This is a genomic window from Roseateles depolymerans, from assembly GCF_003387155.1.
Taxonomy (GTDB): Bacteria; Pseudomonadota; Gammaproteobacteria; order Burkholderiales; family Burkholderiaceae_C; genus Roseateles; species Roseateles depolymerans.
This window is the reverse complement of the sequence record NZ_QUMT01000001.1, coordinates 1,181,858-1,640,321: the sequence shown is the minus strand read 5'-3', so window position 1 is coordinate 1,640,321 and position 458,464 is coordinate 1,181,858. Positions and strand designations below refer to the sequence as shown.

General features: G+C 65.8%; 412 protein-coding genes, 5 tRNA genes, 6 pseudogenes and 1 riboswitch (1 of these 424 only partly in view). Of the genes and pseudogenes, 153 read left to right on the top strand and 270 right to left on the bottom strand.

Annotated features, from left to right (window positions below):
- The 21 genes from nuoN to hmpA all read right to left on the bottom strand — a co-directional run.
- A protein-coding gene (gene nuoN, locus DES44_RS07295) for an NADH-quinone oxidoreductase subunit NuoN (protein ID WP_058935566.1) crosses the window boundary here: on the bottom strand, positions 1-1,144 show its 5' portion. Its footprint begins 335 nt before the window's first position; only the first 1,144 of its 1,479 coding nucleotides appear in the window; it begins with the start codon at positions 1,142-1,144; the stop codon falls past the left edge of the window.
- Positions 1,145-1,156: 12 nt separating this feature from the next.
- Positions 1,157-2,626, bottom strand: coding sequence for an NADH-quinone oxidoreductase subunit M (locus DES44_RS07290; RefSeq protein ID WP_058935567.1), 1,470 nt, complete (start codon positions 2,624-2,626; stop codon positions 1,157-1,159).
- Positions 2,627-2,642: 16 nt separating this feature from the next.
- A complete protein-coding gene (gene nuoL / locus DES44_RS07285; protein ID WP_058935568.1) occupies positions 2,643-4,682 on the bottom strand; it encodes an NADH-quinone oxidoreductase subunit L in 2,040 nt (679 codons plus the stop codon).
- A gap of 25 nt (positions 4,683-4,707) precedes the next feature.
- Positions 4,708-5,019, bottom strand: a complete 312-nt coding sequence (gene nuoK, locus DES44_RS07280; protein WP_058935569.1) for an NADH-quinone oxidoreductase subunit NuoK — start codon at positions 5,017-5,019, stop codon at positions 4,708-4,710.
- Positions 5,019-5,657, bottom strand: a complete 639-nt coding sequence (locus DES44_RS07275; protein ID WP_058935570.1) for an NADH-quinone oxidoreductase subunit J — start codon at positions 5,655-5,657, stop codon at positions 5,019-5,021. The genes nuoK and DES44_RS07275 overlap by 1 nt, the downstream gene beginning before the upstream one ends.
- A gap of 72 nt (positions 5,658-5,729) precedes the next feature.
- A complete protein-coding gene (gene nuoI / locus DES44_RS07270; protein WP_058935571.1) occupies positions 5,730-6,227 on the bottom strand; it encodes an NADH-quinone oxidoreductase subunit NuoI in 498 nt (165 codons plus the stop codon).
- A gap of 6 nt (positions 6,228-6,233) precedes the next feature.
- Entirely contained in the window at positions 6,234-7,343 is a 1,110-nt protein-coding gene (gene nuoH, locus DES44_RS07265) for an NADH-quinone oxidoreductase subunit NuoH (RefSeq protein WP_058935572.1), read from the bottom strand.
- Positions 7,344-7,353: 10 nt separating this feature from the next.
- Entirely contained in the window at positions 7,354-9,684 is a 2,331-nt protein-coding gene (gene nuoG / locus DES44_RS07260) for an NADH-quinone oxidoreductase subunit NuoG (RefSeq protein ID WP_058935573.1), read from the bottom strand.
- Between the two features lie 24 nt (positions 9,685-9,708).
- Complete coding sequence (gene nuoF, locus DES44_RS07255; RefSeq protein WP_058935574.1) at positions 9,709-11,082, bottom strand: NADH-quinone oxidoreductase subunit NuoF; 1,374 nt, start codon at positions 11,080-11,082, stop codon at positions 9,709-9,711.
- 10 nt (positions 11,083-11,092) lie between these two features.
- Positions 11,093-11,629, bottom strand: a complete 537-nt coding sequence (locus tag DES44_RS07250; RefSeq protein ID WP_198164790.1) for an NADH-quinone oxidoreductase subunit NuoE family protein — start codon at positions 11,627-11,629, stop codon at positions 11,093-11,095.
- An 11-nt stretch (positions 11,630-11,640) separates the two neighbouring features.
- Positions 11,641-12,894: an NADH-quinone oxidoreductase subunit D gene (locus tag DES44_RS07245; RefSeq protein ID WP_058935575.1), complete on the bottom strand. Its 1,254-nt coding sequence runs from the start codon at positions 12,892-12,894 to the stop codon at positions 11,641-11,643.
- A gap of 2 nt (positions 12,895-12,896) precedes the next feature.
- The gene (locus DES44_RS07240) at positions 12,897-13,490 is read right to left on the bottom strand and encodes an NADH-quinone oxidoreductase subunit C (RefSeq protein WP_058935576.1); all 594 of its coding nucleotides are present in this window, start codon (positions 13,488-13,490) and stop codon (positions 12,897-12,899) included.
- Positions 13,491-13,511: 21 nt separating this feature from the next.
- Positions 13,512-13,988 (bottom strand): NuoB/complex I 20 kDa subunit family protein, encoded by a 477-nt coding sequence (locus DES44_RS07235; RefSeq protein WP_058935577.1) that lies wholly within the window; start codon positions 13,986-13,988, stop codon positions 13,512-13,514.
- A 107-nt stretch (positions 13,989-14,095) separates the two neighbouring features.
- The gene (locus DES44_RS07230) at positions 14,096-14,455 is read right to left on the bottom strand and encodes an NADH-quinone oxidoreductase subunit A (protein WP_058935578.1); all 360 of its coding nucleotides are present in this window, start codon (positions 14,453-14,455) and stop codon (positions 14,096-14,098) included.
- Between the two features lie 421 nt (positions 14,456-14,876).
- Positions 14,877-14,961: transfer RNA gene (locus tag DES44_RS07225), tRNA-Leu, on the bottom strand.
- Positions 14,962-15,094: 133 nt separating this feature from the next.
- Positions 15,095-15,520 carry a preprotein translocase subunit SecG gene (secG, locus tag DES44_RS07220; RefSeq protein ID WP_058935579.1) on the bottom strand — a complete coding sequence of 142 codons (426 nt, stop codon included), beginning with the start codon at positions 15,518-15,520 and terminating at the stop codon, positions 15,095-15,097.
- 44 nt (positions 15,521-15,564) lie between these two features.
- Complete coding sequence (gene tpiA / locus DES44_RS07215) at positions 15,565-16,305, bottom strand: triose-phosphate isomerase (RefSeq protein WP_058935580.1); 741 nt, start codon at positions 16,303-16,305, stop codon at positions 15,565-15,567.
- Positions 16,305-17,312, bottom strand: coding sequence for an NAD(P)H-quinone oxidoreductase (locus DES44_RS07210; RefSeq protein ID WP_058935581.1), 1,008 nt, complete (start codon positions 17,310-17,312; stop codon positions 16,305-16,307). Before DES44_RS07210 ends, tpiA begins: the two co-directional genes overlap by 1 nt.
- Before the next feature lie 6 nt (positions 17,313-17,318).
- Positions 17,319-19,451, bottom strand: coding sequence for a polyribonucleotide nucleotidyltransferase (gene pnp, locus DES44_RS07205; RefSeq protein WP_058935582.1), 2,133 nt, complete (start codon positions 19,449-19,451; stop codon positions 17,319-17,321).
- A gap of 331 nt (positions 19,452-19,782) precedes the next feature.
- Entirely contained in the window at positions 19,783-20,052 is a 270-nt protein-coding gene (gene rpsO / locus DES44_RS07200; protein ID WP_058935583.1) for a 30S ribosomal protein S15, read from the bottom strand.
- Positions 20,053-20,344: 292 nt separating this feature from the next.
- Complete coding sequence (gene hmpA, locus DES44_RS07195) at positions 20,345-21,526, bottom strand: NO-inducible flavohemoprotein (protein WP_058935584.1); 1,182 nt, start codon at positions 21,524-21,526, stop codon at positions 20,345-20,347.
- 301 nt (positions 21,527-21,827) lie between these two features.
- Between hmpA and DES44_RS07185 the strand changes: the two genes are divergently transcribed.
- The gene (locus tag DES44_RS07185) at positions 21,828-23,816 is read left to right on the top strand and encodes a sigma 54-interacting transcriptional regulator (RefSeq protein ID WP_232309792.1); all 1,989 of its coding nucleotides are present in this window, start codon (positions 21,828-21,830) and stop codon (positions 23,814-23,816) included.
- On the opposite strand, the gene DES44_RS07180 is transcribed toward DES44_RS07185, so the two are convergent.
- The 4 genes from DES44_RS07180 to DES44_RS07165 all read right to left on the bottom strand — a co-directional run bounded on the left by DES44_RS07180 (position 23,782) and on the right by DES44_RS07165 (position 29,331).
- Positions 23,782-25,893 carry a YuxH family protein gene (locus DES44_RS07180; protein WP_147307003.1) on the bottom strand — a complete coding sequence of 704 codons (2,112 nt, stop codon included), beginning with the start codon at positions 25,891-25,893 and terminating at the stop codon, positions 23,782-23,784. The two genes, DES44_RS07185 and DES44_RS07180, sit on opposite strands and share 35 nt — an antisense overlap.
- A 188-nt stretch (positions 25,894-26,081) precedes the next feature.
- Complete coding sequence (locus DES44_RS07175; protein WP_058935588.1) at positions 26,082-28,292, bottom strand: ATP-binding protein; 2,211 nt, start codon at positions 28,290-28,292, stop codon at positions 26,082-26,084.
- Positions 28,285-28,953, bottom strand: coding sequence for a response regulator (locus DES44_RS07170; protein ID WP_058935589.1), 669 nt, complete (start codon positions 28,951-28,953; stop codon positions 28,285-28,287). Before DES44_RS07170 ends, DES44_RS07175 begins: the two co-directional genes overlap by 8 nt.
- 165 nt (positions 28,954-29,118) lie before the next feature.
- Positions 29,119-29,331 (bottom strand): hypothetical protein, encoded by a 213-nt coding sequence (locus tag DES44_RS07165; protein WP_147307002.1) that lies wholly within the window; start codon positions 29,329-29,331, stop codon positions 29,119-29,121.
- 419 nt (positions 29,332-29,750) lie between these two features.
- Between DES44_RS07165 and DES44_RS07160 the strand changes: the two genes are divergently transcribed.
- The 5 genes from DES44_RS07160 (at position 29,751) to DES44_RS07140 (ending at position 35,884) form a co-directional block, all read left to right on the top strand.
- Positions 29,751-30,905, top strand: coding sequence for a serine hydrolase (locus DES44_RS07160; protein ID WP_147307001.1), 1,155 nt, complete (start codon positions 29,751-29,753; stop codon positions 30,903-30,905).
- A gap of 126 nt (positions 30,906-31,031) precedes the next feature.
- Complete coding sequence (locus DES44_RS07155) at positions 31,032-31,442, top strand: PA2779 family protein (protein ID WP_058935591.1); 411 nt, start codon at positions 31,032-31,034, stop codon at positions 31,440-31,442.
- Positions 31,443-31,549: 107 nt separating this feature from the next.
- Positions 31,550-32,503, top strand: coding sequence for a PA2778 family cysteine peptidase (locus DES44_RS07150; RefSeq protein WP_083525669.1), 954 nt, complete (start codon positions 31,550-31,552; stop codon positions 32,501-32,503).
- A gap of 160 nt (positions 32,504-32,663) precedes the next feature.
- Positions 32,664-34,271, top strand: a complete 1,608-nt coding sequence (locus DES44_RS07145; RefSeq protein WP_083525670.1) for a polyamine aminopropyltransferase — start codon at positions 32,664-32,666, stop codon at positions 34,269-34,271.
- The gene (locus DES44_RS07140) at positions 34,253-35,884 is read left to right on the top strand and encodes a flavin monoamine oxidase family protein (protein WP_058935592.1); all 1,632 of its coding nucleotides are present in this window, start codon (positions 34,253-34,255) and stop codon (positions 35,882-35,884) included. The genes DES44_RS07145 and DES44_RS07140 overlap by 19 nt, the downstream gene beginning before the upstream one ends.
- A gap of 43 nt (positions 35,885-35,927) precedes the next feature.
- Here DES44_RS07140 and DES44_RS07135 read toward each other — a convergent pair whose 3' ends face one another.
- From DES44_RS07135 to DES44_RS07100, 8 genes are all read right to left on the bottom strand, one after another.
- Positions 35,928-37,361 (bottom strand): cytochrome c, encoded by a 1,434-nt coding sequence (locus DES44_RS07135; RefSeq protein WP_232309793.1) that lies wholly within the window; start codon positions 37,359-37,361, stop codon positions 35,928-35,930.
- 20 nt (positions 37,362-37,381) lie between these two features.
- Positions 37,382-39,154 carry a GMC family oxidoreductase gene (locus DES44_RS07130; RefSeq protein WP_058935593.1) on the bottom strand — a complete coding sequence of 591 codons (1,773 nt, stop codon included), beginning with the start codon at positions 39,152-39,154 and terminating at the stop codon, positions 37,382-37,384.
- Between the two features lie 141 nt (positions 39,155-39,295).
- Positions 39,296-40,006, bottom strand: coding sequence for a gluconate 2-dehydrogenase subunit 3 family protein (locus DES44_RS07125; RefSeq protein ID WP_058935594.1), 711 nt, complete (start codon positions 40,004-40,006; stop codon positions 39,296-39,298).
- A gap of 195 nt (positions 40,007-40,201) precedes the next feature.
- On the bottom strand, positions 40,202-40,453 hold the full coding sequence (locus tag DES44_RS07120) for a MoaD/ThiS family protein (protein WP_058935595.1): 252 nt from the start codon (positions 40,451-40,453) through the stop codon (positions 40,202-40,204).
- 5 nt (positions 40,454-40,458) lie between these two features.
- Positions 40,459-41,709, bottom strand: a complete 1,251-nt coding sequence (locus DES44_RS07115) for a molybdopterin molybdotransferase MoeA (RefSeq protein ID WP_058935596.1) — start codon at positions 41,707-41,709, stop codon at positions 40,459-40,461.
- Between the two features lie 184 nt (positions 41,710-41,893).
- Positions 41,894-43,303 (bottom strand): threonine synthase, encoded by a 1,410-nt coding sequence (thrC, locus tag DES44_RS07110; protein WP_058935597.1) that lies wholly within the window; start codon positions 43,301-43,303, stop codon positions 41,894-41,896.
- 2 nt (positions 43,304-43,305) lie between these two features.
- Positions 43,306-44,622, bottom strand: coding sequence for a homoserine dehydrogenase (locus tag DES44_RS07105; protein ID WP_058935598.1), 1,317 nt, complete (start codon positions 44,620-44,622; stop codon positions 43,306-43,308).
- A 30-nt stretch (positions 44,623-44,652) separates the two neighbouring features.
- Positions 44,653-45,879 carry a pyridoxal phosphate-dependent aminotransferase gene (locus DES44_RS07100; protein ID WP_058935599.1) on the bottom strand — a complete coding sequence of 409 codons (1,227 nt, stop codon included), beginning with the start codon at positions 45,877-45,879 and terminating at the stop codon, positions 44,653-44,655.
- A gap of 102 nt (positions 45,880-45,981) precedes the next feature.
- Here DES44_RS07100 and DES44_RS07095 point away from each other — a divergent pair, with 102 nt between their 5' ends.
- The 3 genes from DES44_RS07095 (at position 45,982) to DES44_RS07085 (ending at position 49,198) form a co-directional block, all read left to right on the top strand.
- Positions 45,982-46,356 (top strand): Mth938-like domain-containing protein, encoded by a 375-nt coding sequence (locus tag DES44_RS07095; protein WP_058935600.1) that lies wholly within the window; start codon positions 45,982-45,984, stop codon positions 46,354-46,356.
- A gap of 174 nt (positions 46,357-46,530) precedes the next feature.
- Complete coding sequence (locus DES44_RS07090) at positions 46,531-47,010, top strand: peroxiredoxin (RefSeq protein ID WP_058935601.1); 480 nt, start codon at positions 46,531-46,533, stop codon at positions 47,008-47,010.
- Positions 47,011-47,461: 451 nt separating this feature from the next.
- Complete coding sequence (locus DES44_RS07085; protein ID WP_058935602.1) at positions 47,462-49,198, top strand: PhoH family protein; 1,737 nt, start codon at positions 47,462-47,464, stop codon at positions 49,196-49,198.
- A gap of 523 nt (positions 49,199-49,721) precedes the next feature.
- On the opposite strand, the gene mdtD is transcribed toward DES44_RS07085, so the two are convergent.
- Positions 49,722-51,224 carry a multidrug transporter subunit MdtD gene (gene mdtD, locus DES44_RS07080; protein ID WP_233441635.1) on the bottom strand — a complete coding sequence of 501 codons (1,503 nt, stop codon included), beginning with the start codon at positions 51,222-51,224 and terminating at the stop codon, positions 49,722-49,724.
- A gap of 112 nt (positions 51,225-51,336) precedes the next feature.
- On the opposite strand from mdtD, the gene DES44_RS07075 reads away from it, so the two are divergent.
- Positions 51,337-52,212, top strand: coding sequence for an HAD family hydrolase (locus DES44_RS07075; RefSeq protein WP_058935603.1), 876 nt, complete (start codon positions 51,337-51,339; stop codon positions 52,210-52,212).
- Here the strand turns inward: DES44_RS07075 and DES44_RS07070 are convergent.
- Positions 52,184-54,091 carry a propionate--CoA ligase gene (locus tag DES44_RS07070; protein ID WP_058935604.1) on the bottom strand — a complete coding sequence of 636 codons (1,908 nt, stop codon included), beginning with the start codon at positions 54,089-54,091 and terminating at the stop codon, positions 52,184-52,186. The genes DES44_RS07075 and DES44_RS07070 overlap by 29 nt on opposite strands.
- A gap of 442 nt (positions 54,092-54,533) precedes the next feature.
- Between DES44_RS07070 and DES44_RS25930 the strand changes: the two genes are divergently transcribed.
- From DES44_RS25930 to DES44_RS07050, 4 genes are all read left to right on the top strand, one after another.
- Positions 54,534-55,700: a C40 family peptidase gene (locus tag DES44_RS25930; RefSeq protein WP_310732338.1), complete on the top strand. Its 1,167-nt coding sequence runs from the start codon at positions 54,534-54,536 to the stop codon at positions 55,698-55,700.
- Between the two features lie 234 nt (positions 55,701-55,934).
- Complete coding sequence (locus DES44_RS24545; protein WP_147307000.1) at positions 55,935-58,121, top strand: hypothetical protein; 2,187 nt, start codon at positions 55,935-55,937, stop codon at positions 58,119-58,121.
- 94 nt (positions 58,122-58,215) lie between these two features.
- A tRNA-Ala gene (locus DES44_RS07055) sits at positions 58,216-58,291 on the top strand.
- 165 nt (positions 58,292-58,456) lie between these two features.
- On the top strand, positions 58,457-58,906 hold the full coding sequence (locus tag DES44_RS07050; RefSeq protein WP_058935606.1) for a hypothetical protein: 450 nt from the start codon (positions 58,457-58,459) through the stop codon (positions 58,904-58,906).
- Between the two features lie 156 nt (positions 58,907-59,062).
- On the opposite strand, the gene DES44_RS07045 is transcribed toward DES44_RS07050, so the two are convergent.
- Both DES44_RS07045 and DES44_RS07040 read right to left on the bottom strand, forming a co-directional pair.
- Positions 59,063-59,434 (bottom strand): hypothetical protein, encoded by a 372-nt coding sequence (locus DES44_RS07045; RefSeq protein ID WP_147306999.1) that lies wholly within the window; start codon positions 59,432-59,434, stop codon positions 59,063-59,065.
- A 60-nt stretch (positions 59,435-59,494) separates the two neighbouring features.
- Positions 59,495-59,890 carry a MerR family transcriptional regulator gene (locus DES44_RS07040; protein WP_058937472.1) on the bottom strand — a complete coding sequence of 132 codons (396 nt, stop codon included), beginning with the start codon at positions 59,888-59,890 and terminating at the stop codon, positions 59,495-59,497.
- Positions 59,891-59,972: 82 nt separating this feature from the next.
- On the opposite strand from DES44_RS07040, the gene DES44_RS07035 reads away from it, so the two are divergent.
- The gene (locus DES44_RS07035; protein WP_058935608.1) at positions 59,973-60,902 is read left to right on the top strand and encodes an alpha/beta fold hydrolase; all 930 of its coding nucleotides are present in this window, start codon (positions 59,973-59,975) and stop codon (positions 60,900-60,902) included.
- 50 nt (positions 60,903-60,952) lie between these two features.
- Here DES44_RS07035 and DES44_RS07030 read toward each other — a convergent pair whose 3' ends face one another.
- The 5 genes from DES44_RS07030 to DES44_RS07010 form a co-directional block, all read right to left on the bottom strand.
- The gene (locus tag DES44_RS07030) at positions 60,953-62,113 is read right to left on the bottom strand and encodes a hypothetical protein (protein WP_147306998.1); all 1,161 of its coding nucleotides are present in this window, start codon (positions 62,111-62,113) and stop codon (positions 60,953-60,955) included.
- Between the two features lie 108 nt (positions 62,114-62,221).
- Positions 62,222-62,617 (bottom strand): hypothetical protein, encoded by a 396-nt coding sequence (locus tag DES44_RS07025; protein WP_058935610.1) that lies wholly within the window; start codon positions 62,615-62,617, stop codon positions 62,222-62,224.
- Positions 62,614-62,817, bottom strand: a complete 204-nt coding sequence (locus DES44_RS07020) for a hypothetical protein (protein WP_116001358.1) — start codon at positions 62,815-62,817, stop codon at positions 62,614-62,616. Before DES44_RS07020 ends, DES44_RS07025 begins: the two co-directional genes overlap by 4 nt.
- Before the next feature lie 120 nt (positions 62,818-62,937).
- Entirely contained in the window at positions 62,938-64,287 is a 1,350-nt protein-coding gene (locus tag DES44_RS07015) for a hypothetical protein (RefSeq protein ID WP_058935612.1), read from the bottom strand.
- A gap of 60 nt (positions 64,288-64,347) precedes the next feature.
- Positions 64,348-64,782 carry a zinc-ribbon domain containing protein gene (locus DES44_RS07010; RefSeq protein WP_058935613.1) on the bottom strand — a complete coding sequence of 145 codons (435 nt, stop codon included), beginning with the start codon at positions 64,780-64,782 and terminating at the stop codon, positions 64,348-64,350.
- A gap of 262 nt (positions 64,783-65,044) precedes the next feature.
- Between DES44_RS07010 and DES44_RS07005 the strand changes: the two genes are divergently transcribed.
- A complete protein-coding gene (locus DES44_RS07005) occupies positions 65,045-65,590 on the top strand; it encodes a hypothetical protein (protein WP_058935614.1) in 546 nt (181 codons plus the stop codon).
- 32 nt (positions 65,591-65,622) lie between these two features.
- Here the strand turns inward: DES44_RS07005 and DES44_RS07000 are convergent, their stop codons facing one another.
- The 6 genes from DES44_RS07000 to DES44_RS06975 all read right to left on the bottom strand — a co-directional run bounded on the left by DES44_RS07000 (position 65,623) and on the right by DES44_RS06975 (position 71,471).
- Positions 65,623-66,432, bottom strand: coding sequence for a PA4824 family protein (locus DES44_RS07000; RefSeq protein ID WP_058935615.1), 810 nt, complete (start codon positions 66,430-66,432; stop codon positions 65,623-65,625).
- A gap of 175 nt (positions 66,433-66,607) precedes the next feature.
- On the bottom strand, positions 66,608-66,793 hold the full coding sequence (locus tag DES44_RS06995; protein WP_058935616.1) for a hypothetical protein: 186 nt from the start codon (positions 66,791-66,793) through the stop codon (positions 66,608-66,610).
- A 416-nt stretch (positions 66,794-67,209) separates the two neighbouring features.
- Entirely contained in the window at positions 67,210-68,463 is a 1,254-nt protein-coding gene (locus DES44_RS06990; RefSeq protein WP_083525672.1) for an ROK family transcriptional regulator, read from the bottom strand.
- A gap of 191 nt (positions 68,464-68,654) precedes the next feature.
- Positions 68,655-69,455, bottom strand: coding sequence for an ATP-binding cassette domain-containing protein (locus DES44_RS06985; protein ID WP_058935617.1), 801 nt, complete (start codon positions 69,453-69,455; stop codon positions 68,655-68,657).
- A gap of 1 nt (position 69,456) precedes the next feature.
- Positions 69,457-70,497 carry an ABC transporter permease gene (locus DES44_RS06980; protein WP_083526073.1) on the bottom strand — a complete coding sequence of 347 codons (1,041 nt, stop codon included), beginning with the start codon at positions 70,495-70,497 and terminating at the stop codon, positions 69,457-69,459.
- 32 nt (positions 70,498-70,529) lie between these two features.
- On the bottom strand, positions 70,530-71,471 hold the full coding sequence (locus DES44_RS06975) for a sugar ABC transporter substrate-binding protein (protein WP_232310040.1): 942 nt from the start codon (positions 71,469-71,471) through the stop codon (positions 70,530-70,532).
- Positions 71,472-71,713: 242 nt separating this feature from the next.
- Here DES44_RS06975 and DES44_RS06970 point away from each other — a divergent pair, with 242 nt between their 5' ends.
- The 5 genes from DES44_RS06970 (at position 71,714) to DES44_RS06950 (ending at position 77,224) form a co-directional block, all read left to right on the top strand.
- Positions 71,714-72,649 (top strand): carbohydrate kinase family protein, encoded by a 936-nt coding sequence (locus DES44_RS06970; RefSeq protein WP_058935619.1) that lies wholly within the window; start codon positions 71,714-71,716, stop codon positions 72,647-72,649.
- Positions 72,649-73,287 carry a nucleoside/nucleotide kinase family protein gene (locus DES44_RS06965; protein ID WP_058935620.1) on the top strand — a complete coding sequence of 213 codons (639 nt, stop codon included), beginning with the start codon at positions 72,649-72,651 and terminating at the stop codon, positions 73,285-73,287. The genes DES44_RS06970 and DES44_RS06965 overlap by 1 nt, the downstream gene beginning before the upstream one ends.
- A 57-nt stretch (positions 73,288-73,344) precedes the next feature.
- Positions 73,345-74,199, top strand: a complete 855-nt coding sequence (locus DES44_RS06960; protein WP_116001356.1) for a hypothetical protein — start codon at positions 73,345-73,347, stop codon at positions 74,197-74,199.
- Between the two features lie 115 nt (positions 74,200-74,314).
- On the top strand, positions 74,315-75,472 hold the full coding sequence (locus tag DES44_RS06955; RefSeq protein WP_232309796.1) for a glycosyltransferase family 2 protein: 1,158 nt from the start codon (positions 74,315-74,317) through the stop codon (positions 75,470-75,472).
- A 138-nt stretch (positions 75,473-75,610) separates the two neighbouring features.
- Positions 75,611-77,224, top strand: a complete 1,614-nt coding sequence (locus DES44_RS06950; protein ID WP_083525674.1) for a histidine kinase famiy protein — start codon at positions 75,611-75,613, stop codon at positions 77,222-77,224.
- 54 nt (positions 77,225-77,278) lie between these two features.
- Here the strand turns inward: DES44_RS06950 and DES44_RS06945 are convergent, their stop codons facing one another.
- Positions 77,279-77,584, bottom strand: a complete 306-nt coding sequence (locus DES44_RS06945) for a YMGG-like glycine zipper-containing protein (protein ID WP_058935623.1) — start codon at positions 77,582-77,584, stop codon at positions 77,279-77,281.
- Positions 77,585-77,874: 290 nt separating this feature from the next.
- Here DES44_RS06945 and yqhD point away from each other — a divergent pair, with 290 nt between their 5' ends.
- Both yqhD and DES44_RS06935 read left to right on the top strand, forming a co-directional pair.
- Entirely contained in the window at positions 77,875-79,038 is a 1,164-nt protein-coding gene (gene yqhD / locus DES44_RS06940) for an alcohol dehydrogenase (RefSeq protein WP_058937476.1), read from the top strand.
- Between the two features lie 22 nt (positions 79,039-79,060).
- The gene (locus tag DES44_RS06935; protein WP_198164792.1) at positions 79,061-79,999 is read left to right on the top strand and encodes an AraC family transcriptional regulator; all 939 of its coding nucleotides are present in this window, start codon (positions 79,061-79,063) and stop codon (positions 79,997-79,999) included.
- Here DES44_RS06935 and DES44_RS06930 read toward each other — a convergent pair.
- Entirely contained in the window at positions 79,983-81,731 is a 1,749-nt protein-coding gene (locus DES44_RS06930; RefSeq protein ID WP_058935624.1) for a beta-1,3-glucanase family protein, read from the bottom strand. The genes DES44_RS06935 and DES44_RS06930 overlap by 17 nt on opposite strands.
- A gap of 226 nt (positions 81,732-81,957) precedes the next feature.
- On the opposite strand from DES44_RS06930, the gene lepB reads away from it, so the two are divergent.
- Positions 81,958-82,881, top strand: coding sequence for a signal peptidase I (gene lepB, locus DES44_RS06925; protein WP_310732337.1), 924 nt, complete (start codon positions 81,958-81,960; stop codon positions 82,879-82,881).
- Between the two features lie 229 nt (positions 82,882-83,110).
- Positions 83,111-84,232 (top strand): ABC transporter substrate-binding protein, encoded by a 1,122-nt coding sequence (locus DES44_RS06920; RefSeq protein ID WP_058935626.1) that lies wholly within the window; start codon positions 83,111-83,113, stop codon positions 84,230-84,232.
- Between the two features lie 30 nt (positions 84,233-84,262).
- Here the strand turns inward: DES44_RS06920 and DES44_RS06915 are convergent, their stop codons facing one another.
- Entirely contained in the window at positions 84,263-85,450 is a 1,188-nt protein-coding gene (locus tag DES44_RS06915; RefSeq protein ID WP_058935627.1) for an esterase-like activity of phytase family protein, read from the bottom strand.
- A 217-nt stretch (positions 85,451-85,667) separates the two neighbouring features.
- On the opposite strand from DES44_RS06915, the gene DES44_RS06910 reads away from it, so the two are divergent.
- Complete coding sequence (locus DES44_RS06910; RefSeq protein ID WP_058935628.1) at positions 85,668-86,279, top strand: mechanosensitive ion channel family protein; 612 nt, start codon at positions 85,668-85,670, stop codon at positions 86,277-86,279.
- 95 nt (positions 86,280-86,374) lie between these two features.
- Here DES44_RS06910 and DES44_RS06905 read toward each other — a convergent pair whose 3' ends face one another.
- The 3 genes from DES44_RS06905 to DES44_RS06895 form a co-directional block, all read right to left on the bottom strand.
- Entirely contained in the window at positions 86,375-86,617 is a 243-nt protein-coding gene (locus DES44_RS06905) for a hypothetical protein (RefSeq protein ID WP_058935629.1), read from the bottom strand.
- A gap of 397 nt (positions 86,618-87,014) precedes the next feature.
- Entirely contained in the window at positions 87,015-87,494 is a 480-nt protein-coding gene (locus DES44_RS06900) for a hypothetical protein (RefSeq protein ID WP_116001354.1), read from the bottom strand.
- Between the two features lie 166 nt (positions 87,495-87,660).
- On the bottom strand, positions 87,661-87,903 hold the full coding sequence (locus DES44_RS06895) for a hypothetical protein (protein WP_058935631.1): 243 nt from the start codon (positions 87,901-87,903) through the stop codon (positions 87,661-87,663).
- A gap of 292 nt (positions 87,904-88,195) precedes the next feature.
- On the opposite strand from DES44_RS06895, the gene DES44_RS06890 reads away from it, so the two are divergent.
- Both DES44_RS06890 and DES44_RS06885 read left to right on the top strand, forming a co-directional pair.
- A complete protein-coding gene (locus DES44_RS06890; RefSeq protein WP_058935632.1) occupies positions 88,196-88,993 on the top strand; it encodes a transporter in 798 nt (265 codons plus the stop codon).
- A gap of 118 nt (positions 88,994-89,111) precedes the next feature.
- A complete protein-coding gene (locus DES44_RS06885) occupies positions 89,112-89,336 on the top strand; it encodes a hypothetical protein (protein WP_147306997.1) in 225 nt (74 codons plus the stop codon).
- Between the two features lie 12 nt (positions 89,337-89,348).
- Here the strand turns inward: DES44_RS06885 and DES44_RS06880 are convergent, their stop codons facing one another.
- Both DES44_RS06880 and DES44_RS06875 read right to left on the bottom strand, forming a co-directional pair.
- The gene (locus DES44_RS06880; protein WP_058935634.1) at positions 89,349-89,678 is read right to left on the bottom strand and encodes a protealysin inhibitor emfourin; all 330 of its coding nucleotides are present in this window, start codon (positions 89,676-89,678) and stop codon (positions 89,349-89,351) included.
- Between the two features lie 16 nt (positions 89,679-89,694).
- Positions 89,695-90,780 (bottom strand): M4 family metallopeptidase, encoded by a 1,086-nt coding sequence (locus DES44_RS06875; RefSeq protein WP_058935635.1) that lies wholly within the window; start codon positions 90,778-90,780, stop codon positions 89,695-89,697.
- 674 nt (positions 90,781-91,454) lie between these two features.
- Here DES44_RS06875 and DES44_RS06870 point away from each other — a divergent pair.
- The 3 genes from DES44_RS06870 to DES44_RS06860 are packed head-to-tail and all read left to right on the top strand — an operon-like array spanning position 91,455 to position 94,404.
- The gene (locus DES44_RS06870; protein WP_058935636.1) at positions 91,455-92,192 is read left to right on the top strand and encodes an endonuclease/exonuclease/phosphatase family protein; all 738 of its coding nucleotides are present in this window, start codon (positions 91,455-91,457) and stop codon (positions 92,190-92,192) included.
- Positions 92,189-93,487: a cardiolipin synthase ClsB gene (gene clsB, locus DES44_RS06865; protein WP_058935637.1), complete on the top strand. Its 1,299-nt coding sequence runs from the start codon at positions 92,189-92,191 to the stop codon at positions 93,485-93,487. The genes DES44_RS06870 and clsB overlap by 4 nt, the downstream gene beginning before the upstream one ends.
- Complete coding sequence (locus DES44_RS06860; protein ID WP_058935638.1) at positions 93,484-94,404, top strand: lysylphosphatidylglycerol synthase domain-containing protein; 921 nt, start codon at positions 93,484-93,486, stop codon at positions 94,402-94,404. The genes clsB and DES44_RS06860 overlap by 4 nt, the downstream gene beginning before the upstream one ends.
- Before the next feature lie 169 nt (positions 94,405-94,573).
- Here the strand turns inward: DES44_RS06860 and DES44_RS06855 are convergent, their stop codons facing one another.
- Positions 94,574-95,104: a helix-turn-helix transcriptional regulator gene (locus DES44_RS06855; protein ID WP_058935639.1), complete on the bottom strand. Its 531-nt coding sequence runs from the start codon at positions 95,102-95,104 to the stop codon at positions 94,574-94,576.
- A gap of 301 nt (positions 95,105-95,405) precedes the next feature.
- Between DES44_RS06855 and DES44_RS06850 the strand changes: the two genes are divergently transcribed.
- The 8 genes from DES44_RS06850 to DES44_RS06815 all read left to right on the top strand — a co-directional run bounded on the left by DES44_RS06850 (position 95,406) and on the right by DES44_RS06815 (position 105,578).
- Entirely contained in the window at positions 95,406-96,686 is a 1,281-nt protein-coding gene (locus DES44_RS06850) for a hypothetical protein (protein ID WP_058935640.1), read from the top strand.
- A gap of 57 nt (positions 96,687-96,743) precedes the next feature.
- Positions 96,744-97,904 carry a hypothetical protein gene (locus DES44_RS06845; protein WP_058935641.1) on the top strand — a complete coding sequence of 387 codons (1,161 nt, stop codon included), beginning with the start codon at positions 96,744-96,746 and terminating at the stop codon, positions 97,902-97,904.
- A 46-nt stretch (positions 97,905-97,950) separates the two neighbouring features.
- Entirely contained in the window at positions 97,951-99,324 is a 1,374-nt protein-coding gene (locus DES44_RS06840; RefSeq protein WP_232309797.1) for a hypothetical protein, read from the top strand.
- Positions 99,325-99,358: 34 nt separating this feature from the next.
- Complete coding sequence (locus DES44_RS06835) at positions 99,359-101,317, top strand: hypothetical protein (protein WP_058935642.1); 1,959 nt, start codon at positions 99,359-99,361, stop codon at positions 101,315-101,317.
- Between the two features lie 52 nt (positions 101,318-101,369).
- Positions 101,370-102,140: a hypothetical protein gene (locus DES44_RS06830; protein WP_058935643.1), complete on the top strand. Its 771-nt coding sequence runs from the start codon at positions 101,370-101,372 to the stop codon at positions 102,138-102,140.
- 76 nt (positions 102,141-102,216) lie between these two features.
- Complete coding sequence (locus DES44_RS06825) at positions 102,217-103,299, top strand: hypothetical protein (protein ID WP_058935644.1); 1,083 nt, start codon at positions 102,217-102,219, stop codon at positions 103,297-103,299.
- Between the two features lie 66 nt (positions 103,300-103,365).
- Positions 103,366-104,475 carry a hypothetical protein gene (locus DES44_RS06820; protein WP_058935645.1) on the top strand — a complete coding sequence of 370 codons (1,110 nt, stop codon included), beginning with the start codon at positions 103,366-103,368 and terminating at the stop codon, positions 104,473-104,475.
- A 44-nt stretch (positions 104,476-104,519) separates the two neighbouring features.
- Positions 104,520-105,578 (top strand): DUF4438 domain-containing protein, encoded by a 1,059-nt coding sequence (locus tag DES44_RS06815; RefSeq protein WP_058935646.1) that lies wholly within the window; start codon positions 104,520-104,522, stop codon positions 105,576-105,578.
- Positions 105,579-105,719: 141 nt separating this feature from the next.
- Here DES44_RS06815 and DES44_RS06810 read toward each other — a convergent pair whose 3' ends face one another.
- The 3 genes from DES44_RS06810 to DES44_RS06805 form a co-directional block, all read right to left on the bottom strand.
- Entirely contained in the window at positions 105,720-111,326 is a 5,607-nt protein-coding gene (locus DES44_RS06810) for a hypothetical protein (RefSeq protein WP_147306996.1), read from the bottom strand.
- A gap of 197 nt (positions 111,327-111,523) precedes the next feature.
- On the bottom strand, positions 111,524-111,826 hold the full coding sequence (locus DES44_RS24540) for a hypothetical protein (RefSeq protein WP_147306995.1): 303 nt from the start codon (positions 111,824-111,826) through the stop codon (positions 111,524-111,526).
- A 598-nt stretch (positions 111,827-112,424) separates the two neighbouring features.
- On the bottom strand, positions 112,425-114,113 hold the full coding sequence (locus tag DES44_RS06805) for a helix-turn-helix transcriptional regulator (protein ID WP_058935648.1): 1,689 nt from the start codon (positions 114,111-114,113) through the stop codon (positions 112,425-112,427).
- 289 nt (positions 114,114-114,402) lie between these two features.
- On the opposite strand from DES44_RS06805, the gene DES44_RS06800 reads away from it, so the two are divergent.
- From DES44_RS06800 to DES44_RS06760, 9 genes are all read left to right on the top strand, one after another.
- On the top strand, positions 114,403-115,158 hold the full coding sequence (locus tag DES44_RS06800) for a GNAT family N-acetyltransferase (RefSeq protein WP_058935649.1): 756 nt from the start codon (positions 114,403-114,405) through the stop codon (positions 115,156-115,158).
- 3 nt (positions 115,159-115,161) lie between these two features.
- A complete protein-coding gene (gene sctU / locus DES44_RS06795; protein ID WP_058935650.1) occupies positions 115,162-116,247 on the top strand; it encodes a type III secretion system export apparatus subunit SctU in 1,086 nt (361 codons plus the stop codon).
- Positions 116,244-118,310 (top strand): type III secretion system export apparatus subunit SctV, encoded by a 2,067-nt coding sequence (sctV, locus tag DES44_RS06790; protein WP_058935651.1) that lies wholly within the window; start codon positions 116,244-116,246, stop codon positions 118,308-118,310. Before sctU ends, sctV begins: the two co-directional genes overlap by 4 nt.
- A 322-nt stretch (positions 118,311-118,632) precedes the next feature.
- Complete coding sequence (locus DES44_RS06785) at positions 118,633-119,250, top strand: type III secretion HpaP family protein (protein WP_170156622.1); 618 nt, start codon at positions 118,633-118,635, stop codon at positions 119,248-119,250.
- Positions 119,247-120,302 (top strand): type III secretion system cytoplasmic ring protein SctQ, encoded by a 1,056-nt coding sequence (gene sctQ / locus DES44_RS06780; RefSeq protein WP_116001348.1) that lies wholly within the window; start codon positions 119,247-119,249, stop codon positions 120,300-120,302. Before DES44_RS06785 ends, sctQ begins: the two co-directional genes overlap by 4 nt.
- Positions 120,280-120,933, top strand: coding sequence for a type III secretion system export apparatus subunit SctR (gene sctR / locus DES44_RS06775; RefSeq protein WP_058935654.1), 654 nt, complete (start codon positions 120,280-120,282; stop codon positions 120,931-120,933). The genes sctQ and sctR overlap by 23 nt, the downstream gene beginning before the upstream one ends.
- Before the next feature lie 38 nt (positions 120,934-120,971).
- The gene (gene sctS, locus DES44_RS06770) at positions 120,972-121,235 is read left to right on the top strand and encodes a type III secretion system export apparatus subunit SctS (protein ID WP_058935655.1); all 264 of its coding nucleotides are present in this window, start codon (positions 120,972-120,974) and stop codon (positions 121,233-121,235) included.
- Positions 121,232-122,332: a hypothetical protein gene (locus tag DES44_RS06765; protein ID WP_058935656.1), complete on the top strand. Its 1,101-nt coding sequence runs from the start codon at positions 121,232-121,234 to the stop codon at positions 122,330-122,332. The genes sctS and DES44_RS06765 overlap by 4 nt, the downstream gene beginning before the upstream one ends.
- Complete coding sequence (locus DES44_RS06760) at positions 122,329-122,784, top strand: CesT family type III secretion system chaperone (RefSeq protein WP_058935657.1); 456 nt, start codon at positions 122,329-122,331, stop codon at positions 122,782-122,784. Before DES44_RS06765 ends, DES44_RS06760 begins: the two co-directional genes overlap by 4 nt.
- A gap of 196 nt (positions 122,785-122,980) precedes the next feature.
- Here the strand turns inward: DES44_RS06760 and sctT are convergent, their stop codons facing one another.
- From sctT to DES44_RS25270, 16 genes are all read right to left on the bottom strand, one after another.
- Positions 122,981-124,015: a type III secretion system export apparatus subunit SctT gene (gene sctT, locus DES44_RS06755; protein WP_083525677.1), complete on the bottom strand. Its 1,035-nt coding sequence runs from the start codon at positions 124,013-124,015 to the stop codon at positions 122,981-122,983.
- On the bottom strand, positions 124,012-124,602 hold the full coding sequence (locus DES44_RS06750) for a hypothetical protein (protein WP_058935658.1): 591 nt from the start codon (positions 124,600-124,602) through the stop codon (positions 124,012-124,014). The genes sctT and DES44_RS06750 overlap by 4 nt, the downstream gene beginning before the upstream one ends.
- A gap of 10 nt (positions 124,603-124,612) precedes the next feature.
- Positions 124,613-125,962, bottom strand: a complete 1,350-nt coding sequence (sctN, locus tag DES44_RS06745; protein WP_058935659.1) for a type III secretion system ATPase SctN — start codon at positions 125,960-125,962, stop codon at positions 124,613-124,615.
- A gap of 3 nt (positions 125,963-125,965) precedes the next feature.
- Complete coding sequence (gene sctL, locus DES44_RS06740; protein WP_058935660.1) at positions 125,966-126,667, bottom strand: type III secretion system stator protein SctL; 702 nt, start codon at positions 126,665-126,667, stop codon at positions 125,966-125,968.
- Complete coding sequence (locus DES44_RS06735) at positions 126,661-127,347, bottom strand: type III secretion protein HrpB4 (RefSeq protein WP_058935661.1); 687 nt, start codon at positions 127,345-127,347, stop codon at positions 126,661-126,663. Before DES44_RS06735 ends, sctL begins: the two co-directional genes overlap by 7 nt.
- A gap of 2 nt (positions 127,348-127,349) precedes the next feature.
- On the bottom strand, positions 127,350-128,126 hold the full coding sequence (sctJ, locus tag DES44_RS06730) for a type III secretion system inner membrane ring lipoprotein SctJ (RefSeq protein WP_083525678.1): 777 nt from the start codon (positions 128,124-128,126) through the stop codon (positions 127,350-127,352).
- Positions 128,127-128,134: 8 nt separating this feature from the next.
- Positions 128,135-128,527 carry a hypothetical protein gene (locus DES44_RS06725; RefSeq protein ID WP_058935662.1) on the bottom strand — a complete coding sequence of 131 codons (393 nt, stop codon included), beginning with the start codon at positions 128,525-128,527 and terminating at the stop codon, positions 128,135-128,137.
- Between the two features lie 9 nt (positions 128,528-128,536).
- Positions 128,537-129,022, bottom strand: coding sequence for an HrpB1 family type III secretion system apparatus protein (locus DES44_RS06720; RefSeq protein WP_058935663.1), 486 nt, complete (start codon positions 129,020-129,022; stop codon positions 128,537-128,539).
- 85 nt (positions 129,023-129,107) lie between these two features.
- Positions 129,108-130,349: a hypothetical protein gene (locus DES44_RS06715; RefSeq protein WP_116001344.1), complete on the bottom strand. Its 1,242-nt coding sequence runs from the start codon at positions 130,347-130,349 to the stop codon at positions 129,108-129,110.
- 55 nt (positions 130,350-130,404) lie between these two features.
- Entirely contained in the window at positions 130,405-130,620 is a 216-nt protein-coding gene (locus tag DES44_RS06710) for a hypothetical protein (RefSeq protein ID WP_147306993.1), read from the bottom strand.
- A gap of 80 nt (positions 130,621-130,700) precedes the next feature.
- On the bottom strand, positions 130,701-130,910 hold the full coding sequence (locus tag DES44_RS24535; protein ID WP_147306992.1) for a hypothetical protein: 210 nt from the start codon (positions 130,908-130,910) through the stop codon (positions 130,701-130,703).
- Positions 130,911-131,018: 108 nt separating this feature from the next.
- Positions 131,019-131,450: a hypothetical protein gene (locus tag DES44_RS06705; RefSeq protein ID WP_058935666.1), complete on the bottom strand. Its 432-nt coding sequence runs from the start codon at positions 131,448-131,450 to the stop codon at positions 131,019-131,021.
- 31 nt (positions 131,451-131,481) lie between these two features.
- A complete protein-coding gene (locus tag DES44_RS06700) occupies positions 131,482-131,745 on the bottom strand; it encodes a hypothetical protein (RefSeq protein ID WP_058935667.1) in 264 nt (87 codons plus the stop codon).
- Positions 131,745-132,791 carry an HrpD5 family protein gene (gene hrpD5 / locus DES44_RS24980; RefSeq protein ID WP_058935668.1) on the bottom strand — a complete coding sequence of 349 codons (1,047 nt, stop codon included), beginning with the start codon at positions 132,789-132,791 and terminating at the stop codon, positions 131,745-131,747. Before hrpD5 ends, DES44_RS06700 begins: the two co-directional genes overlap by 1 nt.
- A gap of 35 nt (positions 132,792-132,826) precedes the next feature.
- On the bottom strand, positions 132,827-134,926 hold the full coding sequence (gene sctC / locus DES44_RS06690) for a type III secretion system outer membrane ring subunit SctC (protein ID WP_083525680.1): 2,100 nt from the start codon (positions 134,924-134,926) through the stop codon (positions 132,827-132,829).
- Between the two features lie 16 nt (positions 134,927-134,942).
- Positions 134,943-135,143 (bottom strand): hypothetical protein, encoded by a 201-nt coding sequence (locus tag DES44_RS25270; RefSeq protein WP_058935670.1) that lies wholly within the window; start codon positions 135,141-135,143, stop codon positions 134,943-134,945.
- Between the two features lie 231 nt (positions 135,144-135,374).
- On the opposite strand from DES44_RS25270, the gene DES44_RS06680 reads away from it, so the two are divergent.
- Both DES44_RS06680 and DES44_RS06675 read left to right on the top strand, forming a co-directional pair.
- Positions 135,375-136,178 carry a lytic transglycosylase domain-containing protein gene (locus DES44_RS06680; protein WP_232309798.1) on the top strand — a complete coding sequence of 268 codons (804 nt, stop codon included), beginning with the start codon at positions 135,375-135,377 and terminating at the stop codon, positions 136,176-136,178.
- A 93-nt stretch (positions 136,179-136,271) separates the two neighbouring features.
- Positions 136,272-136,970, top strand: coding sequence for a winged helix-turn-helix domain-containing protein (locus DES44_RS06675; protein ID WP_170156621.1), 699 nt, complete (start codon positions 136,272-136,274; stop codon positions 136,968-136,970).
- A gap of 46 nt (positions 136,971-137,016) precedes the next feature.
- Here DES44_RS06675 and DES44_RS06670 read toward each other — a convergent pair whose 3' ends face one another.
- Positions 137,017-138,177 (bottom strand): hypothetical protein, encoded by a 1,161-nt coding sequence (locus tag DES44_RS06670; protein WP_058935673.1) that lies wholly within the window; start codon positions 138,175-138,177, stop codon positions 137,017-137,019.
- A gap of 34 nt (positions 138,178-138,211) precedes the next feature.
- On the opposite strand from DES44_RS06670, the gene DES44_RS25265 reads away from it, so the two are divergent.
- Positions 138,212-138,448: a hypothetical protein gene (locus tag DES44_RS25265; protein ID WP_157592968.1), complete on the top strand. Its 237-nt coding sequence runs from the start codon at positions 138,212-138,214 to the stop codon at positions 138,446-138,448.
- Positions 138,449-138,928: 480 nt separating this feature from the next.
- Here the strand turns inward: DES44_RS25265 and DES44_RS06665 are convergent, their stop codons facing one another.
- Together DES44_RS06665 and DES44_RS06660 are read right to left on the bottom strand one after the other, a co-directional pair.
- Positions 138,929-141,541 carry an ATP-binding protein gene (locus DES44_RS06665; RefSeq protein ID WP_170156619.1) on the bottom strand — a complete coding sequence of 871 codons (2,613 nt, stop codon included), beginning with the start codon at positions 141,539-141,541 and terminating at the stop codon, positions 138,929-138,931.
- Positions 141,542-141,834: 293 nt separating this feature from the next.
- Complete coding sequence (locus DES44_RS06660; RefSeq protein ID WP_147306991.1) at positions 141,835-142,041, bottom strand: hypothetical protein; 207 nt, start codon at positions 142,039-142,041, stop codon at positions 141,835-141,837.
- A gap of 333 nt (positions 142,042-142,374) precedes the next feature.
- Here DES44_RS06660 and DES44_RS06655 point away from each other — a divergent pair, with 333 nt between their 5' ends.
- The 9 genes from DES44_RS06655 to DES44_RS06615 all read left to right on the top strand — a co-directional run bounded on the left by DES44_RS06655 (position 142,375) and on the right by DES44_RS06615 (position 152,470).
- Positions 142,375-143,052, top strand: a complete 678-nt coding sequence (locus tag DES44_RS06655; RefSeq protein WP_058935676.1) for a response regulator transcription factor — start codon at positions 142,375-142,377, stop codon at positions 143,050-143,052.
- Between the two features lie 42 nt (positions 143,053-143,094).
- The gene (locus DES44_RS06650; RefSeq protein ID WP_058935677.1) at positions 143,095-144,522 is read left to right on the top strand and encodes a sensor histidine kinase; all 1,428 of its coding nucleotides are present in this window, start codon (positions 143,095-143,097) and stop codon (positions 144,520-144,522) included.
- A gap of 561 nt (positions 144,523-145,083) precedes the next feature.
- The gene (locus DES44_RS06645) at positions 145,084-146,268 is read left to right on the top strand and encodes a maltoporin (protein ID WP_058935678.1); all 1,185 of its coding nucleotides are present in this window, start codon (positions 145,084-145,086) and stop codon (positions 146,266-146,268) included.
- Between the two features lie 80 nt (positions 146,269-146,348).
- Entirely contained in the window at positions 146,349-147,605 is a 1,257-nt protein-coding gene (locus DES44_RS06640) for an ABC transporter substrate-binding protein (RefSeq protein ID WP_058935679.1), read from the top strand.
- 154 nt (positions 147,606-147,759) lie between these two features.
- Positions 147,760-148,638, top strand: a complete 879-nt coding sequence (locus tag DES44_RS06635; protein WP_058937479.1) for a carbohydrate ABC transporter permease — start codon at positions 147,760-147,762, stop codon at positions 148,636-148,638.
- Between the two features lie 20 nt (positions 148,639-148,658).
- Positions 148,659-149,552, top strand: a complete 894-nt coding sequence (locus DES44_RS06630) for a carbohydrate ABC transporter permease (RefSeq protein WP_058937480.1) — start codon at positions 148,659-148,661, stop codon at positions 149,550-149,552.
- Between the two features lie 3 nt (positions 149,553-149,555).
- Complete coding sequence (locus DES44_RS06625) at positions 149,556-150,626, top strand: ABC transporter ATP-binding protein (protein ID WP_058935680.1); 1,071 nt, start codon at positions 149,556-149,558, stop codon at positions 150,624-150,626.
- A 34-nt stretch (positions 150,627-150,660) separates the two neighbouring features.
- Complete coding sequence (locus tag DES44_RS06620; RefSeq protein ID WP_232309799.1) at positions 150,661-151,665, top strand: glucokinase; 1,005 nt, start codon at positions 150,661-150,663, stop codon at positions 151,663-151,665.
- Between the two features lie 136 nt (positions 151,666-151,801).
- A complete protein-coding gene (locus DES44_RS06615) occupies positions 151,802-152,470 on the top strand; it encodes an excisionase family DNA-binding protein (RefSeq protein WP_058935682.1) in 669 nt (222 codons plus the stop codon).
- A gap of 39 nt (positions 152,471-152,509) precedes the next feature.
- On the opposite strand, the gene DES44_RS06610 is transcribed toward DES44_RS06615, so the two are convergent.
- A complete protein-coding gene (locus tag DES44_RS06610) occupies positions 152,510-153,334 on the bottom strand; it encodes a TspO-related membrane protein (RefSeq protein WP_058935683.1) in 825 nt (274 codons plus the stop codon).
- 145 nt (positions 153,335-153,479) lie between these two features.
- On the opposite strand from DES44_RS06610, the gene DES44_RS06605 reads away from it, so the two are divergent.
- Complete coding sequence (locus DES44_RS06605; protein ID WP_083525682.1) at positions 153,480-155,576, top strand: ATP-dependent helicase; 2,097 nt, start codon at positions 153,480-153,482, stop codon at positions 155,574-155,576.
- Between the two features lie 48 nt (positions 155,577-155,624).
- Here DES44_RS06605 and DES44_RS06600 read toward each other — a convergent pair whose 3' ends face one another.
- The gene (locus DES44_RS06600) at positions 155,625-156,251 is read right to left on the bottom strand and encodes a LuxR C-terminal-related transcriptional regulator (protein WP_170156618.1); all 627 of its coding nucleotides are present in this window, start codon (positions 156,249-156,251) and stop codon (positions 155,625-155,627) included.
- 263 nt (positions 156,252-156,514) lie between these two features.
- Between DES44_RS06600 and DES44_RS06595 the strand changes: the two genes are divergently transcribed.
- From DES44_RS06595 to DES44_RS06560, 8 genes are all read left to right on the top strand, one after another.
- Positions 156,515-157,168 carry a hydrolase gene (locus DES44_RS06595; RefSeq protein WP_058935685.1) on the top strand — a complete coding sequence of 218 codons (654 nt, stop codon included), beginning with the start codon at positions 156,515-156,517 and terminating at the stop codon, positions 157,166-157,168.
- A 228-nt stretch (positions 157,169-157,396) separates the two neighbouring features.
- Positions 157,397-157,723, top strand: a complete 327-nt coding sequence (locus tag DES44_RS06590) for a XapX domain-containing protein (RefSeq protein WP_058935686.1) — start codon at positions 157,397-157,399, stop codon at positions 157,721-157,723.
- Complete coding sequence (locus DES44_RS06585) at positions 157,716-159,608, top strand: amidohydrolase (RefSeq protein ID WP_058935687.1); 1,893 nt, start codon at positions 157,716-157,718, stop codon at positions 159,606-159,608. Before DES44_RS06590 ends, DES44_RS06585 begins: the two co-directional genes overlap by 8 nt.
- Positions 159,605-160,042: a DoxX family protein gene (locus DES44_RS06580; protein WP_058935688.1), complete on the top strand. Its 438-nt coding sequence runs from the start codon at positions 159,605-159,607 to the stop codon at positions 160,040-160,042. The genes DES44_RS06585 and DES44_RS06580 overlap by 4 nt, the downstream gene beginning before the upstream one ends.
- A gap of 38 nt (positions 160,043-160,080) precedes the next feature.
- Positions 160,081-160,848, top strand: a complete 768-nt coding sequence (locus DES44_RS06575; RefSeq protein ID WP_170156617.1) for a dienelactone hydrolase family protein — start codon at positions 160,081-160,083, stop codon at positions 160,846-160,848.
- A 110-nt stretch (positions 160,849-160,958) separates the two neighbouring features.
- Positions 160,959-163,061 carry an elongation factor G gene (gene fusA / locus DES44_RS06570; protein WP_058935690.1) on the top strand — a complete coding sequence of 701 codons (2,103 nt, stop codon included), beginning with the start codon at positions 160,959-160,961 and terminating at the stop codon, positions 163,059-163,061.
- 513 nt (positions 163,062-163,574) lie between these two features.
- Positions 163,575-163,814, top strand: a complete 240-nt coding sequence (locus DES44_RS06565) for a hypothetical protein (RefSeq protein ID WP_058937482.1) — start codon at positions 163,575-163,577, stop codon at positions 163,812-163,814.
- A gap of 226 nt (positions 163,815-164,040) precedes the next feature.
- Positions 164,041-167,424: an amidohydrolase family protein gene (locus DES44_RS06560; RefSeq protein WP_083525684.1), complete on the top strand. Its 3,384-nt coding sequence runs from the start codon at positions 164,041-164,043 to the stop codon at positions 167,422-167,424.
- Between the two features lie 176 nt (positions 167,425-167,600).
- On the opposite strand, the gene DES44_RS24530 is transcribed toward DES44_RS06560, so the two are convergent.
- The 7 genes and pseudogenes from DES44_RS24530 to DES44_RS06550 all read right to left on the bottom strand — a co-directional run.
- Complete coding sequence (locus tag DES44_RS24530; RefSeq protein WP_147306990.1) at positions 167,601-167,960, bottom strand: hypothetical protein; 360 nt, start codon at positions 167,958-167,960, stop codon at positions 167,601-167,603.
- Between the two features lie 107 nt (positions 167,961-168,067).
- Complete coding sequence (locus tag DES44_RS24525) at positions 168,068-168,436, bottom strand: hypothetical protein (RefSeq protein WP_157592969.1); 369 nt, start codon at positions 168,434-168,436, stop codon at positions 168,068-168,070.
- A 46-nt stretch (positions 168,437-168,482) separates the two neighbouring features.
- Positions 168,483-169,094, bottom strand: a complete 612-nt coding sequence (locus tag DES44_RS24520) for a hypothetical protein (protein WP_147306988.1) — start codon at positions 169,092-169,094, stop codon at positions 168,483-168,485.
- Between the two features lie 85 nt (positions 169,095-169,179).
- The gene (locus DES44_RS06555) at positions 169,180-169,464 is read right to left on the bottom strand and encodes a barstar family protein (protein WP_198164794.1); all 285 of its coding nucleotides are present in this window, start codon (positions 169,462-169,464) and stop codon (positions 169,180-169,182) included.
- 4 nt (positions 169,465-169,468) lie between these two features.
- On the bottom strand, positions 169,469-169,936 hold the full coding sequence (locus tag DES44_RS24975) for a hypothetical protein (RefSeq protein WP_157592970.1): 468 nt from the start codon (positions 169,934-169,936) through the stop codon (positions 169,469-169,471).
- Between the two features lie 375 nt (positions 169,937-170,311).
- On the bottom strand, positions 170,312-170,725 hold the full coding sequence (locus tag DES44_RS24515; RefSeq protein WP_147306987.1) for a response regulator transcription factor KdpE: 414 nt from the start codon (positions 170,723-170,725) through the stop codon (positions 170,312-170,314).
- A gap of 241 nt (positions 170,726-170,966) precedes the next feature.
- Positions 170,967-171,656, bottom strand: a pseudogene (locus DES44_RS06550) (two-partner secretion domain-containing protein); the annotation flags it as partial.
- Between the two features lie 478 nt (positions 171,657-172,134).
- Here DES44_RS06550 and DES44_RS06545 point away from each other — a divergent pair.
- The gene (locus tag DES44_RS06545) at positions 172,135-172,296 is read left to right on the top strand and encodes a DUF1328 domain-containing protein (protein ID WP_083525687.1); all 162 of its coding nucleotides are present in this window, start codon (positions 172,135-172,137) and stop codon (positions 172,294-172,296) included.
- 80 nt (positions 172,297-172,376) lie between these two features.
- Entirely contained in the window at positions 172,377-172,922 is a 546-nt protein-coding gene (locus tag DES44_RS06540; protein WP_058935691.1) for a hypothetical protein, read from the top strand.
- 224 nt (positions 172,923-173,146) lie between these two features.
- Here the strand turns inward: DES44_RS06540 and DES44_RS06535 are convergent, their stop codons facing one another.
- From DES44_RS06535 to mltG, 9 genes are all read right to left on the bottom strand, one after another.
- Positions 173,147-173,713 (bottom strand): YdeI/OmpD-associated family protein, encoded by a 567-nt coding sequence (locus DES44_RS06535; RefSeq protein WP_058935692.1) that lies wholly within the window; start codon positions 173,711-173,713, stop codon positions 173,147-173,149.
- 273 nt (positions 173,714-173,986) lie between these two features.
- Positions 173,987-174,670, bottom strand: a complete 684-nt coding sequence (locus DES44_RS06530) for a hypothetical protein (protein ID WP_147306986.1) — start codon at positions 174,668-174,670, stop codon at positions 173,987-173,989.
- Between the two features lie 149 nt (positions 174,671-174,819).
- Positions 174,820-175,083 (bottom strand): hypothetical protein, encoded by a 264-nt coding sequence (locus tag DES44_RS06525; RefSeq protein WP_058935694.1) that lies wholly within the window; start codon positions 175,081-175,083, stop codon positions 174,820-174,822.
- Between the two features lie 177 nt (positions 175,084-175,260).
- The gene (locus tag DES44_RS06520; RefSeq protein WP_170156615.1) at positions 175,261-176,181 is read right to left on the bottom strand and encodes an ankyrin repeat domain-containing protein; all 921 of its coding nucleotides are present in this window, start codon (positions 176,179-176,181) and stop codon (positions 175,261-175,263) included.
- A 101-nt stretch (positions 176,182-176,282) separates the two neighbouring features.
- Positions 176,283-177,068 (bottom strand): TatD family hydrolase, encoded by a 786-nt coding sequence (locus tag DES44_RS06515; protein ID WP_058935696.1) that lies wholly within the window; start codon positions 177,066-177,068, stop codon positions 176,283-176,285.
- Positions 177,069-177,109: 41 nt separating this feature from the next.
- Positions 177,110-177,508: a PilZ domain-containing protein gene (locus tag DES44_RS06510; RefSeq protein ID WP_058935697.1), complete on the bottom strand. Its 399-nt coding sequence runs from the start codon at positions 177,506-177,508 to the stop codon at positions 177,110-177,112.
- A 166-nt stretch (positions 177,509-177,674) separates the two neighbouring features.
- The gene (gene holB / locus DES44_RS06505) at positions 177,675-178,736 is read right to left on the bottom strand and encodes a DNA polymerase III subunit delta' (protein ID WP_083525689.1); all 1,062 of its coding nucleotides are present in this window, start codon (positions 178,734-178,736) and stop codon (positions 177,675-177,677) included.
- Complete coding sequence (gene tmk / locus DES44_RS06500; protein ID WP_058935698.1) at positions 178,730-179,341, bottom strand: dTMP kinase; 612 nt, start codon at positions 179,339-179,341, stop codon at positions 178,730-178,732. The genes holB and tmk overlap by 7 nt, the downstream gene beginning before the upstream one ends.
- 35 nt (positions 179,342-179,376) lie before the next feature.
- On the bottom strand, positions 179,377-180,345 hold the full coding sequence (gene mltG, locus DES44_RS06495) for an endolytic transglycosylase MltG (protein ID WP_058937485.1): 969 nt from the start codon (positions 180,343-180,345) through the stop codon (positions 179,377-179,379).
- Between the two features lie 142 nt (positions 180,346-180,487).
- On the opposite strand from mltG, the gene ygfZ reads away from it, so the two are divergent.
- From ygfZ to DES44_RS06480, 3 genes are read left to right on the top strand one after another with little or no spacing between them, the layout of a single operon-like run.
- Positions 180,488-181,543 carry a CAF17-like 4Fe-4S cluster assembly/insertion protein YgfZ gene (gene ygfZ, locus DES44_RS06490; protein ID WP_232309800.1) on the top strand — a complete coding sequence of 352 codons (1,056 nt, stop codon included), beginning with the start codon at positions 180,488-180,490 and terminating at the stop codon, positions 181,541-181,543.
- Complete coding sequence (locus tag DES44_RS06485; RefSeq protein ID WP_058935700.1) at positions 181,540-181,884, top strand: DUF4936 family protein; 345 nt, start codon at positions 181,540-181,542, stop codon at positions 181,882-181,884. Before ygfZ ends, DES44_RS06485 begins: the two co-directional genes overlap by 4 nt.
- Positions 181,884-183,635: a cation:proton antiporter domain-containing protein gene (locus DES44_RS06480; protein WP_058935701.1), complete on the top strand. Its 1,752-nt coding sequence runs from the start codon at positions 181,884-181,886 to the stop codon at positions 183,633-183,635. Before DES44_RS06485 ends, DES44_RS06480 begins: the two co-directional genes overlap by 1 nt.
- A 73-nt stretch (positions 183,636-183,708) precedes the next feature.
- Here the strand turns inward: DES44_RS06480 and DES44_RS06475 are convergent, their stop codons facing one another.
- Together DES44_RS06475 and DES44_RS06470 are read right to left on the bottom strand one after the other, a co-directional pair.
- Positions 183,709-184,608 (bottom strand): YbgC/FadM family acyl-CoA thioesterase, encoded by a 900-nt coding sequence (locus DES44_RS06475; protein ID WP_058935702.1) that lies wholly within the window; start codon positions 184,606-184,608, stop codon positions 183,709-183,711.
- Positions 184,605-185,582 (bottom strand): alpha/beta hydrolase, encoded by a 978-nt coding sequence (locus tag DES44_RS06470; protein ID WP_058935703.1) that lies wholly within the window; start codon positions 185,580-185,582, stop codon positions 184,605-184,607. The genes DES44_RS06475 and DES44_RS06470 overlap by 4 nt, the downstream gene beginning before the upstream one ends.
- A 164-nt stretch (positions 185,583-185,746) precedes the next feature.
- Here DES44_RS06470 and gbd point away from each other — a divergent pair, with 164 nt between their 5' ends.
- Entirely contained in the window at positions 185,747-186,892 is a 1,146-nt protein-coding gene (gene gbd, locus DES44_RS06465) for a 4-hydroxybutyrate dehydrogenase (RefSeq protein WP_058935704.1), read from the top strand.
- A gap of 122 nt (positions 186,893-187,014) precedes the next feature.
- On the opposite strand, the gene DES44_RS06460 is transcribed toward gbd, so the two are convergent.
- Together DES44_RS06460 and aceA are read right to left on the bottom strand one after the other, a co-directional pair.
- The gene (locus DES44_RS06460) at positions 187,015-187,488 is read right to left on the bottom strand and encodes a response regulator (RefSeq protein WP_058935705.1); all 474 of its coding nucleotides are present in this window, start codon (positions 187,486-187,488) and stop codon (positions 187,015-187,017) included.
- A gap of 167 nt (positions 187,489-187,655) precedes the next feature.
- Positions 187,656-188,954: an isocitrate lyase gene (gene aceA / locus DES44_RS06455; protein ID WP_375137502.1), complete on the bottom strand. Its 1,299-nt coding sequence runs from the start codon at positions 188,952-188,954 to the stop codon at positions 187,656-187,658.
- A gap of 540 nt (positions 188,955-189,494) precedes the next feature.
- Here aceA and DES44_RS06450 point away from each other — a divergent pair.
- Positions 189,495-189,674 (top strand): hypothetical protein, encoded by a 180-nt coding sequence (locus DES44_RS06450; protein WP_058935706.1) that lies wholly within the window; start codon positions 189,495-189,497, stop codon positions 189,672-189,674.
- A gap of 189 nt (positions 189,675-189,863) precedes the next feature.
- Here DES44_RS06450 and DES44_RS06445 read toward each other — a convergent pair whose 3' ends face one another.
- Together DES44_RS06445 and queG are read right to left on the bottom strand one after the other, a co-directional pair.
- Positions 189,864-190,841 carry a tripartite tricarboxylate transporter substrate binding protein BugE gene (locus DES44_RS06445; RefSeq protein WP_058935707.1) on the bottom strand — a complete coding sequence of 326 codons (978 nt, stop codon included), beginning with the start codon at positions 190,839-190,841 and terminating at the stop codon, positions 189,864-189,866.
- A 73-nt stretch (positions 190,842-190,914) separates the two neighbouring features.
- Complete coding sequence (gene queG, locus DES44_RS06440; protein ID WP_058935708.1) at positions 190,915-192,039, bottom strand: tRNA epoxyqueuosine(34) reductase QueG; 1,125 nt, start codon at positions 192,037-192,039, stop codon at positions 190,915-190,917.
- Positions 192,040-192,044: 5 nt separating this feature from the next.
- Here queG and tsaE point away from each other — a divergent pair, with 5 nt between their 5' ends.
- Complete coding sequence (tsaE, locus tag DES44_RS06435) at positions 192,045-192,545, top strand: tRNA (adenosine(37)-N6)-threonylcarbamoyltransferase complex ATPase subunit type 1 TsaE (RefSeq protein WP_058935709.1); 501 nt, start codon at positions 192,045-192,047, stop codon at positions 192,543-192,545.
- On the top strand, positions 192,542-193,984 hold the full coding sequence (locus tag DES44_RS06430; protein WP_058935710.1) for an N-acetylmuramoyl-L-alanine amidase: 1,443 nt from the start codon (positions 192,542-192,544) through the stop codon (positions 193,982-193,984). The genes tsaE and DES44_RS06430 overlap by 4 nt, the downstream gene beginning before the upstream one ends.
- A 244-nt stretch (positions 193,985-194,228) precedes the next feature.
- Here DES44_RS06430 and DES44_RS06425 read toward each other — a convergent pair whose 3' ends face one another.
- The 3 genes from DES44_RS06425 to DES44_RS06415 form a co-directional block, all read right to left on the bottom strand.
- Complete coding sequence (locus DES44_RS06425) at positions 194,229-194,840, bottom strand: PEP-CTERM sorting domain-containing protein (RefSeq protein WP_058935711.1); 612 nt, start codon at positions 194,838-194,840, stop codon at positions 194,229-194,231.
- Between the two features lie 333 nt (positions 194,841-195,173).
- Entirely contained in the window at positions 195,174-198,623 is a 3,450-nt protein-coding gene (locus DES44_RS25925; RefSeq protein ID WP_083525690.1) for a S41 family peptidase, read from the bottom strand.
- Positions 198,624-198,832: 209 nt separating this feature from the next.
- Positions 198,833-199,480: a DedA family protein gene (locus DES44_RS06415; protein WP_058935712.1), complete on the bottom strand. Its 648-nt coding sequence runs from the start codon at positions 199,478-199,480 to the stop codon at positions 198,833-198,835.
- A gap of 88 nt (positions 199,481-199,568) precedes the next feature.
- On the opposite strand from DES44_RS06415, the gene mutL reads away from it, so the two are divergent.
- From mutL to DES44_RS06385, 6 genes are read left to right on the top strand one after another with little or no spacing between them, the layout of a single operon-like run.
- Positions 199,569-201,626 (top strand): DNA mismatch repair endonuclease MutL, encoded by a 2,058-nt coding sequence (gene mutL, locus DES44_RS06410; RefSeq protein ID WP_058935713.1) that lies wholly within the window; start codon positions 199,569-199,571, stop codon positions 201,624-201,626.
- A 56-nt stretch (positions 201,627-201,682) separates the two neighbouring features.
- On the top strand, positions 201,683-203,782 hold the full coding sequence (locus tag DES44_RS25260; protein WP_232309801.1) for a pseudouridine synthase: 2,100 nt from the start codon (positions 201,683-201,685) through the stop codon (positions 203,780-203,782).
- Positions 203,779-204,726 carry a tRNA (adenosine(37)-N6)-dimethylallyltransferase MiaA gene (gene miaA, locus DES44_RS06400; protein ID WP_083525691.1) on the top strand — a complete coding sequence of 316 codons (948 nt, stop codon included), beginning with the start codon at positions 203,779-203,781 and terminating at the stop codon, positions 204,724-204,726. The genes DES44_RS25260 and miaA overlap by 4 nt, the downstream gene beginning before the upstream one ends.
- Complete coding sequence (locus DES44_RS06395) at positions 204,726-205,391, top strand: ABC transporter ATP-binding protein (protein WP_198164797.1); 666 nt, start codon at positions 204,726-204,728, stop codon at positions 205,389-205,391. The genes miaA and DES44_RS06395 overlap by 1 nt, the downstream gene beginning before the upstream one ends.
- Before the next feature lie 2 nt (positions 205,392-205,393).
- On the top strand, positions 205,394-207,937 hold the full coding sequence (locus DES44_RS06390; protein WP_058935716.1) for an ABC transporter permease: 2,544 nt from the start codon (positions 205,394-205,396) through the stop codon (positions 207,935-207,937).
- Positions 207,937-209,166 carry a lipocalin-like domain-containing protein gene (locus DES44_RS06385; RefSeq protein ID WP_232309802.1) on the top strand — a complete coding sequence of 410 codons (1,230 nt, stop codon included), beginning with the start codon at positions 207,937-207,939 and terminating at the stop codon, positions 209,164-209,166. Before DES44_RS06390 ends, DES44_RS06385 begins: the two co-directional genes overlap by 1 nt.
- Here DES44_RS06385 and DES44_RS06380 read toward each other — a convergent pair.
- Positions 209,142-209,771 carry a GGDEF domain-containing protein gene (locus DES44_RS06380; RefSeq protein ID WP_147306985.1) on the bottom strand — a complete coding sequence of 210 codons (630 nt, stop codon included), beginning with the start codon at positions 209,769-209,771 and terminating at the stop codon, positions 209,142-209,144. The two genes, DES44_RS06385 and DES44_RS06380, sit on opposite strands and share 25 nt — an antisense overlap.
- 260 nt (positions 209,772-210,031) lie before the next feature.
- Here DES44_RS06380 and DES44_RS06375 point away from each other — a divergent pair, with 260 nt between their 5' ends.
- On the top strand, positions 210,032-210,622 hold the full coding sequence (locus DES44_RS06375; protein ID WP_083525692.1) for a GNAT family N-acetyltransferase: 591 nt from the start codon (positions 210,032-210,034) through the stop codon (positions 210,620-210,622).
- On the opposite strand, the gene DES44_RS06370 is transcribed toward DES44_RS06375, so the two are convergent.
- Positions 210,601-211,203 (bottom strand): MarC family protein, encoded by a 603-nt coding sequence (locus DES44_RS06370; protein WP_058935719.1) that lies wholly within the window; start codon positions 211,201-211,203, stop codon positions 210,601-210,603. The genes DES44_RS06375 and DES44_RS06370 overlap by 22 nt on opposite strands.
- Before the next feature lie 114 nt (positions 211,204-211,317).
- Between DES44_RS06370 and DES44_RS06365 the strand changes: the two genes are divergently transcribed.
- Entirely contained in the window at positions 211,318-211,791 is a 474-nt protein-coding gene (locus DES44_RS06365) for an Lrp/AsnC family transcriptional regulator (protein WP_058935720.1), read from the top strand.
- Positions 211,792-211,798: 7 nt separating this feature from the next.
- On the opposite strand, the gene DES44_RS06360 is transcribed toward DES44_RS06365, so the two are convergent.
- The 6 genes from DES44_RS06360 to DES44_RS06335 all read right to left on the bottom strand — a co-directional run bounded on the left by DES44_RS06360 (position 211,799) and on the right by DES44_RS06335 (position 219,527).
- Positions 211,799-214,783 carry a hypothetical protein gene (locus DES44_RS06360; RefSeq protein WP_058935721.1) on the bottom strand — a complete coding sequence of 995 codons (2,985 nt, stop codon included), beginning with the start codon at positions 214,781-214,783 and terminating at the stop codon, positions 211,799-211,801.
- A 69-nt stretch (positions 214,784-214,852) separates the two neighbouring features.
- Positions 214,853-215,767, bottom strand: coding sequence for a site-specific tyrosine recombinase XerD (gene xerD / locus DES44_RS06355; protein WP_058937490.1), 915 nt, complete (start codon positions 215,765-215,767; stop codon positions 214,853-214,855).
- 1 nt (position 215,768) lies between these two features.
- Entirely contained in the window at positions 215,769-215,990 is a 222-nt protein-coding gene (locus DES44_RS06350) for a hypothetical protein (RefSeq protein WP_058935722.1), read from the bottom strand.
- Positions 215,991-216,030: 40 nt separating this feature from the next.
- Positions 216,031-216,558, bottom strand: a complete 528-nt coding sequence (locus tag DES44_RS06345) for a helix-turn-helix transcriptional regulator (protein WP_058935723.1) — start codon at positions 216,556-216,558, stop codon at positions 216,031-216,033.
- A gap of 261 nt (positions 216,559-216,819) precedes the next feature.
- A complete protein-coding gene (locus tag DES44_RS06340; RefSeq protein WP_116001342.1) occupies positions 216,820-218,043 on the bottom strand; it encodes a DesA family fatty acid desaturase in 1,224 nt (407 codons plus the stop codon).
- 218 nt (positions 218,044-218,261) lie between these two features.
- Entirely contained in the window at positions 218,262-219,527 is a 1,266-nt protein-coding gene (locus DES44_RS06335; protein ID WP_058935725.1) for an RsmB/NOP family class I SAM-dependent RNA methyltransferase, read from the bottom strand.
- A 56-nt stretch (positions 219,528-219,583) separates the two neighbouring features.
- Here DES44_RS06335 and DES44_RS06330 point away from each other — a divergent pair, with 56 nt between their 5' ends.
- Positions 219,584-219,826 (top strand): DUF1653 domain-containing protein, encoded by a 243-nt coding sequence (locus DES44_RS06330; RefSeq protein ID WP_058935726.1) that lies wholly within the window; start codon positions 219,584-219,586, stop codon positions 219,824-219,826.
- A gap of 22 nt (positions 219,827-219,848) precedes the next feature.
- Positions 219,849-220,508, top strand: coding sequence for a DUF1345 domain-containing protein (locus DES44_RS06325; protein WP_058935727.1), 660 nt, complete (start codon positions 219,849-219,851; stop codon positions 220,506-220,508).
- Here DES44_RS06325 and purN read toward each other — a convergent pair.
- Entirely contained in the window at positions 220,501-221,139 is a 639-nt protein-coding gene (gene purN, locus DES44_RS06320; RefSeq protein ID WP_058935728.1) for a phosphoribosylglycinamide formyltransferase, read from the bottom strand. The two genes, DES44_RS06325 and purN, sit on opposite strands and share 8 nt — an antisense overlap.
- An 85-nt stretch (positions 221,140-221,224) precedes the next feature.
- Here purN and trpS point away from each other — a divergent pair, with 85 nt between their 5' ends.
- From trpS to DES44_RS06300, 4 genes are all read left to right on the top strand, one after another.
- Positions 221,225-222,349, top strand: a complete 1,125-nt coding sequence (gene trpS / locus DES44_RS06315) for a tryptophan--tRNA ligase (protein WP_083525695.1) — start codon at positions 221,225-221,227, stop codon at positions 222,347-222,349.
- Positions 222,350-222,388: 39 nt separating this feature from the next.
- On the top strand, positions 222,389-222,868 hold the full coding sequence (locus tag DES44_RS06310) for a DUF3717 domain-containing protein (RefSeq protein ID WP_058935729.1): 480 nt from the start codon (positions 222,389-222,391) through the stop codon (positions 222,866-222,868).
- Positions 222,865-224,241, top strand: coding sequence for an MATE family efflux transporter (locus DES44_RS06305; RefSeq protein WP_058935730.1), 1,377 nt, complete (start codon positions 222,865-222,867; stop codon positions 224,239-224,241). The genes DES44_RS06310 and DES44_RS06305 overlap by 4 nt, the downstream gene beginning before the upstream one ends.
- A gap of 118 nt (positions 224,242-224,359) precedes the next feature.
- On the top strand, positions 224,360-225,400 hold the full coding sequence (locus tag DES44_RS06300; protein WP_083525696.1) for a PEP-CTERM sorting domain-containing protein: 1,041 nt from the start codon (positions 224,360-224,362) through the stop codon (positions 225,398-225,400).
- Positions 225,401-225,502: 102 nt separating this feature from the next.
- On the opposite strand, the gene DES44_RS25515 is transcribed toward DES44_RS06300, so the two are convergent.
- The 7 genes from DES44_RS25515 to ettA all read right to left on the bottom strand — a co-directional run bounded on the left by DES44_RS25515 (position 225,503) and on the right by ettA (position 233,953).
- On the bottom strand, positions 225,503-227,182 hold the full coding sequence (locus tag DES44_RS25515) for a sensor histidine kinase (protein ID WP_058935732.1): 1,680 nt from the start codon (positions 227,180-227,182) through the stop codon (positions 225,503-225,505).
- Positions 227,179-227,892 (bottom strand): response regulator, encoded by a 714-nt coding sequence (locus DES44_RS06290; protein ID WP_058937492.1) that lies wholly within the window; start codon positions 227,890-227,892, stop codon positions 227,179-227,181. The genes DES44_RS25515 and DES44_RS06290 overlap by 4 nt, the downstream gene beginning before the upstream one ends.
- Before the next feature lie 96 nt (positions 227,893-227,988).
- A complete protein-coding gene (locus DES44_RS06280; RefSeq protein ID WP_170156614.1) occupies positions 227,989-228,606 on the bottom strand; it encodes a Spy/CpxP family protein refolding chaperone in 618 nt (205 codons plus the stop codon).
- A 222-nt stretch (positions 228,607-228,828) separates the two neighbouring features.
- Entirely contained in the window at positions 228,829-230,619 is a 1,791-nt protein-coding gene (locus DES44_RS06275) for an ArnT family glycosyltransferase (RefSeq protein WP_147306984.1), read from the bottom strand.
- Positions 230,604-231,551, bottom strand: coding sequence for a glycosyltransferase family 2 protein (locus tag DES44_RS06270; protein ID WP_058937493.1), 948 nt, complete (start codon positions 231,549-231,551; stop codon positions 230,604-230,606). The genes DES44_RS06275 and DES44_RS06270 overlap by 16 nt, the downstream gene beginning before the upstream one ends.
- A gap of 174 nt (positions 231,552-231,725) precedes the next feature.
- Entirely contained in the window at positions 231,726-232,259 is a 534-nt protein-coding gene (locus DES44_RS06265; RefSeq protein WP_058935735.1) for a GtrA family protein, read from the bottom strand.
- Between the two features lie 29 nt (positions 232,260-232,288).
- Positions 232,289-233,953: an energy-dependent translational throttle protein EttA gene (gene ettA, locus DES44_RS06260; RefSeq protein ID WP_058935736.1), complete on the bottom strand. Its 1,665-nt coding sequence runs from the start codon at positions 233,951-233,953 to the stop codon at positions 232,289-232,291.
- A 391-nt stretch (positions 233,954-234,344) separates the two neighbouring features.
- Between ettA and DES44_RS06255 the strand changes: the two genes are divergently transcribed.
- Entirely contained in the window at positions 234,345-235,943 is a 1,599-nt protein-coding gene (locus DES44_RS06255) for an ABC transporter substrate-binding protein (protein WP_375137510.1), read from the top strand.
- Between the two features lie 140 nt (positions 235,944-236,083).
- Here DES44_RS06255 and DES44_RS06250 read toward each other — a convergent pair whose 3' ends face one another.
- The gene (locus tag DES44_RS06250; protein WP_211326924.1) at positions 236,084-237,367 is read right to left on the bottom strand and encodes a cyanophycinase; all 1,284 of its coding nucleotides are present in this window, start codon (positions 237,365-237,367) and stop codon (positions 236,084-236,086) included.
- Positions 237,368-237,707: 340 nt separating this feature from the next.
- On the opposite strand from DES44_RS06250, the gene DES44_RS06245 reads away from it, so the two are divergent.
- Positions 237,708-237,950, top strand: a complete 243-nt coding sequence (locus DES44_RS06245; RefSeq protein ID WP_058935738.1) for a DUF3606 domain-containing protein — start codon at positions 237,708-237,710, stop codon at positions 237,948-237,950.
- A gap of 11 nt (positions 237,951-237,961) precedes the next feature.
- On the opposite strand, the gene DES44_RS06240 is transcribed toward DES44_RS06245, so the two are convergent.
- Positions 237,962-238,564 carry a DUF2939 domain-containing protein gene (locus DES44_RS06240; RefSeq protein ID WP_083525699.1) on the bottom strand — a complete coding sequence of 201 codons (603 nt, stop codon included), beginning with the start codon at positions 238,562-238,564 and terminating at the stop codon, positions 237,962-237,964.
- A gap of 40 nt (positions 238,565-238,604) precedes the next feature.
- Positions 238,605-239,003 carry a VOC family protein gene (locus DES44_RS06235; RefSeq protein WP_058935740.1) on the bottom strand — a complete coding sequence of 133 codons (399 nt, stop codon included), beginning with the start codon at positions 239,001-239,003 and terminating at the stop codon, positions 238,605-238,607.
- 137 nt (positions 239,004-239,140) lie between these two features.
- Between DES44_RS06235 and DES44_RS06230 the strand changes: the two genes are divergently transcribed.
- Entirely contained in the window at positions 239,141-241,063 is a 1,923-nt protein-coding gene (locus DES44_RS06230) for a potassium transporter Kup (RefSeq protein ID WP_058935741.1), read from the top strand.
- 9 nt (positions 241,064-241,072) lie between these two features.
- Here DES44_RS06230 and DES44_RS06225 read toward each other — a convergent pair whose 3' ends face one another.
- The 22 genes from DES44_RS06225 to DES44_RS06150 all read right to left on the bottom strand — a co-directional run bounded on the left by DES44_RS06225 (position 241,073) and on the right by DES44_RS06150 (position 259,224).
- On the bottom strand, positions 241,073-241,582 hold the full coding sequence (locus DES44_RS06225) for a hypothetical protein (protein ID WP_058935742.1): 510 nt from the start codon (positions 241,580-241,582) through the stop codon (positions 241,073-241,075).
- A gap of 9 nt (positions 241,583-241,591) precedes the next feature.
- Positions 241,592-242,068 carry a hypothetical protein gene (locus DES44_RS06220; protein ID WP_058935743.1) on the bottom strand — a complete coding sequence of 159 codons (477 nt, stop codon included), beginning with the start codon at positions 242,066-242,068 and terminating at the stop codon, positions 241,592-241,594.
- Positions 242,069-242,300: 232 nt separating this feature from the next.
- Positions 242,301-243,305, bottom strand: a complete 1,005-nt coding sequence (locus tag DES44_RS06215) for a beta propeller repeat protein (protein WP_147306983.1) — start codon at positions 243,303-243,305, stop codon at positions 242,301-242,303.
- Between the two features lie 16 nt (positions 243,306-243,321).
- Positions 243,322-244,350, bottom strand: a complete 1,029-nt coding sequence (locus DES44_RS24510; protein WP_147306982.1) for a WD40/YVTN/BNR-like repeat-containing protein — start codon at positions 244,348-244,350, stop codon at positions 243,322-243,324.
- A 137-nt stretch (positions 244,351-244,487) separates the two neighbouring features.
- Positions 244,488-245,525: a hypothetical protein gene (locus tag DES44_RS24505; protein ID WP_147306981.1), complete on the bottom strand. Its 1,038-nt coding sequence runs from the start codon at positions 245,523-245,525 to the stop codon at positions 244,488-244,490.
- Positions 245,522-246,556 carry a beta propeller repeat protein gene (locus DES44_RS06210; protein ID WP_058935745.1) on the bottom strand — a complete coding sequence of 345 codons (1,035 nt, stop codon included), beginning with the start codon at positions 246,554-246,556 and terminating at the stop codon, positions 245,522-245,524. The genes DES44_RS24505 and DES44_RS06210 overlap by 4 nt, the downstream gene beginning before the upstream one ends.
- Before the next feature lie 26 nt (positions 246,557-246,582).
- The gene (locus tag DES44_RS24500) at positions 246,583-247,068 is read right to left on the bottom strand and encodes a hypothetical protein (protein ID WP_147306980.1); all 486 of its coding nucleotides are present in this window, start codon (positions 247,066-247,068) and stop codon (positions 246,583-246,585) included.
- Between the two features lie 77 nt (positions 247,069-247,145).
- Entirely contained in the window at positions 247,146-247,625 is a 480-nt protein-coding gene (locus tag DES44_RS24495) for a hypothetical protein (RefSeq protein ID WP_147306979.1), read from the bottom strand.
- Positions 247,626-247,865: 240 nt separating this feature from the next.
- Positions 247,866-248,813 (bottom strand): hypothetical protein, encoded by a 948-nt coding sequence (locus DES44_RS25510; RefSeq protein ID WP_147306978.1) that lies wholly within the window; start codon positions 248,811-248,813, stop codon positions 247,866-247,868.
- A 128-nt stretch (positions 248,814-248,941) separates the two neighbouring features.
- A complete protein-coding gene (locus tag DES44_RS25505) occupies positions 248,942-249,889 on the bottom strand; it encodes a hypothetical protein (protein WP_147306977.1) in 948 nt (315 codons plus the stop codon).
- Between the two features lie 166 nt (positions 249,890-250,055).
- Positions 250,056-250,391, bottom strand: a complete 336-nt coding sequence (locus DES44_RS24480; RefSeq protein ID WP_147306976.1) for a hypothetical protein — start codon at positions 250,389-250,391, stop codon at positions 250,056-250,058.
- A gap of 76 nt (positions 250,392-250,467) precedes the next feature.
- Positions 250,468-250,914: a thioredoxin family protein gene (locus DES44_RS06200; protein WP_058935747.1), complete on the bottom strand. Its 447-nt coding sequence runs from the start codon at positions 250,912-250,914 to the stop codon at positions 250,468-250,470.
- 209 nt (positions 250,915-251,123) lie between these two features.
- Positions 251,124-251,582, bottom strand: coding sequence for a hypothetical protein (locus tag DES44_RS06195; protein WP_147306975.1), 459 nt, complete (start codon positions 251,580-251,582; stop codon positions 251,124-251,126).
- 100 nt (positions 251,583-251,682) lie between these two features.
- Positions 251,683-253,824, bottom strand: a complete 2,142-nt coding sequence (locus DES44_RS06190) for a type VI secretion system Vgr family protein (protein WP_058935749.1) — start codon at positions 253,822-253,824, stop codon at positions 251,683-251,685.
- A 191-nt stretch (positions 253,825-254,015) separates the two neighbouring features.
- On the bottom strand, positions 254,016-255,044 hold the full coding sequence (locus tag DES44_RS06185; RefSeq protein ID WP_058935750.1) for a hypothetical protein: 1,029 nt from the start codon (positions 255,042-255,044) through the stop codon (positions 254,016-254,018).
- A gap of 70 nt (positions 255,045-255,114) precedes the next feature.
- Positions 255,115-256,071: a hypothetical protein gene (locus tag DES44_RS06180; protein ID WP_116001338.1), complete on the bottom strand. Its 957-nt coding sequence runs from the start codon at positions 256,069-256,071 to the stop codon at positions 255,115-255,117.
- 17 nt (positions 256,072-256,088) lie between these two features.
- Complete coding sequence (locus DES44_RS06175; protein WP_116001336.1) at positions 256,089-256,556, bottom strand: hypothetical protein; 468 nt, start codon at positions 256,554-256,556, stop codon at positions 256,089-256,091.
- Positions 256,557-256,572: 16 nt separating this feature from the next.
- Positions 256,573-256,818, bottom strand: a complete 246-nt coding sequence (locus DES44_RS06170; RefSeq protein ID WP_116001334.1) for a hypothetical protein — start codon at positions 256,816-256,818, stop codon at positions 256,573-256,575.
- Positions 256,815-257,234 carry an acyl-CoA thioesterase gene (locus tag DES44_RS06165; protein ID WP_058935754.1) on the bottom strand — a complete coding sequence of 140 codons (420 nt, stop codon included), beginning with the start codon at positions 257,232-257,234 and terminating at the stop codon, positions 256,815-256,817. The genes DES44_RS06170 and DES44_RS06165 overlap by 4 nt, the downstream gene beginning before the upstream one ends.
- On the bottom strand, positions 257,231-257,905 hold the full coding sequence (locus DES44_RS06160) for a YceH family protein (protein ID WP_058935755.1): 675 nt from the start codon (positions 257,903-257,905) through the stop codon (positions 257,231-257,233). The genes DES44_RS06165 and DES44_RS06160 overlap by 4 nt, the downstream gene beginning before the upstream one ends.
- 2 nt (positions 257,906-257,907) lie before the next feature.
- Positions 257,908-258,690, bottom strand: a complete 783-nt coding sequence (locus DES44_RS06155; RefSeq protein WP_058935756.1) for an SDR family oxidoreductase — start codon at positions 258,688-258,690, stop codon at positions 257,908-257,910.
- 132 nt (positions 258,691-258,822) lie between these two features.
- A complete protein-coding gene (locus tag DES44_RS06150; protein WP_058935757.1) occupies positions 258,823-259,224 on the bottom strand; it encodes an OsmC family protein in 402 nt (133 codons plus the stop codon).
- A gap of 243 nt (positions 259,225-259,467) precedes the next feature.
- Here DES44_RS06150 and DES44_RS06145 point away from each other — a divergent pair, with 243 nt between their 5' ends.
- The 4 genes from DES44_RS06145 (at position 259,468) to DES44_RS06130 (ending at position 263,099) form a co-directional block, all read left to right on the top strand.
- Positions 259,468-261,153: an electron transfer flavoprotein-ubiquinone oxidoreductase gene (locus DES44_RS06145; RefSeq protein WP_058935758.1), complete on the top strand. Its 1,686-nt coding sequence runs from the start codon at positions 259,468-259,470 to the stop codon at positions 261,151-261,153.
- A gap of 392 nt (positions 261,154-261,545) precedes the next feature.
- A complete protein-coding gene (locus tag DES44_RS06140) occupies positions 261,546-262,031 on the top strand; it encodes a hypothetical protein (RefSeq protein ID WP_147306974.1) in 486 nt (161 codons plus the stop codon).
- A gap of 44 nt (positions 262,032-262,075) precedes the next feature.
- Entirely contained in the window at positions 262,076-262,570 is a 495-nt protein-coding gene (locus DES44_RS06135) for a hypothetical protein (protein ID WP_058935760.1), read from the top strand.
- Positions 262,571-262,700: 130 nt separating this feature from the next.
- Positions 262,701-263,099 (top strand): hypothetical protein, encoded by a 399-nt coding sequence (locus DES44_RS06130; RefSeq protein ID WP_058935761.1) that lies wholly within the window; start codon positions 262,701-262,703, stop codon positions 263,097-263,099.
- Between the two features lie 25 nt (positions 263,100-263,124).
- On the opposite strand, the gene DES44_RS06125 is transcribed toward DES44_RS06130, so the two are convergent.
- The 7 genes from DES44_RS06125 to DES44_RS06095 all read right to left on the bottom strand — a co-directional run bounded on the left by DES44_RS06125 (position 263,125) and on the right by DES44_RS06095 (position 271,830).
- Positions 263,125-264,504, bottom strand: coding sequence for a sensor histidine kinase (locus tag DES44_RS06125; protein WP_058935762.1), 1,380 nt, complete (start codon positions 264,502-264,504; stop codon positions 263,125-263,127).
- Positions 264,504-265,856, bottom strand: a complete 1,353-nt coding sequence (locus DES44_RS06120) for a sigma-54-dependent transcriptional regulator (RefSeq protein ID WP_310732336.1) — start codon at positions 265,854-265,856, stop codon at positions 264,504-264,506. The genes DES44_RS06125 and DES44_RS06120 overlap by 1 nt, the downstream gene beginning before the upstream one ends.
- 19 nt (positions 265,857-265,875) lie before the next feature.
- Positions 265,876-267,096: an ABC transporter permease gene (locus DES44_RS06115; protein WP_058935763.1), complete on the bottom strand. Its 1,221-nt coding sequence runs from the start codon at positions 267,094-267,096 to the stop codon at positions 265,876-265,878.
- 9 nt (positions 267,097-267,105) lie between these two features.
- Positions 267,106-268,416, bottom strand: coding sequence for an ABC transporter permease (locus DES44_RS06110; protein ID WP_058937496.1), 1,311 nt, complete (start codon positions 268,414-268,416; stop codon positions 267,106-267,108).
- Positions 268,417-268,418: 2 nt separating this feature from the next.
- The gene (locus tag DES44_RS06105; protein WP_058935764.1) at positions 268,419-269,741 is read right to left on the bottom strand and encodes a TolC family outer membrane protein; all 1,323 of its coding nucleotides are present in this window, start codon (positions 269,739-269,741) and stop codon (positions 268,419-268,421) included.
- A gap of 8 nt (positions 269,742-269,749) precedes the next feature.
- Positions 269,750-270,466: an ABC transporter ATP-binding protein gene (locus tag DES44_RS06100; RefSeq protein ID WP_058935765.1), complete on the bottom strand. Its 717-nt coding sequence runs from the start codon at positions 270,464-270,466 to the stop codon at positions 269,750-269,752.
- Between the two features lie 80 nt (positions 270,467-270,546).
- Positions 270,547-271,830, bottom strand: a complete 1,284-nt coding sequence (locus tag DES44_RS06095) for an efflux RND transporter periplasmic adaptor subunit (protein ID WP_058935766.1) — start codon at positions 271,828-271,830, stop codon at positions 270,547-270,549.
- A gap of 249 nt (positions 271,831-272,079) precedes the next feature.
- Between DES44_RS06095 and DES44_RS06090 the strand changes: the two genes are divergently transcribed.
- A complete protein-coding gene (locus DES44_RS06090; RefSeq protein WP_147306973.1) occupies positions 272,080-272,904 on the top strand; it encodes a hypothetical protein in 825 nt (274 codons plus the stop codon).
- 65 nt (positions 272,905-272,969) lie between these two features.
- On the opposite strand, the gene DES44_RS06085 is transcribed toward DES44_RS06090, so the two are convergent.
- The 7 genes from DES44_RS06085 to cysS form a co-directional block, all read right to left on the bottom strand.
- Positions 272,970-273,602, bottom strand: a complete 633-nt coding sequence (locus tag DES44_RS06085) for an FMN-binding negative transcriptional regulator (RefSeq protein WP_083525701.1) — start codon at positions 273,600-273,602, stop codon at positions 272,970-272,972.
- A gap of 195 nt (positions 273,603-273,797) precedes the next feature.
- A tRNA-Ser gene (locus DES44_RS06080) sits at positions 273,798-273,890 on the bottom strand.
- A 99-nt stretch (positions 273,891-273,989) separates the two neighbouring features.
- Positions 273,990-275,261 carry an aspartate kinase gene (locus DES44_RS06075; protein WP_058935769.1) on the bottom strand — a complete coding sequence of 424 codons (1,272 nt, stop codon included), beginning with the start codon at positions 275,259-275,261 and terminating at the stop codon, positions 273,990-273,992.
- An 87-nt stretch (positions 275,262-275,348) separates the two neighbouring features.
- Entirely contained in the window at positions 275,349-276,896 is a 1,548-nt protein-coding gene (gene tilS, locus DES44_RS25920; RefSeq protein WP_058935770.1) for a tRNA lysidine(34) synthetase TilS, read from the bottom strand.
- Between the two features lie 31 nt (positions 276,897-276,927).
- On the bottom strand, positions 276,928-277,899 hold the full coding sequence (locus tag DES44_RS06065; protein WP_058935771.1) for an acetyl-CoA carboxylase carboxyltransferase subunit alpha: 972 nt from the start codon (positions 277,897-277,899) through the stop codon (positions 276,928-276,930).
- A 1-nt stretch (position 277,900) separates the two neighbouring features.
- Positions 277,901-278,554, bottom strand: coding sequence for a DNA-3-methyladenine glycosylase family protein (locus DES44_RS06060; RefSeq protein WP_058937497.1), 654 nt, complete (start codon positions 278,552-278,554; stop codon positions 277,901-277,903).
- A complete protein-coding gene (cysS, locus tag DES44_RS06055) occupies positions 278,554-279,954 on the bottom strand; it encodes a cysteine--tRNA ligase (RefSeq protein WP_058935772.1) in 1,401 nt (466 codons plus the stop codon). The genes DES44_RS06060 and cysS overlap by 1 nt, the downstream gene beginning before the upstream one ends.
- Before the next feature lie 327 nt (positions 279,955-280,281).
- Between cysS and DES44_RS06045 the strand changes: the two genes are divergently transcribed.
- From DES44_RS06045 to DES44_RS06025, 5 genes are all read left to right on the top strand, one after another.
- Complete coding sequence (locus DES44_RS06045; protein ID WP_058935773.1) at positions 280,282-280,812, top strand: tetratricopeptide repeat protein; 531 nt, start codon at positions 280,282-280,284, stop codon at positions 280,810-280,812.
- 164 nt (positions 280,813-280,976) lie between these two features.
- A complete protein-coding gene (locus DES44_RS06040; protein WP_058935774.1) occupies positions 280,977-281,552 on the top strand; it encodes a peptidylprolyl isomerase in 576 nt (191 codons plus the stop codon).
- Positions 281,549-282,052, top strand: a complete 504-nt coding sequence (locus tag DES44_RS06035; RefSeq protein WP_058935775.1) for a peptidylprolyl isomerase — start codon at positions 281,549-281,551, stop codon at positions 282,050-282,052. Before DES44_RS06040 ends, DES44_RS06035 begins: the two co-directional genes overlap by 4 nt.
- Positions 282,049-282,864 carry a UDP-2,3-diacylglucosamine diphosphatase gene (locus DES44_RS06030; protein ID WP_232309803.1) on the top strand — a complete coding sequence of 272 codons (816 nt, stop codon included), beginning with the start codon at positions 282,049-282,051 and terminating at the stop codon, positions 282,862-282,864. The genes DES44_RS06035 and DES44_RS06030 overlap by 4 nt, the downstream gene beginning before the upstream one ends.
- 94 nt (positions 282,865-282,958) lie before the next feature.
- A complete protein-coding gene (locus DES44_RS06025) occupies positions 282,959-283,750 on the top strand; it encodes a M90 family metallopeptidase (RefSeq protein ID WP_058935776.1) in 792 nt (263 codons plus the stop codon).
- 36 nt (positions 283,751-283,786) lie between these two features.
- Here the strand turns inward: DES44_RS06025 and DES44_RS06020 are convergent, their stop codons facing one another.
- Positions 283,787-284,815 carry an AraC family transcriptional regulator gene (locus DES44_RS06020; RefSeq protein WP_058935777.1) on the bottom strand — a complete coding sequence of 343 codons (1,029 nt, stop codon included), beginning with the start codon at positions 284,813-284,815 and terminating at the stop codon, positions 283,787-283,789.
- Between the two features lie 205 nt (positions 284,816-285,020).
- Here DES44_RS06020 and DES44_RS06015 point away from each other — a divergent pair, with 205 nt between their 5' ends.
- From DES44_RS06015 to DES44_RS06000, 4 genes are all read left to right on the top strand, one after another.
- A complete protein-coding gene (locus tag DES44_RS06015) occupies positions 285,021-285,557 on the top strand; it encodes a carboxymuconolactone decarboxylase family protein (protein ID WP_058935778.1) in 537 nt (178 codons plus the stop codon).
- A gap of 164 nt (positions 285,558-285,721) precedes the next feature.
- On the top strand, positions 285,722-286,327 hold the full coding sequence (locus DES44_RS06010; RefSeq protein ID WP_058935779.1) for a hypothetical protein: 606 nt from the start codon (positions 285,722-285,724) through the stop codon (positions 286,325-286,327).
- Positions 286,324-286,821 carry a hypothetical protein gene (locus DES44_RS06005; RefSeq protein WP_058935780.1) on the top strand — a complete coding sequence of 166 codons (498 nt, stop codon included), beginning with the start codon at positions 286,324-286,326 and terminating at the stop codon, positions 286,819-286,821. Before DES44_RS06010 ends, DES44_RS06005 begins: the two co-directional genes overlap by 4 nt.
- A gap of 1,041 nt (positions 286,822-287,862) precedes the next feature.
- A complete protein-coding gene (locus DES44_RS06000; RefSeq protein WP_058935781.1) occupies positions 287,863-288,048 on the top strand; it encodes a hypothetical protein in 186 nt (61 codons plus the stop codon).
- Positions 288,049-288,217: 169 nt separating this feature from the next.
- Here DES44_RS06000 and DES44_RS05995 read toward each other — a convergent pair whose 3' ends face one another.
- The 5 genes from DES44_RS05995 to lexA all read right to left on the bottom strand — a co-directional run bounded on the left by DES44_RS05995 (position 288,218) and on the right by lexA (position 291,672).
- Entirely contained in the window at positions 288,218-289,567 is a 1,350-nt protein-coding gene (locus DES44_RS05995; protein WP_147306972.1) for a transposase, read from the bottom strand.
- A complete protein-coding gene (locus DES44_RS05990) occupies positions 289,564-290,154 on the bottom strand; it encodes a hypothetical protein (protein WP_058935783.1) in 591 nt (196 codons plus the stop codon). Before DES44_RS05990 ends, DES44_RS05995 begins: the two co-directional genes overlap by 4 nt.
- 3 nt (positions 290,155-290,157) lie before the next feature.
- Positions 290,158-290,547: a hypothetical protein gene (locus tag DES44_RS05985; RefSeq protein ID WP_147306971.1), complete on the bottom strand. Its 390-nt coding sequence runs from the start codon at positions 290,545-290,547 to the stop codon at positions 290,158-290,160.
- Positions 290,548-290,575: 28 nt separating this feature from the next.
- On the bottom strand, positions 290,576-290,944 hold the full coding sequence (locus DES44_RS05980) for a hypothetical protein (protein ID WP_058935785.1): 369 nt from the start codon (positions 290,942-290,944) through the stop codon (positions 290,576-290,578).
- 128 nt (positions 290,945-291,072) lie between these two features.
- Positions 291,073-291,672: a transcriptional repressor LexA gene (gene lexA / locus DES44_RS05975; RefSeq protein ID WP_058935786.1), complete on the bottom strand. Its 600-nt coding sequence runs from the start codon at positions 291,670-291,672 to the stop codon at positions 291,073-291,075.
- Between the two features lie 189 nt (positions 291,673-291,861).
- Here lexA and DES44_RS05970 point away from each other — a divergent pair, with 189 nt between their 5' ends.
- The 3 genes from DES44_RS05970 (at position 291,862) to DES44_RS05960 (ending at position 296,911) form a co-directional block, all read left to right on the top strand.
- Complete coding sequence (locus DES44_RS05970; protein WP_058935787.1) at positions 291,862-292,275, top strand: hypothetical protein; 414 nt, start codon at positions 291,862-291,864, stop codon at positions 292,273-292,275.
- 120 nt (positions 292,276-292,395) lie between these two features.
- On the top strand, positions 292,396-295,806 hold the full coding sequence (locus DES44_RS05965) for a hypothetical protein (protein WP_147306970.1): 3,411 nt from the start codon (positions 292,396-292,398) through the stop codon (positions 295,804-295,806).
- On the top strand, positions 295,796-296,911 hold the full coding sequence (locus DES44_RS05960; RefSeq protein ID WP_058935789.1) for a hypothetical protein: 1,116 nt from the start codon (positions 295,796-295,798) through the stop codon (positions 296,909-296,911). Before DES44_RS05965 ends, DES44_RS05960 begins: the two co-directional genes overlap by 11 nt.
- 147 nt (positions 296,912-297,058) lie before the next feature.
- On the opposite strand, the gene DES44_RS05955 is transcribed toward DES44_RS05960, so the two are convergent.
- The 3 genes from DES44_RS05955 to clpS form a co-directional block, all read right to left on the bottom strand.
- Entirely contained in the window at positions 297,059-297,283 is a 225-nt protein-coding gene (locus DES44_RS05955) for a hypothetical protein (RefSeq protein ID WP_147306969.1), read from the bottom strand.
- A 288-nt stretch (positions 297,284-297,571) separates the two neighbouring features.
- A complete protein-coding gene (clpA, locus tag DES44_RS05950; protein WP_058935791.1) occupies positions 297,572-299,890 on the bottom strand; it encodes an ATP-dependent Clp protease ATP-binding subunit ClpA in 2,319 nt (772 codons plus the stop codon).
- Positions 299,887-300,252, bottom strand: coding sequence for an ATP-dependent Clp protease adapter ClpS (gene clpS, locus DES44_RS05945; RefSeq protein WP_058935792.1), 366 nt, complete (start codon positions 300,250-300,252; stop codon positions 299,887-299,889). The genes clpA and clpS overlap by 4 nt, the downstream gene beginning before the upstream one ends.
- 248 nt (positions 300,253-300,500) lie before the next feature.
- Here clpS and DES44_RS05940 point away from each other — a divergent pair, with 248 nt between their 5' ends.
- Positions 300,501-300,779, top strand: a complete 279-nt coding sequence (locus tag DES44_RS05940) for a cold-shock protein (protein WP_058935793.1) — start codon at positions 300,501-300,503, stop codon at positions 300,777-300,779.
- A gap of 159 nt (positions 300,780-300,938) precedes the next feature.
- On the opposite strand, the gene DES44_RS05935 is transcribed toward DES44_RS05940, so the two are convergent.
- Positions 300,939-302,516, bottom strand: a complete 1,578-nt coding sequence (locus tag DES44_RS05935) for an ATP-binding protein (RefSeq protein ID WP_170156609.1) — start codon at positions 302,514-302,516, stop codon at positions 300,939-300,941.
- 20 nt (positions 302,517-302,536) lie between these two features.
- The gene (locus DES44_RS05930; RefSeq protein ID WP_083525704.1) at positions 302,537-304,051 is read right to left on the bottom strand and encodes an ATPase domain-containing protein; all 1,515 of its coding nucleotides are present in this window, start codon (positions 304,049-304,051) and stop codon (positions 302,537-302,539) included.
- Positions 304,052-304,239: 188 nt separating this feature from the next.
- Here DES44_RS05930 and DES44_RS05925 point away from each other — a divergent pair, with 188 nt between their 5' ends.
- On the top strand, positions 304,240-304,530 hold the full coding sequence (locus DES44_RS05925; RefSeq protein ID WP_058935796.1) for a DUF7710 domain-containing protein: 291 nt from the start codon (positions 304,240-304,242) through the stop codon (positions 304,528-304,530).
- An 88-nt stretch (positions 304,531-304,618) separates the two neighbouring features.
- Here DES44_RS05925 and DES44_RS05920 read toward each other — a convergent pair whose 3' ends face one another.
- Positions 304,619-306,388, bottom strand: a complete 1,770-nt coding sequence (locus DES44_RS05920) for a glycoside hydrolase family 16 protein (RefSeq protein WP_058935797.1) — start codon at positions 306,386-306,388, stop codon at positions 304,619-304,621.
- 308 nt (positions 306,389-306,696) lie between these two features.
- On the opposite strand from DES44_RS05920, the gene DES44_RS05915 reads away from it, so the two are divergent.
- From DES44_RS05915 to DES44_RS05900, 4 genes are all read left to right on the top strand, one after another.
- Positions 306,697-307,503: an EcsC family protein gene (locus DES44_RS05915; RefSeq protein WP_058935798.1), complete on the top strand. Its 807-nt coding sequence runs from the start codon at positions 306,697-306,699 to the stop codon at positions 307,501-307,503.
- A gap of 171 nt (positions 307,504-307,674) precedes the next feature.
- On the top strand, positions 307,675-308,481 hold the full coding sequence (locus DES44_RS05910; protein ID WP_058935799.1) for a hypothetical protein: 807 nt from the start codon (positions 307,675-307,677) through the stop codon (positions 308,479-308,481).
- A gap of 155 nt (positions 308,482-308,636) precedes the next feature.
- Positions 308,637-310,025: a cytochrome ubiquinol oxidase subunit I gene (locus tag DES44_RS05905; RefSeq protein ID WP_058935800.1), complete on the top strand. Its 1,389-nt coding sequence runs from the start codon at positions 308,637-308,639 to the stop codon at positions 310,023-310,025.
- Positions 310,022-311,038 (top strand): cytochrome d ubiquinol oxidase subunit II, encoded by a 1,017-nt coding sequence (locus tag DES44_RS05900; protein ID WP_058935801.1) that lies wholly within the window; start codon positions 310,022-310,024, stop codon positions 311,036-311,038. The genes DES44_RS05905 and DES44_RS05900 overlap by 4 nt, the downstream gene beginning before the upstream one ends.
- Positions 311,039-311,124: 86 nt before the next feature.
- Here the strand turns inward: DES44_RS05900 and DES44_RS05895 are convergent, their stop codons facing one another.
- The 5 genes from DES44_RS05895 to DES44_RS05875 all read right to left on the bottom strand — a co-directional run bounded on the left by DES44_RS05895 (position 311,125) and on the right by DES44_RS05875 (position 317,410).
- On the bottom strand, positions 311,125-312,792 hold the full coding sequence (locus DES44_RS05895; protein WP_058935802.1) for a serine hydrolase domain-containing protein: 1,668 nt from the start codon (positions 312,790-312,792) through the stop codon (positions 311,125-311,127).
- Between the two features lie 168 nt (positions 312,793-312,960).
- Entirely contained in the window at positions 312,961-314,526 is a 1,566-nt protein-coding gene (locus tag DES44_RS05890) for a methyl-accepting chemotaxis protein (protein WP_058935803.1), read from the bottom strand.
- Between the two features lie 131 nt (positions 314,527-314,657).
- Positions 314,658-315,374 carry a 3'-5' exonuclease gene (locus tag DES44_RS05885; RefSeq protein WP_170156608.1) on the bottom strand — a complete coding sequence of 239 codons (717 nt, stop codon included), beginning with the start codon at positions 315,372-315,374 and terminating at the stop codon, positions 314,658-314,660.
- A 275-nt stretch (positions 315,375-315,649) separates the two neighbouring features.
- Complete coding sequence (locus DES44_RS05880; protein WP_147306968.1) at positions 315,650-316,129, bottom strand: hypothetical protein; 480 nt, start codon at positions 316,127-316,129, stop codon at positions 315,650-315,652.
- 219 nt (positions 316,130-316,348) lie between these two features.
- Positions 316,349-317,410, bottom strand: a complete 1,062-nt coding sequence (locus DES44_RS05875) for an IS630 family transposase (protein WP_058935806.1) — start codon at positions 317,408-317,410, stop codon at positions 316,349-316,351.
- A gap of 466 nt (positions 317,411-317,876) precedes the next feature.
- Here DES44_RS05875 and DES44_RS05870 point away from each other — a divergent pair, with 466 nt between their 5' ends.
- From DES44_RS05870 to DES44_RS05855, 4 genes and pseudogenes are all read left to right on the top strand, one after another.
- Positions 317,877-318,809 carry a hypothetical protein gene (locus DES44_RS05870; RefSeq protein ID WP_116001328.1) on the top strand — a complete coding sequence of 311 codons (933 nt, stop codon included), beginning with the start codon at positions 317,877-317,879 and terminating at the stop codon, positions 318,807-318,809.
- A 177-nt stretch (positions 318,810-318,986) separates the two neighbouring features.
- A pseudogene (locus DES44_RS05865) lies at positions 318,987-319,181 on the top strand (TRAP transporter large permease); the annotation flags it as partial.
- A 20-nt stretch (positions 319,182-319,201) separates the two neighbouring features.
- A pseudogene (locus DES44_RS05860) lies at positions 319,202-319,606 on the top strand (IS5 family transposase); the annotation flags it as partial.
- Positions 319,600-320,097: pseudogene (locus tag DES44_RS05855) on the top strand (Tn3 family transposase); the annotation flags it as partial. The pseudogenes DES44_RS05860 and DES44_RS05855, both read left to right, overlap by 7 nt.
- Positions 320,098-320,200: 103 nt before the next feature.
- On the opposite strand, the gene DES44_RS05850 reads toward DES44_RS05855, so the two are convergent.
- The 20 genes from DES44_RS05850 to xseA form a co-directional block, all read right to left on the bottom strand.
- On the bottom strand, positions 320,201-321,115 hold the full coding sequence (locus tag DES44_RS05850) for a hypothetical protein (protein WP_058935809.1): 915 nt from the start codon (positions 321,113-321,115) through the stop codon (positions 320,201-320,203).
- Between the two features lie 6 nt (positions 321,116-321,121).
- Entirely contained in the window at positions 321,122-322,411 is a 1,290-nt protein-coding gene (locus tag DES44_RS05845; protein ID WP_083525706.1) for an HlyD family secretion protein, read from the bottom strand.
- Positions 322,395-322,883, bottom strand: coding sequence for a DUF6932 family protein (locus DES44_RS05840; protein WP_058935811.1), 489 nt, complete (start codon positions 322,881-322,883; stop codon positions 322,395-322,397). Before DES44_RS05840 ends, DES44_RS05845 begins: the two co-directional genes overlap by 17 nt.
- On the bottom strand, positions 322,880-325,012 hold the full coding sequence (locus DES44_RS05835; protein ID WP_083525707.1) for a peptidase domain-containing ABC transporter: 2,133 nt from the start codon (positions 325,010-325,012) through the stop codon (positions 322,880-322,882). Before DES44_RS05835 ends, DES44_RS05840 begins: the two co-directional genes overlap by 4 nt.
- On the bottom strand, positions 325,009-325,809 hold the full coding sequence (locus DES44_RS05830) for a Fic family protein (protein WP_147306967.1): 801 nt from the start codon (positions 325,807-325,809) through the stop codon (positions 325,009-325,011). Before DES44_RS05830 ends, DES44_RS05835 begins: the two co-directional genes overlap by 4 nt.
- Positions 325,806-326,243, bottom strand: a complete 438-nt coding sequence (locus DES44_RS05825; RefSeq protein ID WP_058935814.1) for a hypothetical protein — start codon at positions 326,241-326,243, stop codon at positions 325,806-325,808. The genes DES44_RS05830 and DES44_RS05825 overlap by 4 nt, the downstream gene beginning before the upstream one ends.
- Positions 326,244-326,330: 87 nt before the next feature.
- A complete protein-coding gene (locus tag DES44_RS05820) occupies positions 326,331-326,999 on the bottom strand; it encodes a hypothetical protein (protein WP_147306966.1) in 669 nt (222 codons plus the stop codon).
- A 740-nt stretch (positions 327,000-327,739) separates the two neighbouring features.
- On the bottom strand, positions 327,740-328,993 hold the full coding sequence (gene icd / locus DES44_RS05815; RefSeq protein WP_058935817.1) for an NADP-dependent isocitrate dehydrogenase: 1,254 nt from the start codon (positions 328,991-328,993) through the stop codon (positions 327,740-327,742).
- A 96-nt stretch (positions 328,994-329,089) separates the two neighbouring features.
- Positions 329,090-329,950 (bottom strand): sulfite exporter TauE/SafE family protein, encoded by an 861-nt coding sequence (locus tag DES44_RS05810; RefSeq protein WP_058935818.1) that lies wholly within the window; start codon positions 329,948-329,950, stop codon positions 329,090-329,092.
- Between the two features lie 14 nt (positions 329,951-329,964).
- Complete coding sequence (hemN, locus tag DES44_RS05805) at positions 329,965-331,473, bottom strand: oxygen-independent coproporphyrinogen III oxidase (RefSeq protein WP_083525708.1); 1,509 nt, start codon at positions 331,471-331,473, stop codon at positions 329,965-329,967.
- 1 nt (position 331,474) lies between these two features.
- Positions 331,475-331,882, bottom strand: a complete 408-nt coding sequence (locus DES44_RS05800; RefSeq protein WP_058935819.1) for a hypothetical protein — start codon at positions 331,880-331,882, stop codon at positions 331,475-331,477.
- 11 nt (positions 331,883-331,893) lie between these two features.
- Entirely contained in the window at positions 331,894-333,330 is a 1,437-nt protein-coding gene (ccoG, locus tag DES44_RS05795) for a cytochrome c oxidase accessory protein CcoG (protein ID WP_058935820.1), read from the bottom strand.
- Positions 333,331-333,465: 135 nt separating this feature from the next.
- Positions 333,466-334,455: a cytochrome-c oxidase, cbb3-type subunit III gene (gene ccoP / locus DES44_RS05790; RefSeq protein ID WP_083525709.1), complete on the bottom strand. Its 990-nt coding sequence runs from the start codon at positions 334,453-334,455 to the stop codon at positions 333,466-333,468.
- Positions 334,448-334,624: a cbb3-type cytochrome oxidase subunit 3 gene (locus DES44_RS05785; protein WP_232309805.1), complete on the bottom strand. Its 177-nt coding sequence runs from the start codon at positions 334,622-334,624 to the stop codon at positions 334,448-334,450. The genes ccoP and DES44_RS05785 overlap by 8 nt, the downstream gene beginning before the upstream one ends.
- 10 nt (positions 334,625-334,634) lie before the next feature.
- Entirely contained in the window at positions 334,635-335,261 is a 627-nt protein-coding gene (gene ccoO / locus DES44_RS05780) for a cytochrome-c oxidase, cbb3-type subunit II (RefSeq protein WP_058935821.1), read from the bottom strand.
- 28 nt (positions 335,262-335,289) lie between these two features.
- Positions 335,290-336,732 carry a cytochrome-c oxidase, cbb3-type subunit I gene (gene ccoN, locus DES44_RS05775; RefSeq protein WP_058935822.1) on the bottom strand — a complete coding sequence of 481 codons (1,443 nt, stop codon included), beginning with the start codon at positions 336,730-336,732 and terminating at the stop codon, positions 335,290-335,292.
- Between the two features lie 108 nt (positions 336,733-336,840).
- A complete protein-coding gene (gene ccoS, locus DES44_RS05770) occupies positions 336,841-336,987 on the bottom strand; it encodes a cbb3-type cytochrome oxidase assembly protein CcoS (RefSeq protein ID WP_058935823.1) in 147 nt (48 codons plus the stop codon).
- 5 nt (positions 336,988-336,992) lie between these two features.
- On the bottom strand, positions 336,993-339,371 hold the full coding sequence (locus DES44_RS05765) for a heavy metal translocating P-type ATPase (protein ID WP_083525711.1): 2,379 nt from the start codon (positions 339,369-339,371) through the stop codon (positions 336,993-336,995).
- 190 nt (positions 339,372-339,561) lie between these two features.
- Positions 339,562-340,143, bottom strand: a complete 582-nt coding sequence (locus tag DES44_RS05760) for a superoxide dismutase (RefSeq protein WP_058935824.1) — start codon at positions 340,141-340,143, stop codon at positions 339,562-339,564.
- A gap of 89 nt (positions 340,144-340,232) precedes the next feature.
- On the bottom strand, positions 340,233-341,852 hold the full coding sequence (gene xseA / locus DES44_RS05755; protein WP_310732334.1) for an exodeoxyribonuclease VII large subunit: 1,620 nt from the start codon (positions 341,850-341,852) through the stop codon (positions 340,233-340,235).
- 328 nt (positions 341,853-342,180) lie between these two features.
- Here xseA and DES44_RS05750 point away from each other — a divergent pair, with 328 nt between their 5' ends.
- The 7 genes from DES44_RS05750 (at position 342,181) to DES44_RS05720 (ending at position 347,120) form a co-directional block, all read left to right on the top strand.
- Positions 342,181-342,879, top strand: a complete 699-nt coding sequence (locus DES44_RS05750; protein ID WP_083525713.1) for a MotA/TolQ/ExbB proton channel family protein — start codon at positions 342,181-342,183, stop codon at positions 342,877-342,879.
- The gene (locus DES44_RS05745) at positions 342,876-343,292 is read left to right on the top strand and encodes an ExbD/TolR family protein (protein WP_058935825.1); all 417 of its coding nucleotides are present in this window, start codon (positions 342,876-342,878) and stop codon (positions 343,290-343,292) included. Before DES44_RS05750 ends, DES44_RS05745 begins: the two co-directional genes overlap by 4 nt.
- The gene (gene lpxK, locus DES44_RS05740; protein ID WP_058935826.1) at positions 343,289-344,344 is read left to right on the top strand and encodes a tetraacyldisaccharide 4'-kinase; all 1,056 of its coding nucleotides are present in this window, start codon (positions 343,289-343,291) and stop codon (positions 344,342-344,344) included. Before DES44_RS05745 ends, lpxK begins: the two co-directional genes overlap by 4 nt.
- A complete protein-coding gene (locus DES44_RS05735; RefSeq protein WP_058935827.1) occupies positions 344,325-344,537 on the top strand; it encodes a Trm112 family protein in 213 nt (70 codons plus the stop codon). Before lpxK ends, DES44_RS05735 begins: the two co-directional genes overlap by 20 nt.
- Positions 344,534-345,322, top strand: a complete 789-nt coding sequence (gene kdsB, locus DES44_RS05730) for a 3-deoxy-manno-octulosonate cytidylyltransferase (RefSeq protein WP_058935828.1) — start codon at positions 344,534-344,536, stop codon at positions 345,320-345,322. Before DES44_RS05735 ends, kdsB begins: the two co-directional genes overlap by 4 nt.
- A 262-nt stretch (positions 345,323-345,584) precedes the next feature.
- Positions 345,585-346,244 carry an adenylate kinase gene (gene adk, locus DES44_RS05725; protein ID WP_058935829.1) on the top strand — a complete coding sequence of 220 codons (660 nt, stop codon included), beginning with the start codon at positions 345,585-345,587 and terminating at the stop codon, positions 346,242-346,244.
- Between the two features lie 117 nt (positions 346,245-346,361).
- A complete protein-coding gene (locus DES44_RS05720; protein WP_058935830.1) occupies positions 346,362-347,120 on the top strand; it encodes a 3-hydroxyacyl-CoA dehydrogenase in 759 nt (252 codons plus the stop codon).
- 135 nt (positions 347,121-347,255) lie between these two features.
- Here the strand turns inward: DES44_RS05720 and DES44_RS05715 are convergent, their stop codons facing one another.
- From DES44_RS05715 to tadA, 13 genes and pseudogenes are all read right to left on the bottom strand, one after another.
- Entirely contained in the window at positions 347,256-348,506 is a 1,251-nt protein-coding gene (locus tag DES44_RS05715; protein ID WP_058935831.1) for a hypothetical protein, read from the bottom strand.
- A 78-nt stretch (positions 348,507-348,584) separates the two neighbouring features.
- Positions 348,585-349,016 carry an ExbD/TolR family protein gene (locus DES44_RS05710; RefSeq protein ID WP_198164800.1) on the bottom strand — a complete coding sequence of 144 codons (432 nt, stop codon included), beginning with the start codon at positions 349,014-349,016 and terminating at the stop codon, positions 348,585-348,587.
- 12 nt (positions 349,017-349,028) lie between these two features.
- A complete protein-coding gene (locus DES44_RS05705; protein WP_058935833.1) occupies positions 349,029-349,457 on the bottom strand; it encodes an ExbD/TolR family protein in 429 nt (142 codons plus the stop codon).
- Positions 349,458-349,481: 24 nt separating this feature from the next.
- Entirely contained in the window at positions 349,482-350,348 is an 867-nt protein-coding gene (locus DES44_RS05700) for a MotA/TolQ/ExbB proton channel family protein (protein ID WP_058935834.1), read from the bottom strand.
- A 104-nt stretch (positions 350,349-350,452) separates the two neighbouring features.
- Entirely contained in the window at positions 350,453-351,097 is a 645-nt protein-coding gene (locus DES44_RS05695) for a hypothetical protein (RefSeq protein ID WP_058935835.1), read from the bottom strand.
- A 688-nt stretch (positions 351,098-351,785) separates the two neighbouring features.
- Complete coding sequence (locus DES44_RS05690) at positions 351,786-352,505, bottom strand: 2OG-Fe(II) oxygenase (RefSeq protein WP_170156606.1); 720 nt, start codon at positions 352,503-352,505, stop codon at positions 351,786-351,788.
- Between the two features lie 114 nt (positions 352,506-352,619).
- Complete coding sequence (locus DES44_RS05685) at positions 352,620-355,301, bottom strand: TonB-dependent receptor (RefSeq protein ID WP_058935837.1); 2,682 nt, start codon at positions 355,299-355,301, stop codon at positions 352,620-352,622.
- Positions 355,302-355,953: 652 nt separating this feature from the next.
- Complete coding sequence (locus DES44_RS05680; protein WP_058935838.1) at positions 355,954-357,912, bottom strand: ABC transporter ATP-binding protein; 1,959 nt, start codon at positions 357,910-357,912, stop codon at positions 355,954-355,956.
- An 8-nt stretch (positions 357,913-357,920) separates the two neighbouring features.
- Positions 357,921-359,417, bottom strand: a complete 1,497-nt coding sequence (locus DES44_RS05675) for an ABC transporter permease (RefSeq protein ID WP_058935839.1) — start codon at positions 359,415-359,417, stop codon at positions 357,921-357,923.
- A 14-nt stretch (positions 359,418-359,431) separates the two neighbouring features.
- Positions 359,432-360,415: an ABC transporter permease gene (locus DES44_RS05670; protein ID WP_058935840.1), complete on the bottom strand. Its 984-nt coding sequence runs from the start codon at positions 360,413-360,415 to the stop codon at positions 359,432-359,434.
- Positions 360,415-362,619 (bottom strand): ABC transporter substrate-binding protein, encoded by a 2,205-nt coding sequence (locus DES44_RS05665; protein ID WP_232309806.1) that lies wholly within the window; start codon positions 362,617-362,619, stop codon positions 360,415-360,417. Before DES44_RS05665 ends, DES44_RS05670 begins: the two co-directional genes overlap by 1 nt.
- A gap of 394 nt (positions 362,620-363,013) precedes the next feature.
- Positions 363,014-364,015 (bottom strand): LD-carboxypeptidase, encoded by a 1,002-nt coding sequence (locus tag DES44_RS05660; RefSeq protein WP_058935842.1) that lies wholly within the window; start codon positions 364,013-364,015, stop codon positions 363,014-363,016.
- A gap of 254 nt (positions 364,016-364,269) precedes the next feature.
- Positions 364,270-364,803, bottom strand: a pseudogene (gene tadA / locus DES44_RS05655) (tRNA adenosine(34) deaminase TadA); the annotation flags it as partial.
- A gap of 67 nt (positions 364,804-364,870) precedes the next feature.
- Between tadA and DES44_RS05650 the strand changes: the two are divergent.
- Positions 364,871-366,193, top strand: a complete 1,323-nt coding sequence (locus DES44_RS05650) for a DUF72 domain-containing protein (protein WP_310732333.1) — start codon at positions 364,871-364,873, stop codon at positions 366,191-366,193.
- A 78-nt stretch (positions 366,194-366,271) separates the two neighbouring features.
- Here DES44_RS05650 and DES44_RS05645 read toward each other — a convergent pair whose 3' ends face one another.
- Positions 366,272-367,183 (bottom strand): LysR family transcriptional regulator, encoded by a 912-nt coding sequence (locus DES44_RS05645; protein WP_058935843.1) that lies wholly within the window; start codon positions 367,181-367,183, stop codon positions 366,272-366,274.
- A 103-nt stretch (positions 367,184-367,286) separates the two neighbouring features.
- Between DES44_RS05645 and DES44_RS05640 the strand changes: the two genes are divergently transcribed.
- Positions 367,287-367,850, top strand: a complete 564-nt coding sequence (locus DES44_RS05640) for an ester cyclase (protein WP_058937501.1) — start codon at positions 367,287-367,289, stop codon at positions 367,848-367,850.
- A 61-nt stretch (positions 367,851-367,911) separates the two neighbouring features.
- Here the strand turns inward: DES44_RS05640 and DES44_RS05635 are convergent, their stop codons facing one another.
- Both DES44_RS05635 and DES44_RS05630 read right to left on the bottom strand, forming a co-directional pair.
- Positions 367,912-368,433 carry a 6,7-dimethyl-8-ribityllumazine synthase gene (locus DES44_RS05635; RefSeq protein WP_083525717.1) on the bottom strand — a complete coding sequence of 174 codons (522 nt, stop codon included), beginning with the start codon at positions 368,431-368,433 and terminating at the stop codon, positions 367,912-367,914.
- A gap of 82 nt (positions 368,434-368,515) precedes the next feature.
- A riboswitch (FMN riboswitch) is annotated at positions 368,516-368,661 on the bottom strand.
- A 73-nt stretch (positions 368,662-368,734) separates the two neighbouring features.
- Positions 368,735-369,733, bottom strand: a complete 999-nt coding sequence (locus DES44_RS05630) for a 2-hydroxyacid dehydrogenase (protein WP_058935844.1) — start codon at positions 369,731-369,733, stop codon at positions 368,735-368,737.
- Positions 369,734-370,118: 385 nt separating this feature from the next.
- On the opposite strand from DES44_RS05630, the gene DES44_RS05625 reads away from it, so the two are divergent.
- Entirely contained in the window at positions 370,119-371,933 is a 1,815-nt protein-coding gene (locus DES44_RS05625) for a M61 family metallopeptidase (RefSeq protein WP_058935845.1), read from the top strand.
- Between the two features lie 61 nt (positions 371,934-371,994).
- Here the strand turns inward: DES44_RS05625 and DES44_RS05620 are convergent, their stop codons facing one another.
- Complete coding sequence (locus tag DES44_RS05620) at positions 371,995-372,543, bottom strand: hypothetical protein (protein ID WP_147306964.1); 549 nt, start codon at positions 372,541-372,543, stop codon at positions 371,995-371,997.
- Positions 372,544-372,568: 25 nt separating this feature from the next.
- Complete coding sequence (locus tag DES44_RS05615) at positions 372,569-373,075, bottom strand: hypothetical protein (RefSeq protein WP_058935847.1); 507 nt, start codon at positions 373,073-373,075, stop codon at positions 372,569-372,571.
- A 447-nt stretch (positions 373,076-373,522) separates the two neighbouring features.
- Between DES44_RS05615 and DES44_RS05610 the strand changes: the two genes are divergently transcribed.
- Entirely contained in the window at positions 373,523-376,714 is a 3,192-nt protein-coding gene (locus DES44_RS05610) for a di-heme oxidoredictase family protein (RefSeq protein ID WP_116001411.1), read from the top strand.
- Positions 376,715-376,897: 183 nt separating this feature from the next.
- Positions 376,898-378,145 carry an alkaline phosphatase family protein gene (locus tag DES44_RS05605; RefSeq protein ID WP_058935849.1) on the top strand — a complete coding sequence of 416 codons (1,248 nt, stop codon included), beginning with the start codon at positions 376,898-376,900 and terminating at the stop codon, positions 378,143-378,145.
- A gap of 71 nt (positions 378,146-378,216) precedes the next feature.
- On the opposite strand, the gene DES44_RS05600 is transcribed toward DES44_RS05605, so the two are convergent.
- The 12 genes from DES44_RS05600 to DES44_RS05545 all read right to left on the bottom strand — a co-directional run bounded on the left by DES44_RS05600 (position 378,217) and on the right by DES44_RS05545 (position 388,681).
- Entirely contained in the window at positions 378,217-379,134 is a 918-nt protein-coding gene (locus DES44_RS05600) for an acyltransferase domain-containing protein (RefSeq protein WP_058935850.1), read from the bottom strand.
- Positions 379,135-379,971 carry a triphosphoribosyl-dephospho-CoA synthase gene (locus tag DES44_RS05595; RefSeq protein WP_058935851.1) on the bottom strand — a complete coding sequence of 279 codons (837 nt, stop codon included), beginning with the start codon at positions 379,969-379,971 and terminating at the stop codon, positions 379,135-379,137.
- Positions 379,968-380,636: a malonate decarboxylase holo-[acyl-carrier-protein] synthase gene (gene mdcG / locus DES44_RS05590; protein WP_058935852.1), complete on the bottom strand. Its 669-nt coding sequence runs from the start codon at positions 380,634-380,636 to the stop codon at positions 379,968-379,970. Before mdcG ends, DES44_RS05595 begins: the two co-directional genes overlap by 4 nt.
- A 4-nt stretch (positions 380,637-380,640) precedes the next feature.
- The gene (locus DES44_RS05585) at positions 380,641-381,342 is read right to left on the bottom strand and encodes a biotin-independent malonate decarboxylase subunit gamma (RefSeq protein ID WP_058935853.1); all 702 of its coding nucleotides are present in this window, start codon (positions 381,340-381,342) and stop codon (positions 380,641-380,643) included.
- Positions 381,342-382,202 carry a biotin-independent malonate decarboxylase subunit beta gene (locus tag DES44_RS05580; protein ID WP_058935854.1) on the bottom strand — a complete coding sequence of 287 codons (861 nt, stop codon included), beginning with the start codon at positions 382,200-382,202 and terminating at the stop codon, positions 381,342-381,344. The genes DES44_RS05585 and DES44_RS05580 overlap by 1 nt, the downstream gene beginning before the upstream one ends.
- Positions 382,199-382,513 (bottom strand): malonate decarboxylase acyl carrier protein, encoded by a 315-nt coding sequence (mdcC, locus tag DES44_RS05575; RefSeq protein WP_058935855.1) that lies wholly within the window; start codon positions 382,511-382,513, stop codon positions 382,199-382,201. The genes DES44_RS05580 and mdcC overlap by 4 nt, the downstream gene beginning before the upstream one ends.
- A gap of 11 nt (positions 382,514-382,524) precedes the next feature.
- Complete coding sequence (gene mdcA, locus DES44_RS05570; RefSeq protein ID WP_058935856.1) at positions 382,525-384,195, bottom strand: malonate decarboxylase subunit alpha; 1,671 nt, start codon at positions 384,193-384,195, stop codon at positions 382,525-382,527.
- 10 nt (positions 384,196-384,205) lie between these two features.
- A complete protein-coding gene (locus tag DES44_RS05565) occupies positions 384,206-385,567 on the bottom strand; it encodes a TRAP transporter large permease (protein ID WP_058935857.1) in 1,362 nt (453 codons plus the stop codon).
- Positions 385,564-386,133: a TRAP transporter small permease gene (locus DES44_RS05560; protein WP_058935858.1), complete on the bottom strand. Its 570-nt coding sequence runs from the start codon at positions 386,131-386,133 to the stop codon at positions 385,564-385,566. The genes DES44_RS05565 and DES44_RS05560 overlap by 4 nt, the downstream gene beginning before the upstream one ends.
- Before the next feature lie 7 nt (positions 386,134-386,140).
- Entirely contained in the window at positions 386,141-387,157 is a 1,017-nt protein-coding gene (gene dctP / locus DES44_RS05555) for a TRAP transporter substrate-binding protein DctP (protein ID WP_058935859.1), read from the bottom strand.
- Between the two features lie 115 nt (positions 387,158-387,272).
- Complete coding sequence (locus DES44_RS05550) at positions 387,273-388,199, bottom strand: LysR substrate-binding domain-containing protein (protein ID WP_058935860.1); 927 nt, start codon at positions 388,197-388,199, stop codon at positions 387,273-387,275.
- Between the two features lie 41 nt (positions 388,200-388,240).
- Complete coding sequence (locus tag DES44_RS05545; protein ID WP_058935861.1) at positions 388,241-388,681, bottom strand: hypothetical protein; 441 nt, start codon at positions 388,679-388,681, stop codon at positions 388,241-388,243.
- A 286-nt stretch (positions 388,682-388,967) separates the two neighbouring features.
- Here DES44_RS05545 and DES44_RS05535 point away from each other — a divergent pair, with 286 nt between their 5' ends.
- A complete protein-coding gene (locus tag DES44_RS05535) occupies positions 388,968-390,422 on the top strand; it encodes a hypothetical protein (protein WP_058935863.1) in 1,455 nt (484 codons plus the stop codon).
- A gap of 120 nt (positions 390,423-390,542) precedes the next feature.
- Here the strand turns inward: DES44_RS05535 and DES44_RS05530 are convergent, their stop codons facing one another.
- The 4 genes from DES44_RS05530 to DES44_RS05515 form a co-directional block, all read right to left on the bottom strand.
- Positions 390,543-392,885, bottom strand: a complete 2,343-nt coding sequence (locus DES44_RS05530) for a hypothetical protein (RefSeq protein ID WP_147306963.1) — start codon at positions 392,883-392,885, stop codon at positions 390,543-390,545.
- Between the two features lie 3 nt (positions 392,886-392,888).
- Positions 392,889-392,964 (bottom strand) — tRNA-Arg (locus tag DES44_RS05525).
- Positions 392,965-393,127: 163 nt separating this feature from the next.
- Entirely contained in the window at positions 393,128-393,553 is a 426-nt protein-coding gene (locus DES44_RS05520; RefSeq protein WP_147306962.1) for a hypothetical protein, read from the bottom strand.
- 305 nt (positions 393,554-393,858) lie between these two features.
- Entirely contained in the window at positions 393,859-394,608 is a 750-nt protein-coding gene (locus tag DES44_RS05515; protein ID WP_232309807.1) for a DUF4336 domain-containing protein, read from the bottom strand.
- A gap of 38 nt (positions 394,609-394,646) precedes the next feature.
- Between DES44_RS05515 and DES44_RS05510 the strand changes: the two genes are divergently transcribed.
- Entirely contained in the window at positions 394,647-395,543 is an 897-nt protein-coding gene (locus tag DES44_RS05510; protein WP_083525719.1) for an AraC family transcriptional regulator, read from the top strand.
- Positions 395,544-396,328: 785 nt separating this feature from the next.
- Complete coding sequence (locus DES44_RS05500) at positions 396,329-396,757, top strand: DUF4279 domain-containing protein (protein ID WP_170156605.1); 429 nt, start codon at positions 396,329-396,331, stop codon at positions 396,755-396,757.
- A gap of 208 nt (positions 396,758-396,965) precedes the next feature.
- Here the strand turns inward: DES44_RS05500 and DES44_RS05495 are convergent, their stop codons facing one another.
- The 6 genes from DES44_RS05495 to guaB form a co-directional block, all read right to left on the bottom strand.
- Positions 396,966-397,289, bottom strand: a complete 324-nt coding sequence (locus DES44_RS05495; protein WP_058937503.1) for a hypothetical protein — start codon at positions 397,287-397,289, stop codon at positions 396,966-396,968.
- Positions 397,290-397,592: 303 nt separating this feature from the next.
- A complete protein-coding gene (locus DES44_RS05490; RefSeq protein WP_233441642.1) occupies positions 397,593-397,727 on the bottom strand; it encodes an RHS repeat-associated core domain-containing protein in 135 nt (44 codons plus the stop codon).
- A gap of 72 nt (positions 397,728-397,799) precedes the next feature.
- The gene (locus tag DES44_RS24470) at positions 397,800-398,291 is read right to left on the bottom strand and encodes a hypothetical protein (protein ID WP_147306961.1); all 492 of its coding nucleotides are present in this window, start codon (positions 398,289-398,291) and stop codon (positions 397,800-397,802) included.
- Positions 398,292-398,713: 422 nt separating this feature from the next.
- Positions 398,714-400,318 carry a glutamine-hydrolyzing GMP synthase gene (guaA, locus tag DES44_RS05485; protein WP_058935870.1) on the bottom strand — a complete coding sequence of 535 codons (1,605 nt, stop codon included), beginning with the start codon at positions 400,316-400,318 and terminating at the stop codon, positions 398,714-398,716.
- 48 nt (positions 400,319-400,366) lie between these two features.
- A complete protein-coding gene (locus DES44_RS05480; RefSeq protein ID WP_233441634.1) occupies positions 400,367-401,626 on the bottom strand; it encodes an MFS transporter in 1,260 nt (419 codons plus the stop codon).
- 3 nt (positions 401,627-401,629) lie between these two features.
- Positions 401,630-403,102, bottom strand: coding sequence for an IMP dehydrogenase (gene guaB, locus DES44_RS05475; protein ID WP_058935871.1), 1,473 nt, complete (start codon positions 403,100-403,102; stop codon positions 401,630-401,632).
- Between the two features lie 91 nt (positions 403,103-403,193).
- Between guaB and DES44_RS05470 the strand changes: the two genes are divergently transcribed.
- Entirely contained in the window at positions 403,194-403,673 is a 480-nt protein-coding gene (locus DES44_RS05470) for a DUF4124 domain-containing protein (RefSeq protein ID WP_058935872.1), read from the top strand.
- 71 nt (positions 403,674-403,744) lie between these two features.
- Here DES44_RS05470 and DES44_RS05465 read toward each other — a convergent pair whose 3' ends face one another.
- A complete protein-coding gene (locus DES44_RS05465) occupies positions 403,745-404,080 on the bottom strand; it encodes an RnfH family protein (RefSeq protein WP_058935873.1) in 336 nt (111 codons plus the stop codon).
- The gene (locus tag DES44_RS05460; RefSeq protein ID WP_058935874.1) at positions 404,067-404,534 is read right to left on the bottom strand and encodes a type II toxin-antitoxin system RatA family toxin; all 468 of its coding nucleotides are present in this window, start codon (positions 404,532-404,534) and stop codon (positions 404,067-404,069) included. Before DES44_RS05460 ends, DES44_RS05465 begins: the two co-directional genes overlap by 14 nt.
- 114 nt (positions 404,535-404,648) lie before the next feature.
- Between DES44_RS05460 and smpB the strand changes: the two genes are divergently transcribed.
- Positions 404,649-405,119 (top strand): SsrA-binding protein SmpB, encoded by a 471-nt coding sequence (gene smpB / locus DES44_RS05455; protein ID WP_058935875.1) that lies wholly within the window; start codon positions 404,649-404,651, stop codon positions 405,117-405,119.
- Positions 405,120-405,132: 13 nt separating this feature from the next.
- Here smpB and DES44_RS05450 read toward each other — a convergent pair whose 3' ends face one another.
- Positions 405,133-406,329 carry a PLP-dependent transferase gene (locus tag DES44_RS05450; protein WP_058935876.1) on the bottom strand — a complete coding sequence of 399 codons (1,197 nt, stop codon included), beginning with the start codon at positions 406,327-406,329 and terminating at the stop codon, positions 405,133-405,135.
- 169 nt (positions 406,330-406,498) lie between these two features.
- On the opposite strand from DES44_RS05450, the gene DES44_RS05445 reads away from it, so the two are divergent.
- Together DES44_RS05445 and DES44_RS05440 are read left to right on the top strand one after the other, a co-directional pair.
- The gene (locus DES44_RS05445; protein ID WP_058935877.1) at positions 406,499-407,581 is read left to right on the top strand and encodes a hypothetical protein; all 1,083 of its coding nucleotides are present in this window, start codon (positions 406,499-406,501) and stop codon (positions 407,579-407,581) included.
- Positions 407,582-407,642: 61 nt separating this feature from the next.
- Positions 407,643-408,863: a hypothetical protein gene (locus DES44_RS05440; RefSeq protein ID WP_147306960.1), complete on the top strand. Its 1,221-nt coding sequence runs from the start codon at positions 407,643-407,645 to the stop codon at positions 408,861-408,863.
- 9 nt (positions 408,864-408,872) lie between these two features.
- Here DES44_RS05440 and rimO read toward each other — a convergent pair whose 3' ends face one another.
- Positions 408,873-410,282, bottom strand: a complete 1,410-nt coding sequence (gene rimO, locus DES44_RS05435) for a 30S ribosomal protein S12 methylthiotransferase RimO (protein WP_058935879.1) — start codon at positions 410,280-410,282, stop codon at positions 408,873-408,875.
- Positions 410,283-410,585: 303 nt separating this feature from the next.
- Positions 410,586-411,410 (bottom strand): LysR family transcriptional regulator, encoded by an 825-nt coding sequence (locus DES44_RS05430; RefSeq protein ID WP_083525721.1) that lies wholly within the window; start codon positions 411,408-411,410, stop codon positions 410,586-410,588.
- Positions 411,411-411,505: 95 nt separating this feature from the next.
- Between DES44_RS05430 and DES44_RS05425 the strand changes: the two genes are divergently transcribed.
- Positions 411,506-411,898, top strand: a complete 393-nt coding sequence (locus DES44_RS05425) for a tautomerase family protein (protein WP_058937505.1) — start codon at positions 411,506-411,508, stop codon at positions 411,896-411,898.
- 157 nt (positions 411,899-412,055) lie between these two features.
- On the opposite strand, the gene DES44_RS05420 is transcribed toward DES44_RS05425, so the two are convergent.
- The 6 genes from DES44_RS05420 to DES44_RS05395 form a co-directional block, all read right to left on the bottom strand.
- Positions 412,056-412,340 (bottom strand): hypothetical protein, encoded by a 285-nt coding sequence (locus tag DES44_RS05420; protein ID WP_157592973.1) that lies wholly within the window; start codon positions 412,338-412,340, stop codon positions 412,056-412,058.
- Positions 412,341-412,387: 47 nt separating this feature from the next.
- Positions 412,388-412,840 carry a hypothetical protein gene (locus tag DES44_RS05415; RefSeq protein WP_058935882.1) on the bottom strand — a complete coding sequence of 151 codons (453 nt, stop codon included), beginning with the start codon at positions 412,838-412,840 and terminating at the stop codon, positions 412,388-412,390.
- 4 nt (positions 412,841-412,844) lie between these two features.
- Positions 412,845-413,252: an ankyrin repeat domain-containing protein gene (locus tag DES44_RS05410; RefSeq protein WP_058935883.1), complete on the bottom strand. Its 408-nt coding sequence runs from the start codon at positions 413,250-413,252 to the stop codon at positions 412,845-412,847.
- A 34-nt stretch (positions 413,253-413,286) separates the two neighbouring features.
- Positions 413,287-413,856: a LemA family protein gene (locus DES44_RS05405; RefSeq protein ID WP_058935884.1), complete on the bottom strand. Its 570-nt coding sequence runs from the start codon at positions 413,854-413,856 to the stop codon at positions 413,287-413,289.
- Between the two features lie 61 nt (positions 413,857-413,917).
- Positions 413,918-416,887, bottom strand: a complete 2,970-nt coding sequence (locus tag DES44_RS05400) for a glycoside hydrolase family 48 protein (RefSeq protein WP_058935885.1) — start codon at positions 416,885-416,887, stop codon at positions 413,918-413,920.
- A gap of 87 nt (positions 416,888-416,974) precedes the next feature.
- Positions 416,975-419,917, bottom strand: a complete 2,943-nt coding sequence (locus DES44_RS05395; RefSeq protein WP_116001315.1) for a glycoside hydrolase family 9 protein — start codon at positions 419,915-419,917, stop codon at positions 416,975-416,977.
- A 494-nt stretch (positions 419,918-420,411) separates the two neighbouring features.
- Between DES44_RS05395 and DES44_RS05390 the strand changes: the two genes are divergently transcribed.
- Positions 420,412-421,206, top strand: a complete 795-nt coding sequence (locus tag DES44_RS05390) for an NPP1 family protein (protein WP_058935887.1) — start codon at positions 420,412-420,414, stop codon at positions 421,204-421,206.
- 114 nt (positions 421,207-421,320) lie between these two features.
- Here the strand turns inward: DES44_RS05390 and phaR are convergent, their stop codons facing one another.
- The 3 genes from phaR to DES44_RS05375 form a co-directional block, all read right to left on the bottom strand.
- Positions 421,321-421,911: a polyhydroxyalkanoate synthesis repressor PhaR gene (gene phaR / locus DES44_RS05385; protein WP_058935888.1), complete on the bottom strand. Its 591-nt coding sequence runs from the start codon at positions 421,909-421,911 to the stop codon at positions 421,321-421,323.
- 293 nt (positions 421,912-422,204) lie between these two features.
- The gene (locus tag DES44_RS05380; RefSeq protein ID WP_058935889.1) at positions 422,205-423,245 is read right to left on the bottom strand and encodes a LacI family DNA-binding transcriptional regulator; all 1,041 of its coding nucleotides are present in this window, start codon (positions 423,243-423,245) and stop codon (positions 422,205-422,207) included.
- 129 nt (positions 423,246-423,374) lie between these two features.
- Positions 423,375-424,295: a beta-1,6-N-acetylglucosaminyltransferase gene (locus DES44_RS05375; protein WP_058935890.1), complete on the bottom strand. Its 921-nt coding sequence runs from the start codon at positions 424,293-424,295 to the stop codon at positions 423,375-423,377.
- A gap of 175 nt (positions 424,296-424,470) precedes the next feature.
- Here DES44_RS05375 and cynS point away from each other — a divergent pair, with 175 nt between their 5' ends.
- From cynS to DES44_RS05355, 4 genes are all read left to right on the top strand, one after another.
- Entirely contained in the window at positions 424,471-424,914 is a 444-nt protein-coding gene (gene cynS / locus DES44_RS05370; RefSeq protein WP_058935891.1) for a cyanase, read from the top strand.
- 22 nt (positions 424,915-424,936) lie between these two features.
- A complete protein-coding gene (locus tag DES44_RS05365; protein WP_058935892.1) occupies positions 424,937-425,536 on the top strand; it encodes a flavin reductase family protein in 600 nt (199 codons plus the stop codon).
- Positions 425,537-425,674: 138 nt separating this feature from the next.
- The gene (locus DES44_RS05360) at positions 425,675-426,148 is read left to right on the top strand and encodes a universal stress protein (protein WP_058935893.1); all 474 of its coding nucleotides are present in this window, start codon (positions 425,675-425,677) and stop codon (positions 426,146-426,148) included.
- 106 nt (positions 426,149-426,254) lie between these two features.
- A complete protein-coding gene (locus DES44_RS05355) occupies positions 426,255-426,710 on the top strand; it encodes a universal stress protein (protein WP_170156604.1) in 456 nt (151 codons plus the stop codon).
- A gap of 73 nt (positions 426,711-426,783) precedes the next feature.
- Here DES44_RS05355 and DES44_RS05350 read toward each other — a convergent pair whose 3' ends face one another.
- The 8 genes from DES44_RS05350 to DES44_RS05315 form a co-directional block, all read right to left on the bottom strand.
- On the bottom strand, positions 426,784-427,656 hold the full coding sequence (locus tag DES44_RS05350) for a universal stress protein (RefSeq protein ID WP_058935895.1): 873 nt from the start codon (positions 427,654-427,656) through the stop codon (positions 426,784-426,786).
- A gap of 10 nt (positions 427,657-427,666) precedes the next feature.
- Positions 427,667-428,689, bottom strand: a complete 1,023-nt coding sequence (locus tag DES44_RS05345) for a zinc-dependent alcohol dehydrogenase (protein ID WP_198165024.1) — start codon at positions 428,687-428,689, stop codon at positions 427,667-427,669.
- Between the two features lie 10 nt (positions 428,690-428,699).
- Positions 428,700-428,876 (bottom strand): YgaP family membrane protein, encoded by a 177-nt coding sequence (locus tag DES44_RS05340; RefSeq protein ID WP_083525723.1) that lies wholly within the window; start codon positions 428,874-428,876, stop codon positions 428,700-428,702.
- A gap of 180 nt (positions 428,877-429,056) precedes the next feature.
- Positions 429,057-430,457 carry a PAS domain-containing sensor histidine kinase gene (locus DES44_RS05335; protein WP_058935897.1) on the bottom strand — a complete coding sequence of 467 codons (1,401 nt, stop codon included), beginning with the start codon at positions 430,455-430,457 and terminating at the stop codon, positions 429,057-429,059.
- Positions 430,458-430,618: 161 nt separating this feature from the next.
- A complete protein-coding gene (locus DES44_RS05330) occupies positions 430,619-431,800 on the bottom strand; it encodes a diguanylate cyclase domain-containing protein (RefSeq protein WP_147306959.1) in 1,182 nt (393 codons plus the stop codon).
- Between the two features lie 85 nt (positions 431,801-431,885).
- Positions 431,886-431,962: transfer RNA gene (locus DES44_RS05325), tRNA-Val, on the bottom strand.
- A gap of 102 nt (positions 431,963-432,064) precedes the next feature.
- Positions 432,065-434,338: a RelA/SpoT family protein gene (locus DES44_RS05320; RefSeq protein ID WP_058935898.1), complete on the bottom strand. Its 2,274-nt coding sequence runs from the start codon at positions 434,336-434,338 to the stop codon at positions 432,065-432,067.
- A 71-nt stretch (positions 434,339-434,409) separates the two neighbouring features.
- On the bottom strand, positions 434,410-435,282 hold the full coding sequence (locus DES44_RS05315) for an alpha/beta fold hydrolase (protein WP_058935899.1): 873 nt from the start codon (positions 435,280-435,282) through the stop codon (positions 434,410-434,412).
- Between the two features lie 48 nt (positions 435,283-435,330).
- Between DES44_RS05315 and DES44_RS05310 the strand changes: the two genes are divergently transcribed.
- Positions 435,331-436,113 (top strand): 3-hydroxybutyrate dehydrogenase, encoded by a 783-nt coding sequence (locus tag DES44_RS05310; protein WP_058935900.1) that lies wholly within the window; start codon positions 435,331-435,333, stop codon positions 436,111-436,113.
- Positions 436,114-436,270: 157 nt separating this feature from the next.
- Here DES44_RS05310 and DES44_RS05305 read toward each other — a convergent pair whose 3' ends face one another.
- The gene (locus DES44_RS05305) at positions 436,271-437,011 is read right to left on the bottom strand and encodes an SIMPL domain-containing protein (protein WP_232309808.1); all 741 of its coding nucleotides are present in this window, start codon (positions 437,009-437,011) and stop codon (positions 436,271-436,273) included.
- A gap of 170 nt (positions 437,012-437,181) precedes the next feature.
- Between DES44_RS05305 and ompR the strand changes: the two genes are divergently transcribed.
- Together ompR and DES44_RS05290 are read left to right on the top strand one after the other, a co-directional pair.
- Entirely contained in the window at positions 437,182-437,910 is a 729-nt protein-coding gene (gene ompR / locus DES44_RS05300) for an osmolarity response regulator transcription factor OmpR (protein WP_058935902.1), read from the top strand.
- A 270-nt stretch (positions 437,911-438,180) separates the two neighbouring features.
- Positions 438,181-439,506: an ATP-binding protein gene (locus DES44_RS05290; protein ID WP_058935903.1), complete on the top strand. Its 1,326-nt coding sequence runs from the start codon at positions 438,181-438,183 to the stop codon at positions 439,504-439,506.
- A gap of 91 nt (positions 439,507-439,597) precedes the next feature.
- Here the strand turns inward: DES44_RS05290 and ispF are convergent, their stop codons facing one another.
- The 3 genes from ispF to DES44_RS05275 form a co-directional block, all read right to left on the bottom strand.
- Positions 439,598-440,089, bottom strand: coding sequence for a 2-C-methyl-D-erythritol 2,4-cyclodiphosphate synthase (gene ispF / locus DES44_RS05285; protein ID WP_058935904.1), 492 nt, complete (start codon positions 440,087-440,089; stop codon positions 439,598-439,600).
- A 34-nt stretch (positions 440,090-440,123) separates the two neighbouring features.
- Positions 440,124-440,930 (bottom strand): hypothetical protein, encoded by an 807-nt coding sequence (locus DES44_RS25485; protein ID WP_232309809.1) that lies wholly within the window; start codon positions 440,928-440,930, stop codon positions 440,124-440,126.
- A gap of 267 nt (positions 440,931-441,197) precedes the next feature.
- Positions 441,198-442,037: an IspD/TarI family cytidylyltransferase gene (locus DES44_RS05275; RefSeq protein ID WP_083525727.1), complete on the bottom strand. Its 840-nt coding sequence runs from the start codon at positions 442,035-442,037 to the stop codon at positions 441,198-441,200.
- A 642-nt stretch (positions 442,038-442,679) separates the two neighbouring features.
- On the opposite strand from DES44_RS05275, the gene DES44_RS05265 reads away from it, so the two are divergent.
- Entirely contained in the window at positions 442,680-443,717 is a 1,038-nt protein-coding gene (locus tag DES44_RS05265) for an RNA methyltransferase (RefSeq protein ID WP_058935905.1), read from the top strand.
- 189 nt (positions 443,718-443,906) lie between these two features.
- On the opposite strand, the gene DES44_RS05260 is transcribed toward DES44_RS05265, so the two are convergent.
- Both DES44_RS05260 and DES44_RS05255 read right to left on the bottom strand, forming a co-directional pair.
- Entirely contained in the window at positions 443,907-449,108 is a 5,202-nt protein-coding gene (locus tag DES44_RS05260; protein ID WP_083525728.1) for a YDG domain-containing protein, read from the bottom strand.
- 75 nt (positions 449,109-449,183) lie between these two features.
- The gene (locus tag DES44_RS05255; protein WP_058935907.1) at positions 449,184-450,629 is read right to left on the bottom strand and encodes a ShlB/FhaC/HecB family hemolysin secretion/activation protein; all 1,446 of its coding nucleotides are present in this window, start codon (positions 450,627-450,629) and stop codon (positions 449,184-449,186) included.
- 522 nt (positions 450,630-451,151) lie between these two features.
- On the opposite strand from DES44_RS05255, the gene mfd reads away from it, so the two are divergent.
- Positions 451,152-454,667, top strand: a complete 3,516-nt coding sequence (gene mfd, locus DES44_RS05250; protein ID WP_058935908.1) for a transcription-repair coupling factor — start codon at positions 451,152-451,154, stop codon at positions 454,665-454,667.
- Positions 454,668-454,730: 63 nt separating this feature from the next.
- Complete coding sequence (gene serB / locus DES44_RS05245; RefSeq protein WP_058935909.1) at positions 454,731-455,438, top strand: phosphoserine phosphatase SerB; 708 nt, start codon at positions 454,731-454,733, stop codon at positions 455,436-455,438.
- Positions 455,439-455,563: 125 nt separating this feature from the next.
- On the opposite strand, the gene rraA is transcribed toward serB, so the two are convergent.
- The 4 genes and pseudogenes from rraA to DES44_RS05225 all read right to left on the bottom strand — a co-directional run.
- Entirely contained in the window at positions 455,564-456,088 is a 525-nt protein-coding gene (rraA, locus tag DES44_RS05240) for a ribonuclease E activity regulator RraA (protein WP_058935910.1), read from the bottom strand.
- Between the two features lie 52 nt (positions 456,089-456,140).
- On the bottom strand, positions 456,141-456,377 hold the full coding sequence (locus tag DES44_RS05235; RefSeq protein WP_058935911.1) for an RNA-binding S4 domain-containing protein: 237 nt from the start codon (positions 456,375-456,377) through the stop codon (positions 456,141-456,143).
- 4 nt (positions 456,378-456,381) lie between these two features.
- Positions 456,382-458,121, bottom strand: coding sequence for a thiamine pyrophosphate-binding protein (locus tag DES44_RS05230; protein ID WP_058935912.1), 1,740 nt, complete (start codon positions 458,119-458,121; stop codon positions 456,382-456,384).
- A 120-nt stretch (positions 458,122-458,241) separates the two neighbouring features.
- Positions 458,242-458,464, bottom strand: a pseudogene (locus tag DES44_RS05225) (NADPH-dependent FMN reductase); the annotation flags it as partial.

Here is a 458,464-nt window from a genome sequence, read left to right as displayed (position 1 = left end):
CCATGACCAGCGCGAACCAGGGGCTGCGCTTGTACAGACCGGCCAGGTCGCTGATCTGCTCGGACTCGAAGCCCTGGCGCGACAGCAGCATCACCAGGCCGAAGCTGCCCAGCGTGGTCAGCACGTAGGTGATGGCATAGAACATGGCCGAGCTGTAGGCATTCAGCGCGAAGTCGCTGGAGCCATTGATCACGCCCGAGGCCAGGCCCAGCACCACGAAGCCCATCTGGGCAATCGTCGAGTAGGCCAGCATCCGCTTGAGATTGGTCTGCGCAATGGCGGCGAGGTTGCCCACCACCAGCGAGGCCACGGCCATCACCAGCAGCATCTGCTGCCAGTCCACCGCCAGCGGCAGCATGCCGTCCACCAGCAGGCGCAGCGTGATGCCGAAGGCGGCCAGCTTGGGGGCGCCGCCGATCAGCAGCGTGGCCGCGGTCGGAGCGCCTTGATAGACGTCCGGCACCCACATGTGGAAGGGAGCAGCGCCCAGCTTGAAGCCCAGGCCGGCCACGACGAAGACCACGCCCAGCACCAGCACCGCCTTGTTGGGAGCGCCAGCGGCGATCACCTCGAAGACACGCGGGATGGACAGCGAGCCCGTGGCGCCGTACATCATCGACAGGCCGTAGAGCAGGAAGCCCGAGGCCAGCGCGCCCAGCACGAAGTACTTCATGGCGGCTTCGGTCGAGACGGTGTGGTCGCGGCGCAGCGCGGTCAGCGCATACAGCGACAGGCTCATCAACTCCAGACCCAGGTAGATCATCAGGAAGTTGTTGGCGGCCACCATCACGCCCACGCCCAGCAGCGACAGCAGGCTCAGGGTGAACAGCTCGCCCTTGAGCATGTCGCGGGACTCGGCATACGGACGGGCATAGACCATCGTGACGATCAGCGCGATGGCCGAGACGCCGGAGAGCAGATGGCTCATCGGGTCCACGATCATCATGCCCTGCATCGCCACCGCGGGGGCATCCCCCATGGCCGCGAAGTGCATCGCCGCCACCACCGCCAGGCTGAATTGCGTCAGCCAGTAGGTGGGCGTGCGCCGCGGATCGGTGACGAACAGGTCCACCAGCGCGACCACACAGGCCATCACCAGCAGCGCAATTTCAGGGTAGGCAGCGACCCAGTTCATTTCAGTCATTGTGGTGGGCCCTTATTGAATCTTGGACACCGCGACGTGCTTGAGCAGCTCGGTGACCGATTGGTGCATCACGTCGGTGAAAGGCTTGGGATACACGCCCATCCACAGCACGGCGACCGCCAGGATGGCCAGCATCAGGAACTCACGGGCGTTGATGTCGGTCAGGGCCTTGACGTGGTCATTGGCCACCGGACCGAAATAGACCCGCTTGATCATCCACAGCGTGTAGGCGGCACCGAAGATCAGGGCCGTGGCGGCCAGCAGACCGATCCAGAAGTTGAACTGCACGGCACCCAGGATCACCATCCATTCGCCGACGAAGCCGGCGGTGGCGGGCAGACCGCAGTTGGCCATGCCGAACAACACAGCGAAAGCGGCGAACTTGGGCATGGTGTTGACCACGCCGCCGTAGTCGGCGATTTCACGCGAGTGGACGCGGTCGTACAGCACGCCGATGCACAGGAACATGGCGCCCGACACGAAGCCGTGGGCAATCATCTGCACGATGGCGCCGGAGACGCCCAGCTCGTTGAACAGGAAGAAGCCCAGGGTCACGAAGCCCATGTGGGCGACCGACGAATAGGCCACCAGCTTCTTCATGTCGCGCTGGACCATCGCCACCAGGCCGATGTAGATGACCGCGATCAGCGACAGCGCCACGATGACCCAGGCGTATTCACGCGCGGCATCGGGGGCGATCGGCATCGAGAAGCGCAGGAAGCCATAGGCGCCCAGCTTCAGCATGATGGCGGCCAGCACCACCGAACCGGCGGTCGGCGCTTCCACGTGCGCGTCCGGCAGCCAGGTGTGCACCGGCCACATCGGCACCTTCACCGCAAAGGCCGCGAAGAAGGCGAAGAACAGCAGCGTCTGGGCCGACAGCGGCAGCGGCAGCTGGTGCCAGGTCAGGATGTCGAAGCTGCCCGACTTGTTGTAGAGGTACAGCAGCGCGATCAGCATCAGCAGCGAGCCGGCCAGCGTGTACAAGAAGAACTTGAACGCGGCATAGACCCGGCGCGGACCGCCCCACACCCCGATGATGATGTACATCGGGATCAGCGTGGCCTCGAAGAACACGTAGAACAGCATGCCGTCCAGGGCGGTGAACACACCGACCATCAGACCCGACAGGATCAGGAAGGCGCCGTAGTACTGGTGCACCCGCGTCTCGATCACTTCCCAGGCCGACAGCACCACGATGATGGTGATGAAGGCGGTCAGCGGCACGAACCACATCGAGATGCCATCCACGCCCAGGTGGTAGTGGATGTTGAAGCGTTCAATCCAGCTCGCCTTCTCGACGAACTGCATGGCGGCGGTGGCGTCCTGGAAGCCCGTGATGACGGGCACCGTGACAGCGAAGCTGACGATGGACGCGGCCAGCGCGAGCCAGCGCACGGCGCCGGCATTCTGGTCGCGACCCAACACCAGCAACAGGGCGCCGAAAACGACCGGCAGCCAAATGGCAAGACTTAGCAACATTCTTATTCTCCGCCGATCAACGCCCGAACAGGTTCATCAGCTGGTTGACCATGTGGGGCCACAGCTGCCAGGTCATCAGACCCACCACCCCCAGGATCATGACCAGCGCATACCAGTAGAGGTGGCCGGTTTGCACCAGGCGCACGAGGCCGGCGATGCCGCCAACGGTGCGCGCACCGCCGTTGATCACCACGCCGTCGATGATGCCCTGGTCCCCCACCTTCCACAGGCCGGTGCCGATCATGCGTGCGGCGCGGGCCAGCACGTTCTCGTTGAACCAGTCCATGTAGTACTTGTTCTCCAGGATCGTCACGATCGGGCGGAAGACACGGGCGATCGTGGCCGGGATCTGCGGCGCGACCATGTAGAACACGTAGGCAGTCACCACACCGGCAAAGGCCAGCCACAGCGGCAGGGTCTTGAAGGCATGACCGGCCATGGCCGCCGCACCGTGGAAGTTTTCGGCCAGTTCGCTCATGGCGTGGTGCACGTCATGGTTGACGAAGATGGCGTCCTTGAAGAAGTCCCCGAACAGCATCGGCTGGATGGTCAGGTAACCGATCACCACCGACGGGATGGCCAGCAGGATCAGCGGCACGGTCACCACCCAGGCCGACTCATGCGGCGTGTGGTCGTGGCCATGACCGTGGTCGTCATGATGGTCATGCTCACCCGGGAACGGCTTGTGATGGAAGTGTTCCTTGCCGTGGAAGACCAGGAAGTACATCCGGAAGCTGTAGAAGGCGGTCACGAACACACCGGCCAGCACGGCGAACGAGGCGAACCCGGCCGCAGGCAGATGGCTGGCGTGCACCGCTTCGATGATGCTGTCCTTCGAGTAGAAGCCCGAGAACAGCGGCGTGCCGATCAGCGCCAGCGAGCCCAGCAGCGAGGTGATCCAGGTGATGGGCATGTACTTGCGCAGGCCGCCCATGTTGCGGATGTCCTGGTCGTGGTGCATGCCGATGATGACCGAACCGGCACCCAGGAACAGCAGCGCCTTGAAGAACGCGTGCGTCATCAGGTGGAACACCGCGACCGAGTAGGCCGAAGCGCCCAGCGCCACCGTCATGTAGCCCAGCTGCGACAGCGTGGAGTAGGCCACCACGCGCTTGATGTCGTTCTGGATGATGCCCAGGAAGCCCATGAACAGCGCCGTGATGGCACCGATCACCATGATGAAGTTCAGCGCGGTGTCGCTCAGCTCGAACAGCGGACTGAAGCGGGACACCATGAAGATGCCGGCGGTCACCATGGTGGCCGCGTGGATCAGCGCGGAGATGGGGGTCGGGCCTTCCATCGAGTCCGGCAGCCAGACGTGCAGCGGGAACTGCGCGCTCTTGCCCATCGCACCGATGAACAGGCAGATGCAGGCCACGGTCAGCATCATCCAGTCCTGGCCGGGGAACTTGATCGCGGCCAGTTCACCGGCCTTGGCAAAAGTCTCGGTGTAGTTCAGCGAGCCGCCGTAGGCCACCAGCAGGCCGATGCCCAGGATGAAGCCGAAGTCACCCACCCGGTTGACCAGGAAGGCCTTCATGTTGGCGAAGATGGCGGTGGGCTTGGTGTACCAGAAGCCGATCAGCAGGTAGGACACCAGGCCGACCGCTTCCCAGCCGAAGAACAGCTGCAGCATGTTGTTGCTCATCACCAGCATCAGCATGCTGAAGGTGAACAGCGAGATGTAGCTGAAGAAGCGCTGGTAGCCCGGGTCTTCCTCCATGTAGCCGATGGTGTAGATGTGCACCATCAGCGAGACGAAGGTCACCACGCACATCATCATCGCGGACAGGCCGTCGATCATGAAGCCGACTTCCATCTTCAGGCCGCCCAGCGTCATCCATTCGTAGATGGTCTGGTTGAAGCGCGCGCCGTCCTGGACGACGGACTGCAGCGTCATCACCGAGATGATCAGGGAGATCAGGACGCCCAGGATGGTGACGGTGTGGGCGCCGCGGCGGCCCACCTGCTTGCCGAACAGGCCGGCCACGACAGCGCCGACCAGCGGCGCCAGTGGCACCGCCAGCAGCATGTTCTGTGAAAGTGTTGCAGACATTGTTTTTCTCGCTTCCTGCCGCCCGTCAGCCCTTCAGGGCGTCCAGCTCTTCCACGTTGATGCTGCTGCGATTGCGGAACAGCACCACCAGGATGGCCAGGCCGATGGCGGATTCCGCCGCCGCGACCGTGAGGATGAAGAACACGAAGACCTGGCCGGCCATGTCGCCCAGGTAGTGGGAGAAGGCCACGAAGTTCAGGTTGACCGCCAGCAGCATCAGCTCGATGGCCATCAGCAGCACGATCAGGTTCTTGCGGTTCAGGAAGATGCCGATCACGGACAGGGCGAACAAGATGGCGCCCAGCGTGAGGAAATGGCCCAGCGTCAGAACGCCCATCATGCGGCTCCTTCGTTCTTCTCGACCGGCACGGCCGGTTGTTCCACGGTCGGGGCCACCTTGACGATGCGCAGGCGGTCGCCCTTCTTCACGCGGACCTGTTCGGACGGGTCCTGGTGACGCGAGTCCTTGCGGCCACGCAGGGTCAGCGCGATGGCGGCAATGATGGCCACCAGCAGCAGCACGGCGGCGATCTGCAGCGGTGCCAGGTAGTGCGTGTAGATGTTGATGCCCAGCAGCTTGGCATTGCCCAGCTTGGCCAGCGCTTCAGGCACGGGCTGGGCTTCGCTGACGCGGAAACCCGGCATCAGGATCAGGGCCATTTCCAGCGCGATGAAGGCACCGATCAGACCGGCGGCGGGCACGTGCTTCCAGAAGCCCTTGCGCACCGTGTCGGAATCGAAATCCAGCATCATCACGACAAAGAGGAACAGCACCATGACCGCGCCGATGTACACGAGCACCAGCGTGATGGCCAGGAATTCGGCCTTGAGCATCATCCAGATGCAGGAGGCGTTGAAGAACGCCAGGATCAGGAACAGGGCCGAATAGACCGTGCTGCGAGCCGTGATCACCAGGACCGACGACCCGAGCAGGACGACCGAGAAAAAGTAGAACAGCAGGGTTGTGATGTTCATGGGTTTTCCTGCAAGCAGGCTGAAGCGCGCGACCAGCCACCCTCCCCCGGAGGGTTCGCCGGACCGCCGGGCTCAGCGGTACTTGGCGTCGGCCTCCTTGCTGGCTGCGATTTGCGGCTCGTAGCGGTCCCCGACAGCCAGGAGCATTTCCTTGGTGAAGTAGAGGTCGCCACGCTTTTCGCCGTGGTATTCGAAGATGTCGGTCTCGACGATCGAGTCCACCGGGCAGCTTTCCTCGCAGAAGCCGCAGAAGATGCACTTGGTCAGGTCGATGTCGTAGCGGGTGGTCCGGCGCGAGCCGTCCGCACGTACATCGGACTCGATGGTGATGGCCATGGCCGGGCATACCGCCTCGCACAGCTTGCAGGCGATGCAGCGCTCTTCACCGTTCTCGTAACGACGCAGCGCATGCAGGCCACGGAAACGCGGCGACAGCGGCGTCTTCTCTTCCGGGAACTGCACCGTGATGTTGCGCGAGAGGAAATGCCGGCCGGTCAGGGCCATGCCCTTGAACAGCTCGGTGAGCATGAAGCTCTTGAGTAGGTCCTTGATGGAGCTCACAGCGGACACCTCGGATTACTTCCAGATATTGAAGGGGGACTGGATCCACAGACCCACCAGCACCAGCCACACCAGGGTGACGGGGATGAAGATCTTCCAGCCCAGGCGCATGATCTGGTCATAGCGGAAGCGCGGGAAGGTCGCACGCACCCACAGGAAGCCGGTCACGACCACGAAGGTCTTGAAGAACAGCCAGAACCAGTTCCAGAACGGCATGGTCTTCTCGATGAACGAGGGGGTGTCCATGCCCAGCAGGCTGAAGGAGATCGGGGCTGCCCAGCCGCCCAGGAACATGACCACGGCCAGTGCGGACACGAGGATCATGTTGGCGTATTCGGCCAGGAAGAACATCGCGAACGACATGCCCGAGTACTCGATCATGTGGCCGGCCACGATTTCCGATTCACCTTCCACCACGTCGAACGGGTGGCGGTTGGTTTCGGCGAGGCCCGAGATGAAATACACGACGAACACCGGCAGCAGCGGCAGCCAGTTCCAGGACAGGAAGCTCAGGCCCATCGAGGCGAACTTGCCGGTGTCCTGGCTGACGACGATGTCGGTCATGTTCATCGAGCCGGTGACCATCAGCACGATGACCAGCGCGAAGCCCATGGCGATTTCATACGACACCATCTGGGCCGATGCCCGCAGCGCGCCGAGGAAGGCGTACTTCGAGTTGGAGGCCCAGCCGGCGATGATCACGCCATAGACTTCCAGCGAGGTGATGGCCATCACGAACAGCAGGCCGGCATTGACGTCGGCCACGGCCACGCCCGGGCCGAACGGCACCACCGCCCAGGCGGCCAGCGCCGGCATGATGGTCATGATCGGGCCCAGGAAGAACAGGCTCTTGTTGGCCGCCGACGGGATGATGATCTCCTTGAAGATCAGCTTCACCGCATCGGCGATCGGGGTCAGCAGACCCATCGGGCCCACGCGGTTGGGACCCGGGCGGATCTGGGACCAGCCGATGGCCTTGCGCTCCCACAGCGTGAGGTAGGCCACGCAGATCATCAGCGGCGCCACCACCACGATGATCTTGAGCAGGCTCCAGATCACCATCCAGGTGCCCGCCCAGAAGGCGCCGTCCATCAGCGAGGCGCCGGCGTTGTACAGGTTATCCATCGTCTCGTCCTCAGGCCTTGGTCACGCTGATGGCACCGAACATGGCGCCCAGCGCGGCGGTTTCCGGCAGGCCGGCCGGCACGCGCACCACAGTGGCGGGCAGGCTGGCATCCAGCTGCGCCGTCAGCACGGCTTCACCGGCACCGGCCTGAGCCACGCGGACTTGAGCGCCCTGCCCTTGCAGGCCCAGCTCGTTCCACAGGGCTTGCGGCAGGCCGACCAGGGCGGCGTCGCGGCCGTCGCGGGTCAGTTGCAGCGAGCTGGCACGGCGCACCAGGGCGTCGGTGGCGTAGATCGGCACGGCGGTCAGGCGCTCCAGGCCCTGGGCCACCGGGGTGGCCGAGGCCTGTGCCTGGATGCTGTTGCTCAGGCGGTCGCCCAGTTCGGTGCTCACGCCCAGCGCTGCATTGCGGACTTGCTCGGAGCTGTCGTACTCGAAGCCGGACAGGCCCAGCAGGTTGCCCAGCACGCGCAGGATCTTCCAGGCCGGACGGGTCTCGCCACGGGCCTTGACCACGCCCACGAAGCTTTGCAGGCGACCTTCGGCGTTGACGAAGCTGCCCGAGGTTTCGGTGAACGGCGCGGCGGGCAGCAGCACGTCGGCATAGTCCAGGCCGGTCTTGAACGGGCTCAGCACCACCACCATCTCGGCAGCGGCCACGGCCTTGGCGGCGGCGGCGGGGTTGGCCGCATCCAGCACCGGGTCGGTGTTCAGCAGCACCAGGGCCTTGGCCGGCTGGTCGCCCAGCAACTGGGCTGCCGTGCGGCCGCCCTGACCCGGGCGAGCCTTGACCAGTTGCGCACCGACGGTGTTGGCTGCAGCGCCCATCACACCGACGCTGGCGCCGGTCTGCGCGCCGATCCAGTTGGCCAGGGCCAGCAGGGTCGAGGCTTGCGGATGCTGCACGGCGGCATTGCCCAGCAGGATGGCCTTGCGTTCGCCCGAGAGCAGCGCATCGGCCAGGCGGCGCGAAGCGTCGGTCGCCTCACCGGCCACCGGGGCGCTGGCGCCCTTGACGCTGGCGATGGCCGCAGCCACGCCGGCCAGTTCCTGCACCCAGGCGCTCGGCGCGGCGGTGATGCGGGCAGCGACGGGCATCAGCCAGTTGTCTTCAGCGGCCCCCAGGGCCAGCACCTGCGCACCCTGGCGGGCGGCCTGGCGCAGACGCTGGGCAAACAGCGGATGGTCCTTGCGCAGGAAGGAACCGACCACGAAGGCGCGGTCCAGCTGCGACAGCGACGCGATCGAGGTGCCCAGCCAGAAGGCCTTGCCGGCCTCGGCGCGGAAGCCGGCGTCGGCTGCGCGCAGGGCGGTGTCGATGTTCTCGCTGCCCAGGCCACGCACCAGTTGCGCCAGCAGGTGCAGCTCTTCCACCGTGCTGTGCTCGGAGCCCAGCGCGGCGATGGCGGCGGCGCCCTTCTCGGCCTTGATCTGCTTCAGGCCGTTGGCGACGTATTCCAGGGCCGTGGTCCAGTCGACCGGCTTCCACTGACCGCCCTGCTTCAGCATGGGGGTGGTCAGGCGCTCATCGCTGTTCAGCGCTTCATACGAGAAACGGTCGCGGTCGGCGATCCAGCATTCGTTGACGGCTTCGTTCTCCAGCGGGACGACGCGCATCACTTCATTGCCCTTGACCTGCACCACCAGGTTGGCGCCGGTGGAGTCATGCGGGCTGACGCTCTTGCGACGCGACAGTTCCCAGGTGCGGGCGCTGTAGCGGAAGGGCTTGCTGGTCAGCGCGCCGACCGGGCAGATGTCGATCATGTTGCCCGACAGCTCGGAGTCCACCGTGCGGCCGACGAAGGTCTGGATCTCGCTGTGCTCGCCGCGGTGGGCCATGCCCAGTTCCATCTGGCCAGCGATTTCCTGGCCGAAGCGCACGCAGCGGGTGCAGTGGATGCAGCGGCTCATCTCCTCCATGGAGATCAGCGGACCCACGTTCTTGTGGAACACCACCCGCTTTTCTTCGCTGTAGCGCGACTTGCCGGCGCCGTAGCCCACGGCCAGGTCCTGCAGCTGGCATTCACCGCCCTGGTCGCAGATCGGGCAATCCAGCGGGTGGTTGATCAGCAGAAACTCCATCACGCCCTGCTGGGCCTTGATGGCTTTGTCGCTCTTGGTGCGCACGATCATGCCCTGCGTCACCGGGGTGGCGCAGGCGGGCAGCGGCTTGGGGGCCTTTTCCACGTCCACCAGGCACATGCGGCAGTTGGCCGCAATGGACAGCTTCTTGTGGTAGCAGAAGTGCGGGATGTAGGTGCCGGCCTTTTCGGCAGCATGCATCACCATGCTGCCTTCCGGCACTTCGACCTTCCGGCCGTCGAGTTCGATTTCAACCATAGCTTGTTCTCAGCGGCTCCGGAATCAGGCCAGCGATCCGGCCGGGGCAGCCTGACGCGGTTGGGAAGGGGAAGACTGGGCCTGCTCGATCATGGCGACGAACTCATGCTTGAAGTGCTTGATCATCGCGCGCACCGGCATGGCTGCAGCGTCGCCCAGGGCGCAGATGGTGCGGCCCTGGATGTTGTCGGCCACCGAGTTCAGCAGGTCGATGTCTTCCATGCGGCCCTTGCCGTGGGCAATGCGCTCGATGACGCGGTGCATCCAGCCGGTGCCTTCGCGGCAGGGCGTGCACTGGCCGCAGGACTCGTGGGCATAGAAGTAGGACAGGCGCAGCAGGCTGTTGACCATGCAGCGCGAGTCATCCATCACGATGACGGCGCCCGAGCCCAGCATGGAGCCGGCCTTGGCGATGGAGTCATAGTCCATCGTGCACTGCATCATGATGTCAGCCGGCAGCACCGGGGCGGACGAGCCACCGGGAATCACCGCCTTGAGCTTGCGGCCGGTGCGCACACCGCCGGCCAGCTCCAGCAGCTTCTCGAACGAGGTGCCCAGCGGGACTTCGTAGTTGCCGGGACGGTTGACGTCACCCGACACCGAGAAGATCTTGGTGCCGCCGTTGTTGGGCTTGCCGATCTCCAGGTACTGCTGGCCACCGTTACGGATGATCCAGGGCACCGCCGCGAAGGTCTCGGTGTTGTTGATGGTCGTGGGCTTGCCGTACAGGCCGAAGCTGGCCGGGAACGGCGGCTTGAAGCGGGGCTGGCCCTTCTTGCCTTCCAGCGATTCCAGCAGTGCGGTTTCTTCGCCGCAGATGTAGGCGCCAAAGCCGTGGAACGCATGCAGCTGGAAGCTGAAATTGCTGCCCAGGATGTTGTCGCCCAGCAGGCCGGCCGCGCGGGCTTCTTCCAGGGCGGCTTCGAAGCGTTCGTACACCTCGAAGATTTCACCGTGGATGTAGTTGTAGCCGGTGCGGATGCCCATGGCGTACGCCGCGATCGCCATGCCTTCGATGACGATGTGCGGGTTGAACATGAGGATGTCGCGGTCCTTGCAGGTGCCGGGCTCGCCTTCGTCCGAATTGCAGACGAGGTACTTCGGGCCAGGGAACTGGCGGGGCATGAAGCTCCACTTCAGGCCCGTCGGGAAGCCGGCGCCGCCGCGGCCGCGCAGGCCGGAGGCCTTCACCTCGGCGATGACCTGGTCCGGGGTCAGACCTTCGCCACCATCCTGGCCCAGGATCTTGCGCAGGGCCTGATAGCCGCCACGGGCTTGATAGTCCTGGATCGACCAGTTCTTGCCATTGAGGTCCGCATAGATCTGCGGGCCCAGATGACGGTCATGGAAGCAGGTCTCGGCACCCGTCGATTGCCACTTGGAGAGATCGATGTTCATGCGCGTTCCCTCAGTTCTTGGCGGCATGCGCCTTGAGCGCGTCCACCAGTTCGTCCAGGCGCTGATGGCTCATGAAGCTGCACATCTGGCGGTCGTTGACCAGCATCACCGGCGCGTCGGCGCAGGCGCCCAGGCATTCGCTCTTTTGCACGGTGAAGAGGCCGTCGGCGGTGGTGCCGCCCTCTTCCACGCCCAGCTTGCCGCACAGGTGGTCCAGCGCCTTCTGGCCGTCACGCAACTGGCACGGCAGGTTGGTGCAGACGTTCAGCTTGAACTTGCCCAGCCGGCGCTGGTTGTACATGTTGTAGAAGGTGGTGACCTCATACACGGCGATCGCGGGCATGCCCAGGTAGGCGGCAATCGCGTCTTCCGCTTCGCGGGAGACATAGCCCTGCTCCTGCTGCACGATCGACAGGCAGGCCATCACGGCCGACTGCGCCTGCTCGGCCGGGTACTTGGCCACTTCACGGGCAAAGCGCGCCCGGGTGGCGTCGCTCAGCACAAACGGGGTGCTGCTGGCGTTCTTCACAATTTCAGTGCTGCTCATCGCGTCACCACTCAACGGTCAATTTCACCGAACACGATGTCCATCGTGCCGATCACGGCCACCGCGTCAGCGATCATGTGGCCACGCGCCATCTCATCCAGCGCAGCCAGATGCGAATAGCCCGGGGCACGGATCTTCAGGCGGTAGGGCTTGTTGGCACCATCACTGATCATGTAGATGCCGAATTCGCCCTTCGGATGTTCCACGCTGGCGTACGCCTCGCCCTCGGGGACGCGGAAGCCTTCGGTGAACAGCTTGAAGTGGTGGATCAGCTCTTCCATGGAGCTCTTCATCGCCACACGGGAGGGCGGCGCCACCTTGTGGTTGTCGGTGATCACCGGGCCGGGGTTGGCCTTGAGCCACTTCACGCACTGCTGCACGATGCGGTTGGACTGGCGCATTTCCTCGACGCGCACCAGGTAGCGGTCGTAGGTGTCGCCATTGGTGCCCACCGGGATGTCGAAGTCCATGCGGTCATAGACGTCGTAGGGCTGGGTCTTGCGGGTGTCCCACGCAATGCCGGAGCCGCGCAGCATCGGGCCGGTCAGGCCCAGGTTCAGCGCGCGCTCAGGCGACATGACGCCGATGCCCACCGTCCGCTGCTTCCAGATGCGGTTGTCGGTCAGCAGGGTTTCGTAGTCGTCGACGTTGGCCGGGAAGCGGTTGCAGAAGTCCTCGATGAAGTCCAGCAGCGAGCCCTGACGGTTCTCGTTGAGGCGGTCGATGGCCTTCTGGTTCTTGATCTTGCTGACCTTGTACTGCGGCATGCTGTCCGGCAGGTCGCGGTAGACGCCGCCCGGACGGAAGTAGGCCGCGTGCATGCGCGCGCCGGAGACGGCTTCGTACATGTCGAAGATGTCTTCACGTTCGCGGAAGCAGTAGATCAGGATGTTCATCGCGCCGCAGTCGATGCCGTGCGCCCCGAGCCACAGCAGGTGGTTCAGGATGCGGGTCAGCTCGGCGAACATCACGCGGATGTACTGGGCGCGTTCGGGCACTTCCAGGCCCAGCATCTTTTCGATGGCCAGGCAGTAGGCATGCTCGTTGGCCATCATGGACACATAGTCCAGACGGTCCATGTAGGGCAGCGACTGGATGAAGGTCTTGCTCTCGGCCAGTTTTTCGGTGGCGCGGTGCAGCAGGCCGATGTGCGGGTCGGCGCGCTGGATGACTTCGCCGTCCAGCTCCAGCACCAGACGCAGCACGCCGTGGGCGGCCGGGTGCTGAGGCCCGAAGTTCAGGGTGTAGTTCTTGATTTCGGCCATGATCAGAGTCCGCCGTAGTTGTCTTCGCGGATCACGCGCGGGGTGATCTCACGCGGCTCGATGGTCACCGGCTGGTAGACCACCCGCTTCTGCTCGGGGTCGTAGCGCATTTCGACGTGGCCGGTGACCGGGAAGTCCTTGCGCATCGGGTGACCGATGAAGCCGTAGTCCGTCAGGATGCGGCGCAGGTCTTCGTGACCTTCGAAGATGATGCCGTACAGGTCGAAGGCTTCGCGCTCGAACCAGTTGGCGGCATTCCAGATCGAATTGACCGAGGCCACGACCGGGAAATCGTCGTCCGGGGCGAAGACCTTGACGCGCAGGCGCCAATTCTTGTTGATCGACAGCAGGTGGACCACGGCGGCGAAGCGCGGGCCTTCCCAGGCACCGTCCTTGTAGGCGCTGTAGTCCACGCCGCAAAGGTCGATCAGCTGCTCAAAGCGCAGCTCGGAATGGTCACGCAGCAGCTTGGCGACGTTGGCGTAGTCCTTGGCGGCCACGGTGATGGTGATCTCGCCGAGTTCGCGCTTCAGGGCCACGATCTGGCCACCCAGGACGGACTCAAGCGCCGCCTGCAAGGTATCGAGTTTGCTCATGTGCTTGGCTGGCTGGGGTGCTTAGCGCGCGATGGTGTTTTCGCGGCGGATCTTGGCCTGCAGCTGCAGGATGCCGTAGAGCAGCGCCTCGGCGGTCGGCGGACAGCCCGGCACGTACACATCCACCGGCACGATGCGGTCGCAGCCGCGCACCACCGAATAGCTGTAGTGGTAGTAGCCACCGCCGTTGGCGCAGGAGCCCATGGACAGCACCCAGCGGGGCTCGGCCATCTGGTCATACACCTTGCGCAGGGCCGGGGCCATCTTGTTGCACAGCGTGCCGGCCACGATCATCAGGTCGGACTGACGGGGGCTGGGGCGGAACAACATGCCGAAGCGGTCGATGTCATAACGCGCCGCACCGGCGTGCATCATTTCCACCGCGCAGCAGGCCAGACCGAAGGTCATCGGCCACAGGGAACCGGTCTTGGACCAGTTCACCAGTACGTCGATGGACGTGGTCAGGAAGCCTTCCTTCATCAAGCCTTCGTTACCCATATCGAGATCCCAATCTTTCGAAAGCATGGGGTCGGGCGCCCTGCCCTTCCCCACCGCACAACAGGCCCGTTGCAGGGCCCGCGCACTGTTGGTGGCTCAGCAGCCGGTCATTCCCAATCGAGGGCGCCCTTTTTCCACTCGTAGGCGAAGCCCACGACCAGAATGCCCAGGAACACCATCATCGCCCAGAAGCCGGCAGGGCCCACTTCGCGCAGGGACACGGCCCAGGGGAAGAGGAAGGCGATTTCCAGGTCGAACAGGATGAAGAGGATGGCGACGAGGTAATAACGCACGTCGAATTTCATTCGCGCGTTCTCAAAGGCCTCGAAGCCGCATTCGTAGGGGGAGTTTTTGGCCTCGTCAGGACGACGCGGGCCGAGCAGAAAGCCGAGGAGCTGGGGGGCTATACCCACCACGGCGCCGACCAGAATGAAAAGGATGACGGGCAGGTATTGTTCCAGGCTCACGACGTTGCTCTTCGTTTGATGCCGGATGGACCGTCGACGGCGGGCAAAGCAATTACCCGACAGACAGCCCTATTCCGAACAGGTTTCCAACGGGCCACCGAGTTTGCTCCGGGTCGAAGAAACCTCCGCCACCGGAACTCGGCAAACATTCGGCAAAAACAACGGGCGCGCCGTGAGCGATAACAAAGTATCGCTACGGACCGCGCCCGTCTGTCTTTTGGAGTCTTGCGAAACCTGCTCCCGCGGGAGCAATGCTTCAGAAGTCTCAAAAGACATCAACCTGCTTTCAGTCTCAAACAACCCGACTCTTGATTCGACGTGCATCGGGCCCTTTAACGGGGCCCTTTAACGGGCCGCCTAAGCCAACTGATGCATTCGATTTTGGAGCCAGACCCCGAAACCTTGGCAGGCCGATTCATTCTGGTGCCGACGGCGAGACTCGAACTCGCACAGCTTTCGCCACTACCCCCTCAAGATAGCGTGTCTACCAATTTCACCACGTCGGCATATGTCACCCTGAAGTGACTTTGTCTTGACGGCTCGCGTTTCAGACAGCCTCGCATTCTATACCGCTTTCTTGACCTCACTAGTGATCCGAAGCGATTTTGTCGAGGAGCTTACGCCAGCCGCCCACTTCGATCAGTTCGATGCGGCCGAGGCAGGCGCCACCGGAGACAGCGCAGCACCGGGCACCACGTCGTTCGCCGTAGCGGCGGAAGATGCCGCAGTATTCGGTGCAACGGCGGGCGCGGAGGCCGACAGTGCGGGGGCAGCCCCTTGCTCCAGCAGACGCTCTGCAGCGGTGGAACCGCCCAGACCCGACTCACGATGGCTGCTCATGTAGGCCAGGGCCAGTGTGCAGACAAAGAAGATGGTAGCGGCGATTGCGGTGCTGCGCGAGAGGAAGTTGGCACTTCCCGTGGCACCGAAGAGACTGCCCGAGGCACCGCTGCCGAAGGAGGCGCCCATGTCGGCGCCCTTGCCATGCTGCACCAGCACCAGACCGATCATCGCCAGGGCAGCGATCAGCTGCAGCACCAGCACCAGATTCATCAACACTTGCATTTGCTTCTTTCTCCAGAACCCTTTTGGACCTTCAGCCGGTGGATTCAGCCGGCAGCGCGGCAGATCGCCGCAAAATCAGCAGCCTTCAATGCGGCGCCTCCGATGAGGCCGCCGTCGATATCGGGCTGGGCAAACAGTTGGGCCGCATTGTCCGGCTTGACGCTGCCTCCGTAGAGGATCTGCATCTGGTCCGCCTTCTGCGTGGCCGCCTTGAGCTGCTGACGCAGCAGCGCATGCACATGCTGAGCCTGCTCCGGCGTGGCGGTCAGGCCAGTGCCGATCGCCCAGACCGGCTCGTAAGCCACCACGATTTCCCCGATGCAATGCGTCAGGGTGTGGATGACCGCGGCGAGCTGGCGCTTGACCACTTCTTCGGTGCGACCCGCTTCACGTTCGGCCAGCGTCTCGCCCACACAGACGATGGGCGTGATGCCGTGGGCCAGCGCGGCCTTGGCCTTGTCGGCCACCAGCTGGTCACTTTCGTGGTGGTAGGCGCGGCGCTCGGAATGGCCCGTGATGACATACCGGCAGCCGATGTCCGCCAGCATGGCCGAGGACACTTCGCCGGTATAGGCACCTTGCTCATGCGCCGAGCAGTCCTGCGCACCAAAGGCCACGAGCTGACCGGTCAGGGCCAGCGCGGTTTCGGTGATGTAGGGGAACGGCACACACACGGCCACCTGGGCGTTCCAGGGACCAGCCTCCTTGAGGCCCGCCAGCAGCACGGCATTGGACGCACGGCTGCCATGCATCTTCCAGTTGCCCACTACCAGTTTCTTGCGCATCAATGCTTCTCCGTCTTGTCGTGCCAGCTCAGCACGATCTTGCCGACGTGCTCGCCGGACTCCATCAGGGCATGGGCCTTGGCGGTGTCGGCCGCCGGGAGCTGGCGATACAGCACCGGGCGGATGACCCGCTGCTCCAGCAACGGCCAGACCCGCTCCCGCAGCGCCCGGGCGATGCCGGCCTTGAAGTCCAGCGAACGCGGACGCAGCGTGGACCCGGTGATCGTCAGCCGACGGCGCAGCACCTGACCAGCATCAAAGCCGGCCTGCACCCCGCCCTGCACGGCGATGATCACCGCACGGCCGTCGTCGGCCAGGCATTCGACGTTGCGCGCCACGTAGGCGCCCGCCACCATGTCCAGGATCACATCCACGCCACGACCTTCGGTGAAGGTCTTGGCTTCGGCCACGAAGTCCTGCTCGCGGTAGTTGATCGCGTGATGGGCGCCCAGCGCCAGACAGGCCTTGGCCTTGTCGTCGCTGCCCACCGTCACCAGCACCTTGGCGCCCAGAGCCTTGGCCAGTTGAATGGCCGTGACCCCGATGCCGCTGCTGCCGCCATGCACCAGCAGGGTCTCGCCCGGCTGCAGACGCGCCCGCTCGAACACATTGCTCCACACGGTGAAGAAGGTCTCCGGCAGGCTGGCCGCCTCTTCCATGCTCCAGCCCGCAGGCACCGGCAGGCATTGCGCCACCGGGGCCACGCAGAGCTCGGCATAGCCGCCACCGGCCACCAGCGCACAGACCGCGTCGCCGACCTTCAGGCCAGCAGCCTTCAGGGCGTCGGCATCGCCGGACTCGATGACGCCCGCCACCTCCAGCCCAGGGAGATCACTCGCCCCGGGTGGCGGCGGATAGGCGCCCTTGCGTTGCAGGACATCCGGCCGGTTGATGCCGTAGGCCGCCACACGGATCAGGCATTCCGAGACCCCGGGGACGGGGTCAGGACGCTCGACCAGTTGCAGCACCTCCGGTCCACCGGGCTGGCTGATGGCGATGGCTTTCATGACGAGTTACTCGCCAGCACCTTCCGACGGAGCGTGTGCGGGTGCATCACGGTCCAGCAGGGCCTTCATCGACAGCTTGATGCGGCCCTTTTCATCGGTCTCCAGCACCTTGACCTTGACGATCTGGCCTTCGCTCAGGAAGTCGGTCACCTTTTCCACGCGCTGGTGGGCGATCTGGCTGATGTGCAGCAGACCGTCCTTGCCCGGCAGGATGTTGACCAGGGCACCGAAGTCCAGGATCTTGGTGACCGGGCCTTCGTAGACCTTGCCCACTTCGGCTTCGGCAGTGATCTCTTCGATGCGCTTCTTGGCGATTTCCGCCTTGGCGCCGTCGGTGGAGGCGATGGTGATGGTGCCGTCTTCCGCGATGTCGATCTGCGTGCCGGTTTCTTCGGTCAGCGCGCGGATGGTGGCGCCGCCCTTGCCGATCACGTCACGGATCTTCTCCGGATTGATCTTCATGGTGTACAGACGCGGCGCGAACTGCGAGATCTCGGTGTTGGCGGTGCCCATGGCGCCGACCATCTTGTCCAGGATGTGCAGACGGGCTTCCTTGGCTTGCGCCAGGGCGACCTGCATGATTTCCTTGGTGATGCCCTGGATCTTGATGTCCATCTGCAGGGCGGTGATGCCGGCGGTGGTGCCTGCCACCTTGAAGTCCATGTCGCCCAGGTGATCTTCGTCACCCAGGATGTCGGTCAGCACGGCAAAGCGGTTGGCGTCCTTGATCAGACCCATGGCGATACCGGCCACGTGAGCCTTCAGGGGCACGCCAGCGTCCAGCAGCGACAGGCAGCCGCCGCAGACCGAAGCCATGGACGAGGAGCCGTTGGACTCGGTGATTTCCGACACCACGCGGATGGAGTACGGGAAGTCTTCCTTGGTCGGCAGCACGGCCACCAGGGCGCGCTTGGCCAGACGGCCGTGGCCGATTTCGCGGCGCTTGGGGCTGCCCACGCGACCGGTTTCGCCGGTGGCGAACGGAGGCATGTTGTAGTGCAGCATGAAGCGCTCGGAGTACTCGCCGGCCAGCGCGTCGATGACCTGCGCGTCGCGGTCCGTGCCCAGGGTGGCAGCGACCAGCGCCTGCGTTTCACCGCGGGTGAACAGGGCCGAGCCGTGGGCGCGCGGCAGCACGCTGTTGCGGATCTCGATGGGGCGCACGGTGCGGGTGTCGCGACCGTCGATGCGCGGCTCACCAGCCAGGATCTGGCTGCGGACGATGCGGGCCTCGATCTCGAACAGCAGGCCTTCCACTTCGACGCCGTCGAATTCGACGTTCTCGGCGGTCAGGGCTTCCTTGACCTTGGCATAGGCTTCGCGGCAAGCCTGGGTGCGGGCCTGCTTGGAGCGGATCTGGTAGGCAGCGCGCAGCGGCTCTTCAGCCAGGGCGGTGACCTTGGCGATGAAGGGCTCGTTCTTGGCCGGAGCGGTCCAGTTCCAGGACGGCTTGCCGGCTTCGCGCACCAGTTCGTTGATGGCGTTGATGGCCACCTTGCCCTGGTCGTGGCCATAGACCACGGCGCCCAGCATGACGTCTTCGGTCAGCTGGTCCGCTTCGGACTCGACCATCAGCACGGCGGCTTCGGTGCCGGCCACGACCAGGTCCAGCTTGGACTCGGTCAGCTGGGTCTTGCCCGGGTTCAGCACGTATTCGCCGTTGATGTAACCCACGCGGGCAGCACCGATCGGGCCGTTGAACGGAATGCCGGACACAGCCAGCGCAGCGCTGGTGGCGATCATCGCGGCGATGTCGGCCTGCACTTCCGGATTCAGCGACAGGGTGTGGATGACCACCTGGACTTCATTGAAGAAGCCTTCCGGGAACAGCGGGCGGATCGGACGGTCGATCAGGCGGGAGGTCAGGGTCTCCAGCTCGCTGGGACGGCCTTCGCGCTTGAAGAAGCTGCCGGGGATCTTGCCAGCGGCGTAGGTCTTCTCGATGTAGTCGACCGTCAGCGGGAAGAAGTCCTGACCGGCCTTGGCTTCGGTACGGGCGACCACGGTGGCCAGCACCACGGTGTCTTCAATGTTCACCAGCACGGCGCCGGTGGCTTGACGGGCGATTTCGCCGGTCTCCATCGTCACCTGATGGGGACCCCATTGGAAGCTCTTGACGACTTTGTTGAACATGCTCATTGCATCTCCTCAGTGATAAACAGCCGCAATCGGCGCGGCTTCAACCGGGAGTGAGACTGGGTTTGGCGGGATGCCATTCCAGCGTGACTGCGGCCCAAGCCGCCAACCACCCTGGAATGACACAGCAGCGCCACGTCAGCCCCGACTCCATTCAGAACAACCTGCAGGCGTGATTCAGACCGTCTTTGAACAAGCGTTGAACCGGCTTGGACAAGCGTCAGAAGCGCCTGAGGTTGCCACCTCGTGAAAGACCAACTTTGCACGAGACGTCAGAAACAACAAAGAGCCTGTTGGCATACATCCAGACAGGCTCTTCGTTCACAGGCGATGATTACTTGCGCAGACCCAGCTTCTGGATCAGGGCGGTGTAGCGGTCAGCGTCCTTGTTCTTCAGGTAAGCCAGCAGGCTCTTGCGCTGGTTGACCATCTTCAGCAGACCGCGACGGCCGTGGTGGTCCTTGGCGTGCAGCTTGAAGTGGGGGGTCAGCTCGTTGATGCGAGCGGTCAGCAGAGCCACTTGGACTTCGGGAGAACCCGTGTCGTTGGCGCTACGGGCGTTGGCCTTGACGATGTCAGCCTTGTTCAGATCGGCGATTGCCATGATGCGTTCCTTGTTCCGGAATGAATTCGGAAGGTCCGCCGGCGGGATGCCACACCGTGAACAAACCTCACACCTGCCGCCAAAGCGACCAGGCCGGGCCCATCCACACTGGCGCTGTTGAGAGTTTGGGGCCAGAAAAGGCCACCCAGCGCGCGGTTTCCGAGAGGGACTTGCGGACACAGGTGAAACCGACCCGTGCCGTGCTCGTTGCTTTGCCACCCCGGTGGAGTGACAAAACAGGCGGAGTATAGCCCAGGAAGCGCGGCTCGCGAACCTGGGGCCGCTTCCTTGATCAGGCGGCGAGTGACTCCAGGGGGCCGAAGAACTCGAAACGCACCTGCGACTGCGGAATCTGCAGGGCCTTGGCGCTGGCAAACACCTGCTGCATGAAGGGCTTGGGGCCCAGGAAATACAGGTCCACGTTGCGGTCCTGGGGGAGCAGTTCGGCCAGGAGGTCGGTGTTGACGCGCCCCATCCGGTGCGGCTTGCAGCCCGGGCGCGGCTGATCATAGAGGTAGAGCGGCTGCACATTCGGATGGGCTTGCGCCAGGGCGTCCACCCGGTCGCGGAAGGCGTGGACGGCACTGTGTTGGGCCGCATGGATGAAGTGGACCGGGCGACCGGTGGACGCCACCGTCTCCAGCATGCTCATGGCGGGGGTGATGCCGACCCCAGCAGTCACAAGCACCAGGGGCCGCGTGGACGATGCATCCAGCACGAAGTCACCGCACGGCGGGAGCGCCCGGACCTGGTCGCCGACCGACAGGTGGTCATGCAGCCAGTTGGACACCCGGCCCTCGGGTTCGCGCTTGACGCTGATGCGATACCAGCCCCGCCCTGGCGCGTCGGAGAGGGAATAGTTGCGGCGCACATCCTTGCCGTCGAGCGTCAGCACCAGGGTCAGGTACTGGCCGGGCTGGTAGTCCATCAGGGATCCGCCGTCGGCGGCCTCGAAATAGAGCGAGGTGATGATCTCGCTCTCCCGCTCCTTGCGGACCAGCCGGAGCTGGCGATCTCCGCGCCAGCCACCCGGGGAGGACGCATTCGCGGCATAGACCTGCTCTTCAGCGTCAATGAGCAGTTGCGCGAGCGCGCCATAAGCCTGCGCCCAGGCGGCCAGCACTTCGTCGGTGGCGAGTTCGCCCAGCACCTCGCCAATGGCGCGCAGCAGGCACTGGCCAACCACGGGGTAGTGCTCAGGGAGCACACCCAGTGCCGCATGCTTCTGGATGATGCGCGGCAATGCAGGCGCGAGAGCTTCCAACTGGTCGATGTGAGCGGCGTACGCCAGCACGGCACCCGCGAGGGCGCGCGCCTGCGTGCCCTCGGCCTGGTGGGACTCGTTGAAGAAGGCCTTCATGTCGGGGTGGTCCCGGAACATGGAGGCATAGAAGTGACGGGTGATGTCTTCCCCGCGTTGGCGCAGCAGGGGAACGGTAGCCTTGATGAGGGAGACGGTAGCGGGAGAAAACATGTGGACTCCAGTCAGTGGATGACGTGCAGTTCTCAACATCCGTGCCAGGCAGTGACCTTGTGCTAAGCCTTTGAATCGACAGGAGTTTGTGTTTTGTGGTTTGATTGACAACGATTGAATGTGGTTGTTATCACAACGGTTAAATCCTTTTGGCAGCTTGGCCTGTTGTCGAAACAACCACTTCAAGGGGAAACTTGGCATGCCAACCGGGTCGGTGAGCCATGGCGAGGTCGAACTGGCACCAGCTCACAACCCCTTCTTCGGTCACAGCCCAAACGTCCGCAGATCCGACAAGTCGCCCATGAACGCCACCAGCCTTTCCTCCCGCTTTGCCGCCGCGCTTGAAGCCACCCTCGAGCAGTTACCGTGTGACGCGGCAGCGATCCTGAAACTGGAGGGCGACGCGCTGCACCCACTGGCCGTCCATGGGCTGGCCGAAGAAGCCATGCAGCGACGTTTCCCGCTGGCTGGCCATCCGCGGCTGGCCGCCCTGGTGAGAGCCCGAGGCGTTCACCGCTTCCCCCCGGACTGCGGACTGCCCGACCCCTATGACGGTCTGGTCGAGCATCCAGACACGCCCGCGGATCAGTTGCTCCCGGTCCACGACTGCATGGGCGCTCCGCTGACCATTGGCGGACGACTGTGGGGCGTGGCGACGTTCGATGCGCTGCGTCCGGGTGCCTTTGATGCGATCCAGGAAGAGACCGCGACCGCAGTGATCGCGGCGCTGCAGATGCACCTGGAAGCGATCGTGGCGGATGAAGCCAGGCAGAGGCGGGCCGATAACCGATCGGCGACCCCGCGCAAACGGCCATCCATTGGCAGCCCAACTGCCGCAGCAGCCGCAGCAGCCGCAGCAGCCGCAGCAGCCGCAGCTGTTGATGCTGATGCTGATGCATGGGCCGACTCGTCCGAATTTGCTCCGATGGGGGAGGCGTCGGATGCTTCCGCCGCGCCGTCCGTGGTCGGCGTTGCCCGCGCGCTGGAAGCGACGGACGGCCTGCCCTCTCGGACGACTTCGTCGGTATCGACCATCGTGCGGGAAATCCGTCAGCTCGAAGGCCGCAGCGCTGCGTGGCAACAACTCATCCGTGAAGTGGACACCGTGGCGCCCTCGGACCTGACGGTGCTCATCCTGGGCGAGACCGGGGTAGGCAAGGAACTGGTGGCGCAGCGACTGCATGAAGGGTCCCGGCGATCGACGCGCCCGCTGGTCCAGGTGAACTGCGCGGCCCTGCCGGAGACGCTGGCCGACAGCGAACTCTTCGGCCACCGCCGCGGGGCGTTCACTGGCGCCACCCAGGACCGCATGGGCAAGTTCGAGCTGGCGGCCGGAGGGACGCTCATGCTGGACGAAGTGGGTGAACTGCCATTGACGGTGCAGGCCAAACTGCTGCGGGTGCTGCAGAGCGGAGACATCCAGCGACCGGGCAGCGACCGCCCGCTTCGAGTGGACGTCCGTGTCGTGGCCGCGACCAACCGGGACCTGCGGGCGGAGGTCGCAGCGGGTCGATTTCGCGCCGACCTGTATCACCGGCTGGCGGTCTATCCGGTGCATGTGCCGCCCCTGCGGGCACGGGGACGGGATGTCCTGGCACTGGCCGGAGTGTTCCTGGAAGAGAACCAGCACCGACTGGGCGCCCGCAACCTGAGGCTGTCGCCCGCCGCCCGGGACGCGCTGCTTCGCCACGACTGGCCGGGCAATGTGCGAGAACTGGAACACCTGATCAGTCGCGCCGCGCTGCGGGCGTGGGCGGGACCGCGAAAGGCGCAGCGCTGGACAACGATCGAGCCGGAGCATCTGGGACTGGAACCGATCGGGGATGCGCTGTCGGCAGCGATGCAGGGCCGGGCTTACCGGGAGCAGGTGGGTGAATTCGGTGAAGGGCCAGGTGAATGGTTTGGTCAGCGAGTCGGCCAACAGGTCGACCAACGGGTCGGTGAACGGGTCGGTGAACGGGTCGGTGAACGGGTCGGTGAACGGTTTGTTGCACCGGTCCGTGAAGGGATTGTTGAGCCGGTCGGTCAACGGGTTGTTGAGCGGGATGGTGAACCGATGGGTGAGAGGATCGACGAGCGAATCGGTGAGCGGGTCGATGGGTCGGGCCCTTCCCTTCAAGCCCCTCAAACGCTGCGCGCCGCGACCGAAGCGTTCCAGCGCCAATGGCTCGCGGCCCTTCTGCGACGCCATCCAGGTTCGCTGGCCGCGGCCGCCCGCGAGGCCGGGATGGATCGAAGCAACTTCCATCGCCTCATCAAAAAGTGGGGCCTGACGGAGGCTCGCCGCTGAGGTCAGGCGAGGCGGACTCGTCGCTGGCGGCAAGCGCTACCCAGGCCTCCCGGGAGCACAGCCGTCGGTACAACCCGAAGACACGCGCCTCCAGCTCCTGCGGCGAGCGGCAGGCGCGGGCGCCGATCAGTCGGGCGCGGAAGTTGTACATCTGCTCCCTGACCGAGGCCGACCAGGCGCGCCCGGATTCGTGCGGATCGAAGGAACTGTGACGGAGGATGCGCATCCAGCCCGACAAAACCCGGTACGGCAGCGCTTCCAGAACGTCCGCCAGCGTGGCGGCGGGCGCAGGCCGCTCACTGCCCGTGAGGCTGGCACATCCTCCAGTGAACGGGTGACCTACCAACCCCGATTCACCCCATGAGCCCGCTGCGCCGCCTTTGCCAATCAGGCTGGACGCGCCGCTCCAGTTGGTCGAGTCCTTGGCGCCGATTGGGTCTGCAGCAGGCCCGTCTCCTCTGGCATGCAATGCACTCGGGGTGACGTCGGATTGAGAGGTTCCACCTTCATGCGGACCGCGCGGGCCAGACAAGCCATGGGAGCGGTAGGGGCCCAACGCGCCGGATGCGCTATTTGACGCATGTGACGCATGTGCATCCTGGCCTTGTGCGCTTGGATGACGGCCATGCATTCGCTGGACCCCAAGCTCTGCGGTCCCCGCATGCCCCCAATGAGGCGCAACAGATGCGACGGACGCAACGCCCCCAAGCCCATCGAATGCGTTCACGCCGCATCGATGCGCCCCACTCAACCCCTCCGCATAAATCCTCTGCAGCATCAGCAGACGAATCACCAGTGCAGGGTCCGTGGCACTGACCATGGCGAGCGTTTCGCGAGACGCGCCCTGCTCCACCAGCCGGTTCAGTTTGTGCAGGATCTGGACATCGCAACACGGCAGCGCCCGCACGGACTCCTCCTGCGCGGGCTGGATCAACGGCCCCTGAAACCGATGCACGCCCAGCCGACGCAGGCGTAGATAGTCTGCAGGCTCCGTCAGCCCCTCGACGATCACTTGCAGCTCGGCATACTCGGCACGCCTGAGCCAACCCGCCCATCCCGCAGGGGACTCGCGGGCCACCTGCAGCTTGGCATAACGGACCAGCGGCGCCCACATCCAGCGGGGATCGTCAGGACCGCCCAGCTCCGAGAGCGCGAACGCATACCCCGCCGCATGCAACTGCGCAATCCGACGCGTCACCTCAGGATCCACCGGCAGCGTGCGCGGGAGCTGAATGATGAAGTGAGGGGCGCACAGCGCGTCGGCCACACTGCTCATCAAGGCCTCACGGTCCAAGCTGACGAACAGGCCTCCCGGCGCGCGGTGCTTCAGGCCGCCATCCAGCAGGGCATGGCTCAAGGTCATGCAGACGGCGTAGGGGCTTGGCGGCTCGTCGGTGCGGTCGCGGCCGGCGTCCCAGCGGAACGTGAGCTCGTGTCCCATCGGTTCCACGGTGCCATTTGAGATCGCCTGCCGGGCGAAACGAACCCAGCGCAGCGTGCCCGCATGGAAGAGCTTGCCGACAGGCTGGACACGCGCAGAAGTGCCAACGTCTGCGTCGCCGGTCGCCACCATGCTGTGAGCGCGAAGCGCTTCGCTGGACACCTTGCTGGGCGCATCGTTGGACTCCCTGTCGGCCGCTCCCAGGCGGGCGCGGTGGGATACCGGTTGAAAGAGCCCATTGGAGGCGACGCGTGGTAAGCCGTCTTGCACGACGAACGGCGGAACGACGTTCGCAAGCACGCCATTCGGCCGCGAGACATGGGCATGCAGCGGCGACTGCGAGCCGTGCTGCTGCGAGACGTGCGACTGCGGGACGTGAAGTTGTGAGGCGTGTGATTGCGCAGCACGTGATCGCGCAGCGTCTGACGGCGCAGTGTGCGACTGCGCACCGTGCAACTGCTCCGCGTGTGACTGCGTCGCACCGCGCGACTGCGCAGCGTGCAACGGCGCGATGTATGACGGCTCGACGGATGAAGGCAAGAGGGGACCCGGCACGTCGGGACGATCCGCCGATGGGTCGCTGGCAACAGGGGTGGAGGGGCAAGAGGTCTCGGTAAAACGGGCAGACGGCAGCATGGTGGGCGACACCTGCCGGAGTTGGACCCCACGGCAGGCCTGTCTATAAGGGACTGCCAGTATTCGCGACTGCCTCTCGAGAGGCGATGGCTCAACTCGAGGCCGGTTTGGCGGTCGCCAACCGGGACCGGTAAGTCCTGTCGCGGGTTTCAGTGGGCGTCTGCTGCATCGAGCGCGTCTGCTGCAACTCACGAGGCTTCCGCAACAGGCACGACTGCTGCAGCTGACGAAGCTGCTGCCACTGACGCGACTTCTGCAAACGACGAATCTGCTGCAGCGGCCAAGCCTGCCAGATCCGCTGCTTCACGCCTTGTCGGATCGCACGGCCCCAGCGGCAGTCGAACCCGAGTATGGGCGCCATGCCGAGTCCGCACGAATCGATAACGGCCGCCCATCTGCCGCGCCCGCTCCCGCATGCCAGCCAGCCCTCGCCCACCGGACAGGATGCCGACTGGCGGCTGCATCGAGGCGACGAGTCCTTCCCGTGCATCCCACGTCGAAACGTGCCTCCCCGAGGTTTGCGCCCCCCTGCGCCCCTGCCACGGCGCAGATTGCTGCGACAGCCCCTGCCCATCCCCCATCACCCCCTGCCCATCATCATCCACACTCAAGCGCAACACATTCCGCTCATCCACCTGCATCGACACCCGCAACCGCGTGGCACCCGCGTACTTGACGGTATTGGCCACCGTCTCTTCCACGATCCGCAGCAGCGCCCGGGCCTCGTCCCCCAGCAGCACCAGCTCCTGCCCCTCCGCAATGTCGATCTCCACCGAGAACTGGTCGCTGCTCAACACCTCATCCAGGCTGCTGGCGTACGCAAAAAGAATGTCCTGAATGGGCCTGACCTCCCTAGGCTGGGTGACCGAAATCGTCTCCCGAAGGTCCTTCAGCGCATCCAGCAGCCGCTGCTCCAGTTGGTCCGGACTGAGCTCCCGCTCACGGACACTGAACAGCGTAGTGACCAGCTTGGAGCCGATGCCGTCATGCAGATCGCGATAGATGCGATCGCGCTCCGACTGGGCCGCCGCCTCGTTCTCCATCTCGCGCTGTCGCTGGTAGCTGACCTGAAGCTCTCTCTCCCGCTGCGCGAGCGTTGCTTGCAAGGTGTCATTGGATTGACGGATGCGCAGCACATAAGAGCGCATGCGCTCCAGCAGCCCCTGCGCCATCACCAGCAGCAGCAAGGGCATGGTGAGATGACTCAGCAGCACCGGCGCCGTCAGCAGATGCGCCAGCGTCCAGCCCGAACAGGGCACCGTCAGCGGAAACAGCTGAGCCACCACATTGTGGTCATGCAGCGCAAACACTTGGGTGAGGATGCTCAAGGCCAGCAGCAGGAAGGCGGGACGTCGCCGGGTGCGCACCGCGTGCCGCGCCAGCCGAACGGTGGCATACACATAGAACAGCATGAGCATCGGCAGCCAGTACTGCGCAATCCACCCCCGCACGGTGAGCCCGGCCAGCGGATAGAGGAGCGGCACCGACAGCGCCGCCGCATACAGCGCCTGCCGGGCCCGCCGCGGCATGGTCTCGCCGATGAAGGCGAACACAAACAGCGTGAGCAGCACCGCCACGGCGCCCAGGCACACATACTGCACCCACTCACGCATAGGCTGCCAGGCGGTGGGCACATAAGGCGTGAGCACCAGGGAAAACATCACTGCCCACACGGTGGTCAGGGCCCCGGCCAGGGCGAAGGCCCGCCCATCCTCGCGACTCACCCACCCTGCCCCCAGCAGGAACAAGCCCGCCAGCAAACACAACAAGTTGGACGCATTGGCCATGGAACTGCCAATGAACGCCGTCAATTCAAAGGCCAGATTGGCCGCCGGCACACTCCCGACATACAGCGGCGGCAGCAAGGTCCGTCCATCCTGGCTGGACAGCTCCACCACCACCGTGTTGGGCCCGTCCTGACGCAGCAGACGATGTGCCAGCGGCACCACCAGCGGCCGATTCCAGCGATAGCGGGCCTGCACATTGGTCCGCGGCAGCCCCGCCACCCACACGCCATTCAGATACACATCCATGCCATCAATCGCCTGACTGAACAGCAACGCGCGGCCAGGCGGCAGGCGCTGACCCGGCGCGGGCGCTGGCGACGGGGTCATGTACTGATCCAGGGAAATCTCAAAACTGATGTGGCGAAGGCCGGCCGCGGGGTCGCTGTCCACGCGGGAAGGCAACCGCGCTTGGACCTCGTCCAGGAGCACCTGCCCCGTTGACGCACTCACCACCTGCAGATGGCGCGCCTCGGTCACCTCCATCAGGTCGTCGGCCAGGTGACTGGAACAGGCCACTGGCACTGCCACCAGCAGCAGCGCGGTCCACGCACGAGGTCGCCATCGGACCAGCATGTGCACGACCGCCAGCCACAGACGCTGCAGCTCACTCATCCAGCACTCCCAGCGCCCGGGTCACACTGGCGGCGCGCGCCCGCGAATTGACGCCCAGTTTGCGATAGATGGACCGCAGATGCTGATTGACGGTGTGCGGCGATATCTCCAGCCGGCGCGCGATCTCCACCACCCGCAGGCCATCCACCAGCAGCCGCAGCACCTGCCATTCGCGCTCGCCCAAGCCCAGCTCCTCCAGCACTTTCTTGCGGTCCACCTGCGGGCGGGCATGACTCTCCAGCAGGCGCAGCCGGTCCAGCAAGGTCTGCGAGACCGAAGGACTCAGCGGCGCCTGGCCGTTATGGGCACACACCAGCTTGTCCACCAGGGCGGGGTGGATCTCGTCCTTGAGCAGATAGCCGCAGGCCCCTGCCCGCAAGCTGCGCATCACATGCTTGGCATCGGCAAAGGTGCTGACCACGAGCGCCCGAGCCTCCTGGCATTTCTCGGCGATCAGGCGGATCAGTTCCACGCCGTCCACATCCGGCAAGCCCAGGTCCACCAGATAGAGGTCGGCCCGGTCCGCCATGATGGCCGCCACCGCCTCCGAACGGTTCTTTCCAACGGCCACCACCTCACACAAGGTGCTGGCTGCAATGATGTCGATCAGTCGCTTCAGGATCATGGGGTCGTCTTCAATGATGGCCACCGCGATGCTCATGCTGCTTCTCCTTTGACTTGTCCTTGTTGCCTGTTCGGCAGGGGGAGCCAGTGTGTCGGGCAGCGCAAAACCAACAACTGCCCATGCATGCAGACGCACTTAGGCAGTCAATGGCTTCGCTCGCATGGAGAAGCCCACTTCATATCGGCAGGGGAAAGCCTTGGATCAGTCAGGAGCCTCCTGAGAACAGGGGACTTCCCACCGCGAATCCAACGAGGCCAGGGCCACCACGATCAACAGCAAGCCGCCGCCTGCCAAAAGGAGGTAGCCGATAGGTGCTAGTGCAAGGATGGAAGGCGCCTCCACACACCGCCCAAGGCCCGTGAACAGGGCGCCGACGGTGGTCATCTGGAGAGCCGCTTTCAGCAGAGTTTTCATGTGAAGCGTCCGCCACCGCCTTGCGACGATGCACGGACTGAACAGGTTTGATGGGATCGCTAACAACGATCAGCCGGTGACGCGAGGTTTGTCAGTCACGCAGGCCAGTCGGTTCAAAAGAAACCTGACCCGCCGGTGCCTGCACGCCACTGGCGTTAAATACCCACGCGGCCCACCCGCATCGGCTGACGTAAGTGCGTCATGAGCACGTTTGGTAAGACGTAAACGGACAAAGAATCACGCGACACCGTCGCCTTCGAGCACAATCGCACAAGCCTCTTGTTGACCGTCGCGCCATGCCTCTGCCGTCCTTGCGTTCCCGTTCAGGCCTGACCCTCGCTGCCCTGTCTGCCCTGCCCATCGGTCTTGTGGTGTGGGCCGTCGCACATGGCCTGGGACACGGGCCGCGAGCCCCCCGGATGGTGACCGAGGTGATCCCGACGCCGGGTTCCGCCACGGCGCTGGCCAACGCCGGGCAGCAAGCCGTGACCCCGCTCCCGGCTTCACGCCGCTCCGCGGTCGGTCAGGATGCCACTGACAAGCCGTGGATCGCATCAGGCACCGTCGGTGAAACGCTGGCTGCGGCCGAGTCCGCCGCTGACGCCGTCGCGGTGTCGCGCGCCGATGGGGACACGCCCGCCGGGACCGGCACCGATGGCGCTGCCGCCCGGACCGTGGCCCTGAGCACCGGCCCCAACCCAGGTGCCGCCGTCGCCGAAGCCGCGGCCGATATGCGCAGCGCCACCCGTTTCACCACCACCCCCTCCGATGGCGGACCGATGGACGCCTTGCCGGTCCATGCCCGGCACATGATCGTGATGGATGACAACGGCCAGGTGCTGGCGTCCAAGGAACCGGATGCCGTGGTGCCCATCGCCTCCCTGACCAAGCTGATGACCGCCATGGTGGTGCTGGACGCCCGGCAGAATCCGCAGGAAGCCTTGACCATCGACGACGAGGACGTGGACCGCCTCAAGCACAGCGCCTCCCGCGTGCGGGTGGGTGCGCGCCTGACCCGGGCGGATGCGCTGGAAATGGCGCTGATCGCGTCAGAGAATCGCGCCGCGTCGGCCCTGGCTCGGAACTTTCCTGGCGGCTTGCCGGCCTTCGAATCCGCCATGCAGGCCAAGATCCGGGCCTTGGGCCTGACCCACACGGCGCTGAGCGATCCGACTGGGCTTTCACCTGCCAACCTCTCGACCGCCAAGGAAGTGGCTCGCATCGCGATGGCCGCTTCCCGTTATCCAGAGATCGTGCGCATCACCAGCGTCAAGTCCTCGACGGTCGAGGTGAATGGCCGGGATCAGGAACTGCGCAACACCAACCACCTGGTGGGCGCCAAGGGCTGGGACATCCGCCTCTCCAAGACCGGTTTCACGAATGAAGCCGGACGATGCCTGGTGATGCGGCTGAAACAGGGCGCTCGCACCCTCACCGTGGTGCTGCTGGACACGGACGGCTCGGCCCAGCGGCTGCAGGATGCCGCCCTCATCCGCCGCACCCTGGCGGGTGAACCCGCCCCGGCGGAGCGGGCCGTGCCGGCGCGCAAGCATCACAAGGTGAAGCTCAGCTGAGGCCGCTCGCGGCCCTCACGCGTGTTGGCTACTAGCTGCGTGGAGTGTGACTCAAGGTAAGCACTCTTGTAACAAAGCGGAGGGAGCTTCTAGCATCGCGTCCTCTCCCCTTTTTCACACTCGACCATGAGCCGCACCTCCTCCCGCTTCACCCGCGTCATCGCTTCCTCGCTGATCGTTTCGTGCTCGCTGATGGCCGTGCCGATGCATGCCTCGGCCCAGATCGTGCCGACGGATGCGCTGGTCCAGCCCGTGAGCACGGGCAATGTGGCTGACAGCCGTGCCCGCGTGAATGCCTTCTTCGCCCGCAGTGACGTTCGTCAGGCGATGATGAACGAAGGCGTGGACGCCGCCAGCGCCCAGGCCCGTGTGGACGCGATGTCCGACGACGAAATCCGTGCCCTGGACGGCCGCATCGCCAAGGCGCCGGCCGGCGGCGACGTGCTGGGCATCATCTTCACCGTCTTCGTCATCCTGCTGGTGACCGACATCCTGGGCTTCACCAAGGTGTTCCCGTTCACCCGCTCGATCCGCTGAACGCGCTGATGGATTGATCGGCGGATCACAAGATCTGCCCTCTCGGGGCCGCGCGGGATCTTCGCCCGACCGGCCCCGGATGTATTTTTCAGAGCGAGAGATCCTGCATGCGTCGTCTGCTGCTCAAGGCCGCCCTGGGTGGCCTGGTGGTGTCCCCCCTTCTGCTGGCCGGTTGTGCGAGTACACCCCCGCAGGTGAGCGCGCTGGAGTCGAACTGGCCGGCGCACCTGCCGGCGCGGGTCGATCTGTCCAGCCGCACGCCGTTCATCCCGCAGGACGACTACGAATGCGGCCCCGCCGCGCTGGCCATGCTGCTGCAGAGCAACGGCAAACGCGCCACCATCGAAAGCCTGAAGCCGCAGGTCTTCCTGCCCGGCCGCCAGGGGTCGCTGCAGACCGAGATGCTGGTGGCCACCCGCCGCCAGGGCTTGCCCGCCTACCCGCTGCCGCCCCGGCTGGACGCCCTGCTGTCCGAACTGGCCGCCGGCCATCCGGTGATCGTCTTCCAGAACCTGTCGCTGGACGTGTATCCGGTCTGGCACTACGCCGTGGCTGTGGGCTACGACCGTGAACGCCGCATGCTGCTGCTGCACAGCGGCAAGACGCGCCGCCAGGAGATCGAGCTGCCGGTGTTCGAGCGCACCTGGGCCCGCGGCGACTACTGGGCCATGACCACGCTGCCGCTGGATCAGGTGCCCGCCTCCCTGGACGGTGCCCAGACGGGCGCCGCGCTGAGCGCGCTGGAGCGACTGCATCCGTCCGCGGCCCGCCAGGGTTACCTGACCGCCCTCACCCGCTGGCCCGGCGAGCCGGTACTGCTGATGGGGGCCGGCAACACCGCCTACAACGCTGGCGACAAGGCCGCCGCCCAGAAGTACTACAGCCGCCTGACGGACGTGCGCCCCGACATCGCCGACGGCTGGAACAACCTCGCGCAGGTGATGCTGGACCAGGGCTACCGCTACAAGGCGTCGCTGGCGATCCAGCGGGCAGTGGACCTCGGCGGCCCCCGCCTGGACCAATACAAGTCGCTGCAAAAGAAGATCACTGCCGGCATGTGAGGGGTCGCGGTAAGGGGTGGCAGCTTGGTCCATCCCGCCGAAGCAGGATCTGACCACCCTCTGAGGGCCGCGAGCGTCAACCGGCCGCAACACCCCTAGGTGGGCAGCGCCCCCCGGTGCGCTGCGAGTCGCGCACCGCGTGATAGCCTCGCGCCCCATCATGTCCCAAGACTCTCCCACCCACGCCCTGCCGCCCCCGGACGCTCCGGAGGACCTGGAGGCTGTGGCCTCCCGCGCCTCGCTGCCCGAGGTGCTGCTGCTGGCCAGCGTGTTTGTCATCGCCGCCTGCGGGCTGGTGTACGAACTGGCCGCAGGCGCCCTGGCCAGCTATCTGCTGGGCGACTCGGTCCTGCAGTTCTCGACCATCATCGGCAGCTACCTGTTCGCCATGGGCCTGGGCTCATGGCTCTCCCGCTTCATCGACCGCCAGCTGGTGGCCCACTTCCTGCGGCTGGAGCTGCTGGTGGGCGTGATCGGCGGCCTGATGCCGGCCGCCCTGTTCACCGTGCACAGCCTGCTGCCGCCGGGCCAGGTGATGGCCTTCCGCGTCCTGCTGTACGCGCTGGTGCTGGTGGTGGGGACGCTGGTCGGGCTGGAGATTCCGCTGGTGATGCGCATCCTCAAGCGTCATTTCCGGCAGCGTTATGCGCTCAAGGAACTGGTGTCGCAGGTGCTGACCTTCGACTACCTGGGCGCCCTGCTGGTGGCCCTGGCGTTTCCGCTGGTGCTGGTGCCGCAGCTAGGGCTGGTGCGCACCGGTCTGTTCTTCGGGCTGCTGAATGTGGCGGTGGCGGTGTGGGCGCTGTGGATCTTCCGTGCGCGGCTGCGAGCCTGGCGGTCGCATGCGGTGGCCTGCGGGCTGTCGGTGCTGGTGCTGCTCATTGGCATGGCGGGGGCAGATCACCTGAGCACCTGGGCGGAAGACCGCTTTTATGGCGAGCACATCCTGTTCAAGGAAAGCAGCGACTACCAGCGCATCGTGGTGACGCAAGGCCAGGGCGGCACGCGCCTGTTCCTGAACGGCAATCTGCAGTTCCACTCGCGGGATGAATACCGCTACCACGAGGCGCTGGTGCACCCGGCCATGGCGGCGCAAGGCGCGCCGCGCCATGTGCTGGTGCTGGGCGGCGGGGATGGCATGGCGGTGCGCGAGATCCTGCGCTACCCCACCGTGGAGCAGATCACCCTCGTGGAGCTGGACCCGCACATGACCACGCTGTTCTCCACCATGCCGCTGCTGCGTCAGCTCAACCAGGACGCGCTGCTCAGCCGCAAGCTGCGCATCGTCAACGCCGATGCCTTCGGCTGGCTGGAGCAGCATCCGACGATGTATGACGTGATCATCATCGACTTCCCGGACCCCAGCAATTTCGCATTGGGCAAGCTCTACACCGCCAGCTTCTACAAGCTGATCGACCTGCACCTGAACGCCAGCGGCTTTGCGGTGATTCAGTCCACCTCGCCGCTGGTGGCGCCGCGCAGCTTCTGGACCGTGGTCAACACGGTCGAGTCGGTCGGGCTCACCGCAACGCCTTATCACGCCCATGTGCCCAGCTTCGGTGAATGGGGCTATGTGCTGGCCAGCCGCCGCCCCTGGGTGACGCCGCGCAGTCTGCCGGACGGGTTGCGTTTCATCAGCCTGGACGGCTTGCCCGCGCTGATGAACTTCCCCCCCGACATGGCGCGCCCGGAGCACCTGGAGGTGAACCGCCTCTCCAACCAGGCGCTGGTGCATGAATTCGAGCGGGAATGGGGCAAGCTGCATTGAGCGCCGCGGGGCTTCGTCGCCGTGAGGTCCTGGCGCTGACCCTGCTGCCAGCGCTGGCGGCGTGCGGTCGGGAGGCCAGGCCCCTGGCCGATCGCATTGCGTCACGGGCCGCCGAGCTGCCCGGCGGCTGGGTGGGCGCCGATGTGCGCAGCGGGCACCGCCTGCGCGAGGCCCGGCCCAGTTGGGACAGTGCCCCCGCCACCCCACGCCGTGCCCAGGTGCTGGTGCTGGGTGCAGGCATCGCGGGGCTGGCCTGCGCACGCCGACTGAAGGCGCAGGGTGTCGACGTGGCGGTGCTGGACCTGGAGACCCGGCCAGGTGGCAACAGCCGGTCGCACGAGATGGCAGGACTGCCCTGCCCGCTCGGTGCGCACTACCTGCCAGTGCCGGGGGACGAAGCTCCCGAGATCCAGGCCCTGCTGGAGGAACTCGGCCTGGCCCGGCATGTGGCGGGCCGCTGGACCTACGACGAGCGGCATCTCTGCCACAGCCCCCAGGAGCGCCTCTGGCTGGAGGCCCAGGACCAGTGGGTGGAAGGCCTGCTGCCGCCGCCGGAGTCGCCCGCGGTGCAGGCGGAGTATCAGCGCTTTGCCGGCCTGGTGGAACGCGCGCGGCGCGAGGTGGGCTTTGCCATGCCCAGCACCCACCACCGCTGGTCGTCCGCGCACGATGCGCTGGACCGCCAGAGCTTTGCCAGCTGGCTGGACGACCAAGGTCTGCGTTCAGCCCCGCTGCGCTGGTACCTGGACTACTGCTGCAGGGACGACTACGGCGCTCCGGCGGCGGAGGTGTCCGCCTGGGCCGGGCTGCACTACTTCGGCAGCCGCCATGGGTTCATGAGCCTGGAGGAGCGCGAATCGGTGCTCACCTGGCCGCAAGGCAATGGCTGGTTGTCCGCGCAACTGGCCCATCCGCTGGCGGATGCGCTGCATGTGGGGCATACGGTGCTGCGCGTGCGCGAGGAACGTCACGCGGTCCAGGTGCTCAGTTGGGATGCGTCGGCGGACCGCCCTCAGCGCTGGGAAGCTGACCAGGTGGTGCTGGCCCTGCCGCTGTTCATTGCGGGTCGCGTGGTGGAACAGCCGAGCGCGGCACTGACCGAGATGGCGCCGCGGATGCGTTATGCGCCGTGGCTGGTGGCGAACCTGCGGCTCGATGAACCGCCGCTGGAGCGGCTGGGTGCACCGCTGGCGTGGGACAACGTGGTGTATGGCCGCGACACGCTGGGCTATGTGAACGCCGGCCACCAGTCGCTCGATCCGCGTCGAGGGCCGTGTGTGTTCACCGCTTACCGCGCCTTGCCGCAAGCGCAGCGGGCCAGCCTGCTCACGCCCGATTGGCGGGCTTGGGCTGCGCAGATCCTGGCGGACATGGCCCCCTTGCACCCGGACCTGCCGGAGCGGGTGCAGGCGATGGACCTGATGCGCTACGGGCATGCGATGAGCATCCCGGTGCCGGGCCTACGCGGCGCAGCGGCGCTGAAGGCGCTGCGTGAGCAGGGCCAGGGGCGGCTGCATCACGCACACGCGGACCTGGCGGGCTATTCGGTATTCGAGGAAGCCTTCACCCAAGGTGAGGCCGTCGCGCGCCGGTTGTTGGCAAACGCGCGCTAACGACAGCGAGCGCACCCGCTGCTGGCAAGCGCGCTGCAACAAGTCAGTGCGCCTGCAACCTCGCCCTCACCTTCGCCACATCTTTCTCCGACACCGGCGCCGCCCGGTTGGTCCACCCCTGGCGAAGGAAGGTAGCCAGCGTCGCCACTTCACTGTCACTCAGGCGGTGATCGAAGCCTGGCATCACCAGCACTGATGGCGCCTTCTCCGTGGACGGCGTGCGTGCGCCCTTGAGCATCACATGAATCAGCGCTGACGGATTGTCCGCGTTGATGACCGTGGCGCCGTCCAGCGAGGGGAACACCCGCTGCGCGCCCTTGCCGTCCACAAAGTGGCAGGCGGCGCAGTTGTCCAGGTAGAGCCGCTCTCCCAAGCTCAGGTTGACCGCCTGCGTGAGCTTGGCGGCTGTCTCCTGCGCCCCTTGCGGCTTCACCTGGGAGGCACGATCCGCAACCGGGGTCAGTCCCTTCAGGTAGACCGCCATCGCATGCAGGTCGTCCTCTTGCAGATAAGCGGTGCTGTGGCGCACCACCTCGGTCATTTCACCGGCCACGGCCGCGGACGGATTGCGACCGGTCTGCAGGTAGTCGACGATGTCCTGCTCGGACCAGCGCGGCAGCCCTCTGAGCGAAGGCACGGCCCAGTCATTGAGCTCGCCGCCGGACAGGAATTTCGGCTCCCCGCTGTGGCTGGCCTTTTCGTTCATCGCCACGCCCCGAGGCGTGTGGCAACTGCCGCAGTGTCCCAGGCCTTCCACCAGATAGGCACCGCGGCTGACCTGAGGCGTCCAGCTGGCCACGGGTTTGAACGGATCAGCCGGGGCAAAGAACCAGTTCCACAGCCCCATTCCGAATCGAAGGTTGAAGGGGAAGCTCAGGCTGGTCGTGGGCGAGGCCTTGGCCACCGGCTTCACGCCTTCCATGAAGTAGGTGTAGAGCGCCTGCATGTCCTCGTCCGTCACCTTCACGTAGCTGGTGTAGGGCATGGCGGGATACAGGTGCGTGCCATCCGCTCGCTGGCCCTTGCGCACCGCATCAGCGAACTGCTGCGGCGTGTAGCGGCCAATTCCGTGTTCGGGGTCCGGGGTGATGTTGGTCGAATAGATGATGCCGTGGCCGCTGTCGATCGGCAGACCGCCGGCGAAGGCCGGCTGGCCTGGGGCGCTGTGGCAGGCGATGCAGTCCCCGGCCCGAGCCAGGTACTGGCCCCGGGCGATCAGCGCGGCTTTCGCTGAGCCCGATGCAGACTCAGCGGCGGCCCCAGCCGGAGCAGGCGCGGTCGCCGACGCGGGTCCGCTTGCAGCGCTGGCTGCGTTGGCTGCGTCGGCAGAGGTTGCAGCACTGGCAGCGCCGCTGCCCGCCTTGGTGGGCTCACCCGCCGTATCGGCCATGCCGTGGGTGGCGTAGACGGCGACGGCCGCCAGCGAGACGCCGGCCAGCATCTGCTGCAGGCGCCGGGAAGGCTTCAGGAGTGTCATGGGTCGTGTCCTGCCGTCGCTCAGGCCTGCACCAGCGGGCCGGGATTCTTGAGGTACTGCTGCTTGATGGCCTGCGCCGCGAACAGGGTGATGGCCCCGATGGTGGCGGTCGGATTGGCCTGGAAGTTCTGCGGGAAGGCGTTGCCGCCTGGCACGAACACGTTGTGCACGTCCCAGGACTGCAGATAGCGGTTGAGCGCGGAGTCATGCGGAGACGTCCCCATGATGGCGCCGCCCACGTTGTGGGTAGACACGTACTTGGTGATGTCCCAGTTCGAGTCCATCTTGAGGAAGTTCTCGCTGATGGCATCGGGCTTGAGCTCGCCGGCGATCTTGAGCACGATGTCGCGCAGGTAGCGCTGCAGCTTCAGCTCGTTCTCGCGCCAGTTGAAGGTCATGCGCAGCAGCGGCTGGCCCCACGGGTCCTTGTAGTTCGGGTCCAGGTCCAGGTAGTGCCCCCGGTAGGACATGCAGGTGGTGGTGATGCTCACCCCCATCGAGTGGCCATACCAGTCCACCATGCCCTCCTTCCAGCCCTTGCCCCACTGCGGCGTGCCCGGCGGCAGCGCAGCGCCGATGGGCGTGCCGGTGGCCTGCGAGCTGTGGATCTTGGCGCCCCCGATGAAACCCAGTCGGGGACCGTCCTCGAAGTTACCCGGGGAGATGTCGTTGAACATCTCGCCCGTGGCGCCTGCGGTGGCGAAGGGGTTGAAGTGCTTGTCCTTGAAGAACAGCGTGGCGCCGCCGTTGGAGAGGAAGGCGTAGTTGCGGCCGATGGTCCCGGTCTCGGAGATCGGGTCATAGGGCTTGCCGATGCCCGACAGCAGCATCAGTCGCACGTTCGCGAACTGGAAGCTGCTGAGGATGACGATCTTGGCCGGCTGGAAGACTTCGCGGTGTTGCTCGTCGATGTAGGTGACGCCCTTGGCGGTCTTCCGGTCGGCGTGCAGGTCCACGCGGATGACGTTCGCATTGACCTTGTAGTCGAAGTTGGGCATGCGCTTGACCACATCCAGGATGGTGGTCTGGGGCGACGCCTTGGAGTAGTTGAGGCAGGGATACTTGCTGCAGTAGCCGCAATAGTTGCAAGGGGCCAGCTGCGCGCCATAGGGATTGGTCCAGGCCTGCGACACATTGGCCGACGGGTTCGGGAACGGGTGGTAACCGAGCCGGGTGGCCACTTCCTTGAACATCGAGTTGTTCAGCGTGTCCTTCAGGGCCGGCAGCGGATAGGGGCTGGATCGCGGCCCCTCGAACGGGTCCCCGCCGGGTTGCAGCTCGCCGCGCAGGTTGCCGGTGTTGCCGGACAGGCCGCAGACCTTGTCGAAGAAGTCGAAGTGCGGTTCGATCTCGTCCCAGGTGAAGGGGAAGTCCTTGATGCGCATGTCCGCATCGAGCTGGCCCTTCTTGTAGGCCTTGTCGGCGTAGGTCTTGAGCTTGAGGTCGGTGGGCGTCGGACGGATCAGCACCCCCGTCCAGTGCAGGCCGGAGCCGCCCACGCCGGTGCCCGGTGCAAAGGCGCCCCACTTGCGGGTGGGCAGCGCCGTCTCTTCGCGGGTGTAGCGCACGGTCAGCGCGGCTTCGCGAGGCGTGGCGAAGACCTTGTTGCGGGTGTTGTAGGCGTACTGGTCCGCCGGCTTGGGATAGGCGAAGTCCTCGGGGGGACGGTCCGGGCCGCGCTCCAGCGCGCGCACCTTCAGGCCTTCGCGGGCCAGTTCAATGGCCATGAGGGAGCCCGCCCAGCCGAGGCCGACGATGACGACATCCACCTCGTCGTTGGTGATCGTTGACATGACGTGTGTCCTTCTGATCGATCAGGGTTGCCACGGAGGTACCGCAACCATGGGGTGATCAAAAAATGGGGCCCAAGGCCCGAATCCAGGAAGCGCCCCCGCGAGCGCCGAAGACCAGCGTGGGCGTCCTGCCCGGTCGGATCAGGCCCGCTTGCCGCTGAGGCTGACCGGCCCCAGGGGGTACTTGCGGTTGTGCTGGTCCACCCACTCGGTATAGGCCGCACGGGCGCCGGGGAAACCAATGGCGACCCAGGCCTTCATGTCCTTGTTTCCGCCGTACTTCGGGTCGGCCAGGTAGCCGTTCTTGGTGTCGCCCAGGAACTGGCCGAAGAACTGCGAGGCTTTGAGCGTCGGCTCGCCCAGGGCGGCGAAGTCCACCGTGTTCTTCTGCAGCGCGGTCAGGAACGCGTCCTTGTCCTTGTCGGCCAACTGCTCGAAGGGCTTGCCAAACTGCTTCTGGCAGGCCTGCTGGGCCAGCTTGATGCCGATGCGATAGGTGTCCTGCGGCGCGTAGGGCAGCTGAAAGCCCAAGGTGGCCGGCGCATCCGGCTTGTGGGGGCCTTGCAGATAGATGTCGCTGCCCAAGCCTTCCCCCAGTTGCTGGTCAATGAAGACCGGCACGTTGGTCTCCAGGGCACCGGGGCCTCGCCCCTCGGCCGGGATGAAGCGGTCGCAGGCCGCCATCACGAAGAGCCACTCGGCGGGCGAGAAGAACACGGGCTGGTAGCGCGAAAGCTCCACGCCCTCGAGCCCTTCGGCCTTGGGTTGGCCCAGCGGCAGGGCCACGATCGGCACCGCAGCGGCGGACGCCAGCAGCAAGGTGCGGCGGGAAGAGGTGAACTTGGTTGACATGGCGGCTTGCTCCTGGGGAGGGCTGGCATCGGACGGCCTGCGCAAGCACTGGTAGCGGTACCAATGCTGTAGTGGCCGCATTATCAGGAGCTCGCCATTAAGTTGGTACCGCTACCATTCACACATCGCACGCCTGTATCGGGATTTTTCAACGGATTGTGCGGCGAGCGCCCCGCCGCTGGATCAACTACCGGTTCAACCGCCCGTCACGGGCGGGAAAAACGCGACTTCCGCGCCCTCAGGGACCATGGCGTCCTCACGGGCCATGACCTGATTCAGCGCACAGCGCACCGCACGTCCCCGGGCCAGCGCCTGGGCGTGCGCCTCGTCTTTGGCGATCAAGGCATCGCGCAGTCCGCCCACCGTCAGACCGGGTTCGAAAGCGACCTGCTCCTGCGGCCCCAGGGCTTCACGCAGGGAAGCGAAATAGCGCACGGTGATGGTCATGGCGGTCAGAACAGATCGTTGAACGGCAGGAAACGCAGCAGTTGTCCGGGCTGGACCGTCGCGCCCGGCGGCAACTCGATCAGCCCATCCGCCCAGGCCGCCGAACTCATCACGCCCGAGCTCTGGTTGCCAAACAGCGCCAGGCCGCCCTGGTCGGTCACCCGGCCGCGCAGGAACTCGCGACGCTTGTCGGCCTTGGTCCAGGTGAATTCGGCAGGCAGTTGATACCCGCGCGGCGCCAGTTGCGTCGCTCCTTGCAGGCGCAGCAGCACCGGCCGCACGAAGAGCAGGAAGGTGACGAAGCTCGACACCGGATTACCGGGCAGCCCCATGTAGAAGCAGCGGCCCTGCGGAGCGTCCGCATGGTGGACCTCCCCGAAAGCCAGTGGCTTGCCGGGCTTGATGGCAATCTGCCAGAGGTCCAGCCGCCCTTCCCGCTCCAGCGCGGGCTTGAGGTGGTCCTCTTCTCCGACCGAGACGCCGCCCGAGCTCAGGATCAGATCGCTGTTGCGGGCCGCTTCCCGCAGCGCCGCACGGGTGGCGTCCAGCGTGTCGGGCACGATGCCCAGGTCGCGCACCTCGCAACCGAGCGCCAGCAGCAGCGCATGCAGGGTCGTGCGATTGGAGTTGTAGATCTGCCCGGGGCCCAGCGGCTGTCCGGGCAACACCAGCTCGTCGCCGGTGGAAAACAGCGCGACGCGCGGACGACGCGCCACCGTCAGCTCGGCAGCCCCCGCCGTGGCCGCCAGCCCCAGCGCGGCGGCATTGAGCCGAGCGCCGGCACTCAGGATGGTCTGGCCCCGTTGAAGGTCCTCGCCACGACGACGGATGTGCTGGCCCTGCGGCACCGCCAGCGGCACCCGCACATGGCCCAGGCCGCCCGCCGCATCTGCCACGGCTTCGCACTGCTCCTGCATGAGGATGGTGTCGGCGCCTTCCGGCACCGTGGCGCCGGTGAAGATGCGGGCAGCGGTGCCCGGCAGTAGCGCCGTGGGCACCGAGCCAGCCGGCACGCGCTGAGACACCGGCAGCAATGCGGTGGCGTCGGCGTTGGAAGCGCCCGCCCCTTGAAGCCCAGCCATGCGAACGGCATACCCGTCCATGGCGCTGTTGTCATAAGGCGGCACATCCAGCGGCGAGACCAGGTCCTGCGCCAGGATGCGCCCCAGCGCCAGCGGGGTGCTGACCGACTCGGTCAACCCCAGCGGTTGCACCTGGGACAGCAGCCGCTCCAGGGCCTGCTCCATCGGCAGCATCGGCGCACGTGCCGGATGTGCCGTGGCTGTACCGGCGGTCGAAGCGGACGATGAGGCGACGCTCGAAGACGCGGATGTCGCGGATGGCACGGACGACCCGGAGGACGCGGACGGCGCTGAAGGCTCGGAAGAAGCACCGCTCGCGGCGCCCCCGGACTTCGACGACTCAGCAGACTTGGAAGACTCAGACATGGGTGGTGATGAACTGCTTGATCTGCTCCACCGAGACGGGCAGCACCTGGACCCGCTTGGGCCGGCTTTCCAGATCGGCCAACGCGGCCGGACGCGGCGGGACCAGGCCCAGCGCTTCCTCGATGGTGGCAGCGAACTTGGCGGGCAAGGCGGTTTCCAGCACCAGCATGGGCACGCCCGGCTGACGCTGTTCCAGAGCCACCTTGAGCCCGTCGGCGGTATGGGTGTCGATGACATGGCCGTAGCGCTGGTGGCACAGGCGGATGGTGGCCAGCCGATCCGCGTGGGTGCTGCGGCCGGAGCTGAAGCCAAAACGCTCGCTGATGCGTGCGCGCTCCGCCTCGGTCAGCGCGAAGAAGCCCTGCGTGGCCAGTTGCTCGCCAAAGAGCTGTCGCACCCGGTTGCCGTCGCGGTCCAGCAGGTCGAACACAAAGCGCTCGAAGTTGCTCGCCTTGGAAATATCCATGGACGGGCTGGAGGTTTCCAGCGTCTGGGCCGCGCCGCGCGGACGATAGACGCCGGTGCGGAAGAACTCGTCGAGTACGTCGTTCTCGTTGGTCGCCACCACCAGGCGCTCGATCGGCAGGCCCATCATGCGGGCCACATGGCCGGCGCAGACGTTGCCGAAGTTCCCCGACGGAACGGTGAAGCTGACCCGCTGGTCATCCCGGCGCGTGGCCTGGAAGAACGCTGCGAAGTAGTACACCACCTGGGCCAGCAGACGGGCCCAGTTGATCGAGTTGACGGTGCCGATGCGGTAGCGGCGCTTGAAGTCCAGGTCGTTCGAGACCGCCTTGACGATGTCCTGGCAGTCGTCGAAGACCCCGTCCAGCGCCAGGTTGTGGATGTTGGCGTCCTGCAGGCTGAACATCTGCGCCTGCTGGAAGGGGCTCATGCGGCCGTTCGGGCTGAGCATGAACACCTGGATGCCGGCCTTGCCGCGCATGGCGTATTCGGCGGCGCTGCCGGTGTCGCCGGAGGTGGCGCCCAGGATGTTGAGCGTCTCGCCGCGACGGCCCAGTTCATATTCGAAGAGCTGGCCGAGCAACTGCATGGCCATGTCCTTGAAGGCCAGCGTCGGGCCATTGGACAGGGCCACCAGCGCGAGGTCTTCCTCCAGCGGCTTGAGCGGCGTGATCTGCGGCGACCCAAAGACCGCCTCGGTGTAGGTGCGACGCACCAGCGCCTTCAGGTCATCGGCCGGAATGTCGTCGATGTAGAGCGACAGGATCTCCACCGCCAGGTCGGCATAGGAGAGACCGCGCCAGCGGGCCAGCAGCGCGCTGTCCACCTGCGGATAGGACGTCGGCAGGTACAGTCCGCCGTCCGGCGCCAGGCCTTCGAGCAGGATGTCGCAGAAGTGGCGCTCGGTGCGGTCGCCACGGGTGCTGAGGTACTTCATGGTCAGGCCAGCTCTTCCTTGCGCAGCGCAACGATCGGCGCCAGCACCGTCTCCAGCGCCTGCATCTGCTGCAGCGCGCGGGTCATGCGGCCTTCCTGGGTGTCGTGGGTCAGGATGATCAGGTCGGTCTGGCTCTCGCCTTCGGCCGATTCGCGCTGCAGCACCGCGTCGATGCTGATCTGGTGCTCCGCCAGGATGGTGGTGATGCGCGACAGCACGCCGGCCTGGTCCGCCACCCGCAGGCGCAGGTAGAAGGCCGTCTGCACCTGGTCCATCGGCAGGATGGGCGTGTTGTTCATCGCTTCGGGCTGGAAGGCCAGATGCGGCACGCGGTGGTCCGGGTCGGCGGTGGCCAGCCGGGTGATGTCCACCAGGTCGGCAATCACGGCCGAGGCGGTGGGCTCAGCGCCGGCGCCCTTGCCGTAGTAGAGCGTCGTGCCGACCGCATCGGCCTGCACCAGCACCGCATTCATGGCGCCTTCCACATTGGCGATGAGTCGGTTGGCAGGGATCAGCGTCGGGTGCACCCGCAGCTCGATGCCGCCCACGTCCTGACGGCGGCGGGCGATGCCCAGCAGCTTGATGCGGTAGCCGAGCTGCTCCGCATACTTGATGTCGGCGGCCTGCAGCTGGGTGATGCCTTCCACATGGGCGCGGTCGAACTGCACCGGAATGCCGAAGGCGATTGCACTCATGATGGTGGCCTTGTGGGCCGCGTCCACGCCTTCGATGTCGAAGGTGGGGTCGGCTTCCGCGTAGCCCAGGCGCTGGGCTTCCTTCAGCACGGTGGCGAAGTCCAGGCCCTTGCCGCGCATCTCCGACAGGATGAAGTTGGTGGTGCCGTTGATGATGCCGGCGATCCATTCGATGCGGTTGGCGGTCAGGCCCTCGCGCAGCGCCTTGATGATGGGAATGCCGCCCGCCACGGCGGCTTCAAAAGCCACCATCACGCCCTTTTCGCGGGCGGCGGCGAAGATCTCGCTGCCATGCACGGCCAGCAGCGCCTTGTTGGCGGTGACCACATGCTTGCCGGCGGCAATGGCTTCCAGCACCAGGCTGCGGGCCACGCCGTAGCCGCCGATCAGCTCGACCACGATGTCGATGTCCGGATTGGCGATGACCTGCCGCGCATCCGACACCACGGTGCAGGCATCGCCCACGATGCTGCGCGCCCGCTCGACGTCCAGGTCGGCCACCATGGTGATCTCGATGCCGCGGCCGGCGCGTCCGCGGATGTCTTCCTGGTTGCGACGCAGCACCTGGAACGTGCCGCCACCGACGGTACCAATGCCCAGCAGGCCAACTTTGATCGAATTCATGGTGAAGATGCTTTCAATGGGTCACTCGAATCAGCGGCCGTGGCGCTTGCGATAGTGCGCCAGGAACCGCTCGATGCGGCCAACTGCCTCACGGAGGTCGTCCGTGTTGGGCAGGAAGACCAGCCGGAAGTGATCGGGGGTCTTCCAGTTGAAGCCCGTCCCTTGAACGATCAGTACCTTTTCCTCGGCCAGCAGGTCGTACGCGAACTGCTGGTCGTCCTCGATCGGATAGATCTTGGGGTCCAGGCGGGGGAACATGTAGAGGGCGGCCTTGGGCTTGACCACGCTCACACCGGGAATCTGCGAGAGCAGTTCATAGGCGAGGTCACGCTGGCGGGCCAGACGGCCGCCCGGGGCCACCAGGTCGTTGATCGACTGGTAGCCGCCCAGGGCGGTCTGGATGGCCAGTTGGCCGGGGGTGTTGGCGCACAACCGCATCGAGGCCAGCATATTCAGGCCGGTGATGTAGTCGGCGGCGTGGCGCTTGTCGCCGGACACCACCATCCAGCCGGCGCGGTAGCCGCAGGAGCGGTAGTTCTTGGACAGGCCGTTGAAGGTGAGCGTGAGCACGTCGTCCGACAGGGACGCGATGCTGGTGTGCACCTCGCCGTCGTAGAGCGTCTTGTCGTAGATCTCGTCGGCCATGACGATCAGCTGATGCTGACGGGCGATCTCCACCAGCGCCTGCAGCAGCTCCTTGGGATAGAGCGCGCCGGTCGGGTTGTTGGGGTTGATCACCACGATGGCCTTGGTGCGGGGCGTGATCTTGGCGCGGATGTCGTCCAGGTCGGGCAGCCAGCCGTTGGACTCGTCGCAGATGTAGTGCACCGGCTCGCCGCCGGACAGGGCCACGGCGGCGGTGTAGAGGGGATAGTCCGGGGCGGGCAGAAGCACTTCGTCGCCGTTGTCCAGCAGGGCGTTGAGCGCCATAACGATCAGCTCGGACGCGCCATTGCCCAGGTAGACATCGTCCACCGTCACGCCGGCGATGCCCTTTTCCTGGCAGTAATGCACCACCGCCTTGCGCGGGGCGAACAAACCCTTGGAGTCGGTATAGCCGGCGGCGTCGGGCAGGTTGCGAATCATGTCCTGGACGATCTCGTCCGGCGGCTGCAGGCCGAAGGCGGCGATATTGCCGATATTCAGCTTGATGATTTTCTGGCCTTCTTCTTCCATCTGCCGCGCCTTGTCCAGCACGGGTCCCCGGATGTCGTAACAGACATTGGCCAACTTGCTGGACTTGGTGACGGTCTTCAAGATTTCTCCAGAGGGAAAGACGGGAAAATAGCCCTTGATTTGAACACAGGGTCTCCGGCGTCTGGGTGCATCAGGCCTGCGTCGCTGCCAAAATCAGCCTCAATGAAATTTCAACTCGACCAGCCGCAAGGCGGCAACACCATCTCCCGGCATGACGGCCGGAGCGTCTGGGTCAATGGCACGGAACACCGCAGCAGTTTGCTGGTGCCGTGGCAGGGCACGGTGCAGGCGTGGGACCTGCCCCGGTTCGAGGACCTGACCGAGGCCCATTTCGAACGCATCCGCGACCTGAAGCCGGAGCTGGTGATCTTTGGCAGCGGCAGCCGCATCCGGTTTGCGCGTCCGCAGCTGTACCGGGCGCTGATCGATGCTCGCATCGGCATGGAAACCATGGACCTGGGCGCCGCCTGCCGCACTTACAACGTGCTGGCCAGCGAAGGGCGGGCGGTGCTGGCGGCGCTGATGATCGAGGGCTGAGCGGGCTTGCCCTTGACGCAGGGCATGACCCTGCCCATGACTTTAGGGACGGGTGAACGGTCTACCCAGCTTTGCGGTTGACGGCGGGCCTCCCGACATGGGCGATGGGCGATTCATTCAACGTATAATCGCTGGCTATGCCCGCCCGGGCACCTATCTCTGTAAAAACGCCACATGACGCCAGCGCTCAACAAACCTCTTCCGGATATTGAAGCTCTTGCCACCGGAGGCGTGAAGTTCACCCCATCGGCATTCCACGGTCAGGCTGTGGTGCTGTACTTCTATCCGAAGGACAACACCCCTGGCTGCACGACGGAAGCCATGCAATTCCGCGACCATCACAAGGAGTTTGTGAAGGCCGGCGCGGTGGTGCTGGGTGTCTCGCGCGACAACATGGCCTCGCATGAGAAGTTCAAGCAGAACCTGGAACTGCCTTTTGAGCTGATTGCGGACACTGAAGAAAAGCTGTGCCACATGTTTGGCGTGGTGAAGAACAAGATCATGTACGGCAAGAAGGTCAAGGGCATTGAACGCTCGACCTTCCTGATTGACGCTCAGGGCATTCTTCGTGAAGAGTGGCGCGGCATCAAGGTGGCCGGCCATGTGGACGAAGTCCTCAAGGCGGTGAAGGCGCTGAAGAAGGAAGCGGCCTGAAGATTCTGGCCTGCCGGTCCTGGTGATCGGCGCCTCTGAATAGGTCCTGCGACCGGCCCCGGGTGCTGCCCGCGGCCGGTTTTCTTTTGCCGGTTTTCTTTTGTCGGTTGTTCTTTGCCCGCTTTCCGCTTCCCTCTCTCTTTTGCCGGTGTTCCTCTGCCGGCGTGCTTCTGCTGGTTGGGGCGTCACTGTTGTTTGGTGGCAGTGTCATGGAGGCGCGGGCGAGGACCGGGCACGAGTTGTGCATAATCAACCGCATGCCCCAGTGCCCGATCGCAACATTTTCAAGGACGAGCCGCACCGCCCCCGGTGCGGCTTTTTGTCTTTTGAATGGCGCTGGCCCTGAAAAAGTCGCCGATACCTCCGGCTTTTTCCGCCCCGACGGCTGCTCGGGCATGACCCCTGGTCCGCTCGGACCCAGGCTCTTCACGCTTGACCCGCTCATTCGCACATGCCACTGCCCAAGCCTCCGACCAAGCGCGCCAGCCGCCTAGATTCCGACGCCTACGCCACTACGCTCACTCCGAGCAAACGTCCTGCTGGCGCGACCCGCGGCGCTTCAGCGTCTTCGCCTGCCCTTCCTACTCCGGCTCTGCTGGACCCACCGACGCCGGTTTCCCAGGCCGTTGCGGCCTCTCATGCGCCGGTGACGCAGGCGCCCCGCACCAAAACCGAGCCCGAGGCCCGCAGCGGCGGTTCGCCGTCTCTGGCGCTGGTGGCGCCGGCGACGTCTGGCGCTCCGTCCCGCAAATCCGCCCCTGCCAAGACCCGCGCCCGCAAACCGGCGGGCGACCCCAAGCTGTTTGTGCTGGACACCAATGTCCTGATGCACGACCCGATGTCGCTGTTCCGTTTCGAGGAACACGACATCTACCTGCCCATGATCACGCTGGAGGAGTTGGACGGTCACAAGAAGGGCATGACCGAAGTCGCGCGCAACGTGCGCCAGGTCAGCCGCGAACTCGACGCCCTGGCGGCCTCGCTCAAGTCCAGCTCCATCGAGGAAATGGGCAAGGGCTTGCCGCTGGCGGAGACGGGCCACCGCGAAGCGGGCGGCAAGCTCTTCTTCCAGACCAGCCTCATCGACACCCCGCTGCCGCAAGGATTGCCGCAAGGCAAGGCGGACAACCAGATTCTGGGCGTGGTCCAGGCCCTGAAGCAGCAGCAACCGGGCCGCGAAGTCGTGCTGGTGTCCAAGGACATCAACATGCGCATCAAGGCCCGTGCGCTGGGCCTGCCGGCAGAGGACTACCGCAACGACAAGACGCTGGAGGACTCCGACCTCCTCTACACGGGCGTGCAGCAACTCCCGCCGGACTTCTGGGAGCGCCATGGCAAGACCATGGAAAGCTGGAACCAGGGCGGCACGACCTTCTACCGCATCAGTGGCCCGCTGGTTCCCACCCTGCTGGTCAACCAGCTCGTCTACCTGGAAGCACCGGGCGCTGCCCCGCTCTACGCCAAGGTGCAGGAGATCACCGGCAAGACGGCGGTGCTGCGCACCCTGAAGGACTATGGCCACCAGAAGCACTCGGTCTGGGGGGTCACGGCCCGCAACCGCGAGCAGAACTTCGCCCTGAACCTGCTGATGGACCCGGACTGCGACTTCGTCACCCTCACCGGCTCTGCCGGCACGGGCAAGACGCTGATGACGCTGGCGGCGGGCTTGTCGCAGGTGCTGGACGAGCGCCGCTACAGCGAAATCATCGTCACCCGCGTCACGGTGCCGGTGGGCGAGGACATCGGCTTCCTGCCTGGCACGGAAGAAGAAAAGATGGGCCCGTGGATGGGCGCGCTGGACGACAACCTGGAAGTCCTGGCGCGTGGCGACAGCACGGCGGGCGAATGGGGCCGCGCGGCCACCAATGATCTGGTCCGCAGCAAGATCAAGATCAAGAGCCTGAACTTCATGCGGGGCCGCACCTTCCTGAACAAGTACGTCATCATCGACGAGGCGCAGAACCTGACGCCCAAGCAGATGAAGACCTTGATCACGCGGGCGGGGCCGGGCACCAAGATCGTCTGCCTGGGCAACCTGGCGCAGATCGACACGCCCTACCTCACCGAAGGCAGTTCGGGCCTGACCTTCGCCGTGGACAAGTTCAAGGGCTGGGCCCACAGCGGGCACGTCACGCTGGCGCGTGGCGAGCGTTCGCGCCTCGCCGACTTCGCCTCCGAAGTGCTTTAAGGCCTTCTACCCCGCCCCTCGCGCGAGCGGGAGTGGAACTCCGAACACCGCCTACGGGCGGTGTTTTTCGTCGACCGTCGTTGCTAACGGTGAGCGCGCCGACGGTGAGCGCGCTGACGGGGTGCGCGCTGGCGCTGCGATGGTGGCGTGCGTCGGCCCCTTAGTCTTGATGATGGAATGTGGTGGGCAAGAGGCTTTGCGAAGACAGCGACTGGTTTCCTCGCACGATTGCAAGCACGAACCAAAGACGCTCGTTAGACGCGCCACCGACGCACGCCGCATTTCACGCAGCGCTCGGTGCATCGAGAGTGAGGGAGAACGGCCCCTGTTTTCGTAAGTATTAGGAGGAGACCGCGAAGCGGGCGGGGGACTGAGCCCGGACACAAACAGTCCTGTGGACTGTTTGTGCCTGGCGAAGGCCAGGGCCTCTGGCCCTGGCATGGAGAAAACAGGGGCCGTTCTCCCTCACGCCCCGCTCTGCCGATTGCAGGACGGGGCGTTATGGGACAGCCCCGTCACCGCCTCACGACTCACTCATCCGCGACTCCGCCGTTTCCTTCTTCGCTCCTTCATCCAGCCTCAGTTGATGAAAGATGAACGCCGCCAGTGCTGCCATCACCCCCAGTGCCAGATAGGTCGCATGGAACGCCGGCACCATCGCGGCCCCGTCGGTGCGGGAGACGCCTTCCGAGAACAGCAGCAGGAATGCGCTGGACGTCGCTACCCCCAGGCTCATCGACAGCTGCATCACCACGGCCAGCAGGCTGTTCCCCCCGCTGGCGGTCCGCTCATCCAGATCGCCCAGCGTCAGCGTATTCATCGCGGTGAACTGCATGCTGTTCACCATCCCGAACACGCCCAGATGAATCGCCAACCACACGTGCCCCACATCCCGCGGGATCAGTGAGAAGCTCGCAATCAGCACCCCCAGCAGCAGCGTATTGACGATCAACACCCGCCGATACCCACCCCACCGGATCAGCCGAATCGCCAAGGTCTTGGTGAACATGGCCCCCAGCACCGATGGAATCATGGACAGCCCCGCCTCACTCGGCGAAAACCCCAGCCCCACCTGCAGAAACAGCGGCGTCAAAAACGGCGTCGCCCCGCTTCCCAGCCGCGCAAACACATTCCCCAACAACCCGATCCGAAACGTCGGCACCGCAAACAATGCGGGAGAAAACAGTGGCGCCTCACTGCGCGACGCATGCAGCCAGTAGGTCATCATGCACGCGACCCCTGCCACCAGCATCACCAGGCAAATGGCCATGCTCACCACATGCTCCCCAAAGCCCTGCAGCGCCAGCGACAGCAACATCAGCCCGAGACTGAACAGCACATAACCGCTCCAATCAAAGCGCTGCCGCCCCGCCGCCTTGAGCTGCGGCATATACCGCCGACAGGCCACCGCCCCCACCAATCCCACGGGAAGGTTGATCAGAAAGATCCAGTGCCAGCTCGCAAACTGCGTCAGCACCCCGCCCAGCGTCGGCCCCAGCAGCGGCCCCACCAGCCCGGGCAGCGTGATGAAGGTCATCACCTTCAAAAACTCGTCCTTCGGAAACGACCGCAGCACCACCAAGCGCCCCACCGGCACCAGCAACGCCCCGCCCATCCCCTGCAGCACCCGCGCCAACACCAGGATCTGCAGACTCGGCGAGATCGCGCACATCAGCGACCCGAAGCTGAACAGCCCGATCGCCCACAGGAACACACTGCGCGTCCCGAACCGGTCGGCCAGCCACCCGGAGGCCGGGATCAGCATCGCCACCGTCAGCAGATAGGCCACCACCGCCGACTGCATCCGCAGCGGGTTCTCCCCCAGGTCCCGCGCCATCCCCGGCAGCGCCGTATTCAGAATGGTCGTGTCCAGCGTCTGCATGAAGAAGGCCAGCGCCACCACCCACGGCAGATAGCGATGCATGGCCGCGTCCATCACCGGCCGCCCGGTCGTCGGATGCAGCGGCGTGACGCCCGCGGCGACCTTGGCGCCCGTCGAGGGGGTGGTGGATGGAACGTCTGGCATGGGGTCAAGTATGCGATGCACCGGCAGCGGCGTAGGATCCGGGGCGTCGCCCTTGTGCGCTGCACCGACCAGATCCGTCCCCTGCATCCGGTTTTGGCCGGAATTCGCCCTCATGCGCTTTTACGTCTCCGACCTGGACGGCACCCTGCTCGACCCGCAGGCCCGCCTCTCCTCCGCCACCCGCGACGGCCTGGCCGAACTGCTGCACGAAGGCCTGGCCTTCACCGTGGCCAGTGCCCGGCATGTGGTGTCCATCGCCCGCATCCTGTACGGCCTTCCCATCCAGTTGCCGGTGGTGTCGTCCAACGGTGCCTACATCAGCGACCTGCGCACCGGCCGGCATGAACTGGTCAATGCCATGGACCCGGCCATGGGCCAGGCCCTCTTCGCCCTGGTGCGCCGGCATGGCCTGATGCCTTTCATCGCCACCCATGGCCCGCAAGGCGACCAGCTGTTCTGGCAGCAGGTGCAAAACGAAGGCCAGCAGCGCTTCGTCACCGAGCGTCAGCGCAACGCCGACCCGCGGCTGCGCCAGGTCGACCGCCTGCAGGACCAGTTGCACGACGCCCTCGTCACCCTGCTGGTGGTGGACAAAGCCGAGCCCCTGGCCGCCCTCCAGGCCGACATCCACAGCCTCTTCGGCGACGCCATGGTCACCCACCTGGCCGAAGACCTCTACATGCCGGGATGGCCCTGGCTCAATGTCCACGACCGCAGCGCCAGCAAGGACCAGGCCATCGCCACCCTGGCCCAGCGCTACCAGCTGCACGACCGCGAGCTGGTGGTCTTCGGCGACCAGGTCAACGACCTCAGCATGCTGCGCGCCGCCCACCATGCGGTGGCCGTCTCCAATGCCAGCGACGACGTCAAGCAAGCCGCACACCGCATCATCGGGGCCCACCACGAGGATGCGGTGCTGCACTTCATCCGCGACGACTGGCGCAGCCTGCGCGAGCGGCTCAACCTCCCGCCGCCAGTTGCGCCTTGAGCTGCTCCAGCGCCACCGGGTCTTCCATCGTGCTCAAGTCGCCCGTCTCCCGGCCTTCTGCCACCGCCTGCAAGGCCCGCCGCAGCAGCTTGCCCGATCGCGTCTTGGGCAGCGCCGCGACCAGCCGCACCCGGGCCGGACGCGCCACCGCGCCCAGCTCCTGATCGACCTTCTTCAGGATGTCGCCCTCCAGCGCCAGAGCCAGCTCTTGCGTCGCCGCCTTGGCCGGATCGCGCAGCACGGCAAAGGCCAGGGCCACCTGCCCCTTGAGCGCATCCGCGACGCCCACCACCGCCACCTCGGCCACGGCCGGATGGCCGGCGATGCATTCCTCGATCTCCCGCGTACCGAGCCGGTGGCCCGCCACATTGATCACATCGTCGCTGCGGCCCAGGATGAAGTAGTAGCCCTCTTCGTCCCGCACCGCCCAGTCGAAGGTGGAATAGACCTGCCGGTCCGGCACGCTGGACCAATAGGTGCGCACGAAACGTTCATCGTCCCGCCAGACCGTCTGCATGCATCCGGGCGGCAGCGGACCGTCGATCACCAGCAGGCCCTTCTGGTTCGCGCCGTCCAGCACCGCACCGGTCTGCTCGTCCACCAACTGCACCTTGTAGCCATACATCGGCACGCCCGGTGACCCGAACTTGGGTGTGCCCGACGACAACCCGCGCGCCAGCGTCAGAATCGGCCAGCCGGTTTCGGTCTGCCAGTAGTTGTCGATGATGGGCTTGCCCAGCGCCTCGGCGATCCAGCGGGCGGTGGGCTCGTCCAGCGGCTCACCAGCCAGGAAGAGATTGCGCAGGCTGCGCAGGTCATGTCGCTGGAGCAGCGCCGGGTCCTGCTTCTTGAGCACGCGGATCGCGGTCGGCGCGCTGAACATCACCGTCACCTGGTGCCGCTCCACCAGATGCCACCAGACCGCCGCATCCGGACGGGTGGGCAGGCCCTCGTACATGATGGTGGACATGCCGGCGATCAGCGGCCCATACACGATGTAGCTGTGGCCCACCACCCAGCCAATGTCGCTGGTGGAGAAGAAGGTCTCGCCTGGCCGACCGTCGAAGATGTGGCGCACGCTGGCCGCCAGCGCCACGGCATAACCGCCGGTGTCACGCTGCACACCCTTGGGCCGTCCGGTGGTGCCGCTGGTGTAGAGGGTGTAGCTGATGGCCTCGGAGGGCAGCCAGACGCAGGGCACCTGCGCGTCCCGATGGGCCTCGCGCAACTGCGCATAGTCCAGGTCACGCCCGGGCTGAAGTTCGAACGGGCTCAGGCCGCGATCGACCATCAACACCTGACGCGGCGGATGGCTGCACAGGCGCAGCGCTTCATCCAGCAGCGGCTTGTAGGGCACCACCTTGCCGCCGCGGCTGCCGGCATCGGCACTGATCACCAGCACCGGCTCCGCATCGTCGATGCGGTTGGCCAGCGCATGGCTGGCGAATCCCCCAAACACCACCGAATGGATGGCCCCCAGCCGCGCGCAGGCCAGCATGGCAAAGGCGGCCTGCGGAATCATCGGCATGTAGATCAGCACCCGGTCGCCCTGCTTCACGCCTGCGGACTGCAGCACCGCGGCCATGATCTGCACCTCGCGATGCAACTGGGCAAAAGTGTAGATCTCTTCCCGGTCCACCTCGCTGGAGGACCAGATCAGGGCCCGGTCGTCACCCCGGGTGGCCACATGCCGGTCCACCGCGTTGTGGCACAGATTGGTGGTTCCGCCCGCAAACCAGCGCACAAACGGCGGCCGGCTGGCGTCACATACCTGCTCGAAGGGATGATGCCAGTCAATGAGCTGGGCCTGCTCGGCCCAGAAGGCGTCGGGGTCGCTCACCGAGCGGTCGTAGAAGGCCTGGTAGTCGATCGCGGTCATCGGGCTGTCTCCATGGGGCACTCTGAACGGTGCCATGGGCAGATTTCACGCACGGCGTCTGACGACACCCTGACCCGCACCGCGAACCGGTCGCTCGCATTTGCGACATATCAATGGCGTGTTCGCACAAGCCGGCCACGCGCTTTACACCCGCGAAAAACGCACGCCAACACACCATCGGACACTTCTTCAAACAGCTTTTGTCATGACCTGTATGGTCCAATGCGGGCTTCCCTGAGGAGAGACTCGTCCCTACAGCGAGGGCTTTCCCCAAGCCAGGTGTCAAACCTGGGGCAATCCCCAGGGTTCGATGCTTGACCAGCGCGGCATCGCTTCTTAAGCTCCGCGCCCAATACCGATGCGAACTGTCCGTCCCACTTCTTCTGCTCCTCACCGCACAACTGTCCAGCGCGCCACGGCCGCACTGGGACTGATTTGCGCCTTGACAGCCGGTAGTTGCTGGGCGCAACAAACGGCGAAGGCCGCAGAAAACGCGCCTGCGGCCTCTTCCAAATCGTCCAAGGCCTCCAAGGCTGGCAACGACAACAAGGGCAAGCAGAGCGCCAACGCCAGCGCCAAGACCACCAAGGTGGCGAAGAGCGCACAAACGAAGCAGGACAGCAAGAACAAGTCGGCCAGCAAGGCAGGCACCGCCAAGGCGGAAGCCGCCGAGAAGGCTGACAAGGCCGAGAAGCTCGACAAGGTCAGCAGCGCTCAGAAGCCGGAGCTGGACGCCAAGCATCAGGACAAGACCGATGCCAAGCCCCGCGACAAGGCTGAAGCCCGCACTGCGGAACTGACCCCGCCTCCCGGCACGATGATGGGCGCTTATGGCCAGAGCCTGATGCGCACGGCCAGCGTGGCCAGCGTCGCTGGGGGTTCGACGCCCGCGCTGCTGCCCCAGCCCGCGGCCGCCATGAATGCGCAAGGGGGCACGCTGTCCGCAGGCACCCCGGCCCTGGCCTCGGTGGCTGCTGCTCAGAACTCCACGGCCGGCACGCCCAGCATCACCGCCGCCAACACCATGATGGCGCCCATCGCGCCCGCACTGCCCGCCACCGCCATGATGGGCGCGGCGGCAGGCACCTCCAACGACGTGGTCACGCGATTCCTGCAGCAGCGGGGCATCGTGGCCCAGGCACAGGCGCAGACCCAGGCCGAGAATGCCGCACTGGCCGGCAACCCCAGTCTGCTGAATGAAGTGCGGGACCGGGCATCGAACCTGGTGCTGTCCGCCATGAACTTCCTGGGCGTGCCCTATCGGCGCGGCGGGAATTCTGTAAGCAATGGTTTCGATTGCAGTGGCTTCACGCGTCACATCTTCGAGATGAGCGTGGGCCTGGTGCTGCCCCGCCGCGCGGACGAGCAGGCCAAGATGTCGGCGCTGATCTCCATCAAGAAGGAAGATCTGAAGCCGGGCGACCTGGTGTTCTTCAACACCATGCGCGCGACGTTCTCGCATGTGGGCATCTACGTGGGTGAAGGCAAGTTCATCCACTCTCCGCGCGCCGGCGGTGCGGTGCGTGTGGAAGACATGCGTGAGGCCTATTGGGCCAAGCGCTTCACCGGCGCCCGCCGCGCCGATCTGAACCAGGCGCCCAACACCTGAGTGTCAGGCCGGGTGTTCAGCCCGGGTGGCCAATGGGGCGGCAAGGACTGGCCCCGGACGGCTCCAGCCCATCGCTTTCGCATCGTTCAGCAGCGGGCAGCAGCGCGCCTCAGCAGCAGGCACTGCGGGTAATCGATCAGCTTCCAGGAACCGTGCGACCGCGTGGAGAGCGCGGCTGCGTCCTGGTTCCGGGCTATGCTGCGGCTGGAGCGACTCCTGACCGCTGCAGCCACCTTGTCCGCCGTTCTCTCCAGCTTCCCATCCCCTACCCGTCCGCCGGATCATCTGGGCTCCGCCCTGATGCTGGCGGTGCTGCTGCATGTGCTGGTGGTGCTGGTGGTGGGCAATGCGCCGGGGGGAACCGCCAAGCCGGGTGAAGGCGCGTGGGGGCCCATCACCGTGCGGCTGCAGGGGGATCGGTTTGAGCAGGGGTCGGGCGACCCGGCGGTGATCGTGCCCGAGCGCGGACCCGTTGGCACGGCGCGTGAGCAGCGTTATGGCGGCACTGTCCGGCCGGAGGCCCCGAAGCCCGATGAAGCGCCTGGAGCGGCCCGGCAGGGGCAGTGGCGACAGACGCCGGGTGAGCGGCTGACCGGGGACGAGGAGCAAGCGGCGAAGGCGGAGCTCCGTTCAGGCGTGGCAACGCCGGTGAGGCCGACAACGCGGGAAGACAAGCCAGTGCCGCCGGTGGCGCCTGCGCCAGTCACGCCAGCGCCGGTCACGCCTGCGCCTGCGCCAGTCACGTCGGAGCGGAACGCGGCCGCATCACCGTCCAGGCAGGCGGCATTGCCGCAGCAGACACCCGCCCCTCAACCAACACAGCAGCCGACTCGGCCGCCGCAGGCAGGGGTGACCGCCGCGACGCCGGTTCCAGCTCCTTCGCCGACTCCGGCCGCGGCAGGGGACACCGCGGCCGCGGTGCCAGTGACGGCACCCGTGGCTACGCCCTCCCCGGCACCAGCGACCGTGGCCACCCCGGCGCCTGCAACGACGCCGACGACTGCGCCTTCCACGGAACCTCCAGCGCCAACGGCGACGCTTTCCCTGCCGGCGGACGCGGCCCCGCAGGTCAATCGCCTTTCACCGTCGCGGGACACGCTGCAAAAGCTGCCGGTCTCGCGCAATGACGCTCCACTGCCGTCGCCCTCCGCGCTTGAATTGCCGCGCCCCACGCTGAGCGAAACGCCCGTGACCTTGCGACGCATCGAGCGCCAAGCAGCACCCGGCACGCAGGCAGACCGGCGGGCCACGCCAGAGGCGGAAGGGCCGCTGCAAGGGCCTGCAGCGCTGGAGTTGCCCGAGCCACCACGTCCGACGCTGAGGGACACGGCGGAGCCGGTGCGGCGCATTGAGCGCACGCCTACCGAGGCGACCGCCAGAAAGGCTCCGCCGACAGCGACCGCAGCGCCATTGCCAGCGCCCGCTGCCCTGCAACTGCCCGAGCCCCCTCGCCCGACGCTGAGCGACAGCCCCACGACGGTCCGGCGGCTGCCGCGCGTGCCGGCCGAGCGGGTGACGACGGCGACACCGCCTTCATTGCCGGCGTTGGCGGCACCCGCGCCTTTGCCACCGCTCACGCCCGCGCCAACGCCAGCGCAGACAGCAGCGCAAACTCCACCGCAGACGCCGGTGACGTCTCAAACCGCGCCGACGCCTCCTGTCGCGCCTCCAACACCAGCCCCGACACCCACGCCGGTGAGCACGCCGCCCGCAACGAGCCCTGCTGTGTCGGTGCCGACACCGCCGGCGCTGAACACGCCGTCCCCAAGCACGACGCCAACGACTAACCAGGCCCAGCCGCGAAGCGCTGCGCCGACGCCGGCACCCAGCCCGGCAACGCCAACGCAGGCGCCGTCGCCTGCCACTCCTGCGACTCCTGCCACTCCTGCTACGACAGCGACCACGACGCCGACACAGCCGTCTGTGCAGAGCGCGTCGCCGCCAACGCCCGCGGCACCCACGGCCCCGACGGTAGCCCCACCCAGCGCAGCGGCGGTTCCACCCTCTTCCACACCGAGGCCTTCATCGGCCTTGACACCAAGCGCCAACACGCCAACGCCCGCCAATCGAATCTCACTGGACGGATCGAGTACCCCCACCAGCACTCAGCCGAGCGTCGGTGCGCCGGACGCAGGCTCCAGGACCGGCCAGGACATCGCCACCCCCGCCTCGACACCCCCCAATGCGCCCAATCGCCTGGACCTGACACCACGGCCGCAGCGAGGCCCTGCACTGCCTCGGGGGAATGCCTATGGGGTGATTCAGGCGATGCCAACGCCGCCTGAACCCAAGGACAAGCTGGCGGATGAAATCAAGCGGGCGGGACAGGAGGAATGCCGGAAAGCCTATGCAGACAAGGGGCTGCTGGCCGTGGTGCCGCTGGTGCGGGACACCGCGAAGGACAAGGGGTGCCGGTGGTGAGCGGCGCGTGCGCAGATCGCCGCTGCATGCCTCTTGTATCGGGGTTTCGTCAAAGCGCCGCGGAGGGCATTTTTGCTATAGTCATTTGCATGTTGGGGGGGTAGCTCAGCTGGGAGAGCGTCGCGTTCGCAATGCGAAGGTCGGGAGTTCGATCCTCCTCCTCTCCACCAACCGATTCGGCCTCAGAGGGGAACCTCTGGGGCCTTTATCTTTCAAGGGTTCAGCTCCACTCATCGTCCCGTGTTCCCTCCCAGATTGGCCAGTCTCCAGGCCGGATTGAAGAACCCAGTGCTGACGAAGCGCCCCAAACAGACGCCCTCCCTGACGATTCGCCAATGACCGATTCTCTCCACTCTCCGACCAGCCGCCTTCAAACCGGTTTTACCTGGCATGCCGCGTTTGTTGGGGCAGCAGTCGGTATCGCTGGCCCGGCCTACACGGGGACGTTGACGAGCAACGTAACGACGTGGCTCATGGTGGCGAATGGGCGGTCCTTGCAAGAGGTATACGCCTACCTGGGGCAGTACGCCTTCACGCTGCCGATGGTTCTCGGCTTTTTCAGCTCTGTCTTGTTTGCGCTCGCCTGCGGATGGGTCTCTGCTGCCTACGGACGGGGCTCCGCGATCTCCCAAGGGTTTGTCGCCGGGATACTGGCGGCCTCTTTCGAAGTTGTCATGCTGCTCAACCCCACAAGTAGCCCGAATCCGGCGTACGTAGTCGGTGGCTTGCTCATCCAGGTGTTTGGAAGTGTGGCCGGCGCGTGGGTGTTCAGACGCACGCGCTGATCCTCCCACTCAGCCACCCCGCCAAGTAGCGTTTCACAGTCGCTGTGGACAAGTTGAAACCGTTGGCAGTTGCCTCGATGCTGGCCCACTCGCGTGAGTTCGCTCGGGCGTCCTCACACGGCGACAGCGCTCGCTCAGAAGATGCAGTCCGTCGAGTCAAGAGGCGACCCTGCCCCGCGCCGCAAACCAAGCCTGCACTGCCTCATGTCTCATGGTCAACAAGACTGCCAAGCAGGCTACAACCTCCACGGCGGCCAGTATCCGCGCCGGCGTCACCAGCGCCCCGAAGTGCGCCGCGTCAGGCGAGAAGACCACCTGAAGAAGGGGCCAGCTCCAAGACCAGTGCCACACTAGCCGCCAGTTCCACCGCAGACGCAGCGGCACGATGGCAAAGGCCCCTGCTACCAGCGCAAACAGGATGGGCGCGACATACAGAAACGCATCGCGCTCGTAGAAGACAGCGAACACTGCATGGGTCAGAAAGGCGGCTACGGCCAGACCCAGCATCATCAGGAACAAGCGAATCACCAAAAAATCCTTTTGGACGGCGCGCGTCGTAGTAGGCGTCGGCAAGTTCACCGCGAAGCCTCACGGCAATCCCTGCGTCCCTCTCTGCAGCATCTCCATCAAGGCCACCCGCTGCCGCTCCAGTGCCGCCATCTGATCTTCAATCGCCGCCAATCGTTCCCGCTGCGCTTGCTTCGTCTCGGTACAAAGCGCGGCGCCTTCAATCATCAGCATGCATCCCGGAAAGCTGCGCACTTCCTCCAGCGTGAAGCCTGCCGTCAAGAATCGCTGGATCTGCTGAACCTGCACAACGGCCACCCGGCGAAACCGACGATAGCCGTTGTCTGCCCGAAACGATTGCAGCAGTCCGAGCCCGTCGTAATGCCGCAAGGCGCGGACACTCACGCCAGACGCTTTGGACAATGCGCCAATTGATAGAAAGCCGGCCTCTTCGGCGACGGAAGACCTGTCTGTCATCGAGGAAATGCTAGCACGCACCTTGACCCTGACATCAGCGTGAGGCTTGAGAGTCGCGGCTCCTCCACTTCCAGAGCCCTGCATGTCGCTCTCACTGACTTCGACGCTGAAGCGTCTCCTCTCCACTGGCCTGATGACTGCGGCCCTGTCCCTCGGGCTGCTGGCCAACGTCAGCGCACAGACGGCCCTGCGCCAGTACACCGTGAAGGCGCCGGATGGCGTGGTGCTGTCGGTTCAGGAGACCGGTAATCCCCAAGGCCCGCCGGTGATCCTGGTGCACGGCCTGCTGGGCAGCCATCTCAGTTGGCAAGAGCAACTGGAGGCGCCCGATCTCCAGTCGATGCGCCTCATCGCCTTCGACCTGCGAGGGCACGGCCAATCCGGCAGCCCTGAAGAAGCCTTGCCCTACACCGATGGGCGCCGTTGGGCAGAGGACCTGCGCGCGGTCATTGAAGCCTCGGGAGCCAAGCGACCCGTCATTGTGGGGTGGTCCCTCGGCGCTGCGGTGATTTCCAACTATCTGGCCGCGCATGGTGATGCGCACCTCGCCGGCATTGTGTATGTCGGCGGGGTCGTCGAGCTGAAGGAGGCATTGATCGTGCCCCATCCCGAGGTCTATCGCGACATGACCTCCGCCGACCTCATGACCCGCCTGGACGCCGAACGGGTCTTCCTTCGACTCTGCTTCGAACGCCCCCCAGAAGCGACCATGTTTCAGCGCCTGCTGGCGAATGCCGCCCTGGCATCCTTCGACATGCAGAAGTCGGTGCACCGGATGTCGGTGGACGCGGCATCAGGGCTGCGGCGTGTGCGCAAGCCCATGCTCCAGATCTACGGGGAACGGGATGCACTGGTCCGTGCCGAAGCGTCCGCTCAGCGGGCACGGGAACTGAATCCGTCCATTGAGACGCTGTTCTATGCCGAGACTGGACACGCGCCGTTTGTGGAGCAGACCCAGCGTTTCAACAAGGACCTGGCGGCCTTTGTAACAAAGGTGCAGGCGGACCGCTGAAGGGACACGGCACCACCGCGCCGCGCCCAGCGCCGCGGCGTGCCATCCACTCACACCCCACTTCCAACGTTGTAGTAGTTGAAGGCGAGCGTGCCTTTGTCCTCGCCGACGACTTTCAATTCCTTGAAGACAGCCACCATCTCGTCAGGGATGTTCTTGTCCTGCATGCCACCGAAGACGTTCGTCAGGAGATTCAGACGCTTTGACCTGTCGGTGGCAGCCGCCAGACCTTCGCGAAAGCGCTTGATCTGCACTGTGGTGGTCTCGACCAGGGAGCCGGTTTCCTCCGAAGCCAACGCCTTGATGGGGTCATAAACGCCGGTTCCAAACGCCGTCTTCCCTTGTGTCTGCTGAAACGAGATGGAGCGTTTGACCTCGTCTTGCGCCAGCAGGTAGTCCGCACTCTGGGCACCGAATACGACCTGCAGATACGGCGTTTGTTTGTCCTTGATCGGTCCAACGATGATGTCGTGTTCCAGATCGGATTTCCGGTCTTCCTCTTCCTGGTAATCGACATCTTCATCGGCATTGCGTGGCAGGAACCAGGGCTTGTCTTCTGTCGCTTCACGCTCGGATCCATCGAACTCCGGCCCGTCCTCGGCGTCGTTGTTTTCCTTCGGATCCGCCTGGTACTTCAACATCGACCAGTCGCGCCCATTCTCGGAATGGGTGACCTTGTAGTCCTCATCTCCAGTGCTCATGAGTGCAGCCCACCAATTGTCGGGAATGCTCATCTTGACCACCGCAATCCCCGTGGCACCCTTGTTGTACTTCTTCTCCTTGTCCCAGTAGTACATGGCGATGTGCTTGGCCTGCTCCGGCGCGAACACCGTGTAAAAACCCTGACCGAATTCGCCGCCGCCCTTTGAGGGATCAACGCCGTCCAACACCTTTCCGGCAGCTTCTATGGTGGTGCCGTGATAGAGGGCGATCCGCTGTACGACACCTGGCCCGTTTGCCGCGACGTGACCGGTATGCGACGGATCGGGCTCTTCTTGCACGGGGTGGAGCTGACGTTGAATCGCACTCCCGAACGCTGTCTCAATGGCTTGACGCTGCGCCAGCATGCGTGGCGACTGATCGACATCGGCCTGCAGCGCAGCATGGAGAGCTGCCGTGGGGGACGAGGCTTCCCCGTTCGCGGGACGTGCGCTTTTCTCTGTGGCGGGCTGGAGTTGCGTCGCCCCGAGGCGACTTTGGTGGTAGCGCATGGACGAACTCCTCGATCCGTGGGCTCGATGGCCCGACCGAGTCAATGCTGCGCGCCACTCATCATCTGGGTGAATAGGAAATTGGCTGATATCGGGGCGAGGAATTGCCTACGCGGCCCTCATGCGACCCTGGGACCGCTTTCGAAGCCAGAACCACCAAGTCCCCAAACACGCCAAGGCAAAGCGGACCACTGCGCCGACTAGACTCAGCGCATCCTCTTCCGTGCGCACTTGGCCATCTTCTTCAATGACGGTCATCGCCCTCAAAGTCGGCACCAGCACATACGACTGTTCGCGCCGCTTGTGAATGACGTTCCCGGAGGATTTTGAGCTGTAGGACCAGGCGATCAACACCGCCTCACGCGCGTCGCTGGGGCCGAGCGCTTGCTGGGCCACGGGCCAAGGTGCGAAAACACCCACCGCCATGACGCATGGGACCGCCGCGACCACCAGCGGACATGCGTACTTCAACAGCAAGGTGAGCCAGTGGATGAAGCGGTTCATTCGAGGTCAATCTCCCAGTCTGATTTCGCGGCGACAGCAATGCCGAGGAGCATGTCCTCGATCTTCTGAAGCTTGTCGTCCGCCAGCAATTGGGCGTCCTCGTCCGTGGCAGAGTCGGACAGCACCGCGAGCTCCGTCTGGTATCGCTTGAGAGCCTCCCAGAGGACGCGGTATTCCCCAATAAGAAAATTCATCGCCATTCAGTCTCCACGGTCAACAGCCCCGTTACTTCGACCCCATCCCACTGATGCCCTGGGGTCACCATATCCGCAGGACCAGGGGCTACTGCCCATCCATTGTTTTACTGGATGAGACCTCGATCAGGTCCCCGCAGACAAAGCGCGTTCGAACGCCAGCCAAGGCTCCACGCCGGAAAGCTCGAAATCTTCAGGCAACTCGTCCTCTGACGCCCTGACTCCGTCCTGCTGGAGGTCGGTCTCGAGCAACTGAAGCATCGACTTCCCCAATCCGGACAAACGATCCTTCAACACGGAGCGACGCTCTGGCCATGCATCGGTCACGGAGACGCTGGTCAGCTTGTATCGGAGTTTCACGTAATCCCCCACGCTCGCCATCGCCTGTTCTGCCCGCTCCCAGAAGTCCCCCAACTGGGTCCACAGCGCGCTCGGCAGAGCCACGCGAATCGCCTCGGCGCCTTCGCCAGCCTGCGATGCAATGTCAAAGACCGTCCAACGCCCCACTGTCTGTTCGACATCGGCCCCGCGGAGCATCAGATAGGTGCCCATCAGCTTGGTCCCCAGCAGCAGCTCCAATGCGGAGGTGACCTCCGACTTGTTGGGCGGTGCAGGAGTCGCTGTCGGCGACCCAGGCGCGCTTGAAGCACTCCGGGCTCCGGTGAGTTGATACACGGCGCTGCACACCCTGCCGCCGTGCAGATAGGACACGCACACATTGAGCGATGCTGGCTGCTCCAACGCGCCCCCCATCACCCTAATGCCTTCGACGGCCTCACACTGCGAAAGGCCGTCACTCACCCGGGATCCGTCGAACCCGTCGCCTGAACCTTTGGCTTCAAAGATGTGCAGCGTGCCGAGTGCGGAATCAATGCCAACGAAATCCGTCTTTTGCCGGGTGGTCATGTCCACCTTCAGGACGGTGGCGCAGGTGCTGGCAGCCTGAATCAGGTTCACATGGAACAGATGCCAGAGCTTGGCGGCGGTGAATCCCGGACGGGTATTCAATGCATTCGGCGCGCACACTTCCGCCATCGCGCACCCCAGCACGAAGCTGACCGAGCCACGCTCTGTGCTTTCGATCAACGGATAGATGGATCGTTGCACCAGATCCACCGTGGGCATGCCCGCCGCCGTCATTCCGGGCGCCATGCGGTAGGCGCGATGCACGACACTCAATCGGGCGGCAGTCAGCCGGCGCAGGTCGACCACTTCGCTGGCGGTCAACGGCTTCCCGCTTAAAAGCCAGGTCACGCCGTAATGCGCATAGGCGCCATAGCCCACCGAGGCCATCCTGAACGCCAGCTCCGCAGGCGTCAGAACGACGGGGGCTGCCGCGATGCTCTCGGGCGACTCGCAAATCGTGCCATGCTTGGGCGGCTTGGGGTGCCGTTGGAGGACCTTCGGCGCAATGAGCGGCCACGCCATTGGCGTGGGTAGCGGCCTTCGGACCTCGAGATCGACGAATTCAGGCAATGCAAAACCCTCCCCTCTTGACGCGCGCGTTTGATTGTTTTGCGCGCTTTGGGGGAGATGTTAAGGCGTGGAAGCGGTGACTTCGCCAATCAGCACCGCAAGCCTCTTCGTCATGTTGCCCCCGATTCGACTTCCAAACTCGGGAAACAACACAAGGACATTGCGCCACGCCTCCATGAACGCCAGGTCTCGACTGAGCGCGACTTTCTGTGCGGCCCACTTCAGCTCCATGGCACGGTGCAGATCGCGCAGCGCGACAAAAGCGGCATGACAGTCACCGCACAGGGTTCGCCGCTGACTGATGTATTGCTTCTTGATTTCAAAAGCGATCTTCTGGTCGGCACCGGTGAAAACGCAGGCCTTCCTGCAGCGCCGGCAGACATACGGAATGTCCTCGTAATGCTGCCGTTGATAGTGGTAGACATAGGACCGCTTGCTGGATTCGGACCACTGCTCTCGGTCGATCTGATTGTTCACAGGGAGATTCTTCTTCATGGCCTCGAACGATCTCAATGACAAACCAACGCTCGGCGTGCGTGGCACGACGGGCACTCACCGTCGCGGCCTCGATTCCCGGCAGCGAGCGAAGCATTGTGCGACTTGCCCCTCCCGCCCCGTCCCCAGACGAGACACCCGCCGTCTCCAAATCATCCACCGAACCGCGCGACGGCCGCCGTAAGTGATTGATTCTGAAAGGATCCACAACTGGCACAGAAGTTGAGTACGACCAGACACCATTCATCGTCTCGGAGACCTCATGTCCGCGAAGCCTCAAGAAATCCAGGTGTGGTCGGTTGAAGGCCAGTTCCAGCATCTTCTCTACAGCCCCAAGGGCACGGTGGAGGGCCTCATGATCGACAGCGCGGGCGTGCCCGTGCAGTTCGTCCTCGAAGGCCCTTTCCCCCCGGCGGTTACCGGGCTGATGGCACTCCAGCCGGGTCAGTCGGTGGTCATCGAAGGCACTGTCGCTGCGCCCTCCCCCAAGGGCGAAGCGGACCACGAGGTGTTCCATCTGGAACGGCTGGTGACCGTCGACGGGAAACCCGCACCGGACGCCCACCCCGTCCATCACATCGCCGGCACCGTTGCGCGCTTCCATTTCGCGCGCCACGGATCCCCCAATGGCGTACTGCTCGACACCGGCGACTTCATTCACACCAAGCCGGATGGAATGGCACGACTGGCATTGAAGATCGGGGACAAGGTACGCGCAGAAGGGCCCACCCGTCCCCTGGCCACTGGCACGGGGCAGGTCATGGAAGCGCACACGATCAATGGCCGAAGGATCGACGACGACCAATAACTCAGTCAAAGAAGGCCCCCGACGGCGGCGCCTCAACGCGCGAACACCCAATTTAGGCCCACCGTCCACCACCCGCTGCGGGAATGGCGCAGTGATTCAGCGCGGCTCGCATCCACCGACAACCCGTCACGAATCGCATACCGCCAGCCGACCCGTGCCTGCGGACCGCCACTGTCGCGCCACCATTCCACCAGGGCCTGCCCGTGCAGGGTTGCCTTCCATTCCAGGGCGGCCCCCAGGCGCTCCACATCCGCCCGATGCTCGCCATCCGCTGCATGCGGCCGCCACTCCCGCCCCACATTCACATGCAGGTCCAGGCCCTCCCGCGGGGACCAGCTCACCGGCAGCAGCAGCGTTTGCCCGGTGAAACGGGCAGTGGCGCCCTGCCACCCAGCGGCCCAGACCATCCCCACCGCCAGCCCAGGCTGCACATCCGCCGCCCATTTGATCTGCGCCCCGGCGCTGCCTGTGGACGCCCCGGTCCCCATCGCCGACCGCTCCAGATTCAGCCCAAGTTCCACGTCGGCCACCCGACAGGCCGGTCCCACATGCTGCAGGACATGCCGCGACCCCTGCTCGGCCCACAGTTCCACCTGGCATTGACCGGCATCGAGGATGGACGCGTCGTCCACGGCATGGTGGCCACCGGCGGCGCGGCTGCTGACGGGCCAGCAGACACCCGCAAGGGTGGCCAGCCAGGCGATCAGCATGGGGACGTTGACCTTGCGCAGCACCTGCATCAGGCGGGCATGGGTCGAGACAGCAACGGAGGGATGGGGCCGAACGGCCGCGACGTCGAAGGACAGGTCCGCGCGGGACCAGGTGAGCAGAGCGAAATGCATCGGAGAACTCCTGCGCAAGGCGCAGCGTCCCCGGACGCTTCAGTGGCGCAGGGTCAGGCTGCGCAGCGGCATGCGCGTGGCGGTGACAAGCAAAGAGGAACGGAGTGCTGCAGAACGAGACGCGCAGCTGCGCCCATGAGGGTCTGGATCCATGGCGGGCTCCTGGTGGGGCAAGTCAGAGAGGCGTGCGGCGACGCTGCGACAGCGGCACCAGCGCCACGCGCAGCCGACGCGTCGTCCACAGGGTCTGCTGCTCGATGCGCAGCAGGTCATGCAGTCGTTCGGCCAGGGTCGGCGCGGTCACCTGTTCCTGGACGTGAGCCTGGGCCTGCGCCTGGGCATTCGAAGTGGCATATCGCATGAACACATCCTCCGTCAGGACGGCTCGTACGGGGCGGACCACGCTGATCGCGACGCAAGCATGCGCGCCGCTGTCAGCGGTCAGGCAAAGCGATGCAGCAGGGACAGGTCTGGGGATAACGCCCACGTCTTGACAGACGGGGCAAGCGGCGCTGACGCGCCGCCGAAGTCGGCGATTAGCGCGTCAGAGCAGCGGCGGCCATCCCGGCACGCATCGCTTGACTACTGGCACTTTCCACGCACGAACTCCGTTGTTGAGATGGGGCCATTGTTGCACAGGCCCTCTGCCCCCATCAACCGACGGGACTCCCCGCATCTGGGCGTGCCTGCCGCCAAGCGGTGATAGTGCTCGCCGCGGCAGCCTCGTTCCCGCACGCCGGGCCCACGGACTCGCCCGCGCCCACGCGCGCTCAAGCTTCAGGCCACCGCTTCCTTCAGGAACAGCTCCCGGTCCGGCGCGAAGTTCGCATGCAGCGGCAGCAGCGCGCCCCCCAGGGCGGCTGCGTCTGCGCCGACCGATCCCTGCAGCAGCCGTGGCGGCGTCACGCCTTCCCAAGCGGGCCCCTGCATCACCGCTTCGGTCTGCCGGATCAGCGCGCCCAGCAGCTCACGGGACAACACGCCGTCGATGATCACGCCATCCAGATCCAGCAGGCAGGCCGCGCTGTGAATGGCGTGGGCCAGGGCCGGTGCAGACTGCGCCAGCCAATGCTCGGTCACCGGGCGCCAGGGCGCCTGCAGCGTTTGCTCCGACTCCGCCAGCGACAGGCCCGCGGCCAGCCACGCCTGCTCCAGCGTGTGGAGCGACGCCACGCTCAGCAGCTGTCGCGCAGCGCCGCCTGCGCCCGTCGGCCCCAGCGGCATGGATCCCACCGCGCCGGCATTGCCCTTCGCGCCGGTATGCAGATGCCCGTCGATCACCAGCCCGCCGCCGATGAAGGTATCCACGAACACATACAGAAAGCTGTGCAGGCCGCGGCCGCGCCCCGCGACCAGCTCGGCGACGCAGGCCGCGGAGGTGTCTTTCATCGACAGCACCGGCCATTCGCACCGCTGCGCCACTTCATCACGCAGGTTCACCCCGGCCCAGCGGGACGCCTGCTCCGGCGCCACGCCCAGCAGGCTTTGCCAGCCGCCCAGCGCCAGCGGCGCCCCGATGCCCACGCCGCACACCCGGTCGCGCGCCTCCGGTCCGAGCTTGCGCCGGATGGCCGCCAACCGCCGCGTGATCTCCGGCAGCAACTCGTCCGGGTCGGGGAAGGCATAGGGCCAGGACCAGCGGCCCTGCACCTCGCCGGTGAAGTCCACCAGCAGCGTGTCCAGCTGACGCCGCCCCACCTTCAGGCCGATGGCATAGGCGCCCTGCGGATTCAGCGAGAGTGGCACTGACGGCTGGCCGACCTTGCCGCGCACGGGTGCGCCTTTGCGGAGATAACCCTCGTCCAGCAGGCGCTTGGTGATCAGCGACACCGTCTGCGCCGTCAGGCCGGTCAACCGCGCCAGGTCGGCACCGGGCAACGGCCCATGCAGACGCAGCGCCTGCAGCACCACCCGCTCGTTGTATTGCCGCAGCCCGCCCTGATTGGAGCCACGGGTGGACAGCCCCGATCCGGCCGCGCGTCGCGGCGCGGTGTCGGCGGAGGTATCGTCGTCGGCGGTGAAGGCAGGCAAGGTCGGGGTCCTGGCAGAGTCGTGGAAGGTCGAGCGGAATGGCGTCGTAGGCGGAATCCAAAGAGCCGTTGATGGGGCTTGCGGCTTGTGGCTGTCCGGCTGTCCGGCTGTGCGGCTGTGCGGCTGTGCCGCTCAGTCGGCGTCAGCGGGGACGAACTGTAGCGGCGGCCAGCTCGCCCCGAACACTACGCTCAATGCGCCAGCACCTCCGCCGGCAGTTGATCCGCTCGCAGCGCGCCGGTCATGACGGCCACCGTATCGCTCATGCTGATCTTTTTCGGATTCAGCACCGCCGCCCGCTTGCCCAGCCGGGCCACGTGGATGCGGTCCGCCACTTCGAACACATGCGGCATGTTGTGGGAGATCAGCACCACCGGCAGGCCCTTGTCCCGCACGCGGCGGATCAGCTCCAGCACCATGTTGCCCTCCTTCACGCCCAGCGCGGCGGTCGGCTCGTCCATGATGACGACATGCTGCGCGAAGGCGGCCGCACGGGCCACCGCCACACACTGGCGTTGCCCGCCCGACAGCGTCTCCAGCGGCTGCGACATCGACCGGATGCCCACCTTCAGGTCGGCCAGCCGGGCCATGCTCTCTTCCAGCATGCGTCGCTTGTCCAGCATGCGCAGCATCTGACCGCGCCAGCCGGGCCGGCGCAGTTCGCGGCCCAGGAACAGGTTCTCGGCAATGGTCATCGCGGGCGCGACGGCCAGGTCCTGGTAGACGGTCTCGATGCCCGCACGCCGCGCGTCGATCGGGCTTCTAAAGACGGTACGCTGGCCGTCGAGCAGGATCTCGCCTGAATCCGGCAGCGTCGCGCCGGACAGGGCCTTGATCAGGGACGACTTGCCCGCCCCGTTGTCGCCAATGACCGCGAGGATCTCTCCGGCCCGCAGGTCGAAGTCCGCGCCGTCCAGGGCCGTGACCTGCCCATATCGCTTGACCAGGCCCCGCGCCTGCATCACCACACGAGGCGTTGTGACGGTGTTCATGTCAACGTGCTCCCCGACGAGAGAGTTGGTCCGCCGTCACCGCCAGGATGACCAGCACCCCGGTGACCAGCACCTGATAGATGGAGGACACGCCCATCAGCGTCAGCCCGTTGCGGAACACGCCCACCACCAGCGCCCCGATCAGCGAGCCGATGATGACGCCGCGTCCGCCAAAGAGACTGGTGCCGCCCAGCACCACCGCCGTGATGGCATCCAGGTTCTCGGTCTGCCCCGCATTGGGGTCGCCCACGCCGGTGCGGGAGACGCTCAGCAACGACGCCAGCCCATAACAGAAGCCCGCTGTGACATACACCGCCAGCAGCACCCGCTGCGTCGGAATGCCCACCAGCCGGGTGGCTTCCGGGTTGTTGCCCACGGCATAGACGTGGCGCCCGGCGGCCGTCTCCCGCAGCACGAACCAGGCCAGGCCATACAAGGCCAGCATCAGCACCGTGCCCCACGCAAACTCGGTCCCGCCGATGGAGAAGGTGTTGCCCAGCGCGGTCAGCATCGGCGGCAGGTCGGTGATGGTCTGCGATTCGGAATAGAGCTGCGTGATGGCGAAGGCGATGTTCATCGTCCCCAGCGTCACGATGAAGGACGGCAGCTTGATCCGGGTCACCAGCAGACCGTTGGCCAGGCCAAACAGCGTTGTGACGGCCAGCCCCGCCAGCACCGCCAGCGGCGGCGGCAGACCGCTGCTCACGGCCAGCTTGGTCATCAAAATGCCGCCCAGCGACATCACCATGCCGCAGGACAGGTCGATGCCTGCGGTCAGGATCACCAGCGTCTGCCCGATGGCGATCACCCCCACCACCGCCACCTGCTGAAGGATCAGCGAGAAATTGCCGCCGGTCAGGAAGATCGGGCTTTGCGTCGCGAAGAAGGCGCAGGCGATCAGCAGCGCAATGAAGGGCCCCAGCGAGGCCAGCGTCAGCCCGGCGGGCAGACGATGGGTCGGGGCGCCAGCGGTGGACCCAGCGGTGGACCCAGCGGTGGGTCCTGCGGGCGCCGAAGGCCCGGGCTGATGGTCGGACGTCATGATCCTGCCTCCCGTGTCCAGCGGCGCGGCGCTCACTTGTTGCCCCAGCACAGTTCCTGGCCCTTGGCGACCGGCAGGCTGGCGACGCCGTCCACGGCCTTGTCGGCGATCAGCGCGACGCCGGTGTCGGTATAGCCGCTGGGCTTCTTGCCGGTGCGGGCGAATTCAACCCCCGCCTCCACGCCCATGCGGGCCATGGCCAGCGGATATTGCTGGCTGGTCGCGGTGATCTTGCCGGCGCCCACATCCTTGACGCCCTGGCAGCCGCCGTCCACCGCCACGATGATGACGCCCTTCTCCTTGCCCGCCTTCTTCAGCGCGTTGTAGGCGCCTGCCGCGGCCGGCTCATTGATGGCGTAGACCAGATTCACATTGGGCGCGCGCTGCAGGCAGTTCTCCATGCCGGTCTGGCCCTTGGCCTGGTCGCCGTAGCTGTCGGCCATGCAGGCGATCTCGGTGGACTTGCCCAGTTCATTGCTCTTGGCATCCGGCGCGGTCAGGCCCAGGCCGTTCATGAAGCCGTTGTGGCGCTGCGCACCCACCGGGTGGCCGGGGAACAGGTCCAGGGTGACGATCACCGGCGGCTTGCCGCCCAGCGCGGCCTTGGCATATTGGCCGATCAGCACACCGGCGCGGTAGTTGTTCGTTGCGAACAGCGCATCCACGGCTTCGGTCGGGTCGGTGGGGCTGTCCAGCGCAATCACCAGCACGCCCTTGTCGCGCGCCTTCTTCACCGCCGGCACGATGGCCTTGCTGTCGCTGGGCACCAGCAGGATGGTCTTGGCGCCGGCGGCCACCATGTTCTCCAGCGCCGTCACCTGGCTGGCGTTGTCCCCGTCGGCCTTGCCGCCGGCCGTCAGCAGCTTGGCCCCCTTGGCCTTGGCCGCGGCGGCCGCGCCCTCTTTCATCTTCACGAAGTAGGGATTGGTCTCGGTCTTGGTGATCAGGCCGATCATCGGCACGTCCTGCGCCATGGCGGCGGAGGCGCACAGCGCCAGGGTGGTGGCCAGGGCGACGGGTGCGCGAGAAGTCAGGGAAGCCAGTGCTGCAAAGCGGATGCGGTTCATGGGGGCTGTCTCCGGTGGTTTTGTGGTGTGTCTCCATTCTGGAAATCGCTGATAAATAAATCAAGTGGATTGATTAATGGAAAACCACTAGCTGGATTTGAGGCAGCCGCGGGCATGCTTTCGACCCGGAGACTGAAAGGAAGACCGTCATGATCGTGGTCAGCGGAGAAGCGCTGATGGATGTGTTCGACCAGGGCCGCACCGGCACCGGTCACACCCTGGATGCGCGCATAGGCGGGTCGCCGCTGAACGTGGCCATCGGACTGGCGCGCCTGGGGCAGGCGGTGCGGTTCTTTGGCGGCGTGTCGCGCGGGTTTCTTGGGGAGCGGCTGATGGCCGCGATGGCGCAGGAAGGCGTGGACACCAGCCTGGTCCAGCGCACCGACGCGCCCACGACCCTGAGCCTGGTCGGCATCGGCCCCGGCGGCGGGCCCGACTACGCCTTCTATTCCCACGGCGCGGCGGAGCAGCAGGTGCCCCTGTCCGCGCTGGAGGCCGTGGCGGCCGCCACACCGCCGGCCGCGGCCTATCACTTTGGCTCCTACGCCATGGTCATCGAGCCCACCGGCAGCACCCAGCGGGCGCTGGTGGAACGGGAGCGGGAACGCAGCGTCATCGCCTACGACCCCAACGTCCGGACCAATGTGGAGCCGGACCTCGCCCGCTGGCGTGAGGTGATCGACTGGATGGTGCCCCGCACGCATCTGCTGAAGGTGAGCGAGGAAGACCTCTCGCTGCTCTACCCCGGTCAAGCCCTGGAAGCCCTTGCCGACGGCTGGCTGCGCGCAGGCGTGGCGCTGGTGGTGATCACCCGCGGCGGCGAAGGCGCCCTGGCCTGGTCGGCGGCGGGCATGGTCAAGGCAGACCCGGTGGTGGTGGAGGTGGTGGACACCGTTGGCGCTGGCGACACCTTCCAGGCGATGCTGCTGACCGCCTTGAATGAAATGGGCCTGCTCTCGCCAGCGGGGCTGCGCGGGCTCGGCACGGACCCGATTCGCCGCATCCTGTCGCTGGCCACCCGCGCGGCGGCCATCACCTGCTCCCGGCGCGGTGCCGACCTGCCCTATCGCAGGGAGGTGTCGTGATGCAGTTGCCGGAAGAAGCCCTGCGGCGGGCGCAGGCCCTGCTGGCACGCGGCGGGCGACGCATGCTGGGACTGGCCGGCCCTCCGGGCGCCGGCAAGTCCACCGTCGCTGCGCTGCTCAAGGACGCACTGGGCTCGCAAGCCCAGGTGGTGCCGATGGATGGTTTCCATCTGGCGCAGGCCGAGCTCGAACGCCTGGGCCGCGCCGGCCGCAAGGGCGCGCCGGACACCTTTGATGCGCCCGGCTTTGTGCACCTGCTGCGCCGGATGAGGGCTTGCGATCCCGACGACACGGTCTACGCCCCCGAGTTCCGCCGCGACCTGGAGGAGCCGATTGCCGGTGCGCTGGCGGTGCCACCGTCCCTGCCGCTGGTCATCGTGGAGGGCAACTACCTGCTGCTGGAGAGTGGCGCCTGGGCCGGGGTCAAACCGCTGCTGGACGAATGCTGGCATGTGGCCGTGCCGCAGGACCAGCGTCTGGCGCAACTGATCGCGCGCCATGAACGGCATGGCCGCAGTCCGGAAGACGCGCGCGCCTGGGCGCTGGGCAGCGATGAACCAAACGCCCGCCAGGTCGAGGCGGTGGCGCAGCGGGCGGACTGGCAGCTCCCTTGGGGCGGGGCCGCTGAAGCAGCCTGAACCGGATCACGCGGCCGACCGCACACAGAGGGGTCTTTCACCCCGCGCGTCGGACTCATGCACTTCCAACCGTCCTCCTCCATGGGCGCCTCGTCGCCCGATCCCCTCTATGGGCAAGACATTGCCAGCCACTTGAGCGAAGCAGAGTGCACCGCGTTCATGCTGGCCCATCAGGAGAACCATCGCGCCGCCAAGGATCTGGTGAACTTTCTGCAGTCGAACGATCCGGCGGCGCAGATGCCTGAGTCCAAGCGCCAGAAGCTGCTTCAGATCTGCCAGGAAATCGTAGAGAACCGCGAATACCTGTTGCACTCGCTGGCCAAGGAGACGCCCGTCGGCAGAAAGACCGACCTCCACATGACGATGCCGTTATCCGGCCACCATCAAACCGTGGCCAAGCTCCATCGGCTTTCCCTGCAAAGCGTGGTCAACGCGCTTGTCGAGAATGCCAAAGAACTCCTCGCCCCGCATCTGACCTCAATGCGCCGGGCGCTCGACGAATTGCAGGAGGCCTGCCGGGAGCTTCCTTCACCGGCTGTGATGGCGAGTTCCAGCCATGCCGAGCAGTTCATAAGCCAGTTCGCGAATCTAAAGTCGGAGGACATGAAAGCCCCCCAACTCGGCTCGACCCTCCAATACGCCAGCAAGTTGGAGGGAAGGGTGCGAGAAACAGCCAAACTGGTCCACCAACTCGTCAGCCTCGATCACGGCCTCAAGCTACGCCGCGCCGGAGACAGTCCCGGGACAAAAGCCAACCGCGATCTATGGCACAAGGCCCTCCAGGCGTTGAAAGACGCGCATTTGCCTGCCGCGGCCGCCCATTTGAGCGCCCTGTCCCGGCTGGCCTCGTCCGCGCCCGCTCCCGCCACCGTCCATCTGCTCGGACATACCCGAGACGAGCACGACGCCTGATCGGTCACCAATCGGCGAATCTGTATCAACTCCCTCACAGATTTGTTGATTTGCACCGTACGATTTCGGTGTGCGACCAGCGACACTGACGACTTTGCCTGCAGGATGCCCGACCGTGATCAGCCAAGCCTCCCCTGCCCTTGCGCCAATGGGACGCATCTCGGCGGCCGACGCGGCGACATCGCCCGCCTCCACCGGCACTTCGGCCAGCGCGTCCGCTGGGGGGCGTGACCGGACATCCGCCCCGGCTGCCGCCTTGACGCGGCCGTGGTTGTCCATCCTGATCCCCGTCTACAACGTCCAGGCCTTTCTGCGGGAATGCCTGATGTCGGTGGTGTCGCAGGTCGATGAAAGCGTCGAAATCGTGATGCTGGACGACCGGTCCACCGACGGCTCGACCGATCTGATGCGACAACTGGCGGCCGAGTTCTCCTCCCCCACCGTCCGCATCCACACGCAGTTTCATGCCGAGAACCAGGGCATCTCGGTGGTGCGCAACGGCCTGCTGGATGCGGCCCGGGGCGACTACCTCTGGTTCCTGGACTCCGACGACTGTCTGCTGCCAGGCGCGGTGGAGGGACTGCGCAAGCTGGTGCGGCGCGAGCAGCCGGAACTCGTGTTGTGCGACTACTCGGTGCTGCGCCAGGCGCCTCGCCTGAAGCACCGGCTGCGCGGTGAGGGACACCGTCGCACCTTCAGTGGCCCGGCGCGGCAGCCGATCGCCGACCCCTGCGTGCTGCTGCGCGGGCTGTTCGAGGCGGGTCAACTGCATTGCTGGTCCAAGATCGCCAAACGCAGCGTGTGGGAAGGCTTGCGCTTCCCCGCCGGCCGCTATTTCGAGGACGTGACGCTGGCAGCCCCTTTGCTGCTGCGGGCCGCATCGGTCTGGTACGAGCCGCAGGTGTGGGTGGCCTATCGCAAGTGGGAAGGGTCCATCCTGGCAACGCCGTCCCTCGTCAAGGCGCAGCATCTCTCCGAAGCCTTGCTGGACCTGCCTGCCCAGGTCGATGTCCAGGCCCTGGACGAACGCGCGCGTTTTGCCTGGAGCCATTTCCTGGCCTGCCATTTCATCGGCACCGCACGCACCGCCTGCAGCGCGCAGCCGGACAACCCGGGCGAGACCATCGCCCAATACAAGGCGGCCTTCCTGAAGTCCTGCCCGATGCCGCTGGCGGATCTCTACGCGGCCTACATCGGCCGGGCCTGGTTTGTGCGCGCGCTGCGGCTGCGGCGCTGGCTCAAACTGGCGGCCCCGCAGCCCGCCCGCATCTGAGACGCCAGGCCTCCTGACAGGCTGCACTCGTGCAGTGCAGCCCTGTCAGACTTGTCCTGCAAACGAACACGGGGTCCACCGGCGCAGCCGTCGGCGCAGGCCCGGCACCATGAGGGAAGTCTTTTTGGACCTCCCTTTATGAGTTCAGACACCGACCCTCGCGACAAGACGCCGCATCTGCCCCGCCACAACGCCCGTGTGCAGACGGAGGGCTTCGCCTCCAGTGGCCACGGCCGGGACATCTTCTTCGCGGCCGTGCAAGCCACTCGCATGCCGATGGTGGTGGCCGATCCGCGTCAGCCGGACACGCCATTGGTGTTTGCCAACCACGCCTTCCTGGAGATGACGGGCTACACCGAGGACGAGATCCTGGGCAAGAACTGCCGCTTTCTCCAGGGGCCGGACACGGACCCCAGCACCGTGAAGCTGATTGCCGAGGCCCTGCGCTCGGAACGGGAGCTGACGGTGGAGCTGCTGAACTACCGCAAGGACGGGTCCACCTTCTGGAATGCGCTGTTCCTCACGCCGGTGCGCAGCGAGTCGGGCGAGCTGCTGTATTACTTCTCCTCGCAGCTCGACGTCAGCCGGCGCCGGGATGCGGAAGCCGCCCTGCGCCAGGCCCAAAAAATGGAAGCGCTGGGACAGCTCACCGGCGGCATTGCCCACGACTTCAACAACCTGCTGCAGGTGATCACCGGCAATGCGGAGGTGGCGGCCCATCGGCTGCAGGTCGTTGCGCCGGATGATGCGCTGATGACCCGGTCCATCGCCAATGTGCGAGCGGCGGCGGCCCGCTCGGGCGCCCTGACGCAGCAATTGCTGGCCTTCGCCCGCAAGCAGCAGCTGCAGGGTCGGGTCGTGAATGTAAACGATGCGATCCATCGCACGGCCGACATGGCCTCCAGCTCCCTGGGGGATGTGCGCCTGCTGATGGACCTGGACCCCAACACCGCAAATGTGCGGATCGACCCCTCCCAGTTCGAGGCGGCGCTGCTGAACCTGCTGGTGAATGCGCGGGACGCGATGCCGCGTGGCGGCCGCATCTGGATCCGGTCCGGGAACCTTCGCACCACCGCGGAAGACGCGGGCCGTCACGGGCTGGTGCTGCCGGGGGACTATGTCTCGGTGAGCGTCAGCGACGAGGGCGAGGGCATCCCGGCGCCCATCCTGGCGCGGGTGATGGACCCCTTCTTCACCACCAAGGCGGAACGCGGCGGCACCGGCCTGGGCCTGTCCATGGTCTATGGGTTTGCCAAGCAAAGCGGCGGCGTGGCGACCATCTATTCGGAAGAAAAGACCGGCACCACGGTGCGGCTGTATTTCCCTGCGGTCAGCGATTCGGCCGCGCCGCGAGAATCCCAAGCCACCTTGCCGCGCTCCGGCCAGGGTGAGCAGATCCTGGTGGTGGATGACCGCCCGGAGGTGGCGCAGACTGCTGCGTCGATGCTCGAGGCGGCCGGCTATGTCTGCCACGTGGCCCACGGTGCCCAGGATGCGATGCAGTTGCTCAAGGAGAACCCGCAGGTGCGGCTGCTGCTGACCGACATCATCATGCCCGGCAGCAAGAATGGCGTGCTGCTGGCCTATGACGCCCAGCGGCTGTCGCCCTCCCTCAAGGTGCTCTTGATGACCGGCTTTGCCGATGGCAGTCCGGAGCGCTGGGGTGGGCAGAGCTATGACATCGTCTTCAAGCCCTTCACCTCGGAGGACCTGCGGGTCAAGGTGCGGCGGGCGCTGGACGGGCAGTCCTGAGGACCCCTCTTCTTCGGTAAACGCGCCGCCCTCGGGCGGCGCGTGTCTGCAAGCTCAACGGACGGTGTGGCGACGGCCGTCTTCATCCACCCAGTAGCGGCCGCCACGGCCGTCCGAGTAGACCTGGCGCTCGCGGCCGTCCACCATCAGTCGGCCAATCACCGCGCCGGCCACCGCGCCGATGGCGGCTCCGGTCAGGGCATCCCCGCCGGTCACCGCGCCAATCACGGCGCCCCCGACCGCGCCGACGGCGGCATTGCGGCCGTCCTCACGGCGTTGGCGGGAATCCGATGCGCAGCCCACGGTCAGCGCGGCAGCCACTGCGATCAGCAGCGGTGCGGTCAGTCGAGATGTGTTCATGATGGTCCTGGTCTCCAGTTGGTTGTCACACCCCCTCCGACGCCTGCGGTGCCATCACGGTGCCATCACGGTGCCATCACGGTGCCATGGGCGGCATGGGAGGGGACACATTCGCTGACAACTCGGCAAAATGCGCTCCTGCGAGTCGGCGCAGGCGCCTCCTTTCTTTTGCCCGTTCTTCCGACCCTCAAGAGAAATAGGCAAAACATGGGCAGCTTCATGCATTGCGGCTTCCGACTGTCAGGAGAAGAATGCCATCCATCGACAGACAACCCACCCAGACGGACGCCATGAACAACTTCATCCTGAACACCCCCACCAAGATCCTGTTCGGCAAGGGCCAGATCGCCAAGATCGCCAAGGAAATCCCGGCCGACGCCCGCATCCTCATCACCTACGGCGGCGGCAGCATCAAGCAAAACGGCGTGCTGGTGCAGGTGCAAACGGCGCTCGAAGGCCGCGCGGTCTTCGAGTTCGGCGGCATCGAACCCAACCCCACCTATGAGACCCTGATGAAGGCGGTCGAGGTGGTGAAGGCCGAGAAGATCGACTTCCTGCTGGCCGTCGGCGGCGGCTCGGTGGCCGATGGCACCAAGTTCATCGCGGCGGCAGCCCGCTACACCGCGGCCACCGACCCCTGGGACATCCTGCTGACCAACGGCAGCAAGGTCGCCGCAGCCGTCCCGATGGCGGTCGTGCTGACCCTGCCGGCCACCGGTTCCGAATCCAACAGCGGCGCGGTCATCAGCCGCAAGGCCACCGGCGACAAGCTGGCCTTCTTCAGCGCCCACACCTATCCGGTCTTTGCGGTGCTGGACCCGGAAGTCACCTTCAGCCTGCCGCCGCGGCAGATCGCCAACGGCGTGGTGGACGCCTTTGTGCACACCGTCGAGCAATACCTCACCTACCCGGTGGACGCCAAGGTGCAGGACCGCTTCTCCGAAGGTCTGCTGCTGACGCTGATCGAGGAAGGTCCGCGCGCCCTGGCCGAACCCACGAACTACGACGTGCGCGCCAATGTGATGTGGAGCGCCACGCAGGCCCTGAACGGCCTGATCGGCGCCGGCGTGCCGCAAGACTGGACCACCCACATGCTGGGCCACGAGATCACCGCCATGCATGGCCTGGACCATGCCCAGACCCTGGCCATCGTGCTGCCCTCGGTGCTGAGCTACAAGAAGGAACAAAAGCGCGCCAAGCTGCTGCAATACGCCGAGCGCGTCTGGAACCTGCGTGACGGCAGCGAGGACGCGCGCATCGACGGCGCCATCGCCGCCACCCGCGCCTTCTTCGAGAAGATGGGCGTCGGCACCCGGCTGTCGGCCTACGGCCTGGACGGCAGCAGCATCCCGGCCATGGTGGCCAAGCTCAAGGAGCACGGCATGCTGACGCTGGGCGAGCACCGCGACATCACCCCGGAAGACAGCCAACGCATCCTGGAAGCCGCGCGCTGACGCGCACCCTGGCGCTGCCATCATGAGCGTGATGCTGGAAGACGCGGTCCGTCGCAGGATCATCGAGCAGGCGATCGGCTTCTCGACCGGGGCCTTCGCGAGCCCGTCGCCCGTGCCGGGGGTGAAGATCCTCTACACGGATCAGCCGCACCCGCGCACGCCGGTGCTGTATGAGCCGACCATCGTGATCGTGATGCAAGGCGCCAAGGTGGGCTATCTGGGGGACCGGACCTTCCGGTATGACGCACAGCGCTTCCTGCTGCTGACGGTCCCCCTGCCCTTTGAATGCGAGACCATTGCCAGCAAGGACCAGCCCTTCGTGGGCCTGTCCATCGGCGTGGATGCCGCGCTGCTGCAATCGGTCCTGTCCGATGTGGGTCACGAGCATGTGGACCCGCTGGCGGAAGGCTCAGAGCTGTCCGGCATCAATGGCGCGCCCTACAACGAAGGGCTGCTGTGCGCCATCGAGCGGCTGTTCGACGCGATGAAGGACCCGCGGGACGCGCGTTTCCTGGGCAAGCTCATCGTGCAGGAGATCCTCTACCACGTGCTGTTCGGCGAGAGCGGCGCGGCCCTGCATGCGCTGGTGCATCGGCACACGCAGTTCGGCTTGATCTCCAAGGTGATCAAGCACATCGAGTCGCACTATGCCGAGACCTTCAGCGTCGAGCAGCTGGCCCGGATGGTGAACATGAGCGTGTCCGCCTTCCACCACAACTTCAAGGCGGTGACCAACACCTCGCCCCTGCAGTACATCAAGAGCTACAAGCTGCACCGGGCGCGCCTGATCATGCTCCATGAAGGGGCGAAGGCGGGGGTCGCGGCCTCGCGGGTGGGCTATGAAAGCGCCTCGCAGTTCAGCCGCGAGTTCAAGCGGTATTTCGGGGCCACCCCGGTGGACGAGGTGGCCCGCCTTCAGCCGGCGGGACGGGAGTCCCCGGCGCTCACCAGCCGACGGTGATGAACATGCCGCGCGGCGACGGATGCTCCAGCAGCGTGCTCTGGTTGCGCACGTCGTCGTAGCAGAAGCCGTAGGCCAGGCCATCGATGCTGTGGTCGTGCCAGAACTTCGAGTAGTAGTTGGCCGGACCGGCGCCATAGTAGGTGGCGGCATTGCTCCACTGCGACGGATCCACGCGCATCAGCAGGTGGCGGTTGAAGGCGGCGGTGATCTGCGCCTGCACCACCTTCTCGTCGGAGCTGCCGCTGGCCAGACGGCCTGAGCCTTCCAGGATTTCCTGGGTGGTCGGCTTGCCGCGGATGTAGAGGTTCTGCGGCCCGCCGTTCTTCGAGAAGACGAAGTCGTTGCCAATCACCCGGCCGCGGAAGGTGCCCGCCTCGGCGGTGAACACCAGGTCGGTGCTGGCGTAATAGGCCCAGACCTGATCCACATACGGCGCGAAGTAGTTGCCGTAGGCCTGACCACGATTGAACACCGACTTGGCCGGCGCCACGATGCGGTAGGGACGCTGCACCAGTCCACGGAACTCCGGCTGCGCCAGGGCTTCGAAGTCGGCAAAGATCTTGGCGCGGGAGGCGTTTTCGCCCAGCGTGCGGTCATAGCCGTCGCGGCCCAGCAGACGCGTCTTGAGCGGGAAACCGAACTGGTCCACGCGGGTGGTGTTGCCGTGGTAGCCCCACTGGTCGACGGTGAACTCGATCCACTCGAAATTCACATCCTGGTTGGGATCACTCGGATTGTTCATGTCCGGGCCGGCGAAGCCCAGGCGACCATCGGCGGCCTGGTTGATCTTGATGTACATCGGCGAGCCCAGGCTGATGAACATGCGGCCCGAGTCGATGCGGGGGATGGACACCCACGGCATTTCATTGAGCTTGTAGAAGTAGTTGGAATAGTTCTGGCCGTTCTTGGTCAGACGGTTGGGCGCGTCATTGGCGGCCAGCGAGGCGGGCACCAGTCGGCCGGTGTTGTCGACATAGGACAGCACCTTGGTCACCGGGTCATATCCGATGATGGACCAGTAGATCTGCTGGTCCTGCCAGGCGCCGTTGGTGCCATTGACCAGCTTGAGCGTCATCACGCCATTGCCTTCCGGCAGGTCGGTGCTGCCGGACTGGCGGATGCGGAAGGACGACGCAAGGTCGTTGAAGCTGCTGTTGTTGCCCAGGTTGGGCGCATCCGCGGTCAAGGTGACGCTGCGGCCGCCGTAGTTGATGTCATCGAACAGCTGCACGCTGTAGCCGCTGCGCACCTTGACCGACGAGATGCGGTCGTTCCAGGCAGTGCCGACCCAGCTGCTGTCGACGTCGGCGCAGAACGAGGCGCCCTGGTAGTTGGCATGCTCGTAGAAGCAGGCGATGCCGGTGGGCGCCGGCGGCGTGCTGCCGCTGATCGTGGCGCTGAAACGCGGCGTGTCGTAGGCCGGATTGCCGTTGTTGTAGGTGAAGAAGTAGCTCAGCGTGTTGCCGGCTGCCACGTTGTTCACCTGCGTTTCATACCGTGCATTGCCGGCGTTGTAGCCCATGCGCAGGTTCTGCTGCGCGCCGCCGTTGAGCTGGTAGTGCACGTCCACCCAGGTGGTGTTGACGCTGGACTTGAACCAGATGACGGCGCTGCTGCCACTGCTGGCCACGCCCTGGGTGTAATCGGCGGCCAGCGCGGGGGCGACAAAGCCCGCCAGCGCCGCGATGGCCAGCAGCCACCGCGCAAAGATTCTAGGGAGACTGGACATGGGTTTCCTCTCTTCGATGTTCCGGCCCAAGCACCGAAAACCGCGCGATTGTGTGGAGCTTTGCGTCGCGCGGGTGACCGGCTTGAAACCAGTTGCATACCGGCCAAGAAAGCGGTTTCATGATAGTGAGCAGCGGGCCCAGACGGTAGGCCGGGGTCCGCCGGCCTTGAAGCGGACAGAGAGGACACAACAACTCGTTGCGAGTTGGCAGGCGCCGTCACGGGCGGTGTCCCTTGCAGAGACGACAGGGCTGGCGCAGTGGCTGGCGCCTGTTCCGTTTTTTCGTCAAAAGCAAATAGTCGACGAAAAAACGGAACATCCCGGCGCCCGCTGGCGGTGGCCCGACGGCCATTGGCACAGCGTCCTTGGCCAGCCTTCCCGCCAGCCATCCTGGCCCACTGCCATTCGCCGCATCGTGGCGGGCAGATGGCCGGTCGCTGCGCACACTGGCAAGGTTCCCACTCTGATCACGGACCTCACCATGCGCACCTGGCTCCGAGCGAATCGCGGCTTCCTGCTCTTTGTCGCGGGCTTCCTGTTCTTCCGCACCGCTGTCGCGGACTGGAATCCGGTGCCCACCGGCTCCATGCGGCCCACCATCCTCCAGGGCGACGTGGTGCTCGTTGATCGCCTCGCCTACGACTGGAAAGTCCCCCTCACCAATGTCTCGCTGCACCCGGTGGCCGACCCGCAGCGCGGCGACGTGGTGGTGTTTGATTCGCCGGCCGACGGCAGCCGCCTCATCAAGCGCATCGTCGCGGTGCCGGGCGATCAGATCGAACTCCGGCACGACGTGCTGATCATCAACGGCCAGGCCGCCACCTATGGCCCGGCCATGCCGTCGCAGGAATGGGTGGCCCCCGGTGTGGAAGTGCCGGCCCTCCGCCAGGTGGAGACGCTGCTCGGCCAGGCACGCATGGTGCAGCATCTGCCGGGCATCGCCGCGCGGCGCGACGTGGCCCCGATCACCCTCGGTCCCGACCAGTTCTTCATGATGGGCGACAACCGCGACAACAGCTTCGATTCGCGCTACCTCGGCCCGGTCGAGCGCCGCCTGATCAACGGTCGCGCGCGACGCGTGCTGGTGTCCGCCGACATCACCGATCACTGGCTGCCGCGCTGGGACCGAATCGGCAGTCGATTGCAGTGACGTCGCCGCTTGGCAGCTACGCAGCACCCACTACGTATGACTACGTACGACGACGTTTCGCCGCTCACATCTCGCAAAACTTCGTTGTCCCAACGAAACGCGCTCGGAGTGCTTGCGGCCGTTTGCGCATTGCTTCGCACGGAAAGGCGTGCAGTCGCCCACCGGATGAAGTCGAAACAAGGCACAGTGATGACAATCACCGCTCCTGCACGCTTCGCTGACGCCGATCATGACATTCGCTGTACCTCGCCTCGCCCGCCGTCTCCTGGCTGCTGTCTGTCTGGTGGCGGCCCCGCTGGCCCATGCCGACATCGTCGTCGGTCAGGTGGCTCCCTTCTCCGGCCCGCAGGCCGTCACCGGCAAGGCGATGCGCGCGGGCGCAAAGCTGTGGCTGGATGAAGTCAATGCCAAGGGCGGCATCCGCGGCCAGAAGATCAAGATGGTCTACCGCGACGATGCGCAAAAGCCCGAGGAGACGGTGCGCCTCATCAAGGAAGTGATCGAGCAGGACAACCCCGCGGCCTTCATCGGCACGGTCGGCACGTCCAACCTGGAAGCGCTCAAGCAGGACGGCATTCTGGAGAAGGCGCGTGTGTCGATGTTCGGCGCCGTCTCGGGCGCCACCAGCATCATCACCGCCCGCAACATGTACCCGGTCAAGGCCAGCTATCGCGAAGAGGTGGAACGCCTCTTCAAGCAGCTGGCTGAAATGGGCCGCACCAAGATCGGCGTGGTCTATCAGGACGACGGCCTCGGTCGCGATGCCCTGGCCGGTGCACAGGCCTCTGCCAAGACCTATGGCCTCACGCTGGTGGCCCAGTCCGGTTATGCCCGCAACACCACGGAAGTGGGCAATGCGGTGGGCGAAATGGTCAAGCAGCAGCCGGACGTGATCTTCCTGGCCGCCACCACGGCCGCCGCCATCGAATTCACCAGCCGTTATCAGGCCGCCGGTGGCCGCGCCGGCCTGTTCGGCATGTCCATCATCGACGTGCAGGCGCTGCTGGCCAAGCTCGGCCCTGATCGTGCCCGTGGCTTCGCCTTCTCCATCGTGCTGCCCACCGACGACCGCCAGGACCGCGAGGTGGTGCGCGAATACCTGCGCCTGCGCCAGAACTCCAAGGACCCGGAACTCTCGTCCCGGTCCCTGGAAGGCTTCATTGCAGCGCGTGCGCTGACCAAGGTCCTCGAACGCACCGCCACTCCCACCGCCGCCGCCATCAGCGACGCGATGGAACGCGGCTTCGAAACCGACGTCGGCGGCCACCGCCTGACCTTCGGCAAGGGCCAGACGCCCTCGCGCTACGTGGACTTCGCAGTGCTGGGCAACGGCGGCCGCCTGGTGCGCTGACTCCGCAGACGTCGCTGAGGTCCGCCGAGCTCAGGGCTGGATTTCGAAGACCAGAATCTGATTGCGGTCGGTCGCCGAATCGGCCGTCGGGAAGTTGTCGTCCGCGACCACCACCAGGCTGCGCTTGCCATTGGCCAGCATGGGGCCGAAGGTGATGCCCTCCAGGTTCGCGATGCCGCCCAGGGGTGCCTTCAGCGTCTCGAAGTCCAGCACCAGGCGCTTGGTGACCGGCACCGCGCCGGTCAGCGAAGCCGACGCCAGCACATTGGTGGAATTGGCCACATCAATCTCATAGAGCCGCACCTGATTGCCCACCACGCCCACCGAGAAGCTGCGCTCCAGCACCAGGAAACGGGTGGCTGACAGCGCCAGGATTTCGGTGGGGCCGTTCACGGTGAACTGGCCCGCCGGTGACGGCGCCGCCTGAACCGGGTCGATCGGATAGACGAACTGCGCATCGGCCACGCCAGAAGCGCGGTCAAAGCGGGTCAGGCGCGACGCACTGCCGCTGGTGGGCGTCGGCAGCGGACCGTCCTGGATCAGGGCCCCTTCCATGATCACCCAGGCCGAACGGCCGTCGCGCGAGAAGCTCAGGCCCTCGAAGGTCAGGTTGCCGCGCGGGCCGGTCTCCTGCGCGCTCATCTGGAACATCGGCGGCAGGCTGTATTCGCGCACATGCGTGCCCTGCGGCGTGATCTCCCGGATGAAGGGGTTGATGACGCGCACCGGGCTGCTGGTCAGGGTGCGGTCGCCCTCGCTGAGCCAGACCCAGTTGCCGGTGACCGGGTCGATGCGGACCGATTCCGGGTCCGCCACCTTGGCATCCGGGACCTTCGGATAGACCGAACCGTCCGGTTGCTTCATGGTGACCACGCCGGTGAAGGACACGGCGGTGAAGCTGTTGGCATCGAACGCCAGCTTGGCGGTGTACAGCCGCGGCGCACCGGCGGAATCGGTGGTGGTGCGGTCATCGCTGATGAAGACAAAGCTGTCGGACTTGGCGTCGTAGTCCACCCCGGAGAGGCCACCGACCACAGTGCCGGCGTAATCCAGGCGCCGCGGCAGGATCTGCTGGCCGATCAGGCGCAGGCTGGACACCGTCACGTCGGCCGTGCCGACGGGCTCGACGCCATCGCCGCCGCCGCAGGCCATCAGGGCCGCAGCAGCCACCAGGCTCGCAGCCAGGGCACGGGTGGAAGACAGAAAACGAACTCGCATGGGGACTTTCTTGACAACTCAAAGTGTCATGATCGTTTCGCAAGATTTCCCGTCAGTGACAGGGCTCCTCCAGTGACCGGGGCACGTCCTGTTCCTCCCCTGCCTCACCGCCCCGCACATGACTTTCGGACAGTCAGTCTCGCACCGCGCAGGTGCGCCAATCGCCTCACGGCGATAGACCGCCTGTAAGCTCCCCGGATCTTTGCATTTCCACTCCATGAACAAGCTGTTCCAAACCCTGCACGATTTCCTGCCCGACTGGGCTTCCGACTGGCTGGACATCCTGGTCCCCCTGGCCGAAGTCGGCCTGATCGGCCTGGGCGCCTGGGTGGTGATGCGGGTGGCGCATCTGGCCACCCGGCGCTTGACCATGGCCTATTCGCTGCCGGTCAAGGTGGCGGCGCTGTTTCTGCGGGCGGTGGCCTCGGTGGTCTACGGCTGCGCCATCCTCTGGGCGCTCGCGCGGCTGGGGGTGTCCGGGTCGGTGCTCTGGGGCGCCTTCACCGGGTTCGCCACCGTGGGCGCGGTCGCGTTCTTCGCGGCCTGGAGCGTGCTGTCCAACCTCTTTTGCGCGCTGCTGATCTACATCACCCGGGCTTTCCGCATCGGAGACGTGGTGGAACTGCTGGAATCGGGGGACAAACCCGGCGTGAAGGGACGCGTGGTGGAAATCAACCTGGTCTACACCACGCTGCTGGAGAGCGGCGACGCGGACAACGGCACCAGCCTGCAACTGCCCAACAGCCTGTTTTTCCAGCGCACTGTGCGGCGCTGGCATGGGGCAGCGGCGCATGAGGCGATTGCACCGGCCCCGCAAGAGCGGATCTGAATCCCCAAAGAAAAACGCCCGAACCTTGCGGTCGGGCGTTGGGGGTGGTGAATAGATCGGTGGCAGCGGCGGCCCCGCCGTGGGCTGGCGACTCCTCACAGGGCGGCCACCTGTTCGTTCTGGGCCACTTCGGTGGTGCGACGGCCGGTCACGTAGACGGTGGGCAAGGTCTGCACTTCTTGCTGGGCGACCACGCGCTTGCCGGTGATGTAGACCGTCTCCAGCGTGATCACGGAGGCGGCGCGCTCACGCTTGACTTCGGCGTGGACGACGCCGGCAGCCAGAGCGGCGGTAGCGATGAAACCGAAAACGAGGGCCTTGATGCTGGTGGTGTTCATGATGGGTGCTCCTGAGTGAAGGTGTCTGAGTGGGCTTTCGCCTGAGGGGTTGAACCGGGGTCGGTGGGTATCGGTGTGTCGATGGAATGCAGTGTCTGCGTCCGCCCGCGTTGCCGCCATGCCGCCGCGACCAAGCAGCACAGCGCAGGCGTGAAATGCATTCAGCGGCGATGGACGGAGCCTGCGGCTCACCCGAATCTGCGTAGAGGACGGGCGCGCGGCACTCCCGTCACGTCGTGCCCTTCGTCTCGGCACGCCGCGCGCTCCGTCGCGGCACGCCGCACGCTTCGCAGCGGCGGCTGCACACGTCCGAGCGGCAGCTGCACACTTACCAGCGGCGGCTGCTCGGCATTAACGCGAGGCCGCGCTTCAGGGGCAGCCCGTGCTCAGGAAGCACTCAGCGCCGCTCCAGCTTCAGCGGCGTGCTCATCACCTCGACCTGCCCCCCTTCCGTGCCCATGGCGGGACGGGTGTGGGTTTTGAGGATGCCCGTCAGCGCATTGCTCTCGATGACCCCGGAGAACTCGTAGACCTGCTTGGCCTCGGTCGCGCCAGGAGGGGCGACGAAGAAGGAGATCTCGCGCGTGCTCTTGCGGTATTGCACGTTGGAGATCGCCACCGCCGGCGTACGGCACGACGCGCCCTCCGCTGCCAGCACGCCGGCGATGGTGGTGGTCCGTGATTTTGTGTACTCCCACAGATCCACCCGCAGGCCGTCGCACTCGCCAGAATTCCCGGTCGGCGCCGGGCCGGTGAAGGAGCCCAGCATCTTCCACTCCACCGGCAGGCTCTGCGCGCTGGCCACGCCAATGGCCCCTGTCAGCAGGATCATGGCGGCGGCGCTGCGGCTCGTGCGCAGGATGTTCAATGGCTTCATAGGTGTGTCTCGCTGTTGCGGTTGTTGTTGATCGGCGAGCCCCGTGAAGGCAAACCGAATGCCCGGCGAACGACCCAAAAGAAAAACGCCCGAACCTTGCGGTCGGGCGTTGGGGGTGGCGAACAGATCGGTGGCAGCGGCGGCCCCGCCGTGGGCTGGCGGCTCCTCACAGGGCGGCCACCTGTTCGTTCTGGGCCACTTCGGTGGTGCGACGGCCGGTCACGTAGACGGTGGGCAGCGTCTGCACTTCCTGCTGCGCCACGACGCGCTTGCCGGTGATGTAGACCGTCTCCAGCGTGATGACCGAGGCGGCACGCTCCCGCTTGACTTCGGCATGGACGACGCCGGCAGCCAGAACGGCAGTGGCGATGAAACCGAAAACGAGGGCCTTGATGCTGGTGGTGTTCATGATGGGTGCTCCTGAGTGAAGGGGTCTGAGTGGGCTTTCGCCTGAGGGGTTGAACCGGGGTCGGTGCGTATCGGTGTGTCGATGGAATGCAGTGTCTGCGTCCAACCGCCTTGCCGCCATGCCGCCGCGACCAAACTGCAGCGCGCAGGCGTGAACTGCATCCAGCGACGACAAACGGAACGCCCCAGGCCGTGTGGTTTGTCACCAAGGCGTGGGATCCCACCCGGTCCAGCCCCTGCCCGGGCCATGGCACAGTGGGTGGGTCCAACGACATGCACCAGGGAGGTGATTCATGACGGTGTTGCAGACCCTTTCGCTGGCCGCCGCCGCTGCGCTGCTGCTGGCGCCCCTGACCAGCCGGGCCGATGACGGCATTGCCACCGACCGTCCGGATTTCGTGGAATCCAGCGACACCGTCGGCAAAGGCCGGTTCCAGATCGAAACCAGCGTGGCCTTCGACCGGGACAAGACCAACGGCGTGCGCAGCCGCGTCCGCTCCACCCCCACCCTGCTGCGCTGGGGGGCCTGGGACGACGTTGAACTGCGGCTGGAGACCGACGGCGCCATCCGCTCACGCGTGACGGCTGGCGGCGTCAGCGACACCGCCAGCGGCTTTGCCGACACGTCCCTGGGCCTGAAATGGCATGTGGCCGACGGTGCCGAGGACGGCAGCCGCCCCGGCATGGCCTGGCTGATCCATGTGGATGCCCCCTCAGGCTCATCCGAGTTCAAGGGCCAGGGCTGGCGGCCGTCCGTGCGCTTCACCGCGGAATGGGACCTGCCCAGCGACCTGTCCGCCGGGGTCATGGCCGGGATCTACCAGGAGCGCAACAGCGACAACCACCGCTACGTCGGCGGAATCCTTGCCGCCACCGTGGGCATTCCACTGCGGGAGTCCTGGCGGGCTTTCGTGGAGGTGGCCGGCCAGTCCCTCACCTCCAACCGCAACGGCGGCAAGGTTGTAACCCTGGACACGGGCCTGACCTGGCAGCTCAGCCGGGACCTGCAGTTGGATACCGCCGTCTTCCGCGGCATCAGCAAGGCGGCGCCGGACTGGTCCTGGACGGTGGGCGTTTCCGTGCGTTTCTGAAACTTTCTGCACTGCGAACAAGCGTCGCAATGATTGACCCTGGTCAACCTAAAAGGGGTTGAAGCTGCTGCGATGCAGCATAAAGTGGCGGTGTCTCATCCCAATAAAGAGGTCCTTTATGAGCTCCATCGCCATGTCGGTCTTTCTTGACTCGGAACCCGGAGAACTGGTGGAACTGCCCCACGCAGGCACCGGCCTGGAACATCCGCTGGTGTTTGACAGTGCCGCCCGGGAGATTCAGCACCTGGCCGCTGAAGGCCGGGCGGAGGTCGTGCAGCAGACGGTCCGCCAGATGGGCAACCAGACCCTGATTGAAGAGATCACGTTCAAGCGGCTGGCCTGAGCAACCCACCCGTCAGCCCTGGCGCTGCCCCCGCGCTGCCGCCACTTCATCCCGCACGAGCCTGAGCAGCGCCGCCAGCGCGTCATCCGCCGGGGTGCCCAGAATGCGCACCTGATGTTGCCGCCCGGCGCACTGCACCGTCAGGATTTCGGTGACGTGGTCGGCAGCCCCTGGCGCGGCGTGTCCCACCTGTGCGGGCTGCTCAAAAAAGCCGCAGGCGTGGACCAGCCGCGTCAGCGCATCCCCGCGCGACGCCTCCAGGGCTTGGACGTCGATCTCCGTGGCCCGCTGCAGGCCCGGCAAATAGGCCAGGCCCCCATCGCGCTGGTAGCCGATCTTCATCGGGGTGCCTCGCGTCTCACAGCGTGATCCCCACCGCCGCCCATCCCTCCAGCACGGCCTTGCGCTGGGCACTGTCCGCGCCGTAGAGGGTGGTGGCCACCTCCAGCGTCACGCGCGCAAACGCCAGGAAGTTGGCGTTGGGCTTGAGCCGGGCGTCCCGCAGCGCCTGGTACCAGATGCGGCCCGCATGCGCCCACGCAGGGCCTCCGATGCGGGTGGCCACCTGATAAAACGCATGGTTGGGAATGCCGGAGTTGATGTGCACGCCGCCGTTGTCCTCGAAGGTATTGACGAACTGGCTCATGTGCTTGGGCTGCGGGTCCTTGCCCAGCACCGGGTCGTCAAAGGCCGAGCCGGGGTCCTTCATCGACCGCAGGGCCACGCCCTTGACCTTGCTGGTGAACAGGCCGGCACCGATCAGCCAGTCCGCCTGATCCGCCGTCTGCTTCAGATGGTATTGCTTGATCAGCGAGCCGAAGACATCGGACATCGATTCATTCAGCGCCCCTGACTGGTTGAAGTACTGGAGCTGCGCCTCGTCTTCCGTCACCCCGTGGGACAGCTCATGGCCGATCACGTCCAGCGCAATGGTGAAGCGGTTGAACAGCTCCCCGTCTCCGTCGCCGAAGACCATCTGCACGGAATTCCAGAAGGCATTGTTGTAGTCCTTCCCGAAGTGCACCGTGGCCTCCAGCGCAAGGCCCGCATCGTCGATGGAGTTGCGCTGGTAGACCTCGGCGAAGAAGTCGAAGGTGGCGCCCAGACCGTCATAGGCTTCGTCAGCCGCCACGTCTCCGGTGGGGGCCTGGCCCTCCGCCCTCACCAGGGTGCCGGGCAAGGTCTCCGTGTGATCGGCGTTGTAGATCGTGCGCCGCTTGACCGGTTGAACCGGTGACGTGACCGCAGCGGCCGACGGCGCCCGCTTGCGCTGAGACTGCTGTCCAAGCGCCGACAGCCGCAGCGACCGGAAGGTGTGATCGACCGACTTCGTCCGCAGGGCGGCCGCGCGTTGGGCCGGCGTTCCGTTTTGCAGGATCTGGTCCAGCACATAAGGCGGCAGAACACAGAACAGGGAATGGCGATGATGGTGCTGACAAGCCATGCAAAGCTCCTTGGCGAATGACCTCGGCGACTCCCCATCGGGGCCAGGTCTTGTGGGAGTCAGACCATCTTCCCTGCATCCCGCGTTCCCGCTTATCGCCAGGATGTAAAGAAGCGCAGGCCGGCTTGTAACGTACACATGCCGTACAAACCAGGGTCAAGGGCGATGCATTCGGGTTTTTGACAGCGCTGACCCGGATTTTTCGCAAACCGGTTTTCGGGACACGGAATCCCCCGGTCAGGCGGTGGGACAAAGCGGCGCGCGATTGATGCGGGCTCGCCCGCAGGACTAGTATTGATCGCCCGGCCTCATGGTTTCGCGCTTGCCAGGCGCAGCGGTGAAACCGGGGCTGATCCATCGCTAACTCAGCCATTCCTGGCAGTCAGGAGCAGTCCATGCTTGAAGTGATTGGCGCGATTCTGGTTGGGGCCTTCGCCCTGACCTTCGGGGTCCTGAGCATCGGGCCCATGATGTTGAAGCGAGAGGACGTCTGACGCCCTGCCCTCCAGGGTTCCGTCTGACTCTGCCCTCCCCCACCGCTTGAACGTGCCCTCGGGCCGTTCAAGCGCTCTTTCTCGACGCTCCTCCCTCCTCAACGCTCTCCACGCTCCCCCCTTCCCCAGGTTGTCCTCGCCCCCCCGGTGCAGGAATGAAGCTTGCCATCCAGGCAAGCCATGAAACTTACAGTCCTCACCGTCAACCTCCACAAGGGATTCGGCTTCCTCAACCGTCGCTTCATCCTGCACGAGTTGCGTGAGGCGGTCCGCGCGGTGTCGGCGGACGTGGTCTTCCTGCAGGAGGTGCTCGGCGAGCACGAACTGCATGCGGCCCGCGTCCCCACCTGGCCCCAGACGCCCCACTACGAATTCCTGGCGGACAGCCTCTGGAGCGACTTTGCCTACGGCCGCAATGCCGTCTATCCGCAGGGTCACCACGGCAATGCGCTGCTGTCCAAGTTCGCCATCACCCGTCACGTCAACCATGACGTGTCCATCGACGGCCCCGAGCGTCGCGGTCTGCTGCACAGCGTGCTGCGCCTGGAGGACGGACGCTCGCTGCATGCCATCTGCGTGCACCTGGGCCTGCGCGAATCACACCGCCGGCATCAGGTCGAGCGGCTGTGCCAGCTGATCAACAGCCTGCCGATGGATGAGCCAGTCATCGTCGCCGGTGACTTCAACGACTGGCGCCAGCGCGCCCACAAGATGCTCAGCCGCTGTGCCGGCCTGGCCGAGGTCTTCGTCAAGGCCTACGGGGCCGCGGCCCGCACTTTCCCCTCGCGCTGGCCGCTGCTGCCGCTGGACCGCATCTACGTCCGCGGGGCGTCCGTCCAGAACCCCATCGTGCTGCCCCGCCAACCCTGGTCCCACCTGTCGGACCATGCCCCCCTTGCCGCGGAGATCCGCCTATGAGACTGAAGCGACCTGAATGGACCCACGGCAACCGCCTGGAGTTGCTGGAAAACGGTGAGGACTATTTCCCCGCCGTGTTTTCGGCGATCGAGGCGGCGCAGAAGGAGATCCTCATCGAAACCTTCATCCTCTTCGAGGACAAGGTGGGCCTGGCGCTCAAGGACGTGCTGGTGGCCGCTGCTCGGCGCGGGGTGGACGTGCACATGACGGTGGACGGCTTCGGCTCACCCACGCTGTCGCAGGACTATGTCGGCGCCCTCACCGATGCGGGTGTGAAGCTGCATGTCTTCGACCCGCCGCCGAAGCTGTCGCGCCGCCTCAAGCCGTTCCGGCGGCTGCACCGCAAGATCGTGGTGGTGGACGGCGAAGTGGGCTTCATCGGCGGCATCAATTTCTCCGCCGACCATCTGCTGGATTTCGGCCCCGAGGCCAAGCAGGACTATGCCGTGCGGATGCGCGGCCCCATCGTGGCCGACCTGCGCCGCACCAGCCTGACCCTGATGGCACCGGTGCTGCCCAAGCGCCGCTGGCCCTGGCGCCGGGCCGGCATCACCGGAGACGGCCGCTTCGCCGTGCCGCCGGTGCAAGGCACGGCCAAGGCCATGGTGGTCACGCGGGACAACCATCGACATCGCGACGACATCGAGCGCATGTACCGCCTGGCGCTGCATGCCGCCCGGCATGAGGTGATCATTGCCAATGCCTATTTCTTTCCCGGCTACCGGCTGCTCAAGAGCATGCAGCGGGCGGCGCAACGCGGCGTCAAGGTCAACCTGATCCTGCAGGGCCAGCCCGACATTCCCGCCGCGCGCTGGGCCGCGCACATGGTGTACGACCTGCTCATGCGATCGGGCGTGCACATCTACGAATATTGCGAGCGTCCCATGCACAGCAAGGTGGCGCTGGTGGACGATGTCTGGGCCACCGTCGGCAGCAGCAACCTCGATCCCTTGAGCCTGTCGCTGAACCTCGAGGCCAACCTGATCATCCAGGACGACGCCTTCAACACCGCCCTGCGCGACAACCTCTCGGGCCTGATGAAGGACGCCTGCGTCAAGCTCGAGCGCGGACAGACGGCGGCCAACCGATGGTGGTGGCGACTGGGCGTGGGCGCGGTGGTCTTCCACATCATGCGCCACTTCCCGCGCTGGCTGGCCCGGCTGCCGGCGCAGCAGCAGGCCATCCTGCCGGCGGCCGAAACGCCGGTGGTGGTGAGCGCGTCCGAGCATCCCTCCGCGCAGGCGTGGCAATGGCAACAAGGCTTGAAGCGGCTGAGCCGCGAGCCGGCGGAGTGACCGCTGCGCGACGCCCCGCGTGGGGGCGCTGGCTGGGCGCGTTCTTCGCCGTGGCGGTGCTCGCCCTGCTGGTGTGGGCGGCGCGGTCGGTCGACTGGGCGCAGGTGATGACTGCCCTGTCGCAGGTGCCGCCGGCCACCTTGCTGCTGGCGGCGCTGCTGTGCGTGGTGAGCCATCTCATCTACAGCACCTACGACCTCGTGGGCAAACGCTGGACGGGCCATGCGCTGCCTGTGCGGCGCGTGATGCTGATCACCTTCATCAGCTACGCCTTCAATCTCAACCTGGGTTCGCTCGTCGGCGCCTTTGCGATCCGATTGCGGCTATACGCCCGTGAAGGCCTTCGCCAACCCGTCCCGACGCAGGTGCTGGCCCTGAGCCTGAGCACCAACTGGCTGGGGTACGGGGTGCTGGCCGGCGGGCTGTTCCTCGGGGGATGGCTGGAGCCGCCACCGCAGTGGCCCGTCAGCAAGGCGGCGCTGCAGGGGCTGGGCGGTCTGATGTGGCTGCTGGCGGCGGGCTACCTGGCCCTGTGCACCTGGGCGCCGCGACGCGAATACCTGATCCGCGGCCATGAGATCGTGCTCCCCTCCCTGCGGCTGGCGGGGCTGCAATTGCTGGTGTCGGCAGCCAACTGGCTGACCATCGGCCTCATCGTCCACGTGCTGCTGCGCGAGGCGGTGCCGTACGGGCACACGCTGGCCGTGCTGCTGGTGGCCGCCGTCGCGGGTGTGGTGGCCCATGTGCCGGCAGGACTGGGCGTGCTGGAAGCGGTGTTTGTCGCGCTGCTCGGACCCTCGCTCGGGGCCTCCACCGTGCTGGCCGCGTTGATCGCTTATCGAGCTTTGTACTACCTGATTCCCCTGGTGGTCGCCGCAGGGGCCTACTTCGTGCTCGAAGCGAAGGCGCGGCGCTGATCGTGCTGACTCGCCCGACGACCCTGGCGCCCGTGGGCCTCTTAGCGCCCGTGTGAGCCGCATGACCTGCGTCCCGGTGCCCAGCTCCCTTCGCCCCGTGCCCCGTGCCCCGTGCGCCTTGCCCCGTGCACCGCGTCGCCGTGTCGCCGTGTCGCCGTGGCGCCGCGGCTCATGGGTCCGACACCAACGCGGCCGGCGGCGCCACGCCAAACGCACTTGCATACGCAAACACCATCGCCCCGCGAGACCGCACGCCCAGCTTGCAGTAGATGGTCTTGAGATAAGACCGCACGGTGAATTCGCTCAGATGCAGCCGGTCCGCCACCTGCTTGGTCAGCAGGCCCAGGCAGATGAGCTGCACGATCTGCAACTCCCGCTGCGTGAGCAGGCGGCGCAGTTCACCGGCTCCGGGTACTGCACTGCTGCGAGGATCGGCCGCAGCAGCGGTCCCGTCCGCACTGGCGGTGTCCCCACTCGCGTCCGGGACTTCGTCATCCGGCACCAGCACATAGCGGTGTTCCCCGACCTGGAAGTGCGCCAACTCCGACCCGTGATAGACGTGACGCGCTCGTCCCTGGCCGGGCCGGGTCTGCTGCAGGGGCGATTGTCCGTCCACACACAACACCGCATATCGCCGCCCGTGCAATTCGACGGTTGAGCGTTCGCCGATGCAGGCGGCGGGGAGGTCAAGATCCATCATGAGCGCAAGCTCCCTACTGGGGATCAGGGGCGCGATTGTGAGGTCGGCCACGCGCTGCCGTACAGCTTCAGGTTTGGGGGGCCCCCAAGTCGATCCCCCGCGACCGAGGGCCCCTGTTTGAGGACGTGCCAACGCACCTCCGCCAACCCACTTCCTCCTGCGCACGCGCTCCAAGACCCCTCCTCCATCGTGCGCCCACCCCCAGGCGCCCGCCAAGTCGCGGATTGAGAGCGCGCCTGCCGCTGCCTAGAGTGCCTCCCATGCGGTCCCCACCGCGATTGCCTTGTGCAGGAGGTTCAAGATGCTCAACCCCTTCGACAGCGCCGAGGACCTGGCGCTTGAAGGTGACCTGGCCACCGACGGCGGTGATGCCATGTCGCACGGCGACGGTTTCGAGGACGAGGCCCTCGGCGACGGTTTTGAAGCCTCCGACGGTTTCGCCCAGGACGGCATGGACGCCATGGGCGAGGCCGGCGACGGCTTCGATAGCAGCGACGGCTTCAGCGCCGACGGGTTCGACGCCGATGGCTTCCAGAGCGACGCGTTCAGTGCAGATGCCTACAGTGCCGATGCCTACGCCGCCGACGGCGACGGGGGCGACATGGACCTGTGGAACGCTTTTGAAGAGGAAGTGGCTGACGGTCTGGATGCCGCCGAGGAAGACGAGTTCATCGGCCGGCTGCTGGGCGGCCTGGGCCGGGTCGGCGGCATGCTGATGCGGCGCGCCGGCGGCGTGCAGGGCATTGCCCGCACCGCGGGCCGGGTGGCTCGTGGCGCCAACCGTGTGGGCCAGATCGCCGGCCAGGCCGGCCGTGTGGCGGGCCGGATCTCCCCGGCGGCCAGTGCGGCCGCCCGCCTGGCGCGACTGCTGGGTGCCCCGGGTCTGGCGTCTGGCCTCGACACCGTCAGCCGCGGTGCCCGCACGGCCGCGCAGATCGGACGGCGCGCCAGCGGGGTGGCCGGCGGTGTCGGCCGCGCTGCTGCCGGCTTCGGCAACACCGTGCAGGGCCTGGGCCAGGCGGCGGACAGCGGCCAGGCGCTGCTGGCGCAGCTCAGCCAGCTCATTGGCGGCGGCGGCGACGAATTCGATGATTTCGATGCGATGGCCGAGCTCTACGAGGACGGCGTCGACGAAGCCCTGCCCGGCATGGTGGCCATGGCCGCCCGCGCGGCTGCCCGGGGCCTGGGCTTCCAGAACCTTTCCCATCTCGGCCAGGCGGGCCGCCGTGCCCTGGTGCGCGGCGTCGCGGCCGCAGCCCGCGAGCTGATGCGCAGCCGCGACCCGCGCGCCATCCGTCAACTGCCCCGCCTGACCCATGCCGCCGGCCGCACGGCAGCCCGCACGTCCCCGACGCCCCAGCAGGCCACGCAGCGCATCCGCCGCGCCCTGCCCCGCACGGCGCGCCGCGTCGCCACGCAGCCGGCGGCCCTGCCCCCCACCCGCCGCAGCCGGCCTGCCAGCGTGCAGCCGCCGCTCAGCCGCCCGGCCAACCTGGGCCGGGGCCATCGCTCGCGAGCGGTGGTGGGCCAGCGCAGTTTCAAGATCGATGGCCCGGTCACCGTGACCATCTCGCCCCGGTGAGGCGCCGCCGCAATCGCCCGCCCGCCCTCTGTTCCCCTCATTTCCTGGAGCCTCACCATGGACCGCTTTGAAACCGACCTGATGGAAGACCTGATGGCAGACGCTGCCGAAGGACCCGCGCGCAGCGCAATGGACGGCTTTGACGAGTACGACGGCTACGACGAAGACGGCTTCGAGTCCGACGGCGCCGATGAAGGCGACGACGAATTCATCGGCCGTCTGCTGGGAGGCCTGGGCGGCATCGCCGGCCGCCTGCTGGGTGGCGGCGGAGGCGACGGCTTCGATGAATACGACGAAGGCGACGGTTTTGAAGCCTCCGACGAATTCGACGAAGACGACGGCTTCGACGACTTCGACGGCGACGACTTCGACAGCCCCGCCGCCAGCTTCGACGACGCCGACGCCATGGAAGACGCAGTGGCCGATGCGATGGATGCCGACGACGGTGACGAGTTCTTCCGCCGCCTGAGCCGACTGGCCCGCGGCGCCGTGAACGTCGCCCGCCGCGTTGGACAGGGCGTGGGCCAGGTGGCCCGCGTGGTGGGGCCCATCGCCAGCATGATCCCCATCCCGCAGGCGCAGGCCATCGGCCGCATCGCCAACATCGCGGGTCGGCTGCTGGCCGATGGTGCCGATGAATTCGAGGCCTTCGATGAACTGGTCGATGGGCTGGACGAGGACGGCATCGACGCCGCCGCGCCGGTGCTCGCCGGCATGGTGATCCGCCGTGCGCTGCCGGGCATCGCCCGAGCAGCGCGCCCGGTGCGCCGTGCGGCTGTGCGTGCGGTGAGCAATGCGGTGAGGACCGCCGTTCGCCGCCAGGGACCGACGGCCGCACGTGCCGTGGCCCGCACCGTGCGGGCCACCCGGCGCGTGGTGCAGCAACGCCGCCTGCCGGCCCGCCAGGCCGTGACGGTGGTGCGCCGCGCCACCCAGGCCGTGGCCCGTCGTCCGCAAGCGGTGCGTCGCCTGGCCCGGCCACTGGTGCCCACCGCCCGTCGCGCCACGCCCCAGGGCCAGGCGGCCCGCGTGGTCGCCCGCACCGTGGCGCCCGTGGCCCGCCGCGCCGCCGCCGTGGTGGCCCGCCCGGGCGCTGCCCGGCTGCCGGCTGCGCGCCAGGGCGTGGCACACCACGGCATGGGCCATGTCTGCGCGGCCTGCCGCGGACGGCGCATCCGCATCCTGCGGGGCCCGGTGACCATCTCGATTGGTCGCTGAAGCCGCCAGCCGCCGCCCGCCGTCACCCGCGCCCCCGGACGCCATCATGGACACCCGCCGCTTCCTCCAGACCAAGATGGCAGGCCTTGCCGCCCGCATGAGTCGGCTGGCCCGCATCGACAACGCCTTTGTCGGCCTGCGTCCGCAGGACCTGCCCTATGCGCCGTCGCCGGAGCATTTCCAGGTGGCCAATCAGCGGCTGCACAAGGTGGAGCAGCGCATCCGCACCCGCTTCGCCCAACTGCGTCATCACTGGCGGGACCAGCCGGTGCAGCGCACGCTGATCGACATGGCGCTGGTGGAGCGGGAACTGGACCGGGCCCGGCGGCTCTTCGGCATGTTCTACGAAGTGTTCGCCCAGCGCGGCACCAGCTTCGGCCCGGCCCTGAGCGCCCACGACGCGATTGCGCAGGACTGCTACGTGGCCGTGCGCGAAGCCGCCCCGCGCATCTTCGATGGGCCGCTGCTCAAGCCGGTCTGCTACATGGAACACGGCTACTCCCCCGCCACGATGCGGCGCGGCGTGGCCCTGTCGAGGCTGCTGGGCGAAGCCAATCCCTTTCCGCTGATCCGCATCCCCTGGGACCGGGACCAGCCCTGGCAGAGCGTCTTCCTCCATGAGGTGGCGCACAACCTGCACGCGGACCTGGGCATCTGGCAGGAGAACCGGCAGGCGGTGGTGCGCCGCGTCATCGGCCAGTTGCGTGACCCGTTCCTGGCCACCGTGTACGGCCGCTGGCACAAGGAGATCTTCGCCGACCTGGCGGCCATCCTGCTGGGCGGACCGGCAGCCGCCTGGGGCATGGCGGACTTCCTGGCCCATCCCGCGCCGCGCACCATGACCTACCGGCCCGGTGGCGCCCATCCCACCGCCTATCTGCGGGTCTATCTGCTGGCCGAGATGATGCGGCGCCTGGGCTTCACCCGCGACGGCACCCGGCTGCTGCGCGTGTGGCAGACGCTCTACCAGCGCAGCGGCCCCAACCGCATCCCGCCTGCGCTGGTGCAGAGCGTGCCGCGCCTGGTGCCCGAGGTGGTCGATGAAATCGCCTTCCAGACGCGTCGCAACCTGGCCCAGCGAGCGCTGGTGGACGTCATTCCGTTCCGGCGCGACGACGAAGAAGCCATCCGCGACGGAGCCGCCGCGCTGCGGGAAGGCCGCAGCACCGGCCTGCCGCCTCGCTTTGTCGTCAGCGCCGCCCACTATGCGCTGGAGAGCGGACGGGTGCGCCCGACCGAGCTGGCCCAGCGGGTGACCCGCGAGCTGATCGCGCTGGGCCGCGAAAGCGCCCAGGCAGCCGCCCAGGCTCACGGCCCTGCACGAGCCGGACGCCTGCCGCCGCCCGGATCCACAGGCTCCGCCAGGCCTGCCATGCCCTCCTCCTCTTTGTCCTCCTCCGTCCGGGCGCTGGCCGCCTGACCTCTGCACAACGATCCCGACCCCGAGGTGAACCATGTCTACCTTCCTCACGCCCTCCCCCGATCCCAAGGCCGCCAGCCAGAGCATTGACAACCTGCTGCGGCGGGAGCTGAAGGTGGGGGACCCGAGTGACCCGGAGCAGATCGCCCGCGCCCTGGCCGACCGTTACCAGGCCAGCCCGCGTGCCCAGGCCATCGAAGGTGAATCTCGCGGCCTGCCCTTCCTGCAGACGCCCATCGTGCGGCCGGTCGGCGTGCAGACGCAGACGGCCAGCGACATCGACCTGGACCAGGCCCGCAGCGATGTGGACGCCGACCTGACGCAGTTGCTGCGCTCCACCTACAGCAAGGACATCCGTCCCGAGCTGGAGGGCTGGCAGACCATCATCCAGCGCTCCATCGAGGAAGGCGTGGCCAGCGCGCGGCTGGGGCTGGATCCGCAGCGCCGCGACACCGCCTTCGCCATGCGGCGCCAGCTCGGGGAATACGCCCGGCTGTCCCGGCTCGTCGGCGCGCTGGAGCCGGAGCTGAACCGCGACTTCCGTTCCCTGGCCATGAGCCTGGACGAGGTCAGCGCCGTGCTGCTGGTGCTGATGGGCGAGTCGATGGCCAACATCGGCTTCTCCGGCGGTCGCTTCCTGCTGCAGGTGTCCTATGCCGAGCTGCAGGCCCGGCGCGATGCGGTACTCAACGCCCTGCGCCTGGTGGACGGGTCCGGCGGCATGGCGTCCCAGCCCGGCCAGTGGCCGCGCGGCATTCGCGCCTACCGCACGCTCAGCCAGCAGTTCGAAGCCAATGGCCAGGGTGACCTGCGGTCGCTGATGAGCGAATCGGAAATGAGCCGGACCCTGGACCAGCTGGTGCAACTGGCCAGTGGTGGCACGCCCTACGGTCTGCGTTCCATCGGCGCATCGGCCTGGGCCCCGATCAACCGTCTCTACCGCTTCGTGCAGATCACGCTGCAACCGGTGGCCCGCAGCTCACCCGAGCTGGCGGCCCTGCACGAGGCCATGATGCTGTTCCTGGGCGGCTTCGCGCAGGCCGGCGGCTTCCGCCTGCTGCGAGTGGCGCGTCCCACGGTGCTGAACTACGGCCTCTACGGTTCCGCCACCATCAGCAAGGCGGAACTGCGACTGATGGAGCTGGTGAACCTTCGCGGGGCCCTGGCTCGGGTGCTGGACAACCTGACCCAGTGCGCCTGCGACGAGAACCGCGTGCTCACCCAGACGGTGCTGGACAGCCTGGTGTTCTCGCTGGATCGCGCCATCGACTACTACTGCGTGGGCAGCGACACCGAGGACTTCGGCGTGCCCGAGGCCCGCGCCGCCGCCTACAGCCTGCTGCTGGATGCGGTGCTGCCGGAGTCCACGCCGGTCCTGCCCCCGGCGGTCACCTATGCCATGCCGGGCCTGGGATCGCTCGACCTGCGGGCCACCCAGAACTGGCCCTGGAAGCCCACGTCCACCGCGGCCACCCTGGCCCGCCCGGACTATCTGAACGAGTACGTGCCCCGCAACACGGGCCGTCCGCAGACGATCACCGACCTGCTGGACAACCTTCGCGGCCTGCTGCGTCCGCGGCCTTCCGGCATCTACCTGCAAGGCGCATGGTGGGGCGACGGCAACACCCAGGAGCGCTTCAACCACTGGGTCCGGGGCACGGAGGACTGGACGGCCGGTGCCGGTTCGGGCTACAGCTTTGGCCGCATCCTCAAGGAGGAGCTGGCGCTCATCAAGCAGACCGACCAGGAATGGCGCTCGGTGGTGAGCCAGATGACGACCGGGTATGTGCCGGTGGAGCGTGTCTTCAACAACCCGTCCCTGCCCAGCGAGGCCAGTGGCTGCCTGAGCCTGATGGTCGACCGGGCGATCGGCTTCCTGTCCGCCGCGACCGAGCACCTGCCCAGCGAGATCCCGTTCGACAGCTCGCCGACACCGCTGCGCATCCCGCCGCACTTCGAGGAATCGCTGGAGGTCATTGCGCTCAAGCCTTGAGGCGGCGCAACACCCCACCCGCGTCCCCACCCCTTTCTCCAGGAGCTTCGTCATGCCCAGCATCCGGTTGACCCCCTTGCAGCCCACCACCTTCGACCTGTGGCGGGACCGTGTCCTCACCCTTCCGCGCAGCACGCTGATCCAGGAGGCCGCGGTGGAACGCGACGCCACCACCGGCAGCCTCCAGACCCTGACGCGGCGCCTGGTCGGCGACGACCCACAGCAGACGCTGTCGAGCCAGCTCAGCCTGCTGACCCAGACGCTGGCCGCGCTGCTGAGCGATTCGCGCAGTGGCCGGGCAGTCAGCGTGGCGGAATCCGCCGCGAACATGAACCTGGTGCTGGGCGACCAGGGGCCGCTGGCCACCGCGCTCCACGACTGCGCCACCGCGCTCAACGAGCTGGCCGCGGACGACGACGATGACGACGAGGATGATGAGGACGACCCCGGCCCCAGCGAGGCCGCCACCCCGGACGAAAACGGCCTGGTCGTGCTCGCCTCGGTGGACCGGCTTCGCCATCTGCTGCTGGACGGGACCACCAGGAACGGTGCCCTGAACCGGGCCATGGAGAAATGGCGCAAAGAGGAAATCAGCGGTCGCACCGGCGAGCTGCTCAAGCACCTGGACGACGGCGGCGGCGACTGGCTGGATCGCTTCATGGCGCTGGGCGACCCGCTGGCGGTGGGCACGCCGGCCCTGCTGCCCGAAGACCGACGCGAACGGCTGGGCCAGCTGATCGCCTTTGAATACGACGTCACGCTGGTCTTCCACGAACCGGATGCCGAAGAAGACAACGGCTCCACCATGGGCCTGGCGGACTGACGCCGCGCCCCTCCACCCCCTACCGGGACATCCCTCCAGCACAACGCCCCCAAACCGGCCCCATCAGGAGTGCAAGATGAGCTTCCAGACTACCGAAACCATTCAGCGGCTGTGGGAAACCTTCCTGCAGGAGCAGGTGGCCGGCCTGCCACCCGAACAGCGCGGCGCGATCTCCAGCCAGTTCGAGCAGCGCTTCAGCGAGCTGCTGGGCAAGTCCGCCGGCGACAGTGACAGCGGCTTCTTCGACCTGCTGGGCATGGGCCCGCAGGGCAATGTCGGCTTCGACAAAATCGCCTACCCCTACGTCACCCCGGACTTCGACGATGCGGTGGTGCCCAGCCAGCTGCATGCGGCGGCCGAGCTCTACTTCATCTACCAGCACGAGCGGATGAAGATCTTCGAGGTGGTGGAGACGCTGCTGCGGCTGTTCCGCCTGGGCAAGATGCGCATCCAGCGTGGCCCCGGTGCCCGCGGGCTCTATCTGCTGGAGAAGTGGAAGCCCCTGCGCTACACCCGCAACGACCGCATGATCGCCTACCGGCGCGCCTTCAACTACGGCTCCGCCCAACCGCCGGCCGGCGCGGTGGTGAACCGCAACTTCCACCGGCAGATCGTGGGTTTCATGGTGGCGGTGGGGCAGTACTTCCGCGACCTGCTGATCGGCGAGGTCATCCGCGGCGGCCAATTGATCGACCAGCGGCCCTTCGGCAGCGTCGGCACCATCCAGCGCATCGGCCTGGACCTGCGCTACGCACTGGACCGCTCCACCTACGGCAACATCTTCGCGCTGGCCATGGAAACCGGCCACTACCTGATCCAGGTGCTCAAGCTGCTGGACGCGCCCGACATCAAGAAGGCCTTTGACGCCAACACCAAGTGGGACGTGGTGGAGATCGTCTCCAACCGCTACCTGGGCGGCGTGGCCGAGCCCTCGCAGCGGGCGAAGATGGCGGAGAGCGGTCGGCGTGTGCTGCAGTTCGTGGCGGACAACGACTTCAAGACGGCGGTGGATCCGATCCTGTTCCAGAACGTGGTGCGGCCGATGGGCGCGCATGCGGAGGCCTGGATCGCGGCGTACCGGATGACGCCGGAAGGCCGCGGCTTCCCGGGCGTGACGCCTGCGCTGCAAAGCGTGCTGGGCGTGCCACAGGCCGCCTGAGCCGCGCGGCGTCTGCCTGGCTCACCGATGCCCCCGCAACCCACAGTGTCCTCCAGGAGGTGACCCATGCGGCGCGCAGATGTGTCGGTGCATGTGGACCAGCGGCGGCTGCCCTGTGTGCTGGAGCCATCGCTGCTGCTGACCCATGCGCAGGGACCGACGCTGGCCCTGCGGCTGGTGGCGGTGGTGGAACCCTGGCTGACCCGCAGCTTCTGGGAAGCGCTGGACAACAGCGAGCTGCTGACGGGCCGGGTACCGAGCCTGGGCGGGTCAGGTCCGATCGACCTGGCGGATCTGCGAGCGCTGCGCCAGTACCCCGTGCGTCTTCGCGCCGTGTCGAGCGGCGACGCCCGGCAGGCCCCCCTGCCAGCACCCGCGCAGGCGCGGTCCCGCGACGCCGCCGGCCAGGCCCAGAACCGCATGGCGGATGAGACCCGGGACGAGAAGCACGACAAGAGCCAGGACGACGCCACCGCGGCCATCAGCCCCACTGCCCTCACCCGCTGGATCCAGCTGCGGGAGCGGACCGATGAAAGCGCCTGGGTGCTGCGATGGGTGGGGGACCGCATCGCCGAGTCGCAGCTGCGGGACGTGGAGGACCTCAGCCTGTTCGACCAGTTCGAGCTGATGCAGCGGAGCCTGGAGCTGCGGGCGGAGCACCGCGGGCTGGCCCTGCGATCGCCGTGGCAGGGCATCGACTGGCGCCGGGCGGCGTTGGATGCAATGAGTCTGTCGGCCGTGCTGGAGGGCGCGCTGGTGCTGTGCGCTGCGGCTCGGGGTCGCGAACCTGCCCTGGTGGCGCTGGCGCGGCAGCTGGGGTTTCGCGTCAGGGGCGTCGGCAGCCAGGGGAAGAGACCCGCCGCGTCGGATGAGGCCCCCGAAACCCTCTTCGTCACGGAACGCCTGCTGCTTCGCGAGGCCTTGGCCCGTGCCGGCCTGGCGACGCTGGCTCAGCAATTGCCTCCCTTGGCCGTGATGCATGTGGTGGCGGGTCTGGGGGAGCCGGCGCCAGACGCAACGCTTGCACACGCACCGATTGCACACGCACAGGCCGAAGAAGCACCGACTGAAGACACCTCTTCTGCAGACGACTGCGAATCGGAGACCGACCTCGACGACGACCCCAACCCGCCCGACCCCTGGCAGCACGCCCAGGTGTGGTGGTACCTGCTCTAGGCAACCGGAGAAGCATGATGTGGAGCGACCCACCGCGGGCCCCAATGACACCGCTTCGGACATCCCCCCAGCGCCTGGCGCCCGACCGACCGGGCGGCCCCCGGCTGAACCGGGAGGACCTGGTGATCGTGTCGGTCCAGGGGCAGATCGCCCATCCGGTTGCGGGCACGGCGCCCTATCGCATCGGACACGACGGGGTGCCGCGGGTGTTGCCCGGCACCGGCGGCATCGTGCTCAACCGGCGCATTGGCGACCTGTGCGTGGGCCTGGCGGGCGACCACATCGAGCCCGGCGTCTCGCTGCACAACAACAGCCGGGAGATCGTGGGGCCGCGCGACGGCCCCAACACGGCGCTGATGACCTATGCCTGCGTCGGCAATGTCGCCGAGGTGCTGAGCGGCCGCTGCCGCGGCCAGCGGGGGCTGGTCACCGGCAAGCATGGCGGCGTGAACCATGTGATGGTCGACTTCCCCACACCGGTGCTGGAGAAGCTGGCCATCGGCGACCGCATCGGCATCCGCTCGCACGGGCTGGGGCTGAGGCTGCTGCAATACCCCAAGATCGAGGTGCTGAACTGTGACCCGGCCCTGCTGGGACGCTGGGGCGTGCTGGAGCAGGACGGTCGGCTGCATGTGCCGGTGACGCATCTGGTGCCGGCCCGGCTGATGGGATCGGGCCTGGGGAAGAACACCGCCTGGCGCGGCGACTACGACATCCAGCTGGCGGACCGTCCCAGCCGCGAGCGGTGGAAGCTGACCAGTCTGAGGTTTGGGGACATGGTGGCCATCATTGGCGCGGATGTGCGGCGGGGTCCGATTTTCCGGGAGAGCCGCGTGACCATCGGCGTGATCGTGCATGGCGATTCCACCGTGGCCGGGCACGGGCCCGGCGTGACGCCGCTGCTGACGGGGCCGGCCGCCTGCCTTCGACCGCTGCTGCGGCCGAACGCCAATTTGGCGGAGATCTTCCAGGTCCGGCGTGCGGTACCGCCGCGACCACGGCGGCTACTGGTCGAGCGGGATGCCCGGCGACCGAGCTGTGTGCCGGCCGAGGCACCGGGGCCGCGGCTGGCCTTTGAGACGGCGCTGGCGGACGATCACTGACGCACTGACGCGCCGGACCGGCCGGGGGCGATCCCTTCGCAGGCGCGCACCCACAGCCTTGTCCTGGCGGGCGCACTCGCGCAGCCAGGCCGTGCGCCAGCAGATGCGACAGCGAGTCTGCAGTTTTGTCCGCGCCCACCCTCACTCACGCAGCGGCATGGCATCCAGCGTGATCAGGTCGCGACCTCCGTGGGCGGTGTTGATCTTGCCCCCCAGCGTCACGCGGCCGCCCCCCAGAAAACGTTCGGCAAAGCCGCTGGGCCCGGCCTTCTTGTCTTCCGGGCTGGCCCCGCTGGCGCGGTGTTCTCCGCCGAAGCCGCTTTCGCGCGAGCGTTGCTGGGTCTGGTTCACGAACAGGCGGAAGGGCTGCCACGACGACTCGTCCGCCACCTGTGCAGCGATCTGCTGGCGCAAGGCCTGGATCTGATCGGCCTTGGCCGGTGTGTTGCCGGCCTGACGCTCCAGGGCATCGAGCCGGTGCATGCAGGCGGTCAGGGTGTCGGCGGCTTCCTGGGTGAGGCACTTGCGTTCAATGAACATGCGGCTGTTGCCCGGCGGCAGGTTCGCCACCTGCTGCAGGAATCCGTCCAGGGCTTCGCGGCCGCCGGCCAAGGTCCCGTCCTCACGCCGCGTGCCCAGGCGTGGCTCCCAGTGCGACCGCTGCGAATTCACCATCTTCATGAAATCGTCCTCGACGGCGAACTCGCGGTGCTTGTAGGAGATGCCGGGCTGCACCTTGCCATCCATCGTGGTGATGCGCACGGCGCCGTTCTGCGCCTGGATCACCAGCTCCGTTTCCACCCCCACCTTGTGCCGGGCAAAGACAGCCACGTCCGGCTGCCCCTGTTTTGAAATGGCCGGATGGGAGAACCCTGCGCTCAGCGCGGCGCCCAGCGAGGTGCGGCTGCTGCTGGCGGCCTGTGAGGTCTGCGTCGCGCCGGAGCGCTCATGGGCCTTGCTGCGGTTGAACAGCGTGGTGCGCACGCCCACGCCCCCCGCCGCCGAGAAGCGCCCGACGGGTCCGGCCTTCACGCCGACGTTGCCGTCCACCCCCAGCGAAGCGGTGGCCTGGTGGGACTGCCCGGTGTTCCAGCCAAAGGAGATGTCCCGGAAATCGCCGACCTTGCCCACCATGCGGGACCACATCTCGCCCCCATTCTTCGGGCGGGTGGCGGCGGCGCCGCGCGCGGGTTCGCCGGCGAGGTCGAAGACCGAGTTCACCACCAGCTCGCTCATGCGCTTCCAGTTGGACGCGCTCATGGTCTGGGTCAGCGCCGGGTCCAGGTCCTTGTGCTCCTCGCCCTGCTTGTTGGTGCGGATCATCAGCCCTTTGGTGAACAGGTGGGCGCCGCCCAGGCGGGCCATGGCCTGCGCGCTCATGTTGACCACGCCCGCCTGCGCACCGGCGCGCACGCCCACGCCGATCATCTCGGTCACCTTGGTCTCGCTGCCCAGGAAGATCACGCCGGTGTTGGAGGCCACGCCTGCCTTGAGCACCGCGGTCCGGGCGTGATCCAGGTTGAATTCACCCACGGGCGTGATGCCGGTGGTCAGTCCGCCCAGGCCTTTGACCTGCGCCGACAGATAACCAAAGCTGCCGCCGATGCCGTTCTTGCGGCCGTCGCTGTAGTCGGTCATGTCGCCGCCCGCCACCACGGAGATCATCACCTGGCGAAGGATCTCGCGGCGGCCCGCCACATCCGCCTTGTCGAACTGGTCCTGCAAGGCGCTGAGTGTGTCGTCGATGGCCGCCTTGCCGCGGAGGATCTCGACGTCCTTCTTCAGATCGGCGAGCGGGTCGGTGGTGGTGGGTGTGGTGGGTGTGGTGGGTGTGGTGGGTGTGGTGGGTGTGGTGGCGGTGGTGGCGGTGGTGGCGGTGGTGGCTGTGGTGGCTGTGGTGGCTGTGGTGGCACTGGGGGCGCTTGTGGCTGCGCTGGGGGCCGATGGCGTGGAGGTGGCTGCGGGTTGCGCAGCAGGCATCTCCGCCAGCCACTGCTGCAAGGTCTTGGGCAGCAGCGGCCCGTCCCGATGCACCTGGGTTTCACGGCGGAGCGTGGCGTCGTGCAGCGCAGGCGGCGTGGCGCCGTTCTGGCCGAACAAGCTCTGGTTCAGCGCATGGGCCTTCTCAAGCACGGCCTCGGGCGTCAACCGGATGCCCTGGGACAGATCCAGCAAGGGCCCCGGTTTTTCCGGCACTTGCGCCTCCCACAGCTGCATGGCTGCCAGCCGCATCAGACCGGCGGTGCGCTGCTCCGGCGTCAACGGCGTGGCCGGCTGCGTCAGGCTCGACGTCAGGGCCGTCTTGCTGCGGTCCAGCGCACTGCGCAGGCGGGTGGCGTGCTCGCCCGGCACAGTGCCGATGTTGGACCCCAGCGGTCCAGCCTGCATCAGGGTCTTGAGCGGCGTCTTGTCCTTGCCGCGCTTGCGACGCAGGGCAGTCCCGGGATGCTTGAGCTGGTCGATGAACCCCGGGTCGGCGACCGGTGTCGCGCAGGCCAGGTCGATGTACTTGACGAACTTGTGCAGCCGTTTGGCCATCTTGTGGAAGTCGCTGTCCTGGCCGCTTTCGGTGAAGCCGTTGCGCAGGGCGACGTAAGCGGGCTTGCAGTCCGCATGCTGGGCGGCATCGGGGGCGCCCGGCGCGCGCTCGAGATTGGCGCGGGCATACAGGAAGGCCTGGGTCGCCAGCGTGGCCGGATCTTCCCGATCGGTGCGGGAGCGGTTGCCGCGGCCCAGACGCGCCGCATCCGACAGCGCCGCGAAGTCGGTGCGCGACTGAAGTGCGGCGTGGATCTCATCGCTGCCCTGCGGCAGGCCCACGGTGATCGGGGCGTGCCCGCCCCGGCGCGGGGTGCTGAGCTGCCGGATCACCTCCGTCTCGGCGCGCAGGCCCAGCTTGTACATCTCCACCGCCTGTTCGGCGTGACGGCGATGGGCGTCGTCCTTGGGCGGCAGCGACAGGCCCTGCAGCTGCAGCAGCGCCTCCATGCCGCTGCTGGTGGCCGCCAGTGCGCGCCGCGCTTCATTCACCCGGGCCTGCATGGCGGCGTCATGGGGCGGGCTGACATCCGACAGACCCTGCAGCGGCGAGGGCTGCGCGCTGCGACGCTGCACGCCGCCCAGTTGCGGGGCCGGGTCGCTCCAGAGCCGGTTGTAGAGATGGGCTGCCGTGGCCGGATCGTCGGTGACCGAGCGCAGGACGGTGGCGATCAACAAGGCCTGCTCATGACGCAGCGGATGGCCATCGGGCCGGCCCACCGGATCGGGGTTGGGATGGGACAGCAGCGCATCAGCCAGGCGCGTGGCCACGGGGTGGGCCGCAGTCCCTGCGTCCGCGAGGCCGAACATGCGGCCGATCTCTTCGCTGAAGGCCACTGCATTGCCGAAGGCCGGCGGCGTTTGCGCGGCCGAGGGTTTGCCGACGGGACCGCCGGCCAGCAGGGCCGCCGTGCTCACCGCCGCCGTCTTGGCTTTGCGATCCACCGACCGCAGGGCGCCGGCGTCCGTGGCCGTGGTCACGGTTTTCACCGGCGGTAGGCCGTCGCGAAAGCCCGTGGTGGCATTGGTGCTGCTGGACGCGCTGAATGGCCCCAGGGTCCCGTCCACCTTGAGCGGGCCGATGCGGTTGCCCAGCGATTGCGTGGTGCGCTCAACAGCGTTCTTGGCACGCGCCGTGCGACTGGGTGTATTGGCGTTGCCAGTCTGCGGGGTGGTGGGCGCGGTGGGCGTGGCAGGCGTGGCAGTGGCAGCGGCGCTGAGGGCATCGCAAAGCCCGGTGACGGCATGGCCGATCGCATCACGTGCCGCGTCCGCCGCGGGTTGCAAACGGTCTCGGGCCTGCGCGCTGGCCTGAGCCGTGCGGTCAGCGTCGTCGGCTCGTCCGACCAGGTCGGCGCGGGCCTGCTCGGCGGCGGCCAGGGCCTGCTGGCTGGACTCGGCGGCCGCTCGAAGCGTGGACAGTTGCCCCTGGGCTCGCTGGGCGTCCTGGCTCAACCGGCTGACTTCCCGCTCCTGGCTGCGCACGGCGGCCTGCGCGGCGGTCAGTGCCTGCTCTGCGCGTTGGACGCCCTGCCCGATTTGCCCGATTTGCCCGCTTTGTCCGCCTGGGCCGCTCTGTCCGCCTGGCCCGATTTGCGCGCTTTGTTCGCCTTGACTGCTCGCAGCACGCGCCGCGTCGAGATCGCGCTGGCAGCGCTGCACCTCGGTCCTCAACCGGCCCGAAGGTGCCAGCAGCGCCTGTGCGGCCGCCAGCTGCTCTTCGGCCTGTCGGGCCCGTGGGAGCTGCGCCTGATAGCGCTGGTGGTCCTGATGCGCCAGGGTGGCTGCATCGGCCACTCGCACCGAGGCAGCCGACAGGTCGCGGTGAAGCTGCGTCACCGTGGCTGCAGCGGTGGCGGCGGTGGTCGCGTCCCTTTCGTGAGATTCGATGTGTGTCGTCTGCAGATTCACCACCCGAGCGAGGTCCGCGCGCGCCGTCTGCAGTTGCTGGACGGCCGCCTCCGCCGCGTCCCGGTGGGACTGCGCCTGCGTGAGGTCACGCTCGCCAGCAGTGACGCGGTCTTGCGCTGTGGCGAGACGTTTCTTGATGTCGCTGCGATCCTGGGTGTTCTGGGCCAGCGCGGTCTCTACCCGCTTCAACGCGGCCTCCAGAGGTTGCAGCGTGTCCTGGCAATGCTTCAGGTCGGCCTCGGCTTGTGCGAGCTGTTGCTGGGGATTCTGGGCGGGGGCGCTGGAAGGGTTCTGGTGCGTCGCGGCAGTCGGGGTCTGCGCGCTCGCGGCAGTCGGGGTCCGCGCCGGCGCGGCTGAGCGGTTCTGCGATGCCGCAGCCGAAGGGTTCTGCGCCGTTGCAGCGGACGCGGTCTGCGCGGTCGCAGCGGAAGGGGTGTGCGACGCCGCCGCGGTTCCGCTCCCAGACGCACCAGCGCCTTGAGGGTTCTCGCCCTTTTTGAGCGCATCGAGCCGCGCCTGCGCCGCCGCCACATCTGACCGCGCCTGGGCGAGCGCAGGCGCTTGGCTGAGCCGTGCGTGCTCCTGGGTCAGTGAAGTCGCCTGTGCCTTGTTGTCGTCCAACGCCTGTTGATGATCAGCCACCACCTGCCGCAATGGAGGCAGTGCCGCACTGGCCGCCTGCAGCTTCTGTTCGGCCTGATGGAGCGTGGCTTGGCGGGTCGCCGCCTCGGTGTCTGCACTGGCTGTCGCTTTGGTCTGGCGCTCCGTTAGCGCTTGGGTCGCAGACTGCGCGCTCGCGAGCGCCGCCTGCGCACCCGCCTGCCGATCCATCCGAAGAGGCACTTCACGATGCGCCTCGTGGGCCTGGGTGCGAGCGGCCTGTGTCGTGATCGTGGGTGCAGGCAGGGGCTGGGCGGTGGCGACGCTGGCCGTCGACTGCGCCGCCGAAGCGTTCGCGGCCAACGCGTGCGGGGGACTGGAGGATCCCGTCGATGCTGGCGTGCCAGTGGTTGAGAGGCCCTGACCCTGGGGGCCGCGCGGCACGCCCGCACGGGGCTGCGGTCGCGAGGGCGCGCCGCTGGTATTGCTGCGTCCACTCAGGCCCCCCGTCGCCGCAGTGGTGGTGGGCAGCACAGAAGGTGTGGGGTGCGCGGGTGTTGACGTGGGCGTGCCTGGCGCGCCTGGCGCGCCACTGGCCGACGACTGGGCTGCCGACTGGGCTGCATCAGCGGGCAGGTTCTGCATCGGATACTGGCCGGCATTGGGCTGCGGATCATTGCGCCGGGAAAACACGCTCATCTTGGCTCCCTGAGCTGCGGTGGTGCCGATGCACTCTGGGACGACCCGCAGACTGCCAGCCCACCAAACCCGAAGCCATCACCGGTCAGACGAAGGCTCGGCACCGCCTAGGGCGACGAACGGGCAGGACTGTCATCAAGCGGACTTGCGGGCCGGACTGCTGAAGGCGGCATTGACCGCGACCGCGCCGCGCTACGTCACTGTTCTTGCGCGGGCTCCGTCGTGCGTCCCTGGCGATCGCTCGCAGGCGCAGCGCCTTCCGTGCCGGGCGCGTCGAAACCGCCGATCAGCAGCACCACGACCAAGGCCACCACCGCAGCCAGCATGGCGCCCCAACTCAACTTCGCCATGCCGGACGACCGCCCCACCCGCTCCGGCGCCACCGCACGATCCGGTGCCAGCCGGTCCCGCGGTCCGACCGGGGTAATGCGCGTCTGCGGCGCGGCAACGGGCGCAGTAGCGACCACCTCACCGGCCGTGCGAGACGGGGTCGCCCACACGCCTGCCTCTCCCCCAGCAGCGGTCGAGACCGTCCGCCCGGCCGTGCTGTCCGGGCCATCACCAGCCTCTTTCTGCCCGCCGTGGCCCTGCCTGCTGACGGTGCGTGTCGCTGCCAAGCCGGACCGCCGCGGTCGTCCGGGCACCACCGACCGCCGCACGTCCAACCGGTCGTTGCGATCAGATCCCCCCGCGGGGGCGGAAGCCGTGCCGCCCTCCACAACCGACCCAGTGCCCTCCTCCACGCGTTCCTCGTCCGCATCCTCAAGCAGACGGCGCACCACCGCGCCCATCAGACGATGCGCCGAAGCACCGCGCCTCGCACCGACGTCATCCCGGCGTCGAGCGCCTCCCTCCGCACCTGGAGCGGTGCCGCGGAGCTCATCCGCGCCAAGGCTTGCACCCGCCGACGGCGCGCCTGCAAGCGACGCACCAGCGGCCCTGCCCGCGCCCGTCCCCATCGCAGCCCGCGCCGCCCCGGGCGACGCGCCCGACGCCGACAGCCCCGACGGCGTCGCACCCGCCGGACCCGGCGCACTGGACGCTGCTGGCGTCCACCGTGGCGGCACTCTGCCCGCGTCCGTGCTCATGCGCCGCTCCTCAGTCCCCGCCGGTGACCACCTCGCGGCGGCCCGCCTCTGCAGGCCCCCCACGCACCACGCCCAGCGGCATCGCGGTGGCATCGGCCAGGGTCGGCACCTCCATCGCCGCCTGCGCGTCGCGCGGAGGCTCGATCCCCTGAGCAGGGTGCACGGCCAGCGGGGGCTGAATACCCAGCGACGGCGGTCCCGCCCGCATCCCGCCCTCCAGTGACGAGGCGCCTGTCGCCATCGCCACCGACATCGCCAGCGACGCCCGCTCATGACTGCCCAGCGGGGACGCGGTGGCACTGGGCGCTTCCCCAAACTGCTGCCGGTAGTTGTGCGCCAGGGTGGACCGGTTGCCCATGCCCCAGCGGGTGGCCACGGCCAGCACGCTGTCGCGTCCCGCCATCTGCTGAAGCTCGGTGCGGATGCAGGCCATGCGCAGCTTGCGCAGCAGCTCGGCCGGTGTCAGGCCCAGATGGCTTCGGAAGGCCATCTGCAGGGCCCGTTCGGTGACATCGATCTCCGCAGCGATCCGCCGCACCGACAGCGTCCGGTCATGCAGATGGTCCAGCATGAACTGGTAAGCCCGCCGGTAGCGCGGCGGCAGCCGCAGCTGGTCGGCGTCGGCCTGCTCGGCGCGCTCCTGCTGCTCCAGGAAGCGTGAATACGGCACTCGCGTCAACTCAAAGCGAAGCCGCGCCAGGGAGAGCTGCGCATGCTGCCGATAACAGCGCAAGGCATCCGAATGCCGGCCGTTCATCACGTGCAGCCGCGACGCGCAGTAGCGCAGCTCAATGGCATGCCGGTGATGCAGCTGACGGGCGTCGTCCACCGCCAGCGGTCCGAGGATGTCGCAGGCCGATCCGGCCAGGCCGCGGTCCAGCAGGGCCAGCGCCGCTTCCACGCGGGCCCGCTCCTCCAGCGGCGCGAGGCGACGGTCCTTGTACCAGCGCACGCCGTCGAACAAGGCTTCCACGCTGGCGGTTGTGCGGGCCTCGACGGCCGCGGCCGGCTGCATCAGGGCCAGCAGGAAACGCACCCTGGCTGCTGCAGCCGGCACCGCATGGAGGTCCTGCTGGACGGACTGCAGCGACGTTCTCAGCGCTGGCGTTGCCGCGGCATTGACGTTCGTGACGTCGTCGTAGTGCCGCAGCGCGCGGCAGACCTGCTGCTCCAGACCGATCGCCGTGAGCAGCACCAGGCAGGCGGGCGGCACCTCCGGCGCCTGGGCCAGTTGTTCCGCGAAGGCCAAAGTCCGCGCAGCACGCCGATGCTCGCCCATGGACTCCATCGCCTTGGCCAGGCCGGCCAGGGCCAGCACACGCGGCAGCACCGGTGCGTCGTCCGCATCCGCCACCACATTGAAACTCTCCGCCGCACGTCCGGGCTTGTTCATGTGCAGGAACAGCTGCCCACGATCCAGCGACGACAGCTGCCGCATGCGTGCCCGCGGCAAGGTCTCGTAATGGCGCAGCTGGCGCTGCATCAGCTCCTCGGCCTGTTCCTCGCGGCCTGCGGCCAGCAGCGCCTGGATCATCACCTGGCCCAGCGCCGCCAGATCCCGGCCTTCCACGCCAGCGCCGCGCTCCATGCGCGCCAGCCCCAGCCGCAAGGCTTCGTGGACCTCTCCCCGTGACACCGCATCCGCCACATCGGCATCCGCCTCGGACAGCGTCAACCGGCCCAATGTCATCAACAGCATATGAACTCCCTGCTTCATTGGATGCTCGATGCACCGCCACAGCGCATCGTGCCGAAATGCTAGGCAGAGGTCCGCCGCGATGGCCTCATGTCTTCTCAATGAAATCCTCAACAATCCTCAACTGGCATGGGGAACGATCCAAGGGGGATCGAGAGACGCCCGATGCGGCCTTGGCCCCGACGTACCTCCGCCGTGCCGCCCCGTTTCGCATTCGTGCACAGCGCTTCGCCCTGCAGCCCGGCCGCCTTCACCGCCCCCGCCACAGTGGACGTGAACCCAAGGAGCTGCCGTGTCCGCTGTGCTGTCCCCGGTCGATCTGTCCCTGCTGCCCAAGCGCTGCCGCGCCGATCTGCGACCGGCCACGACCGAGGACGCCTGGGCCGTGGCCGCCATCTACAACGCCTCGCTGCGGACCCAGCCCTACCAGCCCGCCGGAGTGACGCCGGAGGAAGGGGCGCGCTGGCTGGCCGCCGAGATGGCCCGGGTCAAGGACATGGACGCACAGCCGGAGGCCAACTACCTCGGGCCGATGAGCGTGCCCATGGCCCGGCGCATCATCCTGGTCCATCAGGTGTATGGACGCCCGATGCTGGTGGCCAGGATCGACGGCGAGATTGCCGGATGGATGGGTTCCCTGGGCATGCATGAGCGGCCGGGCCTGTCCTCGCTGTTCGAGTTTGCCTACTACGTCGCGCCGCGGTGGCGCGGCCACGGCGTCGGCACGCAGCTGGTGCGGCACCTCATCCGGCAGGCGCCGGCCTGGCACGTCGACCGCTTGCTGGCCACGGTGTGGAGCGACAACGCGCCAAGCCTGGGCGTGCTGCGGCACCTGGGTTTCCAGTCATGGGGACGACTGCCGGGCGCCATCATGGCCTTCGGCAAGCGCCGCGACCTGCTGATGCTGGGCATGACACTGCCGGACCAGCCGCTGCAGGACCAGCCGCTACAGGATCAGCGGCGGCAGGACCCGACGTTGCAGCACCCAGCGCTGCGGGACGATCCCGCCGCGCCAGATCTTGCGCAGGTGCGTGCAAGCGGGCCGTGACCCATGGCCGAGAAGACCGAACAGCCCAGCCAGAAGAAGCTGGATGACGCCAAGAAGAAGGGCCAGTCGCCCAAGAGCCAGGACATCAATGCCGCCGCCGCGCTGCTGGTGATGACGGTCTGCCTCACGGCGGCCACGTCGACCGCACTGGCGCATCTGGAGCGGCTGTTTGCGCTGGCCAGCGGCGCTGCGATCGGCGTGCGCAGCGACACCGACGTGCTGGTCATTGCCTACGACATGGCCATCGAAGGCCTGTGGATCGTGCTGCCGTTCGTGGCGGCGGCCATCGTCACCGGCTTCGTCGCCTCCTTCGCGCAGGTCGGCTTCAACATCAGCTTCGAGCCCATCACGCCCAATTTCGACAAGGTCAATCCGGGCGCCGGCCTGAAGAAGCTGATCTCGCTGCGCTCCATCATCGAACTGGTCAAGACCGTGTTCAAGGCGATCTTCGTCGCCTGCGTGGTGGCCTTCATCACGGTGGGTCTGGTGCCGCTGATGGTGGGCGCGGCCACGCAGACGCCCATGGGCGTGGCGGCCATCGGCTGGAGCGCGCTGCTCAAGCTGCTGGTGGCGAGCACCATCACGCTGATCGTCATTGGCCCGATCGATTTTGCCCTGCAGCGCTGGCTGTTCATCCGCGACCAGCGCATGGACAAGGACGAGGTCAAGCGCGAATACAAGGAAATGGAAGGCGACCCGATGCTCAAGGGCCAGCGCAAGCGACTGGCCCATGAGATCGCCAACGGCAACCCCGCCCGCACAGTGCCGCAGGCCACGGTGGTGGTGACCAACCCCACCCACTACGCGGTGGCCCTGCGCTACCGCCCCGGTGAAACCCCGCTGCCGGTGATCGTGGCCAAGGGTGCCGATGACCAGGCCATGGAGATCCGGCGGATTGCGGAAGCCGCGGGCGTGCCCATCGTCGGCGACCCGCCCCTGGCCCGCGCGCTGTTCAAGGTGCCGGTGGACGACACCGTGCCGGAAGCCCTGTTCGAAGGCGTGGCCACGGTGCTGCGCTGGGTGGCCATGCTGGACGCCGCCGGCACCGCCCGACCCAACAGCCCTGCGCCCCGCGGAGATCAAGCATGAGCAACGCCCTGAGCGACAAGAGCACCCTGGGCAACGACCTGGCCATGAGCCTGCTGGTCGTGGCCATCGTGGGCCTGATGATCCTGCCGCTGCCCACCGTGGCCATCGACAGCCTGCTGGCCGTGAACCTGGCCATCAGCGTGCTGCTGCTGATGACCTCGCTGTTCATTCCGAACGCGGTGGCGCTGTCGTCCTTTCCGTCGCTGCTGCTGTTCACCACGCTGTTCCGGCTGTCCCTGAACATCGCGTCCACCAAGTCCATCCTGCTGCATGCGGATGCGGGCCACCTGATCGAGAGCTTCGGCGAGCTGGTGGTGGGTGGCAACCTGGTGGTGGGCATCGTGGTGTTCATCATCATCACGGTGGTGCAGTTCATCGTGATCTCCAAGGGCTCGGAACGGGTGGCGGAGGTTGGGGCCCGCTTCACGCTGGATGCCATGCCGGGCAAGCAGATGAGCATCGATGCCGACCTGCGGGCTGGCCTGCTCACCGGCGACGAGGCGCGCCGCAAGCGCGCGCTGCTGGGCATGGAGAGCCAGATGCACGGCGGCATGGACGGCGCGATGAAGTTCGTGAAGGGCGATGCGATTGCCGGGCTGATCATCACGCTGGTCAACATCCTGGCCGGGATCGTGGTGGGCATCATGTACCACGGCATGACGGCGGGCGAGGCGGCCAACCGGTTCGCCGTGCTGTCCATCGGCGATGCGATGGTGTCGCAGATTCCGTCGCTGTTCATCTGCGTCGCCGCCGGGGTGCTGATCACGCGGGTGGCGGATGAGCATCAGAAGAAGCCGCGGTCGCTGGGTCAGGAAATCGTGGCGCAGATGACGGCCAATGTGCGGGCCATGTACCTGGCCGCCGGCCTGACGGTGGCGTTTGCCGCCGTGCCGGGTTTTCCGGCGGTGCAGTTCCTGATGCTGGGCGCGGGGTTGGCGGCGGCGGGACGTTACCTGTCCCGCCAGCGCAAGTCCGGCGAGGCCCAGAGTCTGTCCGCGCCCATCGCGGCCCTGCAGCGCGAGGGGGCCAAGGGGGATGCGCCATCCATCATGCAGGAAGCGCCGCATTTCTCCCGGCCGCTGGCGGTGCGCATGTCTCCCGGGCTGGCGGCCCTGCTCATGCCTCATCAGCTGGACCAGGCGATGGAGCGGGAGCGGGTGCAGCTGCAGTCGATGCTGGGCGTGCCCTTCCCCGGCGTGTGCATGTGGGTGGACGCGGCCCTGGACACGCTGCGTTTCGAGGTGCTGATCAACGACGTGCCGGTGCGGCATGTGGCGCTGCCAGGCCGGATGCTGCTGGTGCCGCCGTCGCTCAGCAGCGAGCCCTGGGCCGCGCGGGCGCAGGTCCACGGCGCCGTGCTGGAACAGTCGGAATCCCGATGGATGAGTGCGCCGGACATTCCGGAAGCCGAGCGCGGCAAGTGCCTGGACATCGAGCAGGTCATGGCCCGCCAGGTCATGCTGCTGCTGCGCCGCAATGCTCACCAGTTCATGGGCGTGCAGGAGATCCAGTGGATCGTGGACAAGGCCACGGCCGATTACCCGGGCCTGGTGGCCGAGGTGCAGAAGATCCTGCCGGTGCAGCGCATTGCCGAGGTGATGCGACGCCTGCTGGAGGAGCAGGTGCCCATCCGCAATGTGCGCAGCATCTTCGAGAGCCTGATCACCTGGGGCCCGAAGGAAAAGGACATGCTGCTGCTCACCGAGTACGTGCGCGGGGACCTGGGCCGCTACCTGGCCTTTGAAGCCGGTGCCGGCAAGCCCTACGTCTCGGCCATCCTGCTGGACGCGGCCGTGGAGCAGGCCATCCGCCAATGCATCAAGCCGACGCCCACCGGCAACTACCTGGCCATGGCGCCGGAAAGCGCCGCCGCCATTACCGAGAAGGTGATGCAGATTGCGGGCGGGTCCCCGGAAGCCGGCGTGGCGGTGGTGACCTCGATGGACATTCGGCGCTATGTGAAGAAGATCATCGAGACGCGGCTGGAGAGCCTGCGGGTCTACTCCTACCAGGAGCTGGGCCACCAGGTGGAATTGCGGCCCCTGGGCCGGGTGGTGATGTGATCCGGTGGCGGTGATGACGGACGAGGAGATCCGGCGCATCCGGCGCCTGGTGGTCGGAGAACCGACTGCTGCGGCCACGGCGCCGCGTCCGGTGGACCCCCGTCATGAGGAGCGCTTCCGGCGGGCCCTCGCTGGCGCGAGGCGTTCGACGGGGAACGCGGGAGCTGCGGAGGCGATTCCTGATGAGGGAATCGGCGCAGCGAGCGATGGGCGCAACGCAGCAGGCGGCGGAGGCGGGATCGCGTGCACAAGCAGCCAGAGCGTTCACAGCGTTCACCGCGGTTACGGCAGTCACAGCGGCGATAGCGGCGCCCCTGGCGCCATGGCGACCGCTGCCCCCGGCCCCTCGCAAGGCGCCCGATCCGATGCGCTGTCTGTGCCATCCAGGCGCTTCGCCGACAACGCGATGTCGGTGAGCGGCAACGCGCAGCCCGGCACAACGGCCACTCGCTCTGTCGCTTCGCCGCAGCCGCGCAAGAGACTGCCCGGCGAGGCTGATCTCGATGGCGACGAGGATGCGCTTCCCACCGTTGAGGCAGCTGACACCGCGGCCTCCAGGGCTGCAACCCCGGCTTCCGGCCCGGACCTCGCTGCGCAGGCCATCGCGATCCCTCCGCTGTCGATGCTGCCCGTCGGCGCGCCGGCCCCTCCCGCGGAGCTTTCCGGCGACTGGGCCCATGGCCTGGCGGACACCGTGCTGACGCTGTGCACCGGCAGCGACCCGAACTTCCACAGCTGGACCGTCCAGGTGCCGATCGACAGCGCCGCCCTGCCCCACACCGAGCTTCGCATGACGTTTTCGCGCCATCACCTGCTGCTTCGCTTCAGTACGCAGTCGACGCAGTCCTACGCCCTAATTTCGGCGCACCAGTCGCAGCTGCACCGCCTGCTGAGCCGCGACCTGCCGGGCGACCGGCATATCGACATCGAACTCACATGACCTCACTGCCCTCCAGCGTTGCAAGGCCGGATGTGCCCACGGCGGGCTCGCTCGCCGGGCATCTGCCCCGCCTCACGCCCGGCCAGGCTGCGCTGCTGCGCATCACCCAGGACGCGCGCTTCGCTGCCTGGCTGCGAGCCACGTTGTCGCAGGCGAGCCTGGGCGTGGCGTTGCGGCAGCCCGCTCCCGTCTGGGCGCTGACGGTGGACACCGACAGCGGGCAGTTCCGGCTTGGCCTGGACCCATCGGACAGTCCCGCCCTGCAACTGGCCCTGGCCCACCAGCCGCAGGATCAGGCCTGCGCCATCGTCACGCACTTGCTGGACGACTGGGCTCAGGCTCTAGCGCCCGCGCTCGGCCCGCTGCGCGTCATCAGCATCGCGCCGGAGGCGCTGCCCGATGTGCCCTGGCCCGGCCGACTGCCCTGCCTCCAGGGCGGCGGCATGCCGGTGGCGCTGCTGGACGCCGATCCCGCCGTGCTCGACCGGCTGAGCGCCCTGCTGGCGCCAGTGGGCGCCGACCTGTCGCCTTTGGCCGCATGGCCCCTGCGCCCGGTGTTGCGGCTGTTCACCCGCTCGCTGCCGCTCTCCATCCTGCGCTCGCTGCAGCCCGGGGACGCCGTGCTGGCCGACACCACCGCGCCGCTGCTGCGCTGCGGCATCGGACGGGTGCTGCAGGCCCGCCTTTTCATCGACCTTCAGGAGTTCACCGTGCACCTTGCCGAAGCGCCCATCCTCGCCGACGACCCGGCGCCTTCCCTGCCGGGCGACGGCGTCCACGGCCTGGAGGCGCCGCCGGTGGTGGGGTCGCTGGACACGCTGGAACTGCCGGTGGCGTTCGAGCTGGACACCGCCCGGGTCAGCCTGGCGGAGCTGGCCAGCATGCAACCCGGTTATGCGGTGGAACTGGCCGTTCCCCTGGCGCAGGCCCAGGTCCGGCTGGTCTGCCAGGGCCGCACCCTGGGCTCGGGCCAGTTGATCGCCATTGGCGACCAGCTTGGCGTGCGCATCACCCGGCTCGAGTTCGCCCATGACGCCGCTGCAGCACGCTGATCCGGTTGCCCTCTTCCTGGTGCTGCTGGCGCTGGCGGCGCTGCCGTTTGCCGCCATGGTCGTCACGTCCTACACCAAGATCGCCATCGTGCTGGGGCTGCTGCGCAACGCCATCGGCGTGCAGCAGGTGCCGCCCAACATGGTGCTCAACGGCGTGGCCATCATCATCTCCTGCTACATCATGGCGCCGGTCTTCATCGACGCCGGCAAGGGCTTCCAGGCCGGCAGCGCCGGCAGCAGCACGCAAACCATGATGCAGGCCGCCGACGCCGCCCGCGAGCCCTTCCGCCGTTTTCTGGACAAGCATGCCGAGGAGCGCGAGAAGCAGTTCTTCTTGCGCTCGGCCAGCCTCATCTGGCCGGGGGAGCAGGCCGCCGCGCTGAAGAAGGACGACCTGATCGTGCTGGCGCCGGCCTTCTTGCTGAGCGAGCTGACGGCGGCCTTTCGCATCGGCTTCCTGCTGTATCTGGCCTTCATCGTGATCGACATCGTGATCGCCAACGTGCTGCTGGCCATGGGCCTGTCGCAGGTCACGCCCAGCAACGTGGCCATTCCGTTCAAGCTGCTGCTGTTCGTCACGCTGGACGGCTGGTCCCGGCTGGTCCACGGGCTGGTGCTGACCTACCGGTGATCGGGTGTGCCTGCCGTGCGGCTCGAAGGAGAACGTGAATGAACTATGACGTGGTGGTGCAGCTGACGTCCGAGGCGCTGCTGATGTGTGTGGTGCTGTCGCTGCCGGCGGTGGTGGTGTCGGCGGTGATCGGGCTGCTGGTGTCGTTCTTCCAGGCGATCACCTCCTTGCAGGATTCCAGCATTTCGCAGGGCATCAAGCTGCTGGCCGTCACCGGCGTGGTGGTGGTCACCGCGCCGTGGGCCGGCTCCACCCTGATGAAGTTCAGCGAGAACCTGTTCACCGCCATCTTCCAGCGATGAAGCTCGACCGCGCACGTCAGTCTGCCGAAGCGCAGCAGGCCCAGCAGGCCACCGGCTCAGAGACCCATCGGCATCGGCACAGCCATGGGGGATATGCCGGCGGCATGCACAAGGGCGTGGCCTATCGCCATGCACCGCGGGCGCAGTTGCCGGCCAAGCGCAACACCGGGCCGGCACCGCGGGCCCGGCCCAGGCCGGCGTCCACGGCGGCTGCGGGGGCGCATCATGAGGACGAGCATCCGCGCAGCCTGGCCGATGACCCGTGGGCGCAGGCGGTTGGCGGTGCCGGTGGCATGGGGCTGATGGGCGGCATGGACGGCGCCCTCGGAGGTGGCGTGAAGGGAACGGCCTCGCAGACCGGGCAGCGGTCTTCGCTTGCGCAGCGACACGACCCCGCTGGCCCCCGCTCGCCGGCCGAAGCGCCGGCCCCGCCACCGCCGGCCCGCCAGCCGCCGGTTCAGGAAGGTGCGGCGCTGCGACGCAGCCGCATGCCGGAAGCAGCGCTGCTGCGATCACCGCCGCGTGAAGGGTCTCCGCTGCCGATGGCGGCACTCCTGAACGCGTATGCGTCGGTGTACTTTCATGGGGGGGATGCTTCGACGTCCAAGGCCGTGTCGGCATCGGCATCGAGATCGGCCCCTTCGTCGGCATCCGCCTGGAACTCCCCTGCCGGGAGCACCTCAGCCGTCGAGAAGCCGGGCGGCAGCGCGGCGCCTCCGGTGAACGTCGCTGCATTGCGACTGGCCGCCCAAGCCGCTCTGCGACGCCACCTCGGGCCGGACTCGCCATCGCCCACCCTGGCCGACATCCGTGCGAGCTGTCTGACCTGGTGCCAGGCCAACGGTCGTCCGCCTGCAGTGACGCAAGCCCAGCGCAATGCGAACCTGCTCTTCCCGCTGGACGCCTTCCGGGCGATGTTCCGGCCAGGGTCGGCGAGCGCGGCATCAGCTTCGTCGTCCTCCTCGCCCTCCTCGGCCACTTCCGCCACTTCCGCCGCCTCGACAACACCAGCACCCACCACCGCACCCCATCCCGTCAATGCGCTGCTGCAGCGCGCCCTGGAGGTCCACACGGCCAAGAAGGAGCTGTCGCCATGACCCCTGAGCAGTACCACCACCTGATTCACGATCTGTGCGAAGTAGTCGGCCTGCCCGACGCGGATGCGGTCATGGCAAGACAGGCGCTGGAAGTCGAAGGCTTCGAAGTGCTGCTGGGGCATTACGAGAACGACCCTGAAGCGCTTTACCTGAACTTCGCCTTCGGCAGCGTCACCTCCGGCCGCAGCCTGCGGGTCTACCGGTTGATGCTGGAGGCCAACCTCAGCCTCTATGCCCAGGATCAGGCCCAGCTCGGCCTGGATGCTGATACCGGCGTCGTGCTCCTGGTGGTGCGGGTGCCGATGTTCGACGGCGTCGACGGGGTCTACCTGGCCGACACCATCAACCATTACGTCGAGCATGGCCGCTACTGGCGCGAGAACATCCTGCAGGCGGAAGACGAGATGTTCGAGAGCCTGTCGATGGGCGACTACACCTGGCTGAGGGCCTGATCCGGCAGGCCATCTACCCGCAGGGCCGTTGACGCTCGGCCGGTGGACCCTGAGACGGGGGCTGTCTTATACGCTCTGCCCGGCGCCGTGATGGACGCCGCAATCTGCGCTGCGATCAACACCGTGATGACGCTGAGATAGTCCCCGCGATCAGGGCCTTGATGGAGCCCGCGATGGGCGCTGTGACACTGAGCGTTCAGCGCTCACCGGTCCGAACAGCGGCACCCTGAGGGTCCGGAGCGGCACCATCACGCACAGCGGCACCATCGCGCAGAACGGCACCATCACGCGGAGCGACATCCACACGCGATGCGCCAACGCCCGAAGAAGCGGCGGCCGAGGGCGCCGAGGCGGGCGCTGGGGGTGTCGACCGGCGCTCACGCCCCGCTGCCCCGTCCATGGGCTGCGCGTCCTGTGCCCGTTGCGCCCACTGCGCCATCTCCCGCGACAGCGTGTGCAGCGACAGCGCCGGCCGCACCTGGTCAAAGAACACCGCCACCAGCAGCGACAGCATTGCAATCGCCACCGCGCCCTTGACCGGTTGCGCCAGGTTGTTGGGTTCGAGCTTGTCCGCCGTCTTGGACAGCACGCCGAAGCCCAGGTCCACCAGCATCAGCACCAGCAGCGCCGGCGCGGCGATCTTGATCATGAGCTCCAGATACCGGGACGTTTGCGCCTTCACGAAGTCTTCCAGGATGGTGGACCACGCCGGCCCCAGGCTGCCGATGGGCCACCAGTGGAAAGAGTCGAACAGCAGCCCCGTCAACATCAGCATGCCGCCCAGCAGATAAAACCCGCTGATCGCCAGCTGTGCCAGCAGGTTGCCGATGGGCGTGCTCTGCTCGCCGCTCAGCGGATTGGTCTGCTGGACGTTGTTGTAGCCGGCCTGGTTGTCGATGAGCACACCCACGCCTTCCGCCACCCAGAACACAGTGGACGCCGCAAAACCCAGCACCAGCCCGATCAAGGCTTCCTTGGCCAGGGTGGCCACCAGGCGGACCATGTCCAGGTCCTGCACCAGGCTCAGCGGCTGGCCCCAGGCGATGAACAGCGCCAGGCAGATGCACAGCCCGTTGCGCACGGGGCCCTGCAGCGCCTGGTCACTGGTGGCGGGCAAGACCAGGAACACCGCATAGACCCGCAGCAGCGAGACGGCCAGCAGCATCACCGCCTGCTGAAGCAAGGTCCCGGCGCCGATCACGCCTTCGAAGTGGTTGAACAATTCGTTCATGCGCAGGCCAGCGCGTCCGAGCGCATCAAGGAAGCTTCAGCGTCCGCCGTGGGGTGGGCCATCGCACCTGTCATCGTCCCTGCCGCGGATTCCGCCCGTGTCTGAGCCAGCTTGCGGGCCACGGCGGCTTCCTCGCTTTCTTCGTCCTGTGTGTCCTCGGCGGCTTGGTCGATCTCGACCAGCCTGCGCTTGCGGCGATCTTCCAGTTGCTCGATCTGCTGCTGCGCCCGCTGCAAAGCCAGCCGAGCGGCATCCAGCACCGTCTGCGCCTGCACGCGTTGTGCCTGGGCCGTCTGCACGGCTTGCGCTGCCTGAGCCGCCAGCCCTTGCAGCGTGTCCAGCACATGACGCAGCGTGACCGCGTCCTGCGGCACAAACCGCGGGGACGACACCATCTGCTCGATGTCCCGTTCGCAGCCCTGAACCTCCTGCACACAGCCCTGATGACGGCTCACCGCTGCCTGCAATGCCTCCTCCGCCGCCTGGACACCCGCAGCGGCTGACTTCACATCGCCCTCCAGCGCCTCCAGCCGGCGGCGTTTGGCCCACAGCAGGGTCTTGAGTGATCGCAGGTCCAGCGCGGCCATGGTGCGTCCCTCAACCGTTCACCAGCGCCGTCAGCTCGGCAATGGTCTGGTCAAAAGGCCGCAGGTCGCTGGTGGCCTGGTTCAGGAAGTCGCGAATGGCCGCCTGCTTGCGCACCGCCTCGTCGGCGAGCGCGTCGCTGCCGGGCTTGTATTCGCCCATCTGGATCAGCAGCTCCATCTCGTCATACTTGGCCATCAACTTGCGCAGACCGCCGTTCGCCGCTTGATGCTCGCGGCTGACCACCTGCGACATCACCCGGCTGAGGCTGCCCAGCACGTCGATGGCCGGATATTGGTTGCGGGCCGCGATCTTGCGGGAGAGGATCAAATGGCCGTCCAGGATGCCGCGCACCTCTTCGGCAATCGGGTCGCTGCCGCTGTCGTCCTCGGCCAGCACGGTGTAGAGCGCCGTGATGGAGCCGGTGGCGCCCATGCCGGTGCGCTCCAGCAGGCGCGGAATCTCGGCGAACACGGACGGCGGATAACCGCGCCGCGCCGGCGATTCCCCGGCGGCCAGGCCGATCTCCCGCTGCGCCCGTGCGAAGCGGGTGAGTGAATCCATCATCAGGAGCACCCGCTGGCCCCGGTCGCGGAAGTATTCGGCGATGGCCGTGGCCACATGGGCCGCCTTGGCCCGTTCGATGGAGGACCGGTCCGATGTGGCGCACACCACCACCGATCGCGCCATGCCCTCCGGGCCCATGATGATCTCGATGAACTCGCGCACCTCCCGGCCCCGTTCACCGATCAGCGCAATGACGCTGATGTCGCATTGCGTGCCGCGGGCCAGCATGCCCATCAGCGTGCTCTTGCCGACGCCGGCCGGGGCGAAGATGCCCATGCGCTGGCCTTCGCACAGCGTGATCATGCCGTCGATGATCTTCACGCCGGTGGGCAGCGGATGTTCGATCATCTCGCGCGACATCGGGCTGGGCGGCATGGCAAAGACCGGACGGTGTTCGTCGCACACGATCGCGGGGCCGCCATCGACCGGCTGGCCGAGGCTGTCCACCACCCGTCCCAGCAGCGCATCACCGACGGGCACGCGCTGGATCTCGCCCAGCCCCACCACCCGGGTGCGCCCCGGCGCCACGCCCAGGATGGAGCCGAACGGCGACAAAATCGTCTGCCCCTGGGAAAAGCCGATGACCTCCGCCACCTGCAGCAGCGCGCCGTTGGCATCGATGAGATGGCACATCTCGCCGACCTGCGCATTCAGCCCGCCGGCCCGCACCAGCGTGCCGATGACTTCGGTCACCTTGCCGGTGCGCTGAAGCGTCTGGGTGCCGGCCAGCTCCAGTTCCATCCACCGGCCCAGGTCCTCCAGGTGCAAGGCCCCCAGGCGCTCCGGCGCATTCATGCCTCAGTCCTCCGCCACGGCGCGGCGAACCGCCCGGGACATGGCCTGACGCAGGGCGGTGAGCTGGATGTCCAGGCTGGCATCCACCACGCCCAGGTCCGACTCGAACACGCAGCTGCCCACCGGCAGGGCCGGATCGGCGACCACCTCCACGCTCAGGCCGGCCGTCTGCAGCGCCGCGACCGAGTCGATGCCGTCGCGGGCTGCTTGCGCATCATCGGGATGCACCTTGAGTGTCAGGGCCGTGGCCGACCGGGACAGCGACTGCACGCTGCGCATCGCCCGCTGGAACAGGGCTGCACGGTCGCCGCTATGCACGATGCGTTCCACGGCACTGGTGACGACCTCGGCGAGTTTTTCATGCAGGCCGCGGACCGCGTCGGCCTGCTGCACCAGATGACCGGCCTGGCGTTCATGCCAGGCGACGGCGGCCTGCCGTTCGCCCTCGGCGCGTCCTTCCTCGCAGGCGGCCTCGATGCGGGACTGGGCTTGTGCCCACAGCGCTTCAGCGTCTTGCTGCGCCCGCGCCCGCACCGCCTCGGCCTGTTCGTGCGCATGGGCCAGCAGCGCCTGCGCCTGCTCCTGCGCCTGGCGCAGCAGCGTGGTGTGGTCGCACAGGGCTTCCAGCTGCTCGCGGCGCAGCACGCCATGCGGCACGCCGGTGAGGTCCGATGCTGCGCCCGGGCCGCGCCACCAGATCAGCATGGCCACTCCATGCCGGCCTCAACCAGCGCCTGCCGGGCCGCATCGCAGGACCGCTCTGCCGGCACCGGACCGGCTTGCGACCGCCGATCCAGCATCTGCCGTGGCAGCGACCAGCGGACCAGGGTCTGGACCAGCCGCGCATCGGGTCCCAGCATGTCGGCCCAATCGAGAAATCCCACGCAGGCCCACTCCACCGGCGACCAGCCGGCCTGCACGGCATCCACCGGCCGACCTTGCAGGCTCAATGCGCTTAGCACGGGAAAGGCATCCGCCAGCGCCCGCTGCAGCGGCACACGCACACTGCGGTCGATGCAGCATCGCAGCACGCCCGGGCGGCGGGCCAGCGCCAGCACGCACAGGCGGTGCAGCAGTTCAGGCCTTGGCAGCAGGCCCAGGCGCCACCACGGGTCTTCGAATTGATCGAGCCTGGGCCAGACGCCCTCCTGGCCGAGGCGGCTTCGCCACAAGCGAGGCCACAGGGCGTCGGACCGATCAGCCGGCATTGCTTGCATGAAGGACCAGGGCGACAACAAGGGCGCCTGCCATTCAGTGTCGAGGTCGTCCACCAGATGACAGAGCTTGGTGTCGAAGGCCACGGCCCAGTGGGCCAGGCGGCGGATGGTGTCACCGCTGGGCATCGCGACGGTGGCATCGCAGGCAGGCATCAGGACAGCCGCCATGCTCAGTCTCCGCCCGGTGTGGGCACCAGCGCCGTCGCAACCGCTCCACCGAGGCGGCGGGCCAATGCCGGCGGCAGCCAGGCGGGCCGCTTCCACATCACCACGCCGAACCCGCCCGCAGCCGCCAGCACCAGCAGCAAGACTCCACCAAGGACCCAGGTCCAAGGGCTCTCCGCCGCCACATGCCGCGCCTGCGCCGGCAGCATCGCACCGGGCACCAGGGTCACGGTGACGTTGTCGTAGGTCAGCCCCTCCACACTGCGGGCCACCATGCTCTTGATGGACGGCGCCAGCTGCGGCACGTCGATCTCGGGCCGGTACTTCACAAAGACCGACGCGCTGGACGGCTTCACCGTGGTGGACATCGGATCGTTGTTGGGCAGCACGATGTGCACCTTGGCCACGATCACGCCGTCGATCTTGGACAGCGTGCTGGACAGCTCCTGCGACACCCCGTGAATGAAGCGCACCCGCTCCTCGGTAGGCGTGGAGATCAGGCCTTCCTTCTTGAACATGTCGCCCAGGGACACGTACTTGTCGTTGGGCAGGCCATTGGCCCGCAGGATGTCCAGCGCGCTGACGACATCCTTTTCATCCACCGACACATTCCAGGTCTTTCCGCCGTCGGCGGTCTTCTTGTCCGCCTCCACCCCGCGCTGGAGCAAGGCCGCGACCATGTCGTTGGCCTCCGCCTCGGTGCGTTTGGTGTAGAGGTCGGTCTTGCAGGCGGACAGCAAGGCCATCAGCAGCAGCACCATCATCCAGGACAGGGCGCGCATGGCATTCCTCACTGGTTCTTCATCAGGGTCTGCAGGCCGTTCTTGCTGCTCTGCGCCACCGAGGTGCAGGCGGTGAACTGCAGGCCCTGGGTCGCCACCTGGAGGTTGAGCTCCATCGAGCGCGTGGTCAGCGTCTGCAGGTCCATGGTCGGTGCGTCGGCCACAAAGCGCTGCATGTCGGCCGTCACCTGTCGGGACGCGTCATCCAGCGTGTGCAGCGTGCGGCCCATGGTGGAGTCGGCGGCGGACACGGCTGCAGGTCGCTGCGAGCCGGCGTCGGCCTGGGGCTGCTGCGCCATCAGTTGCTCGAAGCGCTGGGCCTGGGCCTGCAGGTCCGGCGTCGTGCCGCCGGCCTGGCGCAGGATGTCCTGCGCGGCAATCGCCTGGATGGGATCGGTCATGGCTGCTCCTCAGGCCCGCATATAGGCCATCTGCGACAGGTCGATCGAGAGCGGCACAACGGCCGGCTCCACGCTGCGGTCGTCCGCCGAGGGCTGCGACTCGTCCTGCGCCTGCGCCTCTTCCGGATTCAGCAGCGTCCGCGCCATGTCCAGCGCCTCGGCATGGGTGGAGGTCTGCAGCACTTCCTCGGCCGTGGCGCGCCAGGCGGCGTCACCGGTGGCGAACTGGCAGTAGGCCAGGAAGGCCTTGGCCATCGCCCATTCCGGCGCAGTGGCATCCAGGCCGCGCAGCGTGCGCATGGCGTCGGTCCAGTGGCCGCGCTTCATGGCGATCCAGGCTTCGAAGAAGTCCAGCTGGGCCACCTTGGGACGCAGCTGGCGCACGGCGCCCAGCAGCGCTTCGGCGTCGTCCAGCCGTTCGCGGTCCACCGCCAGGCTGACCAGGCCAACCAGGCCGGAGACAAAGTCTTTGCGTTGCAACGAGGAATCGATCATGAAAGCTCCAGGGCTCGTTGGGGGACTCGAGGGGTGGGAACCGGCCCCCGGCATGAGCGCCGGGGGCCTTGGAGGACGGCCGGGATCAGGCCCGTGCCAGCGTCTTGTCCAGATCCTTCATGCTGAACTTCTGGTCGCCCTGCTGGTCGAACTTGCCTTCACCGACCTTCTGGGCGTTGTCCGCCGAGAGGTGCAGCGCGGTGTCCTGCAGGAACTTCTGGCAGGCCTGGATCAGCTCGCCGCTGGGGCGGTTGCCGTCCGGCATGTTCATGCCGTTGGCCACGTTGCGGACGGTGTCCAGGTCGAAGGTCTTGCCGTCCTTGGACAGCGCATTGAAGTTCTCGCGCAGGGTGGACACCGCATCGCGCTGACCGGCGTTCAGGCCGGTCTTCTGCAGGGCGGCGGTCACATCGCCCAGGCCGATGTTGCCGTCGGGGCGCCCCTTGAAGAGGCCCTGGCCGGCATTGTCGGCATCGGCGGTGTCCAGCTTGCGCAGCGTGGCCTTGCCTTCGTCGCTCTTGAGGAACTTGCAGGCAGCCTGGAATTCCGGCGTGAAGTCTTCCGGCTTCATGCCCTTGGGACGGATGCCGTTGGCCGCGTCGTCCAGGTCCTTGCCGCTGAGCATCTTCATGCCCGAGTCCTGCATGCCCTTGGCCAGCGCCTGAATGGCGCGGTCCGGCGTCATGGGGCCCTGGCCGTTGGTGCCCATGTAGTTGAGCGTGCCGGCGAGCGCGCCCGCGGCGCCCAGCGCGCTGCCCAGGCCTTCGATGGCCTTGCCCAGCGAGTCCATCAAGGCGCCGCTGGCGCCGCCCATCGCGGCCTGCCCCAGACCGCCGATGGCCTGGTTGACACCGTTCAGTCCTTGCGCGAGGCCGCCCAGCGCGCCGCCGAGGGCACCGCCAAGACCCCCACTGGCGCCGCCGAGTGCACCCCCGAGTGCGCCCCCCAGCAGGTTCTGGGCGAGCGGCCCGCCCAGCCCGCCCTGGCCGAAGGGATTCAGGCCCTGCGTGAGGCTATTGGTCAGCCCGCCCAGCGCCTGGCTCAGGCCGCCCAGCCCTTGGCTCAGGCCGCCCAGGGCCTGGCCCAGCCCGCCCAGCGGCGAGCCGGCGGCATTGCCCAGGCCGCCCAGCGCCTGGGCCACGCCCTGGCCCGCGCCGCTCAGGGCGCTGGCCAACGGATTCTTGAGAAGGTTCTCCAGGGGTTGCAGCAGCTGCTGCAGGCCCTGGAGCCCTTGTTGCAGGCCCTGCAAGGCCTGCTGAAGGCCGGCCAGGGGGCTCTGGATGCCCTGCAAGGCCATGTTCAGCGGCGATTGAATCGTCATGCTCATGGTGTTCGCTCCGACTGAAATTGAAAACGGTGACCTGCCGTGCACCCAGCGCGTGTCAAACCAGGCCTTTGACACTGTCTCCGGCCGCCTTGAACTTCTTGCCGAGGGCTTCGGACAGGGCCGCTTCCTGGCTCATGCGTCCCATCGCCAGGTTGTTCGCCATGGCCTGCTTGCTTTGCGTGGCCAACTGGCCCATCAAAGCCTGCGAGGTGGCGGACGCACCGGCCGACGAGGAAGCACCGAGCGCGGCGCCCGCGTTCATTGAGGACATGGGAATCTCCTTGCGGGGCACATGGGACGGCGGGGACCCGACCCATCGGCCCACGGGGGGCCGACGGGTCTACCGGGTCATCAGACCAGGCCCTTGACGCTGTCGCCTGCGGCCTTGAACTTCTTGCCCAGCGCTTCGGACATCGCTGCTTCCTGGCTCATGCGGCCCATCTGCAGGTTGTTCTTCATTTGCTGGATGTTCTGGGCTTCCATTTGGCCCATCATCTGGTCCATGGTGGCGGAAGCGCCAGCGGATGCACCACCCGAGATACCTGCTGCAGAACTGCTCATGACTCTCTCCTTGATTGCGGAAGTCAACTTCCGGGGTTGAAGGGCGCCGGATGGCGCCGAAGATGACGGGATGAACCATTCACCCCATCGACACTCGAAGGCGGCACGTCAGTTCGGATGCTCCGGCTGACGGCTCGCCGCATGCGCCAGCACGCCATTGGCGGCCTGGCGGACGTTCTGGTCGGTGCTGGTGGCCAGCACTTCGTCGAGGATGGCGCGCCAGCGCTCGTCCCGGGCCAGGAGGAAGGCGGTGGCCAGGGCCACCTTGGCGCCTTCGTCCTCCGGGTGCTCGCTGACATGCTCCCCCAGCGTGGCGGCGGCATATTCCGCATCACCGCCGATGCCCTGGGCAATCGCCCGGCACACGCGGTAGGGCGTGGGATCGTCCAGCGTGAGCTCCACGGCGGCGCTCACCGTGGCGGCATCCTCCCTGGCGCGGTAGACGGCGCCCAGCAGGCCCACGGCCATCAGGTTGCGGTAGATCAGCGGATATCCCGGCCCGGCGGGCGAGATCCCGGCCGGCATGGCATCGGTGCTCATCAGGGCGGCTCCTCTCGCGTTGAGGGTGGTGTCAGGCGGGCAGCGACGCGGTGTGGATGGTTTCCCACACATGCCGCACGATGCGCTGCGAGGCCCGGAAGCCTTCGATCAGCTGCGAGGTCAGCTGACGCTCCGCATCCGGCAGCGCGGACTGCAGATGGGCTTCGGTGCTGCGGGTGACCTGGTCGAAGTAGCTCAGCATGGCGCGCGTGCGCTCGCCGCTGAGGTCATCGGTCAGGGTCTTTTCGATGTGCGCGAGGTCCGCGAACACGGTCTGCTCCAGGGCTTGGTCCATCACGGTTCTCCGATGGGGGATGAAGAAGACGGATCCCCCGGCACGGCAGCGCCGTCCTCCGGTGGGGTCCACAGCGACAAATGCTTGGTGCCGTCGGCCGTCTGCACGTAGCGCAGGCCGTCGCCGCCCAGCATGGCGCCCATGCGCACGCGGGCCGTCGGCAGGGTCTGCTCGACGCTCACGTCGATGCGGCGCACCAGCGGGCCGATGTCCGCGCTGATGCGGCGCACCTCGTCGCGCAGGCCGGTGGGGTCGGCGCTTTCGCCGACCACCGCAAAAACGCCCTGCCCGCGGTACTCCACCTGCAGGCCGGGCCGGTTCAATGCATCACCGATCTGGCGGACGATGTCGGCGGCGGAGGCATAACGGTGCAGCAGCTGCTGCTCGCCGAAGGGCTGGAGCGCGGCGCGGGTGCGGGCCATTTCCGCGCTGCCGGCCAGCAGGCCCTCCACCACCAGGCGCTGGTCCACGCGGCGCACCACCAGGCCCTGCACGCCGGCCTGGCGCAGGGCGCCGGCCACCTGCTCCATGGGATCGGGGCGCGGGGTGGGTGATGCGGCCGTCTGGGTGCTGAGCACGGCGCTCATCGCCGCCAGCAGCGCCGCACCGGCCACCACCGCGCTGATCATCCAGCGGGGGCGGTGGGTGCTGCGGCTGTTGCTGCCTGCAGCGCCGGCGGCGGCGGTGGCTGCTCCCGGGAGCGCGCCGTCCTGGCGTGCAGGACGCATCAGCGCATCCATCAGCGTCAGATCGCTGGGCCAGGCGGCTGCATCCGGTCCGGCGCACAGCACCACATCCCCGAACCGGCGCGGCAGGAAGTCCTGCAGACGGCCCAGCAGGTCGGCGGGCTGTCCTTGGTCGTCGATCAGATGGAGCGCGGGAGACACGTCGGAACCTTCTTCCTCGAACATCAGGAGCAGCGGGGGCTGCGTCCAGTCGGTGATCTGCAGGTCGGCCTCGTCATCGCTGGCGATGCGATAGTGCTGACGGGTCAACCGTAGCTGCACGCCGGCATGCTGGCCTGTGAGGATGCGAAGCTGCTTCATGGTTTGCGAATCAGGTTCGTGCGCGACGGGCCGTCTCAGCCGCCGCTGCCTTGCAGGAAGGACCCCGGCATCGACGCTGCAGGACCGGTGCCTGCGGAGGCTGGTGGCAGCGCGGGTGCAGACAACGATGGAGACGACGATGAAGACGATGTCGTCGCGCCACCGGCGAGGCCGGTCCGTGCCGAGCCGACGGCGCCCGTCGATCCAGGGGGCCCGGCGCGCCCGACAGGCGTCTCCGCCGCCAACGAGGGCTCGCGAATGACCCGCGGCGAGATGAGGAACAGCCGCTCGGTCTGCCCCGCCTGTTCATTGGTGTGGCGGAACAGGCCGCCGAGCACCGGCACGCGGCCCAGCACCGGCACCTCGTCCCGCTGCGAGGACTGGCTGGTCGTGGTGATGCCACCGATCAGCAGGCTTTCGCCCTCGCCCACATGCGCTTCGGTCATGATCTCCGTGCGCTTGACGATGGGCACGTTGTCGACCCGGTCGGTCTCGAAGTTGCCGTCCTCGATGTAGAGCGACAGCTTGATGCGGCGCGACACACCGCCGTTGTCCGGCACCGACGTGATCTGCGGCGTGACCTGCAGCAGCGTGCCCGCCTCCACCTGATAGAGGTTGGCCTCGAGATTGCCGGCCACCTTCACCGTGACCACGCGTTTCTCGCGCATCACTGCCGGACGGTTGGCCACGCCCAGCACCTTCGGCTTGGCAATCACACGCGCTTTGCCGCGCGCGCTGAGCGCATCGATGCGGGCCATCAACTCGCGGCCTGCGTTGGACCACAAGGTGCTGAGCGTGAAGGTGCCGCTGCTGCCGCCATTGGGCTGGGCCACGCCAAAGCTGCCCTTGCTGCCGCGCACGCTCCAGTCGATGCCCAGGGAGTCGATGCTGTCGCTGCTCACGTCGATGATGGTGGCTTCCAGCTCGACCAACACCGGCTGGACGTCCAGGCGGCGGATCAGCTCCACATATTCGTCCATGCGCTGGGGGCGGCCGTGAATGATCACGGCATTGGTGCCCTCGTCGGCCTGGAAGACGGGCGGGGCGTCGTCATCGACCGGGCTTTCCAGGCCGCGGTGGGTGCCCGGCCCCTTGCTGCCGGCTCCCGGCGTGGAAGCCTGGCCGGCGGTGACCTGGCCGGGCTTGCGGGCCATCACATCGGCCAGCCGGTTGTCCCGGCCCATCACGCCTTGCAGGGCGCGCAGCTTCTCGGGCTGCACCTCCACCAGGCTGGTGGCTTCGGACTCCGGACCGGTGACGGCATTGCCCGGGCTGTAGAGCGAGGTCAGGATGGAGGCCACGCCGCGGATGCGGGTCTGTCCGAACACGCGGTCGCCGGCGGAGGCAAAGCGTAGGGGCACCACGCGGATGGCCTTGCGGTTGCGCTCCATCGCTCCGACATCCAGCGATTCGATCGCGGCCGCGATCAGCTCCACATGGCGCGGCGGGCCGTAAACCAGCAGCGTGCTCTCGGCCGCGTTGAAGCGCAGCGGGAACCGCGAGTCGCCCAATTGCAGCGACTCGAGCAGATCGGTCACCTGCTCACGGCGGAAACCCTTGAGGCGGAACAGACGGCTCTGCACCGCGCTGGCGGGATAGAAATACAGCGCCGTGCCGTCGTGGTACCAGATGACCCCGTAGGCACGGTTCATCGACTCCAGGAACTGGTCGGGCGTCATGTCGAAGCTGGCCTGCACCGTGCCGTCAATGCCTTCGGCCACCACCGCCGGCAAGCCCTGGCTGGCGGCGAAGTCCAACAGCACCTCGTTGACCCGCTTGCCTTCGGCCTTGTAGATGAAGCGGGCACTGCGCCACTGCCGCGACGGCGCGCGTGTCGATTTGACGGCCTTGGCGGCGGGCTTCCTGCCGGCGGCGTTGGACGGCGAAGAAGCCGCTGCCGCGGGAGCTTGTGCCGCGCCAGGCAGTACCGTCGAGGGACCGGCTGCGGGAGTCACCGACCGTGCGGATGGCACCAATGTCGCCGATGCCGCTGCGGGCACAGAAGGGGTCGGCGGCGTGGACGGGCCGCTTCCCGGCCCCTGCGGCGCGGCACCGGCCCAGGTCATGGACAGGCCACACAGCGCGGCCGTGACCGACTGCCGCCGGCGATGGGAACAACGAGGGGAACGATGCATCACGAAACCGCGCGGCTTATTCGTCGTCCTGCATCGAGGCCTTGATCTGGTCCGTCATCTTGGACATGGACTTGTTCATGGCCTGCTGGTTCTGCTGGAACTGCATGAACATGCGCTGACCCATCAGGGTCTCCAGCTTGCTGGTGGCGGCATCGGTCACGGCGCTGGTGGCGGTCTGGGCCACGGCGGCCACGACGGGGGCGATCACTGCGGACATGCTTGGCTCCTGAAGAGGACTGGGTGAACGGGACGATAGGGACGGGCTGTGTCGGGACCAGTGGCGCAGGCGAAGCGCAGGCGCGGCAAGCGAAGTCACGGTCCGCTCGCAAGCCGCACCGCACCGACGTTCGCACCAACGTTCGCACCTGCGGCTTCACCTTCGCTTGCGACAGGCCTGCCCGTGTCCATGCGAACTACGGTGGCCGCATCGCCGTTTTCATTCACCACCATGAACGACCGTTCGCTCGTTCTCTGCCTCCATTGGGGCGCCCGTCTGTGCTTTGCCTCGATGCTGGCCTTGTCGCTGTCCGTGGCCCTGGCTCAGGAGACCTCGACGCGATTCCGCTGCACGCTGATCGATGGCGACGTCCATCTGCTGGTGGAAGACCCGCGCCTGCGTCATCCCGATCTGGTGCAGGACTGCGCCACGGTGCAGGTGGCAGTGGCTCCCCTGCGACCGGGCGCCGAGGAGCAGGCGCCTCCGTGGGTCGGCTTCTCGGGGCGTGTGATCCGAGCGCCGGGGACATCGGGTTCTTCAACGGCAACAGGATGGGCAGCGGCGCTGGGCGGTCCCGAACGTGGCGCAGAGGATGGAAGCGCCGCAGCCGCGCTGGCCGCCCTCCCCGCAGCGCTGGCACCGCTGGTGCAATCGGCCAGCCAGCGCCATCAGCTGGACCCGACCCTGGTGGCCGCGCTCATGTATGTGGAGTCGCGCTACCGGCCCGATGCCCGGTCTCCGAAAGGGGCGCTGGGCCTGATGCAGTTGATGCCGGCCACGGCCGCCCGCTACGGCGTACGCAGCGCGGCAGACCTGCTGGACCCGCGCACCAACATCGACACCGGCGTGCGTCATCTGCGCATGCTGCATGACCGTTACGACGGCCGCCTGGCGCTGATGCTCGCGGCCTACAACGCCGGGGAAGGAGCGGTCGATCGGTACGGCCAGCGCGTGCCACCATTCGCTGAAACCGAAGCCTACGTTCGCCGGATCACCGCGCTCGTTGGTGTGCCTGAAAGCGCTCTCACCCCCTGACCCAGGGGGCATAAATGAAAGTTAATGTTGCTTTAAGGACATGAAACACCGGCATTCGCCACAGTGGCGGAATCATCGGTTTTCAAGGTCCCTGTGAAAGTCGCCACTCTCTGCCCCACCCGTTCTTTTGAACACTTCGCCACCCAGGCGCTGCGTGATGCCGGCTGCGAGCTGCTGCCCCACAGCCATCTGAGTCCGCTGCTGGTCACGCTGCGTGACAGCGGCGCCGACGCCGTGCTTCTGGAGGACCACGACCAGCAGGTGGAAGCCTGGTTGTCGGGTCTGCGCCTGCATGCCGGACGGGCCTTGCCCGTGGTCGTGCTGGGCCTGGGTGATTCCATCGGCATCTCCCGCGCGCTGCAGCGCGGTGCGGACGACTATGCGGTGCTGGCCGACGGGCCGGGGCCGCTGGTGCATCGGCTGCGAGCGCGGGTGCAGTCCCGCAGCGACGGCCTGCGCGCGAGTTCACTGCGCGCGGGTCCCTATTCGCTGCATGCCGCCACCCAGAGCCTGTCCACCGGCGCGCGCGAGGTGAGCCTCACCGCACGCGAATTCGCGCTGGCCTGGACGCTGTTCGAGAACCTCGGACGAGTGGTGAGCACGCAGACGCTGTCCACCGAGATCTGGGGCCGCTCCGGCGATGTCGGCAAGCGCACGCTGGAGCAGCATGTGTACAAGCTGCGGCTCAAGCTCAATCCCGACGGGCGGCGCGCGCGGCCGTATCGCCCCGATGCGCCGCCCGCGCCCCGCATCCAGACGGTGTACGGGGTGGGCTATCGGTTGGAGCTCTGAAGCCTGGCACCGGGCTCGGCATACCGCGGCCGCGCCCGGTCCATCGTCAGACCATATGCCCAGGATCGGCCGGCGGCTTCGGCGTCGCCGGCTTCTTGTTGTTGTCTTTGCGGACCGTGTCATTCATCTGATAGGCCGCGACCGTCAGGGCCAGCAAGGCGCCGCCCATCAGGCCCACGACCGCCGCATGCAGGCCGGCTTCGGCGGATTGCCGCCGGTCCGGGTGCCAGCCTGCGTCCACCATGGCGGGCCGCATGGCCTGCGTCAGCCCCAGCGCGATCATGCCCGGCACGAGGGTGTTGAAGACCCGCGCGTCCACGCGTTCGAACTGGCGCTCCAGTTCCTCCCGCTTGAAAGGATTCTTCGACTCCCAGTGCAGATGACGGACATGCGAGGGGTCCGCGGCCTGCATGCGCTGGGCCTGGGCGGTTTCAACCAGGTGATCTTCCACCGATGAGGTCAGCATGTTGGCGGCCCCCGCGATGGCGCCCGCGCCGACGGCCAGGCCGCGTGAGGCCTGCCAGGCCGGTGCGCCGCCCAGGGTGTGCTGCATGGCCATCTGGGCCAGCAGATCGATCCCCGCAGTGGCTGCGCCAAAGGTGCCGCGCATGGACCAGCCCACATCCTGGCTGCGCAGGTTGCGACCGTCCGCCGGTTTGGGCGCGCCGTGTTCATTGCCGACGTGCACGGTGTTGATGAGCGGCCGCAGCCCTTCCCGCACCTGGGCCTGCAGGTGCGAGACCAGTTGCAGGGCCGCCGCCGCCTGAGCCACGGGCACCAGTTCCGGCTGGAAGCGGGACGCGACGGTCAGGCCCAGAGCGGCCAGGTCTCCGCCAGCGATGCCGACGGTCTGCACCGCTTGCCAGGCCCGTCGCGAGAGACTGTTGCCTTCCCGGGTGATGTCCCCGGTGAAGCCTGCATTGGCTTTGGTCGGATTGGCCTCGCTGTGCCGCTGCGACAGGATGCGGCGGCCGGCGGACCAAGCCGTCAGCGCGGCCTGCGTCGCGATGGCGGCATTGGGATGCGTCGCCACCGCACGGGCCAGCTCCGGCGCCACCACGCCCTGCACCACCGTCCTGACCGCAGCGACCGGGATGGCGTGACGCACGTTCTGCATGGCGAAGAAGCTGAGCGCGCCGGCCTCCTTCGGCGGCGCATGGGCGGGGCTGGGTGCGCTGCCGGTCCCCGTGGGCGGCGGTGTCGTCACGTTGGTCGCTGCAGGGGTTGTTGCCGCAGTTGGCGTGGTTGCCGCAGTTGGCGTGGTGGCCGTGGCTGGCGTGGTGGCCGTGGCTGGCGTGGTTAGCGCCATTTGCGCAGTAGGCGTCGATGCCTCGGGCACGGCCGTATGCGCGGCGCTGCTGGATCCTTCCGTGCGTCCGGCGCCGCCCGTGGCGTTGGGGGCGGTACCGCCCTGCGAGCTGGACGGTGAGGCCGGGCGGGCAAGGGGGCTTCGATCCCGCAGCCGGTCCAGCGACTGACGCGGTGCGATGACAGCGCCTGTAGACGGCGGAGCACTCTCCAGCGAATGACGCCGTGCCAACACCGCCGCCGTGGATGAGGAGGCGCCGTCCACGGATGGCCGACGCGCCAGCCCTCCAGCGTCTGACGACATCCTGCGAAACGGTGCCGACGATTCTCCGGGGGAACGCGGTGTGAGCGGCAGGCCCGGGGACTGCGGGGTCGAAGGCCGTCGATCACGCAGCGGAATCGGCGTTCCGGGTTCCGAAGACGATGCATGCGATGCATCGGGCAGTGCGCTGGGAGACGTGTTGATCTTCATGAGGGGGTCCGGCCTTGAATACCGACCCACTCTCGACCCGGTGCATGACGGGTGCGTGACCGACGCATGACGCATGCCGTCGACCTGCGCGGGCCAGCGATCGGGCTTCGGTTTGCCACTGCAAGCTTCGCAATGCGAGGGCGGCGCTCGCACCGCAGCGCTGCCCTCGCACGCGCCCTCAGCCGCCCACCCGGCGCTGATCCGCGTCGATCCACCCGATCACCGGCACCGCCCTGGGCGGCTCCCGCGCAACATCCTCCGGCGGCGCCAACGCCGCGGCCAGCGCTTCGGACTCCATCCATCGTCGCCCGGCTTCCCGCAAGTCCGCCAATTGCAGGTCATCCATGCGCATGCGCAGACGCTGCAGCAGCGCATCCCAAGGCGCCTCAGGGCATTGTCGCGGCCCCTGCGGCCAGGCGGCCGCGACATGCCCGGTGAGCTGTGCTGCATCACGCTCGCGTCCCTCGGCGCAGGCCAGCCACGCCAGCAGCGGCATGCAGACCTCCAGTCCGTCAGGCCCCGCCAGGCAGCGGCCTTCCGGCGCCGTCAGCAACTCCAGCACCGCCCTGGCTTCGCGGAGCCGTCCCTCCGCCAGCAGCACCGCCGCACGGCAGGCCCGCAGCCGCTGTCGCAGCGCGCCCTCCACCACGCCGGCTTCCCATTCGCGCACCAGCACCGAGGCGCAAGGCAGGCTCCGGCCGTGGCCCACCAGCAGCGTGATCAGCCGCTGCAGATCGTCCATCATCCAGGCCGTGGCGCCGATGTCGCGGGCGAGCCTGAGCGAGGCACACAAAGCCTTGTCGGCCTCCGCGGCCTGCCCTTCCAGCCGCCATACATGGGCACGCGCCGCCAGCCCCAGCAGGCGCAGCCGCTCCGAATGCGGGCCTTCACACTGGCCGGCCAGCGCCGTCATCTCGCCCATGGCATGTCGCAGCGCGGCGCGGCTGATCTCGCGGTCGCCCAGCACCTGTTGGCACAGGGCCCGGTAGCGCACGGACGGATCGTCCGCAGTGCGCGAGGCCCGCAAGCCGCGGCGGAACCACACCCCCGCGCCAGCAGCATCCTGCGGCAGCATGAGGCGGGCATGGTCGATGCAAAAGCGCGTCAGGGTCTCGGGGGGCAGGTCGTGCGGCAGCTCATTCTCGTAGGCCGCATGGCGCCAGCCGGCTTCGTCCCGCAGACCCAGCAGTTCAAACAGCGGGACCGCATGCGCCAGCAGCCCCAGGCCCATCACCGGCGCATGCTCCACGCACCAGTCCAGCGCCGCCCGCACGTTGCCGAGCTCCGGCGCGAACTCCACCACCCAGCGCTCGTCCGGCATCATCTCGAAGGCCCGTGCCGCGCGCTCGAACAGCTGGCTGACGGTGTAGGCATGCATGTGCCGCGCCAGATGCACCTCGCCGTGTTCCTCCAGCTGCAGCAGTCCGTAGGCCCGGATGCTTTCCAGCCATTCATAACGCGGACGCTCATCGCCCTCCACCTGGACCAGCGAATGGTCCACCAAACCTTCCAGGGCCTCGGCGACTGTCCAGGCGTCGAGTTGCCGGTCGGACAGCGCAGCGGCAGCCATCTCCAGCGTGAAGCCCCCTTCGAAGGGCTCCAGGCGTCGCAGCATCAGCCGTTCCACGTCGCTGAGCAGCGCATGGCTGTCGTCCATGCAGGCCCGCAGCGACTGGTGCCGGCGGGGACCTGCCTGGGTGCCCCGGGTCAGCAGGCGGTAGCGGTCATTCAGACGCTCGCACAGCGAGTCCAGGCCGAAGGTGGCCAGCCGGCCGGCCGCGAGTTGCAGGGCCAGCGGATGGCCGTCGAGGCGGCGGCACAGCGTGGTGACCTGGTCCAGGTTGTGCTGCCCCAGTGAGAACGGAAGGCCCTGGGCCCGCACCCGGTCCACCAGCAGCGCCACGGCGCCGTGACCGAGCGCTTCATCCACCGATCGACCCGCCGGCGGCGCCGACAGCGGCGGCGTGCGCAGCACCCGCTCCCCAGGCACACGCAGCACGCGGCGACTGGTGACCATCAGCGTCACGTCCTCGGTCCCTTCGATCAGCGCATGGCAGAAAGCGGCCACTCGGTCCGCGTCGCCTTCCGCGTTGTCCAGCACCAGCAGCACCGACATCGGCCGCAGCACCTCCAGCAAGGTCGCCAGTGGCAGGTCCGGGTCCAGCCCCAAGGCGGCGGCCACGGCGGAGACGGGGTCCTGCGCTTGCCCCCCTTGCAGCAGATCGGCCCAGACCACACCGTCGCGGCTGGCCTGCCGGCGCTCATGCGCACAGGCCAGTGCCAGCGTCGATTTGCCGATGCCGGGCGCCCCCACCACCGTCACCAGGCGATGACGCACCAGGCGGCTGAGCAGGGTCTGGAGATCATGGTCGCGGCCATGCACCGTCACCGACAGGGACGGCAGACTCCGCAGACGAACGGTGGGGACGGTGGGCACTGCGGCCCCCGAGGAAGCGGACGCTGTGTCCTGCCCCTGCGCGGCGCCGGCGTCCTCGTCGATCAGCGGCAAGGCAAAGCGGTAGCCCTGCCCCGTCACCGTCACGATGGCCTCGCGGCCCAGCACGCGACGCAGCGCGGAGACATGCACGGCGGCATTGTTTTCCTCCACCACCTGGCCGGGCCAGACGCGGTTGAGCAGATCGTTCTTGGACACCACCGCGCCCCGCTCCGACACCAGCGCCGCCAGCAGATCAATCTGCCGGCCGCTCAGCGGCGCGGGCACCCCATCGGCGAGCAATGCCCGCGCGGACAGGTCCAGCACGAATCCTTCGAAGCGATATCGACTCGTCACTTCTGATCGCCCTCGTTGGGGGTCCTCTTGGAAGCCTGCCGCAGTCATTGCTGCGGTCGGCCACGGCGCTGCACGATCAACGTCACCGGCCCTCGCGCCGGAGGGAGTCACGAAAGTCGGCGCGAGTCTAAGGGTGCTCCATGACATCGTCCAGCGGACCTGGGGCGTTCCCGAGGGCGCGGTGTGCGAAGGAGAGAAACAGAGCGTGAGCGGTGCGCTCAGCGAGTCAGGCCGGCGGAAGGTGCATGCCAGCGAGTACGCATCCCTCGAAGGAGATACGAAAAAGTACCACCTCAGTTCAAGCCGTTCCAGGAGCTCGCATTCTTCTGCGCCTGCTGGTTGCTTTGAATGCCGACGTCCTGTTGGCGCGCACGCAGCACTTCCGCGCAGCGCTCCACATGGGAGCGGTCCGGATGCCACGGTCCGGCGCAGAAGGCGCCGCTGTGAAGGTTGGCGTTCTTGGTATAGACCACGCGCCAAAGCAGTTGTTTGAGATCCACTTGAAACGTCCAACGTGGGGCCAGGAACAGAACCGGTGGCCGACCTGAAAAGCAGGTCCGTGGCCGCGAGGCGCCGCCGGGTGGGGCCGGGTGGAGTCGGGGCCAGGCTCCGCGGTCGGCCCACCTGCCCGGGGCCGTGTTGCCATGATGCCGGGGACGGCCCGCTGCCAACAGCCCCGGCGCAGCGAGCCGCGTGATGGATTGCCGAAGCCCGCTGGCGAATACCGCCCAAACGCCTGGGCGCGGTGCGCCGGGCGCCCCGGTGCCGGGCCTGTCCATAAGCGCGCTAACATTCCGCCGCCCCAGGACGGGGCGCCTGATGACACCAAGCCCATGAATTTGCTGCTGGCCGAAGACGATGCCCTCCTGGCGGATGCCCTGTGCGAGCAGATGCGCGCCAGCGGATTCACTGTTGAACATGCGCCCAATGGCGCCGTTGCCCAGTACCTGCTGGCCAAGCAGGCGTTCGACGTGGTGGTGCTGGACCTGGGCCTGCCGATGGTCGACGGGCTGCAGGTGCTGCGCCAGCTGCGTCAGCATGACGCCTCGCTGCCGGTGCTGATCCTTACGGCCCTGGACAGCCTGGAGGACCGGGTGGCGGGCTTGAATGCCGGCGCGGACGACTACCTCACCAAACCTTTTGACTTCCCCGAGCTGGAAGCCCGGCTGCGCGCCCTGATGCGCCGCAGCCGCGCCATCAAGGCCGGCCATGAACTGGGTCAGCTCAGCCTGCAGCGGGAGACCCGGTCGGCCGAGGTGCGCGGAGAGATGCTGGAGCTCAGTCCCCGCGAATTCGATCTGCTGGACCTGCTGCTCACCCACCAGGGCCGGGTGATCACCAAGGAGCAGATCAACCAGGTCTGGTCGGGCGAGCGCGGCGCCGACACGGTGGGCGGCAACAACGCGGTGGAGGTCTATATCCACCGGCTGCGCCGCAAGCTGGAGGGCGCCCAGGTGGCCATCCGCACGGTGCGGGGGCTGGGCTATCTGCTGGAGCTCGAGCGTCCCTGAAGCGCGCCCTGCATCGGCCGCCTGCATTCCGCATCCCGCATCATGTATTCCCTCAAGCGCCAACTGCTGCTGTGGCTGTTGCTGCCCCAGCTGGTCCTGTGGCTGGCCGGCGCCCTCTTCAGCTACCGCCTCGCCGGTCGTTATGCCAATGAGGCGGTCGACGCCACGCTGGCCCAGGCGGTCCGGTCCCTCTCCCGCCAGGTCAAGCCGATGGGCAACGGCCTGTTGATCGATTTCCCACGCGCCGCGCAGGACGTGCTGGAGGCCGACCCCAGCGACAAGCTGCTCTACACGGTGAGCTCCCCGCCGGGCAAGTTCATTCTCGGCAACCGCAACCTGCCCAGCCCGCCTGCCACACCGGCCAGCCCTCCGCTGGGCGAGGCGCGCTTCTACGACGGACAGCTGGAAGACCCGGACGGCGGCGCCCAGCAGGCGCCGGTGCGGGTGGCCGCGCTCTATCTGCAGTTCGGGGACGACCCCCGGGCCCAGCAGATGATGCTGGTGCAGGTGGCCCGCTCCAGCGCCAACCGGGAGCTGCTGTTCCGCCGGCTGCTGATCGACACCATGCTGCCGCTGTCGCTGCTGATCGTGCTGATGAGCATGATCGTGTGGGCCGGCGTCGGCGCGGGGCTGGCACCCATCAGCCGGCTGCGCCGCCTGGTGGAGGGCCGCAAGCCCAATGACCTGCGGCCCATCGAGCTCGATGCCGCCCCGCAGGAGCTGCGGTCGCTGGCCCAGGCCATCAACGACCTGCTGGAATCGGTGCGTCACAACGTGCAGGGCCAGCGCCGCTTCATCAGCGATGCGGCCCATCAGCTGCGCACTCCGCTGGCGGGCCTGAAAAGCCAGAGCGAACTGGCCCTGGCCGAGGCGCCGCCCGGGCCGCTCACCACCCGCCTGGCCCGGGTGCATGAGAGTGCGACCCGCAGCGCCCACCTGGTCAACCAGTTGCTGGCGCTGGCCCGGACCGAGCCGGAGTCGGTCACCCGGCAGCCGCTGACCCGGCTGGACCTGGTGCGCCTGGCCCGTGAGGCGACCGCGGAGATGGTGCCGCGTGCCCTTCAACAGCAGGTGGACCTGGGCTTCGAGGAAGACGAGGAACCCTCGCCCGCCATCGAGGTCATGGGCATTCACCTGCTGCTGCGCGAGGCGCTGGTGAACATCGTGGACAACGCGATTCGTTATGCCGGGCGTGGCGCGACGGTCACGGTCCATGTCGCCCGTTCGCCACAAAATCCGGGACAGGTGATGCTGACCGTCTCGGACAACGGGCCGGGACTCGCCCCGGATATCGAGGACAAGGTGTTCGAGCGCTTCTTCCGCGGCACGCAGGAAGGCAATGGCTGCGGCCTGGGCCTGTCCATCGTGAAGGAGATCGTGGAGCGCCACGCGGGAAGCGTGGAGGCGCGGAATCTGTCGCCCCAAGGGCTGCAGGTCATCGTCCGGTTGCCGGCTGCGATGGCCGTCTAGGCAACGTCGGTCAGTTTTTGCAACGGGCTGGCCCGTGGTCGCGGTGACGGACTTGCGTGGCGGCGTACTGGACACCGTCCGGGTTCCACGCGGTTTCTTCGGTCAAAACGTGTGGAATTCACGCTGATTTAGCGCGCCACTGGCGGCAAAAGCGGTGAGCTACGGGCCCCGCTGCCGCCGTGCGGCAGACCTGCTTCCAGACGCTGAAAGCCCCGTGCCGCCGGCCCTTCCCCCAAAAATTCAAGTTCGCTGGAATGACCGGGCACGCCGGCTGCCCTCCCCACCCCCGATGCGAGATTCCTGAATGAAAGCTGAACATCGGCTGAATGGAGGGAGGACGCCTGCCGTGGCCTGCTGCGGTAGGGGTGCCCCGCATTGAGGCGCCGGGCGCCCCAGGAGGGGGAGAACCCGGCGCGTACCGCCCGAAAACCATAGTGGTAAGCACCAATATAGTTTCATTAAAGGAAAATTAAAGTGCGCCCCGCATGCAAGAAAGATAAACGCCTGCTTAACGACACGCACCCGGAGTGTCGTTTTGCGGCCTCACACGGAGACTCAAACATGACTCGCATTGCTCACGCGTACAAGCAAATCCCTCTGGCCATCGGTCTGCTGATGGCTGCTGGCGCCTCCCAGGCGCTGGACTGGACCGGCTACTTCCGCGCCGGCCCCGGCCTGACTTCCAATGGCACTTCCCGTTCGTGCTATGCGCTGAACGGTGGCACCCAGGGCATGAAGTACCGCCTGGGCAACGAGTGCGATTTCTACGGTGAATTCCAGCTGGCCCAGGGCTTCAAGAAGGACGGCGTGGAATACAAGGTCACCTTGATGACCGACTACTACGACGGCTCCACCGACCGCACCAAGGGTGACTGGGACGTCGCCCAGATGTTTGCCGAAGCCAAGGGCTTCGACATCGCGCCTGAAGCCACCTTCTGGATCGGCAAGGAACGCGGCCGTCGTGGTGACGTGCACATCGTGGACACCTACTTCACCGAAATGGTGGGCGTGGGTGCCGGCGCCAAGGGCTTCACCGGCCTGGGCCCGGGCAAGCTGGGCGTGGCCTACTACAAGACCGACAAGGATTCCAACGAGCGCCCCGGCCACCGCGGCAACGTGGAATACGTCGATGCAGCCGTCAATGACGGCGGCAAGCTGAGCGTCTTCGGCACGGTCACCAAGGGCCAGTTCGCGGGCGGCACCAATGGTTGGGGCCTGACCTTCAAGCATGAGCAGGAAAACATGTTCGGCACCGGCCTGAACAACGTGATCTGGCTGCAGTACGCTCAAGGCTCGACCGGCCTGAACTCCAACTTCGGCAACCTGACCGACACCTCCGCCGCCAAGAAGTACCGCGTCGTGGAATCGGTGAACTGGCAGCAAGGCGCCTGGGGCGGCATGGCCATGGTGCTGTACGCGCATGAGAAGGACAACCAGGGCGTCGCGACCAAGTCGGGCTCCGTCGGTGGTCGCGTCTCCTACGCCGTCACCCGCAACTTCAAGCTGCTGACCGAAGCCGGCGTGTCCCAGTACAAGCCCGATGGTGGCCAGACCGCCCGCTTGACCAAGCTGACGTTCGCCCCCACGCTGTCGGTGGGCCCGGCGCTGATGGACCGTCCGGAGTTCCGCCTGTACGTGACCCACGCCAAGTGGAACCGTGCCGCCGGCAACGTGACGAATAACGTGAACTTCGAAGACAAGACCTCGGGCACCAGCTTCGGCGCCCAGGTCGAAATGTGGTTCTGATCGGCCATCCGCCGACGTACCTGAGTCGCTGTCAGCCCAGGCTGCCTGCGAATCCTCCCTCTCACAAGGAGACAAAGCAAATGATGAAGCTCAAGCAACTCGCAAAGGCCTCGGCCCTGGTCGCGGTCCTGGCGGGTGCCGGCGCGGCCCACGCCGGTGAAGTCGAAGTGCTGCACTGGTGGACCAGCGGCGGCGAGGCCAAGGCGGCTTCCGCCCTGAAGGCCCAGCTGCAAAAGCAGGGTCACACCTGGAAGGACTTCGCCGTGGCCGGCGGCGGTGGTGACTCCGCCATGACCGTGCTGAAGTCGCGCGTGGTGTCGGGCAATGCCCCGGCGGCCGCACAGATCAAGGGCCCGTCCCTGCAGGAATGGGCCGCTGAAGGCGTGCTGACCAACATCGACAGCGTGGCGGCAGCCGGCAAGTGGGACGAAGTGATCCCGCCGGTGGTGGCCAACATCATGAAGTACAAGGGCCACTACATCGCTGCGCCGGTCAACGTGCACCGCGTGAACTGGCTGTGGGTGAATCCGGCAGCCCTGAAGAAGGCCAATGCCAAGGTGCCCACCACCTGGGACGAGTTCTTCGTCACGGCCGAAGCCCTGAAGAAGGCCGGCATCATCCCGGTGGCGCACGGTGGCCAGAACTGGCAGGACTTCACCACGTTCGAAGCCGTGGCCATTGGCCTGGGCGGCGTGGACTTCTACAAGAAGGCCCTGGTCCAGCTGGACGCAGCCACGCTGCAAGGTCCCGAGATGGAGAAGGTGCTGTCCACCTTCAAGCGCATCAAGGACTACACCGACAAGAACGCCCCGGGCCGTGACTGGAACCTGGCCACCGCCATGGTGATCAAGGGTGAAGCCGGCATGCAGCTGATGGGTGACTGGGCCAAGGGTGAGTTCATCGCCGCTGGCAAGACCCCCGGCAAGGACTTCCTGTGCACCGCCGCTCCCGGCTCGGCCAAGGCCTACACCTTCAACATCGACTCGTTCGCGATGTTCAAGCTGAAGAACACGGCCAACGAGAAGGCGCAGCAGGACCTGGCCGCGGCCATCATGTCGCCTGAATTCCAGGAAGTGTTCAACCTGAACAAGGGCTCGATCCCGGTCCGTACCGGCATGAAGATGGACAAGTTCGACGACTGCGCCAAGCAGTCGGCTGCGGACTTCGCCGCTGATGCCAAGGCCGGTACCCTGGTGCCCTCCATCGCCCATGGCATGGCCGTCCCGGCCGCTGCCGAAGGCGCGATGAAGGACGTCGTGAGCCAGTTCTGGAACAGCGACAAGATGACCGCCAAGGAGGCCCAGAGCCGCCTGGTGGCCGCTTCGAAGACGAAGTAAGCGCAACGGGGCGGCTCCGTGAGGAGTCGCCCCGAAGCGATGCCGACGCGCCCCTGCGACCTCCCGTCCACGCGCGTTGCGCCCTGCGGGGTCCGGCTTCCTGAACGGATGGCCCGGCCCCTTCCCGTCCCTCTTGCAGTACCCGCCGCCCAGCATGTCCGCCTCAAGAGCCCCGCGCAGCCCCTGGCTTCCCAAGCTGGTGGTGGCGCCCACCTTCCTCCTGTCCTTCCTCTTCATCTATGGGCTGATGGCCTGGAACGGCTATCTGTCGCTGTCCGCCTCACGGCTGCTGCCCAATTACGAATTTGTCGGTCTGGACCAATACCGCGCCCTGTTCGAGAACGAACGGTGGTGGACGGCCCTGACCAACCTCGGCATCTTCGGCGTCCTGTTCATCGGCGGCACCACCGTGCTGGGCCTGCTGCTGGCCATCCTGCTGGACCAGAAGATCCGTGCCGAAGGGGTGCTGCGCACCATCTATCTGTATCCCATGGCCCTGTCGTTCATCGTGACCGGCACGGCCTGGAAGTGGATCCTGAACCCGGGCCTGGGCATCGAGCATCTGGTGCAGTCCTGGGGCTTCGAGAACTTCCGCTTCGACTGGCTGGTGGATCCGGACCATGCGCTGTATTGCGTGGTGATCGCTGGCATCTGGCAGTCGTCCGGCTTCGTGATGGCCCTGTTCCTGGCCGGCCTGCGCGGCATTGACGACTCCATCATCAAGGCGGCGCAGGTGGACGGCGCGTCGCTGGGCCGCATCTACTGGCGCATCCTGATCCCGACGCTGCGGCCGGTGTTCTTCTCCACCGTCATGGTGGTGGCCCACATCGCCATCAAGAGCTTCGACCTGGTGGTCGCCCTGACGGCCGGTGGTCCCGGCTACGCCACCGACCTGCCCGCGACCTTCATGTACACCATGGCGTTCTCGCGCGGCCAGATCGGCCTGGGTGCTGCCAGCGCCACCATGATGCTGGCGACCATCGCGGCCATCGTGGTGCCCTATCTCTATTCCGAGCTGCGTTCGAAGTCATGAGCGTTGTGATGAGCCCCGAGATGACCTCCTCCCCTTCCTCCGTCGTCCCCGCCCGCAAGCCCAGCGGCCTGAGCTGGCAGCGCGTGCTGCTGCTGCTGGTGCTGGTGGCCTTTGCAGCCTTCTTCCTGACGCCGCTGTATGTGATGGTCAGCACCTCGCTCAAGAGCATGGACGAAGTGCGCAACGGCACGCTGCTGTCCATCCCGATGAGCCCGACCTTCGAGGCCTGGGCCAAGGCCTGGAGCAGCGCCTGCACCGGCACCGATTGCGGCGGCCTCAAGCCCTTCTTCATGAACTCGGTGTTCATGGTGGTGCCGGCCGTGCTGATCTCCACCGCGCTGGGCGCCCTCAACGGCTACGTGCTGACCAAGTGGCGTTTCCGCGGCAGCGAAGTGATGTTCGCCTTCCTGCTGTTCGGCGTGTTCATGCCGATGCAGGTGGTGCTGCTGCCGATGAGCCAGGTGCTGGGCACGCTGGGCATCGCCAGCTCGGTGTGGGGGCTGATCCTGGTGCACGTGCTGGCCGGCATGCCGTCCACCACGCTGTTCTTCCGCAACTACTACGCCGGCCTGCCCGATGAACTGATCAAGGCAGCCACGCTGGACGGCGCGTCGTTCTGGCAGATCTTCTGGCGCATCGTCGTGCCGCTGTCCACGCCCATCCTGGTCGTGACCCTGATCTGGCAGTTCACCTCCATCTGGAATGACTTCCTCTATGGCGTCGTGTTCTCCGGCGCCGACAGCAAGCCGATCACCGTCGGCCTGAACAACCTCGCCAACACCACCAGCACCGTCAAGGAATACAACGTGGACATGGCCGCGGCCCTCATCGCCGCCCTGCCGACCCTCGTGGTCTATGTTGTCGCTGGCAAGTATTTCGTGCGCGGCCTCACCGCCGGCGCCGTGAAAGGATAAGCAATGGGTGCGCTCACCATTTCCCAGGTCCGCAAGAGCTACGGCGCGGCCGACATTCTCAAGGGCATCGACCTGTCGATCGACGCCGGTGAATTCCTGATCCTGGTCGGCCCCTCGGGCTGCGGCAAGTCCACGCTGCTGGCGATGATCGCCGGCCTGGAGCATCCGACATCGGGCGCCATCCACATCGGCGACCGGGACGTCACCTATCTGCCGAGCAAGGACCGGGACATCGCCATGGTGTTCCAGAGCTATGCGCTCTATCCCAACATGAACGTGGCGCAGAACATCGCCTTCGGTCTGGAGATGCGCAAGGTGCCCAAGGCGCAGCGCGACGAGACCGTGCAGCGCGTGTCCAAGCTGCTGCAGATCGACCATCTGCTGGACCGCAAGCCGGGCCAGCTGTCGGGCGGTCAGCGTCAGCGGGTGGCCATGGGCCGGGCGCTGGCGCGGGATCCGAAGCTGTTCCTGTTCGACGAGCCGCTGTCCAACCTGGATGCCAAGCTGCGCATTGAAATGCGCGCCGAGATCAAGCTGCTGCATCAGCGCACCCGCACCACCACCGTGTATGTGACCCACGACCAGGTCGAGGCCATGACACTGGGGGACCGCATCGCCGTCATGCGCGACGGCATGGTGCAGCAGTTCGGCACGCCGGAGGAGATCTACACCCGTCCGGCCAACCGTTTCGTGGCGGAGTTCATCGGCTCCCCCACCATGAACTTCGTCACCGCCGAGCGCCAGCAGCAGGGTCTGCGGGCGCAGGGCGTGACGCTGCCGGTCAGCGCGCAGCAGCAGGCGTCCATCGATGCAGCCATCACCGGCAACGGCGGCTGCCTCTATGGCCTGCGCCCGGAACACATCCGCCTGGCGGACGATGGCGTCCCCGGCAAGCTGGTCATGATCGAGCCGACCGGTCCGGAGACCTATCTGCTGGTGGATACTCCGCTTGGGCAGATCACGTCACGCGTGGCCGGCAATCCCCATCTGAACGTGGGCGATGCGGTGCGGCTGCAATGGGCGGCAGAATCGGCCCATCTGTTCGACGCCAGCAGCGAGAAGCGGCTGGCCTGAGCTGCCCCGACTCTCTGACCCGATTGTTTTTCCCATGAGTGCGATGCTTGTTCCCCCGCCCCAGGGCACCCCGGCCCAGGGCCGACTGCTGGCCGATGTCGGCGGCACCAATGCGCGGTTTGCCTGGCAGGCCGGACCGCAGGCGGCGCTGACCGAGGTCCGCACCTACGCCTGCGCCGACTATCCCAGCCTGCAGGCGGCCATCGAGACCTATCTGAAGGACACCGGCCGGCATACGGCCGGCCTCGGTCCGGTGCAGGGGGCGATTGGCATCGCCAATCCCATCGTGGGCGATCAGGTCCACATGACCAACCACCACTGGTCCTTCTCGATCGAGGCGCTGCGTCAGGCGATCGGGCTGGAGAAGCTGGTGGTGATCAACGACTTCACCGCGCTGGCGCTGGCGCTGCCGACCTTGGCGGCGGAAGAAAAGCGTCAGATCCGCGCGGGCGAGGCCGATCCGAACGGGGCGCTGGCCCTGATCGGCCCGGGCACTGGCCTGGGCGTGTCGGGCCTGGTGCCTGCGGGGGATGGCAGCTACCGCGCCATTCAGGGCGAAGGCGGCCATGTGACGCTGGCGGCAGTGACGCCGCGTGAGGCGGCGGTGGTGGCGGCGCTGCAAAAGCGGTTTGGCCATGCCTCGGCCGAGCGGGCGGTGTCTGGCCTGGGCCTGGTGTGGATGTATGAAGCGCTGTGCGAGCTGGACGGCGTGGCCGTGCCCGCCGGGCTGGACGCGCCCACCATCAGCGCCCGTGCGTTGGACCGCAGCGATGCTCGCGCCGACGAGACGCTGGAGCTGATGTTCGCCTTCCTCGGATCGGTGGCGGGCAACCTGGCCCTGACGATGGGTGCGCGCGGCGGCGTGTATCTGGGCGGAGGGGTGCTGCCCCGCGTCATCGACCGCCTGGAGGCCTCGGCCTTCCACGAGCGCTTCGTGAGCAAGGGACGGTTCAAGGCTTACATGGAATCGGTGCCGGTGTACCTGATCCAGGCCAAGGAGTCCCCCGCGCTGCGCGGGGTGGCCCAGGCGCTGCGCTGAGCCTTTCCGTTTCGTGTGATTTGAGCCGCCTCAGGGCGGCTTTTTTACGTCCTGGCGATGGTCGCCGCGGTCATGTCCTTTCACTTTTTTCACTTTTTCTTCTTTGGTGATAGACTGGACTGATCAAGGAGACATCATGGCTCAGGCTCAGATCAAGCCCGCCAAGGCGGGGGGGAAGGACCGGTACCCACCATTAGTGAGCGACCCCGTTGATTCGCTGGCGGAACAGGTCGGTCGGTACGTGATTGCCGAGGTCAGGCAGTACCGGATGCAGGCAGAGTCAGATCGCAAAAAACGCAACAGCATCGCGGCGGACATGCAGCGCCTGGAAGCGGAAATCGGATGCTTGGTCAGCAAGGCTCTCCAAAGCTCTCTGTCCTCCCAGACCGCGGAAGGGAAAGCCATCCGCATGGGCTTGATCGCCAAGCTCGCCAGTGCTGAGCTAGGCAATCTTCCGTTGCATCAGCCTCCTCGGTCGCCGATGGCAGACACCCTGCTCACCACGGCGCAAGCCGCCGAGCAACTGGAGGTGAGTCGCCCCTACGTGTCCATGCTGTGCGATCAAGGAAAGCTGGGCGAGGTCGTGATGACCGAAGGGGGGCATCGCCGCATTCGCGCTTCCGCGGTCCAGACCTACCTCGCCGCGCGGACGAAACAGCATGCGGGAGCCCCGTCGCCTCGTGAAGCGGCTGAGGCTGCCGGCCTCTACGACTTTCCGGAAGGACACTTCAAGAATGTCGTTCGCGAGGCCGACCCGCCCATCCTGGCACCCAGAGCCAAAGCGTCACGCAAGCCACGCGCATGAACGGTCGGGACACCTTTGTGGTCCTGAACAGTTGGCTGCTCAATGCGGCCGATAAGACATCAGCCCCTCTTCCCGCCCACTCCCCCGCGTCGGCCGCCCTCCCCGAACCCGCAGCCAGACCGTCTGTCCGACCACCACCGCAGCCAAAGCCAGCGCAATCCAGGCCGACGTTTGCGCGCCGGGCAGTTCCCCACGGCTTTGCTTCACATAGACGCCCACCAGCCCCCATACGGCGGCGAACACATAACCCAGGGACTGCCAGCCCGTGATCGGCTGATGCAGCCGCGCAATCGCCACCAGCAGCAGCAAGGCGGCCAAGGCCCACAGCACCATCGTCCAGGGCAACTGATCGACCGTGGGCAGCAACTGCTTGGCCACGATCACCTGCGCCGTGTTGAGGAAAGCGGCCATCGACAGCCAGCCCGCGTGCAGCGCCAGCGGCAGCAGCGTCAGCCAGGCCGCCGCCCCGGTGGGCCGCGCATGGGCCACCAGCATCAGCGCCCATAGCATGCAAGCCAGCGCGCCCCACATCACCGCCAGCGCCACCCAGAACCACTGCTGGGCAAACACCACCATCCAGCTGGCCGTCAGCGCAAAGCCCAGCGTCGTCAGCAGCAGGCAGCGGTGGCGCACCGCCGCCAGTGCCGGATCGGCCGGCCGCTGCCCGCGCAGCGTCCACAGCGCCAGCAACAGGTCCAGCAGGAAGATCACGCCCCAGATGGAAAAGGCATACCCGTCCGCCACGATCAGCGTGGGGTACTGGTCGGACAGCGTCTTGTTGTCCGGGCCAAAGGTCCCTTGCTGGGAGAACCAGGCAATGACCGGCATGCCCAGGGCGGAAAGCGTCAACAGGATCGGCAGCATGGCAAGGTCTCCATGGGGTGCAGCGTACACCGGACGACTGGCAATTGCCGTTCCCCTCCCGCGCGCCACCCGCGTCAGCAAAGTGTCACGACCGCGCCACCGCCGCGAGACACTGGTCATCCATACAGCCTATGATGCAGGCCTGATGACCTCCCTTGCCCTCCCCGACGCGTCGCTGTCCACGCCCGATGGCGTGCGCAGCGTCTTCGACGAACTCAACGACGACCAGCGCGCCGCCGTCGAACATGGCCTGAACGGCGATGCCACCGACGACCGGGCGTTGCTGGTGATCGCGGGCGCCGGGTCGGGCAAGACCAAGACCCTGGCGACCCGGGTGGCGCGCCTGGTGATGGCGGGCGCCGACCCGCAGCGCATCCTGCTGCTGACCTTCTCCCGGCGCGCCGCCGGTGAGATGGAACGGCGCGCCGGTCAGGTGCTGCATCGTGCGCTGGGCCTGCGAGCCACCCAGATGGCCCCCCGCTTCCCCTGGGCCGGCACCTTCCACAGCGTCGGCGCCCGGCTGCTGCGCGAGTACGCACCCCGCATCGGCCTGGACCCGCAATTCACCATCCTGGACCGGGCCGACGCCGAAGACCTGATGGGCCTGCAGCGCCAGGCGCTCGGCCTGGCGGAAACCGCCGACCGCTTTCCGCTCAAATCCACCTGCCTGAACATCTACTCCCGTGCGGTGAACAGTGAAGCCCGGCTGGACCAGGTGCTGCAGGAGCATTTTCCCTGGTGCTTCCCGGCCCACGAAGCCTTGCGGCAGCTGTTCCGGACCTACGTCGCGGAAAAGCAGCGCCAGCGCCTGCTGGACTATGACGACCTGCTGCTCTACTGGGCCGAGATCATGTCCGAGCCCACCTTGGCCCGGGAGATCGGCGACCGGTTCGACCATGTCCTGGTCGACGAATACCAGGACACCAACCGCCTGCAGGCCACGCTGCTGCACCGCCTCAAGCCCGATGGCCGGCGACTCACCGTGGTGGGGGACGATGCCCAGGCCATCTACTCCTTCCGGGCGGCCGAGGTGCGCAACATCCTGGAGTTTCCTTCGCGATTCGATCCACCGGCGCGCGTGATCACGCTGGAGCGCAACTACCGCTCCACCCAGCCCATTCTGGAAGCCTCCAATGCCGTGATCGCCCAGGCCAAGGAACGGTATGCCAAACAGTTGTGGTCGGACCAGGCCTCCAGCGAACGGCCGCAGCTGGTGACGGTGGACGATGAAGCCCGCCAGGCCCGCTGGGTGGCGGACCGGGTGCTGGAGCGGCGCGAGCAAGGCATCAAGCTCAAGCGGCAGGCGGTGCTCTTCCGCACCGCCACCCACAGCGCCCAGCTGGAGCTGGAACTCATCCGCCGCAACATCCCATTCGTCAAGTTCGGCGGCCTGAAGTTCCTGGAGAGCACCCACGTCAAGGACGCGCTCAGCGTGCTGCGGTGGGCCCAGAACCCCCACCATCGGCTGGCGTGCTTCCGGGTGTCCCAACTGCTGGCCGGCTTTGGCCCCGCGAGTGCGCGAAGGCTGGTGGATGCGCTGGACAGTGGCGCCGATATGGCCAGCGCCTTGCGCGCATTCGAGCCGCCCCGCGGCGCCGCTGCGGACTGGGCTGCCCTGTGTGAACTGATGCTGACGCTGCGGGAAGAGTCGCACTGGCCGCTGGACCTGGAGCGCACCATTGAATGGCTGACGCCCCATCTGCATCGACTGCACGACGATGCGGCCATCCGCCTGGCCGATCTGGAGCAACTGGCGCGGATTGCGCAAGGCTATGGCAGTCGCGAGCGTTTCCTGACGGAATTGACCCTGGACCCGCCGGAAGCCAGCAGTGATGAATCGGGCGTTCCGTTGAAAGACGAGGACTATCTGATCCTGTCCACGATTCATTCCGCCAAAGGCCAGGAATGGAGCGCGGTGTACCTGCTCAATTGCGTGGACGGTTGCATGCCGTCCGACCTGAGCACCGGCGCACAGGCCCAGATCGAGGAAGAACGGCGACTGCTGTATGTGGCCATGACCCGCGCCCAGCATCACCTGTCCGTCATGGTGCCCCAGCGCTTTTACGTGACGCAGCAGGCTCGCCATGGCGACCGGCACCTCTATGCCAGTGTGTCGCGGTTCATTCCCGGCAAGGTGGCGCGTCACTTCGACAAGATGGGCCCGGCCAATGAACTGCGGGCGCCGCTGCCGGAACTGGTCAAGCCGGCGATGGACGTGGTGGCGCGCCTCAAGAAGTGGTGACGCGGCTCAGGCTCAGGCTCAGGCTCAGGCTCAGGCTCAGGCTCAGGCTCAGGACGGCAGCATCGCTGGCCCGATCAGCCCCCGTTCCATCGCGATGCTGGCGGCCTCGGTCCGGGTTTCCGCATCCAGCTTGCTCAGGATGGCCTTCATGTGGGCCTTGACCGTGCCGGCGGAGATGTCCAGCGCCAGGGCCACGCCCTTGTTGCTCTTGCCGCGGGCCACCAGGCCCAGCACCTGCTGCTCCCGGTCGGTCAGGGTGGAGCGGGCCATGCTGGCGGCGATCCGCTGCGCCGCCATGGCGCTGAGGTAGCGCGAGCCGCGGGCCAGTTGCCGCACGCCCGACACCAGGTCCTGTACTTCGCAGCCCAGTTCCAGATAGCCCTCCACACCGGCCTCCAGGGCGGAGCGCACCTCGTGCTCCCGGTCGTTGGCGGTCACCACCAGCACCTTTGGCGCAGACGACTGCCGATCCCGGCCGCTGGAGCGGCTGGCCACCAGGTTCAGCGCCCGCTCATAGTCCGCCACGACGATGTGCGGCCCGGGTGCGGCACGCCCGTCAGCCTCCAGCACGTCGATGTCGACCTGCTGTGACAGCACCGTGCTCAGCCCGATCGCCACGAGGGGATCGGCATAAGCCACGCTGACCTGAATACGTTGGGTCGGCCAATTCAACATGATGAAAGCTCCTTCGGACATCGCATGACCTGCATGGTGGAGGTTGCGGCGGCTGGCGGCGAGTGATGACTTGTGAAGCCTTGTGTACCCCGGTGATAGAGCCCCCCTCCCCAAATGGGGAAGGCCCCCGAATCTGGCGCGATGGAGACAGGCGCTCCCCCTCCCATCTTGGAGATCACGCGCCGGCCATCGCCCCGCAGACTTCAGCCCGAGGTCGGACATCCCTCCGGCCGGTTGTTGACAGATTCACGAAAGGACTTCCCATGGCCATCACCGCTACCCCGACTCCCGGCGCCGGACTCGTCTCGCCCAAGGACCACACGCTGATCCTGATCGACTTCCAGTCGCAGATGTCCTTCGCCACCAAGTCCATCGACGCGATCGAGCTGCGCAACAACGCCGCCCTGATCTCCAATGCGGCCGCCGGCTTCAAGGTGCCCACCATCCTGACCACCGTGGCCGAGAAGAGCTTCTCCGGGCCGATGTATGAAGAGATCACCTCGGCCTTCCCCGGCCAGGAACTGATCGACCGTACCTCCATGAACACTTGGGAAGATGCCAATGTGATCAAGGTGGTCAATGCCATCGGACGCGAGCGCATTGTGCTGGCCGGCCTGTGGACGTCGGTGTGCATCGTGGGACCCGCGATCTCGGCCATCGAGCAGGGATTCGAGGTCTATGTGATCACCGATGCCTGCGGCGACGTGTCGACCGAAGCGCATGAGCGCGCGGTGGCGCGCATGGTGCAGGCCGGTGCCCGTCCGATGACGGCACTGCAGTACATGCTGGAACTGCAGCGCGACTGGGCCCGTGCAGAGACCTATGACCTGACCACCGGCATCGCCAAGAAGTTCGGCGGCGCCTATGGCCTTGGCATCACCTACGCCAAGACCATGTTCAATGCCCATGAAGGGTAACCCCCCCTACCGACTTCGTCGGCCCCCCCAGGGGGGCGAGCCCAGTGGCCCGGCAGAGCCGGTTCCACGGGCTCCGCGTGAGGAGGCCCGGACAACGCAGCGCGTTGTCTGGGCGTGCGTGAAGTGAGGGCTTGGGCCACCGAGTCGCCAGCGACTCGGTGGCGCGCTTTACTCGGTGGGGCCCGGTGGCGAAGGTTGGTCCGCTGAAATTCTTGGTTGAGGTGTTGGATGAAACCCTATCTTGTGTCGCTGGCCGTCGGGCTGCTGGTCGGCGTGATTTATGCGCTGTTTAATGTGCGGTCGCCAGCGCCGCCAGTGATCGCCCTGGTCGGGTTGCTGGGCATCCTGGTCGGTGAACAGGTGCCGCCGCTGGTGAAGAAACTGGTGCAGCGCGACGATGCCGCCCAGGTGTCCTGGCTGCAGCATCAGGTCAAGCCTCATATGTTCGGGCAGTTGCCCAAGTGCGCCGATGCGGCTCAAGTCCGCGCCGCCACCCCCGTGTCCCCCTCGGTCGCCAAGGCGGCCGATGCCGCTTCGGAGATCCGTCATGGCTGAAACCTCCACCCCTTTTGCAGATCTCATCCTGCACCGCGGGCTGTTCACCACCCTCAACCGTGCGCAACCCACCGCGCAGGCCGTGGCCATCAAGGACGGCCGCTTCCTGAAGGTCGGCCATGACCAGGAAGTCATGGCCCTGGCCGGGCCCCGCACCAAGGTCATCGATGTGCGCGGCAAGCGCGTGCTGCCCGGCCTCATCGACAACCATCTGCACATCATTCGCGGCGGCCTGAACTTCAACATGGAGCTGCGCTGGGATGGCGTGCGCTCCCTGGCCGACGCCATGGCCATGCTCAAGCGCCAGGTGGACGTGACACCCGCCCCTCAATGGGTGCGCGTGGTCGGCGGTTTCACCGAACATCAGTTCGCCGAAAAGCGCCTGCCCACGCTGGAAGAGCTGAACGCCGTCGCGCCCGATACGCCGGTGTTCATCCTCCATCTGTATGACCGCGCCCTGCTCAATGCCGCTGCACTGCGCGCGGTCGGCTACACCAAGGACACGCCGGAGCCCCCCGGCGGCCAGATCACCCGCGACAGCCAGGGCAACCCCACCGGCCTGCTGCTGGCCAAGCCCAATGCGGCCATCCTCTACGCCACGCTGGCCAAAGGACCCAAGCTGCCGCTGGAGTACCAGCTCAACAGCACCCGGCTGTTCATGCGCGAGCTCAACCGCCTGGGCGTCACCGGCGCCATCGACGCCGGCGGCGGCTTCCAGAACTATCCGGACGACTACGAGGTGATCGAGCAACTGGCCAAAGACCAGCTGCTGACCATCCGCCTGGCCTACAACCTGTTCACCCAGAAGCCCAAGCAGGAAAAGGACGACTTCCTGCGCTGGACTCAGGAATCCAAATACAAGCAGGGCGACGACTACTTCCGCCACAACGGGGCCGGCGAGATGCTGGTCTTCTCCGCCGCCGACTTCGAGGACTTCCGCGTGGAACGCCCCGACATGCCGCCGCAGATGGAAGACGACCTGGAAGGCGTGGTCCGCATCCTGGCCGAGAACCGCTGGCCCTGGCGCATGCACGCCACCTACGACGAAACCATCAGCCGCGCCCTGGATGTCTTCGAGAAGGTGAACCAGGACATTCCGCTGGAAGGCCTGAACTGGTTCTTCGACCACGCCGAGACCATCTCCGAAGCCTCGATGGACCGCATCGCTGCCCTGGGCGGCGGCGTGGCCGTGCAGCACCGCATGGCCTACCAGGGCGAATACTTCGTGGAACGTTATGGCGCAGGCGCCGCCGAAGCCACCCCGCCCGTGCGCAAGATGCTGGACAAGGGCCTGAAGGTGTCGGCCGGCACCGATGCCACTCGCGTCGCCTCCTACAACCCGTGGGTGTCGCTGTCCTGGCTGATCACCGGCAAGACGGTGGGCGGCCTGCAGTTGACCCCGCAGCGCAATTGCCTGGACCGCGAACAGGCCCTGCGCATGTGGACCGAGAACGTCACCTGGTTCAGCAATGAAGAAGGCAAGAAGGGCCGCATTCAGGAAGGCATGCTGGCCGACCTGGTGGTGCCCGACCGCGACTTCTTCGCCTGCGCAGAAAGCGACATCGCCGACACCACCGCCCTGCTGACCGTGGTGGGCGGCAAGGTGGTGTGGGGAGCGGGCGAGTTCAGCGCCGATGACGAAACGTCCCCGCCGCTGCCGCTGCCCGACTGGTCCCCGGTGCGCCGCTTCGGAGGCTACGCCGGCTGGGGGGACCAGGAAGGCCGTCCGCTGCAGGCGGCGATGAAGCGCCCCATGAGCTGCGACTGCGCCACCAGCTGCGCCGTCCACCAGCACGACCATGCCCGGTCCTGGGCCAGCAATGCGCCGGTGTCGGATCTCAAAAGCTTCTGGGGCGCCCTGGGCTGCGCCTGCTGGGCCGTATGAGCGCCGCCTTCCACGGCGCCACGGGCGCGCAACCGGCCCGTCGTGCAGCGGCCGCTGGCCCGGTTCGCTGGGTGGCTCTGCTGCTGCTGTGCGCCGCTTATCTGCAGGGCGGCCTGGTCAAGCTGTTCGACTTTGGCAGTGCCGTCGGCGAGATGCAGCATTTCGGGCTCAGCCCGGCGCCACTGATGGCGGGCCTGGTGATCGCGCTGGAGCTGGGCGCCTCGGCGCTCATCCTGAGCGGACGGCTGCGATGGCTGGGCGCTCTGGCCCTGGCGGTCTTCACCGCGGCCGCCACCTTCATGGCCAACCGCTACTGGGACGCCAGCGGCCAGGAGCGCTTCATGCTGATGAACGGCTTCTTCGAGCACTGGGGTCTGGTGGGTGGCTTCCTGCTGGTGGCCTGGACCGACTGGCAGGAACGCCGCGCCGGATGAACGACCCCGCGGGACTCGCGTCCCGCCTCGATGCCCTGATGAGCCTCCTGCCCACGTCCCTGCAAGCGCCCCGCTTCAACCTGACCGTGCCACAGCCGGATGGCCAGCCGGGTGTCATAGACGCCTACCTGGCGCTGGCCCGCCAGCCCGACGCCCCCGGCGTGGTGGTGCTGCACGAGATGCTGGGCGTGAATGCCGACATGCACCGCATCTGCGACCGGCTGGCCGCGCAGGGCTTCCATGCCCTGTGCCCGGACCTGTATTGGCGGCAGCGTCCGCGGGCGCTGTTCTCCGAACATGACAACGCCCAGCGTGACGCCGCCCTCCGCCTGGGGCGGTCGTTCGATGCCGACCTCGGCACCAACGACCTGCAGCACATCATGGACTGGCTGCGGCAGATGGACGGCGGCGCCCGCAAGGTCGGCTGCATCGGCTACTGCATGGGCGGCCTGCTCAGCTACCGGGTGGCGGCCTGCTGCCGCTCGGACGCGTCGGTGGTCTATTACGGCGTCGGCATCGAACGCTTCCTGGACGAAGCCCACACCGTGGCCTGCCCACTGCTGATCCATCTGGCCGAGCAGGACGATTTCATTCCCCCCACCACCCAGGACGAAATGGCGCGGCGACTGCAAGCGGATGCGACCGCGCTCATCCACACCTACTCGAACACCCGCCACGGCTTCGCCCGTCGTGGGGGCCGCCACTTCGACGCCGCGGCCGCACTGCTGGCCGATGAACGCAGCAGCCGCTTCCTGGCGCAGCATCTGCACCCCGTCCCCACCGGCGTCCCGGCCGATGCCGTCTGATCCCCGGTGATCCCGTGTGATCCCAGGCGATTTCCTCCGTGCTGGCAGATCCCCCCGCTTCTGGGTACATTCGTCAGGCTTTGCTCTCATTCACACCCCTGGAGTCCGCCATGTCTCGCAAGACCCCCATCGAGCGCTATCGCAACATTGGTATCTCGGCTCACATCGATGCCGGCAAGACCACCACCACCGAGCGCATCCTCTTCTACACCGGGGTCAACCACAAGATCGGCGAGGTGCATGACGGCGCCGCCACCATGGACTGGATGGAGCAGGAACAGGAACGCGGCATCACCATCACGTCGGCGGCCACCACCTGCTTCTGGAAGGGCATGGACCTGTCGCTGCCGGAACACCGCATCAACATCATCGACACGCCCGGGCACGTGGACTTCACCATCGAGGTGGAGCGCTCCATGCGGGTGCTGGACGGCGCGGTGATGGTGTATGACTCGGTGGGCGGCGTGCAGCCGCAGTCCGAGACCGTCTGGCGCCAGGCCAACAAGTACAAGGTGCCGCGCCTGGCCTTCGTCAACAAGATGGACCGCGTGGGCGCGGACTTCTTCCGTGTCCGCCAGATGATGGTGGACCGCCTGCGGGCCAATCCGGTGCCCATCGTGCTGCCCATTGGCGCGGAAGACCAGTTCAAGGGCGTGATCGACCTGCTGAAGATGAAGGCCATCTACTGGGACGACGCCTCCCAGGGCATGAAGTTCAACTACGAGGACATTCCTGCGGAACTGCGGGCCCAGGCCGAGGAGTGGCGCGAGAAGATGGTGGAGGCCGCCGCCGAGGCCGACGAGGACATCATGAACCAGTACCTCGAATCCGGCACGCTGAGCGAGGACCAGATCAAGCAGGCCATCCGCCGCCGCACCATTGCCGGGGAGATCCAGCCGATGCTGTGCGGCACCGCCTTCAAGAACAAGGGCGTGCAGCGCATGCTGGACGCGGTCATCGACTTCATGCCCTCCCCGATCGACATCCCGCCGGTCACCGGCACCGATGACGACGAGCAACCGGTCAGCCGCAAGGCCGATGACAACGAGAAGTTCAGCGCCCTGGCCTTCAAGCTGATGACCGACCCGTATGTCGGTCAGCTGACCTTCGTGCGGGTGTATTCCGGCATCCTGAAGTCGGGCGACTCGGTCTACAACCCGACGCGCGGCAAGAAGGAACGCATCGGCCGCATCCTGCAGATGCATGCCAATCAGCGCGAGGAAATCAAGGAGATCCTGGCCGGCGACATCGCCGCCTGCGTGGGCCTGAAGGACGTGACCACCGGCGAGACGCTGTGTGATCCCGAAGCCATCATCACGCTGGAAAAGATGATCTTCCCCGAGCCGGTGATCTCCCAGGCGGTGGAGCCCAAGAGCAAGGCCGATCAGGAAAAGATGGGCCTGGCGCTGGGCCGGCTGGCGGCGGAAGACCCGTCCTTCCGGGTGCGCACCGACGAGGAATCCGGCCAGACCATCATCTCCGGCATGGGCGAGTTGCACCTGGAAATCATCGTGGACCGGATGAAGCGGGAATTCGGGGTGGAGGCCAATGTCGGCAAACCGCAGGTGGCCTACCGCGAAACCATCCGCAAGGCTGTGCAGGATGTGGAAGGCAAGTTCGTCCGCCAGTCCGGCGGCAAGGGCCAGTACGGCCACGTGGTGCTGACGGTCGAGCCGCAGGAGGCCGGCAAGGGCTTTGAATTCGTGGACGCGATCAAGGGCGGCGTCGTGCCTCGTGAATACATTCCCGCCGTTGAAAAGGGCGTGGTCGACACCTTGCCCAATGGCGTGCTGGCCGGATATCCGGTGGTGGACGTCAAGGTGACGCTGACCTTCGGTTCCTACCATGACGTGGACTCGAACGAAAACGCGTTCAAGATGGCGGCATCGATGGGCTTCAAGGAAGCTTGCCGCCGCGCCAATCCGGTGATTCTGGAACCGATGATGGCGGTGGAAGTGGAGACGCCGGAAGACTATGCCGGCACCGTCATGGGCGACCTGTCTTCCCGCCGCGGCATGGTGCAGGGCATGGACGACATGGTGGGCGGCGGCAAGATCATCAAGGCGGAAGTGCCGCTGTCCGAGATGTTCGGCTACTCCACCACGCTGCGGTCGGCCACCCAGGGTCGCGCGACCTACACGATGGAGTTCAAGCATTACTCGGAAGCTCCGAAGAATGTGGCGGATGCCATCGTGACGGCGCGGGCAAAGTAAGCCAGTAGCCGCCGGATCTTCGGGAGAGGGTCCGGCGGGTCTGCGTTTGCATCTGCGTTTGCATCTGCGCTTGCATCTGCGTTTGCGTTTGCGTTGGCACTGCGCAACGCAGTGCATGGCAGCCCTTGCGCAATGCAATCACCGCACGCATCATTGCGCCCCATTGCTGAAGGCGCCCACGACAGCGCCCGCATGACGGAGATTCCCTATGTCCTCCCTGTTCACCTTCGCGACGATCGGCTGAACACGGTTCCCGAGCCCCGGCTGAACCGTATCTGATCCAGATCCCCGATCTCGCGATTCCAGATCCGGCCTCAGACCGCGTGGCATGCGTGCCCTGCGGATGGGCCTTCCCTGCTCTCGAATGGATGGACTGACGGCGGCTGCCCAACGGGGCGGCGGTCTCAGCCCGCAGCCTTGAAGCCCGCTGCCGCTTTCGCGGCCAGGCCTGGCGTGTCCTATTCGATCGGCAGCGGCTCCTTGCAGCCGGGGCATTTGCAATCGGACGACCGAATGAGTGCACAACTCCGTTCCCGCGCCCTCCAGGAGGGGCGGGTCAAGGCCTTGCGCCGCATGAAACAACCCATGAGCCTGGTGCTGGAAAACAGCCCGGTGCGAGACCCCGTGGCACGCGCCCTGGGTCAGCGTGGCATGCGCGGCGCTGGCGAACATATCCAAAGCCGCGGCGCCCAGCGCCGCGCCGATCGCGTGGCGCTTCAAACGCTGCTGCGCAGGGAGGATTGGGATGAATGAATCCCGTGAATGGCGTCAGTCATTGACGCAACGACATCAGCATCTGCAAGGTGTGGCCGCGCAGCTTGAATAGGGACACGCCGGAGCGGTGCGGGCCTGCTGGGCGCTATCCAAACTGCCATTCGTCATGGTCGAGAAAACCAGCATGGCCTTCCCGCCCCTGCTGGGTATTCTCCGGAGCATTCTCAGCCTCCTGGACAGAGGTGGTCCTCCACCTCGCCTGACCATGAACCGTCCCATGCTCGCCCGCCTGTTCCGCCTCACGCCCGCCTCCGCGGGCGTGATCACTTTGTGTGCCGCCGCCCTGGCGGCGACTGCCGCCCAGTCTGCGGCGGCGGCGGGTGACGCGGCTGCGCCGGCATCGGGCGCCTCGGCACCGGCCGCTGCAGCCTCGGCGGCCACCCCGGCCAAGTGGAACGTGAATGCGCCCCCCGGACAGCCGGGCAAGGCTCAGCTGGATGTGCACACCGGCACCTGGATGTCGGTGGACGTGAGCCCGGACGGCAAGCAGGTGGTGTTTGACCTGCTCGGTGACCTCTACCTCATGCCCATCGGCGGCGGAGAGGCCAAGGCCCTCACCCATTCCATGGCCTGGGAAATGCAGCCGCGTTTCTCGCCGGACGGCAAGCAAATCGCTTTCGTCTCCGACGCTGGCGGTGGCGACAACATCTGGGTGATGAATGTGGATGGCTCCAATGCCCGCGCCATCACCACCGAGGACTATCGACTGCTCAACAATCCGGTCTGGCATCCGAGCGGCAAATACCTGCTGGCGCGAAAGCACTTCACCGGCACCCGGTCGCTGGGCAGCGGCGAGATCTGGATGTATTCGCTGGACGGTGGCAAAGGCCAGCAACTCAATGAAAAGCCGAATTGGCAGAAGGATCTTGGCGAGCCGGCCATTTCGCCGGATGGCAAATTCTTCTACTACTCGCAGGACAGCACGCCGGGTCGCTCCTTCGAATACAACAAGGACAGCAATGGCGAGATCTTCCGCATCTACCGCCAGAACCTGAGCGACGGCACGAATGAAGCCTTTGTCACCGGCCCTGGCGGCGCCATCCGGCCCACGCCCTCGCCCGACGGGCGTTACCTGGCTTTCATCCGCCGACTCCGCACGGATGCCGGCAGCCAGACCACCCTCTTCCTCAAGGACCTGAAGACCGGTCGTGAAGTGCCGGCCTGGACGGGGCTGGAGCGGGACCTGCAGGAAGCCTGGTCGGTGCATGGTGTGTATCCCGGCATTGCATGGACGCCGGACAGCAAGCAGGTGGTGGCCTGGGCGCAGGGCAAGCTGTGGCGGATTGATCCGTTCCAATCGACGGCCGCCGAAATCCCCTTCCATGTGAAGGACGAGCGGGAAATCCGACCGGCCGTGCGTTTCGCGCAGGAAGTCGCGCCGGACCGATTCGAATCGCGCATGCTGCGCTGGGTGCGGGTGTCGCCGGACGGCAAGCGGGTCGTCTATTCGGCAGCTGGGTATCTCTATCAGAACGAGCTGCGAGACGGCCAGCCGGTGGGTGAGGCCCGTCGATTGACGCAGCAGACCGACCGCTTCGAGTACTTCCCCAGCTTCTCCCGCGACGGGCGCGAGCTGGTGTATGTGAGCTGGAATGACGGCGAACAGGCGCGGGTGCGCCGACTCGATCTGGCGTCGGGACGGGAGACGGTGATCACGCCCGAGCCGGGCAAATATCTCTATCCGGTTTTCTCGCCGGACGGCAAGACCATTGCTTATCGCAAGGCGCGGGGCGGTTACCTCACCTCGCCGTGGAATGGCATGGAGCCAGGCATCTACGTGGCCTCGGCGGACGGCAAGGGACAGCCGCGTCGGGTGACCAAGGACGGCGAGACGCCGCAGTTTGGCGGGGACAGCAATACGCTCTATGTCACGCGTGTGCAGCAGACCAGCGAAGTCGATTCATTGCACCAGCTGGTGCGCATCAAGCTGGATGAGCGGGAAGAGACGGTAGTGGCCAAGAGCGAATTCGCCGCGTCCTTCACCGTGTCGCCGGACGGTCAATATCTGGGCTTCAATGAGCGCTTCCATACCTACGTGACGCCACTGGCGCCCAGCGGCAAGCCGCTGACGGTGGGGCCGAAGGCCGATGCGATGCCGGTGACCAAGCTGGACGTCAATGCGGGCGACGACCTGCAATGGTCGTCGGACAGCCGGTCGCTGCATTACGCGCTGGGCAATGAATTGTTCACCGTCGCTCTGGCTGACGCCTCGCGGACCGGATTCAAGCCGCCGGAGCATGGCCGCAAGCTGGGACTGACGCTGACGGCGGACAAGCCGCAGGGTCGCTATGCCATCGTGGGCGCGCGTGTCGTCACGATGAAAGCCAGCCAGCCCGACCAGGTGATTGAAGACGGTGTGGTGTTGATTGAGAACGACCGCATCAAGGCCATTGGTCCTCGCAGCGAAGTCTCGATTCCCGCAGGCACGCAGACCTTGCAAGCGGCCGGCAAGACGGTCATTCCGGGTCTGATTGACGTGCACTGGCATGGCACCATGGCCGAGACCGAGATCATTCCGCAGCAAAGCTGGGTGAACTATGCGTCCCTCGCATTCGGCCTGACGACCCTGCATGACCCGTCCAATCGGACCAGCGACATCTTTACGCAAGCGGAGATGCAGCGCACCGGTCGTGTGGTGGGGCCGCGCATCTTCTCGACCGGAACGGTGCTGTATGGGGCCAAGGCGGATTTCTCGGCGGTGATCAACAGCCTGGACGATGCGCGGACGCATCTGAACCGGCTGAAGTCGGCGGGCGCCTTCAGTGTGAAGAGCTACAACCAGCCGAGGCGTGAACAGCGACAGCAGGTGCTGGAGGCAGCACGCCAGACGCAGATGATGGTGGTGCCGGAAGGCGGCAGTCTCTATCAGATGAACATGAGCATGGTGGTGGACGGCCACACCGGCGTGGAGCATGCGCTGCCGGTGCCCAAGGTGTATGAGGACGTGAAGCAGCTCTGGCCGCAGACGCAGGTGGGCTACACGCCCACGCTGAACGTGGCGTATGGCGGGCTGGACGGCGAGCATTACTGGTATGCCCGCACGGATGTGTGGCGTCATCCGATCTTGAGCAAGTTTGTGCCCAAGAGCGTGCTGGAGCCTCGCAGCGTGCGACGCGAGACGGCGCCGGAGGAAGACTTCAATGTGATTCAGGTGGCGAAAACGGCGACCGAATTGCAGCGGGCCGGTGTGGCGGTAAACATCGGTGCACACGGCCAGCGCGAAGGGCTGGGGGCGCATTGGGAGCTGTGGATGCTTGGCATGGGCGGGATGACGCCGCTGGAAGCGCTCAAGAGTGCGACGCTGAATCCGGCGCGTTATCTGGGGCTGGACAAGGACATTGGGTCATTGGAACCGGGCAAGCTGGCGGACCTGGTGATTCTGGATGGGGATGTGCTCAAGGACATTCGCCAGAGCGACCGCATCAGCAAGGTGATGCTGGGTGGGCGGCTGTATGACATCCCGACAATGAATGAGGTCTGGCCGCGGCAGAAGGCGCGCAAGCCGTTCTTCTTTGACGGACGGGATGCGGCTGCGCCGGTGGATGCCGAGGCTGCGGGGGTGCAGCATGGGCATGGGCATGAGGATTGACTGGGGGCGGGGCTGATGGGCCTCGCTGCTGGGGAGACGAAAGCGCCTTCGGGCGCTTTTTTCATTGGCGCGCGGTGTGCGCGGCCGATGATTTGCCTATGTAGTGCTCGCCGATTGTCCGGGAACGAGTGGTCAAGTGCTTCAAACCAGATTGGGCGTATACATCGCACTTGGACTTACACGTCTTCATCCCAAATGGGACCGGGCTTTGCGTATTCGCCGCCCTCCAGGATTTTCAGCCAACCAAAGGATTCGTAAAACATCTTCAAGCTGACGATCTTAAAAAGCCCGTCCGCCAGTGCCTCTAAGCAAATCAGAGAAGGGCGATGATGTGTATATTTCCCTCCCCCACCCGCTGGCGCGCGAGCCGATAATAATTTCCTGTCCCATCCCGTAACCTCACCCACCATGGCCGGCAGTGGAGACACGAACACTATTTCAAACGTGTCCGAAACCATTGAAATACAAGGGATATCAGACTGCCGAAGCATATTTTTCGCAGTTAAATCTCCTGGCGGCAATAGAATAATATTCATAACTTCAAACCTTTTGGTTTAGCCATTCCGGAAATAGCGCCGGCTTCGTCCAGTCGTGGGAGATTTGAGAACGGAATGAAGTAACTCTGCGACCTGATGAACCTTATTTACCATGGAAATGGCGGCTCAATTGATATTTTTACTTGTGCACTTAGCAAATCTGCCTGGATTGTCAACACTTCTTGTGCAAACCCCTCAGCGACAAAAAAGCGCTCTTGCCTTTTGAGTAAATCGCGCGCTGCCAATAAGTTGATTCCACGCAGCTTGGCCACAACTCTGAGCTGACTCTCGTTTTTAAAGTCCGCGCTTTCGACCCAAATCTTGTATTTTGTGCAATCTTTGAGCGTTTCAGGAAAATAGGTCGTTACCACCGACCATTCACAATGACTGCAAAATAAACCTGAAACCCTCAGCTCGGTTTTTGAAACCAATTCATGACCGCAGTCGGGACAAACAAAACCATTGAAATTCATCACGGTTGAGCAATGGTGCGCCACCAAACCCTGATATCAGAAGGGCAATTCAGCGAATGGACTTACCAATTTTCGGAAGCCTATCGCAATATTCACGCCATTCGGGCGACCATCGAGCGGCCCTATCTACCCATAAATTTGGCGAAATACCGCCTTTTTCCACCCCCAATGCCTGAGCTTTTGCAAATAAATCGAAGTCAAGCCAAGGATCTCTTGCCAAACGCTCTATCACGGCAGGTTCAAACAATTCAGGCAAATATTGACGCATGTTTGGATAGCCTTCACCATAAAGGTCCATATTCACACTGAACAAAATTTTTCTTTGATTATAAAGCTCATCCACCTTCTCCTCGCCATAGCGCTCTAGAGCGATATCCTCTCCTTCCGAGAAATCAGAGTGCAAGAACGCCCCACTAGGATTTGCAGCGGCAAACCTCTCGTAGAGCATCTCTAGCAGATCCGGAGGGAGATAGACACAACGCTTTTTCGGGTATCCAAGATACTCCAATCTGAAGAACGGACCCTCATGGTCCATCAGAGACCAACGTCTCCAGGCACCCCGCCCTCCGTTGCACACCAATATTGATGTCAAGGTATCGCAGCCAAAATAAAAGAAACTGAAACTCATTGGTTTGCCATCATAAATATTACGCCACAGCATCCAGGCTGGTCCAAGCCTTCCGCGTTCCGTGCAGCCGCGGCCGGTTTCAAGTCAGTCAACATGCCCAACGCGAATAAGAGCGTAACTATCGAATTTCCAGCTTAAGAAAATCCGGCCTCTTAAGCTGCCTATCTTGTTCAGCAACTTCCTGGAGTAGAGAAAGATATTTCTCAAATCTTGGCAGCCTTCTCTTCGATTGATCAGCGTTGATCCAAGTGATCTTCAGAGGTCGCCCAACCATGCCGGTCAATGCGTCCCATAACGCATCTATGTTTTTCCCATACCAGCTCGGCAAATTAAGCCCGTCTGCAATTGCATTGTGCAAATCTTCTTCTGACTCAATAATTGAACCGTCAATAATTAAGTGCACTTTGCTATCCCCAATTTTTAGACGATAAATAGCGCCAGGCTTTTTCGGGTTTTGCCAGCAGAGACATCCCATTAACAGAAAGAGCCTGTGCAAATTCATCCGCTCGGTCTGGATTTAATGCCATGAAATTTCGGCAGCAATCTTCAAATAAAATCATAAACTGCGGCTTTGTATATATCTTTAAGCTTGGCTCATAATTCCAGAAATTCTGATCAACCCAAGCGAAATAGCATTCGTCCGAAATTTCTTCGATTGAGTTTATGTTGTCCGAGCGGTTGCCCCATTTACCCAGTTCCGTATATTGCTGCGAATCAAAGGTTATGCCTTTAGTTATTAGGTCTGTCATGTGGATCAAAACTTTTCCGGGTCGGAAATAGCCTTCGCTACCTCCAATGACAAGCGTGGCAGATAATGCAAATGCCGCATGTTCAGCAAATGGAAACTTTGGCGATAACAGGTATGATGCTTTCATTAGCTCACTGTCCTGGATGTGAATAAGTTCCCATAACATCTCCGGAACCATCCAATGAAACAAGAACGCGAAAGGGTACTCCATTGATCCCTACCGCCGCGTTCACTTCCGAAGCCCCAATGGCCTTTAGCTCAGCTTGAAAAGCAGCTTCCGCATGCGCTCCGTATACGCTTTTATTGCTGGGACCTCCGGTTGACAGATGAGTCGCTAGGTTACTGTCGTTGGCGGTTTGCCAAATTAATCTTAATTGGGGTAGTTTCATTGAGTCCGCTGGGACGGTTGCTGAAGTCTGCTTCGGGAAGCTCGTAGTCTGCTTTGCCTCGCGCTGAAAATTCATCTTTTTTGAAAGTTAGGCATTGGGGCGGTGCCTTTACCTCAACCCTGACTCAACCTCTTTTCCATCAAATCCAACATAATAGAAGCTACGGGACCAGCCGAACTCCTAGCTGCTTTGAGGGCGGATCGTATTCTGTCAAGACTTTCGCCTACAGCGAAACCCAAAGACAGACGACTGTTAATTGAATCAAGGGCAGATATCTTTACCTCGTCGTTTTCCACGGCAGTCAGTTCAAGTAGTACATCAAATGAACTAACTCCCTCAACATCGCCAAGCGTTTCCGCACAACGAATCACCCACGGAATCGGCTTATATTGAACTACGCTCTTAAGTGAAGCCCAGTCTGAATCTTCGAACTTATTCAAGAAAGTAGTGGCGCAACTAATTCCTTCATCTGACCAATAATCAGCTGAAAAATCCCCACTTAGGTATTCAGAATACTTTTCAAACATGTTGTTGCCCCGCAAAATCTGTGGGAGATGTGCAGCCTCGACCACAGGGGTACGCAGCAATCACGTTGTTGCGGACCTTTATAAGCTCAATCTTGACTCCGTTTACCGCCGACTGATGAAGTTTTGCTTCATCGGCGCGGCTGGCAACTGGTGGGACATCTCCCACTTGCTTCACGGCACTCATGGTTTGGTTGGATGTCCAGCTTTCCGAAGCCTCCGCATCCGACCGCTGCGCATAGAGGTTCGCAATGACTACCTCCGCACGACGCCCCGCCACCTCCACATCGCCACGGAGCTGGCTGGGCGCGCTGCTGTTGACCTCGTTGAGGATGACCTGCGCCTTGCCCCTTCCCAGCCAAGGATTGCCCTGCAGCCAGCCTCCCAATTGGGTGCTCGTGTCCGTCCGTGAGTTGTTGAGAATGACGCCTGTGGCGCCGACATTGAACTGGCTGTAGGTATTGCGGGACACCCCCGCCGCACTGGGGGTCTGGACGTTCACCAGCGTCGTGCCATTCGGTGCGGTCAACATCGTCGGCCGCTGAGAGCCGGGAGCGAACGGGTCAGCAACGATGCGTGAATGCGAGCCGACCGGCGCAACCTTTGGCGAGACCGAAGACCGAAGGGACGGCTCCACCGCTGAAGCCGCGGCTTGCAGCGGTGTACCGGCCTGGGCTCCCCCCGCTGAAACGATCAGGACCGTCGCCACTGCTGCCAGGGCCAATCCGGCCGCGACCGGAATCAGCAACGGAGGCTTGCTTGCGGAACGGCAATCGTCTCCTGTCATGCCTTGCAATGCGCCAGCCCGTAGCCGTCTTCTCGCGGGGCCTCGCCGCTCGCCCTTGGACTTTCCTTGGCCTCGCACCGTCTCCGCCGCCGTCATGAACTGGCCGTGCCGCTTGTTGAAAACAATCCGGAATTGAAGTCTATTCATGGCTCGCGCTCAGAGGGTTGCAACCATCCAGAGCACGCACCACGCGACATCGTCCGCACGGCATCGCCTTGGCTCTCCAAGGCCCCGCGCGACTGACCACCGCACTCGGCAGTGCTGCTCCGAATCGCCCGTTAAGCCCTGCGGCCTCGAGCGACATGCGTGCGAACTTTAGGGAGCGTCGGTCGAGCGACATATGGCCTTTGAATGCCATTTCGCTGCGGCATTCCCATGCGACAACGCCCTCCGGCGGCATAGACAAATCCATCTCTTGAAGCCACGCGCAGCACCCGTCGGTGGACGCGTCACTTGCGCATGGGCAGCTGTCCCCTCCCCTTGTCCCCCCAGAAGGTAGGCCCCCTCCTACAACGCACCGCCTCCCCCGCCGACGTTCATTTGCGGTTCACACCTGCCCGCAGGGAACGGCCCAGTCCCTACAGTTCATTCCATCGCGGCACGGAGCCGCACCAGGAGATCCCAGATGCTGCACTACGCCGTCGTCTTCTTCGTCATTGCCCTGATCGCTGCACTGTTCGGTTTTGGCGGTATCGCCGCCGGTGCAGCCAGCATTGCGAAGATTCTTTTCTTCGTCTTCGTGATCATGGCCGTCGCGACCTTCGTGATGAGCCTGCTCAGGAAATAACGAACTGACCGTCGGTCCGGTATCCCTCGGGGTGCCGCCCGACCGTCCCAAAGTTTCACAACAACACGGATAGGACAACCATGAACAAGCCCACCCTCACTGCCCTGTTTGCTGCCGCCGCCATGTGCTGTGGCATGGCCCAGGCGGCCAATTTCTCCAAGTCGGTCTACGACGGTGCCAAGGATGACATCAAGAAGACCTACAAGGCGGACAAGGAAGCCTGCGACAAGCTGTCCGGCAATGCCAAGGACATCTGCGTCGAAGAAGCCAAGGGCCGCGAGAAGGTTGCACTCGCCCAGCTGGAATACAACTACTCCGGTAGCAGCAAGGACGAGGCCAAGCTGATGGAAGCCCGCTACGAAGCCCGTTACGACGTGGCCAAGGAACGCTGCGACGACCGCTCTGGCGATGCCAAGGACGTCTGCAACCGCGAAGCCAAGACTGCCTATGAAAAGTCCAAGGCCGACCTGAAGATGAACAAGAAGGTGGCGGAAGCCGTGGACGACGCTGAAGAAGCGCGCGTCAAGGCCGACTACAAGCTGGCCTCCGAAAAGTGCGGCACCCTGGCCGGTGACGCCAAGGACGTCTGCATGAACTCCGCCAAGGCTCGTTACAGCCAGCGTTGATTCCCTTGTTGTGAACACCCCAGTGGGGGGTGGACGCTGAGCTTCAGCAACCACCTGCAGGCACACCGGCGAAACGGGCTAGAACACGAACAACAGTCCCGTTTCCCCGGTCGGGCCGACCTTGCAGACATTGCCGACCTGTTCAGGCGCTCCTCGGAGCGCCTTTGGTCGTTGACGTTCTGCGCAGGCGCGGTGATCCAGAGGATCCGCGCCAGGCCAAGCGCTCAATGATCGCGCCGACCCGCGGCACAGGCCGCCACCAGCGCATCAAAACGCTTTTGACGTGTCTCTGCGCGTTTCGCGCTGATGATCAGCCAATTCACCTTACGACGATAGCTGGGCGGCAATTGCTCATAGAAGGTCCACGCCGCCGCATGGCGCTGAAACACAGACTTTTCTTGAGCGGACAGTTCCGGAAACTCCTGCTGCTCGTAGGACGCCTGACGGGATCGCGCTTCCTCGCGTTTTGAGAACGCCAACCAGCCCGCTTCCGTCATCCGCCCCAGCGCTGCGAGTTCCTCCACCCGCCGGATGTTGACGGCACTCCAATGTGAATGGGGCTTCCTTGGTGTGAAGCGGATCTTGTAGTGGTCGGCGTCGATACGGGTGCGCACCCCATCGATCCATCCGAAACAAAGCGCCTCATCCACGGACTGGGGCCAGGTCAAGGGCGCCCTGCCGGTATGGGTTTTCACAAACCCGACGATGAGTTCACTGGCTGACGCACCGTGGGCCGCGAACCAGGCTCGAAGACTCTCTGGACCGTCGAAGAAATGCGGGAGTGCTGGCATAAGGACTCCTGGAGTCGCCTGAATGCTAGCGTCACCGCCTGATGCATGAAAGCGGTCGGCGCAAAGCTCCGCTTCACACTGATGAAGCTCGCCAGCCAGAATGGGCTCAGACGCACGGATGCCGGTGCAAGCGGCCAAAAAAAACGGACCCGCGAGAGTCCGTTTTGTGTGCCTGATGCTGAAACCTTTGGGCCGCCGTTCCAGCCATTTTTGCCATTTCGGCCAATCCGGCCATTCCGGCCATCTCGGGCGCTACCAGAGCGCCATGGCCATTCAGAAAATCTTCTGGAACGTCACCGCCACCTTGCCGCCGCCCCGCGGCCGCACCGCCAGCGACGACTGCCCGCTCAGCTCCATGCGCAAGCCCTTGCGAAGGTCCGCATAGGCTTTGCGGCTGCTGAACACCATGCCCACCCGCACCTGACGGCCCTGAGACTCAGCACCGTTGAGATTCAGGTCCTGATAGGCACTCCGCTCGCCTTCCACCAGCGGAGTCTGGACAAAGACATGAGAGCGCGCCGTCATCGGCAATGCCAGCCCGACCAGCACGCCGGAGTCACCGGCGGCACCGGCCCGCCACCCGCGGTATGGGTTCTGGTAGAGCCCGCCGCCGATGGCCGCTCCGCGCTGCTCCACACCCAGTCCCACCCGCAGGCCGTTACCGGCAAAGGGCTGGCCCCACACCATGGTCTGGCGTGCTGTGGGCGAGCGGCCGTACCAGCTGCCGGTGGCACCAGGCAGGTTTGCCGTGGCCAAGGGTTCGGCCGCACTTTGGGTCACGCTCACCCGGCGAGTCGGCTGGGCATGAACGCGATCGGCCAGGCTGTGTCCGCTCAGCTCCACGCGGTCGTCCAGGGAGGACGGCGCACCCTCGCCGGTCGGCGCCGATTCGGCGAACGCGACCGTTGCGGGCAGGAGCAGTGCCAGGAACACTGCGGGAAAGTTCGAGGCTTGCATGATGATCTCCCAAGACGTTTGCATGCATTGGCATGAAAGGACTTCTTGGCTACATGCTAGAAAAACCGGGGCTTGGGGCCTGTAGTCGGCTGGCGGGACCGGAGGTCAGACAGCGCCGACAGCGGGTGCCGGTGGCCGCCTCCCCGTGATCAGGCAGCCAGACCCAGATTAGCGTCGTCGCCGTCCAGCGGCAACAGGTCGGCGTCGCTCAGCTCGGCGCCGTCGATTTCTTCATCGAAGCTGGCCAGGTCCGCCGCACCGCGGTGGGCAATCAGCGGCTTGTCCAGGGGACGGTACACCTGGCTGCGCAGGCGCTGCAGGCGTTCGGAACGGGCGACCTCCTGGGCCACGCCCTCGGGATCGAGCAGCATGGCGAAGGGGTTGGCAGCGAATTCCTGGAAGGCGGTGTGCATGGTGCGGCTCCGTGGGTGCAGTTCAGCGTGAGGTGAACTGTAGGAGTCGACGGCCGTGCGGCCCAGTCGGCCCCGCGCCAAACGCGTTGTCAGACAAACTCCTAGCCGCGTGACAGCGGACGGCGCACAACAGCCGCTGCGGCGAGGGTGCGAATCCGCCGCCATTGGTGACCTACTTCACGACGAACTCGCCGGCACACTCGAGGACGGGCTCGACGACGCATTCGACGGCTCCACCGGATGCCCCTTGGCGCGAACCCCCTTGGCCGCCATCTCATCGAGCTTCTTGGCCCAATCGTCCTGACCGGCACGGCGTGCAAAATCCGCGGCCGTCAGGCCCACGTCATTCTTCAAACGCACGTCGGCATTGGCGGCCAGCAGCACTTCCACGCTGCTGAGCCCACCATAGCCGGCGGCCATCATGAGCGGCGTGGTCCCGTTGGGCGACCGCGCATTGAGGTCGGCCCCCTGCTCCAGCAGCCAGCGCACCACCGCTTCGTTGGGCCCGGAAGCGGCGTAATGCAGCGGAGTCCACCCGGCCTCGTTGACGTGGGCACCGCGGGCCACCAGGGTCTTGACCCAGGGCAGGCGGCCCTTGATGGCAGCCAGCATCAGCGGAGTCTCTCCGGCCTGGTTGATCGCATTGACGTCGGTGGCCGGCGCCTTCAGCAAGGCGTTCATGGCGTTTTCCGACTCTTCCCGGATGGCGATGTGCAGGGCGGTATTGCGCTGGGCGTCCCGAACATTCGGGTCGGTGCCGGCCAGCAGCAGCTTCATCACCTCGCCGGCATGGTCGAACTTCGCGGCCTCGTGCAGAGGCGGTGAAGGCTGGCGCGTGGCCGCAGATGCGGGCGAAGCGGCGCGCGACGCCGCGGCCGCGCCCCGCTCCGACGCCGACTGCGCCATGGCTGCGGGGCTCGCCAGCGCCATGAGTCCGGCCATAGCAACCGCGCTGGCCGCCGCGACGAAAGCAGCGCTTCCAGACTTGCCCGCCGCGCGTGCCGTACCTGTCGCACCTGCCACGCCCAGCACGCCCGCCGCGTCCGCCGCGCGCCCCACGGTGCCACGCCCTGCGGCCAACCCTGCCTTGACTGCCATCTCTGTACCTTTCGAAAAAGGCGCGGCCGCGACGAGCCGCTGTCCGCGCCGGTTCATGTCCTGACCGGACTGTACGCGGTCAGGCCGCCGTCAGTGGGCGATCAAGCCGGCTCGGGCAGCTTGAACAGACGGCGGGTGTTGGCGGTGCAGTGACCGGCCAGCGTTTCCACCGGCATTCCGCGAAGGTCGGCGATGAGCGCGGCCACATGCGGCACGTAGGCCGGCTGGTTGGTCTTGCCGCGGTAGGGCACCGGCGCCAGGTAGGGGCTGTCGGTCTCGATCAGGATGCGATCCAGCGGCACCATCCGGGCCACCTCACGCAGATCGGCAGCATTCTTGAAGGTGACGATGCCGGAGAAGGAAATGTGGAAGTCCAGATCGAGGGCGGCCCGGGCGACGTCCATGGACTCGGTGAAGCAGTGAAGCACCCCGCCGGGCTGGCTGGCCTCTTCCTCGCGCATCAGGCGCAGCGTGTCCTCGGCACTGGAGCGGGTGTGGATGACCAGCGGCTTGCCGGTCTGCCGGGCGGCGCGGATGTGGGTGCGAAAACGCTCCCGCTGCCATTCCATGTCCGCCACGCTGCGGCCGTTGAGGCGGTAGTAGTCCAGACCGGTCTCGCCGATGGCCACGACCTTCGGATGCTCCGCCTCGGCGATGAGCTGCGCCAGGGTGGGCTCGCGCATGTCCTCGGTGTCCGGATGCACGCCAACGGTGGCGAACAGCTCGGCATGCGCGTCCGCCAGCGCCTTGACCTCGGAGAACTCGTCCATCGTGGTGCTGATGCAGATCGCCTGCACCACCCGCGCCTGGGCCATGGCGTCCAGCAACTGCGGAAGCTGGGCCTTGAGTTCGGGGAAATTGAGGTGGCAGTGGGAGTCGATGAACATCGCGAATGTGGGGGGAACGAACGGCCCTTGGCGGGCCGCCGTCAGATGGTCTGCGTGGGCTTGGCCGAGGAGATGGCCGTGCCCAGTACTTCCTCGATGCGCAGCTTGATGACCCGGGTTTTTTCGTCCCCCGGGAAGCGCACCCCCACCCCTTGCGTACGGCCGCCAGGCGCGTTGGCGGGGGTGATCCAGGCCACTTTGCCCGCCACCGGATAGCGCTGCGCGTCTTCCGGCAGGCTCATCAGGAGATAGATGTCATCCCCGAGCTTGTAGTCCCGGGTGGTGGGCACAAACACGCCGCCTTCGGAGAAGATCGGGATGTACGCCGCATACAAAGCGCCTTTTTCCTTGAACACAAGCTGGATCACGCTGGGCCGTGGGGCGACAGCGGGGGCGCCGGAGGCACCGGCAGCCGAAGGGCCATTCGGGGCTGCGCTCATGGGCTTGAGGGTAAGTTCGCTCATGGCGGAAGTCTAGCGGTCTGCAAGCGCCCGCGGGGCTTCGGCACGCTTCATCCATGCGCCACACGCCAAGCAATTGGCATCAGATGGCAACAATCGCCACAAGGGGTCACGAATTCGGGCCGGACGGCGTCCGGCAGCCTACTCAGGACCGCGCCGGCCGCATCGCCTGCTGACCCTGGGCCACCAGCGATTCCATCAGGAGGCCCGCATTGAGCGGATGCTCCGCATGCCGGGCAGCCTGCTGCAGCGTCCGGGCCCACTGGTCCAGGGCGGCGCGCACCGCCGGCAGCTTGGGCAGCGCGTCCCGGGGGAAGTAGCTGGGGGGCGCGCCGTGGGCAATCCGCATCAGGTCGTGCACCAGCCGCTGCATGGCGGCGATGGCACGGGGCACCGGCCAATCGGTCAGCGCCTGCGCCTCGCCGCGGGCGATCCGGCGGGGCAGCTCCAGCCAGGTCTTGGCGGCAATGCCCTCCTCGCTCCACAGCAGCGCCTCCTGGGGGCGGCCCCCGGTGGCGTCCAGCAGCACGTCCGCAGACGCCACGCCCTGCCCGCTCAGCCACGACACCGCTGCATCCCGCGCCGGCAAGGCCATTTGCAGGGGCTGGCACCGGCTGCGGATGGTGGGCAGCAATTGCTGCGGTGCGGCACTGGCCAGCACAAAGCGCAGCAGGCCCTGCGGCTCCTCCAGCGTTTTGAGCAGTGCATTGGCCGCCACCGTATTGAGCGCCTCGGCGGGGTAGACCACCACCACCTTGGCCTTGCCCCGGGCCGCACTGACCTGGGCAAATGACAGCACCTGCCGGATGGACTCGATCTTGATCTCGCGGCTGGGCTTGGTCTTGCTGGCCTTGGGCTCGCTGCCTTCAGCCTCCATCGCGCCAAAGCCCAGCGGCTCGCGCAGGGCTTCCGGCAGCACCACCATGAAGTCCGGATGGGAACGGGACCGGAGCAGATGGCAACTGGCGCAGCGACCACAGCCGGGCTGATCCGGGGCGGTGCGTTGTTCGCAGAGCCAGGCCTGCGCCAGCAGCAGCGCCAGGTCGAACTGACCCACGCCAGCCGGCCCCTGCAGCAGCAGCGCATGGCTGCGGCCCTGGGTCAGCGCCTGCTGAAGCGGGCCCGCCAGCCAAGGGAGCGGCAACTGACCGTCCCGGGCCAGGGCGGTGATGTCGCCGGTATCGTCGCTCACGGCTGCGGTCACCATCCCCGGTTCTCCAGGGCCTGCAGGACCTGACGGCCGACGCCCTCGATGCTGTCGCCGGCGTCGATGCGCACAAACCGCATCGGTGCCTCGTCGGCGCGGCGGGCATAGGCCGCCCGCACCCGGGTGAAGAAGTCCAGGTCCAGTTGTTCCAGCCGGTCGGCTTCGCGGGCTTGCGCGCGGCGCTGCGCTGCCACCTGCGGTTCGACGTCGAACCAGAAGGTCAGGTCCGGCTCGCGGCCCTGCTGCACCCAGCCGGCAAGCGTCTGCAACACCTGCCAGTCCATGCCGCGTCCGCCGCCCTGGTAGGCAAAGCTGGCATCGGAGAAGCGGTCGCACAGCACCGTCTGACCCAGCGCCAGCGCCGGCGCGATGACGCGCTGGACATGGTCTCGCCGCGCGGCAAACACCAGCAGGGCTTCGGTCAGTCCGTCCATGTCCTGCTGCAGGAACAGCGACCGCAGGGATTCGGCCAGGGGCGTGCCGCCGGGTTCCCGCGTCTGGACCAGGCTGGCGCCGCGCTCCCGCAGATGCTGCGCCACGCGCTTGATGTGGGTGGACTTGCCGGCCCCGTCAATGCCTTCGAAGGTGATGAATCTGCCGGTCACCGCTGTGATTTCCGCTCTGTTCCAGGACGCAGGCCTCAGTGGCCGCGCTGGTATTTGTTGACCGCGCGATTATGCGCGGCGAGGTCGTCGCTGAACTGGCTGGTGCCGTCGCCCCGCGCCACGAAATACAGCGCCTTGGACGGTGTCGGATGCAGCGTGGCCTGCAACGAGGCCAGCCCCGGCATGGAAATCGGCGTGGGGGGCAGCCCGCCCCGCAGGTAGGTGTTGTAGGGGGAGTCAGTCTGCAGGTGGATCTTGCGCAGGTTGCCGTCGAAGGTCTCGCCCAGCCCGTAGATGACGGTCGGGTCCGTCTGCAGCGGCATGCCCACCTTCAGCCGGTTGATGAACACCGCAGCCACCAGGCCCCGGTCAGCAGCGGAACCCGTTTCCTTTTCCACGATGGACGCCAGCACCAGCGCCTCCTCCGGACTGCGCAGCGGCAGGCCGTCGCTGCGGCCGGCCCAGGCGGTTTCCAGGCGCTTGCTCATCAGCGCGTAGGCACGCTTGAGCACGGTGATGTCGCTGACGCCGCGGCTGTAGGCGTAGGTGTCCGGAAAGAAGCGGCCCTCGGCCGGCACGCCGGGCGCGCCGATGGCGGCCATCAGTTCCGCCTCGCTCAGGCCCGCCGTGGTCTGCTTGAGCGCAGGCGCCGCCGCCAGCGCTGCCCGCAACTGGCGAAGGTTCCAGCCTTCGATGATGCGCAGTTGCTCCAGCGTCTGGTCGCCGCGGACCATCTTGTCCAGCAGTTCGCGCGGCGTGATGCCTTCGTGGACCTCATAGCTGCCTGCGCGGATCTTGCGGGCCTGTCCGGACCAGCGGAACCACTCATACAGCAGCCGGGCGTCGCTCTGGACCCCGGCCCCCACCCAGGCTTGTGCGACCTGCAACGGCGGCGTGCCCGGCTCGATGGAGAGTTCCACGCTGGGTCTGGCCAGCGCCAGCGGTTGCTGCAGCCACCAGAACGCGGCGCCGGCGGCTCCGCCCGCCAGCAGCACGGCGGCCATCACCAGCCGGCCCAGCCAGGTGCCCAGGCGGCTGCCGCCACGACCCGGATCGGACCGGGTCCCCCGTTTTTTTGACTTGTTTGCTGCGCGTGCCAAGACCGGACACCCTCTATGAAATGCGGCGCTGATGATAATCGGCCCCATGACCCAGATTGCTCAACCCACCTCCTCCGTGTCCGCCGCCCCGATGGCGGGCGCTGTCCGCCTGACCGACTTCGGCGTGATGCGCGCCCAGGGCGAAGAAGCGGCCAAGTTCCTGCATTCGCAGCTGACCCAGGACCTGGCGCTGCAAAGCGCCCAGCAGGCGCGGCTGGCGGGCTACTGCTCGGCCAAGGGACGGCTGCTGGCGACGATGCTGGCCGTCAAGCCCGACGACCAGACGGTGCTGATGGCCCTGCCCGCCGATGTGCTGCCGGCCACGCTCAAACGTCTGTCGATGTTTGTGCTGCGTGCGAAATGCAAACTCAGCGATGCGAGCGGCGAGTGGGCCGCTTGGGGGCTGGTGGGTGACGCGGCGTCGGCCTGGGTGGCTGCGTCGCTGGGCGGCGAGGCGCCGGCCCAGACCTGGCAGGTGGCGCGGTTCAAGCCTGCCTTGCCGGACGCACGGGCGCAGGCGGATTCGCAGGGACAGCCCTCCGCAGGTGACAGCGCCACAGCAGAAAGCGTCGTTGAGGCGCTGGTCACCCGCCTGCCGGACGACGGCACCGCCCCGCGCTTCCTGCTGCTGCAACCCACGGCCTTCGCGGCCCCCGACCTGCCGACCATCGCCCTGGAGGACTGGCACGGCCTGGACGTGCGCGCCGGCCTGGCCTGGGTGCGGGGGGCGACGGTGGAGCAGTTCGTGCCACAAATGGTCAACCTGGAGCTGATCGGCGGGGTGAACTTCCAGAAAGGCTGCTATCCCGGCCAGGAGGTGGTGGCCCGCAGCCAGTACCGCGGCACCATCAAGCGCCGCACCCACCCGTTCGTCCTGGAAGGCGACACCCCGGCGCAACTGGCGCAGGAGATCTTCCACAGCGAGGACCCCGGCCAGCCGGCGGGCCTGGTCGCCGCCACCGGCCGCTCCGGTGGTCATGCGGTGCTGCTGGCCGAGGTCAAGCTGGCGGCGCTGGAGAGCGGCAGCCTGCACCTGGGCAGCGCCGACGGTCCCCGCCTGATCCAACAACCCCTGCCCTACACCGTCGGAGAACCTCAATGAGCGCGGTCACCTATCACGGCCCTCCCGACACCAACGGCAGCAGCAACGGCAGCAACAACGGCAACAGCCCCGAGCTGTACGTGTACTACCGGGTCCACATGGACCAGGCGGCCGAGGCCAAGGCCGCGTTTGAGACCGCCTGCGCGGGTCAGCCGGTGCGGCTGCTGCAACGCCGCGACCATGATCCGGTCTTCCAGACCTGGATGGAAATCTACGCGCCCCCGCTGACCGACGCCATCGGCGTCGAAGCGCGGGTGGCCGCCGCCCTGGGGCCCTATGCCCAGGGCCCCCGCCACCGCGAGGTCTTTGCCGCCCTCGCCGGACCGGTGGGTGGTGCCTGATGGAACACAACGTCTCCCTGATCAGCACCCTCGCCGCCGGTTTCGGTCTGGCCCTCATCTTCGGCTTCATCGCTGAACGTCTCAAGCTCCCCGCCCTGGTTGGTTATCTGCTGGCCGGTGTTGCCATCGGCCCGGCCACCCCCGGCTTCGTGGCGGACATCGGCATCGCCTCGCAGCTCTCCGAAATCGGCGTGATGCTGCTGATGTTCGGCGTGGGCCTGCATTTCTCCCTCAAGGACCTGATGGCCGTCAAACGCATCGCTCTGCCCGGGGCGGTGGTGCAGATGACGGTGGCCACTTTGCTGGGCATGGGCCTGGCCCTGAGCTGGGGCTGGACGGTGGGCGGCGCCCTGGTGTTTGGCCTGTCGCTGTCCTGCGCCAGCACGGTGGTGCTGCTCAAGGCGCTGGAGGCGCGCGGCGCCATCGACTCGGTCAACGGCCGTATCGCCATCGGCTGGCTGGTGGTGGAGGACCTGGCCACGGTGCTGATCCTGGTGCTGCTGCCGCCGCTGGCACCGATGCTGACCGGCGTCGCTGCCCAGACCGCCACCGAGACCGCCAACGCCACCCCGCTGTGGCAGACCCTGGCCGAGACGCTGGCCCAGGTCGCCGCTTTTGTGGCGCTGATGCTGGTGGTGGGACGGCGCCTGCTGCCCTGGATGCTGTGGCAGGTGGCCCGCACCGGCTCGCGGGAGCTGTTCACGCTGATGGTGATTGCCGTGGCCATCGGCATCGCCTACGGGGCGTCGGAGCTGTTCCACGTCTCCTTCGCGCTGGGCGCCTTCTTCGCCGGCATGGTGATGCGGGAGTCGGAGTACAGCCACCGGGCGGCGGAGGAATCGCTGCCGCTGCGGGACTCGTTCTCGGTGCTGTTCTTCGTCTCGGTCGGCATGCTGGTGGACCCGATGACGGTGGTGCAGCAGCCCTGGCATGTGCTGGGCACCGTGCTCGTGATCATCCTGGGCAAGGCCTTTGCAGCGACGGCCCTGGTGCTGGTCTTCCGTTATCCGCTCAACACGGCGATGACGGTGTCGGCCAGCCTGGCGCAGATCGGGGAATTCAGCTTCATCCTGGCAGGCCTGGGCCTGCAACTGGGCCTGATGCCCAAGGACGGCATGAACCTGGTGCTGGCCGGCGCCATGATCTCGATTGCGCTGAATCCGGTGATGTTCGCGGCCGTCGGGCCGCTGCAGCGCTGGGTGCTGGCCCGGTCCGCCTTCGCCCGCAAGCTGGAGCAGCGGGACGATCCGTATGCCGAGCTGCCGATGACCACCGAGCGCGCCTTCCTCGAAGGCCAGGTGGTGCTGGTCGGCTACGGGCGGGTGGGTCGGCGCATTGCGCAGGCGCTGGATGAACGCAACATCCCCATCGTGGTGGCCGAGCAGAACCGGGAGACGGTCGAGGCGCTGCGCAACCAGGGCCGCGCCGCCGTCAGCGGCGATGCCAGCGACCCGATGGTGCTGATCCAGGCCCACATTGCCAATGCGGCGATGCTGGTGGTGGCGCTGCCGGACTCGATGAAGGCGCGGCAGATGGCCGAGATTGCGCGTCAGCTCAATCCGGGCATCGAGATCGTGCTGCGCACGCATGGCGAGGAAGAGTCGGCTTTGCTGCGCAAGGAACAGCTGGGCACGGTCTTCTACGGCGAGGAAGAACTGGCGCGCGGCATGAGCCGGCATGTCCTGCAGCGCTTCAATGCGCCGCTGGATGGGGCGGCCGGGCAGACGCCGGCAACGGCGGCCAGCCACTGAGCCTGCGGGCGAGAACGAGTCGCCGTGCTGGCGGCTCGTTCGTCACACCCTTGCAACGCCCGCTCTGCGGGCCTTACAGGGCTCGAACCATCTCCACGTGCTGGATGCCGGCTTCCTCGAAGACCGGCCCCCGGCGCTGGAAGCCGGCACGGGTGTAGAAGCCTTCGGCGCTGAGCTGCGCATGCAGCAGCACCTCGCGGTAGCCGCGCTCGCGGCCGGCCTGCATCAGCGCATCCAGCACTTGGCGGCCCACGCGGCTGCCACGCATCGGCGACAGCACCGCCATCCGGCCGATCTTGGCCACCCCCGGCACATGCTCGAGCAAGCGGCCCGTGGCCAGCGGCCGACCTAGCCGGTTGTAGGCCACCGCATGGGTGCAGCTTTCATCGGCGGCGTCCCATTCCATTTCGGCAGGGATCCGCTGCTCCTCCACGAACACGGCCTGGCGGATGCGGTGGGCGTCGGCGCCCAGCGTCGCCCAGTCGCCGACCTGGGCCACCGTCATCAGCTCGTGGCGTTCAAAGCTCAGCAGCAGGTCTCGCAGCGCCTGCGGCACCGCTTGCGGCTCGCGGCTGCTGGCGTCGGCGAAGACATAGACCAGCTCCCCATGCACCAGGCATTCATCGCCGCGGAAGACCGCGCAGGCCATGGTCATGGAGGTGGTGCCGACCCGCTCGGTCCGCACGCCCACTTCCAGCAGCTCGTCATAGCGCGCCGCGTCCAGATACTCGACGGTGGACTTGCGCACGAACAGGTCGCCCCCCAGCGTCTGCATCGTCTGGGCATAGGGCAGCGCCAGCGCGCGCCAGTAGCCGCCCACGGCCGTGTCGAAGTAGGTCAGGTAGTGGCCGTTGAAGACGATCTGCTGAGCATCGACTTCAGACCACCGCACCCGCAGCCGCTCCATGAAGCGAAAGCGCGCGCGGGTCGGCGCACGGGCGGGCACGGGAGCAGCGGACGAGGCGGAGGTCATGGCGTGGCGGTTTCTTGCAGGTCAGAAGCCTGCAGGTCAGGATCTTGCAGATGAAAGGCGCGCTGAAGGGCCTGCGCGCAGGCGTCCAGGGCCTGTTCGGCTTCGGGAATGCTGCGGCCCATCTTGATGAAGTCATGCGTCACGCCACGATACAGCTCCAGCTGGACCGGATTGCCGTTTGCACGCAACAGATCGGCATACGCCACCCCTTCGTCGATCAGCGGATCGGCCTCGGCCAGGATGAAGCAGGCGGGGGCCAGGCCTTCATGGTCGTCGGCATTGAGCGGGGCGAAACGCCAGTCATCGCGCTGGGCCTCCGGCAGGTACTGGTTGAAGAACCACGCGATCGTGTCGGCTTCGAGCAGATGACCCTGGGCGAACTTGCGGTGGGAGTCGGTGTCCGCATGGGCGGTGGCGCCCGGAGTGATCAGCAACTGCAGCGCCAGTGGATGCGCCAGTTCGGCCTGGATGTCCCGCGCATGCAGCGCGGTCACCGCCGCCAGCGTGCCGCCGGCGCTGTCGCCCCCCACCGCCACCCGCGCCGGGTCCAGGCCCAGGGACGGGGCGGCCTGCATCAGCCAGCGCAGCGCCGCCCAGCAGTCGTCCACCGCCGCCGGGAACGGATGCTCCGGCGCCAGCCGATAGTCCAGCGCCAGCACGGCGGCACCGCTACGCAGCGCAAGCTGGCGGCACAGGCTGTCGTGCGTCTCCAGGTTGCCAATCACAAAGCCGCCGCCGTGGAAGTACAGCAGCACCGGCAGCGTGCCGGCGTCCCGCTCGGTGGGCGCATACAGCCGCGCCGCCAGGTCTCCGGCCGGTCCGGGGATGCGCAGGTTCTCGATGCGCGTCAGCGGGGCACGCGGCAGGTCGAGGATCTCCGCGCCCATCAGATAGGCAATGCGGGCCTGCTTGGGGGTGAGGCTGTGGAAGGCGGGACGGTTGGCGCGGTGGATGCGCTCCAGCACCGCGGCCATCCGCGGTGTCAACAAGGTGCTACTCAACGGGAACTCCAGGGCTTACGCTGCAGACCAGCTTCAAGGGGCCTGGGCGTGAGTCCCTATTGTCCCAGATCACTTCGCCCGGTGCTGCCGGGCCTCTTGAGGCACCGCCCCTCCCGCCCTCACCCTGGAGACAAGACATGGCCCTGATCCAATACCTGACCCACGTGCACATGGAAGCCGGGGCCCGTCGCATGCTGGGCCCGGAATGCAGCCGGGTGGGCATCCAGCGCCCGCTGGTCGTCACCGACGCGGGCGTGCGGGCGGCCGGCGTCCTGGACCAGGCGCTGGAGCATTGGCCGCTGGCCGCGCCGCCCGTGTTCGACCGTACACCGCCCAACCCGACGGAAGCGGCCGTGCTGGAAGCCGCCGCGCTGTATCGAGACCACGGCTGCGACGGGCTGATTGCCATTGGCGGCGGCTCCAGCATCGACCTGGCCAAGGGCGTGGCCATTGCCGCCACTCATGAAGGGCCGCTGACCCGCTACGCCACCATCGAAGGCGGCGCCGGACTCATCACTGCACGGGCCGCCCCGTTGATCGCGGTGCCCACCACGGCCGGTACCGGGTCGGAAGTCGCCCGGGGCGCCATCATCATCGTCCAGGACGGTCGCAAGCTGGGCTTCCACAACTGGGAGCTGCTACCCAAGTCCGCGATCTGCGATCCGGAATTGACGCGGAAGCTGCCCCCCGCACTGACCGCCGCCACCGGCATGGATGCGATTGCGCATTGCATGGAGACCTTCATGTCCGCCGCCTTCAATCCGGCGGCCGACGGCATCGCGCTGGAAGGCCTGCGCCGCGGGTGGCGCCAGGTGGAACGGGCCACGCGTCATGGCGACGACATGGACGCACGGCTGGACCTGATGGCCGCCAGCACGCTGGGCGCCCTCGCCTTCCAGAAAGGACTGGGCTGCGTGCATTCCCTCAGCCATGCGCTCGGCGGGCTGATGCCGACGCTGCATCACGGCACGCTCAATGCCGTGTTCCTGCCGGCGGTGATCCGCTTCAATGGTGAGCACGAGAGCCTGCGACGGGAGGACAAGATCGCGCGCATGGCGCATGCGATGGGGCTGCAGGAAGGCCTCGTGGCGGACGAGCTGGCCTCGGCGGTGCAGGCGATGACCGCGCGCCTGGGCCTGCCGACACAGTTGTCCGCCATGGGGGTGACGGCGGACCTGCACGACGCGATCATCGCGCGGGCGGAGCGCGACCATTGCCACAAGACCAACCCTCGTGAGGCCAGCACCAGCGATTACCGCCGGATGATTGAAGCCTCCATGTGATTCCGCCGCCCGCCCGCGCGGTGTGGGTTGCGCAAATGACGCTGCCACTACCTCAGCACGATGGCGCGGTGGCGCGGTGGCGCGGTGGCGCGACGCCATCATGACGCCGGCATCACGCCAACTCAGTGGCGAGGCGTGCGGTCCGGATCCAGAAACGGGCTGCGCGCCGGACGGATTGCTGGCACGTCGGTGCCCGCAGTGAAGTTGCCAGGTCGTGCACTCAGCAGCACGGCCAGCAGGTCGGTGACCTTGAGCGGCTTGTACAGCAGGCGGCTGAAGCCGGCCGCATCCGCCTTCTCCTGGGTGATCTCCGGGCCGCCCGCTGTCAGGCAGACATACATCGCGCGGCGTCCCGACTCGGCATCGATCACCTTGGCCTCGGACACCACCTCCAGCCCGTTCATGTCGGGCATGTCGAAGTCCACGAACACCAGCTCGGGCTTGAACAGCTTGGCCAGGCGCAGGCCCACGCGGCCGCTGTAGGCCACGGCCGTGGCGCATCCATAGCAGCGAAACAGTTCGCTGAGGGTGCGGGCGCCTTCGGGGTCGTCATCGATGAACAACACCCGCAAGGCGGAGGGCGACAGATCGGTCATTCGTGGAAGCTCCGGGGTCAACAGTCGACGGACCGGGGCGTCTTTCTTCTCGCCCGCGCCGTCATCCGACCTCACAGGCAATAGGCGTGCCTAATGGGGCCGCACCCTTGTGGAGTGCGGCCCGTGGCATCGGGCTGGATTCGGAGCGGAGGGCCCGATACCGGTCTTCAACCGTGCTTGGCGTCGAAGAACTGCTCGTCTTCGGTCGACCCCTTCAGGGCCGCCGTCGAAGCCTGGGCTTCAATGGTGGTGGTGACCGCATCGAAGTAGCCGGTGCCCACCTCGCGCTGATGCTTCACCGCGGTGAAGCCCTTCTCCGCGGCGGCGAATTCGGCTTCCTGCAGTTCCACGAAGGCGCTCATGTTGTTGCGGGCATAACCATAGGCCAGGTTGAACATCGAATAGTTCAGGCTGTGGAAGCCGGCCAGCGTGATGAACTGGAACTTGTAGCCCATGGCGCCGAGTTCGCGCTGGAACTTGGCGATGGTGGCGTCGTCCAGGTTCTTCTTCCAGTTGAAGCTGGGCGAGCAGTTGTAGGCCAGCAGCTTGCCCGGGAACTTGGCATGGATGGCTTCGGCAAAGGCCTTGGCAAACGCCAGGTCCGGCTTGCCGGTCTCGCACCAGATCATGTCGGCATAGGGCGCATAGGCCAGGCCGCGGCTGATGGCCTGCTCCAGGCCGTTGCGGGTGCGGAAGAAGCCTTCCACCGTGCGCTCGCCGGTGCAGAAGGGCTTGTCGTTGTCGTCCACATCGGCGGTGACCAGGTCACCCGCTTCCGCATCGGTGCGGGCCAGCAGCACCGTGGGCACGCCCATGGTGTCCGCGGCCAGTCGGGCCGCGACCAGCTTGGAGACCGCCTCACGGGTGGGCACCAGCACCTTGCCACCCATGTGGCCGCACTTCTTGGCGGCGGCCAACTGGTCTTCGAAGTGCACGCCGGCGGCACCGGCCTCGATCATGGCCTTCATCAGTTCGAAGGCATTGAGCACGCCGCCAAAGCCGGCTTCCGCATCGGCCACGATGGGGGCGAAGTAATCGATGTCGCTCTTGCCTTCGCTCCACTGGATCTCGTCCGCACGCTTGAAGGTGCTGTTGATGCGGCGCACGACCTTGGGCACCGAGTCCACCGAATACAGCGACTGGTCGGGATACATCTCGCCGTTGCTGTTGGCGTCGCCAGCGACCTGCCAGCCGGAGAGGTAGATGGCCTTCAGGCCGGCCTTGACCTGCTGCATGGCCTGGTTGCCGGTGAGCGCGCCCAGGGCATTGATGAAGGGTTCGGTGTTGACCAGGTTCCAGAGCTTTTCCGCGCCGCGCTTGGCCAGGGTGTGCTCGATCGGCAGCGAGCCGCGCAGCCGCACCACATCCGCCGCCGTGTAGCCCCGCTTGATGCCCTTCCACCGGGGGTTCTCGGCCCAGTCCTTTTCAAGGGCTGCAATCTGCTGGTCGCGGGTCAGTGTGCTCATGGAAATCTCCTGTCTTGAGAGTTGAAATCGGGCTGAAAACTGCGTTGGCCTGGACTCAAGATTAGGCGCGGACCCCGGGCTTGTGGACCCTTATGTCTTATATAAGACTGAAAATGTTTCCCTTTCAAATCAATGGGTTGCAAGTTTCAAACCGTATCATGAAACGAGCTTCTTCATGATGAGAAATTTTGCGGCGGTGCAGCACGCCCGCTTTTTACATAACGGCGCTCGCGTTTCATCATCTGAAAAACACCCCTTCTGCTTGATCTGTAGGAAGGCACCTAGCCTATTGAAGGGAGCGGAGCCCCTGCTTTCAGCAAGAACGTGGGCGGGCCAATCGGCCAGTTGGGTCCACTACGGTCGTGCATGTCGGGCTTTTCCCCGTCGGTAGGCCGCCAGCACCTGTCTGGCCGTCGCTCTCCCGTTTCAGTGCAGTGTTTCGCGCGCCCTGCGCTTGGGAGCGTCGGCCGCGTCGGCATGCAGACCCGGTGCGGCAGCCACATGCCGACTCATTCATCCTCATCTTTCGGAGAAATTCTCATGATCCCAGCTCTCATCGGCGGTCTCGCCCAAGGTGCCGTCACTCAAGTGGCCGGCGGCGCCATTCAACAAATCGCAGGCGGCCTGACCCAGGGCGGCGGCCAGCCCGGCATGGGTGGCGGCCTGGCCTCCAGCCTGCTGGGCAACCTGATGGGTGGTCTGACCGCTCGTCCGTTCTGATCGGCACCGTCTGATCCGCCAGGTCAGGCTGACCTGGCCCCAGACCTTGCCCCAGAAAAAAGGGCGCCGCCTCCCGAGGGAGGCGGCGCCCTTTTCCGTTCAAACGCGACCCAGTGACGGGTCAGGCTGCCAGCATGGGCCCAGCGACGGGCCAGGCTCTCAGCAGTGGCCCGTCGCCGGGCCAAGCCGTCAATCCAGCTTCAGCTTCTGCGTTTCCACGACCTTCTTGTAGACCTCGTACTCCGCCTTGATCTGGGCGGAGAACTGCTCCGGCGTGTTGGCCACGATGAAGGAACCGGTTTCCTCGATGCGCTTCTTCACTTCGGGCATCTGCACCGTCTTGCTGACGGCGTCATGCACCTTGGCCACGACCTCCTTGGGCAGATTCTTCGGCCCGTAGATGCCATAGAAGGCCATGCGGTTCACCGGCTCCAGGCCGACTTCCTTGAAGGTCGGCACATTGGGCAGCACCGCCAGGCGCTGCGGGGCCGCCACGGCGATGGCAATCAGGCGGCCGTCCTTGATGAAGGGCAGCGCCGACGGCAGGTTGTCGAAGATCATCGGCACCTGACCGGCCACCGTGTCGTTCAGGGCCGGGCCCGCGCCGCGATACGGAATGTGGGTCACGAAGACACCGGCCAGGCTCTTGTACAGCTCCATCTGCAGGTGGCCGATGCCGCCCGTGCCGGAGCTGGAATAGCTGTACTTGCCGGGGTTCTTCTTGAGCTCCGCCAGGAAACCCTTGTAGTCCTTGGCCGGGAAGGACGGGTGCACCGCAATCACATTGGGCGTGGCCGCGATGTTGATGATGGGGGTGAAGTCCTCCAGCGGCTTGTAGGGCACCTTCGGGTTGATGGCCGGATTGGCCGCCGTGGTGGACACGGTGGCCACGCCCAGCGAATAACCGTCCGGCGCGGACTTGACGGTGTCGTTGGCGCCGATGATGCCGCCGCCGCCCGCCTTGTTCTCCACGATCATCGTCTGGCCCAGCGGGCCGCTGATGTTCTGGGCCACCACGCGGGCGATGATGTCGGTGGTGCCGCCGGGCGCAAAGGGCACCACCAGCTTGACCGGCTTGTTGGGGTAGGTCTGGGCCATGGCCAGTGCGCTGCACAGGCTCAGGCCGCCCAGGAGCAGCCCGCGTTGGAACAACTTGCGACGGTTCATGGTCTCCTCATTTGGGGAAGCAATAGCAATACCGCAGCTTAAGGAGTGACGCGCCCCTGAAGCGCTAGCGGAATTACGTATGGTCGCAAGTTTGACGAAGCGCCCAGTCAATGTGTTCGGCCAGCAACGGCGACGCCGTATGTTGGACAGCGCACAGAGCCTCCCGCAGTTCACGGCGCAATGACGGCGCCAGGGGCTGCCGCAGGGCATTGCCCATGGCCACCGCCAGATTGCGGCGCCAGCGGGCATGGCCAATGCGCCGGATGGCCGAGCCTTCGGTGCGCTTGAGGAAGGTCGGCTCGTCCCAGGCCCACAGCTGGAGCAGCGAGGCATGGCCCAGCGGCTCGCGCCAGTCGAAGTCCGGCAGCGCCTGACGGCGGGCAAACTTGTTCCAGGGGCAGGCCAGCTGGCAGTCATCGCAGCCATAGATGCGGTTACCCATGGCCGGCCGCAGCGCCTCGGGAATCGGTCCGTCCTGCTCGATGGTGAGGTAACTGATGCACCTGCGCGCATCCAGCCGGTACGGCGCCACGATGGCCTGGGTCGGGCAGGCATCGAGGCAGGCGCGGCACTGGCCGCAATGGGCGGAGACCGGCTCGCTGGGGGGCAGCGGCAGGTCCAGGTAGATCTCGCCCAGGAAGAACATCGACCCGGCTTCGCGATGCAGGGTCAGGGTGTGCTTGCCGCGCCAGCCGATGCCGGAGCGGCTGGCCAGTTCCACCTCCAGCACGGGCGCGGAATCGGTGAAGACGCGATGGCCCAGCGGCCCCACCGCCGACTGGATGCGGTCGGCCAGTTGCTGCAGGCGCTGGCGCAGCACCTTGTGATAGTCCCGCCCGCGGGCATAAAGCGAGACCTGCGCACGCGCCGGATCAGCCAGGGCGTCGTATTCCCGCTGTTGCCAGTCGGCTTGCAGGCTGGGCGGCAGATAGTCCATGCGGGCGGTCAGCACGCACAGCGTGCCAGGCACCAGTTCGGCCGGACGCGCCCGCTTCATGCCATGGGCGGCCATGTACTGCATCTCGCCATGAAAGCCAGCGTCCAGCCAGGCCTGCAGGCCTGCTTCTGCATCACCAAGATCGACGTGAGCCACACCAATCTGTGAGAATCCGAGCTCAAGCGCCCAGGTGCGGATCTGGCCCGTCAACGCATGCAGCGAGTCGGGCGTTCGGTCGGAAGCGTTCAGCAAGGATTCCATAGGTTTTGAGCATTTTAGAAACCCGCCAATTCCGTTGGCCTGACGAGGCCGCCTGCGAGCGATTTGCGCAGGCGCTGGCCCGGTGTCCGCAAGTGTCGGACCTCAGCATCGAACTCGAAGGGGGCCTGGGCGCCGGCAAGACCAGCCTGGTGCGCCATTTGCTGCGCGCGCTGGGCGTGCAGGGCCGCATCAAGAGCCCCAGCTATGCCGTCGTGGAAGACTACCAGCCGCCCGCGCTGGGGGGCCTGCCCGCTCATCATTTCGACTTCTACCGCTTCAACGACCCGCGTGAGTGGGAAGACGCCGGCTTTCGGGATGTCTTCGCCGCGCCGGGCCTCAAGCTGAGCGAATGGCCGCAGAAGGCCGCCGGCATGCTGCCGACGCCCGACCTGCGCCTGACCCTGGACGTGGCCGACGACGACAGCCGCGATGTGTGCGCAGAGGCGCACACGCCGCGCGGCGTGGCCCTGCTCACCGACCTGACCCAACACCTCGACGCCGCATGAGTGGAGACTCCCGGACCTTTGCCCCGCGCCGCCGTGCGCTTCGACAGATGGGTGCCCTGGTGCTCAGTGTGCCGGTCTGGCCGGCGGCCCTGCCCGCGGCCCGGGCGGCGGGTTCCTCGGCCTCCATCATCGCGGTGCGGGTCTGGCCGGCGGAGGACTACACCCGCGTCACGCTGGAATCCGACCGGGCGCTGGCGGCCAAGAGTTTCCTGGCCAGTCATCCGGACCGGCTGGTGATCGACATCGACGGCCTGGAACTGAGCCCCGACCTGCGCGAGCTGCTGGGCAAGGTCCGGCCGGACGACCCCTTCATCGCGGCGGTCCGGGTGGGGCAGAACCAGCCCCGCGTGGTGCGCATCGTCTTTGACCTGAAGCAGCCGATTGCGCCCCAGGTCTTCACCATCGAACCGGTGGCGGCCTATAAGAACCGGCTGGTGCTGGACCTCTACCCGGTCCAGGAGCGCGACCCGTTGCTGGACCTGGTCCGGGAAAAGGAAGCGGCCGAGCAGGCGGCGGCGCAGTCGGTGCAGGATGCCCTGGGCGAGTTGATCGACAAGATCGGCCGACCGCAGCCGGCCGCCTCGGAAGCGGACCGCGCCGTGGCACAGGCGCGCCCGCCGGCGCGTCCGGCTTCTCGCCCCGCAGGACCGACGCCGCCCCCCGCCCCCGCGCCTCAACCGCCGCTGAAGGAGCCGGCGCCAGAGATGAGCCAGGCCAAGCTGGACCGGCTGATCGTGATTGCGATCGACCCCGGCCATGGCGGCGAGGATCCGGGCGCCATCGGCCCCAGCGGTCTGAAGGAAAAGGATGTGGTGCTGGCCATTGGCCTGAAGCTGAGGGACCGGCTCAACAGCAACCCCAAGATCCGCGTGATGATGACGCGGGATGCCGACTTCTTCGTGCCCCTGCAGGAGCGCGTGCGCAAGGCGCGCCGGGTGCAGGCCGACCTGTTTGTCTCCATCCACGCTGACGCCTTCATCACGCCGCAGGCGCGCGGGGCCTCGGTGTTCGCCTTGTCCACCAGCGGGGCCAGTTCTACGGCGGCGCGGTGGATGGCCAACAAGGAAAATGCCGCGGACATCGTCGGCGGCGTGAACACCAAGGGCGTGAAGGACGACGGTGTCCTGCGTGCCATGCTGGACATGAGCACCACGGCCCAGATCAAGGACAGCATGAAGCTGGGCGGCGAAGTGCTGAGCCAGATCGGCAAGGTGGGCAAGCTGCACAAGGGCAGCGTGGAGCAGGCCGGCTTTGCGGTGCTCAAGGCGCCGGACGTGCCGTCCATCCTGGTGGAGACGGCGTTCATCTCCAATCCGGAGGAAGAGTCCAAGCTGCGCGACCCGGATTACCAGGATGACCTGGTCAAGGCGCTGGCCACTGGCATTGCGCGGTATTTCGCGAAGAATCCGCCGCTGGCGGCGCGGCATCGGGCGCTGTGAGGTGCTGAGGTGCTGAGGTGCTGATGTAGCGCTGATGCGCTGATGCGGTGATGCGCTGATGCGATGAGGCGGTGCTGTGCTGCTTTGCTGAGGATCAGGCGCTGATTGCCACACAAGACAAAAGGCCGGTGCATGCACCGGCCTTTCGTGTTGGCAGCTCGCCAGGTCTGGCCTGCCCTTCACGGACAAGCGACGCGGCCGCTGAGCCGGCGATCCCTTGAGACCGCCAGGCGATGGCGAACGATCAGCCCTGCCGACCGCGGCGACGCACCAGCGCCGCGCCCACCATGGCCAGTCCGGCCAGTGCCAGCGTGCCCGGTTCCGGCACGTTGTTGCCGGTATTGGCGTTGTTGCCGCCGGTGCTGACCTTGCTGAAGGTCAGGTTGTCGATGGCAACCGCGCCTTGCTGGAGGATCTCGAAACGGGCGATGTTGGCGGTCGTCAGCACGCTCAGGGTGAACCAGCTGGTGCCGCTGCCCGAGGCCGAAGCCAGCAGGTGGTTGCTGCTGTCGTAGACATTCAGTGTGGCGCGGTCGAGGTCGTAGCCTTCGTCGCCCACCCACAGGGACAGGCTGTTCACCGCCGTGGTGAAGGTGCCGGAGATGTTGCCCCAGCCGGCCGAGCCCAGCGAGTAATTGCCGGCTCCGCTGTTCGAGAACCAGTGGTCGTAGGTCTGATACGTGGTGGTCGAGCTGAACACCACGCCCTGGCTGGCATAGCGGTCGTAGGTGGGGGTCGCAAACCAGGACTGAATGCCCAGATCTTCGAAAGTGACGGTGGCGGCAGCGGCCGGGGTCACGGCGGCCACGAGGCTGGCAGCAGCCAGGGCGAGGGAGGCAATCAGGCGGTTCAGCATGGAAAACGCTTCGAAAAAGTGTCTAAACGCTCTCCAAGTAGCGAAATGTGTGCCAGCGCACTAAGTGCTTGATTCTCTTATCCCTAACTGTAGGGATGCAGTGTCACTGTAAAAAGCTTCGACACGCGCTTGAATCCGTTCGTGAACTGCATCACGGACTGAAAAATGACATGTCGGAGAAACTGACAGTGGGTCTCTGTGCCTCTCCTGACCCTGTCCCCAGGCTCGTCCCGATGCCCGACGCTCCCCAATGAAAAACACCCCACATCCGGATCAAGATCCAGGATGTGGGGTGTCGGGCTCAACGCGGCCCTGCCGCCGTTCAGCCGAGGCTCAGCCGCCGACCTTCGTCGGCATCGCCGGCGGCTCGGTGCGCTGGATCGGCTTCCAGGTCTTGAGCCGCTCCATCACATTGGTCACGGCCGTTTCGAGCTGCACATCCCGCCCCTCGTTCACGGCCACCGGGTCGAGGTTCACATCCACGTCGGGCGAGACCCCTTCGTTCTCGATGCGCCACTCCCCTTCCGGCGTGAAGAAGCGGAAGAAGGGCACGACCAGATTGCCGCCGTCGATCAGCGGCGGATTGGCCGCAATGCCGATCAGCCCGCCCCAGGTCCGCTTGCCGATCAGCGGGCCCAGGCCCGTGCGACGGAAGGCGTAGGGCATGAAGTCACCGCCGGAGCCGGCATCCTGGTCGATCAGCATGGCCTTGGGCCCGTAGATGGCACCGCCCGGGGTGTCATAGACCAGCGCATCGCGGTCCTTCCAGCTGCCCAGGTAGGACCGGCCCAGCACTTCGGTCACGTAGTTGGCCGCCTGGCCGCCCCCATTGCGGCGGTCATCCATCACGAGGCCTTGCTTGTCCACCTGCGCGAAGAACATGCGGTTGAAGTGCTGGAAGCCTTGCGTGGCCGTGTCCGGCATGTAGACGTAAGCCAGCTTGCCGCCGCTCAGGCGGTCCACTTCCTGCCGGTTGTGCTCCACCCAGTCCCACTGACGCAGCGCCACTTCGCTGGCGATGGGTTCCACCTGCACCTGGCGGGCGCCCTGCCCCTTGGCATCGCTGGCGATGGTCAGTTGCACCGGCTTGCCGACGGTGTTTTCCAGTTGCTGGAACAGGTTGTGCTGCCCGTCCACCGGTCGGCCATTGACCGCCAGCAGATAGTCACCGGCCTTCACATTCAGGCCCGGTGCCGCCAGCGGCGCCTTCAGGAACGGGTTCCAGCGGTCGCCCTGGAAGATCTTGCTGATGCGGTAGTGGCCGCCCTCGAAGCTGAAGTCGGCCCCCAGCAGACCGATGGCCACCTTGGGCTCGGTCAGCACATCGCCCCCACCCACGCGGTTGTGGCCGACCTGCAGCTCGCCGATCATGTCCACCATCAGGTCGTTCAGGTCTTCACGGCGCTGCACATGAGCCAGCAGCGGCAGGTAGCGCTGGTAGACACCCTTCCAGTCCAGTCCATGCAGCTTGGGGTCGTAGAAGAATTCCTTCTCCATCCACCAGGTCTCGTCGAAGATCTGGCGCCACTCGGCACGCGGGTCGATGCGCACGCGCAGGCCGGACACATCCACCGGCTTGGCATCGATCTTCTCGCGCGCATCGGCCACTTCCAGCCGGCCGCCGCCCAGGTCCAGCAGGATCTTCTTGCCATCGGCGCTGAGGGAGTAGTCATGCACGCCCGGCTTGACCACCTTGGCCTTCTTCTCCTCGAAGTCGAAGCGGAACAGCTCGCCGCGCTCGTCGCCGTCGGCATTGGGCGGCTCGATGCTGGCGCCGGGCTGGCCTCGCTCGATGTAGAACAGCGCGCCGTCGGCCGCCACGCCCAGATGGTCGTAGCGGGCCTGGGCCACCGGCAGGCCGACGATGCGGTTCTGCAGGCCGGCGAAGTCGATGCGCACGGGCTTGGCCTTGCCGGACTTGGCGTCGGCCTTGTCGGCTTTGGCGTCGGCTTTGGCGTCGGACTTGGCGTCAGACTTGGCATCGGCCTTCTTGTCCGATGACTTGTCGGACGGCTTGGCGTCGTCCTTGTCGCCCTCGTCACCGTCGCCCTTGCCGCCCTTGCCGTCCTTGCCGTCCTCATCCCCGGCCTTGGGCAGCAGCGGCGAAGAACCGTCCGCGCGCAGCACTGCCGCAAACAGGCCCATGCGCAGCGCACGCTCCTGCGTCGACATGTCCAGGCCCACCTGCGCCGGCCCAGAATTCACCGAGGCCGCGAAGTACAGCACGTCCCCCTTGCTGGAGAACACCGGCTGCTCCGCATGACTCATGCCATCGGTCAGCGTGTGCTGCTGGCCGGTCTGGAAGTCGTGCACGCGGATCTGGCTGAAATGGTTGCGCCCGGTCACCGTGTAGGCGAGCCAGCGGCCATCCGGCGAGAAGCCGACGTCATAGTTCTGGCGACGCGGGCTGCTGTCGATCTTCAGCAGCTGACCGGACTGCGGCCCCGACAGCGGCAGCTGGTAGAGGTTGAGATGGTTGTCCTGCAGCACCAGACGGCTGCCCTCGGGCGACCAGTCCAGCAGGTGGTAGTAGCCGGTCTCGGGCAGCAGGATCTTGCGCGGCGTCTTGCCGGTGGCCTGGTCGCCAAGCTGGTCCCGCAGCACGACCTGGTGGCGCATGCCGGGTTCATCGGAGATGTAGGCCACCTGCTGGCCGTCCGGGCTCCACAGGGCGTCCTTTTCCCGCACGCCGGAGGTCTGGGTGAGGTTGCGCACGACGCCGTCCTTGACCGGCACGGAGAACACCTCGCCACGCGCACTCACCAGCACCCGCTTGCCGGTGGCCGACAGGGCCACGCTGGTGATGGTGCGGGCGGCGTCCTTCCACTGCACCCGGGCCTGGGCGCTGGGTTCGTTCAGGCTGATGTTCAGCGTCGTCGGCGCTCCGCCGGCCAGGCTGATTTCCTTGATGCGGCCGCCCACCTCATAAACGATGCGTCCATCCCGGCCGTCAGCGGCCTTGACGTCCCACACCGTTTCCTGGGTCAGCTGGCGCAGTGCCTTGGTCTTGGTGTTGTAGGCGAAGAGGTTGGCGGCGCCGTCGTTGCGGTCGGAGATGAACACGACTTCATCGCCCATCCAGATCGGATTCCAGTCGGTGGCATTGACGTGCGGAATCTCTTCCCAGGTCTTGCCCTTGGGATCGATGATCCAGATCGGCGGCGTGGTGCCGCCGCGGCTTTGACGCCAGCCGCTACTGCCGTTGTTGGCCTGGCGATAGGGGCGATAGGCCAGCAGCCGCCCGTCCGGGCTCCAACTGCCTTCATAGGCCACAGCCTTCATCACCTGCTGCTCGAAGCCGCCTTCCAGCGGCACTTCGTAGAGCTGGTTGCTGCGGTTGTTCAGCACCTGGCGGGGCGAGGCGAACAGCACCCGGCGACCGTCCGGGCTCCAGCCGGTGACCTGGTCGCTGCTGCCGTGCCAGGTCAGGCGACGGGGCTGGCCCCCGGCGGTGGGCACGACATAGACGTCGGTATTGCCGTCATAGCTGGCGGAAAACGCGATCCATTGCCCATCCGGCGAGAACCGCGGCGAGAACTCCGAGGACACCCGCGGCGCGAGCTGGCGCGGCTGGCTGCCGTCGCGGTTGGCCACCCACAGGGCGCCGCCATACACAAAGGCCAGTTGCCGGGCCGAGACCGCGGGCTGGCGCAGCAGCAGGCTGACGGCAGCGCCGCTGGACGACACTGGCGAGGCGGATTGCGCAAGCGCGGGAGAGACGGCCACGCCGGCGGCAAGGCTCAGCGCCAGGGCGACGGCCTGGCTCAGGGAACTCAGTTGCATGGGGCTTTGTTCGGTTGAAGGTCGGTTGAACCAGCGCCGCAGAATAGCGGGCCGGGACAGCCGTGCCGAAGCTCACCCCTGCAGAGATGGCGCTGGGCGACTCGGGAGTTTCCCGAAGACGCCGAGGGCGCCCATCCTTGAGGACGCCATGGACGCGCGCTGGCGAAGATGCCGCATGAACGCGTCCGGCTCGTCCGGCGCCGCCAGGGTCAGGCCTGCACCGGTTTGCGCGAAGCCTTCCAGCCGCCGTAGATCGCAATCAGCCCCGGGATGAGGATCATCGCCCAGATGATCTTGCTCAGATGGGTCTGCACGAACGGGATGTTGCCGAACAAATAGCCCGCCAGCGTCAGCCCCACCACCCACAGCACGGCACCGCCGACGTTGTAGGCGGTGAACCGGGTGCGGCTCATCGCCGCCACCCCCGCCACAAAGGGCGCGAAGGTGCGGATGAACGGCATGAAGCGCGCCAGCACGATGGTGATGCCGCCATGGCGCTCATAGAACTCGTGGGCCGCATCAAACGCCCGCTTGTTGAAAAACCGCGACTGCTCCCACTGGAACACCTTGGGCCCGATGCTGCGCCCGATCGTGTAGTTGCACTGGTCGCCCAGGATGGCCGCCACCAGCAGCACCGCCATCGCCAGCGGCAGGTTCATCACCCCCGCGCCGCACAGCGCCCCCACCACGAACAGCAGCGAGTCGCCCGGCAGGAAGGGCATGACCACCACGCCGGTCTCCACGAACACGATCAGGAACAGCAGGGCATAGACCCAGGCACCGTAGTTCGTGACGAACTCGGCCAGATGCGCGTCCACGTGAAGGACAAAATCAAGGAGGAAATGCAGGACATCCATGGCGGCGCATTATGGCGGTCTCTGCCCCCTTCCCCCCTCGGTTCGGCCTGCCCCCGGATTCGGGGGCCTCTTCTACAATGGCCCCCCTATGGATGCCTCTCTCGCCCCCCCGGCGACCCTCTCGCCTGGCGGCGCCCCTGCCGCTGCGTCGCGACGCTCGATTTGCGAACTCCCCGATGAACTCATCAGCCAGATTGCGGCTGGCGAGGTCGTGGAGCGCCCCGCATCGGTCGTGCGGGAACTGGTGGACAACGCCCTGGACGCCGGCGCCAGCCAGATCCAGCTGAAGTTGCTGGCCGGCGGCATACGCAGCCTGGTGGTGGAAGATGACGGCTGCGGCATCCCCGAATCCGAGCTGCCGCTGGCCATCAAGCGGCATGCCACGAGCAAGATCCGCAACCTGGACGAGCTGGAGTCGGTGGCCACCATGGGCTTTCGGGGCGAGGCCCTGGCGGCCGTGTCGTCGGTGGCGGAGCTGTCGCTGGTCTCCCGGTTCGACGGCGCGCCCCATGCCTGGCGGCTGGATGCCCGCAGCGGTGAACTGAGCCCGGCGGCCCGTGCCCGGGGCACCAGCGTCGAAGTGAGGGAGCTGTTTTTCAACACGCCGGCGCGGCGCAAGTTCCTCAAGTCCGAGGGCACCGAGCTGGGCCACTGCCTGGAAGCGCTGCGCCGCCATGCGCTGGCACGGCCGGATGTGGGCTTCACCGTCTGGCATGAGGGCAAGCTGGTGGACCAGTGGCGGGCATCGTCGCTGGCCCAGCGCGTCTCCGAAGTGCTCAACGACGATTTCGTCAGCCAGAGCCGCGATGTGGCGGCCGAGGTCGGCCCGCTGCGCATCCACGGCCGGGTCGGCCTGCCGGAAGCCGCCCGCAGCCGGGCGGACATGCAATATGTCTACGTCAATGGCCGGTATGTGCGGGACAAGCTGATCGCCCATGCCATCCGCTCGGCCTTCGACGATGTGCTGCACGGCCAGCGCCAGCCCAGCTATGTGCTCTTCATCGACCTCTCGCCGGAATTGGTGGATGTGAATGTGCACCCCACCAAGATCGAGGTGCGCTTCCGGGATGGCCGCGAGATTCACCAGCAGGTGCGTCGCGCCGTGGTGGCCGCGCTGGCGCTGAGCCGCACCAGCGATGCTGCCGCGGAGGAGCTGGCGCCGCCGCGCCCGGGCACGGTGCCCAAGACCTGGAGCGGCACCCACGCCTGGGAACGCCCGATGGCGCAAGAGCCCGGAGGGGCAGACGCTGGAAGCGGCGCTGGAGGTGGCGCTGGATATGGCGCTGGAAGTGCCACTGGATACAGCGGTGGATACGGTCCTGCCAATGGCGCCGCCTACGGCCCGGGCCCGGGCGGTGGTTCGTCCGGCCCAGCCTCTGCTGGCAGCGCTGGCTGGCGAGCCCCCATCCCGACCCGCGCCCAGACCGCGCTGGCGCTGGAACAGGCCGAAGCGCTCTACGCCTCATCCGGGCCCGGTCTCCCAGGCCAGACAACGGCCTTCCGACCCGCGTCGCCCGGCGCCACCTCCCCCTCCGCCCCCCTGCCCGCCACCCAGGCCGGTGAATGGCCGCTGGGCCGCGCCATCGCGCAGATCCAGGGCATCTACATCCTGGCCGAGAATGCGCAGGGGCTGGTCATCGTCGATATGCATGCGGCGCACGAGCGCGTCGTGTACGAGCGGCTCAAGGCCTCGCTGGGCCAGGCCCGCATCGAGGCGCAGCCGCTGCTGATTCCCGTCACCTTCTCCGCCACCCCGCAGGAGATCGCCACCGCCGAGGCCCAGGCCGAGACCCTGCAACGGCTGGGGCTGGACATCGCGCCCCTGTCGGCCAAGATGCTGGCGGTGCGTGAGCGCCCGGCCCTGCTGGCGGGCGGCGACGTGATCGAACTGGCGCGTGGCGTGCTGGCGGAACTGGCGCAGTTCGATGCCAGCCACGCCATTGAACGTGCGCAGCATGAAATCCTGGCCACCATGGCCTGCCACGGCGCGGTCCGCGCCAACCGGCAACTCAATCTCGACGAAATGAATGCCCTGCTTCGCGACATGGAACGCACCGAACGTGCCGACCAGTGCAACCATGGGCGTCCCACCTGGCGCCAGCTCACCGTGCGTGACCTGGACGGCCTGTTCCTGCGCGGCCGCTGAACCGGCGCCCAGCGCCGACTGCCCGCCTCTTTCACTCCTTCTGACGTAGTACCGACATGGCCACGATCAAACTCAACAAGAACAAACCGGCCAGTGACAAGCCGTCCGGCACCGGTGGCCCTCGACGGGCCCCCGTGCGTGGCGCCGCCGGCGTGGGCAAGCCCCGCCCGACGCTGGCCCAGGCGCAGGCGGAGCGCGCGGAACGTCAGGCGGCCTATGAGCAGCGCCGGGCGGAGGAATCGCAGGACGACCGCCGTCCTGGCGGCGGACGTCCGGACGGTCGCGGCGAGGGGCGGCCGGAGGGACGGTTTGGCGGACGTCCGGACAGCCGGGGCCCGCAAGGCGGTGATGGCCGGCGCGACGGTCGGTCCGATGGGCGTGGTCCTGGACGCGGTGCGGACGCACGGGGCGGACGGCCCGAGCAGGATCGTTATGGGCGCGGTCCGGGCGGCCAGGGGGGCCCGCGCGGCGGGTTTGGTCCGGGCGACCGGGGCGATGATCGCGGCGGGTTTGGACAAGGGGATCGCGGTGGCCAGCGTGGCGAGTTCGGCCCGGGTGATCGGGGCGGACAGCGCGGCGGTTTCGGACAGGGTGATCGCGGAGGCTCGCGCGGCGGTTTCGGCCCCGGCGACCGGGGCGGTGCGCCGTCTCGCGGCACCGGCTTTGGCGGACCGCGCGAACCGTGGAACAGCCCGCGCGACCGCTTCGAGCCGCGTGGCCAGGGCGGCGAAAGCCGTGAAGCCCCGGTCCGCCGCGGCATGGGCGGCCTGCACAACGAACATGAGGACCGCGGCAGCCGTTATGCCCAGGAAAGCCGTCCCCACCGGGAAGACCGTTATGCCCGGGAAGACCGTGGCGAGCGGAACGCGCCCGGCGTGGGTCCGCGCCGCGAAGGTCCGGGCAGCGGCCCGGCTCGCAGCTTTGACCGTGGTCAGGACCGGGGCGGTGATCGGGGCGGTGACCGCGGTGGCTATGGCGGTGACCGCGGTGGCTATGGCGGTGACCGGAGCGGGTATGGCGGCGACCGGGGTGGCTATGGCGGTGGCCGAGGCGGCTATGCCGGCGACCGGGGTGGCTACGGCCGCGACCGAGGTGGCGACCAGGGCGGTTATGGAGCCGGCCCTCGTGGCAGCTATCGCGACGCGTCCGGTGACGGCCCTCGCGGCTATCAGGGCGGCCACGATCGCAACGCCCCGTATGGCGGTGGCCCCGGCGCCGCGCGAGGCGACGGTCGCTCCGACGGCCGTTCTGCCCAGGACCGCTACGGCGATCGTCAGGAGGGATTCCAGGCCGACCGCCCCCGCACCGACCGCCCGAATTCACGTCGCGGCAACGACGGCGACGCGGACACCCCGCGCCCCCGCCAGCCCGCCCCGCAGCGCCAGGTGGACCCGTCCGAAGGCGAGCGCCTGTCCAAGCGCATGAGCGAACTCGGCCTGGCCTCGCGCCGGGAGGCCGACGAATGGATCGAAGCCGGCTGGGTGACCGTCGACGGCAAGCTGGCCGAACTGGGCCAGCGCGTCGGCCCGGACGTGAAGATCGAGATCGACCCCGCCGCCAAGGACCAGCAGGCCCAGCGCGTCACCATCCTGCTGCACAAGCCCATCGGTTATGTCTCCGGCCAGGCCGAGGACGGATATGAACCGGCCTCGGTGCTGGTCAAGGCCGACACCCACTGGTCGGAAGATCCGGCCTCCATCCACTGGGCTCCGGGCCATGGTCGCAACCTCGCCCCCGCCGGTCGTCTGGACATCGATTCCACCGGCCTGCTGGTGCTGACCCAGGACGGCCGCATCGCTCGTCACCTGATCGGTGAAGAGTCGAATGTGGAGAAGGAATATCTGGTGCGCGTGGCGATGGAACAGGGCCCGGACAACGTGCCGGCCCAGCACCAGCTGGACCCGCGTGCCCTGGCGATGCTCAACCACGGCCTGGAGCTGGACGGTGTGGAGCTCAAGCCCGCCAAGGTCAGCTGGGCCAATGAAGACCAGTTGCGTTTCGTGCTGCGGGAAGGCCGCAAGCGCCAGATCCGCCGCATGTGCGAGCTGGTGGGCCTGAAGGTGCTGGCGCTCAAGCGGGTGCGCATCGGCCGTATTCCGCTGGGCCAGCTGCCGGCCGGCCAGTGGCGTTACCTGGCCCCGTGGGAGCGCTTTTGAGTCTGCGTCCGCTGTGCCTGGCGGGACCGACCGGTTGCGGCAAGACGGCCGCGGCGCTGGCCCTCGCCCGTCGCCAGCCGGTGGAGATCATCAGCGTGGACTCGGCCCTGGTCTACCAGGGCATGGACATCGGCACCGCCAAACCCAGCCCGGCTGAGCTGGCCGAGGTGCCGCACCACCTGATCGACATCCTGGCGCCGACCCAGTCGTATTCGGCCGCGCAGTTCGTGCGCGACGCGCTGGCCTTGGTCCCGCAGATCCAGGCCCGCGGCGCGCGTCCGCTGCTGGTGGGCGGCACCATGCTGTATTTCAAGGCGCTGTTCGACGGTCTGTCCGCCCTGCCCGAGGCCGATGCCGCACTGCGTGCCGACCTGGACGCCCGCGCCGCCCGCGAAGGCTGGCCTGCCCTGCATGCCTGGCTCGCCACGCTGGACCCGGAGACGGCCGCGCGACTGGCCCCCATGGACAGCCAGCGCATCCAGCGTGCGCTGGAAGTCTGCCTGCTGTCGGGCGAGCCGATGTCGGCGCTGTACCAACGCCAGCGAAGTGCCGGCGTGGACTGGCCGCTGGTGTCACTGGAACCCAGCGACAGCGCCCGCGCCTGGCTGCATCAGCGGCTGGGCGAGCGCTTTGCCCAGATGTTGTCGAGCGGTTTCGTGGACGAGGTTCGGCGACTGCGCGCCCGTGGCGACCTGACCCCGGACTTGCCTTCCATGCGCTGCGTCGGCTACCGCCAGGCCTGGGAACTGCTGGACGAGGCCGAGGCCCTGGGCCGCGCCGAGCCCGACCTCCATGCCCTGCACGAACGCGGCACCGCGGCCACCCGCCAGTTGGCCAAGCGCCAGATCACCTGGCTGCGCAGCATGCCGGCCCGCCATGTGGTGGCGGCTGAGCAGCCCCAGGCCCTGCCGGCCGTGATGCGATTGATCGAGGAACTCTCCTGATGCCCGACTTCCCCCCGCTGCTGATCGCCTCCGGTTTGTCCAAACGCTTCGGCGGCCAGACCTTGTTCGAAGGACTGGATCTGCAGTTGCGGCGCGGCGAGCTTCTGGCCCTGCTGGGGGAATCGGGCAGCGGCAAGTCCACGCTGCTCAATGGACTGGCGGCGCTGGAACCGCTGGATGAAGGCCGCGTGCTGCTGGACGGTCAGGACCTGCTGGCCCTGGACGAAGGGGGCCAGGCCGCCCTGCGCCGTGAACGGCTGGGTTTTGTGTTTCAGGCCTTCCATGTGCTGCCCCATCTGACGGTGCGCGACAACGTCGGCCTGCCGCTGCTGCTGCAGGGCCGGCCCGATGCGGCCCGTGTGGACGAGATGCTGGCGGCCGTGGGTCTGTCCGACCGTGCCCGGCACCTGCCCCGTGAGCTCTCCGGCGGTCAGCTGCAGCGGGTGGCAATTGCGCGGGCGCTGGTGCATCGGCCGTCGCTGGTGCTGGCGGACGAACCCACCGGCAACCTCGATCCGCGCCATGCGGACCAGGTGATGCAGTTGCTGCGCCAGCAGTTGCAGCAGCAAGGCGCGGCCTGCCTGCTGGTGACCCATTCCGCCCATGCCGCATCGCTGGCGGACCGCCGGCTGCGGCTGGAAGGCGGCCAACTCGTGGACGCCTGAGCATGCGTGCCCTCCAACAGGCCTGGGGCTGGTGGTGGCAGTTGTCCTGGCCGGCGCTGCGTCAGCAATGGGGCCGCCAGTTGGCTGCGCTGCTGACGATTGCACTGGGGCTGGCCTTGGCCGGCGCGGTGCACTGGATCAACGGCTCGGCGCTGGCTCAGTTCGAGCAGGCTGCTCGCCAGAGCAGCGCTCAGGCCGATCTGCAGTTGCAGGCCAGCCCCGGTGCGCCGGGCCTGACGGAAGCGGTCTATGCCCAACTGGCAGAGCGCCAGGACATCGCCGCCCTGGCGCCCAAGCTGCAAGGCAGCGTGCAGGTGCGGAGCGCCGAGGGTCGCTGGGTGCGACTGCGGCTGCTGGGCCTGGACCTGTTGCAGATGGGCAGCTTCCATCCGCAATGGCTGCCACGCGGCGACAGCCAGCGCCTGGCCGATGCGCTGGGCGGACCGGCCGTGCTGATCAGCGAGGCCGCGCTGCGGCAATTGCAGCTGACAGCGCCCGCGACGCTGCAGATGGACCTGCCCGCCGGGCAGGTCCCGGTGACCGTGGCCGGCACGGTGCCGGACGCGAACCAGGCAGTGCTGATCATGGACGTGGCCTGGGCGCAGGCGCTGCTGCAGCGTCCGGGCGAGCTGGACGCCATCCTGCTGCGCATGGGGCCTGGCCAAGCGGTGCCCACCGCATGGCCGGAGGGCATCGTCGCAGTCGCCCCGCAAGACCAGGCCCGCCAGCAGGCCGATGATGCACGGCGGCTCACGCAGGCCTACCGGCTCAACCTGGGCGTGTTGTCGTTGATGGCCCTGTTTGTGGGGGCCTTCATGGTGTTTGCGGTGCACAGCCTGTCGGTGGCGCAGCGCCTGCCGCAACTGGCCTTGCTGGGCGTGCTGGGCATGAGTGCCCGCCAGCGTCTGGGCCTGCTGCTGGGGGAGGCGCTGCTGCTGGGTCTGGCGGGGGCGGTCCTGGGCCTGCTGCTGGCCTTGGGCCTGGCCGAGCTGGGCCTGCGCCAATTGGGCGGGGACCTGGGCAGCGGCATGATGGGTTTGTCGGGGGCGCCGCCGGTGCTTCAAACATCCACCGCCTCCATCCTCGGCCTGCTGCTGCTGGGACCGGTGGTGAGCCTGGGCGCTGCGGCCCTGCCGCTGGCGCGCCTTCGTCGGCTGCCGGCCGCCCAGGTGCTCAAGGGCCTGGGCAGCAGCGCGCCGGACCGGCGCTGGTGGCTGCTGGGGCCCGCCTTGCTGCTGCTGTCGCTGCCGCTGGCCGCATTGCCGCCGGTGGCGGAGCTTCCGCTGGGCGCCTATGGCGCGATGGTCTTTCTGCTGCTGGGCGCGCTGGGCAGCGTGCCTTGGCTGCTGCGGCTGATCACCGGGTTGATGCGCCGACGCGCCGCCGGCAGCGCCCTGCCCCTGCTGGCGGTGGAGCGGGCCCGTGACCAGGCCGGCGAAGCCGGACGGCTGATTGCCGGCGTGCTGGTGGCCCTGGCCCTGGCGGTGGCGATGCTGGTGATGATCGCCAGCTTCCGGCTCTCGCTGGATCAATGGCTGATGCAGATGCTGCCGGCCGACCTCTACCTGCGCCAGACCGCACGCGACACCGCCGAGCAGGCGCGACCGCTCGATCCGGCGCTAGCGGACAAGGCCGCCGCCCTGCCCGGCGTCACGCGGGTCGAAGCCCAGCGCACGCGCGAGATCGGCCTGCGACTGCAGGATGGACGCCGGGACCGCGCCACCTTGCTGGCACGCCCACTGGATCACCGCCTGCCGCTGCAAGGCAAGACCGTGGACGCGCCGCCGGATGCGCTGGGCGTCTACATCAACGAAGCCATGCGGGATGCGCTGGGCCTGGCGCCCGGGGCGCGATTCACCCTGCAGGTCGCCGGCCGGGACTTGCCCGCCAGCGTGCGCGGCATCTGGCGGGATTACAGCCGGCAGTCGTCCGCCGTGCTGGTGGAGCGGGCGGACTGGCAGCGGGTCAGCGGCGACGGCACGCTCACGGAGCTGGCGCTGTGGTTGTCGCCGCAGGCGGATCTCCAGGCGGTGCAGTCCGGGCTGCGTCAACTGGCGTCGTCGCCGGAGTCGGTGGAAATGGCCTCGGCCGGTGAATTGCGGCGGTTTTCGCTGGCGGTGTTCGACCGGAGTTTTGCCATCACCTACTGGCTGCAGGCGGTGGGTTTGGGACTCGGTCTGTTCGGCGTGGCCGCCAGCCTGTCGGCGCAGTTGCTGGCGCGCCGACGGGAATTCGGTCTGCTGATGCATCTGGGGCTGACCCGGGCGATGCTGCGACGGCTGGTGCTGGGCGAAACACTGATCCAGGGGCTGGCGGGCGCGTTGATGGGGCTGCTGGTGGGACTGGCGATCAGCGCGGTGCTGGTGTTCCGGCTCAATCCGCAGAGTTTTCACTGGAGCATGGACTGGCAGGTGCCGTGGACCCGGGTGGCGGAACTGCTGCTGGCGAGCCTGGCGGCCACCTGCATCACGGCCGCGGTGGCGGCGGCCCGGGCGCTGGGATCGCGTCAGGGTGAAGCGCTGCGCGCGGTGCGGGAGGACTGGTGATGATCGGACGACGTCCGTGGATGATGGGGCTGGGCGCACGGCTGCTGACGGTGGGGGCTGGCGGAGCCGCGCTGGCGGATGCGGTGCAGGCGGCCCCAGCCGGGGGCAACGCGTCTCGTGGCACGCCAGCGAAGCCTTCCGGTGCGGCGTTGACCCTGTCCCGCGCTCCCTTGGTGTTTCCGCGGGACCATGGGTCGCATCCCGAGACGCAGGTGGAATGGTGGTACGTCACCGGCGTACTGCGGCCGGCGGGGACAGGCGCTGGCCGGAGCCGCCCGGCCCAGGACCTGGCCGAGCCTCCCGCCTATGGCTTCCAGCTCACCTTCTTCCGCGTCCGGCGTGAACTGGACCGTCCGCTGGACAGCCGTTTCGCGCCCAGCCAGATCATGCTGGCCCATGTGGCCGTGACCGACCTGGCGCGGCGCCGGATGCATCATGACCAGCACCTGCTGCGGCAGGGCTTTGCCAATGCCTTCACCGACGAGACGGACACCCGCGTGCGGCTGGGAGATTGGTGGCTGGTTCGCAGCCCAGGACCGCAAGGCTTGAGCCGTTACCGCCTGGCCTTCCGCAGCCAGCCGGCCAATGTGGCGCTGTCGCTGACGCTGGACGCGCCCCTGCCGCCGCTGCTGCAAGGCCGCGAGGGTTGGTCGCAGAAGGGGCCGCAGCCGGAGCAGGCCAGCCGTTATGTGAGCGAACCGCAACTCTCCGGTCAGGGCCAGTTGGCGGTAGACGGCCAGACGCCGCAGGCCGTCCAGGCCCAGTGCTGGCTGGACCATGAATGGAGCCAGGCCTACCTGGGCAGCGGCAGTGACGATTCGTCCAGCCGCGCCGTCGGCTGGGACTGGCTGGGCCTGAACCTGCTGGACGGCTCCGCGCTGATGCTGTTCCAGATGCGCCGCCGCGACGGCAGCACGCTCTGGACCGGCGGCACCTGGCGGTCGGCGACGGGCGGGCAGCAGAATCTGGAAGGCCAGTTGCTGTTCGAGCCGCTGGCCTACTGGAGCAGTCCGACCAGCCTGAGCCGGTATCCGGTGCAGTGGCGGGTTCGCACGCCCAAGGGCGTCTTCCGGATCGAGGCGATGTTGGAGACGCAGGAAGTCGACGCACGGCGCACCACCGGCTTCCTGTACTGGGAGGGCGTTGTGCGCGTGCTGGACGACGCCGGCACGCTGCGAGGCTGGGGCTATCTGGAGATGACCGGTTATGCCGGTCGGGTGCCGCTGTAGCGATTACGACCCGACGGCGTGACGGCATAGGCCCGCACACAGTTGCAGCCGGCACCGCGGGCCATGGCCAGGGCCTGGCGAGCCTGCTGCAGCAGTTGGTCGGCGCCCTGCTGCGGTTCGCGTTTCCAGTCCTGCCAATGGGCCAGCCCGAGGCTGGCACTGAGCGGCAGGGCCTGGCCGGACCAGCGGTAGTCGAGCATGGAGACTCGGTGGCGCAGCCGGTCCGCCGCATCCAGCGCGCCGAGCGGATCGGTGCACGGCAGGTAGACGGCCCATACGCCGTGCGGCAGCGGCAGCAGCCAGTCCCCACCGCGCAGTTGCTGCTGCACCAGCTGGGTCAGGCGCTGGTCCAGTGCCTGCACGCAGTCGCTGCCCCATTGATGCTGCAGCCGCAGCCACGGGTCCAGCTCCAGCAGCAGCAAGGCACCGTCATGCCCATGGCGCTGGGCGCGGGCTGCCTCACGGCGCAGGGCCTCCATCAGGGGGGCTTCATCGGCGGGCGGACTGGCCGGGGCCTGTGGCGGCGCGTCGCCACCGCGTGACTGCCAGTGACGGCGGAGCCGGTTCAACCAGGCCTTGGGCCCTTTGATCAACGCTTGAGACATGCCACTGCCCGCCTTGCCGTTGGAATCCTGATTGCAGCACAGGAGCAAGCCACGCGCCGCCCCCTTTCCGAGGGAGCATAGGCCCGATGCGGCTGAAGCGGAACTCCCCGTTTGTCACCAGCGGTCAGCGCGTGGCACAGGCGCCACCCCGCGAGCGCAGGGACACCGTCGCGCGCGGTGCGCCGATCGAAGCGGCTGACGCCGGGTCAGGCGACGGGTATGTCTCGACACCCGAATGACGCGCGACGTAGAGTGGGCGCATGACATCTCTCCTCACCCCCCGTTTGCATCTCGTTCCCTTTGAGGACGATCATCTCGCCGGATTGAACGCGATGAACAGCGACATCGAGGTCATGCGGTATTTGGGCGGCAAGCCGCAGTCGCTGGCGGAGACGCAGGCCTCCATCGACCGGGTCAAGGCGCGCTGGCAGCAATACGGCTATTCCTGGTGGAGTTTTTTTGACCGCAGCAGCGGCCAGTTGGTGGGCGCCGGATGCATCCAGCCCACCTTTGCGCCCCGGTCCACCCTACCGGAAATCGGCTGGCGACTGCGTCGGGACCACTGGGGGCAAGGACTGGCGTCCGAAGCGGCCCGGCGCATGGCGCGATTTGCGATGGACCAGCTGTCCATGCCGGTGATCGAGGCGGTGTGCGCCAAGGACAACCTCGCGTCGGCCCAGGTGATGCAGCGGCTGGGCATGCGCTTTCGGGGCCTGGAGCGGTGGGACGACGAGGAAGGCGTCTTCTACGAGATGACCGCGCAGGAGTGGGCCCGCTCGCCGGCACGGGTCAAGGCGCTGGAGGAAAGCGTGCCGGAAGAGAACGCCTCTCACAGGCCGCCGACGAAGTAGCGCTTCAAACCGGCCAGGATCATTTCCACGGCGATGGCGGTCAGCACCAGGCCCATCAGTTTTTCCAGCGCGGACACCACCGAGTCGCCCAGCAGCTTGCGGATTCGGTCCGCCAGGATGAGCGCCAGGAAGGAAATGAGCATGGCGGTGAACAGCGCACCAATCCATTCCATGATCCGGTCCGGCTGACGAGAAGCCAGCAGCAGCACGGTCGCCATGGCCGACGGACCGGCCAGCAGCGGCACTGCGAGCGGGAAAATCAGCGGCTCACGACCGGTGTCCACCCCGTAGGCGCTGTCGCCGGCATGGCTGAAGATCATGCGGATGGCGATGATGATCAGGATCACGCCGCCCGCCACTTCCAGCGACCGCTCGGACAGGTGCATCAGGCGCAGGAAGCTGTCGCCCAGGAACATGAACACCAGCAGCACGCCAAAGGCGATGCCCACTTCACGCAGGGCCACCTTGATGCGGCGTTCCTTGGGCACCGCACGCATGATGGGGATGAAGATGGGCAGGCTGCCGAGGGGGTCCAGCACCAGCAGGAGCAGAATGAGGGCGGAGAGAAAACTGTGATCCATGGGCGCGATTGTCCCTGATGGCGGCGCGGTCGGCGCCGGATGTGGGTCGTGGGCGAAACGTTCCTGCGTCAGTTTCACTAAAATCGCTCAAAAATGTGAGCGGACCCGCCCCCCATGAACGAGAAGACCGGCCTAGATGCCATCGACCGAAAGATCCTGGACATCCTCCAGCGCGACGGACGGATTTCCAATGTGGATCTGGCCAGCCAGGTGCATCTGTCCGCGCCGCAGTGTTTCCGGCGGGTCCGGGCGCTGGAGGAACGGGGGGTTCTGCGCGGCTACCGCGCGGATGTGGCGCCGCAGTCGCTGGGGCTGGATGTGGTGGCCTACGTCAGCCTGAACATCACCGCGCAAGCCTTCGCCAGGGTGCGAGAGATCGAGTCCCTGATCCGGGACTTTCCGGAAATCCTGGAATGCCACACGGTGTCGGGTGACTGCGACTATCTGCTCAAGGTGGCGGCCAGCAACCTCAAGGGCTTGTCCACCTTCCTGACGGACAAGCTGATGCAACTGGACGGCGTGGCGGACGTAAGGTCGATGATCTGCCTGGAAGAGATCAAGCCGCCGGTTGGGTTTCCGGTGGCTTGACCGTCGGTCAGGCGGCGGTGGTTGTACGGTTGCGCGCCTCTGCACTGACGACACGAAGCAGGGTCTTCTGCACCTCCCCTGCGCTGCGCACCATCGTCGTGATCGTATCCAGGCCGCTGCCGCGGGTTTGATGCGGCGCCCTGGGGCCGGTGGACGACTGCAATTCACGCCAGATGGGGTCGTTGCCGTTGGCCATTCGTTTGAGCGCACGCGCCTGTGCGGCAGGGTCTGCGTCGGCCAGGCTGGCTCGCAGCGCTTGCGTCAGTTGTGCGTCCACGAAAGCCTGTCGCTCCTTGGCATAGGCCGGGGCGGACATGGCGGGGTCGGACGCCTGGAACTGCTCGTGCAGGTCGGAGACGTGGAACCAGAGCTGGGTCAGCACTTCGTCCTGGAGTTTGATGGACTTCTCGACGGTGGCCTTGTCTCGGGAAAAGAGGCGAAGGAAGCGCGCCGTGTTCGATGCTGGCGGCTCGGCCAGCATGCCAACGACTCGGTCCATGGAGGCACGCAGCGCCTGCTGGGTACCGCCCTGCTCGGCGATCCCGGCCTTCAGCGCCTGCACGGCCCTGGCCATGGCAACCACATTGTCCTGCCTCTTGAATTCTTCAAACATCGGCGCGTAGGGAGGTGGCGCCGGGGGCAGGCTGGGGTCCCAGTCGTCGGCCCCATCGGTGAACAGGCTCGGAGTGTCCGGGCCCATCGTCCCGTGCAAGGTGTTGAAGTTGCGCTCCTCGAAAGGCGTGAGCGGTTCGCCGGACTTTCCGAGGGCTGGACTCTCGCCGGTGAGCAATTGTTCGGCAAGACGGTCGAGGTCGAGCTCCTCCTTCTGCGCTGCGTCACGGGACTTGCGCTGTGCGGGCGTTGGGTCGGTCACGCCCAGGTCCTTCAGACTGGGAACGCTGGGAATGCCCTTGGGATCGGGCGGCAGCGGCCGCTTTTCGCTGTTCAGGAGGATGGATTTGGGCGGCAGGGGGCCGGCGGTGTTCCCCTTGTGGCGCACCGTCGGGCCGGTGAGCGGCGCGTCGCCAAAGTGGACCTTGCGGCCCTTCTTGACAACGTCCGCCGCGTGGGGGTCGGCAGGCTGGGTCTTCCTGGCGGGAGCGTCTGTGGCGGCCGAAGGGGCCCTCGACGTGGGGGCGTCGTGGGGACGCGTGTCAGGAGATGCCTTGGGCGGTGTCTTCGGCGCGGTCTCCTCAGACCGGCGAGAGGCCGTCGCCGCAGGCGTGTTGGGCGGTGGCGGTGCCGGTTTCCGCTTCCGCTGCAGCGTGTCCGCTGGCGGCTGGTGCTGGGCCGAAGTCTCCTGTGCAGCACGCTCAGACCCTGCGGGGCGCGATGATGGGTCGGCAGACTGACTGGGAGGCAGCGGTGCCGGACGCTTCTTGCGAGCAGGTGCATCCGCAGGAGAACGGCCTTGTGCCGAATCGTCCTGGACAGAGGGTTCACGCGCCGCTGTGCCCCTTGGTGGCAGTGCGGGTGGAGGTGCGGATGCCAGCGCAGATGGCCGAGAAGGAGGCAGCGGCGGCGCTGGTGGCGGCGGAGGGGGTGGGCGACGACCCGGCCCTGCCATGGGCGGGGCAGGTGCCAGTGCCACTTCGTTGACAGGAGGCTCTGCTGTGGTTGCTATGCTTTCCGTGGCCGCTGTGCTTGTCGCGACTGCTGTGCCTGCCGTGGACGCGGTGCTGGCTGTGGCTGCGGTGCTGGCCGTGGCAGCGAAGGCATCGGAACGCTCTGCGCGCGTCGTCGCGCTGACGTTGGGCAGCGGCTGATGGGTCGCAGCAGTGGCCCGGGCCGCCGCGACATCTCCGTGAGGCGGCCGACGAGGCATCAGGCGCGGTGGCGGGACCTCCGGACGCCCGTCGTCAGCGACAAGCCCTGGTCCCGTGCCCTGTCCCGTCGAGCCTGCACCGGGTGCGGCAAAGGACGCCCCTCCTGCGGGCCCGCCCCAGCCGTTCGACACGGCACTGCGGGCGGCATCGTGTGCGCCATCGGCGGCGGTGCCCGCGCCATCCAGCATCCACGGGGACAGCTCCTCGGCCGCGCGCTTGCGCAGCAATTCCAGGCCGGCCGACACCGCCTCATAGCTGCCACTCGCGAAGGTCTGACCTTGCCACTCCTGCCCCTGCTTCTGGAGGAACAGGCGCTGTTGCTCATAGCTGCGGCGGTCCACGGCCTTTTCGGCGAGCCGCTGGGCCTGCTCCAGGGTGGCCTCGGTCTGACCGTTGAAGGTTTCCATCGTCTGGCGATGCCGCTGGCAGGCGTCCAGCAGGGTCAGGGCCGCGCCCGCCTCGGTGGCGCCGTCCGCACAGGCCAAGGCCAGCCCTCCGGCCGGCCGTGCATGGCCCGGGGCGGTCTGGCCCGGTCGTTCTGCCGGTGCGTCCGCCTGCGCCTGCCGTTGATGCCGGCGCACCGACTCATCGAGCTGCGTCATCTGGTCCAGCACACGCGCCGTTGAGTCGGTCAGGTCGATCTGGTGCAGACGCACCATATGGGTGGCGGAGAAGCCATGCTCGTTTTGCAGGTCGAACACCAGGCAGTCTTCGCCTTCATGCTGCTCGACCCAGACAGCCCCCTTCATGCCGGACGCCAGGAACTCGCGGGACGCTCCGCCCTGCAGTTCGGCGATGAGGCTGGGCAGGGCCTGTCGCGAATGGCCAGAGACCACCGCAAGATCCGTGCGGCCTTCCTGGTGCAGGGAGCACAGGAAACGCAGCGTCTCCCCATGGCCCTCCGGCCCGATGTCCGCGCGAGGCAATGCCATCAGTTGCGGCGCAGGGAGCTGGGGATCCGCACTGGAAAAACGGTAGCCCGCCAGGGCCGCGTCCCTGCCCTCAGGCATGGGCAGCGCGTACTGGGCCTGGAGCGCCACGGCGGGACTGTAGGCATACGAGGGCGCAACGGGGGCCGGCACCCTGCTCTCCCCGGCACCCTGGAAGCCGGGAAGCGGGCTGCCCATCGTGGCGGGCCAGGCCGAGAAGGTTTGAAGGGAATACATGACACAGCTCGAGTGACGACATTCCTTGGTGTCGCCCGTCTCGCGCCGGGTTCCGTCACTCCAAATCCGTCAACCGCGCGGGTGATGCGTCGCGTGCAGGACCTTCAGCCGCTCTCGGGCCACATGGGTGTAGATCTGCGTGGTGGACAGGTCGGCATGGCCCAGCAGCAGTTGCACCGCACGCAGATCCGCCCCGTGATTGAGCAGATGCGTGGCGAATGCATGCCGCAAGGTGTGCGGCGACAGCGGACTGGTGATGCCCGCCACCACGGCATATTTCTTGACCAGCCGCCAGAAGGTCTCACGCGCCATGCCAGTGCCGAACTTGGTGAGGAACAGGTCGTCGGTCGACTGGGTGCGCAGCAGTTCGGGCCGGGCTTCGCGCAGGTAGCGCAGCAACCACAGGTGGGCCTCTTCGCCAAACGGCACCAGTCGCTCCTTGTTGCCCTTGCCGGTGACCCGCAACACCGCTTCGCGCAGTCCGACATGCACGCTCTTGAGGGTCACCAGTTCCGTCACCCGCAAGCCGCTGGCGTACATCAGCTCCAGCATGGCCCGGTCCCGCAGCCCCTGCGCCGTGCCGACATCCGGAGCGGACAGCAGGGCCTCCACCTGCTCCTGCGACAGGGTGCGCGGCACTCGCAGCGGGGCACGGGCGGCGGTGAGCTTGAGTGTCGGGTCCGCCTGCATGCGGGATTCACGCAGGGCCCATCGGAAGTAGCGCTTGAACACCGACAGACGCCGATTGGCCGAACTGGTTTTGCTTTGATCGTGACGCGCATGGGCGTAGGCCATCAGGTCCACCTCCCGCGTCTGGTCCAGCGTGCGGTCCTGCGTGGCCAGCCAGTCCGCCAGCAATTGCAGATCGCGTCGATAGGCCAGTTGGGAGTTCTTGGACAGGCCCTCCTCGATCCACAAGCCGTCTACAAATGCGTCGATGCCCTGCTGGCTGGTGTGCCGGCAGGCCTGCTGAGCGGGGGACAGTTCAGGGCCCGGTGTCGCTGAAGGTGTCGCTGAAGGTGTCACTGAAGATGTCGTTGAAGACGCCGCGGCAGCGGCCGCTCGCGATGTCGGTGTCGGTGTCGGTGTCGGTGCCGCAGCCTTCGCGGACACGGGCGATGCGGCGGACCGGGAACGAGTCTTCAGCGGGGACGATGGCACGGTGGACACGAGCAAGAAGCCCAGGAGGCGAGACACTCGTCATCATGCCACTGCGTCAGCCTGCGAGGCCTGTCCTGGAAGGTCACCTAGAAGATCAAGGCCTTCAGCCGCGCCTCACCCAGTGGATCGAGATGCTGCTGCTCCTTGATCAGGTTGACCTGCATCGCCGACCGGGACATGCCCACCACCGACGGGTTCAGCAGATATCCGCCGCGCGAGGCCATCCAGCTCAGAACGTGCGACAGGTGCCAGACCGACGAGGCATTGCCCTCATGCACCGGCGGTGGAAAGCTGGCGATGTGCGTCAGCATCAGCTTGCGCATGTTCTGACGGGTGACGCCCACCAGTTCAGCCACGTCGGTCAGGCCAACCAGGTCGGGGCCCGCTTCGATGAGCCGGGCCGTGGGCAGGGACTGCCGGATGTCCCGCAGCGCGCCGATGAGCGCCTCGTCCGCCGAGGCGGCGTTGCGATGGAATGCGAGTGAGAGACGGCCCGGTGGACTGTGGCGGATCAGGGCATCGCCGCACCCGGTATCCATCAGCCGTTCCACAAGCTCGCTCTGGTGACCGTCCTCCTTTGACAGTTGATATTTCAGCGTGAAAGCAAACTCCACATCGACTCCTCGATTGATGGCTCCCGGGGCCCGCGTCGCTTGGTTGGTCCATTGGTCGGCCCTGGGCCGAAGCGACGGATTTTTGGCCGCGGGTGAGATTTCTTCCACGGCATGAGGAGGTGTGAGTGAAGCGATCCATGCCTTGTGCAAGTCATGACCCCCCTCGAAGACCCAAAGAAAAAGGGCACCTGCGAGAGGTGCCCTTTTCGGGGAGTGAGGACCGCGCGGAGAGCGCGATGCCTGAAGATCAGACTCGGAGGGTCAGACGCGAACGGTGCGCAGGCTCAGTGCGAAGGCGCGCAGTTCGGCAATGCCGCTTTCCTCGGCCTTTCGGCACCAGGCTTGCAGGTCGTGCACCAGTTGCTCGGCGGACACGTTGGTCCGCGTCCAGAGCTGACGCAGTTCTTCGCGCATGGTGACCAGCTTGTCCAGCACCGGGCTCGCGGCGCGGGCGCCGTCGATCTGGGCCTGGTAGGCGGTCGGGATCTTTTCGGCGTCGCGGTGCAGCCAGCGGGTAGCCAGCTTGAACTGGTGGAACTTCACGCTGTGCTGTTCACCGGCGGCCTTGAGCTTGCGGACCTCTTCCTTGCACGCGCCGCGCAGTTCACGGGCATAACGCGCCATGACTTCGTAGCGGTTGGCAATGATGGCTTCCAGCGTGTCCTTGTCGGCCACGGCCTTCAGTTCACCGGTGCGCATCTGCGGAGCGGTCTTGCGGACCTTGGCCCAGCCGATCATCTCCATGGCGCGGATGTAACCCCAGCCGATGTCGAATTCGAAAGGCTTGACCGAGAACTTGGCAGACGTCGGGTAGGTGTGGTGGTTGTTGTGCAACTCTTCACCGCCAATGATCAGGCCCCAGGGCGAGACATTGGTGGAGGCGTCCTGCGCTTCGAAGTTGCGATAGCCCCAGTAGTGGCCCACGCCGTTGATCACGCCGGCGGCCCAGAACGGGATCCACGCCATCTGGATGGCCCAGATGGACATGCCGATGATGCCGAACAGCGCCAGGTTGATGATCATCATCGAGGCCACGCCCAGCACCGAGTGACGGCTGTAGACGTTGCGTTCCATCCAGTCGTCCGGCACGCCGTGGCTGAACTTCTTGATGGTTTCGTCGTTCTTGGCTTCCGAGCGATACAGCTCGGCGCCGCGGGTCATCACGGTCTTGATGCCGCGGGTGACCGGGCTGTGCGGGTCTTCTTCAGTCTCGCACTTGGCGTGGTGCTTGCGGTGGATGGCCACCCACTCGCGGGTGACCATGCCGGTGGTCATCCAGAGCCAGAAACGGAAGAAGTGCGACGGGATGGGTCCCAGATCCAGCGCGCGGTGGGCCTGGGCACGGTGCAAAAAGATCGTCACGGCCGCGATGGTGATATGGGTCACCACCAGCGTGTAGGCGAGGATCTGCCACCAGCTCGCGTCCAGCAGGCCATAGGCCAGCCAGTTCACGAGGGCGTCATGCACATTCATCAATACGTTCATTCGGTCCTAACCCTGCTCATCAAGAGCCAGTTGTACACGGGAGCCTCGATTGTAGGCGAGGCTCCCTAGATCCGGTCCTTGATCTAACCCAATAAACCCCGGTCTTTGATGACTTCGGTAGGCGTACACGCCAAGACGCCGGCACGCGGGGCGCCAGACGTCAAAAAATACCGGTCTGCGCCCGCCGATCCGGGTCAAAAACGATTCGCCCGTGCCGCTTACTTGCGGGTCCAGACCGCGGCGAAGAAGCCGTCGCTGTGGTGCCTGTGGGGCCACAGGCGCAGGTATCCGTTCTCGCAGAGGGTCTCGGCCCGCTCTGCCGGCACTTGCGCATGGGTCAGGATGTCCTGCACGGGTTGCAGGACGAAGTCGGGATGGGCTTCGGAAAACGCGTGCGCCACCGCTTCATTTTCCTCATCCAGCAGGCTGCAGGTGGCGTACACCAGACGCCCCCCCGACTTGAGCATGCGGGAGGCGCTGTTCAGGATGGCCAGCTGCTTGGCTTGCAGCTCCTGCAGGCCTTGCGGCGACTGGCGCCACTTGAGGTCGGGGTTGCGGCGCAGGGTGCCCAGGCCCGAGCACGGTGCGTCCACCAGCACCCGATCGACCTTGCCGGCCAGGCGCTTGACGCGGTCGTCCCGCTCGGTCGTGAGCTGCACCGGATAGACGTTGGACAGGCCGCTGCGGGCCAGACGTGGCTTGAGCTTGTCCAGGCGGTGGCCGGACACGTCGAACGCATACAGACGGCCGGTGTTGCGCATCGCAGCGCCCAGTGCCAGGGTCTTGCCGCCGGCGCCCGCGCAGAAATCCACCACCATCTCGCCCCGCTTGGCTTCGGTCAGCAGGGACAGCAACTGGCTGCCCTCGTCCTGCACCTCGACCTGGCCGCTGGTGAAAACGTCCAGCTTCTGCAGTGCCGGCTTGCCTTCGAGTCGCAGGCCCCACGGGGAGTACGGGGTCGGGGTCGACTTGAACCCCTTGGCCTCCAGGGCGGCCTGCACCTCTTCACGGCGGGCCTTGAGCAGGTTGACCCGCAGGTCCAGCGGCGCGCCTTCATTCAGCGCGCTGGCCAGGGCCCAGAACTGCTCGTCCCCCAGCCGCTTGTGCAGCGGCTCAGCCAGCCAGTCCGGCAGGTTGTGGCGCAGCCGCTCCGGCAACTGGCGCTTGTCCACCGACTGGACCTGCTGGAGCCAGTGCTGCTCCTGGTCATTCAAGGCGCCGCGCAGGAAGGCTTCATTGCCCTCCCAGCCCAGGATGGCCAGGCGGCGGGACATCGGCCCACGGCCGGACTGGGCCAGATGCTGGAACAGCAGACGGTTGCGCAGCACGGCGTAGGCGGTTTCGGCCAGCGTATGACGCTCGCGCTGACCCAGCGCCTTGTGCTGACGGAAAAACGAGGAGACCAGGGAGTCCGCCGGCGCATCGAACAGCATCAGGCTGTCGACAAGTTCGGCGCAGAGTTCGAGGAGGGCATTAGGATGCATCCGCAAATTATCTCAGCCCGCGACCCTTTTCCGATTTCTCTACCCGTTCAGATGTCATGAGCCACGACGACGACCTCCTGCCCCTGCCTCCCACCCCGCCCGGCCGCTACCGCCATTACAAGGGCCAGGACTACCAGGTCCACGGCGTGGTGCGCCACAGCGAAACCCTGGAAGCGCTGGTGCTCTACACCCCGCTGTACAACAGCACCGGCCTGTGGGTGCGTCCGCATGGCATGTTCTTCGGGACGCTGGAGGTGGAGGGCCGCACGGTGCAGCGTTTCGTGCGCATCGGCGACTGACATCGGCGACGGAGTCAGGCCCATGCCGCTGCTGCATCAACTTCGCCGTCGCCCTCGCCTGCTGATCGGCGCCGCGCTGGGCGCGGTGCTGGCCGCCGCCCTGCCCTGGGCCGCCGACATGCCGCGCTCCACCCAGTTGCTGATCGGCTGGAGCTGCGGCGTCTGGGTGTATCTGCTGCTGGTGCTGCAGATGATGCTGCGCACGCCGGCCGAGGCCGTGCAGCAACAGGCCCGCGCGATTGCCGAAGGCATGCCGACGGTGCTGGGCCTGGCGATGATCGGGGCGCTGGTCAGTCTGGCGGCGCTGGCGCTGGAGCTGGCGCAGGTGCGGCAAGCGGGGGGCGTGGCCCACGGGTGGCCGCATCTGCTGGTGGCGCTGGGTACGGTCACCGGGTCCTGGCTGCTGCTGCCGGTGGAATTCGCCCTGGCCTATGCCAGCCTCTTTCACAGCGGCCCGAAAGCGCCTCACGGCCTGGAGTTCCCCGGCGACGAGGCACAACCGGACTACACCGACTTCCTCTATTTCTCGGTGACGCTGGCCGCCACGTCGCAGACCTCGGACGTCATGGTCAGTGCCCGTCCCATCCGCCGGCTCGTGCTGGTGCAGGCGGTGCTGTCCTTCGCCTTCAACACGGTGGTGCTGGCGCTGTCCATCAACCTGCTGGCCAGCCTGCTCAGCTGAACAGCTGGGACTGTCCGCCGCGATGGCGCACAGCAGCACCGTCGATCTGCAGCGCCCCTTCCACGAACCAGCGCACGGCGCTCGGGTACATGCGGTGTTCCTGCTGGAGCACCCGCTGGCCCAGCGTGGCTTCGTCATCCCCGTCCAGCACCGGCACGACGGCCTGGGCCACGATGGGGCCATGGTCCAGCTCCGCGGTGACGAAATGCACGGTCGCGCCCGCCACGCGGCAGCCGGACTCGATCGCCCGCTGATGCGTATGCAGCCCGGTGAAGGCCGGCAGCAGGGACGGATGGATGTTGAGCATGCGGCCTTCATAGTGGCCGGTGAAGCCCGCCGTCAGGATGCGCATGAAGCCGGCCAGGACCACCAGGTCGGGCGAGAAGCCGTCGATCACCCGCTGCAGTTCGGCATCAAAGGCGGCACGGGCCTCGTCCCCACGGCCGAAGGCCTTGTGGTCCACCACGGCGGTCGGGATGCCGTGCGACTGGGCAAAGGCCAGGCCGCCGGCGTCCGGACGGTTGCTGATCACCGCCGCGATGCGGGCGGGCCACTGCTCCGCCGCGCAGGCCTTGACGATGGCCTCCATGTTGGAACCACGGCCGGAGATCAGGATCACGATGTTCTTCATGGGGCGGCAGTGTAGCGGCGGACCACGGACAATGAGCCTGGACAGGCGTGCCCGGAGCGGCCTGCCTACAATCCGCCGCCTGCCCATGAACACGAACCCCACCTCCTCGGCCCCCAGCGGGCCCGCCCCTTCGACAACCGCCGTGCCGGCCCCATCGTCGCCCGCCATCCCGCCTGGCGCTGCCGCGGCGTCCGCCTCGGCATCGGCCCTGGGCCTTGCGCCCAGCGGCGGCCGTGCGCGGGTGCTGTCCGGCATGCGCCCGACCGGCGCCCTGCACCTGGGTCACTATCACGGTGCGCTCAAGAGCTGGGTCCAGCTCCAGTCCACCCACGACTGCTTCTTCTTCGTGGCCGACTGGCATGCACTCACCACCCACTATGAGCACCGGGAAGGCCTGGAGCAAAGCGTCTACGACATGGTCGTGGACTGGCTCGCCGCCGGCATCGACCCGGAACAAGCCACCCTCTTCATCCAGAGCCGCATGCCCGAACATGCGGAGCTGTTCACCCTGCTGGCCATGAGCACGCCGTCCAGCTGGCTGGAGCGCATGCCCAGCTACAAGGACGCCGTCGCCGAGAACCGCGAGCTGGCCACCTTCGGCTTCCTGGGCTATCCGCTGCTGCAGGCGGCCGACATCCTCATCTACAAGGCCGCCTTCGTGCCGGTGGGAGAAGACCAGGCCCCGCACGTGGAAGTGACGCGGGAGGTCGCGCGCCGCTTCAACCACCTGTACGCGCCGCTGCTGCCCGAGCCCCAGGCCCTGCTCAGCGACACCGCCCGCCTGCCTGGCCTGGACGGCCGCAAGATGAGCAAGACCTACGGCAACGCCATCGCCATGCGGGATGCGCCGGAGGTCGTCGAGCAGAAGGTGCGGCAGATGCCCACCGATCCCCAGCGGGTGCGACGCCATGATCCGGGCGAACCCACCCGGTGCCCGGTCTGGCCGCTGCATCAGGTCTACACCGACGAGGCCACCCGCCAGTGGGCCGCCGACGGCTGCCGCAGTGCGGGCATCGGTTGCCTGGACTGCAAGCAGCCGCTGATCGAGGCCATCCAGCGGGAGCAGGCGCCCTGGCGTGCCCGGGCGGAGGAATTGCTGGCCGATCCGAAGAAGGTCCACTGGATCGTGGAAGTCGGCACCGAACGTGCCCGTGCCGTGGCTCGGAAGACCTTGCGCGAAGTACGGTCGGCCATCGGCCTGGCGTACTGATCCCGATCCCTTTTGTTGTTGTTCTCACTGCAGTTCCCCATGGCCGGCCTCCACATCACCGACATTGAATCCGCCATCAACTGGTGGCGCGCCCGTGACCCGGGCGACGGCATCCATCTGGGACCGGAACTCCGTGCCCTGGCCGAGGTCTATGCGCTGATGGTCTACCACCACGAGACCCTGTGCGACGAAGACAGCATGCCGCCGGCGGCCCACCAGGCCTGGCTGGCCTGGTACGACACCACACCGGACGCGCCTTGCATCGCCATCTGCTCCACCAGCCAGGGCGATGAGCTGTGCAAGGGCTGCGGCCGCACCTTCGACGAAGTGCAGAACTGGCCGGTGCTGACGCCGGGTGAGAAACGCGCCACCTGGCGACGCATCACGCTGGAGGGCACGGCCTGGCGCTTCAACCGCTATTCGGAACGGGCGCTGGAGGCGACTGCAAAGGCGGCGGCCGGCACGCCGGGCACGCCGGGCACGGCGCGCGGGGAGCCTTCGCGCGGGGAGCGTTCTTGAACCATCGCCTGCAGAGCCTGCGGCAGATCCTTCCGCTGGCCTGGCCGGTCTTCATCGGCCAACTGGCCGTGCTGGCCTACTCGACCATCGACACCCTGCTCGTGGCGCGCCATTCCTCGCTGGACCTGGCGGCGCTGGCCGTGGGGTCGGCCGTCTATACCTCGGTGTTCGTGGGGCTGATGGGCGTGGTGCTGGCGATCTCACCGGTGGCGGGCCAGTTGTTCGGCGCCAAGCGCATGGCCGAAGCCGGGGACAGCCTGCATCAGGCGGCGTGGCTGGCCTTGATGCTGGCGGCGGTCGGGGAGCTGGTGCTGTGGTTCCCGCAGCCCTTCCTGGCCATCTCGCATGCGAGCCCGGAGATCGCGGCCAAGGTCAGCGCCTATTTGCGCACGCTGGGCATTGCGCTGCCGGCCGCCCTGCTCTTCACTGCCTACCGAGGTTTCAATACGGCGGTGTCACGGCCCAAGGCGGTGATGGCGCTGCAGATCGGCGGACTGCTGCTGAAGTTTCCGGCCAGCGCGCTGTTGATCGGCGGCTTCAGCCTGGGGCCGGTGACGGTGCCGGCGCTGGGAGCAGTGGGCTGCGCAATGGCCACGGCCATCGTCATGTGGAGCCAGTTGCTGCTGGCGCTGGTGGTCCTGCGCCGGGACCCGTTCTACAGCGGCTTCGGCTTCGCGCGCGGCGGGCTGCACCGCCCTCGCCGGGCCACGCTGGCGCGGCTGGTGAAGCTGGGCGTGCCGATGGGCGCGTCGGTGCTGATCGAGGTGACCGGCTTCACCTTCATGGCCATCTTCATCGCGCGCATCGGCAGCACTGCCGTGGCGGGGCATCAACTGGCGGCCAACCTGGTGGCCATGATGTTCATGATGCCGCTGGCGCTGGCCAATGCCAGCAGCACGCTGGTGGCGCAGGCCCTGGGCGCGCGCGATGCGGCCGGCGCCCGGCGGTTGGGCTGGCACGGACTGGAACTGGCGGTGGGCATCGCCTTCGTGCTGGGGGCACTGATCTTCAGCCTGCGCGAACAGGTGCTGGGGCTGTATACACGGGACACCGCCATCATCGCCGCGGCCCTGCCGCTGCTGGGCTGGGTGTGGATCTTCCACGTGGCGGACGCCGGGCAGACCGTGTCCGCTTTCGTGCTGCGGGCCCATCACATTGCGACGGCCCCGATGGTCATCTATGCGCTGGCCATCTGGGGGCTGGGGCTGGGCGGCGGCTACTGGCTGGCCTTTGGCGACCATGCCGTGGCCCTGCCCACCTTCATGCAGGGCGCGATGGGCTTCTGGAGCGCGGCCTCCGCCGGTCTGGTGGCTGCGGCGCTGGGCCTCAGTGCCCTGCTCGCCTGGGTGCACCGCACGCAGCTCAAGGGCTGAGGGGGGGCGGGCCACACCTCGCCACCCCCTATGAAGCAGAAATCGCCGACACACGCACTGCCCCGCATCGACTAGGGTTGAGCCACGTCCAGGTGCGTCCCCCTGGCGGGAGCCCTTCATGACGTTCATTCCTTGCGACATGCGTCGACAAGCGGCCGCCCTTCCCCTCCTCGTCCCCCTGTGCTTCGGGCTGGTCAGCACCGACGTGGCGGCACAAGCCGCGATCACCACCGTGTCCACCACGGCCACAGCCTCCGTGTTCGACGAGCATCAGTGGCCTCCTACCCAATCCCTGGACCGGCCTGGCAGCGTCTCGTCCCACGTCGCGCTGGACCGCCAGTCGGGCGGCCTGGCCGGGAGCGCCTGGGCCACCGCGGTGGGTACGGTCGGCTACGGCCACATGCAATTGCGCACCTTCGGCGGCGCGACGCTCGACGGCGCGGGACCCGTGGGCGAGGTGTCGGCCTATGCCGAAGCAACTGCCAGCCTGTACGACAGCTTTATGGTCAGTTGCCCGACCTGCGTCGCCGGCACCGAGGCCACCGTGACCTTTCGTGTGCGGGCGGAGGGCACCGCGGCGGTTGACGGCCGCCTGGTGACCACCCCGGACCGTGCGGATGCGGACTTCTCGGCCTACTCGGCAGTCTCCAGCAGCTTCTTCATGAACGCGACCGATGCCAATGATCCCACCCAGCCAGTGGGCACCGGCATGTTCCAGTCGGAGCTACGCTGGCACTACGGCGGCAGCTATCACGACCGTCCCATCTGGGGAGACACCCTCTCGGCGCGATTCATCCTCGGCAACCCGCTGAGCTTTTCCTGGTCTTCCACGCTGCAAGGCAATTCGAGGGTGGCGAACTACACCGAAGTGGGCAGCATGGCGGGGTGGTCGGCCTTCAACGCCGACTATTCCAGCACGTTCTATTGGGGCGGCATCGTGGAAGTGCGCGACAGCAGCGGGGCCTTGCTGACGGACATCACCGCGTTCAACGACTCGGGGATCAACTACGCCAACGCCCTGCCGCCGACGCCGGTGCCTGAGCCCGCCACCCTGTGGCTGATGCTGTGCGGCGCGGCAGGGGTGATGGCCCTGGCGCGCTGGCGGCGCGAGCCCGCGCCCCGGGCGCATGGGGCGAATGCGGCGCGCGGGGACGCTTAGGGCGCTTAGGGCGCTTAGGGCGCTTAGGGCGCTTAGGGCGCTTAGGGCGCTTAGGGCGGCCTGCGCGGGCCACGGGTCGGTACGCGGCCGACCTCCACAACCTCATGCCGTCTCGGTCGGCACCAGCGGCAGTCGAATCGCAAAGCAGCTGCCGCCGCCCTCCCGGCCTTCACAGCGCACAGTGCCGCTGTGGGCCAGCGCGATCTGCTTGACCAGATTCAGGCCCAGCCCCACCCCGCCTGACACCTCGGCGTGGCCGGGCATGCGGTAGAAGGCTTCGAAGATGCGCTCCCGCTGGGATTCGGGCACCCCCGGCCCCCGGTCGCAGACCTGCACCTCCACATGGGCCGTGCCGACGCGGCGCAGCTTGACCTCGACCTGCGGCCCGCCATAACGACGTGCGTTTTCCAGCAGATTGCGAAGGGCCCGACGCAGCAAACGGTCGTCGCCGCGCAGTTGAAGCTGCTCCAGCCCCGCTTCCGCTTCCACCTCCGCACCGGTGCGGGCGGCTTCTTCTGCGGCAATGCCCAGCAGGTCCACCGGCTCGATGCGCAGGCTCTGCGCCCCGCCCTCCAGCCGGCTGGCCAGCAACACTTCTTCCACCAGCGCATCGAGCTCGCCGATGTTGGTGTTGATTTCCTGCTGCAGCCGCACGCGCTGCGCGGGCGACGCCTCGTCCAGCATCGCAAAGGCCATCTTCAAACGGGCCAGCGGCGAGCGCAGCTCATGGCTGGCATTGGCCAGCAGGCTCTTGTGGGAGCTCACCAGCGTCTGGATCTTTTCCGCCGCGCGGTTGAAGCTGCCGGCCAGGGCGGCGATTTCATCCTTGCCCTGGTCGTGGACACGGAAGGCGAGGTCGCCGCCGCCGAATTGCTCGACGCCGGATTTCAGACTCTCCAGACGCCGCGTCAGGCGACGCACCACCGGATAGGCGCCGCCGGACACCGCCAGGAAGAGCACCACCAGCAGGCTGGCCAGTGCTTCACCGCTGGGTCGCGGGATCCAGCCTGGGAACCAGGAGCCGCTGTTTTCAGCGCGGCGCTCCTGCTCCAGGCGCTCCATCATGCGCTGGCGTGTGGCCTCGACCTCGGCCAGGGCATCTCGACGGTTACCCGATGCCGCCGCAGAGGGCGACGCGGCGCCCTCTTGTCGGGCCGCGTTGCTGCCGTCGCTTGGGCCAGCTCCATCGCGGAAGGGGCCGCCCGGGTAGTTGCCACCACCGGCGCCACCGCCGCGGGCGTCACGGCCTTCGCGGCTGTCACGGCCTTCGCGGGCATCACGCCCATCCCTAATCTCGCGTCCATCACGTCCGTCCCGTTCACCGCCCGCCAGCGCACCGCTGGGGCGTTGCTCCGGCTGGAACGGTCCCGGTCCCGGCAGCGGGCCGGACGTCCCCGGGGGACGCGCGATTCTCAGAAACAGCAGATGCCGGCCATCGTCCAGCGGAATGCGCTGGATGCGCGACCCGGGAAGATCCTCTCGCCGCTCGAACAGCGGGGACGCGCCGACGCGGCGCCCGCGGGCGTCTTCCAGCGCGAGCGCCATGCGCAGACGCTGCCCCCAGTCCTCGATCGCCTCGGACTGCTCATGGGTCGGCGCCGTGGCCGGTGGCAGCGCCCGCTGCACCAGCACCGCCATGGCCACCAGCCGCTCGGAGGCGGCTTGCTCAAAGGTGCCGCGCTCCTGCTCGATCCGCCCCTGGAAGAGCCAGGCCGAGCCCAGCGCGAAGGCCAGCAACACCACCACGACGGTGATGTAGATGCGCAGGTAAAGCGCTTTCACTCCAGGCCTTCAGCGTCCTGCTTGCGAGCGAAGACATAACCGGCCCCGCGCACGGTCAGCACCCGGCGCGGATTCTTGGCGTCGTCTTCAATGACCGAACGGATGCGCGAGATGTGCACGTCGATGGAACGGTCGAAGGCTTCCAGCGGATGGCCCTTGAGCGCATCCATGATCTGGTCGCGGGACAGCACCCGGCCCGGGCTCTGGGCCAGCACCACCAGCAGGTCGAACTGATGGCTGGTGAGGTCGCAGGCGTTGCCGTCCAGGCGGACCTGACGGGCGGCCAGGTCGATCTCCAGCCGGCCGAAACGCAGCACCTCGTCGCCCAGCGCCTGCGGCTCGGTGCGGCGCAGCAGCGCCTTCACACGGGCCTGCAGTTCGCGGGGCTCAAAAGGCTTGGCCAGGTAGTCGTCGGCGCCGAGTTCGAGGCCGAGGATGCGGTCCATCGGCTCCCCGCGGGCGGAGAGCATCAGCACCGGCAGGCGACGCCAGCGCTTGTCGCTGCGCAGCTGTCGGCAGAATTCCAGGCCATCGCCGTCCGGAAGCATCAGGTCCAGCACGAGAAGTTCATACTGGCCCGCTTCCAGCTCGGCCCGGCCTTGCGCCAGGGAACCGGCAAAGCTGACATCGAAGCCGGCGCTGCTCAGGTAGTCGCCCAGCATTGCCGTCAGACGCGCGTCGTCGTCGATCAACAGCAGACGTGGATTCATGGGGCGTTGCGCCGCAGCCGCCTGACGGGCCGCTTGCTCGGCCTGCAGTCGGGCTGCGGAATCATCAAAAGTCTGAAGCATAGCCGACTCCTTCACTCATTGACCCTTGGGCGGGGGCGGTGCGTCCATGGGCGCGTCGCCGCGCGGACCACCCCGGCCGGCACGATCGCGCATGTGCTTCAGGCGCTCTTCCATGCGGGCCTTGTGCTTCTTCATCAGCTCGCCGAGCTTGGCGCGCTGGTCGGCGGTCAGGACGTTGGCGGCATCGACCATGGCCTGCGTCATGCGCTTGGATTCGGCCTCATGCTGGGCATTCATCTGCTGGCGCAGTTGCTCGACGGCGGCGGCGTCCACCGTCGGGGCGCTCAGCAGCGCGGCCATCTGGTCGTGCCACTGGCGGCCCTGCTCGTGCTGGGCCTTGAGGTCCTTGCGGGCCGACTCGAAGATGCCGCGGATCTGCTTTTGCTGGGCCTCGGACGCGCCCACGTCCTTCAGCAGACGACCGCCGAGGAACATCGGGCCGCCCTCACCCGGCATGCCGTGCATGCCAGGACCGCCGGGGCCGCCGGGCATGCGGGGGCCGTGGCCCATCGGACCGGACGCTGCAGCCGCAGGGGCGTCGGGGCGGGACTGGGCGTGCACGCCCAGCGCGGCCGCACTCATGACCGCCGCCACACCCAGGGCTTGGAGGGGACGGGAGAAACGCTTGAACATGAATGACATCTCCTGTGTTGATGACGTCATCCTCGGCGCAGCAGGTTAGGTGGCCATGGGGCCGCCGTAAAGAAAGGTGAAAACAGTCGAAGTCTCTTGACCGGGTCTGGCGCTCAGGGCTGTTGGAGACAAAGGGATGGCGGATCGTGTCAGGGCGGACACAAACGTGCGGGCGGTGGAGCGGACGCGCAGGCCCAGATGTTCGCGGACAACTTGGCGCCATCAGGGCCGTCGTACGTACACCCGCAAGGCGGTCTCATCCGACCGGTGCTGGCCCTGGATGGGCACGGTCTGGCGCAGCTCGAAGCAGCAGCCGGACGCCAGCAGCCGGTCCAGCGCCTGCATCGAGGGCTGGTCGGCCAGGTAAGCGCTTTGTGCGACCACCACCGATACACGCTCGCGGTCCAGCAAGGCACGGATGTCGGCGTCGTTCAGGCCACGGTCCTGGATGCCCAGTTGGCGCATGATGGTCATGTCCACCAGCAACTTGTCGGCGCGTCGCACGGCTAGGTCGGGACGCTGCCCCAGCGTGCGCAGCGAGAAGATGAAATTGCCGTCGCGATGGGCTGAGATCATCACCCGGGTATCGGGCGGCGCCAGTTGGGCGGCCAGCATGGCGGCTTCGCGATGGCCGGTGACACGAGGGACTTCAGTCCATCGATGCGTGGCCCACGCTTCGACCACCATGGCAGAGAACAGCACGAGCACGGCTGCTACTGCGATGGGTGATGCGCCAAGTGACGCCGTGGACGATGCAGTGGTTGATGGGGCGATGGATGTCGCGGGTGGTGCATTGGCTGATGCAGCCGTTGGTGCAGCCGTTGATGCAGCCGGTGATGCAGCGGTTGATGCAAGAGGTGATGCAGTGAGGTTGGCACTGTGTTGCGCGCCGACTCCTGCCATTGCACCGAGACGCCTCGCCGGCCAGGCTGCAGCTGCATGCCCGATGACCAATAGCGACGCGAGCATCGCAAATGGCAAGACCGGCAATGCAAAACGCGGCTCCTTGTTGGACACCACGCTGAAAAACAGCCAGGCCAGCAGCCCCAGCACCAGCGCCATGCCCGTCCTGCCTCGCAACGCCGCCTGACCTGAGGCGGCGACCCACGCGACCAGCACTACCAGCCCCACCGCCAGCAGCGCCGTGGCGGCAATGCCCAGTTGCTCCGGCATGCGAGCCGCATACCAGCCCCAGTTGGCCCACGACCAGAGCGCCGGCATGTCCGGCATGCGCCCAGCCAGGCTGCCCATCACCTTCGCGAAATACAGCGCGGCGGCGACCGAGGGCAGCGACAGCAGCCCATACAGCGCCGTCGCGCCCAGCCGCAGTCGCCAGGGCTGCTCACGCGCCACCGGATGCAGCGCCACCACCCCGAGCCACAGCGGCCAGGCCAGCACGGTCTGCACACGAGTCAGCATGGCGCACCCCAGCAGCAAGGCCGCCAGCCAGAGCCATCGCTTCCGCGGCGCCTCCAGCCATTTGGCCAGAGCCCAGACACCCCACAGCAGCAGGGCCACCGCCGGAACATCCAACTGCACCTGGCGTCCCCACAAGGCCATCTCCGGCACCAGCACCAGCATCGCTCCGCAGGCACACGCCGCCGCTCGGCCCAGCAATGGACGGGTCCAGGCATATCCGGCCATGGCGCAGAGCGCAGCGAAGGCCGACACCACGGCCTGGCACACCGCATGACTCACCCCGAAAACACCCAGCAGGGGCGCGGTGACCAGGTACAGGAAGGGAGGATAGAAGCCGATGTTTATGCCGGGATACTGGTCGTAATAGGCCTTGGCAGCGCGAATGGGATCCCTCCAGCCCCCCTGCGCGAAGAAGTCATACACGAACACACTGTTCATCGCGTGTCGTGATGCATCGAACCACCAGAAGTCGCCGGCCACCGGGCTGCTGAGGAAGTAGGCCAGCCCCACGACCGCCCCCAGCAGCCAGGCCGGCCAGTGCCATGCGACCGACCGTCCCATGGCTCGCAGCCGCGCCGTCAAGGCGCTCTCCACGCTCCGCAGATGCTCTCCACCTGATAACGCGGCCGCTGCTTGCCCGATTCGAACACCTTGGCCAGATATTCCCCGATCACCCCCAGCCCCAGCAGTTGAATGCCACCGAGGAAATACATCGGGATCACGGTGGAGGCCCAGCCGGGCAAGGCGTCCTCGGTGAAGATGCGCACCCCCAGGGCCCACAGCGCCATGCTCAGGCTGACCAGCGACACCAGCACACCCGCCCCGGTGATCAAACGCAGCGGATAAGGCGTGAAGGAACTGATGCCCTGCCACGCGAGCGACAGCATCTTGGTCAGCGGATATTTGGACTCGCCCGCAAAGCGCTCGGCCCGGTCGAATTCCACCGACGTGCTGCGATAGCCCAGCAAGGGCACGAGTCCACGCAGGAACAGGTGAGGCTCCCGGTAGCCACGCAGCGCCTCCAGCGGACGGCGGCCCATCAGGCGATAGTCCGCATGGTTGAACACCAGCTTGACACCCATGGCGGCCAGCACCTTGTAGTAGCCCTCGGCGGTGAAGCGTTTGAAGAAGGTGTCGGTGTCGCGCCGCCGGCGCACGGCATACACGACCTCATGGCCATTGCGAAAGGCCCGCACCATGTCGGCAATGATGCCCAGGTCGTCCTGCAGGTCCGCATCCAGGCTGATCAGGGCATCGCCATTGACACTCATCAGCCCGCACAGCAGCGCATTCTGATGGCCTCGATTGCGGCTGAGCTTGATGCCGCAGAACCTCGGGGAACGGGCGGACAGCGACTCGATCAGTGCCCAGGTCCGGTCCCGGCTGCCGTCATCCACGAAGTAGATGGAACTGGCGGGAGAAATCAGTTGCTGAGACTCCAGGTCCTCCAGCAAACGTTCCAGCCGGCTGGCGGTCTCCGGCAGCACTTCTTCTTCGTTGTAGCAAGGAAGGACGAAGTTGATCACGGGTGCCTGCTCCCGAAAGTCCGGGGCACCCAAAAAATGTTGTCGTTCGATGAGTTCCACGCTCCGCCCCTGTGCACGATGCAGAGGGCCGCACCGACGGCCTCTGCGAAGGCAGACTCTAGCGGGCGCCCCTGCCCCTTCGATGACGACGGGGCCCTTCGAATTGGGGGGACGTTACCCTGGGAATTGCCCGGAGTCAGGCCGATGCGGGCGCATGGCCCACAAGGCATTGAGCAGGAAATTGAAGAAGAGCACCAGGATGGTGACGACGGGCTGTGCCACATACGGGTGCAGACCCGCCCGCAGCAAGCCCCACATGCCGGCGGCATTGAGCAGCCAACCCATGCCGGCCACCACTGCGAAGCGAGGCAGATGATGGGCATGCTGGCCGCGCAGGCCGAAGGTGTAGCGCGCGTTCAGCGCATAGTTCGCCATGGCGCCGACGACGAAGCCGGTGGCGGAGGCTTGCACGGCCGGCCAACCGGCCAGCCGCAGCAGCAGGAAGGCGGTGACGTAGTGCACCGCCGTCGCCACGCCGCCCACCAGCAGGAAGCGGCCGAACCGGCCCAGCGAGACCAGTCGCGGGGGCGTCACCGCCTCGGCATTCCCCTGCAGCGGGGCGGAGGTGCTGGAGGCGCCGGGCAGCGCCGACGCCCCCGCAGCCCCGGACTGAGCCGGGGCCGATGGCGCGGGAGAACCGGCAGCCATGGAGGGGTCCAAGAGGGTGCGGGGCCCGCTCAGGTGATGGGCTTGAAGCGCACACGCTTGGGGCGTGCACCTTCTTCACCCAGACGCTTCTTCTTGTCGGCTTCGTACTCGTGGAAGTTGCCGTCGAAGAAGAACCACTGGGAGTCGCCTTCGCACGCCAGGATGTGGGTGCAGATGCGGTCCAGGAACCAGCGGTCGTGGGAGATGACCATGGCCGAGCCACCGAACTCCAGCAGCGCCTCTTCCAGCGCGCGCAGGGTTTCGACGTCCAGGTCGTTGGACGGTTCGTCCAGCATCAGCACGTTGCCGCCCTGGGCCAGGGTCTTGGCCAGGTGCAGACGGCCGCGCTCACCGCCGGAGAGCTGACCCACCATCTTCTGCTGGTCGTTGCCCTTGAAGTTGAAGCGGCCGATGTAGGCGCGCGAGGGCATGACGAACTTGCCGACGATGATGTTGTCCAGACCGCCGGAGACGTCTTCCCACACGGTCTTGTTGGCATCCAGGCTCTGGCGGCTCTGGTCCACGAAGGCCAGCTTGGCGGTCTTGCCGATCTTGACGGTGCCCGAATCCGGCTGCTCGACGCCCTGGATCATGCGGAACAGGGTCGACTTACCGGCGCCGTTGGGGCCGATGATGCCGACGATGGCGCCCGGGGGCACCTTGAAGGACAGGTTGTCGATCAGCACGCGGTCGCCAAAGGACTTGGTGACGTTCTCGAACTCGATCACTTCATTGCCCAGGCGCTCGGCCACGGGAATGAAGATTTCATTGGTTTCGTTGCGCTTCTGGTATTCGACGTCGCTCAGTTCCTCGAAGCGGGCCAGACGCGCCTTGCTCTTGGCCTGACGGCCCTTGGCATTGGAGCGCACCCACTTCAGTTCTTCCTTCATGGCCTTGGCGCGGGCGTCTTCCGACTTCTGCTCCTGCTCCAGGCGACGTTCCTTCTGGTCCAGCCAGTCGGAGTAGTTGCCCTTCCAGGGGATGCCGTGGCCGCGGTCCAGTTCCAGAATCCATTCGGCGGCGTTGTCCAGGAAGTAGCGATCGTGGGTGATGGCCACCACAGTGCCGGGGAAACGCTGCAGGAACTGCTCCAGCCATTCGACGGATTCAGCGTCCAAGTGGTTGGTGGGTTCGTCCAGCAGCAGCATGTCCGGCTTGGACAGCAGCAGGCGGCACAGGGCCACGCGGCGCTTTTCACCCCCGGAGAGCACGCCGATGTTGGCGTCCCAGGGCGGGAGGTTCAGCGCGTCTGCAGCCAGTTCCAGTTGCAGGTCGGTGTTTTCCGAGCCGGCGGCGGCGATGATGGCTTCGAGTTCGCCCTGCTCAGCGGCCAGGGCGTCGAAATCGGCGTCCGGTTCGGCGTAGGCGGCGTAGACCTCGTCCAGGCGCTTCTTGGCAGCCAGCACGCCGCCAATGCCTTCCTCCACGGCTTCACGCACGGTCTGTTCCGGATTGAGCTTGGGCTCCTGCTCCAGATAACCGATCTTGATGCCGGGCATCGGGATGGCTTCGCCTTCGATTTCCTTGTCCACGCCGGCCATGATCTTGAGCAGGGTGGACTTGCCCGAGCCGTTCAGGCCGAGCACGCCGATCTTGGCGCCAGGGAAGAAGGACAGCGAGATGTCCTTGAGGATGTGACGTTTGGGAGGAACCGTCTTGTTGACGCGGTTCATCGAAAAGACGTATTGAGCCATGGCGGAAGGGTTCCGGAGTGGTTCTGAAGAGGGTGGGCCCTGTCTGGTCAGACAGCGGTCCGGCGGGGCCTGGACCGGTCCGGCGTTCGCAAGGACGCCTGGCCCGATGTCCCCCATTGTCGCAGCTTCCGCGACTGCCCCTAAACTGGATCGCAACACGAAAGTTCGGCAAGTGGGCCGCTGGGGCTGACCTGTTCAGGGGGAATGTCCTGGAATTGGGTCATCCCCCGGCCGTGGCCGCTCCACGGAGCGCCGCCCCACCGCCTTGCCCCCAAGATCTGGAGCCTTCATGAATCACTGCCCTTCGACCCTGGTGGCCCCGGTGGCTGCCCGCGCCCCATTGTCCGCGCCCCGCCATGACCCGTCTCGCCGCCGTCCGCCGCTGAACGCCCTGCGATCAGCGCTGCGCGCTCTGGCCGTGACGCTGGGCTGTGCAGGGGGGATGAGCCTGGTCGCCCTGCCCGTCCAAGCGCAAACCCTGCGCTGGGCCGGCGCGGGCGACATGCAGACCGCTGACCCGCATTCCCAGAACGAGATCGTCACCAATGCCATGAACGGGCAGGTGTATGAGCGGCTGGTGGCCCGGGACCGCAACCTCAACATCGTGCCCAGCCTGGCCACCGAGTGGACCCAGGTCAAGCCCACGCTCTGGCGGGTGAAGCTGCGCCAGGGCGTGAAGTTCCAGGACGGCACGCCCTTCACCGCGGACGACGTGGTGTTCTCGGTGACGCGCGCCAAGGATGTGAACTCCAACATCAGCGCCTATGCCCAGGCGGTCGGCACGCCGCGCAAGGTGGACGACAGCACGGTGGAGTTCCAGCTGGAGCAGGTCAACCCCATCTTCCTGCAGCACCTGGACCTGATCTTCATCATGAGCAAGCGCTGGAGCGAGCAGCACAAGGTCACCCGTCCGCAGAATTACAAGGACAAGGACGAAACCTACGCCGCCACCCACAGCAATGGCACCGGCCCCTACATCATGGTGGACCGGCAGCCCGGCATCCGCACCAGCTTCAAGCGCAATCCCAACTGGTGGGGCAAGTTCGAAGGCAATGTGCAGGAGGCCGTGTTCACGCCGATCGCCAACGACTCGACGCGGCTGGCGGCCCTGGTCTCCGGCGAGGTGGACGTGGTGCTGGACCCGGCCCCGCGTGACCTGAACAAGCTGAAGCAGACCAGCGGTGTGAAGGTGCTGGAAGGCCCGGAGAACCGGCTGATCTTCATCGGCATGGACCAGGCGCGGGACAAGCTGCTTTACGGCAAGGTGCCGGGCGACAAGAACCCGTTCAAGGACGCCCGCGTGCGGCAGGCGCTCTACCAGGCGATTGACATCAACGCCATCAAGCTCAAGCTGATGAACGGCCTGAGCCTGCCCACCGGCGGCCTGACGCCCTCCCCGCTCGGCGCCTACAACGACGCCCAGATCGAGGCCCGCCTGCCCTACGACGTGGCCGCGGCCAAGAAACTGATGGCCGATGCAGGCTATGCCAATGGTTTTGAGGTGACGCTGGACTGCACCAACAACCGCTACATCAACGACGAGAAGATCTGCCTGGCGCTTGCCTCCATGTGGGCACAACTGAAGGTGAAGGTCAACGTGAATGCCCAGCCGCGCACGCTGATGTTCCCCAAGCTGGAGAAGATGGACACCAGCCTCTACATGTTCGGCTGGGGCGGCGTGATCACCGATGCGGAAGTGGCTTTGACGCCGCTGCTGCGCAATCGCGGTGAAAAGGGCGTGGGCTACTACAACTTCGGCAACTGGAAGAACGACAAGTTCGACGCCCTGGCCGCCAGCTCGAGCGTGGAGCCTGACCCGAAGAAGCGGGAAGAACTGGTGAAGTCCGCGCTGCGGGAGTTCAAGGCGCAGAACCATGTGATTCCGCTGCACCGCCAGATGATTCCCTGGGCCTTCCGCCAGAACGTGACGGTGCAGCATCGGGCCGATAACTGGTTTGAGCTGCGCTGGGTGACGGTGGGCGGGAAGTAAGCGGCGCAGGCGTCGCGCCGGGCGCGCGCGCCCTGGCTGGGCGTTGGCCCTGTCCTTGTCCTTGTCCTGGCTGGACGTTGGGCTCGTCCTGTCGTGGCATTGCCCCCGCTCTGCCAGGGCCTTGGGCGCAGTTTGAACGGTCAGCGGGGCGTTGCTGAAGGCTCTGCCGCAGCCCCCACCGGCGCTTCTGCCGGCTGCGGCGGCGGATTGTTGGCTGCCAGGCGCGGCGGTGCAGCCAGGGGCACCGGCACCGGTCGAACATCCAGGCGGACATCCAGCAAGGTGATGTCATTGGCATCGCCCTGGCTGTTGAACCAGCCCTGGGTGCCCTCGCCCCGGTACAGCCGGAACACAAAGGCCGTGCGGTCACGCGGCTCGGTCGCCCCGGGGCGCACCCGGGCCGCCATCGCCCTCACCTCGCCGGACGGCGCGGTCATCAGTTCCGCCATGGCCTGCACGATGCGGTTGTCTCCCAGGATATCGGTCTGGAAGGTGCTCACCGGGCTGGTCAGCGAGTGGGACGCTCGAATGATGCGGGTCTCCGGCAGCGGCGTCTTGCGCTGCTCAGGCGTGACCTGGCCGGTGCGCAGGTCGTAGTGGTCGCCGTTGTCCAGATAGCTCAGCCGGGCATTCTGGACATTGAACATGTCCAGCGTCGGATCGGTGCGAGCGCTGCGCAGGTCCACCAGCAGCGCGCCGCGGGCACCAATGATGTCCACGGACGGCCCGCGGATCACCGCGGCGCTGTTTTCCTCAATGCCCAGGCCCAGCCGGTAGCCCTGCGCCATCATCAGCGGCAGCATGCGTCCGATGCGGCCGCGCTTGAGGAAATGCTGGTCGACGAACAGGCGGTCGCTCACAAAGCCCAGGCCGCGGTCGATTTCATGACCATCACGCATCTGGCCGCGCATCACGCCCATCACATCCAGGGCGTCACGGAACATGGTGCGGCTCATGATGGCCGCCCCCGCGCTGGTGCCCGCCACAACGCCCCCACGGCGGTACACCTCCCAGATCGCTTCCAGCATCGCGGTGGGTTTGCCGCCCGGCTGGAAGGTATCGACGATCAGCCCTTGCGCGCCACCGGAGAAGAACACCGCACTGGCGCCACGCACCTTGGCGATCAAGGCGGGGTCGTTGAGATTCTTCTGCAGGTCCGCGCCCTCGAGCCGGGGCGCGACCGGAATGTGCTCGGCCTGTGCGCCATGGCGCTGCAGCACCTGCACGATGGCATTGGCGGACTGCTCCGGCGCCGCCGAGGCAGTGGCCAACACCGCCACCTTTGCCTTGCCGGGGCCACCAGCTTCGTCGACGATGCGCTGCCATACAGCGTCATTGTCAAAACGCAGGTTCCCGCCAATCACCACGGCGGTTTGGGCCTGCGCCAAATGCCAGCCGCATGCGGCCAGCAGCAGTACAGGCATACGAAGGAATCGGCTCAGCATCTGCATGGCGCCATAGTGCCCCGATTGCTGGATGGAATCCAGCGGGTCCACCGGGTTTGGGGATCGGAGATTCTCGAATTAGGGGGAAACGATGAGGGGCAAAGCGCGGTCATCTGCCGGCCTCGCGGACGCATTGTGCGAGCAGCGATTTATTGCGTACGTTTGGGCGCTTGTCCCTGCGATTTGCCGACCGGTCTCCCATTTGCGATCCCCACGCCGCAGTCAGTGGGATCGGGGACACGGGCCGCTCAGGCATGCGAACTGCCGACATCGGGTGATCGGGCGACGAGACAGTCTCGTCCCCTCACCGGAGATTTCAATGTCTGATGAAGCCAGCTTTGGTGCACCGCCCGACAGTGCAGGCAGCGCCTCCCCCACAGGCTCGATCAATGTGGGCGACGAACAGGAAGTGCAGACCTGGGCCCGCAAGCTCAACGTGACGGCCCAGCAGATCCATGACGCGGTGAAAGCCGTTGGCGCGCGACCGTCCGACGTGGAGGAGCATCTGAAAGGCTCCAGGTCCACCACCAACGCGGAACAGACCCGGGCTGCGGGCGGTTAAACCCCGCCGCCTTACTGCTGCGGAATGCGGATGTCCGTCAGTTGCCAGGACACCCACCCGCGCCGCTCCAGCACCAGACCCAGCTTGCGTGACGCGGGCTGGTCGCTGCGACGCGCGTAGAAGATCACCTGGTCGAGTCCGGACCGCTCGGTCCACCATTCGACATCATTGTGCCGAGGGGAATCATCCGCTCCGCCCTGCCCGGAGGACGGCGATGGAGAGCCGTCCGATGCGGCGGGATCGTCGTCGCGCTTTTTGGGCATCAGCTGGCCGTACTGCAGGGCCCGCATCACCACTTCCGGACGCACCAGCGCCTGGACCGCGCCAGTGGCCAGCGCCCTGCCCAGCATCCGGCCGATGCCGCCCAGCGAGCGCTTGGGCTCACGCCCCGAATCCGCAGTGGTGTCGGCCGTGTCGACGGCCGGGCCGGAGAGCTGCGTGGTGATGTTCTCCCGGAGTCGCGGGTAGTCGACATAGGCGTTGAAGCGGTCGGCATCGCCGGCCTTGGCGGCTTCGCGCATCTGGTGCAGGGTCCAGTAAGGGGCGGCGAACCAGAGGCCCGCGAGCGCAGCCATCACCGCCACGACGGCAGCCTTGATCCCTCTTGTGCTCATGATTCGATGGGTGCGTGTGTGATCGGTTCGTTCGAAGACATCAGGCCGACGCCGGTTCGGAGATTTCAATCAGGTTGAGATCGGGATCTCGGACATACACCGAGCGGATTTTTCCGGTAGCGCCTGTGCGCAGGACCGGACCTTCCACGATGTCCACGCCCAACTTGTTGAGACGCTGCACCACGTCGTCCAGCGGAATGGACGCCATGAAGCACAGATCCAGCGCGCCCGGCACCGGCGTGTGAGCCTTGGGCTCAAATTCGCGGCCTTTGACATGAAGATTGATCTTCTGCTGGCCGAATTTAAAAGCGCGCCGCTCGACCGGTGGGGTGCCGCCGATGAAGCTTTCGAGCTGCATGCCCAGCACCTCGGTATAAAAGCGGATGCAGTCCGCCTCGTGGCTGGTGGTGAGGACGAGATGGTCGAGATGGGCAATCATTGGAGCACGGCCTTCGTGGTGATGCCGCCACTCTATGCGATGCCCGCCCCTGCCGTGATTCCAGGACGCAACACCGGTTGCGTGCTGTCTCCGAAGGATCGACACTGCCGCTCCAGTTTCCTGGGTCCCTTCAAAACATGGCACAAGCGCCTGCAGTCGACACGCCCCACTCTTCTCACCATGGACCGCAACAAGGCCTTGCCGCGCTGACGCTCGGCGCACTGGGGGTCGTTTTCGGCGACATCGGCACCAGCCCTCTTTACACGATGCGCGAGGTGCTCAACCCCGCCAACGGGGTGACTCTGGACCCGGCATCGATCATCGGTGCGGTGTCGGCCATCTTCTGGGCCTTGATGGTGGTGGTGACGCTCAAGTACGTGGTGCTGATCCTGCGAGCGGACAACCGCGGCGAGGGCGGCATCATGGCGCTGACCGCCCTGGCCGTGCGTGCGGCCGGGGACACCGCGAAACGACGACGCGTGCTGCTGCTGGTGGGGGTCTGCGGCGCAGCGCTTTTCTACGGCGACAGCGTCATCACCCCGGCCATTTCGGTCATGGGCGCGGTCGAAGGCCTGGAGCTGGTCACGCCGGCGTTCAAACCCTTCGTGTTGCCGATCTCCGTGGCGGTGCTCACCGGGCTGTTCCTGATTCAGCGGAAGGGCTCGGCGGCTGTGGGTGTGCTGTTCGGGCCAGTCATGTTGCTGTGGTTTGGCGTGCTGGGGCTGATTGGCGTGGTCCAGATCGCGCAGTCGCCCGAGATCTTGCGGGCGCTTGATCCGCGTTTCGCCTTTGCGTTTCTGCAGGCCCGCGGACCCGGGCTGTTCCTCGTGGTGGGTGCGCTGGTGCTGGCGCTGACCGGTGCAGAAGCGCTGTATGCCGACATGGGGCACTTTGGCCGTCGTCCGATCCGTCTTGCGTGGTCGGCGCTGGTGCTGCCGACGCTGGCCCTCAATTACGCCGGGCAAGGCGCCCTGCTGCTGAGGGACCCGACGGCCCTGGACAACCCGTTCTTCCGGCTTTTCCCCTCCGCGTGGCTCATCCCGATGGTGCTGCTGGCGACGCTCGCTTCGGTGATTGCGTCGCAGGCCGTGATCTCGGGCGCGTTTTCGCTGACGAAGGAGGCCATCCAGTTGGGCCTGCTGCCTCGCATGCGGGTCATCTACACCTCCGCGCAGGCCATGGGGCAGGTGTATTTGCCGGCGATCAACTGGACGCTGCTGGTGGCGGTGCTGCTGGCGGTCCTCGGCTTCGAGAGCTCGTCCGCGCTGGCCTCGGCCTATGGCATTGCCGTGACCATCACCATGTTGATCACCACCGCGCTGACCTTCTTTGTGGTGCGCCATGCGTGGCGTTATCCCGCCCCCGTGGCCTGGGCGGCGACGGCGCTGTTCCTGGTGGTGGACGCGGTGCTGGTGATTTCATGCTCGCTCAAGTTTCTGCAAGGCGGCTGGTTCCCGCTGGCGCTGGGCCTGGTGCTCTTTGCGGTGATGGCCACCTGGCGCCGCGGCAAGGAGCGTCTGCATGCGCAGGTGGCCGACGAAGACCTGCCGCTGCTGCCGTTTCTGGAATCACTGTCGCAGGACATTGCAGGTCCGCGACCAGAGCGGATTGCGGTGTATCCCGTCTCCAATCCGGACGTGGTGCCGCCTGCCCTGCTGCACAACTTGAAGCATTACCAGTCACTGCATGCCCGCAATGTCATTGTGACGGTGCGGTTTGACAAGGTGCCTTTTGTGCCGGAGGACCAGCAGCTCAGCGTCGAGCAGCTGCCTTCGGACTTCTGGCGGGTGGTGGTGCGCTACGGTTTCAAGGACGAGCCCAACCTGCCGGCCGCGCTGGGGCGCTGTGCGCGGCATGACCTGCAGTTCGATCCATTCCTGGCGTCGTATTTCCTCAGCCGGCAGGTGGTGGTGCCGGGGGCGCAGAAGAAGAAATCGGGCATGGCGCGCTGGCGGCAGCAACTGTTCATTGCCATGGCGCGCAATTCCAGCAGCGCAGCGGATTACTTCCGGCTGCCGGATAACGGGGTGATTGAGTTGGGGTCGCGGGTGCAGTTGTAAAGGCCTGGGTCATTCGTGGAACCGCTCCACCACGGGGAGGCGGAGCAGCGATGACGATTCATCCAACACGCGGGTCAGCTCGGCCGGGTTCTTGTGGACGTCCCTGAAGCGGATGAAGGCGATGCAGCGGTCGTCCAAGGTGACCAACTGGATCTCGTGGATGTAGCCGTCGATGTGCGTGCCGGACAAGGCGCCTTTGTGCTCCCAGACCGCGGTCGTCGTTCTCCGGATCTCTTTGAGCTCTGACCTGCGAACCAGCCCCCTGGATCCGATGCGTCGTCCAAGCAGCCGGATGTTACGGCGGACTTCCGAAGCAGACAGCTGAAAGTCTACGGAGAACAAGCTCAGCAGGAGGGCCGAGCCGATGAAGACGACATAGGCATACAGCCAGGGACTGTGCTGGGAAGCGTGCTTCCCAAAAAAACCGTCCGCCAACACGGGGGCCAGCAGCAGCCCGCAAAAGAAGAGGCCAGCAATCCAGCGATGGTGGTCGGTGGAGAGATCTTCTTGAACGTTCAAGAGAAACCTTTAGCGGGAGACTGGGGACGGTGGATGGTGCGCATCGGTCTGGGTGGGCGCCGGGGCAAGCAGCTTTGTTCCCTGGGAAGGTTGTTCCAGCAGCTTCCGCAAGTGCGTTTTCATTGAGCTGTGTTTGCGTCTGTCATACGAGGGCAGCGCCTCCAGGACTTGGAGCCAGTCGCCCATGAACGACGCGTCATGCTTCAGTGTGAGTCGTTCGGCCGTCCATCGCGCCTGACAGGCCCGGTCCTTCGCTTTCAACTGCACCCATTGGGCGTGGCAGGCTGGACAGAGGTCGCGGCGCTGCCAGATGTAGTTTTTCTTGACCTCGAAGGAGCGCTTCTGGTCGGCAGCGGTGAACACGGCAGGGGATGCACAGCGAATGCACGAGTAGTGGATGTCGCAGTAGCGGTCGGACTGGCTGTATGAATGCCCGCAGTAGAGGTAAGACCGTTTGCTCTCTTCAGACCATTGCGTCGCGTCCATGGGGACGTCTGCATCCGGCTGACTCCGCTGTTTTTGTGTTTGACGCGTCATGGTGTGGTTTGTGAGGGCAGCCCACCGGATCGACAGCTCGGGACTGTCTCGGGCACTGTGAGTGTCCCCGGCTCATGGGTCAAGTCAAGTTACAACTCGCCGCTCAACCACCTCGGTATGCATTCATAACGTCTCTGCACAAGCGTTTGGTTTTCAGTAAGAAGTTAGCGGCGCTTCACGGTTACGGGCCAATACGCTCATTGTCTGGATGCTCCACACGCAGCCAGATCTTGCCATCGAAGCGAGCGATATCGGTCACTCCAACACTCCAGAGAACACCATCCACCTGATCAACCCGCCATGCATCCTGCAGTTCCGGTTGCAGGCTGGTCCGCACCTGCATGATCGACTTTCCGTTCCAGACAAACAGCCCCTCTTCCGCACAGAGGTAGACCGATTCATTGAACTTGGTGAGGCACACAAAAGTCTGTTGATCGTTCGACCCGTTCAAGCGGTTGAAGCCGTCCCGCGCGTTGCCCCGCAACAGGGTGCCCTTGTACCCACACACCCAGACCTCTTCGGGCCCGTAGCAACGCACCCACTCCAGGTGCTCATCAACGGGCAGATCAATGCGGGTCCACGCTGTTCCGTCGAAATGGGCCATGTAGCCGCCCAGCCCAACGACGTAGACGTCATCGCTGGAAGCGCCGTCCATGCAACTGAGCATCGGCGCGGCGTTCATTCTGTCCAACAGGCCTTCGACATCCTGCGCGTGGTCGGACGGGTTCAGATGAACCCGAATCCCCTCGTCAGCAGGCTGCCAGTCATCGCGGCCCATTCGGCGGTACACCTGCCCATGCTGGCCACAAGCCCACAGCTGACCGTCAATCAAGCGGATATGCGTCAACAGCCCGCCAAAATTCCCTTCGGTCATACCTGCGCCGGGAATGACTTCCTTGAATGTGGGTTCGTTGCGCTCGTTGAAGTGGACCGTTCCATGCATGCCCAGCGCGGCGTAGCGACTGCCGTCAGGCAGATCCTCTTTGGGCAGCCGGTAGGCATGCACAGAAACGATGGTGTCTTCGTAATCATGGCAGGCCCACCAGCTTGACTGCGTCAGGTCGAGCACGCTCATCCGGGTATGCGACGTCTCGTGAGGATCGAGGTCCTCGAGCTGGGTGGCCACATACAACCAGTCCGGGTCGATGCAGACTGCGTCCAAGAAATAAACAGAAGCTGCGCTCAAGGTCACCCCTTCCCACTCAAAGCGTCCACAACTTGTCTCGATTGCCTTCCAACCAAGCACGGACCTCATGATCGTTGAAGATGTCAGTCCAACGCCCGTTGGATTTGAAAGCAGCGCCTCCGTATCCCGCGATCAGCAAAACGCCATCTCGAACGGCCAAATTCCCAGCACACACTTTGACTGCAGGAGGGACATCAGCGGGTATCAATGAGCGATCGCTTAAGGTCCAAACTCCATAGTCATTGGTCGCCCATAGCTGGCCCTCATACCAGACAAGGTCCTTGATGGGGAGCGAAATCTGTGCCGCTGTCTTCAGCTTCTCCCACGTGTCACCACGCCGTCGAAAAATGACATTGCCTGCTGCGACATAAACGAGACCGTCTCCGCCACAGCAAACGGCCGACAGCCCCCAATCACTGGGAAACGGGAGGCGGCTCCAATGCGTTCCTTGCAGATGCCAGACATCGCCTGCGTCCCCCACGGCGTAGATGTCCTCAGCACTGAAGCCATCAAAATCCAGGAAGCTGAGCTTGTGTTGCTCAGGCATGGGCAACGGGTCGCCCACCAGTTCCCAACGCCCTGGCTGCCGGCGAATAAACAGTTGCCTCGCTGTACTGATGGCAAAAAGATGTCCGCCAAAGCTTCTGGCGCGGCTGAGCCCGCCTAGTCTCACGCCGCCTTCGAACTTGGAAGGAATGGGATCTTCGAAGCCATCACGGCCGGGGGTGGGCGTCCATGACTTCGACGCAATGTCCAGCACCACCACCTTCTCATCGGGTGCATGCGCAACGGCGCACAAACTTCTGCCGAACCCACCAATCTGACCCACGCCCCAATGCTGGCCGGGGGGCTTCTTCAAATTCAGGCTCAGTATCCGCTTCAGCAGACTAGCCTCGGCAGGGGGATCGCGACCGTCCGTCCAACCTGGTCGTTGCGTGTAGTCCTCACGCAGGAGCAGATAAAGAATATCTCTATTTTTTATCGCGCAGTCGATAACGTTAAAACCAGCGATTCGCGGGAATAACTGTTCAATTGAAATGCTCAATCTGCATGCTCCGGCGCTTGGGTACGAAAGTAGATTGCGGCTTCAACAACGAATATTCCCGCAATAAGGTTTTGAGGCGCAGACAGGACCGTTCAGTGCCGTCATGCGAATCCTAGGGGCGTATGCCAAGCTGCGCGCTATGGCGATTTCCAAACTTTGTCTCGATTGGCACCAAACCACTCCCGCACCTCATGGTCGTGAAAAATCACAACCCAGGTCCCATCGCGTTTATATGCCGCGCCTCCGTACCCGGCTAACAGCATCACGCCATCTCGAACAGCCAAATTCCCAGAACACACTTTTACTGCAGATGGGACATCAGCGGGCATCAATGAGTGATCGCTTAAGGTCCAAATTCCATAGTCATTGGTCGCCCACAACTGGCCTTCATACCACACCAGATCCTTGATTGGTAAAGTAATGAGATCTTTGGTGTCGAGACGCTCCCACCTATCTTCAAACCCCCGGTATATGACCGTACCTGCAGCGATATAGACATTCCCATCCGGCGCACACAAAACCGCAGAAATACCCCAACTCGATGGGAATTTACAGCGACGCCAAACGGCCCCATCGAAATGCCAGACTTCCCCGCTGCCTCCAACTGCATAGACGTCGTTAGGAGAAAACCGATCAAAGTCGTCAAATCCGCAGCCGCGAAAATCAGAATCTGAGACGTTGATGGGGGGCCCCAGCAATTCCCATTGCGAGGGACCGTTCCGCTTCAACACCTGTCGGCAGGCCGAGCACGCCCACAGCTCCGCACCGAACGATTTAACGCGGGTGACAGGCCCTGCCAATATGCCACCCTCTCCCTTCGTCGTCGAAGGCGGCTCAAAACCATTGGAGTTTGGATTTTGAGACCACACTTTCGTATCTGAATCGACCACGAGGATTTTTTCCTCCGGGGCATACGTCATCGCGCAGAAACTTTGATTCAGGCCAGTGAGATGCATATGTCCCCATCTCTTGCCCTCAGCATTGTTCAGACGAAGCACGAAGATCCGTTTGGGCAGCCGACCTTCCGGCGGAGCATCCTCCAACTCGCGTCGGCCTGTACGTTGGGTATAGTCCTCACGGCCCAGCAAGTAGAAGGTTTCCCGATCCTTGATCTCACAGTCAATGAGATTGAAACCGGCCATGCGCGGGAGAAGCGTGTCGATGGAGATACTCATTGCGGCGGCATCCAAACCTTGTCGCGATTGGCCTGAAACCACGCTCGCACTTCATGGTCGTGAAAAATCTCAGTCCACGCCCCGTCGCGCTTAAACGCAGCGCCGCCGTAACCCGCGAGCAGCAGCACGCCATCCCGCTGGGCAAGGTTGCCGGAGCAGACCTTGACACCCGGCGGAACGTCCGCTTCAACCAGCCCATCGTCCTTTAAGGTCCAGAGACCGTCATCGCTTGTGGCCCACAACTGACCTTCCCACCAGACCATGTCCTTGATGGGAATGGACATCTGCACCCTTGTCTTCAGCCGCTCCCACTGGTCCCCCATCCCTCGGAAGATGTGGTTGCCGGCGGCGACGTAGACCAAGCCGTCGCCACCGCAGCAGACTGCAGATATCCCCCACTGACTGGGAAATTTGAGTCGCTGCCAGCGCCCTGAAGAGAAGTGCCAGATATCGCCCGGATCACCCACGGCGTAAAGATCGTCAGCACTGAACCCGTCGAAATCAACAAAGCTCAAGACGTTCTGATCGGGTTCGGGCATCTCCTCCCCGACCCGTTCCCAGACACCCGGCGCGTGCCGGACGAACACCTGCCGGGCGGTATTGCACGCAAACAGCTTGCCCCCAAAGCTCTTGACCTTGCTGAACCCACCGCGCTTTGTGCCGCCCTCCGCCACCGTTGCAACGGGTTTCTCCATGCCAGAAAAACCAACGGCAGGGGACCATGCCTTTGAGCTACTGTCGATGACCACCACCTTTTCCTCAGGTTGAAAGGCCACACCGCAAAGGCTTCTGCCCATGCCGGTGAGATGCGTCACTGGGAACTTCTTGTCATCCGGATTCTTGAGTCCAATGCCGATGAGCCGCTTGGCCACGCTCCGCTCTGCCGGCGGCTGTCGGGACTCGCTCCAGCCCACATGCTGGGTGTAATCCTCACGGGCGAGCAAGTACAGGATGTCTCGATTCTTGATCTCGCAGTCAATGACATTGAAGCCCGCAATGCGGGGCTTGAGCTGCTCAATGGCAATACTCATAGATGCTCGCTCGCTAGCTGTCGGCGTCAGTCTTTCTTGGGCAAACAAACGGTGATGGCCGCCGTGGAAAGATCCTTGCGGTAAGACACTTGTAGAAGCCTGCTTTCTACCGACCAAAGGTCCCAATAAACTTCGCCGTCTTCTTCATCAGTTTCCTCTGGCTCACCCAGTGCTAGCAGCGCTTGATCGCGATTGAGCACTGCTCCCTTAGCGAAAGGAACGGGACCGCGATAGGCAGAGACTTCCGACGAACCATTGGGGTAATAGAAAACACCCGTCATCACAAATGGTCCCGCGCCTTGAGGTTCTCCGTAATCGCGTGAGTAGTACTCTCTCGGAGTGAAAGAAAGCACAACCCCCTTATCGACCAATGAAACATAGTCACTGGTCGTCTCCTTCATCCTCTTGGGAGAGAGCGCGTCCACCGAAGACCCGTTGGCCTTGATAGCCTCCACCAAGGCGCCGTCAATATTGGTGAAGCCAAGTAAATGAACCAACTGATCTGTGGTCATGGAAAAATTTCCTCACATCTAGATAGATTGGGAGTTCAATCTCAAACCTACCGCATCCCGGTGGCAGTTCCCACTTCCTACCGCGACGGGAGTAAGGGTATCGAGACCGAAATCGTCGAAATTGTCAGGTCAGACCGATAGCTGGTGCGCAGTTGCCGGGCTTCCTTACTCCACTGGTCCCAGTCAATTTCTTCTTCATCCTCTTCAGTGCGATCCGGAGTTCCGTAATGAAGCAACGCTTCGTCCCGAGTGGAAACGGGGCTCGCTGAAAATGGAGCGCAGCCCACGTACGGGTCAAGATCTTCGCCACCATGCGGATAGTAAAAGATCCCCGATAAGACGTAAGGACCGGCACCGCGGGGAGTGCCGCGCGACATTTCAAAGCGAGCACGTGCTTGAAAGGCAAGTGAAATTCCCCGATTGGTGATGTTCACGTAATCCGTTCCCAGCTCACGAATATTCTTCGGGGATAAGGTTTCAACCTTGCCACCGATTTCAGCAATTGCCGAAATAAGTGATTCGTCGGTGTTCGTCAAGCCAAGAATCTGATAAAGCATTTCGGTTCGCATAATTTACCTCGTCAACGCCTTTTTTCGATAGCAAGCTTCACTCTCTTAGTCGGCCAATGCTCTGACAGGATTGGTCTATGTGAGCTGTTTCACGCAAATCCAGCGCAGTTAACGGCTACGCTATCAATGTAATACACGCATGAAGTGTCGTTAAATGCCATTGACCTACCGATATTGCATCGTCAATCTTATGACTCGCCTGATTGCCCAGTCGACTTTAATCCTTCCTCAGACAAGCCGGTGCCACTCGTTGCCGTCATGAAGCGCGGCTCCATGGAGCCCCGCCACCATCAAGATACCGTCCGCAGTGGAAAGATTGCCCGCGCAGGCAGACGCTAGTGGTGGCACGTCGGCATCAACGAGCTTTCCATCTTTAGCCACAGTCCAAAGTCCATATTCAGAAGTGCACCACACTTTGTCCTGATACCAGACGATGTCTTTGAAGGGAACCGACATGTTGTCTTGGTGAATGACTTCCCATTCATCTTCGCGCCCACGCATCAGGCCACCCGACTGTAGGCCGATGTAGACAAATCCATCCCCTGCGCAGCAGATGCTTTCGATCAGCATATTGGTAGAGGTCTGGCATTGATGCCAGCGATCGCCGTCGAAACGCCAAACATCCCCTCGTCCGCCGGCCGCATAAATATCGTTTGCATGGAAGCCAGAAATGGCGGAAAAGCCAAAATCCATCACTCTGTTTTTAGGCGGATCGGTTAGGTTATTACGAATTGACACCCAGCGCTGATCGTCATCCAGGTAACAAACATGTCTCCATCCTGCGCAGACGTATAGCTTGCCATCAATAGTTGCCGCAGCATCTGGGCCAGTACTCAGCGGCCCTTCAGCGGATTCTGGAATATTCGGCAATATGCCGTCGCCAGCGTCACCAGTAACCGCAACCCCACTGACCTGCCCCAACATGAAAGCTGTCTTTCCCAGATTGGGAGCAACTCCGATGATCGGGAATGCAAAGCCGCTGTACTTCCTCGCATGGAGATTGGCGGCTTCGCCGAATCTAATTGATCCAAAAGCTCTCTTTCCGCTATCGACACTTCCTTCATCGAACATGATGAAGCATACGTTAGCCCTATCTATCACCGCACAGTCAAAAAACCAACGTCCGTTGAAGACACGATCCTTGTAAGACTCAGGAACAACATAATCTATGACCACGCCAATGTTCCAATACCGTTAAAACCTGAAGTGGTGCCAATGCAGGGTTGTGCGCTGTCGAAAGGAAGCTCATTGAGCCTGCGCACGGAACTTCTCTGCTGCAGATGCCATTCGGTTCTCCCAATTGGTCAGACAAGCCGGTGCCACTCGTTGCCGTCATGAAGCGCGGCTCCATTCAGCCCCGCCACCATCAAGATACCGTCCGCAGTGGAAAGATTGCCAGCGCAGGCAGACGCTAGTGGTGGCACGTCGGCATCGACGAGTTTTCCATCTTTAGCCACAGTCCAGAGTCCATATTCAGAGGTGCACCACACTTTGTCTTGATACCAGACAATGTCTTTGAAGGGAACCGACATGTTGTCTTGGTGAATGACTTCCCATTCATCTCCACGTCCGCGGATCAGGCCACCCGACTGCAGACCGATATAGACAAATCCATCCCCCGCGCAGCAGATGCTTTCCATGAGCAATTTGGTAGGTATTTGGCACTGACGCCATAAATGACCGTCGAATCGCCAAACGTCTCCTTCCCCGCCTGCCGCGTAGATGTCGTTCTCGGCAAAACCTGAGACGGCGTCGAATCCGAAATCAGTGACCCGTTTAGACGGGGGGTCAGCAAGATTATGTCGAATCGATACCCACTCTCTCTTGTCGCTTAAGTAACAAACATGACGCCAATTTGCGCAGACGTACAGCCTCCCGCCTATTGTGGCGACATTACTAGGACTCGTGCGCACAGGACCATCTGGAGAGGTCGGGATATTGGACCATTTTTCGTCTCCAGCATCCCCGTGTACTGCAACGCCGCTGACCCGCCCGAGCATTACCGAGGTCTTTCCTAAGTTCGGGGCTACACCCAACATAGGAAACAGGAACCCCGTATACCTGCGCCCATCAAGACAGGAGCCCATTCCAAACCGAACTGTTCCAAAGGCACGGTTGCCATTATCCTCTGGACCGTTATCGAACAGCACAAAGCTGACAGTATTCCTGTCAACAACAGCACAGTCGTAAAACCAACGACCGTCAAATATCCGTTTTCGGTAGGAATCAGGAATTTCGTAGATATCACTCAAGATTTATCTCCGGCGTTGTGATGCCTTAGAAAGGCTTGAACGGTTGGCTGACAGGATTACTCGCCGATAGGTTCGTTGTCTGGATGGTCACAGCGCACCTGCATCCCGCCATCAAAGCACGCAACGGTTTTATTGAGACAGCGCATGGCTGACATGTCGCCCTTGCTTAGATCAAACGGTGCCATCCATTACCATCATGTAGAGCGGCACCGTTCATTCCGGCCACCATCAAGATTCCGTCTGCAGTTGAGAGATTGCCTGCACAGGCGGACGCCAGCGGTGGCACGTCGGCATCGACGAGTTTTCCATCTTTACCTACGTTCCAAAGCCCATATTCAGAGGTGCACCACACTTGGTCCTGATACCAGACAATGTCCTTGAATGGGACTGTCATGGTGTCTACGTGAATGACTTCCCATTCATCCCCCCGACCGCGCAGCAGGCCGCCAGACTGCAGACCGATATAGACATATCCATCTCCCGCGCAGCAGATGGTTTCCATAAGCATGTCAGTTGGAACATCGCACTGTTGCCATAGCCGACCATCAAAACGCCAAACATCACCCCGGCCGCCGCGTTTAGTCACCCGCCCAAGCCTCCGATGCAAATTCGGCCCACAGTGGCGGCAGCTGGACGGGCTCCTGCTCGTCGGGATCCAACAGCGATTGGGCACCCAGCGTCAGTATCTGCAACCTGACCCGCTCGTCTGGCGAAGCTTTTAGGTCAATGTCCTGAATCACTGCAGCCTGTACGCAGTTGCCGGCCTGCCACCGCAACAGCAGCGGGAGGTCTGGCGGCACGAAGCCGTTCAGGAACTCAGCGTGATCCTCAATGTCGAGCCAAAGCGGCACGACGTGCTTCGGCATGCTCATGGCGAGTTGATCGAATGCCGGCTTCAGGCGCTGACACTTGCCGCACCACGATTCAGCGCCAAGCACCACCAGCAGCTCTGCACCTGGCTCACGCAAGCGGAGCGCCACCCGCTCCGCATCCAGCCATGGGTCGAGTGTCTGCGTATCTTTCATTGCGGGATTTCCATCCGATTCAGTTGCGCAGCCTGCGCTGCGGGCTGGCGCGACAATGGCCGTCATGACGGGCGGCCATCAGGTTGACCATCTTCCCGCCAGCATTGCGCTGGGGTGCTTGAATGCCGCGCGGCGCATGGGCACAAGCGTCAAACACCCACATCGCAGCGAGGTTTGAATCTGGCGACATCACTCCCAGATCGTGCGCGTCAGTTCACATGCACCGAGCCACCCACAATGCGTTGCGTCGCGCTTGCGTGGCTGGTGATGTAGGTGCCGCGCAGCTGAATGCGTCCATCGGCCGTGAGCACGATGCAGGCCTCCCCGCAACGCAATTCGAGTTCCTCCGCGGCTTCCAACACCTCACGATGACCGTCCACCGTGATGACCAGGCCATCGGCGTCCTCGTCTTGCTCCGCCGCCGCCTTCAAGGGATCCGCCTGCGCGGGTTCCGATGCAGCGCCATTCCACAGCGTTCCCAGCACGATGGCGGACCCACCTGCCAGCACGCTCAGGGCAATGCCCTGCCCCTCATGCTGCGCCGTCAGCGGCACGAGGCTATGCACCACCTGCACATGCCCAAGGCCGTCGACCCTTGCCGATCCTGGCCGTCCCTGCTCGGGCGCAGACTCCAGCGTTCCAATGATCACCTGCCCCGGAAGGGGCATCACCGATGCTTGAGAAGCTTGTTGAAGCAAAGCACCAAAAGGCGATGACTCCAGGGTGGCCGTCTCCACAACGTCTGCCGATTGATCCAGTCGCACCACCTCAGTTCTCCAGAATCTGCTTGCCCTTCATGGTCACCTCGCCGTCAGCCTTGAAGGTCTGTTCGCCGGTGGTGCCGACGCTGAGCGTGTGGCCATTGATGATGATCGTGCCGTCCGATTTCATCGTCAGACTGGCTTTGCCGACCGTGAGGTGGATTTCATCCTTCGCCTGCACGGAATACACCGCGCCGCTGTTGATCGAGTAGTCCTTGCCCACCAAGGTCTTTTTGTAGAGACCCACCTGCTCCGACTGCTGCAAGCCCACCGTGGTGTTCATCAGCCCCCCCACCGAGGTCTGATACGCCGCGCCAATCGTCAACGCCTTCCCAAGCCCAATCGTCTCCGCCTTCGCCAGCGCCACCGTCTCGCTCTTCATCCCCCCGATGGTCACTGACCGATTCGACCCGATCGAGATCGTCTCATTCACCCCGACGTCTTCGGTGCGGTTCAACCCGATCGAGATCTTCTCGTCCAGGTCCACCCGCTCCGTGCGGTTCTGATGCACCGTGATCGTTTCATCCAGATTGACCGTCTCGGTGCGGTTCCCCTTCACCAGCGTCGTTTCATGCCGGTCGATGGTCTTAGTCCGATCCCGCCCGACCCAGTGCGTCTCGTCGTTCTCGACTTCGATGTCCTGGTTCTTCTCCGCGTGGATCCAGACCTGCTCTTCGCCCTTCTTGTCCTCGAAGCGAATGGCATTGGCATTGCCATAACCCCCGCCCTTGGTCGACCGGGTCAGGAAGCCGCTTTGTGTCGCATTGGCCGGCAGATCCCACGGCGGCAGGTTCTCGCCGTTGTAGGTGCGTCCGATGATGATGGGTGCGTCCGGGTCCCCTTCCAGGAATCCGACGATCACTTCCTGCCCAATCCGCGGAATGTGCACCCCGCCAAAGTTGGAGCCGGCCCACGGATGCGCCACGCTGACCCAGCACGAGCTCTGCTCATTGCGCTGGCCGCGTCGGTCCCAATGGAATTGCACTTTCACCCGGCCGAACTTGTCGGTGTGGATTTCCTCGCCGGCCGGGCCGGTGACGATGGCCGTCTGCGGCCCCGGCACCACCGGCTTGGGCGTGCGCCGCGTCGGCCGGTATTGCTGCGCCGCCGGAATGCAATGGAAGCTGCAGCTCAGGTCGGTGGAGCCCGACCCCGATTCACTCACCGCCTGACGCAGATGCAGCGAGGTCGACGTCACCAGATACTGAATGTTCTGGTCGTCATTCGGATGGCGGCTGAGAGACACCAGATGCCCGGTGTGAACGCCCTGCGCGTTGGTCACCCCGTCATACAGGTCATAGGCACTTTGCAGTTCGTCCAGACGGTCTTCCGCATACTGCGCGCCGTCGCCATTCTGGATGTAGCCGCCCGGGTAGTCGAAGATTTCGCCATCGGACAGGTCATAGTCGCGCTTGCGTGCCTGGCTGGTCTGCAGCGAGCTGGACGGGCGCTGGAAGTCGTAATCCGTGATGACGACCTTGCCCGGTTGCACGCACTGCACATTGGCCCATTGCGACACATGCTCCAGCTGCGGCGGCACCTGGCCGTTGCCACCATAGAAAGGCAGCGTGGCGCAGGTAGGGACGGCGTCGTGCGCACTGGCGGAATCGCACAGCACCATCTTGTGGCCGGACTCGTCGTGCTCGATGTACCAGTAGATGCCCTCGTGCTCCAGCAGCCGGGCAATGAAGTTGAAATCTGTCTCCCGGTACTGGACGCAGTAATTCCAGGTGCGGTAGGGGCGCATCAGCTTGAGCTCGAAACGCGCGACCGGATGGTCATCGAAGACCTGTTTGACGATGTCCGGGACGGTCATCTCCTGGAAGATCCGGCAGTCGGCCGTGCGCGTGAGCAGCCAGGGCCAGGGCTTGAGCGTCATCTGATAGACGCTGTACTTGCCTTCGAAACCGCTGCGGGCGAAACGCGATACGTAGCCGCTCACATGGCGGGGCACGTCATCGCGCAGCGCCACCGTCAGCGAGGCTTGTTTGCCCAGCAGCTCGGCGGCCTGGATGTCCTTGCGCTCGCTCAGCAGCGTCAGGGTGGTGTCGCCCAGGTCACTCAACGCTTCACGCACCGTGCAGGTGTGCACGCGCAGCGTGTCTTCGGGCAGGGCAGTCTTGAGTCGGAAAGGTGTCGGTGCGGGCATGGGCTGGGCCTGAGTGTCCAGCCGTCAGATTAGGGGGGCACCCCATCACCGGGAATTGTCTAAAGTCACTTTGGGGGGCATGCCCTAGCCTTCCCCCCACCCTCACGCCGCCATTCACACCCGAGCCGGTGACGGTGGCCGTGCGCGGCGAGTGACAGGCCGCTGAGGTCGATGCGCCCAGCTTCAACGCGTCAGAGGAGCTCTTCCTGCCTTCTGCCCAACAACGTCACTCGGTAGACGCAGTCTTCAGCCAGGCTATACAGCACGTGGAGATCGAAGGATTCGAAGCGCCAACGGTGAAACCCTTCCATCTCGTCAAAATCCTCGGTGTCGACTGACTGACCGACCTTGGCCAGCACCGTGTCAGGCCCGTCATCGAAAGTAATTCCGAAAGGGAGCGGCCCTTGCCACTGAACGCTCTTGAAATCCAGGTCACGGCGATACCTCGCCCCGGACAGGCAAAGTGCCGACGGTGAAACATCGTCGGATGCGTTCATGCTCAATACCGCTCTTGGGGCAGCGTAAAGCTGAAATCCGTGATCATCAGAAAAGTCGATCTCCCCGTAGCTGCTCGCTTCATCAAGCTTTGATTCGTACCTGATGGACTGAAGCGAAGTCAGTAATCGCGAGTCTGTGAGTGGAAGTCCGAGAGATGCGATCACGCCATCAGGCGACAGAATCTGAGCTTGAAGCTGGCGCGTCGCCGCTTGAGTGGCGATGGCCTCCTGCGTGAAAGCGGGCGCGATTGAGATGAGCCGACATACCCCGCCCGGCGTGAAACTCACGTCCGCCACGTTGCTATCAAAATGCCACCTGGCCTTGCGCACAACACAATTGACGATATGGACCCACTCGGGTCGTCCCAGGGTATCAACCCACCTTTGAAAGGGGGACTGTGTGTCCAATCCAGCCAAAACAGGGCCTTCGTACCTGCTGACGTCTTGACGGTATTGGCCAAAAAGCACAACCCGGCATACGGTGATGGCCCCGCTGCTCTTGGGTAAACCAAAGCGCGACATGAAAGACGATTTGTCCGTGAAAGACAAATAGGCGCCCAAGTCCAAGTTGAACAATGACAACCGGCCGTTTTCGACAGCCTTGTCGATCGACTCTTGGTCGATCCACTCACGATCCGGCCAAGCTTTCAAGGCCTTCTGCAGCGCAGGGTCGTCCCAACCTTGCCCCAACAGGCTACGCGGGTCGCCGTCAAGTGCCGACATCGATTAGGCTTGCTTTGGAAGTGAAAAGAGCACCGTCTTTACGGCGCCAAACTGGTTTGGATTCATAGGTTCACCCAGTGACCGGCGCCGAAACTTTGACGCGAATGAGGCGGTTGTCCACGTTGCTGTAGAGAACGTGCAGCGTGTAGTCCTTGAGGTTCCAGAACGCATGCCCTGTTAGTGCCGAGTCGGCCTGTTGAACCGGTGCGTCGTTGAGCTTGCGGAACAAATCCTCGGGGCTGTCCTCAAAGTCCAAGCCGGCAGGCAACTCACCGTCCCACCCTAGGCCGTCTTGATCTCTTTGGCGGTGAAACGTGACAGAGCGCAAAAGTGGATCGGTGCGGTCGCACTCAGTACCCAGGGTAAGACCACAGGTGGAATTAAGGTCAATCTCGCCATCTTCACAGGCTGCCGAAACATGGTCGTTCGACCAATATCCGTGTTGCCACATCAGCGCAAACGAGGGAGTCGCAACGGACTTGCCCAGCGAGTTCAACAACTCCTGCAACTTCGGCATGGATATGGGCATCCCCGGCTCCAAGGCTGCCGGCAGCCCTCGACACACAACGCGCGATAAAGCACTGCCATCGTCAGAATAAACAACGGTCAGGCGGTACCCAGGCACATCCCAGGCATCCGTCAGATGTGAATGGCGTGTTCCTTCGTACCTGGAAAGACGCGCTCTGGACTGCTCCCGCGTGTCGCTCCACCGAAGGCCGAAGGGCATTGCGCCGTGATAGGGCTGGATGTCGCTGTGCCCAGAATACAAATAAAGCTGGGAGAGGACCATGTCGCCACGCCCCCAACGGGTGGATTCGGCGCCTGCTGCATACTCTGAATCGACAAAACCCAGCTCGAGGCCCTTTCGCCGAACAAGTACCCAGTCGTAGTAGCGTGACTCACCCGAGTCTGGATGCTCGGGGCGATCCAGGGTATTCAGGTTGGACCAGACGGACTTCCCCTCCAGGCAATCACTGGTCGAACCAAAATATGAGACCAATTCTTCAGCGTCGAGTGGGGCAGCCATGGCAGGGTTTCAACACCTCAGTCGTCGACAATTGGCGTCTGAAAGCCGTATAAATCGGAACGCCCCTCCTCATCGAAACCGGCGAATGCCGCATGATTCGGCAGGTCCCAGCGGGCCTTCGCCAGCTCCGCGTCAAACCAAGCGGGCTGTCCGAATACGGATGCCAACTGCTTCAAGGTGGCGCCAAATTCAAGCCTATACGGCAACGTTCCGTCGAAGGACGAAAAATTTCGGAACCCCGGCCCATAAAAGCGCAGATTTGTTAGAACGAGCGCGCCTTCTGGATAGTCCCGTATGGGCTGATCCAAGTAGCGTTCGCCCGTGAACGTGATCTCAATCCCGAGGTCGTAGCGGTGCAAAAACGTGGTAGTGGAGTCCCTCGGAAGTCGAGGCTTTTCAGAAAGACCCAAGGCGTCCAGGAATTGCTTTAACGGCGCTTCCTGATAAAAGCTTCCAAGAAGTTCAGTAACGTTGGAGAGATCCATGTCATGGATCCTCACGTCACCGAGGCGCAGAAGCCTTGCCTCGCCGCGCGCGCCGCAGCCGATACGCCGTCAGCGGAAGCACCAGCGCCAGCAGCACGCCAATCACCACCCGCACATCCGACTGCTGCTTGTTGGGCAGGTCGGTGAGCCATGCCAACGCCTGCTTGGCACCGCTGTTGATCAACCAGATGAAAAACAGCGCCATCAGCGCCGCCGCCAGCAACCCGATGGCCCGCTGCTTCCCGGTCGGTTTCATGTTCATGTGAGATGCTCCCTCAGCCACGTCGGTAGTTCCACCGACTTTTGCAGCGCGGCATCTTGCCACACGGTCGTTGCGCCGCCCGCGGCGCAGATCACGCCCGGCTCGTCCGCCCGCTCCAGGGTGATCCAGGTGTCAAAGCTGGAACGCCCCGGTGATGACACATAGTGGCGCGCAATCAGCTCGCCCGGATAGGTCACCTGACGATAAAAATTGCAGAAGGCATTGACGATGACCGGCCCCTGCCCGTCCGGACTGGGCGCGCCGCCCAGGCTCTCCAGCCATTCGACGCGAGCCATTTCCAGGTAGCGGAAATACACCGTGTTGTTGACATGCCCCATGGCATCCATGTCTCCCCACCGAACCTGGATGCGCATTTCGTGCACCAGCTTCTTGTCGTCGGGAATCTCGAATCTCATGGTGTCATGCCCAGCTCGGCCTGCAGCCGCGCCACGGCCGCCTTGAGCTGCTCGACGTCGGCGCGCAGCGCGGCGATTTCCTCGTCACGGGGATCCCGCCCCGACTGCACGGCGCTGGCCGCATGGCCCGCTAAGGCCGCCCCGGCAGACGCACCACTCGCCCCCGCCGGCACGTCCGGCTCGCCACTGAGCAGATGCGTCCAGCGCTGCTCCCGCGCCCCAGGCGCACGCGGCAGCTTCCGGGCCATGGGCGGATCCCGCTCGGCCAGCTCATCCAGGAAGCCTTCCACGGAAGACACGTCCGCAAACTTGTGAATGCGCTCGGCATTGAGCCGCAGTTCCGCCGCCGTCTGCGGCCCGCGCAGCATCAGCACCGTCAGCAAGGCCTCGGCCTGTCCTGGAATGCCCAGCACCCGCTTCATGTTGTGCTCAAACCGCAGCACGCGACTGCCGCTGACGGTGTTGACCAGGCTCATCGCCTTGAGCTCATCCAGTGCCGCAGCCACGTCGGCTTCCGACGCGTTCATCACCGGGTCCCGCGCCGTCTTCTGGTTCACCCCCAGCGTCAGGCTGTTCAACGACATCGGATAACTATCCGGCACGGTGAAGGCCTTCTCCACCAGCACCGCCAGTACACGCGCTTCCAGCGCGCTCAGTTCACGCAAAGCCATGCTCAGACACCAAATCCGTCGTCCGCCTGGATGACCGCACCGTTGATGAAACGGCTTTCCTTCGCACACAGCATCAGCAGCGTGGTGTCCAGGTCCTGCGGCTGCCCGACCCGCTTGCGCGGCAGCAGTTCCACCAGCTTGCGGCCCTGGTCGGTCTGCCAGTGGTGGTGGTTGATTTCGGTGTCGATATAACCGGGGCAGATGGCGTTGACGTTGATGTCGTACTTGCCCCATTCCAGCGCCATGGCGCGGGTCATGTGGATGACCGCGGCCTTGCTCATCGCATACACGCCGATCTGCGACAGCACCCGCAAGCCCGCCATGGAGGCGATGTTGACGATGCGCCCGCCGGTGTAGGTGCCCGGTGCGGCGCCGCGCGCCCGCGCCAGCATGCGCTTGCCCACTTCCTGGGCGACGAAGAAGGCGCCACGGACGTTGGTGTCCATGACGTAGTCGTAATCATCCGGCGTGACCTCGGTCAGACGCTGCGTGGTGCTGACGCCGGAGTTGTTGATCAGGATGTCCAGCGTGCCGACTTCGGTTTCCGCACGGGCCACCGCGGCGGCAATGCTGTCGATGTCGGTCACGTCCATGCTCACCACATGGGCGTCCCCGCCACCAGCCTCGATTTCGGCGCGCAGGGCCTTGAGCCGTTCCACCCGCCGGGCGGCCAGCACCACGCAGGCTCCCGCCTTGGACAAGGTCTTCGCGAACTGCGCGCCCAGACCGCTGGACGCGCCGGTAACCAGGGCCACACGGCCCTCCAGATCAATGCTGTAGCTCATGGCAAAGGTCTCTCGTAGATGACGGCTCGGTGACCCAAAACGTGTTGGGGTTCACGATAGCACGTGACCAGGACGGTTCACGTCACCGATGCGTCGGACCTTGCCCGGCGTCAGCCCCGGGCCCTGGAGCGGTCAGTCCGCCAGAACCGTTTCGATCTCGGTGGTCACTTCGGTCATGAGCTTGTGGACCGGGCATTTGGCGGCCACCTGCAGCAGGCGCTCGCGGTCCTCGGGGGTGAGCGGGCCCACCAGCGTCATCGTCGCCTTGAGCTTGTACACCCCTTCCCGTTCCCGGGAGCCGTCGCGGTCCACCTGCACCAGCACATCCTCCAGCGGCAGGCCCTTGCGGTTGGCATACCAGAGCACCGTCAAGGCCTTGCAGGTGCCCAGGGCGGCGTCGTAGAGCTCATGCGCGTCGGGGCCGGCATCCTCGCCGCCGCCGGACACCGGCTGGTCGGCCGTGAACTGATGTTGGCGGATGCGCACCGTCTGGCGCATCGGGCCGGTCTTGTCACGCTGGATGTGGATGGTCATGGGGAACTCCAAAAGGAATGAAGGGTTTGAGAGGACCGAAGGCAGTCCCGATCCTACGGCGCCCCGCCGCCTCGGACATCCTCCGGGCGGGAGAGCCACCTGCCAGGGAATTTCGGCGCAGCTCTCTATTCCTTCATCCACGGAAAAGCACGACCGTTCTTTTTTAGCGCCGCACGGCTAGAATGCGCCGCAACCTGCCGGTGCAGCCGCCCGGCCTCCAAACGAGAACAACCTAGGAAGACCATGACCTCCGAAGAACTTGTTGCCCAGTATGGTCCGCGCGACAGCATGGAATATGACGTGGTGGTGGTGGGCGGAGGTCCCGCCGGCCTGTCCACCGCCATCCGCCTCAAGCAACTGGCCGCTGAAAAGGGCCAGGAGATTTCGGTGGTGGTTCTGGAAAAGGGCTCGGAGCCGGGCGCGCACATTCTCTCCGGCGCGGTCATGGACCCGCGCGCGCTGACCGAGCTGTTCCCCAACTGGAAGGAGCTCGGCGCGCCGCTGGGGCAACCGGTCACCGGCGACCAGGTGCTGTTCCTGAGCGACACCGGCGCGAAGGAAACCCCGCAGTGGCTGATTCCGGCATGCTTCCACAATCACGGCAACTACGTCATTTCGCTGGGTAATGTCACCAAGTGGCTGGCCCAGCAGGCAGAGGCCCTGGGGGTGGAGATCTTCGCTGGCTTTGCGGCAGCGGAAGTGGTGTATGACGAGCAAGGCCGCGTCAAGGGCGTGGCCACCGGCAATGTGGGCCTGGGCAAGGACGGCGAGCCGCATGACGGCTTCCAGCTGGGCATGGAGCTGCACGGCAAGTACACCATCTTTGCCGAAGGCGCTCGGGGCCATCTGGGCAAGCAGCTGATCAGCAAGTATCAACTGGACGCCGGCAAGGATCCGCAGACTTACGGCATCGGCATCAAGGAACTCTGGGAAGTGCCGGCTGACAAGGCCAAGCCCGGCCTGGTGGTGCACACCGCCGGCTGGCCGATGGACAGTGAGACCTATGGCGGCGGGTTCCTCTACCATCTGGAAGGCAACAAGGTGACCTTGGGCTTCGTGGTGGGTCTGGACTACAAGAATCCGTGGCTGTCCCCCTTTGAGGAGATGCAGCGCTGGAAGACCCACCCGGCCATCCGCCAGCACATCGAAGGCGGCAAGCGCCTGGGCTACGGCGCCCGCGCCATCACGGCCGGCGGCCTGCTGAGCCTGCCCAAGCAGGTGTTCCCCGGCGGTGCGCTGGTGGGGTGTGATGCGGGCTATCTGAATGCCGCGCGTATCAAGGGCAGTCATGCGGCGATCAAGAGTGGCATGATGTGCGCCGAAGCCGTTGCCGAAGCGCTGGCGGCCGGTCGTCAGTTGGATGAGCTGCATGCCTATCCGGCAGCGTTCGAGAAGAGCTGGCTGCATGAAGAGCTGCACCAGAGCCGCAACTTCAAGACCTGGTTCAAGAAGGGCAACACGGTCGGCACGCTGATGACGGGCATCGAGCAGTGGCTGCTGCCCAAGCTGGGCATCAAGAGCCCGCCCTGGACGCTGCATCGCGATCAGCCGGATCACACCTTCCTGCGCCCGGCCGCGGAAATGCCCAAGATCAGCTATCCGAAGCCGGATGGCAAGCTGACGTTCGACCGGCTGTCTTCGGTGTTCGTCTCCAACACCAATCACGAAGAGAACCAGCCGGCTCATCTGACGCTCAAGGACAACTCGGTGCCGGTGCAGGTCAACCTGGCCAAGTACGCGGGGCCGGAGAGCCGCTACTGCCCGGCCGGGGTGTATGAGTTCGTGAAGAACGAGGACAACTCCGAGCGGCTGCAAATCAACGCGCAGAACTGCGTGCATTGCAAGACCTGCGATATCAAGGATCCGACGCAGAACATCGTCTGGGTGACGCCGGAGGGCGGCGGTGGGCCGAACTACGCGGGCATGTGATCGGGGCGTGACGCGTTGAGACGAAGGGGGCTGCATGGCGCGGCCCCTTTTTGTTTTTGCGCTTCACTGGAGGCCGGCAGGGCGTCGATGGCTCCCGATAAGATTTCGGCGGTGGGTGCCTGCGCGTCGGAAAGAGGAAGCCCGGGGCCCCTTTGCTCCATGGCCAGGGCCAGTGGCCCTGGCGTTCGGTAGGCACAAACAGTCCACTGGACTGTTTGAGTCCGACCTCACTATTCCTGTCCGGCTTTCGCCGGCCATTCCCTTCTTAACTTCCGCAAAGAGGCCCCGGGCTCCCTCTTCCCTGAACCGAGGACTGCAGCGTCTCACCTTGCGTGAGAGACGGCGTCCGCTACGTATGTCACTCATTCCTTGAGGCAAAAAGGAACTAGTCCATGAATGCAGATCAATTGTTTAGTTTGGTGGGTTGGACGAATACGGATCCTGTCTTGATGGATGCTGTCCGTGCCAATGGAGGGTCTCTTGAAACCCTTTCTGCAAAGAAAGTACAAGAGCTCACCACTGACTTTGTTCGTTTGGTTGAACAAGGGGTGGAACTTTCCTTTGTCTCGCAGGAGTATTACTCGATCAACTATGGCGACCCACGAGGTGCAGGGCCGTTTGTGATGAGCGGCGCCGCCTACTATCCCAACGGCTCTTCGAAAGTCTCGGCTTACCAGGGAGCGGCGCCCTTCTCCAAGGAGCCGGTACGTACTCGTGATGAAGCAATCGAGGCCTTTGGGCCGCCTGAGAAGACAGATGAAGAAGACGGCCAGGTCTACTGGGATATCTGGAACAAGGAAGGCCTCATGATCAAGGCTGACTATCGGGATGACCTTTCGGTGAAGGCCGTGGCCGTCTACATGGCAAGAAAGAGTTGAGATTTCTCTCTGCAACACCCGGTTCAGAAAACGAAGGAGCATTGATGACCGACGGTCATGCGATTCGCAGATGGCTGCGCCAGTTGGCCATGTTGCTGTTGAGTGCTGCCGTGATTCCAGCAACCGCGGCGGCGGAACCGCAAGCGCCTCCTCTGCCTGAGCCCCTCCTGCACGCTCGCTTCTACGCCTGGGGCTGGGTGGGCACGCCCGCCGAGCAGTCGTCCGAGGAGCGCGCAGCACGCAGCTTGGCGAAGACGTGGCCGGCCCATCAACTGGTCCAGGCCCTTCCGCAGGCCAATGCCGAGGGCAAGCTCTACATGCTGTGCATCATTCGGCGACTGCATCCTTCGCGTTACGCAGGCGCACTGCGTGAGGCAGGCCTGCCGCCCGATGCGCCGGTGTCCGTGTTCGCAGGCTCTGTCCTCCAGACCCTGCCCGCCCGCCAGTTGATCGATCAACTGGAGCGCAGTCGTTGTGAGCCCCTCACATGGCCCGAGGCCCGCTCAGCGGCATCGGCCGCCACGCGTCCTCCCCAATGAATCCACGAAGGCGGAATCGCGACAAAAATTCCCCGCACTCGCAGCTTTTGTCTGCCCAGAGTACGCAGCCGCCGGTGTGACAGCCTCGATGATGAGTGCCCCAATCACTTAACTTCATCACGAGGAAAGAATGAAGCGTTTCTGGCTCCCCCTGCTGCTGACCACCCTGAGCGCCCCCGTCTGGGCCGCCAATGGCCCGCAATGCAAGCAGCAGACCGTCGAGAAGACCGTCATTGAAATGTGCATGGTGCCCGGCGCCGTCTTCCAGCACGACCTCTACACGCTGAAGGCGGACAAGGTCCTGATCTTCGCGCTGGTCGACGATTACTCGGAAAAGGTCGAGCTGGAACACACCATCCCGGACGGTCCGGCCATGGAGTTCCCACTGTCCAAGCAGGGCGAGAAGTCCACGAAGATCCACGGCGGCTGCGTCCCCGAGAGCCGCGACGGTATGGAAGTCGCGCGCGTCTGCAACTTCCATTGGGGCAAGCATCACGTCGTGAAGGACGTGCGCTTCGAATTCAACTGAGCGTGCGCAGGAGGCCCTGCGGCCTCTACCCCCGCGGAATCATCAACGCCACCCACAGCCCGCCGCCGTCTCGATTCCCGATGACGATGCGCCCGCCGTGGGCTTCGGCGATCTCGCGCGCCAGGGCCAGGCCCAGTCCGGTGCCGCTGCGTTTGGTCGAATAGAACGGCAGCAAGGCCTGCGACAGCTGGGCCTCGGTCATGCCCGGCCCCCGGTCGGCCACCTCCACCCGCCATTCGTCCCGCAGCGCTTCGACCTTCAGGCCAACGGCCTCCGGCGCACTGCCGGATTCATGCGCGTTCTTGAGCAGGTTGATCAGCGCCTGCTCCATCTGCGCCGCATCCATGCGTGCCGCCGCCGTGGGCACCTCACCTTGCAGCACAAAGCGGTAATGCGCCGCCAGCCCGTCCAGCACCTGCCGCCAGTCCACCGGGGCCAGCACCGGCGCCGGCAGCTTGGCCACGCTGGCATAACCGGCCAGGAACGCATGCAGATGCGCCGCACGCTCACCGATGCTGGCAAACACGCCGGGAATGCGCTCCATCTGACCCCGCCGCGCCAGTTCCGCGCCACTGTGCGCCAGCGACGAGATCGGCGCCAGAGAGTTGTTCAGCTCATGGCTCATCACCCGGATCACGCGCTTCCAGCTGGCCACTTCCTGGCGCGACAGCTCCCGTGTCATGCGCCGCATCAGCCGCAGCCGATGGGGCTGCCCTTGCAGTTGGAAGTCGCGCACAGACAGGTGGAAGCGCTCCTCCTGCTGATCCAGCATCACGCTGAACAGCCCGTCCCGGGGCTGCGCCATCGCCGTCCGCAGATCGTCCGGCGCCCGGGCCAACACCTCGTCCAGCACCCGCCCGGACAGGCTGCGCCCCTCATCGAGCAAATGCCGGGCGGCCAGGTTCGCATAGGCGATACGGTCCTGCAGATCCGTGAGCACCAGCGCCACCGGGGTGTTTTGCACCACCGTGTCCAGCAGCAGCTCCCGCTGCGCCAATTGCCGGCGCTGCTCCCGCAAGGCATGGCCCAGCTCATGGTGCAGCCGCAGCAGCTCCTCCAGCTCGGAAAGCCCCGTCGGGGCCTGCGCGGTGATCACGCTGCTGAAGTCGCCGTCCCGATAACTCAGCACGGTCCCTTCCAGCGCGCGGATCAGGCGTGTGAGCGGCGCCAGCAGCACGTGCGCCAGCCCCCAGATACCCGGCAGCACCACCACTGCGGTCAGCGCCAGCGCGGTCACGCTCCACGGAGCCGGCGCAGTCAGCCCCATCCACGGCGCCAGCAGTGGCCAGGGCCACAGAGTCCAGCTCGCATGAGTGCCGATCGACAGCAGCGACGCCCCCAGCAGGAACAGCATCAGCCGCAGCTTCAGGGAATAACGGCCGGTCAGCCGGCGCCCGCTTCCCATCAAAGATCCAGCCCGTAGCGCTCCATGCGCCGGTACAAAGCCTGTCGCGACAGGCCCAGCGCCTGCGCCGCACGGCTCACCACGCCCGAGGCCGCCTCCAGCGCGGCCATCACGGCTTCGCGGCTGGGCTCGTCCAGGGACCGGCTCACGGGTGCCACTGCGGCCGGCAGGCCCAGGTCCTGCTCGGTGATGCGGCGGTCCCTGCCGTCGCCCGGCGTCAGCAGCGCCGCGCGTTCCATCACATTCTTGAGCTCCCGCACATTGCCCGGCCACGCATGCGCCAGCAGCGCCTCACGTGCGCCTTCGCTCAGGCGCGCGCGGCCCGCCAGGAAATGCTCCGCCAGCGGCAGGATGTCTTGCGGACGATCCGCCAGTCCGGGCAGTGCAATCTCGATCACATTAAGGCGGTAGTACAGGTCCTCGCGAAAGGTTCCGGCTGCCACCATCGCGCGCAGGTCCGCATTGGTGGCCGAGAGCACACGCACCGTCGTCTCCCGCGTGCGACTGGACCCCAGCCGCTCGAACCGCCCGGTCTCCAGCACCCGCAGCAGCTTCACCTGCCCGGCCAGCGGCAAGTTGCCGATCTCATCCAGGAACAGCGTGCCGCCGTCCGCCGTTTCGAAGCGCCCTTCCCTGGCACGCGCCGCACCGGTGTAGGCCCCGCTGTCCGCGCCAAACAGCTCCGCCTCGATCAGGTCGCCCGGCAAGGCGCCGCAGTTGATCGCCACGAACGGTCCATTGGCCACTGCGGAATTGGCATGCACGATGGCCGCCACCCGCTCCTTGCCGCTGCCGTTGGGCCCGGTGATGAGCACCGGCGCCGGCGACCGCGCCACCTGGCAGGCCAGCTCCAGACAGCGCAGCAGCGCGGGCGAAGCCACGACCATCCGGTCCAGCCGATACCGCTGCTGCAACGCCGCCAGCCGCTGCTGGTGGTCCTGCCGGGCCTGGCGCAGCGCCTGGTGGTTCTCTCCCAGCTCCAGCAGGTTCTCCACCGTGGCCAGCAGCTTGGCATCGTCCCAGGGCTTGGCCAGATAGTCCGCCGCACCTGCCTTCACCAGCGCCACCGCCTGCTCCAGTTGCGTCCACGCCGTCAGCAGGATGACCGGCAGGTCCGGATGCAACTGGCGGATCTGATGGAAGAGCTCGCGGCCCTCCTCCCCCGAGGTCGTGTCCGCGCTGAAATTCATGTCCTGGATGACCAGGTCGATGCGCCGCTGCGCCAGCAAGGCCAGCCCGTGGGCCGGTGTCAGCGCATGCAGGGGCTCCATGTCATGCAGGGACAGCAGCAGGGTCAGGGCCTCGCCCACAGCGGGGTGGTCGTCAATGATCAGGACAGTGCGCATCGGCATGAGAATAATCGAGCCCGACTCAGCCTCGAAGGGCCACCACGGGCGGCAAGGCCGCCGCCCGCCGCGCCGGAGCCAGCACGGCCACTTGCCCCAGGGACCACAGCACCACCGCCCCCACCGGCAGGTAGAGCGCCGGCAGCGGCGGCATCTCGTACTGCCGCATCAGCAGCAGGCTGATGCCATAGGCCCCCGCCATGCCCAGCACGATGCCGATCGTGGACAGCAGCAGGTTCTCGGTCTGGAAGTAGCGCAGGATCTGTCCCCGCGTGGCCCCCAGTGCCCGGCGCGTGCCGATCATGCGGGTGCGCTGCTGCACCCAGAAGCTGCCCAGACCGATGATGCCGAAGGCCGTCACCACCAGCAGCCCCACGCAGACGCCGGCCAGCAGCTGGATCATCGAGCGGTCCTGGCGGTAGTAGTCGCTGCGCATGTCGGTCAGGAGCGCCTGCTGCCGCACCAGCCGCTTCAAGCCGGGGCTGTTGTGCACCAGCTTCTCGGCGGCCGTCTTCAGCACCGCCTCCCGCTGGCCCGGCTCGGTGCGCAGCAAAAACATGCCGCCCCGATAACTGGGCCGCACGGGCAGGATCAGGGCAGCCTTCCCCAGGTCGAGGTTGGTGCCGGGCGTCGGCGAGGTCAGGCGCTGCACCACCCCCACCACGTGATGCGGCACATTGCCATAGACATACAGCGCCTTGCCCAGCGGCGATTCACCCGGGAAGAGCTGCTCGGCCATCTCCTGGTTGATGAGAACCGAGGGGATGACCGGGTTCTCTTCCGTCGCGGTCGCGGTGCCCACGAAGTCCCCGGCCACGAAGTCGCGTCCGGCGACCAGGCGCAGGCCCATCGTGGCCACCGCGTTCTCGGCCGCGTAGTAGGTGGACGCGACCAGGCTGGGAGCCGAATCTTCCCCCTGCAGGCGCACGCCGGAGTAAGTGGAGCTGGGCGCATAGGCCATCTGGTTGAGGATGGTCACCGACTGGACGCCGGGGACCTCCCGCAGGGCCTGCAGGTCCGTCTGCGTCTGCGCTTCTTCATTGCCAGTGCGGGTGACCCCGGCCACCTGCAGCATCACCAGCCGGTCCTCGTCCAGTCCGGAAGGCTGGCCGATGCGGTCGATCCGCTGGCTGATGAGGAAGAGCGCATTGCAGACAATGGCGCAGGTCAGCGCCATCTGCAGCACGATGAGGCTGGCGGCGGTCTTGTGCCGCTTGAGCGTGAGGAGAATGGGAAGGATGTCCATCAGGTCACCTCATTGCGATTTGAGTTGCAGGGCGGGCGTGATCTGGCAGGCCCGCCAGGCCGGCAGCAGTCCCGCCAGCAGGCTGGCCACCAGCGACAGCACCAGGGTCAGGCCCAGCATCTGCCAGTCCATCCGGGCCAGGGCCGCATAGGGCGCCGGGTTCATCCGCACGATCCACAGAGCCGCCCAGGCGAGTCCCAGCCCCAGCAGGCCGCCGGTGAGCCCCAGGCTGCCGGCTTCCACCAGGAACTGCAGGAAGATCTGGCGGCGGGGCGCCCCCAGTGCGCGGCGCACCGCAATCTCGCCGCTGCGGCGCAGGCACTTGGCCAGCAGCAGACCCACGGTGTTGGTCAGGCACACCACCAGGAAGCCAAAGGCCAGCCAGACCTGAAGCCGGAAGTCACTGGGCACGACCTTGCGCACCGACAGCCACTCCATCACCGGTCGCAGCCGCGGGTTGGCAGGCCGCTCGAAACGGCCGGCCTGGCGCTGAAGGTCCGAATACTGCACGAGGTAGTCGAAGTAGTCGCGGCGCTGCCGCTCGGTGTCCAGTTGCACCCAGTATTGCAACCAGGCGCAGGTCGCGGCCAGGGCCCAGGGGTCCGGATTGGAGCCCCCCCAGCAGTTGCGGCTGCCGGTGCTGCCCAGCTTCAAGGCAAAGGACGTGGCCAGGGGCAGATAGACGTCCGCCGCTTCGGCGTAGGCGCCCTGGCTGAGGTCGAAGAAGTGGGGCGCCGGCCGCCAGTGCTTCAGCACGCCGATGACGGTGAAGTCCTTGTCCCGCAGGCGCAGCGTGCGGCCGCGGCTGTCGGCGCCGCCGAAGAGCCGCTCATTGAGCTCCTTGGAGATCACCGCCACCCGCGCCTCGCCGGCATCGTCGGCCGGCGTCCATCCCCGGCCGTACTGGAAGGGCACGTCGAAGAGCTCGAAGAAGTCCGAACTGGCATACCGCGCCGGGGCGAAGAACGGGGTCTGCCCCGGCTGGCCGGAGCCTTCCGGGTCCACCGCGATGTTGGCGCCGGTCATCATCACCTGGCGCACGGCGCGCTTGTCGCGCAGCAGCGCCTCGGCGTCCATGCGCGTCAGCTGGGTGGTGGGCTCGCCGCCGGGTTGATAGCCCTGCCGGGTCTCCGCATCCAGCTGCACGTTGAAGAGCCGCGCGCTCTTCTCCGGAATCGGATCGCCGGACAGCACATGGAACACCGTCAGCGTGGTCATGCAGGCGGCCACGCCCATGGCCAGGGACAGCAGCATCAGCGCCGTCAGGCCGCGGTGGGCCCGCAAGCTGCGCAGGCCGAGTTCAAAGTAGTAGGTCAGCATGATCACGGTCCCTGGAGGAGCAGGAGGTTGACGGCGGCCAGTTGCGGCTCGCCCAGATGGCCGGCGGCCTGCTGCAGCAGCAGCTTGGCCAGCACATGGCGGTGGCGGGCCTGGTCCCAGGCACTGCGCGCGTTGCTGTGCGTCTGGATGGCCAGCAGCAGGTCGGTCATGCTGCGGGCGCCCAGATCCAGCCCGCTGCGGGTAGAGGCCAGGGACTTCTCCGCGGCCGTCACGGCGGCCTGCGTGGTGCGCATCTGGCTCAGCGACGACAGCACCGCCTGGTAGTAGCCCTGCGTATTGCGGATCACCGACCGGCGTGACGCTTCGAGATCGTCCTTCTGATGTTCGCGCTGGTAGACCGCCTGGCGCTTCTGCGATTCGACCGCACCGCCCGCAAACAGCGGGATGTTCAGGCGCAAGCCCACGGTGGTGGTGTAGCGGCCGTCCGGCGCGGACACGGCCGTGCCAGCGCGTCGCTCGCCATCCAGGCCCACGCTGAGCGTGGGCAGATGCGCCGCACCCGCCGCCGCCACCCGCTGCTCGCTGGCGGCCAGGTCCAGGCTGCCCGCGCGCAGGCTGGGGTTGTCTCGCAGAGCCTGATCGACCCAGGCCTGTGGATCGGACGGATCGGGCGGGGTCATGGGCAGGTCCGGCGCCAGGGGACGCAGCTCGCCGGGCATCTGGCCGGTGATCTGGGCCAGCGCCTGACGGGCATCGGCCAGCGACTCCTGCGCCTGCGCCGTGTTGACGCGCGCCAGCTCGTAGTAGGCGCGGGCCTGCTCCACGTCCTGCGCGGCCACGAGTTTGGCGTCGAAGCGGGCCTGAGACTGATCCACCTGCTGGCGGTAGGCATCTTCCACAGCCAGCGTGGTGGCCAGGCTGGCCTGCGCGGACAGCACGCCGAAGTAGGCCGTCGCCACCCGCGCGCACAGGTCGGCCTGCGCCGCTTGCACCCGGGCGTCTTCCGCGCTGGCACCGGTAGTGGCGGCGTCCAGCGTGCGCAGCTTGCCCAGGTCCAGCAACACCTGGCTCAGGCTGTGGGTGAGCTGGTGTTCGCGGCTGCCGTCCGCCTGGTAGCGCAGCTCCGCATACTGGGCGGACCACTGCGGCAGCAGTGCCGCCCGTGCCTGGCGGGCCACCTCGGTCTGCTCCCCCCGCACGGCGCGGGCGATGGCCAGGGTCGGGTCATGGCGGCGCGCCAGGTCGTAGACCTCCAGCAGGTCTTCGGCGTGTGCGGCGGCGGGCAGGCAGCAGCCGGCACACAGGGCCAGGACGGTCAGCCCTGAAAACGATGCAGACAGCGCGCGGACAACAGCGGTCTTCATTCCAGCCCTCACGCCAGCGTGGTGCTGTGCACCGGGGAGGCGTCCAGATGCAGCTGGGCCGCGATGTCCATCACCTGTCCGTCGATCACATGCACATTGCGCTGCGCGCGCGCCGCCAGTTGCGGGTCATGGGTGACCATCACGATCGTGGCCCCGTCGCGGTGCAGCTCCTCCAGCAGCTCCATCACGCTGCGGGCCATGCTGCTGTCCAGGTTGCCGGTGGGTTCGTCGGCCAGCAGCAGCCGCGGCTCGCCGGCCAGGGCGCGCGCAATGGCCACGCGCTGCTGCTGCCCGCCGGAGAGCTCCGCCGGATAGTGACGCTCCCGCGCCGACAAGCCCACCCGCGCCAGCGCCTCACGGGCGCGCCGCTGCCGCTCCGCGGTCTTCATGCCGCGATACCGCAGCGGCACTTCGATGTTGTCCAGCAGGTTGAGGTCGGGGATGAGGTTGAAGGCCTGGAAGATGAAGCCGATCTTTTCATTGCGCATGCGGGAGCGCTGGTCGTCGTTCATGTGGCTGACGTCCACGCCATCGAGCTCGTACCGGCCGCCGGTGAAGGACTCCAGCAGGCCGGCGATGGTGAGGAACGTGGTCTTGCCGGAGCCGGACGGACCAGTCACGGCCACGAACTCACCGGCGCGAACCTCGAGATTGAAGTCGCGCAGGGCGTAGGTCTCGATCATTTCGGTGCGGTAGACCTTGGAGAGCGATTGCATCTTCAGCATGGGCGTCTCGGATGAATGACTGCGTCGGGGCAGTGCTGGGGTGGAATGGGGGATCGGAGGGGATCGGTGGGGGTGCGCCATCACTGCGCCAGCGAGACCCGCTCGGCGCCGTTGAAGGCCTGCGCGCCGGAGATCACCACCTGCTCGCCAGGCTTGAGGCCTTCGAGGATCTCGACCTTGGACAGGCTCTGCGCGCCCAGCTTGACGTTGCGCCGAACGGCCTGGCCGTCCTGGACGACATAGGCGAAGCGTCCCCCGCCCTCCTCGACAAAGCTGCCGCGGTTGACGGTGACGACCTTCTCGCGGCGGTCCAGCAGCACCCGCACCGACAGACGCTGGTTCTGCCGCAACTGCGCGGGCATGTCGCCTTCAAACCGCAGCCGTGCGGCGACTTCGCCATTGACCACTTCGGGCGACACCGAGCTGACTCGTGCGCGGAACTGGCCGCCGTTGCCGGAGATCTCGCCCGGCATGCCGATGGCCAGGTCGCGGGCAAAGCTCTCGGCCACCTGCATCTGGACTTCCATGGAGGTCAGGTCCACCACCGTGAGCAGTCCAGCACCGGCGGCCACATTGGCCCGCTCGGCCACCAGCAGTTGACCGACCTGCCCCTTCACTGGCGAGCGCAGCTGCAGCTCGTCGATCTGACGGCGCAGGTCCTGCACCAGCAGCTGCTGACGCTGCAGGGCCTGCTGCCGGGCCTGAAGTTCGAACTTCAGGCTGTCGTCCTTGAGCCCGATGCCGGCTTGCGCATGGGCCTGGGTGATGCGGGCCTTCTCCATCGCATCCCGCGCCTTCTCGACCTGCATACCGGCCACCGCGCCGGCTTCGAAGGCCTTGGTCTGCCGCTCCAGGTCATTGCGCGCGGTCTGCAGGTCGATGGTGGCGCTCTCCAGGGCGCTGGCCAGGGCGGAGCGCTGTTCGCGGCCGTCCACTTCAGCGCGCTGCAGTTCCGTGCGCAGCGCGTCGGCATTGCTCTGCTCCTGCGCCAGTCGAGCTCGCAGGTCGGGGCTGTCGATCTCCCCGAGCAGTTGGCCCTGGCTGACCGGGTCGCCGGCCTTGACGCGCAGCACCAGGTTGCCGCCGTGCAGCGCGTAGACGGTCGGGCTCATCGCCGCCACGACCTTGCCTTCTCCGGCGACGTCGCGCACCAGCGGGCCGACCTCCACCGTGGCAAGACCCAGGCGTTGCTGGCTGACGGACGCCCCGCCCGCCACCATGCGCTGCACGGCAGGCAAGGCGGTGGCGGTGACCAGGGCGCCCACGCCGAGGACGCCGGCCGCCAGCAGCAGACGGCGGTGGCGGGACCAGACGGTGGACGCAGGCGTGAGGGGACGGTCTTGGCCGGAGGTGTCGCGGATCATGGCGTCTCAAGGAGGACGAGTGGGTCTGCCCCTGGAGATCGCAAGGGATGTGCCAGGGCTTGTCCAGCCTGGAAACACCGAAGAATCAATGACTTGGGCGAACGTCGCGGCGAACGGCGAGTGTCCGCGGACACTCGCCTGGACAGTGCCGGACAGAGGTCGGACAGAGGTCGGACAGAGATCGGAACCAGACGCCGCAGGCATCCTCACTCAAACGCCGTGTCCCTTCGACCCATCAAGACCTGCGCCATGGACCCCAGAATTTCACCGTCATCCCACTACACGACTTTTCCTCAGGTGCAAGCAAGCGCCCCGCCCGACCTCCCCTTATCGGAAGTGGCGTGCCGCGCCGTGATGGAGCAAGTCAAGAACACCCACACTCAAGGCCAGGCCATCCTCCGCTTCCTGCGATCGAATGATCCGGGTGCGCGCATGGAAGCTGACATGCGGAGTGCACTGATCGACCGCTGTTTCATCATTGGCCACAGCGGCTATCTGGAGGATGTATGGCCGGGGGTCCGCGGACGCGACCTCACTGTCCCAGTGAATGCGCCACTGCCGGCCCTGCGGGAGAGTCATCAGCATGAAGCCAAGGAGAAGGCGCAGAACATGGACGAGCTGGCCCAGCTTGTCATCGACCTGTCCCGAGAAAACCTCAACCGGCTTCTCGTGCCCCTGAAGGCTGATTTGGCCCTGACGCAGGACAAGGTGAATGCGCTGATGACCGATTGCCATCCGCCGGTCTGCGAGTATGCGAAGCAATTCATCGAATGCATCGAGCAGCGACGCCATTCAGGCACCCTGGACGGATGCTTCATTGCCAAACAGGTGCAAGACCTTCAAAACAAGCAGGACATGCTGGCCCCCACCCTCCTCGCCCTGGACGCGCTCATTGCAGTGAGAAGCGAAGAGCGTTCGCCGACTTCGCAGCCCCTGGCCGCCCAGTCGCAAGCCTTCCACGAGGAATGGAAACGAGCGGTCAAGGACATGGAAGCCGGAGAATGGGTTGCCATGCAGAGCCGGCTCGCGACCCTGCACACCTGGCGAGCTGCCCTGCGGCCGGAGGCCCCCTGACGGACCCTAGCCGCCCCCTGGCCGCTGTTAGCCGCTGTTAGCCGGTCCTGGCCGGTGCAGGGCCCTCAGCGCTGTGCCAGCAGCGTCATCCAGCGCGCCAACACCTGCTCTTCATAGCTGCCCTTGCGCTGATGCGCCAGGATGCGGCTGCGCTCGCCTTCACTGCGGTTCTGGCTGAGCTTGACCTTGAGCACGCAGCGCTCCACCGGAATGCGAAAGCCGATGATGCTGCCCAGCAGCTTCCCGTCCCGGTCTGCCGGCAGACCGCTCCAGTCGCGTGCATAGGCAGGTTCCTGGGTGGCGATGAGACGCTTGAGCAGCGTGTCTTTTTCCATCGGGTTGTCGATGACCTGGACATGCCCGTGAATCTGCACCGTCACATAGTTCCAGGTGGGGACCGACTTGGACACGTCGTAGTGCCGCGGGGACACATAGGCACCCGGCCCGCTGAATTGCACCAGCACCTGGCCGGCCTTGCCGCTCACCAGCGCCTCGGTGTTCTGGTTGGACCGGGCCATGTGCCCTTCCACCCACCATTGGTCTGGCTTGTTCTTGTCCGCCCCCCAGATCATGGGCACCGGCACAGCGCTGAGACCGTGCGTGGGGTCTTGCAGCATCAGTGTGGCCAACGGGTGTTGCTGGATCAGCAAACGGGCCATGGACAGATCGGGCTGTTCAGACGAATTCGGAGTGTGCATGCGCTGTGAATGTAGAACAGTTCTCCCGTGAATAGGGGGTTTGCAGCCATCGGACCGTATCCAGCAGCAACAGCGGGAAGGCACGAACTCAGAGTGCAAAACGTGCTGTGACAAACAGCACAAGCCTCAGGTGTGTGGACGCCCCAGACGTGAGAAAGCCCCCGCAACTTTCGCTGCGGGGGCCTCACATTCAGTTGGCGGAGACGGAGGGATTCGAACCCTCGATGCAGGTTTTGCCCACATACTCCCTTAGCAGGGGAGCACCTTCGGCCACTCGGTCACGTCTCCATCCGAAGAAGCTGAAACTATAGCACGGGTTTTTGACGCCTCAGGGAAGATTCCCAAGAATCTCTCTGAGAAAACGCAATGCGCCCATGCGCCCAGTCATCAGGCCGTCTTTTCCTGGTCCAGATCGAAGGCGCGATGCAGGGCACGCACGGCCAGTTCCATGTACTTCTCGTCGATGACCACCGAGGTCTTGATTTCGCTGGTGGTGATCATCTGGATGTTGATGCCCTCTTCCGACAGCGAGCGGAACATCTTCGAGGCAATGCCCACATGCGAGCGCATGCCGATGCCCACGATGGACACCTTGCAGATGCGGGTGTCGCCAATGACCTTGGCCGCCTGCACCGCCGGGCCGACCGTCTTTTCCAGCAGCTCGATGGCGCGCTGGTAGTCGTTGCGATGGACGGTGAAGGAGAAGTCGGTCTTGCCGTCCTGCGAGACGTTCTGGATGATCACGTCCACATCGATATTGGCATCGGCCACCGGGCCCAGGATCTGGAACGCAATGCCCGGCTTGTCCGGCACGCCCAGCAGGGTGACCTTGGCTTCGTCGCGGTTGAAGGCAATGCCCGAGACGACAGCTTGTTCCATTTTTTCGTCCTCTTCAAAGGTGATCAAGGTGCCGGACTTGGCTTCCTCGTTGATGTCGATGTCCCAGGCGGTGAAGCTGGAGAGCACCCGCAGCGGCACGCGGTACTTGCCGGCGAATTCCACCGAGCGGATCTGCAGCACCTTGGAGCCCAGCGACGCCATCTCCAGCATTTCTTCAAAGCTGATGGTGTGCAGGCGACGGGCTTCGGGCACGATGCGCGGGTCGGTGGTGTAGACGCCGTCCACATCGGTGTAGATCAGGCATTCGTCGGCCTTCATCGCGGCGGCAATGGCCACGGCCGAGGTGTCCGACCCGCCGCGGCCCAGCGTGGTGATGTTGTTGGCCTCGTCCACACCCTGAAAGCCGGTGATGACCACCACCTTGCCGGCCGCCAGGTCGGCGCGCACCTTGGTGTCGTCGATGCTTTCGATGCGGGCCTTGGTGTAGGAGCTGTCCGTGGCCACGGGCACCTGCCAGCCGGTGTAGCTGACCGCGTCCATGCCTTCGGCCTGCAGCGCGATGGCCAGCAGGCCCACCGACACCTGCTCACCGGTGGCGGCGATCATGTCCAGCTCGCGCATCAGCGCCGGGGTGCTGCTGGCGGGCGAGAGTTCCTTGGCCAGGCCCAGCAGGCGGTTGGTCTCGCCGCTCATGGCCGAGGGCACCACCACCATCTGGTGACCGGCGCGGGCCCACTTGGCGACGCGCTTGGCCACATTGCGGATACGGTCGGGGGTCCCCATCGAGGTGCCGCCGTACTTGTGAACGATCAATGCCATGGGAGTGTCTTCAGACGCAGGGGGAAGGCCGCGACTTACACCCAAGCAGGCACCGCGGCCGGAGCCGTCGATTCTATAGGTCCAAGTTCAGCGGGCCATGCAGCATCCGCAGGTCCCGGGGTGCCAGCGCAGGCCCAGCAGCGGCTGGTGGGCGTGTTCCACGGCACGTGCGTCCAGGCCCAGTCCGGGCACGAAGACCAGGGCTTGGGCGATGTAGAGATGCGGCCCTTCCCTCTGTGGCGCCGGGATTCCGGCGGTCTGCCAGCATTTCTTGAGGCTTCGCGGAATCCCCTTGGCATGGGCCTGAAACTGGGCCTTGCCTTCGCGCGGACGCAACTCGACCTTGATGAGCCGGGAAGCCGGCAGGCCCTGTGCGGGCGCGTCGGCCGTGGGGAAAACCTCGAAGACCTCGATCTCGCCGCGCCATGCGGGGACGGGGTGACGGCCGGGACGGGAGAGGTCCATCACCAGGGTCTCGGGAGGGCCCGATGCAGCTTCGGCTGCGGCTGCGGAGGCCGATGCCAGTGCCGAAGTCGGTGCCGCTCGGGCCATGAATAGCTCGGCGTGGGGCGTGTCGCCGGTGGTCCGCATTGCCATTGGCCTCGCCGTCCGCGAAGCAACGCGCAGGACGCTCAAATGGCCCCGGTACAGATGCACCTCATAGGTCCCGAACGGCCAGCGCCCGACTTCCGCTTCCCTCACCTCCCGCAGCAGCCGCTGCACCAGCGACGCAGGCGCGCTGTGGCCGGACGCCTGACGCAGCCATGCGCGGAGAAGGTTGGAGAGTCGCGGCTGGGAGAGGCTGTGCCAGGCCGCGGTGCGCAGAATCGGAGTGACTTGGCTGGTGGGGGCAGCGGGGCCGGCCGGGTCAGCCGGGTGACTGGGGTCCACCGGCTGCAGCACCGTCCACACCGCCAGATCCTGCTCCGCGATCTCCCGCTGCAAGGCCAGCGCCTCCTGCGCCCATGCGGCGGACTGGGCCAGCGCCTGCTCCGCCCCCGGCGCCGCAGCCGTCAGCGGCGGCCACAGTTCATGCCGCAGCCGGTTTCTCGCGAATCGCAGGCTGCTGTTGCTGTCATCCTCGATATGCGCAAGCCCATGCTGCTGGATGTATTGATGCACTGCCTCGACCGGCTGATGCAGCCAGGGCCGCGCCCAGCAGATCCCGTCCCGCCACTGCTGCGGCGGCATCGCCGACAACCCCGCCAGTCCCGCGCCCCGGAGGGCCTGCAGCAGAAAAGTCTCCGCCTGATCACGCCGATGATGGGCCAGCAGCAGCAGATCCGCCTGCGCCTCCCGCGCCATCCGCTGCAAGGCTTCATGCCGCCCGGCGCGGGCCCATGCTTCGACGCTCTCCCCAGCGGCCGGTGCCCCGGTCAGCTGCGTCCAGCAGAGCCGCACCGGCCATCCCCGGGACGTCCACTCGCCGACCTGCGTCTGCAAATGTCGCAGCCAGTCGTCCGCATGGGGGTTGAGCCCGTGATGGACGTGCAAAGCCACCACCTGCAGACCCAGGGCATGGGCCGCAGCGGCGGTGGCATGGAGCAAGGCGGTGGAATCACGCCCCCCGCTGCAGGCCACCGCCACGACGCGCGGCGGGGAAGCCGCGGCGTCGGTCGGTGTGTCGGGAGGCATGGAGAGGCAGGCGGAGTCGCCAGCCAGGGGCTCAGTGATTCTTGGTGTCGCTGAAGCGGCCGTAGGCCTGCAGACGCTCATAACGGCGTTCCAGCAGATCCTTGGTCTTGAGGTCGGACACCTGGCGCAGGGCATCGCCCAGAGCGCGCTTCAGGCCCGAGGCCATGGCCTTGGGGTCGCGGTGCGCGCCGCCGACCGGCTCGCTCACGATCTTGTCGACCAGACCCATGGCCTTGAGGCGGTGGGCGGTGATGCCCAGGGCCTCAGCGGCTTCCGGCGCGCGGGCGGCCGTCTTCCACAGGATGGAGGCACAGCCTTCCGGCGAGATGACGGAATAGGCGGAAAACTGCAGCATCAGCACCTGGTCGGCCACGCCGATGGCCAGGGCGCCGCCCGAGCCGCCTTCGCCGATGACAGTGGCGATGATGGGCACTTCCAGCTGCGCCATCTCGAAGATGTTGCGGCCGATGGCTTCCGACTGGCCGCGCTCTTCCGCGCCGATGCCGGGATAGGCGCCCATCGTGTCGATGAAGGTGAACACCGGCAGGCCGAACTTCTCGGCCAGCTTCAGCAGGCGAAGGGCCTTGCGATAGCCTTCCGGGCGGGGCATGCCGAAGTTGCGCAGGGTGCGCTCCTTGGCATCGGCACCGCGCTGATGGCCGATGATCATGCAGGGTTGGCCGTTGAAGCGGGCCAGACCGCCGACGATGGCGGCATCGTCCGCAAAGTGACGGTCGCCATGCAGCTCCTGGAACTCGGTGAACACGTCACGGCAGTAGTCCAGGGTCTGGGGGCGCTGCGGATGCCGCGCCACCTGGTACACCTGCCACGGTTGAACGTTGGCGTAGATGTCCTTGGTGAGCTGGTGGCTCTTCTTGCTCAGGCGGTCGATCTCTTCAGAGATGTCCACCGCGGACTCGCTCTGCACGTAGCGGAGTTCGTCGATCTTGGTTTCCAGCTCGGCAATGGGTTGCTCGAACTCGAGAAAGTGTCGTTTGCTCATATCAGTAATCCACTGGTAGCGGATCCAGGCTACGCCAAATGTACCATGTGGCCACAGACCGATAGGGGGCCCAGCCCTCGCCCAGCTCCCGCGCCTCGGCCCGGGAGACCGGCTCGTCGCTGAAGTAGTGCTGGCTGATGCCCTTGAGCAGCCCCAGGTCGTCCAGGGGCAGCACATTCGGCCGCATCAGATGGAAGATGAGGAACATTTCGGCCGTCCAGCGCGCGATGCCGCGGATGGCCACCAGCTCGTCGATGATGGCTTCGTCGTCCATCTGCGCCCATTGGCGCACATGAACCTGTCCCGATTCAAAGTGCTGGGCCAGGTCGCTGAGGTATTCCACCTTGCGCGCCGACAGGCCCACCGCCTTGAGCTGGTCTTTTTCCAGGGCCAGCACTTCGGCCGGCTTGATCCGGTTGGACGGGCCGGTGGTCAGGCCGGCGAACTTGTCCCAGACCGACTGCGCGGCCTTGACCGAGATCTGCTGGCCCACGATGGAGCGGGCCAGCGTCGTGAAAGCGTCGCCCCGGCTCTGCAGCCGGGCCTCGCCGAATTGGGGGATGAGCTTCTTCATCACCCGGTCGCGCTTGACCAGATGTCGGCAGGCTTCGTCCCAATAGTCCGGGGTCACCCCGGCGGTCGCCACACGCCCCATCAGGCCTTCACCCCAGCCTTGGCGCCCGTACGGACCCATGTGGTGCCAGCGGCGGAATCCTTCAGCTCGATGCCCTGCTCGGCCAGCGACAGACGGATGCGGTCGGCCTCGGCGAAGTTGCGGGCGGCCTTGGCGGCGGCGCGTGCGGCGATCTGCGATTCGATGAACGCCTCGTCCAGGCCCTCACCGGCCTGCAGATAGGCCTTGGGCGACTGCTGCAGCACGCCCAGCACGCCGCCCAGCGCCTTAAGCAGGCCAGCGTCGGCCGTCGAGCGGCTGCGGTTGACCTGGTTGGCCAGCTCGAACAGCACGGCCAGCGCGCCCGGGGTGTTGAAGTCGTCGTCCATGGCGCGCTTGAAGTCAGCGGCCGGGCCGGTGGTCCAGTCGATGCTCACCTCGTCGGCAGGGACGGCATCCAGCGCGGTGTAGAGCCGGCGCACTGCCGTGCGGGCATCGTCCAGGCTGGCGTCGCTGAAATTGAACGGGCTGCGGTAGTGGGTGCGCAGCATGAAGAAGCGGATGGCCTCGCCATCGAACTTCTTGAGCACGTCCGCAATGGTGAAGAAGTTGCCCAGGCTCTTGGACATCTTCTCGTTGTCGACGTTCAGGAAGCCGTTGTGCATCCAGAGGTTGACGAACGGATGGCCGAACGCGCCTTCGCTCTGCGCGATCTCGTTCTCATGGTGCGGGAACTGCAGGTCCATGCCGCCGCCGTGGATGTCGAAGCGCTCCCCCAGCAGCGCGCAGCTCATGGCCGAGCACTCGATGTGCCAGCCCGGACGGCCTTCGCCCCAAGGGCTGGGCCACTTGGCTTCGGCCGGCTCTTCCGCCTTGGCGGATTTCCACAGCACGAAGTCCAGCGGGTCCTGCTTGCCGCTGTCCACGGCCACGCGCTCGCCGGCGCGCAGCTGGTCCAGGGACTTGCCGCTGAGCTTGCCGTAGCCGTCGAACTTGCGGACGGCGTAGTTCACATCGCCGCTGTCGCCCTGATAGGCCAGGCCTTTGCTTTCCAGGCGGCCGATGATGTCCAGCATCTGGGGGACATAGTCGGTGGCGCGCGGCTCGTGGGTCGGCGTGGCGATGCCCAGGGCGTCGAAGTCCCGGTGCATGGCGGCAATCATCTCGTCGGTCAGCTGGCGGATGGTCATGCCGCGCTCCAGCGCGCGGCGGATGATCTTGTCGTCGATGTCGGTGATGTTGCGGACGTAGGTCGTGTTGTAGCCACTGGCCTTGAGCCAGCGGTAGACGACGTCAAAGGCGATGTTCATCCGCGCATGACCCATGTGGCACAGGTCGTAAACGGTGATGCCGCAGACATACATGCGGACGTGGCCCGGATCAATCGGTTGGAACGGTTCAGGCTGACGGGTCAGCGTATTGAAAATGCGCAAGGAGGACATGGATGGGCCACTGGTGTGTCCGGCGCGCCAACCGCCCGCCCGGACACACGCCCGGACGACTTCCCGCCCCGGCCACAACCGGGTCAGACCGGCGCTGGGGCCGGAAGGAAAGACGTGATGCTGGAGCCGCTGGCGCCGTCAGCGGGACGGGCCGGTGCGGCGATAGGGCATAACAAGGGCATTGGTCGGGCGAGAGACGACAGCTCGCTCTAGAATGACCGTCAGTATAGCGGCCCGCTGGTTCGGGAGCTCCGGGCAGACCCTTTGCGGGTCCGCGCGCAGCCCCCTCCCCCCCGACACCACGGCCTTGACCATCGCCATCCGCCCATGCCCAAGTTCCACGCCCTGTTCCACAGCTGCTGCATCGCACTGGCCCTGCTCTCCTCGACGGCCGTGCATGCTGCGGCCCTGGAGGACGCCCAGGCCCTGTGGGCCGCCGGCAAACGCGACCTGGCCATCAAGGCCGCCGAAGACGGCCTCAAGGCCACGCCGGACGACCCGCGGCTGCGCTTTGCGCTCGGCACCATGCTGATGGAGCAGCGCCAGCTCGAACGCGCACGCGTCATCTTCACCGCCCTGATCGAGGAATACCCCGACCTGGCGGACCCGTACAACAACCTGGCCGTCATCCACGCCGCCCGCGGCGAATACGAAGCCGCCCGTCAGCAGTTGATGCGCGCGCTGGAGCTGCAACCCGACCATGCGCAGGCGCAGGAGAACCTCGGCGATGTGCTGATGCGCCTGGCCCAGCAGGCTTATGAGCGTGCGCTGAAGCAGGCGCTGGGCGATGATTCGGCCCTGCGGCTCAAGCTCCAGCGGGTGTCCGACCTGAACAACGGCAAGCGGCCAGCGTCCTGATCCGACCTCTTGATCCAGCACTTGGCCGCGGTCTGCCGGGTGTCCAGGCCCGTCGCCTGCCCTTGCCAGATCCGCACTGACCTTCCCGCCGCTCAGCGCAACCGGCCCTAACCGGGGCGTCCGTCCGGCTTCCTTCCACCCCACCCGCACTCACAAGCATCCCCATGAGGACCACCAAACTGCTGATGGCGCTGGCCGCCACCGCGCTGAGCCTGGCCGCCTCGCTGGCCCAGGCCCAGGTCGTGAAGCTGAGCACCACGCTGGGCGACATCCGCATCCAGCTGGAGCCGGAGAAGGCGCCCAAGAGCGTCGCCAACTTTCTGGCCTATGTGAAGTCGGGCCACTACAACGGCGTCATCTTCCACCGCGTCATCGACGGCTTCATGGTGCAGACCGGCGGCTACACGCCGCAGCTGTCGCAAAAGCCCACGAAGGCGCCGATTCCGCTGGAGGCCGGCAACGGCCTGCTCAACATCCGCGGCAGCGTGGCCATGGCCCGCACCAACGATCCGAACTCGGCCACGTCGCAGTTCTTCATCAATGTGGTGGACAACCCCGGCCTGGACCCCGGCTACGCGCCGGACGGCCGCGGTTATGCCGTCTTTGGCTACGTCATCGAAGGGATGGAAGTGGTGGACAAGATCCGCGCCACGCCAACGTCCCCGAAGAACATGATGTTCCAGAATCTGCCCACCACCCCCATCCTCATCAACAAAGCCACCGTGGAGAACAAACCATGAGCAAGAAAGTCGAACTGCAAACCAACCACGGCGTGATCACCGTGGAACTGGACGACGACAAGGCCCCGGCCACCGTCGCCAACTTCATTGCCTACGTCAACAAGGGCCACTACGACGGCACCATCTTCCACCGCGTCATCAAGGGCTTCATGGTCCAGGGCGGCGGGTTCGAAGCTGGCATGAAGCAAAAGCCCACCGACGCGCCGATCCAGAACGAAGCCAACAACGGCCTGAAGAACAACAAGTACACCCTGGCGATGGCACGCACCAACGCGCCGCACTCGGCCAGCGCCCAGTTCTTCATCAACACCGTGGACAACGACTTCCTGAACTTCAAGAGCGAAAGCCCGTCGGGCTGGGGCTATGCCGTGTTCGGCAAGGTCATCGCCGGCACCGACGTGGTGGACAAGATCGAGAAGGTCAAGACCAGCAACGCCGGTTTCCATGAGAACGTCCCGGTGGACGCCGTGGTCATCGAAAAGGCCGTCGTCCTCGAGTGAACGCCGCATCCTTCCCGCTGCCGGGTCCTCTGGCGACCCTGCGCGCCGAGCCGCTCTGGCGGCGGGTGGATGTGCTGTCGGACCTGCACCTGTCGCCCGCCCTCCCCCGCACGGTGGAGCGGCTGCGCGAGCACCTGGCGGCCACACCGGCCGACGCGGTGTTCCTGCTGGGCGACATCTTCGAAGCCTGGATTGGTGACGATGTCCGCTGGGTGCCGGACAGTTTCGAGCAGCAGTGCATGAGCCTGCTGCGGGATGCGGCCCGCCGCACCCGACTCTTCTTCATGCATGGCAACCGGGACTTCATGCTGGGCCCGGCCATGGCCTATGACGCCGGGCTGACCGTGCTGGACGACCCGACGCGGCTGGAGGCCTTTGGACGGCGCTGGCTGCTCAGCCATGGCGACCTGCTCTGTGTGGACGACGTGGGCTACCAGCGTGCGCGCGCCGTGGTGCGTCGCCCCTGGGTGAAGGCGCTGCTGCTGGCGCTGCCACTGTCGGCCCGGCGGGCCCTGGCCCGGTATCTGCGCGGGCGCAGCAAGGCGAACCAGCAGGATCCGATGCAGTGGGCCGATGTCGACCCGCAGGCCTGCCGGGACTGGCTCAAGGCGGCCGGCTGCGACGTGCTGATCCACGGCCACACCCATCGCCCCGCCGACCACGACCTGGGCAACGGGCTGCGCCGCGTGGTGCTGTCCGACTGGGACTTCGACCACGCGCAGCGCGGTGACGTGCTGATCCTGGATGCCACCGGCCTGCGCCGGGATGCGCCGATGCGGACCGAAGCCGTGCGGGACCGACTGCGGCATTAAGCGTTGGGTGGCTCCGCCGAGATCGCCGCGCCCTACCCCGCTCGCCATCCACCGCACCACCACCCGTACCGCCTCTCAGCTCTGCCCCGCCGACATGCTCAGCCCTCTCCTCCAGCGCTGGCGCCAGTATCGAGAGCAACGCCTGTTGGCACGTCACGCCATTCCGGATGCGCTCTGGCAACTGACGCTGCTCCGGTATCCCTTCATTGGCCACCGCTCGGCCGAAGACCTGGCGGAACTGCGCCGCCTGTGCTCGCTGTTTCTTGCGTCCAAAGAATTCCATGGCGCGGGCGGCTTCGAAGTGACCGACGAGATCGCCGTCTTCGTGGCGGCCCAGGCCTGCCTGCCCGTCCTCAAGCTGGGGCTGGACTGGTATGACAGCTTCGTGGGCATCGTCATGCATGAAGGCCAGGTGGTCGTGCCGCGTGAGGAGATGGACGAGGACGGCGTGGTGCACGCCTACGAGGAGACCTTCTCCGGCGAAGCCATGGCCGGCGGTCCGCTGGTGCTGGCCTGGAGCGAAATTTCGCCCGAGGCCCATGACCGGGTGGAAGGATTCGATCCGGTCTACAGCGTGGTGATCCACGAATTCGCGCATGTGATCGACATGCGGGACGGCGTCCTCAACGGCGCACCGGCGCTGGCCTCGCGGGAGGCGCTTGAAGACTGGAGCCGGACGCTGGAAGCCGAATGGCAGTGGTTCTGCCAGCAGGTGGACGCGGGCTACGCCACCGTGATCGACCCGTACGGCGCCGACGCCCTCGAAGAGTTCTTCGCGGTGGCGGTGGAGGCCTTCTTCGTGGCCCCTCGTGAGTTGCTGGAAGAACAGCCGCAGCTCTACCGCATCCTCAAGGGCTTCTTCCGTCAGGACCCTGCCGCGAGCTGAGACGGCTCGAAGCCGGGGCGGCGCCTCCTTCCCCGGCTACCGTCCCTGGGCGGCGCGGAACTTGGCAGGCGTGATGCCCAGATGCCGCTTGAAGGCGCGCTGGAAAGCCGCCTCGGACTGGTACCCCACTTCCTCGGCAATCGCCGCTGCTGAGCGCTCAGACTGCAGCAGCCGCTGCATGGCCCGCGCCATGCGGATTTGCAGCAGCAACTCCGCCGGGGAGTGGCCGGTGGCGGTCTCGAAATGCCGGATCAGCGTCGCGCGGGACATGTGGCACAGCGCCGCCAGCTCGGGCAAGGTCCAGGGTCTTTGAGGCTGGCTGAACATGGCCATGAGCGCCGGCTGAAGGCTGGTGCGATGCGCAAGCGCCAGCAGGGTCTTCGCACCCTCGCCCTCACCGCCATCACCGCCCTGCTGCCGGCTGGCGCGTCGCAGCGCCAGGGAGAACAGCGCGCCGCACAGATGGCCGATCACCGCCTCGCTGCCCGGCCCTTCCTCCTGCGCTTCCAGGCGCATCAAGCCGATGAGTTGCGCGAGCCGCTGGCGGGTTGCCGCGTCGTCGGTGTCGTCGGTGTCGTCGGTGTCGTCGGTGCCTTCGGTGTTGGCCGTGTCGGCCGCCTTGTCCGTCTCGTTGGACTGGCGCCTGGCCCTGTGGCTGCTCACCACCAGGCTCGTTGGCAGGAACTGATGGACCATCGGCCCGGACTGGGCGCTGAGCAGGAACCGCCCGCACAGCAGGTCGGCCACAGGGCCATCGCCCAGGTTCTCCGCCACAGTGAGCACGGTGGAGGCCCGCTCCATGGCGCCTTGCGGCGGCTGCCCGCTGCCGTCATGGAGGCGATGGGCGTCGCCATGCGGGAGCAGCACCACATCGCCGGGCTGCAAGGCCACGGGTGCACGACCTGGCACTTCCAGCACCGCCGTGCCTTCCAGCAGCACGTGGAACGGGATTTCCAACTGCGCCGCCGGTCCGGGGGCGATGCGCCAGGGCGCGCCGAAATGGCAGCGCGTCTCCACCCGACCGCTCACCGGCATCAAGGCCAGCCATTGGCTCAGCACGTCCATGAGCAATCCCCTGCTTCCTGTGGCCCTCGCGGGCTTTCCGAAGCCGCACGGGAACTTGGCTGCATGGTCGGAGGCCGCGCCAGCAGGATGAGACGTAGGAGCATGATGTTGCGATTATAGGATGCAGATCATTTCAACTGAGCGGCCTAAAGTTCTCCCATCCGCAGTGCAAGGAGCGCAGCGGTCCCAACCCGGAGTTCACATCATGTCCCGCATCCCCCTCATTCCCCAGGACCAACTCTCCAGCGACGCCTCAGCCCTGTTCGCGCAGGTCAAGAAGGCCGTTGGCAAGGTGCCCAATGCCTACGCGACCATCGGCGGCTACAGCCCCCAGTCGCTCTCCACGCTGCTCGGCGCCGATGCCGCGCTGTCGAAGGGAGCGCTGAGCCGGCAGGAGGTGGAGGCCATCCGCCTGGCTGTCAGCGAGATCAACGGCTGTGACTATTGCGTCGCCGCCCACACGATGGTGGGCCGCATGGTCGGTCTGTCGCCGGAAGCGCTGCCGCAGATCCGTGCCGGCGCGGCCACCGGTCAGGCCAAGCTCGATGCGCTGCTGCATTTCGTGCGCATCGTGCAGACCACTCGCGGCACGGTGCCGGCTGAGGTGCTGCAGGCCGTGATCGACGCCGGCTACACCGAGCAGCAGGTCATCGAGGCCTTGCTGACGGTATCGATGATCGGCTTCACCAACCTGGTGAACCGGGTGAACGACACCGAGCTGGACTTCCCGAAGGTGGCGTGAGCATCAGAGGCCGAGCGGTTGTCCACGGTCTTGGCCCTTGCATGAAGGGGGACCGAAGGCGGAACAGCGTTGAGCGTCGCCACCCGGTCACTCCCGAAAAGGGTGTTACGCCGAGGATTACCCAGACTTGTAACAGCGGCCATTGAGGCGGCTCGGAGAGGTGTTTGGGGTCGCTGTACCCCGGTATGGTCGCTCCAAACCTTACCTTCGAAACCCGCCGAGTTCCTTCGTACCTGAAGACGCTCATCGACAACCGAGCCCGTGCCGATGGCCATGTTCAACGCCTCAGCGTCGTCCTTGGAGAAATCCAGGATGAGCTGCGGCGTGCGCTTGAGCAGCGCAATTCCTGCGACACGCTTATTGAAGCCTTCCATGCGGAATTTGACCCGCACTCCATCACTGCGAAGCGAGGTTGGATTGGCCAGCATGGCAAGCGAGGCGAGTTCATGGGCGCGATGAGAGCGTTCTTGCACATGGTGGGTCCCCTGGGCGCCTCGACTAGCGAGATTGGCGACTTCCTGGTTGCGACGTTCAACTTCCAGTTCGCGACCAAGAACCATAGGTCGCGGTGGCAAGACGGCTGCGTTCGGCGCCGGCTCGGTGAACTCCGAGAGCGCGGAGAAGTCGAGGCAATGCCGAACTCGGGTCTCCCCAGTCGATTGGGCCGGTGGCGTCTGGCGCATGCAGCGCCCCTCACGCTGACCAGCTTTCAGGCCCGGGCGGGCTCGCTGGGCGTCGAAGTGGAGGTCAACCAACAGGATGACCCATGACACACGAGACGATGGTCCGCATTCCCAGTTTTCTCAAGGGCCTGGTCGAGACCCGAGCCCGAGCTGACGCTTACGTCCAGCGCCTTGAGACCATCAAGGCAGAGGTGGAGCAGCGACTTGCCAAGGCCGGCAGCGAGCGAGAAGCGTGCGACAAGCTGATTCGCGCCTACAACCCGAACCTGAACCCTACCGCCATTGAGCCCGTCCGCGCCTGGCGGCACAGGTACGGCCCGCGCGGGGCCAGGAACGAGGCCATCAAAGCATTCCTGCAAGCCGCGTATCCCGAGTCGGTCAGCACCGTCGAAGTGGCCTGGCACCTCACCTTGAAGTTCGAGCTCGACTTCCATTCGCCGGAGGTCAGGGAAGCATGGAAGAAGACCTCTGTGCGCAACCCGCTTCGGGTCATGGCGCAGCGGGGTGAAGTCGAGCGGCTGGAAGTCGAGGCGCTCGATGGGCATGAGCCGGCGCGATGGCGGTGGGTTCCATCGCGCTAGGTCGCCCATCAGCGATTTATGGAACCCAGACGTGATTTCCAGTCGTGATGGGCAGCGAATACCAAGCAACCGTTGGTCGGTGGTTGATAAGGAACTCACCCAGCGCAAACACTTCAGCACCTGGGAGCACGGAACCAGCTGTAAGGCGGTTCCACAACCGGACGCCCGCAGGGCCGGAGGTGCTGACGAAGTTTTGGACCCAGACACGTAGTTCACGTCCGTCCTTGTGCTTCTCTACGAGAGTCAAGATGTAGCCGCTCGTGCCCTTCCTGACGTTTGCAATGGTTCCACGATAAATCGCAGTTCTGGTTGGCGACGCTCCGGCTAGGAGGAACGCTGATAGGTCGAAGAATGCGGAGTCGTAGGTCCCGCCTGCATTCCACCCTGCAAGTAGTTCTGTCGCGGCTCGCGTAGCTGGAGGCATCGTTTTCCATTCAGCAGCGAAGCGCTCTACTCGCTTTGACTTGCTGCGACTTGTGCCAGCTCCCGACATAGAGGTTCCTGAACGTGCGCCAGGGCCGGCCCCTGACGTCGACCCAGCACCACCCTTCGTTGCAGGCCCGGTGGTTGTGTCCGGTGAGTCATCCCAAGCCGTTGGAAGAGATGCCTTGGTTGGGCTGGCAGGCTTTGTCCCGGGCCGGGAAGCCGTGGTTGGTTTGCTAACTGCTGTCGGTGGCCGACAAGACGGCTTGTGGGAGACCGGCGTCGCTCTGAAATAAGACGTCGGACTCTTCTTTCGGCCTATCTTGGTCTGGTCCGTAATGACTGCGATGACGCTCACCCCGCAGCCTGCACAGCAAAACGTTTCTGCGGCGTTCGCCGCGCTGCTGGACGTGTAGACCGCTTCAACAGCCTCAATCGTCACCTCAGTCCCTGGCGCTCCAACGCGCCCGCTCCCTTTGACGAGCGTTGCTTGGTCGTGCATCTCAATCCTCCCTAACTCCGAGTGTCACCGTAGCCAAGTAGGTCAGCGGGCAAAGCTGCTACCTACACGTGACCAATTTCACTCAGTCGGCTACATGCCGAAAGGATGCTTCTCGAATGAACGCTAGCCTGAACAGCGCACCTGTCGGCATCGGTTCCGGTCGAACTGCCACCGTGCATGCGTTTGTCGACCCGGTCACTCAGCAGGCCGGCGTGACCATTACAGTTCACTTGAACGGTCATGACGTTCAGCTTGCGGTGGACTGGAACGAACTGTTCAACTTGTCGGGCCCGTTCCTGTAGGAAGGAAACGGCATTTCGCTGCTGCTAACCGAGGACGCTTTGTACGACCTTGAAACAGCAGCGTGGCAGTTGCTGAGCGCACAGGGCCACGTACCCACGCAGTGGCACGAGTAGACACCTCACCATTACGGCGCGTTACGGAGCACTTCCGTAATTGCGGCTGTCGCGACTACCTTGGAGGCCGAATCTCCATCTCCTGGCCAGGCACGCGCTTCCTCGGCCCGCTGCTCGCACCCACTGCCCGACGCTTGGGCACGAGTTCTTCGAACTGCCTGTTCTCACCGGCTGTGTAGTTGCGCCAGTACTGCGACTTGCCGACGTTGAGCGCCCAGAACAGCAGCTTCTCGGTCTTCAACCGCGGGCTCACTCGGCGATGGTCCTCTCGGAAGGCCGTCTCGCACGCGTACTCGTGCAAGTACTTCGGCTCGATGTTGAGGTAGATGCCGGCCTCGGCGCGGTCCTGGCGTGCCGTGAAGCTCTCGGCCATGTTCACGTGCTCGCCATTCGGTCCTACCAGGGTTTCGCTGTGGTTGACCGTCGTATGTAGTCGGAACTTCTTGCCCAGCTTCGAGAACGCAACGCCCAGGTCGGTCGCAAGGATGGATTCCGGCATCAGCACGTGGCGATGTGCCAGGTACTCGGCCACCTCGGGCGTCTCCGCCATGCCAACGCCGACCTTGGTCCAGACCGAGCCGTCACCAGGGTTACCTGTGCGGCGGCGCAGCGTCATCACCATCCGCCGGTTGTGCGGCAGGATGGCGCCGGTGTTGGGGTCTCGGACCAGACCGTCGCGCCTCAGCTCTTCGTTCTCAGCCTTCAATGCCCGGCGCTGTGCCGGTGTGAGCCGCTTCTGGTCTTGCTTGCGGTTGAACGCATCCATCACCGATTGGGCTTGCGCGTCCATCTCCGCTTGCCCCTTGGGCCGCTGTTGCGCCAACGGCCGTCCGCGCTTGCCCGCCGCGTCATGGCCGGAGGCGTGCGCCCCGTCAATCTCCACAACGCCCGCAATCAATCCTGCGTTGTGCCCGCGCGCGAGTCCTTCGCGCACCTTCTGGATGGTCGAGAACGACGTGTTGTAGCTGACCGTGCCGACCATGGCTCGGACTGTGAGCGCCGGGATACCGGCAGCGCCGCAGGACCACAGGAAGGTCTCGATGTAGATGTTGCGCAGGTCTCGCTGATGTGCATCGAACAGGGTCCCGGTTGTCACCCCGAAGTACTTGCGGCATGCACCGTTGAGACAGCGCCAGACCCCGCGCTCCTCGTACCACCGATGCTCGTCGAGCGTCCCGCAATGCGGACACGGCATGCAGAGATGGCTACCCCAGCGGATACGGGCGAACTCGCGGCGCACCCGAGCCGGGTCCCATCGGCAGATGGTCACCAGGTACCCCTCGTCGATGGCTCGCTTGGACGAGAAATAACGAGCGCCAGCGGAAGGGCTGCGGCGAGCCTTCGTGCGTCGAGGCGGCGCCGCTCTTGGAGGCGCACTGCTGATTTCGATGCCGCCGGCAATCACAGGGCGCGCTCCACGAAGTCGGCAAAGAGTTGGGCCGGCACGATGCCACTGCCCGTACCCCCAGGGAACCGCGGCTCAATGCCTTGGCGGGCCAACCAATTTCGGAACCCGCCGTGAGCTTGGACGCAGAGCTTGCCAAGGCTGATGCACTCTTTCCCGCCTTCCTCGAACACAGGAGGCAGGCGCAATGGCGGACGTGCAGGCAGAGCCGGCTGGTTGTGGTCGGCCCAGCACACCGCGCGCACCAGCAAGTCCCAATGCTGCAGCACCTCCGGCGCATGCCTGAACTGCACGGACTTGCGCGTTCCCGTCAGGTCATCCCACAGCTCGCAAACGTAGTCGCATGGCCGAGGTCCCATGGTGAGCTGAGCGGTACCGACGCGAGCGCGGCGTGTCTCCTCGCCGTCCGACCAATGCTCGACGACGGCGCACAGGCTGCGGGCGTATGCACCTTTGTCGGCGGGGCCCGCGGGCATGAGCGGCAGCTCCTCCTTCCGGTAGAGCGCCATCGCTATCAAGCGAGCGATTAGGTCCCAAATGCTGGCGGACCAGCGGCTCACCTCGGCACTGCTTTGGACTTCGTTCAAGGTTCACGGCGGCCTCCCCCCTTCATTGCTTGGAAGCGGCAGCTCGATGTCTTCCAGGAACGCCTCCACCTGCTGCTCGGCAATCAGCACGAGCTCAAGGTCAGGCAGCCAGTTGTCCTGCAGGCTCAACGCGTTGAGCTGCCGCGCAATCAGGTGCAAGCGAACGGCATCGAAGAGCGACCGCGCAGCCCCTGCTTCTCTGGCCAAGTGAGTACGCGAGGTGATGAGCCGAGGGTCGGCAACCGCCTGGCATCTGCGCGCGGAGCGCAGCATCACGGTTGCGATGGACTTGTAGCCTTCGACAACCGGCTCTGGACAGCCTGCCGCGCTTGCGACATCGGGCAGCGCGCTAAGCAGGGCTGCGGCGTATTCGCGCTTGATGCGCTCGGCCACGATAGGCCCATCCTCAAAGGACCAGGGTTCACACATGCCGGCGCTCCTGCGGTGGCCTTGCGCCGTCGAACTGGCGCAGCAGGTCCGCTGTGGCGTCCGCCAGCACCGTCGTCTTCCAGAGGCGCTGCCACTTCGCCCACACGTATTCGGCGTCGCCGTTGAGGCCCGGTGCGCCGCGCAATTGATAGACCCTGCCGCTGGACGTGACGACGCTGCGATTGGCGGCATCAAGCTCTTCGATGGGTGACGTCACACGGCCGCAGCCTTCCGCGCCGATGTATCCGGCGATGTGAATGGTCGGACCAGCAAGACCTGGCACTTCAACTTCAAATGCGCGCCAGCTGGTCAGCACGGCATCGGGCTGCTCGGCCGTGGTGGGTGGGATGAAAATCGACATGGGTGCTCCTTGCGCCTCTTGAGGCAGCAATCGGTTCAGGCAAAGCTCCGCCAGGCGCGCTCGCGGCACGCTTTCGCGGAATGCAACGGGGTGCGGGCTAGCCGCTCGGGCGAGAGGTGTTCAGTGGGTCACCTCCGCTGCTTCTTGATGGTCCGGACGGACCCAGTCACCAGGCCGACGATGTCCAGCGACGACTGCGGGTAGATGGGCTCGTAGCTCGGATTGGCCGGCTCGAGGAAATACGACCCACCGTCCCGGCGCAGGTACTTGACGGTCAACTGCCCGTCGACCGCAGCAACGACGATGTCGCCGGGCTCGACGATGGATTGGGTTTCGACGATGACGACGTCGCCATCCAGCAGGCCGGCATCGCGCATCGAGTCGCCGCGCACATGGCACATCGCTGTCTTGTTGGGCTCGCGGATGAGCAGCTCCTCGACAGACAGGAAGTCGAGTTCTTCATCGCTGGCGGGTTGCGGCCCGCCGGCGCGGACGGTGCCGAGCACGGGGTAGGCGAAGAATCGCCGGCCAGGAGCTACTCGACCGTCTCGACGCGTCAGGTAGCCCGCGTCTTCCAGCCGGGCGACCATCTCGAAGACTGAGCCGGTCGAGCTCATGCCGAGTTGGCCCGCCAGGTTGGCGAGGCTCGGGAAGCTCTTGTGGGCCTTCCAGTGCGTCCTCAGGATGGCGAGGTGGCGCTGGTCATTGGCGGTGGCGACAGCCTGCAATTGGTGCTCCGAGTGCTTGTTCGGAGACTACTGTACGGTTGTACAGTAATGAATGCAAGCTGTTGTCACATAAGGAGTTTTTTGAAACGATAGTGCCCAAAGAGTTGCGCTGTAAGTCGTGACGGAAGCTGAATGCTTGCAATAGTGCTACGAAGAACTACAATAGTTTTCACTGTCTAAGGAGCTGCCATGACTACGCCTTCTCTCGACGATTTCGTGTGCGTGCCGATTCCGCTCGACCTGTACGCCGAGTTGGCGCGGCGCCAGCCTCGTGGCGTGGCCACGCTGCTCGCTGACGTCGCGTGGGATTTCGTGGACCGCACGGCAGAAGATGTCGATGCGCTGCCGCGGGCTAAGGCCGGCGTCCAGTGGGATGCGCTATTCCTGCCGGATGGCACTGAAGTCCGGACGAAGTACTTCGGCGAATGGAAGGTCGCGACCGTCGCTGGCGGGCGCATCGTGTGGGAGGGTGAAACGTACAGCTCGATGTCGCAGCTGGCCCGCGCCATGCGCGGCGACACCTCGAACAACGCGTGGAAGGTTCTTGAGGTCAAGCGGCCCAACGACACCGGCTGGAAGTCAGCAGACTTCCTTCGGCAATAGGCGCCGATGCCAGCCGCTTGCTCCTGCATCCGGCGGGAAATACTTGGTGTGCCTAAGCTAACCAAGCGAAAAATGCGCTCAGCACGCAACTAATGGCAGTTCCGTAGAGGGGGAGTTCCGGTGGCATCTTCGTTAAAGAATGGCGTCGAAAGAGAGTGGCGCAACTGGCAGAAGACCAATCCATCGCGGCGCAAGTTTTCCCCGGGCAGCCTCAGCACGCTCTTCCTCGCTGCGGGACGGCGGCCTGTTCATGCCGCGCTCTTGCTGCTCCTAGCCTTCGGTGTCGTCTCGGTGGGCCTGCATTGGTTTCCACCGCCGTACCCGGGCTTGTTCAACTTCGGCCCTCGGGATGCAGACAAATTCTCAGTAGATACGTTGTTCGGAGCCCTGCTCGGTACTCAGGTGGCCATCGTCGCTGTCGTGTACCCCTTGGTATTTAGCTTCGCAACGATATTTCTCCAGCGCCAGCAAGCTACAAAGGCGACTCTGCAGTCCTACTTGGTCCGAAGCGGAGCCAAGGTAACCGGCATCTCGAGCCTGATGCTCGTGCTGGGCTTGACCGTTCACCTTGCTCTCGTCGGAGCTGTGTCTCCTTGGACCGCTTTCGGATGGTTGATTGCAGGGGCCGTTTGGCTTGCTCTGAATGTTGGCTTGACGGCCATGTTTCTTGTGCGCACGTTCGACTTCGCAACTCCGGAAGGACGGCGTCGTGCCAGAAACGCCTACGCAGTAAGCATCGCTTGGCCCAGCGAGTGGCGACGCAATGCTGCACACGTTCTTGCCCAGTCGCCCATAAAGCACCGCCTCATGGTCGGTGACGATTTGATGGAAGCCGTCACCGGAAAGAACCCGGCATTCACTTCCAGCCCTGTGTCGATGCAACGGCTCGACTACGCGCTGAAGTGCAGCTTTAAGGGGCGGCGGCTTGTCACAAACGTGCGGTATGGCCTCATCGAATTGGCTTACCGCAGCTGGCGGAGACGCGCGCTCAAGGGGAGTCCTGTCGCGGGCGTTAAGGCCCGGCTATACCGGCGCGACGGTCCAATGTTCGTCCTCAACGCGCTTCCTGAACCTGAGCAGCTCGCCTTTGGTGATGCGCTAGCGGGGACAACTGGCCCAACGGCTCTGAACTGGTTTGAATGCTGGCTCATTCGCAGAGCCGTTAGCTATCGTTCGGTCGATTTCTACGACCACGACCTTACGGTCATGGACTGCCTTGAGGAAGCTCGTGCCGACATAGTCTCAGCAATCTCCAACGTAAGTACCCGGGATTTTGATGAGCAACTTCTGGCGCTACTGGAGCTGTTCGACGACCTACTGGAAGCGTCGTTTTGCATCGATGACAACGGCGCTGTAGACAACCAGGTGCTGACGTCCAGTCGGACTAGCTATTTCGGAGGGTCGAGTCTGGACCACTGGGTTCAGGTCATCGACGACATCCTTACCAGCGCGCTGGCAGTCGCCCATGCTGACCCGCATTTCGCGCAGTCCGCCGCGGCAACTCCTAAGCGGCTGTTCCGTAGGGACCGAGAAACCCGCAATCTTCGAGTCCGCGAGCTCTTCCTACGGCGACAGCAGCACTTCGTCTATCGCGTACTGGAGTGGGGCGATGAACGCCTGGCGCTGTATCGAGCGACCTTCCACTCCACGATGGCACACGACGTAACGTCACTGCCCGAGCCGGTTGCGTCACGCTATCAAGGGCTGCTGGCCGATGTTCTGGGCTCCTGGGAGTCTTTGAAGAACGAAGCAATCGTTCCGTTCGAAGAGGAATGGCTTGAGTGGGGGAAGGAAGTTGAGCCGCTGACGCTACTGACCCAGCATGCCATCGGCTCGGTCGCGTTGACCGCTCACGCCGTACGTGGAACAGAAGCACAAGGACTGCTGCGAATGCTCGACAGTCTGCTGCGCTGGCGGCGGCAATTGGAGTTCGTACTCGACGACCGAAATGACGCCTACATTGCCGAACCTTGGCAGCTGACGATTCAAACAACTCTTCGGCCTTGGGTGGAGGTAAAGGCAGCGCTTCTTCGCGGGTACGGCGATGACACAGCGCTTGCGAACGAAGCTTGGGCTGTCGCGTTAACGAACTTCTGGCGAGATTGTTGCTCGGCCCTCGCAGCTACTCTCGGCCATGAAGCGCGGCAGCAGGATGCGGCTCAGGTCGCAAGAGCGGCGACCGCACTTCGTGCCGTGCTCCTCGGGCAGCTCTCAAACGAAAGTGATGGGGGAGAAAGGGAGCGTCCATATGAGGGTCCGCAAGACTTTCTCCTTGGCCTCGTGCGCCAGTACGTCCTGGATGGCAGCTATCAGTCAGGATACCGTGCCCGCCTAGATAGTGTGGTGAAGCGAGTTGCAAAGGACAGCTGGAGAGGTCAGGTCCCGGGAAGACTGATTTCCCTTCGTTCGGCCGATAGCTTGGAAGACGTCCGTGATGGTCAGGCCTTCTGCCTATGTGTGCTGGCCGAGGCAGGCTGGGAGGCCGTCGCGCCTGAGCTCGAGTCGGTGTTTAAGCAATGGATTGAGGCCAATGACCGCCGCCGAGAGTTGGACCATGTGCTGCACCTCCTGCAGTCCGCGCTTGACGACCAGTTTGAAGGTGCGTTCACTGCGTTGTGGCAGCAAGTGCTGCCCGGCAATGGCAACTTCGCCGTAACTGTCGATAGGGTCAAGACGGTTCTCGGCGAGATTCGCAGTCAACTTCAGCAAGTCCAGAAGGAAGACCTCGTTAAAGCGGAGGTTAGCGACGCGGCCTGTCAGGCGCTAGCTTCCGAGGTGAGCGCCGTCTTGGCCCTTGAGGCTGCTGGCTATCCCTTTGGCCCAGAACTTGTCGAGCAGCAGGATGTGCCTGTCGCAGCCGCTTTACAGGCCCATTGGCGTATCACCGGTTACCCGAAAGGTAGGCTCACATTGCCGCGGCTAGCGGCCAAGTCTTCTAACGAAGTGGAGCTCCTCGCTCGCCATGTCGTGGCCCGAATGCGCTCCACAGCAGTTGCGCAAGTCGTCAAGCAACTCGGCCCTCAGGTCAAGCTGGCTAGCACCCGCGCACAGTTCGTTCGCGTCCTTGACGAGTTCAAGCAACAGCTTGCCGATGGCGAGACGGCGGTTCTGCTCGTCCCACGTGTTACAGACCCGACCTGGCTAGGGGACTTGCGCAAGCTCTCGAACACTCGAGCGCTCGAGGAGAGCGAGCGCCTTTCAATGCGAGGCGGATTTGGCAATGACAGGGCCTATGTCGGTCACTACCGAGACACCATTGTCTATGCTGGTCTCGTGGCGCCCGGCGAGATGTTCTTAGTAACGGATGCGGCACTTCAGGGATTCCATCTCCAGCCCGTCGCCGGCGGCGGGGTTCTGCAGCTCTCCGCGATTGCAGACACTGAGGAGCCGACACTTTGCGCGCTGTCATTTAAGTGGACCTATGAGACATTGACTCGTGACGGTCCATGCTGGAAGCTTCGCTATCAAAGCGCCCGCCGTAACCGCCAGCCAGCACGCGTCATCAAGAAGGACTCGACGAATGGCGTTTGAGTCAAGCGAACTGCACACGACCTGGCTCCGTCTGCCTGAAGGATTCCCCGTCGACGACCTGGAGGTCGTGGGGCAGCAACTAACGGATGCCGGGATTTGCATTCCCGGCTACCTCCCTCCCGAGATGGGTCTCCTGTCAACAGCGGCCCTGTGCTACGAACATGCACATGGCGTGCAGATGGTGCTGCTGCCTGACCGGAACGTCGTCTCTCGCATGGCGCAACTAGCAGCCGGTGAAACGGTTGTAGGCAACGAACAGCGGCGCCTAGCCGCGGCGCTCCTCGGACTTTGCCAATGCCACGACATTGAAATTGAGCCTGGTGCTGCCTTCCACGAGTTGGCCCATCGGGAAGGCAATGACGTAGCTCTAAACGAACTGCGGCTATTTAGGCTCGCGGACTCTGCGCATGCGCAGGAGACGCTTGATGTGGCCCTTGGGCGCAGCCCGACATTGCGCCTTCGTCCAGTAGACCTCCCAGGCCCGCCGGATGGCGACCTTTCCCGTCCTTTGAGACGCTGGAACCGCAACTACGTCATTGCACTCCGAATCCTTGAACTTGAGGCCAAGCCCTTGACGCCGCTGCAGCGCGTTAAGGAGCTGATGGACTGGATGGTGAGCGATTTCACTTTTGGGGCCCCAGGCGCATTGCTAGCCATGGTGTTCTTGGCTCCGAATTCCCCGCCCAAGAAGGACGTATTCAAGAATAGGCATTCGACCGACCGTGAAGCTGCTATTCGCGGCGTGAGAAACGCAGCATGGGACCTGACGCAGCTAAGTGACTTCACCGCCAAGGTGAACGCAGAAGGCGAAGAAGGACAGACCCGCTATCTCTTTGCAACGTTCGACAAGCACCTACGTCTGCAGGCCAACCTAATCTTCCAGTACGGCACGGACCTGGACTCCCTTTCTGGCCTCGCGGATGCGCTTTCAGCATGGTGGCCGAGGAACGACGCAATCGCGCTTTCTGATGCATTGCGCCGGCACCTTGAGCGGGTGCACGCGCCGGGGTGGCGGCGCGAGGTCTCTCTGACCTACGAAAGAGTCATGGAGCTCATTCGCGATGGCGAAGAGCGCGTCCGGAGGGCCGTAGGCCGCCCTGATTGACCTCTAGGCTTCCAGGCGCCCGCTGTTGAGCAACTTCTTCAAGTTCCGCGTCTTCGGAGGCGCAGCGTGCTGCTAATTGTTAGCGGCCACTGACTATAGTCCGCTATAAATGGCTGTAATTGCCCCGGTCGCTTGGCCGCTGTGCAGTCAGAACCGAGGAAGGGCGGCGTGCTGTTCCGCCGCATACCGCCGTATCTCGTCGGAAACGAGGGGGTCCTCTGCGAAATGCCAAATGGCATCGCGGGCCTGCGCCGCGGCGACCATAGGGCCTGCGCCGATTGCCTCTCTCACTTGCACGACCAGGCTGCGGCTTTCGACGCTCGCCAGCTCGGCTCGGACGGTTTGGACCAGTTGGTCGATGCTTGCTTTCATAACGGCTTCCTCTGAATCGACCCGAACCATTCGGGCCTTGTGAGAATTGAACCGTCACGACGCGGGCGGTGGCCCGCTGCCTCATAGAAAAATACGATAACGGCGCCGACCCTGTACAGGGTGTCGGCGCCGTTTTTTCTTTTCACGACAAGGGCTTAGCGAACTTTCTGGGTAACCCTCGGCGTAAGACCCCCCGAAAAAACAAAGGGCCCGCTGATGAAGCGGGCCCTTTGACCAGGCAGGCAATCAAACCAGAGGCAGGCCCTGGGCCCGCCCCCGTCCTTGACGTCAGTCGGCCGTGGCCGGCTCCGCCTTGGGCTTGTTGTCCTTCTTGGTCGGGGTGATGTCCAGTTGGACCTCGCCCTTGTCGTCCACGTCCACATTCAGACGTCCGCCATCGACCAGCTTGCCGAACAGCAGCTCGTCCGCCAGTGCACGACGGATCGTGTCCTGGATGAGGCGCTGCATCGGCCGCGCGCCCATCTGCGGATCGAAGCCCTTGGCCGCCAGATGCTTGCGCAGCGCATCGCTGAAGGTGACTTCCACCTTCTTCTCCTGCAGTTGGCTCTCCAGTTGCAGCAGGAACTTGTCCACCACCCGCAGGATGATGTCCTCGTCCAGCGAGCGGAAGTGCACGATCGCATCCAGACGGTTGCGGAACTCCGGCGTGAACAGGCGCTTGATGTCGCCCATTTCGTCGCCCTGCTCGCGCTTGGTCGTGAAGCCGATGGTGGCCTTCTGCAGCGCTTCCGCCCCCGCGTTGGTGGTCATGATGATGATCACGTTGCGGAAGTCGGCCTTGCGGCCGTTGTTGTCGGTCAGCGTGCCGTGGTCCATGACCTGCAGCAGCACGTTGAAGACATCCGGATGCGCCTTCTCGATTTCGTCCAGCAGCAGCACGGCGTGCGGCTTCTTGGTGACGGCTTCGGTCAGCAGACCGCCCTGGTCAAAGCCCACGTAGCCCGGAGGCGCGCCGATCAGACGGCTCACCGCATGGCGCTCCATGTACTCGGACATGTCGAAGCGGATCAGCTCGATGCCCAGGATGTAGGCGAGCTGCTTGGCCACTTCGGTTTTGCCCACACCGGTCGGGCCGGTGAAGAGGAAGGAGCCGATCGGCTTGTCCGGCTTGCCCAGGCCCGAGCGCGCCATCTTGATGGCGGCCGCCAGGGCATCGATGGCCGGATCCTGTCCGAACACCACGCTCTTGAGGTCCCGGTCCAGGCTCTTGAGCTTGCCGCGGTCGTCCGACGACACCGAGGCCGGCGGAATGCGCGCGATCTTGGCGACGATGTCTTCCACCTCCGCACGGGTGATGGTCTTTTTCTGCTTGCTCTTGGGCAGCACGCGCTGAGCCGCACCGGCTTCGTCGATGACGTCGATGGCCTTGTCCGGCAGATGACGGTCATTGATGTACTTGGCCGACAGCTCCGCCGCCGCCTGCAGGGCGCCCAGCGCGTACTTCACGCTGTGGTGCTCTTCAAAGCGCGACTTCAGACCCTTCAGGATCTCCACCGTCTGCTCCACCGACGGCTCCACCACGTCGATCTTCTGGAAACGACGCGACAGGGCCGCATCCTTTTCGAAGATGCCGCGGTATTCGCTGAAGGTGGTGGCGCCGATGCACTTGAGCTGGCCCGACGACAGCGCCGGCTTGAGCAGGTTGCTGGCGTCCAGCGTGCCGCCCGACGCAGCGCCCGCCCCGATCAGGGTGTGGATCTCGTCGATGAACAGGATGGCGCCCGGCTGGTCCTTGAGCTGCTTGATCACCGCCTTGAGGCGCTGTTCGAAGTCGCCGCGGTACTTGGTGCCCGCCAGCAGCGCGCCCATGTCCAGCGAATAGACCACGGCTTCGGCCAGCACGTCCGGCACCTGGCCTTCGGTGATGCGCCAGGCCAGGCCTTCCGCGATGGCGGTCTTGCCCACACCGGCTTCGCCCACCAGCAGCGGGTTGTTCTTGCGGCGACGGCACAGCACCTGCACCACGCGCTCGACCTCCAGCTCGCGGCCGATCAGCGGGTCGATCTTGCCGTCCCGGGCCTGCTGGTTCAGGTTCTGGGTGAACTGCTCCAGCGGGGAGCCCTTGCCGCTGCCGCCCTGGGCGTCGCCTTCTTCACGCTCGGACTCATTGCCCGAGCCTTCCGGACCCTTGGGAGGTTCGGGCGGCTCGCTCTTCTTGATGCCGTGCGCGATGTAGTTCACCACGTCCAGGCGGGTGACGCCCTGCTGGTGCAGGTAGTAGACCGCGTGGGAGTCCTTCTCGCCGAAGATGGCCACCAGCACGTTGGCGCCGGTGACTTCCTTCTTGCCGTTGCCGGTGGACTGCACATGCATGATGGCGCGCTGGATCACGCGCTGGAAGCCCAGCGTCGGCTGGGTGTCCACCTCATCGGTGCCGCCCACGGTGGGCGTGTTTTCCTTGATGAACTGGGCCAGCGACTTGCGCAGGTCCTCGATATTGGCTGCGCAGGCGCGCAACACCTCAGCCGCGGACGGGTTGTCGAGCAACGCCATCAACAGGTGTTCCACGGTGATGAACTCGTGGCGCTGCTGACGCGCTTCCACAAACGCCATGTGCAGGCTGACTTCAAGCTCTTGCGCAATCATGCGGCCTCCATAATGCACTGCAAAGGATGACCGGCTCGCCGGGCGGCGGCCAGGACCATTTCGACCTTGGTGGCTGCGACATCCTTGGTGAAAACACCGCAGACACCGCGACCTTCATGATGGATCTTCAACATGATCTGGGTGGCCGTATCCAGATCGTGGCGGAAATATTCCTGCAAGACCATCACTACGAATTCCATCGGCGTGAAGTCATCGTTGAGCATCAGCACCTGGTACAGGCGCGGAGGCTCCGTCTTCTGAGCAACACGCTCCAGCGTCGTAGACGCACCGCCGTCCTCATCTTGGCCCGGTGGCGTGCCCGGCGGTCCCGCTGGTGTGGAGTTGTGGACGAACAAAGGCATGAACCGATTCTATAAACAGCGGGACTTCCCTACATGCGGACGGGTTCCCGGGTTTCAAGCAAGCGAGAAATTGATCAGCTTCAGGTCAGTTTTCAGGTGACCCGCCGGATGATCAAGTCCTCCGGAATAGCCCTAGTTTGGCATCTTCAGCGAAGGCGACCCCGGGGAGTTCCTGAATTGACACTGACTTGACGCGGATTTGAGAATCCGCTCGGGTGCGACAAGACACCGGGATGGAGAGAAAAAAGATGGCTACAGGCACGGTAAAGTGGTTCAGCGATGCCAAAGGGTTTGGCTTCATTGAGCCGGATCAAGGCGGGGGGGATGTGTTTGCGCACTTCTCGGCAATCCAGATGGAAGGCTTTCGCACGCTGAAGCAGGGCAGCCGCGTGAGCTACGAGCTGGTCAACGGCCCCAAGGGGCTGATGGCCCAGAACATCCGCCACCAGGAGGGTGAGCTGGTGGACGTGGGCCTGCTGGCGGAAGCCTCGCTGGCGCAGCAGCAGCAGCCAGCCGCAGCCGCCTGAGCGCGGGCCCCCTGCGCTGCCGGCATTGTGTCGGCATGGTGCCCGCGGGGAGCGGCCAAAGAACCGGTCCGCTCCTCGCACACCTCACACACTTCGCCCACGGCGCGGCCGACGGTTTCACCGGTGCCGCGCTTCTTCAATGGCAGGGGTGCGGCCGGGTCACGAATGCCCGTCCGAATCAGCTCCAGAGGGGTTGTCCCCGGCTGAGAGCGCCCCCGCCACCTCCTTGAGCAACTGCGGCACAGCCACCGGCTTGGCCAGGTGGGCGTCAAAGCCCGCCGCCAGCGCATTCGCCCGATCCTCCGCCGAGCCGTAGCCCGTCACGGCGATCATCACCTCCGGGCGATGGACGGACGACGCCGCGCGGGCGACGTCATACCCACTGATCCCCGGCAGGCCGATGTCGCAAATCAGCACCTGCGGGCGGGATTCGCGCAGGGCCTGGATGGCATCCGGGCCGCTGTGCACCACGGTGACGCGGTAGCCGTGGCCTTCCAGAATCATGCGCAAGGCCTCCGCGGCATCCACGTTGTCCTCCGCGATCAGGATCTCACCGTTCACCGCATCCGCCTCGCCGCCGGCGCTCAGATCCCGCGGCCCGTCCAGTGCATGTTCGGCGGGCAGCTCCACCGTGAATTCACTGCCGCGGCCCGGTCCGTCCGAGTGGACCCACACCCTGCCGCCATGCATGGTCACCAGGCCCTTGACCAGCGCCAGCCCCAGGCCCAGACCGCCCCGGGAACGCTCCAGCGACCGGTCCGCCTGCACAAATGCGTCGAACAGCTGCGGCAGCAGCTTGGGCTCGATGCCATCCCCGTGATCCTGGACCTGCCAGAGCACCCGGCCCGCGTTGGCATCGATGCGCACCTGGATGCCCTGCCCGGGCGGCGAGAACTTGATGGCGTTGTCGATCAGGTTGTCCAGCACCTGGCGCAGACGGGTTTCATCGCCCTCCACCCAGACGGAGCAGGTGCAGTCGCAACTGATCAGGATCTCCTTCGCCTGTGCCGAGATGGCGTGCGCCGCCAAGGTGTCCTGCGTCAGGGCACACAGGTCCACCCGCGTCTTCTCCAGATGGATCAGGCCACGCGTCAGGCGGGAGACGTCCAGCAACTGGTCGATGATGCGGCCCATGTGGCCCACCTGGCGGTCCACCAGCTCGGCCAGGTGGCTCTGCCGGTCGCTGGGCAGGCCCGGTCGCTGCAGCAAATGGGCGGCGTAGCGGATGGGCGTGAGCGGATTGCGCAGCTCATGGGCCAGCATGGCCAGGAACTGGTCCTTGCGCTCACTCTGCTCGCGTTGCTGCTCCAGCAGGTCCCGCACTTCCAGTTGCCGATGGCGGGCGCGCAAGGCCGAGGCCACGGTGGAGAGCAGCGCGTCGCGTGTCATCGGGCGCTGGATCATCGACACATTGCCCAGCGCCGCCACCGCCTTCAAAGGCAGCCGGTCGGTGCCATGGTTGGCCACGATCAACACCGGCAGGTCCGACCAGGCCGGCTGCTCATGGATGCGCGCGGCCAGCCGGCCGAGCAGCCCTCGGGTCAGCCGCTCCTCGGCGATCAGCAGCGAGCCCGACACCGGCGACAGCGCCTCCAGCAGCGCGTCTTCCGAGGCGCAGGCCCGGCAGCGATAGCCCGCCGATGCCAGCGCACGCACCGTCAGTTCCGCGTCCCGCGGGGCCGCCAGGATCAGCACATCGGCATCGTCCCGCGTGGGGTCGCGCGAGGGGACGGTCAAGGGATGCAATCGGTCCTGGGTCATGCGGGCCCCGTCACGCTGTCCGTCTGGCCGTCCACCCCGGGACCCTTGCCACGCGCTTCCGGCAGGCCGGAGAGCACGCCGCGATAACCGATGAGCTGCTGCCCCAGCCGCACGCCCGGCAATGCGATGTGCATCTCCCGGATCGTGGCTTCATGCGGGCCCATGCGGCGCTTGACCACCGACAGGGCCCGGCGGATTTGTGCATCGGTCTCGAAGTAGCGCATCAGGATGGCGGCGTCAGCCAGGTAGGTCACGTCCAGCGGCGTCGCCGATTCACCAACGATGCCCTGCTGGTTCAGCGTCAGCAGCGTGGCCACGCCGCGGTTGGACAGATAACTCAGCAGCTCGTGCATGTGCATGGCCAGATGCTTCTCGTCCGGCATGGCGGTGAGGTAGCCGTTGAGCGAGTCGATCACGACCATCCGGGCGCCCTCTTCCTCCACCTTGCGGCGGATCAGGTGCGCAAACTCGCCGGGCGAGAACTCCGCCGGGTCGATCTGGCGCAGCGACACCCGGCCCTGGTCGATCAGAGCGCGGGTGGGCATGCCCAGCGCATCGGCACGGGCGAGGAAGGCGCGGCGGGTCTCGTCAAAGAGGAAAGCCGCCACGTGACCGCCCTGCCGGGCCGACTCGTTCATGAACTGCATGCACAGCGTGCTTTTGCCGATGCCCGACGGCCCGGTCGCCAGCAGGCTGGACCCCAGGTCCAGGCCGCCGCCCATCATGGCGTCCAGGTCCTCGCAGCCGCTGCTGGCCAGGCCCGCGGTGACCGGCGTGTCATGCTCATTGGCCACCAGGCGGGGATAAACGACCACCCCACCGGTTTCGATCGAGATGTCGTGAAAGCCCTCCCGCACCGGCACGCCGCGCATCTTGTGCACCTGCAGGCGGCGGCGCTGCTTGCCGTAGTCGGGCGCATGCTGGTAGAGCGTGATGATGCCGTGCACCACGCCCTCGCCGGCGGTGTCCGAGGTCGAATCGATGCCGGCCTCCTGGATCAACAGCACCGTGGCGCCCAGCTCCGAGAAATGCTCGCGCAGCTTGAGCAACTGGCGCCGGAAACGCAGCGGGTCCCGGGCCAGCAGCTTCACGTCGGAGAAAGGGTCGAACACCACCCGGGTCGGGCGAAGGTTCTGAGTGACGGACAGGATGCGGCCGACGACGTCGTTCAGCTCCACATCGCTGGGGGAGAAAAACGAATAGTCGGCGTCGTCCGGGCCGTCGGAATCGGCGAGGTTGATGACGTCGATGCCGCTCAGGTCCCAGTCATGGGAGCGGGCGGTGGCGAGCAATTGGGACTCGGTCTCCGCCAGGGTGCACCAGAGCACCCGTTCCTCTTGCCGCCGTCCTTCCAGCAGGAATTGCAGGCCCAGCGTCGTCTTGCCAGCGCCCGAGGCACCCTCCAGCAGGTACAGATGGCCGGCCGGAAGACCGCCGCGCAGCACGTCGTCAAGGCCGGGGACGCCTGTGCTGACCTTGTCTGTGGGTGGGGCGACGGACGATGGATTCATGGGTGCCTCGTGAGGGAACTGCCCTCGTTTGGCAAGCTTCGGGCCCGGTGACGCCACTTTGCCCCGGGCGGGGCCACAATGCGGCCGGGTCCGTCGGCGGCCATCGGCCTTGTCTGACACAGTACGCTGAGGGTGTACGCCGGGGACCCTCGGCGCCCCTCCTCCTCCCTTCAACGCCTGCTACTGCCATGCTCCCTTCTTCCACGGTCTGGGTGTTCACCGGGCGCCGCGGCCCCTTCCCGGGCGGCATCTTCAGCGCGGTCGACCGGGCCGAAACCTGGATCCGCCAGCACCGCCTCACGGGCACGCTCACCGCCTATCCCCTGGACCAGGGCTGCTTCGACTGGGCCGAAGCAGCGGGCTGCACCGGCCTGTCCCGCGACAAGCTGGCCCTCAAGCGCCAGGAGCCCGACTTCATCGGCAGTTTCACCACCGCCGCGCAGGAACACTTCCACTACGACAACGGCGAACGGGTCTGACCCGCCCATGAAAAAGCGCCCGTCAAGACGGGCGCCGTAGGGCTCAGCGCGTGCAGCGATCAGGACCGTGCGGCCCTGAGGGCGCGGCTCACTTCAGCGTGTAGCTCTGCTGCGCCGTGTCATAGGCGGCGTTGCGGCTGGGGTCCCAGTAGGTGAAGTTGTAGCGCACCACGTCGCCCTTCTTCAGTCCGCTCACCGTGTAGGCATTGCCGCTGCCTTCCTTGGACATGCGGACATTGAGCTGGCCGCCGCCATTGACGGTGTAGTGCACATCCGCCCAGGTGCCAGTCGGCTCGCTGAACTTCACCGAGGTCGCGGTCGGCTGGCTGATGCCGGCAGGTGCGGGCTGGGTCGGCGGCTCCTGGGTGCTGGTGCCGGAGTCCCACACCACATCATCGATGGCGAACTGGAACTGGGACGTGGGCAGCCGATTCGCATCGCTGGAGATCATGAAGATGTCCGCGACCGATTGCAGCGCAATCTTCGGGCCGATCAGCGTCGAGACCGGAATCGTCGCCGTGCCCCAATCCCCATTGCGCACCAGGCCGAAGGTGGTGGTGCCCGCCGGGAAGTTCACCCACGACTGGTTGGTGTAGGTGTCGCCAATGCCGATGTTGAAGGACACATCCGCCGGAATCTTGATGCGGAACTTGACCGTGCCATTGCGGAAATTGCTCAGGTCGCGGATCTGACGGGACTGGATGCCGCCGCCGAACCATTGCCCCGGCGCGTTGTAGCTCCAGGCGATCACATTGCTGCCTTCAAACGGGGCGATGTTGCCCGCGCCGGACGAAGCGGTGTTCCACAGGAAGATGTCGGACGAGGTGCCGGCCACCAGCTTATTGTTGACCGTGGTATTGTCGGTGAACACACCGAACTTGCCCACCTCCGGCGTGATCTGGCTGCCCAGCTTCACTTCGCCCTTGCCGTCCAGTTGATAGACCCGCACATAGTCCACATACATCGTGGCGGGCAGCTGGGCCGTGACCTGCGACGGGTTGGCCGCATCGGTGAAGTTGCCGCCCACGGCCAGGTTCAGCAGCATGTAGAACGGGGCCTGCAGGGACGTGGACGTCACCGGCAGCGGCGCGTTGTACATGTCGTGCTCGCCATCGTTGTCGACCACTGTGAAGCGCATCTGGCTTTCGGTCCAGTACAGGCGGTATTTGACGAAGCGATTCGCCAGCGAGGCCTGCGGCTTGTACCAGTTCTTGGTCTGCCAGGCCGTGGACGCCGCGCAGGATTCATTGCCCGGCACGCAGGCCGCCTGGGCCCAGGTGATCACGTTGGCGCCGACGTAATAGTCCGGAGACGGAGCCCCCGCCGCGGACCATGCGGATGCGCGGTGGCCCTGCTCCATCATGTCGATCTCGCCATTGCGCGGCCACGTTTGCGGGCTGGTGCCCAGCAGCCAGGCGGCCGGCCACAGCCCGGTGGCCACGGACGGCGAGGCCATGCGCACCTCGATCATCCCGTACTGGATCTGCACCTTGCCGTAGGTGTCCACCTTGCCGGAAGTGAACTGGTTGCTGCCCACCGTCTGGCGCTGGGCGCGAATGGCCAGGGCCCGCGTGCCGGGCTCGAAAGGCACATCCGCAATGGAGAGGTTGTTGGGGCTGTAGTACTCCAGCTCCGCATTGCCGTAGCCGCACAGATTGATCTGGCAGCCATTGCCGTCGTAGGTGCGCCAGATGCTGGTGTTGAGCGAACTGCCGTTGAATTCATCGGACCACAACAGGCGGCCGATGGTCGGATTGGTCACACTGGCGCCAGCCTGCGCACTGGCCGCCACAAGCAGCCCCAGTGAGGCCGAGCGCAGCAGCGCCGACGAGGGGAAGCGAGGTGTCTGAAGTCCCATGGTTGTCTCCAAGAAAGGTCGGTGGGTGCGGGAGGGCACCGATCGGCGCCAGAGGCTGACGTTCTGCGACGGCGAGCCCCGGGCGGCTTCTCCAGCGCTGGTCATCCTAGACAAGAATGGCGGATTTTGAAACCGCTTTCAGACGAGAGGGGTTTCACAGGCGTGTGGCTTTGCAACGGGCTGAATCGGGCGTATCCGGGCGAGCGAAAACGGGACGGGTTTTCCCGGACGACGCTACGTCTGTTACCGTGATCGGGCGAGCGGATTGCCTCGGTGCAACGCTCGCTCTTCAGACGCAGGACCCCGCCATGACGCTCTCCCCCCAGCATCTTCAAGAACTGCAGCAAGCCCACGCGCTTCTGGAGAACCCGGGCTTCATGGCGCGCACGTCCCACCTGCTGGGGCGCCCGATTGAATACGCCTTGGCCGGATTGCCGAAGTCCGCCAAAGCCATCGTGGCGACGGCCACGGAAAAGGCGCTGAAGGTGACGCTGGCGGGCGCCCTGGGCACCATGGACAAGACCCCTGCCCTGGACTCTCCGCGCCTGCACAAGATGCTGGCCACCGTGAGTGGCGCGGCGGGTGGGTTCTTCGGACTGGCGGCCTTGCCGGTGGAACTGCCGGTGTCCACGGGGGTGATCTTCCGCTCCATTGCCGACATCGCCCGCGCCAATGGGGAAGACATCCACAGTGCCGAGGTCAAGCTCGAATGCCTGAAGGTGTTTGGCATGGGCGGGCCGACGGACAAGGACGACGCGGGCGAATCCGGCTACCTGGCGCTGCGCTCGAGCATGGCCAAGCTGCTGAGCGAGGCGGCGGACTACCTGGTGGCCAACGCCGTCGCAGGCGAAGGAGCGCCCGTGCTGGTGCGCGTGATCGCCGCCATCGCGGCGCGGTTCCAGGTGCAGGTCACCGAGAAGCTGGCCGCGCAGGCCGTGCCGGTGATCGGGGCGGTGGCGGGCGGCACCATCAACTTCCTGTTCGTGAGCCACTTCCAGGACATGAGCCGCGGGCATTTCACCGTGCGGCGACTGGAGCGGATCTATGGGTCGGAGGTGGTGCTGCAGGCGTATGAGCGGCTGGGGGCGGCATCGCCTCACGCGGCGGCTGCTTGAGCACCAGCCGGGGCCGGGGCAGCAGTGCGGTCATCGCGGACGCGTGATCGCGTTCACGTGATCGCGGCCCCCCATGGTCTGTCGTCATCGTTACAGGACGAGCCATCCAACCGGACTCCGCAGGCGCGACAATGTGCCCTGCCGCACCCTGGCACGTCGCCTGAGTTTCCTATGCACAAGCTTCGTCATCGTTCCCGCGCTGTCCTGATCGGCATGAGCATGGCCTTGCCCGTCCTCACAGTGGCGACCCAGGCGGCAGAGGTCACGCCGCTCAAGCCCCCTGGCGTCATGCTGGAGTTCGGCGAGTGGCGCGGCGGCGTTGGCACCCACCTGATCCCGGCCCCTTTTGACGGCCTGCCCGCCGCCCGTTGGCCGATGGACGGCTGGGTCTCGATGACGCTGGACGACCAGGCCGCGACCTTGACGCTCAAGCCCATCCCGTCCGCCGAGGCCAAGGTCCTGTTCAAGCCCATCCTCGACCAGGTGGCGCTCGCCCAGCGCGGCGGGGCGGACACGGACACGCCCTTGGCGGATGCATCGACGGGATCGGGACCCTACACGTCCTACATCCGCGTGCCGGGTCTTTCGCTCAAGCCGCGCGTGGTGCCGCTGCATCGATTCAAAAATGGCACCACCACGCTGGTGCCGGAACTGGGCTACCGCTTCCAGCTCAAGCTCGGCAACTTCCCCTACGCCTTCACCGTTCAGAATGGCTTCCGCACGCCGGATGGCCGCCCCTACGGCGAAGGCACCCAGTTCACCCTGGAGATGGACGGCGCGCGCTACGAGTACGACCTGGGCGGCTATGGATGGGATGTGCGACTCATCGCGCTGGGCGATTTCGATGGCGATGGAAAGCCGGACTTTTTGTTCTCGCTCAACGGCTCCAATTCCACCCATCAGGCCTTGGTCCTCTCCACCCAGGCCCGCCCGGGGCGCAATGCGCCGACGACTTACCTCACCGGCGTCGGCTGCTGACGGGCGCCAGGCAATGGCCGCTGAATGGCCCTTGCCGCGTCCTTGAAAGCCCCTTGGACACTCTGTCCTAGGGCAGTTTGTCCTAGGACAAAGTGTCCCTTCCCCGAACAAATCGAAGCGCCAACAATTCAGTCGCCTGAGTGACGGACTGAATCATGGACCCCCTGATCCTTGCGCGAATGCAGTTCGCGCTCAACATCACCTTTCACATCCTGTTCCCCACCATCACGATTGCATTGGGGTGGGTGCTGCTCTTCATGCTGTGGCGCTGGCGACGGACTGCAGAGCCGCGGTGGATGGCGGCCTATCAGTTCTGGACCAAGGTCTTTGCGCTGAGCTTTGCACTGGGCGTCGTGAGCGGCGTCACCATGAGTTTCCAGTTCGGCACCAACTGGCCGGGCTTCATGGAACGGGCCGGCAACATCGCCGGGCCGCTGCTGGGTTATGAAGTGCTCACGGCCTTCTTCCTGGAAGCGGGCTTCCTCGGCATCATGCTCTTTGGCCGCAACCGGGTGAGCCCGCGCGTGCATCTCGCGGCCACGGCCATCGTGGCGTTTGGCACCACGCTCAGTGCCTTCTGGATCCTGAGCCTCAATTCCTGGATGCAAACGCCCGCGGGCTATGAGATGCGGGACGGCGTGATGCATGCGACGAACTGGTGGGCCATCGTCTTCAATCCGTCCTTCCCCTATCGACTGGTGCACAAGCTGCTAGCGTCGGGCCTGACGGTGGCCTTCCTGCTCAGTGGCGTGAGTGCCTGGCAATTGCTCAAAGGCGTGCAAAGGCCGGAGACCCGCAGTGTGCTGCGCCTGGGGCTGACATTGGCTTCCGTGCTGATTCCGCTGCAGATCCTGGCCGGCGACATGCATGGTCTCAATACCTTGCAGCATCAGCCCGCCAAGATCGCGGCCATGGAAGGCGTATGGCAGACCGAGCGCGGAGCCCCGTTGCTGCTGTTTGCAGTGCCCGACGCACAGGCCCGCGAGAACAGATTCGAGATCGGCATTCCGCGACTGGCCAGCCTGATCCTCACCCACGATATCGACGGCGAGATCCGCGGCCTGAATGAGTTCCAGGGCGCTCACCCGCCGGTGAAGCCGCTGTTCTACGGTTTTCGGGTGATGGTGGGCGCGGGCATGCTGATGCTGGTGGCGGCCTGGGCCGGCCTGTGGGCGCTGCGGCGGTCGGGCTGGCAAAGCCTGCCCAGGCCATGGCTGTGGGTTCTGTCCGGCATGAGCTTCTCAGGCTGGGTGGCCACCGTAGCGGGCTGGTATGTCACGGAGATCGGTCGCCAGCCCTATGTGGTGTACGGGGTGCTGCGCACCGACACCTTGGCGTCCACCACCCCCAGCAGCTGGATTGCTGCTTCCCTGGCGGGTTATGCGACGGTGTATCTGGCGCTGCTGGTGGCGTATGTCGTGGCCATCAAGCGGATGGCCGAGAAGTCCGAAACGCCAGAGACGGCGGACAAGACCGAATTGATCGGACCGGGCGCCCTGCCCGCGCCCGCTGCACCCCTGAACTTTTCCCGGACCTTCGTATGAACACGATGATGAGCGCAATGCCGGCCGAAGGCGGATGGCTGCCCCTGATCTTCATGGCACTGCTGGGGGTATCGCTCCTGGTCTATGTGGTGCTGGACGGTTATGACCTGGGCGTGGGCCTGTTGTCCGGTCTGGCCACGGAGCAGGAGCGCGACCGGATGATCGCCTCCATCGGCCCCTTCTGGGACGCCAACGAGACCTGGCTGGTGCTGGCGGTCGGCTTGCTGCTGGTGGCCTTTCCCAAGGCGCAGGGCGTGGTGCTCACTGCCCTGTATGGACCGGTGGTGCTGATGCTGCTGGGGTTGATCCTGCGCGGCGCGGCATTTGATTTCCGGGCGAAGTCTGCGCCTTCGCAGAAGCGGGCCTGGGACATTGCCTTTTGCAGTGGCTCGGCCATGGCATCGGTGGCGCAGGGCTGGATGCTGGGCCGTTACGTGAGCGGCTTTGGGGACAGTGGCGCAGCGCTGCTGTTTTCCGCGCTCGTGGCGGTCTCGCTGCCGGCCTGCTATGCGCTGCTGGGCGCGGCCTGGCTGCTGATCAAGACGGAAGGTGACCTGCAGCGGCGCGCGGTGGCCTGGGCGAAGCGCGCCTGGCCTCTGGTGGTGGCGGGCCTGGTGGCGCTGTCGGTCGCTTCGCCCTGGCTGAGCCCGAGCATTCGCGAACGCTGGTTGGCATTGCCCGGCGCCATCGTGCTGGTGCCATTGCCCTTGATGGCACTGCTGGCCCTGGCGACCCTGCGCGGCCTGCTCAATTCCCACCGCGTGCTCGGAAAGCTGTGCTGGGCGCCGCTCGCGCTGATGGGCGTGGTGCTGACGCTGAGCTTCTTTGGCCTGTCCTACAGCCTCTTCCCGTATGTCGTGCCGGACCGGATGACGCTGTGGGATGCCGCCGCAGCGCCTGAGTCGCTCACCCTTTTGCTGGTGGGCGCGATGCTGCAGTTGCCGGTGATTGCGGCCTATTCGTGGTTTTCCTATCGGGTCTTCTGGGGGAAGGCGCAGGCACTCGGCTATTGATTGACGGGGGTGGGGGAAGTCCCCATCCCACCGATGGCGAGGAACTGGCCGGACAATGCCCTGCCCCTCGCCTTGCGTGGACCCGCTTAATTGCGCTGCATCACCAGCTTCTGCCCGGCCTGGATCAGCGTGACGGACGCTGCCTTGCCCGCTTCACCGCTGAATTCCAATTGAGCGCCGACCTGCGGAATTTCCACCCGTCGCGGGGTGCGCGCCTGAAGCTCAAACGCCGGTTGACGCGGGGCCTGGCCCATCAAGCGCCCCTTGTCGCTGACAAAGACCTTGATCGAGAACTGCGGGGCGCTGTAATCGCCGACCAATTCGTCCATCTGTGCAGCCGTCAATGACAGGGAGGCCTCTTCACGCGGCAGGTCCCCGCGGCGGTCCCAACGCTCGCCCTGTTTGTCGCCATTGTTGAAGACCTGCACGGCCACGACCTTGCCCTCCGCGTTTCTTTCCAGCTTCAGTTCGCTGACGGAGCCTTTGAAGGCGAAGTGATCAGTGCCCACGGGGACCAGAGGCAACACGCCACCGCCGGTCCGCTGACTGGTCAGCACGCCCTCCGTCACACGCAGGGTGCGGGTTTGCTGCTCGCCATTGCCGTAGACGCCTTCGGCCGCGCGGAGCTGCTCTGGCGACACTGCGACAGGGACGGGATCGGGAAACGGCTCGCCAATGGCGAACGCGGCCAGCTTTTGCGCCAGGGTGACGTCCGCGCCTCCACCGGTGTCGCTGTTGCGCAGAATGACCACCGTGGTCTTGCTCGCCGGCAGGTAATCCAGCACCGACACGAATCCGTGAATGCCGCCGGTGTGCATCAACACCACCTGGTCGCGCAGCGTGACGCTGGAAATGCCGAAGCCATATCGGGACGCCTTGGCGGCTCCCTCGGGGGTGGTCATGCCGGCATAGCTGGCCTTGCTCAGCAGCTTGCCGCCGTGCAGGGCCTGATTCCAATGCCACAGCGCTTCCGTATTGGCGATCAAGGCGCCGGCCGCGTGCGGCTGCGTCATGCTGACGAGACCGGCGGGTGCCACAGCGCCTGCGCTGTTGGTGGTGTAGCCACGCGCCAGGCCCTTGAAGAGCTTGTCACCCGCCTCGTAGGAGATGCTGTTGATGCCGGCCGGTTTGAGCAGCAAGCCGTCGACCGCCTGGTACCAGGGCTGTCCGGAGATCTTCTCCACCACGGCCCCGACCAGCACATAGCCGGAATTGTTGTAGGCCCAGCGCTCGCCGGGGGCGAAGTCGACGGGCTGATCCTTGAATTCGTTGATGAGCTCGTCGGTGCTCAAGTCACGCCGCACCGGATTGCCCATGTAGCCCGGAATGCCGGTGTAGCTCTTCACGCCGGAGGTGTGGTTGAGCAGCTGGCGCAGGGTGATCTTGCTGGCGTTGGGGTAGTCCGGCAGAAAGCGGGACAAGGGGTCGTCCAGCTTGGCCTTGCCTTCGTCGATCTGCTTGAGCAGCGCCGCGGCGGCAAACTGCTTCGTCACCGAGCCAATGCGCAGCAACTGGTCCGGCTGCATGGGCACGCCGAGCTCGATGCTGGCCATGCCACGGGCGCCCTTGTAGAGCAACTGATCACCCCGGGCGACCAGCACCGTTACCCCCGGGGTGTCCGGTCCGAAGTTTTGTTCGTCCAGCAGCTTGTTGGCATAGGCCGTCATGGCGGCGGGCGTCGCGGGCGGGCCCGCGTGGACGGCACCGGCCAGCAGCGAAAGGAGAACGGCGACGGGAATCTGAAGTGGGCGCATCGGTCAAGGCTCAGGGTTGGAATGGCGCGGAGTATCTGGGCGAGCCGCCACAACAGCGGTTGCCTTGCGACAGACTGCAAGATGGCAGGCATAGAGTGCTCTGCCGGCGCAGTATGGGCCAGACCATCCAATGACCGAATCAGGGAGGACCCAGGCGAGCGACGCCTCTCAATTCAACCGGAAAGCGTTCACCACCTGCTTCAACTGTTCAGCCTGATGCTTCAAGCTCTCTGCGGCGGACGCACTCTGCTCCACCAACGCGGCGTTCTGCTGGGTGGTCTGATCCAGTTCGCCGACTTCGCCGGTGACCGAGCCCACGCTCTCCGTCTGGCGTCGTGAGGCTGCGCTGATGTCCTCGATCAATGAGGCCACACGCGCCACCTGCGTCACGATGTTGTCCATGGATTCACCGGCCTCGCCAACGAGCCGGGAGCCTGCATCCACCTTCTCGACGCTGGCATTGATCAACACCTTGATTTCCTTCGCAGCCGCAGCGCTGCGTTGCGCCAGACTCCGAACCTCGGACGCCACCACGGCAAAGCCGCGACCTTGCTCCCCGGCCCGTGCAGCCTCCACGGCCGCATTCAGCGCCAGGATATTGGTCTGAAACGCGATGCCATCAATCACGCCGATGATGTCGGAGATCTTCCTGGACCGGGTGGCGATTTCTTCCATGGTGGCAATGACCTGCCCCACCACATCGCCCCCCTGCACGGCGGCCTGACTGGCGGTGCTGGCCAGCTCAGTGGCCTGTGCGGCGGTCTCTGCATTCGCTTGGATGGACGTGTTGATCTCCGCCATGGACGACGCCGTGCGAGCCAGGCTGGACGCCTGCTGCTCCGTGCGGACCGACAGATCCCCATTGCCCATTGCGATCTCGGCGGCCCCTGTGGCAATGGATTCGGACGCCTGACGCACTTGACCCACCACCCGCGCAAGGCCTTGCTGCATCGAGCCCAGCGAGGCCAGCACACTGCCCGCGGCAGCCCGTTCCGCCCCTGACACCGGTTGCAGGTCGCCCTCGGCCACGCGCCGGGCCGCAGCGCCCAACTCTGCCGGCTCCGCACCGAGTTGCACGACGATGCTGCGGGCAAGGATCCAGGCGAGCAGGCCACCCGCCACAAGGGCCAGCAACAAGGAAATCAGCATGGCGTTGCGGAAGGTGCTGGCTTGCTCATGGGCGCGCCGGTTCTCCGCCTGAATCCGCGCCTCTTCATAGTCGATGAGCTTGTTGATGGATGCCAGCCAGCGCACGTACTGTGGCTTGGCGTCGCTCCACAGCTTGGCTTTGGCCTCTTCCAGGTTTCCGCGCTCCACCGCAGCCACGATGGCGCTGGTGGTCGCGACCGCGTCGGCTTCGATCTTCTTGATGCCGTCGTACAGCTCCCCCACCTCCTTTGCATGCGCGGAGCTTGCAATCAGCCGTTCCAGGGGGGCTGCCGAGGCAGCGTAAAAGGCCGCGAGCTTGCTGATGGCCTCGACTTCCTGCTTTCGCTCCTCCGGAGTGGTGGCTGCCACTACATCACGAATCGCGATGGACCGGTCATGGGCCGAGCCCCGGAAATTGATGGCGTGACGCTGAATGGATGCATTCTCTTCACTGTTGGCAGACAGTGCTGCATTGATCACCCCCACCTTTGCAATGCCGTAGACGGTGACGACCACCATAAAGGTCAGCACGACTGCAAAGCCGCCGTAGAGGCGCTTGGCCACGGAGATATCGCTTAATTTCATAGCCTGTGCAAATTGGGATTGATGTTTCGATTGATCTTAACAATCCACTCAGGCGACATGTCTCCAAATGATTCAGAAACGCGAGAACAATTTGACAGAAATGGACACCGGCCTCGGGGGAAGTCGTGCCCTCAAGCGGCGCTGGTGCTGACGGGCGGGACGCGGCCCGTCCGCGACTGGCCGGACTCGGGCGCCGGACAGCCCATGGCCAGATACACCGCCAAAGCGGCCTGTGCGTCGTCCGCGGCGTATTGCAGTTGCTCGGGCGTCAGCGATCGATTCTTCCAGTTCGACGTCGTGGCCTTCTTGGACTTCCTGAGCCGCTCCCCCAGCACGATGGCCACCGACGCCTTGGCACCCACCATCTGCTTGTAGCCCAGCGCCCGGAATGCCAGCGCCACATCCACCACGTTCTGCATCTCGACGCCGAACTTGCGCAGCAAGGAACCGCGGTCCGATTGAAGACCAAAGCCGACCTTGAGCAGGTGGGGAGATTCCAGGCAGTCGAGCAGCACCTCCGGCAGCGTGCTCCCCCCGACCTGGAAGATGAAGGCGTCATTCATCGTGGCCAGCTGGATGATGTGCGGTCCATCGGACGCCTCGCCCGCCTGGAACACGGGCTTGGTCTCGGTGTCGAAACCAACGATGCCGGCCTCGGCCATCCGCTCGAGTGCAAAGGCTTCGTCCGCCGGACTTTGCACCACGCGGATTCGCTCCAGCGGCAATTGGCGGTACGGGGGAAGTGCCGCGATGACGTCCTTGGACGGTGGCTCCAGGCGTGGGTGACGGGGGGAGTGACCGGGCGGTATCCGCCGCTCGTGCAAGCGCGTCGGCTGCGTGGTGTTCATATCCGGGTCCATGGTTGGGCATCACTTTATCCTTCCTCAACACTGGGGATGCGCAGGGTGGCTTGCCTAAAAACTGGCTTGAGCGATTGCGAGGTCCCCCATGAACCGAGTTTCGAGCCAGCAGCCGGTGCTTGGCCGCGTGCGGAGAGTCGCGGCGTTGGCAGGCTTGCTGTCGCTTGGGCGATGGGGTGTTTGACCCCGCTGCCGTTTCAAAGCAATGCGGTGCCGCGGTCATGCTGCGGACGCTGCAGGAGCGTGGCGTCGTGTGACTGGGGTCAAGGCAGCGCAATGGTGATGGGTGACGCTTTCTTGTTGCCCCGTTTGCGCTCCTGAAAGAGGGTGATGGTGGCCTTGCCGTCTTGCTCTCTCCATTCGAACTTTTCAGGACTGCCAACGTACTTCTTCGTGACCTCGGTGAAACGATTCAGCGGTGCGTTGAACAAGAGCAACTTGCCAGAACGGCCATCCTTTAGCAGCGCGTATTTGCCCGACGGCGAGATGGAGACTTCAGTTCGACTGCATTGGCAAAGCTGCTGCTCCCGGAAGTAGAAAAAGGCGAAATGCCCTATGCCTTCCCAGTGGCTCGCCGGATTGACCACCTCACGCTCCACCAGACGAAATCCGAAACCCATGTCCTCTGAAGTTTCAGACAGGACTTGCCCTGGCTTCCATTTCGACGGGTCCATGTCCTGCGCGTGGCACAGGCCAAAACTGATCGCGAATGCAAGGAACGCGACTTTCGGCGTCAGAGTCATGGTTTGATTCTAGACCGGGGCCGTGCAGCGTCGCATGAGCGAGCGTCCTGTCTCACAGCAACGTCGGGGAATCTCCGGCGCCCCAGATCGACTGCTTTCCGGAAGCCGTCCCACTCCTCGCTCCGATTCCACCCCACCGGCGAAGCCTCTCCCCTTGATGGGGGAGTTATCGCGTCACTGGCGATTTCGCGGTGGTGGGTGTCTAGAATCCAGCGCCGCCTAGTGTCCTGTCCTGCTGATACGTGAGCAAAGTCGATGCAGCTTCTCAAGGATCGAGTCGGCGGTAGCAGTCCACTTGAACGGCTGGCAGTTCGCGTTGTATCCAGCGGCGAAGTGGTCAATGCGCTGCACGAGTTGCTTAACGCTGGTGAACGAACCGCGGCGGGTAGCCTTGTCGGTGATCAGCGCGAAGAAGCGCTCGACCTGGTTCAGCCACGAGCTGTAGGTGGGGATGAAGTGCAGGTGCCAGCGCGGCCTCGTGGCCAACCAGGCCTTGACCTTCGGGTGGCTGTGGGTGGCGTAGTTGTCGCAGATGCAGTGAATGTCCAACTCGGCAGGCACCGCCTTGTCGATGTCGCGCAAGAAGGACAGGAACTCCTGATGCCGGTGACGCGGCTTGCAGGCAGCCAGCACGGCGCCATTGAGCACGTTCAACGCCGCGAACAGCGTGGTTGTGCCGTGACGCTTGTAGTCGTGCGTGACGCCCTCGACGTAGCCGAAGCCCATGGGCAGCATCGGCTGCGTGCGCTCCAGCGCCTGGCATTGGCTCTTCTCATCCACGCAGATGACCAGCGCGTTGTCCGGAGGGCTCAGGTACAGGCCAACCACGTCGCGCAGCTTCTCAATGAAGAAAGGGTCGTTGGACAGCTTGAAGCTCTCGGTGCGATGCGGCTGCAGCCCGAAGAGCTGGAAGTAGCGCTGCACGCTGGTCTTGGAGATGCCGGTCTCGGCGGCCACGGTGCGCACGCTCCAGTGCGTCGAGCCATTGGCCGGTTTCGTATGCAGCGTGGTCTTGATCAACTGCGCCACACGCTCATCGTGGATCGTGCGAGGCTTGCCCGGGCGCACATCGTCATACATCCCGGGGATGCGTCGCTCGATGAAGCGCGTGCGCCACTCACCCACGGTGGCCTTGGTGAGCTTCAGGCGCGCGGCAATGGCGCTGTTGAGTTCGCCGTCTGTGCTGCTGAGAACGATGCACGCCCGCGTGCTCAACGCAGCAGGCAGCGAGCGGCTGCGAGCAAACGACTGAAGCTGCGCGCGCTCCTCTTCAGTCAGCAGCTATTCAACCTTCGGTCGGCCTGTCCTCATTGCGGTATCCCGGTTCCAAGACGCCGCAATGGTATGCAGGATTAATGCTAGAAACTAACGGGACATGACACTAGGAACGAGCGTCAGGGGACTTTTCGGGCGCTTCGTTCAGGCGGGCCGAGCAGGCAGCAAAGAGCATTACGCTTGATCGCCGTAAGGAGCCCTTGGATCGAAGGCTCCAGAAGGCCAGCTGCTATCGCCTGCGGGTACCGGTCGTCGCTTTGATCGACAGCTTGTCTGCGTCGAGCCGCCCTGTCAGGCTGTCAGCGTCCATGCTCTTAGGCGGCGAGCGGGCCGGGAGGTGTGGAAGATGGTGGGAGCGATAGGTGACCTACGTCGGATATTTCGAACGCCGATCTCCGCGCTGCGCTGATGGTGGTGTGATCTCCGGCACGAGAGGATGCGGTCCTCTGCGACACGCTCTCGATGGGGAATCATGGCCAACTTCGTAAAGGTGGCGAGCCTGCCTCGCCAGGCCGCTCAGGCCACAAGGTCGGCGGGCGCCGGGGAGCATCCGCTCCTGGCAAATAGCCCGCGATTGCTGGCGCAACGCCAATTGATCGATCGTACCTTTGGTGCTTATGGCGCTCGTGTGGTGGCTTCTCGGCAGGTCGTGCAACGGGTGCCGTTCGCGGGGTGCGAGACCAACAATACGGCCGACAACGACAAACTCTTCCTCCTATACCGCGATTGCGACATCGATCAGCTTTATCGCTTGCATCGACAGATCCTCCAGGAGGATCCCGCCACTCGCGACGTGGCGAACAGCACCCTGCACCTTCGGGAAATCATCCGACTCATCAACCTGATGCAGATGCAGGCGATTCCGGGAGCCTCTGCTGCTCAGGGCAACACTATGGTCTCGGGGAATCTGGTCCTCGACGACACGCAGTTGCTGGGGTGGGCGCCGATTGTCGGTGCGGGCCCTACGCCGGATCCCAATGCTTTCCCACTCGACAAGGCGATCCCTGAATATCGGATCTCCCAGAATGACGCCGAGGGCAAGACCCTGACGTATCTGTTCTACCTGATTCGGCAGAACCTCGCGCGCATCAGTCACGCCGATGAACTGACCATCAACATCAAGGGTACTAATGGTCCCTGCAATGGATGCAAGGATCGCACCGACGCCTTTGTAGAGCGTGTGGAGGCGGCGCTACGTGAGGTCCATGTGCTCGGCAAGCCCTTGGCCATTCGGGTCAGAGTTGAATACATGAATGCTCCGCGGAGGAAGAACCGCGGGAGCGGCGGGAACAGGCCACCGGTGCGTACCCTATACGGATGGACGGGGGACCAGCAGGAGAGCCTGGACGATCTGGAACCGGTCGAAGCGTTCACGCATACGTCAGTCAGGGTGTTGCAGCCGTAGGGGCCAAGGTCGCCGTGGCAACAGGGACGTTCTCAGGGCACCGATACACGTTGTCCGCGCCCACGAACGAGGCGGACACCGTGCGGCCCTCCAAGCGCAGAGTGGGCTCGGGTGAACCTGCATCACTCTGCACATGCGACGCACGCTGTGCTGGCGCTCGTACTTCTTGATTAACGCACGCCGTCGGAGACGGCTGGTCTCGGCGCGCTGCTGGCGCTGGTGCTGGCGTTGATCGCCGGCGTCTACGACGTCTGGCGGCCGCGGGACGTGGCGCCCATCCTCACGTCGACCTTGAAGGAGTCGACCATGCTGATGTTCATCATCGGCATGTCGCTGCTGTTCTCGTACGTGATGAGCTACCTGCACATAAGCTAACGCGTAAGCGTGAGTTCCTGGAGGAGATGGAGCATGTGGTGCCCTGGGCCGTGTTGGTCCAGGTGGTGCAGCCGTATTACCCGAAGGCCAAGACCGGCAGACCGCCGTTTGGCATCGAGACCATGCTGCGCATCCACTACCTGCAGCAGTGGTTTGGGCTGTCGGATCCCGCGATGGAAGAGGCCCTGCACGACGTGCCGCTGTACCGGGAGTTCGCCTGGCTGGACGGCGCGGCGGATCGCCTGCCCGACGAGACGACCATCCTGAGGTTCCGGCATCTGCTGGAGAAGCACAACCTGGCGGTGGACATGCTTCGAGTGGTCAACGATCTGTTGCAGCACAAGGGTTTGATGCTGCGCTCCGGAACCGCTGTGGATGCGACGCTGATCTCGGCGCCGAGCTCGACCAAGAATGCCGACGGGGCACCGTGACGGCTTCGCTGATGCTCCGAAAACTTGGCAGCTATCCACGCCAGAACGGCCTGGCCGTGGCCCTGCGCGAGTTGGGCCGTATCGAGCGCACGCTGTTCATCCTGGACTGGCTGCAATGCGTCGAGCTGCGCCGCCGCGTGCATGCTGGACTGAACAAGGGCGAAGCCCGCAACGCGCTGGCTCGTGCTGTGTTCTTCAATCGGCTGGGTGAAATCCGCGACCGCAGTTTCGAGCACCAGCGCTACCGAGCCAGTGGTCTCAACTTGGTGACGGCGGCCATCGTTCTGTGGAACACGGTCTACCTGGAGCGGGCTGCACACGGGCTGCGTGGCAACGGCCATGCCGTCGATGACGGCTTGTTGCTGTACCTGTCGCCGCTAGGCTGGGAACACATCAATCTGACTGGCGACTACCTCTGGCGCAGCAGCGCCAAGATCGGTGCGGGCAAGTTCAGGCCGTTACGACCGCTGCAACCGGCTTAGCGTGCTTTATTTTCCGTTTTCTGAGGCGACCCCACTGAGTGCCCACCAACCTGATTGGCCACCCAGCCCATCGGTGGTGCCACGCCAGTCTTGACGTCAGGCGTCAGGCGGTGCGGACGCCACCGATGCTGCTGACGCGGCTCCAGGCGCTCGCGCTGTCGGGGATGAGCTGCAGCGTCAGCCCACAGGCGGAAAAAGCGTCCCGAATGGCGCGCAATGACTGGAAGTGCGCTCCGGGAAGCACCGCTGGCGCGAGGTCGTACCGGCAGGTGACCCGCGCAGCGCCTGGGCTCATGGAGGCCCCAACAAGCCGGACCTGGCGGGGCGCGGCGCCGAGCAGCGTCGTCACGATGTCGATCGCGTCCGCAGCCGGCAAGCCAGCGCGCGGCGCCTGGTGTGTGGCGGCAACCTGTGCCATAGCGTCGCCTGGCAGAGCGTCGTGTGCCGGTCCCGATGGGCAGTCACCGCGTCGCGCAGCCAGTGCCCGGGCCATTCCCAGCCGATAAAGCGCGTACTGCTGTTTCACCCGCAGATCGGTCAGGGAGCGATACATCGTCACCGTGATCTCGCGAAACGCCTGCCGATGCAACTGACTCAGCGCCTCCGTCCAGGCTTGCCAGTCGCGACTCCAGGGGGCCTGCGAGAACAAGTCGGGCCGAAGGATGCCCGCAGCCAGGTAGGAGCGGCCGACCGACGGGCCTTCGGGCGTCCATTCGGCGGCGTGTTTGTCGAAGCCAGCGGCGTCAATCACCGCGACGTCGAGGTCAGAGCGGCCGGGAGCAAACCGACGCAACGTAAGCAGCGACCGGCCAAAACGGCCCGACCCCACAATCTGAACATTGCCTGCGTTCACGGAGAAGCGGCGAGCCACGGCCTCCATGACCGCCTGCGCCTCGTCCGGGAACTTGGTCTGGACCCAGGGGCAGTGATCCGGCTCAATCAGGCTCGCCAGCGCGGCTTGCACATCCTTCGCCGTGTCAAGCCGGTCGAACAGTCGCTTCCAATCGCATGCATCCATGGCGACTCAGCTGGCCGGCGTAGCGAGCGCCGCGGGCCTGACATCCATGGGACTCGCGCGCAATGGGGCCAACATCCAGTCGAGCAATCGGCGGTCCTCCACGATGAAATCTGCGCTCATCAGCGCGCCGGCCGGCAGTCGCACCACTTCGCCGCCGTGGCTCATGGTCTGGCGGTCGAGTCCGATGCGAACGCGGATTTTGGGCTCGTTCAGCTTGAAGTTGAAGGGCAAGTCGTTCGGCGTCGCCGGCACCGCCCCCACGCTACGAATCACGCCCTTGATGATCCCGAAGGTCTGGTACGGGAAGGCATTGATCTTCACATTGACGCGGGTGCCGGGACGGATGCGAGAGGCAACGGCCGAGGTCACCCAAGCCTCCGCAATCAGCGGCACGCCCGCAGGCACGATGGCGGCGACGAGCTGGCCCGTGCTGACAGGATCGCCAACGCTCATCGCGACATTGGTGACGGCGCCATCCACCGAAGCGACCAGCGCGTACTCGCCACCCAGCCGCGTCTCGTTGCGACGGCTCTCCGCGCCGAGCTGGGATTCCCGGGCCTGCGCCAGTTCGACTTCATTGGTCGCCGCCAGGCGCTGGCGTTCCACGGACAAGCCCTCCAGCCGGGCAACGAGGGACTGGCGTTCGCGTTTCTTCTCATTGAGGGCCTGCGCCATCTCGAGAACGCGGAGCTCGGTCTCTCGCAACGCGCCAGCGGCCACGAATCCTTCCTTCTGCAGACGCTCCTGGTCCGCCAGCGTGCTCTTCATCCGGTCGAGACGCTCGGCGTGAATGCGGATGGTCTCCTCCAGCAGGACGCTCTGACGTTCCAGGTCCAGCCGGTCCGCTGCGTTCTGGGCCATGCGGATCTGATGGGTGGACTGCACGGCGGACGTGCGCAGGCGCGCCAGATCGACCGCCTTCTCGCTGTCTTCCAGTCGGATGCCGAGAGCGGCCGTCCCCTGCGACGAATGCGTGTCCATGCGGACATTGGCTATGCCCGCACCGGCCCGGACCTCCGTGCCCTCCGTGACCCGCACCTCCGTGACAATGCCGTCTCGCGGCGCGACCACGCGAGTAAAGCCGCCGCTGGGCAGCAGGTATCCCTCCGCGCTTTCGATCTTCGGAAACCAGACGAACAGCAGAGCCGCCACCACCAGCAGCAGCATGGCCGCGATCGCCAGGCTGGTCAGACGTGCGGCTCGCAGGGGCAGCGTCACGGGGCGGCCGAAGCCATTCTCTCCGGCGGCCAACGCTTCTTGGCGCAGGAGCGGCTGAGAGTCAGGAGTCGTGTTCATCGAAGGACACCAGAAGGAGCCCGGGCTCGGGCGTCGGCGGACGCGCTCCGGGGCGGTGGGCGTGATAGAGACTGGTCATGAATGCGGTCATGCGGATGAGTACCAGCGGATCCGCGTCGAGCGGGATGAAACGCGCGTCGATGCCGCTATCCGCCGCGATCCGCCATGCCGCTCGCAAGCGGTCCTGTCCGGTGCGGGCCGGGTCGCGCATCGCGTAGTAGAGGGCGCAGTCCAGGTCCTTCGGCACCGCTCGATGCGGTTGGACGAAGCTGCCGCCGATCAGCGCGCAAGGCACCCTCATCTCGCCGGCCATGTGCCGGCACAAGGCCAGCAGCCGGATGAGCAACTCACTGCGTCGCGCGTCATGTTCGACGAGGCGTCGCAACTCGCTGAAGGTCATCGGATGCGGGGAGGACTGCTGCGGGCCACAGCGTTCGATCGCGTCCCTGAAGCGCGGGAAGTCCGCCATCATGCCCGCAGCTCCTGGACGGTCGCGCGTGCCGGAGCTGCCGCTGGCGTCGGCACCGCGCGCGGAACCGCTGTCAGCCGCCCGTTCTGAAGATGAAAGACCTGATCGGCGAGGGCGACCATTTCCGGACGGTGGGCGACCGCGATCCGTGTGATCGCCATCTGCTTCAGCACGTCATGAATGCGCGCCTCATTGGCCGGGTCCAGATGAGCGGTGGCCTCGTCCAGCAGCAGGATGGAGGGCCGTTTGTAGAGCGCCCTGGCGAGGATCAGCCGTTGACGCTGGCCTGCGGAGAAGGTCGACCCCATGTCGCCCACATCCGTCGACAGCTGCATGGGCAGGGCCCGGACGTCCCGATCCATCTGCGCCATGCGAAGGCATTCCCAGACCCAATCCACTTCAGTCTGCTGCGAGAAGAACGACACGTTGTCCGCGATCGTTCCCGCCAGCAGTTCATCTTCCTGGAGCACCGTGCCGATGCGGGCCCGCACGTCGTTCAACGACAGGGTCGACAGCGCCGCGCCATCGAGGCGGATCTCTCCGGCGGACGGTGGATACAGGGTGGCGAGGATCTTGAGCAAGGTGCTCTTGCCCGCCCCGGACGGGCCGGTGATGGCGATGAAGCTTCCGGCAGGGGCCGTGAAACTGATGTTGTCGAGCACCACCGGATCGGCGGGGGAATAGCGGAACGACAGATGCTTCGTTTCGAAGCTGCCGTCGAGTCGGTCCACCCGGCCGGTGCCTGCATGCAGGGCTTGCTCCGAGGGGGACAGCGCAATGTCCGCCACGCGATGGGAATGCAGGTCGGTCTGCCTCCAGGACACCAGGTAGGTCAGCAACGATCCGGTCCGGTTGGTGAATTGCTGGCGATAGGACAGCACCGCATAGAGCGCACCGATGGTCATCACCCCAGCACGACTCTCCTGCACGCCGATGTAGGTCAGTGCCACCGCGGAGAGTCCTTCGACCAGACTGGCTGCGGCCTGGGTCACGATCCTGAATCGCTCCTGCCGTTCGGCCGACATGATGGTGGCCGCAAAGCGGCTGGCCCACACGCTCTCGCGCTGCAGCTCGGCCCCGGCGGCCTTGATGGACTGCATCGCCCGCACCGTTTCGATACGGAAACCGCGTTCGGCAATGTCCGCCTGTAGCTGTTGGGCGCCCAGGCTCATGGACTTGCCCACGGTGCCCAGGCGGATGGCCACGACGATCAGGGTGCTGACCAGCATCAGCAGGGCCAGCTTGATTGAATAGAAGGCCACGGCGCCGAGCAGGAACACCAGCAGCACCGCGTCCAGCATCGACGACACGAAACCGCCGGAGACCAACTGGCGGATGTGAGCGATGGAATCGAAGCGCGAGACCGCGTCAGCCAGGCGCCGACGCTGGAACCACGGGAGGGGAAGGCGCAGCATCTGACGGAAGAGGCGCCGGGTCATGCCCCACGACAAGTGCAGCGAGATTCGCCCGACGAGGAAGGACCGGATGCCCTCCAGCAGCACGTTGAGCACGCACAGCGCGCCAAACCCCAGCGCGACGGTCAGATAGAAGTCCTCGTTCGATTGCGACAGGGCGCTGTCCACGGAGACCTGCAAGAACATCGGCGTGATGATGGCGAAGGCCTGCAGCAGCACGGAAAAAAACAGGGCATAGCCCAGGCCCTTGACCAGGTCGTCCGACAGCTGAATGAACGAGAAGATCGACAGGGGCGACGGTTGCTTGCGGCGCTCGAAGCCGGCGTCCGTGCGCAGTTCCAGCGCCACGCCAGTGAAGTCCCGTGAGAGCTCGGCGATCGTGAGGTGAAGTTCCCCCACGGCGGGGTCAAAGATCCGTAGCTTGCCAAAGCGCCTGCCCAGCAGCACCACAAAATGATTGCCCCGCCAGTGCAGCAGACTCGGCGTATCGAGCGTGGCCAGGTCGTCGGGTTCGCAGCGGATGGCCCGGGCCTGGAGTCGGAGCTCGCCAGCGATTTCGATCAGCCGCTGCAGCGAGGTTCCGCGCGCTGCGGGTGGGAACTGACGGCGCAGGTCCGCCATCGCGAGTCCGGCGCCGAGCCGGTTGGCCGCAACGGCCAGGCACACGAGCCCGCACTCCGAGGCTTCGCTTTGCAGCGGCATCGAGGTGGCACTCATTGGACGCTTCCAACGCGGTAGCCCGCCGCAAAAAGAAGGTCGAACAGATTGCGCATGAAATCATGGAAGGGGGCCCAGCGACCTTGGAGTTCGACTTGCCGCAGCGCAATTTCATAGCCGGCCCGAGCGTGCAGGCAGGCTTCCTTGATCGGCAGATAGAGCGACGGATGGCGATACAGGGCGCGAAGCCGCAGGTTGAGCACCATCCTGGACAGGCGACCATTCCCGTCCGTCAGCGGGTGCAGGTTGTTGATCAGCACGTACTCGTACAGTGCGAAGGAAAGGTCGGCGCAGGTCGATGCCGGTAGTGCGTCATGCTGCGCAAGGAGCCGGGACATCGTCTCCGCATCGCACAGGCGGATGACCGGCCTGCCGCGCGCGTCCGCGATGAAGACGTCCTGGCGGCGCCAGACCGCCTCGGGGTGGATCTGCCTGATCAGCGCAAGCCATTCGGTCACTCGGGGCGGGCGAGTGCCATGCTGTTCCGTCCATTGGTCGGCAGCCGTCTGCTCCAGCAGCGACACGCCGAATTTCGGAGTGGACAGCGGATCCATCGTTTCCATATACGGGTACAGCTCATGTTCCAGCGACTCGAAGCCGCTGACGGGGATGACCGCGAGGTAATCGCGCATCGCAGGCTGTCGCCACTCGGCGAAGTTGGACCACTGGTGCGCTTGAGGTCGGTGGATCGCCCGCAGATCGATCAGTTCATCGAACCGTACGCTGCGTCGCCGCGACAACTCGTTCGGCGGGGGGGAGGCGACCTGCGTTACCGAAACCTCGGCGGTAGGAATCACTGGCGCTCGGTGGAAAATCCACCGTCCTTGCCGAGCCGAAAGAGGACGGTGACGGGTTCCAGCGGACCGCCCGGCTTGGGCAGCCTGGCGCCCTGATAGCGGACGTACACGCCGTCGCCACATCCGAAGCCGAGTTCTCCGGTGCCGGCAGGATCGCGCATCAGGCGCCCGAGCTCCGTGTCGGACAGATCGACGTTGCGAGAATCTCCGGCACGGATCAGCACAAACAGCGACAACGCCCGCCTGTTGACCGGCGACATCGGCGCGGTGAAGGTGTAGGCGTGGTCTTGGCACACGACCTGGTAGGTCATGACGATATCGGCGGCACGGCGGACGTCGAGGCTGCGGACCTCCACGCGTGTGACTTCATCGGCCGCCTGGGCCACGGGCGCCGACAGCGCGGCGGACAATGCGAGCAAGAACTGGAATTTCATTGCGATATACGCTCCGGGAAAGGGGCCGATACTGGGGCGTATCGGCCGCCAAAATGTGGCGTCAGACGCCAAATTCAAGCCGAGACATTAATGTCCGCAGGTTGTGTCCCGAGAAATGTCGGGACCCTTTGTCCGGTTTTCTCCGCCCTTCATCGTGTACTCATAGACGCCACCATTGTTGGCATCCAGGATATACATCAAGCCACCCGGATCGGTCCGTGGATTCTGCAGAAGCTTCGCGGCTTCGCCAGTATCTCCACCGGCCTGCGCGGCATTCGATCCATTGGACGGAACTCCGTTGTCCACGCCGTCGTAGCGCACCGGGTGCGAATGGATATAGGCGACGATGGTTTCTCCCGGCAGCAGTCCGATGCTGAGATTCACGTGGTCGGGCGTGCCGATGGAGATGTTGCCACTGCGCAGCGTGCCGTCAGCCTGGCGCACGACGATGGCGCCGTATTCCAGGGTCTGGTAGTGCTGCATGCCGCGGATGGTGCTGGCGATATCCGCAATGATGTCCCGCACCGCTTCAAGGGTCGTGCCGGAGGGGACCACGGCGGGCGGCGGACTGGTGTGCTGGCAGGGATCAGGATCCGGCTCGTCGCCTCCGCCTCCGCCGCCACCACCGCCGCCTTCACCGCCTCCTCCGATGGGAGGATCCGGATAATCGAACGGTGGGGGCCAGTCAGGGTCTGGAGTAGGGGATCCAATGATGGTGACACCGGGCAGACTGTTGCCGCCAATAATGAGATCCAACTCTTCTTTTGAAAGATTTCGCATTGGGTATGAGAAAGAATTGAAACTTCGCCATTCGGTTGTGAAGCGGAGTCAACCTGCGGTTGAAGCAGCTGCCGATGGCACCTCCCCGGACATGAATTGCCACGACGTTTATGTCACGGCATTCGCATGTCGGAAACGCTACGTTAACAACTCTTGTTCGTTACCAATACTCCCACGGATGGAGGATAGGGTTAAGCCTGAGGGTTTCCTGCGTTCAGTATCAATTTGGGGATACCGTCAACTGAAAGCTCTTACAGGATTCGCTTTGTTATGAATGCGAGTATTTCATCAGTGTTTCACGGAAGGCTGGAATGTCATCACCGAATGAGGAGGGCTGTGACCTCGGCTAAAAAACGGGGGCCTCATCTGCCACCAAGGCTGATCACTTCCGCATCTGTCTGTCCGCTGAGCTTCTTGAAGTTTGGGTACAGGATGAACACCACAGGTCCGTCCTGAGTGGCTCGGTGCGGCACCCACCCTAGACGCAGCACCACGTAAGCCATCCTCGAAGACCGGCACGACTGCTAGGCAGGTGTAGGCGCGCATCGTTGAAAGCCCTTTAGGCAGCCGAAGGCTCACACCGCTGGACGCGCCTGAACAGGCATCGTCATTCGCCACCGCACTCTGACACCCAAGAAAAAACCCCAGCCGCTTTCGCGCACTGGGGTTTCTTGCATCAACCCGGCATCACCGGGCCGAATCTCGACCGACCGAGATTACATGTTCTCGATCATCACCTGACCAAAGCCAGAGCACGACACTTGCGTGGCGCCGTCCAGCAGGCGGGCGAAGTCATAGGTGACCTTCTTCGACAGAATGGCCTTCTCGATCGACGAGATGATCAGGTCAGCCGCTTCCGTCCAGCCCATGTGGCGCAGCATCATTTCAGCCGACAGGATTTCGGAACCGGGGTTCACGTAGTCCTTGCCTGCGTACTTCGGTGCGGTGCCGTGGGTGGCTTCGAACATGGCGACGGAGTCGCTCAGGTTCGCACCCGGGGCGATGCCGATGCCGCCGACCTGTGCGGCCAGAGCGTCGGAGATGTAGTCGCCGTTCAGGTTCAGCGTGGCCACCACCGAGTACTCGGCGGGGCGCAGCAGGATCTGCTGCAGGAACGCGTCAGCGATGCTGTCCTTCACCACGATGTCCTTGCCGGTCTTCGGGTTCTTGAACTTGCACCACGGGCCGCCGTCGATCAGCTCGGCGCCGAATTCCTTCTGCGCCAGGGCGTAGGCCCAGTCACGGAAGCCACCTTCGGTGTACTTCATGATGTTGCCCTTGTGCACGATGGTCACGCTGGGCTTGTCATTGTCGATGGCGTATTGCAGGGCCTTGCGCACCAGACGCTCCGTGCCCTCGCGCGACACCGGCTTCACGCCAATGCCCGACGTTTCCGGGAAACGGATCTTCTTGACGCCGAACTCTTCCTGCAGGAACTTGATCAGCTTCTTGGCCTTGTCCGACTCGGCTTCGAATTCGATGCCGGCGTAGATGTCTTCCGAGTTCTCACGGAAGATGACCATGTCGGTCTTCTCGGGTTCCTTCACGGGGGAAGGCACGCCGTTGAACCAGCGCACCGGGCGCAGGCAGACGTACAGGTCCAGCTCTTGACGCAGGGCCACGTTCAGCGAACGGATGCCGCCGCCCACGGGCGTCGTCAGCGGGCCCTTGATGGAGACCACGTACTCCTTCAGGACCTTCAGGGTCTCTTCCGGCAGCCAGACGTCCGGGCCGTAGACCTTGGTCGACTTCTCACCGGCGTAGATTTCCATCCAGTGGATCTTCTTGGCGCCGCCGTAGGCCTTGGCCACGGCTGCGTCCACCACCTTGATCATCACGGGGGTGATGTCAAAACCGGTGCCGTCACCCTCGATGAACGGGATGATGGGGTTGTTGGGAACGTTGAGCGAGAAGTCGGCGTTGACCGTAATCTTCTGCCCGCCCTCGGGCACCTTGATGTGCTGGTACATGGAGTCGTCTCCGCGAATCGCGTGGTGGGGGTGATTAACCGGAAGCGCCGATTCTATGACAGCAGCCGGCCCCGCTGATGGCGATGTCGGAAGGCCCTAGCCGCAATACGCGCGAATCTGGACCCACAGCCCATGACCCAGCGCCCACAGGGCCGCCGCGCTCAGCAAAAGACCCGACAGGCGGGTCGCCCAGCGCAGGCCGGCTGCCCCTGTGTCCGGGGACGTGGCGAGGTCTGGGTCGGGGCCTAGGTGCGGGCCCATCTCCGGGCCGGTCTGAGGGGGTGAACCGCCGGTCGGCGCCGGGATGGAAAGCCCAGTGGACGCCGCCGAGGCCAGCGCCGGCCCCGCCGCCAGCCCGGGGGCCCGGCCCCACCACTGAATGACCGAGGCCTCCGCGGGCTTCGTTGCCCGTGCCTGAGCCAGCCGGCGCAGCAACCAGGGGCCCGCCCACAGCCCGGGGGACGACCCCAGGGCGAACGCCGCCATCACCAGCGCCCCGGTCACCGGCCCGGTAGCCAGCGCCGCCACCAGCAAGGCCGATTGCAGCAGGCCGCAGGGCCAGGCCACCCAGGCCAGTCCGGCCAGGGTGGAGCGTCCTGTGGCAGATCCGGCCGCGGCACCCGAGGGCGCCCGCTCCCACCGCCGCTGCATCCACAGCGGCTGTTCTCCCCGCCACAGCAGCCACAAGCCCAGCGCCAGCACCGCCAGGTGCAGTCCCAGCCACAACGGACGCAGCCAGGATGCCGCCTGCTCCCACTGCCACAGCAGCCCGATGCTGGAGGCCGCCACCGCACCGGCCAGCGAATAACTGGCCAAACGCCCCGCGTGAAAGGCGGCCGACGCGGTCCCCCGGCCGCCGGTCACCGCCGCGCAGGGCGCCGCACACATGGACACGCAATGCACGCTCCCCGCCATCCCCATCAGGAAGGCGGAGCCCATGAGCGCCACGTCCAGCATCGCGACCTCCGCCCTTACAGGATGCGCGAGAAGCGCACAGGTGCGGCGTCCGGCTGCACGGCGCGCGGGCGACGGAAATACTGGTCAAACACCATGGCCACGGCCCGAACGAAATACCAGCCCAGCGGCGTGACCTCGATCAGGTGCTCGGACACCGTCACCAGACCATCACCCTGCAACTGCGCCAGCCGTTCCAGCTCCTCCCGATATTCCTGCGCGAACGACAGGTCGTGGTCCCGCTCAAACCGCTGCATGTCCAGCCGCCCCTGGCACATCAACGTCATGATGATGTCGCGCCGGCGAAGGTCATTGCTGTCCAGCGTCAGGCCGCGTTCCACGGGCAGGCGTCCAGCCGCCAGTGCCTCTTCGTAGACGCTGAGGTCCTTGGCATTTTGCGAATAGTGCGCGCCGATGCGGGAGATGGAGGACACGCCCAGGGCGATCAGATCCCGGTCCGGCTGGGTGCTGTAGCCCTGGAAATTGCGCTGCAGCCGCCCTTCCCGCTTGGCCACGGCCAGCGAGTCCTCCGGCAGCGCGAAATGGTCCATGCCGATATAGGTGTAGCCCTCGGCCAGCAAGCCACTCAGCGCGTGGGACAGCATCTGCAGCTTGTCCCCCGCCGTGGGCAGGGTCTCGCTGTCGATGCGCCGCTGCGGCTTGAAGCGCTCCGGCAGGTGCGCATAGCCGTACAGGGCGATGCGGTCCGGGCGCAGTTGGGCCACCTGCGCGATGGTGCGGGCGAACGACGCCGACGTCTGCTCGGGCAGACCGTAGATCAGGTCGGCGTTGATCGACTGGAATCCCAGCGCCCGCGCGGTCTGCATGAGGGCGGCCACGCTGTCGTAGGACTGCTCGCGGTGCACGGCGCGCTGCACGTCCGGGTCGAAGTCCTGGATGCCGAAGCTCAGACGGTTGAAACCCATCTGGCGCAGCGCGGCCAGGCGGGTGGCATCCACCGTGCGGGGGTCCACCTCGATGGACACCTCGGCATCCTCGGTCAGCTCGAACTGGCTGCGCAGCAGGTCCATCAGGCGGCCGATCTCGTCGTCGGACAGAAAGGTCGGGGAGCCGCCGCCCAGGTGCAACTGGCTCGCGGGCGTGTCGGCCGGCAGATGCTCGGCCAGCAGCGCCAGCTCGGCCTTGAGCGCGTCCAGGTAAGGGGCGCCGCGGTCGTGGTGCTTGGTGATGACCTTGTTGCAGGCGCAGTAGTAGCAGACCGATTCGCAGAACGGAATGTGCACGTACAGCGAGACCGGCTCCTCGTGCCTCGCCGACATTGCGCGCTCGCGCAGCGCCTGGATCAGTCCGTCGGCGCTGTACTCGTCGGAGAAGCGGTCCGCAGTGGGATAGGAGGTGTAGCGCGGGCCGGCCACGTCGAAGCGGCGCAGGATGTCCGCGTCCACCAGGCTGCGAGTGGGAGCGCCGTGGGCGGCATCGCCGCTGCACCCGCATCGATTCGTGCAGGTGTCTTTGCAAGCATATCTCTCCGACGAAGCGCCCGCCGGTGTGATGACGATGTTCATCTCAATGCTCCTTGCCGCCGGTGGCGGCGTGGTTGCGGGCGCGCATGGCTGGCTGGAGTGCGGGGTCTGGCTGGGTGGCTCCGTCTGTTCCGCCTGCAAGGCCCGCCCGCGCCCCAGCGATGGCGCGTGCGCCCTCGTCCGTGCCGGCCTCCTCCGCCGACACCCGCGCCGAGCCGGCCTGATTGCCGTGCTCCACCACCGGGTCGGCATGCCGGACGGCCAGGGTCAGCGTGATGAAACTCGCCACCACCACCAGCGACGGCCCGCCCACCACCAGCCACATCATCGGATGTCGCCACCAGGGCCCGCTGGGTGCGGCCATGGCCGCCTCGGTGAAGGACGCGGCGCGGGCAGCCCCAGGCGCAACGCCCGTGGCAGCAACAGGAACAGCGGGGGTGGCATAGGCCATGAGGGGCTCCTTCAACGGGGAATGACGAAGGTCGATTTCTCGACCAGCACCCGGCCGGGTGCGCCGTCGGGCAACACCTGCTGGATGCGGAATTGCAGGGGATGGGCGCCCGCACTGAGCTGGCCTGCAGTCTCGGGCGGCACCCGCAGGGCCACGGTGACCCAGCGTGCCTCTGCCGGTGCCAGCGTATGCACCGCCTGGGCGCTGCTGAAGGCGGCTGTGTCCAGGCCGCTGACCTCCAGGCGCAGGCGCAGCGTGTCGCCGCTGGCATTCATCAACTGCAGGCGGTAGACGTTCTCGATGTAGCCGTCCTCCACCTGACGCGCCAGCGCCGCCCGGTCGCGCACCACGTCGGCGCGGAATGGCAGCCGGGTGGCCAGGCTCCACACCATGGCGGCGGCCAGCAACCACAGGATGACGGAATAGATCATCACGCGCGGGCGGAACACCCGGCGCCATTGCTGTGCACTCGTCCAGCCCTTTTGCATGCCGTTCTGCGTGGCATACCGGATCAGGCCGCGCGGATATTCAAAGCTGTCCATCACGCCATTGCAGGCATCGATACAGGCCGCGCAGCCAATGCACTCATATTGCAGGCCATTGCGGATGTCGATGCCGGTGGGGCAGACCTGCACACATTGCTTGCAATCGACGCAACTGCCGACATTGGCCGACGACAGGTCCGCCACACCCAGCTTCTTGGAACGCGGGCCGCGCGGTTCGCCGCGGGCCGGGTCATAGCTGATGACCAGGGTGTCCTTGTCGAACATCGCGCTTTGAAAGCGCGCATAGGGGCACATGTACTTGCAGACCTGCTCGCGCAGGAAGCCCGCATTGCCGTAGGTGGCCAGCGAATAGAACAGGATCCAGAAGGTCTGCCAGCCGCCCAGCAGGCCATGCAGGGTGGCATCGCCCAGTGTGCGGATGGGGGTGAAATAGCCAACGAAGGTGAACCCCGTCCACAGGGACACCGCCAGCCAGCCGCCATGCTTGGCGGACTTGCGCAGCACCTTCTCGACACTCAGGTCGGACCGGTCCAGGCGGATGCGCGCGGCCCGGTCGCCTTCGGTGTGGCGCTCGATCCAGAGGAAGATCTCGGTGTAGACCGTCTGCGGGCAGGCATAGCCGCACCACAGGCGCCCCGCCACTGCCGTGAACAGGAACAGCGCGTAGGCCGAGATCAGCAGCAGTGCGGTCAGATAGACCAGGTCCTGCGGATACAGCACCAGGTCGAAGATGAAGAAGCGCCGGGCTTCAAGGTCGAAGAGCACGGCCTGGCGGCCGTTCCAGTTCCACCACGGCATCCCGTAGAACACCGCCTGGGTGAGAAACACCAGCGCCCAGCGCCAGACGGCAAACCAGCCGTGCACGGCCCGTGGATAGATCTTGGGCTGCGCCGCATACAGCGACACGGTCTGGAGCTCAGGTTCCGCAAGCGGTTTGTTCATGGGGAGGATCGCGTTACGTCTGACTGCTGGGGGGCGGCTTCACAGCTGCTGCGCGACGACCGGCCCCACGCCCGTGGGCGCGGAGTGCGGATGCACGCCCGTGGGCGCGCCAGGCCGGAGGTCGCGCAGGCTGGGTCACGGCTTGAGCGCGGCCGAGACCGTGGAGGTGGCGGTGGCGGTGGCGTTGATCACGCTGCCGCTGCTGCCCGACGCATCCGCCGAGATCGCCCCGGTGTGCGACTTGCCCCAGACATACGCCGCCAGTACGCGGATCTGGTCCGCGTTCAGCCGCGAGGCATGCTCCGGCATCACGTTCGTCTTGCCGTTGTTGACCATGGCGACGATGGCGTTCTCACCCCAGCCGTGCAGCCAGATCTTGTCGGTCAGGTTCGGCGCCCCCAGGGCCTGGTTGCCCTTGCCGTCCGCACCGTGACAGGCCGCGCAGGCCGCGAACTTGGGCTTGCCCAGCGCCGCGGCAATCGAGTTGTGCGGACTGCCGGAGAGGCTCAGCACATAGTTGGCCAGGTTGCGCACATCCTCCGGGCTGCCGACTGCCGCGGCCATCGGGGGCATCATGCCCTGGCGGCCCTGGGTGATGGTCTGGATGATGGTGTCGGGTTGCCCGCCATACAGCCAGTCGTTGTCGGTCAGGTTGGGGAAGCCCTTGGAGCCCTTGGCATCCGCGCCGTGGCACTGCGCGCAGTTGTTGGCAAACAGCCGCTCGCCGATGCCCTGGGCCTGCGGGTCACGCGCCAGCGCCTCGACCGGCATGCTTTCAAAGCGCGCATAGACCTGATGCATCGCCGTCTGCGCCTTGGCCTGCTCGTCCTGGTACTGGCGCTCGCTCGTCCAGCCCAGCGTGCCGCCATAGCTGCCCAGGCCCGGATACAGCGCCAGGTAAATGCCAGCGATGACGATGGTCAGCACGAACAGCCCCATCCACCAGCGCGGCAGCGGGTTGTTCATTTCACGGATGTCTTCGTCCCAGACGTGGCCGGTGGTGTCGTCCTTGGCCATGACACGGCGCCGGCTGGCGATGATCAAGAGGGCGACGCAGAACACCAGCCCGCCGATCGTGCCGGCCATGATGAAGACGGACCAGCCGCTCGAAAAGAAATCACTCATGGCGGACTCCCTCCGGCATCGGCTCGTCGCCCAGGAAGGGCAGTTGGGCCAGTGCCTGCAGTTCTTGTTTGTTGCGCTTGGCGTATGCCCAGGCCACGATGGCCAGGAACATCACGAAGGACAGCAGCGTCACCGCTGCGCGGATGAGGTTGAGATCAAACATGTCCATGGCGATCTCCTCAGCGCTTCATCGCGGTGCCCAGCACCTGCAGGTAGGCGATGACCGCTTCCATTTCGGTCTTGCCCTTGACCTCGTCCGCCGCCGCGGCAATTTCCGCGTCGGTGTAGGGCACGCCGACGGTGCGCAGGGCCCGCATGCGCGGGGCCATGCCGTCCGGGTCGACCTGACCGGTGGCCAGCCACGGGTAGGCCGGCATGTTGGACTCAGGCACCAGGTCACGCGGGTTGTTCAGGTGCAGGCGGTGCCATTCATCGCTGTACTTGCCGCCGACGCGGGCCAGGTCCGGACCGGTGCGCTTGCTGCCCCATTGGAAGGGGTGGTCATAGACCGATTCACCGGCCACCGAATAGTGGCCGTAGCGCAGCGTCTCTGCCCGCAGCGGACGGATCATCTGCGAGTGGCAGTTGTAGCAGCCCTCGCGGATGTAGACGTCCCGACCGGCCAGCTGCAGCGCGGTGTAGGGCTTGAGGTTCTCCAGCGGCTGCGTGGTGGAGCGCTGGAAGAAGAGCGGGACGATCTCGATGATGCCGCCGACCACCACGGTCAGCAGCACCAGCACGATCATCAGGAAGTTGCTGGTCTCGATGCGTTCGTGACCCACCGGTGTTGCATGGGCTTGTGCCATGTCTTTCTCCTTGTTGTGCGGCTTGGGATCAGGCGGCGGCCATGGCCCCCGTCGGCAGGTTGTTCTGCGACGGGATGGGCTGCGGACGGGCCGAGCCCACGCGCACCGTCATCACCACGTTCCAGGCCATCAGGCACATGCCGCTCAAATACAGCAGACCGCCCAGCAGACGCACCACGTAGAACGGATAGGTGGCCTTGACGCTTTCGACGAAGGTGTAGACCAGCGTGCCGTCCGGGTTCACCGCACGCCACATCAGGCCCTGCATCACCCCGGCGATCCACATCGCGGCGATGTAGAGCACGATGCCGACGGTGGCAATCCAGAAGTGCAGCTCAATCGCACGGGTGGAGTACATCGCGGTGCGGCCCCACATGCGCGGGATCAGGTGATACAGCGCGCCCATCGAGATCAGGCCCACCCAGCCCAGCGCACCGCTGTGCACGTGGCCGATGGTCCAGTCGGTGTAATGCGACAGGGCATTGACCGTCTTGATGGACATCATCGGACCCTCGAAGGTGGACATGCCGTAGAAGGACAGCGCCACGATGAGGAACTTCAGGATGGGGTCGTCCCGCAGCTTGTGCCAGGCGCCACTCAGGGTCATGACGCCGTTGATCATGCCGCCCCAGCTCGGCGCCAGCAGCACCAGCGAGAACAGCATGCCCACGCTCTGCGCCCAGTCCGGCAGCGCGGTGTAGTGCAGATGGTGGGGGCCCGCCCACATGTAGGTGAAGATCAGCGCCCAGAAGTGGACGATGGACAGGCGGTAGCTATAGACCGGGCGGTTGGCCTGCTTGGGGATGTAGTAGTACATCATGCCCAGGAAGCCGGCGGTCAGGAAGAAGCCGACCGCGTTATGGCCGTACCACCACTGCACCATCGCGTCCTGCACGCCCGCGTAGGCCGAGTAGCTCTTGGTGAGGCTGACCGGGATCTCCGCGCTGTTGACCAGGTGCAGCAAGGCCACGGCAATGATGAAGGCGCCGAAGAACCAGTTGGCCACGTAGATGTGGCGCACCTTGCGGATGCCGACGCTGCCGAAGAACACGATGGCGTAGCTGACCCACACCAGGGTGATCAGGATGTCGACCGGCCATTCGAGTTCGGCGTATTCCTTGCCGCTGGTGATGCCCAGGGGCAGCGTGACGGCCGCGAGCACGATGACGGCCTGCCAGCCCCAGAAGGTGAACCAGGCCAGCTTGGGCGCAAACAGCCGGGTGTGGCAGGTGCGCTGGACCACGTGAAAGGCTGTGGCCATCAGGGCACAACCGCCAAAGGCAAAGATGACTGCGTTGGTGTGCAGCGGCCGCAGGCGGCCATAGCTCAACCAGGGGATGCCGAAATTCAGCTCCGGCCAGGCCAGTTGGGCGGCAATGACCACCCCCACCAGCATGCCGACCACTCCCCACAGCACCGAAGCCAGAGCGAAGGCGCGGACCACGCCATCGTCATAGCTGGGAGGTGCCATCCCTTCCTTGCTGATTACCCCACTCATTGACGCTCCTTGACCCATGTATTTGGATTTCCCGGTCATTCTTTGGCAGCGGCCTGGGGAGTGCTTTGATGGGAATCAACCTTAGGACTCGTCCTCGAGGATTCGTTGTCCTTCGCGATCCAGGGCCTCGGATTCCCACTGACCGTTGTATAAAGCCCACCCGAAAACACCCAGGATCAGCAGCACCAGCACCACGGACAGCGGGATGAGCAGGAAAAGAATGTCCACGGTGTTCAGCCTTGCACAACAGCATCAGCGGCATCAGCGGCATCAGCGGCCGGTGCGGCCGGGGCGGCAGGTGCCGAGGCACCGCGGCCCAGCCGGGCGGCATTGGCAATGACCGCGCAGGAACTCAGGGCCATACCCAGACCGGCCGCCCACGGCGGCAGCCAGCCGGCCAGGGCCATGGGCACGCAGGCGGTGTTGTAGACCAGCGCCCAGGCGAGGTTCTGCCGCACGACCTTCACCGTGCGGCGTGACAGGGCTAGGGCCTGGGGCACGGCGCTCAGACGGGGCTGGACCAGCAGCGCATCCGCCCGCACCTTGGCCAGATCGGCGCCCTGCCCCATGGCGATGGAAGCCTGGGCGCGGGCCAGCACCGGCGCATCGTTGATGCCGTCGCCCAGCATCAGCACCTGTTCGCCCTGCTGCTGCAGGCGGGCCACGTGGGCGAGCTTGTCCTCGGGGCTGGCGCCCCCCTGCCAGTCGCGGATGCCGGCGCGTTCGGCGGCCAGCGCCACGCGGGCAGGCTGATCGCCGGAGAGCAGCGTGACGGGCAGTCCCAGCGCCTGGCAGGCGGCGACGGCCGCGCCGGCGTCCTCGCGCAATTGCTCGTCGAAACGCCATGCGGCGCGCGGCACGCCGTTGCAGGCCAGCACCAGTTGGGCGTCGGATAGCGCCACTGGCGACTCGCTGGCCCAGCGGGCCGAGCCCAGGCGCCAGACGTCGCCGTTGGCATCGGTGGTCTCGAGTCCGCGGCCGATGTGCTCGGTGGTGATGTCCGCTCCAGCGGGCGCGGCGGACGCCCGCTCTAACGCACCAGGCGTTTGAGCCTTCTCCCTCAGTCCCTGCAACGCCAGCAACAGCGCCCGCGACAGCGGATGGTGCGACGCCGCCGCCAGCGCAAACGCCTTGTCGCCCTCCTCCCGCGTCAGCGTGGCAGGCCACTGGGCGGCCAGCGCGAGACGGGTGTCGGTGAGCGTGCCCGTCTTGTCGATCACCACATGGGTGATGCGCGCCAGCGATTCAATCGATTCGAGCCGCGACAGCAGCAGCCCCTGCCGCGCCAACCGGCCCGCCGCAGCCACCCATGCCGCCGGTGCTGCCAGCGACAGTGCACACGGGCAGGTGACGATCAGCACCGACACCGCTACGGCCACCGCCCGCGACGGATCGATGAACTGCCAGGCCAGCGCCGCCCCCAGCGCCAGCGTCAGCACGCCGGCGAGGAACACGCCGGCCATGCGGTCGGAGGCCTTGAGCAGGGTCGGCCGTTCCTGGAAGGCCTGCTCCATCAGCCGCTGCAGCCCGGACAGCCGCGTGGCCGCGCCGACCCGTCGCACCGACAGCACCAGCACGCCATGCAGATTGATGCTGCCGGCCAGCGCTTCATCGCCTACCGACTTGCTCACCGGACGCGACTCACCGCTGAGCAGGGATTCGTCGACCGCGCCCTGCCCGTGCACCACCAACGCATCCGCCGGAATACGCTGGCCCGCGGGAACCCGGACCTGGTCCCCAGGTTGCAGGGCTTCGGCAGCCACCCAGTCGCTGCCGCCGTCCGCCCGCAGGCGCTCAACCTGGTCCGGCAGGGCCTGACCCACCTCCTCCAGCGCTTCCATCGCGCGATGGCGGGCACGCAGTTCGAGATAACGCGCCGCCAGGAGGAAGGCGACGAACATGGTGATGGAGTCGAAATAGACCTCATGGCCGAACGGGCCGGTCGGATCCAGCGTGGCCCCGGTGCCAGCGACAAAGGCCACCGTGAGCCCCACGACCACCGGCACGTCCATGCCCAGCCGGCGGCTGCGCAACTGGGTCCAGGCGGCCTGGAAAAAGGGGCCGGCGGCCATGAGCATCACCGGCAGCGTCAGCACCCACTGGCCCCAGCGCAGCAGCGCCTGGACATCCGGGGTCATCTCGCCGGGCGCCGCGACATAGGCCGGCCAGGCGAGCATCATCACCTGCATCATCAGAAAGCCGGCGACAAACAGCCGCCAGATGGCCTGCCGGTGCTCCCGGCGACGCAGCTCACGCGCCGGCGTGGGCAGGTCCGGGGCGCAGTCATACCCGGCGCGGCGCAGCTCCCGGCGCAGGTGCTCGAGCGAGGTGTCCGCCGGTGACCAGTCCAGCGTCAGCCGCTGGGTGGACGGGCTGACCTGGGCAGCCCGCACGCCCGGCTGGCGCAGCAGCAGCGCCTCGATCAGGCCCGCGCAGGCGGCGCAGTGCATGCCGGAGAGACGCAGGCGGGAGCGTACGTCGGTGTCAGTCAGCCATTCGCCGTGGAGGCCGCCGAGGGACGGCTGGTCCGGGGCAGTGGCTGCCCTGCCCGCCGGTGCAGGCGGGATGGCAAGGGGCAGGACCGCTTCGGCGGCGGCATCGGCGGGCGGCATGGCGCGATGATGGGTGAAACCCCCGCATCACGATTTGGCCAATATCAATAATTCGGCGGATATCCTCGAATGTCGTGTTGCCCCCAAACCCATGAGGTCACCGGCCCGAACAACTGCTTGATCCGCGTCAAGCCACAAATGAAAACGCCCCGCAGGGCGGGGCGTTTGATCACTCGGGAAACCCGGGCGCTCAGGCGAAGTTGGCCTGCGCGAATTCCCAGTTCACCAGGCTCTTCAGGAAGGTCTCGACGAACTTCGGACGCGCATTGCGGTAGTCGATGTAGTAGGCGTGTTCCCACACGTCGATGGTCAGCAGCGGCGTGTCACCGGTCGTCAGCGGGGTGCCGGCGGCGCCCATGTTGACGATGTCCACCGAACCGTCGGCCTTCTTCACCAGCCAGGTCCAGCCCGAACCGAAGTTGCCCACGGCGCTCTTCTGGAAGGCTTCCTTGAAGGCGTCGTAGCTGCCCCACTTGGCATTGATGGCGTCCGCCAGTGCACCGGTCGGGGCGCCGCCGCCGTTCGGGCGCAGGCAGTTCCAGAAGAAGGTGTGGTTCCAGATCTGGGCGGCGTTGTTGTAGATGCCGCCGCTGGAGGTCTTGACGATCTCTTCCAGCGTCTTGGACTCGAACTCCGTGCCCTTTTGCAGGTTGTTCAGGTTGTCCACGTAGGCCTTGTGATGCTTGCCGTGGTGGTACTCCAGCGTCTCGGCGCTGATGTGCGGGGCCAGGGCATTCTTGTCGTAAGGCAGATCGGGCAGAACGTGTTCCATGAGGCACTCCTCTAGTTGAGTTTGGACAAAGATCGCGGCGATTGTAGGCAGCTAAACAGCACCGTCACCGGGAGGGGATTAAGACAGGGTCAGACATCCTTGGTCTTGCGGCGACGGGGCGTGCGCGGGGCTGGCGCCGGGGCGTCGGGATCGATCGCATCCAGCAGCGAGGCCTGCGCGGCGGAGGCCGCGTCCGGCGTCTCGGGGGCTGGCACGGCGCCGACCGCCTCCACGGGCAAACGGCGTGCGCCCCGTCCGACACCTCGTCCGACACCTCGTCCGACAGCTCGGCCGGCACGCGGCTCTGCAGGCCCTGCAGGCCCTGCAGGATCCGCAGGCGGCACGGGCGCGCCGTTGGCCGTCAGCCGGTCCACCGTCACGTCGGCCGCGCCGTCGGCCAGAACGGCTCTCAAGCCCTGACCCTCCTGCAGTTGCCCGATGGAGGTCAGCGCCCGCCCCTGGCCATCGTCCAGCCAGGCAAAGCCCCGCTGCAGCACCTGGCGCGGGTCCAGCGCCTGCAGGCGGCTGGACAGCGACTCGAGGCGGTGCGAAGCCCGCCCGGCCTGCTGCGGCAAGGCGCGACGAAGACGTTCGTCCAGATGGTCCAGTCGCTGCTGCCGATGGGCCGCCGCGCGGGGCAGCAGTTGCGACAGGCGCTGGGACAGCAGGTCCAGCCGCTGCTGACGCTGGCTGGCGGCCCGCGGCAGCAGCTGGCTCAGGCGCTGGCCGTACAGGTCCAGCCGCCGCCGTTGGCGGCTCAGGGCGTCGCCCGGCCGGGCCAGACGCAGCGTCAGCCGATCCAGGCGCTGGGAGGCGCTGTCCAGCCGCTGCTCCAGACGCCGGCGCAACTGGCGGTCCAGTGCGGCCAGCGTCTCCAGGCATTGCTCCCGCGACACGGTGGCCAGCTCGGCCGCCGCCGTGGGCGTGGGCGCGCGCACGTCGGCCGCCAGGTCCGCCAGGGTGATGTCGGTCTCGTGGCCCACGCCGCAGATCACCGGCAGGCTGGAGCGGGCGATGGCCTGCACCACCCGCTCGTCGTTGAAGGCCCACAGGTCCTCCAGCGAGCCGCCGCCGCGCACCAGCAGGAGCACCTCGGCATCGGCGCGCTCGTTGGCGATCTCCAGCGCCCGCACCAGCGCGGGCGGTGCCTCGGCCCCCTGGACCGGACTGGGGTAGACAAACACCTGCGCATGCGGCGCCCGCCGCGCCAGGGCGGTGAGCACGTCGTGCAGCGCGGCGCCGGCAGCGGAGGTGATGACGCCGATGCGCCGGGCATACGGCGGCGGCACCCGCTTGCGGTCCGCGTCGAACAGCCCCTGGGCCTCCAGACGGGCTTTGAGCCGCAGGAACTGCTCATACAGCGCGCCCTCCCCGGCCCGCCGCATTGATTCGACGATGAACTGCAACTCCCCACGCGGCTCATACAGCGCCAGCCGCCCCCGCACTTCAACCGCATGGCCATCCCGCGGCGAGAAGTCCATCAGGCTGGCAGCCCGCCGGAACATGGCGCAGCGCAGCATCGCAGCCTGCCCGTCGCCGTCCTTCAGGCTGAAATAGCAGTGACCGCTGGCCGCCCGGGTAAACCCGGAGAGCTCGCCTTGCACCGTCAATACGGGGAACCGCGCCTGCAATGCGTCGGAAAGGGCCATCAACAGGGCCGCTACCCCCCAGACCCTGCGTGGTGATGCGGCTTCCGGGGCGTCAATCACCTGCAAACCCAAGCGTGGCGCGGCCCGGGAACTCCACAGCCGCGCCAATGCTGGTTCCGCGGGCCACTTCGCTCGTCATGCGGCCGTCACATATCGATAAGCGGTTGTTTTTCAAAAGCTTTTTCCTGCTGAATTTTTGAGCAAGCCAATCTTTGTCCCTTGGAGACGGGCCATGTCGCGCTTGATCACGAGGTTTCCCACAAAGTTATCCACAGGAATGGTGGATGTTTGTAAGGGCTTGTGATCGTGAGGAAGGATGCTCGGCGACGCGGGCTCCACGCGCCATAATGCGCCGCCGGGCTGGAGTGGCCCGAACGGAGGGATTGCCTTGTTTTCGATCATACAAGCCGCCGGTTGGCCCATCTGGCCCTTGCTGCTGTGTTCCGTGGTGGCCTTGGCCCTGATCATCGAACGTCTCGTCAGCCTGCGCGCCAGCCGTGTGGCGCCAGAGAGCCTGATCGAGGAAGTGCTGGGCGTGACCCAGTTCCAGATTCCCAGCGGCGATGTGGTCAACAAGCTGGCCGAGAACTCGCTGCTGGGCCAGGTGCTGGCGTCGGGCCTGCGCGCCGTGCAGACGGATGCGCGGCTGCCCGAGCCGCGCCTGCGCCAGGTGTTTGAGCTGGCCGGCCGCCACGCCATCCACCAGATGGAGCGTTATCTCAACACCCTGGGCACGGTGGCCGCCGCCGCGCCGCTGCTGGGCCTGTTGGGCACGGTCGTGGGCATGATCGAGATCTTCGGCAGCCAGGGCCCCACCGGCAACAATCCGACGCTGCTGGCCCATGGCATCTCGATCGCGCTGTACAACACCGCCTTCGGCCTGATCGTGGCCATCCCGTCGCTGATGTTCTATCGCTACTTCCGCGGTCGCGTGGAAGGCTATGTGATCGACATGGAACAGGCCAGCGAACGTCTGCTGAACCAGCTGACCAGCCGCCAGTCCGGTGCTTCGGCCGCCGCCCCCGTGGCCGCTGCCGCAGCCGCCGCCCCGGCCTCGCGCAGCGCCGGCAAGGTGCCCAGCAAATGAAGTTCCGCCGTCGCCAGAGCGAGGAGCCGGAGATCAACCTGATCCCGTTCATCGACGTGCTGCTGGTCGTGCTCATCTTCCTGATGCTGTCGACCACCTACTCGAAGTTCACGGAATTGCAGGTGACGCTCCCCACCGCGGACGCCCAGTCGATGAAGGACCGCCCTGCGGAAATCATCGTGGCGATCTCGTCGGATGGCCGCTACGCCATTGACAGCCAGCCGGTGGAAGGCCGCAGCGTCGACCTGCTCGCCGCCGCGCTGCAAGCCGCCACGCAGGGCAAGCAGGAGCCGGTGCTGATCATCTCCGCCGATGCCGCCACGCCGCATCAGGCGGTGGTCAACGTGATGGACGCGGCACGCCGCGCCAACCTGCCGCGGCTGACCTTCGCCGCCAACAAGCCCCGGGAATGAGCCCCGGCTCCCTGGAAGAGCGGCTGCAGCGCGCCTGGCGGGAGAACGACCGCCTGGCGCAGTGGTTGCGCCCGCTCGGGGCCCTGCATGCCGGCCTGCTCCGGCTGAAAGTGGGGCTCTACCGCCTGGGCCTCAAGCGCGCGGCGCGGCTGCCCGTTCCCGTCATCGTGGTCGGCAACTGGGTCGTCGGCGGCGCTGGCAAGACGCCCACCACCCTCGCCATCCTGGCCATCCTGGCCCGCGCCGGCATCCGCGCCGGTGTGATCTCGCGGGGCTACGGCCGACCCGAGGACCAGCGCATCCGCGTGCTGCAGGACGGCGACCGTGCGGCGGATGTCGGGGACGAACCGCTGATGATCCACCTGCGGGCGCGGGTCCCGGTGGCCGTGGGCCGTGACCGCGTCGCCACGGCGCAGGCGCTGCTGGCCGCGCATCCCGACGTGCAGGTGCTGGTCTCCGATGACGGTTTGCAGCACTGGCGCCTGCCGCGCCAGCTCAGTGTCCTGGTCTTTGACGAACGGGGGCTGGCCAACGGCCGTCTGTTGCCCGCAGGGCCGCTGCGTCAGTCCCGCCAGCTTCCGCCGCCACCGGGCAGCAGCAACCGCCAGCTGGTGCTGTATTCCACCGGCCTGCGCAGCACCGGGCTGCCGGGCTACTTGGGCGTTCGGCAACTGGCCGGCGCCACGGCACTGGCCGACTGGTGGCGCGGAGAAGCGCCCCGCATGGAGCGGCTGCATGCCCTGCGGGGCAAGCCGTTGATCGCCGCTGCGGGCCTGGCCCGTCCACAACGCTTTTTCGACATGCTGGGCGACCAGGGCCTGAGCTTTCGCGCCCTGCCCCTGCCCGACCATGCTTCGCTGGACCCGCTGCCGTGGGCCCGCACCGATGAAGTCGTCATCACCGAAAAAGACGCCGTGAAATTGCGCCCCGAAGCGCTGCAAGGCTGTCGCATCTGGGTGGTGGCGCTAGACTTCCAGCCCGAACCTGCATTTGAGGAGGCGCTGCTCACCGAGCTGACGCGCCTGCTGCCTGATGGACCAAAGACTTCTTGACATGCTGGTGTGCCCTGTTTGCAAGGGCCCACTGGAAGACCGCCGCCATGGCAACGAGAGCGGCGGCAAAGCCCTGCCCGCCCGTGAACTGGTGTGCCCGGCGGACCGCCTGGCCTTTCCGGTGCGCGACGGCATTCCGGTGATGCTGGCCAACGAGGCCCGCGTGCTGGACGCCGAGGGCGAAGGCGCATGAGCGCTGCGGCGGGCGCGCTGCCCTTCCACATCATCATTCCGGCGCGGCTGGCGTCCACGCGGCTGCCCAACAAGCCGCTCGCGGACATTGCCGGCGTGCCGATGATCGTCCAGGTCGCCCGCCGGGCCGCGCTGGCCGGCGCCGCGCAGGTGGTGGTGGCCACGGATGCCGAGGAAGTGCGCCAGGCCTGCGAGGCCCATGGCGTGCGGGCGCTGATGACCCGCGCCGACCATGCCAGCGGCAGCGACCGCCTGGCCGAGGCCGTCGAGCAACTGGGCCTGCCGGACGACGCCGTGGTGGTGAATGTGCAGGGCGACGAGCCGCTGATTGCGCCGGGCATGATCCGGGCCTGCGCCGAACTGCTGGGCGAGCGCGCGCAGTGCCAGATGTCGACGGTGGCCCACGCCATTGACGATGACGCCGAGTTCGCCAACCCGAACGTGGTGAAGCTGGTGACCGATGCGCAGGGCCTGGCTTTGTATTTCTCCCGCGCCCCGATCCCGTGGTGGCGGGACGCGCCCGGTGGCGGCGCCCGCATCCGCCCGGGTGCCGTCATGCGCCATGTGGGCCTGTACGCCTACCGCGCCGGCTTCCTGCGACGCTTCCCCACCCTGCCGGTCAGCCCGCTCGAGCAGATCGAAGCGCTGGAGCAACTGCGCGTGCTGTGGCATGGCGAGCGGATTGCCGTATTTGTCAGCGACGAGCGGCCTGGGCCCGGTGTGGACACGCCGGAGGATCTGGCGCGTGTCCGCGCCTTGATGGCAGCGGGCCCGGCCGCAGCCTGATCAGGTCCCTCTGGATTCCCCGCTCCTCCGCAAGCGCGGGAATGCCCGATGGCCAGGGCCTTGACGCGGCCCTTCGATCCCGGTGAACTGAGCCTTCACCGTAGCCCGCACGGGCGACGGCCGTTGTTCATTCGGGCGGAACGTCAGCGGGGCGAAGGCCAGCGCATGCTATCCTCGCCCGCAGTTTTCGAGGGCGCCTTCACGGCTGCTGGCAGGTCTGCCTGCGCCGTGACGCGCCTTCTTCCCTGTATCGAGGAGACCCATGCGACTGATTCTTCTGGGCGCCCCTGGCGCCGGCAAAGGCACCCAGGCAGCCTTCATCTGCCAAAAGTTCGGCATCCCCCAAATCTCCACCGGCGACATGCTGCGTGCGGCGGTGAAGGCCGGGACTGAACTGGGCCTCGCAGCCAAGAAGGTGATGGACGCCGGCGGTCTCGTCAGCGACGACATCATCATCGGTTTGGTCAAGGAACGCATCACTCAGGCGGACTGCGCCAAGGGCTTTCTGTTCGACGGTTTCCCCCGCACCATCCCGCAAGCCGACGCCATGAAGGCGGCCGGCGTGAAGCTGGACTTCGTGCTGGAAATCGCCGTGCCGGACGAAGCCATCATCGAGCGCATCAGCGGTCGCCGCGTGCATCCGGCTTCGGGCCGCAGCTATCACCTCAAGTTCAACCCGCCCAAGGCCGATGGCAAGGACGACGTGACCGGTGAAGACCTGATCCAGCGCGACGACGACAAGGAAGAAACCGTCAAGAAGCGCCTGGAGGTCTATCAGTCGCAGACCCGCCCGTTGGTGGATTACTACTCCCGCTGGGCCGCCAGCGGTGATGCGCAGGCGCCGCAGTACCGCCGCATCGAAGGCATCGGCTCGGTGGACGAGATCACCAGCCGCGCGCTGGCTGCGCTGGCCCCGGCCTGATCCGTCCCGCGCATCGGGCCCTTGGGCGGGCGCGCTGACACAGGCGGCCTCTTCCGGTCGCCTTTTTTACGCACAACAATTGACGTTAACGTCAACGGAAGTCAGAAGGAGACAAGCATGGACATCGCCAACAAAGTTTTCATCGTCACCGGCGGCGCTTCGGGCCTGGGTGAAGGCACGGCCCGCCTGCTGGCGCGTGAAGGCGGCCAGGTGGTGATTGCCGACCTGCAGGTCGAGCGCGGCGAGGCGCTGGCCCGCGAGCTGGGCGGCCTGTTCGTCAAGTGCGACGTGAGTCAGGAAGCCGACGCGCAGGCCGTGGTGGCCGCTGCGGTGGGTCGCGGCAAGCTGATGGGCCTTGTCAACTGCGCCGGCATTGCACCCGCCGCCAAGACGGTGGGCAAGGACGGCGCGCATTCGCTGGCGGCGTTCTCCAAGGTCATCCAGGTCAACCTGATCGGCAGCTTCAACATGATCCGCCTGGCGGCGGACGCCATGTGCAAGAACGAGCCGGAAGCCACCGGCGAGCGCGGCGTGATGATCTCGACGGCCTCGGTGGCCGCGTATGACGGCCAGATCGGCCAGGCGGCCTATGCGGCCTCCAAGGGTGGTGTGGTGGGCATGACCCTGCCGATCGCCCGCGACCTGGCCCGCAACGGCATCCGCAACATGACCATCGCCCCCGGCATCTTCGGCACGCCGATGCTGTTCGGCATGCCGCAGGAGGTGCAGGACGCACTGGCCGCAAGCGTGCCCTTCCCGTCCCGCCTGGGCCGTCCGGAAGACTATGCCAAGCTGGTGCACCAGATCATCACCAATGACATGCTCAATGGCGAGGTGATCCGTCTGGATGGCGCGATTCGTCTGGCACCCCGCTGAAGTCTGGGCACGCAGCGCCCAAGAAAAAACCCCCTGCGCCCAAGGCCAGGGGGTTTCTTTTGGCCATGACGGCCTGAGCGGATGGGGAAAGAGCAGCCGACTCACGCCCGGCAGCTCCTCCGCCCCGTCACCGCGTCACTTCTTGCCGGAACGCGACACGACCAGCCACAGGCCCGCCAGGTCGCCCGAGCCATCGGTGCCCTTGACGGTGCGCCACGTGGCTTGCGCCTTGGCCGTCTCACCGGCCAGGTACTGCGCCAGACCCTGATAGAGCTTGGCATCGTCCGGGCGCTTGAAGTTGCCCTTGGCCATGCCTTCGTCCACCAGCTTCAGGCCGGCGGCCTTCTGGCCGCGCTGCACCTGGGCCAGACCCAGCTTCACCAGATCGTCACCGGCGCGGTCCGCACGGGCCGACTGCTCATTGGTGGCCTGGGCCGCCACGGCATCCGCCACGCGCTTGTCCAGCAGGTCGGCCAGACGCTTGGGACGACCGTTGTCATCCGTCGGCTTCAGCACGCCTGCGGCAAAGCCCTTTTCCAGCGCCTTCTTGCCCTCTTCCGGGAAGCCTGCAGCACCGGCCAGCTGGGCCAGTTCCATGTAGTCATTGGCACCGGTCATGTTGTCGGTGGCCAGACGCAGGCGCAGCACGTCGGTCTGATAGCGCGAAGCGTTGAAGCCCTTCTTGCTCTGCAGATTGCCCAGGACAGCGGCCCACAGCTGCTTGGTCGGGTAGTAGTTCAGCTGCTTCTGGATGATCTGCGTTTCAGTGGCGGTGTCACCCTTCTTGTTCGCAGCCCATTGCGCGGTGTTCAGCGCCTGCTGGGACGGTGCACGACCGGCCTTTTCGTCAGCGGCGATCTCGGCCAGCGCATCCTTGAGCATCGGACCCACATCGCCCGACTTCATCTGGGCGCTGGCCTGGATCTGCTTGACGGCGGCACTGGTGCCACCGGCGGCGAAGTACTTGTTCGCCCAGTCCAGCGCCTTGGCGGTGTTGCCCGCACGCAGGTAGGTGCCAGCGATGGCTTCCATCATCGGCAGCTTCTGCGCGGCCGGCAGACGGCCAGCGGCATTCAGGGCGTCGAAGCCCTTGACCATGGCGTCGGCGTCACCGGTGCGGGAAGCTGCGGAAATGCGCAGGCCTTCCAGCGCGGCATTCTCGTCGGCATTGCGGCCAGGAACGGCTTCGGCTTCGCGGATCTTGGCCATGGCCTCGACCGCCTTGCCTGCCTTGAGCAGATCGGAGGCGGCCTTCAGGTGCTTGCCCACGTCGGGGCGCACCTGGGCAGCCGCCTGGGACATCACACCGATCGTGCCCTCGGGCGTTTGACCCAGCATCAGGGCCGCGGCACCCACGGCGGCGGTGGCCAGCAGTTTCAGTTTCATTCGCTTGCTCTCCTACGAAGAAAAACGCGCCACCCTCGCGGGCAGCGCGTTCTGTTCTAACACCAAATCAGGCCGTCATCAGTTGATGAACTGTTCGTTCCCGACCATGGCCATCTTCTTGACGCCCAGACGCTGCGCAGAGGCCATCACCGTTGCCACATAGCCGTATTCGGCCAGCTTGTTCGGCTTGATGTGCACTTCCGGCTGGTCCGGGATCGCCACCACTTCAGACAGCTTGGATTCCAGCGCCGCATGGCTGGGCAGTGCAACACCGTCCCACAGCACCGTGCCGTCAAAGTCGATCGCCACTTCGTGGACGATCGGCTCATTCGGCGGCGTGTTGTTGTTGGGCGGAGGCATGTCCAGGTTGACCGAGTGCAGCTGGATCGGGATGGTGATGATCAGCATCACCAGCAGCACCAGCATCACGTCGATCAGCGGCGTCGTGTTGACGTCCAGCATGGTTTCTGGTTCGTCGCTACCGCTGGAGCTTCCAACATTCATACCCATTGTTCAGCTCCTTCAACCGCCACGAGCCGGGGGCTCGGTGACAAACTTGATGGACATGATGCCGGCGCGTTGACACGCAAACATCACCTTGCCCACGTTCTCGTAGCGCGATTTCTCGTCGCCACGGATGTGGACTTCCGGTTGAGGATTCAGAACCGCCACCTTCTTCAGACGATTGACCAGTGTCTCGGTATCCGGCACCAGTTGCACGCCCCAGTAGATGTCGCCTTCCTTGGTCACCGCAATTTCGATGTTCTCCGGCTTCGTGACGCGGACGGCATTCGTCTCTTTCGGCAGGGTCACCCCCACCGATTGCGTCACCACGGGAACGGTGATCAGGAAGATGATCAACAACACCAGCATCACGTCCACGAGGGGCGTGGTGTTGATGGTGGAGACCACCTCGTCATCGCCACCGGACGAACCTACGTTCATCCCCATATTGAGTCTCCGGGACTTCGAGTATTAACGGCCAGCGACCTTGCGGCTGCCCATCAGGACGCCGTGCAGGTCGGCAGCGAAGGCACGCACTTGACCCATCACCGACTTGTTGCGGTTGACCAGCCAGTTATAGCCCAGCACGGCCGGAACAGCCACGCCCAGACCGATGGCGGTCATGATCAGGGCGGCGCCCACGGGGCCGGCGACCTTGTCGATCGAAGCCTGGCCAGCCACGCCGATCTGGGTCAGCGCTTGCAGAATACCCCACACGGTACCGAACAGGCCGATGAAGGGCGAGGTCGAGCCGACGGTCGCCAGGAAGCCCAGGCCGCCTTGCAGGCGCGAGTTCACTTCGCCGACAGCGCGGTCGATGTTCATCGTCACCCAGGTGTTGTGGTCGATGTTTTCGGTCAGGGCACCTTCGTGATGATCCGAAGCTTCCACGCCGGTTTGGGCGATGTAGCGGAAGGCGCCGGTTTCGCTCAGGCCCTTGATGCCTTCAGCCAGCGAGGCCTTCTTGAAGAAGGTGGCGCGGACTTCCTTGGCTTCGCGAGCGATCTTGGAGGTGTCCCACAGCTTCGTGAACAGGATGTACCACGAACCCAGCGACATGATGAACAGGATGCCCAGAACGATCTGGTCCACGATGTTGCCGTGGGCGACGATGTTGCCCAGGCTGTAGGGATTGTCCACCTTCTCGGTGTGAGGGGCGGGGGCTGCAGCTTCAGGAGCAGCGGCCGGAGCAGCGGTGTCAGCGGCAGGAGCGGCGGTCATTTCGGCGCCGGAAGCAGCTGCGGAGGCGGCGTCCTGCGCTTGAGCGGCCAGGGGGGACACGGCCAGGGTCGCGGCGCAAGCAACAGCCGCAAACAAGGCAGACAGACGAGAGATCATGGAGTTAGCTCCTACGCAAAAAGTCTTGAACTCAGGTTGAGAGAGAGTCGGGGCGCGTCAGGCGCCCCGGTGTTCGATCGATGGGCCGGCGGAGGTCCGGCGCCTCAATCCATGCTGAAGACGAATTCCTGCTCGAGGAGCATGTCTCCCGGGCATTCATAGGTTTCCGTCAGCGCGGCCTGGATTGCATTCTTCATGGCACGTTCGGCCTTGCGGTCGTTGGCGCCACGCAGGGTCGTGAATTGCACATCCACCACACGGCCGTTCTTGACGTTGAACGTGGCCTTGTAGGAAGCCTGACCGGACCAGTTCAGGGCCGGCATTTCGGGCTTGCCCATCTTGGTGCAGTTGCCGATGGCCTTGCGCGGACCTGTGACCGGCGGTGCCGGGGGTGCCGGAGCGGCCGGGGGCGGCGTCGGCTTGAAGTCGGTCACCGGTGGCGGCGTGGTGGACACCTGCGGAGCAGGCGTATTCACCGGCGGCGGCGCGGTCACCACCACTTCAGGCGGCGGCACGAATGGGGGCGGCGGGGCCTTGATATCGGGGGGAGGCGGCACCACCTTCTCGGGCGGAGGCGGCGGCTTGACCTTTTCCTCGACGACCTTCACATCGATGGGGCCCTTGATGGCTTCCTTGACTTTGGTCGCGAGACCGCTGGCCAGGGCGCCGATGATCAGGACGTGCACCAGTACGACGAGGCCAAAGCCCGTCAGGCGCGACGACCCGCCTTTATCCTGCGCAAAGTTCATGCGCGCTCCTTCATCAAACTGCGAATTTCTTTCATCGAGACTAAAGGGGAGTTCGACTCAACACAGCCAGGCTGATCAGGCGTTCGCGCCGCAGCCCTCGGGGTCAGCAGCGCCTGTCTTGCCGGCTGTGCGGACGGCAGGAAACGGTGGTGCATCGGCCGTCAGTGCCGAAGATCGCCGCCCCGCCATATGCAGGATGGACACAACACGAAGAACCGAAACCCTGGGCACGATACGAACCCGACTCAACAAAAATGCCCGTCGGCTTGTGGCCGCGGGCGTCTCAAGGACCGGTCTGACGATGTAGCAAAACTACATCATCGACTACCTTGCGCGACGCTGATCATAAACGACTTGGACTTGCGCTCTTGCATGGGGTTTGCCCCAACAATTGGACGCGTCAGTCAAGGCCGTTCACAGTCTTGCCGGATCACCTGGTATCTTACTGGTATGGTGCTCGGCACGGGTCTGCACCGACTCAGTGCTTTCCCGATGCAGAGGCTTTTTCAAGCCCCCTGAACACCCGACCATCCCAAACGAAGACGCAATTTTCGCACCTGCACCGCGACCAGAGCCGTGATGCGTGCGCATGCCGTCCATCGCTGCACCGGCGTCAATTTAGCGAAAAATCGCTCGTGCCACTATCGCGTTTCTCCGTAGTCTCCAAACGTCTCACAACCCGGGTGGCTCATGGCAATCCGCGCTCCCGCGCAGCGATCAACCACCCTGTGATGGCCTGCCTCTCCCCCATAGCGTACGGCGGCACATAAGACACGAAATGTGACTGCGGGACGGTGAAGAGAGACAGTGAATTGAAGTGGGGATAGAAGGTGTCCAGCACCGAACCATCTTCGCCGGTGAAGTGCAGCAATCCGCCCCAGTCCGGGCTCCACCGCCGTGTCAGGTTGATGACATAGGCCAGGCGACGGTCCTCGCGCTCGACATGGTCGTCATGCGCCGTCAGGAAGTTGCCGCGTGAGTACAGCGTCGCCTGCGCATACACGCCCTTGATGGCGTCGTCGCCGCTCAGGCGTCGCATCACCGAGAGAAAGTCCTCCTCGGCCATGTAGCGCATGAAGCGCGCGAGCAGGTCCGTGCGGCCCTCCTGCAGCGCCTCCACCAGGGAGTCCGAGAAGAACGAAAACTGGAAGCCTTCGCGCGCCACCGAATGGATGCCCTCGGTCAGTTGCCAGCGCTGTTCGGGGGTCAGGGCGCGCAGTTGCTCGCCAGTCAGGCGGCGGTCGCCGTTGAGGTCGCGATAGACCAGTTGCCAGTCGATGCGCTGAAGCGCCTGGTCCAGGGCGTCAGCCACTTCCTTCGAGAAGAAATTGCGGATCTGCACACGACCCGTCGTGCGCAGCGTCTGGCCCAGAGCCTCCAGGTCCAGATCGGAATTCAAATAGTTCATGGCGCATCCCACCGAGAGAGGTCTCAGCATACGCATAAAACAAGGGCAGGCCCCGGAGGGCCTGCCCTGATGTCAGACCCGGCCTGAGCAGTTCAGGCCGGACCCAACGCCGCTTTAGAAGGCGTACTTGCCACGCAGATAGAAGGTGCGACCCTTCACATCGGCGTAGGTCGGGTCGAAACCGACCTGGAAGTAGTCTTCCTGCACGGTGACCGGGGGCTTCTTGTCGAACAGGTTGCGCAGACCCACGGTGAACGTCATGTTCTTGATGCCGCGGTACAGCGCCTGGAAGTCGACCAGGTCGTAGGCCTTGACGGTGCGCTCATCACCATAGTCCGTGTAGGAGTTCTGGCGGTAGTAGCGCAGGCCCAGGCCCCAGTTGCCCTTGTCCCAGTCCAGCGTGAAGGTCTGCTTGAACTTGATCACCGGGCCACCCACCGCGTACTTGCCGAGGTTGTCCACTTCCTCGTTGGTCACGATGTTGGTTTCGGTGCTCTTGGTCAGCACGGTGCCTTCCCAACCCGGCGTGAAGGTACCCCACTCAGAGCGCACGCGGGTCTTGGCGTTCAGGTCGAAGCCGGCGACACGGGCCTGGCCCACGTTTTCCTGGGAGGCATTCACGTAGTTCAGGTAGCCGGTGGCCGGGTCGATGACCAGGCGGTTGGCGTACACCGAGCTGCTGGTGGTCGGGCCTGTCTTCTTGGCGAACCAGTCCTTCAGGATGTCGTCACCGGTCAGCGCGCGGATGCCGTTCGTGATCTTGATGTCAAAGTAGTTCACCTCCATCGTGGTGTCCTTGATCATCTCGAACACCAGACCCAGGTTGAAGGACTTCGATTTCTCGGGCTTCAGGTTGGGGTTGCTGTTGTTCACGGCGGTCAGCTGCGTGTCGCAGTGGTCCGTGTTCGGCGACTTGGCGCAGCCCACCAGCGCGTCATAGAACGGGTCGGTGTAGTTGCTGCCGGTGTTGGTGCCGGCGGACGGTGCGTACATGTTGTCCAGGGCCGGGGCACGGAAGCCCTTGCCGTAGGACGCGCGCAGCAGCAGACCGGGCATCGGGGTGAAGCGCAGGGCCACCTTCGGGCTCGTGGCCGAGACCGACGGCGAGCTGAAGGAACCGTCGCGCGACTCGCCCTTGGTGCCGCTGTAGCGGTCATAACGCACCGCAGCGTTCAGCTCCAGGGTCTTGAGCAGCGGGAAGTTGAATTCGCCGAAGACGCCGCTGATGTCCCGTTGGCCGGTGACCTTGCCGGCATTGCCGGAGCCGCCGACGATGTCGCCGGAGCCTGCGATGTCCGAGTAGCCGTCGTTGTACTTTTCCTTGCGGAATTCAGCACCGACCGCAGCACCCACGTTGCCAGCGCCAATGTTGAACAGCTCGCGCGACAGCGTGAAGTCCACGCCGGTGTTGCTGGTCTTGGACTTGCGGTTGTTGCCCGACAGTTCAGCCGACTTCAGCGCCGCCAGGCCGGCCGCGTCGTTGGGGCCGAACGGGTTGATCAGGCCCGTCTTGAGGGCGCTGACCAGGCGGGTGTCCGAATAGATGCCGCTGACGAAGTCGTCACGCGCCTTGCCTTCAGCATAGGTGAAAGCGGTCTTGTAGTCGAAGCCGCCCAGCGTGCCTTCGGCGCCCACCACGGTGCGCAGCACTTCGTTGGTGACCTTGTCACGGCGCTGACCGCCGTCCACGATACGCCAGTTGATGATCAGGTCGCCGCGATAGCCCGGCTGCACCGCGTCCACGGCGGCGGTCGGGTACCACTTGCCGCCGCCCGGATAACGGTAGGCGGGCTTGCCGGTGGTGGTCGAGGGCGTCTGCGACGAGCCCAGGGTGATTTCGTTGCGGCTGTAGGCCAGTTCGGCGAACAGCGTGTTGTTGTCGTCGGCGGCCAGGGTGCCCTTGAGCAGCGCGCCATAACGCTCTTGCTCGGGGATCAGGTCGATGTAGTGGGTGTAGTCATACCGGCAGTTGGCCGAACCCTTGAAGCTGTCCGGTGCATTGCACAGCGGATAGTTGGCGGCGCCCGGCACATAGATGTTGCCGGCGGCATTGGGGATCGACGCGTTGGCCGGGAAGGTGTTGCCCGAGTCCTTCACGATGCCCAGGTCCGGCCGATTGCCGGTGCTGGCGAAGCCACGGTCCTTGGCGCGGATCGGGTCGTACTTCTGGTAGTTGAAGGTGCCCAGGATGTTGAACTTCTGCTTGGACAGGTCGCCCACGCCGAAGCCGCCTGCGAAGGATGCCACGTCGCCCACGCCGTGCGGGATTTCCATGCTGGCGCTGATTTCGCCGCCTTGCCAGTCCTTGCGGGTGATGAAGTTGATCACGCCGCCGATGGCGTCGGAGCCGTAGGTGGCCGAAGCGCCGTCACGCAGCACTTCGATGCGCTCGATGGCCGCCAGGGGCACCGAGTTCAGGTCCACGCCCTGGCCGCTGAACGGGTAGATCGGCAGACGACGGCCGTTGAGCAGCACCAGGGTGCGCGAGCGACCCAGACCGCGCAGCGAGGCGCCGGTCTGACCGGTGGCCGAGGAGTCGCCGATGGACTGGCCCAGCGAGATGCCGCCGCCGTTGTTGTAGCTCAGGCGGTCCACCAGCTCCTGGACGTTGGACACACCGCTCTTGTCGATGTTGTCCCGGGTGATGACGCTGACCGGCAGCGCGGTTTCAGCATCGATCCGCTTGATCGACGAACCCGTGATTTCGACCTTGTCGAGCTGCTGTTGGGCGACCGCGGGCAGCGCGATGCCCAGGGCCAGCAGGGCGGCAAGATTGACGCTCTTGCGTTTGAACATTGGAAACTCCTTTTCCAGAAACACTCGTGACGTGTTGTGAACACGCGGCAGACCTCGATAAAGGTCAGACCTGTGCCTGAGCATCCGTCTCAGATTTAGGTTGTTGCAGTGTCTTTTCTCGTTGGTGAAGCCTCCTCAGGTGAACCCCTAGAGCGGGGCCGGAAGTGCCTCAAGTCACGGTTTTCTTCGGGTAAGTACGAGTGTGCGAATGGTGTTTTCCGTTGCTCTGATGCGACGCCGTAGTTCGCACGAACAACAAGACCTGCGCGAAAGACTGTGCGTTTCTTTTCGTTTAAGCGGCAATTTGAAGTTGAGCGCGCGGATATCGCCCCTTGATTCCCCACAATGGAGCAGGGAAATGCCCTGTCTTTGGGCGATCTGCACAAGCTTCGTGCACCAGAGCGGGCGGAAACGGCCATCTTTCGCAGCGAATACCCCCACGGGGACTCGTGCAGAAAGATGTCAGTGAGGAAATGACCGGTGGCCTAGTATGTTTCGCAGTCAGCCGGATTTTGTCGGCCTGATATGTGTCAGCGCTTCACGCGCAGACATGCGCGAATATCTCTGGCTCGATATTCGAATATCGACATACTCAAAAAGAAAAAGCCTCGCGGGTATGCCGCGAGGCTTCTTTTCAAGGGCGCGCGATGGGTCAGGCGGCTGCTGGTCGCTGCACCACCCGAGGCACGGCGGCCAGCAGGGTACGGGTGTAGGCCTGCGTGGGTTCCCCCAGCACCTGGGCACAGCTGCCCGCCTCCACGATGCGGCCCGCCTGCATCACGGCCACGTCATCGGCGATGTATTCCACGACGCCGATGTTGTGGGTGATGAACAGGAACGACAGGCCCCTCTCCCGCTGCAACTCCCGGAGCAGGTTCAGAATCTGCGCCTGCACCGACACATCCAGCGCGGACGTCGGCTCGTCGCAGACGATCAGCCGGGGCTCCACGGCCAGGGCGCGTGCAATCGCGATGCGCTGGCGCTGCCCCCCGGAGAACTCATGCGGGAACCGGCCCAGTGCATCACGGCGCAAGCCCACCTGGTCCACCAGGTCATGCAGCAGCGCCTGACGGGCGGCGGCGTCGAGCTCCGGACGCAGGGCCAGCAGCCCTTCCTCCAGCACCTCCTGCACCCGCAGGCGCGGATTCAGCGACGCGAAGGGGTCCTGGAAGATGATCTGCACCTGGCGCCGTGCCTCGCGCAGCGCCTCGCCGTCCAGGGCGAAAAGATCCTGCGGTGCCCCGCCCTGCCCCACCGGCTGCGCGCCCGGCCCGATGCCGGCGTGCGGGCCCGCCGTCGTTGCCACCTTTCCCGTGGAGGATGGGGTGACGGCCGGATGCAGCCAGGCCTGACCTTCGATCGTGGCCACTCGCCGCAGCAACTGGACGATCGCTTTGCCAGTGGTGGTCTTGCCGCAACCCGATTCGCCGACGAGCGCCAGCGTGCGGCCGGCCTCAATCGACCAGGACACACCGCCCACCGCATCGAACCACTTCTTGCTGCCGCCCAGGAAGCCGCGTGACAGCGGATAGCGGACCTTCAGGTCCTTGACCTCCAGCAGCAGGGGGCGCTGGGCGGCCGAGGGCGCAGGACCGGTTGCCCCAACGGCCGCGACCTGCGGCGCCGCGCGCGGCAACGCCTCCCGCGGATCGGTATACAGCAGGCACCGCACCTCATGTCCCGCCGGACGATCCGGCACCGCCGCCAGCGACGGGCAAGTCGATCCGCAATGCACCATCACCCGGTCACAACGCGGCGCGAAACGGCACCCGTCGAAGTCTTGCCACAGCGGCGGCACCGTACCAGGGATGGCCGCCAGCGGCTCCCCGCGCCGATCTGCATCCGGCAGCGCCTTGAGCAGCAGCCGGGCATAGGGGTGGCGCGGCGCGGCGAAGAAATCCTGCGCCGGCGCCACCTCCACGATCTGTCCGGCATACATCAGCGCCACCTGATGGGCCATGCCCGAGACCACGCCCAGATCGTGGGTGATCAGCAGCAGGCCCAGCCCGCGCTCGCGCTGCAGGTCCTTGAGCAGGTCCAGGATCTGCGCCTGGATGGTCACGTCCAGCGCGGTGGTCGGCTCGTCGGCGATCAGATAGTGCGGCTCGGCGGCCAGCGTCATCGCGATCATCACGCGCTGCTTCTGGCCTCCGGACATGCGGAAGGGATAGTCGTCGATGCGGCGCTCCGGCTCCGGAATGCCGACCCGGCGCAGCCAGTCCACCGCCTTGGCCCGCGCAGCCGCGCCGCGCAAGGGCGTGTGAGCCTCGATCGCCTCGACGATCTGGTCCCCGACCTTCATCACCGGATTCAGGCTGGTGCCCGGCTCCTGGAAGATCATGCCGATGCGCCCGCCGCGCACGTCGCGCATGCGGGCCTCGCTCAGGTCGAACAGGTCCTGGCCATCCAGGTCCAGGCGTCCACCGGCGATGCGGCCGTTTTCCGGCAGCAGCCGCATCAGCGCCAGCGCCGTCATGCTCTTGCCGCAGCCGGATTCGCCCACCAGCGCGAAGGTCTCGCCACGGGACAGGGTCAGGCGCATGCCGTCGATGGCGCGGACCAGTCCGGCCTCGGCATCCAGATGCACCTTGATGTCTTCAATCTTCAGCATGGGGCACCTCAGGCATGCGGCTGGGAGGACGCGGCGCGCTGCGCCTCATCGGCGGTCTTCTGGGCCAGCGCACGACGCGCCTTGAGGGCCAGCCATTGCGGACGCAGCTTGCGTGAGCGGGGGTCGAAGGCGTCCCGCACGCCGTCGGCGAACAGGTTGGCGGCCAGCACCAGGCTCACCATGAACCCAAAGGCGGCCACGAAGCTCCACCAGACCACCGGGTCCCGGCTCATCTCCGAGCGGGCCAAGTTGATCATGCCGCCGAAGCTGTTCATCGTCGGGTCCACCCCGACGCCCACATAGGTCAGCACCGCCTCATACAGGATCAGGTCGGAGAAATTGAGCACCAGGCTGATCAGCACCAGATGCATCACGTTGGGCACGATGTGCCGGATCATGATGCGGGTGTCGGACACGCCGAACGCGGTGGCGGCCTGCACGAAGTCCGATTCCCGCAGCTTCAGCGTCTCGCCGCGCACCAGGCGGCACAGCGTCGCCCAGCCGGTCACGCCCAGAATCACGCACAGCAGGAAGATCTTCAGGTCGGAGCGTTCCGCACCCGTCTGGAACACCTCCGGATGCTTGTCCAGCCACACCTGCACCATCAGCACGCAGGCGGCAATCAGCAGCACGTTCGGCACCGAGGTGAGCACGGTGTAGAAGTACTGGATGACCTCGTCCACCCAGCCCTTGAAGTAGCCGGCCAGAATGCCCAGCACCAGTGCAAAGGGCAGCGTCGCCAGCGTGGACAGGGCCCCGATCACGAAAGCCGTGCGGATGCTCTTGAGTGCCTGGTAGAGCACGTCGTTGCCGGTCTGGTCGGTGCCGAAGACGTGATAGTGGTCCATCAAGGCCACCACCGGTCCGGCCAGCAGCAGCACGACGGTGAGCGTGGCCAGCGCCGCGCGCCAGGGGTAGTCGGTCCGGTCGGCCAGCAGGTCGCCCATGGCGGCACGCCAGCCGCCGTGGCCGCGGGCCAGCACGGCGCCCATGCCGGCCGCCAGCAGCAGGCTCAGCAGCGCACCGGCGCCCAGGCCCGTCAAGGTCCGACGGGTCACGTCGCCGGCCCATTCCGTGGCGGGGTCCTTCAGATGGGCCCCGCCATAGGCCAGGCGCGGAAACTCCCGCACGATCTCCTCGCCGTGCGCCACCGCATCCTTGTTGAAACCGGCGTAGGCCAGGGGCGCGGAGTAACTGGTCTCTCGCATCTCCAGCTGCTGCGCCAGCAGCACGTCCAGCACCGAGCGGGTGCGGGTTTCGTAGAACTGCTCGCCGGAGGGGCTGTCCGACAGCGCTCGCCGGAAATGCAGGCTGTCCAGCGCCGTGACGGTGATGAACAGCAGCAGCACCACACCAGCGCTCAGCGCCACCGGGTCGCGCAGCACCCGCTGCCAGTTGCTGCGCAGATGCGGGCGACGCACCAGGCGCAGCACATAGGCCACCAGCGCGGCCAGCATCAGCCACAGCGCCACATCGGTCCACAGGACGACGATCTTGAATCCCATGACGTCCTCCAGACTCAGCTCAGCCGCACCCGCGGATCGACCCAGGTGTAGACCACGTCGATCAGCGCATTGCTGGCGATATACAGAACGGCGCCCAGGAACACCATCGTGCGCACGATGGCGAAGTCCTGGCCGGTGATGGCGTCGATCACAAACGCGCCCAGGCCCGGAATGCCGAAGAAGCTCTCAAACACCAGGCTGCCCAGGAAGACATACGGCAGGTAGGCGCCGGCGCTGGTGATGATGGGGATCAGCGCATTGCGCAGCACATGGCGGCGCAGCACGACCGGCTCGGACAGGCCCTTGGCCCGTGCGGTGCGCACATAGTCCTTGCCCACCTCCTCCAGCAGCATGGCGCGGTACAGCCGCGCCTCACCGCCCAGCCGCGACAGCAGCGACAGCACGACGGGCAGCGCCAGGAAGCGGACCGCGTCCAGGCCTGCGGCATAGCCGTTGATGGGCACCAGGCGCAGGATGCGGGAGAAGAAGAACTGGCCGACGATGATGTAGAACAGGCTGGAGATGGACAGCATCAGCACGCACAGCACCACGCCCCAGAAGTCGATGCGGGAGTTGCGGAAGAAGGTCAGCAGCAGCGCGAAGGCCACGCTGATGATCAGCTGCAGCACAAACAGCGGAACGGCCAGCTGCAGGCTCACCCCCATGCGCTTCTTGATCTCGTGGCCGATGTCCACGGCCTGACGCGCGTCGGAGCGGCCGAAGTCCAGCAGCATCAGCGAGACCGAACGCTCCCAGAACACGGTATGGGTGACGCGGGCACTGCCCTGCTGGCTGTCGTCCCAGTACAGCGGCTTGTCATAGCCGCGTTCGGCTTTCCACTTGTCGATCTGCTCCTGCGACACACGCTTGCCGCCGATGTTCAGCCGCGCCATGTCGTCCGGCGTGTTGACGGTGAAGAACAGCAGGAAGGTCAGCAGGTTGACCCCGATGAGAATGGCCAGCCCGTAACCCAGCCGCCTTGCAATGATCTTGAACATCAGTCAGCCCCTCCGGGGGCGGTGGCCTGGCCGCGCGCAGTGGCGGTCTCACGGGCCATGAAGCTGCGACGGGTGGCCCACACGATGGCAACGGCGCCCAGCACCAACACCAGCAGCGGCCACCAGACCGGACGGTTCCACTCGGCCTGCTTGCTCGCGCGCTCGGCGGCATCCAGGCGGTAGAAACGCACCGGGTCCCGCACCACGATGCTGGGCTTGCCGTTGTAGATCCAGTGCTGGAAGGCCTGGCCGGTGAAGGGCCAGTAGCCCCAGGCCCAGGGCGCGTCCTTCTGGACGATCTCCAGCATGCGGGCGACGACGCGGCGCTTTTCCGGGCCGTCATCCAGCGTCTGCATGGTCTGGAAGAGCTGGTCGTACTCGTCGTTCTGATAGTTGCTGGAGTTCTCGCCCTCGTGCTTGGACTTGCTGTTGGGGCCGTAGAGCAGGAAGAGGAAGTTCTCCGCGTCCGGGTAGTCGGCAAACCAGCCCCACCAGTAGATCTGGTGCTTGCCCTGGCGCAGCTTTTCCTGGAACTGGTTGTAGTCGGTCGCCCGCACATCCAGCTGCACGCCCAGCTTGGCGAACTGCTTCACCATCCAGTCGTTCTCGGCCTTCACTTCCGGCGTGACCGTGCGCATGAAGTCGTAGTTCAGCACCAACGGGCGGCCGGTGGTGGCGTCACGCCCGTCGGGATACCCGGCCTCCACCATCAACTGGCGCGCTTCCTCGATGGAGCGGCGCACCACCTTGCCGTTCACCAGCTTGTGCGTCACCGGGTTGAAGTAACCGGGCTCCGCATCGCGCGAGCCGAACACGCCGGGCGGCACCGGCCCGAAACCAGCGACGCCCCCGCGGTTCTTGAAGATCTGGCCGTAGCCCTCTTCCCAGTCGATGGCAATGGACAAAGCCTGGCGCAGCTTGCGGTTGCGTTCATGCTGCTGCGGCGTGCTGCCGTTGCCCACCACCGGATCCAGCCAGTTGAAGCCCAGGTACCAACTGTTGGGGTCGGTGTCGCGCGGGAAGCGGAAGCCGCGCTGATGGAAGAAGTCCGCCACCTCGTCGGAGTCGCTCTGGTCGGCCAGGAACTCCACGCCCCAGTCGCCGCGCTCCAGGTCCGGCACGTCCAGATAGCCCTGCTTGAACAGCTCCTTGCGCGGCACCCGCTCCTTGACCAGCGTGGCCACGATCTTGTCGATGAAAGGCAGACGCTTGCCGCAGTCGGCCAGCAGGCCGGCGGCGCGGTCTTCCTCGCTGCCGTCGCAGGGGTAGGTGTCCAGGTGGTAGTTGGGGTTGCGGGACATCACATGGCGACGGTCCTGCTCGTACTCCGTCATCATGTAAGGCCCGGTGCCCACGGGCCATTGGTTCCAGGAAATGCCGTGCTCGGCCATGCCGGGCTGGGCGTAGAAGGCGTCCACTTCCCAGGGAATGGGCGACAGGAAGGTCGTGGCCATCCAGTAGGACCACTGCGGGTACTTGCCCTTGATGCGGATGCGCAGCAGATGCGGATTCACCGCTTCCGCGCCCGGCAGCGGCCATTTGCGGAAATCGAGGAAGGGCTTGTCCTTGGTGTTCTCGGGCAGGCCCTTCAACAGCTTGGCGTTTTCCTCGCGGATCAGCGCGCCGTATTCCTTCAGGCCCAGCACACGCTCGGAGAACAGACCGTAGATGGGGGCTTCGGTGCGTGGCGTGGCGTGGCGCTTGAGGGCGTAGACAAAGTCGTCTGCCACCAGCTCGCGGGTGCCTTGATGCTCGAACTGCCAGGGCGAGCGCTTGTCGCCGAGCTGGGCCTTGGTGAGGTGGTGATAGTAGTACTGCCCCTGCGGATCCTTGGCGAAGGCGGGGCTGGGGGCGAACATCACGCCGGGGCGGATGGGCACGTCGTACACGCTCAGCGCGATCTTCTCCGCCGGCGCATCCTCGGGCAGGCGCTGGCCCTGCGCATCCAGGTAGTAGGGCTTGATCACCTCCGCCGCGGCGCGGGGGATCAGCTGATAAGGACGCTTGAGGTAGTGATAGCCGTAGAGCGGCTCGGTAATCTGGTAGACGTAGACGCCCTCGGGCGAGGTGTAGGAGGACGTCGGGTCCAGATAACGCGGCGAGCGCTCGTCGAAGGAGATGAAGAGCGTGTTCTCCTTGCCGGCACCGGCCCAGTAGGGGCTGTTGTTGCAGGCGCTGAGAAGCCCGATGAACAGGACGGCCATGCAAAGGGCCCACATCCGCCGGGCCAGGCTGTGCAGCCCGCCGTCTCCCTCACTCCACCGTCCCGACGACATTCGTCACCCCTCAAAACACAAAGCCGCATCCTTTGGACGCGGCATTGCCAGATTGTTTCCAGGCCGCCTGCGCGGTGCGTCTGCAAGGACGCAGCACGGCGCGAAGGCTCCCTTGCCAAATCATACGTGAGGCTTGCGATGCAAACGCCGGGGAGAGGTGTGACTAACAGGTTTGCGACAGCTTCGGGCGAACACCGATGGCGACGGGGGCATCGTGGCCCCTTGGCTGGGCAGCGGTGTGCAGCGGTGGGGGGGCTGGGTCGCACCGATCGGGCTGCGCCTATCAGTGCGAACTGCGCATCAGCCCCTCGCAGCGTTCGCGTCAGTGCTTGTGGTCGTGATGGCCGTGGTCATGCTGATCGTGGTCGTGCCCGTGCTGATCGTCATGCTCGTGGTGCGGATGGTCGTGGCCGTGGCCCACATGGCCCCAGGCCACGAATACGTCGCGGCCTTCAACGAGCAGCTCGGTCTTGGCGCCCACCGGCAGGCAGACCTTGGTGGGCACGTGGCCGAACGGCAGGCCGGTCAGCACCGGCACCTTGCAGCGCGCGCGCAGCGCCTCGACGCAGGTCTTGAGGCTGTAGCCACGGTCCAGCGGGGACTTCTTCCATCCGGTGAACTGGCCCAGGATCACCGCCTTCTGGGCGTCCAGCACACCGGCCTGCTGCAACTGCAGCAGCATGCGTTCGACGCGGTAGGGATGCTCGTTCACATCCTCCAGAAACAGCAGCCCGCCCTTGATGCGCGGGAAATGCGGCGTGCCCAGCAGCGAGCACAGCACGGCCAGGTTGCCGCCCCACAGCGTGCCGCGCACCCCCAGGCCGTCGAAGCCGGCTTCGGTGCGGAAGCCCACGGCTTCCAGCGAGCCGTCCATGGCTTCCAGGAAGCAGTCGCGGGTGATGTCGTCCACACCGCCCTCTTCCTCGGTGCGGCCGAAGTCGTCGCACGCCAGAGGACCCGCCCAGCTGACCTGCTGGGTGTGAGCCAGCAGGCCCAGGTGCAAGGCGGTCAGGTCGCTCAGGCCGACCCAGCGCGTGCCCTTTTCGACGCTGCGACCCAGCTGCTTCCAGTTCAGTTGGTCGAGCAGTCGAGTCAGGCCATAACCGCCGCGGGTGGCCAGGGCCACATCGGGCGCGGCCTTGGCCACGCGATGCAGCGCCGCCAGGCGCGTCTCGTCGTCACCGGCGAAGCGTTGATGCTTGGCGGTGGCCGCTTCATCGATGCTTACGTTGAACCCGAGCGCGCCCAGGCGCTTGGCGGCGCGGCGCAGCGGTGGGGTCGAGGCCAGAACGCCGGAGGGGGTGTAGAGAATCAGGTCGCTCATGGCTGGGGGTCGGTTGGGGGCGGATCGGGGGTGTCGACGGGGAGGTACTCCGCCTCGCCGACGGGGATGTGAGGGTCAGGCGCCGCTGCTGGGGGGGCGACGTTGAGCGCGCGTTCCGCGTCGGGGAGCGCCGCATTCGCAAAGCCAGCGATGTCAGCAGTGCCAACGACGCCTGCACTGCCTGCACTGCCAGCACTGCCTGCACTGCCTGCACTGCCTGCACTTCGAAAGGCGGCGAGTGGATCCGAACGCTCCGCAGATCGCAACGCGTCGCGGCGCTGGCGGGCCGCTTCACGGCGCTCAGCGAAGAACTGACGCAGCAGTTGCGACGACGGCTCCGCCAGCACGCCGCCCACCAGCGCGGTGTGGTGGTTGAGCTGTTTCTGCGCGAAGAGGTCGAGCACCGATCCGGCCACTCCGGTCTTCGGATCGTGGGCGGCAAACACCACCCGCTTGATGCGGGCATGCATCATGGCCATGGCGCACATGGCGCAGGGCTCCAGCGTGACGAAGAGCTCGCACTCCGGCAGCCGGTAGTTGCCCAGCAACTGCGCGGCATGACGCAGCGCCACGATCTCGGCATGCGCGGTGGGGTCGTGGGTGGTGATGGGCCGGTTGTAGCCGGTGGCGATGATCTGGCCGGCGCGCATGATCACCGCGCCCACCGGGACCTCGCCGACCAGCCAGGCGTTCTGGGCCTGGTCCAGGGCCAGGCGCATGGCGTGCTCGTCGGCAGGGTTGACCGGGGCGGCGGCAGGGGCAGCAGCAGGGGCGCCGGGCGTGGGCATCGAATGGGAGTCGGTCATGGTGCGTGTTCGCGCGGCAGTGTAGCCCGTGGCGCTATGCTGCCGGGCCATGAGCTCGGATCCGACTGTATTGAAGGACTCGCAGGCGTTGGCGGATGCGATCGCCGCGCCCGCCGCCGGTGCGCCCTTGGTGACGGCTCCGTCTGCCGGCGCGACGTCTGCAACCCCGTCCTCTGACAGCGCGCTGTCCACCAGCGCGCCCGCCTCCACCGCGACACTGCCCGCGGCGTCAGACCTGCCCGCGTCCGCAGAACAAGTCGACCTGTTTGGCATGCCGGTGGTGGCCGAGGAGCGTCGGCCACGTCGGAAGCTTGGACAGGAGCCGGAAGGTGCGAAAGGCGCGGAAGCCGCGGAAGCCGAGATGGACTCACAGGTTCCAGCCAGCGGCAATGCGCCCGGCAAGCGCCGACGCGCAGGAGGCGTTCAGGCCGCGCCGCCCCTGGAGTCGGACCTTGCCCTGGCAGCGGCCTTGTCGCCTCGCATTCGCCTGGGCACGTCGTCCTGGAGCTACCCGGGCTGGCAGGGGCTCGTCTGGGCGGGCGAGCACAGCGAATCGGTGCTGTCCCGGCAGGGGCTGGCCGCGTATGCGCAGCACCCGCTGCTGCGCGCGGTAGGCATCGACCGGGGCTTCTACCAGTCGCTGACGGCGAGTCAGTTTGAGCGCTACGCTCAGCTTGTGCCCGAGGATTTCCGCTTCATGGTCAAGGCGCCGAGTGCGGTGACCGACGCGCTGGTGCGGGCGGAAGATGGGCGCGGCCGGCAGAGCAATGAGGCCTTCCTGGACCCCACGCTGGCGTTGAACAGCTTTGTGGCGCCGGCCTTCGAGGGGCTCGGAGACAAAACCGGGGCGCTGGTGTTCCAGCTGAGCCCCCTGCCCCTGGATCAACTGGCCCGCATGTCCGAACAGATGGATCGGCTGTGGCAGATGCTACGCGCCCTGCCACGGGCGGCAGACCGACCGCCGGGCGCAGTGCTGGCGGTGGAAGTGCGGGATCCGGAGTGGCTCTGCCCGGACCTGGTAGCGCTGCTCAAGGACACTGACGCCGTGTACTGCCTGGGACTGCATCCCAAGCTGCCGCCCATCCAGGAGCAGTTGCCGCTGCTGCGGGCGATGTGGCCAGGGCCGCTGGTGGCCCGGTGGAACCTGCACCGCAAGCATGGGCCCTATGGGTATGAGGACGCCCAGCGGCTGTATGGACGCTACGACCAGATGGTCGATCCGGATCCGGGCACCCGCACGGTCCTGGCGAAGGTGATGCGGGCCACGGCAGCGGCCGGCCACGAGGTGCTGGTGACGATGTCCAACCACGCGGAAGGCTCGGCACCGCTGACGGCGCGGGCGTTGGTGGAGGAGATTGTGCGGGGTGGGTAAGGCTCTATGTTCCTAAATCAGGAACATTTGTGTGGTCATTGGAAAAAAAATGGCCGGCGGGAGGAAGCAGACGGGGTTTCAGCGAGCCACAAGCCCGTCCCAGCGCCACGCTTTGGTGAGCCGAGCGCCGAGGAAATCCACCAAAGCCCGAACGCGAGGGGCCAGTTGCCGACCGGACGGATACAGCGCATTCAGCGGCGCGGCCGACATGGCGAAATCGGGCAGCACCCGCTTGAGCCGGCCCAGCGCCAGATCGTCGCCCACGTCCCAGATCGACTTGCGGGCAATGCCCACGCCTTCCAGGGCCAATTGGTGGGCCGCACTGCCGTCATTGGTGACTACGCTGCCCGTGACCTGCACCGACGTGCCTGCCTCGTCGTCGAATGCCCACACGGCGCGGCTGTGATGCCCGATCAGGATGCAGGCGTGATTGGCCAGGTCCCTGGGATGCTGCGGCCGGCCCCATCGACGCAGGTAAGCCGGCGAGGCACACAGCACTCGGACATTCGGGGCCAGTGGTCGGGCAATCAGCGTTGAATCGCTCAGCGCTCCGAAACGCACCGCCAGATCGATGTTGGCCTCCACCAAGTCCACCACCGCATCGGACAGCTCCAGATGGACCCGGATCTTGGGATGCTGCTTTTGGAAGGCCGCCACCGCCGGCACCAGCCATTGCCGACCGAATTCCCCCGGTGCACTCATCCGCACGGTGCCCTCCATGGCCTGGGACCGGCCTGCGACCACTGCTTCCGCATCCTCCACGGCGGCCAGCACCCGCAGCGCTTGCGCATGAAACAGCTGGCCCTCTTCGGTGAGCGCCTGTTTTCGGGTGGTCCGTTGCAGCAGGCGAATGCCCAGTTCCTTCTCCAGCTGGGTCATTCGCTTGCTGACCATGGCGGTGGAAAGGTCCATGTCCCGGGCCGCCGCAGACAGGCTGCCCGTGGCGACCACCCGCACGAAGGTGCGCAGACTCGCAAGGTTGCTGATCATCGTTCTTTGAACAAAAGGAAAAGATCCATTCAGTGGGGCGGACTGTTTCATTGGAGGCGAACCCTTGAGCATGGTGACCTCTCACATCGCCAAGGACATCACCATGCGAGTTCCCGCTCACCGTTCATTCCCGATCACCGCCCTGCTGTCATTCTTCCTGATCCTGGCGCTGGGCACGTCAGCGCGTGTGCAAGCCGCGGATCTTGATCTGATCGCAGCCGGTTCACTGGCCGTGGACAAGAGCTTGCCGGTCTCCCAGAGAGATGCTCAGATCCTCGCAGCCCGGCGCTACGCTTCCTTCTGGAATACCGGGGATGCCGAGTTCGCCCGGCAGGCGCTGGACCCGGACTTTGTGGATCGAACCCCACCCGCGGGTCGCTTGCCAGGTCTGCCTGGCGTACTGGCGGCCTCAACAGCGTTCCGCTCGGCGGTGCCGGACCTGCGCTGCGAGGTGACGCAGATGATCGTCGCCGGAGATCGCGTGGTGAGCCACCTGCGTTTCAGCGGCCATTTCACCGGGACCTTGATGGGGCGACAGGGCCAAGGCCAGCCCATTCAGTTCATCGCCACCGACATCTACCGGGTGAAGAACGGGCGCATCGTGGAGAACTGGCATTTGGAAGACAACCTGAGCCTGCTGCAGCAGGCCGGGCTTGTCTCCCAATAATGAAGTCGCCCCGTCCCTGCTTCGGGCCGGGGCGACTCGCGGTCAATGCCGGATCACGGCATCAGTTCGGAGCCAAGCCCCTGTACAGGCGCAATGTCTGCGCGCAAGCCTTGGCCACTTCGATGCCTTTTTCCACGAAGTGGTCAAGGAAAAAGTCGCGATGTCGCTCATGTTCGTGGAAGTGATGCGGCGTCAGCACGCACGACAGCACCGGAATGCCGACGTCCAGTTGCACCTGCATCAGGGCATTGATGACTGCATGGGCGACAAAGTCGTGCCGATAAATGCCCCCATCCACCACAAAGCCGCAGGCGACGATGGCGTCGTACCGACCGGTCAGGGCCAGATGTTTGGCCAGCATCGGGATCTCGAACGCACCTGGGACATCAAAAACTTCCACCCCGTGAGGCGATAGACCGATGTTGGACATTTCATCCTGGAATGCCTGACGCGCCGATGCAATGACATCGGCATGCCAACTCGATTGGATGAATGCAATTCGCCAGGCGCTGGGGCCGTCCTTGGCGCGCTGTTGCAGCGAGGAGAGACCTTGTTGAAAGGTCGTGACAGAAGACTGATTCATGTGTTGCTCCGGAATGGAGAGGTGACATGGAATCAGGGCGCACGGATCCACCGCACGAGGCGAAACGCTTCATGCGGGAAATACGCGGTCTCTTTCATCCGGACTGTGACCGTCGGCCCCGGAGTTGCACCGGATCTGCTGACCCTGCCCGAGGGCAGGCGCTCGCGGGCTGAGGACACGAGGCCCATCACCGCCGGTGGGGAATTCCACCCCGCCCTGAGAACGCTTGAGCTCACCGACGCAAGGCCGGGCCTTCCGTCAATGGGCTCGGCGGCATTCTAGGGCCGTACTCCCCTCGCCTTCATAGGCTGCCAAGAACCCGATTGACTAAAGGCTGACCACGCTCGAAAGCCGTGATGCTCTCGAGCGTCGTCTGGACAATCTGGCCGATGGCCTCTTCCGTCAAAAACGCCTGGTGGCCGGTGACCACGACATTCGGAAAGGACACCAGCCGCTGGATGACGTCGTCGGTAATGATGGTGGACGAGAGGTCCTGGAAGAATAGACTGGCCTCTTGCTCATAGACATCAATGGCCAGGCCGCCGAGTTGACCCGTCTTCAGAAACTCGATCGCCGCTTCCGTGTCCACGAGACCGCCACGGCTGGTGTTGATGAGAATGGCGCCGCGACGCAGCTTGGCCAGCAGGCTGCGTCCGACGATGTGGTGGGTGTCTGGAGTCAGTGGGCAATGCAGGGAAATGACGTGCGACGCCGCTACCAGCTCGTCCATATCGACGTACCGCCCTCCCAATTGCTCGAACAATGGATTGGGGAAGGCGTCGTGGCCGAGCAAGGTGCAGCCAAAGCCCTGCATGATCTTTGCAAAGACGTTGCCGATCTTGCCGGTGCCGATGATGCCCACGGTCTTGCCGTACAGGTCGAAGCCCATGAGACCGTCGAGCTCGAAGTTGCCTTCACGCGTGCGAGTGCTGGCCCGCGCGATTTTTCGGTTGAGCGTGAGCAGCAGGCCGACGGCGAATTCGGCGACTGAATGGGGCGAGTAGTCGGTCACCCGGACCACTGGAATGTTCAAAGCAGCCGCCGCAACGGTGTCGATGTGGTTGAAGCCGGTGGAGCGTGTGGCGACAACGCCAGTGCCCTGCGCGGCGAGCAACGCCAGAACTTCCGCATCCACCTGGTCGTTGACGAACACGCAGACGGCTGAGCAGCCAGCGGCCAAGTGCACTGTGTCCGGCGTCAGGCGATCGCCGATGAAGCGCAGTTCGTGGCCGAATGCGCTGTTCGCCTTGGTGAAAAGCGCTTGGTCGTATCGGCGAGCGCTGAAGACGGCTGTTTTCATGGAACGCGCCTGACGAGGGAGGTGGATGCGACCTTCATTATCGATGCCTGATGCAGGATGCATTCCGCTGAGGCAAGCTCGGCATCGCTCAATGCACGGGTAGGTTGGCCTGCGAAGCGGCTCGCGCCGCACAGCGTGATGCCGAAGCCCCGCAGCGTTTCCGCCCGCTGGCCCATGACTTCCGTTCACAACCGCCGCGTCCGCTACAACGCCAGCTCTCGACGCATCCGATCGCACCACCGGGACTCACATGCCGCTTCTCCGCCCTCCCCTGCACCAGCGGCCAGACCGGCCAGCCAGTCTCCTGGTCCTGTTCGCTGCGTCACTGACGCTGCTGTCGATCCCGGCAACAGCGGCCACCGGCAAAGTGGCTGATTCCGTGCAAATGTCGACGGTATCGGCGATTGAACTGGATGTTGATCTCACCGACACCCGCCGGCGCATCGTGCGTGTCAAGGAACGCATTCCCGTTGGGCGTTCCGGAACGCTCACCCTGCTCTATCCGCAATGGGAAACCGCGTCGCATGCGCCGTCGATTTCCGCCTACCGCCTCGCCGGCCTGACACTCACGGCAGCGGGTCGCAAGCTGCCATGGCGACGCAACCCCGCCCATCCGCATCGTTTCGACATCGACCTCCCCGCGGGCGCGCGCCACGTCGACGCCCAGTTCCAGTTCCTGGCCCCCCTGGGCCGTGACCCATCGGGCATCCTGATGGACGGCATCGCCGGGCTCGCCTGGAACCGTGTGCTGCTCTACCCCGCTGGCGCGCCGACGCAGTCCTTGCGGGTGCAGCCCCAAGTCCGGCTGCCGCCAGGCATGACGGCCGCAACGGCGCTGGACGGTCAGCAAGCCGGCGACGTGGTTCGCTTCAAGCCGGTCGCGCTGGATCAGTTGATGGACAGTCCGCTGCTGGCAGCCCGCCACATCGCCGTCCGGCCGATCCCTGGCGGCAAGGCGCCGGTGACCGCCCGCTGGATCGCCAGAGACGCCGAATCGATCGCCCAGGCTGAGGACATGGATGCGTCGCTCAGCGCGGTCGTGCAGGAAACGGAAGCGGTTTTCGGACCGCCGCCTTTCGCCCGTTACGACTACCTCTTTGGCCTGGATGACCGTCTCCCCGGGCCGGGTGGCATCGAACATGCGAGCTCCAGCGAGGTCTATCTACCCAACGACTTCCTCGCAAACCGCTCCGCCGCCCTGCCGTATGTGGATCTGATTCCCCACGAGTTGATCCATGCATGGAATGGCGCGTGGCGGATGCCGAAGGACACGCAGGCGCCAACGCCCAATGACGCCTTCACCGGGACGCTGCTCTGGGTGTATGAGGGTCAGACCGAGTTCTGGTCCCGCATCCTTGCCGCGCGGGCCGGTCTTCGCACCGGGCAGGACACGCTGGACGCGCTCGCGCTGGACGCCGCCATCACCGACCAGCGCCCGCGGCGGCAATGGAAGTCGCTTGCGGACAGCGCCAATGACCCGCTGATCCAGAATGGCCCGCCGACCTGGCGGGACTGGCAAGGGCGCGAGGACTATTACGTGGAGGGCGTCCTGTTCTGGCTGGACATCGATGCCCAGCTGCGTCGATGCAGCGCTGGCGCCAAAGGCATGGATGACTTTGCGCGCCTGTTCTTCAGCACAGCCGGTCGTGCAACAGGCCAGCGTCATCGCCCCTACACCGAAGCGGATGTCGTGAAGACCTTGAATGCCGTGTGCGCTGCCCCCTGGGGCCAGCGTCTGCGGCACAAACTCGACTCGAATGACGACGCACAGGTGCTGGACGGCTTGCGTGCGCACGGATGGCAACTGGTCTTCAAGCCTGAGCCGACACCCTATTTCCTGGCCAGCGAAGCGTTCGACGGCGTGGCGGACCTGAGCTGGTCGATCGGTCTGTCCGCTTCGGGCTCCGGCAGCGTTAAATCGGTCGCCTGGGAGGGGCCGGCTTTCATGGCCGGCCTGGTGCCTGGCGCCAAGCTCGTCCAGGTCAATGGCGCTCCGTTCAGCCTGCAGGCGTTGAGGGACGCGGTGGCACAGACCCGCTTCGCGCCTCGCGTGGCACTGGTGGCATTGATCGATGGGCGCGAAGTGCCGGTGGACATTCAATACAGCGGCGGCCACCGTTATCCGGCACTTGAGCGCCTTCCGGATACGCCGGAAACGCTTGAGGCGCTGCTGAAGCCTCGCGTCGTCGCAAAGCCGTGATGGCGTCCCTCAGGCGGTGACCCAGGATGCAGGCTGGCGGCTGCCATGCCTGTCCTTGGCGTCATGCCTCTCGTCTGGAGAATTCGTATTTGCTGCGAAGCACCCTGGCCGCAGGACCATCGCTGCCCGCGCCGCCAGAGACTTCGTGCTTGGTGAGCGTCCAACTGCGCTTGCTCAGCTCAAAAAGATAGTGGTCCGTATCGGCTTCCTGGCGCTGCTCGAAAGCCACCGTGCTCCTGCCGTCCTGAACCGCGCTGGCCGTGATCTTGTAGGTCTCCAGCTTCGATTTGCTGATGCCGAACTGCCAGATCACTTGCTGCCCGGCCAGGTCGAATCTCATGCGCTCGTAGGAATAGACCGTCTTTCCCGGACCGTCATCGAAAACGTAGTGCAGCGCCAGTTCATCCGGCGCCGTCAGGGACGCTGTCATGGACGTACTGAGTGTCACCATCCGCTCCGGTTTCTGGTAGTCCCGGTACGTCAAAGTACCGATCCAGCTGCCCAGCGCCGGCTCGATCAGCGCCAGCGGCTTGGGGTCATACAGCGCATGCGCCGCACGCGTCGCGAAGGCACCCAGGCCCAAGAGAAGGAGACGTCTTTGCATCAGCATGTTCCCGGCTTTCCCAAGTGATGGATCAGGTCGGCGGTGAGGAGGTCGCTCCCCTCAAGCCGGCCACCGTGATGGACAGGTCTCCCTGTTTGGGATCCACCCAGAATGCAACCGTTCCCCATGGGAAGGTCGCGACGGCCGAGGCCCGGCTGCCCTCGACCGGCAGGACCCCAGTCTTCTTCACGAAGCGCTTCACGATGGAGCTGGTCAGGATGGAGTCGGGGAATTCCTCTTCATCAAACAGGATGGTGACCACCGTGCCAGCGTTTTGCGATTCTCCGATCAGCAACTCGCCCGATCGATCCAGACAGCGGATGGGACGCTTGCGGTCCTGTCCCCGCAATGCTCCGTCAGCGGCCCACACCGCATTTCCATCCATCAGCACGCGGCCATTCAATACATCAATTTCAAGGTTCACTGTGTTCACCGGTCCGGTGGCGCGATCAAACGATTCGTCCGCAAATCTTGACATGAAGACTGCCCGGCAGCTGCGCTTCGCATCGCCGCTCAGTTCTTCGCCTTCGCGAACCATTCCCTCGTAGACGAAACGCGCTACTTCCCGTCATAGTCATTCCAACATTTCAATGGCGTATCGCACGCGTTTCCCATCTTGGTGCACTGGACTCCATGCCGTTGCATCGGCATCAAGAGGAACATCAATTCGACACACATTAAAACTTGCCGCTTTGTAAAGCAAACGCAGACACTGCCGCCGGTCCCTCCCCTGAAGAGGGACTTGCAATGAGCGCCCCGTGCCGATAGGCGGCACGTGCGCCGGACCAGACCCGGTCCACCACAGAAGATCGCGGGCCTGGCCCCGCACTGCACCAATCGCAACCAATCGCACCCACAGGCACGGGAGGGAAGCACCATGGCGTTCAGGTCACTCGGAATCTTGATGGGCAGGGCTGTTGTCCCTGCCCTGCTGGGCAGTGCGCTGCTCGCCGCATGCGGCGGCGGCAACAGCCCGCAACCCGATATGCAACTCGCCTCGAGCGAAGGCGGCAGCGCGGACAGCGCGGCACGCGCCAAGCGTCTGTCCGGCGACAGCGGCACCGAAACGGCCCTCACGCCGGTCTCCGCCACGGCCAGCTCGATGGAGCGCGGCGACCTGAACGGCGCCAAGGCCATCGACCGGGATGACAGCAGCCGCTGGGGCTCTGCTTTCACCGACAACGAATGGCTGACGCTGGACTACGGCAGCAGCGTCACCATCTCCCGGGTACGGATCAACTGGGAAAACGCCCACGCGAAGAAGTATCTGCTGCAAACGTCCGAGGACAACAGCACCTGGACCACCATCAAGACGGTCGAGAACAGCGCCGGCGGCGTCGAGGACCTGACCGGTCTGGCGGGCCAGGGCCGCTACCTGCGCGTGCAGGGCCTCACCCGCTCGACGGGCTACGGCTATTCGATCTTCGAGATCCAGGCCTTCACCGGCGCCGAGGTTCCGCCGGTGACGCCGACCGATCCCACCAATCCGACCACCCCGACTCAGCCGCAAGACCCCGTCGGTGACACCAGCAAGCCGGGCGTCGTCATCCAGCCGACGGCGGCGATTTCGTCGACACCGGAGAACGCCGGCCTGTCCGCGAAGAACACCATCGACGGCAACCTCTCCACCCGGTGGGCCTCCAAGCCCGAAGACGGCGCCTGGATCCAGTACGACTTCGGCAAGGCGCAGCCGCTGGGCTACATGAAGCTGGTCTGGGAAAACGCCTACGGCAAGGCCTACGACATCCAGGTCTCCGACGACGGCCAGGACTGGAAACGCCTGCGCAGCCAGACCACTGGCAAGGGCGGCACCGAGGAATACTTCAACCTGGGCGTGAAGACCCGCTTCGTCCGCATCCAGGGCGTGACCCGCGCGACGAACTACGGCTACTCTCTGTTTGAGGTCGAATTCAAGACCGTCGGCAGCGACAACAGCATCCCGACCGCAACGACCACGCCCTTCCCCTTCCCGGTGAACACGGCGGCCCTGGGCCCTCTGTACCAGCCGCAGGCGCCGATCGAACAGATCCAGTTCACCCTGCCCGACGGCACCCTGGTCACCCGCTTCGGCCAGCGCGGCATCGGCCGCCACGGTCGCGAGCGTGGCGAGGAATGGAACGAAATCGGTTTCGGCCCCAATGAGACGGTGGATGCCAACGGCAATCCGCAGGACAAGGGCCCGGGCAACTACCTGAACTTCGTCGAGAACTACTTCAAGAACCGCGTGTGGGGCGTCGAGTTCATCGACAACAGCCGCGTGCCGGGCGTGACCAAACCGCGCCTGATCGTGAACCAGTATTTCCCGCAGGCGCAGCGGGGCGGCGGCCACTCCTTCTTCCGCCGCATCGACGATCCGAATGTCACCGGCTATGGCTGGATGTCGCCGGGTCAGCTGCTGGATCCGACCACCTACACCGATGGCTTCGTGGACAAGACCTCCTGCCCGGTCGTGCCCAAGCCGCCCCAAAACGCACTGGCCCGTCCGAACTCCGGCTACAAGGACGTCATCGGCGCGAACGATGGCTGCTCTGTGGTGCTGGACAACATGCCGGGCCATCAGGAACTGTCGCCCAACGCCAACGGCGTGCTGGTGCCCAACGGCGTCAGCGTGCCCGCACGTCCGCTGCAACTGGGTGAGGCGATCGAGTTCACTGGCTCGTTCTTCTCCAGCCGCGCCGCGATGGATGCCGTGGGGGACAAGGGCGCGTTCCGCTACTACACCACCGAAGTCATCTACGTGATGGGGACCGGCCTGCGTCCGTGGTACGGCATCCAGCCGCGCCTGAACAGCACGCCGCTGCCGGATTCCGTCCTCTCGGGCGGCCTCGGCTCCGTGTCCTACAACTACACGGACGAAGGCTGGCGCATGTTCCAGCAGCCCTTCAACAACACCGGCATGCAGAACCTGCAGCGCTTTGTGGAAGGCCGCCGCGTGGTGCACAGCAGCTTCGTGACCGGCGCGCACTCCGAGCCGGGCAACGATCCGATGACCTCCATCCAGGGCCTGGCGGGATCGCGCTTCAACGCGACAGCCTGTATCCAGTGCCACACCAACAACGGTCGCAGCCCTGCGCCGTTCACGGTGGACCAGCGCCTGGACAAGATGGCCTTCCATGTCGCGGTGAAGGCGGCTGATGGCTCGATCCGTCCGGACCCGCGCTACGGCTCATCCATCCAGATGAACTCGACCTCCTCGTCGGGCGCTCCTCAGGACTGGGGCAACGCGGTGAAGGTCGCGGGCTTCGAGACCACCACGGTCACGCTGGGGGACGGCACCAAGGTGGAACTGCGCAAGCCGAAGTTCGCCTTCGACGGCCCGACGCCGCAGCTGTGGTCGGCGCGCGCCGCCCTGCCGTTGCTGGGGGTCGGCCTGCTGGAAGCCGTGCCCGAAGCCGACATCCTCGCCCGCGTGCGCACCACGCCGGACCAGGACGGCGTGCTGGGCAAGGCCAACTTCGCCTTCGATCCGGAAACAGGCGCAACGCGCCTGGGCCGATTCGGTGCGAAGGGCAGCAAGGTCAGCATCCGTCACCAGGTGGCTAACGCGCTGTTGAACGACATGTCGGTGACCTCGCCGGTGTACCCGAACCGCAGCTGCTCGACCGACCCGCAGGGGTGCCGCACGGCGCCTGCGCAGAAGGGCATCCAGGAAAGCGACCTGACCGCGCTGACGCAGTACATGCAGCTGCTGGCCGTGCCGGCGCAGCGGAGCCTGCCGAGCGGCTTTCCCAAGGGCGTCGCGCCGCTGGATGAGCATCGCGTGGATGCCACCCAGGTGGCCAACGGCCGCCGGGTGTTCGATGCCCTGCGCTGCGCGGCCTGCCACACGGCAGAGATGAAGACGGGCAAGAACCATCCGTTCGCGGAACTGCGTGACCAGACCATCCGTCCGTTCACCGACCTGCTGCTGCACGACATGGGCGCGGCTCTGGCGGACAACCTGCCGGAAGGCCAGGCGACCGGCGCGATGTGGCGCACCACGCCGCTGTGGGGCATCGGCTACACCGAGAAGGTCGCCAAGGGTCTACCGGTCGGCTACCTGCATGACGGCCGTGCCCGCACCCTGACCGAAGCCATCCTGTGGCACGGCGGCGAAGGCGAGAAGTCGCGTCAGCGCTTCCAGCAGCTGTCGCAGACGGACCGCGACGCGCTGCTGGCGTGGCTGAGGACGCTGTGATCGGTTGAACGGGGCGCCGGAGCGCGCCTCCTTTCCGGCAAAAGCCGTGGCGAACTGCCACGGCTTTTTTTTCGTGCCACACCCCCGTCAAATCTCGCGGCCAGAATGCGCGCTCTTTCTGCGATCTCCCTTCCCATGCACGTGTCCGATCCTGCTTCGCGCCCCTCTCGTCCCCTCCCCTGGATGACCCGACTGGCTGGCCTGACCCTGCTGCTGCTGGCGGCAGCCTGTGCGCCGATGCGCAATGCCCCGGCCCCGGCCCCGTCGCCGGCCGCTGAAGCCTCACGCACCCCGCGCGCCCCCGTCATCCTGATCTCCATCGACGGCATGCGCCCCGATGATCTGGACCGCGGCGTCACGCCCCACCTGCGCCGCCTGGCCACCCAGGGCGTACGCGCCGAGGCGATGGTCCCGTCCTTCCCGACCAAGACCTTCCCGAATCACTACACCCTGGTCACGGGCCTGCGCCCGGACCACCACGGCGTGGTGGACAACACCATGGAAGACCCGCGCATGCCGGGTGTGCGCTTCACCTTGAGCAATACGGCCGCTGTGACGGACCGCCGCTGGTGGGACCAGGCCGAGCCGGTCTGGGTGACCGCTGAGAAGCAGAACATCCGCACCGCCACCATGTTCTGGCCCGGCTCGGAAGCCGCCATCCGCGGCGTGCGCCCCACCCGTTTTGCGACCTTCGACGGCAAGGTATCCGCCAATGCGCGCACGGACACGGTGCTCAACTGGCTCGATGGCGGCAATGCGGAAGGGTTTGGCTTCGTCACGCTCTACTTCGATGACGTGGACCATGCCGGTCACGAGCAAGGCCCGGGCAGCCCGATGGTGATGGAGGCGCTGGCCAAGGTGGACCGTGCCGTGGGGCGTTTGATCGACGGCCTGGCTGCCCGCAGGCTGGATGCCAACCTCGTGGTGGTGTCGGACCACGGCATGGCGCCGGTGAGTGCATCGCGCGTGCTGCGCCTCGACCAGATGTTGCCGGCGGGCAGCTATCGCGTGGTCAGCAGCGGTCCCTTTGCGGGCATCGAGCCCGTTGCGGGGCGCGAGGCCGAGCTGGCGCAGGCCTTGCTGCAAGCACGCGAGCATGTGGAATGCTGGCGCAAGGCGGACATCCCCGCGCGGTTCGCTTTCGGCGGGAACACGCGAGTGCCGTCTTACTTCTGCCTCGCGGAGACGGGCTGGACCTTGGCCGCCAGTGAAGCTTCCGCGCAAAGAACCAAGGGGGGCGCACACGGGTACGACCACCAGTCCCCGGACATGCGGGCCACGTTCATCGCATCGGGTCCGGCGTTCAAGAAGGGGGTGGTGCTGCCCGCTTTCGACAATGTCGATGTCTATCCGATGCTGATGCAGTTGCTGGGATTGAAGCCGCTGCCGTCGGATGGAAAAGTGGAGCCGCTGCTGCCGGCACTGCGTTGATGTGAGCGGCTCCATCGCACCGGCCGACTCCCAGGTTCGCTCGCGCCAGCGATGATCGACCGCCGGATTGGCTACCGGGCGGTCAGTTGCTGCGACACCCAGTCGACAAGCCCGGTGTCGCTGCGGAATTCGTCTGCGGATCGGGCGGGAATGTCGGGATAGCGGTCCCGCCACATCGCCGTCAGCGCGGCCCCTGGGCCCATCTCAAGCACGCAGCGCACGCCTCGCTCGGCCAGGCTGTCCAGACAGTCATCCCAGCGCACGGTGGCGGCGATCTGACCTGACAGCGCGGGCGCCAGCACCTGCAATTGCCTGCTGGACTGGCCCGTGAGGTTGCTGATCAACGCGACCTTCGGCGGCTTCAAGGTCAGCGTGGCGAGGTGCCGGGCGAAAGCGTCGGCGGCATCGCTCATCCAGGGCGTATGCGAGGCCACTGCAATCGGCAACGCTTTGCAGCGCAAGCCAGCATCGGTCCAGCGCGCGGCAGCGCTGTGCAATTCGCGAATGGGACCGCCCACAATCACGTGGTCCGGGTGGATCCGGATGGCCAGCGCGAGCCCCGCCTCAGCAGCCACCAGTGCCGCAGCGGAGGCGCCCTGCACCGACATCAGGCCGCCACCGTGACCTTGCGCGGCCAGGTCCATGGCCTGCGCACGACGAACCGCCAGGTCCAGCGCGGTGTCCGTGTCATACATGCCAGCCGCGGAAAAAGCCGCGATCTCCCCGACGCTGTAGCCGGCCATCACCACCGGCGTCGGCAAGCGCGGCGCAACGGCTTGCCACGCGGCCAGATCCACCCCCGTCAACAGCGGCTGCGCAACGGCATTCGCATGAAGCCATTGCGGATCGGACGCGCAGGCTCGCCAGTCAGCGCCAACCCGCCTGCACAGGGACGCCAGCGCGGGAGCCGCTGCCGGGGCATCCTCCAGCCACGGCAGCATCTGGGCGTGCTGCGCGCCCTGGCCGGGGAAAAGCAGGCCGAGGCTCATTCAACACAGGCGTTGTAGCCAGCAAGCGGCGGCCAAGGTATCGGCCGACCCACCGGGCGAGAGGCGGCGGCGGATGAAGTCTTGAGCCATGGCTTCGGCAGCAGCGGGCCCATCCGGGTGCCCTGCACCGCCTGCTGCGATGAACGCTCGCGCCGCTTGCTGGGCATGACGCAATCCGGGCAGGCCACCGCGGTGCGCCAGGTTGCTGTCATCCAGGACCGCCATGGTGGCGAAGAGCGTGTCCAGCTGAGCCTGCGTCCGGCTGAGCCCGAGGACCAAGCCATGACGCAATACGGGCGCAGCCGTCTCGAACAGCGTCGGAAAACCGAGCGCCGCCTCGGCAGAGGCGCTGCGCAATTGGTATCGCCGAGCCGCGATGCCACCGGGCAGCGAGGAAGGCCGCTCGGCCCGCTTCGAGAGCGCCTCGCCCCAGCGCATGCGGAGCGTCGCACGCAATGCCTCGGGCGCTACGCGCCGTCCGACGGCCCCTGCAGACGCGCACAGCAGCCCGAGCATGAAGATGGCACCGCGGTGGGTGTTGACGCCGCCGGTTGCCCGGAGCATTCGAGCCTCGGCATCGATCCCGCAGCGCTCCAGCGCCTCGAAGGGCGCGCCCACGGCGCCCAGCTCGGCGATGCGCACGAAATAGCCCCGCAGCGCCAGAATGCTGCGCAGGAAGGTCTTCGCATCCATATCGTCATGGCTGCCGCGACAGGTCAGCGTCACCAAGCCGGGCTTGGGTGACAGCGCCAGCTCGTCATACAGCGACAGCACGGCCGCGCGTCCAATCTCTTGCGCGGACAGCGTCTCGGGAACAGGGGCGGCACGCGGGTTCATGCGGCCTCCGCCTGTCGGTCCAGTGCCGTCAGAGACTGCTCGGTGCTGACGGCATGCAGACGCTTGACGAGCAGGCTGCGCGTGCGCCCTGCCCGCCACGCCTGCCATTCACGCCAGGCGACGGCGCGGTCGCCGGGAAACACCAGCTCGCCGTCGAGCCGTAGGGAGCCGCTCCACTGCGCTAGACAGGTCACGGCCGCGTCGGCCTGGGCGGCACCGCTCACGTTCATCCAAAGGTCCAGATCCGAGGCGTCCCTGGCGTAGACCAGCCCGGTCATCGCCTGCCAGCCGAAGCTGCCGTATGCGCGCGCGGTGAGGCCTTCAAGCGCCAAGGACTCGGCCAGGGCGATGGCGCTGGCACCGACGGTCGGCGGGAGCTGCGCAAGGATCTGCCCAAGCAATGGGAATTCGTCGAAGCCAAGGACGTCCCCGCTCGGGGCCTGCAGCACCAGTCGCAGCCGCGACCAGCGCGCCGGGGCGCTCAGTCCCAAGGCGACCTGCCCCTCAGCCAGCCAGTCGGGCTGCCGCGTCACGACCAGGGGCAGCCGGTGGCTGGCCCAGTGCTGCACACACTCGCGGGCATCCTCCTGCCACGCCCCCGCCAGCACGCGTCGCCAGCCGTCTTCAGACAGCCGCACGAGCTGGTGTCGATGCAGCGAAGCCATGCGTTCAGACCGCCTGCAGGACGCGCTGGATCACCTCCGCCGCCAGCCGTCGGCCGCCACGCGCCGCACCGTCCGCAGCACGCTGGTCCACGGTTGGAGCGTTGGCGAGCGCCTCGCGCAGGGCCGCCTGGAAGTCGCCTTCCCACAGGCGGCGCACCCCGCCCATCGCGACATAGTTGCCCACGCCGGGGGCGAAGACCGGGTTGTCCTCGGAAAGCTCGGCCAGCAGGGCCTCGGGCAGCTTGGTGACACGCGCCATCGCCGGCAGGCGCATGACGCGGATCTCGGCTTCCGGCAAGGCGTCGCAGGCATCGGCAATGAGGCCGGAGGTGATGAAGCCGCCCGACAGCGCCTGGTCGTACACAAGGCCGAGGACGCGGTGTCCGCGACGACGCGCCAGGTCCAGACACATGCCAAGATGCGCCATGGCGCGGTTGATGCCCAGCAGCTCGTCGCGGCGGCGCAGTTGCTGGCCCTGGGTGTCGATCAACAGCAGGATGGGTCGGCCGGGATGGCGCGCCAGGGTGTCCAGCACCACGCGCGCCTGGGCCAGCGCCAGTTGCACGCCGATCGGGGCGTGCTCGGTCGTGCCGAGCACGGTGATCGGCTGGCCGTCGAAGGTCACGTCGCCATGCAGGAAAAAGCCGTCGCGGCGGATGCCATGGTCCGCGCCGAAGAGCTGAGTGGCCAGGTGCTGCCAGTCCATCAGGGGGCTCCCAAGGCGGTCACCGCCGCCACGTCAAGGTCGGGGATGCGCGCAGCGTCGGGCACGCCGAGAGCGGCCCAGAGGTCCAGGGCCTCGGCCCCGGGAAAGTCCAGCCGCGCGGCCAGGCGGGCGTGCTCGGCCTCCAGCCCTTCGAGCGTCACGGGACGACGGGCGTCGAGGGCCGCGATGGCGGCCTCGCGGAAGGCGGCCACGTCGTCCTCCACCAGCACGTCGCAATCGCCGGTGAGCCAGCGGTGCTTACCCCCGGTGGTGCGCCACACCAGGGCCCGGTCGCGGCTGTCGAATTCCTCCACGCCATGCGACGCTTCGATGACTTCGGGGCCCGACATGGCCAGACGGCCAATGTCGCTCATGACGATGTGGTCGGCGCAACGGGCCACGATGCCCATGCCACCGAAGCAGCCGCCGGTGCCGCCGATCAGCACAATGACCGGGATGCCTGCGGCGCGTACGTCCAGCAGCGCGCGCATCACCTCCGACACCGCGATCAAACCGGCATTGGCTTCGTGCAGCCGCACGCCGCCGGACTCGGCCAGCAGCAGCACGGCATCGGGCCGGTCGCGCAGCGCGCGCTGCAGCAGCCCGACGAGTTTGGCGCCGTGCACCTCCCCGACGCCGCCGCCCATGAACTGCCCTTCCTGGGCAGCCACGAACACCGGCCGACCGGCCAGCGTGGCGCGCCCGATGGCCACCCCGTCGTCGAACGAGGACGGCACGCCCAACTGGGCCAGGTGCGGGCTGGTGAGCTTGAGCGCCGGCGGCAGCCACTCGTGGAAGCTCTGCGGATCCAGCAGCAGGGCCAGGCGCTCACGCGCGCTGCATTCGGCAAATGAGATCATGGCTGGAGTTCCTGCGCGGCCTGATCGAGCCGCAGGCTGACGACCGCGGGCGTGGCGCCCATGTCGTGGATGGACACCTGCACGCCGGCCAGCGCATGGCGGGCATGGAAGTCGCGCACGACCGCGGCCCAGATCGGACCGAAGCCGCGCGCCGACGTCTCGATGTGAATGCGGCAATCGTTGCCCGCCGCAGGCTCCAGCAGCACCTCCAGATTGCCGGAGCCGACCACGCCCACCAGCACGGGCGCAAAGCTGCCGGCCGGGCGCGTGCCGGGGAAGGTGTAGTCCAGGGTTTCGAGACCGGGTTGCATGGGGCCGTCCCTCACCAGTTGCGAAAGCGCTTCGGGGGCGCGTACAGCCCACCCGAGGCACGCACGAGGTCGCGCATGCTGCGGGCGGCCAGCAGATTGCGAGTCGCCTCGCGCGGGTCGATGCCGAGGTCGGCCGGCCGGCGGATGACGCCGCGGTCCCGCAGGTTCTCCACCATGCGGGCGTCGCGCGCCAGGCCCACCGCCGTGTAGCCGGACACACCACGGATGGCCTGCTCACGCTCCTCGTCGGTGCGGCACAGCAGCAGATTGGCAATGCCTTCCTCGGTGAGCACGTGGCTCACGTCCTCGCCGTAGATCATGATCGGCGGCAGCGCCATGCCGGCCTGCTCCTGCAGCGTCCAGGCATCCAGCCGTTCGACGAAGGCCGGCTGCATGTGCTCACGGAAGGTCTCGACCATCTGCACCACGAGCTTCTGGCCCCGCGGCGTGCCGGCCGCGCCGCCCCGGCCTGCACGCGCCTCGCCGCCTGCCTTGAGCCAGGCGGGGCTGGCATGACGGCGGCCGCGTGCATCGGCGCCCATGTTGGGCGCGCCGCCGAAGCCGGTGATGCGGCCCAGGGTCGCGGTGGAGCTGTTGCCCTGCAGGTCCATCTGCAGCGTCGATCCGATGAACAGGTCGCACGCATAGTGGCCGGCGGCCTGGCAGAAGGCGCGGTTGCTGCGCAGGCTGCCGTCGGCGCCGGTGAAGAACACGTCGGAGCGGGCGCGGATGTAGTCCTCCATGCCGAGCTCCGAGCCGAAGGAATGCACCGACTGCACCCAGCCCGCTTCGATGGCCGGGATGAGGGCCGGATGCGGATTGAGCGCCCAGTGCTGGCAGATGCGGCCCTTCAGGCCCAGCGACTCGCCATAGGTGGGCAGCAGCAGCTCGATGGCGGCCGTGTCGAACCCAATCCCGTGGTTCAGCCGCTGCACGCCGTACTCGGCATAGATGCCTTTGATGGCCATCATGGCCATCAGCACCTGGATCTCGCTGATCTGCGCCGGGTCGCGGGTGAAGAGCGGCTCGATCAGATTGGGCCGCGGCGCCGGCACGACGAAGTCCACCCAGTCTGCGGGGATGTCGACGCGGGGCAAGGTGTCGAGCACCTCGTTCACCTGTGCGATGACGATGCCGCCGGAGAAGGCCGTGGCCTCGACGATGGCCGGCGTGTCCTCGGTATTGGGCCCGGTGTAGAGATTGCCGTGGCGGTCGGCCGCCTGGGCAGCCACGAGTGCGACCTTGGGCGTGAGGTCGACGAAGTAGCGGGCGAATAGTTCCAAGTAGGTGTGGATGGCGCCGATCTCGATGCCCCCACTGCTCACCAGGCGAGCCAGGCGAGCACCCTGCGGGCCGGAGAAGGAGAAGTCCAGCCGGCGGGCGATGCCGTTTTCAAACACGTCCAGGTGGGCCGGCAGTGCCAGCACCGACTGCACCATGTGCAGGTCGTGCACGCGCTGCACATCGACCTGCGTCAGCGTCTCGGCAAGGAAGTCGGCCTGCTTCTGGTTGTTGCCCTCCAGGCAGACCCGATCGCCGGGCTGCAGGACCGCTTCGAGCAGCGTGACGGCGGCCTCGGCGGCCACATGCCGGCCGCGCAGGCGGTCGCCAAGCGCGCTGGCGGCACGGGCCAGTCGCTCGCGGCGTTCGCGGTCGCGCAGGTTCCAGACGGGAGCGTTCATCGGCGCCTCCTCAATGACCCGTGGCCAGCGTGCCCATGACGGCGTTCGGCAGGCCGGTGGCGATGCCCGGGAAGATGCAGATCAGGAGCACCGCCAGGAGCATCAACACCACGAACGGTAGCACGCCCCAGATGATGTCGCGAAGCTCAATGTCGGGAGCGATGTTCTTGATGACGAAGATATTCAGGCCGACCGGCGGATGGATGAGGCCGGTCTCCATCACGATGGTCATCAGGATGCCAAACCAGATCAGGTCGAAGCCCGCGGCCTTGAGCGGCGGCAGGATGATCGGGGCGGTCATCAGGATGATGCTGACCGGCGGCAGGAAGAAGCCGAGCAGGATGACCATCAACAACACGGCGGCCAGCAGCACCCACTTGGACAGCTGCATGCCAACGATCCACTCTGCGGCCGCCTGGCTGATGTGCAGATAGCTCATCACGTAGGAGAACAGCAGCGACATGCCGATGATGAACATCAGCATCGTCGACTCCTTCAGCGTGGACGTGAGGATGGGCGCCACGTCGCGGGGCCGCCAGACGCCATAGATAGTGGCGATCAGCAGCAGCGCCAGCAGCGCGCCCAGGCCTGCCGTCTCGGAAGGCGTGGCAAAGCCGCCGTACAGCGCCACCATCACACCGATCAGCAGCAGCACGAAGGGCACGACGCGCGGCAGCATCTCAAACTTCTGACGGCGGGTGAAGGTCTCGTTCGCCAGCAGCGCAGAGGCGGCGCCGGTGCGCTGGTATTCCGCTTCCGCCAGCGCATGCTCCTTGCGGTAACGCAGGGCCGCATACACCGCGAACAGCGCCACCAGCAGCACGCCAGGCATGATGCCCGCGAGGAACAGACGCCCGAGCGACTGCTCAGCCGCCACGGCGTACAGAATCATCGTGACCGACGGCGGCAGCAGGATGCCCAGGGTGCCGCCCGCAGCGATGATGCCGGCCGCAAAGCCTGGCGAGTAGCCGCGCTTGCGCATCTCCGGGATACCGGCACTGCCGATGGCCGAGCAGGTTGCCGGGCTGGAGCCGGCCATGGCCGCAAAGAGCGCGCAGGCGAAGACGTTGGCAATGCCCAGGCCACCGGGGATGCGACCCATCCACACATGCATGGCGGCGTACAGGTCCTGGCCCGCACGGGACTTGCCGATCGCGGCGCCCTTCAGGATGAAGAGGGGAATCGACAGCAGCGTGATGCTGGCCATCTCCTCGTAGACGTTCTGCGTGACCGTGTCGAGCGCGGAAGCCGGCATGAACAGGGCCATGAAGAGCGTGGCGACGCTGCCGAGCGCAAAAGCGATCGGCGCGCCGGAGAACATGAACAGCAGGGTGACGATGCCGAACAGCGATCCGAGGACGAGCATGCTCATGGGGCGCTCCGTTGCGGATGGAAGAGCTTGTTCAGACGGGCGGTCAGCTGTACCAGCAGCTGCAGCGCCAGCAGGCTCGTGCCTGCGGCCATCAGGGCGTAGGGGATCCACAGCGGCGGCGCCCAGGAGGACGAGGTCGTCTGCCCTTCCACCCAGGCCTCATGGAACAGCGCCCAGGACTTCCATGCGAAGAAGGCGCAGAAGACGGTGCACAGCAGGTCGACAAGCGTCAGGCGCAGCTGGTTCACGGCGCGAGGCAGCAGGCTGGCCGCCGCCTCGATGCCCACGTGACCGCGCAGCTGCTGCACGAAGGCGCCGCACAGGAAGGTCGCGCCGACGAGGCAGAACACCGCCGCTTCGTCCTGCCAGTCGGTGGACGCCTGCATGACGTAGCGCGAGACCACGCTGTAGGTCAGCACGCAGGAGGCCACCAGCAAGGCCAGCATGCCCAGCACCACCATCGCGTGATTGACCCAGTGCAGCAGGCGTGCCAGCGGCATCAGCAAGGCGGGCGTGTGCGGGTCAATGCCGGCCACCGCCGGCTTGAGTTCGAAACCGTGGCTCATGGCAGCCTCAGAGCAGTTTCTGGGCGGCTTTGAGGATGGCGGCGCAGGACTCGTTTTTCTCGCCGAAATCCTTCCACGCCGTGTCGCGGGCGATGGCCTGCCACTTCTTGAGCGTGGGCTCGTCCATGTCGTAGACCTTGGCCCCTGCCTTGGCGTAGATCGTGGCGGCTGCCTGGTCGTCGGCCTTGGCGGCGTCGCGCGCGAAGACTTCCATCTCGGCGCCGACGGCCATGATGATGTCCTGCTGCGCCTTGGGCAGCTTGCTGAAGACCTCTTTGGAGATCAGCAGCGGCTCCAGCATGAACCAATAGGTGCGCTGGCGGCCGGAGGTGAGGTGCTTGGCGATCTCTTCCAGCTTGAAGGACATGAAGCTGGTGGAGGACGTCATGGCGGCATCCATCGCGCCGGTCTGCATGGCGGCATAGATTTCATTGGACGGCAGCGTGATGACCGAGGCGCCGGCCGCCTTGAGCATCATGTCCATCTCACGGCTGCCGCCGCGGACCTTCAGGCCCTTGGCGTCGTCGGGCGTGACGAGCGGCCGGGTGCGACTCGCGACACCGCCGGCCTGCCAGACCCAGCTGACGATGATGATGCCCTTGTCGTCCAGGACCTTGGACAGCAGCTTGCCCACTTCAGCGGTTTTCCAGGCAGCGCCCTGCTCATAGCTGGGCACCAGGGCGGGCATCAGGCCGGCATTCGTCTCGGCGACTTCGCCGCCGGCGTACGACAGCGGCACGAGGCTCATGTCCAGTGCGCCTTTGCGCATGGCCGAGAACTGGGCGTTGGTCTTCATCAGCGAAGAGCCCGGGTAGACCGACGCCTTCAATGCCCCACTGCTGCGCCTTTCCACCTCGGCGGCGAAACGACGGCAGAGCCGGTCGCGGAAGTCGCCCTCGTTGAGCGTGCCGCTCGGGAATTGGTGAGAGATCTTGAGCGTGCCGGTCTGGGCCTGGGCCAGGGTGGCGGGCAGGCAACTGGCGGCGGCCGTGGCGGCCAGCCACTGGCGACGGGTGAAGTTCATGCGTGTCTCCGGGGCCCGCCTTTGGTGGCGGTATGCGGCGCAGTGTCAAATCGCCGCCGGAGACGATCAATCAACCTCGATTCACGACCATTACGCGGACTGCAACGATCGTGGGTTAACCCGAAGCCAGTGGGCGCTCTGCGGCATGACTTCGGCATGCGGCAAGCAGCGACAGCAGGTTGGGATCGCGCTCTCGCGTGCGCAGAAAGCTGACGCTGATCTTCTGCCGCATCTGGAATGCGGGCAGGAGCGGCACCAGGCATACGCTGCGCGGCAGCACGCTGCGGATACGGCCCGGCAAGAGCGTACAGCCGATGCTGCCGCCGACCAGGTTCATCAGCGAAAAGATGTCATTGGTCGTCATCACGACGTTAGGCTCGAAGCCGGCGACGCGGAAGGCGTCCCGGAATCGGTCATGGGTGACGTAGCCCTCGTTGAGCGAGACGAATCGCTCGTCGCTGCATTGCGCCAAATCGATGGCGGACTGCGCCGCGTAGGGGGACCCCGCCGGTGCAGCAAAGAAGATCTCGTCTTCGAACAACAATTGCGACTCAATGTCCGGGGTGCCCTCGGGCTGCCCCATGATCGTGGCGTCCAGTTCGCCGTCGCGCAGCTTGCGCAGCAGCTCGCTGTTGGAGCCCAGCACCAGCTCGGTTTGAATGTCGGGCTTGCGCAGCCGAAGGGCCATGATGAGCGCCGGGACAGTGCCGCTGGTCAGGGAATAGAGCGATCCAATACGGATGCGGTCCGCCGCATAGCCCGCAATCTCACGGGTGGATCGGATGCCCTGCGCCATGGTCTGCAGAACCTCGCGGGCCACGTCGGCCAGCGCGTGGGCGGCATCGTTGGGCTGAAGGTTGCGGCCTTCCAGGCGGAACAGACTGCAGCGCGTCCCGGTCTCCAGCGAATGAAGGGCACGATGGACGCTGACCGCGCTGACGCCCAGCGCGTCAGCCGCGCGAGCGAGGCTGCCGGCCTCCAGAAATGCCAGCAGGATCTCCAGTTTCCGAAAGGTGATTTCTTCGTCGATGCGGGCCGCCATGGCGCCGGATCTTAGCGCGTGAAGGTGACGCGCAGCGGGGCTCAGACCTTGGCAAGAAAGGTCGCCGCGTCGGCCGCTTCGCAGGGCCAATCTGCGAAGACTCCAACCAGATTGCACTCCACGCAGCGGCAGCCGATGTAGTACCAGCGCACCTTGTGCGTGCCTTCGTGGACGGCGACGCCCGACATCAGTTCAAACACCTCGTTTTCGCACACGCATTCGTGTGCCTCGGGGGCGGCGGCATCCAGGTGGTCCGCGCTGTCGCCCATCAGGTGATCTTGCCCGCACTCGGTGCAGGTCCGAATGGCCACCCCGGCGTCTTCATCCGTCTGCAGCGCAAAGGTCCGGTTCCCGCAGTCGCATTTGGACGCGGCAAACCGCACGGCCTCATGGCCATTGTCCACGCTGTAGCTGCGCAGTTCCGCCTGGCAGTCCCCACTGGTGGTCCCGTACCAGAACTCACCCTTCTTCGTCAGTGCCATTGATGTTGTTCCATTCCTTAAACCGGACACGGTTGGGGGCGCAGGGCTTCTGAAGGGCTTTTGGAGGGCCGATCTACGCCTTCTGCTGATCCGCGGCTCGACCCGCCGTCGATATCTTGATTCCGTGGATCAGGTCACCTTGCCGCATCGACCCGCCAATGTACCGGCTTCTCCGTTCGATGGCCTGCTCCAGCGTTGCGACGCAAGGATGGGCGGCGGTCTTGAGCGCATGTCCGTCGGCCGATTCATGGCGGTTCATTCAGTTTGACTGCGAAAGGATTTCATCATGAAGACCAGGGAACAGCTCCTCAAAGGCTCAGAGCCGGCTGCAGCGGAATTTGACAGTGACACCATCTTCACGGCGGCCTTCATCGGCATGGTGTCTGAGCAATTGGCCGCCGGCAAGAACTACCGGGTGGATATGGAGCCCAGCAGGGAACATAAAGACACGAAGGAAAAGCGCTCGGACAGCGATGTCGCGTCCATGCACGACCTCAATGACATCTGCGCCAAGGTCAACGCCATGGTCCTGGCCAAACACAAGGGGCAGGACAACAAGGCGCGCCTGCAGTGGGGTCTGACGGAAGTGTTTAAGGCAGGAGGCATGATTTCCGCAGGCGCGGCGCCACAGAATGCGTATGCCGGCTACAGCGATAAGCTGAAGCAGGGTGCTTGGGAGTACCTCACCCAGGACCGGCTGCCCAACAACAACAGCACCGTCTATATCGGGCGGGGTGCTTACTGCGGATTGGTGACCGATCAAAACGGTGACGCCATTGCCGCGATGAGCACGCTGCGCACCACGCTCGGCCCGGATCTTCCCTATCCGATCGAGCCCGGTGAACGTTGGCTGCCAGGGGTGGAGACAAAACCGTTTCAGGACAAGACGCTTGGCAAGGACAAGGATTACGTCTGGGGCATGATTGCCAACTCCAGCAGTCAACAGACCATGTATGAGCAGGGCATGAAATTCGTGCCTGATGATCCCAAGCGTCCCGCTTCGCTCAAGAAGGAGCTGGTGGGTTACACCCACGGGATGATTCGCGCCATTTACGAAGCCCGGCTCATTGGAGACGGTCTGCCCTATGAAATGTCGCTGGGCAAAGACACGGCCAAACTGGCCTCTTGCATGTCGTGCTCCCTGTTCATGCTGGCCAACGACTATCCGGCCTCGTCAAGCCACCTGGGAAGCGGTGAGTCCTGGCTGCCTCTTTATCACACGGATCAGCACGTCTTCTCCTACCGGTCCAGCCCGGACGAAAAGAAGGACAAGCCGGTCAAGGAGCTTCTCAAAGTGATTCAAGAGTGCAATGAGAAGTGGCAAAGAAAGATGCATCAATGGCTGAACGCTGGCGCCGTTTTGATGCGCGATTGCAAATCCGGTGACTGGATCGAAAGCAAGCACCTCAAGAGCCTTGATCTGTTGCTTCTCCGTTTGCAAGAGCTTGGTCAAGATGCCGTCGGTTGCGCCAATCTCTACCTGGATGCGATGACCATCCACAAGAAAGACACCAAGCGACTGAACGATACCCTCTGCTTTGGAGCGGCCCATTCGAAGGGCGGCGACGGCCACGCGACTGAGGACTGGCTGGACCCGGCTTTCAAGAATCACCCCTGGATGCCGAAAAGCCAGGAGAAGAAAGCATGGGTGAATTTCAAGTCGCCGTTCGAGGACAAGGAGATCAAGGAGTTCTATGAACTGGCCCTGTCCCTCGAGAACAAGCGCAAAACGACTGCCTAGTTTGCGCGCCCAAGCCGCGTGAGCAGTGGGGCACGTCTCGACGCCCCACTCACCCTTGAACTGAGTGCCACGACTTCTCCCACGCAAATCGACCCGAACTGCGTGGTGCGGCCGAAGCGTTCAGGAAGCCTCGGACGCGCTGGTGCGCCGCCACCGGTGGGTGTCGCGCCAGCCCAGGAAGGGGAGCTCTGGCTGGGTTCGCAGCCACTGCTCGGATGAGTCGTTCGCCCTCTTCAAGCCCTGAAGTGCTGGGCGGAAGCGCGCCGCGAAATCAGCGGGCTGCTTGTCAAGCAGGTCCTCGGCGCGGATGACGAACGCCTGGATATGTGAAGGATCGAGCGACAGGAAGAACACCATCTGCCGCCAGGCATAAGCAGCGTTCTTGATGCGTTGCAGCTCGGTGCGCCAATCAGCGGTTGGCAGCTGAAGGTGGCTCAGAACCCACTCGAAGCACGCCTGCGCCAGCTCGTGGGTCCGACCCGAGAAATGACGCCGAATCTCGGGGCGCCCAAAGAGCAAGGCCAGGTTGTGGCTGGTGATGATGAGCTGCTCTTCAAGGATGCGGCCATTGCTCGCCGGACGCCATGTCCCCAAGGTCTCCCCTGCTCGCTCTGCGCATAAGACGGCAAGCGGGTCCGGTGCGCGGGACTCAGCTTGCTCGCCCTCCTTCGGGATTCGAGAGAGGATGTCCTCCCAGTCCAACCTGTAATAGCAGGCGTACAGCGAGCCTCGCAGTTGCTGCCCTGCAATGTGGACGGCCTCGGTGAACTTTGGCGAAAAGCGGCCCATGAAGATGTCGGCCGCCAGTTCTTCCGTCAACGGCAAGGACTCACCGGCCTCAAGCGCCAGCGCGGAGAATTCCTGCAGCAGCTTGTTGGGCAGCATGGTCTGCGGAAAGCCCTCGATGGCAATGGACGCGAACTCATTGAGTGCTTGGCGGGCCGCCTGGGCGCTTGTGGCATCCACTGCGCGAAAGGCTTCAATCGCCGCAATCCAGGGAAGTTCTTCGATCTGGATCTGCTTTTGCAGATTGAGCAGCAGCAGTGAACGCCTCCGACGGAACGCACGATAGGTGGCGGCATACAACACCCTCAGGGCGCCGTCGCCCAAGCTCGCGGCCTGCAAGTGGCCGGTCCGCTGCGGAATCAGGCGGGCCAGCACTTCGGCGGAACTGACGACGCCTCGCTGGATCAAACCCAGCGGCCTGTCGCTCACGCAGCGAAGCAGGCGCCGCTCCATGCTGCGCTTGGCCCGCGGAGAGTATTTGGAGCCGGCTGGACGCAGCACAGCGTCGACGTCGTCGAGACCCCCATTCGCCGGCAGATCGGCCAGGCGCAGGGCCAGCTCGGCAGCCAGCTGGTGGTGGGGCTTCCCGGCGACCTCGCTGCGTTGATGCTCGCGGAAAGCCCGCGCGGACTGGGAACCCGGCGTCCCACGTTTGGCCACATAGCGCGCCAGGACCAGCCTGATTCGTCCCACCTCACGGCCGGTCATTCGGTTCGGTGCGTCAACCGCGCGCTCCAGTGCCGAGACCAAAAAGGCAAAAGTCTCGTTGGAACGAGTAGCCTTGCCACTCAGCGTGTGCTTGGCGCGAGCCTGTTGTATCGACGCCAGCAACTGTCCGGCGCGAGTCTTCCAATCCGCCGGCTCCCGCCTCAATGGCCAGCCGCCGTGCACAACAAACTGGCCCTGCCCGCCTCGCTGCCAGGCGCCGCTCTCGTCCTTCGCAGCAACAGGCGCTTCGCCGTCTACCGTTTCCAGAAAGAGACTGACCAGATCGTCGTAGAGCGGTGCCCAGACTTCAATGGCTTCCGTCTGAGCCTGGACTCTCGCGTTGGGGCCGATGCGACTCAGCCGCTGAGCGACTTCGCCCACGGACTCGAGGTGAACGCGCCCGTCGTCGCGAGAGCAGCTCTCCGTCAGGCTTGGGTAGAACCTCAGCTCATGGGCGAAGGGGGCAATCTCGGCAACCAGCCGCTCCGCGGCCTCGGCGTGACCCTGCTTCACCAACCAGGCCACGATCGGCAGCGCTGACTCTTCGGCCACCTCCATCGAGAACCGTCGCGACTCAATGGCCTCATTCAGGAGCGCCAGGCCAGCGTCGGAAAGGAAATAGCGATTGAGGGCCAGACGGGGCACTTCGACACCAGCGTGTCCCAGCTTGGAGAGCAATGCCTCTTCGTGCGCGCGCAGCGGTCCAGCGGCCAAGGCCCTGCCCGTCGCAAAGCCGCCGGTGGTCACTTCCAGCGTCACCCATGCCGGATAACGTGCGACAGGCTGACGTGCGCCCGCGGTAATCGCCCCGGACAGCAATCCTGAAGTGGCATCGAGCCAACGCCGGACGCGGTCTCCCGACGAATCTCCGCGCGCAAACGCATCCAGCGCACGCTGGAGCTGAGTCGCGGCGTATCCAACGTTGACCGCTGGCGACGGCGCATCAAAGGAGTGTGGTTTCGATGCCATGTGTGGGTCCGGGGGCTGGGTTCGAACCAGCGCCCTCTCGGTCCGAAGCCGAGCGTTCTTGCCGCTGAACTACCCCGGAGTTGAAGCAGTGGTTTGTACCATAGGCCACCGCGCAGTCCTTGGGCATGCACGCCCCCTACTCCGGGCCATGGTCAGTCAACGACGGGCTTGGTGCGGCCAGAGGGCGAGCACGGGCGTTGGCGCGGGCAGCGCGAGTACGCCGTCCGCGGCTGCGACGCCTGCTACGCCATCAGCATGTGCTCCTGCCCGTCTACGATTTGACTTATGTTTTCCAACCACTGGCGAGGATCATTCACCATCTGAAGACCCACTTCCGGTGGAAGATCCGTCGCCGTCACGCTGAACCGGTGCATCATGTTGACGATGATTGACTTTTCATTTGGCCAACCAGACCCGCCAATGACAGTTATCAAGTTTCCGCGTTCCAACTGTTGAATCAGCACCTGACGTAGGGCCAATGGCAAACTGAAGACGACCGAAATCCACCCCACCGGATCGCGATCTTCGCTCTCAGAAAGTCGTATTTCGCGGAGTTGCTCTTCAGCAAGCAGGCGGAGATCCGCCTCTCCCATCCGTCCATTGAGAAGAAGGCTGTAATTGAATCCAAATCTGGAAGGGGTTTTTCTCCATTGCACTTCAATCTCCACGGATGGCTAGCCGGCTGCACCAGGACCCGCATTTCAGTTTAATCCTCCGCCGCTGTTCTGCATGACGAAAGGTCCAGGGAATATCGTCCGATTGACAGACGGCCGGTCGCCACATTGAGGGCCAGATCATTCATCCCAAAGCGTTTCGAAAGTTGAAGTGTCGCAATCGGTGATCATTGTGCTCATGGCCTGCCCCTCTCCACCACGCAGAAGCTGGCGGTCTAGCCCATCTCGGCGGTCAGAAGGTGCAGCCAACACAGCAGCATCCGGCCGCAGACTCGAATACTGGAGAAAGACGGCAAGACTCATCGCCCGCGCCGCAGCAGGGGGCCCAGTGCCATCGCCAGCTGTTCCTGGGCCTGCACATCGATAAGCGCATCGTGCGCCAAGCTGATGCGCCGAATCGGCCAGCTCAGGATCTGCCTCGCGCTGGCGGCGGCGGCCTCGGCATCACGCACCATGGCGCGGACATGCAGTGGCACACCCACGCCGCCGCGTACGCCCGTCAGCCGCGCCCATAGTGCGGCCTGCCAGGGCAGTGCATCTCCCCTCCACCATTGGCACACGTCTGTGAGGATCAACGTGCCACTGCGGGCGTGGAACCAGACCGTCTCGTTAATCAACGGCATGCCACGCCACAAGTGGTATGCCAGATCAGGCTGCCAGAGCCCGGGCTCGTCGGGCAGGGCATGACCCGGCAGGTCTGGCCGCTTACGCGCCAGCCCGGGTGCCAGGTACAACTTGGCTTCCGGAAAGGCTTGCATGAACGAGCCGGCAAACAGATGGTGCGCACAATTGGGTGCCACGACCGCCACCACCGGGCCCAGTTCCTGCAGCTGAGTGATCAGCTCGGGGCAAAGGGCGACCGGCGAGTGCACCCAGAGCTGACCGGTTCCCAACCGGATCACGGTCATCCGGGTGTGCGCCGGCACCCCATTGACCACAAGCGCCTGCCGCACCTGCCAAACGTCTTCACAAATGGGGATCAGTAACGAAGAAGTCATGACCGGAATGCTGCCCGCCTGAGCCGGACCGGGATAGAACGAAACCGACATGACCGACGTGGCCCCGGATCCGCCTACCATCTCCCGATATGCAGCTCAGCCCCTCCACTCTTCCTCTCAGCGATGGCCAGTTGTGGCTGCCCCACTATGAACTTTCGGGCTGCGTGGTGGCGGCCATGTCCAGGCGCTGCGATGCGGAGCAACTCAGGGCTGACGCCGACTTCTACAACCACTACCCGGCATCGCCCTACTGCACGCTGTCGTGGTGGATGCAAGGGCGGGGCGAGTGGTGCGATGTCGGCGGAGAGCGGGCTTCAGCACATCGCAGACGCGCGCTTCCTCGCATCACTTTCAACGGGCCCCAACGTCGCCCTGTGACCACTTGGTGCGCACCACCGTCTCACGGCTTGATGCTGAACTTCAGGCCTGAGGCATTGCGACGCCTGACTGGCCTGGACGCCAGCCAGTGGATGGACCAGTGGGTGGACGCGCATGAAGTGCTGCCGCCGTCGTGGCATGACTTCCTGCAGCAGGTACTGCTGGCGTCGGACGACCCCACTCGCATGATGCTAATCGAGCAGTTCATCCGTCCCCTGTGGCGCGCAGAGCAAACCCAGTCAGTGACTCGGATCGAACGCATCCACGACTGGTGCGAGGATCTGGCCCGCCGTGCGGCTTTGAGCGGCAAGGGGCGCAGCGCCCGCCAGTTTGAGCGCCGCTTCAAGCAGTGGCTGGGGCTTCCCCACCGAGAGCTCTTCGCGATGGGACGCGCCGAACGCGCCTTCTTCGAAGCATTGGCTCAGGACACTGGCCAAGAGGACATCGATTGGCCTGATGTCGCCGCGTCAGCCGGCTACGCCGACCAGTCCCACATGATTCGCCATGCGCGCAGGATCACAGGCTTCACGCCAGCGGCGCTTTTCAAACGCGTGAAGGCCGATCCATCGTTCTGGACCTATCGCCTCTGGGGCATTGGAGGCGTATGAACTGTTGTTCATCTTCGATGCGATCGGGCAGCACGGGAGCATCGAGACCGCGGAACAGATGGTGTCTGGGAGGCAGATCCACCAGAGGTGGACATCTTCCCTCCCGATCGACCGAGTGCAACTGCTCCATTTGCCGACGGCTGGGCGCCCTATGGGGTGTATTCGATTGGACGTCCGTCGAAATCAGTGCTGAGCCAGGAGCGTTCGTGGAATACATCTGGGGATAGAAGACCCTGCGCACCATGCGGTGCAAGGTCTGCGGGTGCGCCACACGCTGGGAGCCCTTGCGGCCCCAGCCAGACGCCTGGCATGGCAGTCAATCTGCGTATGTTCCCGCCGGAGTTGCTTCAGCATGTCCAGATCCGTCGATTCGATGGCGCGGAATCATGGACATTTCTCGACGACTCGTTGAGCGGACGTTTTAGCCTGGAGTTGCCGCTGCGCAATCCCCTCGTGCAGAGGCGCGCAACCAACCCTGCCAGGGCCAACGCCGGGACTACCCATGCATTCGTCGCTGGCGTCGCCGTGGGATATTGGCAATTGTTCGTAGCGGCCCCATGGTTCGTGAGAAAGGTGCTGTCGCTCGCAGCATCACCCACAGGCACCCCGGTGACTTCCGAGAGTCCAAACGCAAGTCTCAGACGCCACGTTCAGGTGGACGGACGGCGATGCTTCGCTCGAACTGGCGAGGATGTGAATGCTCAGAGACCTTGAGGAGGAGCAGATCAGGTCGTGTCCACAAAGATGGGTTTCCGCACTATTCGGCGGCGACACAATGTATGACCATGAATCAGTACACGGTCGATCTGCGAATTGAAGGTGAGGCGCTTTCGCCTGAACAGGTGACCCTTGATCTTGGCCTTCAGCCCTCCGTCGTGCGCCGCAAAGGCGATCGACGAGGACCGACTGTTCTGGCGAAGTCCATGTGGGCGTTCAGCGGTCGAGAAATCAGACGAGACTGTCCGTCGATCGAGGAGGGTTTGCAGCGCTTGCTTGAAGAAGTCGCGCCCCTGCGGCCCATCATGGAACCTTACTTCCAGACGTGCTCGGTCTACTGGTGGTGCGGGAGCTTCCAGTCCGAATTCGGGCGCACGATGACGTTCTCGGCGCAGCTTTTCGAGTTGCTAGCGGCCTTTGGCGCGCCGGTACATCTGTCTTCCTACTTTTCAGAAGACGCGGGCGCCCGACCGCCAGCGACCCGTTCGACATTTTGAGGTTGCCTGCGGGCGAGTCGGCGCCGTGGAAAGCGCACAACCCTTCCAGCTTCAACGATTAAAGATCGCCATTGCCTATGGCGAGCGGTTCATAAGACCTGCGACGTAATATCCGGTGTGGGCTGGCCTGACTCAGTGGGCCCAGATGGAGCCACGAACACAGAAATTCAGACAGCCCCCGTTAGATCGGCCTTCTGAAACAACGATGTCACCGGCCAGAGAATAAATCGAACTCTAGTCTGGCTATCTCTTCATCGAATGCCTTTGCCTCTCGGATGTAACGACGCAGGTCGGCCCCAAGCAATGGGTCAGGATCTGCCGCAGCAAGCTGAACCAGTTTTTTGAGTTCATCTTTCGAAGGATTTCGGCGGAACCACCAGTGAAACGCTCCATTGCGATCGTGCTCGGCCCCGTTCTCATGCCCCGGCTTGTAGCGTGAGGCTTGCCACTCAAATAACTCATCGGGGTACATATCTAGCAAAATCCACCCAGGGGGAAATTGCATCAATTCGATGAACTGCAGTTTGCTCATGGCAACACCCATGCTTCTATTTGATCTGCACACCACACAGGATCAGCTCTACACGCCGCTGCAATTGAAAGAGTACCCAAGCCCTGACGCTGTAGAATCACTCGACCGTGCTTGAAAACGGACTTTTGTGCTTTTCGAATCTTACCCTTGGACTCTTCGGCTAACTCTTCGCAAAACTTGATTTGCTTACGCGATAGCTTTTTAGCGTCATGCTTGGCTAGCGGTTTGAAATCCTCCGTACGCACTCGAGGCCCATCATTTGCGCCCAAATGTATGTGGTCTGGAGCGTGCTCAGGCCGAAATTCAGTAGCGTCTGGCCCGGGGTTTGCAAGTACCGACGTTTCTCCCATCGACACCTGGAATACCAGGAATTTTAACAAGTCCCCACCCATCGATCGAGGCGACGGGATTGTTTTCGACATAGGCATAGGTATTGATGCCACCATTAAGCCCAATCGGGTCACTTTGAACATACGACGTGTACGCCGGCCGTAGTCGAGGAACTCGATTTTATCTTCCTGGTCGCTCAATTCCTTCAAATTTGGACTTGGAGAATTTTGCTTTCAGCGTTGTTGAATACACACACAATTCATTCTCTTCAAATTTAACGACCAGGCGAGCCATTCCGCCAGCAAACCGTAAAGCGCTTTCTGCCGGCAATACACAATTAACCTCCAAAGTCTCATATGATTTTATGGCATAACGCCTTGCGTCAAATTCACTTCCAGCCGAATGAATGTGAGGCACCCAAGCACCATTGATGTCAGGATATTGATGTCCAACCGAGGCGCCAGAAAAATAAATTATGCCGTCAAGCTCCAATACCCACACTGTTATTGGCGACGCGCTTTGATTCTCCAGCCTGTAGCGTGCAGAACTAGACTTTCCCTGCCTTGTTTCCCCTTTAAATGTCAGGATGACACCTGATTCAATCCCTTGCGGAGTTTTGCAGTCAGCTATTGCAGCGGCGACTCCGCTCTGGAAAATGAGAATTATAGCCACTAAAAGGCTTCGCATAATTTACAACCTTATTTGATGTGTCGTCCTGGTACATCCCAATATCTTCGAATAGCATCAATTGCAGGGCGCACGCCTGTCGCCAACTCCTGAGCCATTCGCTCTTCGACAAACGCTTCGCAACTAGCAGCAATAGAGGTCGAGATATCCGACTTTGTGAGTACGACCACGACCTCCAACTCGTCAAGGCCTAGACCCTGACGCAGGAGCAACTGGACCGAGTGCTGCCTATGACACGTTGAGCCCGTCGCTGACTAAAGTCCGCCCTCTGTCAGTTGAACGAACTGACCGCACCGCAAGGGGCCACCGAACACATGTTGATCTGAGAACCAAAGAAAAAAGCCCGCAGTGACGCGGGCTTACGTTCGTTCTCTGCCAGCAGTCGCCAGCTCATGCCAGACGCATGATCATTCCCACTCAATCGTCGCCGGCGGCTTGCTCGACACGTCGTACGTCACCCGATTGATGCCTCGCACCTCATTGATGATCCGCCCCGAGCACCGCTTGAGCAGGCTATAGGGCAGTTCCGCCCAATCCGCGGTCATGAAGTCGCTGGTCTGCACCGCACGCAGCGCCACCACATAGTCATAGGTGCGGCCGTCCCCCATCACCCCCACGCTCTTCACCGGCAGGAACACGGTGAAGGCCTGGCTGGTCAGGTCGTACCAGCTCTTGCCGGTCGCCTCGTCGCGGGTGTTGCGCAGTTCTTCGATGAAGATGGCGTCGGCGCGGCGCAGCAGGTCCGCATATTCCTTCTTCACCTCACCCAGAATGCGCACCCCCAGGCCGGGGCCCGGGAACGGATGGCGGTAGACCATCTCGGGCGGCAGGCCCAGGGCCACGCCCAGTTCGCGCACCTCGTCCTTGAACAGCTCGCGCAGCGGCTCCAGCAACTTCAGACCCAGTTGCTCCGGCAGCCCGCCCACGTTGTGGTGGCTCTTGATGGTAGTGGCCTTCTTGGTCTTGGTGCCGCCGCTTTCCACCACGTCCGGGTAGATGGTGCCCTGCGCCAGGAAGGTCGCGCCCTTGTGGCCGCCGCCGCTGGCCTTGAGCTTTTCCGCCTCGGCCTTGAACACGTCCACGAACAGGCCGCCGATGATCTTGCGCTTGCGCTCCGGATCGGTGACGCCTGCCAGTTGGCCCAGGAACAGTTCGCTGGCATCCACACGGATCACCTTCGCGTGCAGCTTGCCCGCGAACATGTCCATCACCATGTCGCCTTCATTCAGACGCAGCAGGCCGTGGTCCACAAACACGCAGGTCAATTGTTCACCAATGGCGCGGTGGATCAACGCCGCCGCCACGGACGAGTCCACCCCGCCAGACAGCCCCAGGATGACTTCCTCATCGCCCACCTGCTCGCGGATCTTCTGGACAGCTTCCTCGATGTAGTTGCCCATGATCCAGTCACCCTTGCAACCGGCGATCTCCCGCACGAAGCGGTTGAGCATGGCCGCGCCCTGCTGGGTGTGCGTCACTTCTGGGTGGAACTGGACGGCGTAGTAATGCTTTTCTTCGTTCGCCATGCCGGCGATGGGGCAGCTCGGCGTGGACGCCATCAGCTTGAAGCCGTCCGGCAGCGCGGTGACCTTGTCCCCGTGGCTCATCCAGACCTTGAGCATGCCGTGGCCTTCCGGCGTGGCGAAGTCTTGCAGGCCCGACAGCAGCTTCGTGTGGCCATGCGCGCGGACTTCGGCGTAACCGAACTCGCGGTGGTCGCTCCACTCCACCTTGCCGCCCAGTTGCACCGCCATGGTCTGCATCCCGTAGCAGATGCCCAGCACCGGCACACCCAGGTCCCACACCGCCTGCGGGGCGCGCAGTTCGTGGTCCTCATAGGTCGAGGCATGGCTGCCCGACAGGATGATGGCCTTGGGCGCGTAGCCGCGGATGAAATCGTCGCTGACATCGTTGGGATGAATCTCGCAGTAGACATGCGCTTCCCGCACACGACGTGCGATCAGCTGGGTCACCTGGGAGCCGAAGTCGAGGATGAGGACTTTGTCGTGCATGGTCAGCGATGAAGAGCGAAGAAATCGAGGGGAGCGGCGGCCAACGGGTCAGGCCTTGGCCGGAGCGGCCGCTTCGACGGGCACTTCATGGAAGTGCCGCCAGGAAAAATACAGCGACAGCAGTTGCAGCGCCGCGCAGAAATAGAAGGGAGCGCCCAGCCGCCAATCGGTCTTGGGCAGTTCGGCCACCAGCGCCATCAGGCCCAGGCCGCAGATGGGAGACAGCACCGCCATCAGGCTGTTGATGGCCGCCACGGCGCCCATGGTCTCGCCCTGGTTGCGCGCATCGGCAGCGTTGGAGACGAGGCTCTGCAAGGCCGTCGGCGCCGCAAAACCGGCGATGTTGAAGAAGATGATGCCCACCATCATCCAGCCTTCCTGGGCCATGCCCCACACCAGATTGGTGACGATGGCGGAGCTCAGGCCGATGAGCACCAGGCGGCGGGTGCCCAACCAGCGAATCAGCGGCTGCAGAAGGCCGCCCTGGACGATGACCGCCATGAGCCCCACGGCGAACAGCGACAGTCCGTTCTCGCGCGGGCCCCAGCCGAATTTGTGCTGGTTGTAGAGCACCCAGCAGGTCTGGATGATGAGCTGGGCCAGCCCGGAGCAGGCGATGACGTAGATGAGGGGCCCAACGCCCCGCAGGTCCCGCACCCGCGACAGCGACGCCAGCGGATTGGCCTGCCGCCAGTTGAAGGGGCGGCGGTGTTCGGGCGGGAGCGACTCCGGCAGCACGAAGAAGCCATAGCACCAGTTCAGCAGTGCCAGGGTGCCGGCCACGAAGAAAGGAAGATGCAGGTCGATGCTGCCGAGCAGCCCCCCGGCCACCGGGCCGAGGATGAAGCCCATGCCAAACGCCGCGCCCAGCATGCCAAAGCGCTTGGCCCGGTCCGCGGGCGGCGTGATGTCGGCCACATAGGCATTGGCGACGGCGGCATTGGCCTGCATCGCCCCGGAGAACAGGCGCACCACCACCAGCATCCACAGCGCCTGGGCCATGGCGGTGACGAAGAAGCTGAGCGCCAGGCCGCTGAAGCCCACCAGCATCACCTTGCGGCGGCCGAAGCGGTCGGACAGGCCGCCCAGGATGGGCGACCCGAAGAAATTGGCCAGGCCGAAGGCAAACGCCACGGCCAGCTGTGCCAGCGTGTGCTGGCGTTCCGACTCGGTGAAGGTGCCCACCAGCATGGGCAGGACCGGAATGATCAGGCCGATCGACACCATGTCGATCAGCACTGCGATCAGAATGAACGACATGGCGGCCTTGCGGCCGCCATGTGCGTCGGAGCGATCCGAGTCGGACAAGCCTCACTCCATGCGGTAGTTGGGCGCTTCCTTGGTGATCTGCACGTCGTGGACGTGACTCTCACGGATACCGGCTGCGGTGATTTCCACGAACTCGGCGCGCTCATGCATGTCTTCGATGCTGGCGCAGCCGCAGTAGCCCATGGAAGCGCGCAGACCGCCGGCCATCTGGTAGACGATGGCCAGCATCGACCCCTTGTACGGCACCCGGCCTTCGATGCCTTCCGGCACCAGCTTGTCCGCGTTGGGGTTGGTGGTCTCGTCGTTTTCCTGGAAGTAGCGGTCCGCCGAGCCGGCCTTCATGGCGCCGATGGAGCCCATGCCGCGGTAGCTCTTGTAGCTGCGGCCCTGGAAGAGGATGACCTCGCCCGGTGCTTCCTCGGTGCCGGCGAACATGCCGCCCATCATCACGGTGCTGGCGCCAGCGGCCACGGCCTTGGCGATGTCACCGGAGTAGCGGATACCGCCGTCCGCGATCAGCGGCACGCCGGTGCCCTTCAGGGCGGTGGCGACAAAGTCGATGGCGGTGATCTGGGGAACGCCCACACCGGCCACGATGCGGGTGGTGCAGATGGAGCCCGGGCCGATACCGACCTTGACCGCGTCCGCGCCCGCTTCCACCAGCGCCAGGGCCGCAGCCCCGGTAGCGATGTTGCCGCCGATGACCTGCACGCCGGGATAGTTCTTCTTGACCCAGCGCACCCGCTCGATCACGCCGGAGCTGTGGCCGTGGGCCGTGTCCACGACGATGGCGTCCACGCCGGCCCGCACGAGCAGTTCGACCCGCTCCTCGGTGCCCTCGCCCACGCCGACGGCAGCGCCGACGCGCAGCTTCCCGTGGTCGTCACGGGCGGCATTGGGGAAATTCGTCTGTTTCGTGATGTCCTTCACGGTCATCAGGCCGCGAAGTTCAAAGGCGTCGTTGATGACCAGCACGCGTTCCAGCTTGTGCTTGTGCATCAGGGCCTTGGCCTCGGTCAGCGAAGCGCCTTCCTTGACGGTGATCAGCCGCTCGGCCGGGGTCATGATCTCGCTGACCGGGGCGTCCATGCGCGTTTCGAAGCGCAGGTCGCGGCCGGAGACGATGCCCACGACCTTGGGGCCGACCAGCACCGGGAAGCCGGAGATGCCGTGCTGTTCGCTCAGCGCCTTGACCTGGCGGACCGTGGTCTCGGGGGTGATGGTGATGGGGTCGCGCAGGACGCCCGACTCATACCGTTTGACCCGGGCCACTTCCGCCGCCTGCTGCTGCGGCGTGAGGTTCTTGTGGACGATGCCGATACCGCCTTCCTGGGCGATGGCAATGGCCAGACGCGCTTCGGTGACGGTGTCCATGGCAGCGGACACAAGAGGAAGGTTCAGGCGGATGCCACGCGTGAATTGGGTGGCAAGGCTGGTGTCGCGCGGCAACACCTGGGAGAACGCCGGCACCAGCAACACATCGTCGAAGGTGAGCGCTTTTCCGAGTAGGCGCATGTGGGAAGCTCCAGACGCAAAGGCGCATTATAGAGAAGTGCGACGTACACTCGTGCCAGCCCCTTTAATTCCAGGTCCATTTCAAAAGTCCATGACTGCCAAGATCCTCCCCTTGAGCCTGCTGTGCGGCGCCATGCTGCTGTCCCTGGCCCCCGCTGCGCAGGCCCAGTGGAAGTGGCGAGATGCTGATGGCCGCGTGCAATACAGCGACCGCCCTCCTCCGGGCCACGTGGCGGAGAAGGACATCCTTGCACGCCCGTCGGCATCGGCCTTGCGCGCGATGTCGGCCCCTGCGGCGGCGGCCTCGGCCCCGGCTTCCGCAGCCGCTCCCGGCAAGTCCGCCAGCGATGCCGCCAAGGCGGAAAAGGAACGCAAGGCCGCTGAAGACAAGCGCCGCGCCGAGCAGAACGCGGAGAACTGCCGCCAGGCTCAGGACCAGCTGAAAATGCTGGAATCGGGCATCCGGATCCGTCAGACCAACGACAAGGGCGAAGCCGTCGTGCTGGATGACGCCGCCCGGCAGACGCAAATGAAGCAGGCCCAGACCGTGATTTCGGTGTCCTGCAAGTAAGAAATGTGAGCAGCGGCTACCGCTGTCACAGGTCTGCCAAGGCGCAAATCAAGGCCTGGCGCTCCAGGGCGTCAGGCCTTTTTTCCGAGCGGTCGGTGGCGCGTGACGATGCGCCGGCCGGTGGCCTGATAACGCTGGCGCCGCGCCTCCTTGGGATCGACCGTCAGCGGACGGTAGACCTCCACCCGGTCGCCCTGGCGCAGGGGGGTGTCCAGCGGGCGCAGCTTGCTCCAGATGCCGGTCTTGAGGGTGCGCAGGGCCGCTTCGTCGAACCACTGGCTGGCGCGCAGGGCTTCCACCACTGTGCTGCCCTCTGGCAGGGAGAGCGTCATGCGACGCCACTGCCCGCGCTCGGGGCTCCATAGCACCTCGACGGCCAGCGAGCCCGCCGTCTCAGCGGGGCCCATACACCTGCTCCGCCCGTTTGACGAAGCTGTCCACAAAGGTGTTGGCGATCCGGTCGAAGACCGGGCTCACCACCGCTTCCAGCGCGAAGCTGGAAAACGCATAGCGCAGCTCGAACTCGATCTTGCAAGCCTGCGGTTCGCCCCCATCTGCGGGAGCTCCCGGCTTGTTCAGGGGCAGGAATTGCCAGTCCCCGTCCAGCATGGAGAACGGCCCGTCCACCAATTGCATGCGCACGCGCTTGTTGAGCTCATGCGTGTTGCGGGTGGTGAAGGCGTGGCGCAATCCGGCGTAGGCCAGGGACAACTTGGCGGTCATGCCGTCGTCGTGGCGCTCCAGCACCTCGGCGGCGGAGCACCAGGGCAGGAATTCTGGGTAGCGTTCAACCGCGGTGACGAGGTCATAGATCTCGCGGGGTGAATACCAGAGAAGGACGGTCTTCCTAACTTGCTTCATGACACTTCTTAGAATGCAGGGATTGTAGGCGTCTCATGAAAGCCCGCGGTCCCCCCGCAGTTTCATCGCCTCACCCCACACAGATCCCAACGGATCCCAACCGATCCCCACCGCATGTCCATCGCAGAAAACCGACGCGCCAGATTCGAATATCACATCGAAGAGCAGTACGAGGCTGGCATCGTGCTGGAAGGCTGGGAGGTCAAGGCCATCCGTGCCGGCCAGGTGCAGTTGCCGGACGGCTACGTGCTGATCCGCGACGGTGAGCTGTTCCTCATCGGCTGCCGCATCAACCCGCTGCGCACCGCCTCCACCCATGTGAGCCCGCAGGCGGACCGGACCAAGAAACTGCTGATGGGCCGAGCGGAAATCCGCCGGCTGATCGGCAAGGTGGAGCAGCGCGGCTTCACCCTGATCCCGCTGGACCTGCACTACAAGGGCGGCCGGGTGAAGGCCCAGATCGCGCTGGCCAAGGGCAAGGCCCAGCATGACAAGCGCGAGACCGAGAAGAAGCGCGATTGGGAACGCGAGAAGGGCCGCCTGATGCGCCACAAGGTGAGCGGGCCGTCCGCGTCCAAGGACTGAGGCGCCGCCCGTCTCAGCCCAGCAGCGTCAGGGCCTGGGCCAGATCTGCGCGCAGGTCTTCGACGTCCTCCAGCCCGATGGCAAAGCGCACCAGCGTGCCGCCCTCCTGCGGCGTCCAGGGCAGCGGCAGTGAACGGCTGCGCGAAAGGTCGTAGGGCACGGCCAGGCTCATCGGACCCGCCCATGAATAGCCGATGCCGAAACAGCGCAAGGCATCCACGAAGGCATCCACCTGCCTGGCGGAGTAGCCCGGCTTGAACACTGCCGAAAACAGGCAACTGGACCCCGCTGGGCTGACCGCTTTCCAGTATTCATGGCCGGGCGAGCCGGGCAGCGCCGGGTGCAGCACCCGCGCCACCGCCGGCTGCTGCTGCATCCACCGGGCCAGGTCCAGGGCCGTCGCCTCCTGCGCCCGGTACCGCAGCGCCAGGCTGGGCAGGCCGCGCAGCACCGCCTCCACATCGTTCTGGCCAACCCCGTAGCCGAGGAACTCGTACATCTCGTCCAGCCGGCGATGCAAATCGGCATTGCGGGTGCAGACCGCTCCCATCAACACATCCGCCCCGCCAGAGGCGAACTTGGTCAGCGCCTGCATGGAGACATCCACCCCTAGCCCGGGCGCCAGCTCAAAGGCGTTGAAGGCCATGCCGGCGCCCCAGGTGTTGTCCATGGCCGTCAGCACGCCGCGGGCCTGGCAGGCGCGCAGCAGCCCCAGCACGTCCGGAAACTCCATCGTGATGGAACCGGCCGCCTCCAGCCAGACCAGTCGCGTGCGATCGGACAGCATCGCTTCAAAGGCTGCCGCATCCAGCGGGTCATAAAAGCGGTGCTGGATGCCCAGCCGGCTCAGCAAGCCGGTGGTGACGTGACGGTTCTGCCCGTAGACGTTGTCGGGCAGCAGCACTTCATCTCCGGGCTTGAGCAAGCTCATGCTGGTCAGCGTGATGGCCGCCAGGCCGCTGGGCACCAGCACGCAGTGCTGCGCCTGCTCCAGCGTTGCGATCCGCGCAGCCAGCGTCAGGCTGCCGGGCGTGCATTGCAGCCCGTAGCGATAGGTGACCGCTTCCCTTGATCGGGGGCGATGCAGCGCCGCCGTGTCCGGAAACAGCACCGTCGAGGCCTTGTAGACAGGCACCGGCACCGCGCCCCACCCGGTCGGCGGTTGGTAGTCGTGATGGATCAGTTCGGTGGACTTGCCGCGCTTGGTCAAGAAATGCTCCTGAAGAGTCGAGGTCACGAGCTGGCTGAGGGCTCTCTCATACAGGTTAACGCAGGTCGGCACCCCGAGCCGCAGCGGCGCAAGTTGTCATGCGAATCAACTGTCAGTTGACACCCACTGAGCGAGAACCCTCGTCATCGACACCTTCTGGAGAGTTCTCATGTTCACCAATCTCAACTACGCGTTTCGTACGCCCCCTTACGCCCACGAGCTGGACAACGGCCGCACCGTGCGGTTGACGGAGATGGAGCAACGCGAACTGGACCGTCTGCACCTCAAGCTCGGCCAGATCAGCGACAAGGCCCTGGCGTTTGGCATGCAAGCAGGCAGAGAAGCGACCGCACCGACGGAATTCGTGACCCACCTGATTGAAACCTTGATCATGGAAATTGGCATCTGGATGCTTTCCGTGGATCTGGAGGCGATCGTGCAGGACGACGCCATGAGCCAGACGGCACCGAAGAACCAGGCTCTGCTGGACATGGTCGGACAGCTCCATCCGAGCGAAGCGAACCTGCTGCGCGACAGCATCTGCCACAACGGAGAACTTTGGAGGGGACTTTGCAAGCTGTCGCCGTCGGTGGATCTCAACCCGCTGCCGCCGATCCGTACAGAGCAGTACAACGCGATGCGCTTTCGCTTCCTGTCCTGGATCAACACCCTCCTGCGCGCGCTGCCCACGGCATCGGTCCATGACACGGCGCCCCAGGCAGAGCTGCCGGCATGCAAGCCGACACCGCAACAAGTCGCTCTCGTGGCGACCGTGGCGCAGCAGATGAGCCGGATCAATGACGGAGGCGAGCTGGGCGCGGACATCGCGCCGCACTTGGTCGTCACACTGCCGGGCTGGCCGAAGGGACGTCCGCTTCAGGTGCTGAGCGTGGACGGACAGAAGCTGCAAGCCGCCGGTCCGGGACCCGCGCCGGGCAAGGAACCAGGCAAGGAGCCGGTCACCGTGCTGGTGGACCGCACAGGGGGCAAGCACTGGGGCGTCTGCAATGGCCGCCAAGTACCGACGCCGGCGGTGGGCGACAGCTTCTACCGCGCCCTGCTGACCAGCTTGACGGTTCCGGAGCGCAGCGCGCTGCTGGAGAGCGTCGGCGGCGACCCCGGCGATGCCTTCGGGGACGCGTCCATCACGAGCCTGAGAGAGGCCACCCGCCAGCAACTGGCGGGTCACCCCGAGCAGTTCGGACCGCTGCTGGAACTGTTGCAGCTGAAGAAGACTGCCGCCCAGCGTTGATGCGCCGCCCCATCAGGAGATCCTCATGTACACCCACACCACCACCCCTTCCGGCGCGCCGGTGCATGCCTATGCGCTGGGCGACGGCCACACCCTGAATCTGAACCCGCAAGAGCAGAAAGCGCTCGAGCGCCTGCAGCATCAGCTCAGCAACATCGCGCAGCGCCTGCTGGACGTCGGCGTCGCTGCCGATCCCCGTGCACCGGCACCGACGAAAAACGCGTTCAAAGTGATCGAGTCCTTGATCACGGATGCTGCGCTCTGGTTCCTGTCGGTCGATCCGAAGAAGCTTGCGAAAGACCACGACATGGTGCAGCAGCCGCTCGTGCGGCAGGACATGCTCAGGCGGATCCACTCCGTCACCCTCGCCGAAGCGAAGCTGATCCAGAACGCCGTCTGCACCAGCCGCCAACTCTGGCGCGAACTGTGCACCCTGGCGGAGTCGCCAGACTTCAATCCCGACGCCGCCCGGCACCCGCAGGTCTATGACGACGTGCGCATGCGCATTTATCCGTGGATCAACACGATCAATCGGGCGCTCGAGTCGCGCTTGATGTCTGAGCAGGGTTCGAGCGCCCCGCAGGCGGCAGAAGCGGCAGAGCCGGCCAAGTCCACCACGCCGCTGACACCGCCAGCACGGCCCGCACGGCCGGCACCGGCGAGGCCGCCGGCACTGGCCAAGCCGCAGGCAACGCCGCCGCCGCAGACCCCACCGAAGCCGCAGACCCCACCGAAGCCGCAGGCGACGCCGAAGCCGCAGGCACCGCAGCGGCCGCCGAGGGCGACTCCGCAGCAAGCTGCACTGGTGGCGCAAGCGGCGCTGGAGATCCGCACCTTGCACGAATGGCGGGGCCTGGGTGGGGAGATCGTGCCCCACGTCATCGTCACCCTGCCGGGCTGGCCGACGGGATGTTCACTGCACATTCGCAACATGCAGGGCGCGATGCTGGACGAGTTCGGACCGCCGCTGGCTGACGGCAAAGCACCGGTTACGCTGCTGCTGAACGCCGGAGAGGGGCACTATTCGGCGCACATCAACGGTCAGCGCGTGCCGGTACCGGCCGGCGGCGACTGCTTCTATCGCGCGATTCTGGTCAGCATGAGCAGCGCGGACCGGACCGCGTTTCTGGAAAGCGTGGGGGCCGACCCGACGGAGCCGTACGCGGCCGAATCGCTGGCCAAGCTGCGGGAAGCCACCAGTGGGCAACTGGCCGCTGCGCCTGCGCGATTCGGCCCGCTGCTGGAGCTGATGCAGGCGGCAGAGGGCGAACCCGGCCGCTGAGACGCAGGGTCAGATCGGCAGCGCGATCAGGTCATGGCCTTCCACGCCCACGATGCGGGCGCGGGTGAATTCGCCGACCTTGAGCTGCTTGCTGGCCTTTTCCGGCGGCAGCAGGCGGACCGTGCCGTCGATCTCCGGCGCATCGGCGTAGGAACGGCCGACGCCGCCCTTGCGGCCCAGGGCCGGGGCGCTGTCGATGATGACCTGCATGGTGGCGCCGACACGGCGCTGCAGCTTGGCAATGGAGACTTCCTCGGCCACAGCCATGAAGCGAGCGCGACGTTCTTCGCGCACCTCGTCGGGCAGCGCGCCCGGCAAGGCATTCGCGGGGGCGCCGTCGATCGGCGAGTAGGCGAAGCAGCCGGCGCGGTCGATCTGCGCTTCCCGCATGAAATCCAGCAGGTACTGGAATTCTTCCTCCGTCTCACCGGGGAACCCGGCGATGAAGGTGGAGCGGATGATCAGTTCGGGGCAGATCTCGCGCCAGCGCTGGATGCGCTCCAGGTTCTTCTCACCGTTGGCGGGGCGCTTCATGCGCTTGAGCACGTCCGGGTGGGCATGCTGGAACGGCACGTCCAGATAGGGAAGGATGAGGCCCTGGGCCATCATCGGCAGCACTTCGTCCACATGCGGGTAGGGATACACGTAATGCAGACGGACCCAGGCGCCATAGGGCTTGGCGATTTCGCCCAGCTGCGCGACCAGGTCGAACATGCGGGTCTTGACCGGCTTGCCGTCCCAGAAGCCGGTGCGGTATTTCACGTCCACGCCGTAGGCGCTGGTGTCCTGGCTGATGACCAGCAGTTCCTTGACGCCGGATTCGAACAGCGCCTTCGCTTCGGACAGCACATCACCGATGGGGCGGGACACCAGGTCGCCGCGCATGCTGGGGATGATGCAAAAGCTGCAGCGGTGGTTGCAGCCTTCGCTGATCTTGAGATAGGCGTAGTGCTTGGGGGTGAGCTTGATGCCAGCGACACCGCGGGCTTCGGGCACCAGGTCGATGAACGGGTCGTGGGGCTTGGGCACATGGGTGTGCACCGCGTCCATGACTTCCTGGGTGGCGTGGGGACCGGTGACGGCCAGCACGCTGGGGTGGATTTCGCGGACGAGGTTGTCCGTGTTGGCGCCGGACTTGGCACCCAGGCAGCCGGTAACGATCACCTTGCCGTTTTCCGCCAGCGCTTCGCCGATGGTGTCCAGGCTTTCCTTGACGGCGTCGTCGATGAAGCCGCAGGTGTTGACGATCACCAGGTCGGCGCCGGCGAAGGTCTTGGAGGTTTCGTAGCCCTCGGCGCGCAGCTGGGTGAGGATCAGTTCACTGTCGGTCAAGGCCTTGGGGCAACCCAAGGACACGAAACCGATCTTGGGCGCTGCCTTGGACGAGTCGGCGGCGGGGGTGTAAGTTGTTGATTCCATTTGACTTCCGCCGGGCTAACTGGCTGGTGGGCTGGGCCGGTATTGTAGACGAGCGGGCTGGAATCCGTTGCGCGCAGGGGCGACCAGGGGGCGCGAAGCTGTGACGGGATCATCAGAACGTTGAGCCGGCAACCATGCTTTCAATTGACCGAATGCCCGCTTCCATCTTTGCGCGTGCCGAAGAATTGCCCAAATAAACGTTTGTCCGGGCAGGATGGCAGGCACGAAGCGCGGAAGTCTGCGAGCCTGGCGAAGTCGGGTGAGCTGCGCGATTCGAGTCGATCGGTACAAGGCCCGTGTCACTCAGCGGGACCAAGACTGTAATTCCCTGAGGAGCCCGTCCGCACGGGCGCTGGCCGCGCCCCAGAAGTCAATGTGTCCGACAGAGGGCCAGCCTTGCTTCAGCACCTGCAGGTCAGGCGGGACAGCCGAGGCGTTGAGGCATCCCACTCCCCAGCCTGAGCGAATGGCCGACACAGCCGCCTGGCTGCCACTGCACGACAAGCGTAGTTCGTAGTCGCGCCTGCCTCGATCCAGCGCTTCGAGCGCACGTTGCCGGATGGGACATTCCGGACCGAGCAGCACCAGCGGCGCGGGGCCCTGTGATGCCCATCCCTTCGCCGCCACCCATGAAATCGGCTCTCTGCGAATCAGCCGCCCACCATCGATTGGGGTGTTTGCGGTCAAGACCACCAAATCCGCTTGACCGGATTGCCACAGGTCTTGCAGTTGCGCAGACGGGGCCCAGAGTATTTCCAGACGGGCGCCCTGCACCTGCTCCTTCAGCAGGTCCAGCAGCGCCCTGAGGCGATGGGGAACGAAGTACTCACTGAAACCGAGACGCCAAGGCGCTTCGTCACGGTGGGGCGCTTGAAGTGCGCGACGTGCCTGTGCCTGCAGATCGAGCAGAGAGCGGGCGTAGGGAAGGAGTCGTTCACCCGCTGGAAGCAGCTGAAGACTGCGAGTCGTTCGCTGGACCAGCTCAGCGCCCAGAGATGACTCGAGCTGCCGCAGCTGCATGCTGATCGCCGATGGCGTCCGATGAACCTGCCGCGCAGCACGCGTGATGGAGCCCGTCTCGGCGATCGCAACAAAAGACTGAAGCCAGAGGGGGTCGAGATGATTCATCAGCGATTCTGAAGAGTTGACCAAAAGTTTATCGCTTGTCTGGAAAGTACATCAGACCGACAGTGGCCACTCCTAAAGACTTCATGGAGCTCAGCATGCCCTACATTCACATCCAGGTCTCTGGTGACCCAGACGATAGCCTCGCAGCAAAGATCGCCGCTTCAGCGTCCGAGCTGACGGCGCGGATTCTCGGCAAGGACCCTGCCCTCACCGCGGTCGTCATCGACTTCATCGCCGCTTCGCGCTGGTTCATCGCCGGCAGTGTTCTCACCGCCAGCACGAAACGCAGCTATCACTGGAGTGTGAGCATCACCGACGAAACCAACACGAAGGCGGAGAAGGCCAGGTACATGCGAGACGTGCATGAAGAGATGAATCGCCTTCTCGGAGGCGTTGCCGATCACTCCTACATCTACGTCATCGACGCTCGTGCGGCCGCTTATGGGTGGGGCGGCGAAACACAAGAGCATCGATACCAGCACGCCTGATCCCTTGGCACATTGGCTCTCGCCCTCTGGGTTCCTCCCGCGATGCGGACGCCGCTTTCGCTTCCGCATACGCTCCACCGGACTGTCTCAGGTCGGCCACAACGTAGGCTTCTTCGGTGTAGTCCACCGGTGCAACGAGGAGTCGCCGCAGGGCCCCTTAGTCACCACAGCGTCGAATGCTCACCTGCCCGCCAATGCTTTGCAGAAGGTGGGCCATTCCCTGGGCGTGGGTTGCCTTCATCAGAAGCACCTCAAACGGCTCTCTCGCGGCAATCTTCTTCACCAGTGTTTTTGCCTGGGCCCGCGACATGGGGGAGCTAAGCTGGAGCAATCGAAAGAACTGCTCTTCGACATAGCTGCCCATGCCAGGAAACCAGGCTGCTGTTTCATCCCATGCTGTGACGCACAACAGGCAAGCGCTCAGGAGGTTCGGAGGGTGCATTCGGCCTTCAAATGGATGTTGGGACGTCAGCATCTCATCGCAGCGCGCTACAAGCCCACCGTACGCTCGCCGCCCTGCACAAGGCCCGCAATGGCCTCCCCGAAGGTTCGGAGCGTGCTGCAGTCGGTCAAGATCTCCAGTCGGACCTGGGCTCTCGACGCTTTTCGCTGGCCCTCATACGTCCCATCCATGAGCTCCACGCTGACGGCCATTGTGCCGGTGGTGCCGACGGCATAGACGGTCAGACCAACCAGCGTTTCTTCAAGCCGAGGACGCTGCGTCCCCGTCTCCCAGTAACCACCTTTCAAGGTCAAGGTCTCGCCCGGCGGCAAGGGGCAACGCGCGGTCAGCAGTACCCCAAACTCGCGGATCTCCCGGAAGTGGAACCATGCCGAAGCGGCGCCAGCGAAACCTTCGCTCTCTGCGTGAACGAACAGCTCACCGGTCTGGTCAGTGTCCGGCACAAATCGCAAGTGCAGTTGTGGGGACTTCATGTCCATACGCTCAGCTCCCTTTCCGCCGCTTCGCAACCAGCAGCCCCGCCCTGAACACGTCCGCCCTTTGCAACTCCTCGGCCAGGCTCTGGGCCGTCTGGCCAAAAGCGGACTGTAGGTCCACCCGCGCACCGGCCTGGAGCAAGGCGCCAATCGTCTCGGCGCTCGAATGCCGGGCCGCCACATGCAGCGGGGTCTCTTCCATCTCCCCGGCCGCATTCACATCCGCTCCTTGGCGGATCAGCACCAACGCCGCTGCTTCATTCCCTTGCATCAGCATCACATGCAGCGGCGTGTCGCCCATCGCGTCACGCGCATGCACGTCGATGTGCGGCGGCGGATCCTCATTGGGAAACAGCGCCGCTGCGGCTTCAAACAGAATGGCGTCGAGGTCGAGCGCTGGATCGATGCGAGTCATCCTGTGATTCTGGCATCCTATCCAGCCATTGCCCTCACGCGCCCTGCTGCGCCAGCCTCACAAAATCCGGCCGTTCGCGGTAGCCGAGCACCACCGCAGCCACGCGGGTGGGCAGACCCTGCACCTGCGCGTTGTAGGACTTCAATGCATGCCGGTATCGGTACCGCGCCGCATCCACGGCAGTCTGCCCCTGCGTCATCGACTGATACAGGCCCCGTACATGCGCGTCAGACCACAGCGCCGGGTCTGCCCGCACGGCCGCCATCAACCGGAACAACTGACCGGTGCATTCCGCCCGGACCTGCTTGTAGCGATCAAACCGCTGCTCATCGTCCATCAACACAGTCCCGTTGTCGAACTCCCCAAGCGAGCCGCATCGCGCCCGGGCGCCAGCCCTGACACTGGGGTCCACCGCGGCCTTCTGATCGACCAGCGCCAACACCACCGGAACTTCCGAGAACTGCGCCTGCTCCGCAGCGTGCACCTCCGCCCAGCGGGCCAGCAGGTCGCGATCCTGCTGCTGAAGCTGGTCCGCGGTCCAGCCCACCCAGGCGGCCGCCGCCACAGCGCCCGCTCCAGCAGCGGCCAAGATGGTCTTGTTCATCACTTGTCTCCCTCTTGTGTGGAACGAGGGCGGCACCAGCAGGGCGCCGCCCTCCCCTGCCTTACTTCACCGTGATGTCACAGCTCTGGCCCACCCAGGTCAGCCCGGTCGGCACCGGCTTGGCGCCGGAATAGCTGAGCTGCATGCCCAGATCCACCGAGCTGTTGGGCGCAATCGTCCCATTCCAGGCCACCGGCGTGATGGTGATGGTCCGACCATTGACCGAGAAGGTGCCGCTCCACGAATTGCTGAGCGTGAACGCATTGCTTTCGGTGAACGTCAGCGACCAATTGCTCAGCGGCGTCGTGCCCAGGTTGCTCAGTCGGATGCTCGGCACCTGGCCACTGCCCCAGTCATTGCTGGTGTCGAACACCACGGCGCAGTTCTTCACGTCGTTGTCGATCTCCGTGGCGGTGACCGTCCGGGTGACGGCATTCGTGGCACTGATGCTGATCGTGGCCACGCCGTTGAGCGAATCAGCGTCCTTGGCGGCGGCCAGGGTCACCGTCTGGGCCGTGTTCCAGGTGGCCGGCGTGAACACCAGGCTTGCGCCGCTGGACACGGAAATGTCCGTGTCCCCCGACGTCCGCGCCACCGTGACGGTGACGTTGCCGGTGGGTGCCGACGCGAGCTTCACGGTGAAGCTCTGGGTCCCGGTCTCCGGCACGGACACCGCCGCCGAAGACACCACCAACTCCACCGGCACGACGATGTCCAAGTCCTGCTCGGTCGCCAGCACGCTGGCCCCGTTCAGACCGGCAGCGCTGAGGGTGAAGGTGGCGGTGCCATTGACTGCGTCGGCATCCTTCGCCGCCGTGACGGTCACCGTCTGCGCCGTTGCGTAGTTGTCCGGCGTGAAGACCAGGGACGGCGTGGCCGTGGCCAGGTCGGCATCCCCTCCAGCCGCCTTGGCCACAGACACGGTCACCGTGCCCGCCGGCTTCTCCGACAGCGACACCCCAAAGCTGGCCGCGCCACCTTCCGGCACCGTCACGCTGGACTTGGACACCACGATGGATGGCCCCGTGGCCGGGAACAGCCGCCCATAGTCCGCCTGTGCCAGCGCGATGTCCGCCTGCGCCCAGAAGCGGTGGTACACCCAGGTCGGCTCCGGTCCACCGGCCAGATAGGCGCTCAGCTTGGCGAAATCCGGGTCCTGCTGGTACTTGGGCCGGATGCTCAGGAAGGTCGAATTGGCATCGATGACGGCCCCCTGCGCATTGGTGCCGGTCCAGCCCGGCGGCACATAGACGCCATCGCCGGTCGCGGCGTTGTAGGGGTCGTCAAAGCGCAGATAGTCCTTGCGCTTCTCACCCACCGCCAGGCCCTTGCTGTCCTGATACTTCGCCCACATGCGGTCCAGCAGTTCACGCGCGGTGTTCTTCGCGGCTGCATTGCCGGACTTCGCCGCGTAGTAGCTCAGGGTACGGGCATAGGCGGCGGCGGTGCCCACATCATTGGTGAACTCCGTGACCGTCACCCGCAGGTTGGCATTGCTGCCGGGGTTGGCAGGGTTCCACGTATCCGGCTTGCCGGACCATTGCAGGGTCGATGGAATCTCATAGGTGCCATCCGCCAGCAGCCGCGTATTGGCAATGGCCCATGCGGCCCACTTGTCCAGCAGCGCCTTGGCCTGCGCGTCATTGCTCACGTAGTAGAGCTCGGCCACCCGCTGCATGGACCACACCTGGAAGCCGAACCAAGTGTTGGACGCCGGGTCGTGATAGACCGGGGCTTCGTCATAGAACATGCCGTAGAAGGTCGGCGTGCCGGCGGGCGGCTGCTCATGATTGCCGTTCCAGCTGTTGGTCGCGCCGCCGGCAATGGCGCCGTCGGCGGACTGCAGCCAGCGGTAGAACTCCATCTGCCGCTGGAAGCTCTTGCCCCAATCGCCGGAGGCCGAGGGCGACAAAGGCTTGAAGGCCGGCTGGGTGGACAGCGCCCACGCCACCATCGGGTTTTGATAGCCGAAGTGGTTGTGGGAGGAGCTGATGCGCCAAGCCCATCCCGCGGAGGAGTCCAGCGCACCGCCCCAGGCGTAATACCAGGACATCAGGTAGTGCTGGTTGTCGCGCAGGCCATTGCTGTCCGCAGCGCCGGTGCCGCCCGGGCAGGTGGTAGGCCCCACGCAATTGCCAATCCGCTTGAAGTACTTGTCGAACATCGCGTAGCGCAGGAAGTCGCCCATCTTCGCGGCCTTCTTGACCAGGTCGGCCACCTGGGCGCCCTTGCCCTGTTCGGTCGCCCAGATGTTGGCCCAGTAAATGGCCTGGATGGCGCGGCCGTCCGCATCGGGCGCATTGGTGTAGCGCCATTGCTTGGCGTAGTTGGAATCACCGGTGAAGAGACTCAGGAATCCCTGGTTCCCGCCCGTGCGGCCCCATTTGAAGGTCTCGCAGGACGGATGAGGCACCGTTTCCCACACCGATTCCTGGGCGCCGCGCTGGAAGGTGTTGATGTAGGCCGGCTTGGTCACGCCGTCGCCGCAGCGCCCATACCCATACCAGTTGTCCACGTCCATCAGCCAGTGCATGCCGTAGATGTCGCGGCTGCCGTAGGTGGTGGCCAGCTCATTGCCGATCGGGTCCTGTCCCACCGGGGTGCCGAATTCCAGCGGGGATGGATAGTTCTTCGGCAGTGCATATTCCCCGGCGTACGAGGCCGGCTTGGTGGCGTTGTAGAAGCTGTTGGTCGGCTGGTCCGCCGGTGCGGGAATGATGTACTTTTCCATGTTGGCCCAGGCTGCATTCAGCGGACCCCAGTCGCCCGTGACCCGGCCGTACTGCGCCTCCAGCCAGATCCAGAAGCTGTAGGCCTCGGACGTGGTCTCGTGGCCGTGGTCCGGCGCTTCGACAATCAAGGTCTCCACCGAGTGGTAAGGCACCCCTTCCGGGCTGAAGTAGCCGTTGGCGGGGTTCTTGATCTTGTTGTATTGCTGCAGGAAGCGCTGGTTGTAGTCGGTCTGGGCATGGGCCCCAAACGCAGCGACCAGAGCGGCGGCCAGCAAGGCCTTGCGGGGAAAACGGAACATGGTTGTCTCCTATGACCCGGATTTCGGGCGTGAGTAACCCCCGACCCGTCACGAATGACGGGCCTTTGGGGGTGAATGGGAACGGACTTACTTGATGAGGACCTGGCAGCTCGCGCCCGTCATCACGACGGCGCTGGGCATGGGCTTGGTCCCGCTGTAGCTCAGCTGCATGCCGGCATCGGTACTGCCGCCGGCAGCCACCGTGGCATTCCAGCTCTGCGGCGTGAAGCTGACCTTGTTGCCGGTGGCGACGAAGGTGCCGCTCCAGCTGTTGCTCACCGTGATGCTGTTGCTCTCGGTGAAGCTCACGCCCCAGTTGGTGATGGGCGTGGTGCCGGCATTGCTCAGCAGCAGACGGAAGACCTGGCCACTGCCCCAGTCATTGGTGGTGTCCAGGGTCAAGGTGCAGGCGCTGCTGCCGCCGCCCGGCGCCACCGGGGTGGCCGAGACCGGGTCGGACAGACTCACGCCCGCCGTGTTGCGCGCGCCCACCTTGTAGAAGTAGGCCGTGCCGTTGGTCAGGCCCGTGTCCACATAGCTCAGCGCCGTGAGACCGCTGGCCAGGGACGTGTAGCTGCCGGTGGCGCTGCTGGCGCGCGAGACCTCGTAGCTCGCCGCGCCGGTCACTGCCGACCAGCTCAGCGTCACCCGTCCATCCCCGGCAGCCGCCGTGGGCGCGGGCGCCGCAGGCGGACCGGCAGGCGTGCTGGCGGAAACCACATCACTGGCTGCACTCTCGCCGCTGTCATTGCGCGCGCTGACCGTGTAGTAGTAGCGCGTGCTGCCGGCCAGGCCGCTGTCGACATAGCTGGTGCCGGTGGGCGACGCCAGCAGGGCGAAGCTGCCGGCCGTGCCGGTGGTGGACCGCTTCACGGTGTAGCCGGTGGCGTTGGTGGCCGCCGACCAGCTCAGGCTGATGCTGCCAATGCCGGCCGTGGCGCTCAGTCCCGTTGGCGTGGCAGGCACCGGCACTGCGACGCCGCCGCAGGCGGTCGGCTCGGTGCCCCAGACCTTGCGGCCTTCGTCATACAAGGTGATGCCTGTCACCTTGACCGGTGCGCTGCCATTGCTGGCCAGTCCCGCATAGGACGGGTCGTTCGACGGATTCCAGAAGCTGGTGCTGTCCGGCGCGGCAATGCGGATCTGGATTTCCTTCTTGTAGGCGGACTGCCCGCCGGGGTAGACCTTGGTGCCGGAGAAGTCCCCCACCGCATAGAACAGGTTGCTGCTGCCGCAGCGCACCAGCCCACGGGCCACGCCGCCGTCGCTGTAGTTGGAACTCACCTTGATGTCGGCGGCCGTGCGACCGGCGGCAAACACTTCGCTGAGGTCCACGTAGTAGCGCAGGCTCAGCTTGTCCGTCACCTTGGCGGGCCAGCCGCTGCGGTTGTTCACCACCGCCTTGACCTCGGTGTAGGTCGTGCCCGCGCTGTTGATGCCGGCTTCGACAAAAAACTCATCCTCGCTGGCCACCTCTACCTGCGGGAAATTCGCCAGCGGCACGCTGCCCGGGAACAGCTGCTGCGCCCCGGCCAGCACGCCCACGATGGAGGCGTTGTAGTCGATGGCGACTTCATTGGAGACGTAGTCGGAGATCGAATCGGTGTAGCCGTCATTGGCCCCCGGCCCGCCGACCAGCGCCCCATACAGCACATGCCGATGGTTGGCCGGAAGCGTCTGGCTGTCCGCCCAGGACCCATGCGCCGTGCGGTGATGAGGATGCTGCGGTGAATTCGCGCCGAAGCCGATCAGATAGCTGCTGTTGCGCGGATTGCTGCCCAGCGCATAGTTCAGCTGCTGCATGGCGAAGTCGCGATAGCGCTGCTGCTTGGTGGCGTCTGCCACGTCCTTGGCGTAGACCATGGCAATGAACGACTCATTGAGCGCATACCGCAGCGAGCCCCATTGCGACAGCCAGGCCAGCCCGCCCGGCGTGTAGGTCACCCGCTCTCCTTCCGGCGTGCCGGTGGTCCAGTAGGCGAGATTGCGCTCGATGGCGTCCTTGTACTTCTGCTTGCCGGTCAGTCGCGCCAGCAGCAGGTAGCTGCCGTAATGCTTGCTGTCCCAGTCCTGCGTCCACTTGTAGGGCAGATAACTGGTCTGCCCTTCCGAGCCGAAACCGCCGGCACCGGTGGTGACGAAGCTCTCCGCCTTGGCCAGATAACTGGCGTCGTCCGTGGCCCGGTAGAGCCAGATGGCGCCCCAGGCCAGCTCGTCAAAGAAGCCCGACCAGGAGTTGTAGTAGCCCTGTGCATCGGTGATGCATTCGACGTACTTCTGGCGCTTGGAATCCGCCAGGGTGTAGAGCTGCTTGGCATGGGTCAGCAGCGTGGCCGAATAGGCCGGGTCGCTGGTCTTGAACACCATGGAAGCGGCGGCCATGGCGGCAGCGGTCTCACCGGCCAGATCGGAGCCGCCGCAGGTGGCATCGATCTTGTAGGCCGGGGCTGCCTTCGGATAGACCTCCACCGGTCCCCACCAGCTGTGGTCGGTGCTGCCATTGCCCACCTGTCCGTACAGCACATTGGCGCTGGGGTGGGCCTTGATGAAATAGTCGTTGATCCAGCGCAGGTTGCGCAGCAGGGCGTCGTACTGGCCGGCGTCCTTGTGGCCGGCCTCGAACTCCAGCGCCCCCCAGGCCAGTTGCGTGGCCGTCCAGGCAGCCGGGAAGCCGAACTTGACGTGGTCGCCGGCGTCATACCAGCCGCCCGTCAGGTCCAGGCCCACATCGCTGCCATCGGTCAGGCGTGAGTCGCCCCGCCAACTGACGCGATTCCATTCCGGCTTCTTGCCGGACTGCTGCGCCTCGTAGAACAGGATGGACTTCTGCAGCGCCTCGGCATAGTTGTAGGCGGGTGCTGTAGTCGCCTGCGGCGTGGCCTTCGTGCTCAGGGCCTTCGCGCCCGGCCCTGCGTCTGCACTGGCCGTGCTGCGCGAGCCATCGCCGCCGCCGCAGGCCGCCAGGACCAATGCCAGGCATGGCGCTGCCCATCGCGTCCGTCCACGACGCGTTTGAATCAATGTCTTCATACTGCTTGTCTCCGGGTTGCTGTGGTGACTCGAAGCAGCTGCACAACCGGCATGCAGCTGCCCGCCTGGGCCCTTTGGCAGGAGCTCCTGGCACGACGCTTGACCCCGATGGAAAACGCTTGGTTCGCTCGTTGTAGACAACGTTGTCAGATCGAGAGAGAAAAAAGGCCAAGGACTTGGCCGTCTCGATACGCACGCTGTTCTGGCGGCACTGTCACTTGCGTCAGGAGGGGAGACGCAGCCTTCAGTGCATCAGGACAATCGTCCGGACAGGGGGTCCGGCGATGAGCCCTGAATGAATGCACTCCGTCAGTGAATGCATTCAGTGACGCGATGCTCTTCCGATTTCCGGGAGTCGTCAACCACCTCTTGCGAAAACAAACATCTGCAACAGGGGCTGTTTCGCATCCCCATTCGGATCAGACCGTCCGTCACAGGTCCGTCGTCTCATCCCCGCACAGTGCGCGGTTTCTGAATCATTGAGGAGGAATTCCATGCAACGTCTGTCCCCTGCCCTGATCGGCCTGGCACTGGCCAGTGTCGGCACATCCGCCTGTGCCGATGACTTCCCCCGCCTGGATGCCGCCTGGCCCACCACGGTGAACATCGCAGCCACCTATCCCGTCTTTGATTTCGACACCGACGGCTGCCTGCCCAGCGCCGGCATCAGCCGCAGTGGCGCGCAAAATGGCGGACTGGCGCCGTCGGGCAGCATCACCGGCGGCTGCCGCAAGAACAACTTCATGGACTATGCCAATACGCTGCATCGGCATGCCTGCATCACCAGCGGCAGTGACGTCTATTGCGGCCACTTCTATGCGCTGTATTTCCTGAAGGACCAGGCCACCGTCTTCGGCGGCGGCCATCGGCACGACTGGGAACATGCCGCCGTGTGGACCCGCAATGGCGTCGTCACGCACGCGGGCTACAGCGCCCATGGCGATCTCTTCAATGTGGCCGCCGCCAGCCTGCCGCTGGACAGCAATGGCCATGTGAAGATCGTCTATCACAAGGACGGCGTCACCACCCATGCCATGCGCATGGCCAAGGTCAATGAAGTGGCGGAGAACGGCTATGGCCAGTTCGTCACGCCGGCCATCGTGAGCTGGTATGAAGTCAAGGGCGACGGCCTGACCAACGAGCAGATGCGCAGCCGCCTGAACAGCTATGACTACGGCTCCGGCACCATCCCGATGCGGGACAACAATTTCCTGAGCAACCTCAACACCTACCGGCCGGCAGGGTATCCGGCCTTCACGCAGGCGAGCATCGAGGCGTCGAAGCCCTGACTAGGCGTGGCCCGATCACCACGGTCATCCGCACGCGCGCCCCTCCCGGGCGCGCGACGGACCGATGGTGGGAGAGCCCTACTGGCCCTATTGGCCCTATTGGCGCTATGGGCCCTATTTCTTGGGCGGGAACCCCGGCATGCCCGGCATTCCGGGCATGCCTGGAAAGAGGCTGCCGGCCTTCTCGAACTGTTCCTGCATCTGCAGGAACAGGTTCTTGGACTGCTCCAGGTAGTTGCCCATCAGGCCCTGCATCACGGGGGCCTGGCCACTCATGAATTGCGACCACAGCTCCGGGTTGAAAGCGGCGCCCTGGCTCTGTTCGGCAAAGCGGGCCTGCATCTCGGTGAAGGTCTGCAGGTTCTTTTCGAGATAGGCGCCCATCATGCCCTGCATGGCGTGGCCGTAGAAACGGATGATCTGCGCCAGCAGCGGCGTGGAGAACATGGGCATGCCGCCCATCTCCTCTTCCAGGATGATCTGCAGCAGGATGGACCGGGTGAGTTCTTCACCGGTCTTGGCATCGCGGACTTCGAACTCAGCGCCCTCCAGCACCATCTTCTTCACGTCCGCCAGCGTGATGTAGCTGCTGGTGTGGGTGTCGTAGAGACGCCGGTTGGGATACTTCTTCAGGACGCGCGGGCCTTGGCTCCGCCCGGCCTCGTCGGTGCCTGGGGCGGATTTTCCGCGTCGGGCCGTCACCATGTTGTCTCCTCTGGGGTGTCCGCCCATTTTAGGAGTGCCGCTGTCTCCCCCCTGACACGTATTTACACCGAGCCGTTGCCGGGGCGGGCAGCGATCGGTGCGGTGGGCGATCGTGGTCGATCACGGGCGATAAGCGGACTCGGCCCGGGCTCAGCGATGCGTTGGCGATGCGTTGGCGATGCGTTGGCGATGCGTGCCCGATGCGTTGGCGATGCGTGCCCGATGCGTGGGCGACGCGTGGCGATGAGGGACGACGGGTAGCGGAGCGCGGGGACCAGGGCGCGACCAGCGGGTCAGGTGCTGGCGCGGGGAATGATCTGGAAGCCGACGTCGATGGTGCGCTGCTGCAGCGGCTCGGGCTTGCGTTCGGCGCGCTCGATGATGAAGCGGGCCGCCTGTCGGCCAATGGCCGTGCCGTCGATGCGGACCGTTGTCAGCGCGGGCGACATGTCGGCCGACATGGACAGATCCCCAAAGCCGATGACCGCCAGGTCCTGCGGGATGCGAAGGCCGCGCGACTGCGCCTCCAGCATCACACCCACCGCCAGGGAATCGGAGCTGCAAAAGACGGCATCGATGTCCGGCTGCCGCTCCAGCAGGTCCGCCAGGCCGCGGCGGCCGCTGCCCAGCGTGGTAGGCGTGGCCATCTTCGCAATCGGCACCTCCGGCACGCCCAGGGCCTTGGCCTGGTCCTGGAAGGCCCGGAAGCGCCGCTGCGCACGCTCGTCGCTGCCGGCCACGCCCGCCAGACGACGGTAGCCCCGCTGCACCAGGAAGTCCGCCACGCTGCGCCCCAGGGCTTCATGCGAAAAACCCACCAGCATGTCGATCGGGTCGTCGCTCAGATCCCAGGTCTCCACCACCGGCACACCGGCAGCCCGCAAGCGCAGCCGCGCCTGCTCGGAGTGGCTGGTGCCGGTGAGCACCAGTCCGTCCGGGCGACGGCCAATCATGGCCTCCAGCCACGCGTCCTCACGGGCGTTGTCGTACCCCGTCTGCCCCAGCAGCACCTGATAGCCCGCCGCAAACAGCGCTTCGGTCAAGCTCTGCACCGTCTCCAGGAACACCAGCCCGGCAATCGTCGGCACCGACACGCCCACCATGCGGCTGCGCATGGACGACAAGGCTCCTGCCAGCAGATTGGGCACATACCCCGTGCTGCGGACCGCCTCAGCCACGCGCGCCCGCACCTCTGCCGACACCTGGTTCGGTGTGTTCAGCGCACGGGACGCCGTGATCGGGGCCACGCCGGCCAGCTTGGCCACGTCACGCAGGGTGACGGCGCCACTGCCCTTGCGGCGACGGGGACGGGGAAAACTCTCGACATCAGACATGGGCGCCGATCATAGAGCGCACAAGCAGCTGTCCATACCGGCATGGACCTGGGGAGAACACTCCAGGATGGTGCGCGCGCCACAGGCCCACCCCCACTCGCGGGGAGCGAGCCCCACGAGGTGAGAATTTCAGGCGGTCTTCAGCTCTTCCAGGTCCAGCACGCCAACTTGGTCGCGCAGCGCGTCGATGTAGTCCACCAGGGCCTGCGAGTCGTTGGGGAACTTGCGGGCGAACAGGATGTCTCCGCCTCCGTGGAAACTGTCCGCCGGGAACTGCCGCTCCCGCAAGACGTCCTTGACCAGCGACATGCCAAAGGTCTCAGGGCTGGACCGACCCGGCGACCAGTAATTGCGCGTGACATTGCGGCGGACTTTCTCAAGGAAGGGCGAATTGCCGACGATGGTGTGGATGAAGGTTTCATCCGCACAGACGGTGGTGGAAAAGTAATGGGTCAGCGCGGGATGGGTGTCCGCAAAGTCCAGGATGTGCTGGGCGCATTCACGCGTCAGCGCCCACCAGGTCGAGCCTCCGAACGGACGCAACCCCTCCAGATGCTGGTGGTAGTCCCGCCATTCCTTCACCAGCCCCGCCTTGAGCAGGGCCCAGGTCAGATAGCGGAACGGTCCCGGGCGCGGCACCCGCCGGGCAATGCGCGACTCGGGTTTTCCTTCCCGGTCGTTGGGCATCTCGACCAGGTTGATGAACTCGATGTCCGGTTGGCGATCGAAAAACGCCTGGATGTAGTGCGTGCTGTGCACCGGATAGTCGACCCCGCTGAGCAGCACCAGCCGATCCACCCGCTCCGGCGAGGCCAAGGCCGTGCGCATGAGCTCGAAAATGGCTTCCACCTGGGAATAGTCGCCCCAGTGCACCGACACGCGGTGCGGCGTGAAGTGCACGCCGTGGGCGGCGAGAGGCTCGAAGTCGGAGAGGCGGGACTTGCGGTCCACATGCATGAAGATCCGGGCCTGCGGATGCTGCAGGCTGCGCACCAGACGGCGGACATGATCAGGCGCGTTGTGGACCAGGAGCAGGTAAGCAGTGGTCATGATGGGCCTTTCAGGGCTGTTGGAATGCGGCTCAGGTCGTCGTCCTTTGCAGCAATTTGCGCTCCGTCCCACGTTTGAAGGGGCGGCCACCGGCTCGGGAGGGGCGCGCTGCGCCATTTCGTGGCACGGAGCTTGCGCACGTGTCACCCCATTCATTCAGCCCACGGAGCCGCCCATGAACCGTCTCGACGTCACCGAAAAGATCATTGCCACCAAGGTCGCCAAGGGCCTGCGGTGGTCGGACATCGCGCAGCAGGTGGGGCTCAGCAAGGAATGGGTGACCGCTGGCTGCCTGGGTCAGATGACCTTCGATGCGGAGCAGGCGGCCACCCTCGCCCGGCTGTTTGACCTGACCGAAGAAGAGACGCAGTGGCTGAAAGTGGTGCCTTACAAGGGCAGTCTCCCCACTTCGGTGCCCACCGACCCGCTGATCTACCGCTTCTACGAGCTGGTCAGCATTTACGGCACCACCTTCAAGGAGCTGATCCACGAGGAATTCGGGGACGGCATCATGAGCGCCATCGACTTCAAGATGGACCTGCAGCGGGAGCCCGATCCCAAGGGTGATCGGGTCAGCATCGTCATGAGCGGGAAATTCCTTCCCTACAAGACGTATTAACGATGCACGCTAGCATCGCGGCATGCATTTCTACGAACCCTCCCAGGGCCACCGCCTGCCCCACGATCCGTTCAACGCCATCGTCGGGCCGCGGCCCATCGGCTGGATTGCCAGCCAGGATGCCCAAGGCGTCCTGAACCTGGCGCCCTACAGCTTCTTCAACGCCTTCAACTACACCCCGCCCATCGTCGGATTCGCCAGCCTGGGCCGCAAGGACACGGTGCGCAACATCGAGGCGACCGGGGAATTCGTCTGGAACCTGGTGACGCGCGACCTGGCCGAGGCCATGAACACCAGTTGCGCGGCCGTCGGGCCTGAGGTGGACGAGTTCGCGCTGGCCGGCCTGGCCACCGCGGCCTCTCGGGTGGTGCGGGTGCCCCGGGTGGCCGCCAGCCCGGTGTCGTTCGAATGCCGGGTGACCCAGATCATCCAGTTGCAGACGGCGCAGGGCCAATCGGTGGAGACCTGGCTGACGCTGGGCGAAGTGGTGGGCGTGCACATCGACGAGCGCCTGCTGGTCGATGGCGTGTATGACACGGCAGCCGCTCGGCCCGTGCTGCGGGGCGGCGGCCCCGCCGACTACTTCGAGCTGGGCGAGCGCTTCCAGATGCGCCGGCCCTGAGGGCCGATACCCCCGCCCCCCCCCCCGCAGACGCTGCGGGCGCCCCTTCATTTGCGCAATCGCATTGCAGCGGCTCGGCATGAGGCGCATGCTCGGGAGTGACCCGGATTCCCCGGGCGGTCCCACTGGAGCGCGCTCATGTACCAACATCTCCTGGCCCCCATCGACGGCAGCGCCACTTCGGGCCGGGGTCTGGCGGAAGCCATCCGCCTGGCCCAGGCGCTGAACGCCCGGGTGACGCTGCTGCATGTGCTGGACGTTTACCCCTTCTTTGGCCATTCCGGATGGAGCGGTCAGCTGGAGGCGGACCTGGCGCCACGACGCGCGGTGGCGCAGGACCTGCTCGCTTCCGCAGCGGCGCAGGTGCAGGACGCTGGCGTGGCGGTCAGCTTCGTGCTGAGGGAATGCCTGGAGCCGCATGCCGGCGCGGAGATCGTGCGGCAGGCTCGTGAACTGAAGGTCGATGCCATCGTGATGGGCACCCACGGGCGTCGAGGCATCTCCCGCATGCTGCTCGGCGGGGACGCCATGATCGTGCTGCGGGACAGTCCGGTGCCGGTGCTGGTGCTGGGCCCTTCCGAGGGCATGGCGGGTGCTGAGGGAAGTGCCTGATCGAGCCTGGTCGCGCCAACTTTGACCAATCGCAATCGGTCGCGATGCGCCAGGATGACGGCGGCACCGTCCCGGGAGAACAATGGCCGTGCTCAAGGAGGACACCATGTTCAGACAAGTGCTTGTGGCTTACGACGGCAGCGCGCCCGCTGAAGCGGCCCTGACGGCCGCGCTGGACCTGGCCCGTGGCCAGCCCACCGACCTCCTGCTGGCCATTGTGGTGTCGGACCTCCCGCTGGATGTGGAGATGTCCAGCGGCACCATGCTGGAGGCTTCGCGGGAGGCCCAGCAGGCGGAGGCGCAGCGCATTCTGGCCGCCGCCCGCGCGCGGGTGGAACAGGCGGACCTGCCCTGCCAGTGCGCCGTCCTGTTGTCCGGCGGACGGCGCACAGCCGAAGTCATCGTGGATCATGCGGTGCGGGAACACGCAGGCTTGATCGTTGTCGGCTCGCATGGCCGGCGCGGTGTGAGCCGGGCCTTGCTGGGCAGTGATGCGGAGTTGGTGGCGCGTTTGTCGCCGGTGCCGGTGCTGATCGTGAAGACACCAGCAGCTGCGCGCTGAGCGACCGAGCCAGCCCCCTGGCCGGACGCTTCGGTGCCAGCAATGCCGCACCTGTGCAAGCGATTCGCGCGGCTCAGTGCGACATCAAGACCGGCACCGTCATCGCATCCAGCAAGGTGCTCGACGCACCACCGAACAGCATCTCCGTCCACCGCGGGTGACTGTAGGCGCCCATCACGATCAGGTCCGTGCTGAGATCAGCGGCTGCGGACAGCATCGCCTCTCCGATGGGCAGCGGGGTCACCCAGTCCTGCGGCTGCGCCTCCACGCCCTGGAAAGCCAGCCATTGCCGCATGCTGTGCATGCGCTGCATCGACCGTTCCTGGTCCCTCCCCTGCTGGCCCAGGTACAAGCCGGCGTCCCCCTGCGCACGGTGCCAGGTCGCCAGCAGCACCTTCTGGGCGCGTCGCAGCAGGGGCAGCGCATCGGTCATCGCCCGCACCGACTCGCGGCTGTCGTCCCAGCCGATCAGCATCTGCTGCCAGCGCAGCGGCCCTTGATGCGTATAGGGGACCACCAGCACCGGACGCGCGCTGTGCATCAGCACCTGCTCCAGCACGCTCCGGTCCTGCCGATGCCCCGGTCGATCCGGGTCGGGCTGGCTCATGACCAAAAGGTCCGCGCAATGCGCACGCTCGGCGATGCACGGAGCCACCGCCGCCTGCTCCGCCACGGCCTCGAAGGACGTCAGCCGCGCCGCCACGCAGCGCTTGCGGAAGTCGCTCGCCGCCGACTCGGCCGCTTCCATCAGCATGGCCCAGGCAGACGGCCCGTACTCGACAAGCACGGCGGCCGCTTCCGGCTCGGACGGCGGGTCCACCAGCCCAGTCGGCGCCAGGCCGATCAGGTGGGCGTCGAAATCCTTCGCCAGTCCGATGGCCACCTCCACCCGCGCGGCACAGGCGGGCGATGCGTCCAGCGCCACCATCACGGTTCGATAGGTCATGGCGCCTCCTTCAGAACGTCAGCACCGCGCGGCCTTCGATCCGGCCCTGGCGCAGCGACTGGAAGATGTCGTTGATGTCGCCCAGCCCATAGGCCGTCGTCTCCGCATGCACCTTGCCTTCGGCAGCAAAGGCCAGGGCTTCATTCAGGTCCTGGCGGGTGCCGACGATGGAGCCGCGAACGGTCTTGGCATTGAGCACCATGTCGAAGATCGGCAGGGCAAAGTCGCCCGGCGGCAGGCCCACCATGGACATGGTGCCCCGCTTGCGCAGCATGCCCAGCGACTGGGCAAACGACTCGCGGGACACCGCCGTCACCAGCGCCCCATGCACGCCACCCAGGTCGCGCTGCAAGGCCTTGGCCGGGTCTTCCCGGCCGGCATGCACGCAGCACTCTGCACCCAGCCGCTGGGCCTGCCGGAGCTTGCCGTCGTCCACGTCCACCGCCGCCACCCGAAAGCCCATCGCCCGTGCGTACTGGATGGCGAGGTGGCCCAGCCCGCCGGTGCCCACCACGGCCACCCACTGGCCCGCCCGGGCATCCAGCACCTTCAAGCCCTTGTAGACGGTCAGGCCGGCGCACAGGATGGGCGCAAGGGCTTCGAACGAGCCCTTGTCCGGCAGGTGGCCGACGTAGTTGGGGTCGGCCAGCACATACTCGGCAAAGCCGCCGTTGACGGTGTAGCCGGTCATCTGCTGATGGTCACACAGCGTCTCCCAGCCGGTCAGGCAGTGTTCGCAATGGCCGCAGGCCGTGTGCAGCCAGGGCACGCCGACGCGGTCGCCTTCGCGCACATGGCGCACGCCGGCTCCCACCGCAGCGACGGTGCCCACCCCCTCATGGCCAGGGATGAAGGGCAGCGGGGGCTGGACGGGCCAGTCGCCATCGGCCGCATGCAGGTCCGTATGGCAGACGCCGCAGGCGGCCAGTTTCACCAGGATCTGGCCGGGTCCCACCTCGGGGATTAGGACCTCTTCCAGCACCAGGGGTTCACGGTAGGCGCGGACCACGGCAGCTTTCATCATCGGCATGATGGCGCTCCTGTCAGGTCTTGCGGCGCAAGAGGGTGTAGAGCGGGCAGTAGCCCGTCAGGCCCGTCACGAGCGGGACCAGGCCCAGAAAGCCCCAGGGGCCGATCCAGGCCATGCCTGCGGCCAGAATCAATGCACTGCCCGCGCCGACGCGCAGCAGTCGTTCGGTGGTTCCCACGTTCATCGACATCGCCGTCTCCTTGAGGCCCCGGAATGGGGACAACATCAGCGTAGGCCTATCCAGGCACACGGGGATTGCGTTGCATCAAGTTTCGGCGCGGGCGCAGCGGCCATTCCGGCCACAGGCGTCCACCCGTCAGGCATTCGCCCGTCGGGCATTCACACGTCAGGCGTTGGGTGCTTTGAACGTTCAGCGGCCGGCGGCCGGCAACTGCACAAAGAATTCAGCGCCACGGCCAGGCCCGGCACTGGTGGCCCACACCTCTCCGCCGTGGGCCTCCACCAGGTGCTTCACCAGCGCCAAACCGATGCCCAGGCCCGTCTGCTGGGAGCGGCCCGCCGGGGCCTGCACAAAAGGCTCGAAGACGGTGGCGAGCATGTCGTGCTCGATGCCGGCGCCCTGGTCGGTCACGGCCACCGTATGGAATGGGCCCGAGCGCATCGCGGCAATGGTCACCGCCGCCCCCTCAGGACTGAACTTGATCGCATTGGTCAGCAGGTTGCCGAAGACCTGGATCAGACGGCCCGAATCGCCCATCACGGACATCGGCATCTCCGGCCAATGCACATTCACCTGCACCCGTTTCTGGCGGCTCAGCTCACCGCAGGACTCCACCGCTGATTCGATCAGCTGGCACAGGTCCACCTCTTCATGGGTGATGGTGAGCAAGTGGGCCCGGATGCGGGTGAGGTCCATCAGGTCGCCCACCAGGCGGGTCATCTGCTGGGTCTGCCGCCGCATGGCGCCGAGCGCGCGGTGGCCGGGGTCGGACAGTGCCGGCTCCCGCTCCAGCACGTGAATGCCGGAGCTCATCGTGGCAATGGGATTGCGCAATTCATGGGCCACGGTGGCCAGCAATTGGTCCTTGAGCCGGTCGTTCGCCTCCAAAGCCCTCTCATGCCGGTCGACCTCGGTCACATCGCGGGTGACGCCCAGCACGGACTTGACCTCGCCCGTTTCTGCGTTGAATTCAGGGACAAGACGCGTGGCAAAGATCTGCCCGTCGTATTCAAACTTGAGAGATACCGGGCGAGCCTGCTCAAACACTTGCGCCAGCGACGCATGCCATTGCTCACACAGCGCCGGCGGCATGCCCAATTCCGCATTGGTCTTGCCGAGGAATTCCGAAGGCGGCTTGCCGGTCAGTCGCTCGATGGCGCCGCTGACAAACAAATGGCGAAACTCCCGATCGAAGCGGGTCAGGATGTCGGGGGAGTTGTTGGTGATTTCGAAGAGGTCCCGCTCCCGCTGTGCGGCGACCTGGCGTGAACGCGCCAGCCAATGCAGGATCAGGCAGTCCACCACCAAAATGGAGCTGAAGAACAGCAATGCAATCAGGTCGCCCTGCGTCAGCAGCAGGAAGGCGCCCGGCTGGTGAGGAAAGAAGGACACATACGCGGCGCCGACGCTCAAGGCCGCGCACATCAAGCCCGGGCCGATGCCGAAGAGATAGGCGGTGATCATGACCACCGGGAAGAAGGTCAGGAAGGGAAAACCCTGCTCAGGCAGCACCCCGATGAGGGCCACCCGTGCCCCCCATCCAATGGCCCACAAACCGATGCCGGCGGCATATCGGACCCAAGTCGGCATTCGCGCGGAACCGGCAGTTGAAACCATCAAAAATAGAAGGATTGATGTTTACGACGCATGAGGATGATAAATACGCCGTATAGCGCGGTTTCAAACTGGCGTCAGTGAAAATGGCGACTCGACAGCAGGCAAGCTTTGGGCCCGGAAACTTTGGGGTGGGCCTATTGGCCAGCCGCGTCCTGGGTCATTCGCTGCGACTTCCTTCGCCGCTTTTCTTCATAGGCCGCCGCATCCGCCGCCGCAATGAGCGCGGCCAGTGCATGGTCCCCCGTGGAGACGGCATACCCAATGGAAGCGCCGATGCGCACGTCCTGGCCCTCCAGCGCGATGGGGGCGGACAAAGCCTCCGACAGCCGCCGACAGACCTGCGCGGCAGTGCCTGCCTCGGAGACCCCGGTCAGCACGATCACGAACTCGTCACCGCCCACCCGTGCGATCAGGTCGTGATCCCGGCATTCGCGCTCAAGCCGCCGCGCGGTGACCCGCAGCACCTCGTCGCCGCCATGATGGCCATGCCGATCGTTGACGGGCTTGAAGTCGTCCAGGTCAAAGGCCACCAAGGTCAGCGGGGCCGCGGCAAGGCTTGCGAATTTCTCTTCCAGGGCCCGGCGATTGAGCAGGCCAGTGAGCGGATCCCGCTCGGCGGAGCTGCTCAGATGATGAATGCTGGCGCGGCCCCGACGGAACAGGACGGCCGCATAGGCAATGCTCCAGGTCAGGAACACCGCCAGCGACAGGGCAGCGGCCGCCGCAATCTTCTGCAGCCGGCTGTACTCCAGGGCCCGTTCCTTGCTGCGCTGCTCCATCAGGCGGCGTTCGGCGTTTTCCAGGGCTGACAGGGCCGCGCGCAGGTCCTTGGCCGCGTCCCGCTGGGCCCGAAAACGCAGGCTCGCCTGCAGGGCCTGCGGGCCGTCCCGCTCCGCGATCACGATGATGCTGCGGGTCCAGCCGACGACTTCCGCGGCCTCGGACTGAAGCGTGAAGGCGAGTTCGGATTGGGTCGGGTCGTCACCCAGAAGCGTCTGCAAATGCTCCGCGCCGAGGATGGCGGCCTTGTTGGCGTCCCGCACGCGGTGCAGGATCTCCGGGTCCGGGACCAGCGCGTAGTTGCGAAGGGCCAAGCCGCCCCGCAGCAGATTGATGCGCAGCTCGGCAATGTCGTCCAGCACCTTCTGGGTGTGCTCCACCCAGAGACTGGCGCGATGAAAGTCTCTGGCCGTGAGGAACAGCATCGTGCCACCGCCGCCCATGAGCAGCAGCGCAAAAAGCTGGGTGACGAGCAGGAGCCGCCCGATGGGTTGGAGCACCTGGCGGTGCTTGGGCTGGGGGTCAGGACGGTCCATGCGAAACAACAGCAGGGCGATGGCAAAACGATGCCAAGACGACAAAAAGCCCGACACGAAGCGGTTCGTGTCGGGCTTGGTATTCTGGTAGGCGCAATTGGATTCGAACCAACGACCCCCACCATGTCAAGGTGGTGCTCTAACCAACTGAGCTATGCGCCTGAAGAGCTTCGCAGTATAGCCCGGAAATTAACCCTGTGCGAGAGAACTTCAAGCTTTGCGCGATTAGCGTACCAGACATGCTTGGGCGCCTCATCGGGCACATCAGCGCCGACGTGCACTCCGCACCCCCGGCACCTGCACCAGCGCCGCCAGGGTTTGGTTCAGTCGCTGGGCATCGCTCACCTCCACGGTGAAACTCATGCGAGACAAATCCGACCGTGCCGGCTTGCCCTTGCCACTTTGCTGGTTCACCGCAATCACGCTCAACTTGTCCTTGGCAAACAGCTCCAGCACGTCCCGGAGCAGTCCGGTGCGGTCGACCGCCTCCACCACCAGGTCCACCGGATATTGCGGGGCCTTGCCCGCCTTGTCCGACGCCGGCTCCCCCCAGGCCACGGCAATGACACGCTCCGGCGCACTGCGAGCCATCTCGCGCAGATTGGCGCAGTCGGACCGATGGATGGCCACGCCCTTGCCGCGCGTCACATAGCCGGTGATGGCATCGGGCGGTGCCGGCCGGCAGCAGCGCGCCAGGCTGGTCAGCAGCGAGTCCACGCCCACCACCAGCACGCCGCCCTTGGGCGCCCTGCCCTCGGCGGCCGGTCCGCGGGTGTGCCGCAGCGCCAGCATTTCGTCTTCGTCGGTCTCCGGCACGGGCGGGCGCAGCAACGTCTCGATGTTGCGCAGCGAGTATTCGTCCTTGCCCACCACCTCGAACAAGGCATCGGCATTGCGAAAGCCCAGCCGCCCGGCCAGATCTTCCAGCTTGATGGCCGTCTTGCCTTCGCGCTGCAGCAGCTTTTCCACCAGCTCGCGGCCCTTGGCAATGGTCTGGGCCTGCGCCTGGGCATTGAACCAGGCCCGCACCTTGGCCTTGCTGCGCGCGCTCTGCAGGTAGCCCAACTCGGGGTTGAGCCAGTCCAGGGACGGGCCGCCTTCCTTCAGCGCCACGATCTCCACCGTCTGCCCGCTCTTGAGCGGCGTGTTCAGCGGCACCATCTGCCCGTCCACCTTGGCGCCGCGGCAGCGGTGGCCGAGGTCCGTGTGCAAGGCGTAGGCGAAATCCACCGCTGTCGCATTGGCGCACAGCTCCACCACATTGGCCTGCGGCGTGAACACGTAGATGCGGTCGTCGAAGGCGGGACCGCTTTCGGCGATGAAGTCGCGCTCCCACGCCAGCAGTTGCCGCAGCACCGCCTTGCGGGCCTGCGCCACCTGCTCTTCGAATTCCCCGGCGGCCGTGACACCGGCATAGCCCTTGGTGCCGGCTTCCTTGTAGGCCCAGTGGGCCGCCACACCGTGCTCCGCATGTTCGTGCATGGCGCGGGTGCGGATCTGCACCTCCATGGGCCGACCATCGGCCGCCACCACCACCGTGTGCAACGACTGATAGCCATTGGGCTTGGGCCGCGCGATGTAGTCGTCGAACTCGCCATCGACCGGCTGGTACCACTCATGCAGGCGGGCCAGCACGGCGTAGCAGTCGGCCACCTCGGGCACGATCACCCGCAAGGCGCGCAGGTCAAACACCCGCTCCAGCGTCAGCCCCTTGCCACGCATCTTCTTCCAGATGCTGTAGAGATGCTTGGGCCGCCCCTGCACTTCCGCCTGCAGGCCCTGGGCGCGCAGCTGCTGCTCCAGCGAGGCCCGCACCGCCTCCACCGACTGCTCGCGCTCCACCCGCTTCTCATGCAGGCCCTTGGCCAACTGGTGGTAGTGCTCGGGCTCGAGGAAGCGGAAGGACAGATCTTCCAGTTCCCACTTGATCTGCCAGATGCCCAGCCGGTTGGCCAGCGGCGCGAACACCTGCAGCGATTCCGCCGCCAGTTCACGCGGGCAACTCGTCTTGCTGGCGGCGAACCAGCGCAGCGTCTGCAGACGCGAGGCCAGACGCAGCAGCACCACCCGCAGGTCCCGCGAGAAGGCCAGCAGCATCTTGCGCACCAGCTCGGTCTGCTCCTGGCGGCGCTGGTCCTCGACCTTGGCTTCGCGCGCCGCCCGCTGGATCTGCACCAGCCGGCGGGTATGGCTCACCAGGCTGGCGTCACTCTCGCCAAAGGCCTTGGCCACGATTTCTTCGGGCTTGTTGAGGTAGTCGCCCGCGTAGACGAGGTAGGACGCCGCCCGCATGGACGGCGCAGCGCCCACCCCGGCGAGGATGGCAGCCACGCCGTCGGCATGCTCCAGCGCCGGCTCGCCGGTGTCCAGGACATGGCCGGCCAGCAGCGGCTCGGCAAAGGCGCGGGCGCGCTGGATGGGATCGACCGTTTCGGTGCGCATCGGCTGGGCCGCCGGCAAGCGGCTGGGCAGATCGCCATCGAGCAGGGCCACGATCGGGGCGGCCTGCTCGGCCCGTAAGCCCAACTCTGTCTTCATAACGCCAACTTCATACTGCTAGGGCCGGCGGTCCGCCACGCCGCCCAAGCGCAGCGCGCAGACCGTCATGATCAACGCCGGCCTTCCTCCAGGAAGGCCTCCACAACGGCGATCTGGTCCTCGGTCACCAGGGTCGGCGCGTGACCGACGTGGGCAAACTCCACCACCCGGGCCCTCGGGCCGCGCAGCGTCATGGCCTGCGCGGTGGCGGCGGACAGCAGATCGGACTCGGTGCCGCGCAGCAGCAGCGTCGGACACCGTACGGCGTCATAAGCTGCCCACAGCTGGGCCTCGCCGGCCTTGGCCAGCTCCGGCGTCAGGCCGGCCAGGCCCTGGCCGATGCGCGGGTCGTAATGCAGGCGGCAACGATCACCGTCCGCCTTGAACATGGCGCGGGAGAGCTGCAGCCACTGCTCGTCGGTGTGAGGCCCAAAGCCTTCCGAGATGCCACGCAGGTATTCAGCGCCCTGCTGGCAGTTCTCAAACTGGGGCGCGCGGCCCAGATAACCGGCGATGCGCTGCAGCGCCACGAATTCGATGGTGGGCCCCACGTCGTTGAGGATGAGGCGTCCGACCGGGCTGGACGGCATGGCCGCCAGGGCCAGTCCGATCAAGCCCCCCATGGAGGTGCCCAGCCAGTCCACCTGGGAGACGCCCAGGCGTGCCAGCAGCGTGACCATGTCCGACACATACTGGGGCAACTGATAGTTCCGCGGATCGCCCAGCCAGTCGGACTCCCCGCGACCCACCACGTCCGGGCAGATGACGCGGTAGCGGTCGCTCAGGCGGCGGGCCACGGCGTCGAAGTCCCGTCCCTGGCGGGACAGACCGTGCACGCACACGAGTACGCGAGGGTTGTCAGCCTGGCCCCACTCCCAGTAGGCCATCTGATGCAGGCCGCAAGGGCTCAGCGCCTGGACTTTTTTCAACAAGGGTTCAGACATCGCTCGTATCCTTTGTGCCCATCCTAACAACCCTGAAGAGGACCTGGCATGTTGAAAGGCAAGACAGCATTGGTGACCGGCTCCACGAGTGGAATCGGCTTGGGGATTGCCCTGACACTTGCGCGACAGGGCGCCCATGTGGTGCTCAACGGCTTTGGAGATTCCGAGGGGCCCCGCAAGGACGTCCAGGACGCAGGCAAGGATCACGCCATACGGGTCGGCTACCACGGTGCCGACATGAGCAAGCCTGCCGACATCGAGGCCATGATGGCCTACATCGACCAGGATTTCGGCGGCTGCGACATCCTGGTGAACAACGCCGGCATCCAGTTCGTCGCCAATGTGGAGGATTTCCCCACCGAGAAGTGGGACGCCATCCTGGCGATCAACCTCTCCAGCGCCTTCCACACCATGCGGCTGGCCCTGCCGGGTATGAAGAAAAAGCAGTGGGGGCGGATCATCAACATCGCATCCACCCATGGCCTGGTGGCATCGGCCGGCAAGTCGGCCTATGTGGCGGCCAAGCATGGCCTGCTGGGGCTGACCAAGTCCGCAGCGCTGGAGACCGCGACGCTGCCGGTGACGGTCAATGCCATCTGCCCGGGCTGGGTGCTCACGCCCCTGGTGCAGAAGCAGATCGACGCCCGGGCGGAGAAGGAAGGGCTGGACCCGGCGGAGGCCAAGCGGCAACTGCTGGCGGAGAAGCAACCGTCGCTGCAGTTCACCACGCCGGAGGAGCTGGGCGCGCTGGCGGTGTTCCTGTGCTCGGATGCCGCTGTCAACGTGCGCGGTCAGGCCTGGGCGATGGATGGGGGCTGGACGGCGCAGTGAGCGTACATCCAGTCCTGACGCCAAGCGTGACGCCAAGCGAGCAGCGGCTCGCAGAGAACCGCGGCGGCCGCTGACGGGACCGCACCGGGACCGGCGGGTTCTGGACGGAACAGCGCCGGCCCCTGCGGCGCTGCCCGTCCGGGACCCGGCGCTCGGATCAGCGCGTCATCACGACGTTGCCGTTGACGCTCACCGTCACGGTGGTCTTGCCGGACTCGACCGGCAGGGCCATGTCCGCCGACGGCGCAGCCATCGTCTTGAAGCGGGCCATGCCCACCATTTCCGGTGCGCCGCCCTCGGTGTTCACGCTGACTTCACCGATCTGGAAGCCGCGATAACCGAATTGCTGCACATACATGCCAGCCTTGGTTTTGTAGTTGGTGATGGCATCGGCCACCACGCTCTGCTCGGCCTTCTCCCGTGCTTCACGGGACAGCCCATAGCTCACATTGGCAATGCTCAAGCTGGTGATGCGGCTGGTCAGCTTGGAGATGGTCTCCATGTCTCGCCCCTTCACCACAACTTCCACACTGCCTTGCCAGCCCGTGATCTGCGGCGCGTTGTTGGCGCTGCTCACGCGGCTTTGGCCGTAGCGCGGGTACACCGACAGAGAGCCCGCCTGCACGTCCACCTGACCGGGCTTGGCCACCTTGCGGGCTTCCGCCAGCGCGGCTTCCAGCGCCTGCTTCAGCTCCGTTTGCACCGCGCCGGCTTCCTTGCCTTCGCGCGTGGTGGAGAAGGTCAGCGAGAGCATGTCGCGCGCCACCTCGATACTGGCCGAGGCTTGAAGGTTCAGCACGTCCGTGCGGGGCCCGGCGGTCTGCGCCTGGGCCCACGGGGCCGCCACAGCGGCTGCCAGCAGCGTGCCCATCACCAGCCAGTGTTGCTTTCGTGTCATGCGGGATCCTCAAAAGTCAGGGGTAACCAGCATAACGATGTCGAAGCCTGCCAAGGATCACCGTCCGCGTTACATAAGTTGTAACTAAGCCGTAAGGGCTGCTGCATCCCGCAAACAAGCCGAAAAAACGGGCTTACAGTGCCGCTGTTACAAATTCAGGAGTGGCCGCCATGCAGAGCAGCACCCGCCCCAACCGCGTCCTGGTCGTGGACGACGATGCACGCATTCGCGACCTGCTGCGCCGGTATCTGGCGCAAGAGGGATTTGAAGTCTTGCTGGCCGAGGACAGCAAGGCGCTGAACAAGCAGCTGACCCGAGAGACGGTCGATCTGATCGTGCTCGATCTGATGCTGCCCGGTGAGGATGGTCTGTCCATCTGCCGCCGCCTGCGTGCGGCTGGCGACAGCACGCCGATCATCATGCTGACGGCCAAGGTCGAGGAAGTGGACCGCATCGTCGGTCTGGAAGTCGGCGCGGACGACTACCTGGCCAAGCCGTTCAATCCCCGCGAACTGCTGGCCCGCATCAATGCGGTGCTGCGCCGTCGTCCGCCGCCGGAAGCGCCGGGCGCTCCGTCCAAGGAGCCGATGACGGTGAACTTCGGCCCGTTCGAATTCGACCTGGCCCTGCGCCGTCTGTCGAAGAACGGCGAGCCGGTGCCGCTGACGACGGGCGAGTTCTCGATGCTCAAGGCGCTGGTCCGCCATCCGCGCCAGCCGCTGTCGCGCGACAAGCTCGCCATGCTGGCCCGCGGCCGTGAGTTCGAACCGTTCGACCGCAGCCTGGATGTGCAGGTCTCCCGTCTGCGCAAGCTGTTGGAAGAAGATCCGGCGCAGCCGCGTTTCATCCAGACCGTGTGGGGCGTGGGCTACGTGTTCGTGCCGGACGAAGCGGCCTGATCCCAACGGATCAGCCCCGCACCGGCTGGCGCCGCAGGCACCCGACCCCGGTTGTTGACCGGGGCGGCCTGGCAGGCGGAGCCCGCTGGGGGCACAGGGCCCATCGGACCGATGGGTCCCACTGGACCGATAGGACCGACATGGCCGACTGGCGCCACTGGACCTGACCGGCCCGACCGACCGCTCGAAGCGCCCCGCTCAGGGATGGTGGGGGTGGCCCCGGCCTCCCCCGCTCGACCAACGTAGACCGACGGAAAGCATTCACCCGCCGTGACTCCACCCCGCTTAGCGCTCAACCTCTTCTGGCGAACCTTCGCGCTGCTGGCCCTGCTGCTGGCCGCTGGCGTGCTGGCCTGGCAACAGACCTTCAAGGCGCTGGAGGCCGAGCCCAAGGCCCTGGAAGCTGCGCAGCAGCTGGCCGGACTGGTCAACCTGTCGCGCGTGGCGCTGTCCAGCACCGATTCCATCAACCGCGTCGCGGTGGTGAAGTCGCTGGCGCGCAGCGAGGCGGTGCAGGTGGAGGTCGCCGAAACCACCGACCGCTGGATGCCCTACGAGAACACGCCGTTCGCCCAGCGCCTGCGCAAGGAGCTGGTCTCGCGGCTGGGCCCGCAGACGGTGCTGGCCAGCGGCCTCAATGGCGTGCCGGGACTGTGGGTGCGGTTTGATGTGGGGCCGGACCAGTTCTGGCTGCAAACCAATCCCGCACCGCTGCAGGCCAACATGTCCAGCAACTGGTGGTGGATCGTCATCGCGCTGGGGGCGTCCCTGCTGGGTGCGGCGGCCATCGCGCGGCTGATCAACCAGCCGCTGCGGGAACTGTCGATCGCCGCCAGCCGCATCCGCGAGGGGGAATATGACTCCCGGCTGGATGAAAGCACCCTCACCAGCGAGATCCGCGAGGTGAACATGGGCTTCAACCGCATGGCGCGCGAGCTGGCGAAGATGGAAGAGGACCGCAGCGTGATGCTGGCGGGCATCTCCCATGACCTGCGCACGCCGCTGGCCCGTCTGCGGCTGGAAGCGGAAATGAGCGTCACCGACGAGCAGGCGCGCCAGTTCATCGCGCAGGACATCGACCAGCTGGACGCCATCATCAACAAGTTCATGGACTACGCCCGCCCCAGCGAGCTGCAGCTGACGGCCATGAACCTGCGGGAGCTGGTGGAGCGTGAAGCCCAGGGCTTCCGCGATCCGGCGCAGATCCAGATCAGCGTGCGGCTGTCCGCGGCGCTGCGCATCTGGACGGACCCGACCGAGTTCGGCCGCATCCTGCTCAACCTGTTCGAGAACGCTCGTCGATATGGCCGACATGCCGATGAGCCGGCGCGGGTGGAAGTCACGGCAGAAGCGGACAGCGCGTGGGTGCTTCTGACGGTGCGGGACCACGGTCCAGGCGTGCCGCCGGACAAGCTGGCCAAGCTGACGACACCGTTCTACCGCGGCGACAGCGCCCGCACGGCGGCCACTGGCGCCGGGCTGGGGCTGGCGATTGTCGAGAAGTCGATTCAGCGACTGGGCGCCCAGCTGCGCCTGACCAACGCGGAAGACAGCGGGTTCGTGGCGCAGTTGCGCCTCAAGCGGGCGAATCCCTGATGTTGGTTTGCGGCGTTCGTCGCGCTATGCAACCAGGTAGTGCAGCCGCGCTATGGGGCCACGCGATGGAGCCGCGCGTTGCGGCCACCGTTCACTTCGGTGCTGCCACCAGCAAGCAGACCGCGCGGGCCTCGATCGCCCGCAGCTCCCCCACCGGCCCCATCTTCTCCGCCGTCTTGGCCTTCACATTGATCTGCTGCGCGTCGATGCCCAGCACCTCGGCCAGGCGCTGGCGCATCGCCGGGATGTGCGGTGCCATCTTGGGCGCCTGAGCAATGATGGTGCTGTCCAGGTTGCCGATCACCCAGCCGGAGTCCTTCACCCGCCGATAGGCTTCGGCCAGCAGCACCATGGAGTCCGCACCCTTGAATTCGGCGGCGGTGTCGGGAAACAGCTTGCCGATATCACCGAGTGCGGCGGCACCCAGCAGCGCGTCCGTGATGGCGTGCGCCAGGGCGTCCGCGTCGGAGTGGCCCAGCAGGCCGTGGGTGTGCGGAATGGTCACGCCGCCCAGGATGAGCGGGCGGCCGGTGACCAGAGCGTGGGTGTCCCAGCCTTCACCGATTCGGAATGGAGCTTGCATAAGTGGGGTGGAGAAGTTCTTGAAGTGGATTCTGTCAGCCTTGGGCGGGAACGTCCTGCACCGCTGCCGATGCTGGGGCCGCCAACCAGGACCGGCGCTTGAGCAGGAACACCACCGCGCCCACCGGCAAGGCCACGCTCAGCAGCAGCGGGGTGTAGGCAGACCCCTGCATGAACCCCGCGCCGAGCACCAGGAATGCGAGCAGTTGGACATTGATCGCGCCCGAGGTCCAGTTCAGCGTGAACTGCACCAGGCCCACGGCTATGAACAGGTACCACAGGGCTTTGCGCTTGGGCACCGGCGTGCGGTAGCAGATCACCAGCGTGGTGAGGATGAACAGCGGCACCAGCACGCTTAGCCCCAGCATGAGGAGATGCAGCGGCCCCTTGCCCGCCAGCGAAAAGGCATGGACGGCACGTTCGGACTGCGCCATCGGGTTCACGTGGACGCCTGCAATCAGCAACTGGCCCGCTTTGCGATAGAACATCACCTGCGCCACCATCCATTGGTCGTCGTACTCGTATTCGTAGGCGAAGGAATACTGAACACCCGTCTTCTGATGCAGCGTGTTGAAACCAATCAGCTGGACATGCTTGGGCGTGCCGGCGGGAATGTGGTTGGCGACTTCAACGAGTTGCGCGGCAGTGGCCGGCGTCTGCAGTGTCGGGTCCAGATGGGCCTGCACCGAGGCAAAGTCTCGGGCGGCCAATTGCGCGATCACCTGCTGGCCCTGCGCCGCTTCTTCTTGCGGGGCCATCGCTTCAATCGCCTTCTGGGCGTTGCAGCCCGCCATGAGTGCCGCCGTCATGACCATGAGGCAGCAGAGACGAATCAATGTCATAGAAAACTCGTGTGAGAGACGGCCCGCTGTGTGAGGCGCGAGGGGGTTGCTTGGGACGTTGATTTGAGCGTTGGTTGAGCGTTGGTGTGGGCGTCGGTCTGGGCCTTGGCCTTAGCCTTGGCCTGGGCGTCGGTCTGGGCCTTGGCTTGGGCGTCGGCCCGGGCGCTAACCTGGGCCTCGGCCTGGGCGCTAACTTGGGCGTCGGCCGGGGCCTCTGAGCGGGCGAGGCCCTTCGCCGTACTGGCGACGAGAGGGTTGATGGACGTCTCAGCGACTGCGCAGCAATCGCTCGGCCAGAGCGAAGTCGGCAGGCCAGGTCACCTTGAAATTCTCCATCGATGCTTCCACCAGTAGCGGCTGATGCCCCATGGCTTCCACCGCACTGGCCTCGTCCGTCACGCCCTCCAAGCCTGCGGCCAGCGCGGGCGCCAGCAAACCGAGCCGGAACATCTGCGGCGTCTGTGCGGCCCACTTCCCCCGACGATCAACGGTGCTGGCGACCCTGGGGAGGCCGGTGGTGGTGGTTGCAGCGGTTGCAGCGGTTGCAGCGGTTGCAGCGGTTGCAGCGGTTGCAGCGGTTGCGGCGGTTGCGGCGGTTGCGGCGGTTGCGGCGGTTGCGGCGGTTGCGGCGGTTGCGGCGGTTGCGTCCTTGAGCGTATCTGCCACGGGCAGCGCCAGCAAACCGCCGACTTCATCGTCTTGGCAGGCGTCGATCAGCCGATCCACCCAGCCCGGCTGCAGCAGGCAGCGCGCGGCATCGTGCACCAACACCCAGTCATGCGGCGCAACGCCATGCTCGCGCAGCACCTGCAGGCCGTTCGCGACCGTCTCGGCCCGCGTGTCGCCCCCACAGCGCGCCACCCAGGACCGGGGTCCGGTGAATCCAGGCGCGGCTTGCTCAAACTGGTCGTCCTCCGGGGACAGCACCACAAGGGTCGCTTCGATCCGTGGCACCGCCGCCAAGGCCGTCAACGTGTGGGCGATCATCGCCTGCCCGGCCAGCGGCACATACTGCTTGGGACGATCCGCACCGGACCGGCTGCCGACACCTGCCGCGGGCACCAGCGCAAAACATCGAGGCACCACGCCTATCGGAAAGTCGCTCATGGGGCGTAATTGTGCCCCGGCTCCAGGGCGATGGCCGTGCGGCGCAGCTGGGTCATCGGCACTGGGGAATCGGCGCTGGATATCGGCGCCGGATATCGGCACTGGGACAGCGTTGCTTGGGCAGCGGCGCTGGAGGATCGGCACCGAGGCATCGGCACCGGGGCATCGGCACCGGGGAATCGGCTCTGGCATATCGGCTCTGGGATATCGGGGTTGGGATATCGGCTAAGGCATATCGGCTCAGGGATATCGGCGTTGGGATATCGACGTTGGGATATCGGCGTTGGGACGTCGCTGCTGAGGCAGCGGCGCTGGGCCATCGGCGCCGGGACATCAGCCTTGGGCAAATGGTGCTGGGGAATCGACCCGACGCCGAATCGCCGCCGGAACTCGCGCCCTCCTACGTTGGCAGCAGCAGTGGGCGCTCGATGAGGCGGCCTCGCCCGCCCTGCCGCGCCCTGCCCGGCCAGCCCCGACAAGCACCATGTCGATCAAGAAGGCCGGCGCCTGCGGTGCCATTTCAGGGAGAATTCAGGACTGCCGGTTGCGCGGAACCCGCCCCGTGCGCGAGGCTCGACGCGTCGCCCCTCGACCGCTGCTCCCCGCTCTCCATTTCCCAATCTTCTTCGGACCCGCGCCACCGTGTTCTCCATCGCCGACCTCGAGCAACGCCTGACCGCCCTGGGCGCCAATCCCGCCCATCGCCAGCGGGTGCTGCGCCACTGGGTGCAGGCGCTGCCGCTGACGCAGGGCCGGCGTCAGCTGGAGCACTTCCTGCCGCAAGCCGTTCGCGACGCCCTGCCCGCCTTGATGGCCGAGCTGGAGGGGCTGGCGACCTTGATGGAATCGCATCCCGGCGCGGATGGCTCGGCACGCCTGCTGGTCAAGCTTCAGGACGGCCAGACCGTTGAAAGCGTGCTATTGCCGCGCGACGGCCTGTGTGTCTCCAGCCAGGTCGGCTGCGCCGTCGGCTGTCAGTTCTGCATGACCGGCCGGGACGGATTGATCCGGCAGGTCTCCAGCGCCGAGATCGTCGCCCAGGTGGCCCTCGCCCGCCAGCAGCGCCCAGTGAAGAAGGTGGTGTTCATGGGCATGGGGGAGCCATCCCACAACCTGGAAGCAGTGATGGAAGCGATCGAGCTGCTGGGCACCGTGGGCAACATTGGCCACAAGAATCTGGTGTTCTCCACGGTGGGGGATCCGCGGGTCTTCGAACGCCTGGCGCGAGGCCCTGTGAAACCGGCCCTGGCGCTGTCGCTGCACACCACCAAGGACGAGCTGCGCCGCGAACTGCTGCCCCGCGCCCCGCGGTTGAGCCCGGCGGAGATCGTGCAGGCCGGTGAGCGCTATGCGCGGGAGACGGGCTACCCCATCCAGTACCAATGGACGCTTCTGGACGGCGTCAATGATGGTGACGACGAGCTGGACGCCATCGTGGCGCTGCTCAAAGGCAAGTATGGGGTGCTGAACATGATTCCGTACAACAGCGTGCCGGAACTGCCCTTCCAGCGTCCCGATTGGGACAAGGCACGAGACATCGCCCGCCGGCTGCACCAGCGAGGCGTCCTGACCAAGCTGAGGGATTCAGCAGGTCAGGACGTCGATGGCGGCTGCGGCCAGTTGCGGGCACGGGCGGCCCAGCCAAGACGACGCACGGTGACGATCCAGCCGGTGCCTTGAGGCTGGTGCCCTGAGGCCATTGCTTTTAAACCGCTGCCATCGACAGCGAGGGGCCGTCACTGCCGAGCGCTGGAACCCTCAGCGAAGGTCGTGCCCACAAGCAGCGCCGGTTGCTGAATGCATCACCGCCGGCAGCGAGATCCGCTGCCGGCGGTAGCCGGCCTGCGCCCTATTGCGCCCTATTGCGCCCTAATGCGCGCCGCCCAGCCGCTGCGCCGGCACGTGAATGCCGCCCTCACGCACCACCAGGGCAGCCCGCGTCGGCGCGACCGACGCCTGCGCCATCACCGGCTCTGTCGCCCACGACCGCTGGGCCAGGCTCTGGGATGCACAGCCCGGCTGCGCGGCGCCCGTGCACAGCCATTGCCCGCTGGCCCCCGGGAGCGGCAAAGGCGTGTTCACCACCGCCGCCAGGCTGAGCGTGGGAACGCTCAGGACGTAGTTGCCAGCGCCCGGCCCCTGGATCGTCAGAGAGGACAGCGTGGCCGCCCGCGCCAGCTCATCGGTCCGTCCCCAGGTCAGCGACCCGGCCACGACCTGCAGCGGATCCACGGCCAATGCATCGTGACTGATGGCAATGGCTTGAGGACGCAGCGACTGGCTGAACTCGACCGATGCAGGCGCACTGACGTGCAGCACCCGCGGCTGGATGCTGGCCGTCGTCTGCCAGCTCGGGGTCTCCAACTGGTAGTTGCCTGCATCGGCGCCGCTCAGTTGCCAGTACGAGGCCGTCACGGTCTTGTCGCGACCTGCGTTGGCATCCGCAAACTGACTGACGCCACCGACCAGCTGCAGGTCGTCTCCGCTCAACCGGTCGTCCTTGAAGGTGACGGAGGCATCGCGTTGTCCGTCATAGTTCTTGTCCGACGCGGTCAGGCCCACCTTCAGCAGACGCGGCGTGACGGAGGCCGTGGTGGTCAGCGGCTGATCGGTCACCCGATAGTTGACCGCATCGTCACCGCTCAGCCGGACGCCCGTCACCGTTACCGTCTTGTTCTGGCCGACATGGCGGTCATTGAATTCGCCGGTCAGCGCCACCGTCAGCAGGTCTCCCCTCACCCGGTCATCGCCGCCCGCAGACACCTGCGCCTGCACCGTCTGGTCATAGACCTTGTCCAGCGCGGCCAACTGAGTCAGCGTCAGCAGGCGCTGCTGGATCGCGGCCTGGGTGGTCGCGCCGACCGCGTCCACCCGGTAGTTGCCCGCGTCAGCGCCGTGGAGCGCCACATCGGTGACGGTCACCGTCTTGCCGCTGCCGGCCATTCGGGAATCGAAGCTGGCGGTGGTGGCCACCGTGACAGCGTCCCCCGCCACACGATCGTCGGACCCGAACACGGCACGGGCGTCGCGCGTGCCGTCATAGACCTTGTCGCTCGCCGACAGTTGGCTCAGCGTCAGCAGACGGGGGTCGATGGTGGCGCGGGTGCTGTGGCCTTCAAAGTCGGCCACGTAGTTGCCGGCATCCGCGCCGGACAGCGTCACGCCGTCCACCGTCACGCGCTTGTTGCTGCCGGCCTGCTTGCTCTCGAACTGGCCGGTCGCGCTCACCTGAACGTCGTCCCCGGCCACGCGGTCATTGCGGCCATAACGGATCTGCGCCGCGCGGGTGCCGTCGTAGGTCTTGTCCTGGGCCTGCAGATCGCTCAGGGACAGCACTCGGCGGGCGATGTCAGCGGTCGTGGAGAGACCCGAAGCCCTCACGATGTAGTCGCCGGCATTGGCGCCGGACAGTGCAATGCCCTGCACCTCCACGCGCTTGCCGGTGCCGGCCTGCTTGGTGTCAAAGCTGCCGGTGGCAGTGAGCGTCAGGTCGTCGCCAGCCACCCGGTCGTCCGCCCCGATCACCACCTGGGCCGCCCGGGTGCCGTCGTAGACCTTGTTCTGGGCGACCACCTGGCTGACCGTCAGCGCCCGTCGGCTGATGCTGGCGGTGGTCTCGCGCACGGCAGGCTCGATGCGGTAGTTGTCGGCGTCCACGCCTCCCAGCGCCAGCTGCGTCACCGTGACACGCTTGTTGCTGCCCGCGTGGGCGTTGTCGAACTGGCCATTGGCGAGCACGGTCAGCTGATCGCCGGCCACGCGGTCGTCGCCCGCGAAGCGGACGGTGGCCCGCTGAGTGCCGTCATAGACCCGGTCGGCAGCGATCAGGCCGCTGAGGGTCAACTGGCGCTGGAAGATGCTCGCTTGCGTGCGGTCCTCCGCCAGGGACACGACATAGTTGCCGGCATCCGCACCGCTCAGGGCGGCACGGGCGGTGACGGTCTTATTGCTGCCCGCGCGCTTGTCATCAAAGGCGCCGGTGGCCGTGACCACCAGCTGATCCCCGGCCACGCGGTCATCCCGGCTGAAACTCACGTTCGCAGTGGCCTGGCCATCGTAGGTCTTGTCCTGCGCCCGCAAGCCGCTCAGGGACAGGGCACGGCGCTCGATCGTGCCGGTGGTGCTCAGCCCGGTGGCCGTGACGGTGTAGTCCCCGGCATTGGCACCGGACAGAGCAATGCCCTGCACATCGATGCGCTTGCCGCTGCCCGCCTGCTTGTTGTCAAAGCTGGCGGTGGCGCTCAGGTGCAGGTCGTCGCCCGCGACCCGGTTGTCGGTACCGAACAGCACCTGGGCGGTTCGGGTGCCGTCATACACCTTGGTCTGCCCGGTGACCTGGCTGACGGTCAGGGCCCGCTGCGTGATGGACGCGACGGTCTCGCGCACGGCAGGGTCGATGCGGTAGTTGTCGGCATCGGCGCCGGCCAGCGCCAGTTGGGTCACCGTCACGCGCTTGCCGTTGCCGGCGTGCGCGTTGTCGAACTGACCGCTGGCCACCACGTCCAGTTGGTCGCCCGCCACCCGGTCATCGCCGCTGAACCGCACATCGGCGCGCAGCGTGCCGTCAAAGACGCGGTTGGCGGCGGCCAGTCCGGACAGGGTCAGGCGCCGCTGCGCAATGCTGGCGCTGGTGACGTCTTCGGCCAGCGCGACGAAGTAGTTGCCGGCATCGGCGCCCCCCAGGCTCACGCTCTGCGGCTGCACTTGCACGCGCTTGCCGCTGCCAACGTTCTTGCTGGTGAACTGGCCTTGTGCCGCCACGGTGAGGGTGTCGCCGGCGATGCGGTTGTCCTGGGCGAAATTGACGGTCGCGGCCGTCGTGCCGTCGTAGGTCTTGTCGCTGGCGGTCAGGCCGGCGAGCACCAGTTCGCGGCGTGTAATCGCGGCCTGGGTGGTCAGCGCCGACGCGTTCACCGTGTAATTGCCAGCGTCCGCGCCGCCCACCGCCAGGTTGCTGATCGTGACGCGCTTGCCGGTGCCGACATTCTTGTTGTCGAAGGCTGCTGCCCAGCTCAGCGTCAGTTGGTCGCCCGCCACCCGGTCGTCGGCCCCGATCCGCGCCGTCGCCTGCGTGCTGCCGTCGTAGATCTTGTCGGACGCGCTCAGCTGACTCACCTGCAAGGTGCGGCGGGTGATGTCCGCCACCGCGTTGACCGTCAGGGCCCGACCCGCCTTTTGCAGCGTGCTGCTTCGCTTCGCATCCGCCGTATCAAAGCCGGCCAGGGCCAGGTTGCCGGTCACGGCCTTGCCCGTCCCTGCGGCCTTGTCGGCGAATTGGCCACTGCTCGACAGGGTCAGGTTGCTGGACGACAAGGTCAGGCCGTTGACCACCGGGGTGGTCATCACCGCCGCGACGGTGCCGTCATACACCTTGTTGCTGGCCTTGATCGTGCCGGAGAACGCGGCCGAGTCCACCGCCAGCGCGCCTGCCTGAACGCGGGTGAGGGTCATCCCGCCGGCGTCGGTGGCACTGGTGTCTCCATCCACGATCAGGTTCACCGCCGCCTTGGAGGTCAGGGACGAGCCCGTGCCCATGGTGAGGGCACCACTGCCCTGTTTGCGGTCCGCCTTCAGGTCAGAGTCCTGGGCATTGGCCACCACGGTCAAGGAAGCCTTGCCGACGTCCACCGCACCGTTGATCAGCACGGAACGACCGGCGATGAGGGACAGCCCACGGCTGCCCTTGGACGCCGTCAACGCGGTGTTCACCTCCACATCGCTGGTACCGCGCAGGACCACATCCTGCCCGCTGTCCACCCAGGAGGACACCTGCGCGGCGCGGATCTTGTTGCTGCCATCGACCGTGTCCAAGGTGATGGTGGGAGCGGTGAAGACCAGCGCACCGCCCTGCCCGCTGGCCGGGACGAAGTTGCCCGCCGACACGTCCAGGCTCTTGCCCGCCGACGCGGTGACCTCCCCGCCCTGACCAGGTGCCGTTCCGGCGGCACTAACCGCGCCAGCCACCTGCACCGTATCGGGCGCTTGCAGCGCGATGCGTCCGCCCGTGGCACCCGTGGCCAGGACGGAGGCCGCCTTGCTGATGTTCAGCGTGGTCGCGGCGTCCACCCCCACCGTGCCGCCGCGGCCTTCGCCGCTGGACGAGGCAGCGGCCGAGAGCTTGCCCGACAGCGTGACCGTGCCCGAGGCGATCGACAGCTCCCCGCCCTCCAGTGACCCGTCGGACACCACGGTGCCGCTGATGGCGATATCCCCTTGCGGTGCCGTCAGCCGCACACGCCCACCGGGTTCCTGCGTCACGCTGCTGGCATTGAGGATGCCGGACTGATTGATGGTCACGGCCTTGAGGCTGCTGTCGCCGCTGGCGGTCAACAGCACCTGTCCCGACGGCGCAATGACCGACCCGCTGTTGTTGATGACCGCCTTGGCCGCATCCCCTTGCACGCGCAGCTGGATCGGCCCGCCGAGTTGCAGCGTGACGTCGTTGCCCGCCGCCAGCGCGGCCGTGCCATGGGGGCCCGCATGCAGCGACCCTTCGTTGCCCACCTCGTTGGCGATCAGCGCGATATAGGCATCACCGGCCTCCGTACTGGTGACGATGCGACCCTTGTTGATCACGCTGCCGGTGGACTTGCCGGTGAACCGATAGGCGCCGCTGAGGAAATCGTCGTCGTTCAAGTCCAGGGTGGACGCCACCAGGCTGCCCAGCGACACATTGGCGCCGGACGTCACCAGCACGCCGTTGGGGTTGATGAGGAACACCCGACCGTTGGAGGCCAGGGTGCCGGCAATCGTGCTCACGTCCTTGCCCGTCACGCGGTTCAGCGCGACCGCATTCTGAGAGGGTTGCACGAAGGTCACCGTCTTGCCGGCCTCGACGCTGAAGTCGGTCCAGTTGGTGATCAGCTTCTGGGTGTTCTGCTTGATGGTGACGGCATTCGTGGTGCGGGTGATGTCGGCTTGGCCGGACACCACCGTGGCCGTGCCTGGCAGCGCCTGCGCCATGGCTTGGCTGAGCAGGGACAGCGCGAACAGGCCGCCGAGGCAGGAGGACGACATGGCGAGCGACGCAGGCGTGCGGGCGCGCCGGGCACCGGGGTGGAGAACTGTCATGGAGAACCTTTTTCAATGAATCGAGAAGCGCCAGGCCAGTCCTGGCGCAGTGTGAAAGACATCAGCGGGGAGGACTCAGATCCGATAGCCCACGCTCAGCCAGAACTGGACGGCGCCGGCACCGGGATCGGACTGAGGCGCGTCGCGTCCAGGCCCGATCCGCCAGCCGGCGGTGCTCTGGACCTGCCAGGGGCCGCTGCTCATGCGCAGCCCCAGTCCTGCGCCGGACATCGTGCGGTTGTTGGGGCTGTCGTCCCAGCGCTGGTGATGGAGGGTGACGCGTCCCGCATCGAAGAAGACGAAGGGCTCAAAGAGGCCGATCTGGCGCCGGACCTCCAACTGCGCCAGCGCACCATCGTCTCCACTGCCCTCGGACGTGGGCCAGGCCCGCACGCCGCCCGGACCGCCCAACACCCATTTTTTGGACGGGTCCAGATTGCGGTTCCCCACCTGTCCAGCCACGCGCCCGAAGAAGGTCCAGTCACCCACCGGTCGCAGCAGGGAAGCGTCCGCGCCCAGCAGCAGATAACTGCCAGCCGTCTGCGCAGTCAGCGCGTCGCCCTGGCGGGAGAGCTCGTCCTTGATCTTGATGCGCCCCGCCTCGGCGGACACCCGTCCCCACAGCACACCGCCGCCGGACAGCCATTGCGTGCCCTGCAGGCTGTTGACCCAGGCGACGGCAGAGCGGCTGTCTTCCGTGTCGAACAGACTTTGGCGATTGGCGATCTGCTGCGTTTGGAGACCCGACTGCCACAGCACCCGGCGCGCCTGGGAGACCTTCAGGGGTACTGTCAGCGTGCCGGACACGGTGGTCACCGTGCCACTCGCGCCGAGGACCTCGAATTCACGCCCGAGCTGGTAGCGGCTGAAGCCGGCGCCCAGGTCCAGACGCAGGCCCTGCGTGCCCAGCGGCAGTGAATAACCCGCCTGGGCTTGCCCACCGCCCTGGTCGCCGGTGCCCGCGGCCAGCGTGAGCTGATCACCCAGCATCAGCCACCGATTCAGGGAGACCGAGCCCACCAGGCGTTGGCGGCCTGCATAGCGATTGCCGTGGTTGTCCAGCTGGACGCTGGCGCCCCAGGTCCGGTCCGGCTGCACATCGACCGAGACATCGGCCTCGCCCACCGACGCGCCAGGAGAGAGCGTGGCCACCGCACGCACGCCGGGCAACTCGGACAGCAGCAGCATCTGCCGCTCCAGTTCCGGACCGATCGGGGTGCCGGGCTTGAGCGGGGTCATCCATCCGGCGGCCTCGCTGGCCAGCGGACCTTGGCTGGTCACCTGACCGTAACGGCCTTCGAGCACACGGATCACCAAGGTGCCGTCGCTCAGCTCCTGAGGCGGCAGGTACGCCACCGCATACGGGCGCCCGGCCTGCTGCACGGCCCATTGCACCTGCCGGGCCAGGGCCTGCATCTGCGCCAGGGTCAGGCCGGTGTCGGGCAGCGGGCCGAGCATCGCCTCCCAGTCCGCGTCCGGAATGACGGTGCAGCCCTCCACCACCACGCGGGCAATGGGCACGGCCCTGGATGGCGCAGTGGGGGATGAAGACAGGCGCGGGTCGACGGGCGCCGGCAGGTCCTGCGGGCGCTGGGGCGCAGGCTGGGGCGTGCGGTCCTGGCGGAGCAGGCCGGCATCCGGGGGCAGGGTTTGCGACAGAACGGTCAGGGGCAGCGCGGCCAGAAGTGCCGCGACGAGGGGTAGGCACCGGGGCTGCAAGCCCCCGGACGAAAGGCCACGGGACGGAAGGCCACGCGACGAAGGAGCCAGGGAGAAAGCGGGCGAAAAAGCAGGCGAAAACGCGACAGTCACAGAGGAGGCATGCGGAGTTGTGGATGACGGTCATTCTGAAAACTTGCCTCGTCCGCACCCATTGCCTGCATCGGTAGGTTCTTGCACCACGCCCACCGAAACCCGCACCAGATGCCTTCGTCCAAGGCAGGAACCTCGACCTCCGTTCGCCCACCCCTGCCCGCACACGGCTTGCCCACACTCCCTACAATCCCGTCACGCCCCTTCCGGGGCTGTCCTTATTTGTGCGCTATGCAGCTGTCTTCCATCGCTCCCGGTAAACGCTTCACCCAACCCCGCCCCATCGGTTCCGCCGACGCGCTGTTGCTGGCCACCTTTGCCCAGCAGCAGATGGCCGCCGGTCGCCTGACCGTGGTGGTGACCGCCGAGCCGGGAGACACCCAGCGGCTGGAAGATGAACTCAAGTTCTTTGCGCCAGGGCTGCGCGTGGCCGTGTTCCCCGACTGGGAAACCCTGCCCTACGACAGTTTCAGTCCGCACCAGGACCTGATCTCGGAGCGTCTGGCCACGCTGTGGCGCCTGCTGCAGGCCAACGGCAAAGGCGTGGCCGAGCGCGACCTGGATGTGGTGCTGCTCCCGGCCACCACCGCCCTGACCCGCCTGGCGCCGCCGTCCTTCCTGGCGGCCACCACCTTCAACTTCAAGCAGAAGCAGCGGCTGGACGAATCCGCCTTAAAGCAGCAGCTCACGCTGGGCGGCTACCAGCATGTGAGCCAGGTCGTCTCGCCCGGCGAATATGCGGTGCGCGGTGGCCTGATCGACCTGTTCCCGATGGGCTCGACCGTGCCCTACCGCGTCGACCTGTTCGGCGACGAGGTGGACTCCATCCGCGTCTTCGATCCGGACAGCCAGCGCAGCCTGTACCCGGTGCCGGACGTGCGGCTGCTGCCCGGCCGCGAGTTCCCGATGGACGAGGCCTCGCGCAAGGCCTTCCGCGCCCGCTGGCGCGAGAAGATGGACGGGGACCCGACCCGGTCGCGCATCTACAAGGACATCGACACGGGCCTGGCCACCGCCGGCATCGAGTACTACTTGCCGCTGTTCTTCGACCAGGTCGCCAGCCTGTTCGACTATCTGCCGTCCGAGGCGGGCCTGGTGCTGCATGGCGAGGTGGACGAAGCGCTGCAACGCTTCTGGACCGACACCCGCGAGCGCCACCGCTTCCTGCAGCATGATCCCGAGCGGCCCATCCTGCCGCCGGAAGAGATCTACCTGCGGCCCGAAGATTTCTACGCCGCCACCCACCGCCACGCCGTGCTGTCGGTGCGAGGCCGCGAGCCGGTGGACTATGCGCGGCCGCTGCCCGACGTGAGCGTGGAGCGTGGTGCGCAGGAACCGCTGGCGCGCCTGGCCGGCCATCTGAAGAGCACCTCCCACCGCGTGCTGCTGCTGGCCGAGAGCGAAGGCCGCCGCGAAAGCCTGCTGGAGCTGCTGCGCGACAACAAGATCGATCCGCCCTCGGTCAAGGACCTGGCCGAATTCCTGGCGGGCGACGAGCGTTTTGCCATCACCGCGGCGCCGCTGGCGGCGGGTTTCAGCTGGGTGAATCCGGCGGTGGCAGGGACCGCACCGGCGCCTGCCGCGGGGGACGCGGGTGACGCAGGTGACGCCCCCATCCTGCAGCTCTTCACCGAGACCGAGCTCTTTGCCACCACCCCCACCACCCGTCGGCGGCGCAAGCAGGAGCAGATCAGTGACGTCAATGCGCTAATCAAGGACCTCTCCGAACTCAAGGTCGGGGATCCGGTGGTGCACACCAACCACGGTATCGGCCGATACCTGGGGCTGATCAACATCGACCTGGGGGAAGGCCCCAGCGAGTTCCTGCATCTGGAATATGCGGACAAGGCCACGCTGTATGTGCCGGTCGCGCAGCTGCACCTGATCAGCCGCTACACCGGCGTCAGCCCGGAAGAGGCGCCACTGCACAAGCTCGGGTCGGGCCAGTGGGACAAGGCCCGTCGCAAGGCCGCCGAGCAGGTGCGAGACACCGCGGCCGAGCTGCTGAACCTCTACGCCCGGCGTGCCGCCCGCGAAGGCCACGCCTTCCGCTACTCCCCGCACGACTACGAGGCCTTTGCCGCGAGCTTCGGCTTCGAGGAGACCCCGGACCAGCGCGCCGCCATCCATGCGGTCATCCAGGACATGATCAGCCCGCGTCCGATGGACCGGCTGGTCTGCGGCGACGTGGGCTTCGGCAAGACCGAGGTGGCGCTGCGCGCCGCTTTCGTGGCGGTGATGGGCGGCAAGCAGGTGGCGGTGCTGGCGCCCACCACCCTGCTCGCCGAGCAGCACTTCCAGAACATCGCCGACCGTTTCGGCAAGTGGCCGGTCAAGGTGGCGGAAATGAGCCGCTTCCGCTCCGCCAAGGAGATCAAGGCCGCGATGGAAGGCCTGGCGGACGGCTCCATCGACATCGTCATCGGCACCCACAAGCTGCTGTCCGCCGATGTGAAGTTCAAGCGGCTGGGCCTGCTGGTGATCGACGAGGAACACCGCTTTGGCGTGCGGCACAAGGAAGCCATGAAGGCCATGCGGGCCGAGGTCGATGTGCTGACGCTCACCGCCACCCCGATTCCGCGCACACTGGGCATGGCGCTGGAGGGTCTGCGTGACCTGAGCGTGATTGCCACCGCCCCGCAGCGCCGCCTGGCCATCAAGACCTTCGTGCGCAGCGAAAACAGCGGCACCATCCGCGAAGCAGTGCTGCGCGAACTCAAGCGTGGGGGCCAGGTCTACTTCCTGCACAACGAGGTGGATACCATCGAGAACCGCCGCATGAAGCTGCAGGAGCTGCTGCCGGAGGCGCGCATCGTCGTGGCCCACGGCCAGATGCCGGAGCGGGAGCTGGAACGGGTGATGCGCGAGTTCGTGGGCGGCAAGCACAACCTGCTGCTGTGCTCCACCATCATCGAAACCGGCATCGACGTGCCCAGCGCCAACACCATCGTGATCAGCCGCGCCGACAAGTTCGGCCTGGCCCAGCTGCATCAGCTGCGCGGCCGGGTGGGACGATCCCACCACCAGGCCTATGCCTACCTGATGGTGCCGGACATCGAAGGACTGACCAAGCAGGCGGCCCAGCGGCTGGAAGCCATCCAGAACATGGAAGAGCTGGGCTCGGGCTTCTACTTGGCGATGCACGACCTGGAAATCCGCGGCGCCGGCGAGGTGCTGGGCGAGAACCAGAGCGGCAACATGATGGAAGTGGGCTTCCAGCTCTACAACGACATGCTGTCCGAGGCGGTGCGCTCGCTCAAGGCCGGTCGTGAGCCCGATCTGCTCAGCCCGCTGTCCGCCACCACCGAAATCAACCTGCATGCCCCCGCCCTGCTGCCGGACGCGTATTGCGGCGACGTGCATCAGCGTCTGTCGCTCTACAAGCGGCTGGCCACGGCGGACAAGGCCGACCAGATCGATGCGATGCTGGAAGAAATCACCGACCGCTTTGGCAAGCTGCCGCCGCAGGGCCAGACCCTGTTCGACACCCACCGGCTGCGGGTGCTGGCCAAACCGTATGGCGTGCAGAAGATTGATGCGGCCCCCACCGTCATCAACATCAACTTCCGTCCAAACCCGCCGATTGATGCGCTGCGGGTGATTGAGCTGGTGCAGAAGAACCGCAACATCAAGCTGGTGGGCAATGAGAAGCTGCGCATCGACAAGGCCCTGAGTGATCCGAAGGACCGGGCGCAGGCGGTGCGCGAGGTGCTGCGGTTGCTGGGTGCACCCACGACGACGGCATGATGTCTGCAGGGGTGACCGTCAGGTAAGCTGGCGGCTTCTGCGTTTCCCACCGACTGCCCTCTCATGTCCGCCGACTTGTCTCCGCTGGTGCTCCAGAACGTCACCCCGCCGCTGCGCTTGAGCGATTTCCGCCTGGCCGCCTTTGACATGGATTCGACCCTGATCTCCATCGAATGCATCGATGAGATTGCGGACGTGGCGGGCAAGAAAGCGGAAGTGGCGGCCATCACCGAGGCGGCCATGCGGGGCGAGATCACCGATTTCAAGGAAAGCTTGCGTCGCCGTCTGGCCTTGCTCCAGGGGGTGCCGGCAACGGCGCTCGATGAAGTGCTGCATCAGCGCCTTCGTTTCAACCCGGGGGCCGAGACGCTGTGCGCCGCGCTGAAGGCGGCCGGTCTGCGGCTGGTGCTGGTGTCGGGCGGGTTCACCTTCTTCGCCCGGCATGTGGCCCAGCAGCTGGGCATCGACTTCATGCGCAGCAACGAGCTGGAGATCGTGGACGGCCAGTTGACCGGCGGACTGCGCATGCAGGACTGGGGCGACATCTGCGACGGCGAGGAAAAGCGCCGCATGATGCTGGCCTGCGCCGAGCAGATCGGCGCCACGCCGGCCCAGTGCATTGCCGTGGGCGACGGGGCCAATGACCTGATCATGATGGGCGCGGCCGGGCTGTCGGTGGCTTATCACGCCAAGCCCAAGGTCCAGGCCCAGGCGATGGTGGCGATTCAGGACGGCGGGCTGGACCGGCTGCTGACGTTGTTCAGCGCTTGACGCTGTTGCGGCTGATGTTGTTGCGCAGCGGATGCCAACCCAGCAGGTCTATGCGTGAGCTTGGGCCGGCGCCTCAGCTTTAGGCGCCGGAGACAAGCTCCCGGTACGGCGATACCGAAACGGCCTCAATGCGCCGGATGCACCGGCCCCGGCGTGACCACCACACCGTCTTCATCCGCATAGATCCACTCCCCGGGCCGCAGCCAGTGGCCTTCGATCTGCACCGGCACATCCTCCACGCCCTGCCCTCGGCGGTCGGTGGGCATTGGCACATGGCCCAGGGCGAAGATGCCAACCGATGCGGCTTTGAGTTCTTGCAGGTCCCGCACTGCGCCGTGGATCAGCACGCCGGCCCAGCCGTTCTTGGCCGCACTCGCGCCCAGGTTCCCGCCCAGCAGCGCACGCCGCAGCGAGCCGCCGCCGTCCACCACCAGCACACGCCCGGCGCCGAAACTCTCCACCGCGGCCTTGACCAGCGAGTTGTCCTCCAGGCACCGCACCGTCGCGATCGGCCCGGCGAAGCGGTCAAACCCGCCATAGCTGCGATAGAGGCTGCCGGGCAGCCAGCGGATGGCACCGCTGGTGTCGGCCTTGAGCGAATCACAGAGGTCGCAGGTCGAGAAACCGATGCTGGGCGTGGGACTGGTCATCGAAGACTCCGTGCAGGTCGGTCGCTGTGCAGTCAGCGCCGTTGGATGAGGATCAAGGGGCCGCGGCCACCTCGATGCGTTGCCCGGCAAACACCACCACCTGGCCGGCCCGGATCTTGGCCGTCTTTCGCAGTTCGGTGGCGCCGTCCACCTGCACCTGGCCTTCGCTGATCAGGTGGCGGGCGGCACCGCCGCTGTCCACGAGACCGCAGACCTTGAGCAGCTTGTCCAGTTCAATGAACTCGCCGCGGAGGGTGAAGGGGATGAAGGGGGCATCAGAGGCAGACATGGCCTCATTGTCCCCGACCCTGGGCCTGCCGTTCGAGGGCGGTCTCCCGGATTCGGGTCAGCGTGGTGCGGCTGGTGGACACGTCCACCGGCAGTTTGAGGTGGAGCAGCGTCGGTTGCTGGGTGCGCAAGGCTTCCCGCAAGGCCGGTTCCACCGCTTCGGTATGGTCTGCCGTCAGGCCGGCCCAGCCGTAGGCACGGGCGAGCGCGGCGAAGTCCGGGTTGTGCAGGTCGCTGCCGCTGGTGCGGCCGGGATATTCCCGTTCCTGATGCATGCGAATGGTGCCGTAGCTGCCGTTGTCCACCACGAGGCAAATCAGCCGCCGGGCACCATGGGCCATGGCGGTGGCCATCTCCTGCCCGGTCATGAGGAAGTCCCCATCACCGGCGATGTTGACCACCCAGCGGTCCTTCTGCAGCAAGCTGGCCGCGACCGCTGCCGGAAAGCCATAGCCCATCGCGCCACTGGTGGGCGCCAGCTGGGTGCGCCCGCCCTGATGCAAGGCCGGATAGCGGTGGAAGCGGTGCAGCCAGCCGCTGTAGTTACCGGCGCCATTGGTGAAGATCGTGTCTGGCGGCAGCAGCCGGTTGAGCAGCTGGATCACGACGGTCATGTCCATCGGCTGCACCGGCGTGCCTTGCTGGTTGCGCTGGTAGTCGGCATGCGCGGCGGAGGTCCACTCGGTCCACGGCGGGACGAAGCTGTGGTCCGGGCGCAGCGTTTGCAAGGCCAGCGCGGCGACGCTCATGCTGGCGTGGATGACCTGATCGGCAGCATAGACCCGGCCCAGCTCTTCCGCGCCCGCATGCACATGCACCAGTTGCTGATGCGGCCGCGGCGGCTTGAGCAGTTCATACCCGCCGGTGGTCATCTCGCCCAGGCGCGGGCCGACCGCCAGGATCAGGTCCGCCTCCTTCACCCGCTGGGCCAGCGCCGGATTGATGCCAATGCCGACATCGCCCGCATACAGCGCATCCCGGTTGTCGAAGAGGTCCTGGCGACGGAACACACAGGCCACCGGCAGGTGCCAGGTGCGGGCGAAATGATGCAGGGCCTCCGAGGCCTGCGGGGTCCAGCCGCCGCCGCCCACCAGCAGCAAGGGGCGCTCGGCATTCTCCAGCCGGGCCTGCAGGGCCATCAGGTCATGCGGCGACGGCCAGGCCACGGCGGGCGTGACGTGCGGCAGCACGGGCGCCGCGGTGAAGGTGGTCAGCATGTCCTCGGGCAAGGCCAGCACCACCGGTCCGGGCCGGCCCTGCTGCGCGGTGTGGAAGGCCCGGGCGATGTATTCGGGCAGGCGGTCTGCGTCCTGCACCTCGGCCACCCACTTGGCCATGCCCAGGGTGCCGGGTCCGAACATCTGGCGGTAGTCCACTTCCTGGAAAGCTTCACGGTCCCGCTGATCGGAGGCCACCTGGCCGATGAGCAGGATCATCGGTGTGGAGTCCTGGAAGGCGGTGTGCAAGCCGATGCTGGCGTTGGTGGCGCCAGGCGCCCGCGTGACAAGGCAGACGCCCGGGCGGCCGGTCAGCTTGCCGGCGGCCTCGGCCATGAAGGCGGCGCCGCCCTCGTGCCGGCAGGCGATGAAGCGGATGCGCTCTCGATGCTCATGCAGCCCGTCGAGCACCGCGAGATAACTTTCACCGGGGACACCGAAGACGGTGTCCACACCTTGCGCAATGAGGGCCTCGACGAGGGCATGTCCGGCGAGACGCTCGCCGGGGGCGCTGGGGCGGAGGGTCATAGAGCCCGACTGTAGCGAGTGGGCCCCAGAGCGCAAGACCTGTCTCTGCGACAGCAGCGCGGAAACTGATGGGGGCTGACCAGCGCCTCCCCAATTCAGGTGAGGCGAGGTCAGGTCAGGTCAGCGTCCCTTCCGCCACTGGGCCAGTTGCGCCACGCGCTGGCCCAGCAGTTCGGCGGTCTTGAGATCGCCGCTGCGCGGGGCCTCGTCCACGCTGGCATCCGACGGCGAAATCGCCAGCGCACCAGCGGAGCCAGCGGTCCAGTTGATGTCCTCCGGGCCATGCTCCTTCTTGTTGGACGGCATCAGGCCCGTGCCGATCCACAGCTGGCCGTGCTGCTGC

Excerpts from the sequence above, each read along its gene's own strand:
- DES44_RS07290 (WP_058935567.1), bottom strand. The coding sequence starts at position 2,626 with ATGTTGCTAAGTCTTGCCATTTGGCTGCCGGTCGTTTTCGGCGCCCTG.
- nuoL (WP_058935568.1), bottom strand. The coding sequence starts at position 4,682 with ATGTCTGCAACACTTTCACAGAACATGCTGCTGGCGGTGCCACTGGCG.
- nuoK (WP_058935569.1), bottom strand. The coding sequence starts at position 5,019 with ATGGGCGTTCTGACGCTGGGCCATTTCCTCACGCTGGGCGCCATCTTG.
- DES44_RS07275 (WP_058935570.1), bottom strand. The coding sequence starts at position 5,657 with ATGAACATCACAACCCTGCTGTTCTACTTTTTCTCGGTCGTCCTGCTC.
- nuoH (WP_058935572.1), bottom strand. The coding sequence starts at position 7,343 with ATGGATAACCTGTACAACGCCGGCGCCTCGCTGATGGACGGCGCCTTC.
- nuoG (WP_058935573.1), bottom strand. The coding sequence starts at position 9,684 with ATGGTTGAAATCGAACTCGACGGCCGGAAGGTCGAAGTGCCGGAAGGC.
- nuoF (WP_058935574.1), bottom strand. The coding sequence starts at position 11,082 with ATGAACATCGATCTCTCCAAGTGGCAATCGACGGGTGCCGAGACCTGC.
- DES44_RS07250 (WP_198164790.1), bottom strand. The coding sequence starts at position 11,629 with ATGAGCAGCACTGAAATTGTGAAGAACGCCAGCAGCACCCCGTTTGTG.
- DES44_RS07245 (WP_058935575.1), bottom strand. The coding sequence starts at position 12,894 with ATGGCCGAAATCAAGAACTACACCCTGAACTTCGGGCCTCAGCACCCG.
- DES44_RS07240 (WP_058935576.1), bottom strand. The coding sequence starts at position 13,490 with ATGAGCAAACTCGATACCTTGCAGGCGGCGCTTGAGTCCGTCCTGGGT.
- DES44_RS07235 (WP_058935577.1), bottom strand. The coding sequence starts at position 13,988 with ATGGGTAACGAAGGCTTGATGAAGGAAGGCTTCCTGACCACGTCCATC.
- secG (WP_058935579.1), bottom strand. The coding sequence starts at position 15,520 with ATGCAAGTGTTGATGAATCTGGTGCTGGTGCTGCAGCTGATCGCTGCC.
- tpiA (WP_058935580.1), bottom strand. The coding sequence starts at position 16,305 with ATGCGCAAGAAACTGGTAGTGGGCAACTGGAAGATGCATGGCAGCCGT.
- DES44_RS07210 (WP_058935581.1), bottom strand. The coding sequence starts at position 17,312 with ATGAAAGCCATCGCCATCAGCCAGCCCGGTGGACCGGAGGTGCTGCAA.
- pnp (WP_058935582.1), bottom strand. The coding sequence starts at position 19,451 with ATGAGCATGTTCAACAAAGTCGTCAAGAGCTTCCAATGGGGTCCCCAT.
- rpsO (WP_058935583.1), bottom strand. The coding sequence starts at position 20,052 with ATGGCAATCGCCGATCTGAACAAGGCTGACATCGTCAAGGCCAACGCC.
- hmpA (WP_058935584.1), bottom strand. The coding sequence starts at position 21,526 with ATGTTTTCTCCCGCTACCGTCTCCCTCATCAAGGCTACCGTTCCCCTG.
- DES44_RS07185 (WP_232309792.1), top strand. The coding sequence starts at position 21,828 with ATGAACGCCACCAGCCTTTCCTCCCGCTTTGCCGCCGCGCTTGAAGCC.
- DES44_RS07180 (WP_147307003.1), bottom strand. The coding sequence starts at position 25,893 with ATGCTGCCGTCTGCCCGTTTTACCGAGACCTCTTGCCCCTCCACCCCT.
- DES44_RS07175 (WP_058935588.1), bottom strand. The coding sequence starts at position 28,292 with ATGAGTGAGCTGCAGCGTCTGTGGCTGGCGGTCGTGCACATGCTGGTC.
- DES44_RS07170 (WP_058935589.1), bottom strand. The coding sequence starts at position 28,953 with ATGAGCATCGCGGTGGCCATCATTGAAGACGACCCCATGATCCTGAAG.
- DES44_RS07165 (WP_147307002.1), bottom strand. The coding sequence starts at position 29,331 with ATGAAAACTCTGCTGAAAGCGGCTCTCCAGATGACCACCGTCGGCGCC.
- DES44_RS07160 (WP_147307001.1), top strand. The coding sequence starts at position 29,751 with ATGGTGACCGAGGTGATCCCGACGCCGGGTTCCGCCACGGCGCTGGCC.
- DES44_RS07155 (WP_058935591.1), top strand. The coding sequence starts at position 31,032 with ATGAGCCGCACCTCCTCCCGCTTCACCCGCGTCATCGCTTCCTCGCTG.
- DES44_RS07150 (WP_083525669.1), top strand. The coding sequence starts at position 31,550 with ATGCGTCGTCTGCTGCTCAAGGCCGCCCTGGGTGGCCTGGTGGTGTCC.
- DES44_RS07145 (WP_083525670.1), top strand. The coding sequence starts at position 32,664 with ATGTCCCAAGACTCTCCCACCCACGCCCTGCCGCCCCCGGACGCTCCG.
- DES44_RS07140 (WP_058935592.1), top strand. The coding sequence starts at position 34,253 with ATGGGGCAAGCTGCATTGAGCGCCGCGGGGCTTCGTCGCCGTGAGGTC.
- DES44_RS07135 (WP_232309793.1), bottom strand. The coding sequence starts at position 37,361 with ATGACACTCCTGAAGCCTTCCCGGCGCCTGCAGCAGATGCTGGCCGGC.
- DES44_RS07130 (WP_058935593.1), bottom strand. The coding sequence starts at position 39,154 with ATGTCAACGATCACCAACGACGAGGTGGATGTCGTCATCGTCGGCCTC.
- DES44_RS07125 (WP_058935594.1), bottom strand. The coding sequence starts at position 40,006 with ATGTCAACCAAGTTCACCTCTTCCCGCCGCACCTTGCTGCTGGCGTCC.
- DES44_RS07120 (WP_058935595.1), bottom strand. The coding sequence starts at position 40,453 with ATGACCATCACCGTGCGCTATTTCGCTTCCCTGCGTGAAGCCCTGGGG.
- DES44_RS07115 (WP_058935596.1), bottom strand. The coding sequence starts at position 41,709 with ATGCTGCCGATGGAGCAGGCCCTGGAGCGGCTGCTGTCCCAGGTGCAA.
- thrC (WP_058935597.1), bottom strand. The coding sequence starts at position 43,303 with ATGAAGTACCTCAGCACCCGTGGCGACCGCACCGAGCGCCACTTCTGC.
- DES44_RS07105 (WP_058935598.1), bottom strand. The coding sequence starts at position 44,622 with ATGAATTCGATCAAAGTTGGCCTGCTGGGCATTGGTACCGTCGGTGGC.
- DES44_RS07095 (WP_058935600.1), top strand. The coding sequence starts at position 45,982 with ATGAAATTTCAACTCGACCAGCCGCAAGGCGGCAACACCATCTCCCGG.
- DES44_RS07090 (WP_058935601.1), top strand. The coding sequence starts at position 46,531 with ATGACGCCAGCGCTCAACAAACCTCTTCCGGATATTGAAGCTCTTGCC.
- DES44_RS07085 (WP_058935602.1), top strand. The coding sequence starts at position 47,462 with ATGCCACTGCCCAAGCCTCCGACCAAGCGCGCCAGCCGCCTAGATTCC.
- mdtD (WP_233441635.1), bottom strand. The coding sequence starts at position 51,224 with ATGCCAGACGTTCCATCCACCACCCCCTCGACGGGCGCCAAGGTCGCC.
- DES44_RS07075 (WP_058935603.1), top strand. The coding sequence starts at position 51,337 with ATGCGCTTTTACGTCTCCGACCTGGACGGCACCCTGCTCGACCCGCAG.
- DES44_RS07070 (WP_058935604.1), bottom strand. The coding sequence starts at position 54,091 with ATGACCGCGATCGACTACCAGGCCTTCTACGACCGCTCGGTGAGCGAC.
- DES44_RS07050 (WP_058935606.1), top strand. The coding sequence starts at position 58,457 with ATGACCGATTCTCTCCACTCTCCGACCAGCCGCCTTCAAACCGGTTTT.
- DES44_RS07040 (WP_058937472.1), bottom strand. The coding sequence starts at position 59,890 with ATGACAGACAGGTCTTCCGTCGCCGAAGAGGCCGGCTTTCTATCAATT.
- DES44_RS07035 (WP_058935608.1), top strand. The coding sequence starts at position 59,973 with ATGTCGCTCTCACTGACTTCGACGCTGAAGCGTCTCCTCTCCACTGGC.
- DES44_RS07030 (WP_147306998.1), bottom strand. The coding sequence starts at position 62,113 with ATGCGCTACCACCAAAGTCGCCTCGGGGCGACGCAACTCCAGCCCGCC.
- DES44_RS07025 (WP_058935610.1), bottom strand. The coding sequence starts at position 62,617 with ATGAACCGCTTCATCCACTGGCTCACCTTGCTGTTGAAGTACGCATGT.
- DES44_RS07020 (WP_116001358.1), bottom strand. The coding sequence starts at position 62,817 with ATGGCGATGAATTTTCTTATTGGGGAATACCGCGTCCTCTGGGAGGCT.
- DES44_RS07010 (WP_058935613.1), bottom strand. The coding sequence starts at position 64,782 with ATGAAGAAGAATCTCCCTGTGAACAATCAGATCGACCGAGAGCAGTGG.
- DES44_RS07005 (WP_058935614.1), top strand. The coding sequence starts at position 65,045 with ATGTCCGCGAAGCCTCAAGAAATCCAGGTGTGGTCGGTTGAAGGCCAG.
- DES44_RS07000 (WP_058935615.1), bottom strand. The coding sequence starts at position 66,432 with ATGCATTTCGCTCTGCTCACCTGGTCCCGCGCGGACCTGTCCTTCGAC.
- DES44_RS06995 (WP_058935616.1), bottom strand. The coding sequence starts at position 66,793 with ATGCGATATGCCACTTCGAATGCCCAGGCGCAGGCCCAGGCTCACGTC.
- DES44_RS06985 (WP_058935617.1), bottom strand. The coding sequence starts at position 69,455 with ATGAACACCGTCACAACGCCTCGTGTGGTGATGCAGGCGCGGGGCCTG.
- DES44_RS06980 (WP_083526073.1), bottom strand. The coding sequence starts at position 70,497 with ATGACGTCCGACCATCAGCCCGGGCCTTCGGCGCCCGCAGGACCCACC.
- DES44_RS06975 (WP_232310040.1), bottom strand. The coding sequence starts at position 71,471 with ATGGCGCAGGACGTGCCGATGATCGGCCTGATCACCAAGACCGAGACC.
- DES44_RS06970 (WP_058935619.1), top strand. The coding sequence starts at position 71,714 with ATGATCGTGGTCAGCGGAGAAGCGCTGATGGATGTGTTCGACCAGGGC.
- DES44_RS06965 (WP_058935620.1), top strand. The coding sequence starts at position 72,649 with ATGCAGTTGCCGGAAGAAGCCCTGCGGCGGGCGCAGGCCCTGCTGGCA.
- DES44_RS06960 (WP_116001356.1), top strand. The coding sequence starts at position 73,345 with ATGCACTTCCAACCGTCCTCCTCCATGGGCGCCTCGTCGCCCGATCCC.
- DES44_RS06950 (WP_083525674.1), top strand. The coding sequence starts at position 75,611 with ATGAGTTCAGACACCGACCCTCGCGACAAGACGCCGCATCTGCCCCGC.
- DES44_RS06945 (WP_058935623.1), bottom strand. The coding sequence starts at position 77,584 with ATGAACACATCTCGACTGACCGCACCGCTGCTGATCGCAGTGGCTGCC.
- yqhD (WP_058937476.1), top strand. The coding sequence starts at position 77,875 with ATGAACAACTTCATCCTGAACACCCCCACCAAGATCCTGTTCGGCAAG.
- DES44_RS06935 (WP_198164792.1), top strand. The coding sequence starts at position 79,061 with ATGAGCGTGATGCTGGAAGACGCGGTCCGTCGCAGGATCATCGAGCAG.
- DES44_RS06930 (WP_058935624.1), bottom strand. The coding sequence starts at position 81,731 with ATGTCCAGTCTCCCTAGAATCTTTGCGCGGTGGCTGCTGGCCATCGCG.
- DES44_RS06920 (WP_058935626.1), top strand. The coding sequence starts at position 83,111 with ATGACATTCGCTGTACCTCGCCTCGCCCGCCGTCTCCTGGCTGCTGTC.
- DES44_RS06915 (WP_058935627.1), bottom strand. The coding sequence starts at position 85,450 with ATGCGAGTTCGTTTTCTGTCTTCCACCCGTGCCCTGGCTGCGAGCCTG.
- DES44_RS06910 (WP_058935628.1), top strand. The coding sequence starts at position 85,668 with ATGAACAAGCTGTTCCAAACCCTGCACGATTTCCTGCCCGACTGGGCT.
- DES44_RS06905 (WP_058935629.1), bottom strand. The coding sequence starts at position 86,617 with ATGAACACCACCAGCATCAAGGCCCTCGTTTTCGGTTTCATCGCTACC.
- DES44_RS06900 (WP_116001354.1), bottom strand. The coding sequence starts at position 87,494 with ATGAAGCCATTGAACATCCTGCGCACGAGCCGCAGCGCCGCCGCCATG.
- DES44_RS06895 (WP_058935631.1), bottom strand. The coding sequence starts at position 87,903 with ATGAACACCACCAGCATCAAGGCCCTCGTTTTCGGTTTCATCGCCACT.
- DES44_RS06890 (WP_058935632.1), top strand. The coding sequence starts at position 88,196 with ATGACGGTGTTGCAGACCCTTTCGCTGGCCGCCGCCGCTGCGCTGCTG.
- DES44_RS06885 (WP_147306997.1), top strand. The coding sequence starts at position 89,112 with ATGAGCTCCATCGCCATGTCGGTCTTTCTTGACTCGGAACCCGGAGAA.
- DES44_RS06880 (WP_058935634.1), bottom strand. The coding sequence starts at position 89,678 with ATGAAGATCGGCTACCAGCGCGATGGGGGCCTGGCCTATTTGCCGGGC.
- DES44_RS06875 (WP_058935635.1), bottom strand. The coding sequence starts at position 90,780 with ATGGCTTGTCAGCACCATCATCGCCATTCCCTGTTCTGTGTTCTGCCG.
- DES44_RS06870 (WP_058935636.1), top strand. The coding sequence starts at position 91,455 with ATGAAACTTACAGTCCTCACCGTCAACCTCCACAAGGGATTCGGCTTC.
- clsB (WP_058935637.1), top strand. The coding sequence starts at position 92,189 with ATGAGACTGAAGCGACCTGAATGGACCCACGGCAACCGCCTGGAGTTG.
- DES44_RS06855 (WP_058935639.1), bottom strand. The coding sequence starts at position 95,104 with ATGATGGATCTTGACCTCCCCGCCGCCTGCATCGGCGAACGCTCAACC.
- DES44_RS06850 (WP_058935640.1), top strand. The coding sequence starts at position 95,406 with ATGCTCAACCCCTTCGACAGCGCCGAGGACCTGGCGCTTGAAGGTGAC.
- DES44_RS06845 (WP_058935641.1), top strand. The coding sequence starts at position 96,744 with ATGGACCGCTTTGAAACCGACCTGATGGAAGACCTGATGGCAGACGCT.
- DES44_RS06840 (WP_232309797.1), top strand. The coding sequence starts at position 97,951 with ATGGACACCCGCCGCTTCCTCCAGACCAAGATGGCAGGCCTTGCCGCC.
- DES44_RS06835 (WP_058935642.1), top strand. The coding sequence starts at position 99,359 with ATGTCTACCTTCCTCACGCCCTCCCCCGATCCCAAGGCCGCCAGCCAG.
- DES44_RS06830 (WP_058935643.1), top strand. The coding sequence starts at position 101,370 with ATGCCCAGCATCCGGTTGACCCCCTTGCAGCCCACCACCTTCGACCTG.
- DES44_RS06825 (WP_058935644.1), top strand. The coding sequence starts at position 102,217 with ATGAGCTTCCAGACTACCGAAACCATTCAGCGGCTGTGGGAAACCTTC.
- DES44_RS06820 (WP_058935645.1), top strand. The coding sequence starts at position 103,366 with ATGCGGCGCGCAGATGTGTCGGTGCATGTGGACCAGCGGCGGCTGCCC.
- DES44_RS06815 (WP_058935646.1), top strand. The coding sequence starts at position 104,520 with ATGACACCGCTTCGGACATCCCCCCAGCGCCTGGCGCCCGACCGACCG.
- DES44_RS06810 (WP_147306996.1), bottom strand. The coding sequence starts at position 111,326 with ATGAGCGTGTTTTCCCGGCGCAATGATCCGCAGCCCAATGCCGGCCAG.
- DES44_RS06805 (WP_058935648.1), bottom strand. The coding sequence starts at position 114,113 with ATGCTGTTGATGACATTGGGCCGGTTGACGCTGTCCGAGGCGGATGCC.
- sctU (WP_058935650.1), top strand. The coding sequence starts at position 115,162 with ATGGCCGAGAAGACCGAACAGCCCAGCCAGAAGAAGCTGGATGACGCC.
- sctV (WP_058935651.1), top strand. The coding sequence starts at position 116,244 with ATGAGCAACGCCCTGAGCGACAAGAGCACCCTGGGCAACGACCTGGCC.
- DES44_RS06785 (WP_170156622.1), top strand. The coding sequence starts at position 118,633 with ATGGCGACCGCTGCCCCCGGCCCCTCGCAAGGCGCCCGATCCGATGCG.
- sctQ (WP_116001348.1), top strand. The coding sequence starts at position 119,247 with ATGACCTCACTGCCCTCCAGCGTTGCAAGGCCGGATGTGCCCACGGCG.
- sctR (WP_058935654.1), top strand. The coding sequence starts at position 120,280 with ATGACGCCGCTGCAGCACGCTGATCCGGTTGCCCTCTTCCTGGTGCTG.
- sctS (WP_058935655.1), top strand. The coding sequence starts at position 120,972 with ATGAACTATGACGTGGTGGTGCAGCTGACGTCCGAGGCGCTGCTGATG.
- DES44_RS06765 (WP_058935656.1), top strand. The coding sequence starts at position 121,232 with ATGAAGCTCGACCGCGCACGTCAGTCTGCCGAAGCGCAGCAGGCCCAG.
- DES44_RS06760 (WP_058935657.1), top strand. The coding sequence starts at position 122,329 with ATGACCCCTGAGCAGTACCACCACCTGATTCACGATCTGTGCGAAGTA.
- sctT (WP_083525677.1), bottom strand. The coding sequence starts at position 124,015 with ATGAACGAATTGTTCAACCACTTCGAAGGCGTGATCGGCGCCGGGACC.
- DES44_RS06750 (WP_058935658.1), bottom strand. The coding sequence starts at position 124,602 with ATGGCCGCGCTGGACCTGCGATCACTCAAGACCCTGCTGTGGGCCAAA.
- sctN (WP_058935659.1), bottom strand. The coding sequence starts at position 125,962 with ATGAATGCGCCGGAGCGCCTGGGGGCCTTGCACCTGGAGGACCTGGGC.
- sctL (WP_058935660.1), bottom strand. The coding sequence starts at position 126,667 with ATGCTGATCTGGTGGCGCGGCCCGGGCGCAGCATCGGACCTCACCGGC.
- DES44_RS06735 (WP_058935661.1), bottom strand. The coding sequence starts at position 127,347 with ATGGCGGCTGTCCTGATGCCTGCCTGCGATGCCACCGTCGCGATGCCC.
- sctJ (WP_083525678.1), bottom strand. The coding sequence starts at position 128,126 with ATGCGCGCCCTGTCCTGGATGATGGTGCTGCTGCTGATGGCCTTGCTG.
- DES44_RS06725 (WP_058935662.1), bottom strand. The coding sequence starts at position 128,527 with ATGACCGATCCCATCCAGGCGATTGCCGCGCAGGACATCCTGCGCCAG.
- DES44_RS06720 (WP_058935663.1), bottom strand. The coding sequence starts at position 129,022 with ATGATCGATTCCTCGTTGCAACGCAAAGACTTTGTCTCCGGCCTGGTT.
- DES44_RS06715 (WP_116001344.1), bottom strand. The coding sequence starts at position 130,349 with ATGAGCATGACGATTCAATCGCCGCTGAACATGGCCTTGCAGGGCATC.
- DES44_RS06710 (WP_147306993.1), bottom strand. The coding sequence starts at position 130,620 with ATGTCCTCAATGAACGCGGGCGCCGCGCTCGGTGCTTCCTCGTCGGCC.
- DES44_RS24535 (WP_147306992.1), bottom strand. The coding sequence starts at position 130,910 with ATGAGCAGTTCTGCAGCAGGTATCTCGGGTGGTGCATCCGCTGGCGCT.
- DES44_RS06705 (WP_058935666.1), bottom strand. The coding sequence starts at position 131,450 with ATGAGCACCGATGCCATGCCGGCCGGGATCTCGCCCGCCGGGCCGGGA.
- DES44_RS06700 (WP_058935667.1), bottom strand. The coding sequence starts at position 131,745 with ATGGACCAAGCCCTGGAGCAGACCGTGTTCGCGGACCTCGCGCACATC.
- hrpD5 (WP_058935668.1), bottom strand. The coding sequence starts at position 132,791 with ATGAAGCAGCTTCGCATCCTCACAGGCCAGCATGCCGGCGTGCAGCTA.
- sctC (WP_083525680.1), bottom strand. The coding sequence starts at position 134,926 with ATGCATCGTTCCCCTCGTTGTTCCCATCGCCGGCGGCAGTCGGTCACG.
- DES44_RS25270 (WP_058935670.1), bottom strand. The coding sequence starts at position 135,143 with ATGTCCGCAGTGATCGCCCCCGTCGTGGCCGCCGTGGCCCAGACCGCC.
- DES44_RS06680 (WP_232309798.1), top strand. The coding sequence starts at position 135,375 with ATGAACGACCGTTCGCTCGTTCTCTGCCTCCATTGGGGCGCCCGTCTG.
- DES44_RS06655 (WP_058935676.1), top strand. The coding sequence starts at position 142,375 with ATGAATTTGCTGCTGGCCGAAGACGATGCCCTCCTGGCGGATGCCCTG.
- DES44_RS06650 (WP_058935677.1), top strand. The coding sequence starts at position 143,095 with ATGTATTCCCTCAAGCGCCAACTGCTGCTGTGGCTGTTGCTGCCCCAG.
- DES44_RS06645 (WP_058935678.1), top strand. The coding sequence starts at position 145,084 with ATGACTCGCATTGCTCACGCGTACAAGCAAATCCCTCTGGCCATCGGT.
- DES44_RS06640 (WP_058935679.1), top strand. The coding sequence starts at position 146,349 with ATGATGAAGCTCAAGCAACTCGCAAAGGCCTCGGCCCTGGTCGCGGTC.
- DES44_RS06635 (WP_058937479.1), top strand. The coding sequence starts at position 147,760 with ATGTCCGCCTCAAGAGCCCCGCGCAGCCCCTGGCTTCCCAAGCTGGTG.
- DES44_RS06630 (WP_058937480.1), top strand. The coding sequence starts at position 148,659 with ATGACCTCCTCCCCTTCCTCCGTCGTCCCCGCCCGCAAGCCCAGCGGC.
- DES44_RS06625 (WP_058935680.1), top strand. The coding sequence starts at position 149,556 with ATGGGTGCGCTCACCATTTCCCAGGTCCGCAAGAGCTACGGCGCGGCC.
- DES44_RS06620 (WP_232309799.1), top strand. The coding sequence starts at position 150,661 with ATGAGTGCGATGCTTGTTCCCCCGCCCCAGGGCACCCCGGCCCAGGGC.
- DES44_RS06615 (WP_058935682.1), top strand. The coding sequence starts at position 151,802 with ATGGCTCAGGCTCAGATCAAGCCCGCCAAGGCGGGGGGGAAGGACCGG.
- DES44_RS06610 (WP_058935683.1), bottom strand. The coding sequence starts at position 153,334 with ATGCTGCCGATCCTGTTGACGCTTTCCGCCCTGGGCATGCCGGTCATT.
- DES44_RS06605 (WP_083525682.1), top strand. The coding sequence starts at position 153,480 with ATGACCTCCCTTGCCCTCCCCGACGCGTCGCTGTCCACGCCCGATGGC.
- DES44_RS06600 (WP_170156618.1), bottom strand. The coding sequence starts at position 156,251 with ATGTTGAATTGGCCGACCCAACGTATTCAGGTCAGCGTGGCTTATGCC.
- DES44_RS06595 (WP_058935685.1), top strand. The coding sequence starts at position 156,515 with ATGGCCATCACCGCTACCCCGACTCCCGGCGCCGGACTCGTCTCGCCC.
- DES44_RS06590 (WP_058935686.1), top strand. The coding sequence starts at position 157,397 with ATGAAACCCTATCTTGTGTCGCTGGCCGTCGGGCTGCTGGTCGGCGTG.
- DES44_RS06585 (WP_058935687.1), top strand. The coding sequence starts at position 157,716 with ATGGCTGAAACCTCCACCCCTTTTGCAGATCTCATCCTGCACCGCGGG.
- DES44_RS06580 (WP_058935688.1), top strand. The coding sequence starts at position 159,605 with ATGAGCGCCGCCTTCCACGGCGCCACGGGCGCGCAACCGGCCCGTCGT.
- DES44_RS06575 (WP_170156617.1), top strand. The coding sequence starts at position 160,081 with ATGAGCCTCCTGCCCACGTCCCTGCAAGCGCCCCGCTTCAACCTGACC.
- fusA (WP_058935690.1), top strand. The coding sequence starts at position 160,959 with ATGTCTCGCAAGACCCCCATCGAGCGCTATCGCAACATTGGTATCTCG.
- DES44_RS06565 (WP_058937482.1), top strand. The coding sequence starts at position 163,575 with ATGAGTGCACAACTCCGTTCCCGCGCCCTCCAGGAGGGGCGGGTCAAG.
- DES44_RS06560 (WP_083525684.1), top strand. The coding sequence starts at position 164,041 with ATGAACCGTCCCATGCTCGCCCGCCTGTTCCGCCTCACGCCCGCCTCC.
- DES44_RS24530 (WP_147306990.1), bottom strand. The coding sequence starts at position 167,960 with ATGAATATTATTCTATTGCCGCCAGGAGATTTAACTGCGAAAAATATG.
- DES44_RS24520 (WP_147306988.1), bottom strand. The coding sequence starts at position 169,094 with ATGCTGTGGCGTAATATTTATGATGGCAAACCAATGAGTTTCAGTTTC.
- DES44_RS24975 (WP_157592970.1), bottom strand. The coding sequence starts at position 169,936 with ATGAAAGCATCATACCTGTTATCGCCAAAGTTTCCATTTGCTGAACAT.
- DES44_RS24515 (WP_147306987.1), bottom strand. The coding sequence starts at position 170,725 with ATGTTTGAAAAGTATTCTGAATACCTAAGTGGGGATTTTTCAGCTGAT.
- DES44_RS06545 (WP_083525687.1), top strand. The coding sequence starts at position 172,135 with ATGCTGCACTACGCCGTCGTCTTCTTCGTCATTGCCCTGATCGCTGCA.
- DES44_RS06540 (WP_058935691.1), top strand. The coding sequence starts at position 172,377 with ATGAACAAGCCCACCCTCACTGCCCTGTTTGCTGCCGCCGCCATGTGC.
- DES44_RS06535 (WP_058935692.1), bottom strand. The coding sequence starts at position 173,713 with ATGCCAGCACTCCCGCATTTCTTCGACGGTCCAGAGAGTCTTCGAGCC.
- DES44_RS06530 (WP_147306986.1), bottom strand. The coding sequence starts at position 174,670 with ATGCAAGCCTCGAACTTTCCCGCAGTGTTCCTGGCACTGCTCCTGCCC.
- DES44_RS06525 (WP_058935694.1), bottom strand. The coding sequence starts at position 175,083 with ATGCACACCGCCTTCCAGGAATTCGCTGCCAACCCCTTCGCCATGCTG.
- DES44_RS06520 (WP_170156615.1), bottom strand. The coding sequence starts at position 176,181 with ATGGCAGTCAAGGCAGGGTTGGCCGCAGGGCGTGGCACCGTGGGGCGC.
- DES44_RS06515 (WP_058935696.1), bottom strand. The coding sequence starts at position 177,068 with ATGTTCATCGACTCCCACTGCCACCTCAATTTCCCCGAACTCAAGGCC.
- DES44_RS06510 (WP_058935697.1), bottom strand. The coding sequence starts at position 177,508 with ATGAGCGCAGCCCCGAATGGCCCTTCGGCTGCCGGTGCCTCCGGCGCC.
- holB (WP_083525689.1), bottom strand. The coding sequence starts at position 178,736 with ATGGTGACCGCAGCCGTGAGCGACGATACCGGCGACATCACCGCCCTG.
- mltG (WP_058937485.1), bottom strand. The coding sequence starts at position 180,345 with ATGGCCGCCGTGCTGCTGGCGGGCGGAGCCGCCGGCGCCGCGTTCTGG.
- ygfZ (WP_232309800.1), top strand. The coding sequence starts at position 180,488 with ATGACCCAGATTGCTCAACCCACCTCCTCCGTGTCCGCCGCCCCGATG.
- DES44_RS06485 (WP_058935700.1), top strand. The coding sequence starts at position 181,540 with ATGAGCGCGGTCACCTATCACGGCCCTCCCGACACCAACGGCAGCAGC.
- DES44_RS06480 (WP_058935701.1), top strand. The coding sequence starts at position 181,884 with ATGGAACACAACGTCTCCCTGATCAGCACCCTCGCCGCCGGTTTCGGT.
- DES44_RS06475 (WP_058935702.1), bottom strand. The coding sequence starts at position 184,608 with ATGACCTCCGCCTCGTCCGCTGCTCCCGTGCCCGCCCGTGCGCCGACC.
- DES44_RS06470 (WP_058935703.1), bottom strand. The coding sequence starts at position 185,582 with ATGGCCGCGGTGCTGGAGCGCATCCACCGCGCCAACCGTCCCGCCTTC.
- gbd (WP_058935704.1), top strand. The coding sequence starts at position 185,747 with ATGGCCCTGATCCAATACCTGACCCACGTGCACATGGAAGCCGGGGCC.
- DES44_RS06460 (WP_058935705.1), bottom strand. The coding sequence starts at position 187,488 with ATGACCGATCTGTCGCCCTCCGCCTTGCGGGTGTTGTTCATCGATGAC.
- aceA (WP_375137502.1), bottom strand. The coding sequence starts at position 188,954 with ATGAGCACACTGACCCGCGACCAGCAGATTGCAGCCCTTGAAAAGGAC.
- DES44_RS06450 (WP_058935706.1), top strand. The coding sequence starts at position 189,495 with ATGATCCCAGCTCTCATCGGCGGTCTCGCCCAAGGTGCCGTCACTCAA.
- DES44_RS06445 (WP_058935707.1), bottom strand. The coding sequence starts at position 190,841 with ATGAACCGTCGCAAGTTGTTCCAACGCGGGCTGCTCCTGGGCGGCCTG.
- queG (WP_058935708.1), bottom strand. The coding sequence starts at position 192,039 with ATGGAATCCTTGCTGAACGCTTCCGACCGAACGCCCGACTCGCTGCAT.
- DES44_RS06430 (WP_058935710.1), top strand. The coding sequence starts at position 192,542 with ATGAGTGGAGACTCCCGGACCTTTGCCCCGCGCCGCCGTGCGCTTCGA.
- DES44_RS06425 (WP_058935711.1), bottom strand. The coding sequence starts at position 194,840 with ATGCTGAACCGCCTGATTGCCTCCCTCGCCCTGGCTGCTGCCAGCCTC.
- DES44_RS25925 (WP_083525690.1), bottom strand. The coding sequence starts at position 198,623 with ATGCAACTGAGTTCCCTGAGCCAGGCCGTCGCCCTGGCGCTGAGCCTT.
- DES44_RS06415 (WP_058935712.1), bottom strand. The coding sequence starts at position 199,480 with ATGGATGTCCTGCATTTCCTCCTTGATTTTGTCCTTCACGTGGACGCG.
- mutL (WP_058935713.1), top strand. The coding sequence starts at position 199,569 with ATGGATGCCTCTCTCGCCCCCCCGGCGACCCTCTCGCCTGGCGGCGCC.
- DES44_RS25260 (WP_232309801.1), top strand. The coding sequence starts at position 201,683 with ATGGCCACGATCAAACTCAACAAGAACAAACCGGCCAGTGACAAGCCG.
- DES44_RS06395 (WP_198164797.1), top strand. The coding sequence starts at position 204,726 with ATGCCCGACTTCCCCCCGCTGCTGATCGCCTCCGGTTTGTCCAAACGC.
- DES44_RS06390 (WP_058935716.1), top strand. The coding sequence starts at position 205,394 with ATGCGTGCCCTCCAACAGGCCTGGGGCTGGTGGTGGCAGTTGTCCTGG.
- DES44_RS06385 (WP_232309802.1), top strand. The coding sequence starts at position 207,937 with ATGATCGGACGACGTCCGTGGATGATGGGGCTGGGCGCACGGCTGCTG.
- DES44_RS06380 (WP_147306985.1), bottom strand. The coding sequence starts at position 209,771 with ATGTCTCAAGCGTTGATCAAAGGGCCCAAGGCCTGGTTGAACCGGCTC.
- DES44_RS06375 (WP_083525692.1), top strand. The coding sequence starts at position 210,032 with ATGACATCTCTCCTCACCCCCCGTTTGCATCTCGTTCCCTTTGAGGAC.
- DES44_RS06370 (WP_058935719.1), bottom strand. The coding sequence starts at position 211,203 with ATGGATCACAGTTTTCTCTCCGCCCTCATTCTGCTCCTGCTGGTGCTG.
- DES44_RS06365 (WP_058935720.1), top strand. The coding sequence starts at position 211,318 with ATGAACGAGAAGACCGGCCTAGATGCCATCGACCGAAAGATCCTGGAC.
- DES44_RS06360 (WP_058935721.1), bottom strand. The coding sequence starts at position 214,783 with ATGTATTCCCTTCAAACCTTCTCGGCCTGGCCCGCCACGATGGGCAGC.
- DES44_RS06350 (WP_058935722.1), bottom strand. The coding sequence starts at position 215,990 with ATGATGACGAGTGTCTCGCCTCCTGGGCTTCTTGCTCGTGTCCACCGT.
- DES44_RS06340 (WP_116001342.1), bottom strand. The coding sequence starts at position 218,043 with ATGAACGTATTGATGAATGTGCATGACGCCCTCGTGAACTGGCTGGCC.
- DES44_RS06335 (WP_058935725.1), bottom strand. The coding sequence starts at position 219,527 with ATGCATCCTAATGCCCTCCTCGAACTCTGCGCCGAACTTGTCGACAGC.
- DES44_RS06330 (WP_058935726.1), top strand. The coding sequence starts at position 219,584 with ATGAGCCACGACGACGACCTCCTGCCCCTGCCTCCCACCCCGCCCGGC.
- DES44_RS06325 (WP_058935727.1), top strand. The coding sequence starts at position 219,849 with ATGCCGCTGCTGCATCAACTTCGCCGTCGCCCTCGCCTGCTGATCGGC.
- purN (WP_058935728.1), bottom strand. The coding sequence starts at position 221,139 with ATGAAGAACATCGTGATCCTGATCTCCGGCCGTGGTTCCAACATGGAG.
- trpS (WP_083525695.1), top strand. The coding sequence starts at position 221,225 with ATGAACACGAACCCCACCTCCTCGGCCCCCAGCGGGCCCGCCCCTTCG.
- DES44_RS06310 (WP_058935729.1), top strand. The coding sequence starts at position 222,389 with ATGGCCGGCCTCCACATCACCGACATTGAATCCGCCATCAACTGGTGG.
- DES44_RS06300 (WP_083525696.1), top strand. The coding sequence starts at position 224,360 with ATGACGTTCATTCCTTGCGACATGCGTCGACAAGCGGCCGCCCTTCCC.
- DES44_RS06290 (WP_058937492.1), bottom strand. The coding sequence starts at position 227,892 with ATGAATCCACGTCTGCTGTTGATCGACGACGACGCGCGTCTGACGGCA.
- DES44_RS06280 (WP_170156614.1), bottom strand. The coding sequence starts at position 228,606 with ATGTTCAAGCGTTTCTCCCGTCCCCTCCAAGCCCTGGGTGTGGCGGCG.
- DES44_RS06265 (WP_058935735.1), bottom strand. The coding sequence starts at position 232,259 with ATGGCTGCCGGTTCTCCCGCGCCATCGGCCCCGGCTCAGTCCGGGGCT.
- ettA (WP_058935736.1), bottom strand. The coding sequence starts at position 233,953 with ATGGCTCAATACGTCTTTTCGATGAACCGCGTCAACAAGACGGTTCCT.
- DES44_RS06250 (WP_211326924.1), bottom strand. The coding sequence starts at position 237,367 with ATGCCTGTACTGCTGCTGGCCGCATGCGGCTGGCATTTGGCGCAGGCC.
- DES44_RS06245 (WP_058935738.1), top strand. The coding sequence starts at position 237,708 with ATGTCTGATGAAGCCAGCTTTGGTGCACCGCCCGACAGTGCAGGCAGC.
- DES44_RS06240 (WP_083525699.1), bottom strand. The coding sequence starts at position 238,564 with ATGAGCACAAGAGGGATCAAGGCTGCCGTCGTGGCGGTGATGGCTGCG.
- DES44_RS06235 (WP_058935740.1), bottom strand. The coding sequence starts at position 239,003 with ATGATTGCCCATCTCGACCATCTCGTCCTCACCACCAGCCACGAGGCG.
- DES44_RS06230 (WP_058935741.1), top strand. The coding sequence starts at position 239,141 with ATGGCACAAGCGCCTGCAGTCGACACGCCCCACTCTTCTCACCATGGA.
- DES44_RS06220 (WP_058935743.1), bottom strand. The coding sequence starts at position 242,068 with ATGGACGCGACGCAATGGTCTGAAGAGAGCAAACGGTCTTACCTCTAC.
- DES44_RS24505 (WP_147306981.1), bottom strand. The coding sequence starts at position 245,525 with ATGAGTATCTCCATCGACACGCTTCTCCCGCGCATGGCCGGTTTCAAT.
- DES44_RS06210 (WP_058935745.1), bottom strand. The coding sequence starts at position 246,556 with ATGAGTATTGCCATTGAGCAGCTCAAGCCCCGCATTGCGGGCTTCAAT.
- DES44_RS24500 (WP_147306980.1), bottom strand. The coding sequence starts at position 247,068 with ATGACCACAGATCAGTTGGTTCATTTACTTGGCTTCACCAATATTGAC.
- DES44_RS24495 (WP_147306979.1), bottom strand. The coding sequence starts at position 247,625 with ATGCTTTATCAGATTCTTGGCTTGACGAACACCGACGAATCACTTATT.
- DES44_RS24480 (WP_147306976.1), bottom strand. The coding sequence starts at position 250,391 with ATGGAAACCATCTGCTGCGCGGGAGATGGATATGTCTATATCGGTCTG.
- DES44_RS06200 (WP_058935747.1), bottom strand. The coding sequence starts at position 250,914 with ATGAAAGATACGCAGACACTCGACCCATGGCTGGATGCGGAGCGGGTG.
- DES44_RS06195 (WP_147306975.1), bottom strand. The coding sequence starts at position 251,582 with ATGCCCCTTCCGGGGCAGGTGATCATTGGAACGCTGGAGTCTGCGCCC.
- DES44_RS06190 (WP_058935749.1), bottom strand. The coding sequence starts at position 253,824 with ATGCCCGCACCGACACCTTTCCGACTCAAGACTGCCCTGCCCGAAGAC.
- DES44_RS06185 (WP_058935750.1), bottom strand. The coding sequence starts at position 255,044 with ATGTCGGCACTTGACGGCGACCCGCGTAGCCTGTTGGGGCAAGGTTGG.
- DES44_RS06180 (WP_116001338.1), bottom strand. The coding sequence starts at position 256,071 with ATGGCTGCCCCACTCGACGCTGAAGAATTGGTCTCATATTTTGGTTCG.
- DES44_RS06175 (WP_116001336.1), bottom strand. The coding sequence starts at position 256,556 with ATGGATCTCTCCAACGTTACTGAACTTCTTGGAAGCTTTTATCAGGAA.
- DES44_RS06170 (WP_116001334.1), bottom strand. The coding sequence starts at position 256,818 with ATGAACATGAAACCGACCGGGAAGCAGCGGGCCATCGGGTTGCTGGCG.
- DES44_RS06165 (WP_058935754.1), bottom strand. The coding sequence starts at position 257,234 with ATGAGATTCGAGATTCCCGACGACAAGAAGCTGGTGCACGAAATGCGC.
- DES44_RS06160 (WP_058935755.1), bottom strand. The coding sequence starts at position 257,905 with ATGGCTTTGCGTGAACTGAGCGCGCTGGAAGCGCGTGTACTGGCGGTG.
- DES44_RS06155 (WP_058935756.1), bottom strand. The coding sequence starts at position 258,690 with ATGAGCTACAGCATTGATCTGGAGGGCCGTGTGGCCCTGGTTACCGGC.
- DES44_RS06150 (WP_058935757.1), bottom strand. The coding sequence starts at position 259,224 with ATGACCATCCACATCCAGCGTGACAAGACCGGCCCGATGCGCCAGACG.
- DES44_RS06145 (WP_058935758.1), top strand. The coding sequence starts at position 259,468 with ATGACCTCCGAAGAACTTGTTGCCCAGTATGGTCCGCGCGACAGCATG.
- DES44_RS06140 (WP_147306974.1), top strand. The coding sequence starts at position 261,546 with ATGAATGCAGATCAATTGTTTAGTTTGGTGGGTTGGACGAATACGGAT.
- DES44_RS06135 (WP_058935760.1), top strand. The coding sequence starts at position 262,076 with ATGACCGACGGTCATGCGATTCGCAGATGGCTGCGCCAGTTGGCCATG.
- DES44_RS06130 (WP_058935761.1), top strand. The coding sequence starts at position 262,701 with ATGAAGCGTTTCTGGCTCCCCCTGCTGCTGACCACCCTGAGCGCCCCC.
- DES44_RS06125 (WP_058935762.1), bottom strand. The coding sequence starts at position 264,504 with ATGGGAAGCGGGCGCCGGCTGACCGGCCGTTATTCCCTGAAGCTGCGG.
- DES44_RS06120 (WP_310732336.1), bottom strand. The coding sequence starts at position 265,856 with ATGCCGATGCGCACTGTCCTGATCATTGACGACCACCCCGCTGTGGGC.
- DES44_RS06115 (WP_058935763.1), bottom strand. The coding sequence starts at position 267,096 with ATGGACATCCTTCCCATTCTCCTCACGCTCAAGCGGCACAAGACCGCC.
- DES44_RS06110 (WP_058937496.1), bottom strand. The coding sequence starts at position 268,416 with ATGCTGACCTACTACTTTGAACTCGGCCTGCGCAGCTTGCGGGCCCAC.
- DES44_RS06105 (WP_058935764.1), bottom strand. The coding sequence starts at position 269,741 with ATGAAGACCGCTGTTGTCCGCGCGCTGTCTGCATCGTTTTCAGGGCTG.
- DES44_RS06100 (WP_058935765.1), bottom strand. The coding sequence starts at position 270,466 with ATGCTGAAGATGCAATCGCTCTCCAAGGTCTACCGCACCGAAATGATC.
- DES44_RS06095 (WP_058935766.1), bottom strand. The coding sequence starts at position 271,830 with ATGATCCGCGACACCTCCGGCCAAGACCGTCCCCTCACGCCTGCGTCC.
- DES44_RS06090 (WP_147306973.1), top strand. The coding sequence starts at position 272,080 with ATGGACCCCAGAATTTCACCGTCATCCCACTACACGACTTTTCCTCAG.
- DES44_RS06085 (WP_083525701.1), bottom strand. The coding sequence starts at position 273,602 with ATGCACACTCCGAATTCGTCTGAACAGCCCGATCTGTCCATGGCCCGT.
- DES44_RS06075 (WP_058935769.1), bottom strand. The coding sequence starts at position 275,261 with ATGGCATTGATCGTTCACAAGTACGGCGGCACCTCGATGGGGACCCCC.
- tilS (WP_058935770.1), bottom strand. The coding sequence starts at position 276,896 with ATGCCTCCCGACACACCGACCGACGCCGCGGCTTCCCCGCCGCGCGTC.
- DES44_RS06065 (WP_058935771.1), bottom strand. The coding sequence starts at position 277,899 with ATGAGCAAACGACACTTTCTCGAGTTCGAGCAACCCATTGCCGAGCTG.
- DES44_RS06060 (WP_058937497.1), bottom strand. The coding sequence starts at position 278,554 with ATGGGGCGTGTGGCGACCGCCGGGGTGACCCCGGACTATTGGGACGAA.
- cysS (WP_058935772.1), bottom strand. The coding sequence starts at position 279,954 with ATGTCCTCCTTGCGCATTTTCAATACGCTGACCCGTCAGCCTGAACCG.
- DES44_RS06045 (WP_058935773.1), top strand. The coding sequence starts at position 280,282 with ATGCCCAAGTTCCACGCCCTGTTCCACAGCTGCTGCATCGCACTGGCC.
- DES44_RS06040 (WP_058935774.1), top strand. The coding sequence starts at position 280,977 with ATGAGGACCACCAAACTGCTGATGGCGCTGGCCGCCACCGCGCTGAGC.
- DES44_RS06035 (WP_058935775.1), top strand. The coding sequence starts at position 281,549 with ATGAGCAAGAAAGTCGAACTGCAAACCAACCACGGCGTGATCACCGTG.
- DES44_RS06025 (WP_058935776.1), top strand. The coding sequence starts at position 282,959 with ATGCTCAGCCCTCTCCTCCAGCGCTGGCGCCAGTATCGAGAGCAACGC.
- DES44_RS06020 (WP_058935777.1), bottom strand. The coding sequence starts at position 284,815 with ATGGACGTGCTGAGCCAATGGCTGGCCTTGATGCCGGTGAGCGGTCGG.
- DES44_RS06015 (WP_058935778.1), top strand. The coding sequence starts at position 285,021 with ATGTCCCGCATCCCCCTCATTCCCCAGGACCAACTCTCCAGCGACGCC.
- DES44_RS06005 (WP_058935780.1), top strand. The coding sequence starts at position 286,324 with ATGACACACGAGACGATGGTCCGCATTCCCAGTTTTCTCAAGGGCCTG.
- DES44_RS06000 (WP_058935781.1), top strand. The coding sequence starts at position 287,863 with ATGAACGCTAGCCTGAACAGCGCACCTGTCGGCATCGGTTCCGGTCGA.
- DES44_RS05980 (WP_058935785.1), bottom strand. The coding sequence starts at position 290,944 with ATGTCGATTTTCATCCCACCCACCACGGCCGAGCAGCCCGATGCCGTG.
- DES44_RS05970 (WP_058935787.1), top strand. The coding sequence starts at position 291,862 with ATGACTACGCCTTCTCTCGACGATTTCGTGTGCGTGCCGATTCCGCTC.
- DES44_RS05960 (WP_058935789.1), top strand. The coding sequence starts at position 295,796 with ATGGCGTTTGAGTCAAGCGAACTGCACACGACCTGGCTCCGTCTGCCT.
- DES44_RS05955 (WP_147306969.1), bottom strand. The coding sequence starts at position 297,283 with ATGAAAGCAAGCATCGACCAACTGGTCCAAACCGTCCGAGCCGAGCTG.
- clpA (WP_058935791.1), bottom strand. The coding sequence starts at position 299,890 with ATGATTGCGCAAGAGCTTGAAGTCAGCCTGCACATGGCGTTTGTGGAA.
- clpS (WP_058935792.1), bottom strand. The coding sequence starts at position 300,252 with ATGCCTTTGTTCGTCCACAACTCCACACCAGCGGGACCGCCGGGCACG.
- DES44_RS05940 (WP_058935793.1), top strand. The coding sequence starts at position 300,501 with ATGGCTACAGGCACGGTAAAGTGGTTCAGCGATGCCAAAGGGTTTGGC.
- DES44_RS05930 (WP_083525704.1), bottom strand. The coding sequence starts at position 304,051 with ATGAATCCATCGTCCGTCGCCCCACCCACAGACAAGGTCAGCACAGGC.
- DES44_RS05925 (WP_058935796.1), top strand. The coding sequence starts at position 304,240 with ATGCTCCCTTCTTCCACGGTCTGGGTGTTCACCGGGCGCCGCGGCCCC.
- DES44_RS05920 (WP_058935797.1), bottom strand. The coding sequence starts at position 306,388 with ATGGGACTTCAGACACCTCGCTTCCCCTCGTCGGCGCTGCTGCGCTCG.
- DES44_RS05915 (WP_058935798.1), top strand. The coding sequence starts at position 306,697 with ATGACGCTCTCCCCCCAGCATCTTCAAGAACTGCAGCAAGCCCACGCG.
- DES44_RS05910 (WP_058935799.1), top strand. The coding sequence starts at position 307,675 with ATGCACAAGCTTCGTCATCGTTCCCGCGCTGTCCTGATCGGCATGAGC.
- DES44_RS05905 (WP_058935800.1), top strand. The coding sequence starts at position 308,637 with ATGGACCCCCTGATCCTTGCGCGAATGCAGTTCGCGCTCAACATCACC.
- DES44_RS05900 (WP_058935801.1), top strand. The coding sequence starts at position 310,022 with ATGAACACGATGATGAGCGCAATGCCGGCCGAAGGCGGATGGCTGCCC.
- DES44_RS05895 (WP_058935802.1), bottom strand. The coding sequence starts at position 312,792 with ATGCGCCCACTTCAGATTCCCGTCGCCGTTCTCCTTTCGCTGCTGGCC.
- DES44_RS05890 (WP_058935803.1), bottom strand. The coding sequence starts at position 314,526 with ATGAAATTAAGCGATATCTCCGTGGCCAAGCGCCTCTACGGCGGCTTT.
- DES44_RS05885 (WP_170156608.1), bottom strand. The coding sequence starts at position 315,374 with ATGAACACCACGCAGCCGACGCGCTTGCACGAGCGGCGGATACCGCCC.
- DES44_RS05880 (WP_147306968.1), bottom strand. The coding sequence starts at position 316,129 with ATGACTCTGACGCCGAAAGTCGCGTTCCTTGCATTCGCGATCAGTTTT.
- DES44_RS05870 (WP_116001328.1), top strand. The coding sequence starts at position 317,877 with ATGGCCAACTTCGTAAAGGTGGCGAGCCTGCCTCGCCAGGCCGCTCAG.
- DES44_RS05850 (WP_058935809.1), bottom strand. The coding sequence starts at position 321,115 with ATGGATGCATGCGATTGGAAGCGACTGTTCGACCGGCTTGACACGGCG.
- DES44_RS05845 (WP_083525706.1), bottom strand. The coding sequence starts at position 322,411 with ATGAACACGACTCCTGACTCTCAGCCGCTCCTGCGCCAAGAAGCGTTG.
- DES44_RS05840 (WP_058935811.1), bottom strand. The coding sequence starts at position 322,883 with ATGATGGCGGACTTCCCGCGCTTCAGGGACGCGATCGAACGCTGTGGC.
- DES44_RS05835 (WP_083525707.1), bottom strand. The coding sequence starts at position 325,012 with ATGAGTGCCACCTCGATGCCGCTGCAAAGCGAAGCCTCGGAGTGCGGG.
- DES44_RS05825 (WP_058935814.1), bottom strand. The coding sequence starts at position 326,243 with ATGAAATTCCAGTTCTTGCTCGCATTGTCCGCCGCGCTGTCGGCGCCC.
- icd (WP_058935817.1), bottom strand. The coding sequence starts at position 328,993 with ATGTACCAGCACATCAAGGTGCCCGAGGGCGGGCAGAAGATTACGGTC.
- DES44_RS05810 (WP_058935818.1), bottom strand. The coding sequence starts at position 329,950 with ATGCTGGACGTGGCGCTCATGGGCTCCGCCTTCCTGATGGGGATGGCG.
- hemN (WP_083525708.1), bottom strand. The coding sequence starts at position 331,473 with ATGAACATCGTCATCACACCGGCGGGCGCTTCGTCGGAGAGATATGCT.
- DES44_RS05800 (WP_058935819.1), bottom strand. The coding sequence starts at position 331,882 with ATGGCCTATGCCACCCCCGCTGTTCCTGTTGCTGCCACGGGCGTTGCG.
- ccoG (WP_058935820.1), bottom strand. The coding sequence starts at position 333,330 with ATGAACAAACCGCTTGCGGAACCTGAGCTCCAGACCGTGTCGCTGTAT.
- ccoP (WP_083525709.1), bottom strand. The coding sequence starts at position 334,455 with ATGAGTGATTTCTTTTCGAGCGGCTGGTCCGTCTTCATCATGGCCGGC.
- DES44_RS05785 (WP_232309805.1), bottom strand. The coding sequence starts at position 334,624 with ATGGACATGTTTGATCTCAACCTCATCCGCGCAGCGGTGACGCTGCTG.
- ccoO (WP_058935821.1), bottom strand. The coding sequence starts at position 335,261 with ATGGCACAAGCCCATGCAACACCGGTGGGTCACGAACGCATCGAGACC.
- ccoN (WP_058935822.1), bottom strand. The coding sequence starts at position 336,732 with ATGGCACCTCCCAGCTATGACGATGGCGTGGTCCGCGCCTTCGCTCTG.
- DES44_RS05765 (WP_083525711.1), bottom strand. The coding sequence starts at position 339,371 with ATGCCGCCCGCCGATGCCGCCGCCGAAGCGGTCCTGCCCCTTGCCATC.
- DES44_RS05760 (WP_058935824.1), bottom strand. The coding sequence starts at position 340,143 with ATGGAACACGTTCTGCCCGATCTGCCTTACGACAAGAATGCCCTGGCC.
- DES44_RS05745 (WP_058935825.1), top strand. The coding sequence starts at position 342,876 with ATGAAGTTCCGCCGTCGCCAGAGCGAGGAGCCGGAGATCAACCTGATC.
- lpxK (WP_058935826.1), top strand. The coding sequence starts at position 343,289 with ATGAGCCCCGGCTCCCTGGAAGAGCGGCTGCAGCGCGCCTGGCGGGAG.
- DES44_RS05735 (WP_058935827.1), top strand. The coding sequence starts at position 344,325 with ATGGACCAAAGACTTCTTGACATGCTGGTGTGCCCTGTTTGCAAGGGC.
- kdsB (WP_058935828.1), top strand. The coding sequence starts at position 344,534 with ATGAGCGCTGCGGCGGGCGCGCTGCCCTTCCACATCATCATTCCGGCG.
- adk (WP_058935829.1), top strand. The coding sequence starts at position 345,585 with ATGCGACTGATTCTTCTGGGCGCCCCTGGCGCCGGCAAAGGCACCCAG.
- DES44_RS05720 (WP_058935830.1), top strand. The coding sequence starts at position 346,362 with ATGGACATCGCCAACAAAGTTTTCATCGTCACCGGCGGCGCTTCGGGC.
- DES44_RS05715 (WP_058935831.1), bottom strand. The coding sequence starts at position 348,506 with ATGAAACTGAAACTGCTGGCCACCGCCGCCGTGGGTGCCGCGGCCCTG.
- DES44_RS05710 (WP_198164800.1), bottom strand. The coding sequence starts at position 349,016 with ATGGGTATGAATGTTGGAAGCTCCAGCGGTAGCGACGAACCAGAAACC.
- DES44_RS05705 (WP_058935833.1), bottom strand. The coding sequence starts at position 349,457 with ATGGGGATGAACGTAGGTTCGTCCGGTGGCGATGACGAGGTGGTCTCC.
- DES44_RS05700 (WP_058935834.1), bottom strand. The coding sequence starts at position 350,348 with ATGATCTCTCGTCTGTCTGCCTTGTTTGCGGCTGTTGCTTGCGCCGCG.
- DES44_RS05695 (WP_058935835.1), bottom strand. The coding sequence starts at position 351,097 with ATGAACTTTGCGCAGGATAAAGGCGGGTCGTCGCGCCTGACGGGCTTT.
- DES44_RS05690 (WP_170156606.1), bottom strand. The coding sequence starts at position 352,505 with ATGAACTATTTGAATTCCGATCTGGACCTGGAGGCTCTGGGCCAGACG.
- DES44_RS05685 (WP_058935837.1), bottom strand. The coding sequence starts at position 355,301 with ATGTTCAAACGCAAGAGCGTCAATCTTGCCGCCCTGCTGGCCCTGGGC.
- DES44_RS05680 (WP_058935838.1), bottom strand. The coding sequence starts at position 357,912 with ATGCTGAAGATTGAAGACATCAAGGTGCATCTGGATGCCGAGGCCGGA.
- DES44_RS05675 (WP_058935839.1), bottom strand. The coding sequence starts at position 359,417 with ATGGGATTCAAGATCGTCGTCCTGTGGACCGATGTGGCGCTGTGGCTG.
- DES44_RS05670 (WP_058935840.1), bottom strand. The coding sequence starts at position 360,415 with ATGTTCAAGATCATTGCAAGGCGGCTGGGTTACGGGCTGGCCATTCTC.
- DES44_RS05665 (WP_232309806.1), bottom strand. The coding sequence starts at position 362,619 with ATGGCCGTCCTGTTCATCGGGCTTCTCAGCGCCTGCAACAACAGCCCC.
- DES44_RS05660 (WP_058935842.1), bottom strand. The coding sequence starts at position 364,015 with ATGAGCGACCTGATTCTCTACACCCCCTCCGGCGTTCTGGCCTCGACC.
- DES44_RS05650 (WP_310732333.1), top strand. The coding sequence starts at position 364,871 with ATGAGCTCGGATCCGACTGTATTGAAGGACTCGCAGGCGTTGGCGGAT.
- DES44_RS05645 (WP_058935843.1), bottom strand. The coding sequence starts at position 367,183 with ATGATCAGCAACCTTGCGAGTCTGCGCACCTTCGTGCGGGTGGTCGCC.
- DES44_RS05640 (WP_058937501.1), top strand. The coding sequence starts at position 367,287 with ATGCGAGTTCCCGCTCACCGTTCATTCCCGATCACCGCCCTGCTGTCA.
- DES44_RS05635 (WP_083525717.1), bottom strand. The coding sequence starts at position 368,433 with ATGAATCAGTCTTCTGTCACGACCTTTCAACAAGGTCTCTCCTCGCTG.
- DES44_RS05630 (WP_058935844.1), bottom strand. The coding sequence starts at position 369,733 with ATGAAAACAGCCGTCTTCAGCGCTCGCCGATACGACCAAGCGCTTTTC.
- DES44_RS05625 (WP_058935845.1), top strand. The coding sequence starts at position 370,119 with ATGTCGACGGTATCGGCGATTGAACTGGATGTTGATCTCACCGACACC.
- DES44_RS05620 (WP_147306964.1), bottom strand. The coding sequence starts at position 372,543 with ATGCTGATGCAAAGACGTCTCCTTCTCTTGGGCCTGGGTGCCTTCGCG.
- DES44_RS05615 (WP_058935847.1), bottom strand. The coding sequence starts at position 373,075 with ATGGTTCGCGAAGGCGAAGAACTGAGCGGCGATGCGAAGCGCAGCTGC.
- DES44_RS05610 (WP_116001411.1), top strand. The coding sequence starts at position 373,523 with ATGCAACTCGCCTCGAGCGAAGGCGGCAGCGCGGACAGCGCGGCACGC.
- DES44_RS05605 (WP_058935849.1), top strand. The coding sequence starts at position 376,898 with ATGACCCGACTGGCTGGCCTGACCCTGCTGCTGCTGGCGGCAGCCTGT.
- DES44_RS05600 (WP_058935850.1), bottom strand. The coding sequence starts at position 379,134 with ATGAGCCTCGGCCTGCTTTTCCCCGGCCAGGGCGCGCAGCACGCCCAG.
- DES44_RS05595 (WP_058935851.1), bottom strand. The coding sequence starts at position 379,971 with ATGAACCCGCGTGCCGCCCCTGTTCCCGAGACGCTGTCCGCGCAAGAG.
- mdcG (WP_058935852.1), bottom strand. The coding sequence starts at position 380,636 with ATGGCTTCGCTGCATCGACACCAGCTCGTGCGGCTGTCTGAAGACGGC.
- DES44_RS05585 (WP_058935853.1), bottom strand. The coding sequence starts at position 381,342 with ATGGACTGGCAGCACCTGGCCACTCAGCTCTTCGGCGCGGACCATGGC.
- DES44_RS05580 (WP_058935854.1), bottom strand. The coding sequence starts at position 382,202 with ATGATCTCATTTGCCGAATGCAGCGCGCGTGAGCGCCTGGCCCTGCTG.
- mdcC (WP_058935855.1), bottom strand. The coding sequence starts at position 382,513 with ATGCAACCCGGTCTCGAAACCCTGGACTACACCTTCCCCGGCACGCGC.
- mdcA (WP_058935856.1), bottom strand. The coding sequence starts at position 384,195 with ATGAACGCTCCCGTCTGGAACCTGCGCGACCGCGAACGCCGCGAGCGA.
- DES44_RS05565 (WP_058935857.1), bottom strand. The coding sequence starts at position 385,567 with ATGAGCATGCTCGTCCTCGGATCGCTGTTCGGCATCGTCACCCTGCTG.
- DES44_RS05560 (WP_058935858.1), bottom strand. The coding sequence starts at position 386,133 with ATGAGCCACGGTTTCGAACTCAAGCCGGCGGTGGCCGGCATTGACCCG.
- dctP (WP_058935859.1), bottom strand. The coding sequence starts at position 387,157 with ATGAACTTCACCCGTCGCCAGTGGCTGGCCGCCACGGCCGCCGCCAGT.
- DES44_RS05550 (WP_058935860.1), bottom strand. The coding sequence starts at position 388,199 with ATGGCGGCCCGCATCGACGAAGAAATCACCTTTCGGAAACTGGAGATC.
- DES44_RS05545 (WP_058935861.1), bottom strand. The coding sequence starts at position 388,681 with ATGGCACTGACGAAGAAGGGTGAGTTCTGGTACGGGACCACCAGTGGG.
- DES44_RS05535 (WP_058935863.1), top strand. The coding sequence starts at position 388,968 with ATGAAGACCAGGGAACAGCTCCTCAAAGGCTCAGAGCCGGCTGCAGCG.
- DES44_RS05530 (WP_147306963.1), bottom strand. The coding sequence starts at position 392,885 with ATGGCATCGAAACCACACTCCTTTGATGCGCCGTCGCCAGCGGTCAAC.
- DES44_RS05515 (WP_232309807.1), bottom strand. The coding sequence starts at position 394,608 with ATGTCGGTTTCGTTCTATCCCGGTCCGGCTCAGGCGGGCAGCATTCCG.
- DES44_RS05510 (WP_083525719.1), top strand. The coding sequence starts at position 394,647 with ATGCAGCTCAGCCCCTCCACTCTTCCTCTCAGCGATGGCCAGTTGTGG.
- DES44_RS05500 (WP_170156605.1), top strand. The coding sequence starts at position 396,329 with ATGAATCAGTACACGGTCGATCTGCGAATTGAAGGTGAGGCGCTTTCG.
- DES44_RS05495 (WP_058937503.1), bottom strand. The coding sequence starts at position 397,289 with ATGAGCAAACTGCAGTTCATCGAATTGATGCAATTTCCCCCTGGGTGG.
- guaA (WP_058935870.1), bottom strand. The coding sequence starts at position 400,318 with ATGCACGACAAAGTCCTCATCCTCGACTTCGGCTCCCAGGTGACCCAG.
- guaB (WP_058935871.1), bottom strand. The coding sequence starts at position 403,102 with ATGCGCCTACTCGGAAAAGCGCTCACCTTCGACGATGTGTTGCTGGTG.
- DES44_RS05470 (WP_058935872.1), top strand. The coding sequence starts at position 403,194 with ATGACTGCCAAGATCCTCCCCTTGAGCCTGCTGTGCGGCGCCATGCTG.
- DES44_RS05465 (WP_058935873.1), bottom strand. The coding sequence starts at position 404,080 with ATGGGCCCCGCTGAGACGGCGGGCTCGCTGGCCGTCGAGGTGCTATGG.
- DES44_RS05460 (WP_058935874.1), bottom strand. The coding sequence starts at position 404,534 with ATGAAGCAAGTTAGGAAGACCGTCCTTCTCTGGTATTCACCCCGCGAG.
- smpB (WP_058935875.1), top strand. The coding sequence starts at position 404,649 with ATGTCCATCGCAGAAAACCGACGCGCCAGATTCGAATATCACATCGAA.
- DES44_RS05445 (WP_058935877.1), top strand. The coding sequence starts at position 406,499 with ATGTTCACCAATCTCAACTACGCGTTTCGTACGCCCCCTTACGCCCAC.
- rimO (WP_058935879.1), bottom strand. The coding sequence starts at position 410,282 with ATGGAATCAACAACTTACACCCCCGCCGCCGACTCGTCCAAGGCAGCG.
- DES44_RS05430 (WP_083525721.1), bottom strand. The coding sequence starts at position 411,410 with ATGAATCATCTCGACCCCCTCTGGCTTCAGTCTTTTGTTGCGATCGCC.
- DES44_RS05425 (WP_058937505.1), top strand. The coding sequence starts at position 411,506 with ATGCCCTACATTCACATCCAGGTCTCTGGTGACCCAGACGATAGCCTC.
- DES44_RS05420 (WP_157592973.1), bottom strand. The coding sequence starts at position 412,340 with ATGCACCCTCCGAACCTCCTGAGCGCTTGCCTGTTGTGCGTCACAGCA.
- DES44_RS05415 (WP_058935882.1), bottom strand. The coding sequence starts at position 412,840 with ATGGACATGAAGTCCCCACAACTGCACTTGCGATTTGTGCCGGACACT.
- DES44_RS05410 (WP_058935883.1), bottom strand. The coding sequence starts at position 413,252 with ATGACTCGCATCGATCCAGCGCTCGACCTCGACGCCATTCTGTTTGAA.
- DES44_RS05405 (WP_058935884.1), bottom strand. The coding sequence starts at position 413,856 with ATGAACAAGACCATCTTGGCCGCTGCTGGAGCGGGCGCTGTGGCGGCG.
- DES44_RS05400 (WP_058935885.1), bottom strand. The coding sequence starts at position 416,887 with ATGTTCCGTTTTCCCCGCAAGGCCTTGCTGGCCGCCGCTCTGGTCGCT.
- DES44_RS05395 (WP_116001315.1), bottom strand. The coding sequence starts at position 419,917 with ATGAAGACATTGATTCAAACGCGTCGTGGACGGACGCGATGGGCAGCG.
- DES44_RS05390 (WP_058935887.1), top strand. The coding sequence starts at position 420,412 with ATGCAACGTCTGTCCCCTGCCCTGATCGGCCTGGCACTGGCCAGTGTC.
- phaR (WP_058935888.1), bottom strand. The coding sequence starts at position 421,911 with ATGGTGACGGCCCGACGCGGAAAATCCGCCCCAGGCACCGACGAGGCC.
- DES44_RS05380 (WP_058935889.1), bottom strand. The coding sequence starts at position 423,245 with ATGTCTGATGTCGAGAGTTTTCCCCGTCCCCGTCGCCGCAAGGGCAGT.
- DES44_RS05375 (WP_058935890.1), bottom strand. The coding sequence starts at position 424,295 with ATGACCACTGCTTACCTGCTCCTGGTCCACAACGCGCCTGATCATGTC.
- cynS (WP_058935891.1), top strand. The coding sequence starts at position 424,471 with ATGAACCGTCTCGACGTCACCGAAAAGATCATTGCCACCAAGGTCGCC.
- DES44_RS05365 (WP_058935892.1), top strand. The coding sequence starts at position 424,937 with ATGCATTTCTACGAACCCTCCCAGGGCCACCGCCTGCCCCACGATCCG.
- DES44_RS05360 (WP_058935893.1), top strand. The coding sequence starts at position 425,675 with ATGTACCAACATCTCCTGGCCCCCATCGACGGCAGCGCCACTTCGGGC.
- DES44_RS05355 (WP_170156604.1), top strand. The coding sequence starts at position 426,255 with ATGTTCAGACAAGTGCTTGTGGCTTACGACGGCAGCGCGCCCGCTGAA.
- DES44_RS05350 (WP_058935895.1), bottom strand. The coding sequence starts at position 427,656 with ATGACCTATCGAACCGTGATGGTGGCGCTGGACGCATCGCCCGCCTGT.
- DES44_RS05340 (WP_083525723.1), bottom strand. The coding sequence starts at position 428,876 with ATGTCGATGAACGTGGGAACCACCGAACGACTGCTGCGCGTCGGCGCG.
- DES44_RS05335 (WP_058935897.1), bottom strand. The coding sequence starts at position 430,457 with ATGCCGACTTGGGTCCGATATGCCGCCGGCATCGGTTTGTGGGCCATT.
- DES44_RS05330 (WP_147306959.1), bottom strand. The coding sequence starts at position 431,800 with ATGGACCGTCCTGACCCCCAGCCCAAGCACCGCCAGGTGCTCCAACCC.
- DES44_RS05320 (WP_058935898.1), bottom strand. The coding sequence starts at position 434,338 with ATGAAGACAGAGTTGGGCTTACGGGCCGAGCAGGCCGCCCCGATCGTG.
- DES44_RS05315 (WP_058935899.1), bottom strand. The coding sequence starts at position 435,282 with ATGTCTGAACCCTTGTTGAAAAAAGTCCAGGCGCTGAGCCCTTGCGGC.
- DES44_RS05310 (WP_058935900.1), top strand. The coding sequence starts at position 435,331 with ATGTTGAAAGGCAAGACAGCATTGGTGACCGGCTCCACGAGTGGAATC.
- DES44_RS05305 (WP_232309808.1), bottom strand. The coding sequence starts at position 437,011 with ATGACACGAAAGCAACACTGGCTGGTGATGGGCACGCTGCTGGCAGCC.
- ompR (WP_058935902.1), top strand. The coding sequence starts at position 437,182 with ATGCAGAGCAGCACCCGCCCCAACCGCGTCCTGGTCGTGGACGACGAT.
- ispF (WP_058935904.1), bottom strand. The coding sequence starts at position 440,089 with ATGCAAGCTCCATTCCGAATCGGTGAAGGCTGGGACACCCACGCTCTG.
- DES44_RS25485 (WP_232309809.1), bottom strand. The coding sequence starts at position 440,930 with ATGACATTGATTCGTCTCTGCTGCCTCATGGTCATGACGGCGGCACTC.
- DES44_RS05275 (WP_083525727.1), bottom strand. The coding sequence starts at position 442,037 with ATGAGCGACTTTCCGATAGGCGTGGTGCCTCGATGTTTTGCGCTGGTG.
- DES44_RS05260 (WP_083525728.1), bottom strand. The coding sequence starts at position 449,108 with ATGACAGTTCTCCACCCCGGTGCCCGGCGCGCCCGCACGCCTGCGTCG.
- mfd (WP_058935908.1), top strand. The coding sequence starts at position 451,152 with ATGCAGCTGTCTTCCATCGCTCCCGGTAAACGCTTCACCCAACCCCGC.
- serB (WP_058935909.1), top strand. The coding sequence starts at position 454,731 with ATGTCCGCCGACTTGTCTCCGCTGGTGCTCCAGAACGTCACCCCGCCG.
- rraA (WP_058935910.1), bottom strand. The coding sequence starts at position 456,088 with ATGACCAGTCCCACGCCCAGCATCGGTTTCTCGACCTGCGACCTCTGT.
- DES44_RS05235 (WP_058935911.1), bottom strand. The coding sequence starts at position 456,377 with ATGTCTGCCTCTGATGCCCCCTTCATCCCCTTCACCCTCCGCGGCGAG.
- DES44_RS05230 (WP_058935912.1), bottom strand. The coding sequence starts at position 458,121 with ATGACCCTCCGCCCCAGCGCCCCCGGCGAGCGTCTCGCCGGACATGCC.